The organism is Pseudomonas sp. R2-60-08W (assembly GCF_003852335.1).
Classification (GTDB): domain Bacteria; phylum Pseudomonadota; class Gammaproteobacteria; order Pseudomonadales; family Pseudomonadaceae; genus Aquipseudomonas.
Window position 1 is genome coordinate 4,638,252 of record NZ_CP027731.1, and the last position, 457,543, is coordinate 5,095,794.

Genomic DNA, 457,543 nt, shown 5'->3' on the forward strand with positions numbered 1-457,543 from the left:
GCAGGTCCTTGGGCAGCTCGAAATCGCCGGGGCCGCCGCTGAAATAAAACAACTGGTCAGGCTCCGGCCGGTGTCGCCAGTCTTCCATGCTGTCCATCAACAGCAGCCGTTGCAGATCGCCGCCCAGGCCCGCCGAAATCAACTTCTCTTCCACCAGGTGCACCGTCGCGACGATGCCCATGGCGAAAGCCCCCGCTACCAACGCGCTCATCAAGGCAAAAGCGATGATGATCCGCTGGGCAAGGCTTTGCTTAAACTCCATCACGTCCCTCGGCGAGGCGATAACCCACACCGTGCACCGTTTGCAGCAGCGGCTTGGCGAAAGGTTTGTCGATCACTTGGCGCAATTGGTGGACGTGGCTGCGCAGGCTGTCGCTGTCCGGGCAATCATCGCCCCACAAGGCTTCTTCGAGGATTTCCCGACGCAATACGTGCGGGCTTTTCTGCATCAACACTGCCAGCAGCTTCAGGCCGACCGGGTTGAGCTTGAGCATGCGCCCTTCGCGCGTGACCTCCAGGGTGTCGAGGTCGTAATGCAGGTCGCCCACTTGCAACACACGCCGCCCGCCACCCTGGGCCCGGCGCAGCACCGCTTCGATGCGGGCGGCCAGTTCGGACAAGGCGAACGGCTTGAGCAGGTAGTCATCGGCCCCGGACTTGAAGCCCTGCAGCCGGTCGTCCAACTGGTCGCGGGCGGTGAGCATGATCACCGGCGTGTCGCGGCGCGCATCTTCACGCAGACGTTTGCACAGGGTGTAGCCATCGATGCCAGGCAGCATGATGTCGAGCACGATCAAATCGTAATGCTCGGTGGCGGCCAGGTGCAGGCCCGACAAACCGTCCTGCGCACAGTCCACTGTGTAGCCTTTGAGCCCCAGGTAATCGGCCAGGTTGGCCAGAATATCGCGGTTGTCTTCAACCAATAAAATTCGCATGGGCAGTGTCTCCGTACGCGGTAACGGCCGTGTTGGCTCGCGCAGCTTAAGGCCAAGTGCCGCTCAGGGATAGAGCGGCGAGGCCTGTCGATAGAGGTTTTCAACGGGTTGCACAGCCAAACGAGTTTTTCACTATAGCTTCACAAACTGATTACAGCGTCAGCGCGAAGATCGCCGCCATTGATAAAAGGAAATTTGACATGGGGCTCCCCAAAACTGCGCCTGTGCGCTATCTGCTGTTGATAACCGGCGCCTGGCTGGTTGTTTTCCTGTTGACCCGCAGCGTGCTGCTCATCACTCACCTGGATGAAGTCGGCGGTAACCTGCTGCCGGTGTTCGGCGTGGGCTTGCTCTACGACCTCGGCTTCCTGGCCTACGCGGCGTTACCGCTGGGGCTGTACCTGTTGCTGTGCCCGCCGGCGCTGTGGCGCCGCCGCGGTCATCGCTGGTTCCTGCAAGCGCTGCTCACGGTGAGCCTGTTCGCGATGCTGTTCACGTCGGTGGCCGAATGGCTGTTCTGGGATGAATTCGGCGTGCGCTTCAACTTTATCGCCGTTGATTACCTGGTGTACTCCGATGAGGTGTTGAACAACCTGCTGGAGTCCTACCCGATCGGCAAGCTGCTCAGCCTTTTGGCGATGCTCGCGCTGATCCTCAGCGTGGCCCTGCGCAAGCCCTTCAACGCCGCGATGGCCGCGCCCCTGCCGGCGCTGCGTGGCCGGTTGGTGAATGCAGTGGCCTTGCTGGTGGTCGCCGGCCTCAGCCTGCAATTGATCAGCCAGGACAGCCCGCGCACCCAAGGTGGCAACGCCTACAAAAACGAACTGGCCAGCAATGGCCCTTATCAGTTCTTTGCCGCGTTCCGTAACAACGAACTGGATTACACGCAGTTCTACAAAAGCCTGCCAACCGATGTGATCGCCAAGCAATTGCGCGCCGAACTCAGCGAACCTAACGCCCGTTTCATCGACCAGGACCCCCTGGATATCCGCCGCGCCATCACCAACCCCGGAACCCTGCGCAAGCCCAATATCGTGCTGGTCACCATCGAGAGCTTCAGCGCCAAATACATGGGCAGCAACGGCGACGAGCGCCACCTCACGCCCAACCTCGATGCGCTGCGCCAACAGAGCCTGTACTTCAATAACTTCTATGCCACCGGTACGCGTACCGACCGTGGCCTGGAAGCCATCACCCTGGCAGTTCCTCCTACGCCTGGGCGCTCTATCGTCAAGCGCATCGGCCGCGAAAGCGGTTTCGCCAGCCTGGGGCAGCAGCTTTCCGCCATTGGCTACGACAGCGTGTTCGTCTACGGCGGGCGCGGTTACTTCGACAACATGAATGCGTTTTTCAGCGGCAATGGCTATCGCGTCGTCGACCAGAGCAGCGTGCCCGAAGCGCAAATCTCGTTTAAAAACGCCTGGGGCATGGCCGACGAGGACCTGTACAAACAAACCCTGAATCTGGCCGATGCCGACTACGCCAAGCAGCAGCCGTTTTTGCTGCAGTTGATGACCACCTCCAACCACCGTCCCTACACCTACCCGGACGGGCGTATCGATATCAAATCCGGCAAGGGCCGTGACGGCGCAGTGAAATATACCGACTACGCCATCGGCCAGTTCCTCGACGCGGCGCGCCAGAAGCCCTGGTTCGATAACACGATCTTTGTGTTCGTCGCCGACCACACCGCCGGCAGCGCAGGCAAGGAAGATCTGCCGATCACCAACTACCAGATCCCCCTGTTCATCTATGCACCGAAGCTGATCGACGCCCGCGAAACCACGCAACTGGCCAGCCAGATCGACCTGGCGCCGACGCTGCTGGGCTTGATCAACCTGAGCTACGAGTCGACGTTCTTCGGCCGCAACCTGTTGCAAGACAACCCGCTGCCACCGCGCGTGGTGGTCGGCAACTACCAGCACCTTGGCCTGTTTGACGGCACGAACCTGGCGATTCTCAGCCCGCGCAAAGGCCTGCGTCGTCATGACCAGGCGCTGGGGGACAGCCAGGAACTGCGCGTCGGCAGCGACGACCCGTTGATCCAGCGGGCGATCACCTATTACCAAGCCGCCAGCTACGACTACAAGCAACAACTGCTGAGTTGGAGAGCCCCCAAGGAAGTGGCCCCAGCCCTGAGCACACGCTAATCAAAACGTCCCGTGCGGGTGAGTACGGGACGTTTTTTACCAAGGTTCGTCATGAAGCCCCCCGCCTTCCTACCCGTTTCTAAACCGCTTAATTTTTGGCTGTGTCTGGGCCTCCCCGTCGGCGCCGCATTGGTCTTGCTGCTTCTGCAGCTGACCTCGCTGGACATGGACCTGGCCAAACGCTTCTACGATGCCGAGCAAGGCGGCTTCATCGGCCGCTATAGCTTCTTTCTCGAAGACATCCTGCATGATCGCGCCAAGCAACTGGTGATCCTGTTTTCGGTACTGGCGATTCTCGGGCTGGTGGGCAGCTTCATCCTGCAGCGACTCAAGCCATACCGCCGCGAACTGGTCTGCCTGGTGCTGTCCCTGGCAATGGCAACGGCCTTTGTGGCGCCGTTGAAAACCATCACCGCCGTGCAGTGCCCCTGGAGCCTCAAGGAATTCGGTGGCCAGGAAACCTACAGCGAGCTGCTTAGCGCTCGCCCGCCGACCGATAAACCCGGTCGCTGCTGGCCCGGCGGACATGCGGCAACCGGGTTTGCCTTGTTCGCCTGGTTTTTTGCCCTGCGCGATCGCCGGCCACGCATGGCGCGCAACGCGTTTATCTTCGCGGTGGGCTTGGGCAGCGTGTTTTCAGTGAGCCGCATGCTGCAAGGGGCGCACTTTTTTTCCCACAACGTCTGGACGGCGATATTTTGCTGGCTGATCTGCCTGGGCATGTATTGCCTACTGTTGTACCGGCCATCGAAGCCCGCCACGTCCCGTTGACGGCTTGCGCAACACCCATAAAAAACCCCGCCTGCATCGCTGCAGGCGGGGTTTTTTAACTAGCCGGGTAAGGCTGGCTTACATCATGCCGCCCATACCACCCATGCCGCCCATGTCTGGCATACCGCCGCCGCCAGCGCCTTCAGCCTTAGGCTTGTCGGCGATTGCAGCTTCGGTGGTCAGGATCAGGCCGCCGATGGAAGCTGCCGCTTGCAGCGCGGAACGCGTCACCTTGGTTGGGTCCAGGATGCCCATTTCGATCATGTCGCCGTAGACGCCAGTCGCAGCGTTGTAACCGTAGTTACCTTTGCCGTTCTTGACTTCGTTGACCACAACGCTTGGCTCGTCGCCGGAGTTGGCAGCGATCTGGCGCAGCGGTGCTTCAACGGCACGACGCAGTACAGCGATACCAACGTTCTGGTCAGCGTTGTCGCCGGTCAGGTTGGTCAGGGCTTCCAGAGCACGGATCAGCGCAACGCCACCGCCAGGTACCACGCCTTCTTCAACGGCTGCACGGGTTGCGTGCAGGGCGTCTTCAACGCGGGCCTTCTTCTCTTTCATTTCGACTTCGGAACCGGCGCCAACCTTGATCACTGCAACGCCGCCGGACAGCTTGGCCAGACGCTCTTGCAGCTTTTCACGGTCGTAGTCCGAGGAAGTCTCGGCTACTTGAGCGCGGATCTGAGCGATACGCGACTCGATGTCACCTTCAACGCCAGCACCGTCAACGATGATGGTGTTTTCCTTGGAGATGGTCACACGCTTGGCGCTACCCAGGTTTTCCAGGGTGGCGCTTTCCAGGCTCAGGCCGATCTCTTCGGAGATAACGGTACCGCCGGTCAATACGGCGATGTCCTGCAGCATGGCCTTGCGACGGTCGCCGAAGCCTGGAGCCTTGACGGCTGCAACCTTGACGATGCCACGCATGTTGTTCACAACCAGAGTCGCCAGGGCTTCGCCTTCAACGTCTTCGGAAACGATCAGCAATGGGCGGCCGGCTTTGGCAACGGCTTCCAGCACTGGCAGCATTTCGCGGATGTTGGAGATCTTTTTGTCGACCAGCAGGATCAGCGGGCTGTCCAGCTCGGCAACCATGGTGTCTGGCTTGTTGACGAAGTACGGGGACAGGTAGCCACGGTCGAACTGCATGCCTTCTACAACCGACAGTTCGTTTTCCAGGCCCGAGCCTTCTTCAACGGTGATCACGCCTTCTTTGCCGACTTTTTCCATGGCTTCGGCAATGATGTCGCCGATGGAGCTGTCGGAGTTGGCGGAGATGGTACCTACCTGAGCGATAGCCTTGGTGTCAGCGCATGGCTTGGACAGGTTTTTCAGCTCGGCAACGATGGCGATGGTCGCCTTGTCGATACCGCGCTTGAGGTCCATTGGGTTCATGCCGGCAGCGACGGCCTTGTAGCCTTCGTTGACGATGGCCTGAGCCAGTACGGTCGCGGTGGTGGTGCCGTCACCGGCGTCATCGTTGGCACGGGAGGCAACGTCTTTGACCAGCTGCGCGCCCATGTTTTCGAAACGGTCTTCCAGTTCGATTTCTTTGGCGACGGAAACGCCGTCTTTGGTGATGGTCGGAGCGCCGAAGCTCTTCTCGATGATCACGTTACGGCCTTTAGGGCCCAGGGTCGCTTTTACTGCGTCAGCCAGGACGTTGACACCGGTGAGCATTTTTTTGCGGGCGGAGTCGCCGAATTTAACTTCTTTAGCAGCCATGATCGATATTCCTTAAATACTTTGGAGTAAACGGAAAATGAGCGGGGAAATCAGTCTTCCAGTACGGCGAGAATTTCGTTCTCAGCCATTACCAGCAGGTCTTCGCCGTCGATTTTCACAGTGTTGCTGCCGGAGTAAGGGCCGAAAACAACCTTGTCACCCACTTTCACGGCCAGCGCACGTACTTCACCGTTTTCCAGAGCCTTGCCTGGACCCGCAGCAAGAATCACACCGTGGTTGGCTTTTTCAGCAGCCGAACCTGGCAGGACGATCCCGCCGGCGGTTTTCTTTTCTTCTTCACTGCGACGGATGACGACGCGGTCATGCAGAGGACGAAGCTTCATTGTCGATCTCTCCTAATTGTGTTTTTCATCGGCCGGTATCAATTCCGGCGGGTTAAATTCCGGCGGTGCCGGTCGCGGCTCGCTGGGCGAACCGCGGAAGTCTGTCTAGTGTCACCACCAGAAACCTTGCGGTGACCGTTACATAAGGGCGCCCAGGCTTATTACAAGGGCCAGCGCCGGAAATTTTTTTGGATTGACTCAAGGATGAATGCAACACGGCACCCGAAGGTGCCGTGCCGGTGAAGCGGTTATTTGTTGTCGCGGTGTTCGAATTCGCCTTCGATCACATCGCCTTCACGCCCCAAGGGCTGGCGCGGGGCCGGGCCGCCACGGGGTTGCAGGTCGTCGGCAAAAGCACGCTGGCGCAGGGCCGCTTCTTCGGCACGCTGGCGCATCTTGCCGGCCAGCAATTTGCGCGTGACCGGCAGCAGCATGACCAGGCCCACCACGTCGCTGATGAAACCCGGCAGGATCAACAGGCCACCGGCCAGGGCCATCATCAGGCCTTCGAGCATGGTCTGGGCGGGCAGCTCACCACGGTTCAGGCTTTCACGGGCACGCAGTGCCGTCGCCAGCCCAGCGACGCGCAGCACCAGCACGCCGAGCATCGAGCCGAGAATGATCAGCAGCAGAGCCGGGAAAAATCCAATCGCACCGCTGACTTGAACGAATACGAACAGCTCCAGCACCGGGAACAAGAGAAAAAGCAACAAAAAAGGGCGCATCAAATGGTTCCTCAACGCAAGAATGCCTTGCTAGTTCACCTTAGATGACGTCGCCTTTTCGTGAATTCAAGCACTAACGTCTGATTTTTTCGGCCAGGATTCGGCGTGAGCCAATGAAACCAAGGCTTCGCGTACTTGTGTCGGCGTGTTGCAAGGTTCGCCAAACGGCAGCCAGTGCAGGGACTGGCCGACACGCAGGTGCATGCCTTCGCTGTCGATGCCGGCCAGTTGCGCAGGCTCAGTCGTCGGTAAACCAGCAAGGTTGACGTAATGGGCGATGGCCTTGGCGTGATCGCTGTTCATGTGTTCGATCATGCTGCGTTCGGCGTTGCCCGCGAACGGATTGGCCAAGGTCAGGTGGTCGACCCAGTGGATCGCGCCGAACCCGCCGATATACCGGTGGCGCACCGGCTGGAGCACCCAGAAATCGAAATCGTGGGCCTTGTGGTAGTTGGCCGAGTCCGGGAAGTAGCGGTAGTAGCGCTCGGCAGCGGCGTCGATGGCGGCTTCGTCTTCCAGCTTCCGGGCTTGCGCCAGGTAGGTCAGGCGTCCGACGGCCTGCACATCGGCCGCTTCGCGCTCACCCACCAGCAACGAACACTTGGGGTCGTTCTGCAGGTTGTGGGTGTGCTGGGCGATGCGGCTGATCAGGATCAGCGGGTGGCCCTGCTCGTCGAGGCAGTACGGCACGACCGAACCGAAGGGAAAACCGGGCATGGCTTTGGATTGTGTGGCCAAGGCCCCACGGTATTCCTTGAGCAACAGCTCTCGGGCGTTCCTGGCAACGTGCGCGCTCAATGTATGACTCCTGGGTTGTTTCGCCGCCCATGGCATATGGGAATGGATCTCAACACAAGGTAATCAATATCCGCGCAGGTTGCCAGGGTGCTCGATGCCGCGTTACCAGGCCACGCCAAACCCTGCGGTGTAGCGGGTCTTGCTCAGGCTGCTGTCGGAATCGCCGCTGATGACGTCGCGCTCGGCCTTGAGATTGAGCGAGGCCCATTCGGTGACCTTGTAGCGCAGGCCCATCTCGGCATCCAGGGAATACTCGGCCGGACCGTCGATCGGCTTGCCCAGCTCGCCGTTGGTGAAGAATTCCACGGTCTTGCCTACCAGGTAGCGGTTGTAGTTCCACTTCATGGCCAGGGAATAGAAGTTGTCCTTGCCGCCATCGGCGTATTCGTAATCGGTGCGGTTGATCAGCGAGCCGAGGGAGAACGCGCCCAGTTCATCGTCCCAGAACTGATAGCCCGGGCCGGTACCGACGGTGCGTTGGCGCGCCAGGTCTTCTACCTTGTCGCGCTTGTAGGTCAGGCGGCCTTGCCAGAACCAGTGCTCGGTGATGAAGCGGTCTAGATCGTATTCCAGCGCCCAGTTATCGGTGGTGGTGACGTCGTCCTGGAATTCGCGGTTGTATTCGCCCTTGCCGGTGTGGCGCCACTGGCCGTGACGGGCCGAGGTCTTGAAGTCGACGTCGTAGTCGTTGGTGTCTTTGTCGGCACGCTTGTAGTCCAGCGCCAGGTCGATGTTGCCCTTCCACACCAGGTCTTCGATCACAGGCTTGGGCTTGAGGATTTGCTGGATACTGGCCAGGTCCACGGTCTTGGGCGCTTCGCCGTTGGCCAGCACGACTTTGCCATCCTCCGCCGGCTTGAGGGACTTGGCCTTTTCACCGGCATAGGCGTCCTGCTTGACCAGCAACTCCTGGTCGCTCTCCAGGGTTTTCACCTGCTTCCAATCCACCGGGATGGCGCCCCCGTAGCTGGTTTGGATCAGCAACTTGCCGCCGTCGAAGACTTTGATCTTGCCGGTCAGGCGGTCACCGTTCTTCAACCAGACGGTATCGGCGAGCAAGGGCGTGGAAGCACTGAGAACAGCGAGGCACAGCAGGGTTCTGGACAACATAAGCAGATACGGGGCTCGGGGTTGGCGAAAGGAAGACGCTATCGTGTGAGATAGCCTGAACTGACTCAACTATTTATATTGAGTTCAATACGCGACACCAAGTTTACAGACGTTTCTTACAAAAACACCGACGTTCTCAACGGATAGCCCCACAGTGAATGAACCTGCCGACACCCCGCAAAGCCCTGCCGACATGCGCCGCACCGCGCTGTACCTGACCTTGGCGCAAGTACCGGCAGGTTGCGTCGTAAGCTACGGCGAGTTGGCGCACCTGGCCGGGTTGGGGCGCGCCGCACGCTGGGTCGGGCGTACCCTGAGCCAGCTTCCGGCGGACACCCGCCTGCCCTGGCATCGGGTGCTGGGTGCCGGTGGTCGGATAAGTCTGCCGGTGGGCAGCGCCTCAGGTGACGAGCAACGTGCGCGTTTACGCAGCGAAGGTGTCAGCATCCTGAACAATCGCGTTGATATTCAGCGCCATGGCTGGCGCCCGGTAGAGCACAGCGGTTAGAGTGCGCGCTTTGTTTCCGCAAATCTGAGGCAGACTCCAGCCCATGCCCCGTAAAACCTGGCGCGCCGCGCTCGCCGCCTATGCCAGCCCCTCGACGTTAGTGCTGTTGTTGCTCGGTTTCGCTGCCGGCATGCCGTATATGTTGGTGTTCTCGACGCTTTCCGTGTGGCTGCGTGAAGCGGGTGTTGCCCGCGAGACCATCGGTTATGCAAGCCTGATCGGGCTGGCCTACGCCTTCAAATGGGTCTGGTCGCCGCTGCTCGACCAATGGCGCCTGCCATTGCTCGGAAAACTCGGGCGCCGACGTTCCTGGCTGGTGCTCGCCCAATCGCTGGTGATCCTCGGATTGATCGGCATGGGCTTTTGTGACCCGCAAAAACACTTGTCCTGGTTGATCGCCATTGCCGTCGTCGTTGCCTTCGCCTCGGCCACCCAGGACATCGCCGTCGATGCCTACCGCCTGGAAATCGCCGACGACAGCCGCCAGGCCGCCCTGGCCGCCAGCTATATGTCCGGTTATCGCATCGCTGCCCTGCTGGCCACGGCCGGCGCGCTGTTCTTTGCCGAAGGCTTCGGCTCCACCGGTTTCAACTATAAGCACTCGGCCTGGACCGGCACCTATGTGCTGTTCGGCGTGTTGATGGTTCCGGCCCTGCTCACCACTCTGTTGATGCGCGAACCCAACGTGCCGCTGCGCACCCAACTGCAGGCCGGGCGCTATAGCTTCGTGCATCAGTTGGCGTCAGTGTTCGTGCTGATTGTGCTGCTGGTGTCGGTGCCTGCCATGTTTACGCAGCTGTACAACACGGATTTCGCCAGCGTGCTGTTCCAGGGCGTGAGCCTGTGGGAACTGCTGATGGAAGACCGTGCCTTCCTGCGGGCCATCCTTTATATCCTGCTCACCGCCCTGTGCCTCTCGGCCATGGGCCGCCGTGGCCTGGCGCCGGTACTGACGCCGGTTAACGACTTTATCCTGCGCTACCGCTGGCAGGCGTTGCTGCTGCTCGGGTTGATCGCCACCTATCGCATGTCCGACACCGTCATGGGCGTGATGGCCAACGTTTTCTATATCGACCAGGGTTTTACCAAGGACCAGATTGCCGGGGTCAGCAAGATCTTCGGCCTGATCATGACCCTGCTCGGCGCCGGCATGGGCGGCCTGTTGATCGTGCGGTTCGGGATTCTGCCGATCCTGTTCATCGGTGGCGTGGCCTCGGCCGGCACCAACCTGTTGTTCGTGATGCTCGCCGACATGGGCCCCGACCTGCAGATGCTGATCGTCACTATTTCCCTGGATAACTTCAGCTCCGGCCTGGCCACCTCTGCCTTTGTCGCCTACCTGTCGAGCCTGACCAACCTCAAGTTCTCCGCCACCCAATACGCGCTGCTCAGCTCGATCATGCTGTTGCTGCCGCGCCTGATCGGCGGGTACTCAGGGGTGATGGTGGAGAAGTTCGGCTATCACAGCTTCTTCATGATCACCTGCCTGCTGGGGGTGCCGACGCTGTTCCTGATTGCCCTGCACTGGTTCCAGGAAAATCGGCGGATTCGGTTGAATCCCCCGCAAGAAGACTGACAATGTGGGAGGGGGCTTGCCCCCGATAGCGGTGGGTCAGTGACACATAAGCGCCTGACACCCTGCTATCGGGGCAAGCCCCCTCCCACATTTGGATCTCCTACAGTCAGTCAGATCCCCCGCAATGTCACGCCTGTACTCCAGCAGCAAGCGCCCGTACAATCCCAAGTCATTTCAAGTCCAAGCAACCGACAACGGCCTACCATGCGTACCAGTCAATATTTGCTCGCCACACAGAAAGAAACGCCTTCCGACGCGGTTGTGATCAGCCATCAGCTGATGCTGCGCGCCGGCATGATCCGCAAACTGGCCTCCGGCCTGTACACCTGGCTGCCCATGGGCTTGAAGGTGATGCGCAAGGTCGAAGCCATCGTTCGTGAAGAAATGAACGCTGCCGGCTCTCTGGAAGTGTTGATGCCGAGCACCCAACCGGCTGAACTGTGGCAGGAATCCGGACGTTGGGAAGAGTACGGCCCCGAGCTGCTGCGCTTCAAGGACCGTCATGGCCGCGATTTCTGCGCCGGCCCGACCCATGAAGAAGTCATCACCGACCTGATGCGCAACGAGTTGAGCAGCTATAAACAGCTGCCTCTGAACCTGTATCAGATCCAGACCAAATTCCGTGATGAAATCCGCCCACGCTTCGGCTTGATGCGCGGCCGTGAATTCATCATGAAGGACGCCTATTCGTTCCATGCCGACCAGGCGTCCCTGCAGGCGACCTACGACCGCATGCACCAGGCCTACTGCAACATCTTCACGCGCCTGGGCCTGAAATTCCGCCCGGTTGAAGCGGACAACGGCTCCATCGGCGGCGCCGGCTCCCACGAATTCCACGTGCTGGCCGAATCCGGCGAAGACGACATCGCGTTCAGCAACGGTTCCGACTACGCGGCGAACATCGAGAAAGCCGAAGCCATCCCACGGGAAACCTCGCGCCCTTCGCCAGCCGAAGAACTGCGCCTGGTCGATACTCCGGACACCAAGACCATCGCGGCCCTGGTGGAAAAATTCAATCTGCCGATTGAAAAGACCATCAAGACCCTGATCGTGCGCGCCGAAGAAGAAGGCAAGCTGATCGCCCTGGTGATCCGTGGCGACCACGAGCTCAACGAAATCAAGGCGGCCCAGCAGCCTGGCGTGGCCAGCCCGCTGGTCATGGCCACCGATGCCGAACTGCGCGACGCCATTGGCGCCGGCGCCGGTTCCCTCGGCCCGCTGAACCTGCCTCTGCCGATCATCATCGACCGTTCGGTCGAGCTGATGAGCGACTTCGGGATCGGTGCGAACATCGACGACAAGCACTACTTCGGCGTGAACTGGGAGCGTGACCTGCCGGTTCCGACCGTGGCCGACCTGCGCAACGTCGTGGCCGGCGACCCAAGCCCGGATGGCAAGGGCACCCTGGAGATCAAGCGCGGCATCGAAGTTGGGCACATCTTCCAGCTGGGCAACAAGTACAGCAAGGCGATGAAGTGCGAAGTGCTGGGCGAGAACGGCAAGCCGATCACCCTGGACATGGGCTGCTACGGCATTGGTGTGTCCCGCGTGGTCGCCGCTGCCATCGAGCAGAACAACGACGAGAAAGGCATCATCTGGAGCGACGCCCTGGCGCCGTTCCAGGTTGCGCTGGTGCCGTTGCGCTATGAAACCGAGCAAGTGCGCGAAGCCACCGACAAACTGTATGCCGAACTGACGGCCGCCGGTTTTGAAGTGCTGCTCGATGACCGGGACAAGAAAACCAGCCCGGGCATCAAGTTCGCCGACATGGAACTGATTGGCATCCCCCACCGGATCGTGGTCAGTGACCGCGGCCTGGCCGATGGCAATCTGGAATACAAGAGCCGGACCGAAGCCGAGGCCCAACCGTTGCCGGTGGCTGACGTGCTGTCTTTCCTTCAGGCGCGTATTCGTCGCTGAAAACCAAATCAAGAGAAGTCATGTTCAAGCGAAACACCAGAGCTCTGGGGGGCGCCGCCTTGTGCGGCGCCCTGCTGGTCAGCGGCTGCGCCAACCAGATGTCGCAACGCAGTGAGCACGAGGAGCGGGTCGAGCGTAAGTTACTCGACCACAGCCTGCAGATCGATGTAGGTGAGCCCAAAGTGCTGGAGCTGCCGCAACGTCGGGTTCGGATTCACGAGCAAAAGACCTTTGAAGTTACCGAATTCGAAGTCACTCGGCGTTACGACCGCTACACGCCCTATCAGCCCTGGCGCAAACTCTACGAGATGCCCCTGGGTGCGGTGGCGCTGGTGGCTGGCGCGGGGGCCAATGTGGTGAACATCTTCGCCCTCGGCAACCTGCCCGCCAGCATGACCCGCGATTGGCTGAGCTACGGCGTGGACGGCATTAACCCGTTCATGAACGTGCAATCCCACGGCCGTGCCCAGCAGAACCTCGCGGGCATCGATGAAGTCCAGCGTGACAAGCGCCTGGAGTATTCGAGCCTGCCCTGGAGCGAACGCCCGGTACAGGTTACCGCCGGCAAGCAGACCCATGAACTGACCACCGACCGCGACGGCGTCCTGCGCCTGAACCTGCTGGACAGTCCGTTTGCCGAGCAGGACCTGAACCGCATCACCACTTTGAAGATCAGCGTGGAAGACGGCCAGGACGACGTGCACACGGATTCGACCCTGGCGATCAGCAGCACCCTGCGCGGAAAATTGCTGGAAGCCCATGGCCTGATCTACGACGATTTGGAAGACGACGAAGTCAACCAGTGGGTACACCGGGTCAAGCGCCTCTCGGAGCTGGGCCTGGAAGAAGAAGCCAGCGAACTGGAGCAAAGCCTGATTGAACTGACACGCAATGACCCGGAGTTGCAGCAGGAGTTTTTGCAGGCGCTGGCCAAGGATGCCGGGCGGTTAGTCGCAGACCCTGGCGCACACTGAGCTTCAAGCCATGTGAAGATCCAAATGTGGGAGGGGCGGTGCGACGATTCGACTTGCCCCCGATGGCAGTGTGTCAGTCAGTACATCTGGCACTGAAACACCGCCATCGGGAGCAAGCCCCCTCCCACATTTGCTCCGGTGTCTACCAGGAGAATTCGAGCTGTTCGTTACCGCTGCTCAAATCCAGCAAGCGCACGCCAATCCCCAACAACCGCACCGGCTTCCCACCACGGTTGAACGCCTGGGTCATCAGCTGTTGATAACTCTCCAGGTCCCGCCCTGCCCCGGCCTGCTCCAAAGTGGTCTGGGTAAAGTCATGAAACTTGACCTTCACGAACGGCTTGCCAGCCCGGTAGGTGCTGTCAATACGCGCCATGCGCCCGGCCAGGGTGTCCATGAGTTCGGGCAGCTTTGCCAGGCAGCTTGAAAGATCCGGCAAGTCCACATCGTAGGTATTTTCCACGCTGATCGATTGCCGCCGGCTGTCGTTCTGCACCACGCGGTCATCGATCCCACGGGCGAGGCTCCAGAGGCGCTCACCAAAACTGCCGAATTCGCGCACCAGCGCCAGCTTGTTCCACTCCCGCAATTGCAGGCAATCTTCAATGCCCAGGCGCGCCAGCTTGTCGGCAGTGACCTTGCCGACCCCATGCAACTTACTCACCCGCAACTGGGAGACGAAATCTTCGACCTGGTCCGGGGTAATCACAAACAGGCCGTTGGGTTTTTTCCAGTCGCTGGCGATCTTGGCCAGAAACTTATTGGGCGCCACGCCCGCAGACACGGTGATGTGCAATTGATTGGAGACACGCCGGCGAATGTCCTGGGCGATGCGCGTGGCACTGCCGCCAAAGTGCGGGCTGTCGGAGACGTCGAGGTAGGCTTCATCCAGCGACAACGGTTCGATCAAGTCGGTGTAGTCGCGAAAGATCGTCTGGATTTCCTTCGATGCTTCTTTATAGGCATCCATGCGCGGCTTGACGATCGTCAGGTCCGGGCACAACTTCAACGCGTGACGGGATGACATCGCCGAGCGCACCCCATACGCCCGCGCTTCATAATTGCACGTAGCGATCACCCCCCGCCGGTCTGCCGAGCCGCCGACAGCCAAGGGTTTTTGCGCCAGGCTCGGGTCGTCGCGCATCTCGATGGCGGCGTAGAAGCAATCACAGTCGACGTGGATGATTTTGCGCTGCGTCATATAAACGGGGTGTGAACCAACGGGTGGCCAGTATCGCATTCACCCCTGTATATAGCACCAGTAGTTTGAATCTTCTGTCTGAGCGGTACGAAATATCGCAGATGAATTTGTTTTCTCAATCGAATTCGGCCCTCCAATAGAGCTGAAAGCCTCGGCCCGACTGGCTCCGCGCCCCCACCACGCTCGCCTTGGAGAGCTAAGCAATTGAACCACAAGCGCTTTTCTTCCATTTTCGGGTTGACACACTCGCGATCCTCTGTAGAATGCCGACACACAGACGCGGGATGGAGCAGTCTGGTAGCTCGTCGGGCTCATAACCCGAAGGTCGTCGGTTCAAATCCGGCTCCCGCAACCAAACATCAAAAAAGGCTACTCGAAAGAGTGGCCTTTTTTGTGCGCGCCTGTTTTACCTCCCTCCCCTGTAGGAGCGAGCTTGCTCGCGAAAAACTTCAACACACCGCTGGCTACCTGAAGCGCTGCGTTATCCTCGACGCCTTTCGCGAGCAAGCTCGCTCCTACAACGGAGGTGCCAAGGCCTTGATTTTGAATAAATCAGCGTTAATTTGAGCCATCGACTCATTAACGGTTGACACCTCGTCGCTGGACTGTAGAATGCCGCCCACAGACGCGGGATGGAGCAGTCTGGTAGCTCGTCGGGCTCATAACCCGAAGGTCGTCGGTTCAAATCCGGCTCCCGCAACCAAACATCAAAAAAGGCTACTCGAAAGAGTGGCCTTTTTTGTATCCGGTGAAAAAGTTCTTCTGAAACAATGGCATGGCATCTTTCATGAAACCGTAGACGGTTTGTAGAGTCCATCCCATTGCACGCTATGCTCGATGCTCAAGCGCTACCCTCTACGACCAATGGCCGCAGTCGCCGCACTCGGTGATCCGCGTTAATATTTGTAATTATTTTGTCCATAGGGATTGGTAACTTGGCTGGATACCTCCATCCTGTCGCGCACAATCCACGAGGTGATTGATGCGCGCCAACTCGTCTGAACCACACGACACTGTCACAGCGGAACAACCGATCGCTCCCACTCGTTTGCGTTGGCTGGATCTGTTGAGCAAATACCGTCAGCCCATCGGCCTGGCCGTTACGTTGCTGCTGTTTGCAATTGCCCTGATCGCCTGCCGACACCTGTTGTTGGAACTCGACCTCTACGCGCTCCACGACTCGATCCTGGAGGTGCCTAAACCGGCCTTGCTCGGCGCGTTCGCGGCAGCGGTGGCCGGCTTCATCATTCTGTTGGGCTATGAATTTTCCGGCGCACGTTACGCCGGCGTGAAACTGCCGGCCAAGACCCTGGCCCTGGGCGGCTTCACTGCCTTTGCCATCGGCAACGCCATTGGCCTGTCGATGCTCTCGGGCGGCTCGGTGCGCTACCGTTTATATGCACGCCACGGCATTGGTGCGTCGGAAGTCGCCCACATGACCGTGTTCGCCAGCCTGGCGCTGGGCTGCGCGCTGCCGCCACTGGCCGCGTTGGCCACGCTGAGCAACCTGCCGGCGGCATCGACCTACCTGCATTTACCGCAGAGCCTGCTGGGCGGTGTCGCCGGTGCGGTGCTGCTGTTGTCGGCCATGCTGTGCATCGGTATCTATCGCCGTCGCCTGCCGGAACAACCCTACCCGGATAACCTGCTGGTCAAGGCCGGGCGCCGCACCCTGCGCCTGCCTGGCCGTCGCCTGACGTTCCTGCAATTGGTCATCACCGCGCTGGACGTCGCCGCCGCAGCCGCTGTCCTTTATCTGCTGCTGCCCGAAGCACCGCCCTTCGGCCCGTTCCTGTTGGTGTACCTGCTGGCCCTGGCCGCCGGCGTGCTCAGCCATGTACCGGGAGGCGTAGGGGTTTTCGAAGCGATCCTGCTGGCGGCCTTCGCCGACACACTCGGCGCTGCGCCACTGGCTGCGGCCCTGCTCTTATACCGGATGATCTACGTGGTGTTGCCGCTGTTGATCGCCTGTATCTTCCTGCTGATCAACGAGGCCCAGCGCCTGTTCCAGACTCAGCAGAGCCTGCGCGTCGCGTCCGGCCTTGCGGCACCGGTGCTGGCCGTACTGGTTTTTTTGTCCGGCGTGGTCCTGCTGTTTTCCGGCGCCACGCCGGAGATCGATTCACGCCTGGAAAACATCGGCTTCCTGATTCCCCACCGCCTGATTGACGCGTCGCACTTCGGTGCCAGCCTGATCGGTGTGCTGTGCCTATTGCTGGCCCAAGGCCTGCGTCGACGTTTGTCAGCCGCCTGGATGCTGACCATGGTGTTGCTGCTGGTCGGCGCCCTGCTCTCACTGCTCAAAGGCTTCGACTGGGAAGAAGCCAGCCTGATGACCATGACCGCCGTGCTGCTGGCGATCTTCCGGCGCTCGTTCTACCGCGCCAGCCGCTTGACCGAACTGCCCTTCTCGCCGCTGTACCTGGTGGCCAGCGTCTGCGTGTTGGGCGCGTCGATCTGGCTGTTGCTGTTTGCCTATCAAGATGTGCCTTACAGCCATCAACTCTGGTGGCAGTTCACCCTCGATGCCAACGCCCCGCGCGGCTTGCGTTCCTTGTTGGGTGCCGCCGTATTGTTGGTGATCGTGTCGCTGACCTGGCTGCTGCGTACTGCGCGCCCGGTGATCCACCTGCCGACCCCGGATGAGCTGGAACGCGCCAGCAAGATCCTGATGGCCTCTTCCCAACCCGACGGCGGCCTGGCGCTGACCGGCGACAAGGCGTTGCTGTTCCACCCCAACGATGAAGCCTTCCTGATGTACGCCCGTCGCGGGCGCAGCCTGGTGGCGCTGTATGATCCAATCGGCCCGACTCAACCGCGCGCCGAGATGATCTGGCAGTTCCGCGACCTGTGCGACATTCACCACGCAAGGCCGGTGTTCTATCAGGTGCGCGCCGAGAACCTGCCGTACTACATGGATATCGGCCTCACCGCGATCAAGCTGGGCGAAGAAGCCCGGGTCGACCTGAAACGCTTTGACCTGGAAGCCAAGGGCAAAGAGATGAAGGATTTGCGCTACACCTGGAACCGTGGCACCCGGGACGGCCTGTCCCTGGAGATCTGCGAGCCGGGCACGGCGCCGATGGATGAATTAAAAGTTATCTCGGACGCCTGGCTTACCGGTAAGAATGTGCGTGAAAAAGGCTTCTCCCTGGGCCGCTTCAGCGACGACTACCTTAAGCACTTTCGGATTGCGATCATTCGCTTCGAAGGGCGCCCGGTGGCCTTCGCCAACCTGCTCGAGACGTACAACCATGACCTGGCCAGTCTCGACCTGATGCGCGCCCACCCGGACGCCCCGAAGCTGACTATGGAGTTCATGATGGTCGGCCTGATTCAACATTATAAAAACCACGGCTACGCCCGATTCAGCCTCGGCATGGTGCCGTTGTCAGGCCTGCAACCACGGCGTGGCGCGCCACTGACCCAACGCTTGGGCTCGATGGTGTTCCGCCGTGGCGAGCAACTGTATAACTTTCAAGGTTTGCGCCGCTTCAAAGACAAGTTCCAGCCTGACTGGGAACCCCGTTATATGGCCGTGCCCGCAGGACTTGATCCGCTGGTGGCACTGGCCGACACCGCCGCCCTGATCGCGGGCGGCTTGACTGGATTGGTGAAACGCTGATGATTCGACGCTCCTGGCGGTATGTATTGGCCTTTGTTGTGCTGCTCGCGCTGATCCTGGGCGGCGGCTATTGGTACTGGAACCGCCCTGCCCCACAGCCGACCCTGGAGCAATTGCCCCAGACCGACGGTTCGACGATGACCCGCGTGACCCCGGCGAGCACCGCCAAAGCCCGCGTGGCGGTAGCCGTGATGGCCGACGAAACCCTCACCGACAGCCAATTGGTCGCTCTGAGCCAGGGCGGCTCGGCGCAGATCGTGCAAGTGGTGCTGCCTAAAGATGACTGCGCCCTGCAGGAGAAGGCGCTGCAAAGCGCCCTGGGCCAACTCAAAGGCCCGGCGACCCTGGTCAGCGGCATCGGCCCTGGCGCGGCGCTCGCCTGGCGCTGGCTGGCCACACAGACCGACGACAAGGCCAACGCCATCTCCGTCGGCTTCGCCCTGAAACAGAAAGGCTGCAACGACCCGCTGCCGAAAACCGCCGCCCATGGCAACTGGCTGGTGGCGTGGAACGACAACCCTGACGATGAAAGCGCCAGTTTCGTACGCGACACACCGCGTGCCACCACCAGCATCAGCGACTACGACATTCATTACCCGCAAGTGCTGAACAACGAGTTGCGCAAGCAACTGGTAGGTTCGGACAACGGCGGCCTGGCAATTCCGGTGGTGGAAGTGCCGGCAGGCCAGGCCAAGGACACCGTGACCCTGTTCCTCTCCGGTGACGGCGGCTGGCGTGACCTGGACCGCGACGTGGCCGGCGAGATGGCGAAGATCGGCTACCCGGTGGTCGGCATCGACACCCTGCGCTATTACTGGCAGCACAAGACCCCGGAACAAAGCGCCAAGGACCTTACCGAGCTGATGCAGCACTACCGGCAGAAATGGGGCACCAAGCGCTTCGTGCTGACCGGTTATTCGTTTGGCGCCGACGTGCTGCCGGCCATCTACAACCGCATGCCGGCAAACGAACAGCAACGGGTCGACGCAATCATCCTGCTGGCCTTCGCCCGCACCGGCAGCTTTGAGATCGAAGTGGAAGGCTGGCTGGGCAACGCCGGCAAAGAAGCCGCGACCGGCCCGGAAATGGCCAAGCTGCCAGCAGACAAGGTGGTGTGCATCTACGGCGCCGAGGAAGTCGACGAGAGCGGCTGCACCGACAAGACCGCCGTGGGCGAAGCCATCAAGCTGCCCGGCGGGCATCACTTCGATGAAAACTATCCGGCGCTGGCCAAGCGGCTGGTGGATATCATCGTCAAGCATCAGGCCAAAGCCGAGTAATTCCAGGCTGTACACGCAACCAAATGTGGGAGGGGGCTTGCTCCCGATAGCTGACTGTCAGCCAATGATGCTGTGACTGATCCACCGCTATCGGGAGCAAGCCCCCTCCCACATTTATATCCCGGTGTCAGTTGGATCTAACGCGGTTCGATATGCGCAATCATCAACTGCACCGTTTCATTCCCGCGATACTCGTTCACGTCCAGCTTGTAGGCCAACTCCACCCAACGCACCGTCGGGTTCGGCCAGACTTCACGGTCGACTCCAAACGCAATGCCATCGAGCTTCACCGAGCCGCATTCGCTCTTGAGCACCACCTTCAAGTGCCGCTCGCCGACCACTCGCTGCTCCACCAACTGGAACACGCCGTGAAACAATGGCTCGGGAAAGTGCTGCCCCCACGGGCCGGCATGGCGCAGTGCGCGGGCCAACTCCAGGTGAAACTCTTCCACCGCCAGGGTGCCGTCGGAGAGCAGCCGACCGGTGAGGTCTTCTTCGCGCAGTTGCCGACGCACTTCGGCATCGAAGGCTTGCGCAAATAACGGAAAATTCGCTTCGGGCAGGGTCAGGCCAGCCGCCATCGCATGACCGCCATATTTGGCAATCAGGTTGGGATGCTGGCTGGCAACCACCGCCAGCGCGTCGCGGATATGAAAGCCCGGCACAGAACGCCCGGAGCCCTTGAGCAGGCCATCACCGGCATCGGCAAAGGCGATGGTGGGACGGAAATAGCGCTCTTTCATGCGCGACGCCAGGATCCCGATCACCCCTTGGTGCCACTCCGGGTCGAACAGGCACAAGCCGTACGGCATCGATTCGACCGGCAAATCCTTGAGCTGGGCCAGGGCTTCGCGCTGCATGCCTTGCTCGATGGATTTGCGATCCTGGTTCATGCCGTCCAGTTGCGCGGCCATTTCCCGTGCGGCGGCAATGTCCGTGGTGAGCAGGCATTCGATGCCCAGGCTCATGTCATCCAGGCGCCCGGCCGCATTCAGGCGCGGGCCAAGGATAAAACCGAGGTCGGTGGAGGTGATACGGGCATGGTCGCGCTTGGCCACTTCAAGGATTGCCTTGATCCCCGGCCGCGCCCGACCAGCACGAATACGTTCCAGGCCCTGATGGACGAGGATGCGGTTGTTGGCGTCCAGCGGCACCACGTCGGCAACGCTGCCAAGGGCCACCAGGTCGAGCAACTCACCAATGTTCGGCTGCGGGCTGTTGTCGTACCAGCCCAGGCTGCGCAAGCGCGCACGCAGGGCCATCAACACGTAGAAGATCACGCCGACACCGGCCAGCGCCTTGCTGGGGAAGGTACAGCCCGGCTGGTTCGGATTGACGATCGCGTCCGCCGCCGGCAGTTCATCGCCCGGCAAGTGGTGATCCGTCACCAGCACCTTCAACCCCGCCGCCTTCGCCGCCGCCACGCCCTCGACGCTGGAGATGCCGTTATCCACGGTGATCAGCAACTGCGGCTCGCGCTGCAGCGCCACCGCCACGATCTCCGGCGTCAGGCCGTAGCCATATTCGAAACGGTTGGGCACCAGGTAATCGACGTGGGCCGCACCGAGCAAACGCAGGCCCAGTGTGCCGACGGTACTGGCGGTGGCGCCGTCGGCGTCGAAGTCACCGACGATCAGGATGCGCTGGCGCTGCTCCAGCGCCGTCACCAGCAGGTCGACAGCGGCATCGATGCCCTTGAGCTGCTGATAGGGAATCAACCGCGCCAGGCTCTTGTCCAGCTCGGCTTCCGATTGCACCCCGCGCGCGGCGTAGAGACGGGTCAGCAGCGGTGGCAATTCACCGAGGAAAGGCAGGACGGCGGGCAAGGGACGGGGTTCGATACGCATACGGTGGGGATAACTTCTCTACTGATACAAGGGTTAAAACGACAATTCAAAATTCAACAAAGATCAAATGTGGGAGGGGGCTTGCTCCCGATAGCGGAGGGTCAGTCAATGATGGTGTGACTGATCCACCGCTATCGGGAGCAAGCCCCCTCCCAAATGTTCAATCACGTCCGCCAACCAGCCATTCCAGCTGCACTTCGTGCTGGCCACGGTCATCGGTGACGAAGATCGTGCCTTCGCTGATCATCACATCCCACTTGATCACGCGAGGCATGTCCTTGGCCAGAACCTCGAGGATTTCCTGGGGCACGGCAGCGATGTGCACGTTTTTCAGGTTTTTCGCCACCGGCACGACCTTGCCTTCCCACACGCGAAGGCTGCCATACGCCAGCAGGCTGGTACGTTCGGTACGGCGCGAGCACCAGGTCAGGCGGTCGGCATCCGGTTGGCCGACTTCGATCCAGTGCAATACCCGGTCATCCAGGCTCTTTTCCCACAGGGCCGGCTCGTCGACGTCCGACAAACCACGGCCGAACGCCAATTGCTCGTTGTACCAGAGGGCGTAGGCCAGCAGGCGCACGGTCATGCGCTCCTCGGTTTCCGAAGGGTGACGGGCGATGGTCTGTTTGACGCTCTCGTACACCGAACGGTCGAGGTCGGTGAGATTGAGTTCGAATTTGTAGGTCGTGGACGGCTGGGCCATGAACGGGCTTCTAGGACAAGGAAAGGCGACCAGTCTAACCGATGGCGAGGGCATTCAACGAATACTGCGCGACAGCATGACCCGTTTGCGTTCGCAGGGCGCGCTGTGCCAAATCCCAGGCAAAAAGAAACCCCGAGGAGTGGGGAGACAACTCGGGGTTAAACGTGATCTACAAAGACCAGTACAACAAGCCACAAACACCGGAGCACAATGTTTGCTCTTGCTGTTACAAACTCTGACCGGCCGTGTTGTAGGAAGTTTCGAAGGATAAATAATTCTTCATGCGCAGACCGGGTTTCGTGTCATGGCGGCATTTCGCAAGGCTGCGATGACCGAGGGCTCGAGTCGACCTTCAGCGATTTTCAAATCGCGCAGCAGACAATCCACCACATCCACCAGCGCGCGCTTGTCGGTCAGCTGTGCGCGGTTGACTTCGCGCTCGACCATGATGGCGCCACCGGGGTTCTTCACGGTCACCAGGCATTCGCCCTGCACACCAGAGGTGGTCAGCGTAACCAGATAAGGGCTCAGTGCTTCTTCGAGCAACAGGCTGATACTTTCCATCTCGATCACCACTCAATAGTTCGGGAACAATCGTTTCAACGGGTGCTGCATCTCTCCTAAGTGACCGGTCGTAACGTAGGAAAGTTCGCTTTTTCGTCTTTCAAGGGTTGTGCGGGGATGACGTATCCAGCATGCGCTTGCAACATGACAGGTAAAAAACGGCAGCACATAACTGCTTACGCAATGGGTTGCGGTTCTGGGGTACGCCGAGCGCGCAGGCCAGGAGTGAATCCTATACTCGGTGAGCGCTGATCACCCTGCCGTGCGGGCAGAGTGCATGTCATAAGGCCCTTATCACAAAGGATGAAGAGGATGCTGGAACAAAATGAACAACAAGCTTCGATCGAGAAAATTCACGCGGACATATCACGCATCTATGCCGAACAACGCAAGTTCAATGCTGAAGTCCACAAGATAACCCGTGAGATCTTCTGGTACCCCGTGGGCATCGCAATAGGCTTCTTTACGGCTGTTGGCACGGTAATGGCGCTGGCCCACAAGCTACTCACGTAGACGATATGACTGGCGGGCCTGCCAGAAACAAAAAAACGCCGCTGACCCTGGGAAGGGAAGCGGCGTTTTTGTCTATGTGGTGCGCCTTACAGCGGCTTACCTCGATTGCCATGCTGGCTGACAAACGCCTGCACCGTCTTCAGGTCGTTAGCCAACACCGTGTAACGCTCTTCGCGCTCAAACAGATCAGTCAGGTGCTTGGGCAGCTCCAAGGCCTTTCCAACACCGGCCTGCTCCACCGCTTCCGGGAATTTGACCGGATGCGCGGTGCCCAGGATCACCATCGGGATATCCAGGCTGCGACGGCACTCGCGGGCGGCTTTCACTCCGATGGCGGTGTGCGGGTCGAGCAGCTCGCCGGTCTGGGCATAGACTTCAGCGATGGTTTCGCACGTCTGCGCGTCGTCCACTGCCAAGGAGTCGAACAGCTTGCGGGTTTCGGTCCAGCGCTCTTGCTCGACGCTGAAACCGCCACCTTGCTTGAAGCTGTTCATCAGCTCGGCCAGCGCCGCGCCATTGCGACCGTGCATGTCGAACAGCAGGCGTTCGAAGTTCGACGAGACCATGATGTCCATCGACGGCGACAGCGTGGCGTGCAGGGTTTCCTTGACGTACTGGTTGCCGCTCATGAAGCGGTGCAGGATGTCGTTGCGGTTGGTTGCGACGATCAATTGATTGATCGGCAGGCCCATGTTGCGTGCCAGGTAGCCGGCGAAGATGTCGCCGAAGTTGCCGGTCGGCACCGAGAACGACACCGAACGCGCCGGGCCGCCCAGCTGCAGGGACGCGTGGAAGTAGTAGACGATCTGGGCCATGATCCGCGCCCAGTTGATCGAATTCACCGCCACCAGGCGTGTACCTTTGAGGAAGCTCTGGTCGGCGAAGCTGTTCTTGACCATTTCCTGGCAGTCATCGAAGTTGCCGTCGATGGCGATGTTGTGGATGTTCTCACCAAACAGGGTGGTCATCTGGCGACGCTGCACCTCCGACACGCGCTTGTGCGGGTGCAGGATGAAGATGTCGACGTTTTCGCAGTGCTTGCAGCCTTCGATGGCCGCCGAGCCGGTGTCGCCGGAGGTGGCGCCGATGATCACCACGCGCTCGCCGCGTTTCTCCAGCACGTAGTCCAGCAGGCGACCGAGCAATTGCAGGGCAAAGTCCTTGAACGCCAGGGTGGGACCGTGGAACAGCTCAAGCACCCATTCGTTGCCGTTCAGCTGGCGCAGGGGCGCGATGGCGCTGTGGGAAAATACGCCGTAGGTTTCTTCCAGGATCTTTTTGAAGTCCGCATCCGGAATGCTGCCGGTGACGAACGGGCGCATTACACGGAACGCCAGTTCGTGGTACGGCAGGCCGGCCCAGGAAGCGATTTCTTCCTGGGTGAAGCGCGGCAGGTTTTCCGGCACGTACAGGCCGCCGTCGGTGGCAAGGCCTGCCAGCAGAACGTCTTCGAAATTCAGGGCCGGTGCCTGGCCGCGGGTGCTGATGTAACGCATAGGAGGCAAACCTTCGGTTTGGGCTTCAAGCTTCAAGCTGCAAGCTGCAAGTCAAGAGCGAATAGGCTCTTACTTGCAGCTTGCAGCTAATAGCTTGCAGCTGAATTAATTCAAATGTTCGACGCGGATACGGACGACCGGCCCAACCACGCCTTGGAGAGCTTCGAGGGCTCGGATGGCATCGTTGATATGCTGTTCGAGCACGCGGTGGGTCAGCAGGATCATCGGCACCTGGCCGTTCTGCTCCTCGACTTCCTTCTGCATGATCGATTCGATGTTGATTCCGCGCTCCGACAGGATGCTGGCCACCTGGGCCAACACGCCTGGATGATCCTGGGCCTGGATGCGCAGGTAGTAGGCACTTTCGCAGGCTTCGATCGGCAGGATCGGGTGGGCCGACAGCGAGTCCGGCTGGAAGGCCAGGTGCGGCACGCGGTTTTCCGGGTCGCTGGTCATGGCGCGAACCACGTCCACCAGGTCGGCGATCACCGATGAAGCGGTCGGCTCCATGCCGGCGCCGGCGCCGTAGAACAGGGTGGAGCCGGCGGCGTCACCGTTGACCATCACCGCGTTCATCACGCCATTGACGTTGGCGATCAGGCGGTCGGCCGGGATCAGCGTCGGGTGCACACGCAATTCGATACCGGCCGGGGTGCTGCGCGCCACACCGAGGTGCTTGATGCGGTAGCCCAGGGCTTCGGCGTAGTTCACGTCGGCGGTGGTCAGCTTGGTGATGCCTTCGGTGTAGGCCTTGTCGAACTGCAGCGGAATACCAAAGGCGATGGACGCCAGGATGGTCAGCTTGTGGGCCGCATCGATGCCTTCCACGTCAAAGGTCGGGTCGGCTTCGGCGTAACCCAGGGCCTGGGCTTCGGCCAACACGTCTTCGAAGGTACGGCCCTTCTCGCGCATTTCGGTGAGGATGAAGTTACCGGTGCCGTTGATGATGCCGGCCACCCAGTTGATGCGGTTGGCAGACAGGCCTTCACGGATCGCCTTGATCACCGGGATGCCACCGGCCACCGCTGCTTCGAACGCCACGATCACGCCCTTTTCACGCGCCCTGGCGAAGATCTCGTTGCCATGCACGGCGATCAGCGCCTTATTGGCGGTGACCACGTGCTTGCCGTTATCGATGGCCATGAGCACCAGCTCGCGGGCCACGGTGTAGCCGCCCACCAGTTCGATGACGATATCGATTTCAGGGTTGGTGGCCACGGCGAACACATCGTGGGTAATCGCAATACCGGTCGTTTCGAACTGAGGCTTTGGCGAACGCGTGGCAATCTGAGCCACTTCAATCTCGCGCCCTGCACGGCGGGAAATTTCTTCAGCGTTACGCTGAAGTACGTTGAAGGTGCCGCCACCGACGGTCCCTAACCCACAGATGCCTACTTTGACCGGTTTCACTGAAGAACTCCCCATGAAACGGCCGACTCAAGGTCGGCCGTGGAACACAGCCGCACAACTGCGGCTCTCAATTAATGACCCGCCGACGGTTCGGCGGGCCATGCTCGTCAAAGGCTCGACGATAAATACTTACTTGGCACCCAGTGCCAGTTTGGCAACTTGTGGTGCCGGCTGGTAGCCCGGAATCACCTGGCCGTCGGCCAAAACGATGGCCGGCGTGCCGTTCACGCCGATGGACTGGCCCAGGGCGAACTGCTTGGAAACCGGGTTGGCGCATTTGGCCGCCTTGATTTCCTTGCCGTCGACCATCTTGTCCATGGCCGCCTTCTTGTCGGCCGAGCACCAGACCGCTTGCAACTGCTCATCACCCGGCGAGCCCAGGCCCTGGCGCGGGAACGCGACGTAGCGCACTTCCACCCCCAGCTTGTTCAGCGCAGGCACTTCGGCGTGCAGCTTGTGGCAGTACGGGCAGGTGGTGTCGGTGAACACCGTGATGTGGGTCTTGGTTTCACCGATGGCCGGGTACACCACGGTTTCAGCCACGGGAATACCGTTGATCAGCTTGGACACGCCAAGGCGCTCGGCTTTCTCGGTCAGGTTGACCGGCTTGCCGTCCTTGAGCTGGAACAGGTAGCCCTGAACGATGTACTGGCCGTCGGCACTGGCGTACAGCACGCGGCTGCCCTTGAGCTTGACTTCATACAGGCCGGCCATCGGGCTGGCGCTGATGCTTTCGATGGGGGTGTCGAGCTGCAGGTTGACCAGACTCTTGCGAATGGCCTGCTCGGCCGCATCATCGGCGACAGCAAAGGTGGAAACCAACGCAATGGCTGCGGCGGCAATAATCTGGGTCAAGCGCATGGGAACTCCTGAAGGCAGATGCAGGGACGGTGCAGGTACGCCGATTGGAAAATGGGGGTGTGACCGTCGCCTTTGCGAACCGACAAAGCCTACCACAGTTGGGCCGCAGGGCAGCCCGTGGCAGGGTAAATTGGGATTTTTCAGCCGCGCGGATGGTGCTTGGCGTGCATATCCTGCAAGCGCGCACGCGCGACATGGGTGTAAATCTGCGTAGTGGACAGGTCACTGTGCCCGAGCAGCATCTGCACGACACGCAAATCCGCGCCATGGTTGAGCAAGTGCGTGGCGAATGCATGGCGCAGAGTGTGCGGCGACAGCGTCTTGCCGATCCCGGCAACCTTGGCCTGATGCTTGATGCGGTGCCAGAAGGTCTGGCGGGTCATCTGCTCGCCGCGCAGGCTGGGAAACAGCACATCACTGGGGCGGCCGCCGAGCAATTCGTTGCGCGCATCGCGCATGTAACGCTCGACCCACACAATCGCTTCCTCACCCATCGGCACCAGGCGCTCCTTGCTGCCCTTGCCCATCACCCGCAACACACCCTGGCGCAAATTGACCTGCTCCAGGGTCAGGCTGATCAACTCGGTCACCCGCAGTCCGCAGGCGTAGAGCACTTCCAGCATGGCGCGATCGCGCTGGCCGATGGCTTCACTGAGATCGGGAGCAGCCAACAGCGCTTCTACGTCAGCTTCCGACAAAGACTTGGGAAGAGGCCTGCCCAATTGCGGCATATCGATTTGCAGCGTTGGATCGGTTGCGATGAGCTTTTCGCGCAACAAATAGCGATAAAAGCCGCGCACTCCGGAGAGAAATCTCGCAGTCGAACGGGGCTTGTAATGCTGTTCGAGGCGCCAGGCCAGGTGGTCGAGGATCAACTCACGCCCGGCATTGGCCAGCTCCAGGTTTTTCTCCTGCAACCAACCGTTGAACAGGGCCAGGTCACTGCGGTAAGCCTGGCGGGTGTTGTCCGACAGGCCTTTCTCCAGCCAGAGCGCATCAAGAAAGCGATCAATCAAAGGGTGGTCAATGGCAGGCATGGGAACTCAAGCAAGGGACTGGTCGGACAGATCCTATCGCAGACCTTGAATCGCGGGCACAAAAAAGCAGCCCGTAGGCTGCTTCTTTCTGCATCGGGAAGCTGGACTTAAGCCAGTTTTTCCTTGATGCGAGCTGCTTTACCGGACAGGTCACGCAGGTAGTACAGCTTGGCTTTGCGTACGTCACCGCGACGTTTCACAGCCATGCTGTCGATCTGCGGGCTGTAGGTCTGGAAAGTACGCTCTACGCCAACACCGTTGGAGATTTTACGAACAGTGAAAGCACTGTTCACACCACGGTTACGCTTGGCGATTACCACGCCTTCGAACGCTTGCAGACGCGAACGGTCGCCTTCCTTCACTTTCACCTGAACGACAATGGTGTCGCCCGGGGCAAAGGTAGGGATCTCTTTGGTCATCTGCTCTGCTTCGAGTGCAAGGATGATTTTGTTAGTCATGCTGTGCTCCTAAGGTAAGTCAATGGACCTACCATCGATACGTTGTTAACTATCGTCCCGCGCGAGGATGTATTCCTCGAGCAGCTTCTTCTCTTCTCCAGAAAGCGAGCGGCTTTCCAGAAGATCGGCGCGTCGTTCATAGGTCCGACCAAGGGACTGCTGTAAACGCCAACGCCGGATGTGTGCGTGATTGCCACTTAGCAATACGTCGGGAACACGCTGATCCGCATACACCTCCGGACGGGTGTAGTGCGGGCAATCCAGCAAACCATCCGTGAAGGAATCCTCCTCCGCAGAGTCCGCATGCCCTAAAGCTCCAGGCAGCAGTCGTGTAACCGCATCTATCAGGACCATCGCCGGCAGCTCACCGCCAGACAGAACATAGTCCCCAATCGACCACTCTTCATCGACATGAGCTTCAATAAACCGCTCGTCAATGCCTTCATAGCGGCCGGCAATCAGGATCAGTGCTTCCTCATTTGCCAGTTCGCGTACCGCAGCCTGTTTCAGCTGACGGCCTTGAGGGGACAGGTAAATTACCTTCGCCTTCTCCCCGGCGGCGGCTTTGGCCTCAACCAACGCGTCTTCCAGGGGTTTGATCTTCATCACCATGCCCGGACCACCGCCAAATGGGCGATCGTCCACAGTGTGATGCCGATCCGTCGTGTAGTCTCGCGGGTTCCAACAGGTAAGCTGCAACAGCCCCTGTTTCACCGCCCGACTGGTGATGCCGTACTCGCTGATGGCGGAAAACATCTCGGGAAACAAACTGATCACTTCAATGCGCAAATTAGCCACGCTTAGAAGTCCGCGTCCCATTCCACCTTCATCTCGCCCGCTGCCAGGTCGACGGCCAACACGCACTGCCCGGTATAGGGCAACAGGCGTTCGCGATCATCCAGGCTGCCAGCGCAAGGCTTGACCACCATTACATCATTGGCGCCGGTTTCCAGAAGATGATCGATTTTCCCCAGCAATTGCCCGAGTTGATCAATAACCTTCAGACCTTCCAGTTGGTACCAGTAGTACTCGCCGTCGGTCAATTCAGGGAACAGGTTGCGCGGCACGCAGATCTCATAACCGGCCAGAAGACGAGCTTCTTCACGATCATCAAGACCCTTGAGCTTTGCGACCAGGAACTTGTCGTTCCCGCGTCCACTGACCAGCTCGACCTGTTTCACACTACCCTCGCGCTTGAGCGTCCAGGTTTTGTACTGCAACAGGTTTTCAGTCGGATCAGTAAAGGAATACACCTTCACTTCGCCGCGAACGCCATGAACAGAGTAAATCTTGCCGATAACGATCAAATCATCAGCAACAGCTGGCGTCGCGTTCATATTGCTCAGGCTGCGGCCTTAGCCGAGTCCTTCAACAACTTTGCAACGCGCTCGGATGGCTGTGCACCCACGCTCAGCCAGTAGGCTACGCGCTCTTGGTTCACGGACAGACGAACTTCTTGACCACGAGCAACAGGGTTGAAGAAACCAACCTGTTCCTTGTGCGAACCGTCGCGCGGGTTGCGGCTGTCGGTTACGGTCAAGTGGTAAAACGGGCGCTTTTTGGAGCCGCCAAGGGCAAGACGGATTGTTAGCATGTGAACATCGTTCCTGTAGTCGGTGCTGCAAATCTAAATGCACAGCGGGCATAGGTGCCCGAAAGGCCGCATATTCTAAGGAATATCCGGACTTTTGCAAATGTCTTTTTCTGGCGCCTATCAGCGTGCCATTCAGATCTGCTATAGAGCCGTCGGTTAAAACGGCAAGTCAGCGCCCGCCAACGGCGGGTTTGCTGGAGATCCCACATCCCTGTGGGTCGGAGCGCAAGCGAAGGCTTGCGCTCGAATACTTTACATTTTCGGCATACCGCCGCCGGGCAACATTCCGCCCATGCCGCGCATCATCTTGGCCATACCGCCCTTGGCGGAGAACTTCTTCATCATCTTCTGCATCTGCTTGTGCTGCTTGATCAAGCGGCCGATGTCCTGCACCTGGGTGCCGGAACCCATGGCGATCCGACGCTTGCGCGAACCGCTGATCAGCTCAGGGTCGCGGCGCTCGGCCGGGGTCATGGAGTTGATGATGGCTTCCATCTGCTTGAACTGCTTCTCTGCCGCGCCCTGGGCGTTGCCCATTTGCGCCAGGTTCACGCCGCCGATGTTCGGCAGCTTGTCCATCAGGCCGCCGAGGCCGCCCATGTTCTTCATTTGCTGCAGCTGGTCGCGGAAGTCTTCGAGATCGAAGCCCTTGCCCTTCTTCAGCTTTTTGGCCAGTTTGTCGGCCTTATCTTTATCGAGCGTGGCTTCGGCCTGTTCGATCAGGCTGAGCACGTCGCCCATGCCGAGGATACGCGAGGCGATACGCTCCGGGTGGAACGGTTCGAGCGCTTCGCTCTTCTCGCCCATACCGATGAACTTGATCGGTTTGCCGGTGATGGCACGTACCGACAGCGCGGCACCGCCACGGGCGTCGCCGTCGACCTTGGTCAGGATCACGCCGGTCAGCGGCAGTGCGTCACCGAAGGCCTTGGCGGTATTGGCGGCATCCTGGCCGGTCATGGCGTCGACCACGAACAGCGTCTCGACCGGGTTGATCGCGGCATGCAGCGCCTTGATCTCGCCCATCATCTCTTCATCGATGTGCAGGCGACCGGCGGTATCGACGATGACCACGTCGATGAATTTCAGCCGGGCTTCTTTAATAGCCGCAGTGGCGATATCAACCGGCTTCTGGCTCAGGTCCGACGGAAAGAAGGTCACGCCCACTTCGCCCGCGAGCATTTCCAGCTGCTTGATCGCGGCCGGACGGTAGACGTCGGCCGATACCACCATCACCGACTTCTTCTTGCGCTCCTTAAGGAAGCGCGCCAGCTTGCCGGCGGTGGTGGTCTTACCCGCGCCTTGCAGGCCGGCCATCAGCACGACGGCCGGTGGCACGGCGCTGAGGTTCAAATCTTCGTTGGCCGCGCCCATCAGGCTTTCGAGTTCGGCCTGGACGATCTTCACGAACGCCTGGCCCGGGGTCAGGCTGCGCGACACTTCAGTGCCGACCGCACGCTCCTTGACCGAGTTGACGAAGTCCTTCACCACCGGCAAGGCCACGTCGGCCTCCAGCAACGCCATGCGCACTTCACGCAGGGTGTCTTTAATATTGTCCTCGGTCAGCTTGGCCTTGCCGGTTACGTGGCGCAGCGTCTGCGAGAGACGGTCAGTCAAGTTTTCAAACATGCGCGATCCTTTCAGGCCCTATTCATCGAAATGCATTGGTAGACCGAGGTAATGGCGGCCCAGGCTGTGGTAAATCGCTATTAAAAACAGCGCTCGGCGAGCCTGCGGCGTGGGCAGGTCGCGGATTATAGCGAAGACTGCGTCCATGCACACCCGCTGTCTGGCCCGGGAGTCTTTCGTGCAGCGCAGGTGTGTGCCAAACTCAGCGCCTTTCGGGCTTGCCTATCAGGATTTATGCTCCCCTTGTCACCCAGTTTGCTACCCAGCCTCGCCGCCGCCATCGTGTATGCCGCTGCGACTCTCTATCAGGGCTCTCGTCTGGCCCAAGGCGCCAAAGCGGACAAACGTCTGCTGGTCGGCCTTGGCGTGCTGGCCCTGCTGGCCCATGCGGCCAGTCTGTTTACCCACCTGCTGACCCCGGTTGGCCTGGGCCTGGATTTTTTCAGCGCCGCCAGCCTGATCGCCGCCGCCGTGATCGCACTGACGCTGCTGGCGTGCTACCGGATTCCGGTCGAAAACCTGCTCGTTCTTTTATTCCCGCTGGGCATGCTCACGGTGCTGCTGGCGCAGTTCGCGCCCACCGGCACCGTCCAGGTGATCGATGAAGAGCCGGGCATCCTCGCCCATATCCTGTTGTCGATCCTGGCCTACGGCATGTTCACCATCGCGGTGTTCCAGTCGCTGCTGGTGCTGTTGCAGGACCACCAGCTCAAGCACAAGCACCCGTCCGGGCTGATCAAGAACTTCCCGCCGCTGCAAACCATGGAAAGCCTGCTGTTCGGTTTTCTGTGGGCCGGCTGGACCTTGTTGTCGCTATCGCTGATTTCCGGCTGGCTGTTCGTCGAAAACCTGTTCGCCCAGCATCTGGTGCACAAAACCTTGCTGGCCTGCCTGGCCTGGGTGGTGTTCAGCGTATTGCTGTGGGGCCGCAACCGCCTCGGCTGGCGCGGGCACAAGGCCATCCGCTGGACCCTGGCCGGTTTCTGCCTGCTGATGCTGGCCTATTTCGGCAGCAAGCTGGTTCGCGAATACATCCTGCATATCTGACGGGCGGCGATCATGGACAACTTGCCCCTTGGGCCGATGCTCGCCGTAATTGCCCTGCTGATTTTATGGGCGGCACTGTTTACCGCCATCGAAGCCGCGCAACAACACCTGCTGGCCCTGCGCCCCGGCACACGCCAGGGTGACAAGGCCGCCGCGCGCCTGAGCTTCCCGCGCCACAGCCTGATCCTGTGCAACAGCCTGTGTCGTGCAGCCGTCGTGATTCTCTGCACGCTGCTGGCGATCTATGCCTGGGCCCAGAACGGGCCGTGGCTCGGCTGGTTGATCTCATGCGCGTTGCTGCTGATCCTCGCCGACTACCTGCCCCGCGCCCTGGCTACCCGTTATCCACAGGCCATACTGGGCTTCGGTAACGCCCTGCTGGGCGTGCCGCTGAAAATCCTCTATCCCGCTGCCTGGCTGCTCAATGGCATCAGCCTGCTGTTGCTGCGCCCGTTCGCGCGCAAGCCGGGCATAGTGAAAAAGAGCGACGAACCTTCGTCCGACCACGACGACGAGCCGCAGCACGACGCCGACCAAGAGCGCATGCCCAGCATGCCGGGCATCCATGCCCTGGACAACATCACCGTTAACGACATCCTGGTGCCACGCAGCGAAGTGGACGGAATCAACCTGGATGACCCGATCGAAGACATCATCGAGCAACTACGCACCTCCCAGCGCACGCGGCTGCCGGTGTTCCACAGCGATATCAACCAGGTCGAAGCGGTGCTCAACACCCGGCAGGTCCAGCATCTGCTGCCCGATGCCAGCCTGACCAAGGCAGCGCTGCTCGCCGCCTGTCACGAACCCTACTTCGTGCCGGAGAGCACGCCTCTGCAGCTGCAACTGCTGAATTTCCATAAGCAGCAGCGGCGCCTGGGCATGGTGGTGGACGAGTACGGCGAAGTGCTGGGCATCGTGACCCTGGAAGATATCCTCGAAGAAATCGTCGGCGAATTCGAAAGCGACCAGGCTGTGGATAACCCCCATGTCGAAGCCCAACCCGATGGCCGCTACATCATCGACGGCGCTGCCTCGATCCGCGAACTGAACAAAAGCCTGGGCTGGCACCTGCCCAGCGACGGCCCCAAGACCCTCAACGGCCTGGTGACCGAAGCGCTGGAGACCATTCCGGACTGCGCGGTGTGCCTGAAAATAGGCCGCTACCGCCTGGAAATCCTCGAGACCGAGGACAACCGGGTGAGCAAGGTGCTGATCTGGCATACCAGCCACGTGCCCGTCGCCGCATAACCTCCTGACACACAAGAACTCAATGTGGGAGGGGGCTTGCCCCCGATGGCGGTGTATCAGTCTGCTCATCTATAACTGATCTACCGCAATCGGGGGCAAGCCCCCTCCCACATTTTGATTTGCGGCGCTCCAGCTACTTGTTGTATTTCCAAACCCCTTCCTATAATCCCTGCGGCTTACCCAAGCCCCCGCCCGACCGCGTGCTACCCGCACTCAGCGCGTCCAGGCAGCGCTTTACCCTGTCCGAGCGGTGTTTGCTCCCATCCCGAGCCACCCCGCGCAAAACCCTGATCCATGGGTGTTCGACCAATAATAATCCGCGTCCAAACGCGCAATGACCAATCCGGGATACTGCCATGAGCACCACCTATAACAACGAGGCCGCAACCGCCGCCCCGACCAACTCGACGGCCCGTGTGGCCACCGCGAGCATCGTCGGCACCGCCATTGAGTTCTACGACTTCTATATCTACGCCACGGCTGCGGCACTGGTCATCGGCCCGGTGTTCTTCCCGCAAACGTCCGGCACCGCGCAGATGCTCGCGTCGTTCCTGACATTCGGTATCGCGTTCATAGCACGCCCACTGGGTTCGGCGCTGTTCGGTCACTTTGGCGACCGTATCGGCCGCAAGTCGACGTTGGTGGCCTCACTGCTGCTGATGGGCGTGTGCACCACCTTGATCGGCTTGCTGCCGGGCTACGACAGCATTGGCGCCTGGGCACCGATTCTGTTGTGTGTATTGCGCTTCGGCCAAGGCCTGGGCTTGGGCGGGGAATGGGGCGGCGCGGCATTGCTGGCGACCGAGAACGCCCCCAAGGGCAAGCGCGGCTGGTTCGGCATGTTCCCGCAACTGGGCCCGTCGATCGGGTTCCTGGCGGCCAACGGCTTGTTCCTGATCCTGGCCATGAGCCTCAACGACGAGCAGTTCCGCAGCTGGGGCTGGCGCATTCCGTTCATCCTCAGCGCGGCGTTGGTGATGGTGGGCCTGTACGCACGGCTCAAGCTGCACGAGACGCCGGTGTTCGCCAATGCCGTGGCCAAGGAAAAACCGGTGAAAGTGCCGCTGGTGGAACTGTTCAGCCAGCATTGGCTGCCGGTGCTGCTGGGCGCTGCGTCGATGGTGGTGTGCTATGCGCTGTTCTATATCACCACGGCGTTTTCCCTGAGCTACGGGGTGTCGACCCTCGGCTACAGCCGTGAAACCTTCCTCGGCCTGTTGTGCTTCGCAGTGCTGTTCATGGGCCTGGCGACGCCGCTGGCAGCGCTGGCCAGCGACCGCTACGGGCGCAAGCCGGTGCTGATTGTCGGCGCGGTCCTGGCAATCCTGTCGGGCTTTACCATGGAGCCGCTGCTGACCCACGGCTCAACCTGGGCCGTGGCGCTGTTCCTGGCGCTGGAGCTGTTCCTGATGGGCGTGACTTTCGCGCCGATGGGCGCGCTGCTGCCGGAACTGTTCCCGACCCGCGTGCGTTATACCGGTGCGTCGGCGGCGTATAACCTGGGTGGAATCGTGGGGGCGTCGGCCGCACCGTTCTTCGCGACCAAGCTGGTGGCGATGGGCGGGTTGAGTTATGTCGGTGGGTATGTGTCGGCGGCAGCGTTGCTCAGTCTGATTGCTGTGCTGTGCCTGAAAGAGACGCGGGATAATGATTTGAACAGGGTGGCCTGACTGATCGTTCCCACGCTCTGCGTGGGAATGCAGCCCAAGACGCTCTGCGTCCCAAAGCATGACGCAAAGCGTCACAAGAGGCATTCCCACGCGGAGCGTGGGAATGATCAAGCTGAGGTTACAGCTCTACAACTACAGCCTTGGAAGCCCGGGTCGCCTTGGCTCGAGCCGCTTCAATCGACTCATCCCGCGCCAACGCCACGCCCATGCGGCGCTGACCATTGATCTCAGGCTTGCCGAACAGACGCAACGCCGTATCCGGCTCGCTCAAGGCCGCGCCGAGGTTGGCGAATGCCGTCTGCGTCGACTGCCCTTCCACCAGGATCACCGCCGACGCCGAAGGCCCGAACTGACGGATCAATGGAATCGGCAGGCCCAGGATGGCGCGGGCGTGCAGCGCAAACTGCGACAGGTCCTGAGAAATCAGGGTCACAAGGCCAGTGTCATGCGGGCGCGGCGACACTTCGCTGAACCACACCTGATCCCCCTTGATGAACAGCTCCACGCCAAACAAACCACGGCCACCCAGGGCTTCGGTCACCGCTTTGGCAACCCGCTCGGATTCGGCCAGGGCAATCGGGCTCATGGCCTGGGGCTGCCAGGATTCCTGGTAGTCGCCCTTCTCCTGACGGTGGCCGACGGGCGCACAGAACGTGGTGCCACCGATGTGGCGCACGGTCAGCAGGGTGATCTCGTAGTCGAAGTCGATAAAGCCTTCGATGATCACCCGGCCCTTGCCGGCCCGACCGCCTTCCTGGGCGTAATCCCAGGCTTTGCGCACATCGTCCGCGCTGCGCAGCAGGCTCTGGCCCTTGCCCGAGGAACTCATCACCGGCTTGACCACACAGGGGAAGCCCAGGTCTTGCACGGCCTTGCTGTAGTCCTCGAAAGTGTCGGCGAAGTGGTACGGCGAGGTTGGCAGGTCCAGCTCTTCGGCGGCCAGGCGACGGATGCCTTCGCGGTTCATGGTCAGCGATGTGGCACGCGCGGTCGGGATCACGGTGAAGCCTTCGGCTTCCAGCTCGACCAGGGTAGCAGTGGCGATGGCTTCGATTTCCGGCACGATGAAGTGCGGCTTCTCCGCCTCGATCACGGCACGCAACGCGGCGCCATCGAGCATGTTGATCACATGGCTACGGTGTGCAACCTGCATCGCCGGCGCGTTGGCGTAGCGATCCACGGCAATCACTTCAACGCCCAAGCGTTGCAGTTCGATTACCACTTCCTTGCCCAGCTCACCGCAGCCACACAGCAAAACGCGGGTCGCGGTTGGCGACAATGGAGTTCCGATTCGGGTCATCTCAAGTCCTCAGGGGAGCGGATCAGGGGGAGAAAGGCCGGCATTTTACATGAACTGCACACCTTGGCCTCAGTTGGCGACGGCGCGCCGGCGGATGCGCCAGGCCATGATCAGCCACACCACGGTGACACCGGCGAATTTCGACACCAGCGCCGTGCCCGCCACGGCCGGCGTCAGCGCACCGATCAAGCCGAAGAAGATAAACGTATCAAGGGGAATGCTCAGCGCCGAACTTATCCACAGGCGGTCGTGCAGCGGGCGCCGGGTGATGCTGAACACCAGCCAGTCGATGCACTCGGACACCGCAAAGGCCGTGGCGCTGGCCAGGGCGATGGACGGGTCGGAGGTGATATACGACAGCACCAGCGCCGCCAGCATGGCGATGATCGCGCCGTGGCCGAAGCGGGTTTGCACCATGTCACGCAGGATAAACACCAGGCCGCCCCAGGCGGACCAGATGACGTCCAGGTGTGGCGCGGTGGAAAAGGCGAAGTTGATCAGCACGACGCTGCTGATGTAGGCGACCAGGAAGAGCATGGGGGATGGACCTGTGGATAAGATTTGGAAATGTGTTGTTTGGGAGGGCCTCATCGGGGGCAAGCCCCCTCCCACATTTTGATCTGTGAATACATTCAAGTGTGGGAGGGGACTTGCCCCCGATAGCAATCGATCAGCCGCCCGAGCGCTTGGGCATCATCCACACCACCCCACTCGCCACCGCCCGCTCATGGCACAACCCCAGCACCGCCCGGCGTTCGGCATTGTCCATGCGGCTCCACCGCGTAATCTCATCCACGTTGCGCTGGCAACCGATGCAAATATCGTCATCGTCCAGCGCACAAATGCTCACACAGGGCGAGGCAACAGGCCTTTCAACTGCACTCATTATTCCTGCTCGACCAAGTCACGCGCATACCGCTGCGCGTTATGCACATAGTGCGCGGCACTGGCTTCAAGCATGCGCTTCTGCGCCTCGGTCAGCTCACGCACCACCTTGCCCGGCGAGCCCATCACCAGCGAGCCATCGGGAATTTCCTTGCCTTCGCCGATCAATGAATTGGCGCCGATGATGCAGTGTTTGCCGATCTTCGCGCCGTTGAGGATCACCGCGTTGATGCCGATCAGGCTGTAGTCGCCTACCGTGCAGCCGTGCAGCATGGCGTTATGGCCGATGGTCACGCCGGTGCCGAGGGTCAGTGGGTAGCCCATGTCGGTGTGCATCACGCTGCCGTCCTGCACGTTGCTGTTCTTGCCGATCAGGATCAGTTCGTTGTCGCCACGCAATACCGCGTTGAACCACACGTTGGCGCCCTCCTCCAGCCTGACCTTGCCCACCAATGTGGCATTGGGCGCCACCCAGCTCTGTGTATGGGTCTCGACGCAGGCATCGTCCAGACGGTATTTCATGGTTGTCCCTCACGGCTTGCCATTCAAACGACGGCTTAGATATTGATGAAGCTCTTGGGTGGCTGGTGCAGGCTGATCTTGGCATCGTCATAGAGCAGATTGATCAGCTCGACGATCATGATAGCCGTCAGCCCCCAGATCTTGTATTCGCCGAACCTGTAGCTTGGCACATACCAACTGCGGCCCTGGTAGTCGATGCGGTGGGTGTGCTCGCGCGGGTCCTGGCGGAAGAAATCCAGGGGCACGCTGAAGACCGCTGCGATCTCGGCGTCGTTGGCCAGGTATTCGACGTAGTCGGGGATGACGCCCACGTACGGCGTTACGCGGATGCCGTGCAGGGAGATCAACGGGCTCAACGGCCCGATGACTTCGACCAGCCCCGGCGGCAGGCCGATTTCTTCTTCGGCTTCGCGCAGGGCGGTAAAGATCAGGTCCGGGTCTTCGGGGTCGCGGCGCCCGCCGGGAAAGGCCACTTCGCCACCGTGGGTCGACAGGCCGCTGGCGCGCAGGGTCAGGATCAGCTCGGGTTCGTCACTGCGAGTAATCGGTACCAGCACCGCGGCCTCGGGGAAACGCCCGTCAGTCTCCAGGGTGTGGGGAGTGTGATTGCTTACCCGGCGAAGTAGCTCGTCCAGCATGAGTCATCTCGGTCTGTTGGCTACCTTGCATCATGCACCAAAGCGGGCGGGCGCCCAAGCCCAAAACCAGCGGCATGTCGCTAAACGACAACTTGCAGCGCCCTGCCTGCCAAGCCAAGATAGGCCCACTCTCCAGGAACCCCAGCATGAACTTCTGCAGCCAGTGCGGTAAACCGGTTACCCAACGCATCCCCGAAGGCGACGCACGCCTGCGCTATGTCTGCGATCACTGCGCGACCATTCATTACCAGAACCCCAATATCGTTGCCGGTACCCTGCCGGTATGGGGCGACAAAGTGCTGCTGTGCCGTCGCGCCATCGAGCCGCGCCTGGGTTACTGGACCCTGCCCGCAGGCTTTATGGAAAACGGTGAAACCGTGGCCCAGGCGGCCATGCGCGAGACCCTGGAAGAAGCCTGCGCCCGCGTGCGCAACCTCAGCCTCTATACGCTGATTGACGTGCCGCACATCAGCCAGGTGCATATTTTCTATCGCGCCGAGCTGGTCGACCTGGACTTCGCCGCAGGCCAGGAAAGCCTGGAAGTGAAGCTGTTCGCTGAAGCCGATATCCCTTGGTCCGAGCTGGCTTTCCGCACGGTCGGGCGTACCTTAGAATGCTTCTTCGCTGACCGTCGGCAACAGCTGTTCCCGGTGCGCAGCGAGTCGGTGCCACCCCTGTCCAAGCCCGCCCAATAACAAGCCGGCCACTCATCGCCAAAGGGAAACCGTTTCAATGCGTTGGTTGCTTGCTCTTCTCTGCCTGTCGTTCGCTACCCTGTCCTCGGCCTCCACGGTGGAAACACTCGGCGGCAAACCCGTCGAAAAAGTCCTGGTGCTCAAATCCGCCCACCAGTTGCAGCTGATCAACGACGGCAAGCCCCTCAAGACCTATCGCATTTCCCTGGGTAAAAACCCCAAGGGCCACAAGCTGTTCGAGGGCGACCGCCGCACGCCCGAAGGCCTCTACTGGATCGACTGGCGCAAGACCAGCGAACGCTTCAACCTGGCCATGCACATCTCCTACCCCAACATCAGCGACGCCGCCCGCGCCCGCCGCGAGGGGGTCAAACCGGGCAGCATGATCATGATCCACGGCACCCCGGACACCGAGGATTACCCGGAACAGTGGTTCCACACCCTGGACTGGACCGACGGCTGCATCGGCATGCGCAATGTGGATATGCGTGAGGTCTGGAGCCTGGTCAAGGACGGCACCCTGATCGAGATTCGGCCCTGATCTGCGACCACTCGTAAAATAATTCGAAAATATTTCCTGCCCCGAGCAGCACCTGCCGGTGAATACCAGTTCACCGCACGGGCTGCGCCGTTGCGTGCGGCATAAAGACCTTTCTAATACCACTTGATGCCAGGCACCGTTGCGGTGCCTTAATCCATTGAATGCACCGTTGAGGCTGCATTGACATGGTATTTAAGTGGTATTAATTTCCGACCCATACCGGGCGACAACACTCCAATAACCGCATCGGAAACCTGACAGATGAATCCCATTCTGGCCTTGCGCCCTGACGACAAACAATCCACGCCGCTGTACCTGCAATTGGCGCGCAAGCTCGAAGCGGCGATCCATGCCGGCCAGTGGACCTCCGAGCAAGCCCTGCCGTCGGAACGCGCGCTCAGCGAGCAGTTGAGCATTTCTCGGGTCACCGCCCGCAAAGCGTTGGAAGTGCTGTTTGACCAGGGCCTGATCCGCCGCAGCCAGGGCTCCGGCACCTTTATTACGCCACGCCTGGAACAGCCGCTGTCACGCCTGTCGGGGTTCAGCGAGATGCTGCGCCTCAAGGGCTTTGTGCCCGGCTCCCAATGGCTTGAACGCGACATCACCCCGCCGACCCATGAAGAACTGATCCGCCTGTGCCTGTCGACCAATGACAAAGTGGCGCGCCTCAAGCGCCTGCGCAAAGCCGACGACACAGTCATGGCCATTGAAATGACCGCTGTCCCCGCTTCGGTGCTGCCACAGCCGCAGGCTTTGGGCAGCTCGCTGTACGAATACTTCGACAGTATCGGCAAGCCCATCGTCCGTGCCCTGCAGCATGTACAGGCGATCAACGCATCGGATGAATTCGCCAAGCTGGTGGGCATCGCCCCCGGCACCGCCATGCTGCTGATGACCCGGGTCGGCTACACGCTGGATAACACCCCCATAGAAATCACCGACACCTATTGCCGCAACGACTACTACGACTTTGTCGCAGAGCTGCGTAGGTAAGACTTGCCGCCGCGTCGCGGCTTTAGAGAACTGCCCATGTCCGAAGACAACATCCTTACGCCCAGCGGCTGGATCCGCGGCCGCCTGGTGCACGAGCACGGCAAGGTCGTCGCCATCGAAGGCACGCCTTGCAATCCGGCCGACAACGACCTGCCCTATCTGCTGCCCGGCTTTATCGACCTGCATGTGCACGGCGGCGGCGGCAAAGACATCATGGAAGGCGTCGAGGCCTTCGAGACCATCACCCGCACCCATGTGCGATTTGGTACCACCTCGCTGCTGGCCACTACCATGACCGCGCCGGTCGACGAAATCTCCCGCGTGCTCGGCCAGCTCGGCACCTTCTGCGAGCAGCGTCCTACCGGCAGCGCTCGCGTGCTCGGGGTACACCTGGAAGGCCCCTACATCAATCCGGGAAAACTTGGCGCCCAACCCAACTTCGCCCACACCGCCTTGATGGCCGAAGTCGAAGCCTACCTGCGCCTGGCGCCGATCCGCGTGATCACCATTGCGCCGGAAATCGCCGGCCACGACAGCCTGATCCGCGCCCTCAGCCAACGCGGCGTGCGCATGCAGATCGGCCACACCCTGGGCAGTTATGAAGAAGGCGTCGCCGCCCTCGCCGCCGGCGCCACCAGCTTTACCCATTTGTACAACGCCATGAGCCCGCTGCATCACCGCGAGCCGGGCATCGTCGGCGCCGCACTGGCCCACGCCACCTACGCCGAGTTGATTCCCGACCTGCTGCACGTACACCCCGGCGCCATGCGCGTGGCGCTGCGCTCGATCCCCTGCCTGTATTGCGTCACCGACTCCACCGCCGCCGCCGGCATGCCCGATGGCGAATACAAGCTGGGCAGCCACACCGTGACCAAGTGCCTGGGCGGCGTACGCCTGGCGGACGGCACCCTGGCCGGCAGCACCCTGACCATGGACCAGGCGCTGCGCAACCTGGTGAAGATCGGCCTGCCAATCAGCGAAGCCTCACAACGCTTGTCGCAATTTCCTGCGGACTACCTGGGCCTGGAAGAACGCGGTCGCCTGCAACCGGGCAGCTTTGCCGACTGCGTGCGCCTGGACCGCTCCCTGACACTCACCGACGTAATGGTCGAAGGAGAAGCCATTGACTTCAAAAATGCTTGAAGAGGCGCTGGCCTCCTGTGACGCCGTCGCGGCGCAACTGCAACGCCTGGAGCCGATACTCGAAGACGTCGCCGGTCGCCTGCGCCGCCAGCCGCCGCAAGTGGCGATGACCGTTGCGCGTGGCAGTTCGGACCATGCCGCCAGCTACTTCGCCTACCTGGCCATGCAGCATGTGGGCATTCCGGTGGCGTCGCTGCCGATGTCGGTGGTGACCTTGCTGCAGGCGCCATTGAAGGTCAGCGGCCAGGTGGCGTTTGGTTTCTCGCAATCGGGGCAAAGCCCGGACTTGGTCAACAGCCTGCGCCTGCTGCGCAAACGCGGGGCCTTGAGCATCTCGATGGTCAACGCCGAAGACTCGCCGCTGCAAGCCGCCTGTGAGTTCCATGTGCCGCTGTGTGCCGGGCCGGAACTCAGCGTGGCCGCCACCAAGAGCTTTATCGCCACGCTCAGCGCCAGCGCGATGCTGGTCGGCCACTGGAACCAGGAAGCCGACCTGCTGCAAGCCTGCAAGGCGCTGCCCGACGGCCTGCGTGACGCGGCCAAACAGGATTGGCGCGCGGCCATCGAGGCGCTCAAAGGCAGCCAGCGCTTGATGGTGATCGGCCGTGGTGCCGGTTTTGCCATCGCCCAGGAAGCCGCGCTCAAGCTCAAGGAAACCTCGGCGATCCAGGCCGAAGCCTTCAGCAGCGCCGAAGTGCGCCACGGGCCGATGGCCTTGATCGACGCAGACTACCCCTTGCTGGTGTTCGCCCCACGCGGCGCCGAGCAGGCCGGCCTGCTGACCCTGGCCGCCGATATGCGCCATCGCGGCGCCCGTGTGTTGCTGGCGGCGCCGGACGATGTCGCCGAACGCGACCTGACCCTGAGCCGCGCCGAACACCCGAGCCTGGACCCGATCCTGGCCATCCAGAGTTTCTACGTGATGGCGGCAGGCCTGGCGCTGGCCCGGGGCATGAACCCCGACCAGCCCCGTCACCTGAGCAAAGTCACTCGCACTCACTGAGTCGATTGCCGTGTTTTCCTGATGAGTACCGTGCCCATGTCCAACAACAATAACCGACTGACCCTTAGCGCTCCCTTGAGTGGGCCGGTGCTGGCCCTGGGCAGCGTCCCCGACGAAGTGTTCGCCAGCGGCGCCATGGGCGACGGTATTGCCATCGACCCATTGAACGATTGCCTGCACGCGCCGTGTGATGGGGTGATTATCCACGTCGCCCGCACCGGACATGCGCTGACCCTGCGCGCCGACAACGGTGCCGAAGTGCTGATGCATGTCGGCATCGACACCGTGGAACTCAATGGTGAAGGTTTTGCCTTGCTGGTAAAGGAAGGCGCGCGGGTGAGCCAGGGCCAGGCGCTGGTGCAATTTGATCTGGACCGCATTGCGCGCCAGTGCAAGAGCCTGGTGAGCTTGATCATCCTGACCAACAGCGACCGCTTCGAACTGACGCCCTGCCCGCTCAGCACGGTCAAGGTCGGGGAGCCGTTGATGCGGGTGACGCTGCGTTCGAGCGCCCCGGTCCAAGCGGCTGTGGATAACTCGAGCGCCGAAGCCAGCGCCAGCGTACGCATCACCCATCGCGGCGGTTTGCATGCGCGCCCCGCGGCGCTGATCCGCAAGACCGCCCAGGGTTTCAGCAGCCAGGCGCACCTGCACTTCGCTGACAAGTCGGCATCGTGTGACAGCCTGATTGGCTTGATGGGGTTGGGCATTGGCGAAGGTGACGAAGTACGCGTGACCTGCCGTGGCAACGATGCCGATGCGGCGCTGCAAGGGTTGATCGCGGCGTTGTCCGTGGCGATCCGCGAAGATCACCACGCTCCTGCAGTGGCGGCCGTACCACGTCGCGCCAGTGTGGAAGCCGATGTGTTGCAAGGCGTGTGCGCAGCCCCCGGCCTGGTGTGCGGCCCGCTGTTTCGTCTGACCGGCATTGAGCTGCCGGAAGACACCGGTAACCATTCGGCCGACGAACAAAAGCAGCGTTTCGACACGGCACTGGAGCAGGTGCGCGGCGAAATCCGCAGCACCCTGGACCACGCCCGCCAACGCAACAACGTCGACGAAGAAGAGATCTTCGCCGCGCACCTCGCGCTGCTGGAAGACCCGGCATTGCTGCAAGCCGCTGCCGACGCCATTGCTCAGGGCAGCGCCGCCACCCATGCCTGGCGCGATGCGATCCAGGCCCAGTGCGCGGTATTGCTGGCACTGGGCAAGCCCTTGTTTGCCGAACGCGCCAACGACCTGCGCGACCTGCAACAACGCGTATTGCGTGCGCTGCTGGGTGAAGCCTGGCACTTCGAATTGCCCGCCGGAGCGATTGTCAGCGCCCATGAACTCACCCCCTCGGACCTGCTGCAACTGAGCGAACAGCATGCCGTGGGGATCTGCATGGCCGAGGGCGGCGCCACGTCCCACGTCGCGATTCTGGCGCGGGGCAAAGGCTTGCCTTGTGTGGTGGCGTTGGGTGCCGAGCTGCTCGAGGTGCCCCAGGGCCAGCGCGTGGTGCTGGACGCCGCCAATGGCCGCCTGGAACTGGCGCCCAGCGATGCTCGCCATGCTGAAGTCCACCAGATTCGTGACGCGCAGAAAGTCCGCCGCCAGCAGCAACAGGCCCAGGCCCGATTGCCGGCGCGCACCCTCGATGGCGTGAGCATTGAAATCGCCGCCAACGTCGCCTCCAGCGCCGAAGCCCAACTGGCGTTTGCAAACGGCGCCGATGGCGTCGGCCTGCTGCGCACCGAATTTCTCTTCGTCGACCGCCGCACCGCGCCGGATGAACAGGAGCAGCGCCAGGCCTATCAAGCCGTGCTGGATGCCATGGGCGACAAGTCGGTGATCATCCGCACCATCGACGTGGGCGGCGACAAACAACTCGATTACCTGCCGCTGCCTGTCGAAGCCAACCCGGTGCTGGGCCTGCGCGGCATTCGCCTGGCCCAGGTACGCCCGGAACTGCTCGACCTGCAACTGCGCGCGCTGCTGCAAGTCAGCCCGCTGCAGCGTTGCCGCATACTGCTGCCGATGGTCAGCGAAGTGGATGAGCTGCTGCAGATCCGCCAGCGCCTGGATCAATTGTGCGAAGAGCTGGCACTGACCCAGCGCCCCGAACTGGGGGTGATGATCGAAGTGCCCGCCGCTGCGCTGATGGCCGAGCAACTGGCCGAGCATGCGGACTTCTTGTCCATCGGCACCAATGACCTGTCCCAGTACACCCTGGCCATGGACCGCGACCACGCAGGCCTCGCCGCCCGCGTCGATGCACTGCACCCGGCCTTGCTGCGGCTGATCGCCCAGACCTGCGCCGGTGCGGCGAAACATGGGCGCTGGGTCGGCGTATGCGGCGCCCTCGCCTCTGACCCACTGGCTACGCCGGTGCTGATCGGCCTGGGCGTCAGCGAGCTGTCGGTGAGCCCACCGCAGATCGGCGAAATCAAGGACCGCGTCCGCCACCTGGACGCGGCGCAATGCCGGCAATTGAGCCAAGGATTGCTCGACCTGAGCAGCGCCAAAGCCGTTCGCCATGCCTGTCAACACCACTGGCCGCTGAGCTGAAAACAACAAGAATAGGGAGACACGCCATGTATCAACATTTCATCGAAGGCCTGCAACGCCTGGGCCGCGCACTGATGCTGCCGATTGCGATCCTGCCGATCGCCGGCCTCTTGCTGCGGCTGGGCGACACCGACTTGCTCAACATCGCGGTGATGCACGACGCCGGGCAGGCCATCTTCGCCAACCTGGCATTGATCTTCGCCATCGGCATCGCCGTCGGCTTTGCCCGCGACAATAACGGCACGGCCGGCCTGGCAGGGGCGATTGGCTATCTGGTGATGATCTCCACGCTCAAGGTGATGGACACCTCCATCAACATGGGCATGCTCGCCGGTATCGCCAGTGGCCTGATGGCCGGTGGGCTGTATAACCGCTTCAAGGACATCAAGCTGCCGGAGTACCTGGCGTTCTTCGGCGGGCGGCGATTCGTGCCGATTGTCACAGGCTTTTCGGCGGTGGGACTGGGCGTGATTTTTGGCCTGATCTGGCCGCCGATCCAGCACGGCATCAACAGCTTCGGCGTGTTGCTGATGGAAAGCGGCAGCCTCGGCGCGTTCGTGTTTGGCGTGTTCAACCGCCTGTTGATCGTCACCGGCCTGCACCACATCCTCAACAACATGGCGTGGTTCGTGTTCGGCAGCTTTACCGACCCGGTGACGGGCGCGGTGGTGACGGGCGATCTGACTCGATATTTTGCCGGCGATCCGAAGGGCGGCCAGTTCATGACCGGCATGTTCCCGGTGATGCTGTTCGGCTTGCCCGCCGCGTGCCTGGCGATGTACCGCAACGCAATGCCGGAGCGCCGCAAGGTGATGGGCGGGATCTTCCTGTCGATGGCGCTGACCTCGTTTTTGACCGGGGTGACCGAGCCGATTGAATTTGCCTTTATGTTCCTGGCGCCGTTCCTGTATCTGATCCACGCCGTGCTCACTGGCCTGTCGATGGCCATCACCAATATGCTGAACATCCACCTGGGCTTCACCTTCTCCGGTGGGTTTATCGACATGGTGCTCGGCTGGGGTAAATCCACCAACGGCTGGCTGGTGGTGCCGGTGGGGCTGGCGTATGCGGCGATCTACTACACGGTGTTCAGTTACTGCATCCGCCGCTTCAACCTGAAGACACCGGGCCGTGAAGATATCCAGGTGGCACCGGCTGAAACGATGAGCGATAACCAACGCGCCACGGCTTACATCCGCGCATTGGGAGGTGCGGACAACCTGCTCAGCGTCGGCGCCTGCACCACGCGCCTGCGCCTGGACATGCTCGACCGCAACAAGGCGATGGATGCCGAACTCAAAGCGCTGGGCGCCATGGCCGTGGTGCGGCCGGGCAATGGTGGGAGTTTGCAGGTAGTGGTCGGCCCGATGGCGGATAGCATTGCCGATGAGATTCGGTTGGCGATGCCGTCTTTTGTTGCCAGTGCGTCGGTGACGGTTGCGCCTGTGGATAAGCCGGTGGCGGTGGATGTGCAGGAAGCCGAAAAGTGGCTGAGCGCCTTGGGTGGCCGAGAGAATGTGCGGCAGTTGGAAACCGTGGCAATGACGCGATTGCGGGTGGAGTTGGGGGATGATTCGGTGTTGTCAGAGGCTGATCTCACTGCACTGGGTTGCCAGGGCGTCAGTCGGCTGGACAGCGGCGTTTGGCATCTGTTGATTGGTGACAAGGCGCCGGGATTGGGTGATGCGTTGGAGCGGTTGGTCGGTGCTCGGCAGATCGGCGCGGGCGCTTAACGCTTCATCGCCTGATCCCGCTACTTATTTACGGCCTGCTCCCAACCACGGTTCTCCATGCTGAGGGTTCTTACCCTCGGCATGGAGCCCGTACCCGTGAGCACTTCCACTCCCCCCCCGTCCTTTGATGAAATCAAAGGCTCGCTCAACCTGATCGGCCATCACCTGCTCAAGGTCGATACGCCGTTGCTGCCGGACCAGAAAGCATCCACCGAGTTGGCTTATCTGGAGCGCTTGAATGTTCAGTTGAAACAGCACCGCGAACAGTACCTGCGCAAAGGCCGTGCGCTTTACCAGGCACTGACCCGCAGCAACCTGGCCAGCCCTGAAGGGCAGACGCTGCTGAGCGTTCTCAAGACCACACTGAACACCCGGTTGCAGGCGCTTGATCTTCGTGAGCAAATCGATGGCAAGAGCCAAAAATCCTTCATGACGTATGAAGCGGGTTACACGGCCCTGACCCACGAGGCCGCCCTGGGAGAGATGGACCGCCTGCTGCACCCGCAAGAGCGAGCAATGCTCGATCGCCTCCCATTGGGCCCGACGCAACGTCCCGGCCAGTACGCACTGACCATGGAGTACCAGGACCAAACCGTCGAACTGGCCGGGGCCTTTGTCCTCACCGAAAAATCCAGCCCCGTGGTGAGCGAAATGACGGCCAACGCGGCAGTGGGCAGGGTGCTGTTGTTCACACCGTCACGCGGCATCGAAACCTTCGACTCATTGACCGACTTGAATACCCGGTTGCGATCACGCCTGGATAACGCCGGTGAGCGCCATGAAGTTTTGAGCCTGCTTGCGGTGCGTTACCACGCCATCACCCCAGAGGCGATCTGGCCACTGACCCTGGCCCCCATCGACGACGCGCCGCTGTTCGAACATACCTACAACGCCCTGATCACCAAACGAGGCGAGGACATCGACCGGGCCTTGAGCCTGGTCAACAATCCTCACAACGACGCGGGCCTGCTGATGGACGCGCTGGACCGTGCCATTACCGATGCCCTGCCCGACCTTACTGCTCGCTTTGAATGGCGTGCCCAGGTGCTTTTGGACAGATGGCTGCGCCACAGCGCGCCGGACTGGTACCGCAGCGCCAACGAGGCGCGCCGGACGACGTTGGCCGACCATTTGCGCCGCTATAACGAAGCGCGACAGCACCTGCTGGACTTGCTGGGGCCGGTCACCACGCCCCACGCCCTGGCTCGTTACCAATGGCTGGAACGCTTGAGCGACGACCTGGAAATCCACGACCTCGACCCGCAGCGGATAGAGGTCAACACTCGCCGTGTGCTCGACCCCATCGGCGAATATGAGCACGACCGAAGCCTGGTCGAATTGGCCCTGCGCGGCCCGCATACCGGCGATGAGAACGTCGACTCCGACTTCCTGAAAAAGACCACGCTGACCTACAACGGCGCAGCGCTGGAGCAGGAGTACAACCACCTGACGCCCGCCTGGCTGCTGGAACAGTTGGGTACGCTGCAACCACGTATCGACTTTGGCGACCTGCAAAAACAGATGCATTCCAAGCCTGAAGTCAGCCGAGCCATCGAAGCCATGCTTGATCTCAGAATCAACGCATTGGCCTATGCGGCGCTGTTGCAAGGTCACCTCAGCGAGAACGACTACAGCCTGATCCAAAGCCTGCGCCAAGGCACCGGTACCGGCCTGAGCGCCTCGACCGTGTCACTGCATGAAGCCCAGTTGCAGGACCTTTGGGTGCTGCGTCAGCGCAACGCCGAGGATGTGGTCATACGTGTGCTGCTATGCACGCCAGAAGCTGCGCGTGAGCAACAATTTCAGGCATTCAACAGTGATGCGGCCTGCCAGAGCCATGTCCTCGGCTGGGCTCTGGACAACGGCATCAAAACGCCCCCCGGCACCCTGACCGATTACCTGATCAACCGCGTTGCCCTGCGTTTTCGCAACACGATGACGCAGGTACTCAGAGGCTTGAGCTTCAAGCCTCAGGACCTTGAGCACGAAGAAGTCACCTTCAGTCCGAGTCGCAGTCACGCCGATTGCCTCAAGGACATGGCGGCCCATGTACTGGCCACCCGTGTCGATGACTACGAGTTCAGTACGCCAGGCTGGTACCGCTCCGCGCCTGCCGACACTCGTCGTAAACTGCTGAAACTGGCGGAGGACGCCGAAGGTGGGCTGCGTACCTATAACGACTTTCCGCTGTCCGAAGCGAGCGTCCCAACCTTTACCGACTATTTGCATGAACAGGCCAAGATACGTCTGAACACACTGCTCGGTCACCCTCGCAACGCGGTCGACCCTGACACTGTGTGGGCCTACTCGCCGCCTTCGTTGAAAGGCACGTCCACACCCGCGCCTATCTCCTACACCCAGCTCTACCGCGATGGGTATGCGGATGGCATCGGCTTCCTCGACGAGAAATTTTCTCGCTCCGCACGCTTCAAAGGTCCGGACAAGGTAGACCTCAGCCTGCTGACGGCGGAAAATGTCGCGCGTTCGGTCACGGGTGTCTGGATCGGTCAACGCTATACCAACGAGATCAAGGCCAGGCTATTGAACGCTGGCAGCCCGGACTATGACCTGCGGCGCAATGCCACGCTGGTCCTGGCCCAAACGCAAATGCAGAACGCAGCCCTTGAATGTCAATTGCAGGGCCATATCGCCAGCGTCGACTTGCCCTGGCTGGAACGCAGCATCGCAACGATGGGCAGTACATCGGCGCAAACCCGTCTCGACTATGCCATTCACCGCCTGATGATCGACGGCGATTGGGTGATAGGCACCTACCTGTTCAGCCATGGCGACAATCCCACGCTGCTCTATACCCCCAATGCACCGGACGGTATCCGCTGGCGCGAAGCCAAGTTGTTCAACTACCTGCTGATAAAAACGCCGGGGATGATCCAGTACCTCATCGCGCGCGTCCCCACCCAATCCAGGATCAGGGTCCAGGCCTTTCTGGAAAAGGCCAAGGAGCAACTGCCCGAGCATCTGGACAGAACCACTGTCAGCCCCGCACGGTATGACTCGACTCACGCACAGGCGCCGCTGCTCGATCTACGCAAAGACCTGTACAACATGAAGCTGCAACGCATCATCGACGATGTGGCAGCCACCACCGTCAACCGCACACACATGATCACCGAAATCTTATGGACCTGCGTGGAATGGGTTACGGCCATCGCCACCGCGCCATTCCCCATCCTGAGCCTGAGTGCCGGCCTGTTGCTGGCGTTCAAGGATGGCATGCTGGCACTGCACGCTTATCATCAAGGTGATAACGCCAAAGCGCTGGAACATTTCATGGGTTATCTACTCAACAGTGCCGGCGCGGTATTCACCGACCTGCGACCGGCACTGGATTCAGTGAAACGCCTGAGCCAGCCTCCCAAACGCCTTGCAAACACACCGTCGTTAAAACTGATCAGCCCGCTCGAACCCACCCCGCTCGCTCCTGCCGGTATGCAGTCCGCCTGGTTTAATGGAGAACTGCTCTGGGCCCCCAAGACTCCTGATCCGATTGGTCGCTACTTGCTGTATCGCCTGGACCCGGCCACCGGCAAACTGGTGTCGACCACTCGCCTGGCCGCACCCGATGCCCAAGGCGTATGGAAACGCACCGGCGTGACAGGTGGTGCACCGAAGTATGAAAAAGTCGCGGAGTCTCCCGACAGGCTGAAAAACTATGAGATACCGGCCAAGTACCAGGGCAAGATGCAGGCGGTTGTGAACCCCAACTCGAAGGAGATGCTCACGGCTGCCGATGATTGGTTGGATGATCCAGGGCTCATGCGGGACCTCGCCGCCATGGACCTGAAAAAAGCCCATACGGTTTACCAACAGCAAGTGAACCACTTGACCAACGATGCACAGGATTTCTTCAACGCTCGTCCGCTCGGAGCTCCTCGCGTGGAGGTTCCAGCCGTCGAAGTGACGACTGATGTGTCCGCGCTGACCGACAGCGCCCTGTTCACTGCCAACCCCAATCTGGTCATTGGCGCCGTCCCGGGTTCCATCGCCAGCAAACAGCTGTTGATCGAAAACATGGACGCCCTGATTAAAAAAGGCTTCAGACGCTTGTATGTGGAGTACCTGCCCAACGATGTCTTCCGCGAAAAACTGAAAAAGCTCAACCGTGGAGGCTCTTGGAGGAATATCAAACAGCACTTGAAAGCCATCGACAAAGCCTTGGGCTTCGCCGAAGACGCCAGGTTCTCTTACGTGGGCCTGGTTCACGAGGCGCAGAAAAAAGGCTTGAAGGTACGGGCGCTGGACGCCTCAACCTCCTACCAGCTGGACGATATGCTGAGCCTGGGGGATACCCCACCCACCACACCGCGAGACAGCGCCCTGAGAAACTTCTACTCGCACAAAGTCCTGGAAGCCGATATCGAGGACCTGCCGGACGAGCGCTGGATTGCCTTGGTCGATCCTGCGCGCATGACCACCTTCAATCAGAAGCCAGGGCTCGCCGACCTGCACAAGGCGGTAGCTATGCGGGTTGAAGATGTGGGCCTCGACCAGCCCGTGGGCATCTGGGTCGACAGTCCGGGAAACATCGCCGGTGATGCCCTCGCCAAAGGCGATTACCGCCTGACTATGCAAACTCCCTACAAGGCTGTCGAGCAGCCAGGCCCATCCGCTGCGGCGGCACTCCCCGCCGTTGGGCATTACAGCGAATACGATATCGCCCCCTCCCTGCGTGACAGCATCCGCACCCAGTCGCAACAGCCCTATGGCCTGGATACACACTATGTGCCAGGCCCAAGCCAGCGCGAGGCGTTCTTTGCCTTCAAGAGCATCCGGGAACGCCTGCACAAGGATGCCAAACAGTTTCTGAGCAGCCATGAACTACCGGCCCGCCCGGATCTTTCCGCGCTGGGTACGAAAACACAGGCCGAGCCTTTCCTTGAAACGCTCAACAAGAGCACGCTGCCCGGACTGGTCATTGGTGAAGCCCACGAGGCACAGTCCAGCAAGGCGTTCCTTATAAAACACATGAAAAAACTCAAGGCACTGGAGGTCAAAACTCTCTACGTTGAGCACCTGCTCACCGACCTGCACCAGGCAGACCTGGATACGTTCTTTCGAACAGCGCACATGCCGCGCAACCTGCAAAGCTATCTAAGATCTCAGGACGTCGGTCACATGCCGCTCTACAGCGGGCCCAATACCTATTCACAGGTCATCCAGGCCGCCAATAAATACGGCATTCGGGTGCGTGCGCTCGACTGCAGCGCCAGCTACCACGTAAAAGGCGCGGGTTCCGACGCCCGCAACGAGATGTTCAATTACTTTGCCTCACGCGTCATCAACGCTGACCAGGCGGCAAATGGTCCGCACAAATGGGTGGCGTTCATCGGCAGCGGCCACACCAACACCTTCCAGCAAGTGCCTGGCCTGGCCCAACTGCAAGGTGCTGTAAGCCTGCATATCCGCGATGTCGCGCCCAGCCTGTCAAGCAACATCCGCCCCGGCCGTTGGGAGACAAACCTGGAAACCCGCTGGACGGCGTTACGCAGTGACTTTACGTTGAACGTCGGCGTGCCCGGCAAGCATGAACCGGCCGCCTTCGTGCCGCTGGACAGAACACGGCTGAAAGCTACCGGGCACTTTCTGGTCGAGCACCCGTCGATGGCAGAAACCAACCTGCTGCACAAATCCAGAAGCGGCGAAATCGTCTCGACCCCAATCCAGGTGGACGATCAGGGGATGTTCTACATTGATCGCTGGGACATGGCGCAGCAGCGCTTTGTCTACCAGACAGCCTTGATCGATGCCATTCGTGACCAGGTGAAACTGATCCCTGCGCCGTACTGAGTTGAAAGCCCTGGGCGCCATGGCGGTAATGTGCAGGAGGCCGAGAAATGGCTGAATGCGCTGGGTGGCCGAGCGAATGTGCGCCAGCTGGAAGCGGTGGCGTCAGCGCCAGGGTTTAGAGAGGTAGTGGCTGTTTTGGCCTCATCGGGGGCAAGCCCCCTCCCACATATGACCGCATTGCCAAGTCTGGCACCGATCAAAATGTGGGAGGGGGCTTGCTCCCGATGAGGCCCTCGCAGCCAACAAAAAACCCGCCGGCCAAACGGGCCCAGCGGGTTTCTTGTTTATGCAGCCAACAGATCAAAAATCCGCCAACTGCCACACTTCATACGCTGGCGTTTCGTACGGGTGACTCAGTTTGAGCGCAGCCACAACAGCCACGATCCACTCATCCGCCACCACCAGCTCAACCTTCCATTCTTCCACCACTTCAACTTGGCCCACCTGCCCGATAAACGGCTGGCTGCCGTCCAACGCGCGAAATTGGCCCTGCCCCAGCACTTGCCAGGCGCAGTTGTCGTAGTCGCCGATGCGCCCGCCGCCGGCTGTGAAGACGGCGGTTTTCACCGTCTCCACGTGGCTGTCAGGTACGAAGAAGGCGAGCTTGTACATTGCCTTAGTTCACCCAAACGCGGGCGTTGCGGAACATGCGCATCCACGCACCGTCTTCATCCCACTCTTCCGGGCGCCACGAGTTCTGCACGGCGCGGAATACGCGCTCCGGGTGCGGCATCATGATGGTCACGCGGCCGTCGCGGCTGGTGAGGCCGGTGATGCCGCGCGGCGAGCCGTTCGGGTTGGCCGGGTAGTTCTCGGTGACCTTGCCGTGGTTGTCGACGAAACGCAGGGCCACGGTGCCGGACAGGTCGGCTTCGAGCAGGGCTTCTTCGCTGGCGAACTCTGCATGGCCTTCACCGTGGGCGATGGCGATCGGCATGCGCGAACCGGCCATGCCTTGCAGGAAGATCGAGTTGGACTCCTGCACCTGCACCATGGCGACACGGGCTTCGAACTGCTCGGAACGGTTACGCACAAAGTGCGGCCAGAACTCGCTGCCCGGGATCAGTTCGCTGAGGTTGGACATCATCTGGCAACCGTTGCACACACCCAGGGTGAAGCTGTCGTTGCGCTCGAAGAAGCCCTGGAACGCATCGCGGGCGCGGCTGTTGAACAGGGCAGACTTGGCCCAGCCTTCACCGGCACCCAACACGTCGCCGTAGGAGAAACCGCCGCAGGCGACCAGGCCTTTGAACGCGTTGAGGTCAACGCGACCGGCGAGGATGTCGCTCATGTGCACGTCGATCGCATTGAAGCCGGCACGGTCGAACGCCGCCGCCATTTCCACCTGTCCGTTGACGCCCTGCTCACGCAGTACGGCAACCTGTGGGCGAATGCCTTTCTTGATGTAGGGCGCAGCGATGTCCTGGTTGACGTCGAAGCTGAGCATGGTGCTCAGGCCCGGGTTGTCTTCTTCCAGGATCACGTCGAATTCCTGCTCGGCGCAGTCGGCGTTGTCGCGCAGGCGCTGGATCTGGTAGCTGGTCTCGGACCACTGGCGTTGCAGCAGGCGGCGCTGGCCGGTAAAGACCGTGTCACCGTTGAACGAGATATTCACTTCGCCGTTGTTGATCGGCTGACCGATCACCGCCACGCACTCAGCCAGGCCAGCGGCGCTGAACTGTGCCAGCACGTCTGGAGTCGCGTCCTGACGCACCTGGATCACCGCACCCAGCTCTTCGTTGAACAGGATGCCGTTGATTTCGGCAGCGTCCTCGGCAACGCTGTCGAGCACGATGTTCAGGCCGCAGTGACCGGCAAAGGCCATCTCGACCACGCTGGTCAGCAAGCCGCCGTCGGAACGGTCGTGGTAAGCCAGCAGGTGGCCGTCGGCATTGAGGCCCTGGATCACGGCGAAGAAGGCTTTCAGGTCTTCAGCGTCGTCGACGTCCGGCGCGTGCTTGCCGAGCTTGCCGTGGGTCTGCGCCAGGATCGAGGCGCCCATGCGGTTCTGGCCACGGCCCAGGTCGATCAGGATCAGGTCGGTGGTGCCCTTGTCCATGCGCAGTTGCGGGGTCAGGGTCTGGCGAATATCGGTGACCGGTGCGAACCCGGTAACGATCAGCGACAGCGGCGAGGTGACGCTCTTGTCGGTGCCGTCTTCATTCCAGCGGGTGGCCATGGACATGGAGTCCTTGCCCACCGGAATGGTGATCCCCAACTCAGGGCACAGCTCCATGCCGACAGCCTTGACGGTGTCGTACAGGCGCGCGTCTTCGCCGGGGTGGCCGGCTGCGGACATCCAGTTGGCCGACAGCTTGATGTCGGACAGCTTGCCGATGCGCGAGGCCGCGATGTTGGTGAGGGTTTCGCCAATGGCCATGCGGCCCGACGCCGGCGCGTCCAGCAAGGCCAGCGGCGTACGCTCGCCCATAGCCATGGCTTCACCGGTGTAGACGTCGAAGCTGGTGGCGGTGACGGCAACGTCGGCCACCGGTACCTGCCACGGGCCGACCATTTGGTCACGGGCCACCAGGCCGGTGATGGTGCGGTCGCCGATGGTGATCAGGAAGCTTTTGCTCGCCACGGCCGGGTGGTGCAGCACGCGTTCGATGCTGTCGACCAGTTCCAGGGTGCTTGGGTCGAAATCATCGCCCAGCTCGGCTTCACGTACCGCCGAACGGTGCATGCGCGGGGCTTTGCCCAGCAGCACTTCCAGCGGCATGTCCACCGGGCTATTGCCGAAGTGGCTGTCGGTGACGGTCAGCTGCGGCTCGGCAGTGGCTTCGCCGACCACGGCAAACGGGCAGCGCTCGCGCTCGCAGATGGCCTGGAAGCGCGCAAAGTCTTCAGGGCCGACCGCCAGTACGTAACGTTCCTGGGATTCGTTGCTCCAGATTTCGTGCGGGGCCATGCCTGGCTCGTCGTTTGGAATGTTGCGCAGTTCGAAACGGCCACCGCGCTCGCCATCGTTGACCAGTTCCGGGAACGCGTTGGACAAGCCACCGGCACCGACGTCGTGGATGAAGCTGATCGGGTTCTTGTCACCCAATTGCCAGCAACGGTCGATAACTTCCTGGCAGCGACGTTCCATCTCCGGGTTTTCGCGCTGTACCGAGGCGAAGTCGAGGTCGGCCGAGCTGGTGCCGGTGGCCATGGAGGAAGCCGCGCCGCCGCCCAGGCCGATCAGCATCGCCGGGCCGCCGAGCACGATCAGCTTGGAGCCAACCAGGATCTCGCCTTTCTGGACGTGTTCTTCACGGATGTTGCCCATGCCGCCGGCCAACATGATCGGCTTATGGTAGCCGCGCACTTCATCGCCACGCGGGGTGGTGATGGACTGCTCGAAGGTACGGAAATAGCCGGTCAGTGCCGGACGCCCGAATTCGTTGTTGAACGCGGCGCCGCCGAGCGGGCCTTCGATCATGATGTCCAGTGCGGTGACGATGCGCTCGGGTTTGCCGTACGGCACTTCCCACGGCTGTTCGAAGCCCGGAATCTGCAGGTTGGACACGGTGAAACCGGTGAGGCCCGCCTTGGGCTTGGCGCCACGGCCGGTCGCGCCTTCATCACGGATTTCGCCGCCGGAACCGGTGGCTGCGCCGGGGAACGGGGCAATCGCAGTCGGGTGGTTGTGGGTCTCGACCTTCATCAGGATGTGCACCGGTTCCTGCACCGCGCCGTACTGGCGGGTTTCAGGGTCCGGGAAGAAGCGGCCGGCGACGGAGCCGACGATCACCGAGGCGTTGTCCTTATAAGCCGACAGAACCCCTTCGCTGTGCATCACGTAGGTGTTCTTGATCATGCCGAACAGGCTTTTTTCCTGGCTTTCGCCGTCGATGTCCCAACTGGCGTTGAAGATCTTGTGACGGCAATGCTCGGAGTTGGCCTGCGCAAACATCATCAGCTCGATGTCGTGCGGGTTGCGCTTCAAGCCGATGAAAGCGTTGACCAGGTAGTCGATTTCGTCTTCGGCCAGGGCCAGGCCCAATTCGGTGTTGGCCTTCTCGAGGGCGGCGCGGCCACCGCCCAGCACGTCAATTGCGGTCAGCGGCTTGGGTTCGGCGTGGCTGAACAGGCCGGCAGCCTGTTCCAGCTGGCTGACGATGATCTGGGTCATGCGGTCGTGCAGGCTGCTGGCGATCAGCTCGGCCTCGGCGTCGCTGAACTGGCCGGCAACGTAGAACGCGATACCACGCTCCAGGCGCTGGATGCTCGAAAGGCCGCAGTTACGGGCGATGTCGCTGGCCTTGCTCGACCAGGGCGAGATGGTACCGAACCGTGGCAGAACCAGGAACAAGCGGCCGGTCGGCTCTTGAACGGGAACGCTGGGGCCGTACTTCAGAAGGCGTGCGAGCACTTGCTGTTCGTCGGCGGTCAAGACGCCGGCTACGTCGGCGAAGTGAGCAAATTCAGCATACAGGCCTGTAACAGCTGGAACCTTCTGGCTCAGTTGCTTGAGGAGTTTGCTGTGGCGAAAGGCAGAAAGGGCAGGAGCGCCGCGCAGGATCAACATCTTCGGGACAGCCTCGGGAAGGGGTGTGCTTTGAGGCCGTGCATTCTAGCGTAAACCTTCGCCAACGGCACCCGAAACGCTACCGTTGGCCGCTGCCGAACGTCAGTTGGCACGGTTTGCATGGGGCCCTGGGGTGTTCCCCGGCAGCGGGCGCAGATATTTTAACCGTCACAATCGGGCGCCAAGCCACGTTTCTGCGGGCTGCAGCACAGTTTTGGCGGCGCTAGCAGACAAGTCCACCGCTGTCGAGATATGGCGCCGTGGGCCGTTTGCGTATACTGCGCAGATGTTCTCCCCAACTGTTTTGCGCCCGCGATGCGCCAAATGGCTCATCGCCACCGGACTCTTCCTGATGCTCAGCGCCTGTGTTGATAAACCCAGCACGCTCGAGCGAATCAAGGAGGATGGCGTATTGCGGGTGGTTACCCGGAACAGCCCGGCGACGTATTTCCAGGACCGCAACGGTGAAACCGGTTTCGAATACGAGCTGGTAAAGCGCTTCGCCGATGACCTGGGCGTTACGCTTAAAATCGAAACCGCTGACAATCTGGATGACCTGTTCGGTCAGTTGGGCAAACCCAACGGCCCGGTGCTGGCCGCCGCCGGCCTGGTCAGCAGCGAACAGCGCCAGCAGCAGGTGCGCTTCTCCCACCCGTACCTTGAAGTCACGCCGCAGATCATCTACCGCAACGGCCAGTCACGACCGACCAACGCGGCGGACCTGGTCGGCAAGAAGATCATGGTGCTCAAGGGCAGCACCCACGCCGAGCAGTTGGCGGCGCTGAAAAAGCAGAATCCTGCCATCGAATACGAAGAGTCCGACGCCGTTGAGGTGGTCGATCTGCTGCGCATGGTCGACGAAGGGCAAATCGACCTGACCCTGGTGGACTCCAACGAAGTCGCCATGAACCAGGTGTACTTCCCCAACGTGCGCGTGGCGTTCGACCTGGGCAACGCCAGCAACCAAAGCTGGGCGGTGGCCGCCGGTGAAGACAACAGCCTGCTCAACGAAATCAATAGTTACCTGGACAAGGTCGAGAAGAACGGCACCCTCCAGCGTCTGAAAGATCGCTATTACGGGCACGTCGATGTACTCGGCTACGTCGGCGCCTATACCTTCGCTCAGCATCTGCAGCAGCGCCTGCCCAAGTACGAGAAGCACTTTCGCGCCTACGCCAAGGAAGAAAAGGTCGACTGGCGACTATTGGCGGCCATCGGCTATCAGGAATCGCTGTGGCAACCGGCAGTCACCTCCAAGACCGGCGTGCGCGGCTTGATGATGCTGACCCAGAACACCGCCCAGGCGATGGGCGTGTCCAACCGCCTGGATGCCAGGCAAAGCATCATGGGCGGCGCCAAGTACCTGGCCAAGATCAAGGACGAGCTGGACGACAAGATCGCCGAGCCCGACCGCACCTGGTTTGCCCTCGCCGCCTACAACGTCGGCACCGGCCACCTGGACGACGCGCGCCTGCTGGCGAAAAAGGAAGGCCTGAACCCGAACAAGTGGCTGGACGTGAAGAAAATGCTGCCGCGCCTGTCGCAGAAGCAGTGGTACAGCAAGACGCGCTACGGTTATGCCAGGGGCGGCGAGCCGGTGCATTTTGTGGCGAACATCCGGCGCTACTACGACATCCTGACCTGGGTGACCCAGCCGCAGTTGGAGGGTAACCAGGTGGTCGAAGGCAATTTGCATGTGCCGGGTGTGGATAAGACCAAGCCGCCGGAAGATAACCCGCAGTTGTAAACACGATTACCAAACACCGCAAAACAAATGTGGGAGCGAGCTTACTCGCTCCCACATTTTTAGTCCGCGTACACCCGTCTGGTTATTTCCACCAGTATTCGACCTGCACACCAACATTCAGTCGAAAAACTCCACGGCGCGGTAACTTTTGCTGCTCTTACCCAGGAAGGTATTGCCGGTGTAAACCAGGCCAGTGCCGGGGCCTTCGCCGTACTGCAAGGCAACCGCCTACGCTCAGCGCACCATCGAAGCCCTGCCCCGCGGCAAGAACGACCAGGCACACCTCGACCTCGAGGGCCAAAGCCATGTGATCGTGGTGAGCAACCAGACGTTTTTGCAGGATGGGCGGCAGTACGAGTACACCGAGTCGCGGCATACGCTGGATAAGTTTACTTTTCGGATAGTGTGCGGGACTGAGTATAGGTCGGGAAGATCATTGCACTGCGATGCTTTTTGCCAGCCCTGCCGTCCATGCAGCAGTCATCTTCTCTCCTACCGCCGCGAACTCTGGGTGAGTGCTCCCTGGTAGCTTCCGTCGTACTTCTTCGCGGTTCCCCATCCCGATAAAACGCACATGTCCTCGAAACCGAGGTAGGCGCTTTCACTGATGTCGAACCGTTTCACCACAAGGAGCTTACCGTGCTCGCTGAGCTGGAATTCAGGCACCTCCAGGCCGCAATGGAATGCAGCCCGCATGCAGAAAAATTCGTTGGCTGCCAACTGAGGAAAGTCAGACTCGTTGAACGCCTTCACCAAATGCGTCGCGCCCCGATGGGTGAGACGTTCAATACCGGGGGCCATGTCGTCAACGTCGCGTACCAACACTTTGGGTTGAACACCCGACACCCCCGAGTAGGCTGCGTAGGTTTTCAGAAGATCATCAAACAGGTCTTTCGCCCCGTCATAAACCAATAGCTCGGACAGTTTGACCCCAGGCAGTGGCTCACCACCCGCATCATGGGCAACACTGATGCGACCTAACTGGTGTGGGCCCACGATACCCAGCAAAGCGAAGTCGTCAAAGCCGCGCACTGACTTGCTGAAACGCCGCACAAGCTCATCCTTGAGATGCCCCTCGGGAATGTGCATCTCGAACAGAGGATGGATCCCATACTCCCAGTTGTAACTCTCCAAGCGCACCGGCATCGTCAGGGATACGGCATTCTCTTCGCTGACAGTGTCGTTATACGAGAAAATCGTATCGCGCCGGTTCTCTGCACCCCGCCCGAGCGTTCCAGCAGGCACACCGCCTACGCCGATATATAGCCGTTCACTTTGACTCGTCATGGATGTTTCCCGATTTCAGCTCATCAAGGGTCATGCGCCGACGCTTGGGGATGGCGGTCAACTCATATCCCAAGCCTTCAAGAATGGCTGCAACCTTGCGAATCCCGATTTCCGGGATGGTATTGTTCTCAATCCCCGAGATGGTGGCGCGACTCATGCCATGCCGCTGCGCGAGCTGGCTTTGTGAAAGGCCAGCCGCCTTGCGGAGGTTCTTGATCAGTATTCCTAGATCGCCCATACCAAAATGCATCCAATACAATGCAAAAATAAATAATTTTGCCTAAATGCACGCTATACGATGCATTTAATCTTGAGCAGTCCTTTTATACACTTATGGCTTTTAGTTGAGTGTTTACACACCAGAAACACAAACCTCCCGCCAAGCAGACTGTGCAAAAACGTAGCCTGTGAAGCAGCTTGTTACCGTTGAGATATGCCGCTACTTGGCAAACAAATACAACCTTCCGTAGGATGCGTTCGTGGCTATGGAACACCTTCCTTCTAACCTCCGATGACCTAGGGGTTTCGCTCTCCACACTGCGCCTGCTTCTTGCAGGCGTTTTTACATCAGCTGTAAAACCATACTGCAACTCGTCCACGACGGCGGCCAAGGGAGAAAAACAAGCATGAATCAGGGTCTTTTCCTGCGTCGCCGTAGCAAAGTTCACGTCCCGATGGGAACTGGCGGTGCCACGCGCGCTCAGGTCGCGTCGGCTGTCCGGGAAGTCGCGGCATTCCGATGCGTACTATCAGAACCTCTGATTGAGCAAATCGGCATGTTGTCAGCGACAGAGCTCAAGCACTGGTTGCGCGAAATTGTCGGAGTCCTGCGGCGGCAAACTGGCGCTCATGTACACCACAAGCCATTTTATCCTGACTTTCCAGAGCAGGTTCTGACGGCCTCAGAGGCGGAGTTATACCTTAACGCCGTCATCCACTACCTCACGCTTTGGCGTTTACCGCCGTCTGAACACTCTCGACCTGCGATGCTTGAGGGCAACTTCATATCCCGCGTGATCGAACCGGGAAGCGTCTCTGAGTTCGAGTCACTGCTCGAACCACTCGTGTCATCGCGCACTTCACTCTCCGAGGAGGACGCTGCCGATGTCGCCTGGTTTATCCGAACGTACAAAAACGATGTGTTCCGCCTACTGCCTGAAGCTATTCCGTTCCGGGAGATCCGTGCACAGGTTGGCGGCGCACTTATCCTGCAGGTAGCCGGCGATGCACGGGTGGACGCATTCCTTGAGAAAAACGTCGAAACGGCGACTGACGTGCTACGACTCGCGGTCGCTCTGAGTGGTGGAGACGTGTCACTGGCGACAGCTTCGACGCGTTTCACAGCGATGAAGCGCTCGATACGCCGTCTGCTTTTGCGCCTACTCGACCAAATACCCAACGCTGTAGAAGACGTGATGCGCCATGCTGAGCACTGGAAACGCCTGGCTGAAGTACTGCATCCGGGCGACTACGCGGATAAACACCCACGAGCGCTAGCCGCCATCACGGCAGCACGCCGCAACGAAGCGCCAGCCTCATTTGGATCACGTGTCGAAACATTGCTTGCCTTGCGTCACATTTCCACGCTTACGCCCCTACTACAGAGTCGTCCTGGTGAGTTCGCACGAAGGCTGGACGCGACCCTGCGGCGCGCGACGGACCCAGAATCGGTTCTCGACGCGTTCGAGTCGGTTGCGACACAAGTGTCCTCACCTGTGCTGCTGCAGTTACTGGCCCAGGTACGTGCGTCACGCCCCCTCCCCCTGCGAGCCTTTACGCCGAAAGGTGCATTTGCCAAAGTTTATGGCATCAAGGATCGACGCGAACCTCTCGCTCCCGCCGTATTGGATCGTGCAGCCAGAATCTGCGAGGGCGCACTCATAACGCGTTTTGCGTCGCTACCGCCACTAGGCCGCTGTTTCATCGATCCAGCATTACGCGAATACAGAGTGCCGCTGGCACAGCGTGCCTCATCGAAATCGCTACGTACGCTGGTGCGGGGCAGTCGATTGCCTATGCCTGACACACGTTTCATTCGCCTGTTCCTATGGTGGAAGAACGGTCGTGGACGCACAGACATCGACTTGTCTGCCGCCTTTTTCGACGCCAACTTCGCGTTCAAACAAACGGTCGCGTACTACAACCTGAAGGATTTCGGCGGCTACCACAGCGGCGATATAGTCGATGCGCCCAAAGGGGCTTCGGAGTTCATCGACCTCGACCTCGATGTCCTCGTCGAAAAGGGTATTCGCTATGTCGTCACGTCTATCAACTCATACACCGAGCAACCGTACTGCGATCTTCCAGAATGCTTCGCCGGCTGGATGGCCCGTGTCGACGTGGCATCGGGTGAAATATTCGAACCACGCTCCGTGTTCGACCGTATCGATATCGCATCCAACACAGGGATCTGTCTGCCATTCGTAATGGACTTGCAGGAACGACGCATGATTTGGGCCGATCTGGGACTCACTGCATCTGCGCGGTGGAACAACGTCCGGAACAATCTCAGTGGGGTATCGTTGATGCTGCGAGCTTTGGTACATACACCAAGGCCGGATTTGGAGACCCTGTTCGATTTACATGTTCGAGCACGAGGGGAACGAGTGGCTTCACCGCAGCAGGCACAGGCGGTATTTGCGCCTGATCAAGGGATAACACCGTTCGATACGGATTTGATTCGATCACAGTTTCTCTAATACCTACGCCAGGCTGTGCCGTGGCGCCCAGCGCACTCAGCACATCTGCCGACAGCCCACCCGGCAGTTTCAGCAATGCTTCCAGAATCTGCCAGACCCAAAAAGCCAAAAGCCCGCAATTACGCGGGCTCCAGGGCATTTCTTGCTAGATCGTGCCGGACAATGCCGGACGTCTAATCATTCCCACTCAATCGTCGCCGGCGGCTTGCTCGACACGTCGTATGTCACGCGCGAGATGCCTTCGATTTCATTGATGATACGGCCGCTGACGGTTTCCAGCAGTTCGTACGGCAGGTGTGCCCAACGGGCGGTCATGAAGTCGATGGTTTCCACCGCACGCAGGGCCACGACCCATGCGTAACGACGGCCATCGCCTACAACGCCTACGGATTTGACCGGTTGGAACACCACGAACGCCTGGCTGACCTTGTGGTACCAGTCGGCCTTGCGCAGTTCTTCGATGAAAATGTGGTCGGCGCGACGCAGCAGGTCGGCGTATTCCTTCTTCACTTCACCCAGGATGCGCACGCCCAGGCCCGGGCCTGGGAATGGGTGGCGGTAGACCATGTCGTACGGCAGGCCGAGTTCCAGGCCCAGACGGCGGACTTCGTCCTTGAACAGTTCGCGCAGCGGTTCTACCAGCTTGAGGTTCATTTCCTCAGGCAGGCCACCGACGTTGTGGTGGGACTTGATCACGTGGGCCTTGCCGCTCTTGGCGCCAGCCGACTCGATGACGTCGGGGTAGATGGTGCCTTGGGCGAGGTACTTGATGTTGTCCAGGTGTTTGGCCTGGGCATCGAAGACGTCGATGAAGGTGCGGCCGATGATCTTGCGCTTCTTCTCCGGGTCGGACTCGCCGGCCAGGTTGGTGAGGAACTGCTCTTCGGCGTTGGCGCGGATCACCTTGACGCCCATGTTCTCGGCGAACATGGCCATCACTTGCTCGCCTTCGTGCAAGCGCAGCAGGCCGTTGTCGACGAACACGCAGGTCAGTTGGTCGCCGATGGCTTTGTGCAGCAGTGCAGCAACCACGGAGGAGTCAACACCGCCGGACAGGCCGAGCAGCACGTTGTCGGTACCGACCTGGGCACGCACCTGGGCGATGGCGTCTTCAGCGATTTTCGACGGCGTCCACAGGGCTTCACACTCACAGATGTCGAGGATGAAGCGCGACAGGATGCGCCCGCCTTGTTTGGTGTGGGTCACTTCAGGGTGGAACTGCACGCCGTAGTAGCGACGCTCATCGCTGAACATGCCGGCGATCGGGCAGCTCGGGGTGCTGGCCAGGACGTGGAAGTCTTCCGGCATCTTGGTGACCTTGTCACCGTGGCTCATCCACACGTCGAGGCCGAACAGGCCGTCGGCGTCGATGTGGTCTTCGATACCGTCCAACAGGCGGCTCTTGCCGACCACGTCAACCCGCGCATAACCGAATTCACGCAGCTCGGAGCCTTCAACCTTGCCGCCCAGTTGTTCGGCCATGGTCTGCATGCCGTAGCAAATGCCGAAGACCGGTACGCCCAAGTCGAACACCGCCTGCGGGCAGCGCGGGCTGTTGGCTTCGTGCACGGACTCGGGGCCACCGGCGAGGATGACGCCTTTGGGTGCGAATTCGCGGATCGCGGCGTCATCCATGTCGAACGGGTGCAGTTCGCAGTACACGCCGATTTCACGCACGCGGCGGGCGATCAGTTGGGTGTACTGGGAACCGAAGTCGAGGATCAGGATGCGGTGGGCGTGAATGTCGAGGGCCATGAAGTCAGTCTCGTCTAATGAATCAGAAACAACTCGGGGCTGAAAGAACAGCCCCGGTTACTTAACGTTTTGCTGGAAGCCTCAACCTACGCGGTAGTTTGGCGCTTCCTTGGTGATCTGCACGTCGTGGACATGGGATTCAGCCATGCCGGCGCCGGTGATCCGCACGAACTCTGGCTTGGTGCGCATTTCTTCGATGTCGGCGCTGCCGGTGTAGCCCATCGAGGAACGCAGGCCGCCCATCAGTTGATGGATGATCGCGCTCAGGGTGCCTTTGTACGGCACACGGCCTTCGATACCTTCCGGGACGAGCTTCTCGGCGCCTGCCGAGGAATCCTGGAAGTAGCGATCGGACGAACCTTGCGCCTGGGACATGGCGCCCAGCGAACCCATGCCACGGTAAGCCTTGTACGACCGGCCCTGGAACAGTTCGATCTCGCCCGGCGCTTCTTCGGTACCGGCGAACATCGAGCCCATCATCACGCAGGAAGCACCGGCAACGATGGCCTTGGACAGGTCACCGGAGAAACGGATGCCGCCGTCGGCGATCAACGGCACGCCGGTGCCTTCAAGGGCCGCGGCGACGTTGGCGATGGCGCTGATTTGCGGCACGCCGACACCAGCGACGATACGCGTGGTGCAGATCGAGCCAGGGCCGATACCGACCTTGACCGCGTCAGCACCCGCTTCGGCCAGCGCCTTGGCGGCAGCGCCAGTGGCGATGTTGCCGCCGATCACCTGCACGTCAGGGAAGTTCTGCTTGACCCAGCGCACGCGATCGATCACGCCCTTGGAGTGACCGTGAGCCGTGTCGACCACCACCACGTCAACACCGGCGGCGACCAGGGCCGACACGCGGTCGCCGGTGTCTTTACCGGTACCAACGGCAGCGCCAACGCGCAGACGACCTTGGTCATCCTTGCTGGCCAGCGGGTAAGCCTTGGCTTTTTCGATGTCGTTGACGGTCATCATGCCCTTGAGGGCGAATTTGTCGTCGACGATCAGCACGCGCTCGATGCGGTGCTTGTGCAGCAGTTCACGCACGTCGTTCTTGTCGGCGCCTTCCTTGACCGTGACCAGACGCTCTTTAGGCGTCATCACTTCGCGGACGGTGACTTCAAGACGGTTCTCGAAACGCACGTCACGGGACGTAACGATGCCGACCAGGTCGCCATCGTGCAGTACCGGAACGCCGGAGATGTTGTGCAGCCGGGTCAGTTCGAACAGATCGCGTACGGTGGCGTCAGCTTCGATGGTGATGGGATCTTTCACCACACCGGCTTCGTAACGCTTGACCTTGCGCACTTCGGCAGCTTGCTGCTCGATAGTCATGTTCTTGTGGATGATGCCGATGCCGCCTTCCTGAGCCATGGCGATGGCCAGACGGGCTTCGGTGACGGTGTCCATGGCAGCGGAAACCAGGGGAATATTCAGCTCGATGCCACGGGTTAGGCGGGTCTTGAGACTGACTTCGTTAGGAAGCACCTCGGAATAACCGGGCACTAGGAGAATGTCGTCGAATGTCAGAGCTTCTTGGCTGATACGCAGCATCGCGGGGGCTCCCGAGCGGGAAAATGGAAGCGCGCCATTATACTCAGACACCCCTCAGGTCTCAACGTAAAACTCTGACATATTTGGGAATAGTGATAGATGGAGAAATCTGGCTTCGCCTGATCGTTCCCGCGCTCTGCGTGGGAATGCCGCCTTGGACGCTCTGCGTCCCACCGTTGAGGTGACGCGGAGCGTCACAGGATGCATTTCCACGCGGAGCGTGGGAACGATCATCGGGGGCAAACCTACAGCTCGACCTTGACCCAAGCGATCTTCTGGTCCAGCCAATCGGCAAATTCGTCGATAAAGCTTTGCTTGAACCCCGCCTCTGCCCAATTGTTGAAGATAAAGCCCAGATTGGAAAACCCGCATTCCTGCAGGAACAGGAAGCCGTTGATGTCGTCTTCGTGCCCACACAGCGGGCAGGTAAAGTTGTCGGTGTGGCCGGGCATCCAGTCTTCCAGGCTGTCGAACAGGGCTTCACCGACTTCCTTGCGGCACTCCGGGCAGCCGGCTTCTTCAAGAAACCCCTTGGCCGGCGTATAGATGCAGCGTTTGTAGATGATTTCCAGGCCATTAACCGGTTCGTTGAACGGCAGCGCCTGCGGGTGCAGCACCACCGCACGGGCGCCGTCGGCCAGGGCGTAGGCCATGCGATTGCCGGTGCGGCCGCAGGTGGTCAGTTCTTCCTTGATGATGTTCTTGCGCACCAGCCAGCGCACGATGGCCCGCGCGCGCGGCTCGTGGACGGGCAAGGTGGAGATTTTCGGAACAAGGATGCTTTGGGAGTTCATGGGAGTCCTGCGGTGTGGCTGCTGACGCTATCGGGGGCAAGCCCCCTCCCACATTTGAATTGTGAACACAGTTAACTGTGGGAGGGGGCTCCCGAGGGCGCCCTGAAGGCTGGCAGCTTAATCCCTGCTCCACCCAGGTCAAGTACTCAAATACCGCCCAATCAACGCAATCCCGCTGGCCAGCACCAACCACGTCACCAACCGCACAAACGCCTCACGGGACATGCGCATCGTCAACCGGCGCCCGCACCACAGCCCCAGGGCCATCGCCGGCAACAGGCACACCGCCAACATCAGCAAGGGCAAATCGGCATACACGCCGGCGATCAGGAACAGGCTCAGGCGCACCACCGTGCTGCAACTGATCAACGCGCTTTGCGTGGCCCGCGCCGCGTCCTTGGGCAAACGGCTGTTCAGGTAGATCGCATATAAAAAGCCGCCGCTGCCGAACAACGCCCCGAACAAGCCGCCGACCGTCCCCATGGGAATCGACCAGCCCGCCGCCAACTGCGTGGGCCGCGCCTTCACCGCCAGGCTGTAGATCGCGTATGCGCTGATAAACAGGCCCATCAACAACAGCAGCAAGTCCGAATGCAGGTTGAGCAGAAACACCACACCCAGTGTGCAACCAATCGCCATACACGGCAGCAGTCGCAGCAACTCCGGTTTGCTCACGTCCCGACGTGTTTGCAGCAAGCCACCAAAGGCTGCGACAAAATCCAACAAGACCAACAGTGGGATGATCTTCGACAACGGCATGAACAGAATCAGCACAGGCCCTGCCACCAGCGCCGTACCAAATCCGGCGATACCGAAAACGATATAGGCCACGACGATACCGAGGCCGATCACCAGCCACTCAACCGCGCCGAACGACCACTGGCCCATCAGCTCAACCACATTCATGGGCAATTCCTTGAAAGAGAATGCCGACACTTTAGTCATCCGTGAGCATTGCGCCAGTACGAAGGGGTGCGCTGGTAGAGCAATTCTGCCAAACCTTGCGCGAATGCCTATAAACTGCGGCCCATGATTAAAGATCCTTTTGCCCGACTGGGCCTGGACCGCGAAGTCCTGACTGTCAGCCAGCTCAACGGCCGCGCGCGGGTGTTGCTCGAAGACGTGTTCACCAATATCTGGGTTGAAGGCGAAATCTCCAACCTCGCCCGCCCGGCCTCCGGCCATGTGTATTTCACCCTCAAGGACAGCGGCGCCCAGGTACGTTGCGCGCTGTTTCGAAACAACGCGGCGCGGGTGCGTCAGGCGCTGAAGGATGGCCTGGCGGTGAAGGTGCGCGGCAAGGTCTCGTTGTTCGAGGGGCGTGGCGACTACCAGTTGATCCTCGACACCGTGGAGCCGGCGGGCGACGGCGCGCTGCGCCTGGCCTTCGATGCCCTGAAGGAAAAGCTCAGCGCAGAAGGCCTGTTCAGTGCCGAGCGCAAGGTGCCATTGCCGGCGCACCCTCGGCGCATCGGCATTATCAGTTCGCCGACCGGCGCGGTGATTCGCGACATCATCAGCGTATTCCGCCGACGCGCGCCGAACATTGAACTGACGTTGATTCCGACCGCCGTACAGGGCCGCGAGGCGATCGCGCAGATTGTGCGTGCGCTGAAACTCGCCGACGCCCGCGGCTTCGACGCGCTGATCCTGGCCCGTGGCGGCGGCTCGCTGGAAGACCTCTGGTGCTTCAACGAAGAAGCCGTGGCCCGCGCGATAGACGCCTGCGTCACGCCCATCGTGAGTGCCGTCGGGCATGAAACCGATGTGTCGATCAGCGATTTCGTGGCAGACGTGCGCGCGCCTACCCCGTCTGCCGCCGCTGAACTGCTGGCCCCGGACGCCAGCCACCTGGTGCGCCAAGTGGAGAACCTGCATCGCCGCCTGGTGATGTTGATGCGCAACCGCCTGAGCCACAGCCGCCTGCGCCTGGAAGGCATGGCCCGCCGCCTGCGTCACCCGGGCGAACGTCTGCGCCAGCAGGCCCAGCGCCTGGACGACCTGGACATGCGCCTGCGCCGCGCCTTCGAGCGCAGCCTCAATACCCGTCGCGAACGCTTGATCCGCCTGGAAACCCGCCTCGCCGGCCAGCACCCAGGCCGCCAGCTGGCCCTGCTGCGCCAGCGCCTGGACAGCCTCGCCGAACGCCTGCCCCGGGCCATGCGCGAGGGCCTCAAGGCGCGGCGCCTGCAGCTGCAAAGCCAGGTGCAGACACTGCAGGTGGTCAGCCCGCTGGCGACCCTCGGCCGTGGCTACAGCATCCTGCTCGACGAGCGCGGCCAGGCGATCCGCAACGCCGCGCAAACCCACACCGGCCAGCGCCTGACCGCGCGCCTCGGTGAGGGCCAACTGCAAGTGCGGGTGGAAGACAACCACCTGACACCCGTCACCCTTTCGTTACTGGATTGACCGATGCCACGTTTCCTCAGCCTGTTGATGCTCGTTTGCCTGACCTTCAATGCCCACGCCGACAGCTACATCACGCGCCTGTTGAACAAGCCGGTGCCCGGTGGCGTAGCGGTGGTGGACCTGGGGCCTGCGGCAACCGCGCCCAAGGCCACCTACCTGAACAGACCGGTGCTGGTGGTAAAAGAGCAAAACAACTGGCTGGCGATTGTAGGGATCCCACTGACGGTCAAGCCCGGCACCGAACGCATCGTCTACGGCGGGCAGCAACTGCCGTTCGTGGTGGGATTCAAGAAATACCCCGAGCAACGCATCACCTTGAAAAACAAAAGCCAGGTCAACCCGCAACCGGCGCAACTCAAACGAATCGAGGCCGAACTGGCCGTGCAGCTCAAGGCCTATCGCAGTTTCAGCCCGACTACGCCGAGCAACCTGCTGCTGGACAAGCCGGTCAACGGGCCGCTGTCGAGCAAGTTCGGGGTAAGACGTTTCTTTAATGGCGAGGAGCGCAATCCGCATTCGGGTCTGGATTTTGCCGTTGGCGCAGGTACGCCGATCAAGACCCCGGCGGCTGGCAAGGTGATCCTGACCGGCAACTACTTCTTCAACGGCAACACCGTGTTCGTCGACCATGGGCAGGGCTTTATCAGCATGTTCTGCCACATGTCGAATATCGATGTGAAAGTCGGCGACCAACTGACGCGTGGCGCGGTGGTGGGCAAGGTCGGCTCGACCGGTCGGGCAACCGGGCCGCATATGCATTGGAACGTCAGCCTTAACGACGCACGAGTCGACCCGGCGATCTTCATCGGCGCTTTCCAGCCCTGAATGGGCCAATTGCGCAGTCAATAAAGGCTGCGCAATTAAAGTCAGTCAACGCCGAGTTTTCAGCCATAAAATCTCTATTCCTACGCGAATAGCAGAACTTATCTCAATTTTTCGCGACTGCTTGCCATCTTTCACCCCGACGGTTAGGGTTGGGCTTATGAAAACCTCTCACACCCTCATTCAGCTTCGTCAGCACCGCAGCCTGTGCCTGGTCAGCGCACGACTGCCAAGCTGAATCGATCTGCCTCGTCTTAAGCTTTATCCCCAATAACAGTTCTACGGCAGGCCGCCTTTTCTCGGCCCCTACAACAAAGGATTTCCCGATGAGCATGCTCAAAGACCCGTCTTCGAAATACCGTGCGTTTCCGATCATCGATATCCCGGACCGCACCTGGCCGTCCAAAACCATCACCACTGCGCCGATCTGGTGCAGCTCGGACTTGCGTGATGGCAACCAGTCGCTGATCGAACCGATGGATGCCGCGAAAAAGCTGCGCTTCTGGAAGACCCTGGTCGCCGTCGGCGTGAAGGAAATCGAAGCGTCCTTCCCCGCCGCGTCGCAAACCGATTTCGATTTCGTACGCACCCTGATCGAAGACAACCACATCCCCGAGGACACCACCATCCAGGTGCTGACCCAGGGCCGTGAAGACTTGATCGCACGAACCTTCGAATCCCTGCGCGGGGCTAAGAAAGCCATCGTGCACTTGTACAACGCCACTTCGCCGTCGTTCCGCCGCATCGTGTTCAACCAGGACAAGGACGGCGTCAAGGCCATTGCAGTCAACGCCGCCAAACTGTTCGTCAAATACGCCGCGCAGCAGCCGCAAACCCAGTGGACCTTCGAATACTCGCCGGAGACCTTCAGCGCCACTGAGCTGGAGTTTGCCAAGGAAGTCTGTGACGCGGTGATCGAGGTGTGGAACCCGACGCCCGAGCACAAGATGATCCTCAACCTGCCGGCCACTGTTGAGTGCGCTACGCCGAACATCTATGCCGACCAGATCGAGTGGTTCGGTCGCCATATCAACCGCCGTGACAGCGTGATCATCAGCCTGCACACCCACAACGACCGTGGCACCGGCGTCGCCGCCACCGAGCTGGGCCTGATGGCCGGCGCCGATCGTGTCGAAGGCTGCCTGTTCGGCAACGGCGAGCGTACCGGTAACGTCGACCTGGTCACCGTGGCGCTGAACATGTACACCCAGGGCCTCGACCCGCAGCTGGATTTCTCCGATATCGACGGCGTGCGCAAAGTCGTCGAGGAGTGCAACCAGATCCAGGTGCACCCACGTCACCCCTACGTTGGCGACCTGGTGCACACCGCGTTCTCCGGCTCGCACCAGGATGCGATCCGCAAGGGCTTCTCCCAGCAGAAAGACGATGCGCTGTGGGAAGTGCCGTACTTGCCGATCGACCCGGCAGACATCGGCCGCAGCTACGAGGCGGTGATCCGTGTGAACAGCCAGTCGGGCAAGGGCGGTATTGCCTACCTGCTGGAGCAGGAATACGACATCAGCCTGCCACGCCGCATGCAAATAGAATTCAGCCAGGTGGTGCAGGCTGAAACCGACCGCGTCGGCCTTGAAATGACCGCACCGCAGATCTACGCCTTGCTGCAACGCGAATACTTGCAGGCCAACACCCCGTACGCGCTGGTCAGCCATCGCCTGCAGGAAGAAAACGGCAACAGCTATGTCGAAGTGGAAGTCTCCGGCAAGGGCCAAGGCGAAACCAACCTGCACTGGAAAGGCAAAGGCAACGGCGCGCTGGAAGCGCTGGTGGCGGGCTTGCCGATTGGTGTGGAGATCATGGACTACAACGAGCACGCGATTGGGGCGGGTACCAACGCCAAAGCGGCGGCGTACATCGAACTGCGCGTAAATGGCGAGCGTCCGGTGCATGGCGTGGGGATTGATGAAAACATCACCACCGCGAGCTTCAAGGCGCTGTTCAGTGCGCTGAACCGCTCGCTGAGCCAGCAGGAAGCGAAAGCGGCGTAAGCACCAGCCCTGATCATTCCCACGCTCCGCGTGGGAATGCAGCCCTGGACGCTCTGCGTCTGCCCTTAAAGTCGTGACGCGGAGCGTCACAGGAGGCGTTCCCACGCAGAGCGTGGGGACGATCTAGCCCCCGATGGCGGTCCGTCAGACAAATTGAAAGCTATCGGCATCCAGGTTCGCCGGAAAGCGCGTGCGATACGCCGCCAACTCAGCCGCATCCAGCTTCACCTGAAACACCCCATCCGCCTCCCCCGCACTCAGCAACGTCTCGCCCTGGAAGTCCAGCACCTGGCTATCGCCGGTGTAGGCAAAACCCTTGCCGTCGGTACCCACCCGATTTACCGCAGCCACATAGCACAGGTTTTCAATAGCCCTCGCCGGCAACAGTCGATTCCAATGCTGACGCCGCGCCCCCGGCCAATTGGCGGTGTAAAGCAACAAGTCGGTGTCCTGGGCATCGCGACTCCACACCGGGAAGCGCAGGTCGTAGCAAATCAACGGCCGAATACGCCAGCCCTTCAACTCGAACTGCACCTGACGTTCGCCGGGGGTGTAGTGATCGTGCTCGCCGGCCATGCGGAACAGGTGGCGCTTGTCGTAATGCAGCACCTCACCGTCAGGCCGCGCCCAGAGCAGGCGGTTACGGTGGCTGCCGTCCGCCGCCTGAATGATCACACTGCCCGTGATCACGGCGCTGTATTTCGCGGCCTGGGCCTGAAGCCAACGGTGCGTCGGGCCGTTTTCCGGTTCGGCCAGGGAAGCCGATTCCATGGAGAAACCGGTGGTGAACATTTCCGGCAATACAATCAGGTCGACGCCGCTGGCCTGCTCCAGCAACAGCTCGAAATGCTCAAGATTGGCCTGGCGGTCGTGCCACGCCAGGGTGGTTTGGATCAGGGCAATGTTCAGGTCTGGCAAGGCGCTCAAATCACGCATAGTTTTTCCGCCGCCTGTTGCAGCGTTTCCTCGCGTTTGGCAAAGCACAGGCGCACCAGGCGCTGGCCTTGGGGTGGGTTGCGGTAGAACACAGAGATAGGAATCGACGCCACGCCGTGTTCGCGGGTCATCCATTCGGACATGGCGACATCATCCAGGTCCGGGCGAATCCGGGAATAATCCACCAGTTGAAAGTAAGTCCCTGCCGATGGGCTGAAGCTGAACCGCGACGGCGCCAGCAACCGGCAGAACAGGTCGCGCTTGGCTTGGTAGAACGCCGGCAGCGCAGCCACGTGCTCCGGGTGCTCGGCCATAAAGTCGGCCAGGGCGTACTGCAACGGCGTCACGCCACAGAAACTGACGTATTGATGCACCTTGCGCAGTTCGGCAGTGAGGGCCGGCGGTGCAACCACATAGCCGGTTTTCCAGCCCGTGACGTGATAGGTCTTGCCGAACGAGCTGACCACGAACGCACGCGGGTACAGCTCCTCGTGGGCGAGCACGCTGACGTGGGGCACGTCGTCGAACACCAGGTGTTCATACACTTCATCGCTGAGCAGATAGATATCGCGTCCGCGAATCAGCTCGGCCAGTTGGTCCAGTTCCTCACGGCTGACCAGCGCGCCGCTGGGATTGTGCGGGGTATTGAGCACAATCATGCGCGTGCGCGGCGACAGCGCGGCCTTGATGCGCTCCAAGTCCAGGCTGAAATCCTGCAGGCCCAGCTGCACATGCACGCAGCGCCCGCCGGCCAGCTCTACCGAGGGCGCGTAGCTGTCGTAGCAAGGGTCGAAGATGATCACTTCGTCACCGTTGCGAATAACCGCCTGGATAGCGCAGAAAATGCCTTGGGTGGCGCCCGGCGTAATGGTTACTTCACGGTCGGCATCGACGCTGACACCGTAGCTGCGGGCAATCTTCGCCACCACCTGCTGGCGCAGCGCGGGCAAACCGCTCATCGGTGCGTATTGGTTATGGCCGTTGGCGACGTGCCGACCCACGGCGTCGAGCAAGTCTTGAGGGCCATTGAAGTCAGGAAAACCCTGGGACAGGTTGATTGCGCCGGTTTCGGCCGCCAACTGCGACATGCTGGTGAAAATGGTCGTGCCGACATTCGGCAGCTTGCTGGTGATCATGGGAGCGCCCCTCGGGTGAGCTGCAAGTTTTAAGCTTCAAGCTACAAGCTGGTCAACCGTCGCGCACAAAAAAGGGCTCGAACGGAGCCCTTTCTTGCAGCTTGTAGCTTACAACTTGGCGCTGCCGCTATTTCTTATCACGGCGCTTTTTATCGGCTTTCTTGTGATGCGTCATCATCCGACGCTTCTTGTTGACCTGGCGGTCGGTAAGGCTGTTCTTGTTGCCTTCGTATGGGTTCTCGCCGCCCTTGAACTCGATACGGATCGGCGTACCGACCAGTTTCAAGACACGGCGGTAGGTGTTTTCCAGGTAACGCACATAGGACTTGGGCACCTTCTCGATCTGGTTACCGTGGATCACGATAATCGGCGGGTTGGCACCACCCAAGTGGGCGTAACGCAGTTTGATGCGGCGGTTGTTGACCATCGGCGGCGCGTGCTCGCCCACCGCGTCTTCCAGGATCTGGGTGAGACGGTTGGTCGGCCAGCGGGTGACCGCGGACTTGAACGAGTTCTGTACGGACGCGTAGAGGTTGCCCACGCCAGTGCCGTGCAGTGCCGAGATGAAGTGGATATCGGCGAACTCAACGAAGAACAGGCGACGCTGCAGCTCGATCTTGACGAAATCGCGCTCGCTCGGCGTCATGCCGTCCCACTTGTTGATCGCGATCACCAGCGCACGACCGGCTTCCAGGGCGAAGCCCAGCAGGTTCAGGTCGTGGTCCACTACGCCTTCGCGGGCGTCCATCACGAAGATCACCACGTTGGCGTCTTTGATCGCCTGCAGGGTTTTGACCACGGAGAATTTTTCAACTTCTTCGTGGATCTTGCCGCGCTTGCGCACACCGGCGGTGTCGATCAGCGTGTACTTCTCGTCGTTACGCTCGAACGGGATGTAGATGCTGTCGCGGGTGGTGCCGGGTTCGTCATAGACGATTACCCGGTCTTCACCGAGCATACGGTTGACCAGGGTAGACTTGCCGACGTTAGGGCGGCCGATGATGGCGATCTTGATACCGTCTTTTTCGCTCGGGCCAGGAATGCGCTTGGCTTCCTCGCCTTCGGCGACGATCTCCTCCTCACCCTCCTCTTCCTCATCGTCATCCTTGGGAAAGGTGCTGAGGGCAATTTCCAGCATCTGCGTGATGCCACGACCGTGGGCACCGGCAACCGGGATCGCATCGCCCAGGCCCATCGGGCTGAATTCGGCACGGGCCGCCTCAGGATCGATGTTATCGATCTTGTTCGCGACCAGGTAGGAACGCTTGTTGCGCTTGCGCAGGTGCTCGCCAATCATCTGGTCGGCAGCGGTGTAGCCCGCACGGGCGTCCACCAGGAACAACACGACATCGGCTTCTTCAATGGCCAGCAGCGACTGCTCGGCCATTTTTTCATCCATGCCATGTTCGTCACCGGAGATACCACCGGTGTCGACAATAATGTAGGAGCGCCCTTGCCACTTTGCCTCACCGTATTGGCGATCACGGGTAAGACCGGACAAGTCGCCGACGATGGCGTCGCGAGTCCTGGTCAGGCGGTTGAACAAGGTGGACTTGCCGACGTTAGGTCGGCCCACCAGGGCAATTACGGGAACCATGCGGCTCTCCACTTCGTTATTTCAGAAAATACAAAAGCCGCTGCAGGGCAGCGGCTGGTGCTCGACTGTAGGAGCGAGCTTGCTCGCGAAAAACGCAAAGGCTCCGCGTTTGTTCAGACAGCACGCGTCATCGTTGACGATTTTTCGCGAGCAAGCTCGCTCCTACAGGTGAAGCTGCCAGAGGGCTAAGCCCCCAAGCATAGTTCTTACTTTATGGTCAGGGCTTCCAGCTTGCCGCTGTTGCCATACACATAAAGCATGTTACCCACCACCAGCGGACGCGCACGCAAGCCGTCGCTGTCGATACGCTCGCGACCTACAAAGCGACCGTCCACCTGGCTCAGCAGATGCAGGTAGCCTTCGAAGTCACCGACCGCTACGTAGCTGGAAAAGACTTCCGGGGCCGACAGTTGACGGCGAGCCAGGGAGTCGTTGCTCCACAGTGCCGTGGTGGAACGCTCGTCGACACTTTCAACGGTGCCGGACGCCAGGCTCACATAGACGCTGCCAAACCCTTGGGCGACACCGGCGTAGCTGGAAGCATCACGCTGCCAGTTGACCCGACCGCTCTGCAGGTCCAGTGCCGCGACACGGCCCTGATACGTGGCGACGTAGAGGGTCTCGCCGGACAGCAACAGGCCGCCGTCGATGTCCACCACGCGATCCAGCTCGGAGCGACCTTGCGGGATAGCCACACGAGTTTCCCAGGCAGGCACGCCATTCTGGGTATTCAGGGCGACCACTTTACCGGTCGACAGGCCCGCAACGGCCAGATTGTTGGTCACAATCGGACCGCTGGTACCGCGCAAGGTCAACACCGCCGGGGTGCTGTCGTACAACCAGCGCTGGTTGCCGGTAGTCGCATCCAGACCGATCACGCGGTCATCCTGGGTTTGCACCACGACGACATCGCCGTTGGTGGCAGGCGGTGCGAGGACTTCACTGGTCACGCGAGCGCGCCATTTCTCTTCACCGGTGCTGGAATCCAGGGCCACGACCTCACCCTTGAGCGTGCCGAGCATGACCATGCCGTAACCCACGCCTACGGCGCCGGAAACAGGCAACTCAAGGTCTTTCTTCCACTTCACGTCACCGGTCATGCGGTCCATGGAGGTCACGATGCCAGTGACGTCAGCGGCCACAATGTTGTCACCGTCAATTGCCGGTACCAGCATGTTGTAGGTTTCACCCTGACCGTCACCGATGGAGCGGCTCCACTGCTTTTGCAGGACCACTTCTTCCTTGAAGCTGGTCAGCTCCGCAGGCGGCAGTTCTTTTTTACTGTTGCTGCTGCAACCCGCGGCCAGAACGGCCAGAGCCAGCAATGCTGCATGTTTCCAACGGATCACGTCACGCATCCCCTTTGGCCAAGTCGTCCAGCTTGATTTGTAAGCCACCGACCGCCGCTTCATCAGACAGCGCCGCCTTGGCTTTTTGGTACGCAGCATTGGCTTCGTCGGTACGGCCCAATTGGACCAACAGGTCGCCCTTGAGCTCTTCGCGAGTGGCTACAAATGCCTTGTCAGCATCGCCGTCGAGCAGTTTGAGTGCTTCGTCAGCCTTGTTCTGTGCCGCCAACACCTGTGCCAGGCGCTGACGTGCGATTTCACCCAGGGTCGGGTTGGTCGGTTTGTCGGCGATGGCCTTGAGCTCAGTGGCTGCATCATCGAGCTTGCCGGTATCGACCGCGACTTTCGCGACGAACAGGCTGCCGTACTGCGCGTAGGCAGTACCGCCAAATTCGTTCTTCAGCTTGCCGGCCAGGTCTGCCACTTGGGCAGGGTCGGGCTTGCCGTCCGGCGTCAGGGTAGTTCCCAGCAACTGCTGATAAACGATCGAGGCGCCCTGGGACTGGTTGGCCTGATACTTGGTCCAGGCCTGCCAGCCGAACACCACCACTAAAGCCAGCAGACCGCCAGTAACCAGGGGCTTGCCGTTACGCTGCCACCAGTCCTTGAACTCGGCCAGTTGCTCATCATCAGTACTCGACACCCCAATACTCCTTAATCGCTAAATTCGGCTGTTCGACAGCTTCAACCCTGCACGACGCAGGTGGCCAGGTGCGCAGCGAGCGCATCAAAGGCAATGTTCTGTTGTTCGCCCTGACCACGCAGGGGTTTGAAACCTATCACTTGCTGGGCCAATTCGTCATCGCCGAGGATCAGCGCATACAACGCGCCGCTCTTGTCGGCCTTCTTGAACTGGCTCTTGAAGCTACCCGCACCGGCATTGATCTGCAGACGCAGGTTCGGCAGCTGGTCGCGCACTTTTTCGCTCAGGGCCAACGCAGCCAGTTCGGCGGCCTCGCCAAAAGCACAAAGATACACGTCCACCTGACGGGAAATCTCTTCGGGCACTTGCTCCAGGGTCTCCAGCAGCAGGATCAGCCTCTCGATGCCCATGGCGAAACCCACGCCTGCGGTCGGCTTGCCGCCCATTTGCTCGACCAGGCCGTCGTAACGACCACCGGCACACACGGTGCCTTGGGCGCCGAGTTTGTCGGTGACCCATTCGAACACGGTCTTGCTGTAGTAATCGAGGCCGCGCACCAGCTTCGGGTTGATCACATACGGGATACCCGCCGCATCCAGGCGAGCCTTGAGGCCCTCGAAGTGCGTGCGGGATTCTTCGTCCAGGTAATCGGCCATTTTCGGCGCATCGAGCAGCACGGCCTGGGTGTCGGCGTTCTTGGTATCAAGCACGCGCAACGGGTTGGTCTTCAGGCGGCGCTGGCTGTCTTCGTCCAATTTATCCAGGTGGGCAGACAGGTACTCCACCAGGGCGACCCGGTAGCGGCCACGGGACTCACTGGTGCCCAGGCTGTTGAGTTCGAGCTTGACCGCGTCGCGGATGCCCAACTGGCCCCACAGGCGCCAGGTCAGCACGATCAGTTCGGCGTCAATGTCCGGACCGTCCAGGTTGAAGACTTCACAGCCGATCTGGTGGAACTGGCGATAACGGCCTTTCTGCGGACGCTCGTGGCGGAACATCGGGCCGATGTACCACAGTTTCTGGGTCTGGCCGCCACCAGTGATGCCATGCTCCAGCACTGCGCGAACGCACGCGGCGGTGCCTTCCGGACGCAGGGTCAGGGAGTCGCCGTTACGGTCTTCAAAGGTGTACATCTCTTTTTCGACGATGTCGGTCACTTCACCGATGGAGCGCTTGAACAGCTCGGTGAATTCAACGATCGGCATACGAATCTGCTTGTAACCGTAGTTATCCAGCAGGCGCGCGACCGTGCTCTCGAAATAGCGCCACAGTGGCGTCTGCTCCGGCAGGATGTCGTTCATGCCACGAATGGCTTGCAGAGACTTGCTCACATCAAATCCTTAAATTCGTTCAATCAGCCGCGAGCGATCAGCGCTGCATCAGCGGCGACCTTTTCGGCCGCTTTCTGGCGGATCAGCTTTTCCAGCTCATCCACCAGATTGTCATTCGTCAATTTCTGCGACGGCTTGCCGTCGATATAAATCAGGTTCGGGGTACCGCCGGTCAAGCCCACATGTGCCTCTTTGGCTTCGCCCGGTCCGTTGACCACGCAACCGATCACCGCCACATCCAGCGGCACCAGCAGGTCTTCGAGACGCAACTCCAGGTCGTTCATGGTTTTCACCACGTCGAAGTTCTGCCGCGAGCAGCTCGGACAGGCAATGAAGTTGATGCCACGGGAACGCAAACGCAGGGATTTGAGAATGTCGTAACCGACCTTCACTTCCTCTACGGGGTCTGCCGCCAGGGAGATGCGGATAGTATCGCCAATCCCTTCGGCGAGCAGCATACCGAGACCCACCGCAGATTTCACTGTGCCTGAGCGTAAACCGCCCGCTTCAGTGATGCCCAGGTGCAGTGGCTGTACGATTTCCTTGGCCAGCAGGCGGTAGGCTTCTACGGCCATGAACACGTCGGAAGCCTTTACGCTGACCTTGAAGTCCTGGAAATTCAGGCGTTCGAGGTGCTCAACGTGGCGCAGGGCCGACTCGACCAGCGCTGCCGGGGTAGGCTCGCCGTATTTTTTTTGCAGGTCTTTTTCCAGCGACCCGGCATTAACGCCGATGCGGATGGGGATGCCGCGATCACGGGCCGCATCGACCACAGCGCGCACACGGTCTTCACGACCGATGTTGCCCGGGTTGATGCGCAGGCAGTCCACGCCCAGTTCGGCTACGCGCAACGCAATCTTGTAGTCGAAGTGAATGTCGGCAACCAGTGGCACCTTGACCAATTGCTTGATACGGCCGAACGCTTCAGCAGCGTCCATGTCCGGTACGGAAACCCGCACGATGTCCACGCCGGCCGCTTCCAGACGATTGATCTGGGCGACGGTGGCAGCCACGTCATTGGTGTCGCTGTTGGTCATGCTCTGCACCGCGATGGGGGCATCGCCGCCCACCGGCACCGAGCCGACCCAGATCTTGCGCGATACGCGACGTTTGATTGGAGATTCGCCGTGCATGACTATTGTCCCAACTTGAGGCGAGCTGTCTCGCCACTGGTGAACGGCGCCACGTCCACAGGCTGGCCGTTGTAGGCCACTTGCGCGCCACGGGCGAAGCCCAGACGCAGCGTCAGAGGAGGCTTGCCGCCCTGGTCAAGCGTATCTCCCTTACGCTTGAGACCGCTGAACAGCACTTTGCCGTTGCCATCGGTGACTTGCGTCCAGCAGTCGGCAACGAAGGTGATCTGTACGCGCCCGTCACCAGCGATCAACGCAGGCGTGGTGGGCGGCGAGATGGCTGGCGCAGTCGGTGCGGCTGGCGCTGGCGCCTGTGCCGGAGCGGCTGCAGCAGGGGCCTGGGCGACAGGCGATGCTGGGGCCGGAGCAGGTACGGTCGCAGTGGCAGCAGGTGCGCTGGCGGCGTCTGGAGCCGGCTGTTCGACGGGGGCAGACGCTTCTGGGGCAGCTTGTGATTCGGCAACCGCCTGGTCTTCCGGCTCATCCAGCGGATGAATCTGCGTGGTGCCGTCGGCGCTTTCGACTTCGACGTGTTCCAAGGCGTTGCTGGTCAGGTCTTTATTGCGCTGGGAGGCCTGGTCTTGCCACCAGACGAAGCCACCGCCGATCACCGCAATCAACAGCAACAGGCTGACGATGCGCAAAATCGTGTGGGAAACCCGAGTGGGCTCTTCGATACGCCCAAGGCCATGGACGTTACTGCCCTGGGAGTCGGTGCCGGTGTACTGGTCGAACGCCTGGACCAACGCGGTCTGGTCGATGCCCAGCAATTTGGCATAGGCGCGGATATAGCCGCGGGCAAACGTGTGCCCAGGCAGTTTGTCGAACGCGCCAGCCTCGAGGTTGGCCAGGGAGGTGCTGGTCAAATTGAGCTTGAGGGCCACTTCCGCCAGCGACCAACCATTGCTTTCGCGGGCCTGACGCAAGGTCTCGCCTGGGTTGACGCGATTAGCTGCTACAACTTCCGGGTGCGCGGCTTTCATCATTGCTCCGACAGGTATTGCTGATATTCCGGCGTACCGGGATAGAGTCGTTCGAGTTGCTGGCCAAAACGTGCGGCCGTGTCGCGTTCCTCATGAACCGTCGCCAGGCGCACACCGAGCAACAGACTACGTGCATTGTGCCCGCTGAGCCGGCTGAAACGCTCGTAATAGTCGCGTGCCGGCACATAATGCCTGTCTTCGTAAGACAACTCAGCCATTTCAAGCAAAGCGCGTGGCTGGCGAGCGTTCAGAAGCAGGGCTTTTTCCAGTTGCTGGCGCGCAAGCTCGCGCTGGCCGAGGTGTACCGACGTCACCCCAAGGTTCTCGAAGACGCGCGAACGCTCAGGATAAAGGGTATCGGTACTGGCCTGCCGGAAATAAACGGCTGCCTGCTCATAACGCTTCTGCTCGAACAGGAAACTGCCGTAGTTGTTCAGCAACCGGGCGTCGCCAGGACGGGAAGCCAGCGCCTTGGTGAAATACTGATCGGCCAACTCGGGCTCGGCCTGCGCCTTGAACACCAGCGCCAGCGCGGCATTGGCATCAGCATCATCGGCCTCCAGCTCGAGGGCCTTTTTCAAGGGCACCTTGGCCTGCTCGTTCATGCCTTGTTGCAGATAGCCCAAGCCCAGTTGCACATAGGCCGCTCGCGCCGCGTCACGGCCCTTGCCGGTTTGCAAAGGGCTGTCATGGCCCGATGAAACACAACCGGTCGCGAGACCGGTAACAAGCAAAAGCAGCGCAAGGCGCAAGGGCATAGAGGTCCTCTCTCAGTTTCGATTTGCAGCGCTTTGCGGTGCATCGTCGGCGGCGCTCAATTCCCGCACGGCGATGTAGCGCTCACTGCGACGGGTGCGATCCAGCACCTGCCCTACCAATTGGCCACAGGCGGCGTCGATATCTTCACCGCGGGTGGTGCGGACGGTGACGTTGTAGCCGGCCTGGTGCAGTTGATCCTGGAAACGGCGGATGGCGTTGTTGCTCGGCCGCTCGTAGCCAGAATGGGGAAACGGGTTGAACGGAATCAGGTTGATCTTGCACGGGGTGTTCTTGAGCAGCTCGATCATCTCGACCGCGTGCTCGACCTTGTCGTTGATGTCCTTGAGCATGGTGTACTCAATGGTCAGCACACGCTTCTCGCCCAAAGTCGCCATGTAGCGCTGGCAAGATTCGAGCAGCATCTTAAGCGGATACTTCTTGTTGATCGGCACCAATTGGTTACGCAATGCGTCATTCGGTGCGTGCAGCGACAACGCCAGGGAAACGTCGATGTGCTTGGCCAGCTCATCGATCATCGGGACCACGCCGGAGGTCGACAGGGTCACACGGCGCTTGGAAATGCCGTAGCCCAGGTCGTCCATCATCAGGTGCATGGCCGCAATCACGTTGTCGAAGTTCAGCAGCGGTTCACCCATGCCCATCATCACCACGTTGGTGATGGCACGGTCGACGGTCGCCGGGACGCTGCCAAAGGATTTGTTGGCAATCCACACCTGGCCGATGACTTCGGCGGCGGTGAGGTTGCTATTGAAGCCTTGCTTGCCGGTGGAGCAGAAACTGCAGTCCAGGGCACAGCCTGCCTGGGACGAAACGCATAAGGTGCCGCGCTTGCCCTGGGGAATGTACACGGTCTCGACGCAGCTGCCGGACGCCACGCGCACCACCCACTTACGGGTGCCATCGGTGGAGATGTCTTCGCTGACTACTTCAGGACCACGCACCTCAGCAATAGCCTTTAGCTTATCGCGCAAGGCCTTGCTGACGTTCGTCATGGCGTCGAAATCGTCGACGCCAAAGTGGTGAATCCACTTCATTACCTGACCGGCACGGAAACGCTTCTCCCCGATTGAGTCGAAGAATTTCTCCATTTCCGGCTGAGTCAGACCCAGCAGGTTGGTTTTAACAGTCGATGTTGTCATGGATTCACCCTCACTCTTTAAGCCGATGCTTAGCGAGCGGTTACTTCGGTAGCTGCGAAGAAGTACGAGATTTCGCGAGCAGCAGCGGCTTCGGAGTCCGAACCGTGTACAGCGTTAGCGTCGATGGATTCAGCGAAGTCAGCACGGATGGTGCCGGCAGCAGCTTCTTTAGGGTTGGTAGCGCCCATCAGCTCACGGTTCAGAGCGATAGCGTTTTCGCCTTCCAGAACCTGAACAACAACAGGACCGGAGATCATGAAGGCAACCAGGTCGCCGAAAAAGCCACGAGCGCTGTGCTCAGCGTAGAAGCCTTCAGCTTCAGCCTTGGACAGTTGCTTGAGTTTCGAAGCTACAACCTTCAGGCCGGCTTTTTCGAAACGAGTGGTGATCTCGCCGATGACGTTTTTTGCAACAGCGTCAGGCTTGATGATGGAGAAAGTACGTTGAACAGCCATGGTGTAACTCCAGAAACGGTAATTTACGAAAAATTAAACCCGCGAATTATACGCGGGTTATTGGGTATTGCCTAACTGCGTAAAAAGGCGGCTCAGTCGTCTGCTTCTTCGATCCACAGACCTTGAATCGCCTCCAGAACCTTTTCGCCACCCCGGTCCGGGATGTCGTCGAATTCCGGCAGCGCCATCACGAGGTTGCGCAGCTTGACGAAGTTCACTGCCAGAGGATTGACCTCAGGATGAGCTTCAGCAAGTTGTATAGCGATTTCTTGTACATCAACCCATTTCAGGCTCATGACATTTCCTTGAATCAATGCGGCGCTTCGGCCGCATGGTTGAGCGAATATTTCGGGATTTCGACCGTAATGTCTTCAGTGCCGACCTTGGCCTGACAGCTTAGGCGAGAAGTCGCTTCCAGGCCCCAGGCGCGGTCAAGAAAGTCCTCTTCCAGCTCATCGGCCTCTTCCAGGCTGTTGAAGCCTTCGCGGATGATGCAGTGGCAGGTGGTGCAGGCACACACACCGCCGCAGGCGCTCTCGATCTCGATGTGGTTGTCGTGGGCGACTTCAAGGATGGACTTGCCGGTCTCAGCCTCCACGACCATACCGTCCGGGCAATGCTCGGCGTGTGGCAGAAAAATGATCTGCGGCATCAGTTAATCCTCAAGTTCATTCAGGTTGCGTCCCGCCAGGGCGGCTTTTACCGACTGGTCCATACGACGGGCGGCAAAAGCATCGGTCACTTGCGACAGACGCTTGGTCTGCTGCTCGATGGCGTAACCATCGGTGCCTTTCACGAGTTCGGCCAGCTCCTGCATCTGCAGGTCGATGACCATGCGCTCCTCGCTATCCAACAGGCGCTCGCCGTCAGCCTCAAGGGCGCCCTGCACCGCTTCGAGCAGGCGCTGGGCGTCGACTTGCTGCTCACGCAACACACGGGCGACCTTGTCGTCGCTGGCATATTGGAACGAGTCCTTGAGCATCTTGGCGATTTCGCCGTCAGTCAGCCCGTAGGACGGCTTGACCTGGATGCTGGCTTCAACGCCCGAGGCCAACTCGCGCGCAGCCACGCTGAGCAGGCCGTCGGCGTCCACTTGGTAGGTCACGCGAATCTTCGCCGCGCCCGCAACCATGGCCGGGATACCGCGCAATTCAAAGCGCGCCAGGGAGCGGCAGTCGCTGATCAGCTCGCGCTCGCCTTGCAGCACATGGATCATCATGGCCGTCTGGCCATCTTTGTAGGTGGTGAAGTCCTGGGCGCGGGCGACGGGAATGGTGGTGTTGCGTGGAATCACCTTTTCCATGAGGCCGCCCATGGTTTCCAGGCCCAGGGACAACGGAATCACATCAAGCAGCAGCAATTCGCCACCATCGCGCTTGTTGCCGGCCAGGGTATCGGCCTGGATCGCGGCGCCAATGGCGACGACTTGGTCCGGGTCGATTTCAGTCAACGGCTGGCGGCCAAAGGCTTGGGCGACGGCTTCACGCACGCGCGGAACACGGGTGGAGCCGCCCACCATGACCACGGCACCGACGTCTTCCAGTTCGATACCGGAATCCCGCACCGCGCGGCGGCAGGCTTTCAGGCTGCGGGCGACCATGGGCTCGATCAACGCATCGAAAGCTTCGCGCGTCAGTTGGGCCGACCAGGTGCCGTAGGAAACTTCAACAGTTGCAGCATCCGTCAGCGCTTCCTTGGCGGCGCAGGCGGTTTGCAGCAGGCTGCGCTGCGCGCCTGGGTCGAGATCGGCAGACAAGCCCGCACTGCTGATGATCCAGCTCGCGATGGCATGGTCGAAGTCGTCACCGCCGAGGGCGCTGTCGCCGCCGGTGGCCAGCACTTCAAAGACGCCGCCGGTCAAACGCAGGATTGAAATATCAAAGGTGCCGCCGCCCAGGTCGTAAATCGCGACCAGGCCTTCAGCATGCTGATCCAGGCCGTAAGCCACGGCAGCCGCAGTCGGCTCATTGAGCAGGCGCAGCACGTTCAGACCGGCGAGTTTCGCCGCGTCCTTGGTGGCTTGGCGCTGCGCGTCATCGAAATACGCCGGAACGGTGATCACCGCACCGACCAGTTCGCCGCCCAAGGTGGTTTCCGCACGTTGGCGCAGCACCTTGAGGATATCGGCTGACACTTCCACCGGGCTTTTCGGGCCTTGGACGGTGTCGATGAACGGCATATGGGATTCGCCGCCGACAAAGCGGTACGGCAGCTGGTCGCCCAATTGCTTGACGTCGGACAACCCACGGCCCATCAAGCGCTTGACCGACAGCACGGTGTTCAAGGGGTCGGTAGACGCTGCCAGCTTGGCCGACTCGCCCACTTCGATGCGGTCGGCGTGATAACGCACGGCGGATGGCAGGATCACTTGGCCATCGGCATCGGGCAGCGGCTCGGACAGGCCGCTGCGCAAGGCGGCGACCAGTGAATTGGTGGTGCCCAGGTCAATCCCGACCGCCAGGCGACGCTGGTGCGGTTGAGGGCTTTGGCCGGGTTCGGCGATTTGCAGTAGAGCCATGGTAATCAGGTCTTATCTGTCTATCAGGCGTGCATCACGGGCAGCACTGGGTTAATCGTCGAGGCGCTCTTCTAGCTGGCGCACTTCGTAGGTGAGCTTGTCGAGAAACTGCATGCGCCGCATCAGGCGCTCGGCCTGCTCGCGTTGCGCCGCATCATCCCAACAGGCTGCGAAGCTTTCGTTGAGCTCATCCTGGGCGGTTTTCAGACGCCGCTTGAAGACCGCGACTCCAGCCACATCGGCTTCGTCCTGCAACTCTTCAAGTTCTTCGCGCCACTGCATCTGTTGCATCAGGAAGTCCGGGTCATGCACGGTGACTTCCATCGGCAACTCACCGCCCTTCATCGCAAGCAAATAACGCGCGCGCTTGGGGGGGCTTTTCAGCGTCTGATAGGCTTCGTTGAGGCTGGCCGATTGCTCCAGCGCCAGGCGTTGCTCACGCTCGGAAGCGTCAGCGAAACGGTCCGGATGCACGCCACGCGCCAATTCTCGGTAGCGCGTGGCAAGCTGCTCGAGGTCCAGCCGAAAGCTCGGTTGCAACTCGAATAAAGCGAAATGACAAGGAGTACCCACAAGAAGCCTCAGATGTTGAAGCTTTCGCCGCAGCCACATTCACCGCGTACGTTGGGGTTGTTGAACTTGAAGCCTTCGTTCAACCCTTCCTTGACGAAATCGAGCTCGGTGCCGTCCAGGTAGGTCAGGCTCTTTGGGTCGATGATCACTTTCTCGCCGTGACTTTCGAACACCTGATCCTCTTCAACCACCTCGTCGACAAACTCCAGCACGTAGGCAAGGCCGGAACAGCCCGTGGTGCGAACACCCAGACGAATCCCCTCACCTTTACCGCGCCCATTCAGGGAGCGGCGAATGTGCTGCGCAGCCGCTTCTGTCATGCTGATAGCCATCGTTGACTCCTTACTCGTCGCCAAATACTTAGATCAAGCCTTTCTTCTGCTTGTAGTCGCGAACGGCCGCCTTGATGGCGTCTTCGGCGAGTACCGAGCAGTGAATTTTCACCGGTGGCAGGGCCAGTTCTTCGGCCAGCTGGGTGTTGCTGATAGTGACAGCCTCATCCAGGGTCTTGCCTTTCATCCATTCGGTCGCCAGGGAGCTGGAGGCGATGGCCGAACCGCAGCCGTAGGTCTTGAACTTGGCGTCTTCGATAACGCCAGCGTCGTTGACCTTGATCTGCAGGCGCATCACATCGCCGCACGCCGGAGCGCCAACCATGCCAGTGCCGACATCAGGATCTTCCGCGTTCATCTTGCCGACGTTGCGCGGGTTTTCGTAGTGGTCGATGACCTTTTCGCTGTAAGCCATGGTACTGAATCCTCACTCATCAGGGCCGCTCTGGAACCCTGTAGAAACGCCTGCGTTTACCGCCACGTTCCTACAGAGCTTGGGTGGCGGCTTCTATAGTTAGTGTGCCGCCCACTCGATCTTGGAAATGTCGACACCGTCTTTGTACATGTCCCACAGCGGCGACAGAACGCGCAGCTTGTTGACGGCTTCGCAGACTTTCTGCGCGGCGTAGTCGACTTGCTCTTCAGTGGTGAAGCGGCCGAAGGTAAAGCGGATCGAGCTGTGTGCCAGTTCGTCGTTGCGGCCCAGGGCGCGCAATACATACGAAGGCTCAAGGGACGCCGAGGTGCAGGCCGAACCGGACGATACCGCCAGGTCCTTGAGCGCCATGATCAGCGACTCGCCTTCGACGTAGTTGAAGCTCAAATTCAAGTTGTGCGGTACGCGGGCAGTCATGCTGCCGTTGATGTACAGCTCTTCAAGGTTCTCGACCTGCTTGTAGAAGCGATCGCTCAGGGCCTTGATGCGCACGTTTTCGGCCGCCATGTCTTCCTTGGCGACGCGGAAGGCTTCGCCCATGCCAACGATCTGGTGGGTCGCCAGGGTGCCGGAACGCATGCCGCGCTCGTGACCACCGCCATGCATGGTCGCTTCGATACGCACCCGTGGCTTACGGCTCACGTACAGCGCGCCGATGCCTTTAGGGCCGTAGGTTTTGTGGGCCGAGAACGACATCAGGTCGACTTTCAGCTTGGACAGGTCGATGTCGACCTTGCCGGTGGACTGAGCGGCGTCGACGTGCAGCAGAATGCCCTTGGAGCGGGTCAGTTCGCCAATCGCTTCGATGTCGTTGATGGTGCCGATTTCGTTGTTCACGTGAATCACCGAAACCAGGATGGTGTCTTCACGCAGCGCGGCTTCGATCATGGCCGGGGTGACGATACCGTCGGTGGTCGGCTCGAGGTAGGTGACCTCAAAACCTTCACGCTCCAGTTGGCGCATGGTGTCGAGGACAGCCTTGTGCTCAATCTTGGTGGTGATCAGGTGCTTGCCCTTGGTCGCATAGAAATGCGCCGCGCCCTTGATTGCCAGGTTGTCGGACTCGGTGGCACCGGAGGTCCAGACGATTTCGCGCGGGTCTGCGCCAACCAGGTCGGCGACCTGGCGACGAGCGCTCTCGACCGCTTCCTCGGCTTTCCAGCCGAATACGTGGGAACGGGAGGCCGGGTTGCCGAAGTTTCCGTCAACCAGCAGGCATTCGCTCATTTTTTGCGCGACACGCGGATCAACCGGGGTGGTCGCTGAGTAATCAAGGTAAATCGGCAATTTCATGGACTTTCTCCTAAATCAGGCTGGCTGGCGTGCCGTTAGCTCTGCGGCTGTCACTCGACGGCGGACGCTTCGATCTTGTCCAGACGCGGCGCCTTGGTGTTGCAACGGCGCTGGTCCTGACGCTGGGCTACTTCTTGCACCTCACGGCGAGTCACAAGATCAGCCAAGCTGATACCACTCAAAAACTCATGGATCTGCAGGCTCAAGTCACACCACAAGTGGTGCGTGAGGCAGGTGTCGCCGGCGTGGCAGTCACCCAGGCCCTGGCATTTGGTGGCATCGACGGATTCGTTGACCGCGTCGATCACCTGGGCCACCTGAATGCCCTGCATGTCGCGGGACAACTGATAGCCACCACCTGGCCCCCGCACGCTGGAAACCAAGTTGCTACGGCGCAATTTGGCGAACAGCTGCTCGAGGTAGGACAGGGAAATGCCTTGGCGCTCGGAGATATCGGCCAGGGACACCGGCCCAGTTTGCGCGTGCAAAGCCAGGTCGAGCATGGCAGTCACCGCGTATCGGCCTTTTGTAGTCAGTCTCATGGACAAGTACCAAGGTGTTTCAGAATGGGAGCAAGTATGCGATTCCCGAGTATTTAAGTCAACTATAAGACCTAGTACTTTAGTCAGGATTACCCGTAAAAAGGGCGCGCGAATCATAGCAGGATGGGGTGGGGAGGAACAGCGGGAACAGGGTTTGGCAGAAATTCCCAGACCAATGAGGATCAAATGTGGGAGGGGGCTTGCTCCCGATAGCGGTGGATCAGCCAAAACTCTGGTGGCTGACACTCTGCTATCGGGAGCAAGCCCCCTCCCACAGGGTTATTGCGGCGGGTCTTAGACCTCAGCTGGCCTTGGTAGCGGTTTCGCTCTTGATCTCGGCGAAGTCTTCTTCGCGCAGCTCAGGCAGGTCTTTTGCGCAGTAGCTGCTGCCCAATTCCTTCAGCGCGCCGCACATCCCATCCAGCTTGCCATCCACCGCTTGCAGGTGGTCAAGCAACTGGCCGATGGCACGCGCCACCGGGTCGGGCATGTCTTCGCTCACGCCGTAGGCATCGAAGCCGATTTTTTCGGCCATGGCCTTACGCTTGGCCTCCTGCTCGTCGCCCACTTCCGGCTTGACGATGATCCGTCCAGGAATGCCCACAACCGTGGCACCGGGCGGCACTGCCTTGGTCACCACCGCATTGGAGCCCACCTTGGCACCGGCGCCTACGGTGAACGGGCCGAGCACCTTGGCGCCCGCGCCCACCACCACACCGTCGCCCAGCGTGGGGTGGCGCTTGCCTTTATTCCAGGTGGTTCCGCCCAGGGTGACACCCTGATAGAGGGTCACGTCATCGCCAATTTCAGCCGTCTCGCCAATCACGATGCCCATGCCATGGTCGATAAAGAAACGACGGCCGACCTTGGCGCCCGGATGAATCTCGATCCCGGTCAACCAGCGCCCGAAGTTCGACACCAGCCGCGCCAGCCATTTCCAGCCCATGCCCCACAAGGCGCCGGACAAACGATGAATCCAGATCGCGTGCATGCCCGGGTAGCAGGTCAGCACTTCAAAGGCGTTGCGCGCCGCCGGGTCACGGTGGAAAACACTCTGGATATCTTCTCGCAAACGCTCGAACATTTTTAATCCTTCCGCTTAAGGAGCTCGCCACGGGCCGCTTTCTGGGTCTCCGTGAGGATGCCACGCAATATATTCATTTCCGCCCGGCTGACCGAGCTGCGCCCGTAAAGGCGACGCAGGCGCGCCATCAAGTGCCGTGGTTTTTCAGGATCGAGGAACTCGATGGCCACCAGGGTTTGCTCCAGGTGCTCATAGAAGCGCTCCAGCTCGTCCATGGTGGCGAGCTCGCCACTTTTGGTCGATGCAACCTCGTCCTTTTCCATCTTGCTTGGCTGACCGGCAGCCGCCAGCCAGGCCATGCGCACCTCATAAGTCAGCACCTGCACCGCCGCGCCGAGGTTCAGCGAACTGAACTCAGGGTCTGATGGAATGTGCACGTGGTAATGACATCGCTGCAGCTCTTCATTGGTCAGACCGGAGTCTTCACGACCAAATACCAACGCGATTTCTGCACCGCCCGCCGCCTCTTCCACCACTTTGGTGCCGCACTCACGCGGGTCCAGCAGCGGCCAGGGAATGCGACGGTCACGGGCGCTGGTGCCGAGCACCAGGTTGCAGCCGACCAGGGCATCTTCCAGGGTGGCGACAACCTGGGCGTTTTCCAGGATGTCATTGGCACCGGATGCGCGGGCATCGGCCTCGTGGTGCGGAAACACACGTGGCTCGACCAGCACCAGGCGCGTCAGCCCCATGTTTTTCATGGCTCGCGCCACCCCGCCGATGTTGCCGGGATGACTGGTATTGACCAGGACGACACGAATGTTTTGCAGCAAGGGAGGCGCTCTCGGACACGGGAAAGGGGAGCAAATCTTACAGAACCGCCCAAGGTTATGCCATGAAAGCTAACGTCGTCCTTCACCTGAAGAAAGTTTCTGCTAGAATGCCCGGCTTTCTTTAACAACCTTAGGTGACACATCCATGCAGCCCATGCTGAATATCGCGCTGCGCGCCGCCCGCAGCGCCAGTGAATTGATCTTCCGCTCTATCGAGCGCCTGGATACCATCAAGGTCGACGAAAAAGACGCCAAGGATTATGTATCCGAGGTGGATCGCGCCGCCGAACAGAAAATCATCGACGCCCTGCGCAAGGCCTACCCTACCCACGGCATCCTCGGTGAAGAAACCGGCCTGCACAAAGGCAGCGGTGAAGGCGAAGACTACCTGTGGATCATCGACCCACTGGATGGCACCACCAACTTCCTGCGCGGCATCCCACACTTTGCTGTGAGCATCGCGTGCAAATACCGTGGCCGCCTGGAACACGCCGTCGTTCTCGACCCGGTTCGCCAGGAAGAATTCACCGCCAGCCGTGGCCGTGGCGCCCAGCTCAATGGCCGTCGCCTGCGCGTGAGCGGGCGCACCAGCCTGGATGGCGCCTTGCTGGGTACTGGCTTCCCGTTCCGTGACGATCAAATGGACAACCTGGAAAACTACCTGGGCATGTTCCGCGCCTTGGTTGGCCAGACTGCGGGTATCCGTCGCGCTGGCGCAGCGAGCCTGGACTTGGCTTACGTTGCCGCCGGTCGTTTTGATGCATTCTGGGAGTCGGGCCTGTCGGAGTGGGACATGGCGGCGGGCGCCCTGTTGATCCAGGAAGCGGGCGGCTTGGTGAGCGACTTCACCGGCGGTCATGACTTCCTTGAGAAAGGCCATGTGGTTGCCGGCAACACCAAATGCTTCAAGGCAGTGCTGACGGCGATCCAGCCGCACCTGCCGGCTTCGCTGAAGCGCTAAGCGAGCGAGCACAAAAAAGCACCCCGCGGGGTGCTTTTTTTATGCCTGGGATTTGAGCCAGGCCCATCTATCAGCAGCAATACAGATCAAATGTGGGAGGGGGCTTGCCCCCCGATTGCAGTGTGTCAGCAAATGATTAGCTGACTGACCCACCACTATCGGGGGCAAGCCCCCTCCCACATTTTTGAATTGCACAGATTTTTGAACCTGCGCCAGACTCAGATTACTGCTGATTCTGACCAAGGATCAGACGCCCTTCCTTGTCCACCGGAATCTGACCACCCGGATCACGCTCCATACGCACCGTACCCTCCTTGCCATCCAGGTTGTAACGCACGTCATACCCAACCACCTTGTCACTGATGTCATTCACGGTGTTACAACGCGTCTGGGTCGTCGTGTAGGTATCGCGGTTCTGCATGCCTTCCTGAACCTTGTTACCGGCATAACCACCACCGACCGCACCCGCTACGGTAGCGAGCTTCTTGCCGTTACCGCCGCCGATCTGGTTACCCAGCAGGCCACCGGCAAGGGCGCCGACCACGGTACCGGCGATTTGATGCTGATCCTGCACCGGACGCTGCCGGGTCACTGTGACGTCCTTGCAGACCTCACGCGGGGTTTTAATCTGGGTTTTTACCGGCTGCACCGCCAGCACTTGCGCATACTCAGGGCCGCTTTTTACCAGGCTGTAGGTGGCAACAGCACCCCCGGCAGTCACACCGACAGCACCCAATACCGCACCAACCAGCAACGACTTGTTCACGTTGAACCTCCTGACCATCACAAACGGACCGAAAGATCCGCGCTATACCCAGCCTTGGAGCCAAAAAAAAGGCGCGAGTTCAATCTCGCGCCTTTCTTGTAACCGCTGATCAACAAACGCCCATCAAGGACGGTCGTCGACCTCCTTGCCAGTGCTGGCCGGAGGGATCAGGTCTTCGCTGTTCAGGTTCAGCCAGATCAGCACCACGTTGGCGATGTAGATCGATGAGTAGGTACCGGCCAAAACACCAATGAACAGTGCCAGGGAGAAGCCCCACAGGTTGTCGCCACCGAAGATCATCAGTGCTGCGATCGCCAGCAAGGTGGAGATCGACGTGGCCATGGTCCGCAGCAGCGTCTGGGTGGTGGAGATGTTGATGTTCTCGATCAACGTTGCCTTGCGCAGTACGCGAAAGTTCTCACGAACCCGGTCGAATACCACGATGGTGTCGTTGAGCGAGTAACCAATGATCGCCAGCACCGCCGCCAGCACCGTCAGGTCGAAGGTGATCTGGAAGTAGGCCAGGATACCCACGGTCACGATCACGTCGTGGATCAGCGACACAATGGCGCCGACACCGAACTTCCACTGAAAGCGGAACGCCAGGTAGATCATGATGCCGACCAGCGCCATCAGCATGCCGAGGCCGCCCTGGTCGCGCAGTTCTTCACCCACTTGCGGGCCGACGAACTCGACGCGCTTGACCGACGCCGGGTTGTCGCCACCGACCTTCTGCAAGGCCTCGGCTACCTGGTGACCCAGTTGCGGGTCTTCGCCAGGCATGCGCACCAGCAGGTCGGTAGTAGCGCCAAAACTCTGCACCACCGCCTCGTGATAGCCGGCCTTGACCAGCTCGTTGCGCACCAGGGTGACGTCGGCCGGCTTCTCGTAGGTCAGCTCGATGAGCGTACCGCCGGTGAAGTCCAGGCCGTAGTTCAGGCCCTTATGGAACCAGCTGAACAACGCCAGAACGGTAAGGAGCACGGTGACGCCGAACGCAATGTTGCGAACGCCCATGAAGTTGATTGTACGTAACATGGCAGCCCCTTAAATCCACAACTTCTTGAAGTCACGTCCGCCAAAGATCAGGTTGACCATTGCGCGGGTCACCATGATGGCCGTGAACATCGAGGTAAAGATACCGAGGGACATGGTCACCGCAAAACCTTTGACCGGGCCGGTGCCCATGGCAAAGAGAATCCCGCCGACCAGCAAAGTGGTCAGGTTGGAGTCGAGAATCGCGGTGAATGCCCGGCCGAAGCCTTCGTTGATTGCACGCTGTACGGTCATGCCGGCGGCGATCTCTTCACGAATCCGCGAGAAGATCAGCACGTTGGCGTCGACCGCCATACCCATGGTCAGCACGATACCGGCGATACCCGGCAGGGTCAGCGTAGCGCCCAGCAGCGACATCAGCGCCAGCAGCATCACCATGTTGCCCGCCAGGGCCACGGTGGCGATGATGCCGAAAAAGCGATAGATGGCGATGATGAACAAGGACACGAACAGCATGCCCCACAGCGCCGCATCGACACCCTTGGTGATGTTATCGGCACCCAGGCTCGGGCCGATGGTGCGTTCTTCAGCGAAGTACATCGGCGCGGCCAGGCCACCAGCACGCAGCAGCAGCGCCAGCTCGGAGGACTCGCCCTGGCCGTTCAGGCCAGTGATGCGAAATTGCGCACCCAGTGGCGACTGGATGGTCGCCAGGCTGATGATCTTCTTCTCTTCCTTGAAGGTCTGCACCGGCACGTCTTTCTCGACGCCGTTGACCATCTGCTTGGTGTAGGTGGTGATCGGGCGCTGCTCGATGAAGATCACCGCCATGCTGCGACCGACGTTGCTGCGCGTGGCGCGGCTCATCAGTTCGCCGCCATGACCATCCAGGCGGATATTCACTTCAGGGGTGCCGTGCTGCGAGTCGAAACCAGCCTTGGCGTCAGTGACCTGGTCACCGGTGATGATCAAGCCACGCTCGATCAGTGCCGGAGGACGGTTGCCTTCACGGAATTCGAATTCCTCGGACGTCGCGCGCGAAGCACCCGGCTCAGCCGCGAGGCGGAACTCCAGGTTGGCAGTTTTACCCAGAATACGCTTGGCTTCTGCGGTGTCCTGCACGCCCGGCAATTCAACCACGATGCGGTTGGCGCCCTGGCGCTGCACAATCGGCTCGGCCACACCCAGCTCGTTGACGCGGTTACGTACCGTGGTCAAGTTCTGCTTGATGGAGTACTCGCGGATTTCCGCGATCTTGGCCGGGCTCATCGCCAGACGCAGCACCGCCTGACCATTCAAGTCGGCTGGCACGATGTCGAAATCGTTGAAGTTCTTGCGGATCAGCGCACGGGCCTGTTCGCGGGATGCTTCGTCAGCAAAGCCCAACTGAATGGCGCCATTGAGCTGCGGCAGGCTGCGATAACGCAGCTTCTCTTTGCGCAGCAGGCTCTTCACGTCGCCTTCATAGACTTTCAGGCGTGCGTCGAGGGCTTTGTCCATGTCAACTTCCAGCAGGAAGTGCACACCGCCGGACAAGTCCAGACCCAGCTTCATCGGGTGCGCGCCAATGCTGCGCAACCATTGTGGCGTGGTCTGTGCCAGGTTGAGTGCGACAACATAGTCATCACCCATGGCCTTGCGCACGACGTCCTTGGCCGGCAATTGGTCTTCTTGCTTGGTCAGGCGCAACAAGCCACCCTTCGCACCAGCCGCCAATGTTGCCGCTTTAACCTGGATGCCCGCGTCGTTGAGCGCTTTGCTCGCGCGTTCCAGATCAGCCTGGTTGACCTGCAGCGAAGTGCTGGCGCCAGAGATCTGGATCGCCGGGTCATCAGGATAGAGATTGGGAGCGGAATAAATAAAACCGACCGCCAGCACCGCCAGGATCAGTACGTATTTCCACAGAGGGTATTTGTTCAGCATCACGCCGCCCGCTTATAACGCGGGGCGCCTTGCGCGCCCCGTCGATTGGTAAAGGTTGTTACTTAGATCGCTTTGAGCGTGCCTTTAGGCAGCGTGGCGGCGATGGCGCCCTTCTGGAACTTCATTTCCACGGTGTCGGATACTTCCAGTACCACGAAAGCATCGGAAACCTTGGTGATCTTGCCGGCGATACCGCCAGTGGTCACGACTTCGTCGCCTTTCTGCAGGCTGCCCAGCAGGTTTTTCTGCTCTTTGGCGCGCTTGGCCTGTGGACGCCAGATCATCAGGTAGAAGATGACCAGGAAGCCGACCAGGAAAATCCACTCGAAACCACCGCCCATCGGGCCGGCAGCGGCAGGCGCAGCGGCGTCAGCCATGGCGTTAGAGATAAAAAAGCTCATTTAGCACTCCAGTTGCAAATAGTGAATCTTAGGGTCGGGAAACTCAGTCCAAGGGCGGCACAGGGAGCCCGCGCTTGGCATAGAAGGCATCGACGAAGGCGGCCAATGTACCCTGTTGAATAGCCTCGCGCAAACCAGCCATCAGGACTTGGTAATGACGCAAATTGTGGATGGTATTCAACATGCTACCCAGCATTTCCCCGCACTTGTCCAGATGGTGCAGATAAGCACGGGAGAAGTTCTGGCAGGTGTAGCAGTCACAGGTGGGATCCAGCGGCGAATCATCATGGCGATGGAACGCGTTACGGATCTTCAGCACGCCTGTATCGATGAACAGATGCCCATTGCGGGCATTACGGGTTGGCATCACGCAATCGAACATGTCCACACCGCGGCGCACACCCTCTACGAGATCTTCCGGTTTGCCAACGCCCATAAGGTAACGAGGTTTGTCAGACGGCATCAGGCCCGGCAGGTAATCCAGCACCTTGATCATTTCATGCTTGGGCTCGCCCACCGACAAACCGCCGATGGCCAGGCCGTCAAAGCCGATCTTGTCGAGGCCTTCCAGCGAGCGCTTGCGCAGGCTTTCGTGCATGCCGCCCTGGACGATACCGAACAACGCCGCGGTGTTATCGCCATGGGCATTCTTCGAACGCTGGGCCCAACGCAACGACAGCTCCATGGAAATACGCGCGACGTCTTCGTCAGCCGGGTACGGCGTGCACTCGTCGAAAATCATCACGATGTCCGAACCCAGGTCGCGCTGCACCTGCATCGATTCTTCCGGGCCCATGAACACCTTGGAACCGTCCACCGGCGAGGCGAAGGTCACGCCCTCTTCCTTGATCTTGCGCATGGCGCCCAGGCTGAACACCTGGAAGCCACCGGAGTCGGTGAGGATCGGGCCCTGCCACTTCATGAAGTCATGCAGGTCGCCGTGCTTCTTGATCACTTCCGTGCCCGGGCGCAGCCACAGGTGAAAGGTGTTGCCGAGGATGATCTCGGCGCCGGTGGCGACGATGTCACGCGGCAGCATGCCCTTGACGGTGCCGTAGGTGCCGACCGGCATGAACGCCGGGGTCTCCACGGTGCCGCGCGGGAAAGTCAGGCGACCACGACGGGCCTTGCCGTCGGTGGCCAATAATTCAAACGACATACGACTCATAAGTTGTCCTCAGGGCCGCGCGGCGCCGGGTTGCGGGTGATAAACATCGCATCACCGTAGCTGAAAAAGCGGTACTCGTTGGCGATAGCCGCTTGATAAGCAGCCATGGTTTCCGGGTAACCGGCAAATGCCGACACCAGCATCAACAGCGTGGATTCCGGCAAATGGAAGTTGGTCACCAGGCAATCGACCACATGGAACGGCCGGCCTGGATAAATGAAGATATCGGTGTCGCCGCTGAACGGCTTGAGCACGCCATCACGCGCCGCGCTCTCCAGCGAGCGCACGCTAGTGGTGCCCACGGCCACCACACGGCCACCGCGCGCCTTGCACGCATTGACCGCATCCACAACGTCCTGGCTGACTTCCAGCCATTCGTTGTGCATGTGGTGGTCTTCGATGTTCTCCACACGCACCGGCTGAAACGTACCGGCCCCCACGTGCAGGGTCACATAGGCGCTTTCGACGCCCTTGGCGGCGATGGCATCCAGCAGCGGCTGATCGAAATGCAACCCGGCCGTCGGCGCCGCCACAGCACCGAGGCGCTGGGAGTACACCGTCTGATAGCGCTCGCGGTCCGCGTCTTCGTCGGGGCGGTCTATATAAGGAGGCAACGGCATATGGCCGACGCGCTCCAGCAGCGGCAACACCTCTTCGGCAAACTTGAGCTCGAACAACGCATCATGGCGCGCGACCATCTCGGCCTCGCCACCGCCATCGATCAAGATGACCGAGCCCGGTTTCGGCGACTTGCTGGAGCGCACATGGGCCAGCACACGATGGCTGTCCAGCACCCGCTCCACCAGAATTTCCAGCTTGCCGCCGGAGGCTTTCTGGCCAAACAGCCGCGCCGGAATCACCCGGGTATTGTTGAACACCATCAAATCGCCCGGGCGCAAATGCTCAAGCAAATCAGTGAATTGACGGTGTGCGAGGGCACCGCTCGGCCCGTCCAGGGTCAGCAGTCGACTGGCGCGACGCTCGGCCAACGGGTGGCGAGCGATCAGCGAATCAGGGAGCTCAAAAGTAAAGTCAGCAACGCGCATGATGGGGTTCGTCTAGCAGGGCCGGGAAGTCTAGCGGAAATAGTCAAAATTGACCATGAAACGTGATTGACCAACGGTAATCTCATCTCTATACTTCGCCGCCATTGAGCCCTGATGGCGGAATTGGTAGACGCGGCGGATTCAAAATCCGTTTTCGAAAGGAGTGGGAGTTCGAGTCTCCCTCGGGGCACCATCTTAAAAAAAGACCTTGAAATTCAAGGTCTTTTTTTTCGTCTGTAGAAAAGTGGGCGGCCGGCGGCTTCATCGCCCACCACCCCCTTTCAACCTGAAACACGATCCAAATGTGGGAGCTGGCTTGCCTGCGATTACGCCAGTCCCAACACCCTCAAAACCACCTGCCTACACACCAACCGCTTCCCCCTCCTCCACCACCCCATTCGGCAACATCCCATTCGCCAAATCATCCACCACCGCCTTCGCCATCTCCCCCAAATAATGCGCGGCCCAGGCATAGCGATCGGCGCTTTTGTCCATGGCTGCATCCAATGCCAGCATTTTTGAACAGTGGAGAAGCTCGGAGGCATGCTCCAGGGCATCGCGGATCGGTACGCCGGAATTGACGCGGAATAGACGGTGGAGGTTGGGCTGTTTGCCGCAGGTGGAAAAGGTGATGACGCCGAGGGTTTTATTGAGGGGTGGGTTGATCATTGGGCACCTCCCAGGAGGGTGGGGGTGGTGGGATTGCGAGGGTATGACCTATCAGAAACGCTCATGCTTTAGCTCCTAATGTCGAGAAGCTGCCACATTCGTTATCAGGCGAAAGGGTGGCAGCTGTGCGCAGGCTGATAAACCGGGACAATAGGAACCCGGCAGGCCCGAAGGCCTCCCGCGCACAGCCGCCATAACACGGATGTGCGGACGCAAAAAAGCGTCGGCATGGTGCTGGAGACGCTTGAGCGCCTATTGTTCCACGGGTTATCAGGCCCGGTCACTGATTTTGCAGTGACGGTGGGAAGTTAGCTCAGAAGCGTGCGGGTCTAAAAGCTGGGATCTGTGGCGAGAAGTTTCTGATAGCCAGGCTGAGGTTATCAATTCAACAACATCGTGATCTGCCCCCTGCTACCTCGCCTTAGCCGGTGAGTGATGCTCCGACAGGCCGCAGTCGGTCGATTTTGTTGAAAAAAATCGGCTTCGGTTTTTCACGGCTGAAAAGTTCGCGTCTTAGATTGAAATCGGTGTTTTGGGTAGGAATTCATGGCTCGGATTTCACGTAGCAGCACGCAAAAGAGGTTTATACCCATCAATTCGGGCGTTTTTGACAAACCGAGTTTTCAACAGAATTTAGCCAAAAGCAGTCATCGACCGGCTAAATCACAGGGTCTGTTTCGTCACGTCCGCCAAGACCAAATGAACCATTTCAAAAGAAGTACAACGAGTAAAAAATACATCTAGGTAGCAGGTATCAATCCTAGTTTTTGCACTCCAAGAAGAAGCATGTAAACGCAGGTGAAAAGTCCAATGTAGAACATCGTGGTAAAGACGCGGATTTGGAATCGGCTAATGACTTGCATGGGATGCGTCTCCACATATTCAGCAACCGCTTGATCGCTTCTAACCGTCGTGAGCATTGGAAGTTCTCCATTCACGGCCAGAATATGTATGCTTATGTTTTCTTTCGGAGAGAGGCTGTCAAACACAATGGCATAGCGATTATCTGGCATCACGTGTTCAGTGTGATGCCTCAAGGGCCAAATGTTACATATCGGTTTCCAATTGAAGACAATTTCGACTTTTGTCGAGGTTTCGCGACCAGCGTTGTACACAATGAACGATCTCGTGTTAGCGGTTTGCACTTCACGAACAAGTTCTCCGTCCGGATTAAAAAGTGGCTGTTGTACTAAAAAATTATGACTATGCGACTGAGAGTACTGGAGGCGAGCCTTCCCTTTGAATCGATCAAGTAACCAAGGAACTGCAGCTACGATCACCGCAAAGATCTCTTTACCATACGTTTCAAGAAAGCTCATGTACACGTACCCGTTGAATAATGGCCTTATCATAGCACTCAGTCAGGTGCAGGTAGGGACATTCACTTGACTACACGCTTCGTATTCTGAACCACAATAAAGTGCTTCACCTCGGCTGGACACGACAGACGGTAGTCGGCAATTTTGTTGAAAAAGTCGGCTTTGGCTTCCACGGCGGAAAAATTGGCGCCTGAGACTGAAATCTGTATTTTGGGCAGTGGTTCACGACTCGGATTTCTCGTAGCCGCACGCAAAAGAGGTGTTTTTACCCAATCAGTATTCGCGCGTTTTGGGCAAACGACTTTTCAATAGAATCGGCCGATGGCCGCCCTTGGCTAACGGATCCAGCGTCAATAGCTGCGCTGGTTTCTTCCAATCCGGCCTCCCACGTTGCTATCTACGCGATAACCACTCGATCCATACCGATATGCGCGGTTGCCGAGACTGCAATGCTTACCAACTCAAGCCGCGGTATTAGGTAGTAAATTTAACGTTCATGATCGTTCCCACGCTCTGCGTGGGAATGCCACCCCTGACGCTCCGCGTCCTGCTTTCAGCGCAACATCCGGCACTTGCGCGATGGTGACGCGGAGCGTCACGGGATGCATTCCCACGCGGAGCGAGGGAACGATCACGCTGTCCCCTTTTCGGGCTATTCAGTAGTCACATCCGTCCGACCCACCAAATCGGGTCTCCCGCAGGCAAACATGCCGCCAGCTATTGAGCAACAGTGGGGCATAGCTGCAAGACGCACCGGTTTTATTGATCGCGACTTGCACCGACTCCATGTCACCGCGACTGACAGGGACGGATATTGCGCAGCAGTCCGGGGTTTTTGAACAGGCTGAAATTGTCGTGTCATTTCGCGTGCGCCCATTCACAGATACGGCCAACGCAGTGCTGTCACAGTGACCAGCCAAACCTTCCCCCGTGACAATAAAAGAGGTGGTTGGCGGGTTACCAGTCCCTCCCCCAAACCCTAGCGGAATAAGGAACAGAGAATGAGCGTAGCTTTCCCCGGCACTTACCGTTGAGATCGTGACGGGTGGGTTACAGGACTGATTGACCCACGCCACGTGGGACACCGGTTTCCAATCGCGGTCGTCTGTGAGGTTCCAATGTTTGCCACTGCGGTAGTCATAGCAACCGTTCAGGCCTGCGACGGCGGTGAATACCAGAAGAATTGCCGCCCTTGTTGTTTTCATGGTTGACCCGCTTTTCCAATAAGGTTTTGATTGCCTGCACTCAGTTAAACCGGACATTAAAAGAGGACGGGGTTTCCAGAAAAAATAATCCGTTCCCTTTTCGGGTTTCCGATTGCGTCCACCGGTCTTTCGACGAAGTAACATAGGAAATCATGGCATTCACTTTTACCTGCGTTGTGTCCCTGGTTTTTTGGACTGTTGTTTCAGCAATCACAGGAACCAAGGAGCCTTGGGACCTGGCTAGTTATTGGACGATCATCTATCCCGCCGCGCTTGCTTTGTCAGTGATTCTTGGAGCCGTGCTAAAAAGCGCCCAGTGGTCCGCAGGCGCCATGGTAATGCTTGCTCAGATCCCGGTGATTTTAGTTACTTCTGGTGCTTCCCCGTTGCTGGCTGCCGGTATCCTGTATGCGGCTGTTCTCTCAATTCCGGCGATAACGCTATCTTGGCTCGCCGGCAAAGTGCGGCAGGCTTACACGTCATAAAGCCTTGATGGTTCTTTCTTGAGAATTGGACAAAAAAAGGGAACGGATTTATTTCCAGGAAATAAACCCGTCCCCTTTTCGCTTCTGTTTTCTATTACGGCACCGAAATCCCATACTCAGCAAGCTTGGCCGTGTTCTCTTCCTTCACGTACTTTTTTTTGACGATCTGCGAGAACTTCAGGAAATCGGCCTTGGCGTACTCCCTATCGCCCAAATGATCGTACGCGATCCCGCGCGCATAAAAGGCCCACGCAAAGTCCGGCTGGCGCTGGAGGCCGGTGCTAAACGCCTCAGCGGCTTCTCGGTACTGACCCAGGTCTGTCAGCGCGAGGCCCAGATGATAGTAGGTCGGCATGTGGAAGCCCGCCCCCTTTCCGGCTTCTCCCAAATTGTTGTCCAGGTTGTACTGCACAAGCTCAAGGGCTTTTTTCGGGTTACCCACGTCGCGATACATGGCGCTCAAGTCCAGGTTGTCGCGCGGATCAGGCTTGACCGCCAGATGCATGGATTTTTCCTTGGCGACCACGGCTTCGGGAAAACGCTTGAGGTTGCTGTAGGCGTCGGCCTGAACTGCGTAAATCAAACTTTGCAGCGAGGGGGGCAGCGTATTTTTCTGCAGGCATAAGTCACCTTCCTGCAGCACCAGCGGGTAGTTTTCGGCTTTGGACGCCTTGAACTGATTAGCGCAGTGGGCGAGGTTGGCTTTTTGCGGGTTTGGCGTTCCGGCGCATCCGGTGAGGATGAAGATGCCTGTGATCAGTGCGGGCCAGCGAGCATTCATGAAGACTTCCTTGTTAGTCGAACAAGCGAGCGTTGAGGTCAGGGCGATAGACCTGCAAGAGCGGCGCGGTCACGGTGCCTTGCAGCGAGCAGAACACCGTGGTGCGGCCTGCCAATGGCGGTGACGCGTCACCCGTGTCGACCATCAACACACGGTCTACGAAGCCAAACGGCGTGGCAACGCCGGGGCCGGTCAAGCCTTCGGTGCGCCATTGGCCGATCGGGTCACCGACGCGGCGAATTTCGGCGCGGGTGATGGCTTTGCCCTGACTGACAAAGCGTGTGTTGTCGACAATCAGCGGCTTGAGTTTTGCGGCGACCTCTTGCGGCGAGCCGTCGGCTACGAACCCCCAGAACAGAAAATTGCCCACGTCCTTCATGGTTTGGGCCTGGTTGTAATAGCCGACCATACGCACGCCGTTGACGATCAGGGGTGTGTCGAACTGTTGGTAAGTGCCACCTTCCTGCAGCGGATTCAAGATGGTCGGGGCCTTGACCGAGCCGTACTGACTCAGGCGCACGGTATTAGCCGGCAGGCGGGCGTTGCTCAGGCTCTCGAAAAAACGCGCGTCGCAACGAGAGAACTCGGTCAGCAGCTGTTCGGGCGTGGTGACGGTCTGGGTCTGGGCTTGGGCATTAGAGGCCGCGGCGACGGCGAGCAAGGCAATGCCGGAAAAGACGAAGCGGAGCATTTCAAATCATCCGTGAGATGGGAACTAAGGCTGTCGGCCCATGGGTAGCGAACTTTAGCAAAACCGGCGTGCCGGAGGTGGCCAGCTTCTTCTTTTAGCTGAAAACAGGCGTTGAACATGGGATGGCGAAATCGTCCACCGCCGTCCTGCAAGATCGTACAAGCCCTCCCACGCCGTGCGCCACTAACCTGACCACTCTCCCACATCCGAGCATCCGTCATGGTCCAGCGTTCCCCCATAAACCTCACCCAAAAAGCCTCACTCATCGATCAACAATGGAGCCCACGCTTGGTCGCCGAAATGAACGACTACCAATTCAAGGTAGTACGCATCGAGGGCGAGTTCATCTGGCACTCCCACCCCGAAACCGACGAGGCCTTCCTGGTACTGGAAGGAACGTTGCGTATCGACCTTCCAGGTGGCCCAGTTTATGTAGAGCCAGGTGAACTCTATGTGGTCCCCCGTGGCGTAGAGCACCGAACGGCCGCCGAAGGCGAAGCCAAGTTGATGATGATTGAGCCACGCGGCATTTTGAACACAGGCCATGAAGGCGGTGACCGTACCGCAGTGAATGATCAGTGGATATGAAGGCCGGCATTTATTTGAAGTGCCCACGCTGAGCCCAATAACGGCTGACCATTACCCGGTGCAACGATGACTGAGCCGCAAATACTTCAGGGATGGCGACACTTACTCCACGTATCCCATAAGCCTCTAACAACTGCCAAACGCTTCACAACAAGGGGTCTTTTTTTTCACGCGCAGAACAGTGATCATCGCCCTCCCCTAAAGCCCCAGGAACAGAGACCATGGAATTGACGCTGGAAGCGGTTGCGCTCTTTGCACTGAAGCTGGTGCACGAGACAGACGGCGGCAGTCCGGTTTTGCGGGATGATCCGGTGATGCAAGCGTATGACCGCGAGGTGTTTGGGTTGTTGGTGCGCCAGGGGGATGTAGAGACGATTCAGCTCAAAATCGATGAGTGCATCAGGCAGGCGCTGACTGCACTGGGTGGAACCGATACGGTAATGGGGCGCGAACTGCAACGACTGGCAACCGCCGTACACAATACGGACCAGCTCGACGCACTGGTCGCACCGCTAACCACCCTCAAGGACTACCTGAAAGACATCCAGTGAATCGGTGATCAGCATTCCGGCGAGATACACCATCAACACCGCCACCCCCGCATCCAGCCAGCGCCACACCACCCGCGTCCGAAACAACCCCGTCAAGCGTTGACAGCCAAGCGCCAACACTACAAACCACAATAGCGACGCGGTCATCGCCCCCGTCGCAAAGAGTGCTTGCTGGCCTGCCGGTTTAGCGGCGCCGATCGAGCCGATCAGCACGACGGTATCGAGCCACGCGTAGGGGTTGGCAAAACCCAGCACCATTGCCGCACGCAACAGCCCTTGTTGCGAATGGCCGACTTGGGTGTTCGGCATGGACTGGTCACGCAGGCAAGCCAGCAGGCGCTGTCCACCGAACCACAGCAAATAGGCCGCACCGGAAAGTAGCAAGAGCGCTACCAGATTGGGACGGCTGTCCAATAGCGAACCCAAACCTGTGATGCCTACGGCGATCAACAGCATATCGGAGACGACGCAGACGGCGACCACTCCCCAGATGGGACCACGGCTGACACCTTGGCGGATGACCAAGGTGTCTTTCGGGCCTGGGGCTGCGAACAGACCGATGCCCAGGAGCAGGCCTTCGAGGTAGAGCGCGTTGAAGTAAGGAAACATGGAATGTTCGACTCCCGACGGGAAAAGCTCGTCAGTGGCTGTTCCGGCAGATGTAAAGGAATGCAACACACACTAGGTTCGCAAGCATGTGAGAAACCGCGACACTGGATATAGCCAACCAAAAATAGGGACCTATCCATGTCCTTCACAACGTCGCCAGCTGGGAGTAAGTGTGCCTTGCTCATTACGCGTAGTGGCGAGCAGGTTGTTCTTTTTGGTGAACAAGGTGAGCAGCCTCACCGAGGACTGGGGGATCACAACCGAATATGAGTATCAAGACACGCGACACCCTCCGAGCCCTGGTCGTACGGCGCAGCCGGGAACTGGGTAAGTCCATGACAACCCTGGCCAAGGAGGCCGGCATTTCCCGGACCTACCTATATGGGCTGGCAGGCGGCGCCTCACAAGATCCGTCGGTACGCACATTGATCAAACTGGCCAAAGTGCTGCAGGTTTCCCCGCTGCTGCTGTTCCGTTACTTCGCCGATTTGGCGGGCGCTCCGGTTGACTCCAACTCAATGGCGACCACCAACCGGGCTGTAGGCCTGCGTGATTCAAGCGACATCGCCGTCTTCAACGCAGACGTCACCACGCCCGACCAGACCGTCGTGCTGCCTGGCGAAATTTTTCAGAAAACATGGGAGATCCAGAACCTCGGCACACGCCCGTGGCTGGGTCGAAAACTGGTACGCGTTGACGGTGAATATGTCATAGCCCGACGCACCGCCATGGGCGCGCCATTGGAAGTCGTGATGGACACGTACCTGCGCAGCCTTAACAACGAAACCCTCATCGCAGAAACACTGCCTGGGCAACCGATGCATATCACTGTGGAATTCGCCGCGTCCAAGGAAACCTGCGCAGTCACTTTCATCTGGCGGATCGAGGATGAACACGGGCAACCGTGCTACGCGCCTGAGTTCATTTTGCATGTGATCGTAAACGTGATGGCGCGCGGAACTACGATTATCAATTTATGCGCGTCACAACAAGCATTTGACTTTTAAACATCTCTAAACAAAGCAACAAAAAGTTTAAAAGACCTTAAACCCATGAAACATACTCACATCAAAAATATCTTTTTTGCACATCTGCGAAGTTATTCAGAGTGCAGGCAGTTTCCGCTCAACAGTTTTTATTATTGAAGTATTGGTATCGGCTAATCGCGTCATCTGCTGGAGGGTTTGATCCAGGTGCTGTACAGAATCAACATAAAGATGACAGACAAAACTGTCATCACCCGTGATTTTGTAACAGAGGACACACTCCTCAAGGTTCTTGATCAACTCCTCAATCTCTTGAAACTTTCCCGGCAATGGTTTTACCCGAACCAGTGCCTGTAGCGCATATCCTAAAGCCTGCGCATCCAGTTCGACACTGAACCCGGAAATGACCCCCGCGACCTCCAGACGTTTGAGACGCTCGCTGCAGCCGGGAGCAGACAGACCCACTTGACGACTGAGCGCTCGGATGGAGGTCCTAGAGTTTTCGTAGAGAGCCAAAATAAGGGCGCGATCAATGGGGTCCAATTTTTGAGCGCTTTTTGTAAGCTTTTTCATACGATGGGCCTTACGAAAATTAAAGAAATCACATGAAAACCTTACATACCATGGATTCATAAAAAAATAATAGATTTTTTGTAAATTGGCTCCTATTGTTTTTTCAAACGGTCACCCGCAGTACCGCCAGGCAGCAAGGCATACATTGCCTATATTTCAGTTTAAACCTTTAGAGGAATTGAAATGAATCATGCACTCGATGCTACTACTCTGCAAAAACACCACGACGACAATTTCCCTGAAGAGCGGATATTCTTACTGCGCAATGAGTTTGCCCGAAATGGATTTATAAAATTGCGGGATATCGTAGACGACACCTTGCGTCAGCGCATCACCAATGAAGTCCATGGACTTATCGACCGTCAGATTGAAAGGAGGGACTTACACCTGGCGACTACCGATAATACACCGCGATACATGAGTGTCGTTCGCAGCGAGTTTATATCGGAAAACAGCGCAATTATAAGCACTCTATCCAAAAGTGAAGTATTACTCAACACACTGTCCTTGATTGCAGATACCAATATTGTCGCTTCAGTCTCCAAGGATGAAGAATACCTGATCACCAGACAGGAGCGTAAAGGTGACACTCATGGCTGGCATTGGGGCGATTACAGTTTTGCACTGATCTGGATTATCGAGACGCCACCCATTTCCAAAGGCGGGATGCTTCAGTGCGTTCCTCACACCACGTGGGATAAATCCAATCCCAGGATTCACGAAATCCTGTGCAATAATCCGATTGCCACTTATGGCTTTACAACTGGCGATATTTATTTTCTGCGTACTGACACGACCCTCCATCGCACTATTCCACTCAATGAAGATGCCATTCGAATCATTCTTAACATGACATGGGCAGATGAAAAATACCTCGACAGAAACCTGCACGGTAATGATCGGTGGTGGGAGAACCAACATGCTGAGGCTGCTAAAAGCCTGACTTGAAACATAGCCTTCTGATTATCCATAAGCCCCACAGGATTAAGATATGCACGATGCCCAATGCCTTCAGAACGCCAGCGTGTTATTAAAACAAGCTCAGTCACACTCCGCCATGGCCGACCTGGTAAGAGCCGCCGTTACACGAAATGAGCAGTGGCGTGGGCAACAGTGCATCAACCTTGTGGCAGCTGAGTCACCGACCAGCCCGTCCGTGCGCGCACTCCTTTCCAGTGAAGTGGGAACACGCGCATCGGGCGGGCATATCGGCCGGGACAATCGTTTTTTTTCAGGGATGAAGAATATCGATGAACTGGAATCGTTGTGTGTGGAACTCCTGAAGATGACATTTGATGCCAAGTACGCCGACCATAGACTGATGGGTGGGATGGCAGCGGTACTTGCTGCTTACACTGCACTGACTCGACCCGAAGACAACGTCATGACGGTGCCAGTGATAAGGGGTGGAGATACTAGCAACAGGACAAATGGTCCTCCGGGCGTCAGAGGGCTGAAAGTCTGGGACATTCCGTTTATCCACAAAACCGGCGAGATCGACCTTAATCGGTTTAGTGAGATTGCCCATGATCTGAAACCAGCTGTAATCGGACTAGGAATGACGCTCACGCTGTTTGCGCTTCCTATCAAGGACATAAAAGGTATCGTTTCGCCCTGGGGTGGGAAAGTGTATTTCGACGCTGCCCATCAACTCGGCCTGATCAGTTCTGGTCTATTTCAAAATCCCCTCGAAGAAGGAGCGGACTTGATGACTGGATCTTCCGGAAAAACATTCAGTGGCCCACAAGGAGGGATTATTGCCTGGAACGATCCCGAATTGACAGCGCCCATCAACACGGCGATTTTCCCTACTCTGACTGGCAGCCACCAAATCAATCGCGTGGCCGCGCTCGCCGTGGCGGCAACCGAATTGCTGGAGTACGGGACCGTCTACATGGCGCAGGTGGTTCGCAACGCCCAAGCACTTGCAAGCTCTCTTGATAAGCTAGGGGTAACGGCGTTTTATCGGGAGCAAGGCTATACCCAAACTCATCAGATTGTTATTGATTCAAAACCTTTTGATTGCGGTCGCGATGCTGTCCAACGCCTAGAGGCAGCCAATATCATTGCCAATGAAATGCCCCTACCCTGGGATATCGACCCTTACAAAGAAACAGGTATTCGATTAGGCACCGTTGAAGTGACTCGCCTGGGAATGAAAGAGATAGAAATGGAGTGGATCGCCGAGAAGATTGCAAAGATTTTACTACACCGGGAAGACCCGATGGCGGTGGCAAATAGTGTAATCGATTTCATGAAGAATTATAGAACGGTGTACTACTGTCACGAACATGGATTACCCCACTAGCCGCTGTTATTCGCGTACTCAGGAAACGTAAATGCCCGAAACTCTATTTTCTATTTATCAGGCGACGCTGACATTCGCCATTGCCGCCATCGCGCTTCTCGCCAGTCCCGGTCCGGCCACCCTGGCCCTGGCTGCGAGTGGCGCCGCCTATGGCATGAAGCGCTCTATTCAATTTTTCGTGGGTATTACCGTGGGATTGGTCATCGCCATGGCAGTAGTCTCCACGGGGCTGTATGTCTTTGTGCACAGTTTTCCCTTATTGGGCGTTGGTCTCGCTGGAGTATCCATTCTTTACATTCTTTATCTGGCTTATACCATTGCTGCGGCCCCCCGATTAACGATGAGCAAACAGCGGTAAGTCCAGGGCTGGGTGCGGGTTTTGTGCTGGGTGTAGCAAACATTAAAGCGTACGCTGCCTTTGCTGCGTTACTAGGCAGTTTTACGTTAGGTGTTACGCCAACATGGGAGCTGTTTACCAAGGCGTCTATCTGTCTATTGGTTTGCGTGATATTCGATTTTTTCTGGCTTTTTGCGGGGAGCAAGCTCCGTAAATTATTCATTCACCCCACTTGGAGCCGAATACTTAACGTCAGCTTCGCGGTGCTAATGGTCGCGACGGTAGCGTGGTCATTTATGCTGACGGATTAACTCTATAGATAAACCAGAAAAATACAGTATGATCGTTTTCTAAGGAGGATTTCCGCATGCTAGCTACCCTTTCCGCCCTTTTACTACTATTAATAATACCCGGCCCCACTAACACGCTATTGTTCCGTGCAGGGGTGCTGTATGGGTTCAGCGTGTCGCAGCGCCTTGCCTTTATCGAATCTCTTGCTTATCTGATTCAGGTATCGCTGTGGGGATTCACATTACTCTACCTATCGGCATACTCTCCTTTGACCGTGAAAATCGTCCAATTTAGCGCAGCATGCTATCTCCTTTATATTTCTTATAAGCTGTGGCAACGCGAAAACAGCATAACCAACACAGCCAAGGATCGGTTCTCCGGGCCTTATTTTTTCCTGCTGACATTGATGAATCCTAAAGGCCTTCTGACCGTTTCATTTATTGCTCCAATTCATACCTTCACTGAGTTGGAGAGCTACGTAGAATTCATGGCGGCTCTCTTGTTGGTGACTATTTCGGTGGGATCTGCCTGGATATTTTTTGGTGCTCGATTTAAAGGCTTCCATCAAACGCGGTTTACCACTCTGAAGATCAACCGGGTCACGTCTGTCACCCTCTTTTGTTTTGCCTCAACGCTTATTGGTCGCCTGGCCGGTTCGGTTTTGAACTAAGATTTTTTCCGTTTCTCGTACGCTGCTTCTACCATTCAAAGCCACCTACCCCACCGTCAAAACGTATACTTGAAACTCGTCATAAAGTTACGCGGCGCCCCATAGCCTACCGCCGCCCTTCCACTGCCATCCGCACCGCCAACCCCATCAACACCGACCCCATCAGCAAGCGCTGCACCACCTGCCACCCCGGCCGTGTAACGAAGAACACTGCGATGGACCCCGCCAGCGTGGCAATCACCGCATTCACGCTCACGCTGATGAGAATCTGCGTGAAACCCAGCACCAGGGATTGCATCAGCACGCTGCCGTGGCCGTTCGGGTCGATGAACTGCGGCAGTAACGACAGGTACATCACCGCCACCTTGGGGTTCAGCAGGTTGGTCACCATGCCCATGGTGAATAGTTTGCGCGGGCTGTCCTGGGGCAGGCGCTGCACCTGGAACGGCGAGCGGGCACCCGGTTTGATCGCCTGCCAGGCCAGATAAACCAGGTACAGCGCCCCGCCAAAGCGCAGGGCGTCGTACGCAAAGGGCACCGCCATCACCAACGCCGTAATGCCCAAGGCCGCGCAGAGCATATAAACCAAAAAGCCCAATGCAACGCCGCCCAGGGAAATAAACCCGGCGGTGCGCCCCTGGCAAATCGAGCGCGAAATGAGATAAATCATGTTCGGGCCGGGCGTCAGCACCATGCCGAGTGATATCAGCGCATAGGCAAGCCAGCTGGACAGTTCAGGCATGGTCGGGCTCCCGAAATATGTGGTCAACGTTGCAGGGTTGGACGCCATGGTAGGGCGTTCAAAATGTGCGCGTCAGATACAGATTCGTGATCAAAACGTCATACACCGACCACACCGTTCACCCAGGGGCAGGCACATGATTGACTTCAATAACAAAGGCTTCTTCAAGCTCAAACAAAACAACGAGTACGCCGAACGCGTGGCTTCATTGCTGCTGGATGGCGAAGAGGTAGTGGACGCGTACAAGGCCATGCGCGACGGCGTGGTGTTCACCACCAAGCGCATCATTGCGGTGAACGTGCAGGGGATTACCGGCAGCAAGAAGGATTTCACGTCGCTGCCCTATAAGAACATCGTGGCGTATTCGGTGGAAACGTCGGGGACGTTTGATCTGGATTCGGAGTTGGAGATTTGCTTTTCGTCGCTGGGAAAGGTGAAATTCGAGTTCACCGGCAAGACGTCGATTGTGGAAATTTCACGGTTGATTTCCAAACATCTGCTGGGCTAAACCACTGGCGCGATTCAACCCATGTACACCGCTCAACCTGTAAGAGCTGGCTTGCCTGCGAAGGCCATGGGTATCTACACAACTTTGGCGTAGCTTGAACCTGTGGCGAGGGAGCTTGCTCCCGTGACGGCTCGGGAGCCAAAGACTATTCTTCTGGTGCCCGAGACCTAAGTGTGGGAGGGGGCTTGCCCCCGATGGCGATAAGTCATTAGCAGATGCATTTACTGAGACTCCCTCGTCGGGGCATAGGTATCTACCCACGATGCGAAGCGAGCCGCTCTTGATCTTAGGCGCCCCGTTAAACCACGCTGGCCGGAATTCAACAGTGTTTTTTTTTGGGGGGGGCAAACCGGCAGTGATTTGGGGGAGCGCCGTCAGGGCGCAATCCTAAGCCGCCGTTACCGCAGCAACGGATATGTTTTCGCCCTGATCCAGCATTCAGGTCGGCTGTCAGGCCGCCATCGGGAGCAAGCCCCCTCCCACATTTAGCTCGCGGGGCATCAGTTAGGTAGTCGTCGGCTGCAGAACCGTCACAGGTTCAGAGCCGTGCCAATTTGTGTAGATACCTATGCTGCGAGGCGCCAGCCCAAACGCCGCCAGACTCCCCACTTACGCCTCAGCAGTTCGCGCCAGGAATGGCTTCACTCAACTGACTTTTCCCACGTAGGCCATCGAACAAAGCCAATATCAGCGGCAGATTCTCCCCCGTAGGCTCACTCCCTCGCACAAGGAAGTGAGCCGGTCATGTCAGAACGTTTTTATCCACCGACTGAAGAACAGCTACGCAGGCAACGAATCCTGACCCCGCAACCGTCACGCGTGCCCTATTCGCCAGCGATTATTCCATTCGAGCCATCTCCTGCCCCTACGCCAGTCACACCTCCCGGCTGCGTCTTCATCAAGCCCTGCCAATTGCCTGACGGCTTCACCCGTTACGCTGACTCCACCGGTTATGTCCCGCTGGAGTTGGTCAAGGAGTACGCGCATTTAAGCCTGTTGGGCGGGCGCGAGGTGGACGGGCGAGGAGCGGTGGCCTTGCGCAAGATCGGCGGGAGCGCATTGCCCACTGGTTTGGGGCAGTTGGCGTTGCGTTCGGCGGCTTGGGAGTCGGCGGTGACTGCCGCCGGCTCTGTCGCTGGTGGTCTGTTGACGGGGTTGGTGGCGCTTGCTTGGCCTTCTGAACTGGGTGATAGCGCGCTCTACAGCGAAGAACAGCTGCGCTCGATGGCGCAGGCGCGGTCGCAGATGCGTTTGCATATCGAGCAACGCGAGGACGGTACGCTCAAGGGGTATGGGTTTTACACCGGCAACCATCCGAACTGGCAGATGATCGATGTGGTGCAGTTCCAAAGCCGTGGCGATCAGTTTGTGGCGGATTTGGGCGAGGGCGTTGAGCTGATCTGGACGCCTGCGGTTGATCCGGGGGACACGCTGGGTATTCCTGCATTGGAAGCGGCGCCGCAAGCGCCAGTGATCTGGATTTACCCGCCGACGGAGAAGGCGGCGCAGATTCTGGTGAACCCAGTTTATCCGCCGGAGTATCGGGATTTTATTCTGGTGTTTCCGGCGGAGTCGGGGGTTCGGCCGTTGTATGTGGTGGTTAATGAGCCAAGGAAGGGGCTAAGAAGCCCAGATCATGATTACTTCCCTGCGCCCGAAACCGCAGACATAACAGGCTTCCCTGGTTTAATTCCCCAAAAGCCTGTGACACGAAGAAAAGGCGGAGCGGGCTTACGTGAACGATGGATAGACGCAAAAGGAAGGAAAATACTTGAATGGGATTCCAAGAAAGGCGAGCTGGAAGTCTATCGAAACAGTGATTTAGAACACCTCGGTGCCTTTGACCCCTATACCGCCGAACGCCGAGGACCGGCTGACCCAAAACGCCGAATTTACCGATAAAGAGGAACATGGAAAATGGTGATGAAAATCAGACTGCGGTGGTACGAAAAACACAGTAATAACTTGAAGGCGGATGAGTATTCAGCGGATATCGAGGACTCAGACAGCATTCTCAAAGCGTTGGGTTTAGGCGAGGAAACCGCGATATATGCCGATGTATTCAATGTGCTGCCTAACTGGATAACGATTATTCAGCCATATTTCCAGCACATGATCGAACCCGACCACCTCGACTACCAAATTTCCTTCCGTTACCAAGGCGCGTGGCCACCGCCTCCAAATCAACCTAAGACGGGGTCTTGATGCAATGAGACTTCCACTGCAAAAGCCTCTGCTCTATCGCTCAGTCAACACCCGAACCCATGGCGTGCGCCATGGGAGTTGCTGTGCTCACAGATATGAACGACACAGCAAAAGCGAAAAGCGAGCGCTATCAACCCGTGGTTCAATGCACAGCCATCAAAGACACGGGTTCGATTACACCCCCCTATTCCGGTTCCTCCTGTCCAAAGTCGGCCACCCCTGGAGCAAGGTTTTCAGCGAAGCCAACGCCCGCCTGGATCGTCCGGAGCCGGTGTTCTGGATGGTTGCGCTGCATGAAAGTGACAAGCAGGAATACGTGAGTACGGGCGAGAATAGCTACTACAGCGGCTTGTGGGTGGACGAGGCTGGTCTGTTGCAAAAGGTCAACCCACAGCTGACGCCCGAGCACATGAAACCCTTCTGCGACTGCTGCACCCAAACGTTCAACGGCGTGGTGTTCGCACAGGCTTCACCGCGCGAACGGTAGGCAGTCGGGCACGACAGCTTCCAAAGGTGTTCCGCCTTGCCTCAGCGATCACTTGGACTGAAACGTCTCCAAATACGCCAATATATTCTCAATCTTCTCCTGATCACTGATCCCCCAAAAAATCATCCGCGTGCCGCTCACCACTTTCTTCGGCGCTTCGATGTAGGCGGCAAGTTTGTCGCGGGTCCAGACCACGCCTGAGTTTTTCATCGCGTCGGAATACTGATAATCCGTAGTAGTGCCCGCTGGCCGGCCGATGATGCCGTTGAGCTGCGGTCCGAACCCGCCGCGTGCGCCTTCGCCCACACTGTGGCAGCCACCGCAAGTCTTGGTGAAGAGCTTGCCGCCCGCCTCGGCATCGCCGGCAGCAAAGGCCCCGTGTGTGTTGAAGATCAGGGCAAGGGTCAACCAGGCGTACTTCATCAGAGGGCTCCGCATCGAGTGTTGCCGACAATTATGCCCGTTTAAATGGCCGTTTCCCCAGCCGCTTTACGATAACCGTGCGGGCCTGTGCTATGAACCGGCGCCCCCCCAGCCACGTTCCTGCAGACCACCAAACGACCACCCATCGTTTAAAAAACATCCAATCGAACCTATATGCCCCGCCTCCACTCCACCCTACTGAACCCTGATGGTGGAGTAAGGATCATGGCTCAGCCATCGATTTTAGTATTGGAAGACGACGAGATCATTCGGGCGTTGATGGTGGATGTGCTGGAGGACTTCGGCGCATTGGTAAAGTCGTTCCCTTCGGCGGATGAAGGGATGATTTATCTGGAGCGGGGCGATGACCCCGTGGACCTGATTGTCAGTGATATTCAGATGCCCGGCTTGCTCAATGGTTATGACTTGAGCCGAGTGGTGGCGCATCGTTGGCCAGAGGTTCAGGTGGTGCTGACGTCCGGCAACACCACGATAGCGTCGCAACTGGGTGGCTCTGTGCGGTTTTTGCCCAAACCCTGGAGTACCGACCACTTGCTTGAGTGCGTGCAAAAAGCATTGACCCAGCAAGGTTCGTCTGTGCATTAATAGCGCGGCGATATCATTCAACCCGAACTTCGTGCCAAGGCCTGTGGTCGTTTTACCTACAAGGAGTGACTTTTCTGATCTGATGGCCAGCCTTTTCGCTTGTTGCGTAAGCTGACGACAATGAATTGTGTAGAATCGTCGCCCATTTTCATGCGTCATTCATGGCCGAGAGGCCCACAGTTCGAGCTCATTAATGCACTCAGAAGCCCATGACGTTGGTGCGCCATCCTTGTTGGAAACGTTGCGCACAGGCACCGGGCTGTTGCATGTCGCGCTGGAAAAGCGCCTGCCGTTTTTTTCCGAGCGCCTGGATACAGACTGGTACCGGCGCTTGCTCCAGGCCTACTACGGTTTCTATCAGCCGATGGAAGCGGCGCTGTATGACGGCCGCCTGATTCCCCATGGATATGACGCCGCATTGCGTACGAAAACGCCGACGCTGTTCAGTGATCTCCGCGCCCTCGACCTGAATGAGCACACCATCAGCACCCTGCCCCGTTGCACCCGACTCCCGCCCCTGGACACACCCGCTGCCTGCCTTGGCGCCTTGTATGTGCTGGAAGGCGCGACCCTCGGTGGGCAAGTGTTGCGCCGCGAAATAGCCCTGCGCCTGGGGATCGATGCCGACAACGGCGGTGCGTTTCTCGATATTTATGGCGCCGAGACCGGCCGACGCTGGAAAGAGTTTCTCGACTACCTGGGTCGCCTGCCGCTGGACACAACAGCCAGGGCTCGCGCAGTAATGGCCGCCCGCTCCACATTCAGCGGCTTTGAGCAATGGCTCGACAGCCAGGAGGTACTGCTATGAAACCTGAAGATTTTGAAGAGCTGCTTGCCAACTGCGCCGACGAGCCCATTCGCTTTCCCGGAGCGATCCAGCCTCACGGTGTGCTGCTGACATTGTCGGAACCCGGCCTGGATATCATCCAGGTCAGCACCAACGTCGCCAGCTTGTTCGGCCATGCGCCCAAAGCGCTGCTCGGCCAGCCGCTGCACAGCTTGATCGGCGCAGAGCACGCCCAGGCGGTGCAGGTCATGGCACAAACCGACACGTTCTTCGACATGCCACCGTTGCACGTCACGCTCAATGGCGCAGCGTTCGAAGGCTTGCTGCACCGCCACCAGAACGTGCTGGTGCTGGAGTTCGAACCGCGGCTCAAGGATTTTCGCCCACGCGCACTGAACGGTCGCACCAGTAACCTGGGCAAGATGTTGCAACGCTTGCAGGCGGCGAAAACCCTGCAAGCGCTGTACGAAATCAGCGTGAATGAAATCCAGGCCATGACCGGTTATGACCGCGTGCTCATTTACCGCTTCGAAGACGAAGGCCACGGCCAGGTAATTGCCGAAGCGTCAGCGCCGTCCATGGAGCTGTTCAACGGGTTGTTTTTCCCTGCCTCCGACATCCCGGAACAGGCCCGCGAGCTGTATCGCACCAACTGGCTGCGCATCATCCCCAACGCGGCCTACGAGCCAGTGCCGTTGCTGCCCAAGCTGCGCCCAGACACCGGCGAGCCGCTGGATTTGAGCTTCGCCACCCTGCGCAGCGTGTCGCCGATTCACTGCCAATACATGAAGAATATGGGCGTACTGTCGTCCATGAGCATCTCGTTGATGAAGGGCGACACGCTATGGGGCCTGATCAGCTGCGGCAACCGCGAGCCGCTGCTGGTGCCGAACGAGTTGCGCACCGCCTGCCAGACCATCGGCCAAGTGCTGTCGTTGCAGATCAGCGCCATGGAGACCCTGGAACTGAGCCGTCAACGCGAGGAAAAAGTTCAGGCGCTGGCACTTCTCGATCAAGCGCTGAAGGCCTCGCCGGACAGCGTGTTCGACGGCCTTGCCCAACAAAGTCAGTTGCTGATGGAGCTGACAGAGGCAGGCGGCGTGGCGATCATCGAGGGCAAGCAATTGCATTGCTACGGCCACTGCCCGGAACCGGCGCAGATCCGCGCACTGCACAAGTGGCTGCAAGAGCGCGACGAACCGGTATTCGCCAGCCACAACCTGGCCTCGGTATACCCGCCGGCCGCCGAGTTCCAGCAGTTGGCCAGCGGCGTCCTGGCCATGCAGCTGCCCAAGCCTGTGGACAACGGTGTGCTGTGGTTCCGCCCGGAGGTGAAGGAAAACATCCACTGGAGCGGTGACCCACAAAAGCCCCTGGACCTGGAAAGCTCCCACGCTGGCCTGCACCTTCGCCCACGCACCTCGTTTGAAGTGTGGAAAGTGGTCATGGCGGGCATTTCCACCAAGTGGAGCCATGGCGACCTGTTCGCCGCCAACGACCTGCGCCGCTCGGCCCTGGAAAACGACCTGGCACGCCAGGTAAAGCGTGAGCAGCAGGCCGTGCGGGCGCGTGATGACCTGGTGGCCGTGGTATCTCACGACCTGCGTAACCCGATGACCGTCATCTCCATGCTCTGCGGCATGATGCGAAAAGCGTTCAGCTCCGAGGGCCCACACACCTCGCGACGCATCTCCTCGGCTATCGACACCATGCAACAGGCGGCCGGGCGCATGAACACACTGCTGGAGGATCTGCTCGACACCTCGAAAATCGAGGCCGGACGCTATGTCGTCAAACCTGTGGCGCTGGAGGTAAGCCATATGTTCGATGAGGCTTATTCGCTGCTCGCACCGTTGGCGCTGGAAAAAGGCATCGACCTGTCGTTCAACGCCGAGCCCGGCCTGCTGATCAATGCCGACCCGGAGCGCTTGTTCCAGGTGTTGTCGAACCTGATCGGCAACGCCATCAAGTTCACCCCGCGCCTGGGCAATATCGGCGTCAGCGCCATGAGCAACGGTGCAGAAATCGTGTTCTCGGTGCGCGACTCCGGTGAAGGCATTGCACCGGAGCAGTTGCCTCACGTGTTCGAGCGCTACTGGACAAATACCGAAAACAACCCCACCGGCAGCGGTTTGGGGTTGTACATCACCCAAGGCATCGTCCAGGCCCATGGCGGCGAAATTGTTGCCGAAAGTGAGGTGGGCCGGGGCAGTGAGTTCCGGTTTACCCTGCCCAGGGTGATTGAAGTCTCGCCTACCTGATACGTCTTGTGAATGTCATACCGGCAATATCACCACGGCTTCCAACCCACCCCCCTGGCGCTCGGCCAGGGTCAGGGTACCGCCATGTTCCAACACGATTGCTCGTGCGGTAGAGAGCCCAAGCCCTACGCCGCCGGTGCTTTTGTTGCGTGACCCCTCCAGGCGATAGAACGGCAGGAATACTTCCTCCCGATGCGCTGCGGGAATGCCCGGGCCACGGTCCAGCACGCGAATCACCACCGTATCCTGCTTGTGCTGCAACTCGATTTCCGGCGCCGCACCGTAGTGGATCGCATTGTCCATCAGGTTGGTCATCACGCGTTTGAGGCCCAGGGGCCGGCCGAAATACACCAGACGTGGCGGCCCGTTAAACGTGAAGTCGATGGCCTGGTCGCGATAATCGTCGATCAGGGTCTGCAGCAACTCCGCCAGGTCCAGTTGTGTGGCCTGTTCCAGGCGCGCGTCATCGCGGAAAAATTCCAGGGCGGTGTTGATCATGGCCTGCATTTCGTCCACGTCGCGAAACAGTCGCTGTTGCTGGTCGCTATCCTCGATGAACTCACCGCGCAGGCGCAGGCGGGTCAGCGGCGCGCGCAGGTCGTGGGAGATGGCGGCAAGCATTTGGGTACGGTCCTGGATGAAGTGGCGCAACTGCGCCTGCATGCTGTTGAAGGCAAGAATCGCCTGGCGGATTTCGTGAGGCCCCACCGGCTCGATCGGCGGCGCGCGAAAGTCGCTGCCAAAACGCCGCGCACCTCGGGCGAAGTGTTGCAGCGGGTGGGCCAGGCGTCGGGTCGCGACCAGGGTGACCAAGGCGGTGGAGACCAGCACCAGCAGCGCCACAATCAGGCTGCGCACACCATCGTCCAGGCCCCAGCTGCGTGTACCGGTGCTGAACATCAGCCAGGATCGGTCGGTCAGTTGCATCAACAGTACGTACTGGCCGTTGCCGTCGGGCCAGTCGGCAGGTTCATAGGCCTCCATGGGGCGCGTCGGGCCTTCAAGCAGGTGCTTGAACACCTGCTCGCCCGTGTTGAAATCCGGGTCAGCCAGCACCGGCAGATTAAACGCCGCCCGCTGCGCCGCCCACGTCACCCTGAAGGACCCATCCCCTATCACCTGGGCAAGTCGCGCTCGCTGCGCCGGTTCGGACGCCTCGATCACGCGCACCACCACCGCCACTTTTTCCAGCAGGCCGGTTTCAGCCAACGGCGGCCTGGCCCATACCCCCGCCAGTTGCACGAACAAGGCATTGAATCCCAGCGCGGTGATCATTGCGACCAGCACGGTCAGCGCGATCCAGCGCGCCACCGTGTCGCGCGGACGCTGGATCATGAACGGGTCACGCTGGCGGTGAATTGATAGCCGCCATTGCGCACGGTGCGGATCATCGCCGGGCGCTTGGTATCGAATTCCAGCTTGCGGCGCAGGCGGCTCACCTGCACGTCGATGCTGCGGTCAAAGGCATCATGGCTATGGCCGCGCGCCAGGTTCAACAACTGTTCACGGGTGAGCACGCGTTGCGGGTGTTCGAGAAACACCAGCAGCAGATCGAACTCGCCGGACGACAGCGGAATCATCACCTGGTCGGGCGAGCGCAACTCGCGGCGCATAACGTCCAGTTGCCAGCCGGCAAAACGGATCAGCGGGCGCGCGGCCTCCCCCATCGGCGGCCGGCTTTCACCCGCCCGGCGCAATACCGCACGCACCCTGGCGAGCAGTTCGCGGGCATCGAAGGGTTTGCTCAGGTAATCGTCGGCGCCCATTTCCAGGCCCACCACGCGGTCGCTGAGTTCACCCATGGCCGTGAGCATGATCACCGGCGTAGCGTATTGCTGGCGCAGGCGCTGGCACAGCAGCAGGCCGTTGTCGCCGGGGAGCATCAGGTCGAGGATAATCAGGTCGGCAGGCTGGCGCTCCATGGCGGCCCACAGCTCAGCGCCACTGGCCGCGGTCTCTACCGAATAGCCATGGCGCAGGAAAAATTTCTTCAGCAGGGCGAGGACTTCAAGGTCATCGTCGACGATTAACAGGTTGCTCACCGGCAGGCTTCACTGGACTGGGTCAAGGCGCCATCTAAAACTATTCGACGCGCTCCGTCATATATTTCAATCGTGCAATAAAGCGTCAGCAACGCAATAAAGCAGACATCTTTGCGCAAGGCGGCAATGCCAGCATCGGCCTCCCTTTTGCGGAGACTGTGCCCATGCACGCGTTGACCAACCCACGGCACCTGGCCCGCCACGCCGTGCTGTTACTGACTATGTCTTACCTGGCGGGCTGTGCGAGCCCTCCACCCGTGACACCCACCACCCGCTGCGCGCAGGTGAACAATCCGGTGTATGACCCTGCCGAACCGGTCAACCGCGGGGTATTTGCGTTCAACCGTGCTGTGGATAACTACGCCCTGGCGCCTGTGGCGCGCGGTTACCGTTACCTGCCGGAATTTTTCCAGGCGGGTGTGCATAACTTCGCGAGCAACTTCAGTGAGCCGCAGGTGTTTATCAACGACCTGCTGCAAGGCAACCCGCGGCGCTCGGTCAACACCCTGGGGCGCTTCGCCGTGAACACCACGGTGGGCGTGGTGGGGCTGTTCGATGTGTCGGATCGCCTGGGCATCCCACGCCATACAGCCGACTTCGGCCAGACATTCGGCGTATGGGGCGTGGGCAATGGCCCCATTGTCGAACTGCCACTGCTGGGCACCCACAACAGCCGGGATGCGGCGGGCAAAGTCTTGAGCTTCCTGGTTTCGCCATTGGGCGACAGCGATACGGTGCAGACCCTGGGCACCATCAGCCTGGTCGGCGGTACTGTCGACACCCGCGCATCGCTGTTGCCGCTCACCGACAGCCTGCAAAAACTCCCGGACTACTACAGCGCGTTGCGTAATGTGGTGGCGGAACATCGCGCGGCCTTTGTGCGGGAGGGCGAGGAAGGCGCGACATCTGCGGGAATGGACAACTGCGCTAACCGCCCTGCGGATGACTTCTGAAGACGCTCTTCAGCCACAGTCATATCTTGCAGCAGTGCGTTTATAGCAGCCTCGCTTCTGCCGCGATTAAGGTTGGCCTACTTCGCTCCGATGGGCGAAGTCATCCTCTCCTGATAGAAGGAAACATCCATGGTCAGCGGAATCAACCCCTCACTGGGCAGCTTTCAATACCCACCTCTGCAACAGGATGATGCAGAGCCCCAGCGTAGGAAACGCAGCACCGACACCACACACATGCAGCTCAATGCCGCCGAGCCTGAAGGCATGGCGAACAATGACCGAAGCAAAAACAGAGGCGGCGGGCTCGACAGCCTGGGTCGAGGCAACCTCCTTTAACTAGCCGTGTACGAAGGGCAGTGCACGGCCCTTCGTACATCCCTCCTTAACAAAACCATCACATTCACTCGCTTAAACTCGCCGGTTCAATCCAGCCTGGGGCCACTGCCTGCATGCCGCACTCCGACACACTGCCCGCCGTATTAGCCGGCCCACTGCTGCGACGTCTCGAAGCTCGGCGCCTGGTGTTGTGGCTGGTAGGAAGTCGAGCACTGGCACTGACGCTGAAGCTGCACCTGCCGGCGCAAACACTGGAAATCGCCCTGGACCAGTGCCAGGTGGTACCCGTGGGGCGCCAAGCGTTTATTCATTTGATCGATGTGGCGCTGGACGAAGCGCTGCCTTTGGACGTGGAGATCAGCTACGACCTGCTGTTTGACGACACCGGCATCGCCGACTGGGCACCGCACCTGCTGTACGCGAATGCTCAATACCCCAGTTTCGTGTTGCATAGCCGTATCCATCAGTTGGTGCACGGCTCATGCCGCAAACCCCATCACAGTGCCGACGAAGGATTGCTGTGCGTCGACCGTCTGCTGGCCGAGGCCAAAACCCCGGCCGAACGTCCGGCCCTGTTGATGATGAGCGGCGATCAGGTCTATGCCGACGATGTCGCCGGGCCGATGCTGCGGGCGATTCATGGGTTGATAGCACGGCTGGGCCTGTTCGATGAATACCTCGAAGGCGCTGTGGTCGATGACAGCGCCAGCCTCTATGGGCATCCGGCCAGTTATTATCACCGTGCCGATTTACTGCCGGCCTTGGACAGCAACGAGACCTTGCGCGAGCGCTTCTTTGGCGGCGTGAAAAAGCCGATTTTCACCAGCAGCACCGCCGACAACCACCTGGTGACCTTTGCCGAAGTCATCGCGATGTACCTGCTGGTGTGGTCGCCCACGCCCTGGGCGCTGACCACGCTTCAGGGCCCACCACTGAGCCTGGAACGACAGCAGCGCTACGCCCGCGAAAAGGTCCAGATCGAGCGATTCCGCGACAGCCTGCCCGGTGCCGCGCGGGTATTTGCCCACCTGTCGACCTTGATGATCTTTGACGACCATGACATCACCGACGACTGGAACCTCAGCGCCCAATGGGAAGAAACCGCCTACGGCCACCCCTTCTCCAAACGCATCATCGGCAACGCCCTGTTGGCCTACCTGTTATGCCAGGGCTGGGGCAACCAGCCGGATGCGTTTGTCGAACTGGTGAGCCAGACCCAAGCGTTGACCACCCAGGTCCAGGCCAACCACCTGGACGCAGCCGCGCAGAACGAATTACTCGAGGCGCTGCGTAAATTCCAACACTGGCACTACGTACTGCCTACCACCCCCGCGTTGGTGGTGCTCGACACCCGCACCCGACGCTGGCGCAGCGAGTTCACCCTCAAGCAACCTTCCGGCCTGCTGGATTGGGAAGCCCTGAGCGAATTGCAGCAGGAGCTGCTCGACCACCCTTCGGCCATCATCGTCTCGCCTGCACCGGTTTTCGGCGTGAAGCTGATCGAGACCGTGCAAAAGGTATTCAGCTGGTGCGGTTACCCGCTGCTGGTAGACGCTGAAAACTGGATGGCCCATCGCGGCGCCGCCCAGGTGATTCTCAACATCTTCCGCCATTCCCGCACACCGGGTAACTACGTGATTCTGTCGGGCGACGTGCATTATTCGTTCGTCTACGAAGTGTTGATCCGCCACCGAAACGGTGGCCCCAGGATCTGGCAAATCACCAGCAGCGGCATCAAGAACGAATTCCCACCACGCCTGCTCGAATGGTTCGACCGTCTCAACCGCTGGCTCTACTCCCCACGCTCGCCGCTGAACTGGTTTACCCGGCGCCGCACCATGCAGGTGGTACCGCACATTCCGGAACATGCCGAAGCCGGCGAGCGGCTATGGAATTCAGCCGGGATCGGCCAAGTGTTTTTCAATGGGCAGGGCCAGCCCGAGGCGATTTACCAGCACAACGCGGATGGCAAACCTCGGACGGAAATGATTGCGCCACGCCCCTGAAACAGTCCGCCTGCCCTATTCAAAGCCCGCCAACCACGCTGTACAGTAGCGTCAGCCACGGAGTATCGGCGTCAACGACAGCTGGCCTTGAAAGCCCGCTCATGCAGGAAGCGTGTAATGGACGATACAGCCGACACCGAACCGCTGCGTAATGACCTTGCCGATATCAGCACCGACATGTTGCATGCCATCATGGAACTGGTCAGCGACGGGATATGGGATTGGAATGCCAATACCGGGTTCGTCTACCGCAATCCCGGCTGGTACGAAATGCTTGGCTATCCGCGTCACTCCCTGGAAAACAGCGTATTCACCTGGGAAAGCGTGATCCATCCCGAGGATTATCCCCATGTGATGGCCGGATTTGATGACTATGTCTGCCAACGCGCGCCCCAGTACCGAGCCGAATACCGCTGTCGAAAACACGACGGTACGTTCCTCTGGATCGAGGACCGTGGCTACATCATTGCGCGCAATCCCGACACTTCGGTAGCGCGCATGGTGGGCGCACACCGCGATATACATGCACGCAAATGCTCGATTGAACGTCTTCAAAAGCGTAACCGCTCCCTTGAGACCTTGGTGCTCGAGCGCACCCTTGAATTGTCGCGCGTCAATCAGCAGTTGCAATTGCAACTGGTCGAAAACCGCTCCCTGGCCGAACGGGATGCCCTGACGCGCATCGCCAACCGTTATCGCCTGGAAAAGTGATGCTCCAGGAATGCGACCGCGCCGAGCGCTTTCGCTTGCCATTGGCGCTGGTGGCTATGGATATCGATGACTTCAAGCCGATCAATGACCGATACGGCCATGGCGTAGGCGACCAGACGCTGATCCAGGTAGTGGAAGGCCTGGAAACCTGCGTACGTGCCGGTAATTTGCTGGCCCGCTGGGGCGGCGATGAATTTATGCTGGTCTTGCCCAACAGCTCTCTGCAGACGGCGAAGGAACAGGCCGAACGTGTGCGCCACACAATCCAGAACCTGTTCGCCGCCGCTGATCCCAAGATAACCCTGAGCCTGGGCGTGGTGGAACGGCGGGTGGGGGAGTCACCGGCAGCCCTGATGGCGCGCGCCGATCAGGCGTTATATCGATCCAAGGCGGCGGGGAAGAATGGAGTCTCGGAATGAATGATCCCGACTTTTAATAATGACCCGGCGACTTTATTTCGTTTGCGGCAGAGGCGCTCACGCAGCTTAGATAAACCGAGCCCATTACTGCCGAGTCAACGATTCATGAGCCGCGAAACGATCAGCCAATCGATTTCCATCGTCCATCCCATCAACCTCAGCCATGGAAAAAACGCTGAGGTCTGGGACACCGCAGGTAAGCGCTATATCGATTTTATCGGCGGCATCGGCGTACTCAACCTAGGCCATTGTCACCCCACCGTGGTGGACGCGATTCGTGAGCAGGCGACCAGACTCACCCACTACGCGTTCAACGCCGCGCCGCACATGCCCTACATCGATTTGATGGAGCGCCTGACCGCGTTTATTCCGGTGAGCTATCCAGTCAGCGGCATGCTCACCAACAGCGGCGCTGAGGCCGCGGAAAATGCCTTAAAGATTGTGCGCGGCGCCACTGGCCGCACGGCGGTGATTGCTTTTGACGGCGCGTTTCATGGGCGCACCCTGGCCACCCTCAACCTCAATGGCAAGGTCGCGCCGTACAAGCAAAAAGTCGGCGTACTACCCGGCCCGGTGTATCACCTGCCCTACCCCAGCGCCGACAACGGCGTCACCTGTGCCGAAGCGCTGAAGGCCATGGACCGTCTGTTCAGTGTGGAAATCGACGTCAACGATGTAGCCTGTTTCATCATTGAACCGGTACAAGGCGAAGGCGGTTTCCTCGCCCTGGATACCGAATTCGCCCAGGCCCTGCGCCGTTTTTGTGACGAGAACAATACCCTCTTGATCGCCGACGAAATCCAGTCCGGTTTCGGTCGCACCGGGCAGCGATTCGCCTTCTCGCGCCTGGGCATTGAACCTGACCTGATCCTGCTCGGCAAAAGCATCGCCGGCGGTGTGCCGCTGGGGGCGGTGGTGGGACGCAAGGCATTGATGGACAACCTGCCCAAGGGCGGTCTGGGGGGTACCTATTCCGGCAATCCCATCGCCTGCGCCGCCGCGTTGGCAACCCTCGATGTGATGACCGATGAACACCTGCAGGTATGGGGCTCCCGGCAGGAGGAGGCGATCGTGCGACGTTACCAAGCGTGGCGCGCACAGCACCTGTCGCCGTATCTGGGCCGCCTCACCGGTGTCGGCGCGATGCGCGGCATTGAACTGGCGCATGCCGACGGCACGCCCGCCGCCAAGCAACTGACCCAATTGCTGAGCCTGGCGCGGGCTGCCGGCCTGCTGCTGATGCCCAGCGGCAAGTCACGGCATATCATCCGCTTGCTGGCACCGCTGACCATCGAGCCGGCCGTGCTGGAGGAAGGCCTGGATAAGCTTGAAGCGTGCCTCAAGCAGCTGGACTGATTGCATACGTTCGCTGAGCCGTCTGACGCAGGCGCCTTGACCTGACTCCCCGGCCCCCTGAAAATGCCCGACGCTTTTTTGTCTCTCCGTTTACTGAAGTAGTGAAATTTCAATGTCCGATGCGTACACCGCTGAATCCGCCGAAGCCTCCGTCGTCGTCTCGCACGCCAAAGCCGAGTATGAAAACGCCATCAATCTTTCACAGCATGTGCCAGCGGCCAAGATCATCAGCGAAATGGTGCTGGACGCGTTTCACACTTCCAAGGAAAGCGACCAGATCCGCGAGTTGCGCGTGGCCATTCGTCAGGCCCATGACGCCTTCGACGATGACAAAGCCTACGACCTCATGGGCCAGCTCAAGCAATTGAAGGACGCCGAAGCCGCCGACAACGCTGCCCTGGAAGACCTGAGCAGCAAGTTCTCCATCAGCCGCCTGCTGTCCAGCTTCAAGGACGACCCCGAATTCCAGGAGCTGGTCTACGGCCTGGCCCTCAAGGTGCTGAACCAGTCGCACCAGGCCATCAGCAACCCGAGCGCCGGCAAGGGCAAGGCTGCACGCGCCAAGAAGGACGCCGAGGTATTTGTGATCAGCAAGGATGGCATCAGCGTCACCCTGCCGCTGCGCACACCGCGTTCCAAGCTCAATGTGGACCGCGAAGCGCTGGAGTTCCTGGGCCTTACCTTTGTAGGTGAAGGCAGCGAGGCGGAGCTGGAAAGTGACACCTTCGTTGATAACAGCGGCGTGGAGCAGCCGGTCACGCGCAAGAGCATTGTGACCGCACTGCAACAGCAAAGCGCTTTTGACGGTTACTCCATCGCCGCCCAGTAAGCGCCGAAGCTATAGGCTGCGCAGGATGACCAGCGCCTGCTCGACTTGGGCGAGGGTGATATGCCGGCCCACCGAGGCACGCACGAAGTGGCTGACGCCCAGGTCCTTGAGCAGCAACGGGGTATGGGCGGCAGTTCCGGCCCAGAGGTTGAGCCCCTGCGCACGGGCCTGGTCGACAAATGCCTTGGCCGGCACGTTGTGTGGCACGAACGAGACAATCCCGGTCTGTTCGAACTGGTCACACATCAGCGTTAACTGCGGCAGGCGCCGCAACGCCTGCGCCAGCAGCGCATAGGGCTCCGTGCTCACCTGCCCGCCGCCTACTTGCAGGTATTCCTGCACCGCCGTGTGCAAACCCACCAGGGCCGAAAGGCTCTTTTCTGCGATCTCCAGCACCCGAGCGCCGGACGCATCCACCTGGTTGACCTGACCATCGGTGCTGGCGGCGTGCAGGTCTGCAAAATTCAGCTGCAATTGGCTCAGCAGGCGTGGCGACACATAAGCAATCCCGCTGCCACGGGGCCCACAGAGAAACTTGCGCCCCGCGCCTGTCAATAAATCACAGTGCATATCACGCACATCCAGCGGCAACTGCCCCAGCGATTGGCACGCATCCACCACATACAGTGCGTTCGAACCTTGGAGCAGCGCGCCCAGCGCTTCCACCGGGTTGATCACCCCGCAGCACGACGGCAGGTGCGACACGCTGACAAGAAACACATCGTCGTCCAGATGACGCCGCACCCAATCCAGGTCCAGCGGGCTGGTGGCCGTGGTTGGGATCACTTCAACGCGAATCTCACGCGAGAGCTTGAGGTAGTTGAAAAAGATCAGGTTCGCGGCGTATTCCGAGGTCGACACCCACACCCGCTTACCTCGGGGAAATTGCAGCTTGCCGAGAATGCTGGTCCAGGCCTCGGTGGCGCTGCTGAAAAAGCCAATCTGCGCAGGCTCTGCATTCAACAGCTTGGCCACCAGGCGGTACAGGTCGACGTTGAGCAGCGCCTCGTAGGCCAGCTCGGTTTCATAGCTGCCCATTTGCGCTTCTGTGGCGGTAAAACTCTGGATCGCATTCAGCGTGGCCGGTGACATCAGGCCCGCGCCAGCGGTGTTCAGATGAATCCTGTTCATTTCATGCTTCCTTGTTCCACAAGACAGCCGAGCCTTTCATCACGCCTACCGCCACCGCGAACAGCAGCAATATCGTGCCCGCCAGCAGCCACGGCGAAGGCAGCGAGGGCTGTGACACCAGCATGAACGCCAGCGAAGGCGTGATCATCACGCCGATGTTCACCCCCGCCGAGTAATAGCCGAGGTTGCGGTCCACGGTGTGACGGCTGGAGATACTGCTGACGTAATGGGTGATGCCGGGAAAGACGATCATCTCGCCCAGGCTCCAGAGCACCGTAGCCACCAGCAACAGCGCGCCGATATGGCTGAAGCCCATCAGGAAGAACCCCACGCCAGCGACGAGAAACCCAGCCACCAGCGACCGGCTGCTCGACAGGTGCGACATACGTTGGTTGATCGGCACTTCGAACAGAATCACCAGCAGTGCATTGATGAAAAAGATGATCCCGACGTAGTACGCCGGCAACTCGGTGTAATTGATGATGTAGGCCGACAGAAACGTCGGCGGCAGCGCATAGGCCACGTGCACCGGCAATGCCGCCAGCAGAATCACCAGCAAGCGCGAGCGCTCGTGCACTGCGCTCTCCGGCAAGCCGTTGCCCTTGCTGACGACGGTAGCCCCTTGCACCACCGGCACCGCTCGCCCGAACCGCAGGCAGGCAACGAAGGCCACCAGGGACAACGCCGCGTTGAGGTAGAACACCGCGTCGGCGTTACTCAAGAAAATCAGGCTGCCCAACAGCGGCCCGATCGCCATGCCGATGTTGATCGCCAAACGGTTGCAAGAGAACGCCACTTTGCGCGATTCACTGCTGCTGTGAGTGACCGTTTCGGAGAACGTCGCCGGCGTGAATGCCTCGTAGCAGGCCCCCCACAGAAACGACAGCACAAACAGCAGCGCCGTGTTATCCACCGATGGAATGATCAGCAGCAGCAGCGCGTTAAGCAGCAACGAGCCGAGGATCACCCGATTGGCGGAAAACCGCTTGATCACCCCGCCGATGATCAAGTCCACAAACAGTGCGCCCGCGCCATAAACGCCCACCAGCAACCCTGCGGTTGCCGCCGACACGGCGTGCTGATGAATCAGATACGCCGCATAGAAAGGGAACGCCATGGTGCCCATGCGGAACACCAGGGTGATCAGGAACAGCAACTGCAAGCGAGCGTTGAGCCCGCGCAACGCGCGATAAGTGCCTATCATCAGCGAATCACATAGACGTTGTCTTTGTACTGGCGGATCTGCTCGTAATCCTGGTCGATAGTGCCCTGGCTATCCGATACCAGAAACACCCGCAGCGGGCTGCTGAGCAGGTCCACGGTCTTTTTCATCAGCTTGCCGGCCTTGTATTTGACGCTTAGCTTATGCACCGAAGGCAACGCCTCGATCCGGTGAATGGCCGATTCATTGAATCCGGTGACCTCGCCTTGCAGCGTGGTGTCGGTGTTGATGACACAAGCCTCCTTGAGCTTGTGGTAGCGCTTGCCGGCGTAGTTGGCCTTGAACGCCTCACCGTCGCAGTACGCCAGGTAGGTGAGCTGCGCCTGGTTGCCGCCCAGGCTGATGTCATGGAACCTTGGTTCCATGTTGCCGTTCAGGCGAGCACCGACTTCCACCAGCGCGGGGCCGGCTTCGGTGAGGATCACTTCCGAATGGGCCGGGCCGTTATCGATACCCAGCGCCTTGAGCGCCTTCACGATGTAGTCCACCAGCACGTTGGCCTCGGCGCTGTCCGGGGCAATCAGCACGTCGCGGTCGTAGATGTTCTTGCCGCCGCTGATTTCACGCTTCACATAGCGCCAGATCCCGCACACGTAAGTCTGCCCATCACGGCTGACGGTATCGACGATGTACTCCGGACCCTTGAGGTAGGACTGACAAAGAATTTCCGTGTTGGGCAGACCGAAGATATCCGGGTTGGACACCACCTCCTCACAGGCGCGCTTGACGTCCTCGAGGTTGTGGCAGATCGAAACCCCGTCGGTGGATGCCGAACTCAGCGGTTTGATCACGCAGGGAAACACCTGACCGGCCTCGACCCAGGCCAACAGCTCGGCGGGGTCCGAGGATTTGATCTGGCGTGCGGTCAACAGGCCTGCGGCGGCGACTTTGTTGATCATTTCAAACTTGTCGCGGCGAGCGCGTGAGCCTGCACTGCCGTTGGAGGTGGACAGTTGCAACTGTTCACTCAAGTAATCGGCGAATGGCACGCCCGGCTCCTGGCCGGCAATGACGGCGACTACGTTGAACTCACGCAAGCGTCGCACTATATCCTCGGCGTTGTCGTTGAGTGCCAGGTTGTGCTCGAACTCAGACAGGTTCGGCCCGAGCATGCTTGGCATCAGCTCGGGTGTACTCTGTACATGGATCAGGCTGAAACCGGCATCCCGGAAATACTGCGGCAGGAAATTACCGCTCGAGTAGACATCCACCAATGCGACGTACTGCTTCATAAGAATGTCCTTTTCAGTAATGAGTGGCGGTTTCAGAGGCCCGTGGCGAAGCCACGTCATCCAGCGCCAGGAAAATGTTCTGCGGGAACTCAGCCACACGGTGCAACAGGTGCAAGTACCAGTTGGTGCCGTAAACCGCCGACACCCGGGCCTTGACCTGGCCCTGGTCTTTTACCGCCTTGATCAGCTCAGGACGCACACCGTGGAGCATCTCCAGCTCACCTCGGTCAGCGATGTGGCTGGTGAGGATTTCTTCAATCAGCAGCGGGTCCTGGGTGGCGAAAGCAAACTGCCCGCGGCCACCATTGATGCGGTCCAGCAGCCCCAGGTAACGCTCGTTGAGCGCCTCGCCACGGGGTAAAGCAATGGCGGCAGGCTCAGCATAGACGCCTTTGACCAGGCGCACCTTGCAGCCGGTTTCCAGCACCGCTCCCAGGTCATCCGGGGTTCGGTTCAACTGCGCCTGGAGGGTGATGCCCACGTTGGGAAAACGCCCGCTCAGGTGCAGGAAGATCTCAAGGATCGAATCCGTCCATTGGGAGCGCTCCATGCTGATGATCACACCGACATCCTTATCGGCTGCATGGGCCAGGATCTTCGAGCAGTTCTCGACTGCCAGCTCGCGGGAAATGATGGTACCGACGTTCGACAAATCGAACCCCAACTGAGGAGGTTCGCCGAGCTTGGGATGCTGGGCGATCAAGTCGATCAGCTGCAGGTATTCATCGGTTGCCGTGGTCACCTCGGCCAGCGTCGTCGCTTCCTCACCGACGAACTCGACACCGGTGCGATAGCCTTTGGCCAATAGGGCCCCAAGTTTGTCGAGCATCTCCAGGCGGTCTTCGGAAATGATGTAGCGGAGCGCCGCAGGTCGCAGGAAATCACGCAGCGTCTCGCTCTCCAGGAACAAGTCGCGGTAGGTCTTGTTCGCCGCCAGTTTCTTCAGGGCCAGGGTTGCCAGCAGGCTGTTATCTGTCGTGTTCATGGCATTAAACCCCGTAGGACTGGTTGAGCATGCGACGTGCGAAACTCGAATCGTCGTTGTGGTTGGCGATCTTGTGGGCGCGGAATTTGGCCGCGTAACTGAGCAGGGTTTCCTTGTGGCGGCTATGCCGGTCACGGGTAAAAATCCCCGCCCACAGGTTGTCCCAGCGTGCGTACTCGGGGTGCGACATCAGCAGTTTATGGGCCTTGCGCATGTTCCAGTGGGGAATCGACGGGTGCAGGTGGTGCACAAGGTGGTAGTTATCGTCGTGGCGGCCGAAAAAGAAGTTTTCCAGCGCGTTGCCTTTACGGTTACGGGTCAGCAGCAGCTTTTCGCTTTCAACGGCGGGCAACGGATAGTGCTCGGCCAGCTCGATGATCCAGCCCACAGCCACGGCGGCCGTGAACAGCGGCACGAACCAGAACAGCACCAGTTCAACCGCAAGGCCAAACCAGGCAACCACTGCAAAAATCACTGCCCAGTAGGCCCACATCAGCACGCGTTCCTTGCGGATGCGTGCGTCCTGGCCCTGGAGCCGGTCCTTGACGATGTACTTGATGTATTGAAGGGTGCGGTAACCCGATAACGCCATCACCACGTTCTTCAGGAAGAACTCGCGCTCGCTTTGCTGGAGGTCGTACAGGCCGCACTTGAGATGGAAATTGTAGTCCGGGTCTTTTTCCGGGTGCCCCAGGTGCACATGGTGGTTTTTGACGTGCGAGGTGCTGTAGGACTGGTAAAGATGGAAGATCAGGTACCCCGAGAGAAAGGTACCGGCAAACCAGTTGATCGCCCGGTTTTTCGCCAACAGTTTGTGACTTGACTCGTGCAACACGTTCGCCAGGGCACGTTGAGTGGTGCCGATGAGAAACAGCGAAACGGGATAAAACCAATAGCTGACGCCCACGGACAGATAAATGGCAAAGGCGATGATTGAATAATCCTTACCCAGTGCGATGGCCCAATGGTAGTTATCTTTCTTGCACAGGTGCTTGAGCATCCCGAAGGTTTCACGGGAAATACCCCCGGCGTAATCGCCAGCAGGTTCTTTGTTTTTATCGACCAGCATAATCACTCCATAATTAAGCGGCACGCTGCAACACGCCTATCGCCTAGAGCGACGATGATTTTTTGGGATGTTGCGGCTCTTGTTTTTTTTTGCCTGAGCTAAACTCATTGGCTGCAAAAAAACTAAAGCACCGCTTGAAAGTGAACAAGCTGCCCTTTTAGACAGGTAGCGCCAAATCACACGCGCACGCGCACGCCCGCCGGTAATAAATCATCGGCGGGCGTGGCAATGGAAAAAGAAGTACCGGCGAATCAGGCCTGTTCGCGGATATAGCCCAGCTGCAAGGCTTTGCGAATGGCGGACTTGCCGTTGGGCACATTCAGCTTGCTGAAGATATTCTTCATATGGAACTTGACCGTACGCGGGCTCATTGAGACCAGAAGCGCTATTTCGTTATAGGTCTTGCCCTGACTGGTCCAGGACAACACCTGCGTTTCCCGAGGTGTCAGCACGGTTTCCGGTACAACCGGCGGGAGCACGGTGGTGCTTTCCAACGCCTCGTCGTAAACCGAGACCAGCAGCATCTGCAGTTCACTTTTGTTGGCCAGCACTCGTTCGCGAAACTGTTGATGTTCGCCAAAGCTGCACAGGTTGAGGATGGAATAGAAGCCCCGGTTACCATGCACGATAAAACTGGCGCCCTCGCCGACGGGGGCACAGGGCCCAGGCACCGGGACCGCGTCTGCAGCGGGCGCAAGGATGTTTTCATCGCTCCAGAAAAACGGTTTTATGCGGCGTTTGGATAAGGACAGCAATTGACCGCGTTGGTAAAAGTCATCTGCAGCGTCACCACGGTCCAGCGCGTCGGGGTAGTTAGTGATGATTTCCGCTTCATCCAGCGTCGGCCCACACTGATAGACCTCGAAATGCCCGAGGCCGCGTCGGCTCAGCTCAACATCGAGCAATTGGCGCACATCGGCGGGCTGCATGAGCGTATTGTTATTGGCTTGACCATCGCTTCGCATGACTATCGTCCCTGATGAGTGACAACGGGTGAGGTTAGCGACCTGACCGGAGTGCTTCAATCCGTAAGCTTCCGATCAAAATCGACCTACACCGTAGGAAAATTCCTCTATATCAGGGAAAGAATGAAACATGCCTACCAACCTTGTCCAGTGCTTCCAGCGCTGAGCCGACCGCGAGCAGGCGCAGCAGTGTCTGGTCAGGCTATCTGTGTCGCAAACACCTCGCGAAACCGCTGCATTTGCTGCTTATTACCTACCGTCACCCGCACCCACTGCGGCCAATCCTTCCAGACGCGCCCTACCAGCACATTCTGTGCAGCCAGGCGGGCAACCACCTGCTCTGCCGGCTGCTTCACGTCGATCATGAAGCAATTGCTCTGGGAAGCCGTGCAGCTATAGCCCCGGCCCTTCAGCCAAGCGATGGTCTCCTCACGCACATCGGCATTGAGCGCCTTGCGCTGGCCCAGTAGCTTGACGTCTTCCAGGCTGGCATGGGCACCCAGCAGGCTGGCACCGGCCGGGACATTGTCGCCGCCAAACACCGCGAGGCGCTCCAGCAGCGAGGGATGGCCGATCGCCAAACCGAGGCGCGCACCGGCCATGCCGTAAATTTTCGAGAAGGTGCGCAGTACCAGCAGATCGTCATGGTCCTTGATCCAACTCACGCAACTGGGGGCGTCGCAGAAGTCGATATAGGCTTCGTCCACCACCAGCACGCTGCCTTTGGGTTTGTTCTCCAGCGCCTGGCGGATAGCCTCGGTCGGCGTCAGGGTGCCGGTCGGGTTATTGGGGTTGCACAGGTACAGCATGCCGGCCTGGGGATCAGCCGCGAGCATCGCCGGTACATCATGGGCATGCTGGGCATCGAGGCTGACTTCGTGTACCGGCGCCTTGTTTGATTCGGCCGCCTGGCGCGGAACTTCATAGGACGGCGCGGCCATCACCAGGCCACGGGTTGGGTGGGTGAATGCCAATACGGCATAGCGCAACGCGGCCATGGAGCCGGCAAACACCGCCACGTTGTCTTCGCTGATGCCTTGCTGTTGGGCAAACAGCGCAGCCAGCGCGTACATGTGCGGGTAGGGATAACGCCCGGCTGCCGCAATACCACGCTGCATCGCCTCAAGCGCCGCTTTCGACGGCCCATAAGGGCTTTCGTTGTAGTTGAGCAATACATCGTCAGAGGCCGCCGGCGCAGGGCTTGCGACTGCCCAATCGAGATGCCCGAGCACAGGCAAGGCCGCGCCCAGGGCGAGAAGGGATCGACGACTGACGCTGACCATGGTGACTACTCCTTGTAGGCGGACGGGGGATTCGTACGGGTCATACAAAGAGTATGACGAGGAAAATGTCGCCCGATTTAGCACCACCGGATTAGCCGCCGTTACCGCAGCAACGGATATGTACTCGCTCTGATTCAGCATCCTGGTCGGCTGTCAGGCCGCCATCGGGAGCAAGCCCCCTCCCACATTTGGAACGCGGGGTGTCAGTTAGCGAGGCTTCGACTCCTGAGCCGCCACAGGTTCAGGGCCCTACCGCGAAACTTATGTGGGAGGGGCGGTGCGACGATTCGACTTGCTCCCGATGGCGGTGTGTCAGTTACACAGGCATTCACTGACACTGCCTCATCGGGGCTTGCCCCCTCCCACACTTTGATCGTCCTCTATCAGGTAGACCTCACCTGGCCCTGGATCGAATTACTTCAACTGTAACTTGTGCTTCAGGCTCTGCATCACATCCGCCTTGTTTTGCAGATATTCATTCAGGCCCCGGGCGCGCAGGTTGCACGCATCACACTCGCCACAGCCGGTGCCAATGACGCCGTTGTAGCAGGTCAGTGTCTGCTCGCGCACCAGCTCCAGTTGCCCGTGGTAATCGGCCAGGGCCCAGGTCTCGGCCTTGTTCAGCCACATCAACGGGGTGTCGAGACGCACGTCGTATTCCATGCCCAGCTTGAGGGCCTGGTTCAGTGCCTTGACGAACTCGTCACGGCAATCCGGATATCCCGAGAAGTCGGTTTCGCACACGCCGGTGATGACGGTCTCAGCCTTCACTTGATAGGCGTAGATCGCGGCCAGGGTCAGGAACAGGATATTGCGGCCCGGCACGAAGGTGCTCGGCAGGCTTTCGCCTGAGCTGTTCACGGTCGGCACCGGAATGTTGTCACGGGTGAGGCTGCTGATCGCCAGTTCATTGAGCAGCGACACGTCCATCACTTTGTGCACGGTGGCGCCCAATTGCTTGGCCAACTTCTGGGCCACTTCGATTTCCGCCACATGGCGCTGACCATAATCGAAGGTGATGCAGTGCACTTCGTCATACAGCTTCAGCGCCTGGATCAGGCAGGTGGTCGAATCCTGCCCGCCACTGAACACCATCACGGCTTTTTTACTCATTGCTTTGCTTCCTGCCTTCGAAGAATGGGGAATAGTTTAAAGGCCACTCAATAAAAAACCCCGCGCTCTTTCGAAGGCGGGGTTTTTCACTGCCAGACCACTCAGTGCGCGTAAGTCAGCAACAGCTCTTTCGGTACTTGGAAATCCAGGGACATCATCACGCTGAGCGCGGTGATGGTGAAGATCGAGAACACGAACAGCTTGCGCGCCCAGACGGTGTCATCCACCGCCTTGTAGCCGGTCCAGGCCATGTACAACCAGTACATGCCCATGGCCGCGGCGACGGCGAGGTAGCTCATGCCGGCGTAGCCACTGAAGGTCAACATCAAGGTCGCCACGAGGAAGGCCAGGATGTAGAGCAGGATGTGTTTCTTGGCCACCTGGATGCCACGCTTGACCGGCAAAACCGGAATCGACGCAGCCAGGTAGTCATTGAAGCGGAAAATCGCGATGGCGTAGGAATGCGGCATCTGCCACAGGCTGAACATCACCAGCAGCACCAGCGCGGCCATGTCGAAGCTATTGGTTACAGCCACATAACCAATCACCGGCGGCATCGCCCCCGACAGACTGCCCACCAGCGTGCCGTGTACCGACTTGCGCTTGAGGTAGAGGCTGTAGAGGCCGACGTAGATGACAAAACCGATCACGGCAAACAGCGCCGCCAGCGGGTTGGCCACCTTGTACAACAACACCACGCCCGCAACACCCAGGACGGTCGCGAAAATCAGTGCCAGCTTCAGGGAGATAAGGCCCTGGACCAGCACGCGATTCTTGGTGCGCTCCATCTTGACGTCGATGTCACGGTCGATGCAGTTGTTGAACACGCATCCGGAAGCTACCACCAGGGACGTGCCGATCATTGCAGCCAGGAAGATGGCCAGATCGACATGTCCCTTGGAGGCCAGGAAGAAACCGCCCGCCACAGAAAGCACGTTACCGAAAATGATCCCCGGTTTGGTGATTTGGATAAAGTGCTTAAGCGACATCGGGTTTTACCTCACTTCGCCATCATGTAGGTGTGGATGCTGAACATGATCCACAGCGACAGACCAACCAACAGAACGATCACCAGGCCTGCGAACACGAACGCAATCACGTTCTCGCGCTGCTCTTTGGAACGGTCCAGGTGCAGGAAGTACACCAGGTGAACCAGGACCTGAATCACCGCGAACGCCAACACGATCATCAAGGTGATCGACTTCGGCAGGGTTGGGTACATCACCAGGCCGAACGGGATCAGGGTCAGGATGACCGACAGGATAAAGCCGATGGCGTAAGACTTTACGCTGCCGTGGCTTGAATCGTGGCTGTCATGGGAGTGTGCATTAGCCATTACAGAGTCCCCATCAAGTAAACGACGGTGAATACGCAGATCCAGACCACGTCCAGGAAGTGCCAGAACAGGCTCAGGCAGCTCAGGCGGGTCTTGTTGGTGTTGGTCAGGCCGTGTTTATTGACCTGATACATCATCACCGCCATCCACAGCAGGCCGGCGGATACGTGCAGACCGTGGGTACCGACCAGCGTGAAGAACGCCGACAGGAAACCGGAACGGTGCGGGCCGTAGCCTTCGGAGATCAGCAGGTGGAACTCGTTGATCTCCATGCCAATGAAGCCCAGGCCGAACAGGAAGGTCAGTGCCAACCAGCTCAGCACGCCTTTCTTGTTGCCCTTGTAGAAGGCCAACATGGCGAAGCCGTAGGTGATCGAACTGAACAACAGCAAGGCGGTTTCGCCGAGCACGTAAGGCAGTTCGAAGATGTCGTGGCCCGACGGGCCACCCGCTACGTTGTTTACCAGTACCGCGTACACCGCGAAGATCGATGCAAACAAGATGCAGTCGGTCATCAGGTAGAGCCAGAAACCGAAGACGGTTATTGGCCCCGAATCGTGGTGATGGTCATCGTGCCCATGGTCATCGACATGGGCGTGTCCAGCATTGGTCACTAAGTTCGACATGGTTTAAGCCTGTTCCAACGAGGTTTCTACACGGTTGGCCGGGATCTTCTTCTCGGCTACCAGGCGAGCGTGCTGCTCGGCTTCGATGCGTTCGATCGTTTCGACCGGCACCATGTAGCCTTGATCATCACGGGCAGCGTGAATGATGAAGTAACCGATAGTGCCCACCAGGCTCGCGATTGCCAGCCACCAGATGTGCCAGATCATCGCGAAACCGAACACGGTCAACAGCGCACCCATCACCACGCCAGTGGCGGTGTTGTTTGGCATGTGGATCGGTTCGTAGTGCTTGGGTTGCTGGTACGCAGTACCGTCTTCCTTGGCTTCGGTGAACGCATCGATGGTGTTCGCGGTAGGAATCACGGCGAAGTTGTAGAACGGCGGTGGCGACGAGGTCGACCATTCCAGGGTGTGGCCATTCCACGGGTCGCCCGATTCGCACAGGTTCTGCTTGCGATCACGCACGCTGACATACAGCTGGATCAGCTGGCAGGCGATGCCCACAGCGATCATCACCGCACCGAACATGGCGACGTACAGGTACGGCACCCACTCAGGGTTGGTGGTAGCGTTCAGACGACGGGTCATGCCCATGAAGCCCAGTGCATAGAGCGGCATGAACGCGACGAAGAAGCCCGAGATCCAGAACCAGAATGCAGCCTTGCCCCAACCTTCGTGCAGCTTGAAGCCGAACGCTTTCGGGAAGTAGAAGCTGAAACCAGCGATGTAGCCGAATACCGCACCACCGATGATCACGTTGTGGAAGTGAGCGATCACGAACAGGCTGTTGTGCAGCACGAAGTCAGCACCCGGGATGGCCAGGAGTACGCCGGTCATGCCGCCGATGGCGAAGGTGACCATGAAGCCCAGGGTCCACAGGACCTGGCTGGTCATGCGCAGACGACCGTGGTAGATGGTGAACAGCCAGTTGAATAGCTTCACCCCCGTCGGGATGGAAATCAGCATCGTCGCCAGGCCGAAGAAGGCGTTGACGCTGGCCCCCGAACCCATGGTGAAGAAGTGGTGCAGCCACACCATGAAGCCCAGTACCGAAATCGCGCCCGATGCATAAACCATCGAGTGGTGACCGAACAGGCGCTTGCCGGTAAAGGTCGAGATCACTTCGGAGAAGATACCGAACGCTGGCAGGATCAGGATGTACACCTCAGGGTGCCCCCATGCCCAGAACAGGTTCACGTACATCATTGGATTGCCACCAAGTTCATTGGTGAAAATGTGGAAATCCAGGTAACGGTCAAGCGACAGCAGCGCCATGGTAGCGGCCAGGATCGGGAACGAAGCCACGATCAGCACGTTTGCCCAGGTGCAGGTCCAGGTGAAGATCGGCATGTCCATAAGTTTCATGCCAGGGGCGCGCATTTTCAGCACGGTGGCCAGGAAGTTGACCCCCGTCAATGTCGTCCCGAGTCCTGATAACTGTAGCGCCCAGATGTAGTAGTCCACACCCACGCCCGGACTGTATTGCAGGCCCGACAATGGCGGATACGCAACCCAACCGGTCTTGGCGAATTCGCCGACGCCCAGGGACACGTTGATCAGCACAACGCCGGATACCAGCAGCCAGAAGCTCAGGGAGTTCAGGAACGGGTAGGCAACGTCACGCGCACCGATCTGCAGCGGCAAGGCCAGGTTCATCAAGCCGGTGAAGAATGGCATCGCCATGAAGATGATCATGATCACACCGTGGGCGGTGAAGATCTGGTCATAGTGTTCAGGTGGCAGGTAGCCAGGCGAACCCTCGGTGGCCATGGCCAACTGGGTACGCATCATGATGGCGTCGGCAAAACCACGCAGCAGCATGACCATGGCAACGATGACGTACATGACGCCGATTTTCTTGTGGTCAACCGAGGTCAGCCACTCGGTCCACAGGTAGGTCCACTTCTTGAAGTACGTGATACCTGCAAACAGTGCCAGACCACCCAGCGCGATCATGGCGATGGTAATCATCACAATCGGCTCGTGGAAAGGGACCGCGTCCCAACTTAATTTACCAAACATCGTTTACTCCTCTGCCCCAGCAGTTGAATGCGCGCCTGTGTCAGAACCTTCAACCACGGCCACTTCTTTCTTCTCGTGCTTGACCGGCTTGCCTGGCTTCATACCTTCGTACTTGTCGACGATTTTCTGAAACAGGTTCGGCTCAAACGCGGAGTACAGGGCGACAGGGTTGTTCTGGCTTGGTTTGGTCAGGGCGTCGTATTCAGCTTGATCAAGCTGTTTAGGTGCGGCCTTGACTTCGGCTACCCAGGCGTCAAATTCTTCCTGGCTCGTCGAGATCGCTTTGAATTTCATGCCGGTGAAGCCAGCGCCGCTGTAGTTGGCAGAGATGCCTTCCATTTCAGCTTTCTGGTTGGCGATCAGGTGCAGCTTGGTCTGCATGCCTGCCATCGCGTAGATCTGGCCGCCCAGGGCTGGGATGAAGAACGAGTTCATCACGGCGTCGGAGGTGATCTTGAAGTTAAGCGGAGTGTGCTCCGGGAACCGGATCTGGTTCACAGTGGCGATACCCAGGTCCGGGTAGATGAACAGCCACTTCCAGTCCAGCGCGACCACTTCGATGTTGATCGGCTTGACGTCGGATTCCAGCGGACGGTACGGGTCCAGTGCATGGGTGGACTTGTAGGTCACATAACCCAGGGCAATGATGATGAGGATCGGGACCAGCCACACCGCGATTTCGATCTTGGTGGAGTGCGACCACTTCGGCGCGTAGGTAGCGCTGGTGTTGGACGCGCGGTATTTCCAGGCGAAGGCGAAGGTCATGATGATCACAGGGATCACGACCAGCAGCATCAGCAGGGTGGCGGTGATGATCAGGTTTCGTTCATCCAGACCGACCTGTCCTTTTGGGTCGAGCAAGGTCCACTTGCAGCCTCCCAGCATTAACATCATGCCAAGCAGCGGCAAAAAGCCTAGTAATCGGGGGTACCTGTTTTTACTCATCTCACGACCTCTAAAGCAGCTTGCGCAATGCAGTTGGGTTTTGATCGCCAACACTTCACCCTGCCAAGGGTTGGCATTTCTCTTCGATTGAATAAGAGCCTGCCCGTTACGTCATAGCTGTACGTCGCACGGACCTGCGGTGAGTTCTTATTCGATTTCGTGGCTAAAGGCCTTGTTACAGACCAATTCCATTTGGTGCGGAAAGTTGAAAGGCTGCCGGAACCTGGGATCGCACAGAGCCTTCCATCTGCTCCTCGACCGCTCCAATGCTCAAATATTGAACAGCACCGGACATTCAGTGCGGGCGATTGTAGTTAGCTAGCGATGTATAAACCATGTCTGATAAAGAAATAATTTTTATCGATTACAGCAATAATACTTCACCATTCCTGCAAGGGTTCGCGATGTTATCGCGTTCAATTCTCAACAAAAACCACAAAAATTGCGCTGTTATTGGGCAGATTGCCACTCCCCTTACGCTGTGTAAGGGCATGGCAAACGTGGCAAAGTCCCCATAAAACAAGGCATTTGCAGAGCGCTCATCGGCTCAAACCTCACACGCCCGGCGGTGTCTTTCAAACCACGAATTGACAGCACGTTTTGTGCCCCGGATGCAAATTCAGCGGCCGGTTCGGCCATTCAGAAATGCCCTGCGACAGCCTCCGTGTGACAACATGTCGCACGCTGCGCGCACTATTCGTTGCCGCTCGTCACGGCTCTTTCACAAATCCCTACACACAAAAACGCCCCGGCCTTCACTCAAGAAGACCGGGGCGTTTTAGTGAACGGGTTCAGGCTTTAGGGTGACGATTACGATAGATGCACAGGGGCACCAGGATTGCCGTCAGCACGAACGCGACCAACGCCCATTGCGCCAGGGACAGGCCGAGGATCGGCGGATAGGGCGTGCTGCAGAAACCATCGACCTGAAAGCCCAGGGGAAACACTTTGGCCAGGGGCAGGTCATCGACGATCGGCTGCAGCACATCGATGCCGCAGCTGACCTGAGGGAAGAACTGGGTGTACACATGATGACCGGCGGCGGCCACACCGCCCAGGGCGCTGAGGACCACCAACCCTTCAAAGAACGTGACCGCCCCCTTGCTGCGCATGGCAGCGCCGAGGAAGGCGAAGATCGCGATCAACAGCAAGGCATAGCGTTGCAGGATGCACAGCGGGCACGGCGCTTCGCCCAGCACCACTTGCATGTACAGCGCTCCGCCGATCAGCGCCAGGCAGATGATGCCCAGCAACACCAGAAAGCGCCGCTCCCTGCCCAAACGCAATTCGTCACTCATCTCTGGTTTCCTTTGTCTGTTTGCCCAATGGCAACAAGTTTACACACAGGCACCCGTTAAAACAGAGAGGGGTTAACAACGGATTAATCAGGAAAAATGAAGAGCTAAATGTGGGAGGGGGCTTGCTCCCGATAGCGGTGGATCAGTCAGCTTATCTGTCACTGACATACCGCTATCGGGAGCAAGCCCCCTCCCACATTGGTTCACTGTTGCTGTGAAGAACTTACTCCAGCGACGCAGCCGGGCCGAAGAATTCGTAGCGGCTTTGTTTCTCGGGCACACCCAGGGCCTTGAGGTGGCGCTTGATCGCCGCCATGAAGCCTTTAGGCCCCAGGAAGTACGCATCGATGTCGCGCCCCTCGGGCAGCCACGCCGCCAGTTGTTCCTGATTCAACAGGCCGACCTTGTCCGCCGCCGGGCTTACGCCGTCATCCTCGGCATAGCAGTAGAAGCGCTTGAGCTGCGGGTGCCTGGCGGCCAGCGCGTCTACCCAGTCACGGAACGCATGCACCCCGCCGTTACGCGCGCAGTGGATGAAATGCACGGGGCGCTCGGTGGCCAGGGCCGCTTCGAGCATCGGCAGGGTTGGGGTAATGCCCACCCCGCCGCTGATCAGCACCAGCGGCTTGTCGCTGGCGGCCAGGGTGAACTCGCCCGAGGGCGGGAACAGGTCAATACTCGCGCCGACGTGCAACTGGTCATGCAGGTAGTTGGACACTCGCCCACCGGCTTCGCGCTTGACGCTGATGCGGTACAGGCCGTCATTGCTCAGGGCCGACAGGGAATAGTTGCGCCGTACTTCCTCGCCGTCGAGCACCAGCTTCATGCCGATGTATTGGCCGGGAGCAGCGCTGAGGATCGGGCCGTTGTCCACCGGGGCGAAGTAGAACGAGGTGATCTCGTCGCTCTCCTCCACGCGCTTGACCAACCGGAACGGCCGCGCACCGCGCCAGCCACCGGGCGCCTGGGCTTTCTCGTCGTAGATAGCCGCTTCGGCACCGATCAGGATATCCGCCAACTGCCCATACGCCGCGCCCCAGGCGCTCATCACCTCAGGGGTGGCAATCTCGCTGCCGAGCACTTCGGAGATCGCCCGCAGCAGGCAGGCCCCCACGATCGGGTAGTGTTCCGGCAGGATCTGCAAGGCCACGTGCTTGTTGATGATCTTGACCACCAGGTCGCCCAACTGGTCCAACTGGTCGATATGCCGCGCGTACATCAGCACGCCATTGGCCAAGGCGCGCGGCTGGTCGCCGCTGGCCTGGTGGGCCTGGTTGAACAGCGGGCGAACTTCGGGGTATTCGGACAGCATCATGCGGTAGAAATGGGTGATCAACGCTTCGCCACCGCTTTCCAGCAGCGGCACAGTGGATTTGACGATGGCACGGTCTTGGGCGCTCAGCATGGGAGACTCCTGGGTCTTTTCATTCGTTGCCCTCAGGTACTCAGTAATCGTGCCAACTAATAAATCCAGTTTTTTCAGCAACTTAAATACCGCGTAGTCAGAATGACCTCCTACAGTTTATAGTCATAAGGACTACAAGGAGTCATTATGACTGCACAATCGCTGCTCACCACCCTGCTGCCCCTCGTGGCCGACCTGTCACGGGACTTGCCCGAAGGCGAGCGCTATCGACGCCTGCTGCATGCCATGCGCGCCCTGTTGCCGTGTGATGCCGCCGCCTTGCTGCGTCTGGAGGGCGAATGGCTGGTGCCGTTGGCCGTGGATGGCTTGAGCGCCGATACCTTGGGCCGACGCTTCAAGATCAGCGAACACCCGCGTTTTGCGCTGCTGCTGAGCAGCCCCGGCCCTACCCGCTTTGACAGCGACAGCGAATTGCCCGACCCCTACGACGGCCTGGTGGAGGGCCTGCACGGGCAGCTGGAAGTGCACGACTGCATGGGCTGCCCGTTATTTATCGACGACCAGCCGTGGGGCCTGCTGACCCTGGACGCCCTCGACACCGAGCGCTTCGAACGGGTCGAACTCGACGCCCTGCAAGCCTTCGCCAGCCTCGCCGCTGCCACGGTCAACGTCGCCGAGCGCATTGAGCGCCTGGCATTGCGCGCCGAAGACGAACACCAGCGCGCCGAGATCTACCGCCAGGCCAGCGGCCAGCAGCACAAGGAAATGATCGGCCAGAGCAAGGCGCACAAGCGCCTGGTCGAAGAGGTCAACCTGGTGGGCGGCAGTGACCTGACCGTGCTGATAACCGGTGAAACCGGGGTCGGCAAGGAGTTGGTCGCCCAGGCGATCCACGCCGCGTCGTCGCGTGCCGACAAACCGCTGATCAGCCTCAACTGCGCCGCGCTGCCCGAAACCCTGGTGGAAAGCGAGCTGTTCGGCCATGTGCGCGGCGCCTTCACCGGCGCACTGAATGACCGGCGGGGCAAATTCGAACTGGCCAATGGCGGCACGCTGTTTCTGGATGAAGTGGGCGAGCTGTCGCTGAGCGTGCAGGCCAAGCTGCTGCGGGTGCTGCAAAGCGGCCAGTTGCAGCGCCTGGGGTCGGACAAAGAGCATCAGGTGGATGTGCGCCTGATTGCCGCCACCAACCGCGACCTGGCCGAAGAAGTGCGCCATGGCCGCTACCGCGCCGACTTTTACCACCGCTTGAGCGTCTACCCGCTGCAAGTGCCTGCGCTGCGTGAACGCGGGCGCGATGTGTTGCTGCTGGCCGGTTTTTTTCTGGAACACAACCGCTCACGCATGGGCCTGGGCAGCCTGCGCCTGACCAGTGATGCCCAGGCGGCGCTGCTGGCCTACGACTGGCCGGGCAATGTGCGCGAGCTGGAACATTTGATCGGACGCAGTGCGCTCAAAGCCCTGGGGCATTGCCGCGAACGTCCGAAGATTCTCAGCCTGAGCGCGGCGGATCTGGACCTGCCTGATGTCAGCGCAGCCGCCATCGAAGCACCGGCCGCTGTCGCCCGCGACGTCACCGGCGACCTGCGCCAGGCCACCGAGCATTATCAGCGCCAGATCATCAACGCCTGCCTGGAACGCCATCAACACAACTGGGCCGGCGCCGCCCGAGAACTGGGCCTGGACCGCGCCAACCTTGGCCGCATGGCCAAGCGCCTTGGCATAAAATAGCGAGTTCAACTCGTTCAAATGTGGGAGGGGGCTTGCTCCCGATAGCAGTAGATCAGTCACCTTATGTGCAACTGATATACCGCTATCGGGAGCAAGCCCCCTCCCACACTAGACAGGCTTTGCATCGAAAATTGGGTTGGCAGGCCGAGGCTTGCGAAACACCAACACATTACCCAACATCACCAGCACCAACCCCGCCAGGGCCGGTGCCGTCCATTGATAACCCTCGGCAAAGGCCGATACGTTCAGCGCGACTACCGGAAACAACACAGTGCAATACGCCGCCCGCTCCGGCCCCATGCGGCCGACCAGTGTCAGGTAGGCGGTAAAGCCAATCACCGAGCCTGGAATCACCAGGTACCACAAGGCGCCGATGTAGCGCGTGCTCCAGTCCACCTCGAACGGAATACCGCGCACTGCGCAATACGCCGCCAGCATCGCCGCACCATAGGCCATGCCCCAGGCGTTGGTGGTCAAGGGCCGCAGCCCGGCTTTCTGTTGCAGGCTTGAGAGCATATTGCCCGCCGAAAAACACAGCGTGCCCAGCAAGGCCAGGCCCAGGCCGAGCAAGGTCTGTGGGCTGGCGGCGTGCCCTGCCAATTCGGGCCAGAACAAACAGCCCAGGCCGAGCAAGCCAAGGCCGCCGCCCATCAATACATTGCGCGCGACCCGCTGGCCGAAAAACACCCGGGCATTGAGCGCGTTCCACAAGGTCGCCGTGGAAAACACCACCGCCACCAGGCCGCTGGGAATCCATTGGCTGGCGGTCAGAAAACACATGAAGTTGACGCAGAACAGGCACAGGCCCTGGGCCAGGCAAATCAGGTGCCCGCGCCGGTTCATCACCTGCAGCCGGCGGCTGAGCAGCAACAGCACGAACAGCACCAGGGCCGCCAAGGCGAAGCGGTAAACGATCGACACGGGAATCGCCACCACGCCCAACTGCCATTTGAGCGCGATCCAGGTCGTGCCCCAGATCAGCACAGTGAGTACATACAGGAAAAGGTTCATAGCGGGCTCCGGTGAGTGAGCCACAGTGTCGCGTTTTCCCTGTGCGACGCTCTTGCACATTCTTGCGCTTTTGTCGGGGGCGGGGCTCACAGCGCCATGACGGCGGAGTAGGATGCAAAACGTCGGAGAACACACCATGCCAGAGCTGCAATCGCTGCACGTCTTTCAAGCCCTTAACCGCTCGCCCAACGCACGCCTGGAAGCCTGCGCCGAGCTCGGTGACGGTTTGTCTGCGGCGTTGTGGAGCAACCACCACGATGCCCAGGATTACCAGGCGCCCAGCCATCACACCTTGTCGTGCTACATCGGCGGCGGCACCGGCACTTTTCGCCGTGACCAACCGGGCACCAAGGGCGGCCCCGACAAACTGTGCATCCTGCCGGCCGAGCACCAATCGGCCTGGGTGATCAATGGCCAGATTCGCCTGGCCCATGTCTATTTCAGCCCCGAACAATTCGCCCTCGGCTGCGTCACCCTGCTCGACCGCGAGCCCCGTGAGCTGCAGCTGCGCGAAAGCACCTTCCTCGAGGACGCCAGCCTGGCCGCACGCTTTCACCAGTTGATCGCCCTCAACTGGCAGGAGCCCGGTGAGCGCCTGCTGACCAGCAGCCTGGCCCATGAAATGCTCAGTCATACCCTGCTCAGCCAGGTCGGCGCCCGCGAAGGCCTGCGCGTCAAAGGTGGGCTGGCCGCGCACCAGCGACGGCGTTTGGTGGAGTACATCGACCATCACCTGCAGGACGCCATCAGCCTTGGCCAACTGGCCGGCCTGTGCGCGCTGTCGGAATACCATTTCGCGCGCATGTTCAGGCAAAGCTTCGGTCTGCCGCCCCATCAATACCTGCTGGCGCGCCGGCTGGCCCGTGCCAGGGCGCTGTTGCGCAACAGCGCCCTGGCCGTGGGTGAGATTGCCTGGCGGTGCGGGTTTTCCAGCGCCAGTCATTTCAACCAGCGCTTCCGCCAAGCCATGGGGGCGGCGCCTGGGGACTATCGCCAGGCCTTTCGCACTTAGCCCATCAAGCCCAGCGTCTTGGCCTTGGCCACTGCCTGGGTGCGCCGCTCTACCCCGAGTTTGCTGTGGATACGCCGCGCATGGGTCTTGACCGTGTGCAGGGAGATATACAGGCGCTCGGCAATTTCCAGATTGGAGTTGCCCAGGGCGATCAACTGCAGCACTTCCAGTTCGCGCAGGCTCAGCGGGTTTTGCGTGGCGCCGACTGGCGCGGCCTGCGGTTCCAGCCCCAACTCACTGAGCAACCCCGGCGCACGCAAACGCAACTCGCGCACCGCCTGCTGCACCTGGCAACGCGCCGCCAGTTCCAGGCCGGCTTGCAGGGCCACACGCGCCCGCGCCGGCTCGCCCAGCCGCCAGGCCACCTCCCCCAGCACCAGCTGCAGTTCGGTTTCCAAGCAAAGCATCCCGCGTTGGCGAGTGCTGTCGAGCAAGGCACCAAGCCGCTCGAGCGGGTGTTCGGCGCAGCCCAGCCTGACCTCGGCCAGCACCAACAGGTACTCAAGACGCGGGACCAATTCCAGCGTGGCCGGCGGCGCCTGCTTGGCGCAGGGCCCATGGAAGTGACGCAACACGCGGCGCATCGCTTGCACCGTCAACTCCGCGCGCCCTTGCTGCAACCAGAAATGCGCGCTGACCAACAACAGGACCGCGCGGTACACCAGGTCGGGGACGTGACGCTGCTGCATCAGCCGCTCGGCATCGCGCAACTGGATAAACGCCTGGGCGTAATCACCGCGATTCGCCGCCAGCAGCGCCAGCCCGAGAAACCCGTAGAGCACCCGCTTGTCCTGGCTGTGCAGGCAGATGTTCAAACCGGCCTCGAAACACTCGCTTGCCAACGCGTCCTGACCTTGACGCAAGGCGAGATGCCCGCGTCGCAGGGCGATACGCCCCATCAGCGGCCCAGCCTGCAAGCGCTGCTCGACCAGCATCGCCTGCAGGCTTTCCAACAGGCTCTGCGCCCGGTAAGGCGCGCCGCGTTGTTCCAGCAATTGGGCGTGATCCAACTCAAGCAAGGCCTCCAGCACCAGCGAACCGTGGGCGCGGGCCAGGCACAGCGCTTCGCGATTCAGCGCTTGGGCCACGTCCAGCTCACCGCGCAGCATGGCTTGCTGGGTCAGGCCCGACAGGCACATCAAGCGCGATGTCCAGGCACTCTCGGGCAAGGCTTGCAGGGCCTCGAGGAAATGCTCGCGGGAACCTTCGGCATCGCCGCTCAGGTGCAGTAACCAGCCGACTTGCGCCTGCCAGCGCGCCACCAGATGACGCTGCGCCGCCGCCGTCGGTCGCGGCGAGAATCGAGCCAACTGGTCGATGCACACCGCCGCCTGCTCGAACCGCCCGGCAAACAGCAATGCCGCCGTGACCAGACCCACCAGCGGTGCCGAGCCGAGCATCAGTTCATCGCCATGCTGCTCATGCAGGCGCAACAGCAGCACCGCATTTTGTCCGCGGAACAAGTCTTCGAAACTGAAGTGCTGCAACAGGCTCACTGCGCCCTCATATTCCTGCGCCAGCAGCGCCTGCTCAAAGGCCGCCTGCCAGTCCTGCTCGGCGCTGAACCACTGGCACGCGCGCCGGTGCCAGGCGCGCTTGGCCGGCCAGGGTTCTTCGCGCAGCAAACGCGCCAGGGGCGCAAAAATGTGCAGCCAATCGGTGGTGCCTTCCCAGGGTTGGATAAACGCACCGAGCGCTTGAAGCTCGCGCAGGTACTGAGCGCCGTCACCCGAGCCGAACAGGTGTTCACACAGGCCGGTATTGAAGCGCGGCAGGTTGGCCAGCACCCGCCAGGCTTCGGCCAATTCCGCTGGCAAGCTGCTGAACACTTCGTGTTGCAGATAATCGAGCAGGGTTTTATCGGGATGGCCGTCACCGAGCAGCGCAATACGCACCCCGGCGCACCATCCGGCGCTGAATTGCATGATGTTGTCGACGCTCTGCCCTGGGCCGAGCAACGCCTGGATTTCCGTCGCGCTGAACGAAAGTTCGGTACTGCCGCACTCCAGCAATTCGTCATCGAGCAACAGGCGCGGCCAATTGCACGCCGGCCGCCGCCGCGCGCCCAGCCACCAGGTCAGCGCCGGGCTGCTGGCGGTGAGCAACCGGTCCAGCAAGGCGTCCAGTGCAGGCGCGGGCAGCCGGCAAAAATCGTCGAGGAACAGCCACGCCGAGTGTTGCCAACGCCCCAGGTCCAGCAATAACGTCGCTTCATCGGTGTAAGACAGCCCAAGGCTGTGGGCCAGGCGCCGGGAGAAATCCACCGGGCATGCAACTACGCCATTGAGCGCCAACCAGTGAACCTGGCACCCAGGCGGCGCCTGCAACGCGCACTCGGCAAGCAGCGCGCTCTTGCCACTGCCGCCCGGCGCGCACAGCAGCTTCACCCGCGCCGGTGCCGCGAGCAAAGGCGCGGCCAGGCGCGGGCGCAGCAGATGGTGAGCGGACAGCCGGGGCATGAATCCAGGACGGTCCAGGCAGCGTGTCATGGCGGTCATTGCTGCATCCTGCTTTTTATTGTGATGCAACCCTAGTCCTGTGGTGGGCGGTTGTTGAAGAAGTATTCAGCGGGGTGATTGAAAGACATGCGCAAAACCCAATGTGGGAGGGGGCTTGCCCTCGAATGATCATTCCCACGCTCTGCGTGGGAATGCCTCCTGGGTCGCTCCGCGTCCCGCCAACCGTCGCGCACAGGTGACGCAGAGCGTCACGGGCTGCATTCCCACGCGGGAGCGTGGGAATGATCTTTAGCGCACGCCTTCGGACCTGAGCGCCGCGGGGGTGTAATCCGCTGCCTTGGCCGCGAAGCCGAAGACGAAGCTGCTTTTCTCTTCGTTCTTCATGCCCAGCGCGAGGTAACGCCCGGCGATCAGGTCGTACAGGGTTTCCACGGTGTAGGCCGGTACCTGGTGGTCGTAATAGAACTGCGCATGGCCTTCGGCGACGCGCCACAGTTGGCCGCGACCGTCGTAGTGGTCCACCAGGGCGACCTGCCAGCTGTCTTCGTCAATGTACATGTGGCGCTTGGCGTAGATGTGGCGCTCGCTCGGCTTGACGGTGCCGACCACTTCCCAGACGCGATGCAGCTCATAGCGGGTCAGGTCCTGGTTGATATGCCCGGCCTTGATGATGTCTTCGTATTTGAGGGTCGGCGAATCGAGCTTGTAGCTGTTGTAAGGGATGTACAGTTCCTTCTTGCCCACCAGTTTCCAGTCATAGCGGTCGGGCGCGCCGGAGAACATGTCGAAGTTGTCGGTGGTGCGCAGGCCGTCGGAGGCGGTGCCCGGCCCGTCATACGAGACCTGCGGCGCCCGCCGCACACGGCGCTGGCCGGCGTTGTAGATCCAGGCCAGGCGTGGCTCCTTCACCTGGTCGAGGGTTTCGTGCACCAGCAGCACGTTGCCGGCCAGGCGCGCTGGCGCCGTGACCGATTGCTTGAAATAGCTCAGCACGTTGGCCGCCTTGGCCTGGTCGATATCGGGGATGGCCTGCGGCACCGCCACTTCCTCTTCGAAGCGGATCGGCGTGTAGCTGCCATTGGTCTGTGGCGTGGCCTGGGTGATGATGCGGCGCAGGTTGCCGCCGTGGTAACGGGTGATGTGATTCCACAACACCTCCACACCGTTTTTGGGAATCGGGAACGCGTAGTAACGGTTACCTGTGAAGTTCTCCAAGCCGTTGCCGTCGTTGATCGCCTTGACGTTCAGTGCGCTGCGCTTGATCGACTCGTAGATATCCGCCGGCAGGTTGACCGTACGGTGGCTCGGGTACACCGGGATCTTGTAGGTCTCGGGGTAGCGCTTGAACATCGCCACCTGGCCGTCGGAGAGTTTGTCCTTGTACTTGTCGACGGTGGCGGCGGTGATCACGAACAGCGGTTTTTCACTGGCAAACGGGTCGGCGAGAAAGCCCTTGCTGTCCACCGCGCCGGCGTTTTTCGGAATGCCCCCGGTCCAGGCCGGGATCGAGCCATCGGCGTTGCCGGCTTTTTCGGCGCCCACCGGGGTCAGGCTGGTGCCGAGCTTGGCGGCTTCTTCCGGCGATACCGCGGCCATCACGTGGGCGGCCAGCAGACTCAGGGCCAACGCTGCAATTGTCTTACGCATAGTTCTTGTCCTTCTTTAAGCCAAGTCAGAAGTTCACGCCGAAGCTGAGGGCGAGGAAGTCACGGTCGGTCAGGGTGTTGTAGTCGCCGCCAAAGAAGTCGGTGTAGCTGAGGCTGGCGGTGTAGGTGCTGCGGTAATCCGCATCCACACCGACGCTGATCGCCTTGGCACCTTTGTTGAACAAGCCGTTGGGGCCGTAGCCGGCCACGTCATGGGACCAGGACAGGTTGGGCTTGAGGTTCACCCCGGCAATCGCGTTGTTGTAGTCAAGGATCGCCCGCGCGCGGTAGCCCCAGGAGGTGGAGGTGACGAACCCGTCGGTGTCACCCTGGAAACCATAGGCGCCGTACACCGAGTCACGGCCGTAACGCAGCCTGGTTTTGTCTTCCAGGCCAGCGACGTGCACGACGGCCGCTTCGCCCACCAGCGTCAGGCGCTCGGCGCCCAGCACCTGGTCGAAGAACTGGGTCATGGTGCTCTGGATCTGGGTGATTTCCTTGCGACGGTAGCCTTTGTTGTCGGCCCCAAACGAACTGCGGATCGGCGACGCGGTGTTGCCGGCAATCGGGTTGACCAGCGCCAGGGTCAGGTCGGTGGTGTTGAGTTGCACGGGCGCATTTGGCCGATAGCTGATTTCGCCGGTCCACGCCGTACCGGTGGGCAAGGTGGTGGAGAAGCTGGCACCGAACAGACGGATATCTTCCGGGTAATCCAGGTAGTACTGGCCACGCCCGAGCATGGTGCTCTGGGCCAGGGCCCCACCAAAGCCCGGCGGAGCGGCGGCACCAATGGCGCCGATGGTTGCCAGGTTGGTATTGGCGGTAATCGTGCCCACGGTCGGGGTGCGGCTGTGGTAGTTCATGAAGTACAGACCGTATTCGGTGTCGTCACCCAGCCAGCGCAACGCGGCGCCGAACTGGCCGGAGTCACGCGCATCACGGTCCGCGGCGCGCTGCACCACCACACCCTCGCGGGTGACCACAAAGCCTTGGCCGCGTGCCGCTGCAATCGGTTGCAGCGGTGCAATCCCCGGGCTGCCCACCGTGTAGTTACCGGTGCAGCCATCCGCCGCTACGTCACCGCCGAAGAAGGTGCCGCAGTTGTCCAGTACGGTCTGGTCCCATTCCAGTTGGTAGAAACCTTCTACGGTGAGCTGATTGGTCAGGCTCTGGGAGGCGAACAGCATGTTCACCGGGATCAACCCTTCCTTGATCTCGGCCCCCGGACGACGGAACGCCGACACGTCGATCGGGTTGATGCTGTTGATGGAGTTACCGATGAAGGTACTTTCGCCCCAACTGACCACTTGCTTGCCGGCGCGCACGGTGCCGGGCAGGTCGCCCAGGGAATAGTTGTGGTAGACGAAGGCATCGAGAATCTGCGCACCGCTGGATTTGGCGCCCTCCTTGCGGTTGTGGTCGCTGATCTGCTTGAACTCGCGGTCCTCGTCCTTGAGCTCGAAGTCGTACCAGTACTTGCCGCGCACGAACACACCGGTGTCGCCGTATTTCAGTTCAAGATCATGCAGGCCCTTGAAGATTTTCGAGAAGGTCTCGCCCTTCTTGAAGTTCAAGCGCCCGTCATCCCCGGTAGACGCCTGGCCCGTGCCGCCGTTGACGGTGCCGACCAGGCTTTTGTCGGCGTCCCGCGTGCCCCAACTCGCACCGACCGATAGCGAGGAATCGAATTGCCCTTCGATCTCGCCGATGTTGAACGAAACAGCGTGGGCCTGGGCACAGCAACCCAGAGCAACCGCAGCGGCCAGCGCCTGTGGCGTGAAGATGGCGCGCATTGTTGTTTTTGTCATGCGTCTTCCCCGGTGAGTGACAGAAGGCCCCACCCTACTGCCGCCCAGGAGGAGCGATAAGCGCACCAAGGAGGTATTCGTGTTGTCGCCCGAAAGGATGACGGGCCGCGCGGGCCATGGGTGCGGCGCGCGTCATGGATTGGATGGATGGTGGCCTATCAGAAGCATCGATGGCATGCGCTCAATTATTGTCGTTTTGGTAACAGTCCTTGTCCTGAACTGCTATTACTCATTCTGTTACAACCGACTATGCTTATTTCGCTTTCAGGGCAAACAGCCCGCTCCGAGGCTCTGGAGAAAAGCTTGAATTCAACGGATTACCAAGACATTCAATCTGTTACCAGTGTTCACTGACGTTGATTTATCGCTCCTTGATCCAACGTCTTACTTCGGCCGCTGCCTGTGCAGCGGCCTTTTTTATGCCTGGAATAAAAACGGGGCGCCATTGACGCCCCGTGGGATTGACTATTTTTACGGCAACGATCAGAGGCTGAACTTCTGCAAGTTGGCCATCATCTCCTTCAATGCCTCGATCGTGTCTTTGGGGTGCGCCGCCCCTTCGAAGTCGCAGATCTGCTGCCAGTGCGCCGCCACGTCATCGGGCGAAAAGCCCGCTTCGGGGTCAAAGCCTACGCCCAGGCTGCGCTCCCAGCGGGTCTTGCCGATCCAGCCGCCGCCCACTTCGAACAAGCCTGAGGTTTCCTGGCAGGCTTCGCTGCCCAGGTACACCACCAACGGGCTGACCAGTTCCGGCTTGAGACGCTCGAACACTTGCGGCGGGATCAGCCCTTCGGTCATGCGCGTGGCGCCGGTGGGCGCAATCGCGTTGACCAGGATGTTGTTCTTGCGCCCTTCCAGCGCCAGGGTTCGGGTCAAGCCATACAGGCCAAGCTTGGCCATGCCGTAGTTGGACTGGCCAAAGTTGCCGTAGATGCCCGAGGTGGACGCGGTGAAGATCACCCGGCCATAGCCCTGCTCGCGCAGATGCGGCCAGGCGGCGCGGGTGACTTTGTAGGCGCCTTCGACATGCACCCGGTAAACCAGGTCCCAGTCGCTGTCGTCCATCTTGTGGAAGGTCTTGTCGCGCAGGATACCGGCGTTGTTCACCACCACATCGATACGGCCGAAGGCATCCAGTGCGTTCTGTACGATTTTATCGCCATCGGTGACGGAGTCATGGTTGGCGTGCGCAATGCCACCCGCTGCGCGGATTTCGGCCACCACCCGATCGGCCGCCGAGGCATTGGCGCCTTCGCCCTGGGTCGAGCCACCGAGGTCATTGACCAGCACCTTGGCCCCGTGCCGGGCGAACAGCAGCGCGTGGGCGCGGCCCAATCCGCCGCCGGCGCCGGTGACGATCACGACCTTATCCTGCAACTGCACTGACTGACTCATACCGAACTCCTTGGGCGACAATGGCAATGGGCAGAGTGTCCGGCACCGGGCCTTGGGTCACAATAAATACGGCCGCCGCTGAATGGTGCTCGATAAGGCAGCGGGATGATGCCGCCTGGGGGCGCAAGGCTCAGGAATAGGCCGCACGCGCTGACCGCAGGCCAATACGCTCGCGAAACGCCTGGTAATGCCTGAGCACCTGGACCGGCGCCTCGAGTTGTGGGTAATGGCCGATATCGGCCAGCAAGATCGCATCGGCATTCGGCACTAGCTGTTGATAGCGCTCCACCATATGCGCGCCGGAAATGGGGTCGACCTCACCGTCGATGACCCGCAACGGCACGTCCCCGCGCTGCATTGCCGCCACCCAGCGGTCACGCAGGCGACGGCGCTGGGGAATGTAGTTGATCAGCTTGTGCAGGATGCGCGGGCCGTCGTTGTGTTCAATCAAACTCCAGAAATCATCCAGGGCGCTTTCGCTCGGTAGCGTCCGGGGACCAAAAATCTGGTTAAAACTGTTGGCCAAGCTACTTCGTCCAGAGGCTCGTCCGATCATCCAGCCCAGGGGGCTGAGCAATAACTTCTGCACCAAGGTTGCGCGATGGGTTTCGGGGAACAGCCCACCGTTGAGAAACGCACAACTGGCCATCTGGAACCGCCCTTCGTAATGCCGGGCCAGGAGTTCCTGGGCAACGCTGTCGCCATAGTCATGGGCCAAGATATGCACCGGCTCTGCCACCCCCAGGTGTTCAAGCAACGCCTGTTGCAGGTCGGCTTGCTCCAGCAGGCAGTACTCGTGATCAAGCGGTTTGGCAGATTCGCCGAAGCCGAGCATGTCGCAGGCGATCACCAGGTTGCGCTGGGCCAGGGGCTGCCACAGGTAATGCCAATCCCAACTGGCCGTGGGAAAGCCATGGATCAGCAGCAGCGGCTCGCCCTGCCCGGCCACCCAATAACGAATGGAGCGGCCGCGAAAGACGAAATCCTGGCCGCGTTTGCGCCAGGCGCTGAGCGGTATTTCGGCAAGTGGCATCAGCTTTTATACCCGGGGTCCTGGTTATCCAATGTGCGCAGCAGCGCCGGCCAGGCCAGCGCACCGCCCATACCTTGGGCGCTTTTTGTGACAGCCGCCACCATCGCCTTGGCACCGGCCAGAATCTGCGGCTCGATGGCAATCAACTCGGCAGCGCCGTTCTGCGCCAGTACCTGGATGTCACAGGCGCGCTGGAACGTGAACATCATCAGAAAGGTGTCGGCGATGGTCGCGCCGCACGTCAGCAGGCCATGGTTGTGCAGCATCAGGAAGTTGTGTTCGCCCAGGTCCGCCTGCAAGCGCGCCTTTTCATCGTGATTCAGTGCGACGCCTTCATAGGCGTGATAGCCCAGGCTCGACAGCACAAACAGCGATTGCTGGCTGATCGGCAACACGCCCTGCTTTTGCGCAGACACGGCGACGCCGGCGGCAGTATGGGTGTGCAGCACGCAGGTCACGTCGTGGCGCACTTCGTGGATGGCGCTGTGGATGGTGTAGCCCGCAGGGTTGATCTCGTAAGGGCTGTCCATGCGCTTGTTGCCGGCCTGGTCCACCTTGACCAGGCTTGAGGCGGTGATTTCGTGGAACATCAGCCCATAGGGGTTGATCAGGAAATCATCGGTGCCCGGCACCTTGGCGGAAATATGCGTGAAGATCAGATCATCCCAACCGTGCATCGCCACCAGGCGATAGCAGGCCGCCAGGTCGACACGGGCTTGCCATTCGGCCGCGCTGACCTGATCTTTGACATTCTGTGACGATAAAACGGGGGCTAGGCTCACAATAATGACCTCCTTGGCGCATTTATTATTATTTTTTAAGTGATGAGCCAGTCTAGTCAGACGCCCTGGCTTGCGGAGTTGCCTTCGCAGCCAGCTTGATGACTGAGCGAGTCAGCCTGGAGAATAGTACAAACGGTGTCAGAGAAGCGCCGTCAATAAAAACACGCGGACAGCGCCTCACGGGGTCGGTCAGCGCTGCAGTGCAGTAATCAACTCGGCCAGCCACGGCTCGGCGTCGGTCTCCGGGGTCACGCTTTCGCTGGCGTCCAGGCGCAGCATCGGCAGCACTTCGCGCAGGCCCAACTCACTGAATACTTCGCGCATTTGCTCGCCGCCGCCGCAGAAGGTATCGCCGTAGCTGGCGTCGCCCAGGCCAATGACCGCACCGGGCAGGCCGCGCCAGGCGGCGGGCAACTGGTCGCGAATGCTTGAGTACAGCGGTTGCAGATTGTCGGGCAGCTCGCCCATGCCGGTGGTCGATGTGACCGCCAGGAACGCCTCGGGCGCGAAGGCCTGCACGTCGGCCAGCGTGGCACGCGGGTTGTGCCAGGCTTCAAAACCCGCTGCTTTGAGGATTTTTTCGGCGTGGCGAGCGACTTCTTCAGCTGTGCCGTAGACCGAGCCGGAAAGGATGGCGACTTTCATCAATCTGATCCTGTAATTGAGCGAAAGCGTAGGATATTAGCAGCTGGCGCAGATTTCTCAGCGCGCGCCGTGCAACATTCAAGACGTGTCATAAACTTCAGACCTCAACAACAAGCCATGGACCGCTCAATGATCAACGCCAAGCTGATGCAAATGGTCATCAACGCCTCCAACGACGGGATTGTCGTCGCCGAACGAGAAGGCGAAGACAAGCCACTGATCTACGTCAACCCGGCCTTCGAACGCCTGACCGGCTACACTCTGGACGACATCCTTTATCAGGATTGCCGTTTCCTGCAGGCGGGCGACCGTGACCAGCCAGGCCTGATGGCGATTCGCGAGGCGCTCGACAGCGGTGGCGCGTGTCGGGAAATCCTGCGCAACTACCGTAAGGACGGCACGCATTTCTGGAACGAGTTATCACTGTCAACGGTGTACAACGCGGCCGACCAGCAGACGTATTTCGTCGGCGTGCAAAAAGACGTCACCGTCCAGGTAAAAGCGCAGCAACGCGTCGCCCAGCTGGAAGCCCAGGTAGCCGAGCTTAAAGCTGAGCTGGCGGCGCTCAAGGTGACGAGTGGAATTAACAAGCTGTAAAAATGGCGCTCTTTAGAGCGATAATGGCCTTTTAACGCCCAACTTTGAGCTATATCCATGCACCGCGATGCTCTTTTGACGCAGGACGAACTGGCGTTTATCCAGGACATGCAGCACAACCCGCAGCTCAACCTGCGGGATGCATGGTCGAGCCTGACGGTGAATGGCGGTGCGCAGATTCGCGATTTGCTCACGCGGTTGGCCGCTCACGACCAAGTCACCATCCAGGCGCAGTTCGATAACCAGCAACTGACCTTTCCCCTGCACCTGGTGGAAGATGAGTTTCATGCGGTGCATCTTCGCCTGGGCGTGCCGAGTATCTTTGAAGACGGGCCGATGATCCGCCCGTGGCGCCTGGCCCTTGAAACACCGGTGGCCCTGGAGAACATCAAGGGCTACGCCAGTGCGCTGTGGGTGCACGAAGTGTCATTCAAGGGTGTGCTGGTGGAAGGGCGTGGCCGAGCCAAACCGCCGAAAACCTTTTCTTTGTGGTTCAGTCCGTCCGGTTACGAACGCATTGCGTTGCGTGGCACGCTGGAACGGGAAACCGCACGGGGCCTGTTTGCCTACCGTCTGAATCAGAGTGACGCAGGTGAAATCGAGCGCCTGCGCCAATTCATCCTGCACCAGCATCGTCTGGTGCATCCCCATGTACATGCCTGAGATCAGGTATCCAGACCGCCACTGAGAAACTGCTGCAAACGGCGCTGCATCTGGCGCCCTTCGCTGCCGAGGCAGCCGATGGACGTGCCGGCCAGATCGGCCTGCAACAGGTCCGATGCAGCGCCTGCGAGAAACAGCGGGCAGTCCAGGGTCAATGCCAAGCGGCTCAGCCGTGCAGCCAGGTCATGCTTATGCAAGTGATTGGAGAACATGACCAGCGCCTGGGGGCGGATCTTTTCACAGACCAGGGTCAACTCATCGACCGGCTGGTCCAAGCCCAGCACCTTCACGGGCGAATCCTCCCGGCTCATCAACAGCGCCGCCACCAGTAGCTCCAATTTGCGGCACTCGCCCGGCAGGGCGCTCAGCAATACCTGGGGGGCGGGCGATGCGCTTGCCACCTGCAGGCGCAGCAACGTCTGCATGCACAGAAAAGAATCGAAAAACAGCCATTCACTGGCCTGGCCGAAACGGCCCTGGTAGCGCAGCAAGTCGCGCCACAACGGCATCAGAATGTCCTGAAACGCAATGCTCAGGGGATAGGTCGAGAACACCTGGCCGTACACGCTCTCCAACTGACGATCGTCGAACGCACTGATGGCATGCATCAGCCGGGCTCGCCACTGCGGCCATTCGCTGTCTTCGGCCGCGTCGCGCTCGGCACGAATCGCTTCGATCTGTTGATCGTCACGCGCCAGGATCTTGCCAACCTTGCTCACCGCTACGCCGCGTTCAGTCCAATCAAGAATACGCTTGACCGTCTCAATATCGGCCGTGGAGTAGAGACGGTGCCCGCTTTCGGTGCGCATGGGCTGGATCAGCCCGTAGCGCCGCTCCCACGCTCGCAGGGTGACCGGGTTTACGCCTGTCAATCTCGAGACTTCCCGAATCGGAAAAAGCTGATCTGAATCTGTCGAAATCAGACGCGAAATGCTATCAATCGGAGCGGTAATCAAGGGCATTGGTGACCAAATGTGGCAATGCTGGCTGAAGGGTATTTAACGCTTATCGACCTGTCTTTTTCAAGGCCGTACTTATCGGACCAACGTCTCTGGTGTATTTCGGCAAAAGAGGAATAATCCTTGCCTGTTTTTTAAGAGAGCGGCCTCACCCGGCCGCCTCTTTGTGCGCCACCTACCCGGTTCAGCGCACCCGTACATTTGGAGATATACCATGTCTACCTCACCCGTCACCTTGATGGTCGCGCGCCGCGTGGCCAAAGGACGCTATGAAGAGCTGATGGCCTGGCTGCGCGAAGGCGAACAACTGGCCACCGACTTCCCCGGTTACCTGGGTTCCGGCGTGCTGGCCCCGCCGCCCAATGACGATGAATTCCAGATCATCTTCCGCTTCGCCGACGAAAAAACCCTGCATGCCTGGGAGTTTTCCGCTTCGCGCAGTGCCTGGCTGAGCCGTGGCAGCGAACTGTTTGCCGACCCTTCCGAGCACCGCGTGAGCGGCATCGATGGCTGGTTCGGCGCTGTGGGAGCCCGCCCACCCCGCTGGAAACAGGCGGTGGCGATCTGGCTGGCGTTTTTCCCGGTGTCGCTGCTGTTCAATTTTGGCCTGGCACCCTTGCTCGGCGAACTGGACCTGTTCAGCCGGGTGCTGGTCAGCACCTTGGCGCTCACACCGCTGATGGTGTACTTCTTTATTCCGTTGTCGACGCACCTGCTGGCGAACTGGCTGCATCCCACGCCACCACGCAAGGCCAGCGAAGCCGCTGCCTGAGTACAGGGGAGACGGGTCGCTGGTATAGTTTCCACCTGCCAGCGACTAGAGCCTCCCATGACTGCAACCAACGCCCCGATCCTGATCACCGGTGCCGGCCAGCGCGTCGGCCTGTATTGCGCCGAACGCCTGTTGGACGCAGGGCGATCGGTCATCTTCAGCTACCGCAGCGAACGCCCAGGGGTGCAGCTGCTGCGCGAACGCGGTGCGGTCGGCCTGTTTGCCGATTTTTCCAGCGAAGCGGGGATTGTGGCGTTCATCACTGAGCTGAAGGCACATACCGACTCGCTGCGCGCGATCATCCACAACGCCTCGGCCTGGATCGCGGAAACGCCTGACGACGAAAGCCACGCCTTTACCGACATGTTCAGCGTGCACATGCTTGCGCCGTACCTGATCAACCGGCATTGTTCACCCCTGCTGCAACGTTCAACACCGGCCGATATCGTGCATATCAGCGATGACGTGGTACGCAAGGGCAGCCGCCAGCACATCGCGTATTGCGCCACCAAGGCCGGGCTCGACAGCCTTACCTTGTCGTTTGCCGCAGAGTTCGCGCCGCTGATCAAGGTCAACGGCATCGCGCCGGCCATGGTGATGTTCAATGAAGGCGACGACGCGGCCTACCGTGCCAAGGTCCTGGCCAAGTCGGCACTGGGCATCGAGCCCGGGCCTGAGGTGATCTACCAGAGCGTGCGTTACCTGCTGGACAACCCCTATGTCACCGGGACCACCCTGACCGTCAACGGCGGGCGGCATATCAAGTAAGCCGTTTTGAGGATGTTGTATGACCTTGTCCCTGCCCCACCATTACCGCGAAATCCTCAAAGGCCTGGGCGAAGACCCGGAACGCGAAGGTTTGCTCGACACCCCCAAGCGCGCCGCCAAGGCGATGCAATACTTGTGTCATGGCTACGAGCAGAACCTGGAAGAAATCGTCAACGGCGCGCTCTTCGCCTCCGATAACGACGAGATGGTGATCCTCCAGGACATCGAGCTGTACTCGCTGTGTGAGCACCACCTGTTGCCCTTTATCGGCAAGGCCCATGTGGCCTACATTCCGACCGGAAAGGTGCTGGGCCTGTCGAAACTGGCGCGCATCGTCGACATGTATGCCAGGCGCCTGCAGATCCAGGAAAACCTCACGCGGCAAATTGCCGACGCCATCCAGGACGTGACCCAGGCCGCCGGCGTGGCGGTGGTGATCGAAGCCAGGCACATGTGCATGATGATGCGCGGCGTGGAAAAACAGAATTCAACCATGAACACTTCGGTGATGCTCGGCGCGTTCCGCGAGTCGAACACCACGCGCATGGAGTTCCTGCAACTGATTGGACGGAGCAAGTAGCAATGCCACAACTTCAACCAGGCATGGCGCGCATTCGGGTCAAGGACCTGTGCCTGCGCACCTTTATCGGCATCAACGAGGACGAAATCCTCAACAAGCAGGATGTGCTGATCAACCTGACCATCCTGTATGCCGCCCAGGAAGCCGTGCGCGATAATGACATCGACCACGCGCTGAACTACCGCACCATCACCAAGGCCATCATTGCCCACGTCGAAGGCAACCGCTTCGCCTTGCTCGAACGCCTGACCCAGGAGCTGCTCGACCTGGTGATGAGCAACGAGTCGGTGCTGTACGCCGAAGTCGAAGTCGACAAACCCCATGCGCTGCGCTTTGCCGAGTCGGTTTCGATTACGTTAGCTGCAAGCCGTTAGCTGCAAGCTTCAAGCTAAAAGCCACACGCATTCCAACTTGCAGCTTGAAGCTTACCCGCTTGAAGCTATCTCGGAGAGATTCCATGAACGACCAACAACGCCTCGAACTCGAAGCCGCCGCCTTTCGCCGGCTGGTGTCACACCTGGACAGCCGCAAGGATGTACAGAACATCGACCTGATGAACCTGGCCGGCTTCTGCCGTAACTGCCTGTCCAAGTGGTACAAGGCCGAGGCCGACGAGCGCCAGATCGAGCTGAGCCTCGATGACGCCCGTGAAGTGGTGTACGGCATGCCGTACGCCGAGTGGAAAGCCCAATACCAGAAAGAAGCCAGCGCCGACCAACATGCGGCGTTTGCCAAAGGAAAAGCCCATGACTGACCTGAACACCCTGCGCGCCAGCCTTAACAGCGGCGAACACGCGTTTGCCGACACCCTGGCCTTTGTTGCCGCAGGTTACGACTACCAGCCACAAGCCTTCACCAACGGCGAGGTGGAAAATGCCGCCGGCCAGAACGAAGGTTCGTGCAAGACACTTGGATTGGCGTTGCTGGAAGGGTTGAGCGATCAGGAAGCGTTGCTGGCGTTTGGTGAGCATTACCGCTCAGTGGTGGCTACGCCTGACGGCAGTGACCATGGCAATATCCGTGCGTTGATCAAACACGGCCTGGCCGGAGTGAAATTTGCAGCACAACCCCTGACCCGCAAATCCTGAGTCAAACACAGATCAAAATGTGGGAGGGGGCTTGCCCCCGATAGCGGTGTGTCAGTCAGTACATTGGGTACTGGACCACCGCAATCGGGAGCAAGCCCCCTCCCACATTTGTTTTGCAGTGCTGCTTAGAACGAGGCGTCTTTCAGACCGTCAAGGTAACGCTCGGCGTCCAGGGCCGCCATGCAACCGGCGCCGGCCGAGGTGATAGCTTGGCGGTAGACGTGGTCAGCCACGTCGCCGGCCGCAAAGATGCCGTCGATGTTGGTGGCGGTGGCATTGCCTTCACGGCCGCCCTGCACCACCAGGTAACCGTCTTTGGCTTCCAGCACACCTTCGAACAACGAGGTGTTCGGGGTGTGGCCGATGGCGATGAATACGCCGTCGACTTTCAGCTCGTCGAAGCTGCCGTCATTGTTCTTCAGGCGCGCACCGGTCACGCCCATGTTGTCACCCAGCACTTCGTCCAGCGTGGCGTTGAGCTTGAGGATGATCTTGCCTTCAGCGACACGCGCGTGCAGCTTGTCGATCAGGATCTTCTCGGCGCGGAAAGTTTCGCGGCGGTGCACCAGGGTCACGGTGCTGGCGATATTGGCCAGGTACAGCGCCTCTTCCACGGCGGTGTTGCCACCACCGACCACAGCCACTGGCTTGTTGCGATAGAAGAAGCCGTCGCAGGTCGCGCAGGCGGAAACACCCTTGCCCATGAACGCTTCTTCCGACGGCAGGCCCAGGTAACGGGCGCTGGCGCCGGTGGCGATGATCAACGCGTCACAGGTGTACACGCCGCTGTCGCCCGTCAGGCTGTAGGGCTTCTTGGAGAAGTCGACCTTGTTGATGTGGTCGAACACGATCTCGGTTTCAAAGCGCTCGGCGTGTTCTTTCATACGCTCCATCAGCACCGGGCCGGTCAGGCCGTGGACGTCGCCCGGCCAGTTGTCGACTTCGGTGGTGGTGGTCAGCTGACCGCCCGCCTGCATGCCGGTGATCAGCAGCGGCTTGAGGTTGGCCCGGGCAGCGTAGACCGCAGCGCTGTAACCGGCAGGGCCGGAACCGAGAATAATCACTCGCGAATGACGGGTATCAGACATGACTCACTCCTATCGACCGCCCGGACAACAAGACGGCTGGAATAAAAAAGGACCGCGAAGCACTTGGGGAAGGCTTGAACTCGCAGATCCTGAAAATAATGGGTGCAGCGTATAGAGGGGGGCAAGATTAAGGAAATACGGAATAACAATCCAGCTCATAGGTGGTCTCTATGCAGTCGACCGGTTTGATCGACCTTCTTGTCCACTCAGGTGTAACCGCTGATGTCGCCACTTTCACCGCCACGGCAAAGCCGGTAAGGTCGGCGCGTTCGCCCTTCTGCTCGGAGTCTTCCATGCCTGCCCCCGCTCTTTCCGGCCCGCAATACCTGCGCGAAGGCCTCAAACTGGTGTTGAGCCCCGGCCTGCGCCTGTTCGTACTGCTGCCGCTGGCGATCAACCTGGTGCTGTTCGTCGGCCTGATCTACTTTGCAGGCCACCAATTCAGCCTGTGGGTCGACCACCTGATGCCCACGCTGCCCGGCTGGCTGAGCTTTTTGAATTACCTGCTGTGGCCGCTGTTCGTGGTGCTGGTGGTGTTGATGGTGTTTTTCACCTTTACCATGCTCGCTAATATCATCGCGGCGCCGTTCAATGGTTTTCTCGCGGAGAAAGTCGAGATCGTGGTGCGTGGCACCGACGACTTCCCGCCGTTCAGCTGGGGCGAGCTGATCGCGATGATCCCGCGCACCCTGGCCCGGGAAATGCGCAAGCTGGGCTACTTCCTGCCACGGGCCATCGGCCTGTTCATCCTGTCGTTCATTCCCGTGGTCAACCTGATCGCCGCGCCATTGTGGCTGCTGTTCGGCGTGTGGATGATGGCGATCCAATACATCGACTACCCGGCCGACAACCACAAGCTGGGCTGGAACGAAATGCTCGCCTGGCTGCGCCAGAAGCGCTGGCAGAGCATGAGTTTTGGCGGGATCGTCTACCTGGTGCTGCTGGTGCCAGTAGTCAACTTGCTGATGATGCCGGCAGCAGTCGCCGGGGCCACGTTGTTCTGGGTGCGCGAGCAAGGTGCCGAAGCGATGGCCGGGCAACAGGTGGCTCGGTCATAAATCCATCATCCCAGTGACACAATGAAGACATGGCCCGCAGCGACACTGTGGGTCATGACGACAGCTTCGCTCCACATCACCCTGATCACCGAAACCTTCCCGCCGGAAATCAACGGGGTGGCCAATACCCTTGGCCGCCTGTGCGACGGTTTGCGCGCGCGCGGCCATCAAATCGAACTGGTGCGCCCCCGCCAAGGCGTCGACCAGAGCCGGCCGAGTGACGATGAGTTGCTGCTGTGCCGCGGCTGGCCGTTACCGGGGTATCCAGGGCTGCAGTGGGGCCAATCGTCGATGCACAAACTTCTGCGCCGCTGGACCCGCCAGCGTCCGGATGTGTTGTACATCGCCACCGAGGGCCCGTTGGGCTTGTCGGCGTTACGCGCGGCGCGGCGCTTGGGCATCAGCGTGGTCAGCGGCTTTCACACCAACTTCCAACAGTATTCGAACCAGTACGGCTTGAGCGTGTTGAGTCGCCTGGTCACCCATTACCTGCGCTGGTTTCATAACCGGTCGACGTTGACCCTGGTTCCCAGCGCGAGTCAGCGCCTGGAGCTGGAGCGCCGGCACTTCGAGCGTCTTGGGACGCTGTCGCGGGGGGTCGATAGCCAACTGTTCCACCCGGCCAAACGCGATGATGCTTTACGCGCAAGCTGGGGGTTGGAGAACGACGACATTGTGGTGCTGCACGTAGGACGCCTCGCCCAAGAGAAAAATCTCGGGCTGCTCAAACGCTGTTTCTACACGTTGCAGACCACCTATCCATCGCGGCGGCTCAAGCTGGTGATTGTCGGCGACGGCCCGCAGCGCAGCCTGTTGCAGCGCGATTTGCCCGACGCGGTGTTCTGCGGCGCCCAGCGCGGTGAAGCACTGGCGCGGCATTACGCTTCGGGCGATCTGTTCCTGTTTCCCAGCCTGACCGAAACATTTGGCAATGTGGTGCTGGAAGCCATGGCTTCCGGGCTGGGTGTGGTGGCCTACGACCAGGCAGCCGCGACCCAGCATATTCGCCACGGTTACAACGGTGTGCTGGCGATGCCGGGGGATGAGAACGCGTTTTGCGATGCGGCCGTGTGGCTGCTGGAAGAGCGCGAGACGCTGCGCCGAGCGCGGCTCAATGCCCGGCAACACGCCAGTCGCCAAGGGTGGCCGGCGATCATCGAGCAATTCGAGCGTCAGTTGCGCGATGTATGCAAGGACGGGCCTCCGGTGCCCGCCCTGGCGTCGCTTACACCAGGCTCGTCAACGCCTCACGACTGAACGGCAGAATGTCGGCCTCGCGACCTTCGCGCACCTTCACGGCCCAATCCGGATCCACCAGCAGCGCACGGCCCACGGCGACCAGATCGAACTCGTCGTTATTCAAACGCTCCAGCAGGTTCTCCAGGCTGGCCGGCTGCGCGACCTTATCGGTGTTGACCATGAACTGCAGGAACTCACCATCCAGGCCGACACTGCCCACGGTGATCGTCGGTTTCCCCGTCAGCTGGCGGGTCCAGCCGGCCAGATTGAGGTCGGAACCTTCGAATTCCGGCTCCCAGAACCGGCGCGTTGAACAGTGGAAAATATCCACGCCAGCGTCGGACAACGGCTTGAGGAATTCGCCCAACGCCTCGGGGGTTTGCACCAGGCGCGCGGTGTAGTCCTGCTGCTTCCACTGGGAAAAACGCAGGATGATCGGAAAATCCGGGCCGACCGCAGCACGGGTGGCCTGGATCAACTCGATAGCGAAACGTGAACGGTTGGCCAGGCTGCCGCCGTACTCATCGGCACGCTGGTTGCTGCCTTCCCAGAAGAACTGATCGACCAGGTAGCCGTGGGCGCCGTGGATTTCCACACCGTCCATGCCGATACGTTGAGCATCTTTGGCTGCCTGGGCGAACGCCTCGATCACGTCCTTGATGTCCTGGCTGGTCATGCCGTGGACGACTACCTTGCCATCCTTGAGCTTCTCCATCGGGCCGTAGGCTGGCACGCTGCCGTCAGGTTCGGTACCGATACGGCGCACACTGCCCACATGCCACAACTGCGGAACAATCTTGCCCCCTTCGGCGTGGACCGCATCGACCACTTTCTTCCAGCCGGCCAACGCCGCTTCGCCGTAAAAATGCGGAACGTTGGGGTAACCGTTGGAGGCTTGATGGCCGACCACGGTGCCTTCGGTAATGATCAGCCCTACACCGGCGGCGGCGCGACGGCGGTAGTACTCGATCACTTGGGCATTGGGCACGCCACCCGGGGAGAACGAGCGGGTCATTGGCGCCATGACCACGCGGGTCGACAGTTGCAGTGCACCGAGCTGGAACGGTTTGAACAAGGCTTGGACGGGCATGAAGCACTCCACATAAGACGGATTTATGATGTGGATAATATGAAGAGGTGACGGCGCTGCGTAGCACTATTGATTTGGGTGATTAAGGAACATCTAAGCGGCGGGTAGCTGCAAGCTTCAAGCTGCAAGAGGAACACTGATGCGTTCTTGGGGCTTGAGGCTTGAGGCTTGAGGCTTGAGGCTGCACTGTAAGTGCGTTTAGCCTAGGGCTTTTTCGATGGCCTGGACGATCGATGGATCTTCCGGTGGCGTACGTGGCGAAAAACGCGCCAGCACGCGGCCATCTTTGCCGAGCAGGAATTTTTCGAAGTTCCAGGTGATATCCCCAGGAAATTCAGCGCCCTCGCCCGCCAGCAGGCGGTAGAGCTGGTGACGCTCTGGCCCGTTCACCTCGAGTTTGCTGCCCAAGGGAAAGGTCACGCCATAGTTGAGGCTGCAGAATTGCTGGATCTCTTCCTCGGTGCCCGGTTCCTGGCCCGCAAACTGGTTGCACGGCAGGCCGAGCACGGTGAAACCCTGGTCCTTGTACTGCTGATAGAGGTTTTCCAACGCCGCATATTGCGGGGTCAGGCCGCATTTGGAGGCCACGTTGACCACCAGCACAACTCGCCCCTTGTAAGGCGCCAGCGGCAGCTCTTGCCCATCCAACGCTTTGAGTTTCAGGTCGTGGAAAGCACTCATGACGAACTCCAGATATCCTATTTTTCTACGCCTCGCGACGCCTTGAGCTTACAACCCGCAAGCCCGCAATTATAGACGCCCGTAACAAAACCCGCCTGCAGGTTACTGAGCGGTCGGCCACGGCAGGATCGGGATCGCCGTCACCGCGTTCTGCGGGCTGCCTTCGATCAGGCGGTCGCTGTAGACCAGGTACACCAACGTGTTGCGCTTCTTGTCGAGGAAACGCACCACCTGCATGGTCTTGAACACCAGCGAGGTGCGTTCCTTGAACACTTCGTCACCGTCCTTGAGCTCGCCCTTGAAGTGGATCGGGCCGACCTGGCGGCAGGCAATCGAGGCTTCGGCGCGGTCTTCGGCCAGGCCCAGGCCGCCTTTGACGCCACCGGTCTTGGCACGGGACAGATAGCAAGTCACGCCATCGACCTTGGGGTCGTCAAACGCTTCGACCACAATCCGGTCGTTGGGGCCGACAAACTTGAACACCGTCGAGACCTGGGCAATCTCTTCGGCCGAGGCCAGCAGTGGCATGGCGAGCAACAGGCCAAGCAGTCCCTTCATGATGCGCATCGGGTATTCCTTTCGTTTAAACCAGGATGAGGTTATCGCGGTGCACCAGTTCCGGTTCCGCCATGTAGCCCAAGAGTCCGACAATCGCTTCAGACGATTGTCCAATAATCTTCTGCGCCTCCAGGGCACTGTAGTTGGCCAGGCCGCGGGCGATCTCACGACCATCCGGCGCCACGCACACCACCATCTCGCCGCGGCGGAAGCTGCCTTGCACTAACTTGACACCCACCGGCAGCAGGCTCTTGTTGCCCTGGGACAACGCCGACACCGCTCCCGCGTCGAGCACCAGGGTGCCACGGGTTTGCAGGTGCCCGGCCAGCCACTGCTTGCGCGCCGCCAGCATGCCGCGCTCGGGCGACAGCAGCGTACCGATACGCTCCCCGGCCTTGAGACGGTCCAGCACGCGCTCCAGGCGCCCGCCGACGATGATGGTGTGGGCACCGGAGCGCGCGGCCAGGCGGGCGGCGCGCAGCTTGGTCTGCATGCCGCCACGGCCCAAAGCGCCGCCGACACTGCCGGCCACGGCGTCCAGCGCCGGGTCATCAGCGCGAGCTTCATGGATAAGCTGGGCATCAGGGTTGTTGCGCGGGTCGGCGTCGAACATGCCGTCGCGGTCGGTGAGAATCACCAGCAGGTCGGCTTCCACCAGGTTGGCTACCAGGGCAGCCAGGGTGTCGTTGTCGCCGAAGCGGATTTCGTCGGTGACCACGGTGTCGTTCTCGTTGATCACCGGGATGACCTTGAGCTCCACCAGCGCACGCAAGGTGCTGCGGGCGTTGAGGTAGCGCTTGCGGTCGGACAGGTCGTCGTGGGTCAGCAGGATCTGCGCCGTGTGGCGGCCGTGCTCGGCAAAGCTCGATTCCCAGGCTTGCACCAGGCCCATCTGGCCGATGGCGGCGGCGGCTTGCAGTTCGTGCATCGCGCTGGGTCGCGCGGTCCAGCCGAGGCGGCTCATCCCGGCGGCAACCGCCCCGGACGAGACCAGCACCAACTCCACACCGGCCTCATGCAAGGCCACCATCTGCTCGACCCAGACGCTCATGGCTGCGCGATCGAGTCCCTTGCCATCGGCCGTCAGCAACGCGCTGCCGATCTTTACGACCCAGCGCTGCGCACCTGTCACTTTGCTCCGCATCATCTTCAACCTTAGAGTGAGGGCCGCGCGACCCAGCGCCGCCCATAACGTTATACCCGGATACCAAAACGCCGCTCCAAAGGAGCGGCGTTCAAGTTTATCGCAACGAATCAGTCGCGCACGTAAATGATTTCCGGACCGTCTTCATCATCCACGTCTTCCTCGTCCCAATCATCGTCGCCGATGTCATGCACCGACTTCACGCCGCTGCGGCGCAGGGCACGCTGGTCGTCCAGCGCTTGCAGCTGGGCACGGGCTTCGTCTTCGATCTGCTGGTCGAGCTCGGCCAGTTCTGCCTTGAATACCGGGTCGGCCGCCAGGCGGTCGGCGCGGTCTTCCAGATAACGCATGATGTCGCGGCAAAGGCGCTCGGTGCCTTCTTTGGCGATGGCCGAGATCACGTAGACCGGACCTTCCCACTCCAGGCGGTCGACGATTTCCTTGACGCGCTCTTCGTGCTCTTCTTCAAGGATCTGGTCGCACTTGTTCAGCACCAGCCAACGATCACGCTCGGCCAGGGCCGGGCTGAACTTGGTCAGTTCGCTGACGATCACTTCGGCGGCATCGGCAGCATTGGTTTCGTCCAGCGGCGCCATGTCGACGAGGTGCAGCAGCAAACGGGTGCGCGACAAGTGCTTGAGGAAGCGAATCCCCAGGCCTGCACCATCGGAAGCGCCTTCGATCAGGCCAGGAATGTCGGCGACCACGAAGCTTTTCCAACGGTCGACGCTGACCACCCCCAGGTTTGGCACCAGGGTGGTGAACGGGTAATCGGCGACTTTCGGCTTGGCGGCCGACACCGAGCGGATGAAGGTACTTTTGCCGGCGTTCGGCAGGCCCAGCAGGCCTACGTCGGCGAGTACTTTCATTTCCAGCTTGAGGTCGCGCTGCTCGCCCGGTTTGCCCGGCGTGGTCTGGCGCGGTGCACGGTTGGTACTGGACTTGAACCGGGTGTTACCCAGCCCGTGCCAGCCGCCCTGCACAACCATCAACTTCTGGCCGGCCTTGGTCAAGTCGCCGATCACTTCCTGGGTGGCCGAGTCGATGATCGTGGTGCCGACCGGTACACGCAGTACCAGGTCTTCACCTTTTTTGCCGGTGCAGTCGGTGCTGCCGCCGTTGGAGCCACGCTCGGCATCGAAGTGCCGGGTGTAACGGTAGTCGACCAGGGTGTTGAGGTTTTCGTCGGCCATCATGTAGATGGAACCGCCGTCGCCGCCGTCACCGCCGTTTGGGCCACCGTTTTCAATGAACTTTTCGCGACGGAAACTCATGCAACCGTTACCGCCGTCGCCTGCTTTTACTCGGATGGAAACTTCATCAACGAACTTCATAACAAAACGCCTCTCGCCGCACGGACGAGCTTAAGAAACCAAGACATAAGACTCTTGCAAAAATGAGCGCAGCGACCTCAAGCAACGACTGCAAAACCTGCTGCCCTCGCCATTACAAACAGCTTTGCAAGAGACTCACTCCACAAACGAAAAAGCCCCGTCGCAAGACAGGGCTTTTCCAGCGATCTCGCAATTAAGCTGCGACAACGCTCACGTAACGGCGGTTGAACGCGCCCTTTACTTCGAACTTGATCACGCCTTCGATTTTCGCGAAGAGGGTGTGATCTTTACCCATGCCAACACCGTAACCGGCGTGGAATTGGGTGCCGCGCTGACGCACGATGATGTTGCCCGGAATGATTTTCTGGCCGCCATACATCTTCACGCCAAGGCGTTTGGCTTCTGAGTCGCGACCGTTACGGGTACTACCACCAGCTTTTTTGTGTGCCATGAGTCAATTCTCCTAGTGAGGAATTAGGCTGAAATTAAGCCTGAATACCGGTGATTTTGATCTCGGTGTACCACTGGCGGTGGCCCATACGCTTCATGTGGTGCTTACGACGACGGAACTTGATGATGCGGACTTTATCGTGACGACCTTGGGAGATCACTTCAGCCACAACGGTAGCGCCAGCAACAACTGGAGCGCCGATGTTCACGTCATCGCCATTGGCGACCAACAGAACGCGATCAAAAGTAACGGATTCGCCAGTAGCGATTTCCAGTTTTTCGATCTTCAGGTATTCACCTGGGGCGACCTTGTATTGCTTGCCACCAGTAACAATTACTGCGTACGACATGGTATTTCTCCGATAATCCTGCTCACCCAGCGCTTTATAAGAAGAGGTATTGGCTGGCATGGCTGCATGGGATGGACGTCCCGAATGCAATTGCGTAAGGCAGGTGCTGCCCAGGAAGTTCAGGGTGCGCGATTGTACGCAAGCAATAGACGCGTTGCAAGAGGCCGTCCATCGCGCCTTGACACCCAGGGGCATGGGTCCTAGCATGCCGCGCAACCCTTCTGGAGCGACTGTCGCTGATGCAACCCCAAGCTTTCTACCGCGCGGTCGCGGACGATTTTAGCGCCGTCGACGGCATCATCAAGCAGCAGCTGACGTCTAAAGTGCCGCTGGTCGCCAAAATTGGCGACTACATTACGTCGGCGGGCGGTAAGCGCCTGCGTCCTTTATTAGTGTTGCTGTGCGGCAAGGCCCTGGGCCGCGAAGGCGATGACCTGCGCCTGCTGGCGGCCACCATCGAATTCCTGCACACCGCCACCCTGCTGCACGACGACGTGGTCGACATGTCCGGTATGCGCCGTGGTCGCGAGACCGCCAACGCCATGTGGGGCAACGCCCCGAGCGTGCTGGTGGGCGACTTCCTGTACTCGCGCTCGTTCGAAATGATGGTCGAACTGGGCTCGATGCCAGTGATGAAAATTCTTTCACAGGCCACGCGCATCATCGCCGAAGGCGAAGTGTTGCAGCTGTCGAAGGTACGCGATGCCAGCACCACCGAAGAAACCTACATGGAAGTGATTCGCGGCAAGACCGCGATGCTCTTCGAAGCCTCCACCCACAGCGCCGCCGCGCTGTGTGGCGCGACCGCCGAACAGGCCGAAGCGTTGCGCACCTTTGGCGATCACCTGGGCGTGGCGTTCCAACTGGTGGACGACCTGCTCGACTACCGTGGCGACGCCGAGACCCTGGGCAAGAACGTCGGTGACGACCTGGCCGAAGGCAAACCGACCCTGCCGCTGATCTACACCATGCGCGAAGGCACGCCGGAACAGGCCGCCCTGGTGCGCAAGGCGATCCAGAAAGGCGGGATCGAAGACCTGGAAGCCATCCGTGCCGCCGTCGAAGCGTCCGGCTCGCTGGAGTACACCGCGCAACTGGCGCGTGACTACGTAGCCCGTGCGATCCAGTGCCTGCAAGCCCTGCCCGCCAGCGAATACCGGGATGCATTGGTTGAGCTGAGTGAGTTTGCGGTGGCGCGTACGCACTAAAATACACCCGGGCCAATGTGGGAGGGGGCTTGCCCCCGATAGCGGAGTGTCAGTCGCCGAATATATCGACTGGCAAACCGCCATCGGGAGCAAGCCCCCTCCCACATTTGGATTTCATACAACCTGTAAGACCACAATCCCCTATATAATGTGCGACTTTTAGCCATCCTGACTCTCAAGGAGCTTTAGTGAGCACGTTGCCACCCTGCCCGAAATGCAATTCCGAATACACCTACGAAGACGGCGCCCAGCTGATCTGCCCGGAATGCGCCCATGAGTGGTCCGCCAATGGCGAGGCCGAAGCCGCCGGCGATGAAACCGTGAAGAAGGACTCTGTGGGCAATGTCCTGCAGGACGGCGACACCATCACCGTGATCAAGGACCTCAAGGTCAAGGGCACTTCCCTGGTGGTGAAAGTCGGCACCAAGGTCAAGAACATCCGCCTGTGCGACGGCGACCACGATATCGATTGCAAGATTGACGGCATCGGCCCGATGAAACTCAAGTCCGAGTTCGTGCGTAAAGTCTGATCTTGCTGCAACCATCCCACGCCCGCCGTGGGATGGCGTTTCGCCCTCTTGCTTGACCCGCCTCAATCTCCACACAGAAAAAAGCGCAAACCGCCAATAGGCACTTGCTATTCTACGAATAAGAATTATTCTCATTGAAACCCATCAAGGAGAACGACCATGACTTATTTGATAGACGCCTGGCTGGACCGTCCACACCCCTACCTGCGGATCCTGCATCGGGAAACCGGCGAAGTCTGTGCTGTGCTGGAAGAAGAAGCGCTGAATGAGCTGCAGGACCAGGGCGACCTGGACGTGAATGGCCTGAGCTCCAGTGAGCCTGGGGTGCTGAAGGAAGTGGTGAGGAATCTGTTTTTGTTCTGCTATGCCCGAGCGTTGCGCCCGGCGACGGAGCTCAATGGCAAGTTCCACCCATGAACCACCCTGCAAAACGCTGTAGGAGCGAGCTTGCTCGCGAAGACCGCATAAACAACGCGCTCATCCAGAATGCCCGCGTCATCGTTGACGTTTTTCGCGAGCAAGCTCGCTCCTACAGGTGATCAACAGCAGGTCTTACAGAACGTCGAGCAGCTCGACGTCGAACACCAGAACGCTGTGCGGCGGGATGCTGCCAACGCCTTGAGCGCCGTAAGCCAATTCGCTCGGCACGTACAGGCGCCATTTGCTGCCGGCATTCATCAACTGCAGGGCTTCGGTCCAGCCGGCAATCACGCCGCCCACCGGGAATTCTGCAGGCTGGCCACGCTCGTAGGAGCTGTCGAATACAGTGCCGTCGATCAGAGTGCCGTGGTAGTGAGTACGCACTTGGTCTTCACGGGTCGGCTTGGCGCCATCACCGGCAGTCAGCACTTCAAATTGCAGGCCCGAAGCCAGGGTGGTAATGCCGTCACGCTGGGCGTTTTCAGCCAGGAATGCCAGGCCGGCGCCTGCAGCGGCTTCAGCTTTGGCCGCGGCTTCAGCTTGCATGATTTCGCGGATCACCTTGAAGCTGGCCGCCATTTGCTCTTGGTCAACACGGCTTGGCTTGCCACCGAACGCGTCGGTCAGGCCGGCCAGGATTGCATCGAGGTTGACGCCTGGTGGCGGGTTGTCGCGCAGTTGGTCGCCCAACTGACGGCCGATACCGTAGCTGACGCGGGTTTCGTCGGTGGACAGATTAACTTCGGACATGAAGAGGCTCCGCTGTAGGACAACACGGTTTCCCGTGCCGTCCAAAACTAAAAGGGCCCGCAGACTAGCACACAAGACCGGCCCATGATCAGCCCTCTCCGGCTCCCAGAGCGCCGGGGCGTAGCTCTGGCATCCGATCATTGTCCCCGTCCTGGCATGGATCGAGCGCCCTTTCGACGGCCAGCGAGAAAAGTATTTCAGAATTGCCCTTTGCCGCCGATACAGCCCTACACATCTTGGCTGGCTCAAACAACAACACCCCGTCCAGCAGACAGACATCACTCTCAAGGAGCTTTCGATGAACAGCTGGTTCGGTAACATCAGCGTCAACCTCAAACTCGGCCTGGGCTTTGGCCTGGTACTGGTCCTCACCTCGATCCTGGCACTCACCGGCTGGACCAGCCTGGGCGGCTTGATCGACCGCAGCAACTGGATGAGCGACATCACCCAGCTCAACGCCTCGCTGACCAAGCTGCGCATCGTGCGCCTGCAATACATGCTGGCCAACGGTGACGAGGCCGTGGCGCAGAACGTACAGACCAGCCTCGACGCCTTCGTCGGCCAGCAACAAAAACTGCTGGACAGCTTCAAGAGCCCGGAAAACCTCAAGCTGCTCAATGAACAGAAAGCCGTCATCACGGCCTATCAGCAGTCCTTGAACAAAATGCGCGAGGCCTATCGCAACGGCAACGCTGCGCGCCAGGTCATGGGCGACAAAGCCGACATCGCCAACGCACAAATCAACGCCCTGGACACCAGCGTGCAGCAGATGCCCGACAGCCCGGAGCGCTTCGCACAGTTCCAGGCCGTGACCGACGCCAAGGAAGAGTTCATGCTGGCGCGCTACGAAGTGCGTGGTTACACCAACACCGTCAACGCAGAAAACGAAGCCCGCGCCGCTGCACAAATCGACAAAGCCATCGCGAGTTTGAAAAGCCTCAACGCCGTCTTCGGCACCAGCCAGCAAACCGCGCTGGCCTCGCTGGACACCGCACTCGGTGCCTATCGCAGCGCCGTGCAGAGCTACAAGGCCGCCAACACCAACATCGTCACCGCCCGTGCCGAGATGACCACCCAAGGCACCGATATCGTCACGATCAGCGACAAGCTGTACGACATCCAGCTGGAACGTCGTGACGCCGAAAGCGCCCAGGCCCGTAGCCTGCAATTGATCAGCACCTTGCTGGCCCTGCTGGTGGGCATCATCGCGGCGCTGGTGATCACTCGCCAGATCACCCGTCCGCTGCAAGACACCTTGGCGGTAGTCGAACGCATCGCTTCCGGCGACCTGAGCCACAACATCCAGGTGACTCGTCGTGACGAACTGGGCGTGCTGCAACAAGGCATCCAGCGCATGGGCACCACCTTGCGTGAACTCATCAGCGGGATTCGTGATGGCGTGACCCAGATCGCCAGCGCCGCCGAAGAGTTGTCGGCCGTGACCGAGCAGACCAGCGCTGGCGTCAACAGCCAGAAGATCGAGACCGACCAGGTCGCCACGGCGATGCATGAAATGACCGCCACCGTGCAGGAAGTGGCACGCAACGCCGAACAGGCCTCCCTGGCCGCCGCCGATGCCGACGGTCAAGCGCGCGCGGGCGACAAAGTAGTGGCCGAGGCCATCGCCCAGATCGAACGCCTGGCGGCTGAAGTGGCGCGTTCCACCGACGCCATGGCCCATCTGCAACAAGAGAGCAACAAGATCGGCAGCGTGATGGATGTGATCAAGGCCGTGGCCGAACAGACCAACCTGCTGGCCCTCAACGCAGCGATTGAAGCAGCGCGCGCCGGTGAAGCCGGTCGTGGGTTCGCCGTGGTCGCCGACGAAGTGCGCGGCCTGGCCCAGCGCACACAAAAATCCACCGAGGAAATCGAAGGCCTGGTGGCCGGCTTGCAGAACGGCACCCAACAAGTGGCCAACGTGATGAACAACAGCCGCAGCCTCACCGACAGCAGCGTCGAGCTGACGCGCAAGGCTGGCGTGTCGCTGGAAAACATCACCCGTACCGTGTCGAATATCCAGTCGATGAACCAGCAGATCGCCGCCGCCGCCGAAGAGCAGAGCGCCGTGGCCGAAGAGATCAGCCGCAGCATTGTGAACGTACGCGATGTGTCGGAGCAGACCGCTACGGCGAGCGACGAGACGGCCAAGTCGAGCGTGGAATTGGCGCGTTTGGGCAGCCAGTTGCAGCAGATGGTCAGTCATTTCCGGGTGTAAGAAATCAAAAAAAGCCGCCTCGGGATTAACCGAGGCCGCTCCACTTCTCAAACCTTAATGGTCGTCGAAGCTGTCCCGCAGAAACTTCCATACGTGATAAGCACGCAGGCAGTTCACTACGAGGTTCCATGTACGTCGTGCAAACTTAGACATACTCGGCCCTCCGTGAGTTGGGCCTTACCTCCAGCGCACTTACCGGAACATGTGGGCCTTTGGATGCAGGTCAATGCATCTTTGAGGCGGCCGGGTTGATGGGCCTTCCGCTTGAATCCGGCACGGATTACTAGCCCGTGGCGGTCGGTCCGAAAATCGCGCGCATACCCGGCGCACCCAAAAGCGACAAACGCGGAACGAAGGAGAGACTACCCAAAACTCCACGTGAAGGTGTGACAAGCAGTGGCCAAATATCCAGTATTGTTCGTGGGATCTATTGCAGAATTTTTCGACTGAGAGAGAAGTTTGATAATCGATGGGCACTGGCCACCGGTCAATCTTGCGTGATGATAAGACCAAGGTTAATATCCGCCTGCAGGTCAATGCATCTTTGAGATCGCGATCCAGCCACTCACTGGATTGCAAAAAAAACCGCCCTACTAAGGCGGTTTTTTATTGTCTGCAATTTACCTCTCAGCTCTCCCCCTCCTCGACAAACACCAGCCGATTCCCAAACGGGTCCTTGATACTCATCTCCCGCGAGCCCCAAGGTGTTTCCTCCACGCCAGGCTTGGCATAACGGTAGCCCTTGGCCTGCAATTGCTGCTGGTACGCGTCTATCCCCTGCGCCTGGATCCGCACCGCTGCGCCCGGCGACGCATCGCCATGATGCTCGGACAAATGCAGCACGCACTCGGCCAGCGACACCTGCAGGTACAACGGAAAATCTGCCTCGAAACGATGCTGCCAATCGACCTTGAACCCGAGGAAGTCGACATAGAATTCCAGCGCCTTGGCCTCGTCGAAAATCCGCAGGATGGGGGTGACTTTTCCTAAGTGCATCGCGATGGCTCCCTGTTTGAAAGCACCCACTATAGAGGCGAAAAACCCCGGCGCAAATCCCCGTTGCGCGCCAGGAATCGACCCGAGCGCTGCCCCGTCGCCTGCCCTTCGCTGTAGCTCAACACACCGTTGACCCACACGCCATCAATGCCCTCGGCTGCCCGCTGTGGTTCTTTGAAGTCCGCTACATCCCGCACGCGTAACGGGTCGAACAACACCAGGTCAGCCCAGTGCCCTTCACGAATTTCGCCTCGCTCGGCCAGGCCAAAACGCGCCGCCGACAGCCCGGTCATCTTATGCACCGCTGTGTGCAACGGGAACAACCCGACATCCCGGCTGAAATGCCCCAGCACCCGTGGAAACGCACCCCACAAACGCGGATGGGGAAACGGGTCTTCAGGCAACCCATCCGAGCCGACCATCGACAAGGGGTGCGCCAAAATGCGCCGCACATCCGCCTCATCCATCCCGTAGTACACCGCCCCCGCCGGTTGCAGGCGGCGGGCTGCGTCCATTAAAGGAACATCCCACTCGGCGGCAATGTCCTGCAGGTCACGCCCGCCCATTTCAGGATGCGGTGTAGACCAGGTGATGGTGATACGGAACGCATCGGTGACTTGCTTGAGGTCCAGAGTCGAAGAGCTGGCCGCATAGGGATAACAATCACACCCTACCGGATGGGTTTTCGCCGCCGCTTCAAGTGCCGCCAGCAGTTGCGGGCTACGTCCCCAGTTTCCCGCACCGGCACACTTGAGGTGGGAAATAATCACCGGGACCTTGGCATGCAGGCCGATCAGGAACGCTTCATCCATTGCCTCCAGTACCGGCTCGAATTCACTGCGCAAGTGAGTGGTGTACACCGCGCCATAAGCCGTCAGTTCTTCGCTCAGTTGCAGCACCTCGTCGGTGTCTGCATTGAATGCGCTGGCGTAGGCAAGGCCAGTGGATAAACCCAGGGCTCCGGCCTCCAGACTCGCCTGCAACTGCATGCGCATGCCCGTGATTTCGTGGGCCGTGGCCGTGCGGTGCAGGTCGTCCATATGATTGCTGCGCAGTGCCGTGTGGCCGATCAGGGCGGCGACGTTGACCGCAGGGTGGGCTAGTTCCACCGCCGCGCGATAATCGACAAAGCGCGGGTAGGCAAAAGCCTCGGCATTGCCCAGCAGGTTCATCGGGTCGGGCGGATTACAGCGCAGGCTGACCGGTGAGGCGCTGATGCCGCAGTTACCGACAATCACCGTGGTCACGCCCTGGCTGAGTTTGGGCAGCATCTGCGGATGGCGGATAACCACCGTGTCATCGTGGGTGTGCACGTCGATAAACCCCGGCGCCAATACGCGGCCTGTCGCGTCGATTTCATACTCGGCCATCGCTGTGGACAAGTCGCCGATCGCCTCGATGCGCCCATCACGCACGCCCACGTCAGCGACATAACCTGCACGGTTGCTGCCATCAATGATCTGCGCCTGGCGAATCAGCGTGTCGTACTTCATATCAGTCTCCGAGCGGCAGGCTGTCGGGGCCGCCGCGATAGTCATCCAGGGCCAGCTTGATCCGGCGCAGGCGCTCCTGGTTGGCGTCAGGCATGGCCAGCGCCAGCTCGGTGGCAAGCAGGTCGATAGCCAGCAGCATGCCGTAGCGCGCAGCCGTGGGTTTGTAGATAAAACTGGTTTCAGCCGGTTGCAGCGGCAACAGCACATCCGCCAACTCGGCCAGTGGGGAGTCGGCCAGGGTGATGGCGACAACGCGTGCGTCGTAGTTGCGCGCCAGCGTCACCACATCCAACAGCTCAGGCGTAAGGCCGGTCAGCGAGCACACAATCAGCGCGTGTTCCGGCCCCAGGGTCGCAGCGGTCACGCGCATCATCACCGGGTCATGGCAGGCTGCAATCGGATAGCCCAGGCGTACCAGGCGCACCTGTAACTCATCGCTGCACAGGCTCGATGGGCCGCCCATGCCGAACGCGTGGATCATCCGCGCCTTGCCCAACAGGCTCACCGCATCGACAAAGCTGTCTTGATTGAACCCTGACAGGTGCTGGCGCAGCGTCGCTTCGATATCACCCAGAATCTGCCGATGAAACGCCGACTGTTCCGGCAACCCCGCCGGGTCGAGAAAGCGGCTGCCCACGCCGCTGGCCTGGGCCAGTTGCAGGCGCAGGTCACGCAAGTCGCGGCAACCGACACTGCGGGCAAAGCGCGACAGGGTCGCCGTACTGACCTCGGCCCGTTGCGACAACGCTTCCAGGCTGGCCGACGCGGCAAAGCCCACGTCATCGAGCAGCAGCTTGGCGATACGCCCTTCGCCGGCGCTGAAGGACGCCTGGCGGGCGCGGATCTGGTAGAGGATGTCCATGGGGCTCCGAGTGACAGGATGCGGCTCATAAAACCAGAGACAGGCCGTAGGTGAGAGCGAAGGCAACCACCGAAATCAACGTCTCCAGCACGGTCCAGGTCTTGAAGGTCTGGATCACCGTCATATTGAAGTATTCCTTGATCAGCCAGAAGCCGCCGTCGTTGACGTGGGAGAAAATCACCGAACCCGCACCGGTCGCCAGTACCAGCAATTCCGGGTGTGGATAACCCAGGCCCAGGGCGACCGGCGCGACCACGCCGGAGGCCGTGGTCATCGCCACCGTGGCCGAGCCCGTGGCGATCCGCATCAGCGCGGCGAACAACCAGCCCATCACCAGCGGCGAGAGCTGGAACGCATTGGCCAGGCCAAGGATTTCGTGGGTGACACCGGCGTCCACCAGGATGCGATTCAAGCCACCGCCCGCGCCCACCAGCAGGGTGATGCTCGCCGTCGGCGCCAGGCACTCATTGGTGAACTTGAGGATCGACTCACGGTTGAAGCCCTGGGCCAGCCCCAGGGTCCAGAAACTCACCAGGGTCGCCACGAGCAGCGCAATCACCGAGTTGCCGATGAATAAAAGGAACTGGTTGAAGCCGGTGCCCGGCGTGGAAATCACATTGGCCCAGCCGCCAATCATCATCAGCACCACCGGCAACAGGATGGTGCCCATGGTCAGCGCGAAGCTCGGCAGACGGGTACGCGGTTCGCGCTCGATGAACTGGCGTTCCAGCGGGTTTTCCGCCGGCAGGTGAATGTGCGGCACGATGAACTTGGCATAGACCGGGCCGGCGATGATCGCCGTAGGAACACCGACCAGGATCGCATACAGCACGGTCTGCCCAACCGAGGCGTTATACGCCAGCACCGCCATCATCGCCGCCGGGTGCGGCGGCACCAGCGCATGCACCACCGACAGGCCGGCGACCATCGGCAGGCCGACCATCAGGATCGACACGCCCACGCGCCGCGCCACGGTAAAGGCGATCGGCACCAGCAACACAAAGCCCACCTCGAAAAACAGCGGCAGCCCCACCAGAAACGCGATGCAGACCATGGCCCAGTGGGCATTGCGTTCGCCGAAACGGTTGATCAACGTGCGCGCCACCTGCTCGGCGCCACCGGACTCGGCCATCATCTTGCCGAGCATGGTGCCCAGCGCCACCACCAAAGCGATATGCCCCAGGGTCTTGCCGACCCCCGCTTCGTACGAGCCCATGATGGTGTCCGCCGGCATCCCGGCCATCAGCGCCAGGCCAATGGACACCAGCGTGATAACGATAAACGGGTTGAGTCGGTAACGTGCAATCAGCACGATCAAAGCAATGATGGCGATGGCAGCGTATGCCAATAGCCCGAAGCCCGGTGATGCGGCCATGCGGTACTCCTCGGAAAGGGTCACGTCGAATAGGTTGTGAAACTCATAAATCATTACCGAGGAGGATTTTCAAATTATATGAAAGTAATTTTCGCCCAGGGATAAGCGCTGTCGCGGTGGGATATGCCCGACACTGTCGTATGAAAATTCGAGGAGTGTTCTTACATGAGGATCAGAAAAGGCTGGAAACTCAACCCACGCGGTTGAGTCATAGAATGCACATCCACTGCTGCCAGGAACCGAACATGATGCGTTTCACACTTGCCGCCCTGCTGATTACCCTGTGCGGCAGCGCCGCCGCCGCCGATAACCCGGCACTGAAAAAATGCATGGACGGCGCCAACACCACCGCCGAGATGGTCGGTTGCAACGTCAAGGAGGCCAAGGTGCAGGATGCCCGGCTGAACAAGGCTTACAAGACCGCGCTGGCCGCTCAGGAAGGCAACCGCAAGGACCAGTTGCAAGACCTGCAGCGCCTGTGGATCAAATACCGTGACGCCAATTGCGCCTTTGCCGGCAGTGCCACCGGCGGCACCATCGACCAGGTCAACGGCTCCGGCTGCGTACTGGACATGACCCAGACCCGCGCCCAGGAACTGGAAGACCTGGTCGGGCCGTAACCCTAGTCGTGATGAACCTTCGCCCGCTTGAGCAGCTTCTTGCAGCGCTCCGACAAATGCAGCACGCGCACCTGCTTGCCCGCCTTGCGGTAGCGCTCGCGCAAGGTCATCAGCGCGGCAATCGCTGAATAATCGACGAAGCTCAGGTGCCGGCAATCGAGCGTCACCTGGGCCGGGTCGTTGGCTGGGTCGAATTGATTCAGGAACGGCGTGGTCGAGGCAAAGAACAACGTGCCGTGCAGACGATAAAGTTTGCTGCCGTCGGCTTCCAGGTGTTCATCGGCATACAGCTCGCGGGCCTGTTGCCAGGCGAAGTTCAGCGCCGCGATCACGATGCCGCACAGCACTGCGGTCGCCAGGTCAGTGAACACGGTGATGACCGTCACCGCCATGATCACCAGCACGTCATTGAGCGGCACCTTGTTGATCACCCGCAACGACGCCCAGGCAAAGGTCTGCTGTGACACCACGAACATCACCCCCACCAGCGCCGCCAGCGGAATCCGCTCGATCAGCGGCGACAGAAACAGAATGAACAGCAGGATCATCACCCCGGCAAACACCCCGGAGAAACGTCCACGCCCGCCGGAACTGAGGTTGATCACGGTTTGCCCGATCATCGCGCAACCGCCCATGCCGCCGAACAGGCCCGAGACCATATTCGCCGCGCCCAGGGCCACGCTTTCGCGGTCGGGGTAGCCACGGGTTTCGGTGATCTCGTCGGTGAGGTTGAGGGTCAGCAGGGTTTCCAGCAGACCGACCATGGCCATCAGGAACGCATACGGCGCGATGATGCCGAGGGTTTCGAAGGTCAAGGGAATCTGCGGTAGGGCGAAGGTCGGCAGGCCGCCCGCGATGTGCGCCATATCGCCCAGGGTGCGGGTGGGCAGGCCGAGCAGGTACACCGCCAGGCCCACGCCGAGGATCGCCACCAGGGCCGGTGGCACGGCGCGGGTCAGACGTGGCAGCAGGTAGACGATGGCCATGGTCACCACGACCAGCCCGGCCATCACGCACAACGGTGTACCGCTGAGCCAGGTTTCACCGTTCTTGAAGTGCTCCAACTGCGCCAGCGCAATGATAATCGCCAGGCCGTTGACGAACCCCAGCATCACCGGGTGCGGCACCATGCGCACCAATTTGCCCAGGCGCAACAGGCCGAAAGCGACCATGATCAGCCCGCCCAGCAGCACCGTCGCAAGCAAATATTCCACGCCGTGTTGCACCACCAGCGCCACGATCACCACCGCCATCGAACCGGCTGCCCCCGACACCATACCGGGGCGACCACCGAACAATGCGGTGAGGGTGCAAATGATGAAAGCGCCGTAAAGCCCCATCAACGGATTGAGATGGGCCACCAAGGCAAAGGCGATGCATTCGGGCAGCAAGGCAAATGACGTGGTGAGGCCGGCCAGGGCATCGGCGCGCAGACGGGTGAGCTTCATGGAATACCAGGGAGTTGCGGGGGATAAGGCGAGGAATGGTACGGAATTGAGCGGCGCGGAGCTAGCCTTCGGGACCGAGGCGCGGCCAATCGGGGGCAAGCCCCCTCCCACATTTGACCGAGTACAGCCGGTGCGACGCGGTCTAGTGTGGGAGGGGGCTTGCCCCCGATAGCCTCACCTCAATATCAAGCGAACATCACACCATCTCGTGGCGAATCCACTCCACCACCGACGTACGCTTCGGCGCCCAGCCCAGCAGCTCACGGGCATGCTTGCCGCGCACCCGGCTGTTGGAGCCCAGGCCGTAGTTGGCCATTTCATAACCCCACTCGGCCTCAGCCTCGGCCAGCGGCCAATCCTGCGGTTCGCCCAGTTCAAGCGCTTGCGCGATGGCCGTGGTCATGTCGATAAACGAGGCTTCGCCGCTTTCGACGAAGTAGAAAGTGCCCGGCACATTCTTCGTCAATGCCAGCAGGTACAGCGCAACCACGTCTTCGATATGCACGTTGGACCAGATGTTCTGCCCTGGTCCCACGTGGCGCACGACTCCACTCTTGCGGGCCTGCTTGAGCAAGCGTGGCAATTGCACGCTGTCACGCTTCACGCCCAGGCTGTGACCATAGATCAGGGTGTTACAGATCACCGCCGAATTCACACCTTCCTGGGCAGCGGCCAGGATCAGGTTATCGATCGCCACGCGAGCGGCCTTGTCGACGGTCGGCTCCGGCAGGTTGCCCTCAACGTAAATGACCTCACTGGCCTTGCCGCCCGACGCATCGCCAACGATGCTCGAACCGCTGGTGTGCAGGAATACCTTGTTGGAACCTTTCAAGGCAGCCAGCAGGGTTTCGACGGCCGCATGGTGGTCGCTGCTGGCGGCATTGATCACCGCATCGGCGTGCTGCGCCTGCTCGGTCAATACAGCGGCGTCATCCAGGGTGCCGATCACTGGAGTGATGCCCAGTGCCGTCATTTGCGCGGCTTGCTCGGCGCTGCGCACCAGGCCGGTGACGGCGTGGCCGGCCTTGACCAGGCCGGTGGCGATGGAGCCGCCGATAAAACCGGCTGCGCCGGTAACGAATACATTCATGGAGAGTGCTCCTGACTGGGTAAGTGATGACCCAAGTATCAAGCACGCCCTGGCGTCGAATAACCCCGTACAGGCCAATTCACTCTTGCGCGCCAGTCACGAATCACACCGCATAACGTGCCAGCTTGGCCTGGATAAAATCCAGGAAACACTGGATACGCAACGCCAGTTGCGAATTGCGGTAATACACCGCATGGATCGGCTGGCGATAGCCGCTGTTGAATGCTTCCAGCAGCGGTACCAGGCGCCCGGCCTCGATGTCTTCGTGGGTCATGAAGTTGGACAGGCAACAAATGCCCTGCCCCTGCAAAGCCAGATGGCGCACGGTTTCACCGCTGGACGCGGCAATGCCCGGCTGGATCAGCCAGCTATCGCCCTCGCCATGGCGCAGCGGCCAATGGTTGAGAGTGTCGGTCTGGGTGAAGCCCAGCAAGGTATGCTCGGCCAAGTCGGCGACGGTGCTCGGTGTGCCATGTTGCTTGAGATAGTCGGCGCTGGCCAGGATGTGCAGCGGCGTGCTGCCCAGCGCGCGGGCATGCAGGGTCGAGTCGGCCAGGGCGCCGATACGAATGGCGATGTCGGTGCTTTGCTCCAGCAGGTCGATGATCACGTCGTCGCTGTTGAGCTCCAACTGGATGTCTGGGTACAGGTCACGAAACTCGCCGACGTACGGCAGGATCCCGTGCAGCATGAACGGCACCGCCGCATTGATGCGCAGCCGCCCGGCCGGTTTTTTCTGGCGTGACGACAGGCGTTCTTCCAGCGCCTGCATCTGCGCCAGGATCACCTTGGCCTGCTCGAAGAAATACCGGCCCTCCTCGGTCAGGTCCATGCGCCGCGTGGTGCGGTTGATCAGGGTGGTGTCGAGCTTGGCTTCCAGGCGCGACAAGGTGCGGCTGACCGCCGACGGCGTCTGCCCGACCTGCTCGGCGGCGGCGGAAATCGAGCCGCATTCAATCACGCTGACAAATATCTGCAGTTCATCTGATCGGGCTTTCACGGGCGGTCCTGGTTATCGGCTCGGGCTCATTATTGACCACTCAGCAACAAATGGCCTCCCAACAGCGCCATGCCGGTGAAAAAAACCCGCTTGAACCACAGCGCACTGATGCGCTGGCGCAACGCCTGGCCCAGCCACATTCCCAGCAATGCCGGCACCAGCGCCAACAACGATGCACCGACTTCGCCGCCGCCGAGTGCACCGCGCCAGGCCAGCCCGGCGGCCAACGCCAGGGTCGACACGCTGAACGACAGCCCCAGCGCCTGCACCAACTGATCACGGCTCAAGCCTAGAGCTTGCAGATAAGGCACTGCGGGAATCACGAACACACCGGTGACCGAGGTGATGAGGCCCGTGATTACCCCACACAGCGGGCCCAGCCAGCGCTCGGTTCGCGGCCCGACCTGGAAAGTGGGCAGGCATAATCCACTCACCGCATACAGCAACAACGCCCCGCCCAATGCGCGCACCACCCACGGCCCGGCGTCCATGCCCAGCCACAGCGTGCCCAGGCCGGCACCGAAAAAAATCAGCGACAGCATCGGCCACAGGCGCTTGAGCAAAGTGCCCAAGTGACCGCCCAGCGCCAGTTGCCAGAGGTTGGTGACCGTCGAGGGAATGATCAGTAACGCCGCAGCCTGTGCCGGCAACATAGCCAGGCCGAGCATGCCCATGGCCACGGTGGGCAGGCCCAGGCCGATCACGCCCTTCACCGTGCCGGCCAGCAGGAAAGTGCCGATCACCAGCATGGACAGTGCCGGGCCGAGGGTTTGGTAGAAAGCCAGTAAAGTCGTCATAAGCAGAATTGTGCGGTTTTGATGAGCGGTTGGAAATTCGCCATATACTGAGGCAGCCTCTTGTTTTGTGTGAGGCAGAGGAAATCTTGAGCCATGCACTTTGACCTGATCGACCTGCGCCTCTACCTGCACATACTGGACGCCGGCAACATCACCGCCGGCGCCGCCCGCAGCCATTTATCCCTGGCCGCCGCCAGCGCACGCATTCGGGCGATGGAGGCTTCACTGGGCGTCGAATGCCTGGAGCGTGGCCGCCGTGGCGTCACCCCGACACCCGCCGGCAAAGCCCTGGGCCGCCACGCCCGCCTGCTGCTGCAACAAGCCGAGCATCTGCAACAAGACCTGGCTGAATACGCCAACGGCGTCAAAGGCCAGGTGCGCCTGCTGTGCAATACCACGGCCCTGAGCGAATACCTGCCGGAGCGATTGGCGGACTTTCTGTGCGAGCACCCCAACCTCGATATCGACCTGCAGGAGATGCCCAGCCTGCGGATCACCCAAGCCCTGCGCCAAGGCACGGCCGACCTGGGGATCATCTCCGATGCGGTGGACAGCTCCGGGCTGCAGACCCTGCCCTTTCACGACGATCCGCTGGTGCTGATCATGCCCGTGGAGCATCCGCTGGCAGCCGGCACAGCGAGTTTCATCGACAGCCTGCAACACGACTACGTGGGCCTCGCCGCCAGCAGTGCGTTGGCGGTGTATCTGGAGGAACAGGCGCTGCATGCGGGGTTTCGCCTGCAAACGCGGATCCGCGCCGAGGGTTTCGATGGGGTGATTCGCATGGTCGCCCGGGGCGCGGGCCTGGGCATCGTGCCCAAGGCCGCCCTGGACCGCTGGCCGCCGGACGTTCGCATCAAGGCCCAGCCGCTCAAGGAGGACTGGGCCTGTCGCCACTTGCTGCTCTGCGCACGCTCGTTCGACCACCTGCCGGGTTATGCCAGGGCCTTGTTCGATGCCTTGGCCCTGCCCTTGCGGAACAACCCGTAGTACACCGCGCTCAGGATCAGCAAAAACGGCACGCCAAACACCAGGGTCATCTTGAACGCCTCGGTAAAATACGTGGTGATCATCACCGCGCCCATCAGCACCAGGCCCAACAGTGTGCTGTAGGGAAACAGGCGCAGCTCGAAGGACAACTTCGCCCCACCGTGGCGCTTGCGGTAGCGCCGAAAAAACAGGTGCGTGAGAAAGATCATGAACCAGGTGAAGATCGCGCCGAACATCGAGATCGCCATCATCAGCGTGAACGCGCTTTCCGGGTACACCAGGTTGAGCAAGGTCGCCAAGGCGATACCGGAGCTGGACAGCAGCAAGGCATTCAGCGGGATACCGCTCTTGCTCAACGCGCCCATGGACTTGGGCGCAAAACCCGCGCGGGACAGGCTGAACATCATGCGCGTGGTGATGTAGAGCTGGCTGTTCATCGCCGACAACGCCGCGATCAGGATCACGAAATTCATCACCCCGGTGGCACCGGGAATGCCGATGGTCTGCATCACCGTGACGAACGGGCTCTGGGCTTGGCCGGCCTGGTTCCACGGCACGATGGCGAGCATCAGCGCCAGGGTCAGCAGGTAGAACACCACCAGGCGCACGATGGTCGCGCGAAAGGCTTTCTTCACCGCCCGCTCCGGGTCGGCCGCTTCGCCGGCCGCCACCGCGATCATTTCCACGCTCAAGTAGCTGAAGATCGACACGATCACCGCCATCCACATACCGCTTAACCCATGGGGGAAAAACCCGCCGTGGGCCGTGTAGTTCTGCACGCCGTAATCCGGATTGCCGGAGCCGAACACCACGTACACCGCCAAGATGATGAAGCCGACAATGGCGCTGATTTTGATGGTGGAGAACCAGTATTCGAAGGTGCCGAACGTCTTCACGCTGATCGCATTGAGCAGGATCAGCACGCTGGAAAACGACACGATCCACACCCACTCCGGCACGTTGGCGAACCAGTACTTCATGTACATCGCCACCGCCGTGACCTCCGCCCCCACCGCCAACACAATTGCCGCCCAGTAGGCATACCGCACCAGGAACCCGGCCAGCGGGCTGATGTAGAACTCGGCGTAGGCACCAAAGGAGCCGGAGGTGGAATGGGCCACCGTCATCTCCGCCAGGCACCCCATCAAGATCAAGGTAATCAACGCCCCAATGGCGTAGCTCAGCAACACGCTGGGACCGGCATAGCCGATGGCGTAGGCGCTGCCCATGAACAGCCCGGTCCCAATAGCGCCGCCGATGGCGATCATGCTCATCTGGCCCGAAGTGAGCTGGCGCCTCAGGCCCAGTTCGCGGTGGGTAATGTCTGCAAAGCCGTTGCTTTCTGGCCTGGTCACGTGGCGTGCCCCTTTATTATTGTGATTGCTGCTGTTGCCACAGATCCCCTGTGGGAGGGGGCTTGCTCCCGATAGCGGTGTGTCAGTCACTGATATGCCTACTGACACACTGCTATCGGGAGCAAGCCCCCTCCCACATTGGTTTTGTGGTGCTCTTAAGTAACGCTGTTACGCACCTTGAATTGCGGCTGGTCCCAGGTGGTGTTGTCGAGAATGTCAGCGAGGATCTCCACGGCGTCCCACACGTCGGTAAAGCGTGTGTACAGCGGGGTGAAACCGAAGCGCATGATGCGCGGCTCGCGGTAGTCACCAATCACACCTCTGGCGATCAGGGCCTGGATCACTGCGTAGCCTTGCGGGTGTTCGAAGCTGACATGGCTGCCGCGCCGGGCATGTTCACGGGGTGTGATCAGCACCAGGTGATGGGCCGCACAGCGCGCTTCGACCAGGGCGATAAACAGGTCGGTCAGGGCCAGGGATTTGCTGCGCAGGCTGCTCATATCGGTGCGCTCGAAAATCTCCAGGCCGCACTCGACCATGGCCAGCGAGGCGATTGGCTGGGTGCCACACAGGTAGCGGGCGATGCCGGCACTCGGCGCATAGTTGGATTCCATCGCGAACTGGCGGGTATGCCCGAACCAGCCCGACAGCGGCTGGCGCACCAGGTCCACCAACGTCGGGTTGACCCACACGAACGCCTGGGAGCCGGGGCCGCCATTGAGGTATTTGTAGGTGCAGCCAATCGCATAATCGGCGCCGGCCGCGTGCAGGTCGATGGGCACCGCGCCCGCCGAATGGGCCAGGTCCCAGATGCTCAGCGCGCCGCATTCATGGCTCAAGGCAGTGAGCGCACGCATGTCGTACATGTAGCCGGTCTTGTAGTTGACGTGGGTAAGCATCACCACCGCCACGTCCTCATCGATGGCCTGGGGCAGTTCGTCCGGGCTGTTGACCAGCCGCAACGAGTAACCCTGTTGCAGCAACTCGGCGAGACCCTCGGCGATGTACAGGTCGGTGGGAAAGTTGCTCGCTTCACTGACGATTACCTTGCGCGCCGGCTGGCGCTGGCGCTGCACGGTCAGCGCGGCGCTGAAGACTTTGAACAGGTTGATGGAGGTGGTATCGGTGATCACCACTTCGCCCTCCCGCGCACCGATCAGCGGCGCCAGGCGATTGCCCAGGCGCTGGGACAAGTCCGCCCAGCCCGCGCTGTTCCAGCTGCGAATCAAGCCATCGCCCCACTCCTGCGCGATCACTTGTTGCGCCCGCGCCAACGCCGCCACCGGGCGCGCGCCCAGGGAGTTGCCGTCGAGGTAAATCACGCCCTCGGGCAAGGCAAATTCGCGGCGCAATGGCGCCAGCACGTCCTGGGCATCGAGGGCTTGGCAATGGCTTCGGGTGGTCATGGGTGGTCCTGGTTTTTATCGGGAATATGCAGCAAATAATGAACGAACTTTTAGAGAATTTTCGTGCAAAGTGGTGGGCGAAGGGCTATTTAAGCTGTAGGAAATTCGAATTTAACCTGCAAACACGCGGATTTATGCCAACCATGATTCTTGACGCCACCGACCTGCGCCTCCTGCATTTCCTGCAACAGGATGGCCGTATCAGCAACCAGGAACTGGCGGAAAAAGTCGCGCTGTCGCCCTCCGCCTGCCTGCGCCGTTTGCGCCTGCTGGAAAGCGAAGGCGTGATCAGCGGCTATCGCGCGGTGCTCAACGCCGAGCAGTTGGGCATTGAGCTTGAGGCCATCGTGCACCTTTCGCTGCGCCAGGATGTGGAAGACTGGCATGAGACGTTCATCCAGAAAGTGCAGGGCTGGCCGGAGGTGGCCAGTGCCTATGTGATCACTGGCGCCAGCAACTATGTGCTGCGGGTACAGGCGCGCAACCTCAAGCATTTTTCGGACTTTATCGTGAACCACCTGAACCGCACGGCGGGGGTGATGGATATCCGTTCGGAGATTGTGCTGCAGAAGATCAAGGATCGGGATGAGGTGCTGGATCTGGTGGTGCGCAAATAGCACCTGCAACAAAGTTCCAATGTGGGAGGGGGCTTGCTCCCGATGGCGGCGTGTCAGTTGACCTATTAGTGACTGACACACCGCTATCGGGAGCAAGCCCCCTCCCACATTTTTTTGACCGCGTTCAGTCCTCGAGGGCTCGGACTCGCTGCATGCGCTGTTGCTCCATCGGCGCCGTGGCGGGCTGCAATTCAAAGTCAAAATCAATCTGCGCAAACCGACCCTCCACGCCAAACTCCCGCGCCAGTTGCGGGTCGTCACTGAAGCGAATTTCGGCGATCAATTCATCGCGCGTGGCGTAGGCAAAGTCATCATGCAGATACGGGTCGTCCGACAGGTTGATCTGGGTGGTCAGGTGCCGATGACCCGGCGCCGAGATGAAGAAGTGAATGTGCGCCGGGCGCTGCCCGTGACGCCCCAATTGGTCGAGCAGCTGCTGGGTCGGCCCGGTCGGCGGGCAGCCGTAGCCAGAAGGCACGATGCTGCGAAAACGGTAGTTGCCCTGGGCGTCGGTCTCGATGCGTCGGCGCAGGTTGAACTCCGATTGCGTCGGGTCGAACCACGAATACGTGCCGCCGGTATTGGCCTGCCACACATCGACAATCGCCCCCGCCAACGGCTTGCCGTCGGTGTCGCGCACCTGCCCGCGCATGAACAGCGGTACGGCATCGTCCGTGCCATCATCCAGGCGCGCTTCGTACTTGGACAACGGCGCACCGGCCACGTACAGCGGGCCTTCGATGGTGCGCGGCGTGCCACCGGATTTGCCGGCTTCGATGTCGGCGGCGTCCATCAACAGGTCCAAGTAATGCTCCAGGCCCAGCCCGGCGGCGAGCAAGCCGGCTTCCTGGTGTTTGCCCAGTTCGTTGAGGTAATTGACCGCCTTCCAGAACTCTTGCGGGGTCACTTCCAGGTCTTCGATGATGTTCACGGTGTCGCGCAGGATCCGGTAGATCAGCGTCTTGGTGCGCGGGTTGCCGCCATCATTGAGATTGCCGCTGGCTTGTTCGAGAAACTGCTGGGCGTGGGCCGTCTGGGACAGTCGGATGGACATGGTGCAATCCTCATCTTGTAATTATCGGGTGCAAAAAAAGGCTCAGCGGTCGTCGTCATGGATCGACGACGGGTGCCGACACAGCGCATTCACTTCTATAGCCATATAGGGAAACAACGGCAGTTGCATCAGCGTGTCATGCAGGTCTTGCACGCTCTCCACATCGAACACGCTGTAGTTGGCGTAGTGCCCGGCGATGCGCCACAGGTGGCGCCATTTGCCTTCGTGTTGCAGGTGCTGGGCCAGGGCTTTTTCTTCGGCCTTGAGGCTGGCGGCGCGCTCGGGGGGCATGTCGAGCGGCAGGTTCACGGTCATTTTTACGTGGAACAACATGGAAGACGCCTCTTAGTGTTTATCCCGACGGAAGAACGCCAGGCGCTCTTCATCGATCGCCAGGCCCAGGCCCGGCGCGGTGGAGACATGCAGCTCGAAGTCGCGATACAGCAGCGGCTCGGTGAGGATGTCTTCGGTGAGCAGCAACGGGCCGAACAGTTCGGTGCCCCATGCCAGCGTGCCCAGCGTGAGGAACGCGTGTGCCGAGGCCAGCGTGCCGATGCCGCCTTCGAGCATGGTGCCGCCGTAGAGGCCGATGCCCGCCGCTTCGGCAATCGCCGCCGTGCGCAATACCGCACGCGGGCCGCCGTTCTTGGCGATCTTGAGGGCGAACACCGAGGCAGCGCCTTCGCGGGCCAGGTTGAAGGCATCCTCGACGCATTCAATGGATTCATCGGCCATGATCGGCGCCGGGCTCGACAGGTTCAGCCGCGCCATGCCGCCTCGGTTGTTGCGCGAGATCGGCTGTTCGATCAGGTCGATACCGCTGTCTCCCAGCACCTTGCAGGCGCGCAGGGCCACGGCCTCGTCCCAGGCCTGGTTGACATCGACGCGCACACTGGCGCGCTCACCCAGCGCGCGCTTGATCGCGAGTACATGGGCCAGGTCACGCTCGATTGCACCGGCACCGATCTTCAATTTGAAGATGCGATGGCGGCGCAGGTCGAGCATCTTCTCGGCCTCGGCAATGTCCTGGGCGGTGTTGCCGCTGGCCAGGGTCCAGGCCACCGGCAAGGCATCGCGCACGCGCCCGCCGAGCAGTGCGCTGACCGGCAGGTTCAGGCGCTTGCCGAGGGCATCGAGCAACGCGCTTTCGATCCCCGACTTGGCGAAGGTGTTGCCGCGAATGCTGCGCTCCAGGCGCAGCATGGCGGCGTTGATATTGCTCGCGTCCTGGCCGATCAGCAGCGGCGCGACGTGCTGGTCGATGTTGACCTTGATGCTCTCGGGGCTCTCGTTGCCATAGCTCAGGCCGCCGATGGTAGTGGACTCACCGATACCCTCGATGCCATCGGCGCAACGCAGGCGGATGATCACCAAAGTCTGGTTTTGCATGGTGTGCATCGCCAGCGTGTGCGGGCGAATGGTGGGCAGATCGACGATGATCGTTTCGATCGACGTGATGGGGCAAATCGGCATGGCAATACCCGTTGGGTTCTTTATAGGTTTGCGCCGATTCTGTGCTGCGTGGTTGAAGGGTTCCAATATAGAATTGGTCTGGTTCAATACCTTGAAGGTATTAAAGGAGCCAACATGGAACTGCGTCACCTGCGCTATTTCCAGATGCTGGGGCAGACCCTCAACTTCACCCGTGCCGCCGAACGCCTGCACATCGCCCAGCCGCCGTTGAGTCGGCAGATCCAGCAATTGGAAGACGAATTGGGCGTGGTGCTGCTCGAGCGCGGCCGGCCGCTGCGGCTGACCGAGGCCGGGCGGTTTTTCTATGAGCACGCCAATGTGCTGCTCGAGCAATTGGGCACGGTGTGCGACAACACCCGGCGCATCGGCCTGGGCGAGAAGACCTGGCTGGGCATCGGCTTTGCGCCGTCGACCTTGTACGGCGTGCTGCCGGAACTGATTCGGCGGCTGCGCACCCATGAGTCGCTGGCGTTGGAACTGGGCTTGTCGGAAATGACCACCGTGCAGCAGGTCGAAGCGCTCAAGGCCGGGCGCATCGATGTGGGCTTCGGGCGGATCCGCATCGACGACCCGGCCATCGTCCAGCGTGTACTGGTGCAAGACCGACTGGTGGCGGTGTTGCCCAGTGGTCACCCATTGCTCGGCGCGCCCGCGAGCCTTGCGCAATTGGCCGCCGAACCCTTTGTGCTGTACCCCGGCAACCCGCGACCCAGCTACGCCGACCACGTGATCGCGCTGTTCGACGCCCATGGCCTGAGCCTTAACGTCGCGCAGTGGACCAACGAGCTGCAGACCGCTATCGGCCTGGTGGGCGCCGGCATGGGTGTGACGCTGGTACCGGCGTCGGTGCAGGTGCTGCACCGGGCGGATATCGGCTACACGCCGATTGTGGAAGCGACCGCAACCTCGCCGATCATTCTCAGCCGACGGGTGAATGATCAATCGCCGGGGCTCAGTCATTGCCTGCAACTGGTTGAAGAGCTGCTCTGAATTATCCCAGACGCTGCAATTCAAATGTGGGAGGGGGCTTGCCCCCGATAGCAATGTGTCAGCCAGTGATTTGTTTACTGACATACCGCCATCGGGGGCAAGCCCCCTCCCACATTGGATCTTCATGGCGTTTAGAGACTGCGCAGGCGCTTGCGTTGCAGGGTTTGGCTAGGGGCCTCATCGAACAGTTTGCGGTACTCCGCCGAGAACCGTCCCAAGTGGGTAAAGCCCCAGCCCAGGGCGATTTCGGAGATGGTACGCGTGGCACCCTGCTCGAGGATTTCCTGACGCACCGCCACCAGCCGGTGCTTCTTCAAATAAGCCATAGGCGACAGCGCGAAGTATTTGCGAAACGCATCGAACAGCTTGAAGCGCGACACGCCGGCCACTGCCTCCAGGTCTTCCAGGTGCACCGCCTCGCGCGCATTGTCGTGCAGGTACTGGCGCGCCCGGATCAGGTAGTGCGGCAACTTCACGCCCAACACGTCGCGCAGTTCTTCGGAGTAGTTGTTCGGCTGGGCCAGGATCAAGCCCTTGATCAGCGAGCTTTCCAGGTCCCGGGTAAACGCCGCTTGCTCGTACAACTCGCTACGGTGCTCAAACTCGGCAATGAAGTAGCGTGCCATGCGCCACCACGAGGCCGGGGCGCCGTCCACCGCGTCCATCACCGGTTCGAAGCGCAGCGGCGCCTCGATCGGCCGTTGCAGCAAACCTTCCAGCGACTCGCTCATGGCCGCGCGCGTGATCACCACCTGCAGCTTGCGGCAGTCACCGGAAATCGCCAGCACCTGATGCTCGTTGGGCGCAATGATCACCCCCTGGTCGCGGTTGGAACTCAGGCGCTCACCGTTCTTGCTCAGCTCCTGTTCGCCGATCAACGGCAGGCTCAGGCTGTAGCTGCTGAAGTGCTCGGCGTCTTCGATGTCGATGGTCACGTCGGTGCCGTATTCGATCACGCCCAGGGTGGTGGCGCGAGACTTGAACACATTGGCGCTGTGGTGAAAACGCAGGCGTTCCGGCGTGGCCGTCGCCAAACGATGGGGCCCGCAGATGCCGCACATCCAGCTGCAGGCACCCTCCAGGTCGAAGCGTTGAATACGGATATCGCGTGTCTGGCTATTCATCAGGTGCACCCACGGCGGTCAGGCGTTTGCGCGCTCTGGCGGCGCGTCGTCAGGGATCGACAGCAAGTTCCACGCCACGCCAGCGCGATGCTCACTGGGTGGATAGCAAAGGTCGACTAAGTGGATAACGCCCGGCGGTTTTCGGCCCTTACCCGCACTGACAGTAGCGCATCACGTCACCGCTGCGCACCGTGTTGGGTATTTGCCGCCCAACTTTGCGGCCCATCTTCCCCAATTAAGCGGATAGCCCGCACCCTGCACCGCTGCCTCTAATGAACCACCGATTAGCCCCGATCAAAAGGTGCCTCCCATGAGTGGTGCAAGAAACGTCGAGCAGTGGAAAACCTTTATCGAAAGTTGCCTGGACTTTCGCCCGGCCGATGAAGTGTTCCGCATCGCCCGCGACATGTTCACCGAGCCCGAACTGTTCGACCTGGAAATGGAACTGATCTTCGAGAAGAACTGGATCTACGCCTGCCACGAAAGCGAACTGGCCAATAACCACGATTTCGTGACAATGCGCGCCGGGCGCCAGCCGATGATCATCACCCGCGACGGCGAAGGCCGGCTCAATGCGCTGATCAATGCCTGCCAGCATCGCGGCACCACCCTCACCCGCGTGGGCAAGGGTAACCAGTCTACGTTCACCTGCCCGTTCCACGCATGGTGCTACAAAAGCGATGGCCGCTTGGTGAAGGTCAAGGCGCCGGGGGAATACCCGGAGGGTTTCGACAAAGCCACCCGCGGCCTGAAAAAGGCGCGCATCGACAGCTACAAGGGCTTTGTATTTATCAGCCTCGACGTGAACGGCACTGACAGCCTGGAAGACTTCCTTGGCGATGCCAAAGTGTTCTTCGACATGATGGTGGCGCAGTCTGCCACGGGTGAGTTGGAGGTGCTGCCGGGCAAGTCCGCCTACACCTACGACGGCAACTGGAAGCTGCAGAATGAAAACGGCCTGGACGGGTATCACGTCAGCACCGTGCACTACAACTACGTGGCCACGGTGCAGCATCGCCAGCAGGTGAACAGCGAAAACGGCGCCAGTGCCGGCACCACCCTGGACTACAGCAAGCTCGGCGCCGGCGACGCCAATACCGATGACGGCTGGTTCGCCTTCAACAACGGCCACAGCCTGTTGTTCAGCGACATGCCCAACCCCAGCGTGCGCTCCGGCTACGCCACCATCATGCCGCGCCTGGTGGCCGAACACGGCCAGCAGAAAGCCGAATGGATGATGCACCGCCTGCGCAACCTGAATATCTACCCGAGCCTGTTCTTTCTCGACCAGATCAGCTCCCAACTGCGCATCATCCGCCCGCTGGCATGGAACAAAACCGAGATTATCAGCCAGTGCCTGGGGGTGAAGCACGAGTCCGACGCCGACCGCGAAAACCGCATTCGCCAGTTCGAGGACTTTTTCAATGTGTCGGGCATGGGCACGCCGGATGACCTGGTGGAGTTTCGCGAGGCCCAGCGCGGTTTCCAGGGCCGCCTGGAGCGCTGGAACGATATTTCGCGCGGCAGCCATCGCTGGCAAACCGGGCCAACACCCAACAGCGAAGCCATCGGTATCCAGCCGGCCATGACCGGCACCGAATTCACCCACGAAGGCCTGTACGTCAACCAGCACCGCAACTGGCAGCAATTCCTGCTCAACGGTCTGGACCAGCAAGCACTGAAACTGCGGGAGGTGAAGTGATGAATGCGCAGTTGCAGTACCAGATCGAGCAATTCTTCTACCGCAAATCCGCACTGTGCGACGCCCAGGACTGGGATGCCTATGTGCAGCTGTTCGACCCACAGAGCGAATTCCACCTGCCGCAATGGGACTCCGAACATGTCTACACCCAAGACCCCAAGCGCGAGATGTCGTTGATCTATTACGCCAACCGCTCAGGGCTGGAGGACCGGGTATTCCGCCTGCGAACCGGCAAGGCCGCCTCGGCCACGCCGATGCCGCGCACCTTGCACCTGATCAACAACGTGCGCATTGCCGAGTTGGCGGGCGGCGAGCTGAACGTGAAGTTGAATTGGCACACGCTGTTCTACCGGCTGGCGACTTCGGAGCAGTTCTACGGGCAGGCCACTTACCGCCTCAAGCCACACGGCGACAGCTGGCTGATCACCCGCAAGCACGCGTTATTGCTGAACGACACCATCAACTCGGTGCTGGATTTCTATCACCTTTGAAGCACACCCCACCTGTGGCGAGGGAGCTTGCTCCCGCTGGGCTGCGCAGCGGCCCCAAAAAGCTTGGGAGCGCTGCGCACTCCAGCGGGAGCAAGCTCCCTCGCCACAGATCATGTGCTAGCCATACACGCGTGGAGTTTCGCGAATGAATCACAAAGTGGCCTTCAGTTTCGCCGACGGCAAGACCTTGTTCTTCCCGGTGGGCGCCCATGAACTCCTGCTGGACGCTGCCTTGCGCAACGGCATCAAGATCCCGCTGGACTGCCGCGAAGGCGTGTGCGGCACCTGTCAGGGGCGCTGCGAATCCGGCGATTACACCCAGGATTATGTCGACGAAGAAGCGCTGTCGAGCCTCGACGTGCAACAGCGCAAAATGCTCAGTTGCCAGACGCGGGTGCAGTCCGACGCCACCTTTTACTTCGACTTCGATTCGAGCCTGTGCAACGCGCCGGGGCCGGTGCACGTGCGCGGCACGGTAAGCGAGGTGCAGTTGGTGTCGGCCGGTACGGCAATCCTGCGCCTGCAAGTGGACGCTGCGCTGGATTTTCTGCCGGGCCAATATGCGCGGCTGGCGGTGCCCGGTACCGACAGCTGGCGCTCCTATTCCTTCGCCAACCTACCGGGCGATCAAGTGCAGTTCCTGGTGCGCCTGTTGCCCAATGGGGTGATGAGCAACTACGTGCGCGAACGGTGCCAGGTGGGCGATGAGGTGTTGATGGAAGCGCCGCTGGGGGCGTTCTACCTGCGGCACGTCACCCAACCGCTGGTGCTGGTAGCTGGCGGCACCGGGTTGTCGGCGTTGCTGGGCATGCTCGATGAGCTGGTGGCCCGCGGCTGCGATCAACCGGTGCACCTTTACTATGGCGTGCGCACTGAGCAGGACCTGTGCGAAGCCGCGCGCATCAATGGCTATGCGTCGAAGATCGCGAATTTTCGCTACACCGAAGTGCTCAGCGACGCCTCAGCGCAGTGGACCGGCAAGCGCGGCTACCTCACCGAACATTTCGACCTGGCCGAATTACGGGACAGATCGGCGGATATGTATGTGTGTGGCCCGCCGCCAATGGTCGAATCGATCCAACAATGGCTGGCGGATCAGGCACTTGATGGCGTTCAGCTGTATTACGAAAAGTTTACGCAGAGTAATATCTGACCCTCAGCACTTCTGAGGGGCTGATGCGGCCTGCGCTCACCCTTAAGAAAAACAAGTAGAAGGGAACGTTAATGGCGGATGACATGGTTAACCCGGTGGGCCTCAAGCGCGGCCTGAAAAACCGGCACATTCAACTGATCGCCTTGGGAGGGGCGATCGGTACGGGGTTGTTCCTCGGCTCGGCCGGGGTGCTCAAGTCGGCGGGGCCGTCGATGATCCTGGGTTACGCGATCGCCGGTTTCATCGCCTTCCTGATCATGCGCCAGCTCGGCGAGATGATCGTCGAAGAGCCGGTGGCCGGTTCCTTCAGCCACTTTGCGCATAAATACTGGGGCGGCTACGCGGGCTTTCTCGCGGGCTGGAACTACTGGGTGCTCTACGTGCTGGTGGGCATGGCCGAACTGACGGCCGTGGGCAAGTACATCCAGTTCTGGTGGCCGGAAATCCCGACCTGGGTCAGCGCGCTGGTGTTCTTCGTCGCGGTGAACCTGATCAATACCCTGAACGTGAAGTTCTTCGGTGAAGCCGAGTTCTGGTTCGCGATCATCAAGGTGGTGGCGATTGTCGGCATGATCGTGCTCGGCTGCTATCTGCTGTTCAGCGGTACCGGCGGCCCGCAGGCGTCGGTCAGCAACCTGTGGAGCCACGGCGGGTTCTTCCCGAACGGCGGCATGGGGTTGTTGATGTCCATGGCGTTCATCATGTTCTCGTTCGGTGGCCTGGAGCTGGTGGGCATCACCGCCGCCGAGGCCAGCGAGCCACGCAAGGTGATCCCGAAGGCGATCAACCAGGTGGTGTATCGGATCCTGATTTTCTACGTCGGCGCCCTCACCGTGTTGCTGTCGCTGTACCCGTGGGACCAACTGCTGCAAACCCTCGGCGCCTCGGGCGATGCCTACAGCGGCAGCCCGTTCGTGCAGATCTTCTCGCTGATCGGCAACGACACCGCGGCGCACATCCTCAACTTCGTGGTGCTGACCGCGGCGCTGTCGGTGTACAACAGCGGCGTGTACTGCAACAGCCGCATGCTGTTCGGCCTGGCCGAGCAAGGCGACGCGCCCAAGGCGCTGATGAAGCTCAACAAGCAAGGCGTGCCGTTGCGCGCGCTGGCAATTTCGGCGGCGGTGACCCTGCTGTGCGTGGTGGTCAACTACGTCGCGCCGCAAAGTGCCCTGGAGCTGCTGTTTGCGCTGGTGGTTGCCTCGCTGATGATCAACTGGGCGCTGATCAGCATCACCCACATCAAGTTCCGCAAGGCCATGGGCGAGCAAGGCGTGACGCCGTCGTTCAAGACCTTCTGGTTCCCGTTCAGCAATTACCTGTGCCTGGCGTTCATGCTGATGATCATCAGCGTGATGCTGGCCATTCCGGGGATACGTGAGTCGGTGTATGCGATGCCGGTGTGGGTAGCGATTATTTACGTTGCGTACCGCTTGCGTCTCCGAAACACGAAACTCGTAACAGCGCAGTAACCATGTGGGAGGGGGCTTGCCCCCTCCCACATTTGGATTGTGTTTAGAGCGTAGAGCGCACTCGCCACAACTCGGGAAACAGCACCGTATCGAGCATCTTGCGCAAATACCCCACACCTTCGGTGCCACCAGTGCCCGGCTGGAAGCCGATAATCCGCTCGACCGTGGTCACATGCCGGAAGCGCCACTGGCGGAACGAATCCTCCAGGTCGATAAACTTCTCGGCCAATTGATACAAATCCCAGTACCGACTCGGGTCGCGGTACACCTCACGCCACGCGGCTTCCACGGAGTCATCGTGCACGGTAGCGGCCGTCGGGTCGCGTTCGGCGCGCTTGGGGTCAATCGCCAGGCCCGCCTTGAGCATCAGGTTGATCGCCTCGTCATACAGCGACGGCGTGGCGATCGCCACCTGCAATTGCAGCAATAACTCCGGGCGATGGGCATGGGGCCGCAACAGCGCCGGGCTTTTGTTGCCGAGGATGAATTCGATCTCACGGTACTGGAACGACTGGAACCCCGACGACTGCCCGAGGAACGGGCGGATCGCCTTGTATTCCGACGGAGTCATGGTCGCCAGCACCGCCCAGGCGTGCACCAGTTGGTCGAAGATCCGCGAGACCCGCGCCAGCATCTTGAACGCCGGCGGCAGCTCGCCCAGGCGCACATGTTCGCGGGCCGCCTTGAGTTCGTGCAGCATCAGCTTCATCCACAGCTCCGAGGTCTGGTGCTGGATGATGAACAGCATTTCGTTGTGATCCGGCGACAGCGGGTGCTGGGCGCTGAGGACTTTGCCCAGGTCCAGGTAGTCGCCGTAGCTCATGGACTCGGAAAAATTCAGCTCAGCGTTGTGCCAATCCTGCGGGGGTTGGTCGCCGGCAGGCTTATATTCTGGCGAAAAGGGACATTGGCTCATCGCGTGGGCTCCAAAAGCGGGCGCAGGATTGCGCGGACCGGGCTGGCATCCAGGTGGGCAAAGCGCAGCGGCAGCGCGATCAGTTCATAGTCGCCTTCCGGCACGTCATCGAGCACGATGCCTTCAAGGATCGCCATGCCATGGCGCGCCACGGCGTTGTGCGAATCCATGGTCTTGGACTGTTGCGGGTCCAGGGACGGGGTGTCGATACCGATCAGGCGCACGCCAAGGCTGGCGAGCAGCTCGATGGTCTGCGGGGCGATGGCGGTGAAATTTGAATCCCAGTGCGTCACTGGCGCTTGTGGATAAGTGCGCAGCAGGACCCGTTCCGGCAGGTTATCCACACGCCCTTGCAGTTGATGGGGCTGCACCAGAGCACCGCTACCCAGGCAGTGCAATACCCGGCACGGGCCCATGTAAACATCCAGCGACACCTCGCCAATCGGCGCGCCGTCGGCGCTGTAATGCAGCGGCGCATCCACATGGGCGCCGGTGTGCGGCGAGAAGGTCACGCGCCCCACATTCACCGGGCACTCCGGACCGAACTGCCACACGCGCTCTTCCTGGAACGGCGTATCGCCCGGCCAGGTCGGGGTCGCCGCGCTCAAGGGCGGGCTGATATCCCACCACGTTTTTATTGGGTTCATTTCAAGGCTCTCGGCTGTCACTAAGGTGAATGATACGAGGGCCAGCTGTGAATTTTCTTGCGAATTCTGGCGCAAAGCGGGAAATCTTTCGCACTTACTGCGAAGAAACGGTCAATTCAGGCTCGGAAATTCGCAAGATGACCTATGTGGGAGGGGGCTTGCTCCCGATAGCGGTGGTTCAGGTAATAAACCACTGACTGACACACCGCTATCGGGAGCAAGCCCCCTCCCACCGTTGACTGCAGTGTGCCTGCTGGATCGCCTTGTGCTGCGGTTCTGGGCATCCCGATGTCGAGTTCAGACCACTGGCAAACAGCTCGGCGCTATAGGGTTCAACTTCTGTTTCCTTGCCTCGGAGTCATCATGCCCCAGCCGATCACTGTTCTGCGCGACACCCATCCCCTGCCGGTCCTGGATGCCTGCAAATGGGAAAAACTCGAAGGCGACCCGCACACCGTCAACCTCAACGCCTACACCAGTGAAGACGGCAGCAAGATCATGGGCACCTGGATCTGCACGCCGGGCAAGTGGTATGTGGAATACGTGAAGTGGGAGTACTGCCATTTCCAGGAAGGCTACTGCGTGATCACGCCTGAAGGCATGGCGCCGATTCATCTGCGGGCTGGGGATATCTTTGTGGTGGAGCCGGGAATGAAGGGCACGTGGGAGGTGGTCGAGACAGTGCGTAAGTACTTTGTGTTTGCTTGAGCCACGAAAACTGGGTTCATAACGAAAAAACCGCCCTTAAAGGCGGTTTTCTTTTGTGCGAATCAGCGAACTTGACCAGCTAAGGGACCTGCTGGCTCCATGTCCCTGCCGTGCTGAATAGCTACGCTGAAAAATCTTTTTTGATTGGCAGATGCCGACTCACCAAGTTTTTTATTAGCCTCGGCACAAAATATCTCGACCAACTGTGCTCTTGCTTTGCGGGTAGCTGTTTTCATAAGTTCAAGCCTCCGTAAGCCTTGTAGATGCGCCTCATACTAGGTGGCCTCCACTGAAATCACAAGGCGCCGCTGTTCATCATAATTGAAGCCGAGTCGCTCATAAGTGGGCACGGCATCAGGTCGCGGCTCTTGAATTTCGATGCGAGAGCACCCGATGGCACGTGCGTATGCATCGATAGCGCCCAAGGCAAGTGCGGCTATCAAGCCTTTCAAGGGATGTTTACTATCCGAGCAGCCCTCGAGGAGCACGATCTTAATCGTGACTTTACTGTCACGAGGCGTCGCATAACAAAGGCCGCATAGTTGTTCATCATGCCAAATCGACAAATCAAAACCTTTGGCATCCAGCGTCTTCCAGGCAGCAACATCCTCCCATGGAAATTGCGCGTCACCTCCCCAGCGATGACACGCCTCAAGGGCACGGTTATCAATCACGTCGAAACGGACTTTTGTTGCGTCTAGCCATTGGTAGTCCAAGGCAGTCCACTGATCGACGAATGACGCCAGCGCCTTCTTTCTCGATTGAGATTGGAAGATCAGGTACTTGAGGGAACGCAAGTATCGACGTGCCATAACGATTAAAGTCTTACCCGTGCTGTGGAAACATCAGAAAGCCGCGCTTGCAGCGAATGGGCGCAAACGGTAGCAAGGACGGGGGTAGCCTTGGGCCAATGATGAATTCAAGATTTTTCAGCCGATTCGCCACGCACAACGGAGCCACTCCATGACGGCTGACTTCGATAGACGGCGATGAATTCATGCAAGGAAAGGCATCAATCCTGATGCTTACGTGGTGGGATGCTGGCAGGAAAACCAGAAGGCTCGCTGAGCCGAAAAAACCGGGAGCCCACGCATAGCAGGCCCCCGGAGAACGCTCTATTGCGGCTTGCGATAGCTGTTGATAATCGCCGAGAAGTCCTTGCCCCCTTCCCCACGCTGGCTCATCGACTGGTACAACTGCTGGGCCACGGCTCCCAGGATCACGGGTTGCTTGGCCTGCCGCGCGGCTTCAGTGGCCAGGCCCAGGTCCTTGAGCATCAGGTCGGCGCCAAAACCGCCGGTATAGCCGCGCGACGACGGCGCCGTTTCAATCACGCCTGGCCACGGGTTGTAGGTGTCCGAACTCCAGCAGCGCCCGGTGGAGCTGTTGATGATGCCGGCCAGCACCTGGGTATCGATGCCGAGCGCGTCTCCCAGGGCCATGGCTTCACTGACGCCGATCATGCTGATGCCCAGCAGCAGGTTGTTGCAGATCTTGGCGATTTGCCCGGTGCCGACTTCGCCGCAGTGCACAATGTTGCGGCCCATTTGCGCCAGCACCGGTTGCAGGGTGGCGAACAGGTCGGGGGTGGCGCCGACCATGAAGGTCAGCGTGCCGGCTTGCGCCCCGCCGGTGCCGCCGGAGACCGGGGCGTCGGCCATCACCACACCTTGCCTGGCGGCGGCGGCGGCCACATCGCGGGCGGTTTGCGGGTCGATGGTGCTGCAGTCCACTGCGGGAATGCCTTCGCCGATGCCGGCGAGCACACCGTCTTCATTCAGCCACACGCTGCGTACATGCGCGGCGGCCGGCAGCATGGTGATCACCAGTTCAGCGCCCTGTGCCGCGTCACGCGGTGAGTCGCTGATGCGGCCGCCCAATTCGGCCAACTCCTTGAGTACGGTCTGGTTCAGGTCGAACAGGTTCAGCGCGTGCCCGGCCTTGATCAGGTTGCGGGCCATGGGTGCGCCCATGTTGCCCAGGCCGATAAATGCAATCTTCATGGTCGTCTCCCGGAGTCAGCGCAGGTTGATGGTGGTGTTGACGCCGTCGTTGACCGTGTCGTCGTCGAACCAGCGGCTGGTGACGGTTTTGGTCTGGGTGTAGAACTGCACCACTTGCTTGCCGTACGGGCCGAGGTCACCGAGCTTGGAACCGCGGGAGCCGGTGAAGCTGAAGAACGGTACCGGCACCGGAATCGGAATGTTGATACCGACCTGGCCTACATCGATTTCGCTCTGGAACTTACGCGCCGCCGCGCCGCTCTGGGTGAACAGGCCGGTGCCATTGCCGAACGGGTTGGCGTTGACCAGCGCAATGGCTTCATCGAGGGTATCTACCTCCAGCACCACCAGTACCGGGCCGAAGATTTCCTCGGTATAGATGCGCATGTCGGTGGTCACGCCCGAGAACAGCGTCGGGCCGACAAAATTGCCGTGCTCAAAACCCGGCACCTTGATGTCACGGCCGTCCAGCTCCAGCTTCGCCCCTTGTTTCACGCCGCTTTCGATCAGCTCCAGGATGCGCGCCTTGGCACGCTTGGAAATCACCGGGCCGACATCGGTGCCCGCTTCGCTGCCCGCGTTGACCTTGAGTTTCTGCGCCAGCGCCTTGAGGTCCGGCAACCATTGCCTGGCCGCGCCCACCAGCACCACCACCGAGGTGGCCATGCAACGCTGGCCCGCAGCGCCGAAACCGGCGCCGACCAGGGCATTGAGGGTGTGCTCGCGATTGGCATCCGGCAGCACCACCGCATGGTTCTTGGCGCCCATCATCGATTGCACACGCTTGCCGTGTTTACCGGCCAGGTCGTAGACATGCGTGCCCACGGCGGTGGAGCCAACGAACGAAACCGCCTTGATATCCTTGTGGGTGCACAGCGCATCCACCACGTCCTTGCCGCCGTGTACCACATTAAGCACGCCGGCCGGCACACCGGCCTCCAACGCCAGCTCCACCAGCAGCATAGTCGACAGTGGATCCTGCTCGGAAGGCTTGAGTACAAAGGTGTTGCCGCAGGCGATGGCCATCGGGAACATCCACAGCGGAATCATCGCCGGGAAGTTGAACGGCGTGATGCCGGCGCAGACGCCGATGGGCTGGCGCAGGGTGTAGGTGTCGACGCCACCGGCGACGTTCTCGGCGAATTCACCCATTTGCAGGGTGCCGATGGAACAGGCGTGTTCCACCACTTCAAGCCCACGGAAAATATCGCCCTCGGCGTCGGCAATGGTCTTGCCCTGCTCGGCGCTGAGCACCACGGCGATGCGCTTGGAGTGTTCGCGGATCAAGGCTTGCAGCTTGAGCATGATGCGCATGCGCGCGCCGATCGGGGTCAGCTTCCAGGTCTGGAAGGCGCGATGAGCAGCGTCGATGGCAGCGTTGACCTCATCGGCCGTGGCGAACGGGACTTTGGCCAGCACCTGCTGGGTAGCCGGGTTGACGATGTCTTGCCATTCGGTGGTCTTGGACTCGACCCACTCGCCGTTGATCAGCAACTTGACCTGTTGGACGGAAATATCGGCAGATGCGTTCATGAGGGTCTCCGGAGTCTTGTTGTTATGCAGAGAGTGAATCGCCTTGAAGAAGGAGGCGTTCGGACTGTTTTTGGAGTATAGATGTGCAAATCTCTAATAAGAACGCACATAAAAGCCGGTCCAATATGCAAAAAAACATCACATCATTGGGCTCCCTGAACTGGGATGACCTGAAGTTTTTCCTCGAAGTGGCCCGCACCCGCAAGGCCAGCGTGGCCGCCAAGCGCCTGGCGGTGGACTACACCACCGTGTCGCGGCGCATCAGTTCATTGGAAGTGTCACTCGGCACCCTGCTGTTCGAAAAATCCCGGACCAACGGTTTTGTGCTCACCGCCGAAGGCCAGCGCTTGCTGGGCTACGCCGAATCCATCGAAAGCACCTTGCACATGGCTTGCGAGCAAGTCTCCGGCTCTGGCGTGGCGCTGTCCGGGCATGTGCGCATGGGCTGCACCGAGGGCTTCGGCAGTTTTTTCATCACCCCGCAACTGAGTCATTTCGTCGATACCTACCCGGCGATCTCGGTCGACATCCTCCCCCTGCCGCACTTCATCAGCCTGTCCAAGCGCGAAGCCGACATCGTCATCGCCCTGGAGCGCCCGGAACACGGGCCCTATGTGTGCTGCAAACTGTGCGACTACAAACTGCAGTTGTACGCAACCCAGGACTACCTCGACCAACACCCGCCGATCCAACGCCCGGCGGATCTGGCCGAGCATCCGTTTATCAGCTATGTGGATGATTTGGCGTTCAGCTCGGAGCTGCTGTACCTGGCAAATGTAGTGCCCGGCGCCAGCGCCAGCCTGCGCAGCACCAGTGTGATTGCCCAGTACGTGGCGGCGCAGCAGGGGCGGTCGATGGCGATATTGCCGTGCTTTCTGGCGGCGCAGGACCCACGGTTGCTGCCGGTGCTGGGGGAGCAGATCGCGATTACGCGGCAGTTCTGGATGTATTGCCGGGAAGATTTGCGCAAGTTGAAGCGGATTACGTTGTTGTGGGACTACATCCGCGAGGTGACGGAGCAGAATCGGGGGTTGTTGATGGGGGAAACGCGGCAGATGCGGTTTGCCGATTGATAGCACCGCACAAGCGCAAATGTGGGAGGGGGCTTGCTCCCGATGGCGGAGTGTCAGTCACCCGATGTAGTGGCTGACATGCCGCAATCGGGGGCAAGCCCCCTCCCACATTTGGAGTGCATTTCAGGTTGAGGTGGGGGAAATGCTTTAGTCCGCGATGACTACGATCGACACGCGACGGTTCTCGGTGCGCCCCGCCGTGGTTGTATTTGCCGCCACCGGCTCGCTGCTGCCCAGGCCGCGCAGTTGGATGTTTTGTTCTTTCATGCCCACCCGGGTCAGCACCTCGCCCACGCTTTTGGCGCGGCGCAGGGACAAGGTCTGGTTGTAGATCTCTTTGCCCGACGCGTCGGTGTGGCCGTCGACGCGTACGCGTTCGATGCCTGCGCCCACCAGGGCCTTGCCGATGCGCTCGACGATGTCGGTGCTGGCCTTGTTGAGGCTTTCGACGTCGCTGCCAAACAGCACCTTGCCAGACAGGCCGAAGGCCCAGCCTTCGTCAGTCAGCTCGAAACCCTGCTGTTTGAGCACGGTGACTTGCGCCGGGGTCAGGCCTTTGGCCGGTGGGGTCTGGCAGCCGCCGAGGGCCAGGCAGGCGACGAGCAAGGTGATGAATAGAACGCGTAGGTTAGAAAACAAGGGATCAGCTCCTGTGTTGGACATTAACGACGGAATGCTCCGACTCCGCCGTTTGCCGGCTGCCCGAGGACAGCCGTTTGGCCTGGTACATCGCCGCGTCGGCGGCATTGAGCAGGGTGCCGGGCGTGGCGCCATGCTCGGGATAAATGGCGATGCCGATACTGAGGGAGGTCACCACCTGAGTGTTGCCGGGCAGTGGGATCGGCGCGTCCATGCTGGCAATGATCTTGTCGGCGATGCGCTGTGCATCTTCGGCTTTGTGCAGCGGCGCGAGCAGCACGGCGAACTCATCGCCGCCCAGCCGGGCCACCAAGTCGTCTTCGCGCAGTTGTGCACGCACGTGCTCGGCGACGGCCATCAGCACCGCATCGCCGGCGGCGTGGCCGAAGTTATCGTTGATGTCTTTGAAACGATCGCTGTCGAGAAACAGCACCGCCACCCGCTCATTGGTCTTGGCGGCGCTGCGCAAGGCACGAATCAACCGGCCTTCGAAGAACGCACGGTTGGGCAGGCCGGTGAGGCTGTCGTGGCTGGCCTGGTGGGCAAGGGTTTCGTTTTCGCTTTGCAGGTGGTTCTGCCAGGCTTCCATCTCACCAAGCAGGGCGTTGAAGTCGCTGCCCAGACTGTCGAGTTCAGCGATCTGCGCCGGCGGCACGCGGCGGTCGAAGTCACGTTCGCTGCGCGCAGCGTGGGCCACGGCGGCGAGGCTTTTAAGCGGCCCGGTGATACCGTTCAACAGGCGCCGCGCCAGGTGCAACGCGACCCAGGCGCTGAGCGCGGTGCAGATCACAATGCCCGCCAGGCCGCTAAGCAGGAAGCGCAGCAGGCTGCCGCCATGCCCGGTCAGGTGGATGCTGCCGACCGTTTGCCCTTGATGGAGGATCGGTTGGCTGATGGGCTGTTCGAGCAAGGCATGCGCCAGCTCCAGCTCAACCCGTGACAACATGCCGGTGTTCGGCCGGACCCACTGCGCCAGTAGCTTGCCATTTGCATCGAAGACTTCGGCCTGGGCCACTTCTTCGGCCTGGGCAATCAGGCTGAGGGCTTCGGTGGCTGCGGCACTGTCGTCGAACACCACCGCCGCTTCCACGGTGTAATTGATCGAGCGGGCGATCAAGTGCAGGTTATGTTCGGCGTACACGCGTAGCGCCAGCACGCCGAGCAGGGTCAGGGACACACTGGCCAGGGTCACCGCCACCAACGCCAGAATCAGGTGCCCCCGGCCGATGACCGAACCCAGGGTCGGCCGCGCCTTAGCAGGCTTCATGGCGCCGGCGCTCGACGGCGCGACAGTTGCAGCACGCTGGGGTGAATGCGTACGCCGCTGCGGGCGACGGAGTCCAGGTTCACCTCGAACGACACTTGCGCATCGCTCACCCGCAGGCAGAACAGGCTACCCACGGTGCATTGGTCACCGCCTTCGCTGATGCTGAGCACCGGATGGCCTATCAATGAGGTAAACAATGCGCTGCGTTCGTCAGCGCTGAGTTTGCCGATGTAAACGGCGTCGCAGGCACTGACGATATCGGGATGGCTCGCCAGCAGGCGGCGCACCGTCACCGGACGGCCGGTCGCCTGGGTGGTGCCTTTGATCAGGTCGTCGGTGTATTGGGTAGGCCCGACGATGCACAAGCGCAGTTGCGCAGGCTCCACCGGCCAGCGGGCGTAACTGAGGATACCTAGCACGACTTGGGTCACCGCCTGGGCGCGCTGTTCAGCCAGGCTGGATGTTTGAGCCCATGCCTGCGGGGCGAGCAGGCATAGCACCGCCACCCGCAGCAGGCGTCTCCAGCTCAAACTACGCTCGGTGAGCGAGACAGCCACGTTCATGCAGCAATTCTCTCAAGAAATTTCAAGGTAATGCCGCAACGATAGCACAGCGGCGGAAAATCCCACGACGCACGGGTTTTCGCGGGGCTGACTATTTTTTCAGAAAAATCAGTCATCTGAATCAGAAATCTTACATGACCACTCAGTCAGCTTCTGCGGGCGTGGCGTCCAACTCCAGCATCAGCCCGCTCAAGCGTTTGACCCTGCGCCGTACGGCTTCCTCAAAGACTCCGGCACGGGGTTCGATCAGGCTGAACCAGCGCTTGGCACGCGTGATACCGGTGTAGATGAGTTCTTTGGTCAGCACCGGGTTCAGCGCGTCCGGCAGGATCAGCGCGGTGTGAGTGAACTCTGACCCCTGGGATTTGTGCACGGTCATGGCATACACGGTTTCCACGTCGTTGAGCCGGCTGGGCAGCACGAAGCGCACGCCCCCCTGGCCGTCATTGCGCGGGAAAGCCACGCGCAGCACCTGGGGCCCGCCGTCGCTTTCGGGCAATTTCAAGGCGATGCCGATATCACCGTTCATCAGGCCCAGGCCGTAGTCGTTACGAGTCATCAACACCGGGCGGCCTTCATACCACTGCTCGTCGCCTTCGATCAGCCGCACCTTGCGCAAGGCGGCGGTGATGCGCAGGTTCAAGCCTTCGACGCCCCACGGGCCTTTGCGCACCGCGCAGAGCAGCTGGAACGCGTCGAAGGCTTGCAGCAGTTGTTGCGCCCAGTGGGTCCAGGCGTGGTCGTCACGCGGGGTGTTCAGTGCAGGCCGCGCCGAGTGCAGCAGGTTCAGGTAATAGCGATAGCCCTGGGCGCCGGCGCCCTGCCCGTCCAGTACCAGGCGCTCAAGGGCATGATCATGCTCGCCCTTGAGGCTGAGGCAGAACAGGTCGTCATGACTGCGCGCGGCCAGCAGCTTGCGCGCTTGCTCAGCGTTCTGCTGGTTCACCCAGCGCGCCAGTTGGCCGATGCCGCTGCCCTCGCCGAAACGCCGCGAGTAGCGCAGCATCACCACCTGCTGGGCCAGGGGATGAGTTCCGTCGAGGTCCTCCTGCAAACCGCTGTCGGCGAGATTTTCAGCGCTGACCGCTTGCAGCCATTGGCGCGTGGCCGGGCTGTACCAACCGGCCTCGGCGTCGCGGCACAAATCGCCGAGCACCGCGCCCGCCTCTACCGAAGCGAGCTGGTCCTTGTCACCCAGCAGCACCAGGCGAGCATGGGGTGGCAAGGCGTCGAGCAGGTTGGCCATCATTTCCAGGTCGATCATCGACGCTTCGTCCACCACCAGCACATCCAGCGGCAATGGGTTGCCGACGTGATGACGAAAATGCCGAGTACCCGGGCGACTGCCCAGCAAGCGGTGAACCGTGGTGACCTGGGTCGGGATTTTTTCACGCACAGTGTCGGGCACTTTCAGCGACAGCACTTGCTGGCTGATGGACTCGGTGAGACGGGCAGCGGCTTTACCGGTGGGCGCGGCCAGGCGGATACGCAAGGGATTGCCGCTTTCCACGGCCGGCGCCTGCAACAGCGCGAGCAGGCGCACCACGGTGGTGGTCTTGCCGGTGCCGGGGCCGCCCGTGACGATGCTGAACGCGCCACGGGTGGCCAGGGCACAGGCCAGTTTTTGCCAGTCGATCACGCCATCGGGCGCCGGTTGATCGAACAAACCATTGAGCCGCTGCGGCAAATCGGTGGCGACGCTTTCGTGGCTGGCCAGCCGCAGGCGCAAGGCGCTGTCGATGCGCCGTTCATACGCCCAATAGCGGCGCAGATAGAGGCGCTTTCCGGACAGCACCAACGGACGGCTTCGGGCCGACTCACTGCCATCGACGGCCAGCGCGACCAAGGGGCTGGCAGCCAGGGCATGACACCAGGGGGCGCCGTCCAAACCTTCGAGCAATTGCGACGGCAACAGCATCGCGCCGGTTTGCAGGTCGCCTTCAGGCGGCAGCGACAAGGCAAAGTCCGGCGCCTTGAGGGTTTCGAACAGGTCGAGGCACACATGGCCGTGACCCAATTGGTGGCTGGTCAACGCCGCCGCCAGCAACACCAAGGGATCGGCTTGTGGGTCAAGCTCATGCAGGAAGCCGACGAAGGCTTTGTCCAGGGCCCGTAGCCAACCACGCTCGACCCAACGCTCGAGCAATTGCACCAGGTCGGCGGCGCGGCTGAGGGGTGTCAGCTCTTGCGGCAGTAACGGCGACAGGCTCATAGCAGCACTCCTTGTTCCCAGGCGGGCTCGGCTTTGGGCGGGATCGGCTTGCCTTGGAACAACAGGTCCAGCCCTTCGATCAGTTCTCGCGGTGGCCGGGTGAAATACGCGCCCTGGCTCACCGATTGCGTACCGCGCAGGAACAGGTACAGGGCGCCGCCGATGTGGCGTTCGTAGTCGTAATCGGGCAGGCGCGCCTTGAGTTGGCGATGCAGGGCCAGCAGGTAAAGTACGTATTGCAGGTCGTACCGATGCTCGAGGATCGACTGTTCCATGGCTTCCAGGGTGTAGGCCGAATCGTCAGGGCCGAGCCAGTTGGATTTGTAGTCAGCCACGTAATAGCGACCGTCGTGCTCGAAGGTCAGGTCGATAAAGCCCTTGAACATACCGTTGAGCAACACCGGTTCGGCCGCCACGCGGGAGACGCCGTGGTGGGTGTACTGGCACACCAGCTTGTCGAGGGCGAGCACGTCGACTTTATGGCTGGCGAACCAGAACTCCATTTCGATCTGGTACTGCTGCAGGGCGCTGAGGCTGACGCGGGCGTCGTACACAGGCAGCGGCGTTTGCAACACGTGGCCAAGCCAGGCGCTGAGGGTGATGATCCAGCCTTCCCAATGGCGGCGGTTACAGCGGGCGCCGACGGCCTTTTCGATGGCCTCGGGGCTCAGGTTGAAGCCTTCTTCACCGGCCCATTCCAACAAGCCGTGAAGGAAGGTGCCTGGATTGGGACCGCGTGGGAAACGATGAATATCGCCGCCGGACGCCGCCACTTCCCGTGGTGCATCGGGATCAAGGCGTTCGTCATCGAAGAGTTTCTGGGCCTGTGGGCTTTCAGGCGCTTCGAGATTGGCGGCGCTCATGCTATCGCCAATGCGCAAGGCGCTGTAGGAGGCAATCCACCAGTTTTCTGCGGCCTTGCGTTTAGGCAGCAGCGGGGCCAGCAAGGTGGCGTCGTTGCGCGGTGGATGAAACACAGTGTCTTGCGCTTGCGGCACATGGGCATAGCTGATGGTCGGGCAGCCTTCCTGCAGCGCCATCAACCAGCGCGCCAGATCGGCGGACGCCCCCAGCGGTGCACCGGCGCCGAGCAAATAGCCCAGCGCCGAAAGGTGCAGCACGGAGCTGCTGCTGTTGCCGCGCTTGAGGTCGGCGATGCCCAGCCAGCAGGCGTGTTTGGCGCGGGTCAGGGCGACATACAGCAAGCGCAGGTCTTCGGCCAGGCGCTCATCGTCGGCCTGGGCGATCAACTCTGCAGTGGGCCGCAGGCTGACGTGGGATTTACCCTGCTCGTCGTGGTAATGCAGCGGCAAACGCGTGCCGTCCACCGGTTTGGCCGAACAGATGAAGGGCAGGAACACCAGGTCGTATTCCAGGCCCTTGGATTTGTGGATCGTCACCACCTTGACCAGTTGCTCATCGCTTTCCAGGCGCAGGATCTGCTCTTCACCGGCCTGACCCGACAGCGCCAGGTGCTCGGCAAGATGGCGAATCAACGCCTGCTCGCCGTCCAGTTCCGACGCCGCCTGTTGCAGCAGTTCGCTGAGGTGCAACAGGTTGGTCAGCACTCGCTCGCCATCGCTGCGGGCGATCAGGGTTTGCGGCAGCTTGAAGTCATGCAGCAGGCGGCGCAGCATCGGCAGCACGCCTTGGGTGCGCCAGATCGTGCGGTAGCCACGGAACTGCATCACGCGGCTTTCCCACGCCAGTTCGTCCTGGTTCAGACGCTCCAGCTCCGCCAATGACAAGTTCAAGGTGACACAGGCAAGGGCCGCGCGCAGCGGGCGTTCGACGTCCGGTTCGGCGCAGGCCTTGAGCCAGGCCAGCAGGTCGTGGGCTTGCTGGGCGGCGAAGACCGAGTCTTTATCCGACAGGTACACGCTGCGCACGCCCCGCGCCGCCAACTCGGCGCGCACGGCCTGGGCTTCCTTGCCGTCTCGCACGAGGATGGCGATGTCTGACGGCAGCACGCCGTTGAAGGTGTTGTCTTTGACAAAACCCGCGCTGCCTTGCTGCCCGCCATTGAGCAACGCGACGATGTGCGTGGCGCAGGCGGCGGCCAGTTGCTGGCGATACAGCACATTGGAAATCGGCTGGTCGGTGGGCAGGTGCCAAAGGTTCATCGCCGGCAGCGTTTGGCCGTCGACCTGCAGCTGTTCCTTGCGGCCCTGGGACAGCACCGGGTGAAACGGCACCGGGTTATGGCCGTCGGGCTCACGAAACAGGAAGGCGCCCCGGCCGGTTTCTGCACGCTGGAACACATGGTTCACCGCTTCGACCATCGCATGGCTGGAGCGAAAGTTGGTGCCCAGGGTGTGATGGCGCCCGGTGGTGGACTGCCGGGCGCGCAGGTAGGTGTAGATATCCGCGCCGCGGAAGGCGTAGATCGCCTGTTTGGGGTCGCCGATCAGGAACAGGCCGCTGTCCAGGTGGTTTTCTTCGATGCGGTAAATGCTGTCGAAGATGCTGTATTGCACGGGGTCGGTGTCTTGGAATTCATCGATCAAGGCCACCGGGAATTGCTCGCGGATCACACTGGCGAGGCGCTCGCCACCGTCGGCCTGGAGCGCGGCGTTGAGGCGGATCAGCATGTCGTCGAAGCCCATTTCGGCGCGGCGCCGCTTCTCTTCTTCGAAGCGCTTGCCCACCCAGGCGGCGGCGTGTTGCAACACAGCGGCGTCCGGGGTGGGCAGTGCGTCAAGGGCGGCTTTGAGGCCGGCCATGGCGTCGATGCCGGGATGCCGTGGCGGCTCGCCTTTCCAGGCTTCGGCCATGCCGTCGGGGGTCAGCCGGATAAAGCCGGTGCCGATATCCAGTTGTTCCAGGGTTTCGTCGGCGGCCCAGGCGCTGATTTTTTCGAACCAGGGCTCGAAGTAACGCGCCTGCATTTTGCGCCCATCGACCGCCTTGGCAGCAACGGCTTGCAGGCACAGCTCGCGCAGCTCGGCGGCCCATTGCAGCCAAGGCGCCTTGATGCGGGTCAACGCCTCGCGGCGCTCCTGCAGGCAGGCGGTGATCATGTCGGCCGGCTTGCGGCTGTCCTCGGCGGGTCGCTCACTGCCGAACAGCGCGCGCACCCGTGGCATCAACGCGGCCGGCCCCCCCCAGTTGCTGCGCACCCAGTTGAGTGCGTCGTCGTGCATCGGGTAGCAGAACAAGCGCCAGTAGTCGCGCAGCACTTCACCGAGCAGGTCGCTGTGATCGGTCTCCAGGGTCTGGGTAAACAGGCTGCCGCTGTCGAAGGCGTGCTCGCGCAGCATACGCTGGCACCAACTGTGGATCGTCGAGACGGCCGCTTCGTCCATCCATTGCGCAGCGATGTCCAAGCGATTAGCGCAGGCGGGCCACTGCTCCTCGGGGTATTGATTACGCAGGTCGGCGATCAAGGCGTCAGGCGGCTCGATTTCGCCACGGAAGAACCGCGCCGCTTCGGCCAGGCGGATACGGATACGTTCACGCAACTCCTTGGTGGCGGCGTCGGTGAAGGTCACCACCAGAATCTGCGGCGGCAGCAGTTCGCGGCCGAAGCCAGACTCCTCACCACCGTTGCCGAGGACCAGGCGCAGGTACAAGGCCGAAATCGTGAAAGTTTTGCCGGTGCCGGCGCTGGCTTCGATCAGTTGGCTGCCTTTGAGCGGGAAGGCCAGGGCCAAGGGCTTGTTACTCATGCGCCGGCCTCCGCGCTGGACAGTGAACGCCAGGGGGCGCTGATCAGGGGGCGATACAGGGTTTCGCACCAACCTTCGAATTCTTCGCTGGCGACCAGCGTGGCGTAGTCGGGGAACTGACGAGTGAGCGCGGGCGTTTCACGGCGCTCACCGTCGGTGGTGATGCCGTCGCCCTCGTAGGCTTTGCTGGCAGCAGCGTGGGCCTTGGCGGGGTCGGTCTGGCCGAGCCAGGCAAAGGCGGTTTTTACCGCGACGGGCAGCGGTTTGCTCATGCCGGTGTGCCAGGCGAGCAGCAGGTCGGCGAGGATATGCTGCGCGGTGGCGGTGTCCAGTGGGGCCAGCAGCAAGGTGTCGTCACTGGCCACCAGCCCGGTGCTCAACGGCACGCCACACGCACAGGCGACCACGTGATTGACCCAGGGCCGAATCAGCCGGTGCCACTTGCGCGTCTTGATCGAACCGATGCTGTTGGGAATGGTGGTCACGCTTAACAATCCGCCATCACTGCGTCGATGCAGGCCGCTGATCCAGCCTTCAAGCTGAATGCCTTGGTACTCGAAACTGATCGGTTCCGCGCCGGCGTGCGGGGTTGGCCAAAGCGCCAGGAGGTGTTGGTAGCGCTGCAACAGATCCGGCAACGGCTCGATCAGCTCATTGCGCAGGCATTCGCCGAAACCGACCATAGGCAGCAGGCCACTGCCTTGCAGGCGTAAAGCTTGGGCGTTGAGGGCCTGATCAAGCTGGTCGGGCCGGGCCAGTGCGGCGCTCAGCAGACTGTCGCTGAGGCTGTAGCGTTGCAGTGCGTCGAGGACGAAGGGTTCTTCGTCGGCCAGCGGTACTTCGGCAGCTTCGAAGAACACTTTCAGGCGTTGGCTGAAGAAATGCTTTACCGGATTGCGCAGGAAATCCTGCAACTGGCCTAGGCTCAGGGGCTCTTCCTGATGGTGCGGTGCCAGCGCGTGGTCGTGGGCCATTGCGGCCGGCGCTTCGTGCAGCAGTTGCCATTCGCGGGCGTAACTGAACAGCGGGTCGCCTTCATGGAAGTAGCGGGCGCTGAACGGTTGGAGCGGGTGTTCCTGGGTCATCGCTTCGATCAGGGGTTCTTGGCTATCGGCGTTATGCCAGCCGCTGGCGAGATGGTCGCGCAGTTGGCCGATCAGCACCGAGGCCGGGCGCTCACTGTTGTCGCGAATGCTGCGGCCGACCCAGCTGATATAGAGCTGGTCGCGCGCGGAAAGCAGGGCTTCGAGCAGCAGGTAGCGGTCGTCCTCACGGCGGGAACGATCGCCGGGCCGGTAGTCGCTGCCCATCAGGTCAAAGTCCAGCGGGGGCTGGGCACGCGGGTAGTCACCGTCGTTCATACCGAGCAGGCAGACCAGCTTGAACGGGATTGCGCGCATGGGCATCAGGGTACAAAAATTGACCGCACCCGCGAGGAAGCGCTGGGACAGGCGGCCTTGGTCAAGCCCGGCTAACCACGCCTCGCGAACTACAGTGAGCGGTAACTCGTCCTGCAGGCCAACAGACTCGCAGGTTTCCAGCCAGGTTTCTCTTAACTGTTCGAGTTGACCCAACAGGTAGTCATCGTGCTCGCTGCTGGGCATGAAAAACTGCTGCATCAAGCGTTGCAGACGCTCGCCCCATTCGTGGGGAGGGGCTGGTTGTGACAGCGCTTGATGGGCGTCGTTTAATGCGTCGAGCAAGGCGACCAGTGGGCCGATCAGCGCCGCATCGAGCCCACCGATCTCGTCGTAGGGCTCGATGCCATCGCACGCGACACCGGTGCCGACGGCGTAACCCAGCAGCATCCGTCGCAGGCCGAATCGCCAACTGTTCTGCTCCAGCGCCTCGGGCAGCCCCAGGCCTGCACGCTGCTCGGCGTTGAGACCCCAGCGGATACCCGCGCCTTCAATCCAGCGGTGCAGCGTCGGCAGGTCGCGTTCATTGATGGCGAAACGTTCGCGCAGGGCGGGAACATCCAACAGGTCGAGAATCTCGCTGACGGGGAAGCGGCTGTCGGGGAGCTTGAGCAGGTGCTCGACGGCAATCAGCAGCGGGTCACGACCGCGTTGGCCTTGGTCTGTCAGGGTGAACGGAATGAAGCGTGGGTCGTTTCTTTCCAGTTGGCCGAAAACCGCGCGAATGTGCGGCGCATAGCTGTCGACATTGGGGACCATGACGATGATGTCCCGAGGGCGCAAGGTGGGATCGGCGCTGAAGCGTTGAAGCAATTGGTCGTGGAGAATTTCCACTTCGCGTTGGGCGCTGTGGGCAATGTGAAAGCGAATGGATGAGTCGCGCTTCAGGTCGACTGCAGCCCAGCGTTCGCGGGTTTCGTCGAGTGGGCGCAGTTCAAGGATATCGTCCTGAAGCTGGTTGAGCAGCGTGGTGGGCTGGCTGTCGCTGAACAGGTCGATACGCCCATCACGGAAGGCGGCGCGGTAGCTATTGGGGTCGTCGTAACTGTCCAACAGGCTGATGTAGTCACGGCCCTGCTTGCCCCAGGCGGCGAGCAGCGGATGGGCATGTTGGTGCAGAGTTTGTGGGTCGATGGTGACTGGCATGCCCGCCTTGCGCGCTTGGCGCTTGTATTCGTTACGCAGCAGGTCCTTGTCGGCCACGATGTCTGACCAATGATGGCGGCAAGGGTTGTGCACGCATAGCAGCACTTGGCTGAAACGGGCCAGGCCCGCCAGGGCTTCAAGCGCTTGGGCGGGCAGTGATGAAATGCCGAAGACGATCACGCGGGAAGGCAGGCCAGGCGGCGCTTGCTCGAGCGTGTTGATGCGCTCGATAAAACGCTGATGAACGCCGGCACGACTCTCGGCCATGCCCTGCGCGCCTACGTCGAGCAGCAACGCGCGCCATAACTCGGCCTGCCAACAGTTCGCAGTGTTAAGGGGTTTGGATTCGCCGCGTCCATTGCGTAACTGATGGCGCCCTGCGGCCCAGTCTTCCAGCCAATCGGCACGATACACCTGGTATTGGTCGAAGAGGTCGGCCAGGCGCTCGGCGAGCTGGTAGCGCTTGCGCAGGTCAGTGTCGTGAGTCAGGAAGCGTTGCAGCGGCTCGAAATGGGGTTGGTCGATAAGCTGCGGGAGCAGGCGCATGAGTCGCCACGTCAGCGGTGCCTTATCAAGCAAAGACTTAGGGGGGATTTCGTCACGACCCAGGACCATGCGATAGAGCTGCCACATGAAGCTGCCGGGCAGTTGCACATCGATTGCCGCTGCAATACCACAGCCGCCCATATCGTCCTCTTGCGGATCTTCGGCCAAGGCGAGCTTGAGCCATTGGGCGATGCCGTTGCTTTGGACCAGAGCGATTTCGTTTTCCAAGGGCGCCAGGGGATAACGGCGCATCCAGCTGACTACCAGGCTGCGCAACTCGTCCAGGCGGTTACCGTGAACCACCATGAATCCAGCGCTGAGGGACGTCGCACCCGGCATAACGGTTTCCTTGGGAAAGCAAGAATCGAGGCGTGGACTTTAGCACTGAAGGCCACTGCAATGAGCGTCTTGGCACTTTTCGACCGCCCAAAACAAAACCCCACCTGCTTTCGCAAATGGGGTTTCGGAATTTAATCTTGACGATGACCTACTCTCACATGGGGAAACCCCACACTACCATCGGCGATGCATCGTTTCACTACTGAGTTCGGGATGGGATCAGGTGGTTCCAATGCTCTATGGTCGTCAAGAAATTCGGGTACTGAGTCGTGGCCAGATGGCCTCGCTTCAGCAAATTGGGTATGGGATAGAATTCGGTGTTTTGTGAGTATCGAACTTTCGGTTCATTGCGTCTTCACACACCGCAATCTGATGCTTCTGCTTTTTTAAAGTCAGGAGTAGTCAAATTGCTTGGGTGTTATATGGTCAAGCCTCACGGGCAATTAGTATTGGTTAGCTCAACGCCTCACAGCGCTTACACACCCAACCTATCAACGTCGTAGTCTTCGACGGCCCTTCAGGGGACTCAAGGTCCCAGTGAGATCTCATCTTGAGGCTAGTTTCCCGCTTAGATGCTTTCAGCGGTTATCTATTCCGAACATAGCTACCCGGCAATGCCACTGGCGTGACAACCGGAACACCAGAGGTTCGTCCACTCCGGTCCTCTCGTACTAGGAGCAGCCCCTCTCAAATCTCAAACGTCCACGGCAGATAGGGACCGAACTGTCTCACGACGTTCTAAACCCAGCTCGCGTACCACTTTAAATGGCGAACAGCCATACCCTTGGGACCGGCTTCAGCCCCAGGATGTGATGAGCCGACATCGAGGTGCCAAACACCGCCGTCGATATGAACTCTTGGGCGGTATCAGCCTGTTATCCCCGGAGTACCTTTTATCCGTTGAGCGATGGCCCTTCCATACAGAACCACCGGATCACTAAGACCTACTTTCGTACCTGCTCGACGTGTCTGTCTCGCAGTCAAGCGCGCTTTTGCCTTTATACTCTACGACCGATTTCCGACCGGTCTGAGCGCACCTTCGTACTCCTCCGTTACTCTTTAGGAGGAGACCGCCCCAGTCAAACTACCCACCATACACTGTCCTCGATCCGGATAACGGACCTGAGTTAGAACCTCAAAGTTGCCAGGGTGGTATTTCAAGGTTGGCTCCACGCGAACTGGCGTCCACGCTTCAAAGCCTCCCACCTATCCTACACAAGCAAATTCAAAGTCCAGTGCAAAGCTATAGTAAAGGTTCACGGGGTCTTTCCGTCTAGCCGCGGATACACTGCATCTTCACAGCGATTTCAATTTCACTGAGTCTCGGGTGGAGACAGCGCCGCCATCGTTACGCCATTCGTGCAGGTCGGAACTTACCCGACAAGGAATTTCGCTACCTTAGGACCGTTATAGTTACGGCCGCCGTTTACCGGGGCTTCGATCAAGAGCTTCGCGTTAGCTAACCCCATCAATTAACCTTCCGGCACCGGGCAGGCGTCACACCCTATACGTCCACTTTCGTGTTTGCAGAGTGCTGTGTTTTTAATAAACAGTCGCAGCGGCCTGGTATCTTCGACCGGCATGAGCTTACGGAGCAAGTCCTTCACCCTCACCGGCGCACCTTCTCCCGAAGTTACGGTGCCATTTTGCCTAGTTCCTTCACCCGAGTTCTCTCAAGCGCCTTGGTATTCTCTACCCAACCACCTGTGTCGGTTTGGGGTACGGTTCCTGGTTACCTGAAGCTTAGAAGCTTTTCTTGGAAGCATGGCATCAACCACTTCGTCATCTAAAAGACAACTCGTCATCAGCTCTCGGCCTTAGAATCCCGGATTTACCTAAGATTCCAGCCTACCACCTTAAACTTGGACAACCAACGCCAAGCTGGCCTAGCCTTCTCCGTCCCTCCATCGCAATAACCAGAAGTACAGGAATATTAACCTGTTTTCCATCGACTACGCTTTTCAGCCTCGCCTTAGGGACCGACTAACCCTGCGTCGATTAACGTTGCGCAGGAAACCTTGGTCTTTCGGCGTGGGTGTTTTTCACACCCATTGTCGTTACTCATGTCAGCATTCGCACTTCTGATACCTCCAGCAAGCTTCTCAACTCACCTTCACAGGCTTACAGAACGCTCCTCTACCGCATCACTTACGTGATACCCGTAGCTTCGGTGTATGGTTTGAGCCCCGTTACATCTTCCGCGCAGGCCGACTCGACTAGTGAGCTATTACGCTTTCTTTAAAGGGTGGCTGCTTCTAAGCCAACCTCCTAGCTGTCTAAGCCTTCCCACATCGTTTCCCACTTAACCATAACTTTGGGACCTTAGCTGACGGTCTGGGTTGTTTCCCTTTTCACGACGGACGTTAGCACCCGCCGTGTGTCTCCCATGCTCGGCACTTGTAGGTATTCGGAGTTTGCATCGGTTTGGTAAGTCGGGATGACCCCCTAGCCGAAACAGTGCTCTACCCCCTACAGTGATACATGAGGCGCTACCTAAATAGCTTTCGAGGAGAACCAGCTATCTCCGAGCTTGATTAGCCTTTCACTCCGATCCACAGGTCATCCGCTAACTTTTCAACGGTAGTCGGTTCGGTCCTCCAGTTAGTGTTACCCAACCTTCAACCTGCCCATGGATAGATCGCCCGGTTTCGGGTCTATTCCCAGCGACTAGACGCCCTATTAAGACTCGCTTTCGCTACGCCTCCCCTATTCGGTTAAGCTCGCCACTGAAAATAAGTCGCTGACCCATTATACAAAAGGTACGCAGTCACCCAACAAAGTGGGCTCCCACTGCTTGTACGCATACGGTTTCAGGATCTATTTCACTCCCCTCTCCGGGGTTCTTTTCGCCTTTCCCTCACGGTACTAGTTCACTATCGGTCAGTCAGTAGTATTTAGCCTTGGAGGATGGTCCCCCCATATTCAGACAAAGTTTCTCGTGCTCCGTCCTACTCGATTTCATGACTAAGAGATTTTCGCGTACAGGGCTATCACCCACTATGGCCGCACTTTCCAGAGCGTTCCGCTAATCTCAAAGCCACTTAAGGGCTAGTCCCCGTTCGCTCGCCACTACTAAGGGAATCTCGGTTGATTTCTTTTCCTCAGGGTACTTAGATGTTTCAGTTCCCCTGGTTCGCTCCATACACCTATGTATTCAGTGTAAGGTAACCATCTTATGATGGCTGGGTTCCCCCATTCAGACATCTCCGGATCAAAGTCTGTTTGCCGACTCCCCGAAGCTTTTCGCAGGCTACCACGTCTTTCATCGCCTCTGACTGCCAAGGCATCCACCGTATGCGCTTCTTCACTTGACCATATAACCCCAAGCAATCTGGTTATACTGTGAAGACAACATTCGCCGAAAATTCGATCATACTCAATTAAGAGCGACTCACAAATTTTACCTTAGCCTGAGCCGTTACCAGTGAAAGTAACGTTCAGTCTATCTTTCTATCACATACCCAAATTTTTAAAGAACGAACTAGTCAAAGACTAGAAATCAACATTCACCATCACAACGATGGAATGCTCATTTCTAAGCTTTCTACAAACAGAAGCAGTAGTGGTGGAGCCAAACGGGATCGAACCGTTGACCTCCTGCGTGCAAGGCAGGCGCTCTCCCAGCTGAGCTATGGCCCCGTATTTCTACAGGCGTTTCCCACACAAAATTGGTGGGTCTGGGCAGATTCGAACTGCCGACCTCACCCTTATCAGGGGTGCGCTCTAACCAACTGAGCTACAGACCCAATTTCGGGCTGCTTCTTTTCGTCTTCTTCAATGAATCAAGCAATTCGTGTGGGAACTTATGGAGCAGCTGATGTCGTCGATTAAGGAGGTGATCCAGCCGCAGGTTCCCCTACGGCTACCTTGTTACGACTTCACCCCAGTCATGAATCACACCGTGGTAACCGTCCTCCCGAAGGTTAGACTAGCTACTTCTGGTGCAACCCACTCCCATGGTGTGACGGGCGGTGTGTACAAGGCCCGGGAACGTATTCACCGCGACATTCTGATTCGCGATTACTAGCGATTCCGACTTCACGCAGTCGAGTTGCAGACTGCGATCCGGACTACGATCGGTTTTCTGGGATTAGCTCCACCTCGCGGCTTGGCAACCCTCTGTACCGACCATTGTAGCACGTGTGTAGCCCAGGCCGTAAGGGCCATGATGACTTGACGTCATCCCCACCTTCCTCCGGTTTGTCACCGGCAGTCTCCTTAGAGTGCCCACCATAACGTGCTGGTAACTAAGGACAAGGGTTGCGCTCGTTACGGGACTTAACCCAACATCTCACGACACGAGCTGACGACAGCCATGCAGCACCTGTCTCAATGTTCCCGAAGGCACCAATCCATCTCTGGAAAGTTCATTGGATGTCAAGGCCTGGTAAGGTTCTTCGCGTTGCTTCGAATTAAACCACATGCTCCACCGCTTGTGCGGGCCCCCGTCAATTCATTTGAGTTTTAACCTTGCGGCCGTACTCCCCAGGCGGTCAACTTAATGCGTTAGCTGCGCCACTAAGAGCTCAAGGCTCCCAACGGCTAGTTGACATCGTTTACGGCGTGGACTACCAGGGTATCTAATCCTGTTTGCTCCCCACGCTTTCGCACCTCAGTGTCAGTGTTGGTCCAGGTGGTCGCCTTCGCCACTGGTGTTCCTTCCTATATCTACGCATTTCACCGCTACACAGGAAATTCCACCACCCTCTACCACACTCTAGTCAGTCAGTTTTGAATGCAGTTCCCAGGTTGAGCCCGGGGATTTCACATCCAACTTAACAAACCACCTACGCGCGCTTTACGCCCAGTAATTCCGATTAACGCTTGCACCCTCTGTATTACCGCGGCTGCTGGCACAGAGTTAGCCGGTGCTTATTCTGTCGGTAACGTCAAAACAATCACGTATTAGGTAACTGCCCTTCCTCCCAACTTAAAGTGCTTTACAATCCGAAGACCTTCTTCACACACGCGGCATGGCTGGATCAGGCTTTCGCCCATTGTCCAATATTCCCCACTGCTGCCTCCCGTAGGAGTCTGGACCGTGTCTCAGTTCCAGTGTGACTGATCATCCTCTCAGACCAGTTACGGATCGTCGCCTTGGTGAGCCATTACCTCACCAACTAGCTAATCCGACCTAGGCTCATCTGATAGCGCAAGGCCCGAAGGTCCCCTGCTTTCTCCCGTAGGACGTATGCGGTATTAGCGTCCGTTTCCGAACGTTATCCCCCACTACCAGGCAGATTCCTAGGCATTACTCACCCGTCCGCCGCTCTCAAGAGAAGCAAGCTTCTCTCTACCGCTCGACTTGCATGTGTTAGGCCTGCCGCCAGCGTTCAATCTGAGCCATGATCAAACTCTTCAGTTCAAACATCTTTGGGTTTTTAAGAAACCCTAAACTTGGCTCAGCAATCGTTGGTTACATCTTTGATTTCTCGCGGAGTAACTTGTGATGCTGACAATCTTGTTGACTATCAGTCTGACTCCACAAGCACCCACACGAATTGCTTGATTCAGTTGTTAAAGAGCGGTTGGTTAAGAGCTATTCGTCTCAACCGAGGCGCGCATTCTACAGCAGCCTCATTTGCTGTCAAGCGGTTATTTTCAGAAGTTTTCGAAGAATTCTTCAACAACTTCAACCACTTGCGCTTGCGATCTCTCGTAAGCGGGAGGCGAATTCTACAGCGTTACACGCTGCTGTCAACACCTCTTTTTCAACTCCCTTTTGGCCTCGATGAACTGAAGCAACTTACTGTCAAAACTTACTTAACTCATTGTTTACCAAGAAGTTTTCCGTTTCGACTGCGCCGGAAGTGGGGCGAATTATAGGCGCACAGAATCTGCCGTCAAGGGTTAATTACGCTTTTGTTGCTGGCGATGCTTTTTTAGTAATAAGACGCGGGATCCGACGCATCACTGGAGGTAAGCGCAGCAACAGAAGCAGTGCACCTATGGAAGCATAGATAGCCCACTCCTTAAGATCAGCCCGCACTATCCACAGCATGTGCAGCAAACCGAGCCCTAGAATCACGTACACCAGGCGATGCAATTTCTTCCAGCGACTGCCCAGCCGGCGCTGACTGTAACGATTGGAGGTCAGAGCCAAAACCAGTAGAGACAAAAACCCCAAGGCGCCGACAATTATGTACGGACGCTTACGCAACTCCACGCCCAGTTGCGACCAGTCAAGCCCAAGGACAAATACGCAATAAGCCGCCAGGTGCAGCACCACATAGGCAAAGCACCACAAACCCAGCTGCCGGCGCACGGCGATCCACCCCGCCCAACCGCTGAGCTTCTGCAGCGGTGTCATCGCCAGCGTGATCAGCAACAGGATCAAGGTGCCCAGACCCAGGCGATCCACCAGCACCTTGCCCGGGTCGGGCCCCAGGGCAAAACTCCAGGCTTCATAGAGCCAGAACAACGGCCAGACAGCGGCGGCTATAAAGACGCCGATGCGCCAGATCGGATAGCGCATCAGTAATTCTTCTTCAGGTCGAGGCCCGTATAGAGAGCAGCGACCTCATCCGCGTAGCCATTGAACATCTGCGTCTCACGCACGTTCGGGCTGAAAAGGCCGCTCGGTAGACGACGCTCCCGTGCCTGGGTCCAGCGCGGATGGTCAACCGTAGGGTTCACATTCGCATAAAACCCATACTCATCGGCTGCAATACTCTGCCAGGTCGTTTTAGGTTGCTCGCTGACAAGACTGATCCGCACAATCGACTTCACACTCTTGAAGCCATACTTCCAAGGCACGACCAAACGCAGGGGCGCCCCGTTCTGGTTAGGCAACTCCCGCCCGTACATGCCCACGGCAAGGATCGCCAATGGATTCATCGCCTCGTCCAGACGCAGCCCTTCTATATAAGGCCAGTCGATCAAGCCGAAACTGGAGCGCTGCCCCGGCATGCTCTTTGGATCCTGTAGGGTTTCGAAGCGGATGAATTTCGCCTTTGAAGTAGGCTCAACCTGCTTGAGCAAGGCGGAAACAGGAAAGCCGATCCACGGAATCACCATCGACCACGCTTCGACGCAACGCAGCCGGTAGACGCGCTCTTCCAATTCGTAAGGTTTCATGAAGTCTTCCAAGGCGTAGCGACCCGGCTTCGCAACTTCACCATCAATCACAACACTCCAGGGCTCAGTCTTGAGCGAACCCGCATTTGCCGCCGGATCGCCCTTGTCTGTGCCGAACTCGTAGAAGTTGTTGTAGTGGGTTGCATCCTTGAACGGCGTGATGGCCTCGCCCTTGACCGTCACAGCCAGCCACTTGGTGCCTGGAAGCTTTTGCGTAAACCAGTCAGGCGCCCTGCCCGGCTCGACATCGGCATAACGTGCCGCCTCTTCGGCACTGGCCCAACGTGGCAAGCTGCTCGCGGCAATACCGGCAAGCGCACCACCGAGCAAGCTGCGGCGAGAGAGGTAGAACGATTCAGGCGTGACATCCGATTCGTGGCAATCGGACGCTTTGGGGATCTTGATTAACATGGCAACTCCGCAGCATTGGAGGACAGGTGCACCAATAGACTGCGGAGTATGGGGGAAATTACATTAAGACAATGTTTTGTCCCGGCGAAGATGCAGCAGGTACTGCACTGGCCCGGAAGCGGCGTAGACCAGGAAAGCTAACAATAGAATTCTCGGCGGGTCGCTGAACACCACCGCAAACACCAGCACCACCACAAGAATAGCCACGAAAGGCACACGCCCCTTGAGGTCGAACTCCTTGAAGCTGTTGTACTTGATGTTGCTGACCATCAGCATGCCGGCTGCCGCGACCATCAAGGCGACCAGGAACGACATCTTCGAACCCTGGATGCCGTAGTCACTGAACGCCCAGACGATACCCGCCACCACACCCGCAGCAGCCGGGCTGGCCAGGCCAATGAAGTAGCGCTTGTCGGCAGTACCGACCTGAGTGTTGAAGCGCGCCAGACGCAACGCCGCACCCGCCACATAGATAAAGGCCACCATCCAGCCGACCTTACCCATGTCACCCAGCGCCCAGGCAAACGCCAGCAGCGCCGGGGCGACACCAAAGGCAACCATGTCCGACAACGAGTCGTACTCGGCACCGAAGGCGCTTTGAGTATTGGTCATGCGCGCCACACGACCATCCAGGCCATCAAGCACCATGGCGACGAAGATGGCGATGGCAGCAAAACCGAAGTACTTGCTGGCATTTACGGCATCACCCGCCGCCAATGCGCTCTGGGCACTCATCGAGTTGATGATGGAATAGAAGCCGGCAAACAGGTTCGCCGTGGTGAACAGGTTGGGCAGCAGATAGATGCCACGATGCCGGACCTTGCGGCCTTCCGCGTCATGCCCTTCTTCGACATGTTCATCGATCGGCAGCAGGCTTTCGGCGTCAGAAGCCTGGCTTGGCTCTTCGGGACGTTCGCTCATGGACTTTACCTTGCAACGGTGTGAAAAAAATTCGACAGATACTTGCGGCGAGTGTTCGCCCGCAAACGATGCAGCTTTATACCAGAACCCGCTTACCCAAACGAAAAAACGCGGCCGAAGCCGCGTTTTCCCTTGATACGTGCGACTTAGTTCTTGGCTTTGTCGACGATCTTGTTGGCACCGATCCACGGCATCATGGAACGCAGTTGCTCGCCGATGATTTCGATACCGTGGGCGGCGTTGTTACGACGCTTGGCGGTCATCGAAGGGTAGCCGGTAGCGCCTTCGCTGATGAACATCTTGGCGTATTCGCCGTCCTGAATACGTTTCAGGGCGTTGCGCATCGCCTGACGGGACTCGGCGTTGATCACTTCCGGGCCGGTCACGTACTCGCCGTATTCGGCGTTGTTGGAGATCGAGTAGTTCATGTTGGCGATACCGCCTTCGTACATGAGGTCAACGATCAGCTTCAGTTCGTGCAGGCATTCGAAGTAGGCCATTTCCGGCGCGTAGCCAGCTTCAACCAGGGTTTCGAAACCGGCTTTCACCAGTTCAACGGTACCACCGCACAGTACGGCTTGTTCGCCGAACAGGTCGGTTTCAGTCTCGTCCTTGAAGGTGGTTTCGATGATGCCGGTACGACCACCGCCGACACCGGCAGCGTAGGACAGTGCAACGTTCTTGGCGTTGCCCGAAGCGTCCTGGTAGATCGCGATCAGGTCAGGGATACCGCCACCCTTGACGAACTCGGAACGTACGGTGTGGCCCGGAGCCTTCGGCGCGATCATGATCACGTCGAGGTCAGCGCGCGGCACAACCTGGTTGTAGTGGATCGCGAAACCGTGGGAGAAGGCCAGGGTGGCGCCCTTCTTGATGTTCGGCTCGATTTCGTTCTTGTACAGCGCGGATTGGAATTCGTCCGGGGTCAGGATCATGACCAGGTCGGCAGCCGCCACAGCGGAAGCAACGTCGGTCACTTTCAGGCCGTGGGCTTCAGCCTTGGCAACGGTCGCCGAGCCTTTGCGCAGGCCAACGGTGACGTCAACGCCGGAATCTTTCAGGTTGCACGCTTGAGCGTGGCCCTGGGAGCCATAACCGATGATGGCGACTTTCTTGCCCTGGATGATCGACAGGTCACAATCTTTATCGTAATAAACTTTCATGAGGTTCCTCTATATATCCAGGCCGTAAGGCCATTCGCTAATTGGGTTAGATGCTGAGTACTTTGTCGCCACGGGCAATCCCGGTGACACCACTGCGTACGGTTTCCAGAATCGAGGCCGTCCCGATCGACTGGATGAAGCTGTCCAGCTTGTCGCTCGTACCGGTCAGTTGAACGGTATAAACGCTGGCGCTCACATCGACGATCTGCCCGCGATAAATATCGGTAGTGCGCTTGATCTCGGCACGCTGGGCACCTGTGGCCTTGACCTTGACCAGCATCAGCTCACGCTCGATGTGGGCACTTTCCGACAGGTCGACCAGCTTGACCACTTCGATCAGCTTGTTGAGGTTCTTGGTGATCTGCTCGATCACCTCATCGTGGCCCACGGTGGTCAACGTCAGGCGCGACAGCGTCGGGTCTTCGGTCGGGGCCACGGTCAGGCTTTCGATGTTGTAGTTGCGTTGCGAAAACAGGCCGACAACACGAGACAGAGCGCCGGGTTCGTTCTCCAGAAGCAGGGAGATAATGTGCCGCATGATTAAGTACGCTCCGTCTTGTTCAGCCACATGTCGCGCATCGAGCCGTCTTTGATCTGCATCGGGTAGACGTGCTCGCTGGTATCCACCTGAATATCGATGAACACCAGGCGGTCCTTCATGGCGAACGCCTCTTCCATCTTCGGCTTCAGATCTTTCAGATCGGTGATGCGCATGCCGACGTGGCCATAGGCTTCAACCAATTTGACGAAATCCGGCAACGATTCCATGTAGGAATGGGAGTGACGGCTACCGTAGCTCATGTCCTGCCACTGGCGAACCATGCCCAGCACGCCATTGTTCAGGCAGACGATCTTCACCGGAAGGCCGTACTGCAGGCACGTCGACAGTTCCTGAATGTTCATCTGGATGCTGCCTTCACCGGTCACGCAGGCAACGTCGGCATCCGGAAAGCTCAGCTTCACGCCCATGGCCGCCGGAAAACCAAAGCCCATCGTGCCCAGGCCACCGGAGTTGATCCAGCGGTTAGGCTTGTCGAATTTGTAGTACTGCGCGGCGAACATCTGGTGCTGGCCCACGTCGGAGGTCACAAAGGCGTCGCCCTTGGTCACTTCGCAGAGGGTTTCGATCACGGTTTGTGGCTTGATGATGCTGCCGTCGCCCTTGTCGTACGGGAACAGGCCGCGGTCACCGCGCCATTCGTCGATCTGCTTCCACCAGCTGGCAACGGATTCCTTGTTCGGCGTTTCGCCGATGTCCTTGAGCGCGGCGACCATTTCAGTCAGCACGCTTTCCACCGGGCCCACGATTGGCACGTCGGCCTTGATGGTCTTGGAAATGGACGCCGGGTCGATGTCGATATGGATGATCTTGGCATTCGGGCAGAACTTGCTCGCGCCGTTGATCACGCGGTCATCGAACCGTGCGCCGACCGCCAGAATCACATCGGCGTGGTGCATGGCGAGGTTGGCGGTATAGCTGCCGTGCATACCGAGCATGCCGACGAATTGACGGTCCGAACCCGGGAATGCGCCAAGACCCATCAAGGTATTGGTGACCGGCAGGTTGAGCAGCTTGGCCAATTCTGTGAGCGGTGCGGAGCCGCCCCCCAGAATCACGCCGCCGCCGGAGTACAGCACCGGGCGCTTGGCCGCGAGAAGCATTTCCGCCGCCTTGCGGATTTGTCCCGAGTGCCCACGCACGGCCGGGCTGTAGGAGCGCAGCTTGGCTTTCTTCGGGAAAATGTATTCGAATTTCTCGGCCGGGTTGGTCATGTCCTTGGGAATATCCACCACGACAGGTCCCGGACGACCGGATTGTGCGAGGTAGAACGCCTTTTTCATGATTTCCGGAATTTCCGACGCGTGCTTGATCATGAAGCTGTGTTTCACGATCGGGCGGGAGATACCGATCATGTCGGTTTCCTGGAACGCGTCGGTACCGACCATGGTGCTGGCGACCTGGCCGGAAATGATCACCATGGGAATGGAGTCCATATAAGCAGTCGCGATGCCAGTGATGGCATTGGTTGCGCCTGGGCCGGACGTTACCAGTACCACGCCGGCTTTACCGGTGGCACGGGCATAACCGTCAGCCATATGGGTTGCGGCCTGTTCGTGGCGAACCAGGATGTGGGTAACAGCCGGTTCCTTGAACAGTGCGTCGTAGACATGCAGCAGAGCACCACCTGGGTACCCGTAGATATAGTCGACGCCTTCGTCACGCAAAAAGCGGACGAGCATCTCACCGCCAGATAAAAGCTCCACGTTGTTCACCTCTAAAACGCCAGAATACCGTCCGTTAAAAACCGACGGGTCTTAATAGGTTTACTTCTCAACAGAGCATGAGCGACGGTGGTCGCCGACTACGTCAGCACTGACTGAGCAAGTATTGGGATCGTCCCAAGTGTTGCGGGCTTTTCCCACCCAGCGCGAGGTAACGCGTTGCGGGTGTTACAGGTCGGCGCGGGTGTGCGCCTCATGATCTGCCGAGCGGGCCTGCTTCTGGCAGTCCCGATACAGCGGACTTTGGATTCTTCTGTTTCAGGCCCTTCAAGTCAAGCAATAATTGCGCTTTTTTCCAACTAAGCGCATGAGAACGCAGGAGAAAGGCCTGTGAGGAGGGATAAAACTCGCCTGAATGTCGTCAAGCGGTAGAAATATGCGCAAGACTGCCGGAAAAACCGACAGTCAGGCAATTAACCAGCGTCAGCGATCAGTTGGTCGAACTTTTTCAGCGCATTACGCAAGCCAAGGCTCTCTCGCGGACGGTCGGCATAGACCATCTCGGCCATTTCCAGAATTCCAGAAGCGTTGGGCAGAGGCAGGTCCTGTTCGAGGATCTGCTTCATGCGTACCAGGAATATCCATTGCAGCCATTGGTGAAAATCCAATGTGTCGACCGAAAAAGGCTCGACGCTGCTGAGCGCTTCGGCGCTGGGGGGCACTTCATCCCACCAGCCCTGCACGCGCAATTCTCGCTCGATCAATAACAACTGCTCGGCAATCGCCGGGAACCGCCCATCCATCAGAGGCTGACCTTGGCTTTTGCCCGAGCCTGGGCAGCGCCGGCAGCGTCGCCTTGGGCGGCACGCGCGTCACCGATCAACCCCCACAGGCTGGCTTGCAGGTCGGGGCGACCGTTGGCCAGGGTCAAACCACGGCGAGCGAACTGCTCGGCTTGCGGCGCATCACCCTGGGCCAGGCGTACCTGGGCCAGGCGATACAACACTTGTGGTTCGCGAGGAGCAACGCGTTGAGCACGCTCGAGGCTCGACGAAGCGCCATTGAGATCACCACCGGCCTGCTGTTGCTGGGCGGTGGTAAGCAGCGCCAGTACCGGGCCATCCAGTTGTTCGTCAGCCGACAGGCCGCCGGCACTGGACGACGAAGGAATACCGCTCGGCGTCGATGGCATGGTGTAAGTGCCCTGGTTGACCGGCGCCGTCTGGATCGGCGTGGAATCGATCGGCGCCGAAGTGCCTGGGCCTGGTGTCCAGGGTTCGGCGCTGATCGGGGCCGCGGTTGCAGCGCCACTGCCAGGCACCATCACCACCACGCCCGAATCCTGTGGCATTGCCTGAGGCTTGGCCTGTGCCGGGCGGTTGGTCACGGTTTGACGAAACCCGCCATTGGCCGAAATCCGGTCGTTATTGGAGACGTTAGTACTCGAATCCACCACCGGAATCGAGCCGCGTTGCACGCTGGAGCAACCGCCGAGCAAAGCCAGAACGGTAATCGCTGGAATCCACAACTTGTTCACTTGAAACCCTCTTTGCTTAATTCATCCAGCCCTTGACCCAATCCATCACCGAGTCCGCGTCAGCAGGGGCGCTGCCCCCGCACGCGGCACCCGGTGGTGGCTCGCTGCCGCGAATATACGGCATCTGCACCGCTCCCGGGCAGTTGGCATCCGAACCTTGGCCGGTGTGCGGATCAATCCAGGCCTGCACGATATTGTCCGGCTGCGGCATGTTGAGTGGCAACGGGTCTGCCTTGCGCATGAAGCTGGTCCAGACCTGCAGCGCGCCGGTCGCTCCGGTGAACGGCGTCTTGCCATTATCGTCACGGCCCAACCACACCACGGCCAATACGTCCTGGCCAAAACCTGCGAACCAACTGTCGCGCGAATCGTTACTGGTGCCGGTCTTGCCCGCCAGCGTCAGGTTCGACGGCAGCACGCTGTAGACCGAGCGCCCGGTACCTTCACGCATCACGCGCTGCATGGCGTTCTGGATCAGGTAGATGGAGCCCGCGTCGAAGCGTTGCTGGATCTGGAACGGGTAGCGCTTGAGCGGTTCGCCCTCGGCGGTCAGCACGCTGCGAATACCGCGCATCGGAGTATTGAAGCCACCGTTGGCCAAGGTCTGGTACATGGTGGCCACTTCCATCGGGCTCATGGCCGCCGCACCCAGCAACATCGAGGGGAACACCGGGAACTCGCGTTCGATACCCAGTCGCGCCAGGGTTTTCAGCACATTCGGCACACCGACTTCCAGCCCCAGGCGCGATGTCGAGATGTTGTAGGAATGCGCCAGCCCCTGATACAGAAACACGGTGCCGTGGGAGCGGCGGTCGAAGTTCTTTGGCGTCCACACCTGGCCATCGGCCCCTTTGATCGACAGCGGGTCATCCGACAGCCAACTGGTCAGTGTGTACTTGCTCGGTTTTTCCAGGGCGGTCAGGTATACCGCCGGCTTGACCAGCGAGCCGATCGGGCGCACGGCATCCAGCGCGCGGTTGAACCCGGCGAAGCTGGCCTGACGGCTACCGATCATGGCCTGGACTTCACCGGTTTCCGGGTTGGTCACCACCATCGCGGCTTCTACTTCATCGGAGCCTTTACGGCCTGTCAGGCGCTTGAAGGTGTCATTGACCGACGCCTCGGCCTTCATCTGCAGAATGGGGTCGAAGCTGGTGAAGATTCGCAGGCCTTCCTCGGTCAAGTCTTCGTCGCGATAGTCTTCGCGCAGTTGGCGTTTGACCAGGTCGATAAAGCCAGGGAATGAGCTATCTGCCAGCTTGCCGCGGGTGGTGACACCCAGCGGCATTTTCTTCGCGGCCGCGACCTGCTCGGCCGTGGCGACGCCCTGCTGTTCCAATACATCGAGTACCAGGTTGCGGCGCTCGAGCGCACGCTCAGGGTTGCGACGCGGGTTGTAATAGGACGGCCCCTTGACCATCCCCACCAGCAACGCAACCTGGTGCAGTTTCAATTCCGACAACGGCTGCCCGAAGAAGAACTGGCTGGCCAGGCCGAAACCGTGCACCGCGCGCTGACCATCCTGGCCGACGAAGACTTCGTTGAGGTACGCCTCGAGGATTTCCTGCTTGCTGTAATGCAACTCCAGCAGCATCGCCATCATGGCTTCGGTGAGCTTGCGGGTGAGGCTGCGCTCATTGGTCAGGTAGAAATTCTTCACCAATTGCTGGGTGAGCGTGCTGCCGCCCTGGGTCATCTTGCCGCCGGAAGTATTGACCCACACCGCGCGGGCAATCGATTTGGGCGAGACGCCCCAGTGGCTGTAGAAGTCGCGGTCTTCTACTGCTACCAGGGTTTCCAACAGGTACGGCGGCGCCTGATCGAGCTTGATCAGGATCCGGTCTTCAAGATTCTTCGGGTAGATACCGCCGATCATCAGCGGCTCAAGGCGTACCACCGGCAGCTTGGCGCCGTTAAGCGACGACAACTCAGCCACGTAATCGCCGGAAAAACGCACGCGTACCGGCTGAGCTTTTTCCAGGCCTTCGTAGAACTGAAAGCCGCGGGTGTTCAGGTCGACGGTGTTGCCGCTGACGGCCGCCGCGCCCGGGCCGTTGCTCACGGGTTCGCGGCGATAGCCCAGCGCATCGAGTTCGGTGAGGAAGTCCTCCTTGCTCAACTTCTGGCCGGCGAACAATTCCAGCGGGCGTGCGTACACCTTGGCCGGGATGGTCCAGCGCTTGCCGGAGAACTTCTCCTGGACCACGGCGTCGAGATACACCGCCACGCCGGCGAGCGCCACAAGGCCAACCAGGCCTAGCTTGAGCGCCCAGCCCAGCCACGGGCGCAGGCTGCGCGAAGGAGGTTTTTTACGGGAACGGGGAGATCGGGTTCGAGTCATGGCGGCGGATTATACGCACTTTATTGATGATCAACATGAGCCGGACAGCGGTTTGCACGACCGCCCGTAGCGGCCATAATGCTTGCCATGATTTCTCCCAGACTTTGAAGGATCGCCCGTGAGCCAGTCCCTGATTGCCGCCCTGCAAAACCCGGCGTTGTACCCGCATCCGGTGGAAGCGTTTCAAGTCATTGAAACCCATATTTCCTGGGTGATCCTGACCGGTCCCTATGCTTATAAACTGAAGAAACCGATGAACTTCGGCTTCCTCGATTTCACCGACCTGGAAAAACGCGGTCACTTCTGCAACGAAGAGCTGCGCCTCAACCAGCGCCTGACCGAAGATTTGTATCTTGAAGTTTTGCCAATTACCGGCACTGCCGACGCACCGCAATTGGCGGGCGACGGCCCGGTGATCGAGTACGCGCTGAAAATGCGTCAGTTCCCGCAAAGCCAGATGCTGAGCACCTTGCAAGCCAACGGTGAACTCACCAGCGCGCACATAGACGAAATGGCCAGGCAGATTGCGCACTTTCACCTCAACGCGCCCAAGGTCCCGCAGGAGCACCCGGCCGGTACTCCGGAAGAAGTGATGGCACCGGTCCGCCAGAACTTCGAACAGATCCGCCCTTTCCTGAGTGACAAGGCCGACCTCATTCAACTGGAAGCCCTGCAAGCCTGGGCGCAAAGCAGCTTCGAACGCCTCAAGCCATTGCTGGAGCAGCGCAAGCTCAACGGTTTCACCCGCGAATGCCATGGTGATATCCACCTGGGTAATGCCACGCTGATCGACGGCCATGTAGTGATCTTCGACTGCATCGAATTCAACGAGCCGTTCCGCTTTACCGACGTGTACGCCGACACCGCGTTCCTGGCGATGGACCTGGAAGACCGTGGCCTCAAATGCCTGGCACGCCGATTTATCAGCCAGTACCTGGAACTGACCGGCGATTATCAGGGGCTGGAGCTGCTGAATTTCTACAAGGCTTATCGCGCACTGGTGCGGGCGAAAGTCGCCCTGTTCAGCATGCCGAGCGAAGCCGACCCGGTGCAACGCGCCACCACCCTGCGCCAGTACCGTAATTATGCCAATCTGGCGGAAAGCTACAGCACGATTCCGTCGCGCTTCCTGGCCATCACCCACGGGGTTTCGGCTGTGGGCAAAAGCCATGTGGCCATGCGCCTGGTCGAGGCCTTAGGCGCTGTTCGCGTGCGTTCGGATGTGGAGCGCAAGCGCCTGTTTGGCGAGCAGCAGGTTGAAAACACCCCGCAAGCCGGCATCTACAGCGATGACGCCAGTGCTGCGACGTACACGCGCCTGAATGAAATAGCCGACACCGTGCTGCGCGCAGGTTTCCCGGTGGTGCTGGATGCCACCTTCCTCAAACGCGCACAACGTGACTCGGCGGCCCGGGTTGCCGAAGCCACCGGCGCCCCGTTCCTGATTCTGGATTGCAACGCGCCCCAGGCCGTCATCGCCAGTTGGCTGGCACAACGTCAGGCAGATAAAAACGATCCGTCCGACGCAACGTTGCTGGTTATTGAAGAACAAAACGCCAGTCGTGACCCGCTGACCGCTCAAGAGCTGCTGTTGAGTAAACGCGTCGAGACCAATGAAAGCGGGACGCTCGATGCATTGGTCGGACATATTCGTCAACGCTTGCCCGGCCTGTAAGAAATATTTCTCGGTCGTGTCGTCTACGTTGGCGCACGACCACTGCAATAGTGGCACTATAATGGCGCCATAATTCCAACAGGAGTCGCCGTCATGAGTCAGCCCAAGCTTCTTGATACCCCACTCTACGCGCTCCTGCATAAGGACGACATTCGGGGCTTCAACCAAGAGCGCCCCGAAGGCGGCGTTATCGACATGCGCGGCGGCGACTTCCGAGGGTTGGACCTGCGCGAACTGAACGCTGCGGGGATCGACTTTACCGACGCCTATTTCCGCTCCGCCGACCTGCGCGGGCTGGATTTACGCGAATGCTCATTGGAAGGTGCCAGCCTGGCCCATGCGCAGATTTCCGGTACTTACTTCTCACCCGACCTGACGGCAGACGAGATTCTGATGTCGGTGAATTTCGGTACCCGCCTGCGTTACCGCACCAAATAACCTCAAAACTCCGGCTCCCGGCTGCGCTTCAGCTTGCCGGGCGTTTTCCCGTGCCTGACACGTAGGGTCATTCTTATAAGCTTTTCAGCCGTTCTCGAGCAAAGAATCACGCTTTTCCTACTGAGCGCTACACTCATTTTCAGGCTTGCCTGGTCACGATACCCACCGCACCATTCGGCCGTCGCAAGGAGGCTTGATGAACGATGAGCTGCAACACCTGAAGAATCTTGGCAAGACGTCGGCGCAGTGGCTGCATGCGGCGGGCATCCACAGCGCGTCCGACCTGCGCCGCCTGGGCGCGGTCGATGCTTACCGAGCCGTGCGAACTCGCGGGTTCCGGGCATCAAAAGTGTTGCTGTATGCGATTGAAGGCGCGTTGATGGACGTGCATTGGAACGACATTCCCACGGAGCGCAAGGAAGCGTTGAACCGTCAGTTGGAGGCGCTCTCAACGCGCCAGAAGATGTAGATCCACCAATCAATCCAGTATTTTCAGGATTTTTGAGAAAAGTAAGGGAATGTTGTTGACTCTCAAATGAGAATCGTTATGATTATCACAACTGGTCGCGAGATCAGCCGATAACTGAAAGACCATTGGTTCGGACTCTCAGATTATCTCCTCATCAGGCTAATCACGGTTATTTGACCCGGCTCTTGCCGGGTCTTTTTTTGCCTGCGAAACGCCGGTTCAACGCGCGATGATCAACGGATGACCACGCTCCGGATGCAACTGCACCAACACATCCAGACCAAACACCGCCTTGAGCGGCTCGGGGCGCAGCACCTGTGCGGGCGTGTCCAGGGCGCGCGGGCATCCGTTCTCCAGCAACAGAATTCGATCACAGTAACGTGCGGCCAGGTTCAGGTCATGCAGGATCACCAATACCGCTGCGCCACGATCGGCAAAGCGCCGGATCGCCTGCAAGGTCGTGTGCTGATGCAACGGATCGAGCATCGATGTCGGCTCATCCAGCAATAGCGTCTGGCCCGCCTCGCCCGGCCATAATTGCGCCAACACACGGGCCAGGTGTACCCGTTGACGCTCCCCGCCCGACAAGGCCAGGTAACTGCGACCACTCAAGTGCCCTACATCCGCCGCCTGCAGTGCCGCGCTGATGATTTCCTCATCGCGTACTCGCCCGGTCTGATGCGGCAAACGCCCCAGTCCTACAACCTCTTCGACACGGAAAGCGAAGTCCAGGGTCGAGCTCTGGGGCAGTACCGCCAGGCGCTGGGCTCGTTGCGCGCCGCTCCAATGCTTTAACTCTTGCTGATCCAGCCAAACCTTGCCCTGATCAGGGGTCAACTCGCCGCACAGCGCGCTGAGCAAGGTACTTTTGCCTGCACCATTGGGCCCCAATACGCCGAGCACTTCGCCCGGCAGCAGCTCCAGGGTGACATCTGCCAGTACGGTTTTACGCCCACGACGGATCTGCAACGCTTCCACCCGCAGCATCAGGCGCGCCCTCGCAGCAATAAATAGAGAAAAAATGGCGCGCCAATAAACGCAGTGACGATACCGATCGGCAGTTCCGCCGGCGCCATCGCCAAACGCGCCACCAAATCCGCCAACAGCAACAAACTCGCGCCCGCCAGCACCGAAGCCGGCAATAACACCCGATGGTCCGGTCCGGCCAGCAACCGCACCAGGTGCGGCACCACCAACCCGACAAAGCCGATCATGCCCGCCGCTGCCACCGCCGCACCAACGCCCAGCGCCGTACAGAACACCAGCTCACGCTTGAGCTTTTCCACATCAATGCCCAGGTGGCTGGCTTCGGACTCACCCAGCAACAGCGCATTCAAGGCCTTCGCCCGGCGCGGCAACCACAGCGCCACGCCCGCGCTCACCAGCAGCAACGGCCATAAACGTGAATAGCTGGCACCATTGAGGCTGCCCAGGTTCCAGAATGTCAGGGTACGCAAGGTGGCGTCGTCCGCCAGGTAGGTAAACAGACCTACAGCAGAACCGGCCAGGGCTGTCAGCGCGATGCCGGCGAGCAACATTGTTGCGACGTTGGTCTGACCATTGCGTCGCCCCAGTCGATACACCAGCGCCGTGACGCCCAGGCCGCCCAGAAACGCGCAAATCGACAAAAGATACGGCCCGAGCGCCTCCGGCAGCCCGCCAAACAACGAGCCGCCGACGATGGCCACCGCAGCCCCCAGCGCCGCGCCACTGGACACACCCACCAAGCCAGGATCGGCCAGCGGGTTGCGAAACAAGCCCTGCATCGCCACCCCCGACAAGGCGAGCACACCGCCCACGGCCAGGCCCAGTAACGTGCGCGGCAAGCGAATCTGCCCCAGGATCAACTCTGCCTGTTCGAGCCCCTGGGCCTCAATCGGCACTCCGATCATTCGCAGCGCAGCCCTGAGCGTGTCGAACAGCGGCAGGCTGACCGGTCCCAGGGCCAATGAAAGCCAGATCGCCAGCAGACATAACAGCGCAAGCCCGATAAACAGCGTTTTCGGTTTAACCAACCGGGTCATGGGGCGGGTTCAGCCTGGGACGGGTAAAAGCCTGCGGACAACTGCGCCAGGCTCTGCGGCAGGCGTGGCCCAAGCCCGCCCACCAGCAGCGTCGGGTCCAACTCCAGCACCCGGCCGTTCCTGGCCGCTGGCGTGGAAGCGAGGATGGGGTTTTCCTTGAACAACGCCACCCGGGCCGCTTCACCACTGAGCGCCCGATCAGCAACTACCAGCACATCCGGGCTCAACCCGGCCAGCGACTCCGCCGAGAACGGTTTGTAACCACTGTGAGTCGCCAGATTACGGCCGCCGGCCTGCTCCAGCATCCAGTCAGCGGCGGTGTCTTTACCGGCGATCAACGGCTTGCCGCCGGCATGCCCGAGCAACAGCAACACACCGGGCGCTTTCTGCGTCAACCGGGCCTTGGTCACCCAGGCTTTCTGCTGATCCAGCGCCTGCTCATATCCGGCAAACAATTCGTTGGCCTTGGCCTCGCTGCGCAGCAGCTTGCCCAGGTGCGCCAGGTTGGCTTTCAGGCTGGGTAAATCCGGTTGTGCCGAGAACATCTCTACCTGTACGCCCGCGTTGCGGATCTGCGCCAGCACCGGTGGTGGCCCCATCTCTTCGGTCCCCACCAGCACCTGCGGGCGCAGGCTGAGAATGCCCTCGGCCGACAATTGGCGCTGATAACCAATACTGGGCAATGCCTTGAGCGACGCTGGATGCTGGCTGGTGGTGTCCACGCCGACCAGCTTCGGCTCGCCCCCCAATGCCGTCACCCATTCCGATAACGCGCCGCCGGCGCTGACCCAGCGTTGCGGCAGGTCCAAGGCTTGGGCCGCGTGGCTGACCAGCAGTCCGGCAACTAGCGCAATAACGCTGGCACTCAGGCGCATAACAGGGTTTCCTTCCAAGGCAGGGCCGCTCAAGCACTCATTGATGTGACAGATAAACCCTGCCCGGCATCGTAGTGAGCACCCGATCAGCTGACGGGCGAAGCGGGCATTTGATAATTGTTTGCATTTGAACGTCAAGGCACTTAAGGATTGAAATGAAGTTTCTCTGCCCCTCCGAGGCCTTGGCGCCCGACAGCAGCCTCGGTTTTGATATCGACGGTTGCAAACTGTTGGCCGTGCGGCGCGCTGGCGTTGCCTACTTCTATGTCAACCGCTGTCCCCATCGCGGCATCCCACTGGAATGGCAGCCGGACAGCTTCCTCGACTCAAGCGCCAGCCTGATTCAATGCGCCACCCATGGCGCGCTGTTCCTGATCGAAAGCGGCGAATGCATTGCCGGCCCGTGCGCAGGCCAAAGCCTCACCGCCCTGCCCGGCCGCGAAGACGCACAAGGCCTGTGGGTGCAACTCTAGTTGCCCAGCAGCACCTTCAACGGCCGTTCGATACAGATTTCTTCAGGCGTGACCCGCACGCCGTACGCCAGCACCTCCACACCCGCTGCCTTGGCCTCACGCAACGCGGCGGCGTAGCCCGCGTCAATTTCCACCGCTGGGCGCACCGCATCGATCCCCGACAAATTAACGCAGTACAACTGCACCGCCCGCACGCCTTCGCGCGCCAGGTGGGCCAACTCCCGCAAGTGCTTGGCACCGCGCTGAGTCACCGCATCGGGGAACGCCGCCACAGAGGTGCCATCAAAGCCCAAGGTGACACTTTTGACTTCGACAAACGCCGGACCGTGCGGGTAGTCCAGGCGAAAATCGATCCGGCTTCGTTCCTGCCCGTAAGGCACTTCGCGTTTCAACGCGGTAAAGCCGTTGAGTTCAGTGATCAGTCCGGCGCGCAGTGCCTCTTCGACCAACTGATTGGCGCGTGCGGTGTTGACGCAAGCCAACCGACCCTGGGGCGTTTCGGCGATTTCCCAGGTACCGGGCAATTTGCGCTTGGGGTCGGCGGAACGGCTGAACCAGACCTGGCCGCCTTCGACCATGCAGTTGAGCATCGAACCGGTATTCGGACAGTGAATGGTGAGCAACTCGCCGGTAACGGTTTCGATATCGGTGAGAAAACGCTTGTAGCGGCGGATCAGCCGCCCTTCTTCGAGGGGAGGATGAAAACGCATCAGCCTTGCCAACTCCGCAGGCCACGGGCAATTCGCTCCACCGCCTCTTGTAGCCGGTCGAGGTTTTGCGTGTAGGCAAAACGCACATGATGACCCGCCTGATAACGGCCGAAATCCAGCCCGGGGGTAAAGGCCACATGTTCGGTTTCCAGGAAATGGCGGCAGAACGCGAAGGCATCTCCACCAAACGCGCTGATATCGGCATACAGATAGAACGCGCCTTCGGGCTCTACGGCGATACCAAACCCCAACTCACGCAGGGCCGGCAGCAGGAAGTCGCGGCGCCGGCCAAACTCGGCGCGGCGCTCTTCCAGAATGCTCAGGGTTTGCGGGGTGAAACAGGCCAGGGCCGCGTGCTGGGCCATGCTCGGCGCGCTGATGTAGAGGTTCTGCGCCAACTTCTCCAACTCAGCGACCGCTGCAGGTGGCGCCACCAGCCAGCCCAGGCGCCAGCCGGTCATGCCGAAATACTTGGAAAAACTATTCAGGACGAAGGCATCGTCGTCGACTTCCAGCACGCTCGCGGCGTCAGTGCCGTAGGTGAGGCCGTGATAGATCTCATCCACCACCAGATGGCCGTCGCGCGCCTTGATGGCGTTGGACAGGTCGGCCAACTCGTCCCGCGTCAGAAGCGTCCCGGTCGGGTTGGCCGGGGAGGCAAACAGCGCGCCGACGCTGTCCTGGTTCCAGTGTTGCGCCACCAGGTCGGCGGTCAATTGGTAGCGTACTTGCGGGCCGACCGGCACCAGCTGCGCCGCGCCCTCGATCAAGCGCAGGAAATGCCGGTTGCAGGGGTAGCCCGGATCCGCCAGCAGCCAGTGCTTGCCCGGATCCACCAGCAGGCTGGTGGCCAATAACAACGCACCGGAGCCGCCGGGCGTGATCAGAATGCGCTGCGGATCGATGCTCAACCCGTAGCGGTGCTGATAGAAACCGCTGATCGCCTCGCGCAATTCGGGCAGCCCACGGGCGGCGGTGTAACGGGTTTTGCCATTGGCCAAGGCGGCCTGGCCTGCCTGGATAATCGGTTCGGCGGTGGTGAAATCCGGCTCGCCGATTTCCAGATGGATCACGTCGTGGCCGGCTGACTGCAGCTCATTGGCGCGCGCCAGCAATGCCATGACATGAAAAGGTTCGATGGCGCGACTGCGCGCACTGTAGGGCTGAGCCATTAGCCTTCCTAGACGGTGAGGACAAAATCAGGATTCTACCGAACCCTCGCGATAAAACATGTTCTATTGCCTGCCCGGCCGACTTCACGGCCAGGCAAGCGCCGGCAAAACGACTAAAATCAACATTCGAGACGGGACATACCCAGCCACGACGGGCCGCTGCAGTTTGCAACCCCCGACGCGACAGGCTCGACAACCGGGAGTGGCGCACCCCGAATCTATCTGGTAAGTTCGCCCGCTTGCAGCCGCAGGGCCGGCAGGTGTCGGTGACGTTGCAATCCTGCGCAATGGATTAGAAGAGTGAGAGGCGGTCTATTCATGTCCACCCAAGCAAAGCAACAGCAGACTCAAGGCCTCGGCGGCTTCGAACCCTATGTGGAAAAAAAGGGCGAGGAGTACATGGGCGAGCCCATGCGCGAGCACTTCACCAAAATCCTGAACAAGTGGAAACAGGATTTGATGCAGGAAGTCGACCGCACGGTTGACCATATGAAGGACGAAGCAGCCAACTTCCCTGACCCGGCCGACCGTGCCAGCCAGGAAGAGGAGTTCGCCCTCGAACTGCGCGCCCGCGACCGCGAGCGCAAGCTGATCAAGAAGATCGACAAGACCCTGCAACTGATCAAAGACGAAGAATACGGCTGGTGCGAATCCTGCGGCGTTGAGATCGGTATTCGTCGCCTGGAAGCCCGTCCGACCGCGGACCTCTGTGTAGACTGCAAGACCTTGGCCGAAATCAAGGAAAAACAGGTCGGCAAGTAATGCTTGTCGAGCTGAACGAATGGGGCGTGCGAACGCCCCATTTTTGTTGCTGGCGTTTACCGATTTTCCAGTAGTATCCGGCCCATGACTGCCTCTACCTATATCGGGCGCTTCGCCCCCACGCCCAGCGGCCATTTGCACTTCGGCTCCCTGGTCGCCGCCCTCGCCTCCTACCTCGATGCCCGCGCCAATCAAGGCCGCTGGCTGATGCGCATGGAAGACCTCGACCCACCTCGTGAAGAACCCGGCGCCCAGACGGCAATCCTGCATGCCCTGGAAAGCTACGGCTTTGAGTGGGATGGCGAACTGGTCCGCCAGAGCGAGCGGCACGACGCCTACGCCAAGGTGCTGAACGACTTGTTCAACCACGGCCTGGCCTACGCCTGCACCTGCTCGCGCAAACAGCTGGAACCCTACAACGGGATTTACCCCGGGCTTTGTCGCAATGCCGGACACGACCAGCAAGATGCGGCTATCCGTCTGCGCGTGCCCGAGCTTGAATACCATTTTACCGACCGCGTACAGGGCGAGTTCCGACAGCACCTGGGGCGCGATGCAGGCGACTTCATCATCCGCCGCCGCGACGGCCTATATGCCTATCAATTGGCCGTGGTCCTGGATGACGCCTGGCAAGGCGTTACCGACATCGTGCGCGGCGCCGACCTGCTCGATTGCACGCCACGCCAGCTTTACCTGCAGGAATTGCTCGGCCTGCGCCAGCCGCGTTATCTGCATGTGCCGCTGATCGTCCAGCCGGACGGTCACAAACTGGGCAAGTCGTACCGTTCGCCACCGCTGACCGCCGACCAGGCCACGCCATTGTTACTCAGAGCGCTACGCGCCCTTGGCCAGCCGGCCGGTGACGAGCTGCTTTACGCCAGCCCCAGGGAACTGCTGGATTGGGGCATTCGGCAGTGGGATGCCACACGGATCCCGCGCACACTCACCCTCGCCGAAGCGCAATTGAACTGAAGGCGCTTGCAGCTTGCCAGCCATCCGTTACCATCGCCGCAATTCTTCAATCAGAGGCCAACATGTACATCTATCGATTGGTCCTGCTGCTGGTCGTCGGGATCTACCTGTTTTCCCCCGCCATCATGGACTGGTGGATCGATGCCACGGGCGCCTGGTACCGTCCTTATCTGCTCTGGCTGATCCTGATCGTCGTGACCTTCATCCTGCAGAGCCAAAAAGATGCCGATGAGCTTTAGCCTCACCCAGATGCTGCTGATCAGCGCCGCCTACCTGGCGGCATTGTTCGGCGTCGCCTGGATCAGTGAGCGTGGAATGATTCCGCGGGCGATCATTCGCCATCCCTTGACCTACACCTTGTCCCTGGGCGTATACGCCAGCGCCTGGGCGTTCTACGGTACGGTGGGCCTGGCCTATCAATACGGCTACGGTTTCCTCTCCAGCTACCTGGGGGTGTCCGGTGCGTTCCTGCTGGCGCCGGTGCTGCTGTACCCGATTTTGAAAATCACCCGCACCTATCAGTTGTCCTCCCTGGCGGACCTGTTTGCCTTTCGTTTTCGCAGCACCTGGGCCGGCGCACTCACCACGATTTTCATGTTGATCGGCGTGCTGCCGTTGCTCGCCCTGCAGATCCAGGCAGTGGCCGACTCGATCAGCATCCTCACCCGCGAGCCGGTGCAACATCGCGTTGCCCTGGCCTTCTGCGCCTTGATCAGCCTGTTCACCATTTTCTTTGGCTCACGCCATATCGCCACCCGCGAAAAACACCAGGGCCTGGTGTTTGCGATTGCCTTTGAGTCGGTCATCAAGCTGGTCGCCATCGGCGGCGTCGGCCTTTATGCGCTCTACGGCGTGTTCGACGGCCCGCAACAGCTGGAATTGTGGCTGCTGCAAAACCAGACCGCCCTCGCCGCCTTGCACACGCCCCTGCAGGAAGGCCCCTGGCGCACGCTGCTGCTGGTGTTCTTCGCCTCGGCGATCGTGATGCCGCACATGTACCACATGACCTTCACCGAAAACCTCAACCCGCGTTCATTGGTCAGCGCCAGCTGGGGTTTGCCACTGTTCCTGCTGTTGATGAGCCTGGCGGTGCCGCTGATTCTGTGGGCCGGCCTGAAACTGGGGGCCACCACCAACCCTGAGTATTTCACCCTCGGCATCGGCATTGCCGCCAACAGCCCGGCCCTGGCGCTGTTGGCGTATGTCGGCGGTTTGTCGGCGGCCAGTGGCTTGATCATTGTCACCACGCTGGCACTCTCCGGGATGGCGCTCAACCACCTGGTGCTGCCGCTGTACCAACCACCGGCCGAAGGCAACATCTACCGCTGGTTGAAATGGACGCGCCGCGCGCTGATCGTCGCGATCATCATGGCCGGCTATGCCTTTTACCTGCTGCTGGGCGCCGGGCAAGACCTGGCCAACCTCGGCATCGTGGCGTTTGTCGCCACCTTGCAGTTCCTGCCGGGCGTGCTCTCGGTGCTGTACTGGCCGACCGCCAATCGCCGTGGCTTTATCGCCGGGTTGCTGGCGGGCATCCTGGTGTGGCTGGTGACCATGCTGCTACCGCTGGTCGGCAACCTGCAGGGTTTCTACATACCGTTGCTGAATATGATTTACGTGCTGGATGACACCAGCTGGCACATGGCCGCAATCGCTTCGCTGGCCGCCAACGTCCTGATGTTCACCCTGATCTCGCTATTCACCAACGCCAGCCCCGAAGAAACCAGCGCCGCCGAAGCCTGCGCGGTAGACAACGTGCGCCGCCCGCAACGCCGCGAGCTGCATGCGGCCTCGCCCCAGGAATTCGCCACGCAACTGGCCAAGCCGCTCGGCGCCAAGGCCGCGCAAAAGGAAGTCGAACAGGCCTTGCGCGATCTGTACCTGCCGTTCGACGAGCGCCGTCCCTATGCGCTGCGGCGCTTGCGCGACCGTATCGAAGCCAACTTGTCCGGGCTGATGGGCCCCAGCGTGTCCCAGGACATGGTGGAAACTTTTCTGCCTTACAAGGCCGGTGGCGAAAACTATGTGACCGAAGACATCCATTTCATCGAAAGCCGGTTGGAGGACTATCACTCACGCCTCACCGGCCTCGCCGCCGAGCTTGATGCCCTGCGCCGTTACCACCGCCAGACCCTGCAGGAACTGCCGATGGGCGTGTGTTCCCTGGCCAAGGACCAGGAAATCCTGATGTGGAACAAGGCCATGGAAGAGCTTACCGGCATCGCCGCGCAACGCGTGGTCGGCTCTCGCCTCAATACCCTCGGCGACCCCTGGAAAGAATTGTTGCAAGGTTTTATCAACCTGCCCGACGAGCATTTGCACAAGCAGCACCTGGCCCTCGACGGCCAGACCCGCTGGCTCAACCTGCACAAGGCCGCCATTGACGAGCCCCTGGCCCCAGGCAACAGCGGCCTGGTGTTGCTGGTGGAAGACCTCACCGACACCCAGATGCTCGAAGACAAGCTGGTGCACTCCGAGCGCCTGGCCAGTATTGGTCGCCTGGCCGCCGGTGTGGCGCATGAGATCGGCAACCCGATCACCGGCATCGCCTGCCTGGCGCAGAACCTGCGGGAAGAGCGCGAGGAAGACGGTGAAATCACCGAGATCAGCGGGCAGATCCTCGAGCAGACCAAGCGCGTGTCGCGCATCGTGCAGTCGCTGATGAGCTTCGCCCACTCCGGCGCCCATCAGAATCAGGACGAAGCGGTGTGCCTGGCCAAAGTGGCGCAGGACGCCATTGGGCTGCTGGCCTTGAACCGGCGCAATTTCGAAGTACAGTTCTTTAACCTGTGCGATCCGGACCACTGGGTCGATGGCGACTCACAACGCCTGGCCCAGGTCCTGATCAACTTGCTGTCCAACGCCCGCGATGCGTCCCCGCCGCACAGTGCGGTACGCGTCAAGAGCGAGGCTTTCGAGCACACGGTCGACCTGATCGTGGAAGATGAAGGCAGCGGCATTCCACAGAACATCATGGACCGATTGTTCGAACCCTTCTTCACCACCAAGGACCCAGGTGAAGGTACCGGTCTGGGCCTTGCACTGGTCTATTCCATCGTTGAAGAGCATTATGGACAAATCACCATCGACAGCCCGGCTGACACCGAAAGCCAACGCGGCACCCGTATCCGGGTGACCTTGCCGCGTCATGTCGAAGCGACGTCCGCTGTGAACTGAGACCGTCGAGAGAATTGAATCAATGCCGCACATTTTGATCGTCGAAGACGAAACCATTATCCGCTCTGCCTTGCGTCGCCTGCTTGAACGTAATCAGTACCAGGTCAGCGAAGCCGGCTCGGTGCAGGAAGCCCAGGAGCGGTTCAGCATTCCCACGTTCGACCTGATCGTCAGCGACCTGCGCTTGCCGGGCGCTCCGGGTACCGAATTGATCAAGCTGGGCCAGGGCACTCCGGTGCTGATCATGACCAGCTACGCCAGCCTGCGCTCGGCGGTGGACTCGATGAAGATGGGCGCGGTGGACTACATCGCCAAGCCTTTCGACCATGACGAGATGCTGCAGGCTGTGGCGCGCATCCTGCGTGACCGCCAGTCGGCCAGCAGCGCGCCAGCCGAACCCCGTCCGGCAGGAAAAGCAGCCGACAAACCGGGCGTCGATAACAGTAACGGCGAAATCGGCATCATTGGCTCCTGCCCGCCGATGCAGGACCTTTACAGCAAGATCCGCAAAGTGGCACCGACCGACTCCAATGTATTGATCCAGGGTGAGTCGGGCACCGGCAAGGAACTGGTGGCCCGCGCGCTGCATAACCTGTCCAGGCGCGCCAAGGCCCCGATGATCTCGGTGAACTGCGCGGCGATCCCCGAATCCCTGATCGAGTCGGAATTGTTTGGCCACGAAAAAGGCGCGTTCACCGGTGCCAGCGCCGGGCGTGCGGGCCTGGTCGAAGCCGCCGACGGCGGCACGCTGTTCCTCGACGAAATCGGCGAGTTGCCCCTGGAGGCCCAGGCGCGCTTGTTGCGAGTGCTGCAGGAAGGCGAGATTCGCCGGGTCGGTTCGGTGCAATCGCAAAAGGTCGATGTACGCCTGATCGCAGCGACGCACCGTGACCTCAAGAGCCTGGCCAAGATCGGCCAGTTCCGTGAAGACCTGTATTATCGCCTGCATGTGATTGCGCTCAAGCTGCCGCCATTGCGCGAGCGTGGCGCCGATGTCAACGAGATCGCCAGCGCGTTCCTGCTGCGCCAGAGCGCGCGCATCAACCGTACCGATCTGAAGTTTGCGCCGGACGCAGAGCAGGCGATCCGGCATTACGCATGGCCGGGCAACGTGCGTGAACTGGAGAACGCCGTCGAGCGCGCGGTCATCCTGTCGGAAAGCCCGGAAATATCCGCCGAGCTGTTGGGCATCGATATCGAGCTCAGCGATCTGGACGACGACGACTTCATCGGTCTGGCGCCACAACAGGGCGCAGGTAGCGCGACCAGCCATGAGCCGACGGAAGATTTGTCCCTGGAAGACTACTTCCAGCATTTCGTCCTCGAGCACCAGGACCACATGACCGAAACCGAACTGGCCCGCAAGCTTGGCGTAAGCCGCAAGTGCCTGTGGGAACGTCGCCAACGCCTGGGCATTCCACGGCGCAAGACCGGTGTTCCCAGCGAGAGCTGAGGTAACACCTGCTAATGTGAAAAAACTGTTACCGCAGATATTTCACGTAACAAAAACCGGGGCTTACGGTAACGAAGCCCCGGTTTTTTTTCGCCCGCAAAACCCCGCAAATCACCTCAAACCCCTGCGTTTGCTGGGCGGCGCAAAAGTTGGCACGCACCCTGCTATATGCTTAGTACAAAAACAATAACAAGCTTTGTACAAGACAATAAAAATAAGACGAATCGACTCACGCATAACAAAAACAACACGGCGGAGGCGCAGCTAACTGATTCTTTTGGAGAGGCGTTGCATTTGGGGCTTGCCCCGCAACCAGGCCGAGAACAACAAAAACTGCCCTAAGGCAGAGCCTGAACTGGTTGGATCGTAGATCAGCAACACAGCGACCAAAGCAATCCGTTTGCTCTTGGCTCCCGATTGGGAGTGCCATGAAGGTGAAGCTTCCTGGCGAGGGCGATCAACAAAAACAAGAAGCCCGACACCATAATAAAAATAGAGTACGCAACTACTTCTGGGGGAGCTTCGGCTCCCCTTGTAGTTTCCGACAGTTAGCCCCTGGATTTGCCTTTTAAACGCTTATGGCGCAACGCCTGCAGCTTGTTCCTACACCATCCCCTGACTAAATGCTAGAATCCCGGCCCATCATGCGGTCATTCTTCGTTATGGCCGAACATTCCTTCAAACAGTGCATCCCATGCTGAAGAAGTTGTTCCAGTCATTCCGTTCTCCCTTGCGTCGTACGCAACACATTCGCAGCACGCCTGAAGTGCTTAACAGCAATCAGCATTCATTGCAGCGCGCTCAATTCAGCCGTTATGCGGTGAACATCGTCGAACGTTTGCAGAACGCCGGTTACCAGGCCTACCTGGTGGGCGGCTGCGTACGTGACATGCTGCTCAATATCACGCCGAAGGATTTCGACGTCGCCACTAGCGCCACGCCTGAACAGGTGCGTGCCGAATTCCGCAATGCGCGGATCATCGGGCGCCGCTTCAAGCTGGTGCATATCCACTTCGGTCGCGAAATCATCGAAGTCGCGACGTTCCGCGCCGGCCACCCGCAAAACGATGAAGAGGAAGACACCAATCAGTCTTCTCGCAACGAGAGCGGGCGCATCCTGCGCGACAATGTCTACGGCACGCTGGAAGAAGACGCGCAACGCCGCGACTTCACCATCAATGCCCTGTATTACGATCCAGTCAGCGAGCGGATCCTCGATTACGCCAATGGCGTACACGATATCCGCAACAACCTGATCCGCCTGATCGGCGACCCGACGCAGCGCTACCAGGAAGACCCGGTGCGCATGCTGCGCGCCGTGCGGTTCGCCGCCAAGCTCAACTTCGGTATCGAGAAACACACGGCCGCACCGATTCGCGAACTGGCACCGATGCTGCGGGAAATCCCGTCGGCACGCCTGTTTGAAGAAGTGCTCAAACTGTTCCTTTCGGGCTACGCCGCCGACACCTTTGAAATGCTCGTCGACCTGCAGTTGTTCGATCCACTGTTCCCGGCCAGCGCCGAGGCATTGGAACACAACCCGACGTACACCCACACGCTGATCAGCGAAGCGTTGATCAACACTGACTCGCGCATCAAGCAGAACAAGCCGGTGACCCCGGCGTTCCTGTTTGCCGCGCTGTTGTGGCCGGCCCTGCCCAAACGCGTACTGCGCTTGCAGGACCGTGGCATGCCGCCGATTCCCGCCATGCAGGAAGCCGCCCACGAGCTGATCACCGAACAGTGCCAGCGCATCGCCATTCCGAAACGCTTCACCTTGCCGATCCGCGAAATCTGGGACATGCAGGAGCGTCTGCCGCGCCGCAGCGGCAAACGCGCCGACCTGTTGCTGGACAACCCGCGCTTTCGCGCCGGCTACGACTTCCTGTTGCTGCGCGAAAGCGCCGGCGAGCAGACCGACGGCCTGGGTGAATGGTGGACCGACTATCAGGATGCCAATGACAGCCAACGCCGCGAGATGATTCGTGAGCTCGGCAGCAAAGGCGATAGCCTAGGCGAAGGGCCGAAAAAGCGCCGCCGCAGCTCCAGCAAGCGTAAACGCAGCGCCGCCGATGCCTCGGGCGCAACAGGCGAATAATCGTGGAACGTATCTACATCGGCATGGGCAGCAACCTGGCGGCCCCGCAGCAGCAACTGCGCAACGCTATCGAAGCCCTGGCGCACTTGCCCGACACGGCCCTCGTCGATGTATCCGCTTTCTATCAAAGCGACTCCCTGCTGCCAGGCCAACCGCGCTACACCAACGCGGTGGCGGCCGTGGACAGCAACCTCACGCCGCTGGACCTGCTCGACGCGCTGCACACCATCGAAAACGACCAGGGCCGCGAGCGCACCGAGCGCTGGGGGCCACGCACGCTGGACCTGGATATCCTGTTATTCGGTAATCGCCTGATTGATGAGCCGCGCCTCAAGGTGCCGCATTACCAGATGCACCTGCGGGCGTTCGTGCTTTATCCCTTGGCTGAGCTGGTGCCTGCCGACTTTCAGTTGCCCGAGGGCCAAACGCTGGGTGAACTGCTGACAGCCTGCCCATTCGTCGGCCTGGAACGCTTGCCTCTGTAGGAGCGAGCTTGCTCGCGAAAATCGTCAACGATCACGCGCTCAGCCTGATTGAACGCGGTGCCCTTGGATTCTTCGCGAGCAAGCTCGCTCCTGCAATCGCGTCCGTAACAGCGGTAACACCGCCATCGTAACAAGGCGGTAACACATCCAATTGACTTCCCGTGTCCTCCTCACGACTATAGGCGTCCCGCCGCCGCCAACCCGGCGCTGAAGGGCGCAATCCAGGCCATATAAGCACTGCTATCAAGACGGTGCGCCTGTATAAACGAAGACTCACGCGCGTTACTCGCTGTTTCCAAGCGCCTGAACGAGGACCCTTTTCATGCCAGACATTACCCTGACCACCTTGCAGAGCCTCAAGCTCAAGGGTGAAAAAATCACCATGCTGACCTGCTACGACGCGACCTTCGCCCACGCCTGTTGCCAGGCCGGGGTCGAGGTGTTGCTGGTAGGCGACTCCCTGGGCATGGTTCTGCAAGGGCATGACAGCACGCTCCCCGTCACCACCGATGAACTCGCGTACCACACCGCCAGCGTCAAGCGTGGCAATGACGGTGCGTTCATCATCGCCGACCTGCCATTCATGGGGTATGCCACGCTCGAACAGACCTTCCAGAACGCCGGCAAACTGATGCAGGCGGGTGCGCACATGATCAAGGTCGAGGGTGCCGTATGGCTCGCCGAGTCGATCCGGCTGCTGGCTGAGCGCGGCGTACCGGTCTGCGCGCACATGGGCCTGACGCCCCAGTCGGTTAACCTCCTGGGTGGCTACAAGGTCCAGGGCCGCAATGAAGCCCAGGCACGCCAGATGCGCGCCGATGCCATCGCCCTGGAACAAGCCGGCGTCGCGATGATTCTGCTGGAGTGCGTGCCCAGTGAACTGGCCGCCGAAATCACCCAGGCCGTCAAAGTACCGGTGATCGGCATCGGGGCTGGCTCCGCCACCGATGGCCAGGTGCTGGTGCTGCACGACATGCTCGGCCTGTCGATCAGCGGCCACGTGCCCAAGTTCGTGAAAAACTTCATGGCCGGCCAGCCCAGCATTCACGCTGCTCTGAGCGCTTATGTCAGCGAAGTCAAGGCCGTGACCTTCCCTGGCGCCGAACACGGATTCTCTGCATGAACACCGTTAAAACCCTGCGCGAACTGCGCGCCGCCGTGACCCACGCGCGCAACGCCGGCAAGCGCATCGGCTTCGTGCCGACCATGGGCAACCTGCACAGTGGCCACGCGACCCTGGTGAGCAAGGCTGCGCAGCAATCGGATTTCGTGGTGACAAGCATTTTCGTCAACCCGCTGCAATTCGGCGCCGGCGAAGACCTCGACAAATACCCGCGCACCCTCGCCGCCGATCAGGAACGGCTGCTGCAAGCCGGTTGCAACCTGCTGTTCGCGCCAACGGTGGAGGAAATGTACCCCGGCGGCATGACCGGCCAGACCCGCGTCAGCGTGCCGCTGCTGTCCGAAGGACTGTGTGGGGCCAGCCGTCCAGGGCATTTCGAAGGTGTCGCCACGGTGGTCAGCAAGCTGTTCAACATGGTCCAGCCGGACATGGCCGTATTTGGCCAGAAGGACTATCAGCAACTGGCGGTGATCCGTGCCATGGTGCATGACCTGAACATGCCGATCCAGATCATCGGCGAGCCGACCGTCCGCGCAGCCGATGGCCTGGCGCTGTCATCGCGCAATGGCTACCTCACCGAAGAGCAACGCGCGATTGCACCGGTGCTGTACCGCAGCCTCAGCCAGATTGCCGCCGCCATCAAAAGCGGTGAGCGTGATTTCGCCAGGCTGCGCGCCGAGCACATCCAGCAGATCGAAGCCGCTGGTTTGCGCGTGGACTACCTGGAGGTGCGCCAAGGCGTACACCTGCGGCCAGCTACTCCTGAGGATCGGGACATTGTGATTCTGGTTGCGGCCTATCTGGGCGCGACTCGCCTGATCGACAACCTGCATCTGACCCTCGACTGACCCCTGCCAACAGCCCGCCGATTGCCCTGATCGCTGTGCCGGTATAAAAAAGTACCGGCTACAGCGCAGACAAAGCCAAGACATATCGACACGCTAGGTTTAATGTAATCGCCCTGCGCGTATGGTTAGCGCTGTCCGGAACCCGTGGCCAGTTAAAAGACTGGATGTTCCGGATTTTGAAGTGTCCTAAAAGGCAGTCCCTGTAATAAAAAGGAAACCCGCAGCGATGGCGTACTACCGCACCCCTCATGACGTTACCGCGCTGCCCGCCTGGCAAGCGCTCAATCAACATCGCCAAGCCATGCAGGATTTCAGCATGCGCGAGGCCTTCAATGCCGACCCCCAGCGTTTTTCAGAATTCACCCTGAGCAGCTGCGGGCTTTTCCTCGATTACTCGAAAAACCTGATCACCCGCGAAACCCGCGACCTGCTGGTGGGCCTGGCCAACGAAGTCGGCCTTAAAGACGCGATCAACTCGCTGTATGCCGGCGAGCCGGTCAACTCCTCCGAAGGCCGCCCAGCATTGCACACCGCCCTGCGCCGTCCGGTAGGCGACAAGTTGTCGGTCAACGGCGTGAACATCATGCCGGACGTGCACAAAGTGCTGAACCAGATCACTGACCTGGTTGGCCGCATCCACGACGGCCTGTGGCGTGGCTACACCGAGAAGCCGATCACCGACGTGGTGAACATCGGCATCGGTGGTTCGTTCCTCGGCCCGGAGCTGGTCTCCGAAGCGCTGCTGTCCTACGCCCACAAAGGCGTGCGCTGTCATTACCTGGCGAACATCGACGGCAGCGAGTTTCACGAGCTGACCATGAAGCTGCGCGCCGAGACCACGCTGTTTATCGTCTCGTCCAAGTCCTTCAACACCCTCGAAACCCTGAAGAATGCCCAGGCCGCCCGCGCCTGGTACTTGGCGCAGGGCGGCTCGGAAGCCGAGCTGTACCGCCACTTCATCGCCGTGTCGAGCAACAACGCAGCGGCCGTGGCGTTCGGTATCCGCGAAGAAAACATCTTCCCGATGTGGGACTGGGTCGGCGGTCGTTACTCGCTGTGGTCCGCGATCGGCTTGCCCATTGCCTTGGCGATCGGCATGTCCAACTTCAAGGAACTGCTGTCCGGTGCCTACACCATGGACCAGCATTTCCAGAACGCGCCGTTCGAAGACAACATGCCGGTGCTGCTGGGCTTGCTGGGCGTGTGGTACGGCAATTTCTGGGGTTCGCAGAGCCATGCGATCCTGCCGTACGACCACTACCTGCGTAACATCACCAAGCATTTGCAGCAGTTGGATATGGAATCCAATGGCAAGAGCGTGCGCCAGGACGGCACGCCGGTCGCCACCGATACTGGCCCGGTCATCTGGGGCGGCGTGGGCTGCAACGGGCAACACGCTTATCACCAGTTGCTGCACCAAGGCACCCAACTGATCCCGGCTGACTTCATCGTGCCGATCGTGAGTTTCAACCCGGTCTCCGACCACCATCAGTGGCTCTACGCCAACTGCCTGTCCCAGAGCCAGGCATTGATGCTTGGCAAGACCCGCGCCGAAGCCGAAGCCGAGCTGCGCGAAAAAGGCATCCCCGAAGCTGAAGTTCAGAAACTGGCGCCGCACAAGGTGATCCCGGGCAACCGCCCGAGCAACACCATCGTGGTCGAACGCATCAGCCCCCGTCGCCTCGGCGCGCTGGTTGCCATGTATGAACATAAAGTGTTCGTCCAGAGCGTGATCTGGGGCATCAACGCCTTCGACCAATGGGGCGTCGAGTTGGGTAAAGAGCTGGGCAAAGGTGTCTACAACCGCCTGACCGGCGCCGAAGAAACCTCGGCCGAAGATGCTTCGACCCAGGGCCTGATCAACTACTTCCGCGGCCGTCACCGCGGCTGATCCGGCGACTTCAAGGCCAATGTCCGTTTGGACGTTGGCCTTGAACCCTCTCTCCTCAGGGTGCATCTTTATGACTTGTCGCAAAACAAGAATAAGGAGCGCTCATGTTCGATATCAGCCAATTCCCCCGCGCCGATGCCGTCCGCCGGGCTGCGCAACTCAGTCAAGATGAGTATCAGCGTCTCTATCGCCAATCCATCGAACAGCCGGACACCTTCTGGGCCGACCAGGCCAAGAGCTTTCTCGATTGGATAACACCGTGGCACACCGTCCATAGCGCCGACATCAACACCGGCGCTGCGCAATGGTTTGCCGGCGGCCAACTGAACGTCAGCTACAACTGCATCGACCGTCATCTGCCCCAGCGTGCCGATCAGCCGGCCTTCATCTGGGAAGGCGATGATCCGACACAATCCTCCACCATCACTTACCGCCAACTTCATCAAAACGTCAGCCGCCTGGCCAACGTACTGAAGAGCCGTGGCGTAAGCAAAGGCGACCGGGTGTGCATTTATATGCCAATGATCCCGGAAGCGGCCTACGCCATGTTGGCCTGCACACGCATTGGCGCGGTGCACTCGGTGGTATTTGGCGGATTCTCACCGGACGCCCTGCGCGACCGCATACTGGATGCTGACTGTCGCACGGTCATCACAGCCGATGAAGGCGTACGCGGCGGCAAACCGGTCGCGCTGAAACACAACGTGGATAAAGCGCTGGCCAGTTGCCCGAACGTCAGCACCGTCCTGGTGGTCCAGCGCACCGGCGCAAACGTGAACTGGAACGAAGGCCGCGACCTCAAGTATCAACAGGCCCTGGAGGCCGCGAGCGATGATTGCCCGCCCGAACCGATGGACGCCGAGGCCCCGCTGTTCATTCTTTATACCTCCGGCAGTACAGGCAAACCCAAGGGCGTCTTGCACAGCACCGGCGGCTATCTGCTGCACGTGGCGATGACCTTCAAGTACGTACTGGACTACCGCGAGGGCGAAGTGTTCTGGTGCACCGCCGACGTGGGCTGGGTTACCGGCCACAGCTACATCGTCTATGGCCCCCTGGCCAATGGCGCTACGTCGTTGATGTTCGAAGGTGTGCCAAGCTACCCGGACAGCTCGCGCTTCTGGCAGGTCATCGACAAACACCAGGTGAATATTTTCTACACCGCGCCGACCGCATTGCGCGCCCTGATGCGTGAAGGCCACGGCCCGCTGCAAAGCACTTCCCGCGCCAGCTTGCGCCTGCTGGGCAGCGTCGGTGAGCCGATCAACCCGGAAGCCTGGGACTGGTACTTCAACGCCGTCGGCGAACAGCGCTGCCCGATTGTCGATACCTGGTGGCAAACCGAAACCGGCGGCATCATGCTCAGCCCGCTGGCCAGCGCCCAGCTTATCAAGCCAGGGTGTGCCACCCAGCCGATGTTCGGCGTGCAACCGGTGCTGCTGGATGAACAAGGCAAGGAAATCAGCGGTGCCGGCAGTGGCGTGCTCGCGATCAAAGCCAGCTGGCCGGGGCAGATTCGCAGCGTCTATGGCGATCCGCAACGCATGCTCGACACCTACTTCAAACCCTACCCCGGCTACTACTTCACCGGCGACGGCGCGCGGCGCGATGAGGACGGCGATTACTGGATCACCGGGCGGATCGATGATGTCATTAATGTATCGGGCCATCGCATCGGGACGGCCGAAGTCGAAAGCGCCCTGGTGCTGCATGACCTGGTCGCCGAGGCCGCGGTGGTCGGCTACCCCCACGACGTCAAAGGCCAGGGCATTTATGCGTTCGTCACCCCAATGAATGGCGTCGAACCCAGCGACGCGCTGAAAAAGCACCTGCTGGAGTTGGTCAGCAAGGAAATCGGCAGCTTCGCCAAGCCGGAACTGATCCAATGGGCGCCCGCCCTGCCAAAAACCCGCTCAGGCAAGATCATGCGCAGGATTTTGCGCAAGATTGCCTGCAACGAGCTCGACAGCCTAGGCGATACCTCGACGCTGGCCGACCCGAGCGTGGTGGATGGCCTGATCAACGCACGCCTGAACCGATAGCAACGCTTGAACGGATAGCAACACCTGAACCGATAGCCTCGAAATAACCCCCGGCCTGTTCAGGCCGGGGCTGTTAAACTGCGCGCCCCCTTTGTACTCATTTACCCGCAAGCAAGGCGCGCTCCATGACTCCCTTGAACCAGGCGCTGCGCGCCGCTCTCGATCATCGCCAAGACCTGATCAGTGAACTGCATGCCCAAGGTACCGATTGCTACCGTTTGTTCCACGGCAGCCAGGAAGGCGCCGGCGGCCTGACAATCGACCGCTACGGTCCGCAATTGTTGGTGCAGAGCTTCCACCAATCCCTGCAAAGCGCTGATCTGTTGGACCTGCACCAACTGATCAACCACTACATGGGCCTGGAGTTGCTGCTGGTATACAACGACCGCTCCCGGGGCAATTCGCGCATCGACCGTGAAGACGCGGTATACCGCGCCGAACCTGCCGCACTGGAAGACCTGGTCGGTCACGAATGGGGCCTTAATTACCGTGTGCGTGGACGGCATGCCGGGCAGGACCCGCTGCTGTTTCTCGACCTGCGCAACACTCGCGGCTGGGTCAAGGACCACAGCGCCGGTAAAAGCGTGCTCAACCTGTTCGCCTACACCTGCGGCGTCGGCTTGAGCGCCGCTGCCGGTGGCGCACGCGAGGTCTGCAACCTGGACTTTGCCGAGGGCAACCTGGCCGTAGGGCGCGAGAACGGCCTGCTTAACCCGCACTTGCCGACGATGGAATTCGTGCAGTCCGATTATTTTCCGGCCATTCGCCAGCTGGCCGGCCTTGCGATCACCCAGCGCCGTGGCCAGAAACTGCCGAGCTATCCGCGCCTGGAACAGCGCCAGTATGACCTGGTGCTACTCGATCCCCCCGCCTGGGCCAAAAGCGCGTTCGGCACCGTCGACCTGTTGCGCGACTACCAAAGCCTGCTCAAGCCGGCATTGTTAGCCACCGCCGATAATGGTGTGCTCATTTGCTGCAACAACCTGGCGAAAGTGAGCATGGAGGACTGGCGCGAACAGGTGCTGCGTTGCGCGGAAAAAGCCGGACGCCCTGTACGCGATTGGCAGGCTATGGCGCCGGGAGCCGACTTTCCGTCGAAAGATCAGCAACCTCCGCTGAAGACCCTGATCCTGCAATTGTAGGAAGTTTCCCAAGCCCTGCGGTTCTTCGGAACCGAAATCCCGTGCCATACTCCAAGGCACTCTCGTTCGACATAGATGGCGTCACCCATGCCCAAAGGATTGATCCGCGCCCTAGGCGCCTTGTTGACCGCCCTTGCGTTGTACAGCTTGCTGGGCTTCCTGATTCTGCCCGGCATTGCCCTTCGCATTGCCAACCAACAGTTGGCCGATTACGCGACGGTACCGGCGCGTATCGAGCGTATCGAGCTCAACCCCTTCAGCCTGGAGCTGACGCTATGGGGCCTGAAGATCGGTGAACCGGGCAAGGAACAGCTGGGTTTCGAGCGCCTCTACGCCAACCTGCAGATCGACAGCCTCTGGACCCGCGCCCTGCACCTGGCCGATGTGCAACTCGATCAGCCCAAGACCGAACTGCTCTTCGACAAGTCCGGTCAACTGAACCTGGCGCAGTTGTTCAAGTTGCCGCCGAGCGAACCAACCCCCGCCGACCCCGATGCCAAGCCTTTCCCGCTGCGTATCGACAGCATCAAGCTGGCGCGCGGTTATGTGCACTTCCAGGATCTGCGCCCCAGCGAACCCATCGAATTTCTCTACGACACACTCGACTTCGAGCTGAAAAACCTCAGCACCTTGCCGGAAGATAACGCCGACATGACCCTGGTGGCCGCCGGCCCCGAGGGTGGGCAGATCGACTGGAAAGGCAACTTCAGCCTGGTACCGATCACCTCCGAAGGCTCGCTGAAAGTCACCGACGGCAAGATGAAAGCCTGGTGGCCGTACGTGCGCGATGCGTTGCCGCTGGTGCTCGAGGACGGTGTGCTCAATTTCAGCACCGACTATAAATTCAGCCTGGCCAAAGAGACCGAACTGAACCTGACCAACACCGCCGCCAGCATCGCGCCCTTTGCGATCAAGGCGCCGGATGGCCGGCCCTTGGCACGCCTGGAACGCCTGGACGTCAGCGAGACCACGGTAGACCTGGCCAAACAGAAGGTGGTGATCGGCAAGATCCGCAGCAACAAGCTGGAAACCTGGGCTGCCCGCGAAGCCGATGGGCAACTGGATTGGCAAAAACTGTTCGCCAGCCAACCCGGCAAACCGGCCAAACCCCCGGAGCCCGCCTCCGCGCCAGCCACGGCCGATTCGCCTGAAGCGCCACCGGCGGCGCCGAATAAACCCTGGCAAGTGCTGCTCAAGGATGTGCAACTGCGCAATTACCAGGTGCACTTGGCTGACCGTCAGGCCAACCCTGCGGTAGCCCTGGAGCTGGGCCCGTTGAACGTCGACGTGCAGAACTTCGACAGCCTCAACCAGAGCCCTTTTAGCTTGAAAGTCGACACCGGCCTTGGCAAGCAGGGCAAGATTCAGGCAACCGGCGAGGTCAACCTGAACCCGGTCAGCGCCAAGCTGAAGGTGAACACCCAAGACATTGACCTGCGTGTCGCCCAAGCCTACATCAGCCCGTTCATCCGCCTGGAGCTGCGCAGCGGCATGCTCGGCAGCAACCTGGACGTGAACCTGAAAAGCACCGAGCCGCTGGCCCTCCAGGTCACCGGCCGGGCGCAGATAGATCAGTTGCACACCCTCGACACCCTCAAGTCCCGCGACTTTCTCAAATGGCAGCGGCTGATGCTGGAGGGCGTCAATTACCAGCATGGCGACAGCCTGACGATCGACAAGGTCAACCTGCTGCAGCCCTATGCGCGCTTCATGATCAACGATGACCGCACCACCAACATTGACGACCTGCTGATTCCACAGCCGGCCGACAGCGGTACCAAGCCAGCGGCCAAGTCGGCATCAAGCAAAGACAAACCGCTGGGCATCCGCATCGGCCAGATTGCGATCAACGACGGCTCGGCCAATTTCGCCGACTTCAGCCTCACGCCCAACTTCGCCACCGCGATTCAACAACTCAACGGCCAGATCGGCACCATTGACAGTCGCCAGGCCAAGCCGGCCAGCGTCGACATCAAGGGCAAGGTAGACCGTTATGCGCCAGTGACCATCAAGGGCAGCGTAAACCCGTTTGACCCCATGGCAGCGCTGGACATCGCGACCAGCTTCAAACGCGTCGAGTTGACCACCCTGACCCCCTACTCGGGCAAATTCGCAGGCTTTCGAATCCGCAAGGGTCGCCTCAACCTGGACTTGCATTACATGATCACCAAAGGCCAGTTGAAGGCCGAGAACAAGGTGGTGGTGGAGCAGCTGCAACTGGGTGAGAAGGTCGACAGCGCCGATGCCGTGGACTTGCCGATTCGCCTGGCAATTGCCCTGCTCAAGGACAGCGACGGCAAGATCTCCATCGAATTGCCGGTCACCGGTGACTTGAACAATCCACAATTCAGCGTGATGCCGATTGTGTGGCAAACCCTGCGTAACCTCGTGGTACGCGCAGCCACGGCGCCCTTCAAGTTTATTGGCGGGCTGGTCACCGGCGGCGGCTCGGAAGACCTGGGTAATGTGTCGTTCGCCGCAGGCTCCAGTGAATTGAATAAAGACGCCGAAGGCGCCCTCAACACGCTGGCCAAGGCCCTCAAGGAACGCCCTGCCCTGCGCCTGGAAATCGAAGGGACCGCAGCGGCCAGCAGTGACGGCCCGTTGCTGGCCGCACAACGGCTGGAGCGTGAGTACCAGTACAACTACTACAAAATCCTGCAGCGTCGCGGCGATAAAGTCCCGGCCCAGGCGTCATTGCTTGTCGTGCCGGAGAAGGAAAAGCCGCCTTTGCTGGAAGGCATTTACCGTACCCGCCTGAAACAGCAACCGCCGGCCGAATGGAAAGACCTGGGTAACGATGAGCGCACAGCCAGGCTCAAGGACGGCGTGATCAAGTTCTGGAGTGGCAGTGACGTGCTGCTGCGCCAGCTGGGCCAGGACCGCGCCAGTACCATCAAGGATTATCTGGTGGATAAGGCGCAGCTGGAAGACGACCGCGTGTACTTCATTGATGCGCAGTTGGGGCAGGCCGAGAAGGATGGCCGGGTCGTTACGCCGATGCACCTGGATGCTGAGTAACTAATGTGGGAGGTCCCACTAAGTCTTCGACGTAGCGCTGTCGCGCATCAAACTGGTTCATCGTAAGGTTGAAGAACGCGTGCGGGGCAAAGGCCGTAGCCAACACTGGTGTGACAGCACCCGAGTGGGAGAGTGGCCTGCACGGTATCGGCGTGGAGTCATTGTCGGCACAGCAAAGCTGTGACCACGTATAAGAGAGTGAATCCGCTCGCCACCGTGTACCCCGCCCGCGTCGTTCAATCCTGCGAGGAATTGTCATGACGCGCAAGAACCAAAAGCGTTTTGAGGTTATCCATCCGGACTGCGCTGCCGTTGATGTGGGCGGCAGTGAGCATTTGGCCGCTGTTGATCCGACCAAATGCGATGATCCGGTTAAGCGGTTTTCAACCTTCACCGATGATTTGCATGCCATGGCCGATTGGTTTGAATCCATGGGCGTCAAGGTGGTGGCGATGGAGGCGACTGGAGTTTATTGGATCCCGCTCTTTGAAATACTCGATAGACGAGGGTTTGAAGTCTATCTCGTGAATTCCCGTGCGACCCGGCAAATAACCGGTCGCAAGTCCGACGTACTGGATTGTCAGTGGATCCTTCAGCTCATGACGCACGGGCTGCTGCGAGGCGCTTTTCGGCCCTCGGACGATGTGTGTTCATTGCGCTCACTGGTCCGTCAGCGTGGCAATAAGGTCCGCGACCAAGCCAAGGCCCTCAACCGGATGCAAAAGGCTTTGGTCCAGATGAACATCCAACTGGCTCAAGTCATCAGCAACATTGCCGGGGTGACAGGCATGAGTATTTTGCGGGCAATCGTTGATGGAGAACGTGACCCCGAAGTACTTGCCATGCTTAGAGACAAGCGCGTCAAAGCCGACCAGGCCACTGTCGCCCGAAGTTTGCGGGGTAACTGGCGAGCTGAGCATTTGCATGCACTGAGTCAGGAACTGGCGGCTTACGACTTCCTTGAAAAACAGATTGGTGAATGCGACCTAGCCATCGCCTTTGCACTTGAACGGTTGCCTGTTCTTCAAGACGAGGTCGTGCTCCCAGCTAAAACGCTGCGCAACCCACACCGCTCCACTGAGCAGCAATTGACCCTGCATCGAGCGCTGAATAAGGTGATGGGGGTAGATTTAACCGCAATTCCTACTATCGGCATCGATACGGCGTTGGTTTTGGCTAGCGAATTGGGATCGGACTTGTCGCGGTTTCCGACCTCACAGCACTTCTGTTCCTGGCTGGGCCTCGCGCCGCCAACGCGAATTTCGGGAGGAAAACCCTTGCCCGGGAAATCTCTAAAAGTGATTAACCGAGCTGCACAGGCTTTAAAGCAAGCCGCTTCTATCGCACGCAATGATAAAAGCTTTATCGGAGCAAGCCATCGGGCGCGCCTAACCCGAATGGATACTTGCTGCGCAATCAAGGCGACAGCGCATCAACTGGCCCGGCTGATTTACGCGATGCTGACTAAAGGTCAACCGTACGTTGAAAAAGGAATCGAGGAGTTTGAAGAAAAAAGCCGTGACCGGCAGATGCGCGCCTTGGAGCGCAAGGCGCGTAAGTTAGGAATGCAGCTGGTTAAAGCGGCTTGAAATTAAGAGCAAAAACAATGAGTTATTTTTTGTTTGATAAGAGGGGGCTTGCCCCCGATGGCGGTAGTTCAGTCAATGATACGTCGACTGCTACACCGCTATCGGGGGCAAGCCCCCTCCCACATTTCTAGCCTCGCCTGGCCAGCAAATTATTGCGCGCCACATAGAACAGGCCCCGACACAGAGTGCCGGGGCCTGTAATGACCACATCCGTGTGGTCGGTCGCATGAACTCCAGAGGTGCATGGGGTGGATATCTGACTCACCCTACGCCGCCGCCATCCAGTTCAGACGAAACCTGCAGCGTTACTCTGCTTTCAGGCCATCGGCCGATACAGCTTTAACGCCTTTGATTTTCTTGGTGATCGCAACAGCCGTTTCTTTCTGCGCGGCGGTCACTGCGGTAGGGGAAGACAGGGACACAACGCCTTTGTTGGTTTCAACCTTGATGTCGGTGCCAGGAATACCTTTCTCGGTAACCAGGTCAGCTTTCACTTTGGTGGTGATCCAAGTGTCGCTGGTGGCGCCTTTGGCGTCAGCCGCTGCACCTTTGGTTTTGTCGATGCCGTCAGCCTTGGTAGCGCCGCCAGCCAGCAGGCCATCAGCAGAAACAGCGGTCACACCTTTGATTTTCTTGGTGATCGCTACGGCAGTCGCTTTCTGCGAGTCAGAGATAGCTACGTCGGAGGACAGGGAAACCACGCCTTTGTTGGTTTCAACCTTGATGTCCGAACCTGGGATGCCTTTCTCAGTCAGCAGATCAGCTTTGACTTTAGTGGTGATCCAAGTGTCCGAGGTAGACTCTTTGGCTTTGGTCACTTCACCTGCCGCCAAGGTCATCGGGGCTTGGGAAGTGTGAGCAAAGGCTACGTTAGCACCCATGGCCAGAGTCAGAGCGGTAGCAGTAGCGAGAGCGAACTTCTTCATACGAGTAACTCCTGTTTTATTAAAAGACTGCAGTACATAAATCTTGGTGCTGCAGCGCTACTAGGGTTAGTGCAGGCAGTGTGCCAAGTCGCCAAACAGCTAAAACTCCTTATAAAACAACAAGTTAAAAAAACATCTGATTTTCGTAATCGTGCAACTTGCATGAAGGTCATCGTGCCTGCATGCAAGTTGCGGCTTTTGGGAGGGGCTAAACAGCTGATTCCGCTTCACTTTCTCGCACGCATAAAAAAAGGACTCCGTAGAGTCCTTTCTTTCAGCGTGAAGCTTGCGGGTAATTAAACGCCCGAAGCCTTGGCTGCTGCTACGTCCTTGATGGACAGTTTGATACGGCCGCGGTTGTCCACGTCCAGCACCAACACTTCCACTTCCTGGCCTTCTTTCAGAATGTCGGTCACTTTCTCAACGCGAGCGTCGCTCAGCATGGAGATGTGAACCAGACCGTCTTTGCCCGGCAGGATGTTGACGAAGGCACCGAAGTCGACGATGCGCTCAACCTTACCGACGTAGATCTTGCCGATTTCGGCTTCAGCGGTGATACCCAGGACGCGCTGACGTGCAGCTTCAGCCGCTTCCTTGGTTTCGCCGAAGATCTTGATCGAACCGTCGTCTTCGATATCGATCGAGGCCTTGGTTTCTTCACAGATCGCACGGATGGTCGCGCCGCCTTTACCGATGACATCACGGATTTTGTCGGTGTCGATTTTCATCGCGATCATGGTCGGAGCATTTTCCGACAGCTCGGTACGCGACTGGCCAATGATCTGGTTCATCTGGCCGAGGATGTTCAGGCGCGCTTCCAGGGCCTGGCCCAGAGCGATTTCCATGATCTCTTCGGTGATGCCCTTGATCTTGATGTCCATCTGCAGCGCGGTCACGCCTTTGGCAGTACCCGCCACCTTGAAGTCCATGTCGCCCAGGTGGTCTTCGTCGCCCAGGATGTCGGTCAGGATGGCGAACTTCTCGCCTTCTTTAACCAGGCCCATGGCGATACCGGCAACCGGCGCCTTCATCGGCACACCGGCGTCCATCAATGCCAGCGAAGCACCGCAAACGGAAGCCATGGAGCTGGAACCGTTGGACTCGGTGATTTCCGATACAACACGAATGGTGTACGGGAATACGTCAGCGGCCGGCAGCATGGCCTGGACCGAACGACGGGCCAGACGGCCGTGACCGATTTCGCGACGACCAGCACCACCCATGCGACCACACTCGCCCACCGAGAACGGAGGGAAGTTGTAGTGCAGCATGAACGGGTCTTTTTTCTCGCCTTCCAGGGTGTCCAGCAGCTGTGCGTCACGGGCGGTGCCCAGCGTCGCGACTACCAGGGCCTGGGTTTCACCACGGGTGAACAGCGCCGAACCGTGAGTCTTCGGCAGAACGCCGACTTCAATGTTCAGCGGGCGCACGGTGCGGGTGTCGCGACCGTCGATACGCGGCTTGCCGTTGACGATGTTTTCGCGAACGGTGCGGTATTCGATTTCACCGAAGGCTGCTTTGACGTCGCTGGCGGAAGGCTGGCCTTCTTCACCGGACAGCTTGGCCACGACCTGGTCCTTCAACTCGCCCAGGCGAGCGTAACGGTCGGCCTTGACGGTGATGGTGTAGGCATCGGAGATGGCAGCACCGAACTCTGCGCGGATAGCGCCCAGCAGTGCGGTGGCTTCTGGCTGTGGAGCCCAGGCCCAGGTTGGCTTGGCGGCTTCGGCAGCCAGTTCTTTAACCGCATTGATCACAACCTGGAACTCGTCGTGAGCAAACAGTACGGCGCCCAGCATCTGGTCTTCGGTCAGCTCTTTGGCTTCCGATTCCACCATCAATACCGCTTCCGAGGTACCGGCAACGACCATGTCCAGGCTCGAGGCTTTCTGTTGCTCGTAAGTCGGGTTCAGCAGGTAGCCGGTGCTTTCGTGGAAAGCAACGCGAGCTGCGCCGATCGGGCCATCGAAAGGAATGCCGGAGATGGCCAGTGCAGCCGAGGTACCGATCATCGCAGCGATGTCCGGATCGGTTTTCTTGCTGGTGGAAACGACGGTGCAGACAACCTGCACTTCGTTCATGAAGCCTTCTGGGAACAGCGGACGGATCGGACGGTCGATCAGTCGGGAAGTCAGGGTTTCTTTCTCGGAAGGACGGCCTTCGCGCTTGAAGAAACCGCCAGGGATCTTACCGGCAGCGTAAGTCTTTTCCTGGTAGTGAACGGACAGAGGGAAAAAGCCTTTGCTCGGGTCAGCGGTCTTGGCGCCAACCACGGTCACCAGTACGGTAACGTCGTCGTCAACGGTAACCAGCACTGCGCCGGAGGCTTGACGGGCGATACGGCCTGTCTCGAGGGTAACGGTCGACTGACCGAACTGGAATTTTTTGATAACCGGGTTCACGGTGTCCTACCTTCTTTGTGGCTCTTGGGGAACTTGTTTTCTTGCGAAATTCTTGGGCAATGTCGGGAATCGGCCCAACCCTTGTCCAGGGTAAAACGTGTATCCAGATAAAACTTGAGGCTGGGAGCCTGCCATGGGCCAGCGGGAATCCCACTGACACACGGCAGACAACCAACCTCTAGCGCAATCGCTGATTAGCGACGCAGACCCAGGCGACCGATCAGAGCCTGATAACGACCCAGATCCTTGCCTTTCAGGTAGTCCAGCAGCTTACGGCGCTGGTTTACCATGCGGATCAGACCACGACGGGAGTGGTGATCTTTACCGTTGGCCTTGAAGTGACCTTGCAGTTTGTTGATGTTGTGGGTCAGCAGTGCAACTTGCACTTCTGGCGAACCAGTGTCACCAACAGCTTGCTGATAGTCAGCTACGATTTGTGCTTTTTCTTGAACGTCGAGAGCCATGAGGCAATCCTTTTTTTCAGGAAACCATCCAAAGGATGATCTCAATAGGCCGAGGGCATACCCTCGTATCTATAAATGAGAAGTGACCATGCCTATTAACAGCCACCCTCGTTCGGTCATTCTGACCGAATCAGTCGACGCGGCGCGATGCGCCCGTCTTCGCTCACTTCACCGATACCGATAAAGCGACCGTTATGATCCTGTACTCGCACCATGCCGAACTTCGGGGCATCCGGGGCGCGTACCGGCTGGCCGTTGAGCCAGTAGAACGCGCTGTGTTCCGAGAAGTGCAGCAATGGCCAATCCAGCAAACCGCTGTCCGAGGGCATCAGGAAGCGATCTACCGCTTCGTTGCCGCCTTCGGCGTGTACCGCTTCGAGCTCTTCCAGCGTGACCGTCTGGGCCAGGGTGAAAGGGCCGGCTTGTGTACGTCGCAGTTCGGCAACGTATGCGCCACAGCCCAGTTGCTCACCAATATCTTCCACCAGGGTACGGATATAGGTGCCTTTGCTGCAGTCCACTGCCAATCGGGCGGTGTCACCTTCACAGGCGAGCAATTCCAGCCGGGCAATAGTAACAGAACGCGGTTCACGCTCCACCACTTCACCCGCACGTGCCAGCTTGTAAAGAGGTTGCCCGTCACGCTTGAGAGCCGAGTACATCGGCGGTATCTGGCTGATTTGCCCACGGAAAGCGGGTAAGGCGGCTTCAATATCGGCACGACCAACGGTCACATCGCGAACCTGCAACACATCACCTTCGGCGTCGGCCGTGGTGGTGGTCTTGCCCAGTTGCATCAGGGTTTCATAACCCTTGTCGGAATCGAGCAGGTATTGCGAGAACTTGGTCGCCTCGCCAAAGCACAACGGCAGCACGCCAGTGGCCAGCGGGTCGAGGCTACCGGTGTGCCCGGCCTTTTCGGCATTGAGCAGCCAGCGAACCTTCTGCAACGCGGCATTGGAGGTAAAGCCAATGGGCTTGTCGAGCAGAATGATGCCACTGACGTTACGGCGGATACGTTTGACCTGAGCCACCGCTTACTCCTTGGCGTCTTCAGGTGTGGACGGGTGCTGGCTGTCTTCAGCCACGGCGCGCTCGATCAGTGCCGACAAATGTGCGCCACGTACGACGCTTTCGTCGTAGTGGAAGTGCAACTGTGGAACGCTGCGCAATTTCATTTCACGGGCCAACTGCATGCGCAGGAAACCTGCGGCCGAGTTGAGCACCTTGATGCTTTGCGCGATTTCTTCGCTGTTGTCCTGGCCCATCACGGTAATGAAGATTTTGGCGTGACCCACGTCACGGCTCACTTCAACGGCGGTGATGGTGACCAGGCCAACGCGCGGGTCTTTGACTTCGCGACGGATCAGTTGAGCCAGCTCACGCTGCATCTGATCGCCGATACGTTGGGTACGGCTGTATTCTTTTGCCATGTCTTGTTACCTGTTGCTGCCACACGGTGAAACCCGTGGGGTCTGAAAGCGGCAAACGCCCGGCCTGACAAAAGCCAGACCGGGCGTTGCGTTTAGAGTCCGTACGCTGCGCGGGGCATTTGCATGCCCACACGCGGCGTGGCTCCGGAAGTGCGCGAGTTAGAGGCTGCGAGCAACCTGGACCTTCTCGTAGACTTCGATCTTGTCGCCAGGCTTGACGTCGTTGTAGCTCTTGACGCCGATACCACATTCCATGCCGGCACGTACTTCAGAAGCGTCATCCTTGAAGCGGCGCAGGGATTCCAGCTCGCCTTCGAAGATAACGATGTCTTCACGCAGTACACGGATTGGACGGTTACGGTGCACAACACCTTCAATAACCATGCAACCGGCGATCGCGCCGAATTTCGGCGAGCGGAACACGTCACGCACCTCGGCAACACCCAGGATATTCTCCCGAACGTCGCTGCCAAGCATGCCGGTAAGGGCTTTCTTGACGTCTTCGATGATGTCGTAGATGACGTTGTAGTAACGCATGTCCAGGCCTTCCTGCTCGACGATCTTGCGAGCGCCAGCATCGGCACGCACGTTGAAGCCGAACAGTACAGCGTTGGAAGCCAGTGCCAGGTTGGCGTCGGACTCGGTAATACCACCGACACCGCCACCGACAACGCGCACTTGCACTTCGTCGTTACCCAGGCCGTTCAAGGCGCCGTTCAACGCTTCGAGGGAACCGCGTACGTCAGATTTGAGAACGATATTAAGCGTCTTCTTCTCTGCCTGGCCCATGTTCTCGAAGATGTTTTCCAGCTTGCCGGCGTGAGCACGAGCCAGTTTGACTTCGCGGAACTTGCCTTGACGGAACAGAGCCACTTCACGGGCTTTCTTCTCGTCGGCAACCACGCTCATCTCGTCGCCAGCGTCCGGGGTACCGTCCAGGCCGAGGATCTCGACAGGGATGGAAGGACCGGCTTCCTTGATTGGCTTGCCGTTCTCGTCGAGCATGGCACGCACGCGGCCATAGTTCGAACCGACCAACACCATGTCGCCTTGGCGCAGGGTACCGTCTTGAACCAAGACGGTTGCAACCGGGCCGCGACCTTTGTCGAGACGCGATTCAACCACAACACCACGGCCTGGAGCCGATGGAGTTGCTTTCAGTTCGAGTACTTCAGCCTGCAGCAGGACTGCTTCGAGCAGTTCGTCCACGCCAGTACCGACTTTGGCCGAGACCGAAACGAACGGCGTATCACCGCCCCACTCTTCGGACGTCACGCCGTGAACCGACAGTTCGCTACGGATGCGATCGAGATCGGCGCCCGGCTTGTCGATCTTGTTCACTGCAACAACCAGTGGAACGCCAGCGGCCTTGGCATGCTGGACAGCTTCAATGGTCTGCGGCATCACGCCGTCGTCCGCTGCAACGACCAGGATCACGATGTCAGTCGCCTTGGCACCACGGGCACGCATTGCGGTAAACGCGGCGTGACCTGGGGTGTCGAGGAAGGTGACCATGCCGCGCTCGGTTTCAACGTGGTACGCACCGATGTGCTGGGTGATACCACCGGCTTCGCCAGCAGCTACCTTGGCACGACGGATGTAGTCGAGCAGGGATGTCTTACCGTGGTCAACGTGGCCCATTACGGTCACGACTGGCGCGCGGGAGAACGTCTCGCCTTCAAACTTCAGGGACTCGGCCAGGGAATCTTCCAGGGCGGTGTCGCTGACCAAGGTCACTTTGTGGCCCAGTTCTTCGGCTACCAGCTGAGCAGTTTCCTGATCAAGCACCTGGTTGATGGTCGCTGGAGTACCCAGTTTGAACATGAACTTGATGATTTCAGCAGCCTTGACCGACATCTGATTGGCGAGATCGCCAACGGTGATGGTCTCGCCGATCTGCACATCACGCACGACAGGGCCGGTTGGGCTCTGGAAACCGTGGGCGTTGCGTTTTTTCAGCTTGGCCTTGCCGCGACCACCGCGACGGAAGCTATCGCTCTCTTCGTCGGTAGTACGTGGGGCAACGCGCGGAGCAGGCGCTTTCTCTTTGACCGAGGCACGATGTGGAGCGTTTTTACGCTCGCCATCGCCACCACCACCGCGACGATTGTTATCGTCGGCACGTGGTTTGTCCGGACGACGAGGTTCGTCGCGCTTGCGGGCATCTGCTGCAGGAGCAGGTGCGGCAGCCACCGGAGCGGCCTCACGCACAGCTTCAACAGGCGCGGCAACCGCGTCAGTGTTAGCAGGTTGCGCAGCAGTAGGCTGGCGACGCGCTTCTTCTTCGGCGCGACGCTTGGCTTCTTCTTCAGCCTTCTGACGAGCAGCATTTTCTACTGCGCGACGCTCTTCAAGTTCGCGTTTGCGCTCGGCTTCGATTTCTTCCGGGCTGCGCTGTACGAAGACTTTCTTCTTGCGTACTTCAACGCTGATGCTCTTGCTACCCGCTACACGCAGGGTGCTGGTGGTTTTGCGCTGCAATGTAATCTTGCGCGGTTCTTCCACTTTCGCCTTGTGGCTGCTCTTCAAGTGAGTCAGCAAAGACTGCTTCTCACTATCGCTCACACCTTCATCGGCGGCGGTGTGCGGCAGACCTGCCTCACGCATCTGCTGCAACAGGCGCTCTACCGGTGTTTTGACCTCATCGGCCAGTTGTTTCACCGTGACTTGCGTCATGCACTTCTCTCCTCAGGCCGCGCCTAATTACTCGAACCAATGGGCTCGGGCGGCCATGATCAACTTGCCGGCACGATCTTCGTCAATGCCGTCGATGTCGAGCAGATCGTCAATAGACTGCTCGGCCAGGTCTTCGCGGGTAATTACGCCGCGCACCGCCAGTTCCATCGCCAAATCCTTGTCCATACCCTCAAGCGAGAGCAGGTCTTCGGCCGGATGGGCGTCTGCCAGCTTTTCCTCAGTAGCGATGGCTTTAGTCAACAAACGATCCTTGGCCCGAGCGCGAAGCTCGTTGACGGTGTCTTCGTCAAAGCCGTCGATGTTGAGCATTTCTTCCAACGGTACGTAGGCAATCTCTTCCAGGCTGGTGAAGCCTTCATCTACCAGCACCTGAGCCAGGTCTTCATCGACTTCCAACTCTTCGATAAAGTTGCGCAGGATGTCGCCGGTTTCAGCTTGCTGCTTAGCCTGGATGTCCGATTCGGTCATCACGTTCAGGGTCCAACCGGTCAGTTGGCTGGCCAGACGCACGTTCTGACCACCACGACCAATGGCCTGAGCCAGATTGTCTGCGCCAACGGCGATGTCCATTGCATGGGCATCTTCGTCAACGATAATTGCCGCCACTTCAGCTGGCGACATGGCGTTGATCACGAACTGCGCCGGGTTATCGTCCCACAGGACGATGTCCACACGCTCACCGCCCAACTCACCCGACACTGCCTGGACGCGCGAACCGCGCATACCAATGCAAGCGCCCTGCGGGTCGATACGTTTGTCCTTGGAGCGGACCGCGATCTTGGCGCGCGAACCCGGGTCGCGGGACGCAGCCATGACTTCGATCAGGCCTTCGGCAATTTCCGGCACTTCGATACGGAACAGCTCGATCAGCATTTCCGGCGCGGTACGCGACAGGATCAACTGAGGGCCGCGGTTCTCGGTGCGGATTTCCTTGAGCAGCGCACGCAAGCGCACGCCGACACGGAAGGTTTCGCGAGAGATGATGTCTTCACGGGCCAGCAACGCTTCAGCATTGTTGCCCAGGTCGACGATCACGTTGTCGCGGGTGACTTTTTTCACGGTGCCGGAGATGATTTCACCCAGGCGCTCGCGATAGGCGTCGACGACTTGAGCACGCTCGGCTTCGCGAACCTTCTGCACGATGACCTGCTTGGCGGTCTGTGCAGCGATACGGCCGAACTCGATCGATTCGATCTTCTCTTCGACGACATCACCGACGTTGGCGCCAGGGTGCGTTTGCGCAACCTTGCTCGGCCAGGTTTCAATCGCCGGATCATCAAGATCGGCTTCTTCGACGACCGTCCAGCGACGGAAAGTCTCATAGGCACCGGTGTGGCGGTTGATTTCCACACGCAGATCAACTTCATCTTCAAAACGCTTTTTGGTAGCAGTGGCCAGGGCCAACTCCAGCGCTTCAAAAATCACGTTTGCCGGTACGCCCTTTTCATTGGATACCGACTCAACAACCAGCAGTACTTCTTTGCTCATCGTACGCCTCGCCTTTCGCAAGCCATTGGATCCGCGGGATCCGCGTCTCAGCCAAAACTGGGAATAATGTTGGCCTTGTCGATCATATCGATCGGCAACAGGAACTCATGGTCTTCTACCTGCACCACGACATCCTGCTCTTCTACACCGCGCAGAAGGCCCTGAAAGTTGCGTCGCCCTTCGAAGGGGGAGCGCAGCTTGATCTTCACTTGTTCACCGGCAAATTTTGCAAACTGCTCAATAGTGAACAGTGGGCGTTCCATGCCTGGCGAGGAAACTTCAAGGGTGTATTCAACGGCGATTGGATCTTCAACATCCAGGACACCGCTGATCTGACGGCTGACAATGGCACAATCGTCCACCAGCACGCCGCCCTCTTTATCGATATAAACGCGCAACATTGAGTGGCGACCTTGAGCCGAAAACTCAATACCCCAGCATTCATAGCCTAGGGCCACGACCACCGGGGCCAGCAAGGCCTGCAACTCTTCTAGCTTGCTCGACACCTGAACCCCCTCGTGCATGTATGTGCATGCTGTGCAAAATAAAAAAATGGGCGAAACGCCCATCCTTGAAACGCCGTCGAACAGCGGCGTTGAAAGTGTCCAGCTAACAAAAAGCCCCTTAAAAGGGGCTCCGCTAAAACTGGTTGCGGGGGCCGGATTTGAACCGACGACCTTCGGGTTATGAGCCCGACGAGCTACCAGACTGCTCCACCCCGCGACAAAGCTGGGGCGGAAGTATACGACCGATCCTTTACAGGGTCAATGTAACCTTCCACCTACAAGAAAGCCCGCAACAGCGGGCTCTCCTGATAATTGGTACCGAGAAGGGGACTCGAACCCCTACACCCTATGGGCACAACCACCTCAAGGTTGCGTGTCTACCAATTCCACCACCTCGGCAATACAGCGTTTACAACCTTCTTACTTCTGCTCTTGAGCTGGAGGCACGTCAGTCGCTGGAGTAGCCGACTTTTGCTCTTGAAGCACCGGGACATCATCAGAAGCCGGTTTTGCTTTTGGTACTTCCAACACTGCTGGGTTTGGCAAACCTACTTGAGTCAGCACATGAGCTTTCTCTTTAGCAAAGTAACCTAACCCTAAGCTGGTTATGAAGAAACCGGCGGCAAGTATAGCAGTAAACTTACTAAGAAAGGTAGAGGAACCTTGGCTTCCGAATACAGTATTTGAAGCACCTGCACCGAAAGACGCACCAGCATCCGCACCTTTGCCCTGTTGCAACAAAACCAGGGCAACTACGCCCAGGGCAGCCAACAGATGAAAAACGACTACGACTGTTTCCAGCATTTTTTCAGTTTCCCGCGGCGCGACAGATCGCACCGAACTCATCTGCATTCAGGGAAGCTCCACCAATGAGCCCCCCATCGATATCCGGCATGCCGAACAGTTCGACCGCATTGGCCGCCTTCACGCTGCCGCCGTATAGAAGACGCACACCTTGTGCGACTTCAGAATTCTCTGCCGCCAACTGCGCGCGGATGGCTGCGTGCACATCCTGCGCCTGTTGCGGTGTAGCAGTCAGCCCGGTGCCAATGGCCCAGACCGGCTCGTAAGCAATGACCGCTTTTGCAAACGCACCGACACCCAGCTCTTCGATGATGCTGCCCAGCTGACGCGAGACAACTTCAAGTGTCTTGCCCGACTCACGCTGCTCAAGGGTTTCCCCAATGCACAACACTGGAATCAAGCCACAAGCCTGTGCCGCTGCGAACTTGCGGTTGAGGGTCCCATCACGCTCGCCCATCATCTGACGACGCTCGGAGTGCCCGACAAGCACATAGGAACAGCCTGCATCAACCAGCTGACTCGGCGAAATCTCACCGGTCAACGCACCTTGCATGGGCTCCACCGCAGAATTCTGCGCGCCGACCTGAATCGACTTACCCTTCAAGCCATCAACCACCTGGTTGATATGCAAGCAAGGCGGGAACACCGCGACATCAACACCGCTAGGCAAGGCCAAGTGACGAAGGCCATTGATCAGCTCAGCGACACTGGCGCGGGTACCGTGCATCTTCCAGTTACCAGCTACCATAGTGCGACGCATGCTGTACCCCGTCGGTCAAAGTGGGCGCAGATGTTACCCAACCACATCACCACTGGCAAGCCGAATTCAGGCGCAAACTTCAGTTACCAGTTTTGCCAGGTCTTCGGCATGGCCGCGAACCTGTGTTTCGTCCTCGCCCTCGACCATCACCCGCACCAGAGGCTCTGTGCCGGACTTGCGCAATAACACACGCCCACGCCCAGCCATCGCCTGGGTCACGCGCTCGCACGCTTCTTTGACAGAAGGGTGCTCGATCGGGTTTGCGCCACCGGCGAAACGTACGTTGAGCAGTACCTGCGGACACTTGCGCAGCGCCTGTCGCGCTTGGGCTAGGCTTTCCTGACGGCGACGCAAGGCCAGAAGCACTTGCAGCGCAGCGATAATAGCGTCGCCCGTCGTGGTGTGCTGGAAGCACACCACATGACCCGAATTCTCGCCGCCCACCAGCCAGTTGCGCTCCAGCAGCTCGGCGATCACATAACGATCACCGACATTGGCCCGAATGAACGGAATGCCCAGCTCCGCCAATGCCAACTCAAGCCCGAGATTACTCATCAGGGTGCCAACGACACCGCCCTGCAGCTTGTTTCGCTCATGCAAGTCTCGGGCAATGATGAACAGCAGATCATCGCCATCCACGATCATGCCGGTGTGATCCACCATCAGCACGCGGTCGCCATCGCCATCGAATGCAATGCCCAGGTCCGCATGCTCAGCCAGAACGGCCGCCTGCAACTGCTCCATGTGCGTGGAGCCGCAGTTGTCGTTGATGTTCAACCCGTTAGGCTGGGCCGACAGCACGGTGACCTGCGCACCGAGTTCCTTGAATACGCTCGGCGCCACTTTGTAGGTCGCGCCATGGGCGCAATCGACGACAATCTTAAGCCCGGCAAAACTGGTGCTGCTCGGAACGCTGCTCTTACAGAACTCGATGTAGCGGCCGGAGGCATCATTGATGCGCGACACTTTGCCCAGCTTGCTGGACTCCACCACCGTCATCGGAGCATCCAGCAGCTCTTCGATCATCAGCTCGATCTCGTCCGGCAGTTTAGTGCCCTGCCCCGAGAAAAACTTGATGCCATTGTCATCATGGGGGTTGTGCGAAGCACTGATCACGATACCGGCTTCAGCGTGAAAGGTACGCGTCAGGTAGGCGATCGCCGGCGTCGGCATAGGGCCCAGCAGCATTACATCGGCGCCGGCAGCGGACAACCCGGCCTCCAGCGCGGATTCAAACATGTAGCCCGAAATACGCGTGTCCTTGCCAACCAGGATGCGGCACGCGCCCATGCTGCGGAACGCCATACCTGCCGCCCAACCCAGCTTGAGCATGAAATCCGGTGTAATCGGGTATTCACCGACCCGACCACGGATACCGTCGGTGCCAAAATATTTTTTAGTCATGAGTGCTCCATCATTCTTATTCGGCTGATTCTACAGCGGCGATCATGCGCACCACGTCCACCGTCTCGGCAACGTCATGCACACGCAAAATACGAGCGCCCTTGGTCACGGCAAGCGCAGCCAGCGCGAGGCCGCCAAACAAGCGCTCACCCACCGGGCGATTCAAGGCCTGCCCTATCATGCTTTTGCGCGAAACGCCGACCAACAGGGGCCGACCGAGGGCATGCAGGGCTTCCATATGTTTGAACAGGCTTAAATTATGTTGCAGGGTCTTGGCGAAGCCAAACCCCGGATCAAGGATGATCTTTTCAGGACCAATGCCCACGCGGGCACATTGAGCGACCCTGTCGGCAAGAAAACCACTGACTTCGCCCACCAGATCCTCGTAGTGCGGATTATCCTGCATATTGCCGGGCTCGCCCAGCATATGCATCAGACACACAGGCAGTCCAGTCGCCGCAGCGGCGTCGAGAGCACCGTCACGCCGCAACGCACGCACATCATTGATGAGCCCCGCCCCCAGGCGCGCAGTCTCACGCATCACTGCCGGCGTTGATGTATCCACGGAGATGATCACATCCAGCTCACGGGCGATGCGCTCGACAATCGGCGCCACCCGTTCCAGTTCCTCCACAGGAGAAACAGCGCGAGCCCCAGGCCGAGTCGACTCGCCGCCGACATCGATCAACGTTGCACCGGCAGCCACCATCGCCTCGGCATGACGCAGCGCGGCATCCTGCTGGCTGAAGCGGCCACCATCGGAAAACGAGTCTGGAGTGACGTTAAGAATGCCCATGACATGTGTATGGGCCAAATCAAGAACCCGGTTGCCGCAAGGCAACCGGGTGGAGGACGACGCGAAAATCATTTCAAACCTTAGTGGTCAGCTGCAGGGCCGCCGATCGGGGCTTCAGGACGCTCATTCTGCACCACTGGCGGAGTGCCCGAGGTACCCGAACCACCTTCCCAATCGCGCGGCTCCCGAGGTGTACGACCGGCCATGATGTCGTCGATCTGATCGGCATCAATGGTCTCGTACTTCATCAGCGCATCTGCCATCGCGTCCAGCTTGTCGCGATTGTCGGTGAGGATCTGCCTGGCCGTGCCGTAGCACTGGTCAATGATGCTGCGCACCTCGGAGTCGATCAGCTTGGCTGTCTCACCCGAGAAACTGGCGCTTTGACCGCCACCGCCACGTCCCAGGAATACCTCGCCTTCTTCCTCGGCATACATCAATGGACCGAGTTTTTCCGACAAGCCCCACTTGGTCACCATGTTCCGTGCGATCTGGCTGGCACGCATGATGTCGTTGGAAGCGCCGGTAGTCACCCCGTCGAAGCCCAGGGTCATTTCTTCCGCAATTCGACCGCCGTACAGCGAGCAGATCTGGCTGATCAGGGCGCGCTTGGAGAGGCTGTAACGATCCTCTTCCGGCAGGAACATCGTCACACCCAACGCACGACCGCGTGGAATGATCGACACCTTGTAGACCGGGTCATGCTCAGGCACAACGCGGCCAACAATGGCGTGACCTGCCTCGTGATAGGCGGTGTTCTGTTTTTCTTTCTCGGACATGACCATGGATTTGCGCTCAGCGCCCATCATGATCTTGTCCTTGGCCAACTCGAACTCTTTCATTTCAACGATGCGCTTGCCGGTGCGGGCCGCGAACAACGAAGCCTCGTTCACCAGGTTGGCAAGGTCGGCACCGGAGAAGCCTGGCGTACCACGGGCAATCACGCCCGGAGCCACGTCGTCGCCCATCGGCACTTTGCGCATGTGGACTTTAAGTATCTGCTCGCGACCACGGATATCCGGCAAGCCCACGACCACCTGACGGTCGAAACGGCCTGGACGCAGCAGCGCAGGGTCCAATACGTCCGGACGGTTGGTTGCGGCGATGACGATAATGCCGTCATTCATCTCGAAACCGTCCATCTCCACCAGCAACTGGTTGAGGGTCTGCTCACGTTCGTCATGACCGCCGCCCATGCCGGCGCCACGGTGGCGACCAACAGCGTCGATTTCGTCAATGAAGATGATGCATGGCGCGTGCTTCTTGGCCTGTTCGAACATATCGCGAACACGGCTGGCACCGACGCCGACGAACATCTCGACAAAGTCAGAACCGGAAATGGTGAAGAACGGCACCTTGGCTTCGCCGGCAATCGCCTTGGCCAGCAAGGTTTTACCGGTACCCGGCGGGCCGACCATCAGCACGCCGCGAGGAATACGCCCGCCCAGGCGCTGGAACTTGCCCGGATCGCGCAGGAACTCGACCAGTTCGCCCACTTCTTCCTTGGCTTCGTCGCAACCGGCGACATCCGCCAGGGTCGTTTTAACCTGGTCTTCCGAGAGCAGGCGTGCCTTGCTCTTGCCGAAGCTCATCGGCCCGCCCTTGCCTCCCGCACCACCTTGCATCTGGCGCATGAAGAACATGAACACGGCGATAATCACCAGGATCGGGAAGCTGGCTACCAGGAGCTGGGTCCAGATGCTCTGCTGCTCGGGCTGCTTGCCTTCCACGACGACCTTGTTGTCTACCAGGTCGCCGATCAGACCGTTGTCCTGAATGGCCGGACGAATGGTCTTGAAGCTGTCGCCATCGACACGCTTGCCGGTAATCACATAGCCATCAACCGCTACGCGCTCGACCTTGCCATCCTTAACTTGCTGGATGAAGTCGGAATAGTTGAGGGTCTGCGGCTCGTTAGGGCTGGAGAAGTTGTTCATCACTGTCACCAGGACAGCCGCGATGATCAACCACAGGATCAGATTCTTTGCCATATCGTTCAATTAACTACCCTCTGAAGCAAGCTCCGCTACTGGCGCGCGCTTCGCATGATATTCACCGGCCTAACTTACTACATTACCTACACCACTGGCAGGCGCCGTCTGTAACCCTTTGTGAAACTTTAACTACACAATATTCGTAAAGCTTCGTGACGAAAGCGACATAAAAAAACCTATCGCCCTCCTCGAATTCCTCAAAAACGCTCTTCGCTCGCCGCGCCTTCCACACCGCGAAAGCCGCGGCAGAGCAGGTATTGCTCACGGGACCTGTCCCGGGAAGAGTCAGGTTTACGCGTTTGAACCTTGTCAAACAGCTTGCGGATGTTCTTGTGGTACTCGTCAAACCCTTCACCCTGGAAGACCTTGACCAGAAAATCACCACCCGGACGCAACACCCGTCCAGCCAGATCCAGTGCCAATTCGCACAGGAACATGGCGCGTGGCATATCAACAGCCGGTAATCCACTCATATTGGGGGCCATGTCGGAAATCACAAGGTCTACCTGCGAATTTCCGACGGCCTCGAGGATCTGCGCAAGCACGGCGTCCTGAGTGAAGTCCCCATGAACAAAGGTCACATCCGGGATGCTGTCCATTTCCAGGATATCGGAAGCGATCAAGCGGCCCTGCCCACCAATCAGACGACTGGTCACCTGGGACCAGCCACCGGGAGCAGCACCCAGGTCGATAACGCTCATGCCAGGCCGGATCAGTTTGTCCTTGTCCTGGATCTCCAGCAGCTTGTAACTGGCCCGGGAACGGTAGCCGTCCTTCTGCGCCTTTTTGACGTAAGGATCGTTGAAATGTTCTTGTAGCCACTTAAGGCTGGTTTTGGAACGGGCCACGGGCCACCTCGAAAATAAAACGGGTCGTGATTAACTGGGCGGTCCCGGACTCGCTCGGGTAAACTGGCCGCCGCTTTTTACAAGATCAGACGCAGGGGTCAGATTATGCCGCTCACTCAAGAGCAGAAGAAACAGTACAAATCCATTGGCCACCATTTGAAACCAGTTCTGATTGTGGCAGACAACGGTTTGACTGAAGGTGTGTTAGCCGAGTTCGAACGCGCACTCAATGATCATGAACTGATCAAGATCAAGGTCAACATCCTTGATCGCGAAGCGCGCCTGGCCGCCATTGCAGAACTGTGCAAGGTTGGCAAAGCGGACCTGGTTCAGGTTATCGGCAAGATGGCGCTGCTGCATCGCAAGAACTTCAACGTCAACAAGCAATTGTCGAACGTTCATCGCTTCAAATGATGACAAGGGTCAAGGGCGTGCTTCGCGCGCCCCGCCACTCCATCCCGGCGCAGGCTGTATCGCCAGCACCAAGCCAGAAAACCCTAGCACAAGATAGCTGAACAACTGCCAGCGCAACGCTTGCGGCAGCCACACATGCACAATGCAATACATTGCGCACGCATACAGCGCCATCAACAGCAGTTGGCCGCGAATATCCCGCCACAAACTCCCCAAGCCTTCAGCCTTGACCAGCACCAACGCCTGGAGCGTCACGCATGCTGCGGCAAAACTCACCAGCAACGTAGTCAGCAAGCCGTCGATCTCATCGATCAGCAAGGGTGCCAGGCCTATTAAACCCAGCGCCGGCAACATGCCAATATGCAACAACCATAGGCCACCCACCCAAAGCATCTGGGAAAGTTGCCACAGCATGGCGCCCGCACGAAGCGGGCGCCGTCTTTCAGATGTGACGAACTTCGACAATCTCGTACTCGATCACGCCGCTCGGCGTTTTTACGGCAACCACGTCGCCTTCTTCCTTGGCGATCAGGGCGCGGGCCAGCGGCGAACCAACAGAGATCTTGCCGAGTTTGAAGTCAGCCTCGTCTTCGCCCACGATTTGGTAGACAACGCGCTCATCCGTCTCCACGTTGGCGATTTCCACCGTGGTGCCGAAAATCACCTTGCCGGTGTGCGGGATGGTCGTGACGTCGATGATCACCGCATTCTGCATGCGGCCTTCGATGTCACGGATCCGCGCCTCGACCATACCCTGCTGCTCGCGAGCAGCGTGATATTCGGCGTTTTCCTTCAAGTCACCCAGTTCGCGGGCCGTACCGATGTCCTGGCTCAGCTTTGGACGTACGACCTTGGTCAGATGGGCGTGCTCCTCTTCCAGGGCCTTGGCGCCCTGGACGGTCATTGGATATTTGATCATGCCTTCAATCCTGCGTGTAGATCCTGCAAGCGACGCACGGTCTTTTCCGGACCGAACTTGAGCGCTTCGCAGATGGCTTCGCCTGCAGCAATGGTGGTGGTGCAGTAGATCTTGTGCTGCAAGGCATTACGGCGAATGGAGTAGGAGTCGGCGATCGACTGGCGACCTTCGGTGGTGTTGATGATCAGCGTGACTTCGTCATTCTTGATCATGTCGACCACGTGCGGACGGCCTTCGGTCACCTTGTTCACGCGGCGCACTTTCAGGCCGGCAGCCTCGATCAGCTTGGCGGTCCCGGCGGTAGCCACGACTTCAAAGCCCAAGTTGATCAGATCACGGGCTACACCCGCAACCAGTGGCTTGTCGTCATCACGCACGCTGATGAACGCAGTACCGCCGGTCGGCAGCACTTCGCTGGCGCCCATCTGAGCCTTGGCGAACGCTTCGCCGAAGGTGTCACCCACGCCCATCACTTCACCGGTGGACTTCATCTCTGGGCCGAGGATCGGGTCCACGCCAGGGAACTTGGCGAATGGGAACACCGCCTCTTTCACGCTGTAGAAGTTCGGAATGATTTCCTTGGTGAAGCCGATTTCCTTCAATGTCTTACCGGCCATTACGCGGGCAGCGATCATAGCCAGGGAAACACCGATACACTTGGAAACGAACGGCACGGTACGCGAAGCGCGCGGGTTGACTTCGATGACGTAGATGTCTTCGCCTTGCAGCGCCAACTGTACGTTCATCAGGCCGACCACACCCAGTTCCAGGGCCATTTTCTTGACCTGTTCGCGCATCTCGTCCTGGATATGCGCAGGCAACGAGTACGGCGGCAGCGAGCAGGCGGAGTCACCGGAGTGAACGCCAGCCTGTTCAATGTGCTGCATGATCGCGCCGATCACCACGTCAGTGCCGTCACACACCGCGTCCACGTCCATCTCGATGGCGCAGTTGAGGAAGTGGTCGAGCAGCACAGGGCTGTCGTTGGACACTTTCACCGCGTCACGCAGGTAGCGCTTGAGTTCGTCTTCTTCGTAGACGATCTCCATGGCACGGCCGCCCAGTACGTAGGACGGACGCACCACCAGCGGGTAGCCGATCTTGCTGGCTGCGCGGATGGCTTCGTCTTCGCTGCGCACGGTGGCGTTCGGCGGCTGGCGCAGGTTCAGGCGCTCGACCATTTGCTGGAAGCGCTCGCGGTCTTCAGCTCGGTCGATGGCGTCCGGGCTGGTACCGATGATCGGCACGCCAGCCGCTTCCAGGGCACGCGCCAGTTTCAACGGGGTTTGCCCGCCGTACTGGACGATTACGCCTTTTGGCTTCTCGACGCGGCAGATTTCCAATACGTCTTCCAGCGTTACCGGCTCGAAATACAGGCGGTCGGAAGTGTCGTAGTCAGTGGAAACAGTTTCCGGGTTGCAGTTGACCATGATGGTCTCGTACCCGTCTTCGCGCAGTGCAAGGGCGGCGTGTACGCAGCAGTAGTCGAACTCGATGCCCTGGCCGATACGGTTCGGACCACCGCCCAGGATGATGATCTTGTCGCGGTCCGACGGCGCGGCTTCGCACTCTTCCTCATAGGTGGAGTACATGTACGCCGTGTCGGTGGCGAACTCGGCAGCGCAGGTGTCAACGCGCTTGTAGACCGGGAAGATATCCAGCTTGTGGCGATGGGTACGCAGGTTCTTCTCGGTCACACCCAGCAGCTTGGCCAGACGTTGGTCGGAGAAGCCTTTGCGCTTGAGGCGGAACATCAGGTCGCGGTCGATCGACGAAAGACCGAGGGTCTTGACCTTCTCTTCTTCCTTGATCAGGTCTTCGATCTGCACCAGGAACCACGGGTCGATCATGTTCATGCCGAAGATATCTTCGACGCTCAGGCCGGCGCGGAAAGCGTCAGCCACGTACCAGATACGCTCGGCGCCCGGCACGGTCAGCTCGCGCTTGAGGATGCTCATGCTTTCCGGGTTGCTCAGGTCGAGCTTTTCGTCCAGGCCGCAAACACCTACTTCCAGGCCGCGCAGGGCTTTCTGCAGGGATTCCTGGAACGTGCGGCCGATTGCCATGACTTCACCGACAGACTTCATCTGGGTGGTCAGGCGCGCATCAGCCTTGGGGAATTTTTCGAAGGCAAAGCGCGGCAGCTTGGTCACAACGTAGTCGATAGACGGCTCGAAAGAGGCCGGCATGGCGCCGCCCGTGATTTCGTTTTGCAGCTCGTCCAGGGTGTAACCGATCGCCAGCTTGGCAGCGATACGCGCAATCGGGAAACCGGTCGCTTTCGAGGCCAGCGCCGACGAGCGCGATACACGCGGGTTCATCTCGATAACGACCATGCGGCCTGTGTCCGGGCAGATGCCGAACTGAACGTTGGAACCACCGGTTTCAACGCCGATCTCACGCAATACCGCCAACGAGGCGTTACGCATGATCTGGTATTCCTTGTCCGTCAGGGTCTGCGCTGGAGCCACGGTGATCGAGTCACCGGTATGCACGCCCATCGGGTCGAAGTTTTCGATGGAGCAGACGATGATGCAGTTGTCCTTCTTATCGCGGACAACCTCCATCTCGTATTCTTTCCAGCCGATCAGGGATTCGTCGATCAGCAGCTCTTTGGTCGGCGACAGGTCCAGGCCACGGGCGCAGATTTCTTCGAACTCTTCACGGTTGTAGGCAATGCCGCCACCGGTGCCGCCCATGGTGAAGGACGGACGGATAATGCACGGAAAGCCGAGCTTTTCGAGAACAGCGTTGGCCTCTTCCATGCTGTGGGCGATACCGGAGCGCGGGCAATCAAGGCCGATGGACTTCATCGCCTTGTCGAAACGCGAACGGTCTTCAGCCTTGTCGATGGTGTCGGCGTTGGCACCGATCATCTCTACGCCGAACTTTTCCAGGACGCCTTCGCGCTCCAGGTCCAGGGCGCAGTTCAGCGCGGTCTGGCCGCCCATGGTCGGCAACAGCGCGTCCGGACGCTCTTTCTCGATGATCTTGGCCACGGTCTGCCATTTGATCGGTTCGATGTAGGTGGCGTCGGCCATGGCCGGGTCGGTCATGATGGTGGCCGGGTTGGAGTTCACCAGGATGACGCGGTAGCCCTCCTCGCGCAGGGCTTTACAGGCCTGGGCGCCGGAGTAGTCGAATTCGCAGGCCTGGCCGATCACGATCGGGCCAGCGCCGAGAATCAGGATGCTTTTTATGTCTGTACGTTTTGGCATGGGTTTGTCACTCCGCAGGTCAGTCGGCAAGCCGTCTTGAACAATCCTTGAAGAGCCTGCGGGGGCCACCGAAATCAGGGGCCGCCCGCACGCCGCTCAGTCAGCGTCGCTTGGCCATCTCATTGATGAAACGGTCGAACAGCGGCGCTACGTCGTTCGGGCCCGGGCTGGCTTCAGGGTGGCCCTGGAAGCTGAACGCGCTCTTGTCGGTGCGCTCGATGCCTTGCAGGGAGCCGTCGAACAGCGACTTGTGAATGGCGCGCACGTTAGCCGGCAAGGTCGCTTCATCCACCGCAAAACCGTGGTTCTGGCTGGTGATCATTACAACGCCAGTATCCAGGTCTTGCACCGGGTGGTTGGCGCCGTGGTGGCCGTGCCCCATTTTCAGGGTCTTGGCGCCGGAAGCCAGGGCCAGCAACTGGTGGCCCAGGCAGATGCCGAATACCGGGATCTCGGTTTCCAGCACTTCCTTGATCGCCTGGATGGCGTAGTCGCATGGCTCGGGGTCGCCTGGGCCGTTGGACAGGAACACACCGTCCGGCTGCAGGGCGAGCACTTCACTGGCCGGGGTTTGTGCAGGCACCACGGTTACGCGGCAGCCCCGTGCAACCAGCATGCGCAGGATGTTGTATTTGACGCCGTAGTCGTAGGCAACCACATGGTATGGAAGCTCGGCCGCGTCGATGGTCGCGTGACTGTCGGTCTTCAGGTCCCAAACAGTGGAGCGCCATTCGTACTGCTCTTTGACGCTGACGACTTTCGCCAGGTCCATGCCCTTCAGGCCAGGGAACCCTTGCGCCGCGGCAATCGCCGCCTCTTCGGAAATATTGTCACCGACCATGATGCAGCCATTCTGCGAGCCTTTTTCACGCAGGATGCGCGTGAGGCGGCGCGTATCGATACCGGCGATCGCCACCACGTTGTTGGCCTTCAGGTAATCGGACAGCGACATCGTGTTACGCCAGTTGCTCGCCACCAGAGGCAGGTCACGAATCACCAGACCTGCCGACCAGACACGATCAGACTCGACGTCTTCCGGTGTAGTACCGGTGTTGCCGATGTGCGGATAGGTCAGGGTGACGATCTGTTGGGCGTAGGAAGGATCGGTAAGGATTTCCTGATAGCCGGTCATGGCAGTGTTAAACACCACCTCTCCAACGGTTTGACCGTCGGCTCCAATGGCTTCGCCGCGAAAAATGCTGCCATCAGCAAGGGCGAGTATGGCTGGCTTAGTCAAGAAGACCTCCCGTAAATAAAGCCTGAAAGGGCGATCGCAGGTTGTAAAAAAGCGGAGTGACGTATGGACACGTCACCCCGCTTCTTCACCGAATAATTCTGCGCGCTTTTAGTGGACACACTAAAGCTGTAGCTTACAGAAAAAGGCTTTTTGGGTCCACCGCTAATGAGCCTTAAAGGCAGGAGAATGCGACAGGGCGTCGCCTAGCGGGTAAAAACGGGGCCTAAGCATAAGCTTGAGGCCCTGTTTAAGCTACTGATTAGTGCAGGTCGAGCACGTCGCGCATGTCGTACAGCCCAGGCTCGCGCCCCTCCAGCCAAAGCGCAGCACGTACCGCACCCTTGGCGAACGTCATGCGGCTGGACGCCTTGTGCGTGATCTCAAGGCGCTCGCCCTCAGTGGCGAACAGCACAGTGTGATCACCCACCACATCACCACCGCGCACCGTCGCAAACCCGATGGTGTCGCGCGCGCGCGCACCGGTATGCCCCTCGCGGCCATACACCGCCACTTTCGACAGGTCACGCCCCAATGCATCAGCAATGGCCTCGCCCATGCGCAGCGCAGTCCCGGACGGCGCATCGATCTTGTGACGATGATGGGTTTCGATAATCTCGATATCCGCCTCATCACCCAATACGCGAGCGGCCAAGTCCAGCAGCTTGAGGGACAAGTTCACACCCACGCTGAAGTTCGCAGCGAAGACCACCGGAATATCCTTGCCCGCCTCTACCAGCAATTGCTTCTGCTCAGCCGTCAAACCGGTGGTACCGATCACCATCGCCTTTCCCGCCTTTCGGCAGAACGCCAGGTTTTTCAGCATCACCTCCGGCAGCGTGAAATCGATCAATACGTCGAACTCGTCAGTCACCCGCTCCAGGTTGCCGGACAACGAAACGCCGATACGGCCCAGCGAGGCCAACTCACCGGCATCCGCACCGATCAACGTGCTGCCCGGGCGAACGATCGCCGCGGTCAGCCCGGACGCCGGCGAGCGCTGCTGCACCGCTTCGACCAGCGTCTTGCCCATGCGCCCGGCAGCGCCCATTACGGCTATACGTCGCATATTCAATTCCTTACAGGTCGCCGAAGAAGCGCTTCACGCCATCGAAAAAGCCCGTGGTTTTTGGCGAGTGGGAGTCATCACCCGCTAACGAACTGCGGAACTCTTCAAGCAGCTCGCGCTGACGACGATTCAAATTGACGGGCGTTTCTACCGCCACACGACACATCAAGTCGCCCGCCCCACCACCGCGCACTGGCGCAACGCCCTTGCCACGGATACGGAACTGCTTGCCGGTTTGCGTGCCCTCAGGAATCTTGAGCTTGACCCGACCATCGAGGGTCGGAATCTCCAGCTCACCGCCCAGTGCCGCATCGACAAAGCTGATCGGCACTTCACAGAACAGATGCTTGCCATCGCGCTGGAAGATCGAGTGCTCGCGCACATTGATGACCACGTACAGATCGCCGGTAGGACCACCTTGAGCACCCGCCTCGCCCTCGCCCGACAGACGAATGCGGTCGCCGGTATCCACGCCCGCCGGCACTTTCACCGACAGCGTCTTGTACTCTTCGACACGGCCTTCGCCATGGCAGGAGTCGCACGGATCGGAGATGATCTTGCCCTGGCCATGGCAGCGCGGGCAGGTTTGCTGCACCGAGAAGAAGCCCTGCTGCATACGCACCTGACCGATACCACCGCAGGTCGGGCAGGTGATGGGCGAAGAGCCTTTCTTTGCACCCGAACCGTCGCACGGCTTGCAGTTGACCAGCGTCGGTACACGGATGTTGACGCTGGTGCCGCGCACGGCTTCTTCCAGGTTCAGCTCCAAGGTGTAGCGCAAGTCGCTGCCGCGCTGGGCGCCGCCACGCTGGCCGCCACGGCCACCGCCGAAGAAATCACTGAACACATCGCCGAAAATATCGGAGAAGTTCTGCCCACCAAAACCGGCACCGCCGCCGCCCATGCTTGGGTCGACACCGGCATGCCCATACTGGTCGTAGGCTGCACGCTTGTTGGGATCAGACAGACATTCGTAGGCCTCATTGGCCTCTTTGAACATTTCTTCGGATTCTTTGCTATCCGGATTACGGTCCGGGTGGTGCTTCATTGCCAGGCGGCGGTAAGCCTTTTTCAGGTCCGCGTCGGCGCAGCCACGCTCCACACCCAATACTTCGTAATAGTCACGCTTTGCCATAAGTCTTTGCACTCTTAAGGACGTTCAGCCAGACCCTCCTGAGCCTCGCCAAACTCGTTGAGCCCCAATGCAGGCCCGGACCCAACTCACGTCAATTCAACGATCCTGGTCATTACTACTCTTTAGCCGGCCACCCGACTAAAAACGCGGCATTTACTGCTCGGAAAGCAGGAGCATTTCCGATCACACCGCCAGCATCCGAACGCTGTCGCATACTGTAAAAATTCGCATACCCCAGACACGCCAACGCGGGAGCAAGCTCCCGCGCGGCGACATCCTACCAGTCACCGCTTGTGAGCGGTCAACCGGGCGACCAAGTTACTTCTGGTCTTTGACTTCTTCGAACTCGGCATCGACCACATCGTCGTGCTTGGCTTCAGGCTCTGCTTGTTGTGCAGCACCCTCGGCCGGCTGGCCTTGCTCGGCGTACATTTTCTGAGCCACTGGCGCGGACACCTTCGACAGCTCCTCAACCTTGGCTTCGATAGCGGCCTTGTCGTCGCCTTTGATAGCGGCTTCCAGGGCAACCACGGCAGCTTCGATTGCAGTTTTCTCTTCGGCAGTCACTTTGTCGCCAGCGTCAGCGACCATTTTGCGCGTCGAGTGAACCAGCGCATCACCCTGGTTACGGGCGCCAGCCAGCTCGGCAAACTTGGCATCCGCATCAGCGTTGGCTTCAGCATCACGAATCATCTGTTGAATTTCTTCATCAGACAGGCCGGAGTTGGCCTTGATGGTGATCTTCTGCTCTTTGCCGGTAGCCTTGTCTTTCGCACCAACGTGCAGGATACCGTTGGCGTCGATGTCGAAGGTCACTTCGATCTGCGGCACACCACGTGGAGCTGGTGGAATCTCGGCCAGGTCGAATTTACCCAGGGATTTGTTCTGCGCAGCTTGCTTACGCTCGCCTTGCAGCACGTGAATGGTCACGGCGCCCTGGTTGTCATCGGCAGTCGAGAACACTTGGGATTTCTTGGTAGGAATCGTGGTGTTTTTCTCGATCAGCGCGGTCATTACGCCACCCATGGTTTCGATACCCAGGGTCAGCGGGCTGACGTCCAGCAGCAGCACGTCTTTCACGTCACCGGCCAATACCGCGCCCTGGATGGCAGCACCCATGGCAACCGCTTCGTCCGGGTTCACGTCTTTACGTGCTTCTTTACCGAAGAACTCGGTGACTTTCTGCTGTACCAGCGGCATGCGAGTCTGGCCACCGACCAGGATCACGTCGTTGATGGAACCAACGTCGATACCGGCGTCTTTCAGCGCAATGCGGCAAGGTTCGATGGTGCGCTGAACCAGGTCTTCAACCAGCGCTTCCAACTTGGCGCGAGAGATCTTCACGTTCAAGTGTTTAGGGCCGGTAGCGTCTGCAGTGATGTACGGCAGGTTCACGTCGGTGGACATGCTCGACGACAGTTCGATCTTGGCTTTCTCAGCAGCCTCTTTCAGGCGCTGCATCGCCAGCGGGTCACCCTTGAGGTTCATGCCGCTTTCTTTCTTGAATTCGTCAACGAGGTAGTCGATCAGACGGATATCGAAGTCTTCACCACCCAGGAAGGTGTCGCCGTTGGTGGCCAACACTTCGAACTGGTGCTCGCCGTCAACTTCAGCGATTTCGATAACCGAAACGTCGAACGTACCGCCACCCAGGTCATAAACGATCACAGTGTGGTCGCCTTTGGCCTTGTCCATACCGTAAGCCAGGGCAGCTGCGGTAGGTTCGTTGATGATACGTTTTACGTCCAGACCCGCGATGCGGCCGGCGTCTTTGGTCGCCTGGCGCTGGCTGTCGTTGAAGTAAGCCGGAACGGTGATCACCGCCTCGGTCACGGTTTCACCCAGGTAGTCTTCGGCAGTTTTCTTCATCTTTTTCAAGACTTCAGCCGAGATCTGCGGCGCAGACATCTTGTTGCCATTTACTTCAACCCAGGCGTCACCGTTGTCAGCCTTGGCGATTTTGTAAGGCACCATCTTGATATCTTTCTGTACGACTTCTTCGTCGAACTTACGACCGATCAGACGTTTTACCGCGTACAGGGTGTTGTGCGGGTTGGTAACAGCCTGACGCTTGGCCGACTGACCGACCAGGATCTCGCCGTCGTTGGCGTAAGCGATGATTGACGGCGTGGTACGCGCGCCCTCAGCGTTTTCGATAACCTTGGCCTTGCCGTTTTCCATGACCGAGACGCACGAGTTGGTGGTCCCCAGGTCGATACCGATAATTTTGCCCATGATTCACTCTCCCGAAACTTGAATTTGGATGCCGCAGCAGTTGTGGCTAACTGCGGTAGCACTTAAACGCTTGACTTATAAATGGGGGCCTTGCGGCGGATTTCAAGCCTGCTCATCAATAGAAGGCGAAACGGGTGCAGGCGCCTTGCTCACCACGACCATCGCCGGGCGCAACAAGCGACCGTTGAGCAGGTAGCCCTTCTGGAACACCTTCAATACGCTGTTAGGCTCGAGGTCATGACTTTCCTGCATCGCCATTGCCTGGTGGTGCTCCGCGTTGAACGGCTCACCGCCTTGCGGATCGATAGCTTCCAGCTGATAACGCTTCAGGGTGTCCTGGAACATTTTCAGGGTCAGTTCGATCCCTTCGCGCATAGGGCGGATGTTTTCGTCGTCCGGGTTGGACAATTCGAGGCCACGCTCCAGGCTGTCAATAATTGGCAGCAGGTCGTTGGCGAATTTTTCCAACGCGAATTTGTGCGCCTTTTCTACGTCCTGCTCGGCACGACGGCGGACGTTCTGCAGATCGGCGGCAACACGCAACGACTGATCCTGCGCTGCGGCCAGCTGCTCTTCGAGCACTTGCACACGAGTTCCCAGTTCATCACCGGCAGCCGAATTGGCGTCTGGCGTTTGCGTATCCTGCGTCTGTTCGTCAGCCATAGATTTCTCCTTTCAAAATCATGCGCGAACTCAACTCGCGCTTCTATTTCGGTATATGGGGCCACAATTTTCAGGTTCAAGGGCGCAGGCGTTACCAAAAGTCTTTCGCATGACTTGGATCATTTCCTGCCTCTACATTCCTAATCGCGCTAAAAAAACACATCGATCAAGCAAATCGAGCTAAGCGCCAGGATTGTCAGCCCAGAACAAAACACTGTATAAATAACCAGACCTAAAGCCTGGGAGCGACCTTCATGCTCGTGCACCTGTCCGTACATAACTACGCCATCGTTGAACATCTGGATCTCGAACTGGATCGCGGCATGAGCGTAATCACAGGCGAGACCGGCGCCGGCAAGTCGATCATGCTCGACGCCCTGGGCCTGACACTCGGCGACCGCGCCGATAGCGGCGTGGTGCGCCCCGGTGCCGACAAGGCCGATATCCTGGCCACCTTCGACCTGGCGGACATTCCCGAAGCCGAGGCCTGGCTGGCCGAGCGCGACCTCAATAATGAAGGACCGTGCATTCTGCGCCGGGTGATCACCGCCGAAGGACGCTCACGCGGCTATATCAATGGCACGCCCTGCCCCCTTGGCGACCTCAAGGCCTTGGGCGAATTGCTGATCGATATTCACAGCCAGCATGAACACCAATCCCTGCTTAAAACCGACACCCATCGCCGCTTGCTCGATGAGTACGCCGGCGCCACCGAACTTGCCCGCCAGGTTCACCTGGCCGCTCAACGCTGGCGGCAGACGCGCCAGGAACTGGAACGCCTTTCCAATTCCGGCGACGAGCAACGCGCTCGTCACCAACTGCTCAGCTATCAACTCGAAGAGCTGGAAAGCCTGGGCCTGGGCGAGACCGAACTGGAGCAGCTTGAACAGGAACACAAGAACCTGACCAACGCTGAAACGCTATTGGGCATCTGTCGCCAGGTAGTCGAGCAATGCAGCGAAAGCGATTCCGGCAATGTGCTTAACGCACTGACGGCGAGCCTCAATCGGCTGTCCAGCGTGAATAACGCATCCGGCTCACTGAGTGAAGCCACCACGTTGCTGACCAGTGCGCAGATCCAGGTGGAGGAAGCGGTCGGCGAGCTGAATCGCTTTCTGGATCATTTCGATGCCGACCCGGCGCGCCTACAGGAAATAGAAGAGCGCCTGGACACCATCTACACCCTGGCGCGCAAGCATCGAATCCAGCCAACCGAAGTGGCGGCGATGCAGCAAAAACTGCTGGATGAAATCGAAACCCTGAACGCGAACGACGAGTCCATTGAACGCCTCGGCGAAGAACTCGCCTCCTTCGCTCGCCATTACCAGGAAAAGGCTCGCGAGCTGAGCGACCTTCGCCAGCAGGCCGCCACCCGCCTGGCCGGTGCCGTGGAACAGGAAATCCAGCGCCTGGGCATGCCCGGTGGCCGTTTCACCATCCAGTTGAACGCCAACACCAGCCATGAGCTGCAACCCCATGGCCTGGAACAGGTGGAGTTGCTGGTCAGCGCCAACCCGGGGCAACCGCTCAAAGCCCTGGCAAAGGTCGCCTCCGGCGGCGAGCTTTCGCGGATCAGCCTGGCCATCCAGGTCATCACCGCGCAAACCTCGCGCGTACCGACACTGGTGTTCGATGAAGTGGACGTAGGCATTGGCGGGCCGACTGCGGAGATTGTTGGCCAGTTGTTGCGACGCCTGGGGGATCGAGGCCAGGTGCTTACGGTGACCCACTTACCGCAAGTGGCAGCCCAAGGACATCAGCATTTGTTCGTGCATAAGGTGCGAGGCAGCGACGCGACGCGCACGGCCGTGTCCAAACTGAACAAGTCGGAGCGCGTGGAAGAAGTGGCGCGGATGCTTGGCGGTATTGATTTGACCAAGGAGTCTCTGGCTCATGCGAAGAAAATGGTCGTCGCCGCGAAGGCTTGAGGCGAGCATTTTGCTTCTTATATAAAGCACGAAGGCGACCCTGGGGTCGCCTTCAATCGTTTAGCAGAGCAGATCTGCGTCGATTTTTACTTTTTCTTACGGATGTACAGCACCAGATTATGGTCGACCAAATCGAAGCCATGCTCCTCAGCGATCTTATGCTGCAGCGCTTCGATCTCAGGGCTGGTGAACTCGATAACCTCATTGGTATCCAGGTCAACCATATGGTCGTGATGCCCGCCGTCGGCCAATTCAAACACTGCATGACCGCCGTCGAAATTATGACGAACCACCAGCCCTGCGGCTTCAAACTGGGTCAGGACACGGTAGACCGTGGCCAGGCCGACGTCTTCATTAGACTCCATCAGCGCCTTGTAAACGTCCTCGGCACTCATGTGGCGCTGCTCAGCAGAATCGAGCATTTGTAGAATCTTGACTCGGGGCAGAGTCACTTTGAGACCGGCTTTGCGTAGTTCGCTATTTTCAACCATGGTTAGCTTTCTCGCGGATGCTGCTTCGCAGCTTCTCTTAATACGGGTATGATCGGCGTTTACGTTGTCCCAGCCAAGATAGTGGAAGTCGCCCACCGATGCAAAACACCAAGCTCTTGCTAACCAGTTTCACCTTTGTGGGACTGCTCGCACTCGCCGGTTGTTCATTCCCCGGGGTTTACAAAATCGACATCCAGCAGGGCAATGTCGTCACGCAGGACATGATAGACCAGTTACGCCCGGGAATGACCCGACGGCAAGTACGGTTTATCATGGGCAATCCCCTGCTGACCGACACTTTCCATGCCGATCGCTGGGATTATCTCTACAGCCTCCAGCCTGGCGGCGGTGAGCGCCAGCAGGAGCGTGTCAGTGTCATCTTCAATGGCAATGACCAGCTTGTCAGCCTGTCCGGTGACTTCATGCCCGGCGTAAGCCGCGATGAAGCGCTGATGGGCAAGGACAGCGGTACCAGCGTGACCGCCCCTGCACAGGAAGCCGAGAAGCCGAAATCCGAGGTGCCGGCCAAGCCAGGCTCCTTGCTGGACCAGATCCAGAAAGACGTCGATGGCGTGGAAACCGTGCCAGTCCCGACGCCACAGCCTCTGGACACCAGCCCGCAGTAACAAGGCGACACTCAACAAAAAGCCCGGCATGCCGGGCTTTTTGTTGCTTGCTGATTTATGAGCTTTGCTGCCTGGCCTTCGCCGCTTTGGCCGCACGCTGCCTGCGCACTTCCTTGGGATCTGCCAGCAACGGCCGGTAGATCTCAATTCGATCACCTGGCTGCACCACACGCGTATCAGCGTCGGCAACCACCTTACCGAAGATTCCCAACGGGCATTCAGCCAGTTCCAACTGCGGGAATTGCTCAGCAATCCTCGACACGTGCACCGCCGCCCTCAGGCTTGTGCCCTCCGGCACCGCCACCGCCAGTAACACTTGGCGCTCAATGGCGGCATGCACCACTTCAATGTCAATCATGCAGCTGCTTGGCTCGCTGGCAGAATGCATCCACCAGCGTATTCGCCGCTTGGTTGAATAAAGGTCCCAACGTCGCCCGGACAATAGGCCCGGCGTAATCGAACGACAGATCCAGGCTGATCTTGCAGGCCTTGTCCGTCAGCGCCTTGAATACCCATACCCCATGCAACTGAGTGAACGGCCCCTCCTGCAGATTCATCTCGATGGATTTTCCAGGTACCAGCACATTGCGCGTAACAAAATGCTGACTAAGCCCACCCTTGGCTACGCCGACGCTGGCCACCATGTACTCATCACCGCCCTCCAAAACCTCGGCAGTCGAGCACCACGGCAGGAATTCCGGGTAACGCGCCACGTCGTTGACCAGGTCATAGAGCGCCTGCGCGGGATAGGGCAGCAGGGCCGAACGTTGAATATGCGTCGTCATGTGAGCGTTATTTCCACAGCTGAGCGGGCAAACATCGCGAAAGAACAGCCAGATCCGCGAGAGAAAAAAACCAAAGAACTGCCGGCATTGTCCGGGATTCATCGAACACGCTCAAGCACGCAGGTTGACCGTAGCCGACTCGCTCGCAACTCCCTATAATGCCGCCCCTATGGCTAAACAAAAGAAACACCCCACAGGGACCATCGCGCAAAATAAAAAAGCGCGACACGATTACTTCATCGAACATCGGTTCGAGGCTGGTCTGGTCCTGGCCGGCTGGGAAGTAAAGAGTCTGCGTGCCAGCAAGCTGCAGCTGGTCGACAGCTATGTGCTGCTCAAGGATGGCGAGGCATGGCTGCTTGGCAGTCATATAACCCCGCTGACCACCGCGAGCACCCACGTGATTGCCGACCCGGTGCGCACGCGCAAGCTGCTGCTCAACGCCCGCGAGCTGGAAAAACTCGCTGCGGCAGTGCAACAGAAAGGCTACGCCTGCATCTGCTTGTCCTGGTACTGGAGCAAGCACCTGGTCAAGTGCGAGATTGCGCTGGGCAAGGGCAAGAAGGAATACGACAAACGCGATACCGAACGCGAGCGCGACTCCAATCGCGAATTGCATCGCGCGGTGCGCAACAAGGGCAAGGAAGAATAACCTTGTGACCCTGTAGCCTCGGGCAACTCGCCCGAGGCTACATGCCTTTACGTCGCTCCGCCCGGGCCACGCGCTGAACCTCCTGACGCACCTCCTCCAGCACTTCCTGCACATACAGCAGGTGACGTGTTGAAATTTCGCGCGCCTGCTCGGCCCGCCCTTCGATAATTGCCAAATACAGGTCGCGATGCTGACTGATCAGCATGTCGCGGGTCTCGGTGCGCTGCTGATACATGCCGCCAATGTTGGTCACCACGTTACGCTTGAGCAAATCGAACAGCCCGCGAATGGTATGCAGCAATACGGCGTTATGACTGGCCTCGGCAATGGCCAGATGAAACCGCGCATCCGCGGCGCCCTCCTCCACTCGACTCACCTCATCGGCCCGGGCATAACAATCCTGCAACGCTTCGAAAGCCGCCGTCAGCCGCTCACGGTCAACTTCCGTTGCTCGTAATGCCGCGTAATACGCGCAAGAAGCTTCCAGTGTTTGGCGAAACTCCAACAGGTCCCGTTGAGCTTCAGGATTGTTTTCCAACAGATTCAACAGAGGATCGCTGAAGGTCGACCCAAGGGATTCCACGACATAGTTGCCACCGCCCTGACGGCTGACCAGCAACCCTTTGGCCGCCAGCTTCTGGATCGCTTCTCGCAGCGATGGCCGTGACACGCCAAATTGCTCAGCCAAAGCACGTTCGGCCGGCAAGCGCTCGCCCGACTTCAACGTGCCCTCAAGGATCATGCCCTCGAGCTGCTCGACGATATCGTCAGACAAACGGCGCTGACGCACCTGATCAAACCCCATAACCCACTCTCCACCATCCCGACCACTCGCCGGGGCTTCTATTCTGGCCTATCGCCGCGCTCGCGGCACCTATCAGAACGCCTTCGATTCACCCCATCAGAACAACCACGCCCGGCTGTACGACCAAAGTTTCGCGGGCGGCAAATTGACACACCCCCAACAAGCCTCTTAATCTAGCCCACAGCGGTTGTAAATTGGTATTACCAATTATCCAAGCCATACAAACAACAACAATCAGGGGCCACCCCATATGCAAACCTGGCAACAGCTCTACAGCCCTCTCGGCAGTCTCGGTGTATCCGCACTGGCCGCCGTTATTCCCATCGTATTTTTCTTCCTGGCCCTGGCCGTGTTCCGTCTCAAGGGGCACGTGGCTGGCAGCATCACCCTCGCGCTGTCGATCCTGGTCGCCATCTTTGCCTTCCAGATGCCGGTAGATATGGCCCTGGCCGCTGCCTGCTACGGCTTTGCCTATGGTTTGTGGCCGATTGCGTGGATCATCGTAGCCGCAGTATTTCTCTACAAGTTGACGGTCAAGAGCGGTCAGTTCGAAGTGATCCGTAGCTCGGTCCTGTCGATTACCGACGATCAACGTTTGCAGGTACTGCTGATCGGCTTCTGCTTCGGCGCGTTCCTCGAAGGTGCGGCCGGTTTCGGTGCGCCCGTGGCAATCACCGCCGCGCTGCTGGTCGGCCTGGGTTTCAACCCGCTCTACGCCGCCGGCCTGTGCCTGATTGCCAACACCGCCCCAGTCGCCTTTGGCGCGCTAGGCATCCCGATCATCGTTGCAGGCCAAGTCACCGGCATCGACGCCTTTAAGATCGGTGCCATGACCGGCCGCCAACTGCCGCTGCTGTCGTTGTTCGTGCCCTTCTGGCTGGTGTTCATGATGGACGGCCTGCGCGGCGTTCGCGAAACCTGGCCCGCAGCCCTGGTGGCGGGCCTGAGCTTCGCCGTCACCCAATATTTCACATCCAACTTCATCGGCCCGGAACTGCCCGACATCACCTCGGCACTGGCCAGCCTGATCGCCCTGACCCTATTCCTGAAAGTCTGGCAGCCCAAGCGCAGCGCCGGCGCGCAGATTGCCGGCGCTACCTCGAGCACAGCGGTTACTGCCAGCGCTGGCGGCTTCGGCTTGCCGCGCAACACCGTTGTGTCGCCGTACAGCCTGGGGCAGATTTTCAAGGCATGGTCGCCGTTCCTGATCCTCACCGTGCTGGTCACCATCTGGACACTCAAACCCTTCAAAGCGATGTTCGCCGCAGGTGGCTCGATGTACAGCTGGGTCTTCAACGTTGCGATCCCGCACCTGGACCAACTGGTGATCAAGGTCGCACCGATTGTAACGAACCCCACCGCCATCCCGGCCGTATTCAAGCTGGACCCGATCTCAGCAACCGGTACCGCGATTTTCTTTTCTGCGCTGATCTCAATGGCAGTCCTGAAAATAGACTTCAAAACTGGTCTTACCACTTTAAAAGAAACTTTCTACGAGCTGCGCTGGCCAATCCTATCCATCGGCATGGTGCTGGCCTTCGCCTTTGTCACCAACTACTCGGGCATGTCCTCCACCATGGCCTTGGTCCTGGCCGGCACCGGCGCTGCCTTCCCCTTCTTCTCACCTTTCCTCGGCTGGCTTGGGGTTTTCCTGACAGGCTCGGACACCTCGTCCAACGCACTGTTCAGCTCGTTGCAAGCGACCACCGCGCACCAGATCGGCGTTAACGACACCTTGCTGGTAGCGGCCAATACCAGTGGTGGCGTGACCGGCAAAATGATCTCGCCGCAATCCATCGCCGTGGCCTGTGCGGCGACCGGCCTGGTGGGCAAGGAATCCGACCTGTTCCGCTTCACCCTCAAGCACAGCCTGTTTTTTGCCACCCTCGTCGGGTTGATCACCCTGGCGCAGGCATATTGGTTCACCGGTATGCTGGTGCACTGAGACCTGCACGCAACAGGGTAAAAACCGACGCCGGGCAACGGTTCCGGCGTCCGCTATTTCTGGAGGACCGATGAGCCTGCCTGCAGCATTCCTGAGCGACGTCGCACAGCTGATTCCGAAGGATCGGCGATTCGACGATCCACTTTCCACCCTCGCCTTCGGCACCGATGCCAGCTTTTACCGATTGATCCCACAGCTGGTGATTCGCGTTGAATCGGAAGACGAAGTCGTCACGCTGCTGCAACTGGCCCAGCGCGACCGCGTCCCCGTGACCTTCCGCGCGGCGGGCACCAGCTTGTCCGGCCAGGCCATCAGCGACTCGGTGCTGATCGTGCTGGGGGAGCAGTGGGATTGCCGCGAAATACGCGGGCATGGCACGCAGATCCGCCTGCAACCGGGCGTCATCGGCGCCCAGGCCAACGCCTGGCTTGCGCCATTCGGGCGCAAGATCGGGCCGGACCCGGCGTCGATCAATGCCTGCAAAATTGGCGGCATCGTCGCTAACAACGCCAGTGGCATGTGCTGCGGTACGGCACAAAATACCTACCACACCCTGGCCGGTATGCGTCTGGTGCTGGCCGACGGCAGCCGCCTGGACACCGAAGACCCCGCCAGCGTCCAAGCCTTCCGTCAGACCCACGGCGCGCTGCTCGAACGCCTGGCAACACTGGGCCGCGAAACGCGGGCAAATGCCGATCTGGCCGCAAAGATCCGCCACAAATACCGTCTGAAAAATACCACTGGCCTGTCGCTCAATGCCCTGGTGGATTTCGATGACCCGTTGGACATCCTCAGCCATCTGCTGGTGGGCTCCGAGGGCACGCTGGGGTTTATCAGCGCGGTGACCTACGACACGGTGATCGATCACCCGAACAAAGCCTCGGCGCTGATCGTGTTCCCGGATGTCGAGACCTGCTGCAACGCGGTAACTGTGCTGAAAACCCAACCGGTCTCGGCGGTTGAGCTGCTGGACCGGCGCAGTCTGCGCTCGGTACAGGACAAACCGGGTATGCCGGCGTTCGTACAGCACCTGTCGGAAAATGCCTGCGCACTGTTGATCGAATCCCGCGCCGCCTCCCCTTCATTACTGCATGAACACATGGCGCTGATCATGGCCTCCCTGGCAGCGTTTCCGGTGGAGAAACAGGTCGACTTCACCGAGGACCCGCTGGAAAACGCCCGGCTCTGGGCAATCCGCAAAGACACTTTTCCCGCCGTGGGCGCCGTGCGCAAAACCGGCACGACCGTCATCATCGAAGACGTCACCTTCCCGGTTGAACAACTGGCGATTGGCGTTAACCGTTTGATCGAACTGTTCGACAAGCATCACTACGACGAGGCCATCCTTTTCGGACACGCGCTGGAAGGCAATCTGCATTTCGTCTTCACTCAAGGCTTCAACAGCGCGGAAGAAATCGCACGCTATCAGGCGTTCATGGACGACGTTGCACAGCTGGTGGCGGTTGAATTCGGCGGCTCGCTGAAAGCCGAACACGGCACTGGCCGCAACATGGCGCCGTTTGTCGAGCTGGAATGGGGCAGCGATGCCTATCAGCTGATGTGGCAGCTCAAGCGCCTGCTCGACCCCAACGGCATCCTCAACCCGGATGTGGTGCTCAGCGATGACCCGCAGATTCATCTCAAGCACCTCAAGCCCCTGCCCGCCGCCGACGAGCTTGTGGATAAGTGCATCGAATGCGGCTTCTGCGAGCCAGTGTGCCCGTCCAAAGGCCTGACCTTGAGCCCGCGCCAACGCATTGTGATCTGGCGCGATATCCAGGCCAAACAACGCGCCGGCGTCGACACTACCGAATTGGAAACCGCCTACCACTACCAAGGCATCGACACCTGCGCCGCCACCGGGCTGTGCGCCCAACGCTGCCCTGTCGGCATCAATACCGGCGACCTGGTGAAAAAGCTGCGCAGCCGCGACGCCGACCGTACGAAAACCGCCGAATGGCTCGCCACCCATTTCGCCACTGCGCTGCAAGGTGCGCGCTTCACCCTGCATGTCGCCAACGGCGCGCGCATGCTGCTGGGAGCGCCGCGCCTGGCGAAGTTATCGGCCACCGTCACCCGGCTGTCCAAGGGCCAGGTCCCACAATGGACCAACGCCATGCCGCAACCGGAAAAAGCCATTCGCTTCAGCCCGGCCGTCACCGACGAGCGACCACGAGTAGTCTACCTGGCGGCCTGTGTCTCACGCGCCATGGGCCCGTCGGCGGGGGATAAAGAGCAAATGTCGCTGTACGACAAAACCCGTGGCCTGCTGGAAAAAGCCGGTTACCAGGTAGTCTTTCCCGACCATCAAGACAACCTGTGCTGCGGCCAACCCTTCGCCTCCAAAGGCTATGCCGAACAGGCAGAGCACAAGCGCCAGGAACTGCTCGGCGCCCTGCTCCACGCCAGCCGTGGCGGCCTCGACCCGATCTATTGCGACACCAGCCCGTGCACCCTGCGCCTGATGCAAGACCTGGGCGAGACACGCCTGGACCTCTACGACCCGGTACGCTTTATCCGCACCCACCTGATGGACCGCCTCGACTTCACGCCGCAAGAGGCGCCGATTGCCGTCCATGTGACCTGCAGCACCCAACACCTGGGTGAAAGCCAAGCGCTGATTGACCTCGCCCGGCGCTGCGCCAAAACCGTCGTCATCCCCGAAGGCATCCACTGCTGCGGTTTTGCCGGCGACAAAGGCTTTACCACGCCAGAACTCAACGCCCACGCACTGCGCACCCTCAAGGAGGCGGTGCAACAGTGCAGCGAAGGCATCTCCACCAGCCGCACCTGCGAGATCGGCCTGAGCCAGCACGGCGGCATCGATTATCACGGTTTGGTATACCTCGTAGACCGCGTGACCCAGGCCCGCGCCCACTAGCCTGCAAAAAAACCGAACCCCTGCGCGCCGGCGTAGTCATCTGCATAGGCCTCGACAAACGAGGCTCATCAGTGATGTCGCTGGCAGGCACCCAACGCCGGCAGCGTCAAGCCCAATCGTGCAAGGAGATACCCTATGAAGCGTTCCGCTCTTGCTGGCTTGTTCATTACCGCTGCGATGCTGGCGTCCCCTGCTTTTGCGGCCGGTGATAAAGATCTCTGCCAGATCAACCTGGACAAAATCAACAACGGTAAAGCGCTACTCGCCACCGACACCAGTGGCAAAAGCGGCGAAATAGACACCGCCGTCTCCCAGGCGAAAGCAGCCAGCGCCGCCGGCGATCACAAGAAGTGCATCGAAATCACCTCCAAGGCCCTGCAAGACCTGCAGAACAGCGACAAAGGCGGTCAGTAAGCGATAGGGCCGACCTTCGGGTTGGCCTTTCGTGAAGGTTTGGCGTACACTACACAAGCTTGTCACTCACTAGAAACAACGAGTTACAAGCACGGGGCCGTTTAGGATTCGACGCCGGTCGCGAAACTTTAGGTGCATGCCGAGTTGGTAACAGAACTCGTAAATCCACTGTTGCAACTTCTTATAGTTGCCAATGACGAAAACTACGGCCAGGAATTCGCTCTCGCTGCGTAAGCAGCCTTAGCCCTGAGCTTCTGGTACCTTCGGGTCCAGCAATCACCAGGGGATGTCTGTAAACCCAAAGTGATTGTCATATAGAACAGAATCGCCGTGCAGTACGTTGTGGACGAAGCGGCTAAAACTTACACAACTCGCCCAAAGCACCCTGCCCTTCGGGTCGCTGAGGGTTAACTTAATAGAAACGGCTACGCATGTAGTACCGACAGCGGAGTACTGGCGGACGGGGGTTCAAATCCCCCCGGCTCCACCAATTCAACGAAAAAAGACGTCCATGGACGTCTTTTTTTGTGCCTGAAATCCAGTAAATACGGGGTTTCAGGGCGACGGGAGGCTTTCCAGGCGTTGTGAGTTCCAGGCAGTTTGGTATTCCCAATGGTATTCCCGGCTACCCCGGCGCTAATCTTGGGAATACCAAAGGTGTCATGGAGTACTTCTCATGTGCACTCAAACCATCCGCCTCTCCGACCGCCAGCAAGGCGGTCAAACCGAAAGACAAGGATTACGTCCTCACAGATGGCGACGGGTTCCAACTGCGAGTCAGGGTCAATCGCTCGATGCAGTGGAATTTCAACTACCGGCATCCCGTCACCAAAAATCGAATCACATGGCACTCGGCTCTTATCCCGAGGTTTCTCTTGCGCAAGCGAGGAAGAAAACCGTTGAGGCCAGAGAGCTGCTTGCACAGGGCATCGACCCAAAAGCTCAGCGTAATGAGCTACAGGAGGCCAAACGAGCGGAAACGGAATACACCTTCGAGAACGTGGCCACCGCCTGGTTCGAGCTGAAGAAGGATTCCGTCACGCCGGCGTATGCCGAAGACATTTGGCGCTCCCTCACACTGCATGTTTTTCCGAGCATGAAATCAACGCCTCTCTCCGAAGTCAGCGCCCCAATGGTCATCAAGCTCCTTCGTCCGATTGAGGCCAAAGGCAGCCTCGAGACAGTTAAGCGAGTGAGCCAGCGCCTTAACGAGATCATGACCTACGGGGTCAATTCCGGAATGATCTTTGCCAACCCTCTCAGCGGCATTCGAGCGGTGTTCAAGAAACCTAAGAAAGAGAACATGGCAGCGCTACCACCAGATGAGCTTCCGGAGCTCATGATGGAAATCGCGAACGCCAGCATCAAGCGGACGACCCGCTGCCTGATCGAATGGCAGCTACACACTATGACCCGCCCTGCCGAAGCGGCGACTACCCGATGGGAAGACATCGACTTCGAAAAACGCATCTGGACCATCCCTCCGGAGCGAATGAAAAAGCGTCGTCCGCACACAATCCCGCTGACCGAACATGCACTCTCGTTATTGGAGACGCTTAAGCCCCATAGCGGCCACAGGGAATATGTGTTCCCGTCAGATAGAAATCCGCGCACCCACGCGAATAGCCAGACAGCCAACATGGCATTGAAACGAATGGGCTTTCAGGACCGCTTAGTCAGCCACGGCATGCGCTCCATGGCCAGCACAATTCTGAATGAGCATGGATGGGATCCGGAGCTAATCGAAGTCGCGCTGGCGCATGTCGATAAAGACGAAGTTCGAAGCGCCTACAACCGGGCGGATTACATCGAACGCCGGCGTCCGATGATGGCCTGGTGGAGTGAACATATCCAGAAGGCAGCTACCGGCAGTCTGTCGGCATCCGCCATCAATCAAACCAGGGACCGTAACGTCGTGCCGATACGCTGAGCAGGCGACAATTCGTGCCGTGCAGCAGGGCGACTGAAGTGGCGACTGTTGCTAAATCAGCCGCATTCCTGCGCTTCTTCGGCCAAGCCCCTAAGTATGGGAAGGCTCCGCATTCCCATACTTAGGGGCTCACGCTTAAAGATCTATCAGACAACCACGAGTTGCGCCTTTCTGCGGCGGATCAGCCCTGCTGTTAACTCATAGTAATAGATGGTCGCTGGTGCTGAGCAACGCAGGTATTGCTCTAAAAACCATCTGGTGTGCTTTTCCTTCCAGGACCAAGGGGTCGCACAACTCCAGCGCTCACGAATCGCCTCGTGCATCCTTTCTGCCTGCCTGATATGCCGCTGCCGCGTGGCATGCGCACCTTTGAGCACGGGGCTCAGAAACAACGCCATATCGAACTCGGACTTCATCGACGACCTCCGATGTAGGCACTCACCACGTCGATGCGGTTATGCCCAACTCGTGGCTGATCTGCTGACGTGCACGCTGATCGAGTGCTCGATCCTCTCGTTGACCACGACCGCCATTGATGGGCGCGGAGAAGCCGGTCAGTTGTTCATAGCGCTCACAGGCGTAAGCCGCCCGCAATTCATGAAAGCCTTTCAATCCATGCTCATGCATGATGTCCCGCGCCGGTCGTACGATTGTCTGTAAGAAATCTTTGTAGCTTTCATCAGGTGTTAATAAATTCCGACTGCCCTTGGGTGAGGCCTCGCTGGCCCTGTCGAGGGCGCCACGAACTTGATCCGTGACCGCAATCCAACGCGGTGCCGATGCTCCTGATCGACCGCCTTTGGTGCCGTCCTGAATATTGATCTTGCCCAGTTGCCGAGCCTCACGTTGCAGCCGGGGCAAGTCCGCCAAGATCGCTTCACGCAGACGCATGCCGGTCTCCCGAGCGAGGAGCACGATGGCACTCGCTCTCAGTTGCTGTCGCTCTGACAGCGCTTGCGCAATCAGCCTGACCTGCACACGGTCTTGGCCTTGTGGCGCCTCACTACGCACGCTTGAGCGCTGCAAGCCAAGCGCCTTACTTGGACTCGGGATTTTGACGTATTGATCACCGCGCAGCGCAGCCATCGTTCGGTTCACGCTGGACAGTCGGTTCTGCGCGGTAGCGATGCCGACGTTGCCCTGATCAACCTGCTCCCGCACGTGGAAGGCGTACCGCATTAGGACTTCGCCGTCGATCTGTCGCGCATCATTGAGCCTCGGCCCTTCCTCGGATAAACACCAACGCACGAAGGCCTGCCAGCGATCACTATGGGCTTTGGCGGTAGCAAAATGGCCGTCGCCAAACAGGTCTTTCAGTGCTTGCGGTCCGGCATAGCTGAGCTGGCGACCGAAGCCGAAATTGCGCCCTGCTCGCTTACCGACCCGAGCCATTTTTCTGTTCCTGATCGGCTGCTGCGAGATCATGCAAAAGGGCTCGCCAGTGCGCACTTACAATCGCGAACTGAGCCCAATCAGTCGGGCGAAAACACAGCGTGTTGTCGGTGACGTAAAGATGCGCGCCCTGCTCTTCCAACCATTGGATAATGGAGGTCGTCGAGGTGATAGTTCTATGGAGGGTGGCGACACCGGCGACACCGGCGACAACCCTTGCCTTGCCTGCCTTTGAGCGTGGCGACAAAGTGGCGACAGTACCGGCGACAAATCGCACTTTCGGCTCCTTTTGGCGTTGAGCCAGATGGTTGCGCAGCGCTTCATCAAGATTGAACATGGCGCACCTCGAAGGTGTGGCCGTCGGAGATCAACCACTGATGATCAATCAACTCGACCAGCAGCTTTGCGGCATGACGACTGCTCTTGCGGGCAAAGCGGGGACCGTTGCGATTCAGATCTCGAATACTGAAGCGCTTCCAATCCTTGACCTGCAGCCAGCGCAACAGCCGGTCCGCCTCTTCTTTTACCCTGCACACCGGCTCCTGCTCGGTCAGGCGCTGGATCTCGGTGAGGTAGTAGCCAACTAAGGCCGATGCCCGCTGGATATGGTCGACCTCCACGACACTGCTCTCCTCCACAACGGCCAAAATGCCGGCGACGCGCAAAAGGTTGTCGGCGGCCTTCGAACCGCTGGGCCGCACGCTGGCCAGCTCGCCAAACTCACCCAGTTGAGCTTCGATAGCATCATGCAAATCAATCCAGCGACGACGCGCCAGCGGACTGAGGCTCAGCTTTGACAGTTGCAAGGCTCCGTCAGCGGAAAGTGACCAAGGCTGATAAAACAGAGCCGAAAGGCGATGATGATAGCGCTTGAGGGCAGCGTCTTTGGACAAGTCGACAGCCTGGTAGCTACGTTGCCCGGCTAGACTGGTGGGCCAGGTCATCAAGCAGCGTCCTAGAATGACTTGCCCCTGCAGCAACGGGTCACTGAGTAACTGCATGGCCAAATACGGTTGCAGCATCAGGTGCAGGCTCAAGCGTCGGTCATAGGCTCGCAAGCTTTCACCAACCATGGAACGCGCGCGATCTATCGGGCTGCCATGCCAGAGTGACGACAAGGTCGTGACCGCTTTCAAACGGTTATCCCGACTCATGGTGCTGCTGCCGAGGAATTGTCCACCCTCATCACAGAACAGACCCATGCTAGGCAGGTCATGACAGAGCCCCTTGATCAGGGCCTCGATAGTCGGGTCGGTGGTGATCAGTCTAGGGGCTGAGGGCTCCGCTTCGAGCGACATTCCGTTTGCGGGCTCAGGATCGTCAGGCTTGATACGCTGCGCCTGTCCCTGTGCGGCACGGTACCGGGCAAGTTGTTCGCGATAGCGCTGCCACTGTTCACGCTCCCATTGCCGTGCCGGCAGCAATGCACATCGGTCTGCGGCGGTCTTGCGATCACCTGACGCGGCCACCGTGATCAGGTACAGCGACAGGGGATAATTTCTCCCGTCGAGCTGTAAGCCCGCATGACCTTGAGTGGCCAGCGCCGAGGCAGCCAACACTGATTGCGCGGCCAGTGCCTGGGGCACGCCGATGACCTCGGCCATTCGCTCTACCGCAGGCCCAAGAATCCCACCCAGTGCCTGCACCGGATAAGGCTGGGCCACGGGATTCGACTCAATCAGCGGTCGAGGTGGTTGCGGTAGTTCAAGCTTCGGATCTAACTGCTGCATGGGCCCTCTCCTCGTTCATTGCTGGTTGCCCTCACGTAGTCCCGCCACGGATGTTGAGTGTTATCAGGGATCAAGGCCCCTGCAGCCTGTGAGGTGTTCACTGACGTGGAACGAACGGCTCCTTACGACCGGGAGCAAGGGCATGACCCCATGAATCTGACCTCCTTAGACGCATCCGAAGATGCGGGCGGGTGGAGGCTGTGCCGACTGACGAGTTCGACACCTGGAGATCCTGAGCGGGAGAAGGCAACAACATCGACACCTGGGGCATGCCTGACTGTCAGTCAGGTGCAGTCTTTCCATAGGCTGCGGCACCGGCGCCTGTGTCGTTGCGGATGGCGACGAATCGGATTTGTCAGGCCGATTGTCACGAGGAGAGATGCGGCAATGCCTTTTGCGACGTGGCTTGCAGCAGTGGTACGAGCGCCCGTCTCTTTCCTGGAGAAAGAGACGGGCGAGGTCTGGCGCAGCGAAGTGTGCCAAGAGGTGAGGTTGCTGCAATGCAGCCAGGTAGGTCCATCATCTGCCGCAGTGGGCAGATTGGTCGAGTAGGCATCCATCACTCTTGGGGAGTGACCGTGCGAGCCGCCGGACGCTAATCGCACTTGGGGAAGAACCACCACGCGGGTGGCGTAGCCTTAAAGGTTCTGACTACCTGGGCAGGTGCTGTCAACGACAGCGATCCGTGCACCAATTTTTATACCCACTCGAAAAGGCGGTCAAGCGTCACGACCAAGGCATGAAAAAAATGGCGACTGTCGCCACTTTTGTCGCCATGCTCCAGGCCACGTTCTACGTAGGTTGTCGCCGGCGTCGCCGCTGTCGCCACCCTAATCCATGCCCAACGAAAAGATTCGCACACACACTGAATGGCGCTGCGCCCGAGGAAGATCGCGGGGAATTACTGACGAGTGAAAGCAAACGTGGCGTTAATCAAATTTGAACGAGAGGGTGGAACGCGGCGGCTTCAAGAAAAAGCGAGTGAACCCTCCGATCGGCGCGATCAAAGATCGCTTGATCGGAGGGTTTGGCGGGAAAAGCAAATCTCAAACGTCAATTACAGACTCAGGCATCAAAGCGGGATGATTGGGAAGTGACGGCCTCACGTCGCATGATCAGCGTCTGCTGCAACCGCAGCAAAAAACCTGCTTCAAATGCCTCTTGTGGATCACCTGGACGATGACGTTTTCGGTTCTGAGACAGCGCCCACCATAACGGTAATGATGAGCCCTCAAGCCAAGTCTCTGCGCAACGAACGCCCTCCTTGCTTACCGGAGCGAACTCATCGCCCCACGGAGTTTGGATCGCGTGAGCCCCTTCAACTGACGGGACAGAGACATATTCATGGATCTGTTGATGGACGCTTTGAGCTGGGATGCCAGTCAGATTCCGGAACGCCCTGTCGTACGACACCGCGGCGTCATCCAGCAGCTCTACTGCCAGCTCAACGTCTTGCGGAAAATGAAGCAGAATACTCTGGGCTCCGTTAAGCCGGAGAGTGGCAGCCTGCCGCAGTTTAATCGCTGCATCTTCAGGGGTAAGCACTGAAGTATCGATGCTGTTGGGTTTCGGGAGGCCGATGAGAAGCGAAAGATCAAACATCACGGAATCCTCCGAGATAGTTTGCAGCCTGAACCATTTGGCCGGGGTGGCGCACGAGCTTAAAAAGGGGGACATGCCATTTTCCTTATCTCCTTGGTTTGATTAAGGAATGCCATCCACCGTTGCGACACGAATGGGTGGCACACCGTACAGGGGTCGCAAACCGGAAACCAAGGAACCCGGCCAGGCCGAAGCCTGCCCTGCACGGTGCGCCATAGAAAAGCAGCAGCTAGCACTTGGAGTGCTGACTGTGCGATATGGCACATACCGCGCCTTGGTTTCGATTCAGGTTGCGACACCCGGTCGCGGGATTGACCGCGACGGAGCAAAGCGTAAATGTGAAGCGGCGACAACACAAGCATGAGTATCAATAAGGCTGCATTCGAACAAGCGCTCAGGGTAGAAACTCACGCACGTTCGGATTTAGTGGCGATGGCAAGTCAGATACCACGTCAAGCCTTCTTATTTCCGACTCTGTCCGAAGTGATAGAATCGAAAACGCTATACACGACCCCCTCTCGAGAAATGGTATGACTACAGATCTGACGGAAGAAGAAATGCGTCGGGCGCTATTCGGTGCGCCAGAGGCCCCTGCATCACTAATCGACACCCATGAGCAAGATACTGCACCGGAAATCGTGATCGCGGAGCAGACAAAGGTAGTGAAGAAAAATAAACTTTCAAAATCCTTTACTCCCAGATTGAAAGTCACACTGAGGGTGGGGAATGAATTCGAAGGCAAGATGCACGAGATCGTACATGAAGCCGATACGCTCAGTTCTCTAGTTGCAGAGCAAGAAGCTACAAAGTTAGCCAAGAAAAAATTCAGATTTGTGGAAGTTATCTCGGTCAAGTCGATGGAAGCGGGCATGCTAACGTCCGATTAAAGCGCATTTCATCCCTGCGGCCCGCCCGGCCGACTAGTTCGTGTGAAGTGAGGGTCTTAACCTCGATTACCGTAGCCGTTCGCAGGCTTCAAAGCTAACGGACAATCCAACGTTTCAAGGCATAATGGAATACCAGCCGTCCCCTGCTGACCTCGGTCTGCGACGGGCAGAAACCGGCCAAATTCGGTTGTTCAGCATCTACAAAAATAGGGGCTACTCACTTAACGCAACTGCCACTTGTTCATTAGTGCCTTCGCCATTTCCGCGTCCACCAAATGCGGGGAGTGGGGCCTCGCGTGGATGATGACGCGTAGCTCATCAGGTGTAATGCTGTCGAATGTAAATCCTACTTTTATACCGTGACCTTTTTCCAGCTCTCGCTTCATAGCCGCCACAACATTGAAACATCCCATGCAAATATGCCCTTGAGATTTCCAAGCTGGGCTATGCAGGGTCGGCAAGTGAGTGTGAAAGCTGATTTTTCCTTTTTTATAACTTACAACTTCATACTTAGAGCGTTCACATACGGGGCATTTCCAACTATCTGCAAGCTCTGCCCACATTCGAGCACATCCCGGCAGCGACTCTATAATCACTAAGAAATTTGGGGGTGGTTTGTCTCCCGGACGCTGCTCTTCCGTGCGCCACCGACTGTAGTTTGACAAGTGTTTAACAGTGCTTTTAGCCATTTCACGAACGAGCGCCTCACCACTAACCAACTCCAGTCCGTTGTATCGCTGGAATCCATTGGACAGGGTAGGCACCGCCATTGCTTCGCCTTGATATCTTTCGAACCAATAGTCTTGTAGCACCGCTGCCTTTGCCACTTCGTATACGAGGTTCATTCGCGCAACGTAAGCGGGGCGAACGAGCCCCCAGAGTTCTAAAAATTTGGCTACATCAATACTATGTGGAGCGTGTTCCCTGATGATGATGAAACGACGAATTTGTCCAATTGAGAACGACTGCCATTCGATCTTGCGCCCTGCATTCGATATAATCTTCTTTGCAGCAGCATCTGCGTTATTACAATCTTCGCAAATTAAAACCGGAGGGTAAGCTGAAAACGCAGGTGCCATTCGTTCAATAAGTGCTAAGCCGGTACTCGTAGGCTTGTCGGTACCACTCACAACAAACACTTTATTAAAGGCAGCTTTCAGAGCATCAGCCATATGATCATGATGCTCGACTAATTTCGCTAAAATCTGCCTCTTACCACCAATTCTCGAAATTTCAAATTTGCCTCGATCGCAGCATGGGCACTTCCAGGCCTGTGCTGTTTCAACCCAGTTTCTATTCATCTCAAATAGATCAACTCCATGATGAGCTTGAATTTTTCGCGACAGCGGCGATTCGACACTATCAAGCGAATCTATCGAGCCATCAGCGATCCCTTCAATTGCCAACCTCAGAGCAATCTCTCTTTTTTCTTGAATAATTTCCGGGGATAACTCGTTCTCCTTGGCCCATACGGCCAAGGCATACTTAGGACTTTTTTGAATCAGCGTTTTCTTGTCCTCCGCAGCTTTATCGTGGTCCCTCACAAACGACTCCTGCCATCATTTACTTGAAATTCTTACACTCGTCTCGATGTCTGTACAACCTTCAATTGCAGAACAGGGTGTAATTTGACACACGCCCTTCGGGCCCAGCTCAGAACCCCGCCCAAAAAGGCCGAAGAATAGAAACCTACCACGCCACCAGTCCTGCCAGTAAAATCGCAGAAGCCGTCTTCAATTTTTGTATCGGGCAGTTACAGCGTCAGGTATCCCGATCTCAGAGCCCTCTTATCTGCCGACACAAGCCATAATGGCGAGTAGTCCCGGAGTCGCTGAATTCCGAAGGCTCGAGTCAGGAATCTGCCCCCCCTAGAGACGGTCTATACCAACAACGAGCCAGGAAAACCCGGGGCACGTTGAAGCTGCCATTCAATTTGTCGGCGTGCTGTGGAAATAATGTCTGTAAACAATAGGCAGCTGACTCCAGGTTCAAGCTCTCGGGTCGGGAAGCCATCAATCCGCCCTCCTATTACTAGAACTTTTATTGGCTTAGCGCTATACCCGGTAAGCTCATGCCGATACCGAGTTGCTTGCTGGTAATCCGCAAAGCTCAAAGGATGCGAGGGACGCTTAAACTCGATCAGTAAGAACTCCCCCAGCAGGCTTTCATTCAACAGCAAGTCTGGACGGGTCGTGCCTTGCGCTCCGGAGTACTTCTGTTTCAGCAGCTCCTCAATCTGCCGTTTCAAAGTGATATTGGAACTAAAGATCGTGAATGCAGCACCCAAAATCCAAAGATTTACTTCTATAGCTTTGTGTACCGTTGACTCAAGGCAGCCTTCATTTCGGACTAGGCGCTCCAAGTCATCCAAGAACTGCAGTCTGGCTTTAGCTTGGTCGACCAGAACGGCCATGTCGGCAAGGCCAAAGCTCTCCAGCGCATCAGCAAGGTTAACGATATCGCCGCGATTTGCTTCAGCGAGATGCTCGATGATAGAGCGGTATTCGGTACGTTCTACGGCCTCAAGAACGACAAATGCGAGAGCCTGTACCTTGTGGGCAGGTTCGTCGTAATACTTTTTCAATACCTTCTTTATTGCTCGATCTGCAAACTCGCGCTTGTGCTGGGGCAGTTTTTCCAATCGGCCGGCGACCGCTTTTTGCAAGCGAGCATGCGCCATCCGCATTTCCATACCGTGTGTAGAGCGGAAAGCCTCAACCAAATTTGCCTGCACGAAGGTGACGATCTGTAGGTAAGCCTCGCTGTTTTCGATTACGGAGTTCCAACCGGCAGTTACATAGTCCATCAGCCCGTCAGCTTCGACCTCGCCATACAGCTTTCTCAGCAGACGAGCAGGAATCTCATCACTGTTCTCCAAGCCAAAATAACTAGGCTTACCGACTGCCTTTCCTTCCACCATCAAAGTAATGCCGGGGCGTCTCAGACCACTTTTCTTTTTGCTAATGGCAAAACGAAGAGTTGCATCCCCCGCATCAGGAAACGTACCTTGCACCTCAGTGAATTCGCCTTCAAGATCGTCAATGCCCAGCGGTTTACCATTGATGATAATTTTGAAGTCCTTCTGACGACCGTACTCCATGATCAGTTCTTGGCGTAGTCGATCAGCACTTGGGTAACGTAGCCCTTGGCGAAGATGCGTAAGTGTTACGCAGGTTCCATGATCTTCGGAGCCGCATTCGCTCACGTCTAACGGTAGCGTCAAGTTTTCGATGTCAGAGGCCGACTCAAGGTCCTGAATACCGAGCGTGAACGAAATCTTTTGGCCTCGGGCCATTGTGGTGAGACACATCACCGAAGCGGACATCAGACCAGCAAATTTCCCGATCCCTTTCTTACCTTTGATCGGACGCCTTTTTTTTGATGTACGTCCATCAGTCCGCATCCGTCGATCAGATGCAATTTTCAGATAATGAGACTCAAGCTCCTGGCGAGTCATCCCGTTGCCATCGTCGCGCACAACAATAGGGCCATCGGTCAATGGCTCAGGTAGTTCTATTACCACCTCTTCTGCATCTGCATCCCATGCGTTATCAACTAATTCTTTAAGAGCTTTTTCTGTCGTTGAGTAATCTTGGCTGAGCAACGTTGCCAGTCGGGAGTCAACCTGAAAATTTGCTTGCTGCATCTCACATTCCATCATGGAAGGTTGTCGGTCCCGAGCACATCAACGACATGCACGAAAGGTTATTTCCGCTCATTCTACACAAGAGTGGCCTAATGATGGCTCGCCGAGTAAGCAAAGCTCGGTTCGCCACTCCAGCCTGGCCTTTGGTCAATCGGTCCGAACCTCTCTCCAACCGCCGAATGTCTCAGCAGGCAGTATCAGGCTTATCTGGAACGGCGAGACCTGATTCTGATCAAGGCGACAAACGTATTCGGCAGCTCAGATCTGGTCGCAGAATGGTTCATCAAACCCGCCCGGGGCCTGAATTAACGACCACCCTGCAGCGTTATCATGGATAACCACGGCTATAAGCTGGTCTATGAATACCTGGATCGCATCGAATATGGCGTTTATTGAACAACCTCCGACGCCTTCCTGTTATCGGCTCAGCCGAGCGCTGTCATTGGTGGAGGGGAAATGGCCAGCACGATCAAAGCAGTCGCCACACTGATCGGTAACGCGAAGCGAATCGTGGTGTTCACCGGCGCTGGCATTTCGGCCGAAAGCGGCATACCGACCTTTCGCGAGCCGTTGACGGGCATCTGGGCGCGTCATAATCCGGAAAAGCTGGAGACCGCCAACGCGTTTCGCGAGGACGCAGCGCTGATTTGGGGCTGGTACGTGTGGCGACGGGCCCAAGTCGGAGCAGTTGCGCCGAATGCGGCACATCTCGCCATCGCGCAGTTGGCCAGATACAGAGATGTGACTGTCGTTACCCAGAACATCGACGATCTTCATGAGCGCGCCGGCTCAACAAATATCATCCATCTGCATGGAAGCCTTGGGCAGCCAAAGTGCTTCGCCTGCCATTGAACCCCGGCTATCTCCCCTTCGAAAAGCCGGTCGCCAGTGAGGGCCTTGGGATCGAGCCGCCACGCTGCCCCCGCTGTAACGGAAAACTTCGCCCAGGCGTCGTGTGGTTCGGTGAAGATCTGCCGACCGCAGCTTGGAAGAGCGCAGTTCTAGCCGCGAAAGAATGCAATGTTCCACTCGTCGGGCGTGGTCCTCCCGGCCGCCAAGATTCCCATCATTGCGCATCGCGCCGGTGCCTGCGTCGTGCACGTCAACCCTGCACAAGTTGCCCAGCCGAGCACCCGGGAACTGTGCCTGATCGGACGCGCAGTAGAGCACGTCCCTGCCCTCGTTTCGCTCTTTGGGTAAGCTGACCTAACTAGTTGATAACCGCTGCGACGGCACTGGCCCTTAGAACAGCGAAACCTTCGGGTTTTCGTGCTGGCTCTTAGATATTTTTTAGTTGTAAACCATTACCACAGACAAAACTATTAGCGTTTTGGTCTACAGCATTTTACAGCGTTGCCGACACGCTAATAATAAGGCTTCAGCAACTGAGCCTTATATACCCTTAGATCGCTTTCGATGTTTAAAAGGACTCTGTTCATGCGTGTTATTGAGCGTTTCAAAAAGCTGTCACCGGTCATGAAAATCGTGGCTTCCGTCACATCCTTCTTCAGTAGCGCGGCGGGCATCGCCGCCCTATATTTTATCTTCCATCCGCTCACCAACTTCAACCCGGATGTCGTCGGTCGATGGGACAGCGATTACTCCTATCCGATAACCGATGGCACCCTGCACTTCAAAGGTCGCACCAACCTATTTCATGAGGGGAAATACAACGTTTCTGGCGTCATCACGCTAGAGGGCAAGATCAAGGAGCAAGGCTATAAATTTAGCTACAACGTTATAGGTGCCGGCAACTGGACTGCTGACAGCGAGCGGATGTCGATTACATTGCAAAATATACACTCGACTACCAAATCCATCGAGGTAGCGGGAATAGACATCAGCCCACAGCTGGTAGAAAAGCTATCTGGTAAACCTACCCCCGAACTGAGCGACGCCTACCCTAGCGGTATGTCCGATGAATACAGCCTAGAGTTCGTCTCCTCTGATATCGTCGTACTTCAGGCAACGGATCCGTTTGGCAAGCCTTTCAAGATCCAGATGCACCGCCAGTCGTAATCAGCCAAGCTTCAGTGGTCGGAGGGCATGCTCTCCGACACCAGCGAATAGCCATAAAGCGATATCCGCTCTTGAAGCAAGAGAGTGAACGACGTCTTTGTAACTGAGTATGTCAGCAGCACGACTCTCCGTCCGAATCACCAGCTCAGGACTTGAACAACTCACATTGGATCCATCATGATGATATCAAATCGACTTCACGGCGCTGACAGTCGAGCCTGATATCTCAGTTCAGCCGGAGGCCGCATGGACGCGCAGACTTCACCTTCATCGAAAGAAATTTTCGACCCGTCAAAGACGCCTGAACAATTCGTAATCCTGCCATCAGAGATACGTGATGACCGGATTAGCATCAGCACATACCAGCGCATTGCGCACACGACCGACAAGCTGCCAGATGCCGGATTGGAGCTCACGATTCTCGGGCTTTTCGGTGAGGTCGGCAGCCTGTTGAGCGCCTTCAAGAAACTGCAGCGAGATAGGGCAGCCTTTAAGCGCTACAGCGCAACCATCCTCGAGGAGCTTGGCGACACACTCTGGTATTTCTCAACGCTGGCCACGCGAGCCCAGCTCGACCTGCCTACGATCGCTCAACAGGCGTTTCGCGGTCTAGAGGACTGGGAGAGCGTGATGCCTGAGGATCCCAACCTGGGTTTTGCCGACCTGCAGAGCCGAGATGGCAAAACGGTTTCGGAAGAGTCGTTCAGCACACAGGTCCTTGCGCTCGCCGGCTGTGTGGGCGATCTGCTCAATGACTACAAAATCGGCACGTTCAAGCGCAACCGCGACCAGCTTTCTGCTCACATGGTAGAGATATTCCGGGCACTGGTCGCCGCGGCGAACTCAGCCGATGTGGACATGGGCGCCGCGGCGCTTGGAAACCTCAAAAAGACTTTCAGTCGTTGGCCGGCAGAGACGACCTACCCGTCGCGCTTTGATGCCGAGATGCCCAAGAATGAACGATTCCCTCCACGGCTGGAGTTCTACATTGCCGAAGAGACTGCAGGCGAGAAGCAGTACGTCATTCAGAAGTGCAACAAGATCATCATTGGCGATCGCCTAACCGACAACAAAATGGAGCGTGATGACTACCGCTTCCACGATGTCTTCCACCTGGCGTTTGCAGTTCATCTGGGGTGGTCCCCGGTGCTCCGCGCACTCCTCCATCTGAAGCGCAAATGCGTTCCTGAAATTGACGAAAACCAAGACGGCGCCCGGGCCATCCTCATCGAGGAAGGGGTTGCGACGTTTATCTTTGGCCGCGGGCTTGAGTGCGAGCTGTTCGAGACCGTCGATCACGTCGACTATGACCTGCTGAAGTCCATTCAGGATTTCGTCAGGGGGTACGAGGTTGCCTGGTGCGCACTGTGGCAATGGGAGAAGGCGATCATGGACGGCTTCAGCATCTTCCGACAGCTCGTTAATAAGCGAAAAGGCTACGTGATGGCGGACTTCGAGAATCACACGATCAGCTTTCGCGAAGGCAATGACGACGATGAATAGCCGCCGTCCGACTATTGCGTCTTGGAACGCTGGCTACAGCGGTTCCCTTCAATCCGTCCAACTACCCACACACCCGGTTGAGGAGTTTCACTCATGAGCGATAAGGCGTGCATCGTCTTCACGACAGGGCTCGAACATAAAGCCCAGACCGTGTCACAACAATTGAACGAAAGAGGTTTCGAGGTCTGCATGACCGGAGCCGAGCAACCTGAAGTTGAAGCTGCTCAGGCGGATCTGCCTGCCTCCTATGAGATCCAGAGCTGCATTGACAACGCCGTGATCAGCATTTTCCTGATCCCGGAGGAAGGCTATGAGTGCCTGGAAGGTGCCGCGGAACATGCTGCAACACGCGGCACACGTATCGTGGCCATCGCCGAAGACGTCGAGTCACTACCTCAGGTATTCGATGAACACGCCTACTCCGTACTTACGATCGACAGTCCGCGACTGCATGAGGTCATCGGAGGAGAACCGGTCTGGGAGCGCGCAGACGGCAGTCCACGAGAAGAACGCGACATCGATCGGGTCGAGTGCCAATGAGTGATCTACCGAAAGTATTCTCCTACAAGCTCGTGAGGGATTACGGCTTTGCACCAAACCCGTTTCATGGCATCTGTACTCTGGGCACCTGCAAACCACAAATCAGGGAGGGAGCCCAGAGAGGAGACATCATCATTGGCTGTGGCAGCAAAGCGCTGAAACTAGAAGGCAGGATGATCTTCGCGATGCGAGTGTCCCAGAAAATGTCCTTTCAAGAATACTGGGAGCACGAAGCGTTCAAAACAAAGCGACCCAATCTGCGTGCGAGCAAAAGCATGGCCTATGGAGATAACATCTACCGTCGGGACGGCGATGGCTGGATTCAAGAAGACTCACATCACAGCTTCGCTGGAGGAGCATTGAACCGGGACAACCTGAACAGGGATACCGGCTCGGACAACGTTCTGATCGGTGAAGAATTTATTTACTGGGGGGCGAGCGCAGTAGAGATTCCTGAACACCTACGAGACTTCGAAGGAGACGATCTCTACCCACATTCGAGAAACTACCGGAACGGGTTTTCGAAAGACTTCAGGGCCGAAATCGATGCCTGGTTCAAGGAGATCACCGATCGGGGCCGCAGAGGCCGACCAGCTTCCTGGGGATAATCTAACCGGTAGCATTCGAAGGATCACGCCAGCGTTGTATCCCAGTGAAAACTAGGGAAGACGCTGGCCATGCCCGTCAGTACGGCATCCACCCTCAAGCGCCATTTCAATCCCTTCCAGAAAATGACGAATTAACCCCTCACTTTGCGGCCATGAGCGAATGATCGCCTGCACCGTGTCGACCACGCTTTCGGAGGGGACGAGCTGACTATCCGGCGCATGTGAAATGTGCAAAAAATTGCAAATAGTTAGCAAGTTTTTACTCAGCAATTTGCAACCGCCCCGCTCCATCTTGGAGATCTGCGTGTAGTGAACCCCCGTGTTTTTTTGCAGGTACTTCAAAGTAAAACCCCTCTGCCTACGTACTGCCTTTATGCTTCTACCGAGGTCTGATGCATTCATTTCGATTGAGTTTTTTTGCCAAATGTGTGCAAAATATTTGCACATTTTTCTGTTCAAGGCGAGGACCATGGCGGTCTATGTTGATGCAGAGGGAATCAAGTGGCGTGGCCGTGAATGGAGCCATCTGGTCGCCGATTCTTTGGAAGAATTGCATGCCTTCGCCGATAAGCTCGGCTTGAGACGCAGCTGGTTCCAGTCCAAGACGTTCTATCCACACTATGATGTAACCAAGTCTGTCAGGACGCGGGCACTAGCAATGGGGGCGTACAGTGCTGATAGAGAGAAAATTGTCAGTTGCGCAAGGCAGATGCGATCCGAGATGATCCAAGCTCATCGAGATGCTCACTCTGGCATCTGACAATGGAAAGGGAGCTTCCATGCCGGTACCAACACCGCAACTACCCTCGCTGTCGATCCCTCAATACCGACTGAAAGCTGGCGGTACCAACCAGTTTCAAACGGATGAAGGCGGTTACCAGAAGCTGAAGTTCGGCTACTTCGGTGAAGTGGGAGGACTACTCTCCGCAGTCAAAAAGGTTGGTCGTGACCGTCTAGCAGCTTCCGTCAACGACTTGGCTGCAGAGGAGCTGGGAGATGCACTGTGGTATCTGATCAACATCGCGGCATCCGTCGATGTTGGCCCGGATGAAATAGGTGCAAGCTGCATCGCCTATCTGCGTTCGGAGTTTGGGGAAAGCGAGAAGCCTCCTATCCTGCCCGTGACTTTCCGGCATATCGACAGCCTCATGGAAATGCGCAGAAGCCCGGACAATGTCGACCGCTCCACTCAGCTCGCCAGATTGGCGAACCGGGCAGGCGTGCTAGCCGAGGTTTCGTTTAACTCTATGCGCGCCTTGGCTCCCGCAGCCCGCAGCCTGAATCTCGGCATTCATTTGGCAGAGCTGGCCATAGCCTGTGCCAGTTTCGATCTTAGATTTGAGGACGTGGCCCGGAGCAACATCGACAAAATCCTCAGCCGATGGCCGGATGACGAAGCCGTTTATCCCCCAGCGTTTGATCTCAAGTGCCCTGATCATGAACAATTCCCCACCGAATTGGCCATGGAGTTCAACGAGCGAGGCACCCGGGAGAACGGCTATGTGGTTCAGAGCCTGAAGGGGGTATTCATTGGGGATCGGCTCACAGATAACAGCAACGAGCCGGACGACTACCGCTTCCACGACGTTTTCCATCTTGCCTACGTTGCGTTCTTAGGCTGGTCGCCAGTATTGCGAGCGCTGCTCAAACGCAAGCGCAAGTCTGACCCTAAGAAAGACGAGAACGAAGACGGTGCCCGTGCGATGATCATCGAGGAAGGCATCGCGACCTGGATATTCAACCATGCTAAGAGCCGCAAGTTTTATATCGATGCCAACCCAGGCGCGCTGGATTACAGCGTGCTAAAACAGATTGAAAGCATGGTTGAAGGCTACGAGGTCGAGGCGTGCAAGCTGTGGCAGTGGGAAAAAGCGATCCTGACCGGATTTCAGGTTTTCCGCGAATTGCAGGAGCACAGAGGCGGAACCGTACATATCAATGTGCAAGAGCACACCATGCACTTTGAACCTTTGGAAAAAAAAGAGCAGCCATGAACCCTACCGCCTTTGTGAATGCCCTGTCTGAACTGCAATTGGACAATGTGTTCAATCCCTACGCTGACAAGTGCCCCGTCCATGACCGCAGCGATGCTGTCGCTGCCCGCCGGCGCAATCTGCGAGGCTATCTGAAGGCCGCGACCGATATCGGTGTCGACACCATATGGATGGGACGAGATCTGGGCTATCGCGGCGGGCGGCGGACTGGACTTGCGCTCACCGATGAATTTCACCTGCCGGAAATGATGCAGCGCTACCCGGGCTCTAGCTTCAAGCAGGCAACGGTCGGCCCTGCAGTGGTCGAGCGCACCGCCTCCGAAATCTGGTCAGTACTCAGAGCGCTCGCCCTTCCGCCGCTGCTATGGAACGTTTTCCCGTTTCATCCGCACGAGCCAGGCAACCCATTCACCAATCGCAAGTTCACCGCGCGCGAACTGCAGAAGGTAGACCTGCTCAACGAAACACTGATCAAGTGGCTAGGTGTGCGCCGGGTGGTGGCCATTGGCGGAGATGCCTTTAACTACGCAAGCCGTTTCGATGTCGAAGTTATTGCCATTCGTCACCCTAGCTACGGCGGTATCAAGGACTTCCGCAACGGAATGAGCGCCCTATACAACATCCCAGTGGAAACGTTTAGCTCGAAGCGACAGGGTTCGCTGTTCTAGTCAGGGAATGCGGCAAGCATCTGCTTAGCGGCCTTCGCACCACCCAGCGATTCCACATCCAGATAGGCATGCGTTGCGATGCAGGTCAGAACTCCTCTCTCGAATTCGGACTCATCGCTGACAAACTTATGCAGGTTGCTCAGCCCGATCAGATTACCCAAAGCTCTCTGACCGTACCAATGAGACCGATACACCGCTGTCAGATCCAGCTTGTCGCCGGTCACCTTGAAACTGAGATGGCTTAGGCACGGCATATTCATCGGTTTGTTTCGATCGGCAGCAGGATCATACAACGGCAACTCAAATCCGAATCCGTCGTCATGGATGTCGTATTCGACATCCACCACACCCAGCTCGTAGACCGCTTGGAAGCTGCGTCCGGTCTTGGAGGCCTGAAGTTTGCGGACGATAACCTCCAGTGGATTGAAGGCTGTCTTGCCGTCACGACTGACTCTACACATCATTCGATAGGCGTAGGTGCCCCATGTCCCGCCCTTCATCCCGCGAGCCATTGCGTTCAGATAAGACTCATAGAACGCCGGGCGCCCTTCTCGGCGGTACATCTCGTTCGGAAAAATAGTGCCCGCTACCGTCTGCACGCTGAGACCCGACCAGCGCTGGCGAAGTGCGTTATCGACTGCGCCAATGACATCTCTGTCCTGCGCCTCCAGGACCCCAGGCGAAGTGATCTCTAACACCAAGTTTCGAGCCACGTAATCTGGGCATGTCACCAGATGGCGGGCAGCGGCCTGCCACGCGGATACCACTCGGTCACGCTGAATCAGGACTGCCATGTTCCACTCCAAATGCGCATGTAGCATGCGCAGCAATATATGCAACCGGGATCCAAGCATGTCCGTTCTGCCCCCACGCCGCCCCCCAACTGTTGCGGGTCAAAAACCAGGTCTCGCCCTGGGCGTCATGCCCTAAACCGACAGCCACCACTGCATGCTGCATCGCTCCGGGAAGTAGCGAATTGCTGAACGTGATTACTCCATTGACAGGCAAATAGAACTCATAGGTGAGCCGCAGAGCTAGACCAATAGGCACTCCCATCCGCATGCGAATGATGAGTTCGTCTACATCGACGTTGAAGAAGCGGATGGGGTGACCAAACAAGTCCAGGGTGTCAGGTAAGGCCTCTAGAGGAACAACGGGCTCATCGACCTGATAAGGAAAGTCGGTCTCCCGGGCATGACCAGCCCGCGACGCTTCAGCCGCAGCAGCGACCTGAACACCATCACCGGGCTGCCAACCGGGAATCCTCCGGATCGTCGCACGGTAGAAATATTCAGGTCCCAAGTCATCATCAGCAAAGCGGCGATTCAAGTCGGTCACCGCGAAAGCCACGCAGGTCGGACGATTACCCTGATTTCTTGCCCTGACCGGAGAGTTGTCAACCAGACACTCGATGGTGATCACGAGCCAGCGACCTCTCGAATCAAAGCGGCCTTCGATTCACGGCTCAGCCCTTCTGCGATCGGCTCGAAATGCGTCTTGGAATAGAATGAAGCGTCGCCGGCCTGCTTGCCCATCCATGGTCGCACTTCGGAAAGCGTTACTGCATGAGATTCTTCGGTATCCACCTCCTTCGCTGACAGCAAGTAATCCAGCGTGGAATCGGCTCCAAATACCACCCTCTGCGGCCCCACAGGTAGCGCAACTGATAATGGAGCCAGCGTGAACCCTTGCTCGACCACTTGCTCCGCAGAATCTGCCTGCCACAGATAGCCAGCGGACGCGTGGCTTTTCAGGCGCACCACCAAGTGATCTTCCGGACGCGGCTCCAGCACCGAGGATTGATCGGTTTCGTCGAATAGCCAAACATCCTTCGTGGCGTCCGGCAAACACCCCTGAAGCAAAGATTGCTTGATCGAGGCAGGCGGAATTTTTAACAACCCCTGAACAACGTCATACGTCAGAACATTGTGCCGAACCAAAGACCAAGCCGCGGCGGAGTAGCTGACGCCCAAGCGAAGAGACATCTGATAGAGCACATGAGGATTGGTCAGCGATGTCCTGCTCCATCCTTTTCGCTTGCAGATGATGCTCAGCAAAGGCTTCGGAACCAGCAGGTGGTAGCCGAAGGTTTCAGCCTCCTGCTCCATCACTACGGCATTGCCACCGTAGTCTATGGTTTCGTCCATCGCACTCTGATGTCCCATGAAGTAGTGGCCTAATTCATGGGCGCAGGTCATGTGAATAAGGCCGGCAGAGCGAGCCGAGTTCACCAGAATCCCCGGCCGTTCCTCACGCAGGAAGGCTCCGAGCAGCTTATCCATGGGCCGTAACAACACCGAAACGCCTTCGCCTGCAGCGATACGAAAAGGATCGATGCGCGTGTAGCCGTCCTGCTCGATGCGCTCCATGGCGCGAGAGGATGCAAAGACCTCGGCAGCCACCTTGGCTGTCGCCACCGCGATGTCGCGTGCACCCATGACTTACTCCCCGCGGTTACGCAACGATTGCTTCAGAAATTCAGCAAAGCGTGCCACTTCTTCCAGATCTTTCTCGGACAAGCCCTTCACCGCCCGCGCCAGGAATGCCAGTTGCTCCGGCCCGTTCGGGGCTGGCTCGACACCTGTCAACAGGTAGTCAAGTGTCCGCCGGTACAGCTTGGCCAGCTTACCAAGCTCCGCCGCCTCAACCTTTCTGGCGCCCAGTTCGATATTGGTGATCGACGGACGAGACAGTCCTAGCGCCGTCGCAACTTCTTCTTGCGAAAGCCCTACATATTCACGGGCTTGCCGCAGGCGATTACCGAAGTCATTGCCTCCCGACGACATAACATCACTCATTTCGGCTGCTCCTTGAGATGGCGGAGAACCTTATCGGTAATTTCAGTGATGAACTGGACCTTGGAGTTGTATCCCCCGTGGCGAATGATCAGCTCGACGGGCAGCTTACGCTGGACCAGCTTGTCGATCCCGACAAAAGCGTCGACAGCAGAGATGGAGTCCAGAGGAGCACCCAGTTCATCGGTCGACAAAGGATCATCGATGATGTCCTGCGCTCGTTTGTCCCAAAAGTTACTCAGCAATGTCTCGATTTGCGTCTTGATATCCATCACGCACTACCCGTAAGAAAATCAAACCATATACGTAAGAAAAAAATACGTCAAAGCCAAACGTATGCAAAAGATGCGTCATCGCCCGGAAGCCGATATTAACATTGGATCCCAAGCAAAGATCAATTTGCCACTATCACCTGTAAGTTGGAGGCATCGACTTGACACTATTTGCGAGGGAGGAGCGAAGCCCGAGGCAGAAAGCGTTGAAGGCTCGGAAAGACTGCCAGTCAGTTTCACCCAGCTTTGGGATGCAGACGAAACCAAGGTGGGCGCCCGTCGGGAGAAAGTGATCAGGCCGCTGCGAGAGAATTACTGCAGTCTGAGTACCGGAAAACGATCGAGCGCTGAGGATGGGACAAGTACCATCCTCAGCAGGCTATGGGCTTAGTTGGTCGGTACATGGAAAAGGACGCCGAACGGACATCATCCTCGCTGCCATAGAAGACGGGGATGGTCTGAAGTGCCTGATCATGGAGAGCCGGGAGAGCCGCGGGTTTATATCGTCACAACCAACCCGCCGACGTAGTTTTCCTGAGTCCACCACCGCTGGCCTATTTTCACAAAACTGCCGCAACAATGAACGCGCAGCACTATCGACCTGACACCCGCAGCTCCTCTGCCCGGTTTCAAGTGATGATCGCGGCGTCCTGGCTGTACTGATCGGAGCGCATAAAAACGGATATCAAGATGCTTCATATTTCCCGGTAGTGCGTTGGCAAATCTCCCAAGGCTACAGGGTCCATCCAGTCGAGGCGCGATAGGCATACGGCGCAGATCGCATCACCACCCCCTTCCTGGTTGATTGGCTGAAACACCCGTTGGATCAGACCGCAATCAACGCACTCGCCTCGCTCCGCCCGAAACAGGACAACCAATGAGGGCTCACCCCCTTCACGAGGAGGCAGAGACCAGTGTGTGGCCCCCCAATCCAGCGCATCCTTCACCGTCGTGGTCACGAATTGAAAAGAAGGAGTCAAACGAAGTGGCTGCCCGCTGCCAACAAACTCTCGCGCTGAAGCAAATTGCAACAGAACTGACAATCGCTCACGGGCTTCCCCCTCCAGCTTAACGCCGCTCTCATGCGCTCGCTACAACACATTGAGCGCGTTGGCTACTTGACGAGCGCGAACGACCTCAGCGCTAACCCTATGAGCCTCGTCCGCCTTAGCGGCAAGTTTTTGTAGGAGTACCTGAATCAGGGGAGAAGGCTCGAACTGAACCGATGACTTTGTTCCATTGCACACGCTGCAGGCCGGCAGCCAATTTTCAAAAGAATTCAGGTCGAACGAAGCGGGAAGGCCAAGTTTCGCTTTAGCGGCGCTGCAAGCTGAGGGGCTATCGAGCAGGTACTCGGGCAGCACATGGTCGACCACCATCGTGCTGAGGTCGATCGGAACTTTGCACAGATAGCACTTCATGCCATGTACAAGAAAAATCGCCCATCGTTCTGTACTGGAGAATTTATACCTCGACATGATGCAATCCTAGCCCTCTCACCAATGTGTAACTGCGTAGCTTAGCCAAAGCTACAAAGCCATTTGATTAATCAGTTTTCAATCGATTGGAACGCTGGCAAATGACGGCCGATCTACTGGACTGGGGACCCAGTACTGAATCGCCCCGGATTCTCTAGACACCTTGCAAGCTCAATGGCCGGTTTCTACCATTCACCACCTTCATTTTCTTATCAAGCGTAACCTGTGTTCTGAAAGCGGCAGGAAGATCACCCCAAATCATAAATGAGAAGCAAGGCCGTAAAAGCGACGTGCCAGACCATGCATATGCTCGTGGGGTATTCCAATTGGTATTCCAACGAAAATCAAAAAGTAAATTTAATAATAAAAATCAATATGTTAGTAGACGAGTTCAGATTACCCCGGCCCACCACCTCAACGAAAAAAGACGTCCATGGACGTCTTTTTTTGTGCCTTGAATTCAGTAATTACGCGGGCGGGTTTCAAGGCTATTGGCTGCCAGAGAAGCTTTTGAGTTGGGCATAACCCGATCAATGTCATTTCGGCCTGCATTTGGAGGTCGAGCGTAACCAAACTCTTCAATATGGAGCTGTTCCTGAGCGGCGTAATGACTGGTTCAAAGGTCACGCAGCAACGTCACCTACGGCAAGCTCAAGTCATGCAAGCGGCCATTCAAGAGCGCTGGCAGCGTAATAATCCATGGACTTGGCAGCTTAAGCATGTGCGCTGGTTTATCACCCGGTACCTGAAAGACCATTCAGACGCCACCCGGTATTATTACCTACTTACGGCTTCATTGGTCTGGAAGCGATTATGGGAAGGACCGAGCCTTGGTAATCGCCCCTGCCGTGTGTCGCAACTTGCTGACAGTGGTTTGCTCAGGTGATTGTAAAAGCGCGGTGGAGCAAGTAGCCCTGCAAGCCGTACGCGACTGAGAGATACAGCAAGTGGGTCATTTTTGCGGAACAGCTCAATGCTCAACGCGCTGCAATGAGCATCAGCGCGAATCACCGACATGAAAAAGTCAGTACAGCTAGCGCTAGACGCCCAACCTGGCCCGTGTAACCGAGACTGCTCAGTGCCGAGCTCGGATTGAGATACAATCCCCGGCATTTAATACCATGGGGACCGGCATCCGCTCCCTGGGTGCTCACAAGAGATTCCGCAATGCCCCTCACGCTGCAACAACTGGAACGCCATCTGTTCAAGGCTGCTGATATTCTTCGCGGCAAGATGGACGCCTCGGAGTTCAAGGAATACATTTTTGGCATGCTGTTCCTCAAGCGCTGCTCCGACGTTTTCGAAGAGCGCTATGAGCAGGTCGTTGCCGATGAAATAAACACCGGCAAGAGCAAGGCCGAGGCCTTTGTCACGGCGGAAAATCCGCGCTGGTACAAGCGCGATGGCAATTTCTGGGTGCCCAGCCACTCACGCTTTCACTATTTGCTTAACGAAGCGCACATCAATGTCGGCAACTTGCTTAACAAGGCGCTGGGCGGCATTGAGGAAAATAATGTCTCCCTGGAAGGGGTGCTGGAGCATATCGACTTCACTCGCAAGGTCGGCCAGAGCAAGATTCCCGATCAGAAGCTGCGCCAACTCATCACCCACTTCGGTGAAGTGCGCCTGCGTAACAGCGATTTCGAATTCCCCGACCTGCTCGGTGCAGCCTACGAGTACCTGATCGCAGAATTCGCTGACTCAGCCGGCAAGAAAGGTGGCGAGTTCTATACCCCACGCTCGGTAGTGCGGCTAATGGTGCACTTGCTCAAGCCGACTCTGGCACACGATGTGTACGACCCCTGCTGCGGCTCGGGCGGCATGTTGATTGCTGCCAAGGAATATATCGACGAGCACGGCGAGGACGGTCGCAAGGCCAACCTGTTCGGCCAGGAATTCAACGGTACCGTCTGGTCCATCGCGCAGATGAATATGCTGCTGCACGGCATCAGCAACGCCTGGCTAGAGAACGAAGACACCCTAGCCGACCCTCGGCATATCGAGGGCGGCGAACTGCGCCGCTTCGACCGAATCCTCACCAACCCGCCTTTCTCCATCAACTGGGGCCACACCGAGAAAAGCGCGGATGGCAGCCTGGCTTGGAACCCGACATTCCGCGAGCAACGCTTCTGCTTAGGCGAGGTGCCGCTGGGATCGAAAAAGGCCGACCTGATGTTCCTGCAACACATGCTCGCCGTGACCCGCGATGAGGGCATGATCGCTACCGTACTGCCCCACGGCGTGCTGTTCCGGGGCGGTGAGGAACGCGGAATCCGCGCTGGCATTATCGAAAACGATCTGCTCGAAGCTGTGATCGGCCTGCCGGCCAACCTGTTCTATGGCACCGGTATTCCCGCCTGCATCCTGATCCTGCGCCAACAAAAGCAGGAAGGCGCCAACCGTGTCAGCGCCAAGCCTGCCGAGCGCCAGGGCAAGGTGCTGTTTATCAACGCCGACCGCGAGTACTTCGAGGGCCGTGCGCAGAACTACCTACTACCCGAGCACATTGAGAAAATCACCACTGCCTTCGACGAATTTCGCCGGATCGACGGCCTTAGCGACGTGGTGGATATCGCCACATTGCGCGACAACGACTACAACCTGAATATCCGCCGTTACGTGGATAACGCACCACCACCCGAGCCACATGATGTGCGTGCTCACCTGCTGGGTGGTGTGCCCAAGACCGAAGTCGAAGCGAAAACGCCGCTGTTCGCCGCCCACGGCCTCGACCCTCATGACCTATTCATCGCACGCGATGCGCAGTATTTCGACTTTCGCGGCGAGCTGACCTGCCGCGCCGACCTCAAGCCAGCCATCGAAAGCAACCCCGGCCTACAGGCGAAGGAAGCCGCCCTGCGTGATGCCTTCGAAACCTGGTGGCACGTACACAGCCCGCGGATCACCACCTTGGCTGGGAAGCTGGATAACAGCGCTGCCCTGGTCGAATTGCGCGGCGAGCTACTGGCCAGTTTTAGCCAGACGCTGGAAGGCATAGGCCTGCTCGACCCTTTCCAAGTCAGGGGCATCGTCGCGGGCTTTTGGTACCAGAGCAAATATGACTTCCTTGGCTTGATGGCCCGCGGTTGCCGGGGCGTAATCGACGCTTGGCGCATCAGCATCATCACCGCTCTGGAAGACAAGGCCAGCAAGCAAAGCCCGTTGGAGCACAAGCTGGTGAAATTCCTGCTCGGTGATTTCGTTGCCGAGTTGGCCGAGCTGGAAGCGAAAAAGGCCGAACTGGATAGTCAGCTCGAGGCCGCATTCCCAACCAAGGGGGAAGAGGCTGACGAAGCCGACAGCGCTACGGATACCGATAACGAGGAAAACACCGTCGACGAAGCCCAGCTCAAGGCCTGGAAGGCCGAGTTGACCATGGTGAAGAAACAGCTCAAAAACTGGCAGGAAAACTTCGCCAGCCACCTGAATCAGTCCGTCGACGGGCTGGACGAGCAGCAAGCCGCCACGCTGCTGCTGACCATCCTGCACAACGATATGCAGGCCATCGTTGAGCGCTATATCGCCGCGCAACGCAAGCAGATCGTCGCCGCCTATGAGAATTGGTGGAACAAATACCGAGTGACGCTAAATGACATTGAGCGCAAGCGCGATGCGGCGGCAGTTGCGTTGCAGGGATTCCTGAAGGGGTTGGGATATGTCTGAGCAGCCAACGCCAAGCCAGTTCCCATCTGTTCCTTTACGTGAGCTAGCCAGCCGCATTACCGACGGCTCTCATTTCAGCCCTACCCCACAGGAGCATGGTTACCTCATAGCCAACGTTAAGGACATGAAATCGGGGTTCATCGATTTCAGTTCCTGCACTCGAATCTCTACTGCGGCTTACCGCGAGCTCAACGCTACTGGATGCACTATCCGCAATGGAAACGTATTGCTTTCAAAGGATGGTACCGTCGGGCGTGTCGTGGTCTATAAGCAGGATGAGGAAATTGGGGCGCTCTCGTCTATCTGCATCATTGTGCCGACCGAGGAAATCGACTCGGCTTACCTTGGCCATGCCTTGCAAAGCCAGATTTGTGTGCGGCAGTTTGAAAACTTCATGTCCGGTAGCGCTCTCCGTCGCCTGGTTTTGCGTGACATTCGGGAAATTGAGATACCAGTCCCAAGCGTTGAACAGCAGGCGTCCATCGCCAAAATCCTCGACACCCTCGACACCGCCATCCGCGAAACGGAGTCCCTGATCAACAAACTCAAGGCCGTCAAGCAGGGCCTGTTACACGACCTGCTGACCCGTGGCATCGACGCCAATGGCCAACTGCGCCCCCCACAGAGTGACGAGCCGCAAGTCTACAAAGAGTCGCCGTTGGGGTTGATTCCTAGGGAATGGGAACTGCAAGAGCTCGGAGATTTAGCAGATGTCTCGCGCGGAAAATTCACGCACAGGCCGAGGAATGACCCTGCTTTCTTTGGAGGAGAATATCCATTTATCCAAACTGGAGACGTCGCGCTAGCTCAGGGAGGTTACATATCTAGTTACTCCCAGACGCTAAGTGAGCGGGGCATTTCCGTGAGCCAAGAGTTTCCAATTGGCACTATCGCCATTACGATCGCAGCCAACATCGCCGATACCGCCGTTCTAGCGCGCCCGATGTTTTTTCCGGACAGCATTGTAGGGGCGGTGGTTGCTCCAGAGCACAACATCCGCTTCGTTGAACTGTCGATTCGTCGGGCTAAGAGAGCCCTGAATGCTCGTGCACCTCAGAGCGCACAGAAAAACATCAATCTCCAAGACCTGCGTCCCCTCCTGATAGCCATGCCAAGCAGGAGTGAGCAAGACTCCATCACTGCGCGATATGATGCCTTACAGGTAAGGCTGGAAGCGGAGCAGATCGCTGTGAAAAAGCTGCTTCAGGAGAAATCCGGTCTTATGGACGACCTGCTAGCCGGCCGCGTGCGTGTCACCCCGCTGCTGGAATCCATGCAACACACTGCTGCACTAACGGAAGCCTGATATGCCCCAGCGCCTACCGCCCCGGGAATCCCTTACCGTCGAGTTCAAGAGCGACCGCAGCAAGCTCTCCGACCGCGAGCTAATTGAGGCGCTGGTCTGCCTGGCCAATGCCGAGGGCGGCGAGCTATGGCTGGGCGTCGAGGATGACGGTACACCTACCGGCCTGCATGCCGAGCATCGCCTGCTGGAGGGCTTGGCCGGCATGGTCGCAGCGCGCACCTCGCCGTCGCTGAACTTACGGGCCGAGGCACTCGACCTGGATGGCGTGACCGTGGCGCGTATCTGTGTACCCAAAACCCAGGGAGAGGTGGCTACCACCAGCGGCGTCTACCTGCGCCGTCGCTTGAAGCACGATGGCACCCCCGAATGCGTAGCCATGCTGCCCCATGAGCGCAGCAGCCGCGCAAGCAGCTTCGGCCTGCTCGATGTCTCCGCCCAGCCGGTGGCGGACGCCACCCTGGGGGACCTCGACCCGTTGGAGCGAGAACGCCTGCGCCAGGCCGTGCAGCAATACGGCGGCGACCGCGTGCTGTTGGAACTGGACGACGAAGCCCTAGACGGCGCACTGCTGCTCACAGCGCGCCAGCCGGACGGTACGCGTGTGCCGACTCTTACCGGCCTGCTATTGATCGGCCGGGAAACCTCCGTGCGCCAACTGGTGCCCACCCATGAGTTCGCTTTCCAGGTTCTGGCCCAGCAAGCAGTGCGCTTCAACGAATTTCGCCGCTTCCCATTGCTCAAGGCACTGGACTGGTTGGAAACCAACTTCCGTCCCTACAACCCCGAGGAAGAACTGCAGGTCGGCCTGTTCCGCGTGCCAGTGCCCAAGGTTGACCTCGGCGCCTTCCGTGAAGCCGTAGCCAATGCCTTGGTGCATCGCGATTACCATGGCAGAGGCGCGGTGCATGTGCGCCTGGAGGACGATGCACTAGTGGTCAGCAACCCCGGTGGCTTGGTCGATGGCGTGACCCTGGCCAACCTGCTGGTGACCGAACCGCGCCCGCGCAACCCGGCCCTGGCCGACGCCATGAAGCGCGTCGGCGTGGTCGAACGCTCCGGCCGAGGCGTGGACAAGATTTTTCGCGGCATGCTCAAGTTCGGCCGGCCGGCCCCGGACTACAGTTACACCACTGCCCAGAGCGTGGTGCTGCGCCTACCCACCGCAGAGGCCGACCTTGACTTCCGCCGCCTAGTAGTCGAGCAAGAGCGCGCCACCAACGCCGAGCTGCCAATCGACAGCCTGATCGCCTTGGCCGCCCTGCGTGAGACCAAGCGCGTCACGGCCGACGAACTGGCCGTACAGATCCAGCGCGACACCGCCAGTGCCAAACGCACCCTGGAAGCCCTGACCGAAGCCGGCTTGGTCGAGGCCCACGGTTCTACTCGAGGGCGCAGCTACACTCTGTCAGCCAGTTTGTACCAGGCCGTGGGCGACAAGGCCGGTTATACCCGCCAGGCAGGCTTCACACCCATTCAACATGAGCAGATGGTGTTGAACTACGTGCAGCAACATGGGCAGATTCAGCGCGCTGAAGTAATGGATCTTTGTCGGCTCTCGCCTGATCAAGCGGCAAAACTGCTCAAGCGCATGAAAGACAAGGGCACACTGATACAGCAAGGTGAACGACGCTGGTCGGTCTATAAGCTCGGCTAAAAATTCTATGAGCCGCTATGAGCCGCTATGAGCCGCTATGAGCCTGTATGAGCCTGTATGAGCCCATACACGCCTGAACTGGATTAAAGGAGTAATCGTGGGCTGGGAATTGGATGACGTCGAAAAACCCTTTGTGGCTCAGTTACAGGGGCTGAACTGGAAGCATATCGAGGGCAGCCTCGACGACCCGGCCATCACTGGTCGCAGCAGTTTCAGTGAAGTAATTCAGCGAGCTGCACTGGCCGAGCGCTTGCTTGCCATCAACCTGCGCGACGGTCAGCCCTGGCTGGATGAGCAGCGCATTGCCGAAGCACTGGCGGCCATTACCCGCCTGGGCGCCGGCAAGCTGATGGAAGCCAACCATACAGTCACTGAGCTGCTGCTCAAAGGCATCACGGTCGATGGCCTTCAGGGCTGGGAAGGCGGACGTGGTCAGACCATCCAGTACATCGACTGGGCCAACCCGGCCAATAACCACTTCCGCGTGATCAACCAGTTCCGAGTGGATTGCCCACCGGGGTACAACAGCGGCAAGAAATTTATCGTCCCGGATCTGGTGTTGCTGGTGAACGGCATCCCGCTGGTGGTGGTGGAATGCAAGAGCCCATCCATCCCAGAACCGCTGGCCGAAGCTGTCGATCAATTGCGCCGCTACAGCAACCAGCGCAAGGCGGCCTTCGAGGTCGAGGAAAACGAGGGCAACGAGACTCTGTTCGCCAGTGTGCAGCTATTGGTCGCCAGTAGCTACGACGAAGCACGGGTGGGCTGCATTGGGGCCGGCTTCGGGCATTTCTACCAATGGAAAACCGTGGTTGGCCCGGAAGGTAGCGGCAGCGAGCAGTCAGTCGCCGAGCAGCTAGGCAAAGCCAAACTGTCCGAGCAGGAGCGCCTGGTGGCAGGCATGCTGACGCCGGCCCACCTGCTCGATCTGATCCGGCATTTCATGCTGTTCATGCAGGTTGGCGGGCAGACCATCAAGACGGTCTGCCGCTACCAGCAGTACCGCGCGGTGAACCGCACGGTGATCCGCATGAAACGCGGGCAGACACGCCTTGAGCATGGCGAGAGCGACCAGCGCGGCGGCATCGTTTGGCACACTCAAGGCTCAGGCAAGAGCCTGACCATGGTATTTCTGGTGCGCAAGATGCGCACGGATACACAACTGCGCCGCTTCAAAATCATCGTAGTCACTGACCGTAAAGACCTGCAAAATCAGCTCTCCGCCACCGCCACGCTGAGCGGTGAACTGCCGGAGGTGGCCTCCAATATCGAGGGTGTTAAAGCCATGGCACGTCGCCAGGGCCCCGGCTTGGTATTCGCCACCATCCAGAAGTATCGCAATCCCGAACAGGAAGAAGATGGGGAGGCGTCGATCCCTACGCAAGCTACTGCCCTCCTCAAAGTCGCAGAAAAGCGCGCGCTCTACCTGATAAGCAAACCCTTCGAGGTACTCAACCACGACGAGAGCATTCTGGTATTGATCGATGAGGCGCACCGCACCCAGGCCGGCGATCTGCAAGCGAACCTGCTGGCGGGCCTGCCCAACTGCGTGCGCATCGGCTTTACCGGTACACCGATCATCATGGGCGATAAGAAACGCACCCACGAAATTTTCGGCGCGTTCATCGACAAATACACCATCAAGGAAGCTGAGGCAGATGGCGCAATAGTGCCGGTGCTTTACGAAGGGCGCACTGCCCAGGGCGCATTGAAAGATGGGGCGAGTCTGGATGAACTGTTCGAGGATTTGTTCCGCGAGCACAGTCAGGACGAGCTGGAGCTGATCAAGAAAAAATATGCCACCAAAGGCCATATCTTTGATGCCCCCGCGCTGATCGCTGATAAGGCGCACGACATCCTCAGACATTACGTCACCAATATCCTGCCCAATGGCTACAAGGCGCAGGTGGTAGCCTATAGCCGGATTGCGGCAATCCGCTATTTCCACGCACTGCAGGCCGCCCGGGATCAGTTGCTGGCCGAAGCCGAAGCGTTGCCAGCAGCCGACAAAGACCTCGACGATGAAGCACTGTGCCAGCGTCCACCTAAGTTGCAGGCGCGCGTGCAGGCGTGGCGCTATCGCGGCAGGCTACGCAGCCTGGAATTCGCACCGATTATTTCTGGCTCAAATAACGATCCGGCCGAGTGGAAAACTTGGACGGACGGCAGCAAGCACGAGCTGCTGATTCAGCGCTTCAAGAAGCCTCTGAATCATGAGCAGCCGGGCAAGGCCGACCCGCTAGCTTTCCTGATCGTTAAGTCTATGTTGCTCACCGGCTTTGATGCGCCCATCGAAGGGGTCATGTACCTTGATCGGCCAATCAAGGAAGCCGAGCTGCTGCAAGCCATTGCGCGGGTCAACCGTACTGGTTTCGGCAAGCGCTGCGGCATCGTGGTCGATTACTACGGGGTCGCCAACCACCTGCGCGAAGCCCTGGCAGCCTATGCCGACGAGGATATCGAAGGTGCGCTGAGCAGCATCAAGGACGAGGTGCCGGTGCTGCGCGATCGTCATCTTCGCGTGGTGGATGTGCTGCGTCGCCAGGGCATCGAGTCGCTGGAAGACGCCGAAACCTGCATTGCCGCACTGGAGTCGGAAAAGGTGCGCGCCGAATTTGCGGTAAAACTCAAAGCGTTCCTCAACTCATTGGACACCGTGCTGCCACGCCCCGAGGGCCTGCCCTTCGTCAAGGATGCCAAGCGCCTGGCCTATATCCACGCGCGGGCACGTGGGCGCTACAAGGACCTGCCGCAATTGGGCAAGGATGTCGGTGCCAAGGTGCGCAAACTGATCGATGATCATGTTATCTCACTGGGCATCGACCCGAAGATTCCGCCGATCCAGCTCACCGATGCAGACTTCGAGAAACAGTTGTCGCGAAGCGTCAACGACCGCGCCAAGGCATCAGAGATGGAGCACGCCATTCGCTCGCATGTGCGCAAGCATACTGATGAAGATCCGGTGCTCTATCGCAAGCTGTCAGAACGCCTGAACGAGCTGCTCAAGTCGCTGGGCGAGCAGTGGGATCAGTTGGTTGAACAGATGCAGAAGATCATCAACGAACTGCGCAGCGGTCAAATGAGCGATAGCTACAGCCCCCTGGATTTGCCCGAACACTATGCTCCCTTCCTGCGCACCCTGCTGGATTTGGTGTGTGCCGACGCCAATCCGCAGCCCGCCGAGCTGCTGCGTTTGAAGGATGTGACAGTGGAACTGGTCGATCTGTTGGTGGGCGAACTCCAAAGCCACCGCGATATCTGGAGCCCGCGCAAGCGAGCGGCACAGGAGGAGCTGGCCGGGCAGCTATTCGATTACCTGATGCGACTGCGTCCGCCCTTGGTGGATAGCGATATGGCGGGGGTGCTGTCTGACCGCCTGATGGATCAGACCAGAGCCTGCCATGAACGGTTGATGCAGCTGTGAGCAATCAAACCCTCACTGTAGACGACCTACAACTGACGCTACGCCGCAGCGCGCGGCGCAAGACGCTACAGATCACTGTCGAGCGTGACGGCGCACTTATCCTGTCTGCTCCGCCAGAGGTTGAGGAGCAAGCGCTGCGGCAATTCGTAGCGGAAAAAAGCTTCTGGATTTACTCGCGTCTTGCCGAAAAGGAACGCCTGCAGCGCTCAATCCCCACTAAGGAATACGTGGACGGAGAGGGGTTTCTGTATTTGGGACGAAGTTATCGCCTCAAACTGGTTGATGAGCAGGATGGGCCATTAAAACTTTCTGCTGGTCGCTTCCGCCTGCTGCGTAGCGAACTGCCAAGAGCCCGCGAACATTTCATCCGTTGGTATAGCGAACATGCCCGCAGCTGGCTCGCCTTACGAGTCGAGAACCACCAAGCGCGAATGGACCTGACCCCCAGCGGTGTGCGTGTGCAGGATCTGGGCTATCGCTGGGGCTCATGTGGTAAGGGCGCACAGCTCTATTTTCATTGGAAAACAATCCTACTGCCCAAGCCCATTGCGGAGTACGTGGTGGTGCATGAGATGGTGCACCTGCAAGAGCCACATCACACCCCAGAATTTTGGCTCCGCCTGGAACGCGTCATGCCTGACTATGCACAGCGCAAGACATGGTTGGCAGAACACGGGATAGAAGTCGAAGGAGTCTGAAGCTTTTCCCCTGTTCGTGACCTTCCAACTTCGGTTCGGCCTTAAGGTCAATCGCACTTAAAAAAGGTTCTCCACGGACTGCCGGAGAAAGTCATTCTTGATCCACGCACAGCCCTCTGGCACCAGTTCCTCGAAGAAGGTCTGACAGCGGCTCGACAGCGGCCTTCGCCAATTCAGAGCGCCCGGCGGATATCGGCATCCAGCACCACTCTGGCGTAGCGATACCTTTGAACAGACCAAACTCATCCATCGCCAAGCGTCTAGGCTGGCCCTTCGGTAGGTTCTCCTGTGCGGCTTGTCGCCCTGTCGCTCCAGCAAGCGTACGCAGTCCCAATACAAATCAAATAGCTCGGCGACGTTCAAGGTGGGCAGTCGTTGGCGTGCCTGGATCACGGCTTCGGCGAGGCGTTTGGGCATTCTCGATAGCGGTCCAGCCATCTGGCCGACTTCACTCGCCTGCAGCATGCGTTATACCCGACACGCCGCAGTTTCACATTAAACTGCACCGCGCGGCCGAGAATAGGTAAGTCACGGATTGAGCACTAGCAGTACTTGTGGAAAGTGGTGCTGAGCTGATGGCAGCCGCTGCTGGCAGGGAATCTGGAGGGCTGAGGATCAGGTCGATCAGCAGGTCATCGCCATCAGGCCTGATGGCGATGACCGGAAAAAACCTTCCCCAAAAGGTATCTCGCCTCCAACCAACCGTACGGTTCCTACTAACGCGACAAGTTATAATGGCTCAAAGCCACTAATCACTAACAAGGATGTTCCCTTGAAGTATCTGCTTGATCTATTTAAAACCCACGCAGCCACCGTACTGCAAATCACCAGCACCATTGGTGTGATCGTGGTATTCACGTATTGGGCCTTCATCATCAACTTCTTTCCAGCCGGCATCACCTTGAGCGAAAGCTTGCTGTTCATCTTCGCCGCGTTGATGTTCGGGCTTTTCTACAGCTTGTGGTACCTGATTGCAGTCGGTGCTCTGCACGGCTTGTTCCATTGGCGCTCAAAAAAGATCAAGTTCGATTGGGGGATGTTTTCCCTAGGCCTCATAGCGGCGGCTCTGTTGGCTGTTACGGCCTTGGCCTCAGGAAGTGTGAAGATTTTGGCACCATTAATGGGGGCGCTCATCCTGCTCATGATATCTTGGTACTGGGAACCTCTTCCGCTCTACACCCCAGTAGCTAAAGTAAAGAAACGAGAGCGCGACAAGGTGTTGATCAGCCTTACGGCAATCTTGCTGCCTATGATCTTGGTACCTGACCTCACCGCAAAAATCATCTCTAGTTCGATGCAACGTCTTGGGTTCCGTCAGATGGATGTATCCGTGAGCCTGGATGCCGCGAATCAGAAAATCGTCAAGGATGTAGTGAACGAGTTCGAGCTAAAACTCCATAGTTGCGGCAGTGGCAGTAACTCTGAACAACTCCTCCACCACGTGAATGTCCTATGGCACGGCCTCGGGGAGCGAACCTTGATCGAGATGCCGTTCTTGACCGAGAACAGCGGCTCCCCCTATCAGATTGAATTGAACAGATCGGGTGTCAACATCGTCAGGCGGCCGGGCGACAAGGCTGGCATTCCGTTATGTTTTATCCTTGGTGACAACCTCTTGTTTGACAGCAATGCGTCCATACTGCCTCCGGAAGGCATAGCGGCCATTGCTGCATTTACTGCCAAGGTAGACACCTATTTGGGAGACGCCAAGCGCCAGATCACAGCGATCAGCGTAACTGGCCATACTGATCGAAACCCAGTACAAGCTGCCAACGACAGCAACAAGGAGCTGTCACGCCGCCGTGCTGAAAGCGTCGGCGAGCAGCTCAAAACGTGGAGGCCGAATGTACCACTGAGCATAAAAGCGGCAGGCTCGCGCACGTCAGTATCCAGCTGCGCGCGCGATCTCCCTAAACCAGAACTACGTGAATGCCTAGCAATGGATCGCCGCGTGGAGATCGTTGTTCAGACCCAAGCAAAGTAGCAAGCGCTTAGTCTGAAATGCGTCCAGCCAGTAGCTCGCATTCGGCGCGCTCTGGCCACCGATTCTGCCTATAGGAAGCGTCAGGGTTCCCGCAATCTAGTTATCATTGGATGACGACCATTGAATCCAAAAGTTTTCATTTCTCATCCTTCGTCGTTGCCGGATGCACGCTCGGGCTTTCCGTGTGGCAAGGATATGTTCATGCTTCAGATGTCCAGATCGATCAGCCTTAGGCGTCCGATACGGTGATGTAAGGTAAAAAGTTTGGCTACGATTCCCAGTCGCGATCGGAAAGTTCTTATCGCTTAGGAATGGCAGAACCCTTGGCCTAAAAGGCGAGGACCCTACGTAAAATCACGTCCCCATAAGCTCCGACGACGTTTCAAAAGTTTCATACAGAGCTCAGGCAAGCCATGCACCTGGATTTTCCCATCCTTTGAATCTTCAGCGTCGATGAAAATCGCCGAGGGCACATTTCGCCGACTTTGATTTGCTAGCAAGGGGAACGTATCAGGGCCAGGCCCCTCCCAGACGCGAGGCGGTGTAGGCAGACCAACTGCCCAGATACGGAATCCAATTTAGACCCTTCAACCGCAGGCATTGATAGCACAGACTTGAGGAAACGCATTCCATTTGGTATTCCAATCAAGATTTCCATTTTTTATAGTTATTAAAATTAGTATGTTACATGTCTAACTCAACTTACCCGCCTCACCTATCCGAAGCATCAACAGAACCCGTCTTGTGCGGGTTTTGCTGTCTTCGGGGTATAAAAAGCCCAACTGACAGACCCTCAGAATTTTCCCACAAGAACTCGCGCCATCGATGAACTCCCCCTTCACCCCCCACCCCGCTAATCTCCTCCAGTCGCTGCAAAATCAGCGACCGGGGTTAGCAGCTCGGTTAATATCAAGGCCTGCAAAGCCACCTTCCTTTCAAGCGATGCTTTCAGCATCCGCTGGATTGCGTTATGGCGGCTGTGCGTGGGGCACTTTCGGGTGCGCTGGGTTCCTTGATTCCTGGTCTGCTAACCCGCGTACAGTCGCCACCCTTTTCGTTTAGCAGCGATGTCTGGCGACTCCATCAATCAAGGAGTTTCAGTCATGAAAAAGATCACCCCCAATCCCCCAACAACCCTCTTCACCCTCGCCCCAGACATCCCCGCCGAAACCCTCCTTATCCAAGCCAGTGAAACCCTCGCCTCGCTGAACGCCATGACCACCGATCTGGCCTTTGAACTGGAAGGCTCGCATCGCCAGAAGCTGCTGGGGGCTCAGCAACTGATCGTGCTGGGTGAGTTGCTGCTGGAGCGGATGCTGGACGCTCAGTTATTCACCATGCAACCCCCTGGCGCAAATCCATAAAACATCGCTGTCAGTTGAACAACCAACCCGTACCTATGGCGAGCAAGCTCCCTCGCCACAGGTACGCTATTGAACCCCACCGCTTCGCAGCCTCCTGTACCCCTTCAACTCACCGCTCATAGACCCCATCGATCAACCAGTCGCTAAGAGTGATTAGACGCCCGCAGAAAACACCGTTAGCCTCGCCTGAATCACCCGCCTATATAAGCGCCAGGGTATATACCCAATGTCGCCGCCGAGGTTTTTAGTGACCGATCAAATCCTGATGGATAGTTTTTCCCGCCGGGTCGACTACCTCCGGATGTCCGTAACCGACCGTTGCGATTTCCGTTGTGTGTATTGCATGGCCGAAGACATGGAGTTCCTGCCGCGCCAGCAGATCCTGTCGCTGGAAGAGCTGTATCAACTGGCACACAGTTTCGTCGCGCTGGGCACCCGCAAGATCCGTCTGACCGGCGGCGAGCCCTTGGTTCGTCAGGGCGTGGTGGATCTGTGCAAGCGCATTGCCGCGCTTCCCGGTCTGCGCGAGTTGTGCATGACCACCAACGGTTCGCAACTGGGCAAACTTGCCGCGCCGTTGTTCGATGCCGGGCTCAAGCGCTTGAACATCAGCCTCGACAGTCTGGACCCCAAGCGCTTTCGTGAACTGACGCGCACCGGTGACTTGGCCAAGGTGATCGAGGGTATCGATGCGGCGAATGCCGCGGGTTTTCAGCGCACCAAGCTCAATTGCGTGGTGATGAAAGGTCGCAACGACCACGAGATCAACAACCTCGTGGCCTTCGCCATTGATCGCAGCCTGGATATTTCATTTATCGAAGAAATGCCATTGGGCGTGATCAGCGAGCACAGCCGTGCCGAGGCGTTTTATTCCAGTGCGCAGGTACGCGAGCGTATCGCCGAACGCTACACGCTGATCGACTCCGCAGAATCCACCCAGGGGCCGTCGCGCTATTGGCGCCTGGCCGAAGCGCCGCATATTCGCCTGGGCTTTATTTCGCCCCACAGCCACAACTTTTGCGGCACCTGCAACCGTGTGCGCCTAACCGTCGAAGGCCGGCTGTTGCTGTGCCTGGGCAACGAGCATTCGGTCGACCTCAAGGCGGTACTGCGGCGCTATCCGGGCGAACCGCAACGTTTGGAGCGCGCGATTGTGGAGTCGATGAAACTCAAGCCCTATCGGCACAATTTCACCCTCGACGATGAGGTGCAGGTGGTGCGCTTCATGAACATGACGGGCGGCTGACCGACCCGGTTTCAACCCATTGCACTAGGCTATTTCCATGATCGTCAGAGCCAAACCCAACCTGATCGGTGTATTGACGTCGCTCAAGGGCTCCGTGGCCCGGCGCATCGCACTGCGCAGCCTGCTGGTGACACTGCTGGCCTCGGTGATTGTGCTGGTGGAAACCCTTCATCCGGCCTACTTCTCCAAGGTCAACGCCACGCCTTTCACGCTGTTGGGTTTGTCACTTTCGATCTTCATGAGTTTTCGCAACAACGCCTGCTATGACCGCTGGTACGAAGGGCGCAAAGCGCTCGGTACCATGCTGATGGATGTGCGCGCCATGATCCGGGAAACCCAGGTGATCCAGGACGCTCGCCAGCGTAGCGAGATCCTGCGCAACCTGTGCGGGTTCGCCCATGCCTTGAACGCCAGGCTGCGCCATGAAAACGAGCCCGGCGCGGCAGCCCCCTGGCTCGATACGCCGCCGCCGGCCAATACGCCGAATATCCCGGAAAGCATCGTCGGTCGCGTCACCCAACAATGTTCGGCGTTGGTTGAGTCCGGGGGACTCAGCGAATGGCGCTATCAGCTGATGGCCGGGCACTTGAGCAGCCTGACTCGCACGCAGACCATTTGCGAGCGCATCAAAAGCACCCCGCTGCCCTTCCCCTACACGCTCCTGTTGCACCGCACCAGCTACATGTTCTGCATCTTGCTGCCCTTCGCCATGGCTGAGCCCTTGGGTTGGCTGACGCCGGTATTCACCGCCATCGTGAGCTACACGTTCTTTGGCCTGGACGCGATTGGCGACGAGTTGGAAGACCCCTTCGGCTACGACGAAAACGACCTGCCGACCAATGCCATCGTGCGCACCATCGAACGCGAAGTGCTGCACGCCAACGGCGCGACAGAACTGCCGCCTGTCCTTGAACCCGTCGACTGTGTACTCAATTGAAGCCGTACACACAACGCATCCGACGTTACGCTCATGTCTTTCTCCAGCAGGCCGCCATCAATCGATTGCCATGAGGCTCAAGCGCCTAAACAATGGCTGCCTATTGTTACGGCTGACTGGCAGGTGTGTTGATGGACATAAAGCAACTCAAATTCCTGATCGCGCTGGAGCAGACCCGTCACTTCGGCCAGGCGGCTGCGCGCTGCCATATCACCCAGCCGACGCTGTCGATGCGCCTGCGCAATCTGGAGGATGAGCTGGGCCTGGAGTTGGTCACCCGGGGCCAGCGCTTCGAAGGGTTCACCGAGGCCGGTGAGCGTGTGCTGGCCTGGGCCAGAACCCTGCTCGCCGCCCATGACGGGTTGTTCGCCGAAGCGGCGGCGTGTCGAGGGCAGTTGGTGGGTAACTTGCGCCTGGGCCTGGTGCCACTCAGCGGTTTCAACCCGATCAGCTACATCCAGGGCCTGTCCCACACCTTCCCGGAACTCAAGTTCAGCCTGACCTCCATGAGTTCGGACAAGATCATCGAAGCGCTGGGCACCAATCAGCTGGACCTGGGGGTGTGTTACCTGGACCACGTAAACTCCAGCTACCTGGATTTTTTCGAACTGGGCGAAACCCGCGTCGGCCTGCTGTACGACACACGTCACTTCCACTTCGAAGGCACCGAAATGAGCTGGGAAGACGCCGCCCAATTGCCCCTGGGAATGATCAGCACGGGCATGCACTATCGAAAGTCCATTGACCTGAGCTTCCGCAGCCGCGGCCTCGCCCCCCAGCCCATGCTCGAAAGCGATTCAACCTATCAGCTGTTCCAGGCAATCCACGAAGGTTTTTGCTGCGCAATCATGCCGCTGGACAGCGCCCTGGAAAGCCCGATCGAAAACCTCGCGTTTATCAACCTGCCGGACGCCAGCGTGCTCGCACCACTGGGCATGGTGATGCGCAAGACCGAACCGCGCTCGGCGATTGCTGAGAAGTGTTTTGCTGAGGCTAAGAGATTGTTTGCTGCCAAAGACGCGGTTTAACGTGTCGGAGCACAGTACCCAATAAGGCGATATACCTTTAAGTAAATCACCGGAAAGCTCCTACAAGTTGGCGTGCATCAGGTGAACTGGCGTGGAATGAATTGTACGGATACGCTTTGGACTACAGCTCGTCTCCCCAAGGTTGAACGAGATCACATAAGCCACCAGACTTCATCGCCCGACTCAACGACAAGGAGGCCATCCATGCAAACGACTTCGCCCAGCCCTCTTGTCGGGGTGGGTCTCTATACCCCTGGCGAGGCATCGTTATATACCGGCATCCCCGCCGCAGACATACGCCGTTGGCTATTCGGCTACAGTGCCAATGGCGTTCAGCATGCCGGGCTCTGGCAATCGGAACTGACAGGCATCAATGATTGCATTCTAGGTTTTCATGACCTGCTCGAAATTCGCTTCGTGCATGCATTTCGCCAGCATGGGCTGAGCTTGCAGGCCATACGCAACGCTTCACGCCAGGCTAGTGAGCTGTTCGGCCAGCCCTATCCGTTCACCTGCAAGCGGTTCCAAACAGATGGCCGTAGTATTTTTGCCACTGTGCTGGATGAGACGGGTGACGAGACACTGCTGGACCTGATCAAAAAACAATATGCGTTCAAACAAGTCATCAAGCCCTCGTTGTACGAAGGGATCGATTACACCGGCAAGGGGTCGGCGCAACGCTGGTATCCGGTCAAACGTAGCAAAGCGGTAGTGCTGGACCCTGCCAGAAATTTTGGTAAGCCCGTGCTGACCGGGGCCGGCATTGATACCGCCGCCATTTTTAATGCGTATGAAGCAGAAGGACGTGATGCCAGGCGCGTAGCCATGCTCTACGAGGTTCCAGCGGCTGCAGTAAAAGCAGCTGTCGAGTTCGAGCAAAGGCATGCTGCTTGAACTTTCTCCTGGATCATAACCTTCCTCCCGCGCTGGCACGCGCCTTGAACGAACTATCAAAAGTTCATGAACATGGCGTGTTCCCGCTCCGGGATAAATTCCCCCAAAATACCAGCGACATTGCTTGGATATCAGCGCTGCGTGAAGAGGGAGGCTGGGTAGTGATCTCTCAGGATCGATTTATGAAAGGGCATGCGGAGAAGAAAGCCTTTCGAGATTGCGCACTGCCTATTTTCTGTCTGGCAAAACATTGGAGTGGTGAAAGCTACTGGAGCAAAGCGCACAATCTCGTGCGCTGGTGGCCAGCCATCTTGAAACAAGCTGAGTTGATACGTGGAGGGGCGGCTTTCAGTGTTCCCTGGCGTTTCTCTGCTCCGGGAAAATTCGATCAGATCAAACTGTAAGCCTCGTACCCGACCGCACAAAAAACCCACACTCGTTCACGAATCGTTAAGAAACCCATCCCTATACTGGCGGGCAGCCACGGTCGCTCTCCCGAGCGGTCTCCTGCCCGGTAGCCACCCCATGACGCGTCCCGTTCCCCTGCTGTTCCTGCTCGCTGCGCTGTTGTTCTTCTTCGCCCTGGGTAACCATGAACTGCAAGGCTCCACCGAAGCCCGTGTTTCCGGGATCGCCATGGCCATGCACCTGGACGATGACTGGGTGGTGCCGCGCCTGTTTCGCGAGCCTTTCCTGGAAAAACCGCCGCTGAGCCTGTGGCTGGATGCCGGGGCGATTCGCGTGTTTGGCGCGAGCACCGGGGCTGTGCGCCTGGCATCGGCCTTTGCCGGATTGTTCAGCGTGATGCTGCTCTACGGCATGCTGCGCCGGTTCGGGCGGCCAACCACGCTGGCGTTCAGCGCCGCGTTGATCCTGGCGACCATGGCCAGCTATTGGGGCAATGTGCGTGGGGTGGGTGAGGATTCGTTGCTCAGCCTGGGCGTGACCGCTGCGTTGCTCGGGTTCTACCAGGCCATGCGCCCCGCGTCCGAACGCCACGGCTCCGCTGCCTGGGCATGGGCATTGTTTACGGCGGGGATGGTCATCGCGACGTTGAGCAAGGGCGTGCTGGGCCTGGCGATGCCGGGGAGTGTGATATTCGTTTACCTGGCCTGCACCAGCCTGATGGATAAACGCTTGCGCCTTGGCGACTGGCTCAAGCCCGCGCTGTTCACGCTGCTGGCCTTGGTGCCGTTGCTGATCTGGCTGGGGTTTCTGTTTCAGCGCGGCGGCATACAGGCCGTCGGTGAGGTGCTGTGGACCAACAGCGTCGGGCGCTTCAGCGGCTCGTTTGTCGAAGCCGGGCATTACGAGCCGTTCTACTATTACCTCGCCAAACTGCCCGAGGCCTTCCTGCCGTGGAACATCCTGGTGTACCTGGGCCTGTGGCACTTTCGTAAAAGCCTGGTGCGCAACCGCTACCGCCTGTTTTTCAGCGTATGGCTGGTGGCGCAGTTCACCCTGCTGACACTGGCCTCGAGCAAACGCACCGTCTATTTGATGGCACTGACCCCGGCCGCCGCCGTGCTGGCCGCAGAATATGCGCGGGTGCTGCTGGAATGGGTGAAAGCCCACAAACCGGCGCTGTACCGCTACCACCGGCGCATTGTCTTCGGCGTGTTCACCCTGGCCATCGCCTGCTACCTCAGCGCAGCCTTCTGGTTCGCGCCCAAAGCCGATGTGCGTCAGTCATTCGTGCCCGTGATCAGTCAAGTCCAGGCATTGCAAGACGAAGGTAGGGAGGTGGCGCTGTTCCAACCCAATGAGCGGATTGCCGGCGCCAGCGTGTTCTATCTGCAGGCCTATTTGCCGATTTTGCAAACCGAGCCCCAATTACGTGCATTTCTCGGCGCCAAACCCGGCAACGTTGCGCTGCTGGACCACACGGACCGACTGAATGAGAAAGTGAGCGTGATCAAGCAAATGGCGATCAACCGCCAGCCTTACTACTTCGTCGAGCAGTAAGGCGAGCGCGCGCCATCAGTGCTTGGTCAGCTTGTCCAGGTAACCCATGGCAAACGCCGAGACCACGAAGGTCATATGGATGATCACGTACCACATCAGGTGTTGCGGATCGACGTTCTTGGCGTCCATGAAGATGCGCAGCAGGTGGATGGAGGAAATCGCCACGATGGACGCCGCCACTTTCATCTTCAGCGACGAAGAGTCCATGGTGCCCAGCCAGTTGAGCTTTTCCTTGTTCTCATCGATATCCAGCTGCGAGACGAAGTTCTCGTAGCCGGAAATCATCACCATCACCAGCAGGCCACCGACCAGGGCCATGTCGATCAACGACAGCAACAGCAGGATCACCTCCGACTCCAGCAAGGTGAAAATATTGGGGATCACATGAATGATTTCCTGGAAAAACTTGATCGCCAGGATCAGCAACCCCAGGGATAAACCCAGATAGATCGGCGCCAGCAGCCAGCGCGCGGCATACATCGTGTTTTCGATAAAGCGTTCCATTGAATCTCACACAGCTTGGCTAAAAATGGTGCCGAGTATACCAGCCGCTACCGGGCACCTGTCACCGCGAGAAAACTGACTTGAAGTGGCATCTGTAAGGGCGTTTTTCTGCTAGTGTCGAGACCCTCAACTCGGCTCGATGATGTCGGACAGGAAGACTCTGATGATGGATGTGCGATCCCCTTTGGCCACTCTCGGCCTGTGCGCGGCGTTGCTGATGACCAGCGGCTGCTCCCCCAAAGAAGAGCAGAAGCAGGCCACCCTCGAAGAGAAAACCAGCCAGTTCGAGCAGTCCCTGGACAGCATCCAGGACCCCAAGCTGCGCGACGCCATCGCCGACCTCGGCGGCTCGCTGCTGTTGCTCGAACGTGCACGCCTCAAGCTCGCCGCCAAGCCCATCGAAGCCGAATACGGCGAAGACACGCTGGCCCTGCTCAAGCATTACCCCACACCCCAGGCCTTGGTGGACACCTATATCAACGGCCTGTTCGTACTGCGCAGAGCCTCCCATTCCGACTACCTGACGGATCTGCAGCCGGTCTTCCCGTTCACGTTCAACGCCCCTGACCAGTTCCCCTTTCCCCATGGCCTGGAATGGCAGTCGGTGACCTTGAGCAACAACAAAGTCATTCCTTTCCAGCCGGAATGGTCGGAAACCGACCCCGGCATCCAGCTCAGCCCGAGCAGCTCCAACCTGACCAACCCCGACGACCTGACGGTGACCTACCCGTTCATCGAGGGCATCGAGACGGAAAACAAGAGCCAGCCGCAGCCTGTCAGCCTCAAAGGTGCGATTGAGGTTGCTGCGCCAGGCAAGGTGCTGACCTTCGACCTGTCGAAAAAAGACCTCGGCCACCCGCGCACCGAGGGCAATATCACCCTCAACCTGGTGTCGCTGGACAAGAATTACGCCGAGCTTGAACTGACCAACAGCGCGCCCCTGGCCGCAGAGCTGGGCGACGACTCGCCCAACCCGCTGCTGGTACAGGCCCGGGACGGTACCGGCCAATTTCTCACGCGCTCAGGCTCGATCAACGAAAATGCCGCGCAAGTGGCGTTCTATGAGAAGCAACTGGCCGAGATGCAAAAACAAACGACCTGGTCCGAAGCGTTCGAAAAACACCTCACAGACGCGCAAAAAGCCTTCGAACACACACAGAAGAGCCACTACGCCAAGGTGTACTTCAATGGATTGATCGACACCCTGCAGGTCAATGTGCTGGATTTTTCCAAGACCACGGTGACCCGCAAGGAGCTGGACCTGCCCGTGATGCGCTTCGACAAAAACAGCCTGCAACACTCCGTGCAACCCTTGCCGATGCCGGTCACGGTGTATGACGACGCTGCGGCCAGCTGGCTCAAAGACGCCTCGTTGACGGAAGAACAATTGAAAGGCAGCGTCACCATCAGCCAGTCCACCGACGACGCCAGTGCCGCGAAAATCGTGTTCGACCACCCTTTCACCTTCAATGACGACCTGGTCGGCGCCGAGCGCAACAACAGCGACGCGCCGATCACGTTTTTCACGGCCGACGATAAAGGCGAGCGCGGCGAACCCATCGAGTTGCCCACCGAGGCGTTCGAGATGAATGCGGCCAGCGGCACGCTGACCTACGACCTCAACCTGTTCCCGGAAACCCCGGCGTTTGTGGTCGGCTCGGTGCCCTTGTTCCTCGCCACCATCGAGAAGGCCTCGATAGACACCAGCAAACTGCCCAAAGGCCTGGTGCTCAAGGACAACGCGTTGATCGTCGACCAGCGCGCGTTTCCCGCCGACAGCTGGCGCTTCTACGCCAAGGACGGCAGCGGCAACTACCTCAAGGAAATTCTCGGCGTGAGCCACCGCGCCGAGGAGTACGGCACGGCGCTGTTTGACGTGCATTATTTCTACGGCCAGCCGACCACCCTGGAAAGCTACCAGCGCACCGACCTCGACACCGTGCAATATGGTTTCGAGGTCAAGCTGGACAAACCGGAAAGCAAATAGCCCGATTACAGGGCCAATTGCTCATGGCCGCCATTGAGTTGGCGCAGATGGGCCTGCAGGTGCAGGCACCAGATCTGCGGCTCGTCCAATTGCTCGTAGCCATGCAGGGTCAGGTTGTCGACGATGGAGCCCAACATGGTTTCTGCCACGAATGGCCCGTGAAACGGGCCTTGGGACTTGACCGTAGAAGGCTGTTCGCCCGACATGCCGGCGGCGAACAATAATGTCCACAACCCGTTTTCCCCGGCGAGGGGGCGAATGGAGCATTCGATACGGGTTTCCAGGCCCAGGCACTGGCGGGTAAGGCAAAGGTTGCGCGGCATGGCGGCGACCCTCGGTAGATCGGCGTTCAGCCCCAGCGCAAAGGCGAGGCTGTTTCTATCCTGCGACTCCTGTGGATATCCCTGATTCTCAGAATAGAATAAAAACGCGACAGACCAAGGTGGTAGGGACCAACGGCATTGGATTGCGGACGGTCGTCAATTTAATGGCACCCACTAAACTAAATGTGGGAGGGAGCTTGCTCCCGATGGCGGTGTGTCAGCCTCAGTATGTTTGACTTTGATCGTTCCCACGCTCTGCGTGGAAATGCCTCTTGGGACGCTCCGCGTCCCGCCACCGCTGCAAGTTTCGGTAATTGCGCAAAAGTGACGCAGAGCGTCACGGGGTACATTCCCACGCGGGAGCGTGGGAATCATCGTATCGTATCTAAATGTGGGAGGCGGCAAGCCCCCTCCCACATTTTTGCTCCAGGTGGCCTTAAGAAATCAGCTGGGCTTGGCCTCAGCCAGCGCCTGCTGCGCCAGTTCCTTTTCCGCCTCCTTCAGGTCTTCCTCGCTGATCATCTCCGCAATCGCGCGCAAACGCTCCACCACGCGGGCATTGACCGTACCTTCCGGGAACTGCCCCTCGGCGTCCGGTTCACCGGCATCCTCGCCCACCAGCAGGCTCAACGCTTCATCCGCCTGGCGTACCGCATAAATATGGAATTGCCCGTCGCGCACGGCTTGCAAGACCTTTTCGTCGAGCATCAGCGTGGCCACGTTGGCCTTGGGAATGATCGCGCCCTGTTCACCGGTCAAACCGCGCGCTTCGCACAGGCGGAAGAAGCCTTCGATCTTCTCGTTAACCCCACCCACTGCCTGCACTTCACCAAACTGGTTGATCGAGCCGGTGATGGCAAAGCACTGCTTGAGCGGCGTTTTCGACAAGGCTGAGATCAGGGTGCAGGCTTCGCCCAGGGACGCGCTGTCGCCGTCCACGTAACCGTAGGACTGTTCCAGCGCGATGCTCGCCGAGATCGCCAGCGGGAATTCCTGCGCATAACGGCTGCCCAGGTAACCGGTGAGGATCATCACGCCCTTGGAGTGAATCGGCTGGCCGAGGTTGACCTCACGTTCGATATCGACGATACCGCTGCCGCCGGGGTACACCGTGGCGGAAATCCGCGCCGGTACGCCGAACGCCGAATCACCGACTTCCAGCACCGTCAGCCCGTTGCACTTGCCCACGGCGGCGCCGGCGGTGTCGATCAGGATCACCCCGGCGAGCATGTCGTCGAGAATCCGCGCCGACACGCGCCCGGTGCGCGTGGCCTTGGCCTTGAGCGCGCGCTCGATATGCCCGGCATCGGTCATTTCGTCGCCTGCCAGGTGGCGAATGAAGTCCGCCTCGCTGACCAATTGGAACAAATCGCCGATACGCGCCGACAAACGGCCCTGGTGCTCCGCCAGGCGTGCGCTGTAGGTCGCCAGCCGCGCTACCGCATCCGACGTCAGCGGCGCCATGCCTTCTTCCGAGGTGCGGGTTTTGAGCAACTGGGCGAACTGCTCCAGGCTTTCGTCGACCATCGGGATGTCTTCGTCGAAGTCCACCAGCACCCGGAACATTTCCTGGAAGTCCGGATCGGCATCCTGCAACGCGTAGTACAGCTGGCGCGAGCCGATGATGATCACCTTGACCTGCAACGGGATCATTTGCGGGTTGAGCGTGACGGTGGCCAGGCGCCCGAGTTCGCCAAGCGGCGACTCCATCTTCAATTTGCGCGATTGCAAGGAACGCTTGAGCGCATCCCACACAAACGGCTCGCTGAGCATTTTTTCCGCTTCCAGGATCAGGAAACCACCATTGGCACGGTGCAGCGCGCCTGGGCGCAGCTGACGATAGGTGGTGTAAAGCGCACCCTGGTCGGTGCTGTATTCGATACGGCCGAACAGGTTGTCGTAGGTCGGGTGCGGCTCGAAGACCACCGGCGCGCCGCCGTTGACCGGATGGCCCACCACCAGGCTTGGGCAGTACTGCTCTTCCAGCAGCTTGCGGGCCTGGGCGTCGGTCTTGGCGTCGTCGACCAATTGCTCGACCACGGTTTTGAGCAGATACACCTGCATGGCCTGCAGATAACCGCAGACGGCGGCGTTTTCTGCGTACTTTTCCGACAACGGTGCGAGCAAAGGCTGCAGGGCCAGGGTGATAGTTTCTTCGTTGAACTGGCGCAGTTGATTGTTCGACTCACGCTTCCACTGCGGCAGGCTCGCCAACTCTTCGTTGAGGCGCTCTTCCAGCTCGGAAATATCCGTGTGGAAACGCTCGCGGTCGATTTCCGGCAACTGCGAGAACTCGGCCTCGTCCAGGGCCTTGCCATCGAGCATCGGGGTAAAGGCAATGTTGGAGCTGTCGCGGTACAGCGCCACGTCTTTTTCCAGGGCCAGGCGCTCGATCACATCCAGGGCCTTGTCGTAACGCTGGTTGAATGCCCGGTCGATGGCGCTTTTGCGCTGTTGATACGTCGGGTGTTCGAAGACGGCCGGAAAGGTCGCCACCAGGTTGTCGACCAACCCGTTGATATCGGCGATGAACGCCGCCGCAGCGCCGCCTGGCAATTCCAGGGCACGCGGTTCGCGCGGCTCATCGAAATTATTCACGTACACCCAGTCCGACGGGGTTTGCAGGCGCTTGCCTTCGGCCCTCAGGTAACGTTTGACGAATGAAAAGCGACCGGTACCGGGTTCGCCCATGACAAACACGTTGTAACCGGGACGTGGCATTGCCACGCCGAACTGCAATGCTTCAACTGCACGTTCCTGGCCAAGCACACCGCGAAAGGGCTCCAGATCATTGGTGGTCGAGAAGCTGAACTGTTCAGCGGAAAAAGGGCGAGTCAGCGCTTCGGGCGCTAGACGCAAGCTGGCAGCAACAGGATCAGGCATCGGGCTTCCTTACATCAGGCGGGGCAGATGGGCGCATTCTGGCTCTCGGTTGCGCGCTCTGGCAAGGCGCGCTTTTGGGAAAGCATAGACAGCCCGCACGGTGTACAAAAAAATCGTTCGAGACTGAATGTTTTATAAAAAATCACGGAACCCCAGGAACGTGCCTAAACTCCAAACTGCGCGGGTTGGACTAATAACTGGCCCCTAGGGTGCTGCGAAGCGCCTGAACCCTTGTCCATTGGTTTGCACACAAAGAGAACAAAGCTATGAAACGGATCCTTCTTGGTACTCTCTTCACCGTCGTCTCCCTCAATGCAATGGCAGAAGCACCAGGTGGCCCGAACTGCGGTTGGGGCAACATGTTGTTCGAAGGCCAGCGCGGTACTCCGGCCCACTTCCTGGCCTCCACCACCAACGGCACTTCAGGTAACGCCACCTTCGGCATGACCTCGGGCACCAACGGTTGCAGCACCAACAGTTCCCTGACCTACGGCGGCAAGTCCTGGATTGCCATGAATGGCATGATGAACGAGCTGTCCGAAGACATGGCCAAGGGTAACGGCGAAGCGCTGACTACCTACGCCGTGGTACTGGGCGTGGCGCCGGAAGATCGCGAGCACTTCGCGGCCGTGACCCACGAGCACTTCCAGCAGATCTTCAGCAAGGCTGACGTGACCGCTGACGACGTGCACAACAACACCATTGCCGTACTGAAAAGTGATGCCCGTCTGGCGAAATACGCTACCCAGGCTTAAGCTCGACCCACCCGCGCCTTTCGAGGCGCGGGTTTTGTTTTTTCGACCTGCCCCCCTTGGGTCTTTTTTTCAGTCCGACTTAAGTAGCCCCCATGCTCAAACGCCTCGCTTGCCTGGCTTTCTTCGCCTGCGCCCCGCTGCATGCGGCACCGCACCTCGACGATCAACGTTTGCAGCAACTGGCCAATGACCCGTTCTGGCTGTCGCTGGGCCATTACGAAGCCGGCAAGATCAGTGGCTGGCGCAGCTATGTCAGCGACAAGAAATTCTTTCTCGCCGCCGACGGGGCGCATCATCCGGACGCCGAACTCAAGGCCACTGTGGATGCGCTCTATGCACCGGCCAGCCTGGGTGAAAAGCACGTCCAATGCGTCTACCCCGCCCGCACCCGCTGGCTCAAGGACCAGTTGCAACTGACCGACCTGCCCGCCGTGGACTGCAAGGAATTCAAACAATGGTTCACGGACGTCGCGCCCCACAGCGCGGTGATGATTTTCCCGGCGGCGTACCTCAACAGCCCGTCGTCGATGTTCGGCCACACCCTGCTGCGCATCGACCAGGCTGACGTGCAAAGCAACAACACCGCCCTGCTCAGCTACGCGATCAACTTCGGCGCCTATATCGAAGGCTCGGACAACAGCATTCTGTATGCCTGGAAAGGCCTGATGGGCGGCTACCCCGGCCTGTTCGCGCTGGTGCCCTACCAGGAAAAACTCTCCGAATACCGCAGCCTGGAAAACCGTGACCTGTGGGAATACCGCCTGAACCTCACAGAAGTCGAGACCAAGCGCATGGTCGAGCATGTGTGGGAACTCAAGCAGATCCAGTTCGACTATTTCTTTTTCGACGAAAACTGCTCCTACCGCTTGCTGGAACTGCTGCAAGTGGCGCGTCCCGGCCTGCGCCTGACCGAGCAGTTCCCGCTGACGGCGATCCCCACCGACACTGTCAAAGCGGTCAAGGAGGCGGGCCTGGTGGAAAAGATCGACTATCGCCCCTCCCGTGAACGCGAACTGCTGGAACGTGCCAAACCGCTGGACGGCGATGAGCAACAATGGGTGCTCAACATCAGCGATGACCAGCAGCAATTGCAGGCGCCGGCCTTCAAAGCCCTGTCCCGCGAGCGCCAGGCGCTGATCGTCGACGCCGCCTATCGCCTCGGTCGCTACCGCGCCAACGGCCTGGAGCGCGACACTGCGCGCTCCCAGCGCAGCTTCGAACTGCTGCGCGCGATCAACCAGAACCCTGCGCCCGACCTGAAGATCACCCCACCCGGCCTGCCCGAGAACGGCCACGAATCGCGCACCTGGCAGGCCGGCATCGGCACCCGCGGCGACAAAGCCTTCGGTGAATACGGCCTGCGCATGGCCTATCACGACCTAAACGACAACGCCGAAGGCTTCCCCCTGGGCGCACAAATCGAAATCCTGCAGATGAAACTGCGCCAGTACGAAGGCAATCACTGGCAATTGCAGCAACTGGACCTGGCCACCATCCGCTCCCTGACCCCACGCAACGCCCTGCTGCAACCCTGGTCATGGCAAGTCACCGGGGGCCTGGAGCGCGTACCGGGTAAACACGACGACGAAACCCTGGTCGCCCACGTCAACGGCGGCGCGGGCGGCACCTGGCAGTTGAGCGACGACATGCTCGGCTTCGCCCTCGGCACGGTGCGCGTGGAACACAACAATGACTTCAGCGAAGCCATCTCCCCCGCTGCCGGCTTCAACACCGGCCTATTGTGGAAGAACCCGCTGGGCAACCTGAGCCTGGAAGCCAAGGGCGATTTCTTCACCAATGGCGAAGTGCGGCGCAGCATCAGCCTCAACCAGCAATGGGAGCTGTCACGCAACCTGGGCCTGCGCCTGAGCGCCCAGCGCGAGTACAGCCACTTGTCGACACCGGTGAATGAAGTGATGCTCGAAGTGAAGTGGTACCACTACTGATTCATACCCCCTCCCACACTTATTTATGCATGAACAAAATTTGCCGGAGAAGATCGTTCCCACGCTCCCGCGTGGGAATGCAGCCCGTGACGCTCCGCGTCACCTGTGCGCAGTAATCCAAACGTGCAGCGGTTGGCGGGACGCGGAGCGACCCAGGAGGCATTCCCACGCAGAGCGTGGGAACGATCACTTTGCACAACCCACATCCCGCCGACTCCCCTTTCACATACATCTGACAAATCCCTGACTAGACTTCCCCCTATCAGCCGTAAATCGGCCAGGGAGTACGCCATGTGGCGGTCTGCGCTAATGCTGTCTGTGGTGGTGTGGTTGTCGGGCTGCCAGACAACCCATCAGGATTTGCTGGCCAAGGGTTATCCCCCGGCCTTTGCCGATGGCTTCGACGACGGTTGCAGCAGCGGTCGCCAGGCCGCTGGGGTGATTACCGGGGAGTTTCGCAAGAACGTGCCCCGCTATCTGAAAGACCGGCAGTACGCCGAAGGCTGGGAAGACGGTTTCCGCCAGTGCAAGGCCATGCGCGAGAACGAGGAGCTGCGGGACTACCAGGACAACCGCAGGGATGACCGCGAGCACGAATGGCAGCAGGAGAAAGATCGCGATGCGGCCAAGGCTTATCGCTCGCAATAGCGCGCCGCGTTAGAAGCGGACGCAGAGCGTGGGAACGATCGCGCGGCGAACATGGCCCAAGCTCCATTGAGGGAGAACATCATGAGCCGAGCTTTTGTAAATGAAGACAACGCCGCCGCCCAGGCTGATCAGCCGGTGGAGCGCCAGGTCAGTGCCCAACCCAATCGCTTGACCGCGCAGGGATTGGAGCAGTTGCAGGCCAAGGTTGCGCAGTTGCAGCAGGAATACAGCACCGAATCCGCCAAGGGCGAAAAGGCTGACAAGCAACGCCAGGCCGACCTTGAGCGGGATTTGCGCTACTTCAACCAGCGGGTACAAAGCGCCCAGGTCGTCGTGCCAGCCACTTCTACGGACAAAGTACAGATCGGCAGCTGGGTGACCTTCGCCAACGAGCAGGACGAGCAGCAGCGCATCCAGTTGGTCGGCGAAGATCAGGCCGATGCCAACGCAGGCTTGATCAACTGGGGTTCGCCCCTCGGGCGCGCGTTGCTCGGCGCCCAGGTGGGGGACGAGGTGCTGTGGCAGCGCCCCGTTGGCGATCAGTTGATCGAAGTGTTGCGTATCGAGCCCGGGGTCTAGACGATGCCCTGGGCCAGCATCGCTTCGGCGACTTTGACGAAGCCTGCGATGTTTGCGCCCTTCACATAGTTGACCCGGCCATTTTCTTCGCCGTAATGCACGCAGGCATGGTGGATCGACTGCATGATGCTGTGCAGCTTGCTGTCCACCTCGCCGGCGGTCCATAGCAGGCGCATGGCATTCTGCGACATCTCCAGGCCACTCACGGCCACGCCTCCGGCATTCGACGCCTTGCCCGGCGCGAACAGAATGCCTGCCTCGATAAAGATATCCACCGCTTCAAGGGTGGTCGGCATGTTGGCGCCTTCGGCGACGCAGATGCAGCCGTTGCGCAACAGGGCGCGGGCAGCGTCGGCGTCGAGTTCGTTCTGGGTGGCGCAGGGCAGCGCGATATCGCACGCCAGCGCCCAGGGGCTTTGGCCTTGGCGAAATTCCAGGCCGAAACGCTCGGCCAGTTCACTGATGCGGCCGCGCTGCACGTTTTTCAGCGCGAGCAGGGCTGACCATTGCTCTTCGGTCAACCCGCTCTCGGCGTACAGCGTGCCTTCGGAGTCCGACAGGGAAATCACCTTGCCTCCCAGGTCCATCACTTTGCGCGCCGCGTATTGCGCCACATTGCCCGAACCGGAGATGGCCACGCGCTTGCCTTCGACCCGCTGGCCGTCGCGCTTGAGCATTTCTTCAGCGAAGTACACACAGCCAAAACCCGTGGCTTCCGGGCGGATCAGACTGCCGCCGTAGGTCATGCCCTTGCCGGTCAACACCGAGGTGAACTGGTTGCTCAGGCGTTTGTACTGGCCGAACAGGAAGCCGATTTCACGGGCGCCCACGCCGATATCTCCGGCCGGTACGTCCACGTCGGCACCGATATGGCGGTACAGCTCGCTCATGAACGCCTGGCAGAAACGCATGACTTCGGCGTCGCTCTTGCCCTTGGGGTCGAAGTCCGAGCCGCCTTTGCCACCGCCCATGGGCAGTGAGGTCAGGGAGTTCTTGAAGGTTTGCTCGAAGGCGAGGAATTTCAGCACGCCCAGGTTCACCGAAGGATGAAAGCGCAAACCGCCTTTGTAAGGGCCAATGGCACTGTTCATCTGGATACGGAAACCGCGATTGACCTGGACCTTGCCCTGATCGTCCACCCACGAAACCCGAAAGCTAATCGCACGTTCCGGCTCGCAGATGCGCTCCAGAATTCCCGAGGTCAGGTAGTGGGGGTTGGTTTCAAGAAACGGCCACAGACTGCGCAGGACTTCTTCTACGGCCTGATGGAATTCCGGTTGGTCGGGGTCGCGTTTCTTGAGGCGGGCAAGGAAGGATTCGACGGATTCGTGCATGAAAAGTCTCGGCAAAATGATTGTTGTTAAACAGAGATTGAGCCGGACTGTAGCAATTCATTTCGCACCGCGACAGGGCAAAATGTCGCTTTTATGAATTTAAATGGTGCATTTCTATAAATAACTGGCGTATTTCGCCCTGAAACAGGGATTTCAACCCGACACATGCACCAATGAGTGAAAGGTTGGACGACAGCCCCGCGCATCGCATTACCGCGTCCCGGGCACCAGATCGAGTATCTCGTTGATGCCCAGACAGCGCGGCTCCAGCTCCAACGTCCTGCCATGGGCGAGTATGCCCAAAGCGGTATCGCGCATGGCCAGGTAGGCACTGCGCAACATATGGTTGGCATAAATCACCGCGTTGAAACCTGCCTGCTCCAGCACCTCGAATTTCAGGTGAACATAACTGGTCGGCACGCAAATCAGCGGAACCTTGGGCCGTTGCAGACGAAACTGCCTGGCGAACTCAAGGATTTCCAGGCCATCCTGCCTGCGACTGTGGATCATGATGCCATCCGCCCCCGCCTCCACATACGCCAGGCATCGCGCCATCGCTTCCTCCATGCCGCGATCCAGGATCAGGCTTTCACACCGCGCAATCAGCATCAGCCCTGAGCCAGTGCGACTGGCGCAGCCGGCCTGGAGCTTGGCGCAAAATACCTCGATGGACTCCTGCGCCTGGTCGACCTCGGTGCCGAACAATGAGTTTTTCTTCAAGCCGCACTTGTCTTCGATCACCACCGCCGAGACGCCCGCGCGCTCCAGCATCTTGATATGAATCGCGAGATGCTCGGCCTTGCCGCCGGTATCGGCATCGAATATCAGCGGCAGCGAACACACATCAAATATTTCGCGGATCCCGGGCAAGCGGTTGCTGGGCGAAAGAATCTCGATATCGGGTAACCCCCGCTGTGTCGAGTCGGTCAGCGAACTCGACCAGATGGCGTCATACCCCACCGTATGCCCTGGGCTGATTTCCAGCCGAGCGCGCTGCGCGAGCAATGCCGATATCGGGCTATGGGCTTCGAGTACGCGCAGGCAACGATTGCTATCCAGTAGCGCCGACAGAGGGCGTCGGCGCGCGTCGGTATCCATCATAGGTTCAGGCTCCATGTCAGCGGCACAACGGGAGTTATCGGACAGCTCAATCCCAGGCGGGCTGTTCACACTTGAGTACAGATGCCATTTTCTGCAGATGTTCACAGGCCCTGGCCACGTACTCCCTGGATAGCTGCGCGATACGGCTGTAATCCACGGCCTGCCCGGTGGCGCTGGCGTAAAGCCGTAACGCCTCTGCCGCGTGCCTGAAATGGCGCGCTTCCACGCTGCCGCAGTGCACGCTGAGAAAGCTCGCCACGCGGCTGGCCTCACCAGCGCTGTACCCGCGCACATCGCGCAACCATTGTTTCCATAACGGCGTCATCAGGTTGTACTCGCCGGTGTTGAACAACTCCGTCATGGCCATCATTTCCAGCGCTTCGATGAGCTGCGGCGCCAATGGGCGTTTTTCCCCGACCCAACCGGAAAACTCCTTGGTGATCGGGTCCAGGAACTTGTCCTGCAGGCGCCATTCATCCGAGCCGCAGATCGCCGAAGCCATGCGGTAATACAGCTTGGAGTGGTGCGGATGCCCGTGCATTTCGCCCAGTCCGATGTCCTCGACGATGATCTCCCCACAGTGGGCCGCCGCTTCGAGCATCTTCAGCCGAGCGTCATCGGCCAGGGATGCCGACTCCTGAAGGATGCGCACGATGATGCTCGAGACGGCATGGGCGGCGCCGTCCGGGCTGCGCCAGCCACAGAAGAACGTACACAGCGACGACTCGCTCCAGTTACTGGAGGTCATGTCGACATAAGTCTCGCAGTACCTGTCCAGCTCGGCGGGCTGGCTGTTGAAACCGCTGAGCAGGGCCTGGGCCAGATGTCGGTCCTCGACATCCACCAGTGCCTGGTTCACGTACCCGATAAATTGGCGGCTCAGATTTTCCACGGCTCATATCCTTTTGGGTGGGGTTAATGCGCAACGACTTCTGACATGAAGCGGGCAAAGCGCGTGAGGCCTTCGATCAACGCTTCATGCTCAACGGCGTAGGAAATGCGGATGCTGTTGCGGTCGCCACAGCCGGAGCCGGGCACCACCGCGATATGGGCCTCGGTCAATAACAGATCGGCCAGGTGGTCGACGTCACGGATAACGGTGCCCAGGTAGCGGCCACCCAATTTGCGCGACACATCGATAAACAGATAGAACGCGCCCTCCGGCGGGGCGCAGGTAATGTCATCCACATGCCCCAGGCAAGTGCAGGCTGCGAGCAACTGCTGGTCGAGGAAGGCATTGATCTGCTGGGTAAAGTGCGGCGCGTCAGCCATCAGGCTGCCGAGCGCGGCGTATTGGGACAGGCTGCTGGGGTTTGACGTCGTGTGCCCTTGCAGGTTGTGCATGGCGGCGATGACCGGGGCGGGTGCGCACGCATACCCTACCCGCCAGCCAGTGACCGCGTGGCTCTTGGAAAACGAATCGACCAGCACCGTCTGGTGCTTGAGCGGCGCAAACAGCGACACGATGTTGTGATGTTCATGGGGCGCGCGCACCAGCTTGCGGTAGCACTCGTCGAACACCACCCAGAGCCGGTGTTTGAACGCGAGCCGGGCAATCCCCAACAGTTGTTCACGCTGATAAACCGTGCCCGTCGGATTGTTCGGGGTGTTGATCACAATCATGCGGGTGCGTGGGGTCAGGGCGTTTTCCACCGCCGCGCAGGTGAGGCGGTAGTCATCCGCAGCGGTATCGACATAGACCGGAACGCCACCGGCGAGCTGGATCTGGGTGGGGAAGGTTTCCCAGTACGGCACCGCAACGATGACTTCATCCCCCGGATCGAGCAGCACCATCGCGGCGTTATACAGCGCCTGCTTGGCTCCGGCGGTCACCGCCACTTCATCGGCGGCGTAATTCACCTCGCAGCGCTGAGTGACCTGCTGCGCCAGCGCCTGGCGCAGTTGGGGCAGGCCGATGGGCGGCGTATAGCGGTTGCGTGCATTGGCCAGCGCATCGCTCACGGCGGCTTTCATCGCCGGGCAGGCATCGAAGGACAATTCACCAGCGGCAAAATTGATCACGTTGACGCCGGCTTCTTTCAAGGCATTGGCTTTGCTGCGCATGCTGGACGTGCCCGGTGCGCGCAGACGTTGCGCACGCCGGGACAACGGCAATGACACGGCAGACGGTTCACTGTTGTTCATTGTTATACCTGCCAGAACACGCTGAAAAATTCGTTCGCCCTACCGGGCCTGAGCCTCCAGCCCTCGTTGAACCCGCCAGGACAGCGGCAGGGTGAGCAACAAGGTGGCGGCCAGCAGCAAAACGGCCAGGGGCACGCCGGTGGCATCCCCCAGGCTGCCGAACAGCACCGGCGCCAAGGCGCCGCCGCCGATGGTGCCGGTGTAGAACACTGCAAAAGCCTGGTCGCGCCTGCCCGGCCCCGCCAGGTCCGGCACCGCGCCGTAGAGCACCGACGACGTGCCATTGAGCACCAGCCCCAGCAGCGGCAACATCACCATCAAACCGGCGTAGGGCAGGTATACCGCCATGACGATCAGCAGCGCCGTGGTGAACTCCGTGACCCACACCGTCTTCATCATGCCGATACGCGCCCCCAGGTAACCGCACAACAGTTTGCCGAAGGCGCCTCCCACGAACAGCATCGTCAGCGCCAAACCGATCCCCGCAGGCCCGACCCCCTTGGCCTTGAGCAAAAACGGCAGGAACGTGAGAAATCCCATGCGCACCGCGCTGTCCAGCGTGCCGGTCAGGATCAGCGCACGCAGGCCGCTCACGGAGCCGGTGCCGCCGCCCGCACGGGTGGCTTTGGGCGGCGCCGCCAAACCCTCGGTGCGCGCCGGAATCAGCCACCACAACAAGCCTGCCGCCAGCAGCCCGAGTACACCCAGCAGGGTGACACTGGCGCGCCAACTGATGACCGCCAGCAACAGGCCGATCAACCCGGGGATCAGGGTTTTGCCGATATCTCCACTGAAGTTGTACTGCGACAGCGCTTGCTTGACGCCCCCGCCCGCCTCCCCGCCCGCCTCGTGGGCATCGGTGATCAACGACGAGGCCAGCGGGTGCTGCGTACTTGCGCCCAGCCCGCCCAGAAGCAGCGCCACCAGCAACACCGCCAGCCCACCGGCCTGGCCCGCCAGCAGATAGGCCAAGCCCGCCAGCGCAGTGCCGCCCACCAGCAAGCGCTGGCGCCCCCAGCGTGCCGCAGCGCGACTGGCCAGTAACTGGAAGCCGGCCATCATGCCCGCATAGGCCCCGCGCAACAGGCCGACCTGGGCGTAGCTGAGGCCGAACTGCGCCTGCCAGATTGGCAACAGCACATAAATTACATCGGTCAGGCCGTCGTGCACGGCATGCGCGCCACAACCGGCCACCAGGGAGCGGCGGCGCACAGTTGCCTGGTCAGGCGGTGACAACGACGGGGCTGCGGTTTGCTTCAGGGTGTTCATCCGGGTCAGTGGCTCTCAGGTAAAACGCCGGGTCAACCCAGCAATTGCGCGCAATCGTTCATCACGCCGGCTTTACGCTGCAGGTATTCGGCAAAAATACCGCGCGCCGTGGCGGGGTCCGCCTCAATCTGCAGGGCGGCGGTGAACTCGTTCACCGCCGCCACCGCATGGGCGAAATGGTCGCTCTCGGTGCCGCCGGTGTGCACGGTGACCCAGGCCACCGTCGCACGCGATCTTTCCGGCGGCACGCCCATGTCGCGCACGAACCACTGCGAGTACAACGGATGGATGAACTCCACTTCGCCGTGGGTGTACACCTCGTGGATCAGCGTGGTCAGCAGCCCCTGCAGCAGGTCGCGATCACGCAGGCGACGGCTGTCGGTCCAATCCTTGAACGCCTGCGCCGAGGGCAGGCAGTTGTCCTTCAACATCCACTGGTCATCGCCGCACAGCGCGGTCGCCATGGTGTAGAAAAGGTCCGCGTGCACGGTGTTGCCCAACGCGCCCAAGTCTTCATCGGTAATGCGCTGCAGGCTGCCGCAGGCACGGTACAGCTGCGCCGCGGCGGTGGAGCCGGCGTCGGAACGCGCCAGCAAGGTAATCCGGTTGGCCAGGCCGGACACACTGGCCGCAGAATTATTGGTCTTGGACCAACTGGCGAAGAACTTGCGCAGCACCGCCGGCGAATGCCGACGCGAGGTGAGTCGCGCAAAAGCCTCTTCGATAACCATCAGCGCCTCTTCCTGAGCCCAAAAGGCTTCGAACAGGGCATGCCGCAAGGTACTGGCCGGCATGTCATTCAATACCGGTTCGACGATCTTCAGCAACTGGCTGCGCTTGATCACGGTGTCAGTCATATTCACCTCTCATAGTCCATTATTGGATGAAACATCAGGCCGGTTTGCCGCGTTGGCCGGCGATCAGCGCCTGGGTGTCTACCGGTTTCCAGCCCAGCAGGGCGATTACCAGCGACAACAGTTGAAAGCCTGCGATCAATGCCACGCAGCCCGGCCAGCCCCACTGCTCCCAGAGCAGCGCCGGGGCCACTGCACCGGCGCTGCCGCCCAGGTAATAGCCGGTCAGGTACAGGCCCACGGCGCCGGACTTGTCCTGCCCGGCCGTGGTGGCGATGTACGCATTGGCACAGGCCTGGGCCAGGAATACGCCGGTCGAACTCAGGGCCAGGCCCAGCACGATCAACCACAGGGACGGCAACAAGGTCAGGGCCGAACCGCAGAGGCCGAGCGCCACGGCGCCGCTCAGTAGCTGAGATTGCGGTCGCGACTTGCTCAAGCGCCCCGCAATGGGAATGACCACCAGCGCCAGCAGGAACACGGCATACAGTGTCCCCAAGGCTGCGGCGCCCAGGTTGAACGGTGCCTGGCTGAGATACAGCCCGGCATAGGTAAAGGTCGCGACTTGTGAGAACAGCACGCAGAAACCGACGCCATAGGCCGCCATCAAGGGTTTGCGCAGCAGCCAGCGTACCCCGCGCGCGCCCACGCCCCCGACGCCGGGACGCGCCACTGGATTGGCCGGCAGCAGCAACAGGATCAGCAGACCGACCGCCAGGCTGATCACCGCCAGCAGCTCGAAGGCTTCCCGCCAACCGACATACTGGGTCATGACCCCCGAGACAAAGCGCCCGGCAAACCCGCCGAGTACCGTACCTGCGACGTAGAGGCTGGTGATCTCGGTGACGCTCGCTGCGCGCCAGCGGTCGCCGATATAGGCCACGCTGGTGGCGAATACCACCGGGATCAACATACCCTCGATAAACCGCCACACCAGCAGCTCGGCAAAACTGTCCACATAGGCCGTCAGCAGCGCCGGCAGCGCCAACAGCAACGCGGCCACGACAATCACGTTGCGTTGCTCGAAACGCCCGGTCAGGCGCCCGACAAAAGGCGCAGCCAAAGCCACTGCCAGGGTAGTCACCGTAATGCTCCACCCGGCCTGCCGGGCGCTCACCTGGAAGCTTTCGGCAAACACAGGCAGGATGCTCTGGGTCGCGTAGAGATTGAGAAACGCCGCACAGCCACACAGAAACACGGCAAAGCGGGCATGATGCAGGCGCGGGTTCATGGGACCTCTCGTCTTATTGTCGAGGATCTTTATAGAATGCGCAGCGTGGCGAATACCAATACCGAATTCGGACCGATCAATACCCAGGAAACAGAATGCTTGATCTACGCAAGTTACGTTACTTCCTGACGGTCGCCGAAGAGCTGCACTTCGGTCGCGCGGCCCAGCGCCTGCACCTTGCCCAGCCGCCCCTGACCCGGCAGATCTCGGCCCTGGAAACCGAGCTCGGCTTTCGCCTGTTTGACCGCACCAGCCGCACGGTCACGCTGACCGCCCAGGGCCGGCACTTTCTACCCTATGCCCGCGCGGCGCTGGAGCACGCCCGGCTTGCGCAGGACATTGCCGCCAAGCTGGCCGCCGGCTCGACCGGCCAACTGGTCGTGGGGTATGCCAGCTCGATCGCGCTGTCGGAGCTGTTCAGCCAAACCCTGCAAGCCTTCGCCCAGCGTTTTCCCGAGGTGCAACTGACCCTGGTGGAAAGCGCTTCCGGCAGCCTGCACGCGCATGTGCTGGACGGCCGCATCGACATCGGCATGAGCCGCCTGCTGCCGGAGCCCGGGCAAGCCGACGTCGAGGTGTTGTCGTTGGGGCAAGAACCCCTGGTGGCGGCGCTTTGCAGCGACAACCCATTGGCTGGCCAGGCCGAAGTCACCCTCGCCCAGCTCAGCGAGTTCCCGTTGATTCTGTTCCCCAGCGATTACGGTTCAGGCCTCAACGGTTCCATCGAGCACCTGTATCAACGCCACGGCCTGGCGCTGCGCCCGGGCCCTGCGGGGCGCCAGATCACCTCGATCATCGCCCTGGTGGCGGCAGGCCAGGGTGTCTCGCTGGTGCCCCAGTGCACCCGCACCCTGGCCAGGCAAGGCGTGGTCTACCGACCGTTGGCAGACCCCGAAGCCTGGGTGCACCTGCTGATCCTCACTCGCTCACAGTCACGCTCGCTGTTGGTCGAGGCGTTCATGGGGGTGGTCGGTGAATTGCTGCAAGGCCGGCCGGCGCTGGCGCCGCCGGCATAATCCGGGCAAAAAAATACCCCTGCGCGAGGGGTATTTTTCTACAGGCTGCTCCGTACAGGCGCTGCCGAGGCGGCGCCTGTTGCCGAATCAGGCCAGTTTCTTGTGGCGTACCCGGTGCGGCTGGGCCGCCGCGTCGCCCAAACGCTTCTTGCGGTCGGCTTCATACTCGGTGTAGTTGCCCTCGAAGAACAACGCTTGCGAATCATCCTCGTAAGCCAGGATATGGGTGGCAACGCGGTCAAGGAACCACCGATCGTGAGAGATCACAATGGCGGCGCCCGGGAAGTCCAGCAGAGCTTCTTCCAGGGAGCGCAGGGTTTCAACGTCGAGGTCGTTGGACGGTTCGTCGAGCAGCAAGACGTTGCCGCCTTCTTTCAAGGTCAGGGCCAGGTGCAAGCGACCACGCTCACCACCGGACAGGTCCTTGACGAACTTCTGCTGGTCGCCGCCCTTGAAGTTGAAGCGGCCGACATAGGTGCGCGACGGGATTTCGTAGTTGCCGATACGGATCTGGTCGGATCCGTCGGAAATCTGCTGGAACACCGTCTTGCTGCCGTCGAGGTCGTCGCGGCTCTGGTCCACACAGGCCAGTTGCACGGTTTCGCCGATCTCGATGCTGCCGGAGTCCGGGGTTTCCTTGCCCATCAGCATGCGGAACAGCGTGGATTTACCCGCACCGTTACCGCCGATAACGCCGACGATTGCGCCTTTTGGCATGGAGAACGACAGGTTGTCGATCAACACACGGTCGCCGTAGCCTTTGCTCACGTTCTTGAATTCGATGACCTTGTCACCCAGGCGCGGGCCGGCCGGGATGTAGATCTCGTTGGTTTCGCTGCGCTTCTGGAATTCCTGCGACTGCATTTCTTCAAAGCGCTGCAGACGGGCCTTGGATTTGGACTGGCGAGCCTTGGCGCCCTTGCGCACCCACTCCAGTTCTTCCTTCATGGCTTTTTCATGGGCCGATTGCTGCTTGGATTCGGCGGCCAGACGATCAGACTTGGCTTCCAGCCAACCGGAGTAGTTACCCTCGTAAGGGATACCGGCGCCACGGTCGAGCTCGAGGATCCAGCCGGCGACGTTGTCCAGGAAGTAGCGGTCGTGCGTGATCGCAACCACGGTGCCTGGGAAGTCGTGAAGGAAGTGTTCCAGCCAGGCGACAGAATCGGCGTCCAAGTGGTTGGTCGGTTCGTCGAGCAGCAACATGTCGGGAGCCGACAGCAGCAGGCGGCACAGGGCCACACGGCGTTTTTCACCGCCGGACAGGAATTCGACCTTGGCGTCCCACGCCGGCAGGCGCAGCGCGTCGGCGGCGACTTCCAGCTGGCGCTCCAGGTTGTGACCGTCGCTGGCCTGCAGGATCGCCTCGAGCTTGGCCTGTTCAGCGGCCAGCTTGTCGAAGTCGGCATCTTCCTCGGCGTAAGCGGCGTAGACTTCGTCCAGGCGGGCCTGGGCGTTCTTGATCACGGCGACCGCTTCCTCGACCACTTCACGTACGGTCTTGGTCGGGTCCAGGATCGGCTCCTGGGGCAGGTAACCGATGTTCAGTTCGGGCATCGGGCGGGCTTCGCCTTCGAACTCGGTGTCGACGCCGGCCATGATTTTCAGCAGCGTGGACTTACCCGAACCGTTAAGGCCAAGCACGCCGATCTTGGCGCCCGGAAAAAAGGACAGTGAAATGTTTTTCAGGATTTCCCGCTTCGGCGGAACAACTTTTCCCAGCCGATGCATGGTGAAGACGTATTGAGCCATGGTGAACCTAGCGTCAGTGACGGATGAATTAAGCGGACGAAGCCCGTGCCAGGCCATGCGCCGCGCGGGCCGTTGACTATTATCAATGCCGGCGAGCGGAAAAAGCCTGAATGTCTGGGGCTGGAACGCCCCCGCGTAACCGGCAAAGCTACCTGAATGCGCTGGGGCAGTCCAGCCAGGCGGGACTGGCACTTTGCCACAACTCAAGGCATGCTAGCCGCCCTCCGGGCGTCCGGCTTATAGTGCACGTCGCGCGCCAGTCCAGCCAAACCGCAGGATTACAGCTTGTCCAAAGTCACGTCGCCTACTCCCTTGCGCGCCGCTCATATAGCGCCGGGAGCGCCCCTGCACGGCACCCTCAAGGGCGCATTGGCGACGCTTGTGCTGATGTTGCTCGCGTTATTGTTCTGGCAACTGCTCGATCAATTGCAGCAAAACCAGAAAAACCAGCAGCAATACACCATCGACTACAGCGCCGACCTGGCCGAGCAGATCAGCCAGAACATGGCCTTGAGCGCACAGATTGCCCTGAATCTGCTGCCGATCGTCGAGCCGCCGCGCAACGCCGAACAACACCAGGCCCTGATCCTCACGTTGCAGCGCTCATTGCCCGAACTGCGCAGCGTCGCCCTGCTCGCCCCCAGCGGTGCCCTGATCAGCGACACCGCCAACGACAGCCAGGACAGCGCCCTGCTCCAGGAACTGGTCAAGCGCAGCCACGCCCAATCCTATTACCTGAGCAACGACAACGACGGCAACGTGATTTATCTGTTGCTGCACCAGCCCAGCGGCGGCTCGAAGATGTACTGGGCGCTGCGCCTGGCGCCCACCTACCTGGCCAACCTGACTCGCCAGGATGCCAAGGGCCAGCGCCCGATGTGGGCGATCGAGAACCGCCTGAACCAGCGCGTGGTCAGCCGTGACAACGGCATGCCGGCACCGTGGGCCGGTGCGTTGACCCCGGACGAATTGAATAAAAGCGTGCTGGTCACGCCGTTGAGCAAGAGCGACTGGCAACTGCGCGGGCTGTTCGACCGCAGCGCGGTGCTCGAACAACTGCTGCCAGCGTTTATCGGCAAATGCCTGCTGGGGCTGGCGTTTTCGCTGGTCCCAGTAATCGTGCTGCTGAACATGCGCCGCCGTCAGCGCCAGGTGCACGAAGGCCGGCGGCGTTATCAGGATATTTTCGAAGGCACCGGCGTGGCCCTGTGCGTACTCGACCTTTCGGGGTTGAAGGCGTTCTGCGACAAGACCCAGGTGCAGGGCCGCGAGCAATTGCACGCCTGGCTGCGGGCCAACCCCGCTGAGCGGCGCAAACTGCTCAAAGAGCTGCGCGTCACCGAGGTCAACCAGATGGCGGTGCGCCTGTTGAACGTGGCTTCCTGCGAGCAGGCCTGGGAGCGCCTGATTGACGATTGCCCGAGCAATGCCACGTCTATCGGCCACCAGGTGCTCGAAGCCGTACTGACCCGGCAAAAACAGCTGGAGCTGGAAATCCAGCTCAACGATGTGGCGGGCAATGACCAGTACCTGTGGCTCGTGATGCGTTTGCCGGAACAGCAGGATGACGTCAAGGCGGTGATCCTCAGCATCAGCGATATCACCAGTCGCAAGCTGATCGAGCTGTCGCTGGTCGAGCGCGAGAGTTTCTGGTCGGATGTGGTACGCACCGTGCCCGACCACCTGTATGTGCAGGACGTTATCAGCCAGCGCATGATTTTCAGCAACCATCACTTGGGCCATACCCTCGGCTACGACAAGGCCGAACTGCACGAGATGGGCGAGTACTTCTGGGAAATCCTCTTGCATCCCGAAGACGCCGAGCATTACCACGACTTGCGTCAACAGCAACGCCAGGCGGCCTACACCACCCAACTGCACTGCCAACTGCGCTTTCGTCACCGCAATAACCAGTGGCGACGCTTCGACATCCGCGAACAGGCCCTGGCCAGGGACACGTCGGCGGTGGTCACACGGATCATCGGCGTGGCCAAGGACATCACCGACCAGATCGAGGCCAGCGAATCCCTGCGCGACAGCGAACAGCGCTACCGCATGCTGGCCGAAAGCATCAGTGACGTGATCTGTTCCACCGACAGCCAACTGGCCCTCAACTACGTCAGCCCCTCGGTCAATGCGGTACTGGGGTATAACGTGGACTGGGTGTTCAAGAATGGCTGGCAGTCGATCATCGCCAACCCGCAACAGCTCAGCGGTATTTATGGGCTGATGGAACAGGTCAGCCGCGCGGTGGGCAATCCCGAAGCGCTGAACAGCCTGCGCGACGAGGTGCAGACCCAACTGTTCCTGTTCGACTGCCTGCGCGCCGATGGGCGTAAAGTGCCCATCGAGCTGCGCGTGGTGCTGGTGTGGGACGAACATGGCGCGTTTGAAGGCATCCTCGGCGTGGGCCGCGATATCAGCCAGCAACGCCGCGCCGAAAAAGACCTGCGCATGGCGGCCACAGTGTTCGAACACTCAACCTCAGCCATCCTGATCACCGACCCGGCCGGCTATATCGTGCAGGCCAACGAGGCCTTCAGCCGGGTCAGCGGTTACGCCGTGAGCGATGTACTCGACCAGTTGCCGAACATGCTCACCGTCGACGAACAGCAAGAAGCCCACCTGCGCTACGTGCTCAAGCAACTGCACCAGCACAGTACCTGGGAAGGCGAAGTGTGGCTCAAGCGCCGCAATGGCGAGCACTACCCGGCCTGGGTCGGCATCACGGCGGTGTTCGACGATGAAGGCGACCTGGCCAGCTACGTGTGTTTCTTCAGTGATATCAGCGAGCGCAAGGCCAGTGAACAGCGCATCCACCGCCTGGCCTATTACGACGCCCTGACCCACCTGCCCAACCGCACCTTGTTCCAGGACCGCCTGCACACCGCGCTGCAGTCGGCGGAGCGGCAAAAGTCGTGGGTGGTGTTGATGTTCCTCGACCTCGACCGTTTCAAGCCGATCAACGACTCCCTGGGCCACGCCGCCGGCGACCGTATGCTCAAGGAAATGGCCACGCGCCTGCTTGGTTGCGTGGCCGAAGACGACACCGTGGCGCGTATGGGCGGCGACGAGTTCACCTTGCTGTTGCAACCGCGCGTCAGCCGTGAACTGGCGCTGAACCGCGCGATCACGGTGGCCGAGCAGATTCTGGCCAGCCTGGTGAAGCCATTCGTGCTGGAGGGCCGCGAGTTCTTTGTGACCGCCAGCATCGGCATAGCCCTCAGCCCCCAGGACGGCAACGAGCTGAGCCAGTTGATGAAAAACGCCGATACGGCGATGTATCACGCCAAGGAGCGCGGCAAGAACAACTTCCAGTTCTACCAGGCCGACATGAACGCCAGCGCCCTGGAGCGCCTGGAGCTGGAAAGCGACCTGCGCCACGCCCTGGAACAGAACGAATTCGTGCTCTATTACCAACCGCAGTTCAGCGGCGACGGCAAACGCCTGACCGGCGCCGAAGCCCTGCTGCGCTGGCGCCACCCGCGCCGAGGCCTGGTGCCGCCGGGGGATTTCATCCCGGTGTTGGAGGAGTTGGGGCTGGTGGTGGACGTGGGCGACTGGGTAATCAGCGAAGCCTGTCGCCAGCTCAAAACCTGGCACCAGAACAAAGTGCGGGTGCCGAAAGTCTCGGTCAACATCTCGGCGCGGCAGTTCTCCGACGGGCAACTGGGCACGCGCATCGCCACCATCCTCAAGGACACCGGCCTGGCGCCGGCGTGCCTGGAGCTGGAGCTGACCGAAAGTATCCTGATGCGCGAAGTCAACGAAGCCCTGCAGATCCTCGCCAGCTTGAAAAACCTGGGGCTGAGCATTGCAGTCGATGATTTTGGCACCGGTTATTCGTCGCTCAACTACCTCAAGCAATTCCCTATCGACGTGTTGAAGATCGACCGCACGTTCGTCGATGGCCTGCCCTCCGGCGAGCAGGACGCGCAGATCGCACGCGCTATCATCGCCATGGCCCACAGCCTGAACCTGGCGGTCATCGCCGAGGGCGTGGAGACCCACGAGCAGTTGGACTTCCTGCGCGAGCATGGCTGCGATGAGGTGCAAGGCTACCTGTTCGGGCGGCCGATGCCGGCGAGCCGGTTCGAGGCGCAGTTCAGTAATGATGCGCTCTTCATGTTCGACTGAGATTTTGTGTGGGGCTGATGCCCCCGATGAGGCCGGCACAATCACCGCCTACCCCAGATGAGCCCCGCTTGTCCGAGACATGATGTCCTTTCATATGCCATCTAAAACCCATTGGGTTAGAATGCCCTCCTTTTCTGCCCCGATCCTTGAGGACCGCCATGTTCAGCCGTGATTTGACTATTGCCAAGTACGACGCCGATCTCTTCGCCGCCATGGAGCAAGAAGCCGTGCGCCAGGAAGAGCACATTGAGCTGATCGCTTCGGAAAACTACACCAGCCCTGCGGTGATGGAGGCTCAAGGTTCGGTCCTGACCAACAAGTACGCCGAAGGCTACCCAGGCAAGCGCTACTACGGTGGTTGCGAGTACGTCGACGTGGTTGAGCAGTTGGCCATCGATCGTGCAAAAGAGCTGTTCGGCGCCGATTACGCCAACGTCCAGCCGCACGCCGGTTCCCAAGCCAACAGCGCGGTGTACCTGGCCCTGCTGCAAGGTGGCGACACCATCCTGGGCATGAGCCTGGCCCACGGCGGTCATCTGACCCACGGCGCCAGCGTTTCTTCCTCGGGCAAGCTGTACAACGCCGTTCAATACGGCATCGATGCCAACGGCCTGATCGACTACGACGAAGTCGAGCGCCTGGCGGTCGAGCACAAGCCAAAAATGATCGTGGCCGGTTTCTCTGCCTACTCGCAGATCCTGGATTTCCCACGCTTCCGTGAAATCGCGGACAAGGTCGGCGCCTACCTGTTCGTCGACATGGCCCACGTCGCCGGCCTGGTTGCGGCTGGCGTCTACCCGAACCCGGTGCCTTACGCTGACGTGGTCACCACCACGACCCACAAGACCCTGCGCGGTCCACGTGGCGGCCTGATCCTGGCGCGCGCCAACGCCGAGATCGAGAAGAAGCTGAACTCTGCGGTATTCCCGGGCGCCCAGGGTGGCCCGCTGGAGCACGTGATCGCCGCCAAGGCGATCTGCTTCAAGGAAGCGCTGCAGCCTGAGTTCAAGACCTACCAGCAACAAGTGGTCAAGAACGCCAAGGCCATGGCCGGCGTGTTCATCGAACGCGGTTATGACGTGGTGTCCGGCGGGACTGAAAACCATCTGTTCCTGCTGTCGCTGATCAAGCAGGACATTTCCGGTAAAGATGCTGACGCTGCCCTGGGCAAAGCCTTCATCACCGTTAACAAGAACTCCGTGCCGAACGACCCACGCTCGCCATTCGTCACCTCCGGCCTGCGCTTCGGCACCCCGGCTGTGACCACGCGCGGCTTCAAGGAAGCAGAGTGCAAGGAACTGGCCGGCTGGATCTGCGACATCCTGGCGGACCTGAACAACGAAGCCGTGATCGACGCGGTACGTGAGAAGGTCAAGGCTATCTGCAAGAAGTTGCCGGTGTACGGCGCTTGATAGCAGTGGTTTGAACAAGAAGCCCGGCTCTTAAGCCGGGCTTTTTTTATGGCTGTTTGAATGTGAAATGCGATCAAATGTGGGAGGGGGCTTGCTCCCGATAGCGGTGGGTCAGTAATAGATAAGTGCCTGACACACTGCCATCGGGGGCAAGCCCCCTCCCACATTTTTTGATCGCATTTCAGGTCAGGGTTGGTGGACCTTGGCGAAGCCTCCGCGAATCTTGTCCTCCGGCAACTCATCGGCAATAAACACAATCACACTCTCCCGTGCCTCGCCTTCGGCCCATTCGGTGTCCCAGTCGAAGCCATAGAGCTTCAGCACGCCCTGAAACACCATGCGCCGCTCTTCCCCGGCAATGTTCAGCACGCCCTTGTAACGCAGCAATTGCTTGCCGTGGTCTTCCAGCAACTCGTTCATGAACTCACTGAGGCGGTCGATATCCAGCGGCTGGTCGGTGCGCAGCACCAGGCTGGAGATACGGTCGATGGACGGCGCTGCGCTGACCGGGCGCAGGCTCATGCCGGCGTTGAGGTTGAAGCCTCGCACATCGAGCAGTTCGGCCAGGTCGATGGCGCCATGGTCCACCACTCGAATCGGTGCGCGGCGGTTGATGCGGGTCAGGCGTTCGCTGAGGGCGTCGAAGGTGGCATCGTCCACCAGGTCACGCTTGCTCACCAGCAGGCGGTCGGCAAAGCCGATCTGTGCCTGGGCGATGGTTTGGGCCAGGTGTTGCTCGGCGTGGGCGGCGTCCACCAGCGTAATGATGCCGTCGAGGATGTAGCGGTCGCGCAGTTCCTCGTCGATGAAAAACGTCTGCGCCACAGGCGCGGGGTCCGCCAGGCCGGTGCATTCGATCACCAGGCGGTCGAAGGCGATCTCGCCGCTGTCCAGGCGCTCAAGCAGCAGGTAGAGGGCTTTGGTCAGGTCGGTGTGGATGGTGCAGCACACGCAGCCGTTGGACAGGGTCATGACTTGCACCGGCTCGGCGCCCAGCAGTTGGGTGTCGATGCCGGCGTCACTGAATTCGTTTTCGATCACGGCGATCTTCAAGCCGTGTTCGGCCTTGAGCAGGTGGCGCAGCAAAGTAGTCTTGCCGGCGCCGAGGAAGCCACTGAGAACGGTGACGGGAATGGGAGAGGACAAAAGAAATTCTCCTTGAAGAAACACAGAAACAAATGTGGGAGGGGGCTTGCTCCCGATAGCAGTGTGTCAGGCACTTATGTGGCACTGATACACCCTATCGGGAGCAAGCCCCCTCCCACAGGGGTATTGCACTAATTCAGCAGCACTTGGGCCCACCCTTGCCGCCGTAACGGGCTTCCTGGCGTTCCCGGAAGAACGCCTTGTAGTCCATCATCGGCTTGTCCGGGTGTTTGGTTTGCATATGCTCGACGTAAGTGTCGTAGTCGGGCATGCCGACCATCAGGCGCGCAGCCTGACCGAGGTATTTACCGAGGCGACTGATGTCATTGAACATGGGTGCAATCCTCGATTATGCGTCCGGTACAGCCTGGAACGGGGCTTCTTTATCCGTACGCTCTTTGTTGCCCCAGGCGGCAATGCCGACCTTGAGCGCATAGAACAGGATGCTGAACACCACGAACAGGAACAGCGCCGTCAGCGTGGCGTTGGTATAGGCGTTATAGATCACATGCTGCATCTGATCGATGCTCTTGGCCGGGGCCAGGATCTGGCCATTGGCCAGGGCATCACTGTATTTCTTCGCCAGCGACAGGAAGCCGATCGCCGGGTTGGCGTCGAACAACTTGATGAAGCCCGCCGTGGTGGTGCAGATCAGCAGCCAGACCGCCGGCAGCAAGGTCACCCAAATGTAGCGCTGGCGCTTCATTTTGATCAGCACAACCGTGGCCAGCATCAGCGCGATACCCGCCAGCATCTGGTTGGAGATACCGAACAACGGCCACAAGGTGTTGATGCCACCCAGTGGATCGATCACGCCCTGGTACAGCAGGTAACCCCACATTGCCACACAACCGGCGGTGGCGATCAGGTTGGCGGTCCAGGATTCGGTGCGTTTGAGCGATGGCACGAAGGAGCCGAGCAGGTCCTGCAGCATGAAGCGACCGGCACGGGTACCGGCGTCAACCGCCGTCAGGATGAACAGCGCTTCGAACAGGATCGCAAAGTGGTACCAGAACGCCATGGTGTTTTCACCCGGCAGTACGCTGTGCAGGATCTGCGCGATACCGACCGCCAGGGTCGGCGCACCGCCGGCACGCGCCAGAATGGTGGTTTCACCGATGTCGTGGGCCACGGCCGACAGCGCCTCGGGGGTGATTGCAAAGCCCCAGCTGCTGACGGTCTGCGCCACGGTAACAACGTCGCTGCCGACGATCGCCGCCGGGCTGTTCATGGCGAAGTACACGCCAGGCTCGATCACCGACGCGGCAACCATCGCCATGATGGCCACGAATGACTCCATCAGCATGCCGCCGTAACCGATGTAACGGGCGTGGCCTTCATTGGCCAGTAGCTTGGGCGTGGTGCCCGAGGAAATCAGCGCATGGAAGCCGGAGACCGCGCCACAGGCGATCGTGATGAACAGGAACGGGAACAGGCCGCCCTTCCACACAGGGCCCGTGCCGTCGATGAACTGGGTGAGCGCCGGCATTTTCAGGTCAGGCATGGTGACCAGGATGCCAATCGCCAGGGCGATGATGGTGCCGATCTTCAGGAAGGTCGACAGGTAGTCACGCGGTGCCAGGATCAGCCACACCGGCAACACTGCCGCGACGAAACCATAGCCGATCAGCATCCAGGTGATCTGGATCCCGGTGAAGGTGAAGGCCTTGGCCCAGACCGGGTCAGCGGCAATCTGCCCGCCCAGCCAGATCGAACCGAGCAGCAACAGCACGCCGATGATCGAGATTTCACCGATGCGCCCCGGGCGGATGTAGCGCATGTAGATGCCCATGAACATCGCGATCGGGATGGTCGCCATCACCGTGAAGATGCCCCACGGGCTCTCGGCCAGGGCCTTGACCACGATCAGCGCCAGCACCGCGAGGATGATGATCATGATCAGGAAGCAGCCAAACAGCGCGATGGTCCCCGGCACGCGGCCCATTTCTTCGCGGACCATGTCGCCCAGGGAACGGCCGTTACGCCGGGTGGACAGGAACAGGATCATGAAATCCTGCACCGCACCGGCCAGCACCACGCCGGCGATCAGCCACAGGGTGCCGGGCAGGTAACCCATCTGCGCCGCCAATACCGGGCCGACCAGAGGGCCTGCGCCGGCAATCGCCGCAAAGTGGTGACCGAAAAGGATGTGTTTGTTGGTCGGCACATAGTCCAGACCATCGTTGTTGATCACTGCGGGGGTGGCCCGCCGTGGGTCCAGTTGCATCACGTTATTGGCGATGAACAGACTGTAGTAACGGTACGCAACCAGGTAGATGGCCACTGCAGCGACCACAATCCACAAGGCGTTGATCGCCTCGCCGCGGCGCAAGGCCACTACGCCAAGGGCGCACGCTCCTACGATTGCCAGCACCAGCCAGGGTAGATGGCGTAGCAGGCTATTATTATTTTTCATTTTTATATTCCAGCCAGGGTGGACAGAAAGGACAGCCAGCCCGAGTTTAGCGCTGTTGGCCTTAAAGGCCACCCCCCTACGTTGGTCTAGAGCCTTGCCGGCGCAAAAAAAGCAGAAATAACTGCCGAATGATGGCGTAGGGCTACAATTTGCCTATTCGGCATTGCTGGAAAGCTAGAAGCCAACACAGATCAAAATGTGGGAGGGGGCTTGCTCCCGATGGCGGTGTATCAGTGACCTATATGTGCCTGACACACTGCTATCGGGGGCGAGCCCCCTCCCACATTGGTTTTGCGGTGTTGTTGATTATTCGAACAGTGCATCCAAGGCTTGCTCCAGGCGCGTGACCCCAATCACCTGCAACCCCGACGGCATTTCCTTTGGCGCGTTGCCCTTGGGCACGATCGCGCGTTTGAAGCCGTGCTTGGCCGCTTCCTTCAAGCGCTCCTGGCCACTGGGCACCGGGCGCACTTCGCCCGACAGGCCCACTTCACCAAACACCAGCAAATCATGGGGCAAGGGCCGGTTACGCAGGCTGGACATCACCGCCGCCATCAGCGCCAGATCAGACGCGGTCTCCAACACCTTGACCCCGCCGACCACGTTAAGGAACACGTCCTGGTCGTGGGTCGGAATACCCCCATGGCGGTGCAACACTGCCAGCAGCATCGCCAGGCGGTTTTGATCCAGTCCAAGTGTGACCCGGCGAGGGTTGGCCAGATGGCTGTCATCCACCAGCGCCTGGACCTCCACCAGCATCGGCCGGGTGCCTTCCCACGTCGCCATCACCACGCTGCCGGGGACTTCTTCCTGGGCGCGGGTAAGAAAAATCGCCGATGGATTGGAGACTTCTTTCAGCCCCCGGTCAGTCATGGCGAACACACCCAACTCGTTCACCGCGCCGAAGCGGTTTTTCACCGCCCGCAGCAACCTAAGGCGGCCATCGGATTCACCTTCGAAATACAGCACGGTATCCACCATGTGTTCCAGCACGCGCGGCCCGGCCAGCGCGCCTTCCTTGGTCACGTGGCCCACCAGGAAGATCGCCGTACCGCTCTGCTTGGCGTAGCGCACCAACAGCGCCGCACTTTCACGCACCTGGGAGACGCCGCCAGGGGCAGATTGCAGTTGCTCGGTGAAAATCGTCTGGATCGAGTCGATCACCATGACCTTTGGCTTCTCGATCCGCGCCGTGGCGATGATGGTTTCGATGCAGGTTTCGGTCATGACCCGCAGTTGGTCCTGGGGCAAGCCCAGACGACGAGCGCGCATCGCCACTTGTTGCTGGGATTCCTCGCCGGTGACGTACAGCGCCGGCATGCGGCTGGCGATGCTGCACAGCGTTTGCAGCAGGATCGTGGACTTACCGATGCCTGGGTCGCCGCCGATCAACACGACGGAGCCGTCCACCAGGCCACCGCCCAATACCCGGTCCAGCTCACCGGAGGCCGTGGAGAAGCGCGGCACCTCTTCGACGCTGACTTCGGCCAAGGTCTTGATCTGCGCTTGTTGCCCGGTCCAGCCGGTGCGCCCGGCAGGGGCCGCAGCGCCGCCGCTTTCAATCATGGTTTCAGTCAGGGTGTTCCACGCACCGCACTCGCCGCACTGGCCCGCCCACTTGGGAAAGGTCGCGCCGCACTCCGTGCAGCCGTACATGCGCTTGGCCTTGGCCATTCGAGAACCTCCAACCGAAAAACCGCGATGATAGCTCAGCGCGGCGCCGGGGTCCGGATTTCGCCGTTGGCCAAGCGTGAAGCCGTGTTACCGATGGGGTCTTCGGCGTTGAGATCGGCGCCTTTGGCCTTCAATTCGCCCAGCAGTTCGACCCGCTTGAACAGCCCGGCGTACATGGCGGCGGTCTGCCCCGCGCCATTGCGTTGGTCAGGGTTACAGTCGGTTGCCAGCAAGCGCTGGGCGATGCTCAGCTCGCCTTTGAAGATGGCTCCCATGAGCGCAGTGTTGCCGCGTTTGTCCTGCACGCACGCGTCGGCACCGGCGGCGAGCAAACGCTCCACGTAGGCACCTTCGCCGTGATAGGCGGCCAGGATCAGGGCAGTGTAGCCCTTGTCGTCCTGAGTATTCAGGGCGTAGCCCGATTCAATGAAAGTGTTGAGCATGTCGAGATCGCCACGACGGGCGGCGTCGAAATAGTAGTCCTGAAGCTGCGCCTTGAGCGCACCAGGGTCATTGGAGGGGGGTTGTTCGGCCAGCACACTGAACGAACAGCCGGCCAGAAGTGCCCATATGAACGTACGCATGATCAAAATCCTTGAGAAATATCCCCTTGTAGGAGCGAGCTTGCTCGCGAAAAACGTCAACGATAACGCGTGCATCCTGGATAAATGCGTTGCCTTTGAGTTCTTCGCGAGCAAGCTCGCTCCTACAGGAGGGCGCGGTTAGTCGCTCAGTTTTTCAGCCAGTGCTTTCACACGAGCCAGGTCGCCCTTGGCCACCTTGGCCACGCCGGTGCCGTATTCCGGATCGGCCTTGTAGAGGAACGAGAGGATGATGTGCTTGCTCTCATCGTCCGTGGTCGCCAGCGAGCCGCCGAAGTTGTCGATCAGGTCCTGACGCTCTTTCTTGCTGTAGGAGCGATACAAGTCACCGGCCTGCTTGAAGTTCTGCTCACGCTGGATCTTCGCCTGCTGGGTGCTGCCCGACAGCGGCGATTGGCTGTAGCGCGCAGTTTGCGGCTCATCCCGTGGCAGCAGGCGGCTTGGCTGGTAGTTCACGCCGGTGGTGGTCTTGCCGAAATTCAGCGCACCGTCCTGGTTACCGTTGTTGACGGTCACCCGTGGCGCGTTGATCGGCAGTTGCAGCGCGTTGGCGCCCAGGCGGTACATTTGCGTATCGGCGTAGGAGAACACCCGCCCTTGCAACAGGCGGTCTTCCGACGGTTCGATACCCGGCACCAGGTTGGCCGGGGCCATCGCCACTTGTTCGGTCTCCTGGAACACATTGGCCGGGTTGCGGTTGAGCACCATTTGCCCGACTTTGCGCTCCGGCACATTCGGCCAGATCTTGGTGGCATCCAGCGGGTCGAAATCGAACTTGGCCAAGTCTTCAGGTTTCAACACCTGCACATACAAGTCCCACTTGGGGAAGTCGCCCTTGTTGATGTGGGTGACCAAGTCGTTGGTCATGTGGCTGTAGTCACGCCCTTGCACTTCGGTGACTTGCTTGGGATCAAGATTCTTGATGCCTTGCAGGCTCTTCCAGTGGAACTTGACGTAGTGCACTTCGCCCTTGGCGTTGATCAACTTGTAGGCATGTACGCCATTGCCGTCCATTTCCCGATAACTGGCCGGCGTGCCGGAGTCCGAGTACAGCTCGGTCAGTGTACGAGTGGATTCTGGAACATGGGAGAAGAAGTCGAAACGACGCGAGTCGTCGTCCAGGTTAGTACGCGGGTCCGGTTTGAACGCGTGGACCATGTCCGGGAACTTGATGGCATCGCGAATGAAGAAGGTCGGGAAGTTATTGCCGACCAAGTCCCAGTTGCCTTCGGCGGTGTAGAACTTGGTCGCGAAGCCCCGTGGGTCGCGCAGGGTCTCGGGGGAATGGTTACCGTGGACCACGGCCGAGAAGCGCACGAATACCGGCGTGGCTTCACCGGCGGCGAACACCTTGGCCTTGGTCAGGTCGCTGAGGTTGTCGGTGACGGTGAACGTGCCATGGGCGCCCGTACCACGAGCGTGAACCACGCGCTCGGGGATGCGTTCGCGGTCGAAGCGCTGCAGCTTCTGAATCAGTTGGACATCCTGCAGCAGCACAGGGCCATTGGCGCCGGCGGTCTGCGAATTCTGGTTATCCCCAACGTTGGCGCCGTTATCGCGGGTCAGGTTGGCGGCTTGTACGGAGAGGGTCAGCAGGCTGGCGGTCACCAACGCCAGCGCATGGCGCGCGGACACGGGCCTGCGGTTGATTGAAATGTTCATCAAGGTTTCCTCTGGTTTTTTTAGTGCACATTCAGTTGTGCTTGCCAGAGGCTAGTGACCTGCGGGTCAGAAGATAAATAGAAAAACACCACAGGGCCGATTGAGAAAAAAATATGGTAACCCGCTGAAATACGGCGTATTTCGCGCGCGATTGGTGGCACTTTGCAAACTAATTGCGATTTAATGTGTCGATAAAAACCAACAGTGTTAACGGTTGTGTCGCGCTAGCCCGCTACGACTGACTTACACTGACCTCCACCCTTCTCATCTGTAACAAGGAATAACTTATGGGCGTGATCAGTGAGTTCAAGGCCTTTGCGGTCAAAGGTAATGTGGTCGACATGGCCGTCGGTATCATCATCGGCGCCGCGTTCGGCAAAATTGTTTCCTCATTTGTAGGGGACGTGGTGATGCCGCCGCTCGGCCTGTTGATCGGTGGCGTGGACTTCGGCGACCTGGCAATCACGCTTAAAGCCGCGCAAGGCGATGTACCCGCCGTGGTGCTGGCGTACGGCAAGTTCATCCAGAGCGTGGTCGACTTTTTGATCGTCGCTTTCGCCATCTTCATGGGTGTAAAGGCCATCAACCGCCTCAAGCGCGAAGAGGCCGTAGCCCCGAGCTTGCCGCCGACGCCGACAAAGGAAGAGGTGCTGCTGGGCGAGATCCGCGATCTGCTCAAGGCACAGAATGACAAACCGCTCTGAGCTGCGGCTCAACGTAAAAGGCGCCTCGTGAGGCGCCTTTTTTTTACCAGTAGTTTTCCACCGCCACCTGGCCCGGGCGTCGGCTCAGGCTCAGTTGCATGTCGCGCTGTTTGAGCAACTGGCGAGTGTCGTCGACCATCTGCGGATTGCCGCAAATCAGCACGCGGGAATGCTCCGGGGTCAGCGCGACGCCGGCTGCGCTCTCCAGTTCGCCGTTCTCGATCAACGTGGTGATGCGCCCATTCAACGCGCCCGGATGCCGTTCACGGGTGACGATAGGGATGTAGGTGAGCTTGTGGGCATAGTCGGCCAGGTATTCACGCTCGCCCAGTTCAGTGATCAGCGATTGGTACGCCAGCTCCTTGGCCTCTCGGGCGCTGTACACCAGGACGATACGCTCGAATTTCTCCCATACCTCGAAATCCTGCAGGATCGACAGGAACGGCGCCACACCGGTACCGGTGCCCAACAGCCACAGATCACGCCCGTCTACAAAGCGGTTCAAGGTCAGGAAACCGGTGGCCTGGCGCTCCACCAGCAAGGTATCGCCCACCTTAAGACGGCTTAACTCACTGGTGAACTCGCCCCCCGGAACAACAATGGAAAAGAAATCGAGGTGTTCGTCAAACGGCGAAGACACGATGGAGTAAGCGCGCCATACGGTACTGCCATCCGCCCTGGTGACGCCCAGGCGCACGAACTGGCCGGCGGTAAACCGAAAACCGGCGTCGCGCGTGGTACGCAGGGTGAAGAGACTGGGGGTCAGCGATTGCACGTCGAGCAAGGTCTGGCGGGTAAATTTTTCAGCACTGGCCGTCATGGGAGGCTCCGTTTTGCACAGAGCCTTAGTGTCCCCCAAAGCAGGCCGCGCAAACACCGTTGATTTGTACTGGCATTACCGCCATCCCAACGGCGACGCTGTTTCAGCGTTATGACAAAAGTGGCAAATCAGCGCCGCGCTGCATCGAACTAAATATTTCGCTATTAACGCACTTGCAGTACACCACAAGTTGAAGTCGAGCCTGCAAGAGATGTCATTTTGACAGCATTTACAAGCTCTTGAAAAAACAAGCCCTCCCCCACTAACGCCTACAAAAGCTGACTCCTTGTTCAGCGTTGAAGGCCTAAAACAAGCCAACAAATGAAAACATTTTAAGGCTCAATTGTAGGAGTTCTCCTACACTTGGTTTCGAGCAGCATTGGGATCCGGGCGTACCCAAGGCACATGGAAACCTATGGAGAGTTACCGATGGTCAGATGGCGAAATACACGGCTGCCCAAGCTGGAAGACGAGAATGAAATCACCAGCGTGTTTGAAATGGTCGTCAACCACACCTACGAACTGGGATTCCGATATTGCTCATTTACGATGAGTCCCCAAGCCCAAAGCAATCAAACAACGCCCGTTCACCTTAGTAATCATCCAATTGAATGGAGGAGTCTTTACCAACAAGCGCACTTCTTCGATATAGATCCCGTTGTAGCCCATTGTAAAAATAGTGTGCTGCCCGTTGTCTGGGACAAGAAGACCTTTAGGAACGCCCCTCATTTGTGGGAATTGGCCCGATCGTTTGGCGTTCACTTAGGCTGGACCCAAGCGGTCCATGACTTCCGGGGTGTGTTCAGCATGCTGACCCTGGCGCGTGACAAAGACGAGGTCAGCCCTGAAGAGCTTTACGAAAAAGCCGGGCAAGTGTTGTGGCTCTGCCATGCGATGCATGCGGTCGTGGCAAAAAAATACGCCGACAAAACCCATGTCAACGCGCCCAGCAAGTTAACGGCACGCGAAACGGAAGTGCTCAAGTGGTCCGCCATGGGCAAGACCGCTTCCGAGATTGCCGCGATTCTCTGCCTGTCCGAGCGCACGATAGGCTTTCATATCAGCAGTTCCTTCAAGAAGTTGGGGGTTCACAATAAGATCCAGGCCGTGCTCAGCGCCTCTAAAGCAGGACTGTTTTAGCCCTGACAAGAAACACCGCATGTCATCGCAGTCAAAAAAAAGTAACATTTACGGCCAATTCTGAGTGTTGATGCTGCCCTTTCAGAGGTTGCTTCGCTGTTCACTTAGACGGTTCCGTCGATTACCCAGAGCCTCCCCCGCCATGCCCCTGCTTGACAGCCCTTTCGCCCAACTCGATTTGATTCGTCAGCCCGAGCAATCCAATGACCCGCTGCAAGCCTTCGATGCCGCCGATGAGTACCTGCTCAGCCATCTCGCCAGCCAGCAACCCAACGCGGCAACCCGTGTGCTGGTGCTCAATGACAGCTTCGGTGCGCTCGCGGCCAGCCTTGAAGGCCAGGTGCAGGTGACCTCCAGCGGGGACTCGTTCCTCGCCGCCCAGGGCCTGGAGAAAAACCTGGTGCGCAACGGCAAAGCGTTTGATGCGGTGACGTTCGTGCCGGCCAGCCAGGTGCCGGTCGGGCCTTTCGATCGGGTGCTGCTCCGGGTGCCAAAAACCCTGGCGCTGCTGGAAGAACAGTTGATTCGGCTGCACGGGCAGTTGGCGCCGGGCGCCGAAGTGATCGCCGGGGCCATGCTCAAACACTTGCCACGCGCCGCTGGCGAGCTGCTGGAACGTTATATCGGGCCGATGCACGCCACGCTGGCGGTAAAAAAGGCCCGGCTGCTGATCGCCAGCGTTGCCGATCGACCGGCGCCAGTATCGCCCTACCCTACCCGCTACACGCTGGATACACCGGCCATCGAATTGCTCAACCATGCCAATGTGTTCTGCCGCGAAGGCCTGGACATCGGCACGCGCGCCTTCCTGCCCCACTTGCCGAACAACCTGGGCAACGCCCGCGTGGCGGACCTGGGCTGCGGCAACGGCGTATTGGCGATTGCCAGCGCGCTGCACAACCCCGACGCGCAGTACACCCTGGTGGATGAGTCGTTCATGGCGGTGCAGTCAGCCACCGAGAATTGGCAGGCCGCCCTGGGGGCACGTGACGTGATCGTGAGTGCTGGCGACGGCCTGGCCGGCCAGCAAGCGCAGTCGTTGGACGTGGTGCTGTGCAACCCGCCGTTCCACCAGCAGCAGGTGGTGGGCGATTTCCTCGCCTGGCGCATGTTCCAGCAGGCACGGGAAGCCCTTGTGGTAGGCGGCGCGTTGTATATCGTGGGCAACCGTCACCTGGGTTATCACAGCAAATTGGCGCGCCTGTTCCGTGGCGTCGAACAGGTGGCGGCCACGCCCAAGTTCGTCATTCTCAAGGCGCGCAAATAAAAAAAGCCCTGCCTTCTATAGAAGAACAGGGCTGAAAGAGCCGGACCGCAAGGCCCGGATCGGGATGTCAGTGTGTGGTAAGGCCCGCCGCATTCATGAACATGCGCATCAGGCTGGCGACGATAAACAGGGCTAGCACACTGCCGGTCCAGATCATCGCCAACCACCCAAGGCGCCGCCACAGCGGCTGTTTCTCGGCCTGTTCGATGTCGTGCAACGAAGGTTTGCCCGCCATGTCGCGACCCTCCTAGTGATAACCGTCTTCGTGGGTGACCTTGCCGCGGAACACGTAGTAGCTCCAGAAGGTGTAGCCCAGGATGAACGGGATGATGAACAAGGTGCCCACCAGCATGAAGCCCTGGCTTTGCGGCGGTGCGGCGGCGTCCCAGATCGATACCGACGGTGGGATGATGTTCGGCCACAGGCTGATCCCCAGGCCGCTATAACCCAGGAAGATCAGTACCAGCGTCAGCAGGAATGGCGTGTAGTGCGCATTGCGTGCCACGGCGCGGATCAGCCCGTACATGGTCACCAGTACCAGCACCGGCACCGGCAGGAACCAGAACAGGTTCGGCAGGGTGAACCAGCGCGAAGCGATTTCCGGGTGGGTCAGCGGTGTCCAGATACTCACGATACCGATCACCGCCAGCACCACGAAGGCCAGCGGCCGCGCCAGGTTGTGCATCTGTTCCTGCAACTTGCCTTCGGTCTTCATGATCAGCCAGGTGCAGCCGAGCAGCGCATACGCCACGATCAGTGCCACGCCACAGAACATCGTAAACGGCGTGAGCCAGTCCAGCGAGCCTCCGGCGAACTGGCGGTTGACCACCGGAATCCCATCGATAAACGCCCCCAGCGCCACGCCCTGGAAGAACGTGGCCGTCAGCGAACCGCCGATAAACGCCTTGTCCCACAGGTGACGCTTGTGGTCCTTGGCCTTGAAGCGGAACTCAAAGGCCACGCCACGAAAAATCAGTCCGATCAGCATCAGGATCAGCGGCAGGTACAACGCCGACAACACCACGGAATAGGCCAGCGGGAACGCACCAAACAGTCCCGCGCCGCCCAATACCAGCCAGGTTTCATTGCCGTCCCACACCGGTGCCACGGTGTTCATCATGACGTCGCGGTCGGTCTTGCCCGGTACGAACGGAAACAGGATGCCGATCCCCAGGTCGAAACCGTCCATGACCACGTACATCATGATCCCGAAAATGATGATCACAGCCCAGATCAGCGGCAGATCAATGCCCATCTCAATTCCCCTTGTGCTGGATGTCGTCGTGATCGTTGTCGGTGCCATCATCGGCAGCGGACAGCGGACGGGCCGGTGTGCGTTTCTGGCCAGGACCACCATGGGTCGGCTCAGTGACTTCGTGAATCACAGGCCCTTTGCGCACCAGACGCATCATGTAACCCAGGCCCGCACCGAACAGCGCGAAGTACACCACCACAAACAGCACCAGGGTGATGGTCATCTGCGCCAGGCTATGCCCGGAGGACGCATCCGCCGTGCGCATCAGCCCGTAGACCACCCACGGCTGGCGACCGATTTCGGTGGTGAACCAGCCAGCGAGAATCGCGATCAGGCCGGACGGGCCCATCCACAAGGCCAGGTACAGGAACGGCTTGGACGTATACATCTTGTCGCCCCGGCGTAGCCACAGGCTGAACAACCCGGTGAAGATCATCAGGAAGCCCAGGCCGACCATGACCCGGAACGACCAGAACACCACGGTCGAATTAGGACGGTCTTCAGGCGGGAATTCCTTGAGCGCCGGCACCTGTTTATCCAACGAGTGGGTCAGGATCAGGCTGCCCAGGTAGGGAATTTCCACCGCGTACTTGGTTTTTTCAGCCTTCATGTCCGGCCAGCCGAACAGGATCAGCGGTGTGGGTTCATTGCCGATGTTTTCCCAGTGGCCTTCAATCGCGGCAATTTTTGCCGGCTGGTGCTTCAAGGTGTTGAGGCCGTGGAAGTCGCCGATCACCGCCTGGATGGGCGCGACGATCAAGGCCATCCACATCGCCATCGAGAGCATCTTGCGGATCGCCGGATTGTCCTTGCCGCGCAGCAGGTGCCAGGCCGCCGACGAGCCGACGAAGAACGCCGTGGCCACGAAGGCCGCAGTAGCCATGTGCGCCAGGCGGTAGGGGAACGATGGGTTGAAGACCACGGCGAACCAATCGGTGGGGATCACTCGGCCATCAACGATTTCAAAGCCTTGGGGCGTCTGCATCCAGCTATTGGATGAGAGGATCCAGAAGGTCGAGATCAGCGTACCGATAGCCACCATCACGGTGGAGAAGAAGTGCAGGTTGCGCCCTACCTTGTTCCAGCCGAACAGCATCACGCCAAGGAAACCCGCCTCGAGGAAGAAGGCGGTGAGCACTTCGTACGTCAGCAGCGGCCCGGTGACGGCGCCGGCGAAGTCGGAGAAGCGGCTCCAGTTGGTGCCGAACTGATACGCCATGACCAGGCCGGAGACCACGCCCATGCCGAAGTTGACGGCAAAGATCTTCGACCAGAAATGGTAGAGGTCGCGGTAAGTGTCGTTACGGGTCTTGAGCCACAAACCCTCCAGCACCGCAAGGTAACTGGCCAGGCCGATGGTGATCGCCGGGAACAGGATGTGAAACGAGATGGTGAACGCAAATTGAATTCGGGCGAGATCTAGCGCCTCCAAACCGAACATAAGTCTTCCTCTGTCAGGTAATACCGGCTGCGGGCTCGGAGCCTGCACCCACTGCCCCCACGGATATGGAGTGTGACGAATTTCAATTCGTTTCTTTTTTTACCCGTCACGTAGGGAATCTGGCCTTTCGGCCGCCAGAACAATCCCGGTGCGGGTGTTGATCTGGATCAAGCATCGTTGAAAGAGTAGTCCCATTTGCGCTGCCCGGTTGTGTGGTCTTTTGCCGCGTGACAGCTTGCCTCACCAGGGTTATTGCAACTATTTGTTACAACACAATGCTAATCTCGCCATTCCTTTCGGTCTCGACCTGTACTCCCAATGCCTAGTGAACCTGCGTTGCTGTTACGTCACCACCGCCCCTTCATCGCGTTCTGGCTGGCGCGGATCTTTACCGCCAGCGGCTTCCAGATGCTGACCGTGGCCATCGGCTGGAACCTCTACCAACTGACTGGCAATGTGCTGGACCTGGGGCTGGTCGGCCTGGTGGAGTTCGTGCCGCGCGTGCTGTTCATGCTGCACACCGGGCATGTGGCCGATCGCTATGAGCGACGCAAAGTCGCTGCCATCTGCCAGACCGTACAGGCGCTGATTGCCCTGTCCCTGGCCATTGGCGGCCTGACCGGCAACGTGACCCGCGAGATGATCTTCATCCTCGCTTTCCTGCTGGGCGCCGCGCGTTCATTCGAAATGCCCACCACCCAGGCATTGCTGCCGAGTATCGTGCCCAGCGCGCTATTCCCCCGGGCCGTGGCCTCGTCGCAATCGGCCCAGCAATTGGCGACCATCGTCGCCCCGGCCCTCGGTGGTTTGCTCTATGCGTTCGGCAGCGTTTGGGTGTACGGCCCGACGGTGGTGCTGTACCTGATCGCCTGCGGCTTGACCCTGAACCTGCCTGCGCGCCAGACGCCGCTGAACAAAGGCAAGGCCACCCTGGATTCGCTGCTGGCCGGGATTCGCTTTATCCGCAGCCGGCCGGACATCCTCGGCGCCATTTCCCTGGACCTGTTTGCCGTGCTGCTGGGCGGCGCCACCGCGTTGTTGCCGGTGTTCGCCAAGGACATCCTGCTGACCGGCCCCTGGGGCCTGGGCCTGTTGCGCTCGGCACCAGCGGTGGGGGCGCTGTTGATGTCGTTGTGGCTGGCGCGTTTCTCGGTGGACCGCAAGGTCGGCCGCGTGATGTTCACCGCAGTCGGGGTGTTCGGCGTGGCAACCATCGCGTTCGGGCTGTCGACCTCGTTCTGGTTTTCCCTGGGGGTGCTGGTGGTGCTGGGCGCGGCGGATATGATCAGCATGGTGATCCGGGCTTCGTTCGTGCAGTTGGAAACGCCGGATGAGATGCGCGGCCGGGTCAGCGCAGTCAACGGCCTGTTTATCGGTGCTTCCAATCAATTGGGTGAGTTCGAATCAGGGATCACCGCCCATTGGTTCGGCACCGTGCCCGCCGTCGTCATGGGTGGGATTGGTACGCTGGTGGTGACCGGGGTGTGGATCAAGCTGTTCCCGACCCTGGCGAATCGAGACCGGATGCATGTGCCGGTGGAAGAGCCCGGGCTGAAGCCCACCGCATAACCTGAGCCTTGAACAGGATAAATGTGGGAGGGGGCTTGCCCCCGATAGCGGTAGATCAGTCACATCATCCTCGACTGATACTCCGTCATCGGGAGCAAGCCCCCTCCCACATGAGTTACGCGGTGTGTTTTAGAGCACTTTGTCCAGGGTGATCGGAAACTCCCGAACCCGCTTGCCAGTGGCGTGATAGATCGCATTCGCCACCGCCGCCGCCACCCCGACAATGCCGATTTCGCCCACGCCCTTGGACCCGAGCGCATTGACGATTTCGTCGTGCTCTTGGACAAACACCACGTCAATCTCACCGATATCGGCATTCACCGGGATGTGGTACTCGGCCAGGCTGTGGTTCATGTAGCGACCCAGCTGATGGTCGACCTGGGTCTCTTCGTGCAGCGCCATGCCGATGCCCCACACCACCCCGCCGAGGATCTGGCTGCGCGCCATTTTCGGGTTGACCACGCGCCCGGCCGCAATCGCGCTGACTACGCGGCTGACCTTGATGGTGCCCAAGTCTTCATCTACCCGTACTTCGACGAACACCGCCGAGTGGGTCGCCGTGGCATAGCCCTCGCGCTTCTTGTCGGGCTCGCTGTCTATCTGCACCTCAAGCGCGTCCTCGCCGCTGTCCTTGACCAGTTGGGCCAACGACACACTCACGTCGCCGGTGTGCAGTTGGCCGTCTTCAAAGCGCACGGACTCGGCATCCTTGAACACCGGGTAGGTCTGCCGGGCAACGGCCAGCAGTTTGGCGGTCAAGGCCTCGCAGGCTTGCTGCACGGCGGTGCCGACGGACGACACGGTAAACGAACCGCCTTGCAGCGGCGCGGTAGGCAGTGAGGAATCACCGAGCAGAAACACCACGTCCTCCATCGCCACACCGCTGGCCTGCGCCGCGATCTGGGTCATAACGGTGTAGGTGCCCGTGCCGATATCGGTGGTGGCGCTGCTGACGGTGAGTTTGCCGCTCGTATCGAGGCGCGCCTTGGCGCTGGCTTTCATCTGCATGGCTTCCCACACACCACCGGCCATGCCCCAGCCGATCAACTGGCGGCCGTCGCGCATGCTGCGTGGTTCGGGGTTGCGCTGGCTCCAACCAAAACGCTCGGCACCTTCGCTGTAACACTCGCGCAGGGCTTTGCTCGACCAGGGCTTGTCTTCGTTCTGGTTACGTTCGGCGTAGTTGATCAGGCGCAGTTGCACCGGGTCGATGGCCAGGGCGCAGGCCAGTTCGTCCATGGCGCATTCCAGGCCGATCACGCCCAGGGCGGCGCCGGGAGCGCGCATGTCCAGTGGGGTGAAGACGTCCAGCGGCACCAGTTTGTAGGTCAATTGCACGTTATCGCAGTGGTAGAGCATGCCGCTCCATTCCACCACGTGTTCGCTGAAATCCTCGAAGCGCGAAGTCTGGCCAATCGCGGTATGCCCCAGGGCCAGCAAGCGCCCGTTGGCGGCGGCGCCCATCTGCAAGCGCTGCAAGGTGCGCGGGCGGTAGCCGAAGGTGAACATCTGTTGGCGGGTCAGGGTCACGCGCACCGAGCGCTTGAGCGCCAGCGATGCCATCACCGCCAGCGGCAATTGGTACTGCGGGCGCAGGCCCGAACCAAAGGCGCCACCGACGAACGCGGCGAAGATGCGTACCTGGCTTTTGTCCAGGCCAAAGACTTTTTGCACATACGCCTGGCAGTTCTGCGGGCCCTGGGTTTTGTCGTGGATATGCAGGGTGCCGTCGGGCTGGTACAGCACGGTGCTGGCGTGGGGTTCCATCGGGTTATGGTGTTCGATGGGCGTGCTGTAGTGCAGATCGAGGCTGATGGCGGCACCGGCCCATTCGGCCTGGAAGTTGCCACGCGGCCCGGGCGGCGTCTGAGGTGAAGGGTGAGCCGATTGCTGCTGGGCGATCAGGTCGGTTTCGAAACCTTCCGCCGCGTACTCGATGTCGACCAGCGAGCCGGCATGCCGCGCCAACTCCAGGTTATCGGCGATCACCAGGGCCAGGGGCTGGCCGCTGTAGAGCACGCGGTCGTTATACAGCGGGCGAAATGGCGAGCCGTCGGCAGCATCCGCATCGGCGAAGGCATCGTCGTAGCTGGCGATTTTCGGGCGATTGAGGTGATGAATGACCTCCACCACACCCGGCAGTGCCAAAGCCCTGGAGGCATCGATGCGCAGGACACGGCCTTTGGCGATGGTGCTCGACACCACGCTGCCATGCAGCAGGCCGTCCTCGGGAAATTCACCGGCATAACGCGCTTTGCCGGTGACCTTGAGCAGACCGTCGACACGGTCCAGGGGTTTGCCGATGGCGCTCATGGCTGTTCTCCTGCGACCGCAGCGTCGCTCAGTGCACGAATGATTGCGCGGCGCGCCAGCTTGACTTTGAAGCCGTTGTGTTGCAGCGGCTCGGCATCCTGCAGCAGGGCATCGGCAGCATTACTGAAGGTTTCGCGGCTGACGCTGCGACCTATCAGCGACGCCTCTACCGCGCGGTCGCGCCAGGGTTTGTGCGCCACACCGCCAAGGGCCAGGCGGGCGTCGATGATCTCGTCGCCGTTCAACTCCAACGCGGCGGCAACCGACACCAGCGCGAACGCGTAGGACGCACGGTCGCGAATTTTCAGGTAATGGCTGTGGCGGGCCAGGTTATCGGCAGGCAATTCAATGGCGGTGATCAGTTCGTCGTCGGCCAATTGGTTGTCGCGTTGCGGTGCATCTCCGGGCAGGCGGTGGAAGTCGGCGAACTCGATGACCCGCGCCCCGCCGCGCCCTTCGACATGCACCCGCGCCTCCAGCGCCGCCAGGGCCACGCACATGTCCGAAGGGTGGGTGGCGACGCACTGCTCGCTGGCGCCGAGGATCGCATGGATGCGGTTCAAGCCGGTGCGCGCCGGGCAGCCGCTGCCGGGCTCACGCTTGTTGCACGGCACCGTGGCATCATAGAAATAGTAGCAACGGGTGCGTTGCAGCAGGTTGCCACCGGTACTGGCCATGTTGCGCAGTTGCGGCGAGGCCCCGGCAAGAATGGCCTGGGACAGTAACGGGTAACGCTCCTCGATGAGCGGGTGCCAGGCCAGGTCGGCATTACTGACCAGCGCGCCGATACGCAGGCCGCCCTCGGCGGTTTCTTCGATGGCATTGAGCGGCAAGCCGGTGATATCGATCAGGTGTTCGGGGCGGCTGATGTTCTCTTTCATCAGGTCCAGCAGGTTGGTGCCCCCGGCAATAAAGCGCGATGCCGCGCTGCTCAGGTGCACCGCCTCGTGCACGTCGGCCGGTTTGCTGTAATGGAAGGGGTTCATTGCTCACCTCCCCGGTTGCTGCACGCCGGCAGCGCCTCTTCGATGGCCGCGCGGATATTGCTGTAGGCACCGCAGCGGCACAGATTGCCGCTCATCAATTCCTGCACCTGGGCACTGTCGTGGGCGCGGCCTTCGTTGGCCAGGCCGACCGCCGAGCAAATCTGGCCGGGGGTGCAGTAGCCGCATTGGAAGGCATCGTGCTTGATGAAGGCTTGCTGCATCGGGTGCAGTTGGTCGCCGTCGGCCAGGCCTTCGATGGTGGTCAGCTCGGCGCCGTCGCACATCACGGCCAGGGTCAGGCAGGCGTTTACGCGCTTGCCGTCACGCAATACAGTGCACGCGCCGCACTGGCCATGGTCGCAGCCCTTTTTGCTGCCGACCAGGTCCAATTGTTCGCGCAGCAGGTCCAGCAAGGTGGTCCAGGGCAACACACTCAATTGGCGATCCTGGCCATTCAAGGTCAAGCGTATCGGGTGGGCGACGAACGGCTGGGCCGCCGCGCCATTGGGGGTCGCGCTCATAAACACCTCACGGGTTGATGTACATCCGCGGCGTTCAGGGAAATCGCCGTCTCAGGGGTACGACTTCCCAGGGTTTTGAGCGTTCAAGCCAATTGATCAGCGGATATTGAGCTGGGCTTTCAGGGTGTTTTGCGGAGGATTGATCGAGGTATTGGTGAACTCGAACCAACCCTGGGCTTGCACGTTGAGGTCAAACACATAGATGTAGCCCATCAGTGTGCCCACGCCGTTACAGGCCTCACTGATGTTGCCCACCTGGCACACCGCCGTGCGCTGCCCGTTCAACTCGGCGCCATTGAAGCGGCCCATCGGGCTGTTGCCCAGGCCGACCTCCATCACCGAGACCTTCGTGGGCCCACGATGCTCGCACATCTGGGTGGTCTGTACACGGTCCGGGATGGCCTCGCTGCACTTCGCCGATTCGACCTTGAACACCCGCACCTCGCTCAACGCCGGTGCAGCCGCGCCCCACACCGGTGCCGCGCCGAGCCACAGGCCCAGACAAGGGATCAGAGCTAGACTCCATGCGTTGGCTTTTTTCATGCTGTCGATGACCTGCTGTTGAACGTCGGCGCAGTATGCCTCAAGGCCATGCGCCACACAGCCTCGGCTGCTGGTATGATGCGCCGCTTTTTCCGATCCTCTCTGAAGCCACAAGCGCTTGGCGCAGTTTGTGCTTTGACTTAGAGGTCAACAAATCACGACGCAAGATAGCGTCACAGGGAGCCGGCATGCTGGAAAAGCTGTTTCAACTCAAAGCCCACAACACCAACGTGCGCACCGAGATTCTCGCGGGTATCACGACATTCCTGGCCATGGCCTACATCCTGTTCGTGAACCCGAGCATCCTCGGCGAAACCGGCATGGACAAAGGCGCGGTATTTGTCGCGACCTGCCTGGCGGCGGCCATCGGTTCGACCGTGATGGGCCTGATCGCCAACTACCCGATCGCCCTCGCGCCGGGCATGGGCCTCAATGCTTTCTTTACCTACACCGTGGTCCTGCACATGGGCCACACCTGGCAGGTGGCATTGGGCGCGGTGTTCATTTCGGCGGTGCTGTTCTTCCTGCTGTCGATCTTCCGTATCCGTGAGTGGATCATCAACAGCATTCCCCTGCCCCTGCGCTCGGCGATTGCCGCCGGTATCGGCCTGTTCCTGGCGCTGATCGCCTTGCACAACGCCGGTATCGTGGTCGCAAATCCGGCCACCCTGGTGGGCCTGGGCGACCTGAAACAACCGGCGCCGATCCTGGCCACCCTCGGTTTCGTGCTGATCGTGGCGCTGGAAGCCCTGGCCGTGCGTGGTGCGGTGCTGATCGGCATCCTGGCGGTGACCATCGTGTCCATTGTGATGGGCTTCACCCCATTCGGCGGCGTGACCTCGATGCCACCGTCCCTGGCCCCGACCTTCCTGCAACTGGACATCAAGGGCGCGCTGGACATTGGCCTGGTCAGCGTGATCTTCGCATTCCTGTTCGTCGACCTGTTCGACAACTCCGGCACCCTGATCGGCGTCGCCAAGCGCGCCGGCCTGATGGGCAAGGACGGCCACATGCCGAAAATGGGCCGTGCGCTGATCGCCGACAGTACGGCGGCCATGGCCGGCTCGCTGCTGGGTACTTCGACCACCACCAGCTACATCGAATCTGCCGCTGGCGTGAGCGCCGGTGGCCGTACCGGCTTGACCGCCATCGTGGTCGCGATTCTGTTCCTGCTGGCACTGTTCTTCTCACCGCTGGCGGCCAGCGTACCGGCCTTCGCCACCGCGCCGGCGCTGCTATTCGTGGCCGTCTTGATGACGTCCGGCCTGGCCGAAATCGACTGGGATGACATTACTGTGGCCGCGCCGGTGGTAATCACCGCCCTGGCGATGCCCTTCACTTACTCCATCGCCAACGGCATCGCCTTCGGTTTCATCGCCTGGACCGCCATCAAGCTGCTTTCGGGCCGCTACCGTGAGCTGAACCCGGCCCTGGTGATTCTGTCGATTCTGTTCGTGATCAAGCTGGGCTGGTTCAACGCATGACTTTCGACGCCGCACACTACACCGCTCAACTGCAAGACAAGGTCACGCGCCTGCGTGACCTGCTGGCACCGTTCGACGCCCCCGAGCCGCAGGTTTTCGACTCGCCGCTGCAGCACTTCCGCCTGCGCGCGGAGTTCCGCCTGTGGCGCGAAGGCGGCGAGCGCCACTACGCGATGTTCGCCCAGGACGACAAGCGCACGCCGATCCTGATCGAAGCGTTTCCCATCGCCAGCCAGCGCATCAACCAGTTGATGCCGCAGCTCAAGGCCGCCTGGCAAGCCAGTGCCGCCCTGAGCCACAAACTGTTCCAGGTGGAGTTCCTCACCACCCTGGCCGGCGACGCGATGATCACCCTGTGCTATCACCGCCCGCTGGATGAACACTGGCACACCGCAGCGAACAAGCTGGCGGCTGAGCTGAACGTGAGCATCATTGGCCGCTCCAAGGGCAAGCGCGATGTGATCGGCCGCGACTACGTGGTGGAAAAACTCGAGGTCGGTGGCCGCACCTTCAGCTACCGCCAACCCGAAGGCGCCTTCACCCAGCCCAACGGCACGGTGAACCAGAAGATGCTCAACTGGGCGTACGACGCCCTGGGTGGTCGCCCGGACGACTTGCTGGAACTGTACTGCGGCAACGGCAACTTCACCCTGCCGCTGGCGACCCGCGTGCGTAAGGTGCTGGCCACTGAAATCAGCAAGACCTCAGTGAATGCGGCGTTGAGCAACCTCGATGAAAATGCCGTGGATAACGTCACCCTGGTGCGCCTCTCCGCCGAAGAACTCACCGCGGCCCTGAATGAAGTGCGCCCGTTCCGCCGTCTGCACGGCATCGACCTGAAAAGCTACGCATTCGGCAGCGTCTTCGTCGACCCGCCCCGCGCCGGCATGGACCCGGACACCTGCGAACTGACCCGGCGCTTCGACAACATCCTGTATATCTCCTGCAACCCCGAAACACTGGCAGCGAACATCGCGCAGTTGCACGACACGCACCGCATTACCCAATGCGCAATGTTTGACCAGTTTCCGTGGACACATCATATGGAGTCCGGTGTATTGCTGACCCGCCGATAAGCGCAGGGCACCGCTGAAAAAAATGGGGAGCGAGTTTGCTCGCTCCCCAGCGGACCCTCCCCGCACAAGCGATTAAAAGTTCGATAATCGAACACATCCGCTAGGTTTAATTGACCAAATTAACCAACCAGTACATTTTATCCGCATAACCAATAAGAACTGCGGAGACCCCTCTATGCCACCCATTGTGCTGGTGCTCAACGGCCCCAATCTCAACCTGCTCGGTACCCGCGAGCCTGCCACCTATGGTCACGAAACCCTGGCCGACATCGCCGCCCTCTGTGGGCGCAGCGCGGAGAAGCTCGGGCTGACCATCGAGTTTCGCCAGACCAACCACGAGGGCGAACTGCTCGACTGGATCCACGCCGCCCGCGCACGTTGCGCCGGGATCGTGATCAACCCGGCGGCCTGGACTCATACCTCGGTGGCGATTCGCGATGCGCTGGTGGCCAGCGAAGTGCCAGTGATCGAGGTGCATTTATCCAACGTGCATGCCCGTGAGGCGTTTCGTCATCACTCCTTTGTCTCGCCCATCGCCAAGGCGGTGCTGGCCGGGTTTGGCAGCCATGGCTACCACTTGGCCCTGGAACATTTCAGTCACTCGTTGAAAGGATGCGCCTGATGAAACCCCGCGTTCTCGCCGGCCTGATCGGCGCCGGCATCCAGGCCTCCCGCACGCCCGCCCTGCATGAGCAGGAAGGTGACGCCCAGGGCCTGCGCTACCTGTATCGCCTGATCGACCTGGAAACGCTGGGCCTGGACAGCCACGCCCTGCCCGAGCTGCTGCGTGCCGCCGAGCAGATGCACTTCACCGGTTTGAACATTACCTACCCATGCAAGCAGGCGATCCTGCCCTTGCTCGATGAATTGTCCGACGAGGCAAAGGGCATTGGCGCGGTCAACACCGTGGTATTCAAAGACGGCAAGCGCATCGGCCATAACACCGATTGCCTGGGGTTTGCTGAGGGTTTCCGACGCAACTTGAATGACGTGCCGCGCCAGCGCGTGGTGCAGATGGGCGCCGGCGGTGCGGGCGCGGCGGTGGCGCATGCGCTGCTGGCCGAGGGCGTTGAACAGCTGAGCATTTTTGACCTGGACAGCCTCCGCGCCCGCGAGCTTGTGGATAACCTCGCCCGGCGTTTTGGCACCGGTCGTGCCCAGGTCGGCAGCGACTTGACCAACGCCATGGCGGAGGCGGACGGCCTGGTCAACACCACACCGATGGGCATGGCCAAGCTGCCCGGCACACCGGTGCCCGCCGCGTTATTACATGCAGGGCTGTGGGTGGCGGAAATCGTGTATTTCCCATTGGAAACCGAGTTGCTGCGCGACGCACGCGCCTTGGGTTGCCGCACGTTGGATGGCGGCAATATGGCGGTGTTTCAGGCGGTGAAGGCGTTTGAGTTGTTCAGTGGCGAGGCGGCGGATGCGGGCAGGATGTTGGCGCACTTCCAGAGCATGAATAAGCCACTGTAGAAACCGAAATCCAAATGTGGGAGGGGGCTTGCTCCCGATAGCGGTGTGTCAGCCACCCCATGTTGCGCTGACAGACCGCTATCGGGAGCAAGCCCCCTCCCACATTGACCGCGTACAGCCAGTTCTCAGGCTTGCAGGTAACGCAACACCGACTCGCAGATCATCTCCCGGTGCCGCTGCTTGATCGCCTCATCCGACAGTTCAATCTGAAAGATCTCACTGAAGGTATGCCGGTTGGAGACACGGTAAAAACTGAACGAGTTGATCAACAGGTGCACATCCAGCGGCTCCAACCCTTCGCGAAACAGCCCCATTTCAGCGCCGCGACGCAGGGTCTCACCGAGCCCCTCAAGAATTTTGCTGTTCATGTCCTTGATCGTACTGGTGCGCTTTACGTACTCGGCGTTGTGGATATTTTCGATGCTGACAATGCGCACGAAATCCACGTTCTGGTCATGGTGGTCGAAGGTGAACTCCACCAGCCGGCGGATCGCTTCGCGCGGCTCCAGGGCCGTGAGGTTCATGCGGGTTTCGGTGTTGCGAATATCGCCGTAGAGCTTCTCCAGCACCTCGACGTAGAGCTGCTCCTTGCTGCCGAAGTAGTAATAGATCATGCGCTTGGAGGTGTGGATGCGCTCGGCGATGGCGTCCACGCGGGCGCCGGACAGGCCCTGCTGAACGAACTCGACAATGGCTTCCTGGAGAATATTCTCGCGGGTCTTTTCCGGATTGTTCTTGCGACTCTTGCGCGGTGCATCTGACACGGCAGAGAGGTCGGGAGTCAGGGTCATAGTGCGCTCACGGCGTTTTTATGCAGGCCCGATTATGGGCCGAGGCGCTCCCCGAAGGAAGCACCTCCCCACCGTTATAAACGCGCCTGACGCACCGCACCGCTGCGCGACTTGGCCATCGCCGCCAAACGCACCGCCACGTTGGCCGCGCCATAACCGGCATAGCCGTTCTTGCGCTGGATGATCTCGAAGAAAAACCGGCCCTCGAAGGCTTCGGTGTAGACATGAAACAGCTCACCGCCCTGGGCGTCGCGGTCGTACAGCACGTTGTAGTACGCCAGTTCGCTGAGGAACTCATCGTCGAAATCAAAGCGTGCAGCCAAATCGTCGTAGTAGTTGAGCGGGATATCCAACAGCGGCACCCCGGCCTCCTTGGCCCGGCGCACCTCGGCGAAAATATCCGCGCAATCGAAGGCAATGTGGTGCACGCCCGAGCCGCGATAGCTCGAAAGCGCGTGGGAAATGGCGGTATTGCGGTTCTCGGAAATATTCAGCGGCAGGCGAATCGAACTGCAGCGGCTGCGCAGTGCGCGGCTTTTGACCAGGCCGTAAGGGTCGGGCAGCACCACTTCGTCATCGGCTTCAAAATCCAGCAAGCTTTTGTAGAACAGCACCCAGCTGTCGAGGCTGTCGGCCGGCAGGGCCATGGCCATATGGTCGATGCGCAGCAAGCCGCCGCTGGTGGTCACGGGTTGCAGGTTGAAATCGGTGTCGTATAGCCCGCCTTCGCTTTGGTCCACCAGGTAAATCAAGCTGCCGTCCGGCGCGCGCACGGCCGCCAACTCCAGCTCATTGGGCCCGACCAGGCCGCGATAGGGCTGGCCCTTGTAGGCCACCGCCCGTTCCAACGCCTTGGCGCTGTCCTTGACCCGAATCGCCGTGGCACACAACGACGGCCCATGGGCCTCGAAAAAGTTGTGGGCAAAGGAATAAGGTTCGCAATTGAGGATCAGGTTGATATCGCCCTGGCGCAACAGTCTCACGTTCTTGGAACGATGCTGGCCGGCCTTGGCGAAGCCCAGGCGTTCCAACCAATGGGTCAGCTTCGCGCCGAGGCTTTCATCCACCGCAAATTCGAGGAATTCGATGCCGTCGTACTCGCTGGCCGCCGGGGTCTCGAACAGGATATCCACGGGCGCGGCGGGTTGTTCCGCCGCCAGGCGCTGGCGGGTTTTCTCTTCCAGGTACAGCAACGAGCGCAAACCATCTGCCGCATTGGCCCGAGTCGGTGCGGCGCGAAAGCCGTCGTTGAAAATCTCCAGGGACAACGGCCCGGTGTAGCCACTCTGGATGATCGGCGCGAGAAACCCAGCCAGGTCGAACTCACCCTGGCCGGGGAAGCAGCGAAAATGCCGGCTCCACTCCAGCACATCCATGGCCAGGATCGGCGCGTCGGCCATTTGCACGAAGAAGATTTTGTCGCCTGGGATCTCGGCGATGGCACTCGGGTCGCCCTTGAGCGATAAGGTGTGGAAGCTGTCGAGCAGCACACCCAGGCTGGGATGATCCACCTGACGCACCAGGTTCCACACTTGCTGCCAGGTGTTCACATGTTTGCCCCAGGCCAGCGCTTCATAGCCGATTCGCAAGCCACGGCGGCCCGCGTGTTCGGCCAGCAGGCTGAGGTCGTCCAGCAGGATGCGTTCATCGCCCACGCAATCGGCCGAGGCATTACTGCACACCAGCACCAGGTCGGTGCCCAGCTCCTGCATCAGATCGAATTTGCGCTCGGCGCGCTCGAGGTTGCGCGCCAGACGATCACGGCGGCAGCCCTCGAAGTCTCGAAACGGCTGGAACAAGGTAATGGCGATGCCCAAGTCGGCGCACATTTGCCGGACTTCACGCGGGCTGCCGTCGTAGTACAGCAGGTCGTTTTCAAAGATCTCAACGCCATCAAACCCGGCGGCGGCAATGGCTTCGAGCTTTTCCGGCAGGGTGCCGCTCAACGACACGGTAGCGATGGAACGTTGCATGGGTCACTCCCGGCAATTGTTGTTTATGGCAAATTATTCGCCCACAGCCTACACGCGGCAATTAAAATGTACGAACCGGTTAGTTTTTGGTGCGATTATCGAACACTATGCCCCTTTGGCGAATTGACGACTTTTTAACCACTGCGCACCATCGACCTTGCACCAAGACCCAGATCACACCATAAAAATTTCAAAAACGGGTACGACCTCATGCCTCTGCAAAATTCCGCCCTGGCCGCGCGCCCCGGCACCCCGCACGCCGGCATCGGCGACAAGATCCGCGGCGCCCTGGCCGTGGGTAAAACCCGCTGGGGCATGCTGGCCCTGGTGTTCTTCGCCACCACCCTCAACTACATCGACCGCGCCGCCCTGGGCGTGATGCAACCGATTCTGGCCAAGGAAATGAGCTGGACGGCGATGGACTACGCCAATATCAACTTCTGGTTCCAGGTCGGCTACGCCATCGGCTTTGTGCTGCAGGGCCGCTTGATCGACCGGGTAGGCGTCAAGCGCGTGTTTTTCTGCGCGGTGCTGCTGTGGAGCCTGGCCACCGGCGCCCACGGCCTGGCTACCTCAGCCGTCGGCTTCATGGTCTGCCGGTTTATCCTCGGGTTGACCGAGGCCGCCAACTACCCGGCGTGCGTGAAAACCACGCGCCTGTGGTTCCCGGCCGGCGAGCGCGCGGTGGCGACCGGTATCTTCAACGCCGGCACCAACGTCGGCGCGATGATGACGCCCATGCTGCTGCCGTTGATCCTGCACGTGTGGGGCTGGCAGGCGGCGTTCCTGTGCATGTCGGCGCTCGGGGGTATCTGGCTGGTGTTGTGGGGCTTGAAGTACTACAACCCGGAAGAGCATCCCACCGTTAAACAATCCGAATTGGACTACGTGCAACAGGAAGTCGAGCCGGAACAACCCCGCGTACCGTTCAGCCGCATCCTGCGCATGCGCGGCACCTGGGCCTTCGCGCTGGCGTACTCGCTGACCGCGCCGGTGTTCTGGTTCTACCTGTACTGGCTGCCGCCATTCCTGAACCAGCAATACAACCTGGGCATCAACGTGACGCAGATGGGCATTCCGCTGATCATCATCTACCTCACCGCCGACTTCGGCAGCGTGGGCGGCGGCATTCTGTCCTCGTTCCTGATCGGTCGCGGGATGAACTCGATCAAGGCACGGCTGCTGTCGATGCTCTTGTTCGCCTGCTGCATCGTCGGCGTGATCATGGCGGCCGGCTCCAGCCAATTGTGGGTCGCGGTGTTCGCCATCTCCCTGGCCATCGGCGCGCACCAGGCCTGGACCGCCAACATCTGGAGCCTGGTGATGGACTACACGCCCAAGCACATGATGAGCACGGTGTTCGGCTTCGGCGGCATGTGCGCGGCCATCGGCGGCATGTTCATGACCCAGATCGTCGGCCATATCCTGACCGTGACCAACAACAACTACACGCTGTTGTTCACCCTGATTCCGGCGATGTATTTCATCGCACTGGTATGGATGTACTTCATGGCGCCGCGAAAGATTCCTACGGTAGAGGTGTAATCAACGCCGCCGCTGCTGCCAGGCAGCGGCCAAGCCGCTCATGCAGATCACCCCGATACCGACCACCGTGGTCATGTCGGGGGTATGGCTGAACACCAGCCAACCCAACAACCCCGCAAACACGATCTGGCAATAGCCGAACGGCGCCAGCAAGGCCGGCGCCGCGAAGCGGAACGCCTGGGTGAGCATCAAGTGCGCGGTCATCCCACAGGTGCCCAGCGCCAGCATCATCACCCCATGCCACAGGGTCGGTACCTGCCAGAAGAACGGCACCATCGCACTCATCACCAGGGTGTTGCACAGGCCGGCGAAGAAGTTGCTGGTGGTGGGGCTGTCGTATTGGCTGAGGATGCGCGTGAGCAGTTGGTAGAAGCAGAAGAACAGCGCCGAGCACAGTGGCAGCAGCACCGCCGGGGTGAACAGCTCACCGCCCGGATGGATGATGATCACCACGCCGACAAACCCGCAGATCACCGCCAGCCATTGGCCACGGGTGACATGCTCGCCGAGCAGGGGCACCGAGAGCGCGGTCACCAGGATCGGCGCAAGGAAGTTCACCGCCGTGGCTTCCGCCAACGGGATGTAATGCAGCGCCGTGGTGAAGAACAGGCTGGTGCCCAACAAGCACAACGCCCGCACCACCTGCATCCCCGGCCGCTTGCTGCGCAGCACGCGCAGGCCCGATTGCGGCAGGAAGATCCCGGCCATCAGCAAGGTGTGCACCATGTACCGCGCCCACACCACCATCACGATCGGGTAGAACCCGGCCAGGTATTTGGACAGGGCGTCGTGGCTGGAGAACAGGAACGTCGCCAGCACAATCAGCAGGATGCCTTTGAAGGGATGGTTGACGCCGGAAAGCGGGGTACTGACAGTCATTGAATTCTCTTGTGTGGCGAGCTGAATACGGTGGCACTCAACCGAAGTAATCTAGCAGCCGGGCATGCGTCTGCCCCAAGAGCATAACCAAACACCGGGCGAACAGCGCACTAAATCAGTGGATTTGAGTCCAACCCTGCACGCGCGCCCCGGCGTTGCACACTTTTTAATCAAGGCCCTGCCGCTATGAAAAAAATCCTGTTTGCCCTGTCTGCCCTCGCCTTGCTCTCTGCCTGCGATAAAACGCCGAAAGAAGCTCCCAAGCCCGCCCCCGCGTCCGTGCAAGCGACCCTGGTACCGGAAACGCCACCCACCGATAAATGGGTGGGCAAGTGGATCGGCGTCGAAGGCTTGAACCTGAGCATCGCCAAGGACGACAGCATCGGCCGCGGTCATTACATCCTGACCATGCAATATGGCCTGGATGCCGATGCGTCCGGCACGTTCAAGGGCCAGGCAACCGACGAAGGCATCGCCTTCACCCGCCCGGACGGCCCGCAGGTGCTGCGCGCCGGGGATGGCGCAGCCACTGGCTTGAAATGGCTGGCCGATAAAAAAGACTGCCTGATTGTCGCCAGCGGCGAAGGCTATTGCCGCTGATTACGACCATACTCCATCCATATTTTTGCCGGACCGTTAACAAGAGGATTGCCCCATGCTATGGAAAAAAGGCCGACGCAGCGACAACGTGGTCGATGCCCGCGATGACAGCGGCGGCGGCGGTGGCGGGATGCGCTTCGGTGGCGGCAAGGGCCTGAGCCTGACCGCTATCGTGCTGATTGTCGGCATCGGCTGGCTCACCGGCCAGGACCCGATGCAGATCCTCGGCCAATTGACCGGCCAGATGGAGCAGGCGCCGTCGGTCAGCACGCAATCGCGTCAGGCTCCGCCGGCCAACGACGAGCAGGCCGACTTCGTGCGCGCGGTGCTGGGCGACACCGAAGACACCTGGGGCCAGGTGTTCCAGGAGAACGGCCTGGCTTACAAGAACCCGAAACTGATCCTGTTCCGTGGCCGGGTGAACTCCGCCTGCGGGGGCGCCACCTCGGCCAGCGGCCCGTTCTACTGCCCGGCTGACCAGCAGGTGTACCTGGACCTGGATTTTTTCCGTGAAATGTCGCAACGCTTCCAGGCCGCCGGCGATTTCGCCCAGGCGTATGTAATCGCCCACGAAGTCGGGCACCACGTACAAACCCTGCTTGGCATCTCGTCCAAAATCCAGGCCGCGCGCCAGCAGGGCCGGCCGATGCAGGGCGACGGCGGCCTACTGGTCCGCCAGGAGCTGCAGGCTGACTGCTTTGCCGGCGTCTGGGCCAACCGCGCGCAAAAACGCCTGAACTGGCTGGAACCCGGCGATATCGAAGAAGCACTGAATGCCGCCAACGCTATTGGCGATGATCGCCTGCAGCAACAGGGCCAAGGGCGCGTGGTGCCGGACTCGTTTACCCACGGCACGTCGGCTCAGCGCGTGCGCTGGTTCAAGACCGGCTTCGCCCAGGGGCAGATCGCCCAGTGCGATACCTTTACGGCCAAGAGTCTTTAATGCATAAACGCGTGGGCTGGCTGCTGGCGTGGTTGATGTCCTGTTCAGCGTTGGCTGCCGAACACGGCGTCAACCTGGTCAGCCCTGAGCGTTTTCATGTGGATGCGGGCGAGCTCAGCCTGGGCCTGAGCCAGGATTGGCGCCAACCGCTGCCGGAGGTCACGCGGGCGCTGATTATCGTGCATGGCCGCCTGCGCAATGCGCAGACCTATCTGAAAAGCGGTATCGATGCCGCCGCCCATGCTGGCGTTGGGGCACATGTGCTGGTGATCGCGCCGCAGTTTCTCAACCAGTCGGACATTAAACGTCACCACCTGGATGACCAGGTGCTGCGCTGGAAGGGCAATGACTGGATGGCCGGCGCGCCGTCCATCGGTCCGGGCCAGGTCAGCTCTTTTGGCGCTCTCGACCAGATCATCAAGCACCTGGGCAACCGCACCCTGTTCCCGGCGCTCAAGGAAATCGTCGTCGCTGGGCATTCCGGTGGCGGCCAGGTGGTACAGCGCTTCGCTGTCACCGGCCACGCTCACCCGATGCTGCAGACCGAAGGCATCCGCCTGCGTTATGTGGTGGCCAACCCATCGTCCTACGCCTACTTCAGCCCACAGCGGCCAGTGCCGTTTGAAACGGCGAGTTGCCCTGGCTTCAACGAGTGGAAGTACGGCATGCAAGGCCTGCCGGACTACGCCAAGGGCCAGGGCGCCGAGCAACTGGAACAGGCCTATGTGTCACGCGATGTCACTTACCTGTTGGGCCAACAAGACACCGACCCCAACCACCCGGCGCTGGATAAAAGCTGCGAAGCCGAAACTCAGGGCGCGTATCGGCTGATTCGTGGGCACAATTACTTTGACTACCTCAAGCTGCGCCATCCGCAGTTGAGTCACAAGCTGGTGGAAGTGCCGGGGGTGGGGCATGACGGGGATAAGATGTTTACCTCGCCGCAGGGGCAGAACGTGTTGTTCCCGCACTGACTGAAGAAACCGGATTAAAAATGTGGGAGGGGGCTTGCCCCCGATGGCGGTGTGTCACCCAGCACATATTTAGCTGACAGACCGCTATCGGGGGCAAGCCCCCTCCCACATTTGATCTCTATTGGCTGGGCTGGATCATCTGGCGCAATACCGTGCAATCCTCGGCATGCCAATCCGCCAACTCGGGCCACGGGTTATCCGGCAGGTTAACCAACACAGTCCGTGCACCGGCCGCTCGGCCGCAATCCAGGTCGAAGCGGTAATCGCCCACCATCACCATCTCGCTCGGTGCGACATCCCAGGCCGCCGCCAGCTTCAACAAGCCTCCCGGATCCGGCTTGGGCGGCGCGTCCTCACGCCCTAGCACGTCTTCGGCGGCAAAACAGTCCGCCAGGCCAATCGCTTGCAGGGTGACATGCGCCAGTTCCTGCGCGTTGCGCGTCAAAATGCCCAGGCGATAACCGCGTCCGGCCAGCTCGCGCACCAGTTCCACCGCGCCCTCGGCGGCGACAGACCCCTGCGCCAGTTCGCGCTCGTGTTCCAGCAACCAGGCGTGCTTGGCCGCCGCGATATCCACCGGCAAAGCGGCAAGGTGCGTGAGAATATCGTCTTCGGCGGGAATCTCCAGCGCCACGCGGATGGCCGCGAAATCATGCACGGCCACCGTGAGGGTGCCGTCCATGTCAAACACCCAATGCCGGACGTCGGCCAGGCTCATGCCCAGTCCTTGCGATGGCGAATCAAGCCTTCCTGGGTCACCGACGCCACCAGTTGCCCGGCGCGGTTGTACACGCTGCCCCGGGAAAAACCTCGGGAATTGCCGGCCCATGGGCTGTCCATGGCATACAGCAACCAGTCATCGGCGCGCAGGTCGGCGTGGAACCACAGCGCGTGGTCAAGGCTGGCGACCTGCATGTCTTTGTGCCACACGGTCTTGCCATGGGGCAGCAGTGAGGTGGTCAACAGGCCGAAGTCCGAGGCGTAGGCCAGCAGGTATTTATGCAACGCCGGCGCATCGGCCAGGGCGCCGTCGGCACGAAACCACACGTACTTGACCGGGTCGGACGGCTGCGGGTTGAACGGGTCTTTTTCGGTCACCGGGCGCACTTCGATGGGCTTGGGGCACAGCAGCTTGTCGCGCATATGCTCGGGGATCAGGTGCGCGCGCTGCTGGGTCAGCTCCAGCTCCGACGGCAGGTTCTCCGGGCCGACCACCACGGGCATGGTGGTCTGGTGTTCGAAACCTGCTTCGTCGTACTGGAACGAGGTGGTGCAGGTGAAAATCGGGTGGCCCTTCTGGATCGCCGTGACGCGGCGGGTGCTGAAACTGCCGCCGTCGCGCACGCGGTCCACCGAATACACCACCGGCAACGCGGCGTCGCCTGGACGCAGGAAATAACCGTGCAGCGAATGTACGTGGCGCGCTTCTTCGACGGTCTGGCTGGCCGCCGACAGCGACTGGCCGAGCACCTGGCCACCGAACAGTTGGCGAAAACCCAGGTCCTGGCTGCGGCCGCGAAAGAGGTTTTCCTCGATCGGCTCCAGGGTCAGCAAGTCCACCAGATCTTCCAATACTTGGCTCATAGAGCAACTCCAAAACTCGATAGGGCATTCCGGGCTGCTTATCCGTGCAGCGTGTCCAACCATTGGGCGCGGGTGATGCGGTATAAAACATGCGGACGCAGCAGGTCATCGGCTGCGACCTTGGGGTGTTCGAAATCTGCCTGCGGATCGTAATGCATACCGATGGCCTGCATGACTTTTTGTGATGGCAGATTGGCCTCGGTGGTGAAGGCGACGACCTCATCCAGGCTCAAGCGATCGAAACCACAGCGAAATGCGGTCCAGGCCGCCTCGCTGGCGTAACCCAGGCCCCAGTGCTCGCGAGCCAGACGCCAGCCGATTTCCACCGCCGGGGTGAAATTCGCTTCAAAACTGACGTTCTGCAGCCCGGTGAGGCCGATGAATTCACCGGTGTCCTTGCGCTGCAAGGCCCAAAAGCCAAAACCATATTCGGCGAAGTGGCCGCGGATCCGGCCAATCAGTGCAGCGCTTTCCAGGTGGCTCAATTTAGCCGGGAAATAACGCATCACCTGCGGGTCGGCGCACATCTGCGCAAAGGCCTGCAGGTCGCTGTCACGCCATTGGCGCATGATCAGACGTGCGCTTTCCAATTCCAGTATCGGCTCCATGGGTCCCCTCCCTTGCCATGTGCGTGAGTGTACAGCGCTGGTAAGATCCGACGCAGATTCCAGTCAGAAAATCCCATGCCCTTGCCATTGATCTACCACGATGACTACAGCCCCGAGTTCCCGGCGGACCACCGCTTCCCCATGGACAAGTTTCGCCTGTTGCGCGATCACCTGGTGGACAGCGGCCTGACCGAGGACAGCCATTTGCTGCGCCCGCAGTTGTGCCCGGCAGAGATTCTGGGCCTGGCCCATGAACCTGGGTATATCGAACGCTATATGAGCGGCGAGTTGTCTCGCGAGGACCAACGGCGCCTCGGCCTGCCGTGGAGCGAAGCCCTGGCGCGACGCACCGTGCGTGCGGTGGGTGGCTCGATCCTCGCGGCGGAGCAGGCGCTGGAGCACGGCCTGGCCTGCCACCTCGCCGGGGGCACTCATCACGCCCACTACGATTACCCGGCGGGCTTTTGCATCTTCAATGACCTGGCAGTGATCAGCCATTACCTGCTGGCCAGCGGCCGGGTCAACCGTGTGCTGATCTTCGACTGCGACGTACACCAGGGCGACGGCACCGCGCGCATCCTGCATGACACGCCGGACGCCATCACCGTATCGCTGCACTGCGAAAAAAACTTTCCGGCGCGCAAGGCGCAGAGCGACTGGGACATTCCATTGCCGATAGGCATGGGCGATGCCGACTACCTCAAGGTGGTGGATGACGCGCTCAACTACCTGCTGCCGCTCTACCAGCCGGACCTGGTGCTGTACGACGCGGGCGTGGACGTACACAAGGACGACGCACTCGGCTACCTCAAGCTGACCGATGCCGGCGTCGCCGCTCGCGATGAAAGCGTGATGCGTCACTGCCTGGGCCGCGACATTCCGCTGATGGGCGTGATCGGTGGCGGCTACAGCAAGGACCGCCCTGCCCTGGCCCGCCGCCACGGCATCCTGCACCACAGCGCGCAGCGCGTGTGGACGTCATCAGGTTGTCATTGAACTGTGGACGTTACCCACAATGCCTGTGGAACCAGCTGTGGATAACTTGAGCGTAACGGTCTGAAAGCGGTTAGCCGTATGGCTTGTAGGAAAGTGTACGTTTTTTGATCAGGCAGCTGCGCCTTCGTCGGGTAGAATGCTCGGCCTATTCACAGCACCGTAGCCCTGCCCATGCCTCAGACCTCTCCCCACACTGTCTCTATCATCGGCGGCGGCCCTGCCGGGCTGATGGCCGCAGAAGTCCTGAGCCGGGCGGGCGTGCGCGTGGAGCTGTACGACGGCATGCCTTCAGTGGGGCGCAAGTTCCTGCTGGCCGGCGTGGGCGGCATGAATATCACCCACTCCGAGGCCTACCCGGCGTTCCTCTCACGCTATGCCGAACGCGCGCCGCACATGGCGCCGTTGTTGCGCAGCTTTGGTGCCGATGCGTTATGCGAGTGGATTCATGGCCTGGGCATCGAAACCTTTATCGGCACCTCCGGCCGTGTATTTCCTACAGACATGAAAGCCGCGCCGCTGCTGCGGGCCTGGCTCAAGCGCCTGCGTGAACAAGGTGTGGTTATCCACACCCGGCATCGTTGGCTGGGGTGGAATGCTGAAGGCGATTTACTTATCCACAGCCTGGAGGGCGAGAAAACCGTGCGCAGCGCTGCGGTGCTCCTGGCCTTGGGCGGCGGCAGCTGGTCGCGCCTGGGCTCCGATGGCGCCTGGCTCAATTTATTCGAAGAGCGTGGCGTGCCCTATGTGCGCCTGCAGCCGAGCAACTGCGGTTTCGAGGTGTCGGCGTGGAGCGACTTGATGGTCAGCAAATTCGCCGGGGCGCCGTTGAAAAACGTCGCCATTGGGCTGGGCGACGATAAACCTCGCCTGGGCGAATGCGTAGTGACGACCACCGGTATCGAAGGCAGCCTGATCTATGCGCTGTCGGCGCCGATTCGGGAAACGATCAACCGCGACGGCGTCGCCACCGTGCATATCGATCTGCTGCCGAGCAAGCCGTTGCACAAGGTGCAGGCGGCACTGGCCAAGCCGCGCGGGTCGCGGTCGATGAGCAAGCATTTGCACAGTCAACTGGGCCTGGATGGGGTCAAGGCGGCGCTGCTGCGCGAGCTGGCTCCTGCTGAGCACTTCAATGACCCGGCGCAGTTGGCGGTGGATATCAAGGCGTTGCCGTTGAAACTGGTCAGGACGCGGCCACTGGACGAAGCCATCAGCACCGCCGGCGGTGTGCCGTTCGAAGCGCTGGATGAGCGGCTGATGCTCAAGCAAATGCCGGGCGTGTTTTGTGCCGGGGAGATGCTGGATTGGGAGGCGCCGACCGGGGGGTATTTGCTGACGGGGTGTTTTGCCAGCGGCCGGGCGGCTGGGCTTGGACTGTTGGAGTGGCTTAACCGCTGAGAGGGGTGGTGGATTCGAAGCCGCCATCGGGGGCAAGCCCCCTCCCACATTTTGATTTGTGAATACAGTCAAGTGTGGGAGGGGGCTTGCTCCCGATGAGGCCATCAGCCACACCGCAAAATCACTTCTTCTTACGCGGCCCGGTGTTGAAAACCGGCACCTTGCGCACCGGCTTGATCGAAGGCTCCGCCGGCGCCACGTCGCCGCTTTCCACCCACTTGCCCAAATTGCGCTTACCACCGCCACCCGACGTTTTGGGCTTCTTCGGCTTCTTCGGCTTTTTCGGCTTCTTCACCACCTGCCCGCTGGCATCGGTATCCGGCACGCGGTGTTCCGGCTCGAAGTCCGGTTCCATGTTGCGGGTCAGGGTCTGGCGGGTCAGCATCTCGATCGCCGAGAGCATGTTCACTTCATCGGCACACACCAGCGAAATCGCCTCGCCGGTGTTGCCCGCGCGACCGGTGCGGCCGATGCGGTGGATGTAGTCTTCCGCGACGATCGGCAGGTCGAAATTGACCACCAGCGGCAAGTCTTCGATGTCCAGGCCACGGGCCGCCACGTCGGTGGCGACCAGGATCTGCACGTCGCTGGCCTTGAAGCGGTCCAGCGCACGCTGGCGGGTGGCCTGGGGTTTGTCGCCATGGATGCCGTCGGCGTTGATGCCCAGCCCCTGCAACTTATCCACCAGCGCATCCACGCCGTTGCGGGTTTTGGCAAACACCAGCACCTGCTTCCAGCGGCCCTTGCGCATCAGGTGCACGAACAGCTCTGCCTTGCGCTTTTTATCCACCGGCACCACCCACTGTTTCACGGTGTTGGCGGCGACGTTGCGCGGGCTGACTTCGATGCTCAGCGGGTCATTGAGCATCTGCCCGGCCAGCAGGCGGATGTCGTCGGAGAAAGTGGCGGAGAACAGCAGGGTCTGGCGCTTTTTCGGCAGCATGCGGTAGATGTTGGCAAGCTCTTCGGAGAAGCCCAGGTCGAGCATGCGGTCGGCTTCATCCAGTACCAGGGTTTGCAGCTGATTGAGTTTCAGCGCGTTCTGGCGGAACAGGTCGATCAGGCGACCGGGCGTGGCAACCAGAATGTCCACGCCCTTGCGCAGCTTCATCATCTGCGGGTTGATGCTCACGCCGCCATACACTGCGTAAGTGGTCAATGGCAGGTGTTGGGCGTACTCGGCAACGCTGGCATGAACCTGCTCGGCCAGTTCGCGGGTGGGGCACAGGATCAGCGCGCGCGCCGAATTGGCGGCGACCTTCGGCCCTTCCATCGTCAGCAGCTGCAGCAGCGGCAAGGCAAAGCCTGCGGTCTTGCCGGTGCCGGTCTGGGCCGCGGCCATCAGGTCACGACCGGCCAGCACCGCCGGAATGGCTTGCGCCTGCACCGGCGTCGGGGTCTGGTAGCCAAGCGTCTCAAGGGCGCGCAGCAAGGGTTCGATCAGGCCAAGGGAGGCGAAAGTCATGTGTTTACCGTAGGAAAAATTCAGCGCATGGGCGTAATGCGCGGCAGTTTACCTTATTTCCGGCTTAGGCTTGCGCCACTGCGGCAGGCTGATCAGCAGCACGGCGCTGATGATCACCAACATCGCCAGGGCTTCTTCCAGGCCGATGGACTCGCCGACGAACACAATCCCCAGCAACACCGCCACGGCGGGGTTCACATACGCATAGCTGGTCGCCGCCGCCGGACGCACATGCTTGAGCAGGTACATGTAGGCATTGAAGGCGATGATCGAGCCAAACACCGTCAGATAGGCCAGGGCCAGCCAACCCTCCAATGGCGGCATCGCCTGCAAGTGCTCACCCGACACGCCGCTGACGATCAACAATGCCACGCCAGCCACCAGCATCTCCGCAGCACTCGCCATCGCACCCCGGGGCAGTGGCAATTGACGGCTCCACACCGAACCGAACGCCCAGGAAGCCGCCGCCATCAACAGCAACACCGCGCCCATCGGGCTTGATTGCAGGGTGCTGCCCATATTCAGCATGGCGATGCCGATAATCCCCAGAATCACCCCGGCCCATTCCAGCCGCGTATTGCGCGCGCCCCAGAAAAAACCGAACAACAGGGTAAACAACGGCACCGTCGCCACCGCCAACGCGGCCACGCCGGACGACACGCCCATATGTTCGGCCACGCTGACGCCGCCATTGCCCACGGTGAGCAGCAAAATGCCGATCATCCCGGCAGCCTTCCACTGCGCCCACGTCGGCGCGGGTGCGCCACGCCACCTGAGGTAGCCATACATCAACGCGCCCGCCGTGCAAAACCGAATCCCCGCCAGTAACAACGGCGGCCAGTACTCCACGCCGATGCGAATCACCAGGTAAGTGGAACCCCAGATCACATACAACGCAAAAAAGGCGGCGATCAACGGTAAGGGAAAGCGACGTGTGCCAGGCATTGGGCGGCTCTATGGCGGGAAATGGGAGGCTTATTCTAGAAAGGCAAGTGGATAAACATAAGTTACAAAACCTGTTTAAAGAGCCCATACACTTTTCAAAGCATGGTTATGGAGGCTATAAACCGTGCTTTCGAAAGCCACGCGTAACCGGCGACCCGTGCGTGATCATGCAGGCAGCAGTGGGCACCATGCCGCAGTTGAAGACCTGATTAATCGGGTGGCGAAGTTCGGGTTCAGCAAGACTTCGATTATTTTGTCCAGCGCCATAGAGCGGCGTGTGCCGCTGAGGCAATTGGAAGGGAATGGCAAACATGGCGGTTAAACAGCTGCAATTTCAGCAGGTCATTAGTCTCAGCCATCCAATCAACCCGCGCATCCCGCTGTGGCCTGGCGACCCGCCAGTGGCGTTCGCGGACGTTGCTTCATTGGAGCGGGACGGCTATTACCTGCGCCGCTTCAGCATGGGCGAACACAGCGCCACTCATATGAATGCGCCGAAGAGCTTTTATACCGATGGAATGGGGATTGAGGGTTACTCGGCAGAAGCGCTGGTGCGGCCAGCGGTGGTGATCGATGTGCGCAGTAAAGCCATGGCCGATCCGGATTACCAAGTCAGCCCGCAGGATATCCACGCTTGGGAACACCAACACGGCCCTATCGATACGGGTTCGGTGGTGCTGGTGTACACCGGGTGGCAACACCTCTGGAACGATCCGACCGCCTTTTTCGGCCACGACGCGCAAGGCTCGCACTTTCCTGGGATTGGCGAGGCAGCCATTGGCTTTTTGCTGGAGCAGCGCCAGATTGCCGGCGTGGGCATTGATACCCATGGCGTGGATTATGGGCAAAGCAGCACCTTTGCAATCAATCACGCGGTACTGGCCGAAAACGGGATTGTGTTGGAGTGCCTGACCCAGCTCGACCGACTTCCGGCCACTGGGGCAACTCTGGTTATCGGGGTATTGGCGCTTGAAGATGGCTCGGGGTCACCGGCCTCGGTGATGGCCTTTATTCCCTGACATCATCGCTGCCTACACCGACCGCCCACAGGTGACCGCGTGTAGGCCGGGCAACGCCGACGACCGTGGGAGGGGGTTGCTTCCGATGGCGTCAGTGGCTGCGCTTGGCTATAGACGGGAGAATGGGCAATCCAGAAAAGTCTGACGAGACAGGCGGACTATGCCTACTGACCATTCAGAAAGCAGATAAAGCCCCCAGAAAAAAGCCGACGTTTCTATGGCCAGCAAGACCGATCCCTTTCATTTGCGGGACGTTTCCGAGAGAATCCCACGGCCTTGTTTCCGTCGGATTCGGTAGCTAGTCTCGCCCTGTCATCGAATGTTCGGTGACCGGACGTGCAAGTCCAATGGCAAGCAAGATCATAAATAAACCTACAGCCGATATGCCTGTTATGGCGGCTGTGCGTGGGAGGCCTTCGGGCCTGCTGGGTTTGGATCCTTGCCCCGGTCTTGCACACCTACGCACAGTTGCCACCCTATTCGCGTGCAAGCGAACGGTGTCGACTTCTTCCAGCAAGGAGTTTCACCATGGTCAAAGTCACCCCCGATCCACCCAGGTCCAAAGCCGACTTCCTCAGCGAAGACGCCCTGCTCCACCGTCGCGCCATCGACTACTACCTCAAAGCGTCCGCCCCGGATGCGCCCACTTTTATCCTCAATGACAACCTGAGCTTTGAAGACGCCCTGGCGCACGCGGCGGATTTGTTGCATTGCGCGGTGGAGACGGCGCACACCTCAGGAGACGTGATGAAGGCGCCGCAGCGGGCGGTGATGCATTTGGTGGAGATGGCGAAGGGCGTGGTGGATCAGGCGTTGGAGTGCACGCAGGCTCGATAGGCGACGCATCACCAAATGTGGGAGGGGGCTTGCCCCCGATGGCAGTGGGTCAGCTACACATAAGCTGGCTGACCCACCGCTATCGGGGGCAAGCCCCCTCCCACATTTGGAGCTTCAGTGTTCTTGAAACCGCGCCCAGGCTCAGAACCCGCGATGCTTCTTCAAATGCTCATTGATCTTCGCCGCCGGCACTTTCTGCAAGGTGCACAGCAAATCATGTGACAGCTCACGCAGGCCATGGGTCTGGCGCAGTTCCTGGGCCAGGTGCGCGGTGAGGTTGGCGGCCATTTCCGCATCCGCCAGCGCCCGGTGAGCCTTGCCGGTGTGGGGCAGTTGGGCGTAGGTGTTGAGGGTGCCGAGCTTGTGGTTTGGCGCCGAAGGCATCAACCGACGCGCCAGCAATAAAGAACAGGCGAATTTCTGCAGGCGGGTGCGGCGGATCAGGCTCAGCTCAAAGTCCCAGAACTTCTGGTCGAACGCGGCGTTGTGCGCCATCAATGGCGTGGTGCCGACGAACTCGTTGACCTCGTTCATCACCCGCTCGGCCGGCGGCGCGCTGCGCAGCATGGCATTGCTGATGCCGGTGAGTTGTTCGATAAAGCCCGGCACGCGTACGCCGGCATTCATCAGGCTCTGGTAGCGGTCGACGATTTGCCCGCGCTCAAGGATGACCACGCCAATTTCCGTGGCCCGGCAGTGGCTGCTCGGGGTGATGCCGGTGGTTTCAAAGTCGATGACCGCTATACGTTCCAAACCTGTTCCAACTCCGTCTGACAATTGAGTGAGCCACTGCGCTTATTTAAGCAGCAACGCGCCTTCGATCGGCACGTAGCGGCTGGCGGCGCGTATCAGTGAGTTGGCCGTCAGCCCCGGCACGCCGTAGGCCACGGCCTGCACGCCATGCTTGTGGATGATGCGGTCGAGCAGCATGTCGAAATCGCCATCGCCGGAGGCCAGCACCACTTCGTCGACGTTCGCGGCGGCGTCCATGATGTCGATGGTGATGCCGACGTCCCAGTCGCCCTTGGCCGAGCCGTCACTGCGCTGGATGTAAGGCTTGAGCTTCACGGTAAAACCGAGGTTGCGCAGGATCTGCTGGAACTGCTGCTGTTTGCTGTCGCCACGGTCGATGGCGTAGGCGTACGCCTCCACGATCTGCCCATGGGCACTGATATCCGCCCACAGCGCGGCGTAGTTGAAATGGCAGCCATAGGCCTGGCGAACGGTGTAATAGAGGTTTTGCACATCGGCGAACACTGCAATTTTCTTCACCGCACTTCCTCAATGACCGCCAGGCGCCAGCGCCCGGAAAGGGTGCCAGTATGCCAGCCAAGGGAAGCTTTCCGGGAAAAAATCAGACCGGAGCGCCGTAGCGCCCCGGCCGGGCGTGTCAGACGAAGGAATCGTCATCGCCAAAGGAGGAGGAATCGTCGGAATAATCGCTGTCGGCGAAGCTGTCCGCGTTGTTGCTGCCCCAGCTGTCATTGCCTGCGATTTTCTGATCATCGTTGCCCCAGCCACCTTGATCACTGGCAGGCGCCGGTTGCTCGATGATTTCTTCCACCACCTGCGGCTGCTGGTTGTGGTGGAACAGGCTGCTGATGCCTTCGGCGAGCAACACACCACCGGCCACGCCGGCGGCGGTTTTCATCGCGCCACCCAGGAACCCGCTGCCCGCAGGCGCGGCGGCGGCCGCTGGTTGCGGCTGTTGATAATTCTGTTGCGGTGCCGGCTGGTTGAAGGCTGGTCGCGCCGGTTCACGCCAACCGCCGCCCGCGTTGCTCGGCGCAGGCTGCGCATCGCGCGAACCGCCGCCGCCAAAGATGCTCGAGAGAAACCCGCCACCGCTCGCCGGAGCCGCTGGCGCGGACTTGGCGCGCTGCAGCTCTTCCTGCAATTGCTGGATCTGCTGGGCCTGCTGCTTGTTTTGCGCATCGAGGCTCTGCAGCGCGTGTTCCTGCACCAGCAGCGACTGGGTCATGTAGTAGCCGGCGGCCGGTTGGCGAGTCATGTGTTCCTTGATCCGCGCTTCGGCCTGGGCGTCGCGGGGGGCTGAGTCCGTTTCGGCTTGCTGCAACCGTGAAAACAGTCCGTCGATCAGGGTTTGTTCTTCGCTGTTCATGGCGACCTCGTTAGATTGCCGGTAAAAATCAGGGTCCCGCCTGGCGTCAGGCAAGGTACGCCCTAGTTATGGGGCTGTTACCAATTGTTTCAATGGTCTTTACGCAAGGTTTACGTTTGCTTGCCCAGGCCCGCTATCGGTTAAAGTGTGCCCCTGCTTTTTCGGCCTGTGATGACTCTGATGAATCCGTTAGACGTGCTGCGCGACTCCTTCCGCTTCACCCAACGCAACCTGGGCGCCATCGTCCAGCTGTGCCTGCCGCTGGTAATCCTCGAAGCCCTGCTGCAACAAGTGCTCGACCACACGCTGGGCCCGGATGCCTTCAGCGGTTACAGCGTGGTGGTGGGATTGCTCGTGTACCCGTTGTACACCGGCGCGCTGATCCTGTTTCTCGACGCGCGCACCCGTGGCGAGTCGCCACGCACCAAGGACGTGTGGGCCATGGCATTGGCGATGTGGCCGCGCTTCGCCCTGCTGACCGCCATGAGCACGCTGCTGATTCTGCTCGGGCTGTCGCTGTATTTCCTGCCGGGCCTGTGGCTGATGGTGGTGCTGGCGTTTGCCGAGTACCTGCTGGTTTTGCGCGGCATGTCGGCGCTTGAAGCGATGAAGGAGAGCCTGCGCCTGACCCGTGGGCACTTCTGGCGAATCCTGGTGTGCCTCTTGTGCGTGATGACCCCGCTGTGGCTGCTCAAGGGCGCGAGCGTGGCGGCCTATCCCGAACCCGCGCCATTGCTGGGGCTGTTGATGGACAGCGCCCACAGTTTCCTGCAGCTGTTCACCAGTGTGGTGCTGTTCCGTTTATTCATGTTGATCGGTGGCGACGCCGACGTGCGGTGATATGCTCCGTGCCCATCCTGAAACGCACATAAGCCGAGCCGATGACCCGTTTATTGCGCATCACCCTGTTGAGCCTGCTGTTGATTGCGGGCTTGCTGACGGCCCTGGTCTACAGCCTGACCTGGCGCCCCGTCGCCAAGGAAACCCTGCCCGTCAGCTGCGTCGCGCCGCGTGCGCCGACCCTGCTGCCGGGGCAGGCACTCAAAGTGATGACCTGGAATGTGCAATACCTGGCCGGCAAGAACTACGTGTTCTGGTACGACACCGCCGACGGCAGCGGCCCGGACGAGCGCCCCACGGTTGAAGACATGGCTTTCAGCCTTGACGAAGTGGCGCGGGTGATCCGCGACGAACAGCCCGACATCCTGCTGTTGCAGGAAATCGACGAAGGCGCCAAGCCCTCCCATTATCAGGATCAGCTGGCCCTGTTGCAGGAGCGCCTGGTCGACCTTTACCCCTGCAGCGCCCAAGCCTTCGACTGGAAAGCTGACTTTGTGCCCAACTTGCGTATCTTCGGCAGCGTCGGCCGCAAATTGGCGACCCTGAGCCGCTACCAGATCGAACACGCCGAGCGCCTGCAATTGCCGACCCCGCAGGCCAATTTCATCAGCCGCCAATTCCAGCCCAAGCCTGCCCTGTTGTTGACTTACCTGCCGCTGAGCGACGGTGGCCAACTGGCGGTGCTCAATACGCGCCTGGACGGCGGCATGCCTGGACGCAGCGCCGTGCGGGAGCAAGTGCAGGCCACCGTGAAGTTGTTGGATAAACTGGAAGGTCGTGGCACGCCCTGGGTGATTGGCGGGGATTTCAATGCGCTGCCGCTGGGCCAGTTCCTGCGCCTGGATGCGCAAAAACGCGGCCAATATTCGCCGGACAGTGAGCTGCATCTGCTGTGGGACAAATACCCGATGATCCCGAGCAACAGTGAATCCAGCGGGATCGACCGAGAGAAATGGCTGACGCACTTCCCCAACGACCCAAGCGTCGAAGGGCCGGACCGTACGCTGGATTACCTGTTCTACAGCGCGCGGATCAAGCGGGTGGCGGCCAAGGTAAGGCAGGGAGACACGTTGCGTATTTCCAATCATTTGCCGGTGATTGGCCGGTTCCTGCTGCCTGCCGCGCAATAACCCCCAGCTTTTCAACACCTAGACATGCAGCGGCTTAAGCCACTCAAGGCTGGCAACAGTGGTGCCGGATGGGCGGTATTCACAGCCGATCCACCCTGGGTAGCCACGCTGCTCCAGCGCCGCGAACAAGGCGGCAAAGTCCATGTTCCCGGTGCCCGGCTCATGACGCCCCGGGTTGTCGGCGATTTGTACATGGACGGTCCTGTCGTAAAACTGCGCCAGCACCCCGGCTGCGTCGCCGGTCAACAGCTGAGCATGGTAAAGATCCAGAATCAGTCCGACACTCGTAAAGGTTTCCAGCACCTGTTGGGCCTTGCTGAAGTCGGACATGTAATAGCCTGGCATCGCCTGCGGGCTGATCACTTCAATCAGCGTTCGCAAACCCTGATCTTCGAGGTACTTGACCGCGTATTCCAAGTTCCTTGCATAGGCAGGCGCGCTCTCATCCTGGGCCGTGGTCACGCCAGACATGATGTGCACATCCGGGCAGTTCAGCGCCTTCGCATAGCGGGCCGCCTCGCGCAGCCCATCGCGAAATTCCTGCTCCTTGCCCTGCAAGGCAGCGATGCCTTTGGTAACACCAGCCGGTGCTGCGAACTGAATCAACGGCAGGTTGTATTGGGCCAGGTGGTCGGCGAGCAGGCTCGCGTCGAATTCATAGGGCGATGGGAACTCCACCGCCCTGAAACCGGCAGCGGCAGCGGCTTCGATGCGTTGCAGAAAAGGCAATTCGTTAAATTGAAAACCGAGGTGAGCATTGAATTTGAGCATGGGTAAATATCCATCCTGGGAATAAACAAATCATCAGCCTGGAGCCTCCTTCGCGGCTCCAGCGCCAAGCTATCGAAAGTGGTCAGTGCAAATACTCATGCTCTTCGTATGGTATTTTCCCACTCCAGTGCGGTGGGGGCATCTGCCCCGACGGGAACGGACTGAAGCTAACCATTCGGAATAAAACCTGTGATCAAGAAAGACCTCGCCCTGCAGTTGGCCCCACGCGTCATCGACATGGTTCGCGCCCGTTCGATGAAAGCCGGTGAGCCCTTGCGCGAGCAGATATTTGCGCAAGCGCTCGGGGTGTCGCGCTCGCCGATCCGGCGGGTTTTTGCTTTGCTCGCCCAATGGGACATTGCCATTCAGGAGCCCAATCGTGGCTACTTCCTCAAACAAGGTGCCGGGCAGATTCAGGAAGCCGCAGTCCCTTGCGCCAGCGATCCTTTCGAGGACTTTTACCTGCGTGTGGTAGACGACATCCTGAGCGGGGAAATACCTGCGCACTTTTTCGAAGCGCAGTTGTTGCGGCGTTACGAGGTGCCCCGGGGGCAGTTGCTCAAGGTGCTGAACAGGCTGGCCAGCGAAGCCATGGTGGAGCGTAAGCCGGGCCAAGGGTGGGGCCTCAAGGACTTCGTGCATAACACGCAGGCGCACATTCAAAGCTACCGTTTCCGAATGGCCATCGAACCGGCGGCGCTGCTTGAGCCCGGTTACCAGATCAATCACGCCGCGTTTGCCCAGGCCAGGCAACAGCAACAAGCCCTGATCGACGGTGAGATCCAGACGTTGTCTCGCGCGCAATTGTTCCAGGTGGGCGCCCAGTTTCACGAAATGATCGTGCAATGTTCCGGCAATGTGTTTTTCATCGACGCCATACGCCACCAGAATCAGCTCAGGCGCTTTATGGGCTACAAGGCCAACATCGATCGCACACGTCTGAAGGCGCAATGCCAGGAACACATCCATTTGCTCGACCTCATCGAGTCTGATCGGCGTGAAGAAGCCGCACAGTTTCTCTGGCGCCACCTGGATCAAGTCGGCCGACTCAAGACTGATCAGCGCGTCATGCCAGAAGATAGCCAAATCTAGAGCACTTCACTGACTGCCCATCAGTGCCGTTGCTTCGCCATCACCCCGTCCAATAACGGGCCAAGCAGCCTAACACAATTGCTTCCTCTCAAAACAAAATACAAAAAAATCACGAAACAGTTAATTTTTTCACCTTATATTGTATTTCATTACAACAATAGGCAATCATGCGCGCCGCTCGGACACGGATCCGTATCGAATCGCACAGGGATGGTACGTTTCTGAAAGAGCATGGATATTACGTCATCAAGCCTCAAGACCACTCTCTGGAAGCCTTTAGGGAGACCGCCGGCAAGTTCGGGCTGATTCAGTTTCATACCAAGTCCGATAAACATGGTGTGGTGGGCGGTGGAGAGCCAATCAACAAGGACTGGCAACGTTTCAAGGATGATTATCACGGCGAACTGTCGAGCGATTTTTTCCCGCATACCGATGGGACATTCTGGTAATGGATAACCTGCGGGTCCTGCATGCCCGGCATAAATTCATCGATGGCAACCAGCAGAGAAAAACAAGAAGGCTGTGGATCGCTGATGACGCAAGCACCACATTCAAAAATATCCTGGATCAGTCCCCAGTGCGCAGGGCCATGCAGCCCTTTGAGAACTACAATATTGCCCAGTCTGAAACCGCCGAGCGTTCTTTTATCGAGTACACCTGCGGCATCCACGCCCTATCGAGCAAGTCGTTGCTAAACGCGCGCAAGGAATTTGATAGCGCGTCTGAAGAGCTTTAAGTCCTTCAAGACACCCTCTGCTGTGATTCCACGCTTTCAGGTAAACACCCCAGTCATCAAAAAGACTGGGGAGTTACTTACACTCAAGGCTTTCTAGGTTTGATCCGCGCCGTCGCTTCGGCCACCAGCGGATCATCCGGCCAGTAGTGCTTGGGGTAGCGCCCCTTCAAATCCTTCTTTACCTCCGCGTAGGTACTGCGCCAGAAGTTCGCCAGGTCCTGCGTCACTTGCACCGGCCGCCGCGCGGGCGACAACAGGTGCAACTTCACCACCTGGCGCCCGCCGGCAATCCGTGGCGTATCCGCCAGCCCGAACAGCTCCTGCAGGCGCACCGCCAGGATCGGCGGGTGTTCGCTGTAGTCCAGGCGTACTGATGAGCCAGACGGCACTTTCACATGCTGCGGCGCCAGTTCGTCGAGGCGCTGGGGCAGTGGCCAGGGCAGCAGGTTGTGCAGGTAGCTGGAAATATCCAGGTTGGCGAAATGGCTCAAGCGCGAGACTTTTCCCAGGTAGGGCATCAGCCAGTGTTCCAGGCCCGCGAGCAAAGCGCTGTCGCTGACGTCGGGCCATTCGCTGGTTTTGCCGGCATCGAGCTGGCGCAGCAGCAGGACGCGTGCCTGCCATTGGCGCAGCTCCGGTGTCCAGGGCAACAGCTCCAGGCCCTTGCGCCGGACCAGATCAACCAGGGCCTGGCTGCGTGTGGCCTCGTCGAGGCCGGTGAGCGCTTCACGACTGAGGACCAGCTCACCGACCTTGCGCTGGCGTTCGGCGCGCAACACGCCTTCGCGCTCGTCCCAGTCGAGCTGGTCGACGTTGCGCACTTGCTCGGCCAGCACCGTGTCGAACAGCGCCGGGTCGAAGGCCGCCGCCAGGTAGATGCGCTCTTCACGCTGGCCCTGGCGACTGCCCAGGTCGGCGATCACCAGCCAGGCGTGTTTCATCAAACTGTCAGCTTCGGCAAACAGTGCGGCGCGCCCATTGGCCAAACGGTATTCGGCGCCACCGGGGCGACGCTGTTGGGCGACGCGGTCCGGGTAAGCCAACGCCAGCAAGGCGCCAAGCCAACGCGGATGATCGGGATCGGCCACCGGCTGGGTGGCCTTGCCTCTTAAATAGCCGCGATATTGGCGGGCCAACTGCTTGGCCCGTTGCACACCACCCTGGGTACCACGGGCGCGCTCTTCGCCGGACAACAGCGCCAGGCGGCTGTGCAAGTCGGCACCGGCGCCGCGCAGGATATCGCGCTCACCCAACAACGCCGCGACATCACAGGCCATCGCGGCGAGGCCCAGGTCCTGTCCGCGCAGCAGCAAGTGGGCGATACGCGGATGGGCCGGCAACTCGGCCATCTTCTGGCCATGGGCGGTGAGTGTGTCGTCATTCAAGGCGCCGAGGCGCACGAGTAAATCCTGGGCCTGGGCGTAGGCGGCGGTCGGTGGCCGATCCAGCCACACCAACTGCGCGGGCGTGACGCCCCAACGCGCCAGTTGCAAGGCCAGGCCGGCGAGGTCGGCGGCGAGAATTTCCGCGCTGCCATAGGCGGCCAGCCCTTCATGCTGGTCCTCGGACCACAGGCGATAACACACCCCCGGTTCCAACCGCCCTGCCCGGCCGGCACGCTGGGTGGCGCTGGCGCGGGAGATGCGCTGGGTGTCGAGGCGCGTCATGCCGCTGCCGGGGTCAAAGCGCGGCACCCGCGCCAGCCCGGCGTCGATCACCACGCGCACGCCGTTGATGGTCAGGCTGGTCTCGGCGATGTTGGTGGCCAGTACCACTTTGCGTTGACCGGCGGGCGCGGGGTCGATGGCGGCGCGTTGGGCATTGAGGTCGAGCTCGCCGTGCAGCGGGCACAGCAAAACGGTGGGGTGATCCCCTAAGGCGTCGGCCAGTTGTTGATGCACCCGGCGAATCTCCGCCTGCCCCGGCAGAAACACCAGCACGCTGCCGGTCTCGTCATGCAGGGCTTCGAGGATTGTCTGCACCACCCGCGGCTCGATAAATTCCCCCGCCTGATACGGCCGCCCCCAGCGCATCTGCACCGGGAACATGCGCCCTTCGCTGCGCAGGATCGGCGCATTATCCAGCAGCTCGGCCAGGCGCTCGCCTTCAAGGGTGGCGGACATCAGCAGGATTTTCAGCGGTTGGTCGTCGCGAAACAACTCGCGGCCGTTGAGGCTCAGGGCCAGCGCCAGGTCGGCGTCGAGGCTGCGCTCGTGGAACTCGTCAAAGATCAGCAGGCCCACGCCGTCCAGCGCCGGGTCGTCCTGCAGGCGCCGGGTGAGGATGCCTTCGGTGACCACTTCTATGCGAGTAGTGGGGCCGACCTTGCTGTCGAGGCGAATGCGGTAGCCGACCGTTTCACCGACCTTCTCGCCCAACTCGCTGGCCAGGCGCTCGGCAGCGGCCCGCGCGGCGAGGCGCCGGGGTTCGAGCATCAGGATGGTTTGCCCGGCGAGCCACGGCTCATTCAACAAGGCCAGGGGCACGCGGGTGGTTTTACCGGCGCCGGGGGGCGCTTCCAGCACGGCTTCATGGCGAATCGCCAAGGCGTCACGCAGGGCGGGTAAAACATCATCAATCGGCAACGAATTCATACTGGCTCCAAAGCAGAGCGGCGAGTATAACGGCGAACTGCCGGATGCTTGCGCGGGTCTGAATAACATCGTTCCCATACTGAGATCGTTCCCACGCTCTGCGTGGGAATACCGCCCGGAACGCTCCGCGTTCCAATACCTGCGCAAGTTGACGCAAAGCGTCACGGCATGCATTCCCACGCAGAGCGTGGGAACGATCAGGCAGTGCGATATAGTCATTTATCAATTGTGTTCAGGAGACTTTTTCATGCGTATCGCTTCCCGTGTCATTGGCGGCGTCTTGGCCGTCACCCTGCTGAGCCAACTCACCGCCTGCGGTTCGATTTTCTACCCGGATCGCCGTGGCCAGATCGACGGCAAGATCGACCCGGCGATTGCCGTGCTCGATGCGGTCGGCTTGCTGTTCTATGTGATCCCCGGCCTGATCGCGTTCGGCGTCGACTTCGCCACGGGGGCGATCTACTTCGAACCGGGCAAGACCGCCCAGGTCGCGCCGGAAAAACTGCACGAAGCCATCGGCGCCGACGGCACGGTCGACAACGCCAAGCTGCAAGGCATCATCCAGAAGGAAACCGGGCACACCCTGCCGCTGGACGATCCACGCCTGATCCAATTCAAGGGCAGCGTGCAACAACTGGCGTCCCTGGGCCTGCAGCCTGCGGCATAAGGACAGCGCCATGACCAGCAGTCCCGAACACGCCAGGCTCCTGCGCCTGGCTACCCGCGCCTCGGTGGGCGTGGCCAGTGCGTTGATCATCACCAAGGCCATCGCCTGGTGGTTCAGTGGCTCGGTGGCCATGCTCGCCGGGTTGACCGACTCGCTGCTCGACGGCGTGACCTCGCTGCTCAATCTGCTGGCGGTGCACTATGCCCTGCGCCCCGCCGATGACGATCACCGTTACGGTCACGGCAAGGCGGAGTCGCTGTCGGGCATGGCCCAGGCGCTGTTTATCGGCGGCAGCGCAGCGTTGATCGCCTTCCAGGCCTACCAACGCTTGCAACACCCGGAGCCCGTAGGCGCGCCCTGGCTGAGCATCGGCGTAATCGTGTTTTCACTGGCGCTGACCGTGGCGTTGTTGATGCTGCAACACCGGGTGATCCGCGAAACCGGCTCCAACGCGGTGCGCGCCGATTCGCTGCATTACCGCTCCGACCTGATGCTCAACGGCAGCATCCTGGTGGCGCTGGTGCTCGCGGGCTTTGGCTTCCATCAGGTGGACGCCTGGTTCGGCCTGGGCATCGCCGCCTACATATTGTGGAGCGCCATCCAGATCGCCCGGGAAAGCTTTGCCGTATTGATGGACGAAGAACTGCCGGCGGATATCAGCCAGCATATGCTCGACCTGGCCCGCAGCGTACCGGGCGTGCTGGGCGCCCATGACTTGCGCACGCGGGTTTCCGGCAACCACTGGTTCGTGCAGTTGCACCTGGAGTTGCCAGGTGAATTGACGCTGTCGGTGGCCCACGGCATCAGCGACCAAGCCGCCGATGCCATTCATCAGGCCTACCCGAAGGCCGAGGTGCTGGTGCACGCCGACCCGCAGGAAGTGGTCACCGGCGCCAGCGCTTAATACTGGACCTGATAGCCGCGACTGCTCAGGCAGTTGCCCTGGGCCTGGCGGTAGGTTTGCACCACCGCCGGGTCCGGGGCGTAGGTGGCGGTCTGCGGGTCAAAGCCGCTTTGCTGCGCGGCCCAGCGATAACAATCGTAACCGTCCTGCTGCACCTGAGCCGGGGATTGCCCGTTGGCCGGGTAGGCCACTACGTTATAGCCATTGCCTTGCGGCGCAGGCTGAGGCGCCGGCACCTGCGCCGGCGGTTCCACCACCACGTATTGCTGGGTGTTCTGTTCGTAGGCGTAGTAGGCGCCAGCCGCCAGGAACAATAGCGAACCGCCCACCCAAACTTCACGCGCGTAGTCCGGCAAATACTGCACCCGGATGCCATACGGTGGCCTCACCACCACATAGCGCGGGCCTTGCGGGCGATACCAGTAGCCGCCGGAATAGAAATAGTCTTGGCCACGGTAGGGCACGCGGTAATTGCGATCGGGGAACCGGTCGACGATATAGCCTGGACGATATTGCGGGCCCGCCCCCCAACCGTTGCCGTGCCCATCGGGACGCCCCGGCCAGCGGTTGTCGCCGGGACGGCCATGGTCACCAGGCCGCGAACCTGGACCGCCCGCTTCCCAATGCCGGTTGTCGTCGTTCCGCCGTGGGATATCACGGTAGTAGCCCTGGCGCGGTTCCTGGGTCTGGCGCACGGTATCGGGCCGCCCCTGGATCGGCAGGTTGTTCGACGGCTGTGGCTGCGGTTGCGGCCGCCCCTGTTCATTCGCCTGCGGGCGCCCCTGCCATTGACCGCCGCCATTCTGGCCGCCGCGATCAATATGCGGGTTCTGCGGGCGTGGCTGGTTGTTCTCCGGACGCCCGCCTTCCGGCCCGCGCTCATGCTGACCGCCGCCGCCCTGTGGGCGCTGCCCCTGGCCCGGAGAGTTATCGCGTTCGTCGGCCACCGCCTGGGCGCCGACGCTGACCACCAGCAAACCAACACCTGCCATACGCCAGATGCGCTTCATGCTTTTCCTCACTGCGGGTTAGGGCTCGATCATGAGACTGGAAAAGCCTCGCCCGGTTCTGAGACAGGTTATCAGTCACAAGAACTATTTTCTTGAACGCAAAAGAAAAGGGGTGACCCGTCGGCCACCCCTTGAGAATTTCGTCCTGGCTCAACGCTTTTGACGTTGGCTCACCTCACGCCGTCTTGTGGACAGTGTGCAGCCTGGAGGCCGGCTCAACCCTGCTCGGGTGGCGGCCGCAGCGGGCCTGATTGGGCCCGCTGTGAATGGACTGTTGTCCAGGCGGTGATTCTGTTGATAAAGATACAGGCCCGGGCCCGACGGATGATTGCGAAGATTGCGTCAATAAACAGTGCTTGCGCAATTTTTAACCCTTCATGGATAATTCACCGCAATAGTTACGACAAAGGCCAACCCAATGAGCAAGCTTGATCGATACGACCTGAGTATTTTGGCGGAATTGCAGCGTGACGCACGGATCTCCAACCAGGAGTTGGCCGAGCGCATCGGCCTGTCGCCTTCGCCCTGCTCGCGCCGGGTCAAGCAATTGGAAGACGACGGCTACATTGCCCGTCAGGTCGCATTGCTCGACCGCAAGATGCTCGGCCTGAGCCTGACCGCCTACGTGTTGATCGGCATGGACCGGCATACCCCGGAACGTTTCGAAAATTTCGAAGCGGCCATCCGCACATTGCCCCAGGTACTGGAATGCAGCCTGGTGACCGGGATGGACGCCGACTATCAGTTGAAAGTTGTGGTGCCGGATATGGATCACTACCAGAAACTGCTGCTGGGGCATCTGACCCGGATTGAAGGCGTGACCAGCGTGCGCTCAAGCTTTGTGCTCAACCAAGTCTTGAATAGCACCGAACTGCCCCTGACACACCTGCGCACCTGAGAACACTGAAGTTCAAATGTGGGAGGGGGCTTGCCCCCGATGGCGGTGGATCAGTTGATAATGTACCGACTGACACTCAGCTATCGGGGGCAAGCCCCCTCCCACATTTGGATTGCACTTCGATCCAGGTCAATGTTGTGCCTGTGACGCTGCCGTATACTTCCCGCCTGCCTTAGTAGGAAGCCCCATGAACAACATCGACCCCGCCCTGTTCGAAGAATGGATGATGACCGGCCTGGTCACGATCCTGATTATCTTCATGGGCTTTATCGTCTGGGACTTGGCGAAAAAATCCAAGGCCGGGCGCTTTGGCTCGTTCATTCTGTTTTTCGTGCTGGGCCTGGGCGTGGCCGCGTTCATCATTAAGAGCGTAGTGATCGGCCTGATCGAGTCCGGTGCCTTATAAACGCGGCGGTACTGCCTTCCACTGGCCCTGATCGAGGCCTTCGATAGACCAGTCGCCAATCCGTACGCGCACCAGGCGCAACGTTGGCAAGCCCACCGCGGCGGTCATGCGCCGTACCTGGCGGTTACGCCCTTCACGAATCACCAGTTCCAGCCAGTGGGTGGGCACGCTTTTGCGAAAGCGCACGGGCGGGTTGCGTGGCCATAAATCAGGCTCCTCCAACCGCCGGGCCTCGGCGGGCAGGGTCATACCGTCGTTAAGCTCCACGCCGTCGCGCAGACATTGCAGCTGTGCTTCGGTGGGTTCGCCTTCGACCTGCACCCAGTAGGTTTTCGCCAGCTTGTGCCGGGGGTCGGCAATGCGCGCTTGTAGCTGGCCGTCGTTGGTCAGCAGCAACAGGCCTTCGCTGTCACGGTCCAGGCGGCCTGCCGGGTAGATACCGGGAATGTCGATAAAGTCCTTGAGGGTCGCGCGCCCGCCTTCGTCACTGAACTGGGTCAGCACATCGAACGGCTTGTTGAACAGGATCAGCTTCGGCTCGGCCGGCGGTGCCTTGGCGACACGGCGCGGGCCCGCATGCGGGGGTTTCACGCCAGGGCGGCGCGAATCGGGACGGGTAGGACGGGACATGGCGAAGGAACATCTAACGGTCAGGACCGACAATGCTAGTGGCCTGACCGCTAAATGACCATCCCCACCGCTTAGCGGAACGGCGGCTCGTCGAAGCTGCGCAGTTTGCGCGAGTGCAGCGCGTTGAGTTCGGTACGCAGCAGATCGACGGCTTCGATGCCGATCTTCAAGTGCTGGCTGACGGCCCGCTCATAGAAGGCGTTGGCCGAACCCGGCAATTTGATCTCACTGTGCAGCGGTTTGTCCGACACACACAACAACGTGCCGTACGGCACGCGCAGCCGGTAACCCTGGGCGGCGATGGTGCCGCTTTCCATGTCCACCGCCACGGCGCGAGACAGGTTGATCAGCGGCCGCTCCTGGGCCCAGCGCAGCTCCCAGTTGCGGTCGTCATAGGTCAACACGGTGCCGGTGCGCAGGCGTTTTTTCAGCTCTTCGCCTTTTTCGCCGGTGACGTTCGCCGCCGCTTGCTGAAGCGCCAGCTGCACCTCGGCCAGGGCCGGAATCGGGATGTTCGGCGGTACCACGCGGTCGAGAATCCCGTCGCGACGCATATAGGCGTGGGCCAGTACGTAGTCGCCGATGGTCTGGGATTGGCGCAGGCCGCCGCAGTGCCCGATCATCAGCCAGCAATGCGGGCGCAGCACCGCCAGGTGGTCGGTGATGTTCTTGGCGTTGGACGGGCCCACGCCGATATTCACCAGGGTCACGCCGTGGCCGTCAGTGGCCTGCAGGTGATAGGCCGGCATCTGATAGCGGTGCCAGACCACGCCTGCGGCAATCGCCGACGCTTCGCCGTGGTCCATGCTCTTGTCGATCACCACGTTGCCCGGCAGCACCATGCGGATAAAACGCGGGTCGCTGCGCAGTTGCTCCAGGCCATGCACGATGAACTGGTCAACGTAGCGATGGTAGTTGGTCAGCAGAATCCACGGCTGCACATGGCGCCAGTCGCTGCCGGTGTAGTGCACCAGGCGGCGCAGCGAAAAGTCCACACGGGCCGCGTCGAACAGGGCCAGGGGCAGCGGGTCGGTGTTTTCCCAGTCATAGAGGCCGTCGGCGATGCCATCGGTGGCGGCCGACAAGTCGGTGCTGGGAAACACGCGGGCCAGGGTCGCGGCGGTCACGCCGGAACCGGCCAGCTCATCGCCCTGCTCCACCACGTACGGGTACGGAATGTTCTGCTGGCTGACGCCCACTTCCACCGTCACGGTGAAGTCGTGCATCAGCGGCACCAGTTGCTCCAGCAGGTACTTACGGAAGGCCGCCGGATGGGTGACGGTTACGCTGTAGGTACCTGGCAACTGCACCTTGGCATACGCCCGGGTGGTCTGTGGGACTTCGCCGTGGCAGCGGTAAGTCAGGCGCAGTTCCGGATAGCGAAACAGCGCACGTTGTGCGGCGTCGGGTTCGACGCGGTCCTTGAGGTACTGCTTGAGGGCTTGATTGAGCGCGCCAGTCGCACGCTCATGCAGGGCCGCCAGCCGATCCACGGCCTCTTCAGCGGTTTGAACGACAACAAAAGCTTCGGTCACGGTAAGCATCCTGTGTTCTGGACTTGCAGGCCTTTATCTTGCCTGTATCCCTGCCTCACTGAAACACCAGAGTTGGAATGCCCTTTAAAATGTGGGAGGGGGCTTGCTCCCGATAGCGGTGTGACAGTCACTGGATTCTTGGCTGACATACCGCTATCGGGAGCAAGCCCCCTCCCACACTTGACCGCGTTTATTCAAGGAGATAGCGGGGTTGAACGGGCGACAAGGGCCTGCACATCCACCCCGCGCGGCAAGGCGCCGTAGACCCGCCCCGACGACTCACCCAACCGACTGGCCACAAACCCATCGCTGACCGCCGCATTCCCGGCCTCCAGCAACAGCTTGGCCTGCAGCGCCAGGGCAATATCCTCGGTAAGTTGACGTGCGCGGTATTGGATATCCTGGGTGTCCATGAACGCTGACTTCAACCCCTCGATATGCCGCGCCAGCCGGGGGTCGCCATGCCCATCGCCCAGTTCGACAAACAACGCCTCCAGCACACCCGGTTCCTTGGACAATGACCGCAGCACATCCAGGCATTGCACGTTGCCGGAACCTTCCCACGTCGAATTCACCGGCGCCTCACGGTACAGACGCGGCAGGATGCTGTCCTCGACATACCCGGCGCCGCCCATGCATTCGGCGGCTTCATTGATCATGGCCGGCGCGCGTTTGCAGATCCAATACTTGCCCACCGCCGTCACCAGCCGGGCGAATTTGGCTTCCTGTTCATTCCCCAGGTGATCCAGTGCCCGCCCCATGCGCAGGCTCAAGGCCAAGGCCGCTTCGCTTTCCAGGGCCAGGTCGGCGAGCACGTTCTGCATCAACGGTTGTTCGCTCAATACGCGGCCGCCGACCGAACGATGGGCGCAGTGGTGGCTTGCCTGGGTCAAGGCCTGGCGCATCAGCGCGCTGGAACCGACCATGCAATCGAAGCGGGTCATGGCGACCATCTCAATGATGGTCGGCACGCCGCGCCCCTCTTCACCGATCATCCAGGCCAGGGCGCCACGGAACTCCACTTCGCTGGAAGCGTTGGAGCAGTTGCCGAGTTTGTTCTTCAATCGCTGAATGTAGAACTCGTTGCGCGTGTCATCCGGGCGATGCCGGGGCAGCAGGAAACAGGTCAGGCCCTTGTCAGTCTGAGCCAGGGTGAGGAAGGCGTCGCACATGGGCGCGGAGCAGAACCATTTGTGGCCGACCAGTTCGTAGGCCTGCCCCGGCCCACCCGCGCCCACCGCGTAGGCGCGGGTGGTGTTGGCGCGCACGTCGGTGCCGCCCTGTTTTTCGGTCATGGCCATGCCGATTGTGGCACCGCCTTTGTGGGCAATGCCGAGGTTGCGCGGGTCGTATTGGGTCGAGAGGATCTTCGGCAGCCACAGCTCAGCCAGGTCTGGCTGCAACTGCAGGGCCGGGACGCAGGCGAAGGTCATGGTCAGCGGGCAGCCGCTGCCGGCTTCGGCCTGGGTGTGCAAGTAGGTCATGGCGGCGCGGGCCACGTGGGCGCCGGATTGCGGATCGGTCCACGGCAGCGACGGCAGCCCATGTTCGACGGCGGTGCGCATCAGTTCGTGGTAGGCGGGGTGAAACTCCACCAGGTCAATCCGATGACCATAACGGTCATGGCTGCTGAACACCGGCTTGTTCTGATTGGCCAGGAAGCCGGCTTCCATCAACGGCCCGCCGGCCAGGGCACCATAGGCATCGATGCGCGACTCGGCCCAGCCAGCGCCAAAGCGACGCGCCCACTCTTGCAGGGGCAGGTCGATGCGGTACAGGTTGGTACCGTCCAAAGACGGTGGCTGGTTGGTGACGTCGTGGGTTTCGGCAAACCGGTGCAGGTTCATGACGGGCCTCTTGGAAAAAGGCCACGTGACATCGAGGCCTTGATTTCAGTTAAGCACCGACCCAGGCCTTAAAAAAGTGGCATACGCGCCGAATGTTCGGCGCTTTCGCCCTCTGGTGGACACAGCACGAGCCGCTCCAGCGTCGCCTGCAAAGCCTCGAAACGTACTGGCTTGGCCAAGTGATCGCTCATGCCGATGCCATGGCAGCGCTCACGGTCCGCGACATTGAGCGCGCTGCTCAGGCCGATCACCGGTAACTCACCGCCGCCCGGCAAGGCACGGATCTGACAGCACAATGAGAAGCCGCCCTCAGGCACATCCAGCACCACCGCGTCGAACCTGTGCTCCTGCAACGCCGCCAATGCCGACGGGCCGCCATCCACGGCCTTGACCCGGTAACCCAGCTTGAGCAGCATGCCGCGCACCGCCAGTTGCGCCACGCTGTTGTCATCCACCAATAACACCGTGCAATCCTGCGGCGCGCGTTGTGCGGGCCGCAACTGTGCGGCGGGCTTGGGCTCGGGCGGCACCGGCTTGACGTCCATTTCCAGCTGGAAGCGACTGCCCTTGCGCGGCTCCGAATGATGGGTGAGGCGACCGCCCATCAGCTCGATCAACTGCCGGCAAATTGCCAGGCCAATGCCCAGGCCGCCGTATTCGCGGGTCATCGAGCCATCGAGCTGGAAGAAGCGCTGGTACAGCGTGGCCTCGTCGAGAAAGGCGAAGCCGATACCGGTATCGGTCACGATAAAGCTCAGGCGCAATCCGCCATCCGCCTGGGGGACGCCCACCACGCGTAAGCGCACCGCGCCGTCGTGGGTGAATTTGAATGCGTTGTCCAGCAGGCAATCCAGGCACTGGATCAGTTTGTCGGCGTCGCCCATCACGCGGTCCGGCACGGCATCGGCGACGTCAATGGAAAACGCCAGGCCCTTGGCCTGGGCGCTGGCCGCGAACTGTTGCCGCACGGTTTCCAGCACGCCGCGCAGGCCGAACACCTGCGGGCGGGCAGCCAGGCGGCCGGCCTGCAACTCGGTCAGGGTGAGAATGCCGTTGACCATGCGCATCATGTCCCGCGCCGAACCGGCGGCGGTTTGCTGGTACTGCGCCAGGTCATCGTCCAGGGACACGGTTTGCATCAGTTCAAGGGAGCCGATCACGCCGTTCATCGGCGTGCGTAATTCATGGGTCAAAGTGGCAAGGAATTCATCCTTGAGCCGATTGCTGCGGGCCAATTGCTGGTTGAGCACTTCGAGTTTCTGGCTGGCGTCGAACAGGATCTGCGCCTGCTGCTCGCGCATGCCGTTGATGCGGTCGGCCAGGGCCAGGGACAGCAGCGCAACTTCAATGGCCGAGCCGATCTGGCTGGCATACATCGTGAGGAATACGTTGGGCAAGTAGCCCAGCACCATCAGCGTGTTGACTACCCCGCCGAGTAAAAACGCCGACCAGGCAATGATGAAATAGCGCGCCATGCGCTGGCCGCAATACCAGGCCTTGATTGCAGCAATGAAGATGGTCACGGTAAACACCAGGGCCAGGCCGGTGGCCAGGCGCAGGGCCACCGCGTAACTGGTCAACAGCGCCAGCGCCATGACCACCCCGCCACAGGCCGCCAGCGCCAGCAAGATACGGTCGAGCCAGCGGCTGTGTTGCGCGGTGTGCAGGAAGCTGCGCGCGAACAGGCTACCGAACAAGGCCGCCGAGCCGATCAGAAACGGCACCGCCGCGTTCGCCCACCACGGGTTGTTCGGCCAGAAGTACTCCACGGCCACGCCATTGACCGACAACTGGTACAGGCCGAACGAGGCAATGTAGAGGATGTAATACAGGTAGCTGGTGTCGCGCACGCTCAAATAAATGAACAGGTTGTAGACCAGCATACCCAGCAACACGCCGTAGATAGCGCCCAGCACATACAGGCGCAGCGGCTGTTCTTCCATATAGGCCGTGCCTGCCCAGAGGGTCAACGGCGCCTGGATCGAGCCTTGGCTCTGCAGGCGCAGGTAGATCGTCTGCTGCTGGCCGGGCAGGAAATTGAGCTTGAACAGGTAGTTGGCCTGGCGCACTTCACGGCTGGAAAACGGTAACGCGCTGCCGGTGCGAGTGGTGAGCCGATAGCTGCCGGTGCCGTCGTTCTGGTAAAGCTCGAGGCGATTGAGTGGCGGGTAAGCCAGCTCCACAAACCATGTCCGCGGGGAGCGGGGGTCAACGGCGGTGTAATGCAGGTTGACCTTTAACCAGAACACCGAGTGCGAATAACCGGCATTGAGGGTGGGTGTGTCATGGGGTTTGAATTGAGCGGCGTAGGCAGGGGAACTGACGTCGGCGATGGTGAGGGTGCCGGTCGGGTCTTCGAGCACTTGCATGACCCGGCCCAGTGGCAGGCTTCGGGTGCTCTGATTGAACTCGGCGGCGCCGGCCAGCAGCGGCAGCCCGCACAATAATAAAATCAGCAAATAGCGCATAGAGCCCCAGCGTGGCCTGTCCGGTTATGGCAAAAAGCTCCCCCGTTCCTTTTGAGAAGACGTACACCGGCAATACAGTAAGTTGTTTGGATCCACTTTAGCATAGCCGGTAAAGGCCATTGGACACCATGGTAACTATTTTTCAGATGGCCCTGGGACGAGGCTTTCAGCGTATTTGCAGAGGATGTTCAGCCACCCCGAAAGCGTCACCCCAGGGCAACATTCCCTCATCGCCGGACGGCCACGCAAAAAGCGTTTGGTGGTAAGCTCGCGCACCATGAATATCTACAGCTCTCGCCCCGTTGTTCTCTGTCTCTCCGGCCATGATCCCAGTGGTGGCGCCGGCTTGCAGGCCGATATCGAAGCCCTGCTTGCCCAGGGCTGCCACGCCGCTGCGGCCGTCACCGCGCTGACCGTGCAAAACACCGTCAATGTCAGTGACTTTCGCGTGCTCGACCGCGAGTGGGTGCTGGCCCAGGCCAACGCGGTGCTCATCGATTCCGAAGTCGCCGCGGTCAAGCTGGGCATGCTCGGTTCCACTGCGATGGTCGACACCGTGGTCGAATTACTGCAGGCGCACCCGCACCTGCCGGTGGTGTGCGACCCGGTACTGCGCGCCGGTGGCGGTGGCAGCCTGGGCAAGGATGAAGTCGGTTATGCGATGCGCGAGCGGCTGCTGCCCCTGGCGCTGATCGCCACGCCCAACCTGCCCGAAGCCCGCATCCTGGCCGAATTGCCTGACGGCAGCGCCGACGAATGCGCCGAGAAGCTGTTGCCCTACATCAAGCATCTGCTGATCACCGGCGGCCACGGCGACGAGCACGAAGTGCACAATCGCCTGTACAGCCGCGATGGCAGCCGCCATACCTACACGTGCCAGCGTTTACCCGGCAGTTATCACGGCTCGGGGTGCACGCTGGCCAGTGCGCTGACGGGGCGGCTCGCCCAGGGCGAAGGCCTGGCCAGCGCCGTACAGTCGGCGCTCAACTACACCTGGCGCACCCTGCGCGATGCCGAACGACTCGGCCAGGGCCAGTTCGTACCGCGTCGTTTACCACTGGATTTCTGCTCGTAGTTCACCTTTCATCATCACTTACCGCTCGTCACAGCAAGGGGCTTGCCCGATGAAACTACGTGGCCTTTACGCCATTACCGACAGCCAACTGTTGGCCGGCAAATTCCTCGCCTACGTCGAAGCGGCGTTGGACGGCGGCGTGACATTGCTGCAGTACCGCGACAAAAGCAGCGACGAAGCGCGCCGCCTGCGTGAAGCCGAGAAACTGCGGGAACTGTGCTCGCGCTACAAGACCCACCTGATCATCAACGATGACGCCGAACTGGCCGCGCGCCTGGGCGTGGGCGTGCACCTGGGCCAGACCGATGGCCCGCTGACCCCGGCGCGAGCGCTGCTCGGCTCCAAGGCGATCATCGGCGCAACGTGCCACAGCCAGATCGAGCTGGCCGAACAGGCCGCCCGGGAGGGCGCCAGTTATGTCGCCTTTGGCCGCTTCTTCAATTCCACCACCAAGCCCGGCGCACCGGCCGCCAGCCTTGAAATGCTGGCCGAGGCGCGCCAACGCCTGCACCTGCCGATCTGCGTGATCGGCGGCGTCACCCTGGAAAACGCCGAGCCGCTGGTGGCCCACGGCGCCGACTTGCTCGCCGTGGTGCACGGCCTGTTCGGCGCCGACAGCACCCAGGAAGTCACGCGCCGCGCCCGTGCGTTCAACGATATTCTTAAATCTTCAGTGTAGAGAGCCCGATCATGTCCCGTTCCGAAACCCTGTTTGCCAATGCCCAGAAACACATCCCCGGCGGTGTGAACTCCCCCGTGCGTGCGTTCAAGAGCGTGGGCGGCACGCCGTTGTTCTTCAAGCATGCCGAAGGCGCCTATGTCACCGACGAAGATGACAAGCGCTACGTCGACTACGTCGGCTCTTGGGGCCCGATGATCCTCGGTCACAGCCACCCGGACGTGCTGGACGCCGTACGCCAGCAGTTGCAGCATGGTTTGTCCTACGGTGCCCCAACCGCGATGGAAACCGAGATGGCCGACCTGGTCTGCTCGATCGTGCCGTCGATGGAAATGGTGCGCATGGTCAGCTCCGGCACCGAGGCCACCATGAGCGCAATCCGTCTGGCCCGTGGTTTCACCGGTCGCGACAGCATCATCAAATTCGAAGGTTGCTACCACGGCCATTCCGACAGCCTGCTGGTAAAAGCCGGTTCCGGCGCGCTGACCCAGGGCGTACCGAGTTCGGCCGGCGTACCGGCGGCGTTCGCCAAACACACCCTGACCCTACCGTTCAACGACATCGCCGCGGTCGAGCAGATGCTCGGTGAAGTCGGCCAGGACGTGGCGTGCATCATCGTCGAGCCGGTCGCCGGCAACATGAACTGCGTACCACCGGCCCCAGGCTTCCTCGAAGGCCTGCGCGAGCAGTGCGACAAACACGGCGTGGTGCTGATTTTTGACGAAGTGATGACCGGCTTCCGTGTCGCCCTCGGTGGCGCCCAGGCGCATTACGGCGTAACGCCAGACCTGAGTACCTTCGGCAAGATCATCGGTGGCGGCATGCCAGTGGGCTGCTTCGGCGGCAAGCGCGAGATCATGCAGCACATCGCCCCACTGGGCCCGGTCTACCAGGCCGGCACGCTGTCCGGTAATCCGCTGGCGATGGCCGCCGGCCTGACCACCCTTCGCCTGATCAGCCGCCCAGGCTTCCACGCCGAGCTGACCGACTACACCACCCGCCTGCTGGACGGCCTGCAAGTGCGGGCCGACGCTGCCGGCATCCCGTTTGTCACCACCCAGGCCGGCGGCATGTTTGGCCTGTACTTCAGCGGCGCCGACGACATCGTCACCTTCGATGACGTGATGGGCAGCGACGCGGACTTGTTCAAGCGCTTCTTCCACCTGATGCTCGAAGGCGGTGTGTACCTGGCGCCCAGTGCGTTTGAAGCCGGCTTCACCTCGATCGCCCACGGCGACGCCGAGCTGAAGCTGACCCTGGACGCTGCCGAGCGCGCCTTTGCGGCCCTGAAATAAGTGACGGCATCCTCTGACGTTGCCCGTGCCAACGTCAGATTTGCTACTTTGCTTACAGCCATTTCTCGCTTTTTCGAGAATTGCCCTGCAATCCGGCAGATAACTTGCCCAAGCAGCAGAAAAACGAGTAAAGACTTTGTAAGCAGAGGCCTGCTTATTTCATAATGCGCGCTTATTGGACCCCGCGAGGGTCCGCGCGCCCCGTCAGAGGTAAGTCGATTCCCATGAAACGCACCGGCCGCACCCTGGTTCTGGGCTGCCTGTTGCTCCTTCAGCCGCTGCTGGCGCATGCACAAGCAGGCGGCAACTCGTTGTTAATCCCAGCGATGGGTCGTTGCACCCTCAATACCCAGCCCGACACCCAGGCCGAAGCCCTGAGCGCGTGCCAGAAACAGGCTGATGAAGGGGATGCGCAAGCGCAATACGAGTTGGGCGAGTACTACCACGACAGCAAGAACCCGGCCGTCGACCTCAACAAAGCGTTGAGCTATTTCGAGAAGGCTTCGCTACAGGGCCACGCCCAGGCGCAATTCCAGCTGGGCAACATGTTTTTCCGTGGCGAAGGTGTACCGGCCAATAACGTCCAGGCCTACATCGTGCTGAAAATGGCGGCGGTCAACGGTGCTGAAGACGCGCTGGACACCGCCGACGAAGTGGCCGAGCACATGCAGCGTGATGAACTGGAAGTAGCGACCCAGGTGCTGGGGCAGATTTTCCGCAATTACCTGCAGGAATTGCAGAGCGCCGATGGGCGTTCGCCCTTTTCACCCCTTCCCTGATTCAGCGTTGCCTTACTTCTCAGGCATTGGCATCGGAAACGGCATCACATTGCTGGTGCCCCGCGCCTCGCTGATCTTCGGCGTGCCCAGGCGCTCGACTTCGTCGATGCGCACAATCGAATGCATCGGCACAAAACTGCGCACCACGCCTTCGAACTGGGCCTTGAGCTTTTCCTCGCCTGGATCGACGACCAGCTGCGTGCGCTCGCCAAAGACGAACTCTTCCACTTCCAGGAAGCCCCACAGATCACTTTGATAGATCTGCTTGGCGTACATTTCGAACACCTGGCCCTGGTTAAGGAAAATCACCTTGTAGATTGGAGCTTCACGTTTGGTCATGGGGGGCGGGTAGCACATCGGCGGATATAAATGAGGGCGCGAACTATAGCATGGCACCCGATGCACAGTGCTAGGAACCAATGGACATGCCGCCTATAATGCGCGGTTCTTTACCACCAGTTGACGATTCCCATGGCCAAGAAGCTTTACATCGAAACCCACGGTTGCCAGATGAACGAGTACGACAGCTCGCGCATGGTCGATCTGCTGGGTGAACATCAGGCCCTGGAAGTCACGGCTCGCGCCGAAGATGCTGACGTGATCTTGCTCAATACCTGCTCGATCCGCGAACGGGCCCAAGACCGCGTCTACTCGCAGCTGGGCCGCTGGCGCGAATTGAAACTGGCCAATCCGGACATGGTGATCGCCGTTGGCGGTTGCGTGGCCAGTCAGGAAGGCGCGGCCATTCGTGACCGCGCGCCCTATGTCGACGTGGTCTTCGGCCCGCAGACCCTGCACCGCCTGCCGGAAATGATCGATGCCGCACGCGCCACCAAGCTGCCGCAAGTGGACGTGTCGTTCCCCGAAATCGAAAAATTCGACCATCTGCCCGAGCCGCGCATCGACGGGCCAAGCGCCTATGTATCGGTGATGGAAGGCTGCAGCAAGTACTGCACCTTCTGTGTAGTGCCCTACACCCGTGGCGAAGAAGTCAGCCGGCCGTTTGACGACGTGCTGGCGGAAATCATCCACCTGGCCGAAAACGGCGTGCGCGAAGTGACCCTGCTGGGCCAGAACGTCAACGGCTACCGCGGCCAGACCCACGACGGACGCCTGGCCGACCTAGCCGAGCTGATTCGCGTGGTCGCTGCCGTCGATGGCATCGAGCGCATCCGCTACACCACTTCACACCCGCTGGAATTCTCCGACAGCCTGATCCAGGCCCACGCCGACGTGCCGGAGCTGGTCAAACACCTGCATTTGCCGGTGCAATCGGGCTCAGACCGCATCCTGTCGGCAATGAAGCGCAACCACACGGCCCTGGAGTACAAGTCCAAGCTGCGCAAACTGCGCGCCGCCGTGCCGGGCATCTGCATCAGTTCGGACTTTATCGTCGGCTTCCCTGGCGAGACCGAGAAGGACTTCCAGCAGACCATGAAGCTGATCGAGGACGTGGGTTTCGACTTCTCCTACTCGTTCGTCTACAGCCAACGCCCCGGCACCCCAGCGGCCGACCTGCTGGACGAAACCCCGGAAGCGTTGAAAAAGGAGCGCTTGAATGCGCTGCAACATCGGCTGAATCAGCAGGGTTTCGAGATCAGCCGACAAATGGTCGGTTCGACCCAGCGCATCCTGGTGACCGATTACTCGAAAAAAGACCCCGGCGAATTGCAGGGCCGCACCGAGAACAATCGCATCGTCAACTTCCGCTGCGACAACCCGACCCTGATCGGCCAGTTTGCCGATGTGCACATCGACGCGGCGCAACCGCACTCGTTGCGCGGGTCGTTGATCCAGTAATTCTCCGATCAACACATATCCAATGTGGGAGGGGGCTTGCTCCCGATGGCGGAGTGTCAGCCACCGCATATACTGGCTGATACGCCGCTATCGGGGGCAAGCCCCCTCCCACACTGGAATTACGCCGGATAAGTGCTTTCGCACACCGGCGCGTGGCGTTATTCTCTCTTTCACCTCAACAGCCAAAGGGCGGCTAAAAGCGACCTTGAACGCACCTACAGTAGAACCCCATCGTTTTCTCCTCGAGCCGTTTGAGGCTCGCCGTTTCGCCAACCTGTGCGGACAGTTCGACGAGCACCTGCGGCTGATCGAACAACGCCTGAGCATCGAAATCCGCAACCGCGGCAATCAATTCGAGCTCATTGGTGAACCTCAACACACCACGTCTGCGGAAAACCTGCTGCGCCGTCTCTACCGCGAAACCAAGGGCAGTGAGCTGTCGCCGGAAACGGTGCACCTGTACCTGCAGGAATCCGCCGTGGAAGACCTGGCCAACAACCCGGTGGCCGAAGCCAGCGTGGCCCTGCGTACCAAAAAAGGCATGATTCGCCCACGCGGCTTGAATCAGCAGAAGTACGTCAAGGAAATCCTCGGCAACGATATCAACTTCGGCATCGGCCCGGCCGGTACCGGCAAGACCTACCTGGCCGTGGCCTGTGCGGTGGATGCCCTGGAGCGCGAACAGGTTCGCCGCATCCTGCTGGTGCGCCCGGCCGTCGAGGCGGGCGAAAAGCTCGGCTTCCTGCCCGGCGACCTGGCCCAGAAGATCGACCCGTACCTGCGCCCGCTCTACGACGCGCTCTACGAAATGCTTGGCTTTGAATACGTGGCCAAGCTGATCGAACGCCAGGTGATCGAAATCGCGCCGCTGGCCTACATGCGCGGTCGCACCTTGAACAACAGCTTCATCATTCTCGACGAAAGCCAGAACACCACGGTCGAGCAGATGAAGATGTTCCTCACCCGTATCGGTTTCGGCTCCACGGCCGTGATCACCGGTGATATCACCCAGGTCGACCTGCCCAAGGGCACCAAGTCGGGCCTGGGCCAGGTGATCGAAGTGCTCAAGGATGTGCCAGGTATCAGCTTTACGCATTTCATGCCCAAGGACGTGGTGCGCCACCCGCTGGTGCAGCGCATTGTCGAGGCCTACGAGCGCTTCGAACACCGCGACGACGGCCTGTCCAAGGACGTGCGCCGCGATGCTTGAGCTTGACCTGCAACTGGCCACCGAAGCGGCCGCGCCCAGCGAAGCACAGTTCCGTCAGTGGTGCGAGCTGGCCCTGCGCCAGCGCACCGCCGATTCGGAGCTGACCATTCGTCTGGTGGACGAGCCCGAAGGCCGTGAGCTGAATCACACCTGGCGCCAGAAAGACTACGCGACCAACGTGCTGTCTTTCCCCGCCGACGTGCCCGACGAGTTTCTGGATATCCCGCTGCTGGGCGACCTGGTGATTTGTGTCGCGGTGGTCGAGCGCGAGGCGCGGGAGCAAGAAAAGGAACTTGAGGCCCACTGGGCCCATCTAGTCATCCACGGCTGCCTGCATCTCTTGGGTTACGACCATATAGACGATGACGAAGCCCTGGAAATGGAAGCACTGGAACGAACGTTGCTTGCAGAACTGGGTCATCGCGACCCGTATGCCGACGACGAAAACCAATCGACACTCAACTGAAACAATCAAGGATTTAGAGTAATCGCTATGAGCGAAGACCGATCGAGCAACGGGCAAAAGTCCTGGCTGGGTAAACTGACCCAGGCTTTTGCCCACGAGCCGAAAAACCGCCAGGAGCTGCTGGAGCTGCTGCGCGAGGCCCACCAGAACAAGTTGCTGGACAGCGAAGCGCTGGCCATCGTCGAAGGCGCCATCCAGGTGGCTGACCTGCAAGTACGCGACATCATGGTGCCGCGCTCGCAAATGATCAGCATCAGGGCGACCCAGACCCCGCGCGAATTCCTCCCGGCCGTGATCGACTCGGCGCACTCGCGCTACCCGGTGATCGGTGAAAGCCATGACGACGTCATGGGCGTCCTGTTGGCCAAGGACCTGTTGCCGCTGATCCTCAAGGAGAACGGCGACAACTTCAACATCAAGGACCTGCTGCGCCCGGCCACCTTCGTGCCTGAGTCCAAGCGCCTGAATGTGCTGCTGCGCGAATTTCGCGCCAACCACAATCACATGGCGATCGTGATCGACGAATACGGTGGCGTGGCGGGCCTGGTGACCATCGAGGACGTGCTGGAGCAGATCGTCGGCGACATCGAAGACGAGCACGACGTTGAAGAAGACAGCTACATCAAGCCACTGCCCAGCGGTGACTTCCTGATCAAGGCATTGACGCCCATCGAGAACTTCAACGAGTTCTTCGACAGCGAATTCTCCGACGACGAGTTCGACACCGTCGGCGGCCTGGTGATGAGTGCGTTCGGGCACCTGCCCAAGCGTAACGAAACCACCGAGATCGGCGCCTATCGCTTCCGCATCCTGAATGCCGATAGCCGCCGGATTCACTTGATCCGTTTGACCCCTATTGCCCGTTAAGGACTGAAATGCGCCGTCTGATTGCACCCGGCTGGCCCGGTAACTTGCTGGCCGTGGTGGCCGGCGCCATCACCACCCTGGCGCTGGCGCCGTTCGATATCTGGCCGCTGGCGCTGGTGGCGGTCGGTGTGTTCTATATCGGCCTGCGCGAGCTGACACCCCGCCAGGCCCTGGGGCGCGGCTGGTGTTTCGGGTTCGGCCTGTTTGGCGCCGGCACCAGTTGGATCTACTACAGCATCCACCACTTCGGCGGCGCTTCGGTGCTGCTGGCGGGTTTCCTGATGCTGCTGTTCACCGCCGCCATCGCCTGGTTCTTCGCCCTGCCCGCCTGGCTGTGGGCGCGCTGGCTGCGCCGCAATGAAGCGCCCTTGGCCGATGCGCTGACCTTCGCGGCGTTGTGGGTGGGCCAGGAGGCCTTTCGTGGCTGGTTCCTCACCGGTTTTCCGTGGTTGTACTCCGGCTACAGTCAACTCGACGGCCCGCTGACCGGCCTGGCGCCCTTGGGCGGGATGTGGCTGATTTCGTTCGCCCTGGCGCTCACGGCCGCCGTGCTGTGCAACCTGCCGCGCCTGTTGGCAAGCAAGCGCAACAGCTTCATCGCTGCCGGCCTGGTGCTGCTCGTTGCGCCTTGGGCCATCGGCCTGGCGCTCAAGCACCATGCCTGGACCTCGCCCTCCGGCCCGCCTTTGAGCGTGGCCGCCATCCAGGGCAACGTCGAACAAAGCATGAAGTGGGACCCCGAGCAGCTCAACGCGCAGCTGGCGCTGTACCGCGATATGAGTTTGAGCTCCAGGCGCGTCGACCTGCTGGTATGGCCGGAAACCGCCGTTCCGGTGCTCAAGGAGTCGGTCGAAGGCTATCTGGGCATGATGGGCAAGTTCGCCGCCGAGCGTAATACCGCGCTTATCACTGGGGTACCGATTCGCCAGGAAGTACGCCATGAGAAGCGCTACTTCAATGGCATCACCGTGGTCGGCGAAGGTGATGGCACCTACCTCAAGCAAAAGCTGGTGCCCTTTGGTGAGTACGTGCCGTTGCAGGACATGTTGCGCGGGTTGATCGCCTTCTTCGACCTGCCCATGTCGGACTTCGCCCGCGGCCCCGCCGACCAGGCGATGCTCCAGGCCAAGGGTTATCAGATTGCGCCGTTCATTTGCTATGAAGTGGTGTACCCGGAGTTCGCCGCCGGCCTGTCGGCCCAGAGCGACCTGCTGCTGACCATCAGCAATGACACCTGGTTCGGCCGCTCCATCGGCCCGCTGCAGCACCTGCAGATGGCGCAGATGCGCGCGCTGGAAGCCGGCCGCTGGATGATCCGCGCCACCAACAACGGCGTGACCGGCCTGATCAACCCGTTTGGGCAGATCACCGCACAGATCCCGCAATTCGAGCGCGGCATTCTCTATGGCGACGTGGTGCCAATGCACAACCTCACGCCTTACCTGCAATGGCGGTCGTGGCCGCTGATCATTGTCTGCGTGCTGTTGTTCGGCTGGGCGCTGCTGGCGGGTCGAATGGCCAAAACCGTCTGACAGACACCATAAAACCAATGTGGGAGGGGGCTTGCTCCCGATAGCAGTGTGTCAGTCAGTACATCTGATACTGATACACCGCAATCGGGAGCAAGCCCCCTCCCACACTTGGCCTGCGGTGCTACTTGTAGAACAACCGATACCCCACCTGCCCCACCGCCTCATTGATCAACTGCCCGCTCTGCCATACCGCCTTGACCTCCGGCATCCAGCCGCCCAGTGGACGCGCGTTGTCCACGCCCAGAAAACCCACTGGCGCGGGCACCACGGTAAAGCCGGCCTTCTCGAAGCTCCACACCGAACGCGGCATGTGCCAGGCTTGGGTCACTACCACCACGCGCTTGATGCCTTGAGGCAACAGGATCTCGGCGCTCATCTGGGCGTTTTCCCAGGTGGTGCGGCTACGCTCTTCTTTCCAGCGCACCGTCACGCCGAAGTCATCCTGCATTGACACCGCCATCAACTGCGCCTCGCTGGGTGGGGTGCCGTAATGCAGGCCACCGGTGGTCAGCACCGGCAACCCGGACGCCTTGGCCAGCCGCGCCGCATAACGCTCACGCTCCAGGCCGATGCCGGTGGGTTGATCGGTGCCCCAGGCAATATCACCGCGCTCGCGCCCGGAACCCAGCACCACAATCGCATCGGCGCGCTGGGCCAGGCTTGCCCAGTCTTCGCGGGCCAAAGGCGGCGCTGTCTCCAAGGCGTGCGCGCCCCACTGCACCATTACCGGCAGGCTGATCAGCCACATCCCGCCCAATCCCAAGGCAAAGCAACACCCCGCCAAGCGCGGTCGACTGCGGCGAAACCACCAGGCAAGCGCCAGCAACAGCAAGAAAATACCGGGCGGCAGCAACAATTGTTTGATGAAATAACGAAAAGGCATCGGGCATCTCCAAAGATGCCCGAAGCCTAGATGCAACGGGGTTCGGCAACAATCCTTACCAGCACATTTTGCAAAGTGGCGGATAACGCGGGTTACTTACACCGTACGGATCGGAAACGTTCCGGGCCGCGGCCGGCCGGCAGGTCCTTCAGCCAGATCACCTTGGCCGAACGGGAAGGCGCCTGGACTGGCGGGGAGGCCTGCCCATCAGAGGCGCGTTGGTGGTGCAACGCCAGATAGTTCTCGATCAGTTCAAGCTCTGCCTGGCTCAAGCCTTGCAACTCCAGCTCCAGAGGCCGTTCACCACGCAATCGGCCTGCGGTTCTTGCGGCATCCAATGCCCGACCCAAACGGTCGATCAATCCTTCATATAATTGCGGTTTAGTTAAAGTTCGCTGCGATTCAGCCATCCCCTCACCTCATTGAAGAAATACATGCTCCCCAATAAACAGCGTAGCCCCCGTGGCTGCGCCTGCCCGATGCCGCGACAGACGGCCCTGCCTGCGCAATCAGGGTTTCCCTCGATAGAGTGGGGTCATGTATGCTACGGCGCTTCCTGTAACTCCACTTCCCGCAGGGTTTGGGCACGGACGCGCCGCTTTCTGGTGTCGAACAACCCGGACACTGCACCGAAGAGGATTAGGCCACCCTTATTCAGTTCAAAAGTAGCCATGCACGAACAATATCAGCCCCGTGAAATAGAAAATGCCGCACAAACCTTCTGGGACGAGCAAAAGTCCTTTGAAGTCAGCGAACAGCCAGGCAAGGAGACTTTCTATTGCCTATCGATGTTCCCTTACCCCAGCGGCAAGCTACACATGGGGCACGTGCGTAACTACACCATCGGCGACGTGATTTCCCGCTACCAGCGCATGCTCGGCAAGAACGTCCTGCAACCCATGGGTTGGGACGCTTTCGGCATGCCGGCGGAAAACGCCGCGATGAAAAACAACGTAGCCCCCGCCAAGTGGACCTACGAAAACATCGCCTACATGAAGACCCAGCTGCGCAGCCTGGGCCTGGCGGTGGACTGGTCCCGCGAAGTGACCACCTGCAAGCCGGACTACTATCGCTGGGAACAATGGCTGTTCACGCGCCTGTTCGAAAAAGGCGTGATCTACAAAAAGAGCGGCACCGTGAACTGGGACCCGGTCGACCAGACCGTGCTGGCCAACGAACAGGTGATCGACGGCCGCGGCTGGCGCTCCGGCGCGCTGATCGAAAAGCGCGAAATCCCGATGTACTACTTCAAGATCACCGCCTACGCGGATGAACTCCTGTCGAGCCTCGACGACTTGCCGGGCTGGCCCGAACAGGTCAAGACCATGCAGCGCAACTGGATCGGCAAATCCAAGGGCATGGAAGTGCAGTTCCCGTACAACGTCGACTCGATCGGCGAAGCCGGCGCACTCAAAGTATTCACCACCCGCCCCGACACCCTGATGGGCGCGACTTACGTCGCCGTGGCCGCCGAACACCCGCTGGCCACGCAGGCCGCACAGAACAATCCTGAGCTGCAGGCGTTCATCGCCGAATGCAAAGGTGGCAGCGTGGCTGAAGCCGATGTCGCGACCCAGGAGAAAAAAGGCCTGCCGACCGGCCTGTTCGTCGAGCACCCGCTGACTGGCGAGAAGCTGCCGGTCTGGGTCGCCAACTACGTGCTGATGCACTACGGCGACGGCGCGGTCATGGCGGTGCCGGCTCACGACGAGCGCGATTTCGAATTCGCCACCAAATACAGCCTGCCGATCAAGTCCGTGGTGCGCACCAGCGCGGGCGAGACCAACCCGGCCCCGTGGCAAGACGCCTACGGCGAGCACGGCACCCTGATCAATTCCGGCGAATTTGACGGCCTGGACTTCCAGGGCGCGTTCGACGCGATCGAAGTCGCGCTGATCAAGAAAAACCTCGGCGCCTCGCGCACCCAGTTCCGCCTGCGCGACTGGGGTATCAGCCGCCAGCGCTACTGGGGCTGCCCGATCCCGATCATCCACTGCGAAAGCTGCGGTGACGTGCCGGTGCCGGAAGACCAGTTGCCGGTGGTCCTGCCCGAAGACGTCGTCCCGGACGGCGCCGGTTCGCCTCTGGCACGCATGCCGCAGTTCTACGAATGCAGCTGCCCTAAATGCGGCGCGCCGGCCAAGCGTGAAACCGACACCATGGACACCTTCGTCGAGTCCTCGTGGTATTACGCCCGTTACGCCTCGCCGCACTATGAGGGTGGCCTGGTCGAGAAATCCGCAGCCGATCATTGGTTGCCGGTGGACCAGTACATCGGCGGCATCGAACACGCCATCCTGCACCTGCTGTACGCGCGCTTCTTCCACAAGCTGATGCGTGACGAAGGCCTGGTCAGCTCCGACGAGCCATTCAAGAACCTGCTGACCCAGGGCATGGTGATCGCCGAGACCTACTATCGCCGCGAAGCCAATGGCGCCTACACCTGGTTCAACCCGGCGGACGTCGAACTCGAACGTGACAGCAAAGCCAAGGTCATCAGCGCCAAGCTCAAGTCCGACGGCCTGCCGGTGGAAATCGGCGGCACCGAGAAGATGGCCAAGTCGAAGAACAACGGCGTCGACCCACAATCGATGATCGATCAGTTCGGCGCCGACACCTGCCGCCTGTTCATGATGTTCGCCTCGCCGCCCGACATGAGCGCCGAATGGTCCGATTCCGGCGTCGAAGGCTCACACCGCTTCCTCAAGCGCGTCTGGCGCCTGGCCCATGCCCACGTCAGCCAGGGCTTGCCGGGCAAGCTGGACGTCGCCGCCCTGAACGATGAGCAGAAGGCCATTCGCCGCAGCACCCACCTGGCTATCCGCCAGGCCAGCCAGGACGTAGGGCAGAACCACAAGTTCAACACCGCCATCGCCCAGGTGATGACGCTGATGAACGTGCTGGAAAAAGCCCCGCAGGCCACGGAACAGGATCGCGCATTGATCCACGAGGGCCTGGAAACGGTTACCCTGCTGCTGGCGCCGATCACCCCGCACATCAGCCACGATTTGTGGAACCGCCTGGGCCACAGCGGTGCCGTCATCGACGCCCGCTGGCCGCTGCAGGATGACAGCGCGCTGGTACAGGACACGCTGCAACTGGTGATTCAGGTCAACGGCAAACTGCGCGGCCAGATCGACATGCCGGCCAGCGCCAGTCGTGAAGAAGTCGAAGCGGCTGCACGCTGCAACGAGAACGTGCTGCGCTTTACCGAAGGCCTGACGATCCGCAAAGTGATCGTAGTGCCCGGAAAACTGGTCAATATCGTCGCCAGCTAAATCGGATCGGGCGCAGGGCTTGAGCCCTGCGCCGAACTAAACCTTCAGGGCCTCGATACGGCCCGCCTGGTTTCAAGGGGAGCAACAAACATGATCAAACGCAATCTGCTGGTAATGGGCCTGGCCGTTCTGTTGAGCGCGTGCGGCTTCCAGCTGCGCGGCACCGGCACCAACGAATTGTCGCTCAAGGAACTCGACGTCAGCGCACGCAATGCCTACGGCGAGACCGTGACTCAGCTGCGCCAGGCCCTGGAAAACAGCGGTGTGCGCGTCTATACCGGGGCCACCTACAAACTGGACCTGGTCGATGAGCGCGAAACCCAGCGCAACATCAGCTACGCCAGTGCGGGCCGCGCGTCGGATGTCGAGTTGACCACCACCGTCAACTTCGAAGTACAAGGCCGCGATCACTTGCCACTGATGGGTGACAAGATCCAGGTGCAGAAAGTCGTGAGCCACGACGGCAACAACCTGGTGGGTTCAGACTCCGAGACCCTTCAGGTGCGCAAGGAAATGCGTCGTGAGCTGGTCCAGCGCATGATGACTCGCCTGCAACTGCTGACCCCGGAAAAACTCGCGGAGCTGCAGCAAATCGCCGACAACAAGGCCAAGGCTGACGCCGATGCGCTGAAAGCCGCGCAAGAGTATGAAGACAACACGCCGAAACAGTCGCCTGTTGAAGTCCCTGTCGAGTAAGCCAAACGGGGCGCTCCTGGCGCCCCGTTCGCCCTGCCTATGAAACTCGCCCCCGCCCAACTCGCCAAACACCTGCAAGGTAGCCTCGCGCCTGTCTATATTGTCAGCGGCGATGACCCGTTGCTGTGCCAGGAAGCGGCCGACGCCATTCGCACGGCGGCGCGCCAGCAAGGTTTCGATGAACGCCAGGTGTTCAGCGCCGACGCCAGTTTCGACTGGGGCACGCTGCTGCAGGCAGGCGCGAGCATGTCGCTGTTTGCCGAAAAACGCCTGCTGGAACTGCGCCTGCCCTCGGGCAAGCCGGGCGATAAAGGCGCGGCGGCGTTGATGGAATATTGCGCGCGCCCTGCTGAAGACACGGTGCTGCTGGTCAGCCTGCCCAAGCTCGACGGCAGTGCGCAGAAAACCAAATGGGGCAAGGCGCTGGTCGAAGGCCCACAGACCCAGTTCATCCAGATCTGGCCGGTGGACAGCAGCCAGCTGCCGCAATGGATCCGCCAACGCTTGTCACAGTCCGGCCTGTCGGCCACGCAAGACGCCGTCGAGCTGATCGCCGCCAGGGTCGAGGGCAACCTGCTGGCTGCCGCCCAGGAGATCGAAAAGCTCAAGCTGATGGCGGAAGATGGGCAGATTACCGTCGAAACCGTGCAAGGCGCGGTGGCTGACAGTGCGCGGTTCGATGTCTTCGGGCTGGTGGACGCGATCCTCAACGGTGAGCCGGCACACGCCCTGCGCATGCTCGAAGGGCTGCGCGGCGAGGGTGTGGAACCGCCGGTGATTCTCTGGGCCCTGGCCCGGGAACTGCGGGTGCTGGCTAACATCGCTTTGCAATACAGCCAGGGCACACCTCTGGACAAATGCTTCAGCCAAGCCCGACCGCCAGTGTGGGACAAGCGCAAGCCGCTGATGAGCAAGGCCCTGCAACGACACTCGGCGCAACGCTGGGCGCAACTGTTGCTGGAAGCGCAGCGCATCGATGCACAGATCAAAGGCCAGGCGGCCGGTTCGCCGTGGATGAGCCTGAGTCGTTTGTCACTGTTGATGGCCGGCCAGCGCTTGGCGTTGCCTGCCGAATAGCTCCCCCAAGAACACCACAAATCCAATGTGGGAGGGGCTTGCTCCCGATAGCGGTGTAACAGTCAAAAAATCCAGTGACTGACACTCCGCCATCGGGAGCAAGCCCCCTCCCACATGTTGATTGTGTTTACAATTCTCAGGCTTTACAGCGCCGCGATATAGGCAGATTATTTTCGCCGCTCCACCCAACCTAACGAGAGACCCAATCATGAGCAAAAAGCCATCCAAGCATGGCCCGAACAAGGCCAAATCCATCATCGCCCAGCCACTGTTCCGCAGCCGTCAGGAACGCGCCGGCAAGGGCAAAGGCAGCTACCGCCGCGAAGCCTTCCAGTCTAATAGCTGGGAGGCTTCTTACTTTCTGGCTGCCTGAAGGCAAGCGCCCCTCTGGCATGATAAGGTCTGCACTGGATTTGTAACCCCCTGGACCTGTGCATGCCCTCTAGTCTTTCCCGTCGTTGGCACCTTCGCCAATTGATCGCTGCCTCCAGCCTCATTCTGCTTGTCGCCTGCGCGGAAAAACCCACCGCCGCGGATGCTCAACCCCTGCCCACGCTCAAGACTGTACCGGCCGTCGCGCCTGCCGTCGTTGCGCCGTTGGCGGTAGACAACCTGAACATCCAACCGACCCAGACCTTCGCCGAATGGCAGGCCGGTTTCCGTGTGCAGGCCCTGCAAGCCGGAATCACCGCCGACGTCTTCGATAATGCCTTCGCCGGCGTCAGCCCGGACATGGCGGTGATTCGCGCCGACCGCAGCCAGCCGGAGTTTTCCCGGCCAGTGTGGGAATACCTCGACGGCGCGCTGTCGCCGCTGCGCGTGCGTAATGGCCAGGCCTTGCTGGTCAAGTACGCCGATATCCTGCAGCGCATCGAAGAGCGGTATGGCGTCGATCGCCAGGCACTGGTCTCGGTGTGGGGTATGGAAAGCAACTTCGGCCAGTTCCAGGGCAATAACTCGGTGATCCGCTCCCTCGCAACCCTGGCTTATGAGGGTCGCCGCCCGGCGTTCGCACAGGCGCAACTGCTGGCGGCGCTGCAGATCATCCAGCACGGCGATATTGCGGCCGACCAGATGAAAGGTTCCTGGGCCGGCGCAATGGGCCAGACCCAATTCATCCCCACCACCTACAACACCCATGCCGTGGATTTCGACGGCGACGGCCGCCGCGATATCTGGAACAGTCCCGGTGACGCCCTCGCGTCCACTGCCCATTACCTGCAAAGCTCCGGCTGGCAGAAAGGCCAGCCGTGGGGCGTTGAGGTGCAGCCACTGCCAACGGGCTTCGACTACTCCCTGGCCGATGGTGGCATCCGCAAGACCGTTGCCGAATGGCTGAAACTGGGCATCCAGCTGCCGCCTGGCGCAAGCCTGCCAGCCAATGTCGACCAACTGTCCGCCGCCCTGCTGTTGCCGGCCGGCTACCGTGGCCCGGCGTTCCTGGTTTTGGATAACTTCCGTGCGATCCTGAAATACAACAACTCGTCGTCCTATGCGCTGGCCGTTGGCCTGCTGTCGGAGCGATTTGGTGGCGGTGGTGTGATTCGCGGGAGCTGGCCGAAGGATGAGCTGCCCCTGAGCCGCTCGCAACGTATCGACCTGCAGACGGCGCTCAGCGCCAAGGGTTATGACGCGGGCAATGCCGACGGGATCATTGGCGCCAACACACGCAAGGCGATTCGAGCGGCGCAGCAAGCACTGGGCTGGCCGGCGGATGGGTATCCGACGGTGAAGTTGCTGGAGGCGCTGCAAGAGCGCTAGATCTGCTCAGGGCAACTACCGCCATCGGGGGCAAGCCCCCTCCCACATTTGACCGCATTCCAAATGTGGGAGGGGGCTTGCCCCCGATGCGGTTTAGCAGGCGCCGAAAACTCAGCGGCTAAACACGACATCCTGCTCCAACACCACCCGCTGCTCCCCCGCATCCAAACGCACCAACGCCCCCATCGGCAACGTCAGGTTCGGATCGCAATGCCCACTGCGCCAGCCAGCCAGCACCGGAATGCACAGCGGCTCGAAAGTCTGTTTCAACAGTCTTTCCAGCCCCACCTGATCCACACCGGCCACATCCCCCACCAACACCCCCGCCACCTGATCGAGTTTGCCCGCCAGGCGCAGGTGCGTCAGCAAGCGGTCGATGCGATAGAGCGGTTCGTTGATGTCCTCGATAAACAGAATGATGCCTTCAGCGTCAATGTCGTAGGCGGTGCCCATCACCGCCGCGATCATCGAGAGGTTGCCGCCCAACAGACGCCCGCAGGCGATGCCAGGCTCAATGGTGGTCAAGGGGTAGGCCACCGGGTGCGTCAACAGGCTGCCGGCGCCAAGCTGGCCACGCAGCAGGCTGAACAGTGATGACTCGGTGGGGGGCTGCTTGCCACCGAGCAAGTCGGCATTGAGCATTGGCCCGTGGAAGGTGACGAATCCCGCGTAGCGGTTGATCGCCAGGTGCAAGGCGGTGATGTCGCTGTAGCCGACGAAAGGCTTGGGATGTGCGCGCAACAGGTCGAAGTCCAGCGCATCGAGCAAGCGTGGCGTGCCGTAGCCGCCGCGCAGGCAGAAAATAGCGTCGATTTCGGGGTCGGCGAAGGCAGCATGCAGGTCGTTGAGACGCACTTGATCACTGCCGGCCAGGTAGCCGTCGCGCTCATACACACCCGGGAAAATGCGCAGTTCGTAGCCACGGGCGCGCATCCATTGCCCGGCTTTTTCGACGTCCAGCGCGGCAGGGCCGGCGGGAGCGATCAGGCCGATGGTGCCTTCGGGGCGCAGAGCGGGTACGGCGCTAGTCATGCACAATTCTCCTTAATATGACGCATAACGAAATGTGGGAGGGGGCTTGCTCCCGATGGCGATGTATCAGTCACTCGTGTATTGACTGTCACACCGCAATCGGGGGCAAGCCCCCTCCCACATTGGACCTGCGGCGTTACATAGCTCGGTGTTACGACACCAGGCTCGCCTTGACCAGCTTGGCCTGCTCGTCGGCGTGGTACGAAGAGCGCACCAATGGACCGGAGGCTACGTTCTTGAAGCCCATCTTGTACCCTTCCTCGGCGAACCAGGCGAAGGTATCCGGGTGCACGAAACGCTGCACCGGCAAGTGGCTACGGGACGGTTGCAGGTACTGGCCCAGGGTCAGCATATCGATGTCGTGCTCGCGCATGCGCTTCATGACTTCGATAACTTCTTCGTCGGTTTCGCCCAGGCCCAGCATCAAGCCGGATTTGGTCGGAATGTGCGGCATCATCTGCTTGAACTTCTGCAGCAGGGTCAGCGACCACTGGTAATCCGAACCCGGACGCGCGGCCTTGTACAGGCGCGGAACGGTTTCCAGGTTGTGGTTGAATACATCCGGCGGCTCGGCGGCGGTGATTTGCAGCGCCACATCCATGCGGCCACGGTAGTCGGGCACCAGGGTTTCAAGCATGACGTTTGGCGACAGTTTGCGGATTTCGCGGATGCAATCGGCAAAGTGCTGGGCACCGCCGTCGCGCAAGTCGTCACGGTCGACTGAAGTGATCACCACATATTTGAGTTTCAGGTCGGCGATGGCGATAGCCAGGCTTTCCGGCTCGTTGACGTCCAGGGGCTTCGGACGGCCGTGGCCGACGTCGCAGAACGGGCAACGACGGGTGCAGATGTCACCCATGATCATGAAGGTGGCGGTGCCGCCGGAGAAGCATTCGCCCAGATTCGGGCAGGAGGCCTCTTCGCACACGCTGTGCAACTTGTGTTTGCGCAGCAGCGCCTTGATACGGTCGACTTCCGGCGAGACCGGGATGCGCACGCGAATCCAGTCAGGCTTTTTCGGCAGTTCGGTGGTCGGGATGATCTTGACCGGGATGCGTGCAACCTTCTCGGCGCCGCGCAGCTTGACGCCGGCTTCCACCTTGGCACGCGGGGCCGGGGCTGGACGCTCGGTAACGTCCAGCGTCGGGATCATGGTTTGCACAACATCAGTAGTCATATCAATCGATTCCGCCCGTCAGGGTCGTCTGCTCAGCATAGTCGAGGTGTTTGACGAGCTGCGCGCGCAGCCGGGCACTTACCTCGGCAAATTCTATGGGTGTTGCATGGTCGCTCAACTGGGTCATCGCAAGCCCCGCGTAGCCGCAGGGGTTGATGCGCCGGAACGGGGCCAGGTCCATGTCCACATTCAGGGCCAGGCCATGAAAGGAACACCCGTGACGAATGCGCAATCCCAGGGAAGCGATTTTCGCGCCATCCACATACACACCCGGTGCATCAGGCTTGGCCGCAGCGGTCACGCCGTAACTGGCCAACAGCTCGATCAGGCAAGCTTCCATGCGGCTTACCAGGTCACGCACGCCAAACCCCAGCTTGCGCACATCCAGCAACAGATAAGCGACCAGTTGGCCAGGCCCATGGTAAGTCACTTGACCCCCTCGGTCGACCTGCACCACCGGAATATCCCCCGGAAGCAGCAGGTGCTCAGCCTTGCCGGCCTGTCCCTGGGTGAACACCGGTAGGTGTTCGACCAGCCAGATTTCATCCGCTGCCGAGTTGCCGCGCTCATTGGTAAAGCGCTGCATGGCGTGCCAGACCGGCTCGTAGGCCATCCGGCCGAGCTCGCGAAAGCCCAGGACCTGTGGCATCACAACACCATGTGCACGAAGCCGGTGGCCCGCAGTTCGCTGTTGATGTCGTAGAGCTGGTCTTGACCGATTGCAACGATGTGCAATTGGATCGTGGTGTATTTGCCTGTGGAGCTGGATCGCTCGTCCACACGCTGATCATTGATCGTCGCGTGCTTGCGCACTATCTCGAGGATCAAGTCTTTGCGGCCTACACCGGTATCGCTGATTATCTTGATGGGGTAGTCCACCACCGGGAATTCGATTTTTGGCGCCTTTACTTCGGTATCGGTCATGGCGTAACGGCCTCGTAAGCGGTAAGCCGTGGCGACGGCAAAGCCCCGCGTCGGATCAACGCGGGGCTTTGCAGGTGCACACAATCAGTTGAACAAGCCGTAGAAGAATAGACGGATGCTATCCCACACGCGGCGGAAGATACCACCTTCGTCGACGGCGTCCAGTGCGATCAGGTCGGCGCTGTGCACCACCTTGTCGTCCAGTTTGACTTCGACTTTACCGATCACGTCGCCCTTGGCGATTGGGGCAACCAATTGCGGGTTCATGGTCATGCTGGCAGCGAGCTTTTTCAGCTGGCCTTTAGGCATGGTCAGGGTCAGGTCATCAGCCAGGCCGGCCTTGACCTGGGAGGTTGCGCCCTTCCATACCGGCGCGGTCGCCAGCTCCGTACCCTTCTGGTAGAAGGTCTGGGTTTCGAAGAAGCGGAAGCCGTAGGTCAGCAGCTTTTGCGTCTCGGCCGCACGGGCCTGCTCGCTGTTGGTGCCGAATACCACGGCGATCAGGCGCTGGCCATCACGTACAGCGGACGACACCATGCAGTAGCCGGCTTCGTCGGTGTGGCCGGTTTTCAGGCCATCGACGGTCTTGTCGCGCCACAGCAACAGGTTGCGGTTAGGCTGCTTGATGTTGTTCCAGAAGAACTCTTTCTGGGAGTAGATGGCGTAGTGCACCGGGTCGACGCGGATGATCGCGCGGGCCAGGATCGCCATGTCGTGAGCCGACGAATAATGCTCAGGATTCGGCAGGCCGGTCGGGTTCATGAAGTGGCTATTGGTCATGCCCAGGTCGCCGGCCGTCTTGTTCATCATGTCGGCGAACGCGTCTTCGCTGCCGGCGATGTGCTCGGCCAAGGCGACGCTGGCGTCGTTACCGGACTGGATGATGATGCCGTGCAACAGGTCGCTGACGGTGACTTGCGAGCCGACCTTGATGAACATCCGCGAACCACCGGTACGCCAGGCGTTTTCGCTGACGGTCACCGGGTCGTTTTCGCCGATCTGGCCGCGACGGATTTCCAGGGTCGCGATGTAGGCGGTCATCAGCTTGGTCAGGCTGGCTGGCGGCAAGCGCACGTCACCGCCGTTTTCGACCAGCACGTTGCCACTGGCGGCATCCATGAGGACCCAGGCCTTGGCGGCCAGTTGCGGGGAAGCCGGCACCATCTCAACCGCCCAGGCGGCCGGAGTGATGATCAGCGAGATAAGCAGGCACGTACGTTTGGCTAAGGTGGTGATGTTCATCCGTCTCTCGAAATTGCTTATGGAAACTTGCCCTCGCGGGCAAAACTATTCAGACAGCCCGCTTCCAGACTGTCACGTGTTCGGTTGCCCGCTCACCCCTTGCCCCTGGGTTTTATTGTTCAACGAGCCAACAACCAGGGCCCAGGCATGCGCCTGAACCTGCAGTCCTTTATTGCCTTATTCTGCGGTCACTACGCTGGGTTGCCCCAGGTTCGCCAGGCGTACGCTGTTCTGCACTTGCGCCACCTCGCTCGGCGAGCCGATCGGCCCCATGCGCACACGGTGCAGGGTTTGCTGGTTACGCACGATGGAGCTGATGAACACTGGCGCGCTGACCATGCCGCTGAGCTTGGACCTTAACAGTTCTGCCGCATCCGGGTTGGCGAAAGCGCCCACCTGCAAGTACTGCCCGCCCACGGTGGAGGCACCCGGCGCGGCACGGGGCACGACGACAGTATCCGGCGCATGCTGCGCGGGCGGCGGCGTCCATTGTTCGATCTTGCCGGTCGATGCCGTCACTTGCGGTTGCGGGGTTTGCGGTTCGTTGAGCATTAACGGCGCCGGCTTGCCACGCTGGGCCCAGTACTGCGCCGGGTCGATGCCTTCGACCTTGACCCGTGCGGTACCGATTTCGGCGTAACCGAGTTTCTTCGCGGCGGCGTAGGACAAGTCGATGATCCGGTCCGAATAGAACGGCCCACGGTCATTGACCCGCAGGATCACCGTGCGGTTGTTGTCCAGGTTGGTCACGCGCACATAGCTGGGCAGCGGCAGGGTCTTGTGCGCCGCGCTCATGCCGTACAGGTCATACACTTCGCCGTTGGCGGTGTTCTGGCCATGGAATTTGGTGCCGTACCAGGACGCCGTGCCGGACTGCACGTAGGTCTTGGAGTCCTGCAGCGGGAAGTAATTCTTGCCCAGCACGGTATACGGGTTGGCCTTGTAGGGGCCGGAGTGCAAGGTGGGCGTGGCATCGGGGATCTTCGACACATCCACATCCCACCACGGCGCGCCATCTTTGTGCGCACGATTGATGTCCAGGCCCGGCTGGGCGCGAACCACAGCGCCACCGGCCTTCTTGGCCGGCGCTCGGTTCGGCGTCGTGGAGCAACTGGCGATCAGCAGGGACAACGCGGCGAACGCCACCAGCTTGAGCGGTTTTTTGAACGGCGATACCCGCATTACTTGTTGCCCCGTGCTTGAACCAGCTCGTCTGACAGCTGATGCACGGCCATGGCGTACATCACACTGCGGTTATAACGCGTGATTGCGTAGAAATTCTTCAGGCCCATCCAGTATTCCGGGCCATTTTCACCTTCAAGGCGGAACGCCGTCACCGGCATGTCATCGCGTGGCGCATTCTGACTCGACCAGCCCAGCGCTCGCAACTCCCCGACGGTCTTCACCGGGTCGATACCCTGGGTCAGGCCTTCGTCGGCACGCTCGCCCGTCACATCGGCGCGAACGACCACCGGTTCACCGCCGACCCAGCCGTGACGCTTGAAATAGCTGGCCACGCTACCGACGGCATCATCGGGGTTGCTCCAGATATTGATATGCCCGTCGCCGTCAAAGTCCACCGCGTAGGCGCGAAAGCTGCTCGGCATGAACTGCGGCAAGCCCATCGCCCCGGCGTACGAGCCCTTGAGCGTCATCGGGTCGACCTGTTCTTCGCGGGCCAGCAGCAGGAATTCGCGCAGCTCCTTGCGGAAGAACTCTGCGCGGGGTGGGTAATCGAAGCCCAGGGTCGACAACGCGTCGATCACCCGGTAACTGCCGGTATTGCGCCCGTAGAAGGTTTCAATGCCGATGATCGCGACGATGACCTGGGCCGGCACACCGTATTCCTGCTCAGCGCGGGCCAGTACCGCCTCATGCTGGCGCCAGAAGTCCACGCCCCGCGCCACACGGGCGTCGGTGAGGAACATCGGGCGATATTCCTTCCACTGCTTCACGCGTTCGGCGGGGCGCGAGATGGCGTCGAGGATCGCCTGCTTTTTCTGGGCTTCGCGAAACACGCCCATCAGTTGTTCACCGGCGAAACCGTAGTCGCGGGTCATCTCACCGACGAATTCGGCGACCTGAGGTGAGCCATCGTAGTCACCGGCCTGCACCTCTTGCGTTGCGCCCAGCAGCCCAATCAGGCCCATCCAGGACGCATGCCGAGTTGCCCAGCCGCGCATTACTTGCATTGACATCTTCACCTTATTCAAACCTGTGCGATCCATTTGCGATGCGTATGAATCGACATCAAAACCCCAAACGCTGACAGCAATGTCACCAGCGAAGTTCCGCCGTAGCTAATGAATGGCAACGGCACACCTACCACCGGCAGCAGGCCACTGACCATACCGATGTTGACGAAAACATAAACAAAAAAAGTCATGGTCAGGCTGCCGGCCAGCAACTTGCCGAACAGCGTCTGCGCCTGCGCGGTAATCACCAGCCCGCGACCGATCAACAGCAAATAGATCAGCAGCAGCGCGCAAATGCCGACCAGGCCGAACTCTTCGCCCATCACCGCAATAATGAAGTCAGTGTGGCTTTCAGGCAAAAAGTCCAGGTGCGATTGGGTACCCAGCAACCAACCCTTGCCGAACACGCCGCCGGAACCGATCGCTGCCTTGGACTGGATGATGTTCCAGCCGGTACCCAGCGGATCGCTCTCCGGGTCGAGGAACGTCAGGATCCGTTGCTTCTGGTAGTCGTGCATAAAGAAGAACCACATGGCCACGGCCACGGGCACAGCAGCGGCCAGCACGCTGAGAATCCAGCGCCAGCGCAAGCCACCCATGAACAGCACGAACGCGCCGCCCGCCAGGATCAGCAACGAGGTGCCGAGATCCGGCTGGCGCACGATCAGAATGAACGGCACGCCGATCAGCACCAGGCTGATCCCCACATGCTTGAGCTGTGGCGGCAACGTGCGCTTGGACAGGTACCAAGCAATGGTGGCCGGCATGAGGATCTTCATGAATTCCGACGGCTGGAAGCGAATCACCCCAGGGATGTTGATCCAGCGGGTAGCGCCCATGGCGTTGTGGCCCATCACGTCCACCACCACCAGCAGCAAAACCCCGGCGACATAACCGAGCGGCACCCAGCGCGCCATGAAGCGCGGTTCGAGTTGGGCGATCACCACCATCGACAACAGGCCCAGGCCGAACGAAGACGCTTGCTTGATCAGCAGGTCCCAGTTCTTGCCGCTGGCCGAATACAGCACGAACAGGCTGCCCGCAGCCAAGATCAGCAGCAGCACCAGCAGCGGGCCATCGATGTGCATGCGTTGCAGCAACGTCGCACGGCGACGCATCACATCCTCACTGGAGAGGATGCGGTCAAAATTACTCTTCACGGGCCGTAACCTCGGGGCTTGAAGGGGGGCCGCCATATTCGGGCTTGAGCTTGCCGTCGGCGGTCAGCAGCCAGGCGTCCATCACTTGACGCACCACCGGGGCCGCGACGCCGGAGCCGGACTCGCCGTTCTCCACCATCACCGCCACTACGATTTTCGGGTCATCGGCTGGGGCAAAACCGACAAACAAGGCGTGGTCGCGGTGGCGTTCCTGAACCTTGGAGCGGTCGTACTTTTCACCCTGCTTGATCGCGACCACCTGGGCGGTACCACTCTTGCCGGCGATACGGTACTGCGCACCGATCGCCGCCTTGCGTGCGGTGCCACGGGCGCCGTGCATGACCTGCTGCATACCGTGATTGACCTTGTTCCAGTCGGAAGGGTCGCGCAGCACGATGTCGGGGATCGGGTTCTCATCCAGCGGTTTCTCGCCCTCGATGGTCCGGGCCAGGTGCGGACGGTTCCAGATGCCCTTGTTCGCCACCAGCGCCGTCGCCTGGGCCAGTTGCAGCGGGGTGGCCTGCATATAACCCTGGCCAATACCGAGGATCAGGGTTTCGCCGGGGAACCACGCCTGGCGGCGCGTCGCCCGCTTCCACTCCCGCGACGGCATCAGGCCTGGGGATTCTTCGAACATGTCCAGGGAGACTTTCTGACCGAGGCCGAACTTGCCCATGTAGGTCGACAGGCGATCGATACCCAGCTTGTGGGCCAGGTCATAAAAATAGGTGTCGTTGGAGCGCATGATCGCGGTATCCAGGTCGACATAGCCGTCACCGGTGCGGTTCCAGTTACGGTATTTGTGATCGTAGTTGGGCAGCATGTAGTAGCCGGGGTCATAGACCCGACTCGACGCCGTGACCACACCCGAATCCAGGCCGGCAATCGCCACGGCCGGCTTGATGGTCGAACCCGGCGGGTAGAGGCCGCGCAACACGCGGTTGAACAGCGGCCGGTCGATGGAATCGCGCA

At 59.9% G+C, this 457,543-nt stretch carries 403 protein-coding genes, 7 tRNA genes, 3 rRNA genes, 1 other RNA gene and 8 pseudogenes (2 of these 422 only partly in view); 176 read left to right on the top strand and 246 right to left on the bottom strand.

The genetic code is table 11. The features are described from left to right. Positions 1 to 262, bottom strand: partial view of a HAMP domain-containing sensor histidine kinase gene (locus C4J90_RS21140; protein WP_124364236.1) — the 5' end (the start) only. 1,019 nt of this gene lie to the left of the window's left edge; 262 of the gene's 1,281 nt are visible here — the first part of the coding sequence; the start codon lies at positions 260 to 262; its stop codon lies beyond the left edge, outside the window. Beyond that, on the bottom strand, positions 252 to 935 hold the full coding sequence (gene colR, locus C4J90_RS21145; RefSeq protein WP_124364237.1) for a two-component system response regulator ColR: 684 nt from the start codon (positions 933 to 935) through the stop codon (positions 252 to 254). The genes C4J90_RS21140 and colR overlap by 11 nt, the downstream gene beginning before the upstream one ends. A 200-nt stretch (positions 936 to 1,135) precedes the next feature. Between colR and C4J90_RS21150 the strand changes: the two genes are divergently transcribed. Beyond that, positions 1,136 to 3,085, top strand: coding sequence for an LTA synthase family protein (locus C4J90_RS21150; protein ID WP_124420743.1), 1,950 nt, complete (start codon positions 1,136 to 1,138; stop codon positions 3,083 to 3,085). A 51-nt stretch (positions 3,086 to 3,136) separates the two neighbouring features. Further along, positions 3,137 to 3,856: a phosphatase PAP2 family protein gene (locus C4J90_RS21155; RefSeq protein WP_124420744.1), complete on the top strand. Its 720-nt coding sequence runs from the start codon at positions 3,137 to 3,139 to the stop codon at positions 3,854 to 3,856. Positions 3,857 to 3,934: 78 nt separating this feature from the next. Here C4J90_RS21155 and groL read toward each other — a convergent pair whose 3' ends face one another. The 5 genes from groL to C4J90_RS21180 form a co-directional block, all read right to left on the bottom strand. Beyond that, positions 3,935 to 5,581, bottom strand: a complete 1,647-nt coding sequence (gene groL, locus C4J90_RS21160; protein WP_065887544.1) for a chaperonin GroEL — start codon at positions 5,579 to 5,581, stop codon at positions 3,935 to 3,937. 50 nt (positions 5,582 to 5,631) lie between these two features. Then, positions 5,632 to 5,925 (bottom strand): co-chaperone GroES, encoded by a 294-nt coding sequence (locus C4J90_RS21165; protein WP_124364240.1) that lies wholly within the window; start codon positions 5,923 to 5,925, stop codon positions 5,632 to 5,634. A 248-nt stretch (positions 5,926 to 6,173) separates the two neighbouring features. Beyond that, positions 6,174 to 6,650 carry an FxsA family protein gene (locus tag C4J90_RS21170; protein ID WP_124364241.1) on the bottom strand — a complete coding sequence of 159 codons (477 nt, stop codon included), beginning with the start codon at positions 6,648 to 6,650 and terminating at the stop codon, positions 6,174 to 6,176. 66 nt (positions 6,651 to 6,716) lie between these two features. Next, on the bottom strand, positions 6,717 to 7,448 hold the full coding sequence (locus tag C4J90_RS21175; RefSeq protein ID WP_124415510.1) for a HugZ family protein: 732 nt from the start codon (positions 7,446 to 7,448) through the stop codon (positions 6,717 to 6,719). A 102-nt stretch (positions 7,449 to 7,550) separates the two neighbouring features. Then, entirely contained in the window at positions 7,551 to 8,558 is a 1,008-nt protein-coding gene (locus C4J90_RS21180) for a DUF481 domain-containing protein (protein ID WP_124415511.1), read from the bottom strand. A gap of 193 nt (positions 8,559 to 8,751) precedes the next feature. Between C4J90_RS21180 and C4J90_RS21185 the strand changes: the two genes are divergently transcribed. The 4 genes from C4J90_RS21185 to C4J90_RS21200 all read left to right on the top strand — a co-directional run bounded on the left by C4J90_RS21185 (position 8,752) and on the right by C4J90_RS21200 (position 13,536). After that, positions 8,752 to 9,066 carry an MGMT family protein gene (locus C4J90_RS21185; protein ID WP_256657927.1) on the top strand — a complete coding sequence of 105 codons (315 nt, stop codon included), beginning with the start codon at positions 8,752 to 8,754 and terminating at the stop codon, positions 9,064 to 9,066. 43 nt (positions 9,067 to 9,109) lie between these two features. Further along, a complete protein-coding gene (locus tag C4J90_RS21190; RefSeq protein WP_124420745.1) occupies positions 9,110 to 10,642 on the top strand; it encodes an AmpG family muropeptide MFS transporter in 1,533 nt (510 codons plus the stop codon). Positions 10,643 to 10,846: 204 nt separating this feature from the next. Then, positions 10,847 to 12,562: a proline--tRNA ligase gene (locus C4J90_RS21195; protein ID WP_124420746.1), complete on the top strand. Its 1,716-nt coding sequence runs from the start codon at positions 10,847 to 10,849 to the stop codon at positions 12,560 to 12,562. Positions 12,563 to 12,582: 20 nt separating this feature from the next. After that, a complete protein-coding gene (locus tag C4J90_RS21200; RefSeq protein WP_124420747.1) occupies positions 12,583 to 13,536 on the top strand; it encodes a hypothetical protein in 954 nt (317 codons plus the stop codon). A gap of 142 nt (positions 13,537 to 13,678) precedes the next feature. Here the strand turns inward: C4J90_RS21200 and dinB are convergent, their stop codons facing one another. Further along, positions 13,679 to 14,737, bottom strand: coding sequence for a DNA polymerase IV (gene dinB, locus C4J90_RS21205; protein ID WP_124420748.1), 1,059 nt, complete (start codon positions 14,735 to 14,737; stop codon positions 13,679 to 13,681). A gap of 278 nt (positions 14,738 to 15,015) precedes the next feature. Between dinB and C4J90_RS21210 the strand changes: the two genes are divergently transcribed. The 4 genes from C4J90_RS21210 (at position 15,016) to C4J90_RS21225 (ending at position 19,642) form a co-directional block, all read left to right on the top strand. Continuing rightward, positions 15,016 to 15,092: transfer RNA gene (locus C4J90_RS21210), tRNA-Met, on the top strand. A gap of 271 nt (positions 15,093 to 15,363) precedes the next feature. Further along, positions 15,364 to 15,440, top strand: a tRNA-Met gene (locus tag C4J90_RS21215). 279 nt (positions 15,441 to 15,719) lie between these two features. Continuing rightward, positions 15,720 to 18,362 (top strand): bifunctional lysylphosphatidylglycerol flippase/synthetase MprF, encoded by a 2,643-nt coding sequence (gene mprF / locus C4J90_RS21220; RefSeq protein WP_124364249.1) that lies wholly within the window; start codon positions 15,720 to 15,722, stop codon positions 18,360 to 18,362. Next, complete coding sequence (locus C4J90_RS21225; protein WP_124420749.1) at positions 18,362 to 19,642, top strand: virulence factor family protein; 1,281 nt, start codon at positions 18,362 to 18,364, stop codon at positions 19,640 to 19,642. Before mprF ends, C4J90_RS21225 begins: the two co-directional genes overlap by 1 nt. A 137-nt stretch (positions 19,643 to 19,779) precedes the next feature. Here C4J90_RS21225 and recJ read toward each other — a convergent pair whose 3' ends face one another. From recJ to C4J90_RS21240, 3 genes are all read right to left on the bottom strand, one after another. Continuing rightward, positions 19,780 to 21,489, bottom strand: a complete 1,710-nt coding sequence (gene recJ, locus C4J90_RS21230) for a single-stranded-DNA-specific exonuclease RecJ (RefSeq protein WP_124408073.1) — start codon at positions 21,487 to 21,489, stop codon at positions 19,780 to 19,782. A gap of 160 nt (positions 21,490 to 21,649) precedes the next feature. Then, positions 21,650 to 22,192, bottom strand: coding sequence for a YaeQ family protein (locus tag C4J90_RS21235; protein WP_124368227.1), 543 nt, complete (start codon positions 22,190 to 22,192; stop codon positions 21,650 to 21,652). Between the two features lie 279 nt (positions 22,193 to 22,471). Beyond that, positions 22,472 to 22,756, bottom strand: coding sequence for a DUF3509 domain-containing protein (locus tag C4J90_RS21240; protein ID WP_124364253.1), 285 nt, complete (start codon positions 22,754 to 22,756; stop codon positions 22,472 to 22,474). A gap of 312 nt (positions 22,757 to 23,068) precedes the next feature. Between C4J90_RS21240 and C4J90_RS21245 the strand changes: the two genes are divergently transcribed. After that, positions 23,069 to 23,269 carry a hypothetical protein gene (locus tag C4J90_RS21245; protein ID WP_124420750.1) on the top strand — a complete coding sequence of 67 codons (201 nt, stop codon included), beginning with the start codon at positions 23,069 to 23,071 and terminating at the stop codon, positions 23,267 to 23,269. Positions 23,270 to 23,355: 86 nt separating this feature from the next. Here C4J90_RS21245 and thrC read toward each other — a convergent pair whose 3' ends face one another. The 9 genes from thrC to ffh all read right to left on the bottom strand — a co-directional run bounded on the left by thrC (position 23,356) and on the right by ffh (position 31,754). After that, complete coding sequence (gene thrC, locus C4J90_RS21250; protein WP_124364254.1) at positions 23,356 to 24,765, bottom strand: threonine synthase; 1,410 nt, start codon at positions 24,763 to 24,765, stop codon at positions 23,356 to 23,358. 105 nt (positions 24,766 to 24,870) lie between these two features. After that, positions 24,871 to 26,175 carry a homoserine dehydrogenase gene (locus C4J90_RS21255; RefSeq protein WP_124364255.1) on the bottom strand — a complete coding sequence of 435 codons (1,305 nt, stop codon included), beginning with the start codon at positions 26,173 to 26,175 and terminating at the stop codon, positions 24,871 to 24,873. A gap of 129 nt (positions 26,176 to 26,304) precedes the next feature. After that, positions 26,305 to 27,036: a thioredoxin fold domain-containing protein gene (locus tag C4J90_RS21260; protein WP_057723916.1), complete on the bottom strand. Its 732-nt coding sequence runs from the start codon at positions 27,034 to 27,036 to the stop codon at positions 26,305 to 26,307. 140 nt (positions 27,037 to 27,176) lie between these two features. Then, positions 27,177 to 28,073, bottom strand: coding sequence for a site-specific tyrosine recombinase XerD (gene xerD / locus C4J90_RS21265; protein WP_124420751.1), 897 nt, complete (start codon positions 28,071 to 28,073; stop codon positions 27,177 to 27,179). Between the two features lie 107 nt (positions 28,074 to 28,180). After that, entirely contained in the window at positions 28,181 to 28,531 is a 351-nt protein-coding gene (gene rplS / locus C4J90_RS21270) for a 50S ribosomal protein L19 (protein ID WP_003175895.1), read from the bottom strand. A 45-nt stretch (positions 28,532 to 28,576) separates the two neighbouring features. Beyond that, positions 28,577 to 29,350, bottom strand: a complete 774-nt coding sequence (gene trmD, locus C4J90_RS21275; protein WP_177343966.1) for a tRNA (guanosine(37)-N1)-methyltransferase TrmD — start codon at positions 29,348 to 29,350, stop codon at positions 28,577 to 28,579. Beyond that, positions 29,332 to 29,868, bottom strand: coding sequence for a ribosome maturation factor RimM (gene rimM / locus C4J90_RS21280; protein ID WP_124364258.1), 537 nt, complete (start codon positions 29,866 to 29,868; stop codon positions 29,332 to 29,334). The genes trmD and rimM overlap by 19 nt, the downstream gene beginning before the upstream one ends. A gap of 5 nt (positions 29,869 to 29,873) precedes the next feature. Next, the gene (rpsP, locus tag C4J90_RS21285) at positions 29,874 to 30,125 is read right to left on the bottom strand and encodes a 30S ribosomal protein S16 (protein ID WP_003175899.1); all 252 of its coding nucleotides are present in this window, start codon (positions 30,123 to 30,125) and stop codon (positions 29,874 to 29,876) included. 252 nt (positions 30,126 to 30,377) lie between these two features. Then, positions 30,378 to 31,754, bottom strand: a complete 1,377-nt coding sequence (ffh, locus tag C4J90_RS21290; protein ID WP_124420752.1) for a signal recognition particle protein — start codon at positions 31,752 to 31,754, stop codon at positions 30,378 to 30,380. Between the two features lie 234 nt (positions 31,755 to 31,988). On the opposite strand from ffh, the gene C4J90_RS21295 reads away from it, so the two are divergent. The 3 genes from C4J90_RS21295 (at position 31,989) to C4J90_RS21305 (ending at position 35,722) form a co-directional block, all read left to right on the top strand. Further along, positions 31,989 to 32,801: an inner membrane protein YpjD gene (locus tag C4J90_RS21295; protein WP_124420753.1), complete on the top strand. Its 813-nt coding sequence runs from the start codon at positions 31,989 to 31,991 to the stop codon at positions 32,799 to 32,801. Between the two features lie 12 nt (positions 32,802 to 32,813). After that, a complete protein-coding gene (locus tag C4J90_RS21300) occupies positions 32,814 to 34,052 on the top strand; it encodes a transporter associated domain-containing protein (RefSeq protein WP_124415515.1) in 1,239 nt (412 codons plus the stop codon). A 356-nt stretch (positions 34,053 to 34,408) separates the two neighbouring features. Then, complete coding sequence (locus C4J90_RS21305; RefSeq protein ID WP_124420754.1) at positions 34,409 to 35,722, top strand: MFS transporter; 1,314 nt, start codon at positions 34,409 to 34,411, stop codon at positions 35,720 to 35,722. A gap of 118 nt (positions 35,723 to 35,840) precedes the next feature. Here the strand turns inward: C4J90_RS21305 and purT are convergent, their stop codons facing one another. The 5 genes from purT to C4J90_RS21330 all read right to left on the bottom strand — a co-directional run bounded on the left by purT (position 35,841) and on the right by C4J90_RS21330 (position 39,067). Beyond that, on the bottom strand, positions 35,841 to 37,022 hold the full coding sequence (gene purT, locus C4J90_RS21310) for a formate-dependent phosphoribosylglycinamide formyltransferase (RefSeq protein WP_124420755.1): 1,182 nt from the start codon (positions 37,020 to 37,022) through the stop codon (positions 35,841 to 35,843). A 69-nt stretch (positions 37,023 to 37,091) separates the two neighbouring features. Next, positions 37,092 to 37,559, bottom strand: coding sequence for a VUT family protein (locus C4J90_RS21315; RefSeq protein ID WP_124371747.1), 468 nt, complete (start codon positions 37,557 to 37,559; stop codon positions 37,092 to 37,094). 133 nt (positions 37,560 to 37,692) lie between these two features. After that, a complete protein-coding gene (locus C4J90_RS21320; protein WP_124371748.1) occupies positions 37,693 to 37,908 on the bottom strand; it encodes a DUF1289 domain-containing protein in 216 nt (71 codons plus the stop codon). Next, positions 37,908 to 38,429, bottom strand: a complete 522-nt coding sequence (locus tag C4J90_RS21325; protein ID WP_124420756.1) for a gamma carbonic anhydrase family protein — start codon at positions 38,427 to 38,429, stop codon at positions 37,908 to 37,910. Before C4J90_RS21325 ends, C4J90_RS21320 begins: the two co-directional genes overlap by 1 nt. Before the next feature lie 35 nt (positions 38,430 to 38,464). Continuing rightward, positions 38,465 to 39,067 carry a CoA pyrophosphatase gene (locus C4J90_RS21330; RefSeq protein WP_016971944.1) on the bottom strand — a complete coding sequence of 201 codons (603 nt, stop codon included), beginning with the start codon at positions 39,065 to 39,067 and terminating at the stop codon, positions 38,465 to 38,467. 146 nt (positions 39,068 to 39,213) lie between these two features. Between C4J90_RS21330 and C4J90_RS21335 the strand changes: the two genes are divergently transcribed. The 8 genes from C4J90_RS21335 (at position 39,214) to C4J90_RS21370 (ending at position 53,533) form a co-directional block, all read left to right on the top strand. Next, complete coding sequence (locus C4J90_RS21335; protein ID WP_124420757.1) at positions 39,214 to 39,762, top strand: NUDIX hydrolase; 549 nt, start codon at positions 39,214 to 39,216, stop codon at positions 39,760 to 39,762. Positions 39,763 to 39,799: 37 nt separating this feature from the next. Then, positions 39,800 to 40,303: a murein L,D-transpeptidase family protein gene (locus C4J90_RS21340; RefSeq protein WP_124364269.1), complete on the top strand. Its 504-nt coding sequence runs from the start codon at positions 39,800 to 39,802 to the stop codon at positions 40,301 to 40,303. Positions 40,304 to 40,564: 261 nt separating this feature from the next. Next, positions 40,565 to 41,296, top strand: a complete 732-nt coding sequence (locus C4J90_RS21345) for a GntR family transcriptional regulator (RefSeq protein WP_124420758.1) — start codon at positions 40,565 to 40,567, stop codon at positions 41,294 to 41,296. Between the two features lie 36 nt (positions 41,297 to 41,332). Then, positions 41,333 to 42,439 carry an N-acetylglucosamine-6-phosphate deacetylase gene (gene nagA / locus C4J90_RS21350; RefSeq protein WP_124420759.1) on the top strand — a complete coding sequence of 369 codons (1,107 nt, stop codon included), beginning with the start codon at positions 41,333 to 41,335 and terminating at the stop codon, positions 42,437 to 42,439. Then, a complete protein-coding gene (locus C4J90_RS21355) occupies positions 42,432 to 43,442 on the top strand; it encodes an SIS domain-containing protein (RefSeq protein WP_124421241.1) in 1,011 nt (336 codons plus the stop codon). Before nagA ends, C4J90_RS21355 begins: the two co-directional genes overlap by 8 nt. A gap of 36 nt (positions 43,443 to 43,478) precedes the next feature. Next, positions 43,479 to 45,992, top strand: coding sequence for a phosphoenolpyruvate--protein phosphotransferase (gene ptsP / locus C4J90_RS21360; RefSeq protein ID WP_124420760.1), 2,514 nt, complete (start codon positions 43,479 to 43,481; stop codon positions 45,990 to 45,992). Between the two features lie 26 nt (positions 45,993 to 46,018). After that, positions 46,019 to 47,725: an N-acetylglucosamine-specific PTS transporter subunit IIBC gene (nagE, locus tag C4J90_RS21365; RefSeq protein ID WP_124420761.1), complete on the top strand. Its 1,707-nt coding sequence runs from the start codon at positions 46,019 to 46,021 to the stop codon at positions 47,723 to 47,725. A gap of 96 nt (positions 47,726 to 47,821) precedes the next feature. Beyond that, positions 47,822 to 53,533 (top strand): membrane-targeted effector domain-containing toxin, encoded by a 5,712-nt coding sequence (locus C4J90_RS21370; protein WP_124420762.1) that lies wholly within the window; start codon positions 47,822 to 47,824, stop codon positions 53,531 to 53,533. Positions 53,534 to 53,833: 300 nt separating this feature from the next. Here C4J90_RS21370 and C4J90_RS21375 read toward each other — a convergent pair whose 3' ends face one another. Both C4J90_RS21375 and purL read right to left on the bottom strand, forming a co-directional pair. Beyond that, complete coding sequence (locus C4J90_RS21375) at positions 53,834 to 54,145, bottom strand: NGG1p interacting factor NIF3 (RefSeq protein WP_124420763.1); 312 nt, start codon at positions 54,143 to 54,145, stop codon at positions 53,834 to 53,836. A gap of 4 nt (positions 54,146 to 54,149) precedes the next feature. Further along, complete coding sequence (gene purL / locus C4J90_RS21380) at positions 54,150 to 58,046, bottom strand: phosphoribosylformylglycinamidine synthase (RefSeq protein ID WP_124420764.1); 3,897 nt, start codon at positions 58,044 to 58,046, stop codon at positions 54,150 to 54,152. Positions 58,047 to 58,332: 286 nt separating this feature from the next. On the opposite strand from purL, the gene mltF reads away from it, so the two are divergent. Together mltF and C4J90_RS21390 are read left to right on the top strand one after the other, a co-directional pair. Continuing rightward, entirely contained in the window at positions 58,333 to 59,793 is a 1,461-nt protein-coding gene (mltF, locus tag C4J90_RS21385) for a membrane-bound lytic murein transglycosylase MltF (protein ID WP_124364278.1), read from the top strand. Between the two features lie 226 nt (positions 59,794 to 60,019). Then, positions 60,020 to 60,190, top strand: a pseudogene (locus C4J90_RS21390) (UTRA domain-containing protein); the annotation flags it as partial. Between the two features lie 122 nt (positions 60,191 to 60,312). Here C4J90_RS21390 and C4J90_RS21395 read toward each other — a convergent pair. Further along, a pseudogene (locus C4J90_RS21395) lies at positions 60,313 to 61,080 on the bottom strand (type II toxin-antitoxin system HipA family toxin); the annotation flags it as partial. Further along, the gene (locus tag C4J90_RS21400; RefSeq protein ID WP_124364279.1) at positions 61,064 to 61,318 is read right to left on the bottom strand and encodes a helix-turn-helix transcriptional regulator; all 255 of its coding nucleotides are present in this window, start codon (positions 61,316 to 61,318) and stop codon (positions 61,064 to 61,066) included. The gene C4J90_RS21400 and the pseudogene C4J90_RS21395, both read right to left, overlap by 17 nt. A gap of 388 nt (positions 61,319 to 61,706) precedes the next feature. On the opposite strand from C4J90_RS21400, the gene C4J90_RS21405 reads away from it, so the two are divergent. Beyond that, a complete protein-coding gene (locus C4J90_RS21405; RefSeq protein ID WP_124420765.1) occupies positions 61,707 to 63,779 on the top strand; it encodes a TerD family protein in 2,073 nt (690 codons plus the stop codon). A gap of 177 nt (positions 63,780 to 63,956) precedes the next feature. On the opposite strand, the gene guaA is transcribed toward C4J90_RS21405, so the two are convergent. The 4 genes from guaA to C4J90_RS21425 all read right to left on the bottom strand — a co-directional run bounded on the left by guaA (position 63,957) and on the right by C4J90_RS21425 (position 68,785). Beyond that, entirely contained in the window at positions 63,957 to 65,534 is a 1,578-nt protein-coding gene (gene guaA / locus C4J90_RS21410; RefSeq protein ID WP_124420766.1) for a glutamine-hydrolyzing GMP synthase, read from the bottom strand. A gap of 81 nt (positions 65,535 to 65,615) precedes the next feature. Continuing rightward, entirely contained in the window at positions 65,616 to 67,085 is a 1,470-nt protein-coding gene (gene guaB, locus C4J90_RS21415) for an IMP dehydrogenase (RefSeq protein WP_015885726.1), read from the bottom strand. 245 nt (positions 67,086 to 67,330) lie between these two features. Next, the gene (locus tag C4J90_RS21420; protein ID WP_124364282.1) at positions 67,331 to 67,879 is read right to left on the bottom strand and encodes a sugar ABC transporter ATPase; all 549 of its coding nucleotides are present in this window, start codon (positions 67,877 to 67,879) and stop codon (positions 67,331 to 67,333) included. Positions 67,880 to 68,017: 138 nt separating this feature from the next. Further along, a complete protein-coding gene (locus C4J90_RS21425; RefSeq protein WP_124364283.1) occupies positions 68,018 to 68,785 on the bottom strand; it encodes a sulfite exporter TauE/SafE family protein in 768 nt (255 codons plus the stop codon). Positions 68,786 to 68,908: 123 nt separating this feature from the next. On the opposite strand from C4J90_RS21425, the gene xseA reads away from it, so the two are divergent. The 3 genes from xseA (at position 68,909) to leuA (ending at position 73,116) form a co-directional block, all read left to right on the top strand. Next, the gene (gene xseA / locus C4J90_RS21430; RefSeq protein ID WP_124364284.1) at positions 68,909 to 70,288 is read left to right on the top strand and encodes an exodeoxyribonuclease VII large subunit; all 1,380 of its coding nucleotides are present in this window, start codon (positions 68,909 to 68,911) and stop codon (positions 70,286 to 70,288) included. A 3-nt stretch (positions 70,289 to 70,291) separates the two neighbouring features. After that, positions 70,292 to 71,113: a peptidoglycan DD-metalloendopeptidase family protein gene (locus tag C4J90_RS21435; protein WP_124420767.1), complete on the top strand. Its 822-nt coding sequence runs from the start codon at positions 70,292 to 70,294 to the stop codon at positions 71,111 to 71,113. A 323-nt stretch (positions 71,114 to 71,436) separates the two neighbouring features. Next, positions 71,437 to 73,116: a 2-isopropylmalate synthase gene (gene leuA, locus C4J90_RS21445; RefSeq protein ID WP_124364287.1), complete on the top strand. Its 1,680-nt coding sequence runs from the start codon at positions 71,437 to 71,439 to the stop codon at positions 73,114 to 73,116. Positions 73,117 to 73,260: 144 nt separating this feature from the next. Here the strand turns inward: leuA and C4J90_RS21450 are convergent, their stop codons facing one another. From C4J90_RS21450 to trmJ, 21 genes are all read right to left on the bottom strand, one after another. Beyond that, positions 73,261 to 74,052, bottom strand: coding sequence for an amidohydrolase (locus C4J90_RS21450; RefSeq protein ID WP_124415533.1), 792 nt, complete (start codon positions 74,050 to 74,052; stop codon positions 73,261 to 73,263). Next, on the bottom strand, positions 74,040 to 75,188 hold the full coding sequence (locus C4J90_RS21455) for a pyridoxal phosphate-dependent aminotransferase (protein WP_124364289.1): 1,149 nt from the start codon (positions 75,186 to 75,188) through the stop codon (positions 74,040 to 74,042). Before C4J90_RS21455 ends, C4J90_RS21450 begins: the two co-directional genes overlap by 13 nt. 127 nt (positions 75,189 to 75,315) lie before the next feature. Beyond that, a complete protein-coding gene (der, locus tag C4J90_RS21460) occupies positions 75,316 to 76,785 on the bottom strand; it encodes a ribosome biogenesis GTPase Der (protein ID WP_124364290.1) in 1,470 nt (489 codons plus the stop codon). A gap of 206 nt (positions 76,786 to 76,991) precedes the next feature. Then, on the bottom strand, positions 76,992 to 78,143 hold the full coding sequence (bamB, locus tag C4J90_RS21465) for an outer membrane protein assembly factor BamB (protein WP_124364291.1): 1,152 nt from the start codon (positions 78,141 to 78,143) through the stop codon (positions 76,992 to 76,994). Next, a complete protein-coding gene (locus tag C4J90_RS21470) occupies positions 78,136 to 78,777 on the bottom strand; it encodes a tetratricopeptide repeat protein (RefSeq protein ID WP_124420768.1) in 642 nt (213 codons plus the stop codon). Before C4J90_RS21470 ends, bamB begins: the two co-directional genes overlap by 8 nt. A gap of 41 nt (positions 78,778 to 78,818) precedes the next feature. After that, the gene (gene hisS, locus C4J90_RS21475) at positions 78,819 to 80,108 is read right to left on the bottom strand and encodes a histidine--tRNA ligase (protein WP_124368255.1); all 1,290 of its coding nucleotides are present in this window, start codon (positions 80,106 to 80,108) and stop codon (positions 78,819 to 78,821) included. A 23-nt stretch (positions 80,109 to 80,131) separates the two neighbouring features. After that, complete coding sequence (ispG, locus tag C4J90_RS21480; RefSeq protein ID WP_122720285.1) at positions 80,132 to 81,241, bottom strand: flavodoxin-dependent (E)-4-hydroxy-3-methylbut-2-enyl-diphosphate synthase; 1,110 nt, start codon at positions 81,239 to 81,241, stop codon at positions 80,132 to 80,134. Positions 81,242 to 81,243: 2 nt separating this feature from the next. Next, the gene (locus C4J90_RS21485; RefSeq protein ID WP_124420769.1) at positions 81,244 to 82,224 is read right to left on the bottom strand and encodes a RodZ family helix-turn-helix domain-containing protein; all 981 of its coding nucleotides are present in this window, start codon (positions 82,222 to 82,224) and stop codon (positions 81,244 to 81,246) included. Beyond that, positions 82,224 to 82,982 (bottom strand): type IV pilus biogenesis/stability protein PilW, encoded by a 759-nt coding sequence (pilW, locus tag C4J90_RS21490; RefSeq protein WP_124420770.1) that lies wholly within the window; start codon positions 82,980 to 82,982, stop codon positions 82,224 to 82,226. The genes C4J90_RS21485 and pilW overlap by 1 nt, the downstream gene beginning before the upstream one ends. A 12-nt stretch (positions 82,983 to 82,994) precedes the next feature. Continuing rightward, positions 82,995 to 84,143 (bottom strand): 23S rRNA (adenine(2503)-C(2))-methyltransferase RlmN, encoded by a 1,149-nt coding sequence (gene rlmN, locus C4J90_RS21495; RefSeq protein WP_124371765.1) that lies wholly within the window; start codon positions 84,141 to 84,143, stop codon positions 82,995 to 82,997. Positions 84,144 to 84,172: 29 nt separating this feature from the next. Then, the gene (gene ndk / locus C4J90_RS21500; protein WP_003175956.1) at positions 84,173 to 84,598 is read right to left on the bottom strand and encodes a nucleoside-diphosphate kinase; all 426 of its coding nucleotides are present in this window, start codon (positions 84,596 to 84,598) and stop codon (positions 84,173 to 84,175) included. 92 nt (positions 84,599 to 84,690) lie between these two features. Then, positions 84,691 to 84,894, bottom strand: a complete 204-nt coding sequence (gene iscX, locus C4J90_RS21505) for a Fe-S cluster assembly protein IscX (protein WP_124420771.1) — start codon at positions 84,892 to 84,894, stop codon at positions 84,691 to 84,693. A gap of 14 nt (positions 84,895 to 84,908) precedes the next feature. Further along, positions 84,909 to 85,250 (bottom strand): ISC system 2Fe-2S type ferredoxin, encoded by a 342-nt coding sequence (gene fdx / locus C4J90_RS21510; protein ID WP_057723961.1) that lies wholly within the window; start codon positions 85,248 to 85,250, stop codon positions 84,909 to 84,911. 3 nt (positions 85,251 to 85,253) lie between these two features. Beyond that, complete coding sequence (hscA, locus tag C4J90_RS21515; RefSeq protein ID WP_124420772.1) at positions 85,254 to 87,116, bottom strand: Fe-S protein assembly chaperone HscA; 1,863 nt, start codon at positions 87,114 to 87,116, stop codon at positions 85,254 to 85,256. Between the two features lie 51 nt (positions 87,117 to 87,167). Further along, positions 87,168 to 87,689, bottom strand: coding sequence for a co-chaperone HscB (hscB, locus tag C4J90_RS21520; RefSeq protein ID WP_014719822.1), 522 nt, complete (start codon positions 87,687 to 87,689; stop codon positions 87,168 to 87,170). A gap of 8 nt (positions 87,690 to 87,697) precedes the next feature. Further along, positions 87,698 to 88,021 carry an iron-sulfur cluster assembly protein IscA gene (gene iscA / locus C4J90_RS21525; protein ID WP_003209680.1) on the bottom strand — a complete coding sequence of 108 codons (324 nt, stop codon included), beginning with the start codon at positions 88,019 to 88,021 and terminating at the stop codon, positions 87,698 to 87,700. A 28-nt stretch (positions 88,022 to 88,049) separates the two neighbouring features. Then, entirely contained in the window at positions 88,050 to 88,436 is a 387-nt protein-coding gene (iscU, locus tag C4J90_RS21530) for a Fe-S cluster assembly scaffold IscU (RefSeq protein ID WP_003175965.1), read from the bottom strand. Positions 88,437 to 88,535: 99 nt separating this feature from the next. Next, entirely contained in the window at positions 88,536 to 89,750 is a 1,215-nt protein-coding gene (locus C4J90_RS21535; protein ID WP_124415539.1) for an IscS subfamily cysteine desulfurase, read from the bottom strand. 50 nt (positions 89,751 to 89,800) lie between these two features. Beyond that, entirely contained in the window at positions 89,801 to 90,292 is a 492-nt protein-coding gene (iscR, locus tag C4J90_RS21540; protein WP_003194020.1) for a Fe-S cluster assembly transcriptional regulator IscR, read from the bottom strand. A 301-nt stretch (positions 90,293 to 90,593) separates the two neighbouring features. Next, positions 90,594 to 91,376, bottom strand: a complete 783-nt coding sequence (gene cysE / locus C4J90_RS21545) for a serine O-acetyltransferase (protein WP_124415540.1) — start codon at positions 91,374 to 91,376, stop codon at positions 90,594 to 90,596. 2 nt (positions 91,377 to 91,378) lie between these two features. Beyond that, complete coding sequence (gene trmJ / locus C4J90_RS21550) at positions 91,379 to 92,149, bottom strand: tRNA (cytosine(32)/uridine(32)-2'-O)-methyltransferase TrmJ (RefSeq protein WP_124364301.1); 771 nt, start codon at positions 92,147 to 92,149, stop codon at positions 91,379 to 91,381. Between the two features lie 145 nt (positions 92,150 to 92,294). Here trmJ and suhB point away from each other — a divergent pair, with 145 nt between their 5' ends. Continuing rightward, positions 92,295 to 93,110, top strand: coding sequence for an inositol-phosphate phosphatase (gene suhB, locus C4J90_RS21555; protein ID WP_003175971.1), 816 nt, complete (start codon positions 92,295 to 92,297; stop codon positions 93,108 to 93,110). 223 nt (positions 93,111 to 93,333) lie between these two features. Here the strand turns inward: suhB and C4J90_RS21560 are convergent, their stop codons facing one another. From C4J90_RS21560 to queA, 6 genes are all read right to left on the bottom strand, one after another. Beyond that, positions 93,334 to 93,876 carry a glycine zipper 2TM domain-containing protein gene (locus tag C4J90_RS21560; protein WP_005791197.1) on the bottom strand — a complete coding sequence of 181 codons (543 nt, stop codon included), beginning with the start codon at positions 93,874 to 93,876 and terminating at the stop codon, positions 93,334 to 93,336. A gap of 123 nt (positions 93,877 to 93,999) precedes the next feature. Continuing rightward, positions 94,000 to 94,914, bottom strand: coding sequence for a protein translocase subunit SecF (gene secF, locus C4J90_RS21565; RefSeq protein WP_122489141.1), 915 nt, complete (start codon positions 94,912 to 94,914; stop codon positions 94,000 to 94,002). A 9-nt stretch (positions 94,915 to 94,923) separates the two neighbouring features. Then, a complete protein-coding gene (gene secD, locus C4J90_RS21570) occupies positions 94,924 to 96,795 on the bottom strand; it encodes a protein translocase subunit SecD (RefSeq protein ID WP_124364302.1) in 1,872 nt (623 codons plus the stop codon). A gap of 62 nt (positions 96,796 to 96,857) precedes the next feature. Further along, a complete protein-coding gene (gene yajC, locus C4J90_RS21575; RefSeq protein WP_003175975.1) occupies positions 96,858 to 97,196 on the bottom strand; it encodes a preprotein translocase subunit YajC in 339 nt (112 codons plus the stop codon). Between the two features lie 43 nt (positions 97,197 to 97,239). Further along, positions 97,240 to 98,355, bottom strand: coding sequence for a tRNA guanosine(34) transglycosylase Tgt (gene tgt, locus C4J90_RS21580; protein ID WP_032858353.1), 1,116 nt, complete (start codon positions 98,353 to 98,355; stop codon positions 97,240 to 97,242). A 5-nt stretch (positions 98,356 to 98,360) separates the two neighbouring features. Beyond that, positions 98,361 to 99,410 (bottom strand): tRNA preQ1(34) S-adenosylmethionine ribosyltransferase-isomerase QueA, encoded by a 1,050-nt coding sequence (gene queA, locus C4J90_RS21585; RefSeq protein ID WP_124420773.1) that lies wholly within the window; start codon positions 99,408 to 99,410, stop codon positions 98,361 to 98,363. A gap of 108 nt (positions 99,411 to 99,518) precedes the next feature. Between queA and C4J90_RS21590 the strand changes: the two genes are divergently transcribed. Further along, positions 99,519 to 99,603, top strand: a tRNA-Leu gene (locus C4J90_RS21590). Positions 99,604 to 99,770: 167 nt separating this feature from the next. On the opposite strand, the gene C4J90_RS21595 is transcribed toward C4J90_RS21590, so the two are convergent. After that, a complete protein-coding gene (locus C4J90_RS21595; protein ID WP_124420774.1) occupies positions 99,771 to 100,079 on the bottom strand; it encodes a DUF3077 domain-containing protein in 309 nt (102 codons plus the stop codon). 740 nt (positions 100,080 to 100,819) lie between these two features. Beyond that, positions 100,820 to 101,398 (bottom strand): hypothetical protein, encoded by a 579-nt coding sequence (locus C4J90_RS21600; protein WP_124420775.1) that lies wholly within the window; start codon positions 101,396 to 101,398, stop codon positions 100,820 to 100,822. A 1,357-nt stretch (positions 101,399 to 102,755) separates the two neighbouring features. Here C4J90_RS21600 and C4J90_RS21605 point away from each other — a divergent pair. After that, positions 102,756 to 103,088 carry a hypothetical protein gene (locus C4J90_RS21605; RefSeq protein ID WP_124420776.1) on the top strand — a complete coding sequence of 111 codons (333 nt, stop codon included), beginning with the start codon at positions 102,756 to 102,758 and terminating at the stop codon, positions 103,086 to 103,088. Positions 103,089 to 103,182: 94 nt separating this feature from the next. On the opposite strand, the gene C4J90_RS21610 is transcribed toward C4J90_RS21605, so the two are convergent. Beyond that, on the bottom strand, positions 103,183 to 103,869 hold the full coding sequence (locus tag C4J90_RS21610; protein WP_124420777.1) for a tetratricopeptide repeat protein: 687 nt from the start codon (positions 103,867 to 103,869) through the stop codon (positions 103,183 to 103,185). Positions 103,870 to 103,882: 13 nt separating this feature from the next. After that, entirely contained in the window at positions 103,883 to 104,560 is a 678-nt protein-coding gene (locus C4J90_RS21615; RefSeq protein WP_124420778.1) for a hypothetical protein, read from the bottom strand. A gap of 219 nt (positions 104,561 to 104,779) precedes the next feature. On the opposite strand from C4J90_RS21615, the gene C4J90_RS21620 reads away from it, so the two are divergent. Both C4J90_RS21620 and C4J90_RS21625 read left to right on the top strand, forming a co-directional pair. Next, on the top strand, positions 104,780 to 105,148 hold the full coding sequence (locus C4J90_RS21620; RefSeq protein WP_124420779.1) for a cupin domain-containing protein: 369 nt from the start codon (positions 104,780 to 104,782) through the stop codon (positions 105,146 to 105,148). A 221-nt stretch (positions 105,149 to 105,369) separates the two neighbouring features. Beyond that, a complete protein-coding gene (locus C4J90_RS21625; protein WP_124415550.1) occupies positions 105,370 to 105,699 on the top strand; it encodes a hypothetical protein in 330 nt (109 codons plus the stop codon). Here the strand turns inward: C4J90_RS21625 and C4J90_RS21630 are convergent. Further along, positions 105,661 to 106,308 (bottom strand): LysE/ArgO family amino acid transporter, encoded by a 648-nt coding sequence (locus tag C4J90_RS21630; RefSeq protein ID WP_124420780.1) that lies wholly within the window; start codon positions 106,306 to 106,308, stop codon positions 105,661 to 105,663. The two genes, C4J90_RS21625 and C4J90_RS21630, sit on opposite strands and share 39 nt — an antisense overlap. 266 nt (positions 106,309 to 106,574) lie before the next feature. On the opposite strand from C4J90_RS21630, the gene C4J90_RS21635 reads away from it, so the two are divergent. Then, complete coding sequence (locus C4J90_RS21635) at positions 106,575 to 107,315, top strand: NBR1-Ig-like domain-containing protein (protein WP_124420781.1); 741 nt, start codon at positions 106,575 to 106,577, stop codon at positions 107,313 to 107,315. Between the two features lie 96 nt (positions 107,316 to 107,411). On the opposite strand, the gene C4J90_RS21640 is transcribed toward C4J90_RS21635, so the two are convergent. Next, positions 107,412 to 107,867: an Lrp/AsnC family transcriptional regulator gene (locus C4J90_RS21640; protein WP_124364312.1), complete on the bottom strand. Its 456-nt coding sequence runs from the start codon at positions 107,865 to 107,867 to the stop codon at positions 107,412 to 107,414. Positions 107,868 to 108,050: 183 nt separating this feature from the next. On the opposite strand from C4J90_RS21640, the gene C4J90_RS21645 reads away from it, so the two are divergent. From C4J90_RS21645 to C4J90_RS21660, 4 genes are all read left to right on the top strand, one after another. Then, complete coding sequence (locus C4J90_RS21645; protein WP_124364313.1) at positions 108,051 to 108,815, top strand: ArpA protein; 765 nt, start codon at positions 108,051 to 108,053, stop codon at positions 108,813 to 108,815. 43 nt (positions 108,816 to 108,858) lie between these two features. Further along, on the top strand, positions 108,859 to 110,175 hold the full coding sequence (glyA, locus tag C4J90_RS21650) for a serine hydroxymethyltransferase (RefSeq protein ID WP_124364314.1): 1,317 nt from the start codon (positions 108,859 to 108,861) through the stop codon (positions 110,173 to 110,175). Between the two features lie 31 nt (positions 110,176 to 110,206). Continuing rightward, positions 110,207 to 110,533: a LysE family transporter gene (locus C4J90_RS27240; protein WP_256658885.1), complete on the top strand. Its 327-nt coding sequence runs from the start codon at positions 110,207 to 110,209 to the stop codon at positions 110,531 to 110,533. Positions 110,534 to 110,879: 346 nt separating this feature from the next. Continuing rightward, positions 110,880 to 111,473, top strand: a complete 594-nt coding sequence (locus C4J90_RS21660) for a LysE family translocator (protein WP_124364315.1) — start codon at positions 110,880 to 110,882, stop codon at positions 111,471 to 111,473. A gap of 106 nt (positions 111,474 to 111,579) precedes the next feature. On the opposite strand, the gene C4J90_RS21665 is transcribed toward C4J90_RS21660, so the two are convergent. Then, positions 111,580 to 112,215, bottom strand: coding sequence for a LysE family translocator (locus C4J90_RS21665; protein WP_124420782.1), 636 nt, complete (start codon positions 112,213 to 112,215; stop codon positions 111,580 to 111,582). 136 nt (positions 112,216 to 112,351) lie between these two features. Here C4J90_RS21665 and C4J90_RS21670 point away from each other — a divergent pair, with 136 nt between their 5' ends. From C4J90_RS21670 to C4J90_RS21685, 4 genes are all read left to right on the top strand, one after another. After that, positions 112,352 to 112,723, top strand: coding sequence for a PH domain-containing protein (locus C4J90_RS21670; protein WP_124420783.1), 372 nt, complete (start codon positions 112,352 to 112,354; stop codon positions 112,721 to 112,723). Between the two features lie 744 nt (positions 112,724 to 113,467). Next, complete coding sequence (locus C4J90_RS21675) at positions 113,468 to 114,625, top strand: S-type pyocin domain-containing protein (protein WP_124420784.1); 1,158 nt, start codon at positions 113,468 to 113,470, stop codon at positions 114,623 to 114,625. A 15-nt stretch (positions 114,626 to 114,640) separates the two neighbouring features. Then, positions 114,641 to 114,928, top strand: coding sequence for a colicin E3-like toxin immunity protein (locus tag C4J90_RS21680; RefSeq protein ID WP_124415556.1), 288 nt, complete (start codon positions 114,641 to 114,643; stop codon positions 114,926 to 114,928). 145 nt (positions 114,929 to 115,073) lie between these two features. Continuing rightward, positions 115,074 to 115,415, top strand: coding sequence for a hypothetical protein (locus C4J90_RS21685; RefSeq protein ID WP_305955582.1), 342 nt, complete (start codon positions 115,074 to 115,076; stop codon positions 115,413 to 115,415). A 48-nt stretch (positions 115,416 to 115,463) separates the two neighbouring features. Here the strand turns inward: C4J90_RS21685 and C4J90_RS21690 are convergent, their stop codons facing one another. Beyond that, positions 115,464 to 115,838, bottom strand: coding sequence for a cytochrome c family protein (locus C4J90_RS21690; RefSeq protein WP_124364321.1), 375 nt, complete (start codon positions 115,836 to 115,838; stop codon positions 115,464 to 115,466). Positions 115,839 to 116,063: 225 nt separating this feature from the next. Here C4J90_RS21690 and C4J90_RS21695 point away from each other — a divergent pair, with 225 nt between their 5' ends. The 3 genes from C4J90_RS21695 (at position 116,064) to C4J90_RS21705 (ending at position 119,492) form a co-directional block, all read left to right on the top strand. Further along, a complete protein-coding gene (locus C4J90_RS21695) occupies positions 116,064 to 116,444 on the top strand; it encodes a response regulator (protein ID WP_124364322.1) in 381 nt (126 codons plus the stop codon). Positions 116,445 to 116,637: 193 nt separating this feature from the next. Then, complete coding sequence (locus tag C4J90_RS21700; RefSeq protein WP_124420786.1) at positions 116,638 to 117,252, top strand: biliverdin-producing heme oxygenase; 615 nt, start codon at positions 116,638 to 116,640, stop codon at positions 117,250 to 117,252. Further along, on the top strand, positions 117,249 to 119,492 hold the full coding sequence (locus C4J90_RS21705; protein WP_124420787.1) for an ATP-binding protein: 2,244 nt from the start codon (positions 117,249 to 117,251) through the stop codon (positions 119,490 to 119,492). The genes C4J90_RS21700 and C4J90_RS21705 overlap by 4 nt, the downstream gene beginning before the upstream one ends. Positions 119,493 to 119,507: 15 nt before the next feature. On the opposite strand, the gene C4J90_RS21710 is transcribed toward C4J90_RS21705, so the two are convergent. Together C4J90_RS21710 and C4J90_RS21715 are read right to left on the bottom strand one after the other, a co-directional pair. Next, a complete protein-coding gene (locus C4J90_RS21710) occupies positions 119,508 to 120,827 on the bottom strand; it encodes a cell wall metabolism sensor histidine kinase WalK (RefSeq protein ID WP_124364325.1) in 1,320 nt (439 codons plus the stop codon). Beyond that, positions 120,824 to 121,534, bottom strand: a complete 711-nt coding sequence (locus C4J90_RS21715) for a response regulator (protein WP_124364326.1) — start codon at positions 121,532 to 121,534, stop codon at positions 120,824 to 120,826. Before C4J90_RS21715 ends, C4J90_RS21710 begins: the two co-directional genes overlap by 4 nt. A 164-nt stretch (positions 121,535 to 121,698) precedes the next feature. Here C4J90_RS21715 and C4J90_RS21720 point away from each other — a divergent pair, with 164 nt between their 5' ends. The 6 genes and pseudogenes from C4J90_RS21720 (at position 121,699) to C4J90_RS21745 (ending at position 128,144) form a co-directional block, all read left to right on the top strand. Next, positions 121,699 to 122,487, top strand: a complete 789-nt coding sequence (locus C4J90_RS21720) for a VacJ family lipoprotein (RefSeq protein WP_124420788.1) — start codon at positions 121,699 to 121,701, stop codon at positions 122,485 to 122,487. 129 nt (positions 122,488 to 122,616) lie between these two features. Then, positions 122,617 to 122,823 carry a hypothetical protein gene (locus C4J90_RS21725; protein WP_124364328.1) on the top strand — a complete coding sequence of 69 codons (207 nt, stop codon included), beginning with the start codon at positions 122,617 to 122,619 and terminating at the stop codon, positions 122,821 to 122,823. Between the two features lie 113 nt (positions 122,824 to 122,936). Further along, positions 122,937 to 124,829: an alkaline phosphatase D family protein gene (locus tag C4J90_RS21730; RefSeq protein ID WP_124420789.1), complete on the top strand. Its 1,893-nt coding sequence runs from the start codon at positions 122,937 to 122,939 to the stop codon at positions 124,827 to 124,829. A 117-nt stretch (positions 124,830 to 124,946) separates the two neighbouring features. Beyond that, positions 124,947 to 125,959, top strand: a pseudogene (locus C4J90_RS21735) (diguanylate cyclase domain-containing protein). Between the two features lie 105 nt (positions 125,960 to 126,064). Then, positions 126,065 to 127,315, top strand: a complete 1,251-nt coding sequence (locus C4J90_RS21740; RefSeq protein WP_124420790.1) for an aspartate aminotransferase family protein — start codon at positions 126,065 to 126,067, stop codon at positions 127,313 to 127,315. Positions 127,316 to 127,427: 112 nt separating this feature from the next. After that, positions 127,428 to 128,144 (top strand): hypothetical protein, encoded by a 717-nt coding sequence (locus C4J90_RS21745; protein WP_124420791.1) that lies wholly within the window; start codon positions 127,428 to 127,430, stop codon positions 128,142 to 128,144. Between the two features lie 9 nt (positions 128,145 to 128,153). On the opposite strand, the gene C4J90_RS21750 is transcribed toward C4J90_RS21745, so the two are convergent. The 15 genes from C4J90_RS21750 to hmpA all read right to left on the bottom strand — a co-directional run bounded on the left by C4J90_RS21750 (position 128,154) and on the right by hmpA (position 144,776). Continuing rightward, entirely contained in the window at positions 128,154 to 129,275 is a 1,122-nt protein-coding gene (locus C4J90_RS21750; RefSeq protein ID WP_124420792.1) for an aminotransferase class V-fold PLP-dependent enzyme, read from the bottom strand. Position 129,276: 1 nt separating this feature from the next. Then, complete coding sequence (locus tag C4J90_RS21755) at positions 129,277 to 130,479, bottom strand: MFS transporter (protein WP_124420793.1); 1,203 nt, start codon at positions 130,477 to 130,479, stop codon at positions 129,277 to 129,279. After that, a complete protein-coding gene (locus C4J90_RS21760) occupies positions 130,479 to 131,729 on the bottom strand; it encodes an ATP-grasp domain-containing protein (RefSeq protein ID WP_124364335.1) in 1,251 nt (416 codons plus the stop codon). Before C4J90_RS21760 ends, C4J90_RS21755 begins: the two co-directional genes overlap by 1 nt. A gap of 13 nt (positions 131,730 to 131,742) precedes the next feature. After that, complete coding sequence (locus C4J90_RS21765) at positions 131,743 to 132,714, bottom strand: proline dehydrogenase family protein (RefSeq protein WP_124364336.1); 972 nt, start codon at positions 132,712 to 132,714, stop codon at positions 131,743 to 131,745. Positions 132,715 to 132,718: 4 nt separating this feature from the next. Beyond that, the gene (locus tag C4J90_RS21770) at positions 132,719 to 133,783 is read right to left on the bottom strand and encodes a fatty acid desaturase family protein (RefSeq protein ID WP_124420794.1); all 1,065 of its coding nucleotides are present in this window, start codon (positions 133,781 to 133,783) and stop codon (positions 132,719 to 132,721) included. A 251-nt stretch (positions 133,784 to 134,034) separates the two neighbouring features. Continuing rightward, positions 134,035 to 134,748 (bottom strand): helix-turn-helix transcriptional regulator, encoded by a 714-nt coding sequence (locus C4J90_RS21775; protein WP_124364338.1) that lies wholly within the window; start codon positions 134,746 to 134,748, stop codon positions 134,035 to 134,037. A 197-nt stretch (positions 134,749 to 134,945) separates the two neighbouring features. Continuing rightward, the gene (locus C4J90_RS21780; protein WP_124420795.1) at positions 134,946 to 136,031 is read right to left on the bottom strand and encodes a pyridoxal phosphate-dependent aminotransferase; all 1,086 of its coding nucleotides are present in this window, start codon (positions 136,029 to 136,031) and stop codon (positions 134,946 to 134,948) included. Positions 136,032 to 136,445: 414 nt separating this feature from the next. Next, a complete protein-coding gene (gene queC, locus C4J90_RS21785; RefSeq protein ID WP_124405235.1) occupies positions 136,446 to 137,144 on the bottom strand; it encodes a 7-cyano-7-deazaguanine synthase QueC in 699 nt (232 codons plus the stop codon). A gap of 101 nt (positions 137,145 to 137,245) precedes the next feature. After that, positions 137,246 to 138,133: a heme o synthase gene (gene cyoE, locus C4J90_RS21790; RefSeq protein WP_124420796.1), complete on the bottom strand. Its 888-nt coding sequence runs from the start codon at positions 138,131 to 138,133 to the stop codon at positions 137,246 to 137,248. Between the two features lie 11 nt (positions 138,134 to 138,144). Next, positions 138,145 to 138,480, bottom strand: a complete 336-nt coding sequence (gene cyoD, locus C4J90_RS21795; RefSeq protein ID WP_003194051.1) for a cytochrome o ubiquinol oxidase subunit IV — start codon at positions 138,478 to 138,480, stop codon at positions 138,145 to 138,147. Then, positions 138,480 to 139,106 (bottom strand): cytochrome o ubiquinol oxidase subunit III, encoded by a 627-nt coding sequence (locus C4J90_RS21800; protein WP_057723999.1) that lies wholly within the window; start codon positions 139,104 to 139,106, stop codon positions 138,480 to 138,482. The genes cyoD and C4J90_RS21800 overlap by 1 nt, the downstream gene beginning before the upstream one ends. Positions 139,107 to 139,109: 3 nt before the next feature. Further along, entirely contained in the window at positions 139,110 to 141,128 is a 2,019-nt protein-coding gene (gene cyoB / locus C4J90_RS21805; RefSeq protein ID WP_124364342.1) for a cytochrome o ubiquinol oxidase subunit I, read from the bottom strand. 3 nt (positions 141,129 to 141,131) lie between these two features. Then, positions 141,132 to 142,073, bottom strand: coding sequence for a ubiquinol oxidase subunit II (gene cyoA, locus C4J90_RS21810; RefSeq protein ID WP_124359764.1), 942 nt, complete (start codon positions 142,071 to 142,073; stop codon positions 141,132 to 141,134). 791 nt (positions 142,074 to 142,864) lie between these two features. Continuing rightward, positions 142,865 to 143,371 carry a disulfide bond formation protein B gene (locus C4J90_RS21820; protein WP_124364343.1) on the bottom strand — a complete coding sequence of 169 codons (507 nt, stop codon included), beginning with the start codon at positions 143,369 to 143,371 and terminating at the stop codon, positions 142,865 to 142,867. 223 nt (positions 143,372 to 143,594) lie between these two features. Next, a complete protein-coding gene (gene hmpA, locus C4J90_RS21825; protein ID WP_124420797.1) occupies positions 143,595 to 144,776 on the bottom strand; it encodes an NO-inducible flavohemoprotein in 1,182 nt (393 codons plus the stop codon). Positions 144,777 to 144,923: 147 nt separating this feature from the next. Between hmpA and norR the strand changes: the two genes are divergently transcribed. Next, positions 144,924 to 146,468 carry a nitric oxide reductase transcriptional regulator NorR gene (gene norR, locus C4J90_RS21830; RefSeq protein WP_124420798.1) on the top strand — a complete coding sequence of 515 codons (1,545 nt, stop codon included), beginning with the start codon at positions 144,924 to 144,926 and terminating at the stop codon, positions 146,466 to 146,468. 108 nt (positions 146,469 to 146,576) lie between these two features. Here norR and C4J90_RS21835 read toward each other — a convergent pair whose 3' ends face one another. Beyond that, positions 146,577 to 147,479, bottom strand: coding sequence for a DMT family transporter (locus tag C4J90_RS21835; RefSeq protein ID WP_124420799.1), 903 nt, complete (start codon positions 147,477 to 147,479; stop codon positions 146,577 to 146,579). A gap of 136 nt (positions 147,480 to 147,615) precedes the next feature. Between C4J90_RS21835 and C4J90_RS21840 the strand changes: the two genes are divergently transcribed. After that, positions 147,616 to 148,491, top strand: a complete 876-nt coding sequence (locus C4J90_RS21840) for a helix-turn-helix domain-containing protein (protein WP_124421242.1) — start codon at positions 147,616 to 147,618, stop codon at positions 148,489 to 148,491. On the opposite strand, the gene C4J90_RS21845 is transcribed toward C4J90_RS21840, so the two are convergent. The 7 genes from C4J90_RS21845 to C4J90_RS21875 form a co-directional block, all read right to left on the bottom strand. After that, on the bottom strand, positions 148,488 to 150,989 hold the full coding sequence (locus C4J90_RS21845) for a LuxR C-terminal-related transcriptional regulator (protein WP_124420800.1): 2,502 nt from the start codon (positions 150,987 to 150,989) through the stop codon (positions 148,488 to 148,490). The genes C4J90_RS21840 and C4J90_RS21845 overlap by 4 nt on opposite strands. 249 nt (positions 150,990 to 151,238) lie before the next feature. Beyond that, positions 151,239 to 152,597, bottom strand: a complete 1,359-nt coding sequence (locus C4J90_RS21850; RefSeq protein WP_124420801.1) for a DUF1329 domain-containing protein — start codon at positions 152,595 to 152,597, stop codon at positions 151,239 to 151,241. A gap of 25 nt (positions 152,598 to 152,622) precedes the next feature. Then, positions 152,623 to 154,404 (bottom strand): DUF1302 domain-containing protein, encoded by a 1,782-nt coding sequence (locus C4J90_RS21855; RefSeq protein ID WP_124364349.1) that lies wholly within the window; start codon positions 154,402 to 154,404, stop codon positions 152,623 to 152,625. Between the two features lie 483 nt (positions 154,405 to 154,887). Beyond that, positions 154,888 to 155,799 carry an SDR family oxidoreductase gene (locus C4J90_RS21860; protein WP_124371805.1) on the bottom strand — a complete coding sequence of 304 codons (912 nt, stop codon included), beginning with the start codon at positions 155,797 to 155,799 and terminating at the stop codon, positions 154,888 to 154,890. 130 nt (positions 155,800 to 155,929) lie between these two features. Then, positions 155,930 to 156,832 carry an alpha/beta fold hydrolase gene (locus C4J90_RS21865; protein WP_124364351.1) on the bottom strand — a complete coding sequence of 301 codons (903 nt, stop codon included), beginning with the start codon at positions 156,830 to 156,832 and terminating at the stop codon, positions 155,930 to 155,932. Next, entirely contained in the window at positions 156,832 to 157,614 is a 783-nt protein-coding gene (locus tag C4J90_RS21870; RefSeq protein ID WP_124420802.1) for a class II aldolase/adducin family protein, read from the bottom strand. Before C4J90_RS21870 ends, C4J90_RS21865 begins: the two co-directional genes overlap by 1 nt. Positions 157,615 to 157,803: 189 nt before the next feature. Next, positions 157,804 to 158,259 carry a flavodoxin gene (locus C4J90_RS21875; protein ID WP_124371808.1) on the bottom strand — a complete coding sequence of 152 codons (456 nt, stop codon included), beginning with the start codon at positions 158,257 to 158,259 and terminating at the stop codon, positions 157,804 to 157,806. Positions 158,260 to 158,388: 129 nt separating this feature from the next. Between C4J90_RS21875 and C4J90_RS21880 the strand changes: the two genes are divergently transcribed. Together C4J90_RS21880 and C4J90_RS21885 are read left to right on the top strand one after the other, a co-directional pair. After that, positions 158,389 to 158,856 (top strand): PAS domain-containing protein, encoded by a 468-nt coding sequence (locus tag C4J90_RS21880; RefSeq protein WP_124364354.1) that lies wholly within the window; start codon positions 158,389 to 158,391, stop codon positions 158,854 to 158,856. Positions 158,857 to 158,913: 57 nt separating this feature from the next. Continuing rightward, positions 158,914 to 159,519: a hypothetical protein gene (locus C4J90_RS21885; RefSeq protein WP_124364355.1), complete on the top strand. Its 606-nt coding sequence runs from the start codon at positions 158,914 to 158,916 to the stop codon at positions 159,517 to 159,519. Between the two features lie 2 nt (positions 159,520 to 159,521). On the opposite strand, the gene C4J90_RS21890 is transcribed toward C4J90_RS21885, so the two are convergent. Then, the gene (locus tag C4J90_RS21890; protein WP_124364356.1) at positions 159,522 to 160,481 is read right to left on the bottom strand and encodes a MerR family transcriptional regulator; all 960 of its coding nucleotides are present in this window, start codon (positions 160,479 to 160,481) and stop codon (positions 159,522 to 159,524) included. Between the two features lie 211 nt (positions 160,482 to 160,692). On the opposite strand from C4J90_RS21890, the gene C4J90_RS21895 reads away from it, so the two are divergent. From C4J90_RS21895 to C4J90_RS21920, 6 genes are all read left to right on the top strand, one after another. Next, complete coding sequence (locus tag C4J90_RS21895; protein WP_124371811.1) at positions 160,693 to 161,250, top strand: antibiotic biosynthesis monooxygenase; 558 nt, start codon at positions 160,693 to 160,695, stop codon at positions 161,248 to 161,250. Positions 161,251 to 161,307: 57 nt separating this feature from the next. After that, on the top strand, positions 161,308 to 162,018 hold the full coding sequence (gene folM / locus C4J90_RS21900; protein WP_124420803.1) for a dihydromonapterin reductase: 711 nt from the start codon (positions 161,308 to 161,310) through the stop codon (positions 162,016 to 162,018). A gap of 19 nt (positions 162,019 to 162,037) precedes the next feature. Next, the gene (gene folE / locus C4J90_RS21905) at positions 162,038 to 162,598 is read left to right on the top strand and encodes a GTP cyclohydrolase I FolE (RefSeq protein WP_124364359.1); all 561 of its coding nucleotides are present in this window, start codon (positions 162,038 to 162,040) and stop codon (positions 162,596 to 162,598) included. 2 nt (positions 162,599 to 162,600) lie between these two features. Then, positions 162,601 to 162,972 carry a dihydroneopterin triphosphate 2'-epimerase gene (gene folX, locus C4J90_RS21910; protein ID WP_003194073.1) on the top strand — a complete coding sequence of 124 codons (372 nt, stop codon included), beginning with the start codon at positions 162,601 to 162,603 and terminating at the stop codon, positions 162,970 to 162,972. 83 nt (positions 162,973 to 163,055) lie between these two features. Continuing rightward, complete coding sequence (locus C4J90_RS21915; protein ID WP_124364360.1) at positions 163,056 to 163,352, top strand: DUF1244 domain-containing protein; 297 nt, start codon at positions 163,056 to 163,058, stop codon at positions 163,350 to 163,352. Further along, on the top strand, positions 163,345 to 163,686 hold the full coding sequence (locus C4J90_RS21920) for a HopJ type III effector protein (RefSeq protein ID WP_124364361.1): 342 nt from the start codon (positions 163,345 to 163,347) through the stop codon (positions 163,684 to 163,686). The genes C4J90_RS21915 and C4J90_RS21920 overlap by 8 nt, the downstream gene beginning before the upstream one ends. A 125-nt stretch (positions 163,687 to 163,811) precedes the next feature. Here the strand turns inward: C4J90_RS21920 and trxB are convergent, their stop codons facing one another. Both trxB and C4J90_RS26950 read right to left on the bottom strand, forming a co-directional pair. Next, positions 163,812 to 164,774 carry a thioredoxin-disulfide reductase gene (gene trxB, locus C4J90_RS21925; RefSeq protein ID WP_124364362.1) on the bottom strand — a complete coding sequence of 321 codons (963 nt, stop codon included), beginning with the start codon at positions 164,772 to 164,774 and terminating at the stop codon, positions 163,812 to 163,814. Positions 164,775 to 164,901: 127 nt separating this feature from the next. Then, positions 164,902 to 165,069 carry a hypothetical protein gene (locus C4J90_RS26950; RefSeq protein WP_164485271.1) on the bottom strand — a complete coding sequence of 56 codons (168 nt, stop codon included), beginning with the start codon at positions 165,067 to 165,069 and terminating at the stop codon, positions 164,902 to 164,904. Here C4J90_RS26950 and cysZ point away from each other — a divergent pair. Together cysZ and C4J90_RS21940 are read left to right on the top strand one after the other, a co-directional pair. Continuing rightward, positions 165,068 to 165,832, top strand: a complete 765-nt coding sequence (cysZ, locus tag C4J90_RS21935; RefSeq protein ID WP_124371815.1) for a sulfate transporter CysZ — start codon at positions 165,068 to 165,070, stop codon at positions 165,830 to 165,832. The genes C4J90_RS26950 and cysZ overlap by 2 nt on opposite strands. Positions 165,833 to 165,886: 54 nt before the next feature. Further along, entirely contained in the window at positions 165,887 to 167,089 is a 1,203-nt protein-coding gene (locus tag C4J90_RS21940; RefSeq protein ID WP_124420804.1) for a glycosyltransferase family 1 protein, read from the top strand. Here C4J90_RS21940 and C4J90_RS21945 read toward each other — a convergent pair. From C4J90_RS21945 to rplU, 7 genes are all read right to left on the bottom strand, one after another. After that, positions 167,058 to 168,161, bottom strand: coding sequence for an NADH:flavin oxidoreductase (locus C4J90_RS21945; protein WP_124420805.1), 1,104 nt, complete (start codon positions 168,159 to 168,161; stop codon positions 167,058 to 167,060). The genes C4J90_RS21940 and C4J90_RS21945 overlap by 32 nt on opposite strands. A gap of 198 nt (positions 168,162 to 168,359) precedes the next feature. Next, positions 168,360 to 168,842, bottom strand: coding sequence for a glutathione peroxidase (locus C4J90_RS21950; protein ID WP_124364366.1), 483 nt, complete (start codon positions 168,840 to 168,842; stop codon positions 168,360 to 168,362). A gap of 102 nt (positions 168,843 to 168,944) precedes the next feature. Beyond that, positions 168,945 to 169,409 carry a CreA family protein gene (locus C4J90_RS21955; RefSeq protein ID WP_124420806.1) on the bottom strand — a complete coding sequence of 155 codons (465 nt, stop codon included), beginning with the start codon at positions 169,407 to 169,409 and terminating at the stop codon, positions 168,945 to 168,947. A gap of 16 nt (positions 169,410 to 169,425) precedes the next feature. Then, complete coding sequence (gene proB, locus C4J90_RS21960) at positions 169,426 to 170,544, bottom strand: glutamate 5-kinase (RefSeq protein WP_124365208.1); 1,119 nt, start codon at positions 170,542 to 170,544, stop codon at positions 169,426 to 169,428. Between the two features lie 110 nt (positions 170,545 to 170,654). Continuing rightward, positions 170,655 to 171,878 (bottom strand): Obg family GTPase CgtA, encoded by a 1,224-nt coding sequence (gene cgtA / locus C4J90_RS21965; protein WP_124364368.1) that lies wholly within the window; start codon positions 171,876 to 171,878, stop codon positions 170,655 to 170,657. Positions 171,879 to 172,071: 193 nt separating this feature from the next. Beyond that, positions 172,072 to 172,329: a 50S ribosomal protein L27 gene (rpmA, locus tag C4J90_RS21970; protein WP_003176049.1), complete on the bottom strand. Its 258-nt coding sequence runs from the start codon at positions 172,327 to 172,329 to the stop codon at positions 172,072 to 172,074. Positions 172,330 to 172,363: 34 nt separating this feature from the next. Continuing rightward, entirely contained in the window at positions 172,364 to 172,678 is a 315-nt protein-coding gene (gene rplU, locus C4J90_RS21975; RefSeq protein ID WP_003176051.1) for a 50S ribosomal protein L21, read from the bottom strand. Positions 172,679 to 172,917: 239 nt separating this feature from the next. Here rplU and C4J90_RS21980 point away from each other — a divergent pair, with 239 nt between their 5' ends. The 3 genes from C4J90_RS21980 to C4J90_RS21990 all read left to right on the top strand — a co-directional run bounded on the left by C4J90_RS21980 (position 172,918) and on the right by C4J90_RS21990 (position 174,833). Then, on the top strand, positions 172,918 to 173,886 hold the full coding sequence (locus C4J90_RS21980) for a polyprenyl synthetase family protein (protein ID WP_124364369.1): 969 nt from the start codon (positions 172,918 to 172,920) through the stop codon (positions 173,884 to 173,886). 188 nt (positions 173,887 to 174,074) lie between these two features. Further along, positions 174,075 to 174,416: a zinc ribbon domain-containing protein YjdM gene (locus C4J90_RS21985; RefSeq protein WP_017254008.1), complete on the top strand. Its 342-nt coding sequence runs from the start codon at positions 174,075 to 174,077 to the stop codon at positions 174,414 to 174,416. A gap of 159 nt (positions 174,417 to 174,575) precedes the next feature. Continuing rightward, positions 174,576 to 174,833, top strand: coding sequence for a hypothetical protein (locus C4J90_RS21990; protein ID WP_003194088.1), 258 nt, complete (start codon positions 174,576 to 174,578; stop codon positions 174,831 to 174,833). A gap of 135 nt (positions 174,834 to 174,968) precedes the next feature. Here C4J90_RS21990 and C4J90_RS21995 read toward each other — a convergent pair whose 3' ends face one another. Continuing rightward, positions 174,969 to 175,586 (bottom strand): FKBP-type peptidyl-prolyl cis-trans isomerase, encoded by a 618-nt coding sequence (locus C4J90_RS21995; RefSeq protein ID WP_124420807.1) that lies wholly within the window; start codon positions 175,584 to 175,586, stop codon positions 174,969 to 174,971. A gap of 433 nt (positions 175,587 to 176,019) precedes the next feature. On the opposite strand from C4J90_RS21995, the pseudogene C4J90_RS27515 reads away from it, so the two are divergent. Beyond that, positions 176,020 to 176,901 (top strand): annotated as a pseudogene (locus C4J90_RS27515) (methyl-accepting chemotaxis protein); the annotation flags it as partial. A 198-nt stretch (positions 176,902 to 177,099) separates the two neighbouring features. After that, complete coding sequence (locus C4J90_RS27520) at positions 177,100 to 177,804, top strand: methyl-accepting chemotaxis protein (protein ID WP_372237510.1); 705 nt, start codon at positions 177,100 to 177,102, stop codon at positions 177,802 to 177,804. A 627-nt stretch (positions 177,805 to 178,431) separates the two neighbouring features. On the opposite strand, the gene C4J90_RS22005 is transcribed toward C4J90_RS27520, so the two are convergent. From C4J90_RS22005 to C4J90_RS22020, 4 genes are read right to left on the bottom strand one after another with little or no spacing between them, the layout of a single operon-like run. Next, positions 178,432 to 178,800, bottom strand: coding sequence for a glyoxalase superfamily protein (locus tag C4J90_RS22005; protein ID WP_124420809.1), 369 nt, complete (start codon positions 178,798 to 178,800; stop codon positions 178,432 to 178,434). Positions 178,801 to 178,829: 29 nt separating this feature from the next. Then, entirely contained in the window at positions 178,830 to 180,293 is a 1,464-nt protein-coding gene (locus C4J90_RS22010) for an amidohydrolase family protein (protein WP_124420810.1), read from the bottom strand. Between the two features lies 1 nt (position 180,294). Then, a complete protein-coding gene (locus C4J90_RS22015; protein ID WP_124364374.1) occupies positions 180,295 to 181,155 on the bottom strand; it encodes a MurR/RpiR family transcriptional regulator in 861 nt (286 codons plus the stop codon). A 25-nt stretch (positions 181,156 to 181,180) separates the two neighbouring features. Then, positions 181,181 to 182,530 carry a gluconate:H+ symporter gene (locus C4J90_RS22020; RefSeq protein ID WP_256658886.1) on the bottom strand — a complete coding sequence of 450 codons (1,350 nt, stop codon included), beginning with the start codon at positions 182,528 to 182,530 and terminating at the stop codon, positions 181,181 to 181,183. Between the two features lie 245 nt (positions 182,531 to 182,775). On the opposite strand from C4J90_RS22020, the gene C4J90_RS22025 reads away from it, so the two are divergent. Further along, a complete protein-coding gene (locus C4J90_RS22025; RefSeq protein WP_124364376.1) occupies positions 182,776 to 183,150 on the top strand; it encodes a lysozyme inhibitor LprI family protein in 375 nt (124 codons plus the stop codon). Between the two features lie 2 nt (positions 183,151 to 183,152). Here the strand turns inward: C4J90_RS22025 and C4J90_RS22030 are convergent, their stop codons facing one another. From C4J90_RS22030 to C4J90_RS22045, 4 genes are all read right to left on the bottom strand, one after another. Next, positions 183,153 to 184,598 (bottom strand): SulP family inorganic anion transporter, encoded by a 1,446-nt coding sequence (locus tag C4J90_RS22030; RefSeq protein WP_124420811.1) that lies wholly within the window; start codon positions 184,596 to 184,598, stop codon positions 183,153 to 183,155. A 196-nt stretch (positions 184,599 to 184,794) separates the two neighbouring features. Continuing rightward, positions 184,795 to 185,688: an NAD-dependent epimerase/dehydratase family protein gene (locus C4J90_RS22035; RefSeq protein ID WP_124415584.1), complete on the bottom strand. Its 894-nt coding sequence runs from the start codon at positions 185,686 to 185,688 to the stop codon at positions 184,795 to 184,797. Between the two features lie 103 nt (positions 185,689 to 185,791). Further along, positions 185,792 to 186,688, bottom strand: a complete 897-nt coding sequence (locus C4J90_RS22040; protein ID WP_124364379.1) for a LysR family transcriptional regulator — start codon at positions 186,686 to 186,688, stop codon at positions 185,792 to 185,794. Positions 186,689 to 186,717: 29 nt separating this feature from the next. Beyond that, positions 186,718 to 187,485 (bottom strand): sulfite exporter TauE/SafE family protein, encoded by a 768-nt coding sequence (locus C4J90_RS22045; RefSeq protein WP_124415585.1) that lies wholly within the window; start codon positions 187,483 to 187,485, stop codon positions 186,718 to 186,720. Between the two features lie 93 nt (positions 187,486 to 187,578). Here C4J90_RS22045 and C4J90_RS22050 point away from each other — a divergent pair, with 93 nt between their 5' ends. Beyond that, positions 187,579 to 188,475 carry a LysR substrate-binding domain-containing protein gene (locus tag C4J90_RS22050; protein ID WP_124420812.1) on the top strand — a complete coding sequence of 299 codons (897 nt, stop codon included), beginning with the start codon at positions 187,579 to 187,581 and terminating at the stop codon, positions 188,473 to 188,475. Here C4J90_RS22050 and C4J90_RS22055 read toward each other — a convergent pair. After that, entirely contained in the window at positions 188,421 to 189,830 is a 1,410-nt protein-coding gene (locus C4J90_RS22055) for an amino acid permease (protein WP_124420813.1), read from the bottom strand. The genes C4J90_RS22050 and C4J90_RS22055 overlap by 55 nt on opposite strands. A 155-nt stretch (positions 189,831 to 189,985) precedes the next feature. Beyond that, positions 189,986 to 191,236, bottom strand: a complete 1,251-nt coding sequence (gene kynU, locus C4J90_RS22060) for a kynureninase (RefSeq protein WP_124420814.1) — start codon at positions 191,234 to 191,236, stop codon at positions 189,986 to 189,988. 143 nt (positions 191,237 to 191,379) lie between these two features. On the opposite strand from kynU, the gene C4J90_RS22065 reads away from it, so the two are divergent. Then, positions 191,380 to 191,853, top strand: coding sequence for an Lrp/AsnC family transcriptional regulator (locus tag C4J90_RS22065; RefSeq protein WP_124368330.1), 474 nt, complete (start codon positions 191,380 to 191,382; stop codon positions 191,851 to 191,853). A gap of 124 nt (positions 191,854 to 191,977) precedes the next feature. On the opposite strand, the gene catA is transcribed toward C4J90_RS22065, so the two are convergent. The 3 genes from catA to C4J90_RS22080 are packed head-to-tail and all read right to left on the bottom strand — an operon-like array spanning position 191,978 to position 194,380. Beyond that, positions 191,978 to 192,907, bottom strand: coding sequence for a catechol 1,2-dioxygenase (catA, locus tag C4J90_RS22070; RefSeq protein WP_124420815.1), 930 nt, complete (start codon positions 192,905 to 192,907; stop codon positions 191,978 to 191,980). 42 nt (positions 192,908 to 192,949) lie between these two features. Beyond that, complete coding sequence (gene catC / locus C4J90_RS22075) at positions 192,950 to 193,240, bottom strand: muconolactone Delta-isomerase (RefSeq protein WP_124420816.1); 291 nt, start codon at positions 193,238 to 193,240, stop codon at positions 192,950 to 192,952. Positions 193,241 to 193,252: 12 nt separating this feature from the next. After that, the gene (locus tag C4J90_RS22080) at positions 193,253 to 194,380 is read right to left on the bottom strand and encodes a muconate cycloisomerase family protein (protein WP_124420817.1); all 1,128 of its coding nucleotides are present in this window, start codon (positions 194,378 to 194,380) and stop codon (positions 193,253 to 193,255) included. A 114-nt stretch (positions 194,381 to 194,494) separates the two neighbouring features. Between C4J90_RS22080 and C4J90_RS22085 the strand changes: the two genes are divergently transcribed. Next, positions 194,495 to 195,370, top strand: a complete 876-nt coding sequence (locus tag C4J90_RS22085) for a LysR family transcriptional regulator (RefSeq protein WP_124415590.1) — start codon at positions 194,495 to 194,497, stop codon at positions 195,368 to 195,370. A 131-nt stretch (positions 195,371 to 195,501) separates the two neighbouring features. Here the strand turns inward: C4J90_RS22085 and C4J90_RS22090 are convergent, their stop codons facing one another. Further along, positions 195,502 to 196,494, bottom strand: a complete 993-nt coding sequence (locus C4J90_RS22090; protein WP_124364389.1) for a helix-turn-helix domain-containing protein — start codon at positions 196,492 to 196,494, stop codon at positions 195,502 to 195,504. A gap of 310 nt (positions 196,495 to 196,804) precedes the next feature. Between C4J90_RS22090 and antA the strand changes: the two genes are divergently transcribed. The 4 genes from antA to C4J90_RS22110 all read left to right on the top strand — a co-directional run bounded on the left by antA (position 196,805) and on the right by C4J90_RS22110 (position 201,312). Further along, positions 196,805 to 198,196: an anthranilate 1,2-dioxygenase large subunit gene (gene antA, locus C4J90_RS22095; protein ID WP_124420818.1), complete on the top strand. Its 1,392-nt coding sequence runs from the start codon at positions 196,805 to 196,807 to the stop codon at positions 198,194 to 198,196. After that, a complete protein-coding gene (antB, locus tag C4J90_RS22100) occupies positions 198,196 to 198,687 on the top strand; it encodes an anthranilate 1,2-dioxygenase small subunit (RefSeq protein WP_124420819.1) in 492 nt (163 codons plus the stop codon). The genes antA and antB overlap by 1 nt, the downstream gene beginning before the upstream one ends. Before the next feature lie 145 nt (positions 198,688 to 198,832). Beyond that, the gene (antC, locus tag C4J90_RS22105) at positions 198,833 to 199,840 is read left to right on the top strand and encodes an anthranilate 1,2-dioxygenase electron transfer component AntC (RefSeq protein WP_124420820.1); all 1,008 of its coding nucleotides are present in this window, start codon (positions 198,833 to 198,835) and stop codon (positions 199,838 to 199,840) included. A gap of 71 nt (positions 199,841 to 199,911) precedes the next feature. Further along, complete coding sequence (locus tag C4J90_RS22110; protein WP_124415593.1) at positions 199,912 to 201,312, top strand: amino acid permease; 1,401 nt, start codon at positions 199,912 to 199,914, stop codon at positions 201,310 to 201,312. 43 nt (positions 201,313 to 201,355) lie between these two features. On the opposite strand, the gene kynA is transcribed toward C4J90_RS22110, so the two are convergent. Both kynA and kynB read right to left on the bottom strand, forming a co-directional pair. Beyond that, the gene (gene kynA / locus C4J90_RS22115; protein WP_124405275.1) at positions 201,356 to 202,228 is read right to left on the bottom strand and encodes a tryptophan 2,3-dioxygenase; all 873 of its coding nucleotides are present in this window, start codon (positions 202,226 to 202,228) and stop codon (positions 201,356 to 201,358) included. Continuing rightward, positions 202,225 to 202,875 (bottom strand): arylformamidase, encoded by a 651-nt coding sequence (gene kynB / locus C4J90_RS22120; protein WP_124364395.1) that lies wholly within the window; start codon positions 202,873 to 202,875, stop codon positions 202,225 to 202,227. Before kynB ends, kynA begins: the two co-directional genes overlap by 4 nt. Before the next feature lie 363 nt (positions 202,876 to 203,238). On the opposite strand from kynB, the gene C4J90_RS22125 reads away from it, so the two are divergent. Further along, positions 203,239 to 203,583, top strand: coding sequence for a cupin domain-containing protein (locus C4J90_RS22125; protein ID WP_124364396.1), 345 nt, complete (start codon positions 203,239 to 203,241; stop codon positions 203,581 to 203,583). A gap of 62 nt (positions 203,584 to 203,645) precedes the next feature. Here the strand turns inward: C4J90_RS22125 and C4J90_RS26955 are convergent, their stop codons facing one another. The 4 genes from C4J90_RS26955 to C4J90_RS22140 form a co-directional block, all read right to left on the bottom strand. Beyond that, positions 203,646 to 203,819 carry a hypothetical protein gene (locus C4J90_RS26955; RefSeq protein ID WP_164484565.1) on the bottom strand — a complete coding sequence of 58 codons (174 nt, stop codon included), beginning with the start codon at positions 203,817 to 203,819 and terminating at the stop codon, positions 203,646 to 203,648. 39 nt (positions 203,820 to 203,858) lie between these two features. Next, complete coding sequence (locus C4J90_RS22130) at positions 203,859 to 204,380, bottom strand: GNAT family N-acetyltransferase (protein ID WP_164484566.1); 522 nt, start codon at positions 204,378 to 204,380, stop codon at positions 203,859 to 203,861. Between the two features lie 318 nt (positions 204,381 to 204,698). Then, a complete protein-coding gene (gene mmsB / locus C4J90_RS22135; protein WP_124364398.1) occupies positions 204,699 to 205,586 on the bottom strand; it encodes a 3-hydroxyisobutyrate dehydrogenase in 888 nt (295 codons plus the stop codon). A 15-nt stretch (positions 205,587 to 205,601) separates the two neighbouring features. Then, positions 205,602 to 207,119, bottom strand: a complete 1,518-nt coding sequence (locus C4J90_RS22140; RefSeq protein ID WP_124405278.1) for a CoA-acylating methylmalonate-semialdehyde dehydrogenase — start codon at positions 207,117 to 207,119, stop codon at positions 205,602 to 205,604. A 125-nt stretch (positions 207,120 to 207,244) separates the two neighbouring features. On the opposite strand from C4J90_RS22140, the gene C4J90_RS22145 reads away from it, so the two are divergent. Beyond that, positions 207,245 to 208,192 carry a LysR family transcriptional regulator gene (locus C4J90_RS22145; RefSeq protein ID WP_124364400.1) on the top strand — a complete coding sequence of 316 codons (948 nt, stop codon included), beginning with the start codon at positions 207,245 to 207,247 and terminating at the stop codon, positions 208,190 to 208,192. Positions 208,193 to 208,339: 147 nt separating this feature from the next. Here C4J90_RS22145 and C4J90_RS22150 read toward each other — a convergent pair whose 3' ends face one another. The 20 genes from C4J90_RS22150 to mrcB form a co-directional block, all read right to left on the bottom strand. Continuing rightward, a complete protein-coding gene (locus C4J90_RS22150) occupies positions 208,340 to 208,831 on the bottom strand; it encodes an OmpA family protein (RefSeq protein WP_124364401.1) in 492 nt (163 codons plus the stop codon). A gap of 4 nt (positions 208,832 to 208,835) precedes the next feature. After that, the gene (locus C4J90_RS22155; RefSeq protein ID WP_124420821.1) at positions 208,836 to 210,098 is read right to left on the bottom strand and encodes a diguanylate cyclase domain-containing protein; all 1,263 of its coding nucleotides are present in this window, start codon (positions 210,096 to 210,098) and stop codon (positions 208,836 to 208,838) included. Then, complete coding sequence (locus C4J90_RS22160; RefSeq protein WP_124364403.1) at positions 210,095 to 210,661, bottom strand: YfiR family protein; 567 nt, start codon at positions 210,659 to 210,661, stop codon at positions 210,095 to 210,097. Before C4J90_RS22160 ends, C4J90_RS22155 begins: the two co-directional genes overlap by 4 nt. A gap of 142 nt (positions 210,662 to 210,803) precedes the next feature. Further along, the gene (recD, locus tag C4J90_RS22165) at positions 210,804 to 212,873 is read right to left on the bottom strand and encodes an exodeoxyribonuclease V subunit alpha (protein WP_124420822.1); all 2,070 of its coding nucleotides are present in this window, start codon (positions 212,871 to 212,873) and stop codon (positions 210,804 to 210,806) included. Continuing rightward, a complete protein-coding gene (gene recB, locus C4J90_RS22170) occupies positions 212,870 to 216,541 on the bottom strand; it encodes an exodeoxyribonuclease V subunit beta (RefSeq protein ID WP_124420823.1) in 3,672 nt (1,223 codons plus the stop codon). Before recB ends, recD begins: the two co-directional genes overlap by 4 nt. Beyond that, positions 216,538 to 219,990: an exodeoxyribonuclease V subunit gamma gene (recC, locus tag C4J90_RS22175; protein ID WP_124420824.1), complete on the bottom strand. Its 3,453-nt coding sequence runs from the start codon at positions 219,988 to 219,990 to the stop codon at positions 216,538 to 216,540. The genes recB and recC overlap by 4 nt, the downstream gene beginning before the upstream one ends. 135 nt (positions 219,991 to 220,125) lie before the next feature. Continuing rightward, positions 220,126 to 220,241 (bottom strand): 5S ribosomal RNA (rrf, locus tag C4J90_RS22180). Positions 220,242 to 220,412: 171 nt separating this feature from the next. Next, positions 220,413 to 223,304: ribosomal RNA gene (locus tag C4J90_RS22185) — 23S ribosomal RNA — on the bottom strand. Between the two features lie 249 nt (positions 223,305 to 223,553). Next, positions 223,554 to 223,629 (bottom strand) — tRNA-Ala (locus tag C4J90_RS22190). Between the two features lie 30 nt (positions 223,630 to 223,659). After that, a tRNA-Ile gene (locus tag C4J90_RS22195) sits at positions 223,660 to 223,736 on the bottom strand. Positions 223,737 to 223,818: 82 nt separating this feature from the next. Further along, a 16S ribosomal RNA gene (locus C4J90_RS22200) occupies positions 223,819 to 225,355 on the bottom strand. Together the 16S, 23S and 5S rRNA genes with 2 tRNA genes alongside form the textbook arrangement of a ribosomal RNA operon. Before the next feature lie 489 nt (positions 225,356 to 225,844). Further along, complete coding sequence (gene msrQ, locus C4J90_RS22210; protein WP_124420825.1) at positions 225,845 to 226,465, bottom strand: protein-methionine-sulfoxide reductase heme-binding subunit MsrQ; 621 nt, start codon at positions 226,463 to 226,465, stop codon at positions 225,845 to 225,847. Then, the gene (gene msrP, locus C4J90_RS22215; RefSeq protein WP_124420826.1) at positions 226,465 to 227,478 is read right to left on the bottom strand and encodes a protein-methionine-sulfoxide reductase catalytic subunit MsrP; all 1,014 of its coding nucleotides are present in this window, start codon (positions 227,476 to 227,478) and stop codon (positions 226,465 to 226,467) included. The genes msrQ and msrP overlap by 1 nt, the downstream gene beginning before the upstream one ends. Before the next feature lie 63 nt (positions 227,479 to 227,541). Next, complete coding sequence (pssA, locus tag C4J90_RS22220) at positions 227,542 to 228,399, bottom strand: CDP-diacylglycerol--serine O-phosphatidyltransferase (RefSeq protein WP_124420827.1); 858 nt, start codon at positions 228,397 to 228,399, stop codon at positions 227,542 to 227,544. A gap of 146 nt (positions 228,400 to 228,545) precedes the next feature. Further along, complete coding sequence (gene ilvC / locus C4J90_RS22225) at positions 228,546 to 229,562, bottom strand: ketol-acid reductoisomerase (RefSeq protein WP_003212125.1); 1,017 nt, start codon at positions 229,560 to 229,562, stop codon at positions 228,546 to 228,548. A 46-nt stretch (positions 229,563 to 229,608) separates the two neighbouring features. Beyond that, on the bottom strand, positions 229,609 to 230,100 hold the full coding sequence (gene ilvN / locus C4J90_RS22230) for an acetolactate synthase small subunit (protein WP_003176102.1): 492 nt from the start codon (positions 230,098 to 230,100) through the stop codon (positions 229,609 to 229,611). Positions 230,101 to 230,102: 2 nt separating this feature from the next. Next, positions 230,103 to 231,827 (bottom strand): acetolactate synthase 3 large subunit, encoded by a 1,725-nt coding sequence (locus C4J90_RS22235; RefSeq protein WP_124364410.1) that lies wholly within the window; start codon positions 231,825 to 231,827, stop codon positions 230,103 to 230,105. Positions 231,828 to 232,258: 431 nt separating this feature from the next. Beyond that, positions 232,259 to 232,588, bottom strand: a complete 330-nt coding sequence (locus C4J90_RS22240; protein ID WP_124364411.1) for a YqcC family protein — start codon at positions 232,586 to 232,588, stop codon at positions 232,259 to 232,261. Next, positions 232,588 to 233,322 carry a M48 family metallopeptidase gene (locus C4J90_RS22245; protein ID WP_124364412.1) on the bottom strand — a complete coding sequence of 245 codons (735 nt, stop codon included), beginning with the start codon at positions 233,320 to 233,322 and terminating at the stop codon, positions 232,588 to 232,590. Before C4J90_RS22245 ends, C4J90_RS22240 begins: the two co-directional genes overlap by 1 nt. A gap of 16 nt (positions 233,323 to 233,338) precedes the next feature. Next, positions 233,339 to 235,663 carry a penicillin-binding protein 1B gene (mrcB, locus tag C4J90_RS22250; protein WP_124420828.1) on the bottom strand — a complete coding sequence of 775 codons (2,325 nt, stop codon included), beginning with the start codon at positions 235,661 to 235,663 and terminating at the stop codon, positions 233,339 to 233,341. Positions 235,664 to 235,781: 118 nt separating this feature from the next. Between mrcB and C4J90_RS22255 the strand changes: the two genes are divergently transcribed. The 3 genes from C4J90_RS22255 (at position 235,782) to C4J90_RS22265 (ending at position 238,245) form a co-directional block, all read left to right on the top strand. Further along, positions 235,782 to 237,338, top strand: a complete 1,557-nt coding sequence (locus C4J90_RS22255; protein WP_124420829.1) for a bifunctional aminoglycoside phosphotransferase/ATP-binding protein — start codon at positions 235,782 to 235,784, stop codon at positions 237,336 to 237,338. A gap of 93 nt (positions 237,339 to 237,431) precedes the next feature. Beyond that, a complete protein-coding gene (locus C4J90_RS22260; RefSeq protein ID WP_124364415.1) occupies positions 237,432 to 237,776 on the top strand; it encodes a pentapeptide repeat-containing protein in 345 nt (114 codons plus the stop codon). Between the two features lie 196 nt (positions 237,777 to 237,972). Further along, positions 237,973 to 238,245, top strand: coding sequence for a TfoX/Sxy family protein (locus C4J90_RS22265; protein ID WP_124364416.1), 273 nt, complete (start codon positions 237,973 to 237,975; stop codon positions 238,243 to 238,245). A 219-nt stretch (positions 238,246 to 238,464) separates the two neighbouring features. On the opposite strand, the gene C4J90_RS22270 is transcribed toward C4J90_RS22265, so the two are convergent. From C4J90_RS22270 to C4J90_RS22280, 3 genes are read right to left on the bottom strand one after another with little or no spacing between them, the layout of a single operon-like run. Further along, positions 238,465 to 239,232 (bottom strand): heme ABC transporter ATP-binding protein, encoded by a 768-nt coding sequence (locus C4J90_RS22270; protein ID WP_124368361.1) that lies wholly within the window; start codon positions 239,230 to 239,232, stop codon positions 238,465 to 238,467. Continuing rightward, positions 239,232 to 240,215, bottom strand: coding sequence for an iron ABC transporter permease (locus C4J90_RS22275; RefSeq protein ID WP_164487620.1), 984 nt, complete (start codon positions 240,213 to 240,215; stop codon positions 239,232 to 239,234). The genes C4J90_RS22270 and C4J90_RS22275 overlap by 1 nt, the downstream gene beginning before the upstream one ends. Positions 240,216 to 240,265: 50 nt before the next feature. Beyond that, the gene (locus C4J90_RS22280) at positions 240,266 to 241,144 is read right to left on the bottom strand and encodes a hemin ABC transporter substrate-binding protein (RefSeq protein WP_124364419.1); all 879 of its coding nucleotides are present in this window, start codon (positions 241,142 to 241,144) and stop codon (positions 240,266 to 240,268) included. Positions 241,145 to 241,299: 155 nt separating this feature from the next. Here C4J90_RS22280 and C4J90_RS22285 point away from each other — a divergent pair, with 155 nt between their 5' ends. Next, entirely contained in the window at positions 241,300 to 241,617 is a 318-nt protein-coding gene (locus C4J90_RS22285) for a Rieske 2Fe-2S domain-containing protein (RefSeq protein ID WP_124364420.1), read from the top strand. Here C4J90_RS22285 and sfsA read toward each other — a convergent pair. Then, the gene (sfsA, locus tag C4J90_RS22290; RefSeq protein WP_124364421.1) at positions 241,614 to 242,327 is read right to left on the bottom strand and encodes a DNA/RNA nuclease SfsA; all 714 of its coding nucleotides are present in this window, start codon (positions 242,325 to 242,327) and stop codon (positions 241,614 to 241,616) included. The two genes, C4J90_RS22285 and sfsA, sit on opposite strands and share 4 nt — an antisense overlap. Beyond that, positions 242,327 to 243,499 carry a pyridoxal phosphate-dependent aminotransferase gene (locus tag C4J90_RS22295; protein WP_124420830.1) on the bottom strand — a complete coding sequence of 391 codons (1,173 nt, stop codon included), beginning with the start codon at positions 243,497 to 243,499 and terminating at the stop codon, positions 242,327 to 242,329. Before C4J90_RS22295 ends, sfsA begins: the two co-directional genes overlap by 1 nt. A 318-nt stretch (positions 243,500 to 243,817) precedes the next feature. On the opposite strand from C4J90_RS22295, the gene dksA reads away from it, so the two are divergent. The 14 genes from dksA (at position 243,818) to C4J90_RS22365 (ending at position 264,102) form a co-directional block, all read left to right on the top strand. Continuing rightward, positions 243,818 to 244,261 (top strand): RNA polymerase-binding protein DksA, encoded by a 444-nt coding sequence (dksA, locus tag C4J90_RS22300; RefSeq protein WP_003194150.1) that lies wholly within the window; start codon positions 243,818 to 243,820, stop codon positions 244,259 to 244,261. A gap of 84 nt (positions 244,262 to 244,345) precedes the next feature. Further along, a complete protein-coding gene (gluQRS, locus tag C4J90_RS22305) occupies positions 244,346 to 245,233 on the top strand; it encodes a tRNA glutamyl-Q(34) synthetase GluQRS (RefSeq protein WP_124420831.1) in 888 nt (295 codons plus the stop codon). Positions 245,234 to 245,295: 62 nt separating this feature from the next. Next, complete coding sequence (locus C4J90_RS22310) at positions 245,296 to 245,472, top strand: hypothetical protein (RefSeq protein WP_003176118.1); 177 nt, start codon at positions 245,296 to 245,298, stop codon at positions 245,470 to 245,472. Then, complete coding sequence (locus C4J90_RS22315; RefSeq protein ID WP_164484567.1) at positions 245,456 to 248,410, top strand: sensor histidine kinase; 2,955 nt, start codon at positions 245,456 to 245,458, stop codon at positions 248,408 to 248,410. The genes C4J90_RS22310 and C4J90_RS22315 overlap by 17 nt, the downstream gene beginning before the upstream one ends. A gap of 22 nt (positions 248,411 to 248,432) precedes the next feature. Further along, positions 248,433 to 249,863, top strand: a complete 1,431-nt coding sequence (locus tag C4J90_RS22320) for a sigma-54 dependent transcriptional regulator (RefSeq protein ID WP_124364425.1) — start codon at positions 248,433 to 248,435, stop codon at positions 249,861 to 249,863. 694 nt (positions 249,864 to 250,557) lie between these two features. Further along, entirely contained in the window at positions 250,558 to 251,961 is a 1,404-nt protein-coding gene (locus C4J90_RS22325) for a polynucleotide adenylyltransferase PcnB (protein ID WP_124420832.1), read from the top strand. Positions 251,962 to 251,963: 2 nt separating this feature from the next. Next, on the top strand, positions 251,964 to 252,446 hold the full coding sequence (gene folK / locus C4J90_RS22330; protein ID WP_124415610.1) for a 2-amino-4-hydroxy-6-hydroxymethyldihydropteridine diphosphokinase: 483 nt from the start codon (positions 251,964 to 251,966) through the stop codon (positions 252,444 to 252,446). Between the two features lie 322 nt (positions 252,447 to 252,768). After that, complete coding sequence (panB, locus tag C4J90_RS22335; protein ID WP_124364428.1) at positions 252,769 to 253,569, top strand: 3-methyl-2-oxobutanoate hydroxymethyltransferase; 801 nt, start codon at positions 252,769 to 252,771, stop codon at positions 253,567 to 253,569. Next, entirely contained in the window at positions 253,566 to 254,417 is an 852-nt protein-coding gene (gene panC, locus C4J90_RS22340) for a pantoate--beta-alanine ligase (protein ID WP_124420833.1), read from the top strand. Before panB ends, panC begins: the two co-directional genes overlap by 4 nt. Before the next feature lie 226 nt (positions 254,418 to 254,643). Next, on the top strand, positions 254,644 to 256,308 hold the full coding sequence (gene pgi, locus C4J90_RS22345; RefSeq protein ID WP_124420834.1) for a glucose-6-phosphate isomerase: 1,665 nt from the start codon (positions 254,644 to 254,646) through the stop codon (positions 256,306 to 256,308). A gap of 104 nt (positions 256,309 to 256,412) precedes the next feature. Further along, positions 256,413 to 258,350, top strand: a complete 1,938-nt coding sequence (gene acs, locus C4J90_RS22350) for an acetate--CoA ligase (protein ID WP_124420835.1) — start codon at positions 256,413 to 256,415, stop codon at positions 258,348 to 258,350. A 125-nt stretch (positions 258,351 to 258,475) separates the two neighbouring features. Next, positions 258,476 to 259,492 (top strand): class I SAM-dependent rRNA methyltransferase, encoded by a 1,017-nt coding sequence (locus tag C4J90_RS22355; RefSeq protein WP_124420836.1) that lies wholly within the window; start codon positions 258,476 to 258,478, stop codon positions 259,490 to 259,492. A gap of 87 nt (positions 259,493 to 259,579) precedes the next feature. Further along, positions 259,580 to 262,513, top strand: coding sequence for a DUF748 domain-containing protein (locus C4J90_RS22360; protein ID WP_124420837.1), 2,934 nt, complete (start codon positions 259,580 to 259,582; stop codon positions 262,511 to 262,513). Positions 262,514 to 262,770: 257 nt separating this feature from the next. Then, a complete protein-coding gene (locus tag C4J90_RS22365) occupies positions 262,771 to 264,102 on the top strand; it encodes an IS110 family transposase (RefSeq protein ID WP_124420083.1) in 1,332 nt (443 codons plus the stop codon). Between the two features lie 305 nt (positions 264,103 to 264,407). On the opposite strand, the gene C4J90_RS22370 is transcribed toward C4J90_RS22365, so the two are convergent. The 16 genes from C4J90_RS22370 to rlmE form a co-directional block, all read right to left on the bottom strand. Next, positions 264,408 to 265,028, bottom strand: coding sequence for a BON domain-containing protein (locus tag C4J90_RS22370; RefSeq protein WP_124420838.1), 621 nt, complete (start codon positions 265,026 to 265,028; stop codon positions 264,408 to 264,410). Positions 265,029 to 265,324: 296 nt separating this feature from the next. Further along, positions 265,325 to 267,430, bottom strand: coding sequence for a polyribonucleotide nucleotidyltransferase (pnp, locus tag C4J90_RS22375; RefSeq protein WP_124420839.1), 2,106 nt, complete (start codon positions 267,428 to 267,430; stop codon positions 265,325 to 265,327). Between the two features lie 194 nt (positions 267,431 to 267,624). Continuing rightward, entirely contained in the window at positions 267,625 to 267,894 is a 270-nt protein-coding gene (gene rpsO, locus C4J90_RS22380) for a 30S ribosomal protein S15 (RefSeq protein WP_003176135.1), read from the bottom strand. A 116-nt stretch (positions 267,895 to 268,010) separates the two neighbouring features. After that, positions 268,011 to 268,928 (bottom strand): tRNA pseudouridine(55) synthase TruB, encoded by a 918-nt coding sequence (gene truB, locus C4J90_RS22385; protein WP_003176136.1) that lies wholly within the window; start codon positions 268,926 to 268,928, stop codon positions 268,011 to 268,013. Positions 268,929 to 268,931: 3 nt separating this feature from the next. Further along, positions 268,932 to 269,327 (bottom strand): 30S ribosome-binding factor RbfA, encoded by a 396-nt coding sequence (gene rbfA, locus C4J90_RS22390; RefSeq protein WP_003176137.1) that lies wholly within the window; start codon positions 269,325 to 269,327, stop codon positions 268,932 to 268,934. Positions 269,328 to 269,486: 159 nt separating this feature from the next. Continuing rightward, positions 269,487 to 272,003, bottom strand: coding sequence for a translation initiation factor IF-2 (infB, locus tag C4J90_RS22395; RefSeq protein WP_124364436.1), 2,517 nt, complete (start codon positions 272,001 to 272,003; stop codon positions 269,487 to 269,489). A 27-nt stretch (positions 272,004 to 272,030) separates the two neighbouring features. Next, complete coding sequence (gene nusA, locus C4J90_RS22400; RefSeq protein ID WP_057725019.1) at positions 272,031 to 273,512, bottom strand: transcription termination factor NusA; 1,482 nt, start codon at positions 273,510 to 273,512, stop codon at positions 272,031 to 272,033. Positions 273,513 to 273,559: 47 nt separating this feature from the next. Then, positions 273,560 to 274,018 (bottom strand): ribosome maturation factor RimP, encoded by a 459-nt coding sequence (rimP, locus tag C4J90_RS22405; RefSeq protein ID WP_164484568.1) that lies wholly within the window; start codon positions 274,016 to 274,018, stop codon positions 273,560 to 273,562. Between the two features lie 140 nt (positions 274,019 to 274,158). Then, positions 274,159 to 274,235: transfer RNA gene (locus C4J90_RS22410), tRNA-Met, on the bottom strand. 96 nt (positions 274,236 to 274,331) lie between these two features. Further along, positions 274,332 to 274,417: transfer RNA gene (locus C4J90_RS22415), tRNA-Leu, on the bottom strand. Positions 274,418 to 274,438: 21 nt separating this feature from the next. Next, complete coding sequence (gene secG, locus C4J90_RS22420) at positions 274,439 to 274,822, bottom strand: preprotein translocase subunit SecG (RefSeq protein WP_010206600.1); 384 nt, start codon at positions 274,820 to 274,822, stop codon at positions 274,439 to 274,441. 4 nt (positions 274,823 to 274,826) lie between these two features. Continuing rightward, a complete protein-coding gene (gene tpiA, locus C4J90_RS22425) occupies positions 274,827 to 275,582 on the bottom strand; it encodes a triose-phosphate isomerase (protein WP_003194193.1) in 756 nt (251 codons plus the stop codon). Positions 275,583 to 275,648: 66 nt separating this feature from the next. Further along, a complete protein-coding gene (gene glmM / locus C4J90_RS22430) occupies positions 275,649 to 276,986 on the bottom strand; it encodes a phosphoglucosamine mutase (protein ID WP_124368380.1) in 1,338 nt (445 codons plus the stop codon). A gap of 16 nt (positions 276,987 to 277,002) precedes the next feature. Next, positions 277,003 to 277,854, bottom strand: a complete 852-nt coding sequence (gene folP / locus C4J90_RS22435; protein ID WP_124364439.1) for a dihydropteroate synthase — start codon at positions 277,852 to 277,854, stop codon at positions 277,003 to 277,005. 8 nt (positions 277,855 to 277,862) lie between these two features. Beyond that, the gene (ftsH, locus tag C4J90_RS22440; RefSeq protein WP_124364440.1) at positions 277,863 to 279,773 is read right to left on the bottom strand and encodes an ATP-dependent zinc metalloprotease FtsH; all 1,911 of its coding nucleotides are present in this window, start codon (positions 279,771 to 279,773) and stop codon (positions 277,863 to 277,865) included. Positions 279,774 to 279,973: 200 nt separating this feature from the next. Beyond that, positions 279,974 to 280,624, bottom strand: a complete 651-nt coding sequence (rlmE, locus tag C4J90_RS22445; protein WP_032862906.1) for a 23S rRNA (uridine(2552)-2'-O)-methyltransferase RlmE — start codon at positions 280,622 to 280,624, stop codon at positions 279,974 to 279,976. 105 nt (positions 280,625 to 280,729) lie between these two features. Between rlmE and C4J90_RS22450 the strand changes: the two genes are divergently transcribed. Then, positions 280,730 to 281,038: a YhbY family RNA-binding protein gene (locus C4J90_RS22450; protein ID WP_124364441.1), complete on the top strand. Its 309-nt coding sequence runs from the start codon at positions 280,730 to 280,732 to the stop codon at positions 281,036 to 281,038. 9 nt (positions 281,039 to 281,047) lie between these two features. On the opposite strand, the gene C4J90_RS22455 is transcribed toward C4J90_RS22450, so the two are convergent. From C4J90_RS22455 to grpE, 8 genes are all read right to left on the bottom strand, one after another. Continuing rightward, a complete protein-coding gene (locus C4J90_RS22455) occupies positions 281,048 to 281,452 on the bottom strand; it encodes an MFS transporter (RefSeq protein ID WP_124420840.1) in 405 nt (134 codons plus the stop codon). 28 nt (positions 281,453 to 281,480) lie between these two features. Next, positions 281,481 to 281,957: a transcription elongation factor GreA gene (greA, locus tag C4J90_RS22460; RefSeq protein WP_124364443.1), complete on the bottom strand. Its 477-nt coding sequence runs from the start codon at positions 281,955 to 281,957 to the stop codon at positions 281,481 to 281,483. Further along, entirely contained in the window at positions 281,954 to 285,175 is a 3,222-nt protein-coding gene (gene carB, locus C4J90_RS22465; protein ID WP_124364444.1) for a carbamoyl-phosphate synthase large subunit, read from the bottom strand. Before carB ends, greA begins: the two co-directional genes overlap by 4 nt. Before the next feature lie 100 nt (positions 285,176 to 285,275). Next, positions 285,276 to 286,412, bottom strand: a complete 1,137-nt coding sequence (carA, locus tag C4J90_RS22470; protein ID WP_124415615.1) for a glutamine-hydrolyzing carbamoyl-phosphate synthase small subunit — start codon at positions 286,410 to 286,412, stop codon at positions 285,276 to 285,278. A gap of 259 nt (positions 286,413 to 286,671) precedes the next feature. Beyond that, on the bottom strand, positions 286,672 to 287,478 hold the full coding sequence (gene dapB / locus C4J90_RS22475) for a 4-hydroxy-tetrahydrodipicolinate reductase (protein WP_124420841.1): 807 nt from the start codon (positions 287,476 to 287,478) through the stop codon (positions 286,672 to 286,674). Between the two features lie 10 nt (positions 287,479 to 287,488). Continuing rightward, entirely contained in the window at positions 287,489 to 288,613 is a 1,125-nt protein-coding gene (gene dnaJ, locus C4J90_RS22480) for a molecular chaperone DnaJ (protein WP_124364447.1), read from the bottom strand. Between the two features lie 318 nt (positions 288,614 to 288,931). Next, entirely contained in the window at positions 288,932 to 290,848 is a 1,917-nt protein-coding gene (gene dnaK, locus C4J90_RS22485) for a molecular chaperone DnaK (protein WP_124364448.1), read from the bottom strand. Positions 290,849 to 290,950: 102 nt separating this feature from the next. Next, positions 290,951 to 291,511, bottom strand: a complete 561-nt coding sequence (gene grpE, locus C4J90_RS22490; protein ID WP_057725007.1) for a nucleotide exchange factor GrpE — start codon at positions 291,509 to 291,511, stop codon at positions 290,951 to 290,953. A gap of 254 nt (positions 291,512 to 291,765) precedes the next feature. Between grpE and recN the strand changes: the two genes are divergently transcribed. Then, a complete protein-coding gene (gene recN / locus C4J90_RS22495; RefSeq protein ID WP_124420842.1) occupies positions 291,766 to 293,439 on the top strand; it encodes a DNA repair protein RecN in 1,674 nt (557 codons plus the stop codon). A gap of 86 nt (positions 293,440 to 293,525) precedes the next feature. Here recN and fur read toward each other — a convergent pair whose 3' ends face one another. Further along, a complete protein-coding gene (gene fur, locus C4J90_RS22500; RefSeq protein WP_003194220.1) occupies positions 293,526 to 293,930 on the bottom strand; it encodes a ferric iron uptake transcriptional regulator in 405 nt (134 codons plus the stop codon). A 98-nt stretch (positions 293,931 to 294,028) separates the two neighbouring features. Here fur and C4J90_RS22505 point away from each other — a divergent pair, with 98 nt between their 5' ends. Then, a complete protein-coding gene (locus tag C4J90_RS22505; RefSeq protein WP_124364450.1) occupies positions 294,029 to 294,556 on the top strand; it encodes an outer membrane protein assembly factor BamE in 528 nt (175 codons plus the stop codon). Positions 294,557 to 294,611: 55 nt separating this feature from the next. On the opposite strand, the gene C4J90_RS22510 is transcribed toward C4J90_RS22505, so the two are convergent. Both C4J90_RS22510 and C4J90_RS22515 read right to left on the bottom strand, forming a co-directional pair. Continuing rightward, positions 294,612 to 294,914 (bottom strand): RnfH family protein, encoded by a 303-nt coding sequence (locus C4J90_RS22510; protein ID WP_124364451.1) that lies wholly within the window; start codon positions 294,912 to 294,914, stop codon positions 294,612 to 294,614. Then, positions 294,907 to 295,341 carry a type II toxin-antitoxin system RatA family toxin gene (locus tag C4J90_RS22515; protein ID WP_124364452.1) on the bottom strand — a complete coding sequence of 145 codons (435 nt, stop codon included), beginning with the start codon at positions 295,339 to 295,341 and terminating at the stop codon, positions 294,907 to 294,909. Before C4J90_RS22515 ends, C4J90_RS22510 begins: the two co-directional genes overlap by 8 nt. A 169-nt stretch (positions 295,342 to 295,510) precedes the next feature. Between C4J90_RS22515 and smpB the strand changes: the two genes are divergently transcribed. Continuing rightward, the gene (gene smpB, locus C4J90_RS22520) at positions 295,511 to 295,993 is read left to right on the top strand and encodes an SsrA-binding protein SmpB (RefSeq protein WP_003176160.1); all 483 of its coding nucleotides are present in this window, start codon (positions 295,511 to 295,513) and stop codon (positions 295,991 to 295,993) included. A gap of 37 nt (positions 295,994 to 296,030) precedes the next feature. On the opposite strand, the gene C4J90_RS22525 is transcribed toward smpB, so the two are convergent. Beyond that, positions 296,031 to 296,798, bottom strand: coding sequence for a GntR family transcriptional regulator (locus C4J90_RS22525; protein ID WP_124364453.1), 768 nt, complete (start codon positions 296,796 to 296,798; stop codon positions 296,031 to 296,033). 250 nt (positions 296,799 to 297,048) lie between these two features. Here C4J90_RS22525 and C4J90_RS22530 point away from each other — a divergent pair, with 250 nt between their 5' ends. The 5 genes and pseudogenes from C4J90_RS22530 to C4J90_RS22550 all read left to right on the top strand — a co-directional run bounded on the left by C4J90_RS22530 (position 297,049) and on the right by C4J90_RS22550 (position 303,968). After that, entirely contained in the window at positions 297,049 to 298,743 is a 1,695-nt protein-coding gene (locus C4J90_RS22530) for a lactate permease LctP family transporter (protein ID WP_124420843.1), read from the top strand. Between the two features lie 70 nt (positions 298,744 to 298,813). Further along, a complete protein-coding gene (locus C4J90_RS22535) occupies positions 298,814 to 301,624 on the top strand; it encodes an FAD-binding and (Fe-S)-binding domain-containing protein (RefSeq protein WP_124420844.1) in 2,811 nt (936 codons plus the stop codon). A gap of 135 nt (positions 301,625 to 301,759) precedes the next feature. Continuing rightward, entirely contained in the window at positions 301,760 to 302,038 is a 279-nt protein-coding gene (locus C4J90_RS22540; RefSeq protein WP_124408197.1) for a hypothetical protein, read from the top strand. A gap of 93 nt (positions 302,039 to 302,131) precedes the next feature. After that, positions 302,132 to 302,528, top strand: a transfer-messenger RNA (tmRNA) gene (ssrA, locus tag C4J90_RS22545). A 186-nt stretch (positions 302,529 to 302,714) separates the two neighbouring features. Next, positions 302,715 to 303,968 (top strand): annotated as a pseudogene (locus C4J90_RS22550) (integrase domain-containing protein). A gap of 146 nt (positions 303,969 to 304,114) precedes the next feature. Here the strand turns inward: C4J90_RS22550 and C4J90_RS22555 are convergent. The 5 genes and pseudogenes from C4J90_RS22555 to C4J90_RS22575 all read right to left on the bottom strand — a co-directional run bounded on the left by C4J90_RS22555 (position 304,115) and on the right by C4J90_RS22575 (position 308,767). Further along, positions 304,115 to 304,384 carry a hypothetical protein gene (locus C4J90_RS22555; RefSeq protein WP_124420845.1) on the bottom strand — a complete coding sequence of 90 codons (270 nt, stop codon included), beginning with the start codon at positions 304,382 to 304,384 and terminating at the stop codon, positions 304,115 to 304,117. Beyond that, positions 304,381 to 305,360, bottom strand: a pseudogene (locus tag C4J90_RS22560) (integrase domain-containing protein). The gene C4J90_RS22555 and the pseudogene C4J90_RS22560 overlap by 4 nt, the downstream one beginning before the upstream one ends. Continuing rightward, entirely contained in the window at positions 305,344 to 305,697 is a 354-nt protein-coding gene (locus C4J90_RS22565) for a hypothetical protein (protein ID WP_103392131.1), read from the bottom strand. Before C4J90_RS22565 ends, C4J90_RS22560 begins: the two are co-directional and overlap by 17 nt. Beyond that, the gene (locus C4J90_RS22570) at positions 305,684 to 307,090 is read right to left on the bottom strand and encodes a YfjI family protein (RefSeq protein ID WP_124420846.1); all 1,407 of its coding nucleotides are present in this window, start codon (positions 307,088 to 307,090) and stop codon (positions 305,684 to 305,686) included. The genes C4J90_RS22565 and C4J90_RS22570 overlap by 14 nt, the downstream gene beginning before the upstream one ends. A gap of 1,065 nt (positions 307,091 to 308,155) precedes the next feature. Beyond that, the gene (locus C4J90_RS22575) at positions 308,156 to 308,767 is read right to left on the bottom strand and encodes a LasR-specific antiactivator QslA (RefSeq protein WP_256658887.1); all 612 of its coding nucleotides are present in this window, start codon (positions 308,765 to 308,767) and stop codon (positions 308,156 to 308,158) included. Between the two features lie 455 nt (positions 308,768 to 309,222). On the opposite strand from C4J90_RS22575, the gene C4J90_RS22580 reads away from it, so the two are divergent. Then, positions 309,223 to 309,579 (top strand): hypothetical protein, encoded by a 357-nt coding sequence (locus C4J90_RS22580; RefSeq protein ID WP_124420847.1) that lies wholly within the window; start codon positions 309,223 to 309,225, stop codon positions 309,577 to 309,579. A gap of 221 nt (positions 309,580 to 309,800) precedes the next feature. Here C4J90_RS22580 and C4J90_RS22585 read toward each other — a convergent pair whose 3' ends face one another. Next, a complete protein-coding gene (locus C4J90_RS22585) occupies positions 309,801 to 311,123 on the bottom strand; it encodes a hypothetical protein (protein WP_124420848.1) in 1,323 nt (440 codons plus the stop codon). A 335-nt stretch (positions 311,124 to 311,458) separates the two neighbouring features. Further along, positions 311,459 to 313,225 carry an ATP-binding protein gene (locus C4J90_RS22590; RefSeq protein WP_124420849.1) on the bottom strand — a complete coding sequence of 589 codons (1,767 nt, stop codon included), beginning with the start codon at positions 313,223 to 313,225 and terminating at the stop codon, positions 311,459 to 311,461. Between the two features lie 456 nt (positions 313,226 to 313,681). On the opposite strand from C4J90_RS22590, the pseudogene C4J90_RS22595 reads away from it, so the two are divergent. The 5 genes and pseudogenes from C4J90_RS22595 (at position 313,682) to C4J90_RS22615 (ending at position 317,895) form a co-directional block, all read left to right on the top strand. Then, positions 313,682 to 314,425 (top strand): annotated as a pseudogene (locus C4J90_RS22595) (NAD-dependent deacetylase). A gap of 237 nt (positions 314,426 to 314,662) precedes the next feature. Beyond that, on the top strand, positions 314,663 to 315,244 hold the full coding sequence (locus tag C4J90_RS22600) for a hypothetical protein (RefSeq protein WP_124420850.1): 582 nt from the start codon (positions 314,663 to 314,665) through the stop codon (positions 315,242 to 315,244). Positions 315,245 to 315,490: 246 nt separating this feature from the next. After that, complete coding sequence (locus C4J90_RS22605; protein ID WP_124420851.1) at positions 315,491 to 316,747, top strand: nucleoside triphosphate pyrophosphohydrolase family protein; 1,257 nt, start codon at positions 315,491 to 315,493, stop codon at positions 316,745 to 316,747. A 93-nt stretch (positions 316,748 to 316,840) separates the two neighbouring features. Beyond that, positions 316,841 to 317,287: a hypothetical protein gene (locus C4J90_RS22610; RefSeq protein WP_124420852.1), complete on the top strand. Its 447-nt coding sequence runs from the start codon at positions 316,841 to 316,843 to the stop codon at positions 317,285 to 317,287. Next, positions 317,284 to 317,895, top strand: a complete 612-nt coding sequence (locus tag C4J90_RS22615; RefSeq protein ID WP_124420853.1) for a hypothetical protein — start codon at positions 317,284 to 317,286, stop codon at positions 317,893 to 317,895. The genes C4J90_RS22610 and C4J90_RS22615 overlap by 4 nt, the downstream gene beginning before the upstream one ends. A 51-nt stretch (positions 317,896 to 317,946) precedes the next feature. Here the strand turns inward: C4J90_RS22615 and C4J90_RS22620 are convergent, their stop codons facing one another. After that, positions 317,947 to 318,366, bottom strand: coding sequence for a helix-turn-helix domain-containing protein (locus C4J90_RS22620; protein ID WP_124420854.1), 420 nt, complete (start codon positions 318,364 to 318,366; stop codon positions 317,947 to 317,949). Here C4J90_RS22620 and C4J90_RS22625 point away from each other — a divergent pair. The 3 genes from C4J90_RS22625 to C4J90_RS22635 are packed head-to-tail and all read left to right on the top strand — an operon-like array spanning position 318,365 to position 320,557. After that, the gene (locus C4J90_RS22625; RefSeq protein ID WP_124420855.1) at positions 318,365 to 318,655 is read left to right on the top strand and encodes a DUF4031 domain-containing protein; all 291 of its coding nucleotides are present in this window, start codon (positions 318,365 to 318,367) and stop codon (positions 318,653 to 318,655) included. The genes C4J90_RS22620 and C4J90_RS22625 overlap by 2 nt on opposite strands. A gap of 19 nt (positions 318,656 to 318,674) precedes the next feature. Next, a complete protein-coding gene (locus tag C4J90_RS22630) occupies positions 318,675 to 319,889 on the top strand; it encodes a nucleoside triphosphate pyrophosphohydrolase family protein (protein WP_124420856.1) in 1,215 nt (404 codons plus the stop codon). Beyond that, the gene (locus C4J90_RS22635; protein WP_124420857.1) at positions 319,886 to 320,557 is read left to right on the top strand and encodes a uracil-DNA glycosylase; all 672 of its coding nucleotides are present in this window, start codon (positions 319,886 to 319,888) and stop codon (positions 320,555 to 320,557) included. The genes C4J90_RS22630 and C4J90_RS22635 overlap by 4 nt, the downstream gene beginning before the upstream one ends. Here the strand turns inward: C4J90_RS22635 and C4J90_RS22640 are convergent. The 6 genes from C4J90_RS22640 to C4J90_RS22665 all read right to left on the bottom strand — a co-directional run bounded on the left by C4J90_RS22640 (position 320,554) and on the right by C4J90_RS22665 (position 325,102). Then, positions 320,554 to 321,351, bottom strand: coding sequence for a hypothetical protein (locus C4J90_RS22640; RefSeq protein WP_124420858.1), 798 nt, complete (start codon positions 321,349 to 321,351; stop codon positions 320,554 to 320,556). The two genes, C4J90_RS22635 and C4J90_RS22640, sit on opposite strands and share 4 nt — an antisense overlap. Continuing rightward, positions 321,329 to 321,979, bottom strand: a complete 651-nt coding sequence (locus C4J90_RS22645; RefSeq protein WP_124420859.1) for a C1 family peptidase — start codon at positions 321,977 to 321,979, stop codon at positions 321,329 to 321,331. The genes C4J90_RS22640 and C4J90_RS22645 overlap by 23 nt, the downstream gene beginning before the upstream one ends. After that, complete coding sequence (locus C4J90_RS22650; protein WP_124420860.1) at positions 321,976 to 322,995, bottom strand: ImmA/IrrE family metallo-endopeptidase; 1,020 nt, start codon at positions 322,993 to 322,995, stop codon at positions 321,976 to 321,978. Before C4J90_RS22650 ends, C4J90_RS22645 begins: the two co-directional genes overlap by 4 nt. Positions 322,996 to 322,998: 3 nt before the next feature. Then, positions 322,999 to 323,355 (bottom strand): helix-turn-helix domain-containing protein, encoded by a 357-nt coding sequence (locus tag C4J90_RS22655; RefSeq protein ID WP_116665803.1) that lies wholly within the window; start codon positions 323,353 to 323,355, stop codon positions 322,999 to 323,001. Then, positions 323,352 to 323,624, bottom strand: a complete 273-nt coding sequence (locus C4J90_RS22660) for a hypothetical protein (RefSeq protein ID WP_124420861.1) — start codon at positions 323,622 to 323,624, stop codon at positions 323,352 to 323,354. The genes C4J90_RS22655 and C4J90_RS22660 overlap by 4 nt, the downstream gene beginning before the upstream one ends. A gap of 1,091 nt (positions 323,625 to 324,715) precedes the next feature. After that, complete coding sequence (locus C4J90_RS22665; RefSeq protein WP_124420862.1) at positions 324,716 to 325,102, bottom strand: HNH endonuclease signature motif containing protein; 387 nt, start codon at positions 325,100 to 325,102, stop codon at positions 324,716 to 324,718. Positions 325,103 to 325,685: 583 nt separating this feature from the next. On the opposite strand from C4J90_RS22665, the gene C4J90_RS27245 reads away from it, so the two are divergent. The 14 genes from C4J90_RS27245 (at position 325,686) to C4J90_RS22735 (ending at position 345,265) form a co-directional block, all read left to right on the top strand. After that, positions 325,686 to 325,988 carry a hypothetical protein gene (locus tag C4J90_RS27245; protein WP_256658888.1) on the top strand — a complete coding sequence of 101 codons (303 nt, stop codon included), beginning with the start codon at positions 325,686 to 325,688 and terminating at the stop codon, positions 325,986 to 325,988. A gap of 281 nt (positions 325,989 to 326,269) precedes the next feature. After that, positions 326,270 to 328,765, top strand: coding sequence for a class I SAM-dependent DNA methyltransferase (locus tag C4J90_RS22675; RefSeq protein WP_124420863.1), 2,496 nt, complete (start codon positions 326,270 to 326,272; stop codon positions 328,763 to 328,765). After that, complete coding sequence (locus tag C4J90_RS22680) at positions 328,758 to 330,071, top strand: restriction endonuclease subunit S (RefSeq protein WP_124420864.1); 1,314 nt, start codon at positions 328,758 to 328,760, stop codon at positions 330,069 to 330,071. The genes C4J90_RS22675 and C4J90_RS22680 overlap by 8 nt, the downstream gene beginning before the upstream one ends. Position 330,072: 1 nt before the next feature. Then, on the top strand, positions 330,073 to 331,725 hold the full coding sequence (locus tag C4J90_RS22685) for an ATP-binding protein (RefSeq protein ID WP_124420865.1): 1,653 nt from the start codon (positions 330,073 to 330,075) through the stop codon (positions 331,723 to 331,725). A gap of 97 nt (positions 331,726 to 331,822) precedes the next feature. Then, complete coding sequence (locus tag C4J90_RS22690; protein WP_124420866.1) at positions 331,823 to 335,149, top strand: type I restriction endonuclease subunit R; 3,327 nt, start codon at positions 331,823 to 331,825, stop codon at positions 335,147 to 335,149. Then, positions 335,146 to 335,847, top strand: a complete 702-nt coding sequence (locus C4J90_RS22695) for a M48 family metallopeptidase (protein ID WP_124420867.1) — start codon at positions 335,146 to 335,148, stop codon at positions 335,845 to 335,847. The genes C4J90_RS22690 and C4J90_RS22695 overlap by 4 nt, the downstream gene beginning before the upstream one ends. Before the next feature lie 772 nt (positions 335,848 to 336,619). Beyond that, positions 336,620 to 337,831 carry an OmpA family protein gene (locus tag C4J90_RS22700; RefSeq protein ID WP_124420868.1) on the top strand — a complete coding sequence of 404 codons (1,212 nt, stop codon included), beginning with the start codon at positions 336,620 to 336,622 and terminating at the stop codon, positions 337,829 to 337,831. A gap of 1,103 nt (positions 337,832 to 338,934) precedes the next feature. After that, complete coding sequence (locus C4J90_RS22705; RefSeq protein WP_124420869.1) at positions 338,935 to 339,195, top strand: DUF6124 family protein; 261 nt, start codon at positions 338,935 to 338,937, stop codon at positions 339,193 to 339,195. 226 nt (positions 339,196 to 339,421) lie between these two features. Further along, positions 339,422 to 340,441, top strand: a complete 1,020-nt coding sequence (gene moaA, locus C4J90_RS22710) for a GTP 3',8-cyclase MoaA (RefSeq protein WP_372237480.1) — start codon at positions 339,422 to 339,424, stop codon at positions 340,439 to 340,441. Positions 340,442 to 340,478: 37 nt separating this feature from the next. Next, positions 340,479 to 341,378: a bestrophin family protein gene (locus C4J90_RS22715; RefSeq protein ID WP_124420871.1), complete on the top strand. Its 900-nt coding sequence runs from the start codon at positions 340,479 to 340,481 to the stop codon at positions 341,376 to 341,378. A gap of 131 nt (positions 341,379 to 341,509) precedes the next feature. Further along, positions 341,510 to 342,406 (top strand): LysR family transcriptional regulator, encoded by an 897-nt coding sequence (locus tag C4J90_RS22720; RefSeq protein ID WP_124364466.1) that lies wholly within the window; start codon positions 341,510 to 341,512, stop codon positions 342,404 to 342,406. Positions 342,407 to 342,610: 204 nt separating this feature from the next. Then, positions 342,611 to 343,300 (top strand): helix-turn-helix domain-containing protein, encoded by a 690-nt coding sequence (locus tag C4J90_RS22725; RefSeq protein ID WP_124364467.1) that lies wholly within the window; start codon positions 342,611 to 342,613, stop codon positions 343,298 to 343,300. Then, on the top strand, positions 343,297 to 343,704 hold the full coding sequence (locus C4J90_RS22730) for a hypothetical protein (RefSeq protein ID WP_124364468.1): 408 nt from the start codon (positions 343,297 to 343,299) through the stop codon (positions 343,702 to 343,704). Before C4J90_RS22725 ends, C4J90_RS22730 begins: the two co-directional genes overlap by 4 nt. Before the next feature lie 121 nt (positions 343,705 to 343,825). Further along, entirely contained in the window at positions 343,826 to 345,265 is a 1,440-nt protein-coding gene (locus C4J90_RS22735; protein WP_124420872.1) for a glycosyltransferase family 39 protein, read from the top strand. Between the two features lie 15 nt (positions 345,266 to 345,280). Here C4J90_RS22735 and C4J90_RS22740 read toward each other — a convergent pair whose 3' ends face one another. Next, the gene (locus C4J90_RS22740; RefSeq protein WP_124364470.1) at positions 345,281 to 345,769 is read right to left on the bottom strand and encodes a TIGR00645 family protein; all 489 of its coding nucleotides are present in this window, start codon (positions 345,767 to 345,769) and stop codon (positions 345,281 to 345,283) included. Positions 345,770 to 345,932: 163 nt separating this feature from the next. Here C4J90_RS22740 and C4J90_RS22745 point away from each other — a divergent pair, with 163 nt between their 5' ends. Then, positions 345,933 to 347,756, top strand: a complete 1,824-nt coding sequence (locus C4J90_RS22745; RefSeq protein ID WP_124420873.1) for a hypothetical protein — start codon at positions 345,933 to 345,935, stop codon at positions 347,754 to 347,756. A gap of 5 nt (positions 347,757 to 347,761) precedes the next feature. Here the strand turns inward: C4J90_RS22745 and C4J90_RS22750 are convergent, their stop codons facing one another. Together C4J90_RS22750 and C4J90_RS22755 are read right to left on the bottom strand one after the other, a co-directional pair. Beyond that, on the bottom strand, positions 347,762 to 348,079 hold the full coding sequence (locus tag C4J90_RS22750; RefSeq protein ID WP_124364472.1) for a hypothetical protein: 318 nt from the start codon (positions 348,077 to 348,079) through the stop codon (positions 347,762 to 347,764). A gap of 444 nt (positions 348,080 to 348,523) precedes the next feature. After that, on the bottom strand, positions 348,524 to 350,962 hold the full coding sequence (locus tag C4J90_RS22755; protein WP_124368409.1) for a Lon protease family protein: 2,439 nt from the start codon (positions 350,960 to 350,962) through the stop codon (positions 348,524 to 348,526). A gap of 266 nt (positions 350,963 to 351,228) precedes the next feature. On the opposite strand from C4J90_RS22755, the gene C4J90_RS22760 reads away from it, so the two are divergent. The 4 genes from C4J90_RS22760 (at position 351,229) to C4J90_RS22775 (ending at position 354,890) form a co-directional block, all read left to right on the top strand. Beyond that, complete coding sequence (locus C4J90_RS22760) at positions 351,229 to 351,717, top strand: DUF3015 domain-containing protein (RefSeq protein WP_124364474.1); 489 nt, start codon at positions 351,229 to 351,231, stop codon at positions 351,715 to 351,717. Between the two features lie 92 nt (positions 351,718 to 351,809). Next, positions 351,810 to 353,663 (top strand): DUF4105 domain-containing protein, encoded by a 1,854-nt coding sequence (locus tag C4J90_RS22765; protein WP_124420874.1) that lies wholly within the window; start codon positions 351,810 to 351,812, stop codon positions 353,661 to 353,663. A 291-nt stretch (positions 353,664 to 353,954) separates the two neighbouring features. Further along, on the top strand, positions 353,955 to 354,311 hold the full coding sequence (locus tag C4J90_RS22770; RefSeq protein ID WP_124415633.1) for a hypothetical protein: 357 nt from the start codon (positions 353,955 to 353,957) through the stop codon (positions 354,309 to 354,311). 81 nt (positions 354,312 to 354,392) lie between these two features. Then, positions 354,393 to 354,890, top strand: coding sequence for a GreA/GreB family elongation factor (locus tag C4J90_RS22775; RefSeq protein WP_124420875.1), 498 nt, complete (start codon positions 354,393 to 354,395; stop codon positions 354,888 to 354,890). On the opposite strand, the gene gdhA is transcribed toward C4J90_RS22775, so the two are convergent. From gdhA to C4J90_RS22810, 7 genes are all read right to left on the bottom strand, one after another. Further along, on the bottom strand, positions 354,887 to 356,224 hold the full coding sequence (gene gdhA, locus C4J90_RS22780; RefSeq protein WP_124420876.1) for an NADP-specific glutamate dehydrogenase: 1,338 nt from the start codon (positions 356,222 to 356,224) through the stop codon (positions 354,887 to 354,889). The two genes, C4J90_RS22775 and gdhA, sit on opposite strands and share 4 nt — an antisense overlap. Positions 356,225 to 356,434: 210 nt before the next feature. Then, complete coding sequence (aepX, locus tag C4J90_RS22785) at positions 356,435 to 357,325, bottom strand: phosphoenolpyruvate mutase (RefSeq protein ID WP_124364479.1); 891 nt, start codon at positions 357,323 to 357,325, stop codon at positions 356,435 to 356,437. A gap of 46 nt (positions 357,326 to 357,371) precedes the next feature. Further along, positions 357,372 to 358,217, bottom strand: coding sequence for a hypothetical protein (locus tag C4J90_RS22790; protein WP_124364480.1), 846 nt, complete (start codon positions 358,215 to 358,217; stop codon positions 357,372 to 357,374). A 23-nt stretch (positions 358,218 to 358,240) separates the two neighbouring features. Next, a complete protein-coding gene (locus C4J90_RS22795; RefSeq protein WP_124420877.1) occupies positions 358,241 to 359,470 on the bottom strand; it encodes a pyridoxal phosphate-dependent aminotransferase in 1,230 nt (409 codons plus the stop codon). Positions 359,471 to 359,509: 39 nt separating this feature from the next. Beyond that, complete coding sequence (locus C4J90_RS22800; protein ID WP_124420878.1) at positions 359,510 to 360,739, bottom strand: MFS transporter; 1,230 nt, start codon at positions 360,737 to 360,739, stop codon at positions 359,510 to 359,512. A 32-nt stretch (positions 360,740 to 360,771) separates the two neighbouring features. Further along, on the bottom strand, positions 360,772 to 361,596 hold the full coding sequence (locus tag C4J90_RS22805; RefSeq protein ID WP_124420879.1) for a hypothetical protein: 825 nt from the start codon (positions 361,594 to 361,596) through the stop codon (positions 360,772 to 360,774). Positions 361,597 to 361,630: 34 nt separating this feature from the next. Next, on the bottom strand, positions 361,631 to 362,824 hold the full coding sequence (locus C4J90_RS22810; RefSeq protein WP_124420880.1) for an MFS transporter: 1,194 nt from the start codon (positions 362,822 to 362,824) through the stop codon (positions 361,631 to 361,633). 95 nt (positions 362,825 to 362,919) lie between these two features. On the opposite strand from C4J90_RS22810, the gene C4J90_RS22815 reads away from it, so the two are divergent. After that, entirely contained in the window at positions 362,920 to 363,840 is a 921-nt protein-coding gene (locus tag C4J90_RS22815; RefSeq protein ID WP_124415640.1) for a LysR family transcriptional regulator, read from the top strand. Between the two features lie 87 nt (positions 363,841 to 363,927). Here C4J90_RS22815 and ettA read toward each other — a convergent pair whose 3' ends face one another. Beyond that, a complete protein-coding gene (ettA, locus tag C4J90_RS22820) occupies positions 363,928 to 365,592 on the bottom strand; it encodes an energy-dependent translational throttle protein EttA (protein WP_124420881.1) in 1,665 nt (554 codons plus the stop codon). Between the two features lie 285 nt (positions 365,593 to 365,877). Here ettA and C4J90_RS22825 point away from each other — a divergent pair, with 285 nt between their 5' ends. Together C4J90_RS22825 and glyA (C4J90_RS22830) are read left to right on the top strand one after the other, a co-directional pair. Next, the gene (locus C4J90_RS22825) at positions 365,878 to 369,729 is read left to right on the top strand and encodes a bifunctional diguanylate cyclase/phosphodiesterase (protein WP_124420882.1); all 3,852 of its coding nucleotides are present in this window, start codon (positions 365,878 to 365,880) and stop codon (positions 369,727 to 369,729) included. A 158-nt stretch (positions 369,730 to 369,887) separates the two neighbouring features. After that, on the top strand, positions 369,888 to 371,141 hold the full coding sequence (glyA, locus tag C4J90_RS22830) for a serine hydroxymethyltransferase (protein WP_119740983.1): 1,254 nt from the start codon (positions 369,888 to 369,890) through the stop codon (positions 371,139 to 371,141). Between the two features lie 186 nt (positions 371,142 to 371,327). Here glyA (C4J90_RS22830) and yjiA read toward each other — a convergent pair whose 3' ends face one another. The 6 genes from yjiA to katB all read right to left on the bottom strand — a co-directional run bounded on the left by yjiA (position 371,328) and on the right by katB (position 378,641). Beyond that, complete coding sequence (yjiA, locus tag C4J90_RS22835; RefSeq protein ID WP_124420883.1) at positions 371,328 to 372,287, bottom strand: GTPase; 960 nt, start codon at positions 372,285 to 372,287, stop codon at positions 371,328 to 371,330. Positions 372,288 to 372,423: 136 nt separating this feature from the next. Beyond that, positions 372,424 to 372,621 carry a YbdD/YjiX family protein gene (locus tag C4J90_RS22840; protein WP_003176208.1) on the bottom strand — a complete coding sequence of 66 codons (198 nt, stop codon included), beginning with the start codon at positions 372,619 to 372,621 and terminating at the stop codon, positions 372,424 to 372,426. A 15-nt stretch (positions 372,622 to 372,636) separates the two neighbouring features. Then, positions 372,637 to 374,703, bottom strand: a complete 2,067-nt coding sequence (locus tag C4J90_RS22845; protein ID WP_124364489.1) for a carbon starvation CstA family protein — start codon at positions 374,701 to 374,703, stop codon at positions 372,637 to 372,639. A gap of 306 nt (positions 374,704 to 375,009) precedes the next feature. Then, on the bottom strand, positions 375,010 to 376,377 hold the full coding sequence (radA, locus tag C4J90_RS22850) for a DNA repair protein RadA (protein ID WP_124364490.1): 1,368 nt from the start codon (positions 376,375 to 376,377) through the stop codon (positions 375,010 to 375,012). 35 nt (positions 376,378 to 376,412) lie between these two features. Beyond that, a complete protein-coding gene (locus tag C4J90_RS22855) occupies positions 376,413 to 376,961 on the bottom strand; it encodes an ankyrin repeat domain-containing protein (protein WP_124420884.1) in 549 nt (182 codons plus the stop codon). A 138-nt stretch (positions 376,962 to 377,099) separates the two neighbouring features. Further along, positions 377,100 to 378,641 carry a catalase KatB gene (gene katB, locus C4J90_RS22860; RefSeq protein ID WP_124364492.1) on the bottom strand — a complete coding sequence of 514 codons (1,542 nt, stop codon included), beginning with the start codon at positions 378,639 to 378,641 and terminating at the stop codon, positions 377,100 to 377,102. A gap of 287 nt (positions 378,642 to 378,928) precedes the next feature. On the opposite strand from katB, the gene mscL reads away from it, so the two are divergent. Next, the gene (gene mscL / locus C4J90_RS22865; RefSeq protein ID WP_065910193.1) at positions 378,929 to 379,345 is read left to right on the top strand and encodes a large-conductance mechanosensitive channel protein MscL; all 417 of its coding nucleotides are present in this window, start codon (positions 378,929 to 378,931) and stop codon (positions 379,343 to 379,345) included. 43 nt (positions 379,346 to 379,388) lie between these two features. On the opposite strand, the gene C4J90_RS22870 is transcribed toward mscL, so the two are convergent. Continuing rightward, positions 379,389 to 380,165: a ferredoxin--NADP reductase gene (locus C4J90_RS22870; RefSeq protein WP_124364493.1), complete on the bottom strand. Its 777-nt coding sequence runs from the start codon at positions 380,163 to 380,165 to the stop codon at positions 379,389 to 379,391. Between the two features lie 429 nt (positions 380,166 to 380,594). On the opposite strand from C4J90_RS22870, the gene C4J90_RS22875 reads away from it, so the two are divergent. Next, entirely contained in the window at positions 380,595 to 381,305 is a 711-nt protein-coding gene (locus C4J90_RS22875) for a LuxR family transcriptional regulator (protein WP_124421244.1), read from the top strand. A gap of 142 nt (positions 381,306 to 381,447) precedes the next feature. Next, on the top strand, positions 381,448 to 382,572 hold the full coding sequence (locus C4J90_RS22880) for a class I SAM-dependent methyltransferase (RefSeq protein WP_124420885.1): 1,125 nt from the start codon (positions 381,448 to 381,450) through the stop codon (positions 382,570 to 382,572). A gap of 67 nt (positions 382,573 to 382,639) precedes the next feature. On the opposite strand, the gene C4J90_RS22885 is transcribed toward C4J90_RS22880, so the two are convergent. From C4J90_RS22885 to C4J90_RS22895, 3 genes are read right to left on the bottom strand one after another with little or no spacing between them, the layout of a single operon-like run. Continuing rightward, positions 382,640 to 382,807, bottom strand: coding sequence for a DUF2474 domain-containing protein (locus C4J90_RS22885; RefSeq protein WP_065886906.1), 168 nt, complete (start codon positions 382,805 to 382,807; stop codon positions 382,640 to 382,642). 12 nt (positions 382,808 to 382,819) lie between these two features. Next, entirely contained in the window at positions 382,820 to 383,827 is a 1,008-nt protein-coding gene (gene cydB / locus C4J90_RS22890; protein WP_124364495.1) for a cytochrome d ubiquinol oxidase subunit II, read from the bottom strand. Position 383,828: 1 nt separating this feature from the next. Next, on the bottom strand, positions 383,829 to 385,268 hold the full coding sequence (locus C4J90_RS22895) for a cytochrome ubiquinol oxidase subunit I (RefSeq protein WP_124408229.1): 1,440 nt from the start codon (positions 385,266 to 385,268) through the stop codon (positions 383,829 to 383,831). A gap of 318 nt (positions 385,269 to 385,586) precedes the next feature. Here C4J90_RS22895 and C4J90_RS22900 point away from each other — a divergent pair, with 318 nt between their 5' ends. Then, complete coding sequence (locus C4J90_RS22900; RefSeq protein ID WP_124364497.1) at positions 385,587 to 386,837, top strand: MFS transporter; 1,251 nt, start codon at positions 385,587 to 385,589, stop codon at positions 386,835 to 386,837. A 129-nt stretch (positions 386,838 to 386,966) separates the two neighbouring features. Here C4J90_RS22900 and C4J90_RS22905 read toward each other — a convergent pair whose 3' ends face one another. From C4J90_RS22905 to C4J90_RS22920, 4 genes are all read right to left on the bottom strand, one after another. Further along, on the bottom strand, positions 386,967 to 389,150 hold the full coding sequence (locus C4J90_RS22905; protein WP_124420886.1) for a xanthine dehydrogenase family protein molybdopterin-binding subunit: 2,184 nt from the start codon (positions 389,148 to 389,150) through the stop codon (positions 386,967 to 386,969). After that, positions 389,147 to 390,136 carry a xanthine dehydrogenase family protein subunit M gene (locus C4J90_RS22910; RefSeq protein WP_124420887.1) on the bottom strand — a complete coding sequence of 330 codons (990 nt, stop codon included), beginning with the start codon at positions 390,134 to 390,136 and terminating at the stop codon, positions 389,147 to 389,149. The genes C4J90_RS22905 and C4J90_RS22910 overlap by 4 nt, the downstream gene beginning before the upstream one ends. Continuing rightward, on the bottom strand, positions 390,133 to 390,657 hold the full coding sequence (locus C4J90_RS22915) for a (2Fe-2S)-binding protein (protein ID WP_124420888.1): 525 nt from the start codon (positions 390,655 to 390,657) through the stop codon (positions 390,133 to 390,135). Before C4J90_RS22915 ends, C4J90_RS22910 begins: the two co-directional genes overlap by 4 nt. 96 nt (positions 390,658 to 390,753) lie before the next feature. After that, positions 390,754 to 391,200 (bottom strand): DUF4879 domain-containing protein, encoded by a 447-nt coding sequence (locus C4J90_RS22920; RefSeq protein WP_124364501.1) that lies wholly within the window; start codon positions 391,198 to 391,200, stop codon positions 390,754 to 390,756. Positions 391,201 to 391,388: 188 nt separating this feature from the next. Between C4J90_RS22920 and C4J90_RS22925 the strand changes: the two genes are divergently transcribed. The 4 genes from C4J90_RS22925 to C4J90_RS22940 all read left to right on the top strand — a co-directional run bounded on the left by C4J90_RS22925 (position 391,389) and on the right by C4J90_RS22940 (position 395,236). Next, positions 391,389 to 392,684 (top strand): NCS2 family permease, encoded by a 1,296-nt coding sequence (locus C4J90_RS22925; protein WP_124364502.1) that lies wholly within the window; start codon positions 391,389 to 391,391, stop codon positions 392,682 to 392,684. Continuing rightward, positions 392,681 to 393,760, top strand: a complete 1,080-nt coding sequence (gene trmA, locus C4J90_RS22930; RefSeq protein WP_124420889.1) for a tRNA (uridine(54)-C5)-methyltransferase TrmA — start codon at positions 392,681 to 392,683, stop codon at positions 393,758 to 393,760. Before C4J90_RS22925 ends, trmA begins: the two co-directional genes overlap by 4 nt. A gap of 175 nt (positions 393,761 to 393,935) precedes the next feature. Then, complete coding sequence (gene aroQ, locus C4J90_RS22935; RefSeq protein WP_124364504.1) at positions 393,936 to 394,382, top strand: type II 3-dehydroquinate dehydratase; 447 nt, start codon at positions 393,936 to 393,938, stop codon at positions 394,380 to 394,382. Continuing rightward, entirely contained in the window at positions 394,379 to 395,236 is an 858-nt protein-coding gene (locus C4J90_RS22940) for a shikimate dehydrogenase (RefSeq protein WP_164488043.1), read from the top strand. Before aroQ ends, C4J90_RS22940 begins: the two co-directional genes overlap by 4 nt. A gap of 125 nt (positions 395,237 to 395,361) precedes the next feature. Here the strand turns inward: C4J90_RS22940 and C4J90_RS22945 are convergent, their stop codons facing one another. Both C4J90_RS22945 and quiC read right to left on the bottom strand, forming a co-directional pair. Next, positions 395,362 to 396,027 carry a TetR/AcrR family transcriptional regulator gene (locus C4J90_RS22945; protein ID WP_124364506.1) on the bottom strand — a complete coding sequence of 222 codons (666 nt, stop codon included), beginning with the start codon at positions 396,025 to 396,027 and terminating at the stop codon, positions 395,362 to 395,364. 74 nt (positions 396,028 to 396,101) lie between these two features. Further along, positions 396,102 to 398,000: a 3-dehydroshikimate dehydratase QuiC gene (gene quiC, locus C4J90_RS22950; RefSeq protein WP_124420891.1), complete on the bottom strand. Its 1,899-nt coding sequence runs from the start codon at positions 397,998 to 398,000 to the stop codon at positions 396,102 to 396,104. 210 nt (positions 398,001 to 398,210) lie between these two features. Here quiC and C4J90_RS22955 point away from each other — a divergent pair, with 210 nt between their 5' ends. Continuing rightward, positions 398,211 to 399,545 (top strand): MFS transporter, encoded by a 1,335-nt coding sequence (locus tag C4J90_RS22955; protein ID WP_124371940.1) that lies wholly within the window; start codon positions 398,211 to 398,213, stop codon positions 399,543 to 399,545. On the opposite strand, the gene C4J90_RS22960 is transcribed toward C4J90_RS22955, so the two are convergent. After that, the gene (locus C4J90_RS22960; protein ID WP_065935812.1) at positions 399,546 to 400,424 is read right to left on the bottom strand and encodes a DMT family transporter; all 879 of its coding nucleotides are present in this window, start codon (positions 400,422 to 400,424) and stop codon (positions 399,546 to 399,548) included. A 186-nt stretch (positions 400,425 to 400,610) separates the two neighbouring features. Here C4J90_RS22960 and C4J90_RS22965 point away from each other — a divergent pair, with 186 nt between their 5' ends. The 3 genes from C4J90_RS22965 to C4J90_RS22975 are packed head-to-tail and all read left to right on the top strand — an operon-like array spanning position 400,611 to position 402,941. Beyond that, positions 400,611 to 401,024 carry a lipoprotein gene (locus C4J90_RS22965; protein WP_124415655.1) on the top strand — a complete coding sequence of 138 codons (414 nt, stop codon included), beginning with the start codon at positions 400,611 to 400,613 and terminating at the stop codon, positions 401,022 to 401,024. A gap of 55 nt (positions 401,025 to 401,079) precedes the next feature. Continuing rightward, positions 401,080 to 401,967: a neutral zinc metallopeptidase gene (locus tag C4J90_RS22970; RefSeq protein WP_124420892.1), complete on the top strand. Its 888-nt coding sequence runs from the start codon at positions 401,080 to 401,082 to the stop codon at positions 401,965 to 401,967. Beyond that, entirely contained in the window at positions 401,967 to 402,941 is a 975-nt protein-coding gene (locus C4J90_RS22975; protein WP_124420893.1) for an alpha/beta hydrolase, read from the top strand. Before C4J90_RS22970 ends, C4J90_RS22975 begins: the two co-directional genes overlap by 1 nt. Before the next feature lie 118 nt (positions 402,942 to 403,059). Here the strand turns inward: C4J90_RS22975 and C4J90_RS22980 are convergent, their stop codons facing one another. The 3 genes from C4J90_RS22980 to C4J90_RS22990 are packed head-to-tail and all read right to left on the bottom strand — an operon-like array spanning position 403,060 to position 405,133. Continuing rightward, positions 403,060 to 403,659 carry an HAD family hydrolase gene (locus tag C4J90_RS22980; protein ID WP_124420894.1) on the bottom strand — a complete coding sequence of 200 codons (600 nt, stop codon included), beginning with the start codon at positions 403,657 to 403,659 and terminating at the stop codon, positions 403,060 to 403,062. Further along, the gene (tesB, locus tag C4J90_RS22985; protein WP_124364513.1) at positions 403,656 to 404,525 is read right to left on the bottom strand and encodes an acyl-CoA thioesterase II; all 870 of its coding nucleotides are present in this window, start codon (positions 404,523 to 404,525) and stop codon (positions 403,656 to 403,658) included. Before tesB ends, C4J90_RS22980 begins: the two co-directional genes overlap by 4 nt. Before the next feature lie 38 nt (positions 404,526 to 404,563). Next, on the bottom strand, positions 404,564 to 405,133 hold the full coding sequence (locus C4J90_RS22990; protein WP_124364514.1) for a GNAT family N-acetyltransferase: 570 nt from the start codon (positions 405,131 to 405,133) through the stop codon (positions 404,564 to 404,566). A 75-nt stretch (positions 405,134 to 405,208) separates the two neighbouring features. Between C4J90_RS22990 and C4J90_RS22995 the strand changes: the two genes are divergently transcribed. Beyond that, entirely contained in the window at positions 405,209 to 406,129 is a 921-nt protein-coding gene (locus C4J90_RS22995; RefSeq protein WP_124420895.1) for a histone deacetylase, read from the top strand. Between the two features lie 171 nt (positions 406,130 to 406,300). Continuing rightward, positions 406,301 to 407,527: a TIGR03862 family flavoprotein gene (locus C4J90_RS23000; RefSeq protein ID WP_124420896.1), complete on the top strand. Its 1,227-nt coding sequence runs from the start codon at positions 406,301 to 406,303 to the stop codon at positions 407,525 to 407,527. A gap of 121 nt (positions 407,528 to 407,648) precedes the next feature. Here C4J90_RS23000 and C4J90_RS23005 read toward each other — a convergent pair whose 3' ends face one another. Together C4J90_RS23005 and yedA are read right to left on the bottom strand one after the other, a co-directional pair. Beyond that, a complete protein-coding gene (locus C4J90_RS23005) occupies positions 407,649 to 408,992 on the bottom strand; it encodes a DEAD/DEAH box helicase (RefSeq protein WP_124420897.1) in 1,344 nt (447 codons plus the stop codon). A gap of 48 nt (positions 408,993 to 409,040) precedes the next feature. Then, positions 409,041 to 409,937, bottom strand: a complete 897-nt coding sequence (gene yedA, locus C4J90_RS23010; protein WP_124420898.1) for a drug/metabolite exporter YedA — start codon at positions 409,935 to 409,937, stop codon at positions 409,041 to 409,043. A gap of 140 nt (positions 409,938 to 410,077) precedes the next feature. On the opposite strand from yedA, the pseudogene C4J90_RS23015 reads away from it, so the two are divergent. The 3 genes and pseudogenes from C4J90_RS23015 to C4J90_RS23025 form a co-directional block, all read left to right on the top strand. Continuing rightward, positions 410,078 to 410,259 (top strand): annotated as a pseudogene (locus C4J90_RS23015) (Lrp/AsnC family transcriptional regulator); the annotation flags it as partial. Then, positions 410,249 to 410,956 carry a cyclase family protein gene (locus C4J90_RS23020; protein ID WP_124420899.1) on the top strand — a complete coding sequence of 236 codons (708 nt, stop codon included), beginning with the start codon at positions 410,249 to 410,251 and terminating at the stop codon, positions 410,954 to 410,956. The pseudogene C4J90_RS23015 and the gene C4J90_RS23020, both read left to right, overlap by 11 nt. Positions 410,957 to 411,484: 528 nt before the next feature. Then, on the top strand, positions 411,485 to 411,793 hold the full coding sequence (locus C4J90_RS23025; RefSeq protein ID WP_124420900.1) for a DUF6124 family protein: 309 nt from the start codon (positions 411,485 to 411,487) through the stop codon (positions 411,791 to 411,793). Positions 411,794 to 411,934: 141 nt separating this feature from the next. On the opposite strand, the gene C4J90_RS23030 is transcribed toward C4J90_RS23025, so the two are convergent. From C4J90_RS23030 to C4J90_RS23040, 3 genes are all read right to left on the bottom strand, one after another. Beyond that, positions 411,935 to 412,546, bottom strand: a complete 612-nt coding sequence (locus C4J90_RS23030; RefSeq protein WP_124364521.1) for a PolC-type DNA polymerase III — start codon at positions 412,544 to 412,546, stop codon at positions 411,935 to 411,937. A gap of 42 nt (positions 412,547 to 412,588) precedes the next feature. After that, positions 412,589 to 413,065 carry an NYN domain-containing protein gene (locus C4J90_RS23035; protein ID WP_124364522.1) on the bottom strand — a complete coding sequence of 159 codons (477 nt, stop codon included), beginning with the start codon at positions 413,063 to 413,065 and terminating at the stop codon, positions 412,589 to 412,591. 118 nt (positions 413,066 to 413,183) lie between these two features. After that, on the bottom strand, positions 413,184 to 413,915 hold the full coding sequence (locus tag C4J90_RS23040) for a DUF2076 domain-containing protein (RefSeq protein ID WP_124420901.1): 732 nt from the start codon (positions 413,913 to 413,915) through the stop codon (positions 413,184 to 413,186). 180 nt (positions 413,916 to 414,095) lie between these two features. On the opposite strand from C4J90_RS23040, the gene C4J90_RS23045 reads away from it, so the two are divergent. Beyond that, positions 414,096 to 414,755 (top strand): YciC family protein, encoded by a 660-nt coding sequence (locus C4J90_RS23045; protein WP_124364524.1) that lies wholly within the window; start codon positions 414,096 to 414,098, stop codon positions 414,753 to 414,755. 41 nt (positions 414,756 to 414,796) lie between these two features. Continuing rightward, on the top strand, positions 414,797 to 415,885 hold the full coding sequence (locus tag C4J90_RS23050) for an endonuclease/exonuclease/phosphatase family protein (RefSeq protein ID WP_124420902.1): 1,089 nt from the start codon (positions 414,797 to 414,799) through the stop codon (positions 415,883 to 415,885). A gap of 18 nt (positions 415,886 to 415,903) precedes the next feature. Here the strand turns inward: C4J90_RS23050 and C4J90_RS23055 are convergent, their stop codons facing one another. Next, the gene (locus C4J90_RS23055) at positions 415,904 to 416,656 is read right to left on the bottom strand and encodes a hydroxypyruvate isomerase family protein (protein ID WP_124415665.1); all 753 of its coding nucleotides are present in this window, start codon (positions 416,654 to 416,656) and stop codon (positions 415,904 to 415,906) included. Between the two features lie 189 nt (positions 416,657 to 416,845). Between C4J90_RS23055 and C4J90_RS23060 the strand changes: the two genes are divergently transcribed. From C4J90_RS23060 to C4J90_RS27255, 3 genes are all read left to right on the top strand, one after another. Next, entirely contained in the window at positions 416,846 to 417,748 is a 903-nt protein-coding gene (locus tag C4J90_RS23060; RefSeq protein ID WP_124364527.1) for a GntR family transcriptional regulator, read from the top strand. Positions 417,749 to 417,915: 167 nt separating this feature from the next. Further along, on the top strand, positions 417,916 to 418,197 hold the full coding sequence (locus C4J90_RS27250; protein WP_256658889.1) for a hypothetical protein: 282 nt from the start codon (positions 417,916 to 417,918) through the stop codon (positions 418,195 to 418,197). After that, a complete protein-coding gene (locus tag C4J90_RS27255; RefSeq protein ID WP_256658890.1) occupies positions 418,197 to 418,484 on the top strand; it encodes a hypothetical protein in 288 nt (95 codons plus the stop codon). The genes C4J90_RS27250 and C4J90_RS27255 overlap by 1 nt, the downstream gene beginning before the upstream one ends. A gap of 83 nt (positions 418,485 to 418,567) precedes the next feature. On the opposite strand, the gene hrpB is transcribed toward C4J90_RS27255, so the two are convergent. Next, complete coding sequence (hrpB, locus tag C4J90_RS23070) at positions 418,568 to 421,078, bottom strand: ATP-dependent helicase HrpB (protein WP_124420903.1); 2,511 nt, start codon at positions 421,076 to 421,078, stop codon at positions 418,568 to 418,570. Positions 421,079 to 421,325: 247 nt separating this feature from the next. Here hrpB and C4J90_RS23080 point away from each other — a divergent pair, with 247 nt between their 5' ends. Both C4J90_RS23080 and C4J90_RS23085 read left to right on the top strand, forming a co-directional pair. Then, entirely contained in the window at positions 421,326 to 421,745 is a 420-nt protein-coding gene (locus tag C4J90_RS23080) for a polyribonucleotide nucleotidyltransferase (protein WP_124368458.1), read from the top strand. Positions 421,746 to 421,755: 10 nt separating this feature from the next. Continuing rightward, positions 421,756 to 422,649, top strand: a complete 894-nt coding sequence (locus C4J90_RS23085; protein WP_124364531.1) for a cation diffusion facilitator family transporter — start codon at positions 421,756 to 421,758, stop codon at positions 422,647 to 422,649. Here the strand turns inward: C4J90_RS23085 and C4J90_RS23090 are convergent. Beyond that, positions 422,646 to 423,659 (bottom strand): DUF6515 family protein, encoded by a 1,014-nt coding sequence (locus C4J90_RS23090; protein ID WP_124420904.1) that lies wholly within the window; start codon positions 423,657 to 423,659, stop codon positions 422,646 to 422,648. The two genes, C4J90_RS23085 and C4J90_RS23090, sit on opposite strands and share 4 nt — an antisense overlap. Positions 423,660 to 424,077: 418 nt before the next feature. Here C4J90_RS23090 and C4J90_RS23095 point away from each other — a divergent pair, with 418 nt between their 5' ends. Further along, the gene (locus C4J90_RS23095; protein WP_003194418.1) at positions 424,078 to 424,557 is read left to right on the top strand and encodes an Lrp/AsnC family transcriptional regulator; all 480 of its coding nucleotides are present in this window, start codon (positions 424,078 to 424,080) and stop codon (positions 424,555 to 424,557) included. 196 nt (positions 424,558 to 424,753) lie between these two features. Continuing rightward, a complete protein-coding gene (locus tag C4J90_RS23100; RefSeq protein ID WP_025999909.1) occupies positions 424,754 to 424,963 on the top strand; it encodes a DUF2788 domain-containing protein in 210 nt (69 codons plus the stop codon). Here the strand turns inward: C4J90_RS23100 and C4J90_RS23105 are convergent. From C4J90_RS23105 to C4J90_RS23120, 4 genes are all read right to left on the bottom strand, one after another. Continuing rightward, the gene (locus C4J90_RS23105; protein ID WP_124405369.1) at positions 424,958 to 425,593 is read right to left on the bottom strand and encodes a pseudouridine synthase; all 636 of its coding nucleotides are present in this window, start codon (positions 425,591 to 425,593) and stop codon (positions 424,958 to 424,960) included. The genes C4J90_RS23100 and C4J90_RS23105 overlap by 6 nt on opposite strands. Positions 425,594 to 425,664: 71 nt before the next feature. Beyond that, the gene (gene amn, locus C4J90_RS23110; RefSeq protein ID WP_164488027.1) at positions 425,665 to 427,137 is read right to left on the bottom strand and encodes an AMP nucleosidase; all 1,473 of its coding nucleotides are present in this window, start codon (positions 427,135 to 427,137) and stop codon (positions 425,665 to 425,667) included. A 185-nt stretch (positions 427,138 to 427,322) separates the two neighbouring features. After that, positions 427,323 to 428,975: an acyl-CoA dehydrogenase family protein gene (locus tag C4J90_RS23115; protein ID WP_124420906.1), complete on the bottom strand. Its 1,653-nt coding sequence runs from the start codon at positions 428,973 to 428,975 to the stop codon at positions 427,323 to 427,325. Positions 428,976 to 429,043: 68 nt separating this feature from the next. Continuing rightward, positions 429,044 to 431,443, bottom strand: coding sequence for a 7TM diverse intracellular signaling domain-containing protein (locus C4J90_RS23120; protein WP_124420907.1), 2,400 nt, complete (start codon positions 431,441 to 431,443; stop codon positions 429,044 to 429,046). A gap of 277 nt (positions 431,444 to 431,720) precedes the next feature. On the opposite strand from C4J90_RS23120, the gene C4J90_RS23125 reads away from it, so the two are divergent. From C4J90_RS23125 to C4J90_RS23140, 4 genes are all read left to right on the top strand, one after another. Then, positions 431,721 to 432,518: a hydroxymethylpyrimidine/phosphomethylpyrimidine kinase gene (locus tag C4J90_RS23125; protein ID WP_124420908.1), complete on the top strand. Its 798-nt coding sequence runs from the start codon at positions 431,721 to 431,723 to the stop codon at positions 432,516 to 432,518. Between the two features lie 49 nt (positions 432,519 to 432,567). Continuing rightward, on the top strand, positions 432,568 to 433,197 hold the full coding sequence (gene thiE / locus C4J90_RS23130; RefSeq protein WP_124415673.1) for a thiamine phosphate synthase: 630 nt from the start codon (positions 432,568 to 432,570) through the stop codon (positions 433,195 to 433,197). A gap of 11 nt (positions 433,198 to 433,208) precedes the next feature. Then, entirely contained in the window at positions 433,209 to 434,492 is a 1,284-nt protein-coding gene (hemL, locus tag C4J90_RS23135; protein ID WP_124364539.1) for a glutamate-1-semialdehyde 2,1-aminomutase, read from the top strand. Positions 434,493 to 434,716: 224 nt separating this feature from the next. Next, a complete protein-coding gene (locus tag C4J90_RS23140) occupies positions 434,717 to 435,271 on the top strand; it encodes a tetratricopeptide repeat protein (RefSeq protein ID WP_057724919.1) in 555 nt (184 codons plus the stop codon). A 12-nt stretch (positions 435,272 to 435,283) separates the two neighbouring features. Here the strand turns inward: C4J90_RS23140 and C4J90_RS23145 are convergent, their stop codons facing one another. After that, the gene (locus C4J90_RS23145; protein WP_003194436.1) at positions 435,284 to 435,610 is read right to left on the bottom strand and encodes a DUF1820 family protein; all 327 of its coding nucleotides are present in this window, start codon (positions 435,608 to 435,610) and stop codon (positions 435,284 to 435,286) included. 132 nt (positions 435,611 to 435,742) lie between these two features. On the opposite strand from C4J90_RS23145, the gene miaB reads away from it, so the two are divergent. The 5 genes from miaB to lnt all read left to right on the top strand — a co-directional run bounded on the left by miaB (position 435,743) and on the right by lnt (position 441,146). Beyond that, positions 435,743 to 437,071 carry a tRNA (N6-isopentenyl adenosine(37)-C2)-methylthiotransferase MiaB gene (miaB, locus tag C4J90_RS23150; RefSeq protein WP_124420909.1) on the top strand — a complete coding sequence of 443 codons (1,329 nt, stop codon included), beginning with the start codon at positions 435,743 to 435,745 and terminating at the stop codon, positions 437,069 to 437,071. Between the two features lie 205 nt (positions 437,072 to 437,276). Beyond that, entirely contained in the window at positions 437,277 to 438,281 is a 1,005-nt protein-coding gene (locus C4J90_RS23155) for a PhoH family protein (RefSeq protein ID WP_124364541.1), read from the top strand. Next, on the top strand, positions 438,274 to 438,747 hold the full coding sequence (ybeY, locus tag C4J90_RS23160; RefSeq protein WP_124364542.1) for an rRNA maturation RNase YbeY: 474 nt from the start codon (positions 438,274 to 438,276) through the stop codon (positions 438,745 to 438,747). Before C4J90_RS23155 ends, ybeY begins: the two co-directional genes overlap by 8 nt. Before the next feature lie 27 nt (positions 438,748 to 438,774). Continuing rightward, the gene (locus tag C4J90_RS23165) at positions 438,775 to 439,614 is read left to right on the top strand and encodes an HlyC/CorC family transporter (RefSeq protein ID WP_122483878.1); all 840 of its coding nucleotides are present in this window, start codon (positions 438,775 to 438,777) and stop codon (positions 439,612 to 439,614) included. Between the two features lie 8 nt (positions 439,615 to 439,622). Continuing rightward, positions 439,623 to 441,146, top strand: coding sequence for an apolipoprotein N-acyltransferase (lnt, locus tag C4J90_RS23170; RefSeq protein WP_124364543.1), 1,524 nt, complete (start codon positions 439,623 to 439,625; stop codon positions 441,144 to 441,146). A 121-nt stretch (positions 441,147 to 441,267) separates the two neighbouring features. On the opposite strand, the gene C4J90_RS23175 is transcribed toward lnt, so the two are convergent. Then, positions 441,268 to 442,029, bottom strand: a complete 762-nt coding sequence (locus tag C4J90_RS23175) for a YdcF family protein (protein ID WP_124405375.1) — start codon at positions 442,027 to 442,029, stop codon at positions 441,268 to 441,270. 92 nt (positions 442,030 to 442,121) lie between these two features. Further along, complete coding sequence (locus tag C4J90_RS23180; RefSeq protein ID WP_124420910.1) at positions 442,122 to 442,439, bottom strand: hypothetical protein; 318 nt, start codon at positions 442,437 to 442,439, stop codon at positions 442,122 to 442,124. 261 nt (positions 442,440 to 442,700) lie between these two features. Between C4J90_RS23180 and leuS the strand changes: the two genes are divergently transcribed. The 5 genes from leuS to C4J90_RS23205 all read left to right on the top strand — a co-directional run bounded on the left by leuS (position 442,701) and on the right by C4J90_RS23205 (position 448,841). Next, the gene (gene leuS, locus C4J90_RS23185) at positions 442,701 to 445,307 is read left to right on the top strand and encodes a leucine--tRNA ligase (protein WP_124420911.1); all 2,607 of its coding nucleotides are present in this window, start codon (positions 442,701 to 442,703) and stop codon (positions 445,305 to 445,307) included. Positions 445,308 to 445,397: 90 nt separating this feature from the next. Beyond that, positions 445,398 to 446,003, top strand: a complete 606-nt coding sequence (gene lptE / locus C4J90_RS23190; RefSeq protein WP_124364547.1) for an LPS assembly lipoprotein LptE — start codon at positions 445,398 to 445,400, stop codon at positions 446,001 to 446,003. A gap of 39 nt (positions 446,004 to 446,042) precedes the next feature. Beyond that, positions 446,043 to 447,080, top strand: coding sequence for a DNA polymerase III subunit delta (holA, locus tag C4J90_RS23195; protein WP_124420912.1), 1,038 nt, complete (start codon positions 446,043 to 446,045; stop codon positions 447,078 to 447,080). Positions 447,081 to 447,288: 208 nt separating this feature from the next. Further along, positions 447,289 to 447,453, top strand: coding sequence for an alternative ribosome rescue factor ArfA (gene arfA / locus C4J90_RS23200; RefSeq protein ID WP_003176285.1), 165 nt, complete (start codon positions 447,289 to 447,291; stop codon positions 447,451 to 447,453). 62 nt (positions 447,454 to 447,515) lie between these two features. Beyond that, the gene (locus tag C4J90_RS23205) at positions 447,516 to 448,841 is read left to right on the top strand and encodes a lytic murein transglycosylase (protein ID WP_124420913.1); all 1,326 of its coding nucleotides are present in this window, start codon (positions 447,516 to 447,518) and stop codon (positions 448,839 to 448,841) included. Positions 448,842 to 448,952: 111 nt separating this feature from the next. Here the strand turns inward: C4J90_RS23205 and C4J90_RS23210 are convergent, their stop codons facing one another. The 9 genes from C4J90_RS23210 to mrdA form a co-directional block, all read right to left on the bottom strand. After that, positions 448,953 to 449,873, bottom strand: a complete 921-nt coding sequence (locus C4J90_RS23210) for an LD-carboxypeptidase (protein WP_124364550.1) — start codon at positions 449,871 to 449,873, stop codon at positions 448,953 to 448,955. Positions 449,874 to 450,024: 151 nt separating this feature from the next. Next, complete coding sequence (gene lipA, locus C4J90_RS23215; RefSeq protein WP_164484599.1) at positions 450,025 to 451,026, bottom strand: lipoyl synthase; 1,002 nt, start codon at positions 451,024 to 451,026, stop codon at positions 450,025 to 450,027. 25 nt (positions 451,027 to 451,051) lie between these two features. Continuing rightward, entirely contained in the window at positions 451,052 to 451,699 is a 648-nt protein-coding gene (gene lipB / locus C4J90_RS23220) for a lipoyl(octanoyl) transferase LipB (protein WP_124420914.1), read from the bottom strand. After that, positions 451,699 to 451,974 (bottom strand): DUF493 domain-containing protein, encoded by a 276-nt coding sequence (locus tag C4J90_RS23225; RefSeq protein WP_048724650.1) that lies wholly within the window; start codon positions 451,972 to 451,974, stop codon positions 451,699 to 451,701. The genes lipB and C4J90_RS23225 overlap by 1 nt, the downstream gene beginning before the upstream one ends. Before the next feature lie 84 nt (positions 451,975 to 452,058). Beyond that, positions 452,059 to 453,216: a D-alanyl-D-alanine carboxypeptidase family protein gene (locus tag C4J90_RS23230; RefSeq protein ID WP_003237030.1), complete on the bottom strand. Its 1,158-nt coding sequence runs from the start codon at positions 453,214 to 453,216 to the stop codon at positions 452,059 to 452,061. A 177-nt stretch (positions 453,217 to 453,393) separates the two neighbouring features. Continuing rightward, a complete protein-coding gene (locus tag C4J90_RS23235; protein ID WP_124364554.1) occupies positions 453,394 to 454,398 on the bottom strand; it encodes a septal ring lytic transglycosylase RlpA family protein in 1,005 nt (334 codons plus the stop codon). Continuing rightward, entirely contained in the window at positions 454,398 to 455,408 is a 1,011-nt protein-coding gene (mltB, locus tag C4J90_RS23240; RefSeq protein ID WP_124420915.1) for a lytic murein transglycosylase B, read from the bottom strand. Before mltB ends, C4J90_RS23235 begins: the two co-directional genes overlap by 1 nt. Positions 455,409 to 455,425: 17 nt before the next feature. Then, positions 455,426 to 456,529 carry a rod shape-determining protein RodA gene (rodA, locus tag C4J90_RS23245; RefSeq protein ID WP_065952056.1) on the bottom strand — a complete coding sequence of 368 codons (1,104 nt, stop codon included), beginning with the start codon at positions 456,527 to 456,529 and terminating at the stop codon, positions 455,426 to 455,428. Between the two features lie 31 nt (positions 456,530 to 456,560). Beyond that, positions 456,561 to 457,543 carry the 3' portion of a penicillin-binding protein 2 gene (gene mrdA, locus C4J90_RS23250; protein WP_124364556.1) on the bottom strand. It continues 916 nt past the right edge of the window, so only the last 983 of its 1,899 coding nucleotides appear in the window; the start codon falls outside the window, past its right edge; the stop codon is at positions 456,561 to 456,563.

What these genes read in the sequence shown, in the direction of transcription:
- colR (WP_124364237.1), bottom strand. Translation starts at nt 935, where the DNA reads ATGCGAATTTTATTGGTTGAAGACAACCGCGATATTCTGGCCAACCTG.
- C4J90_RS21150 (WP_124420743.1), top strand. Translation starts at nt 1,136, where the DNA reads ATGGGGCTCCCCAAAACTGCGCCTGTGCGCTATCTGCTGTTGATAACC.
- C4J90_RS21155 (WP_124420744.1), top strand. Translation starts at nt 3,137, where the DNA reads ATGAAGCCCCCCGCCTTCCTACCCGTTTCTAAACCGCTTAATTTTTGG.
- groL (WP_065887544.1), bottom strand. Translation starts at nt 5,581, where the DNA reads ATGGCTGCTAAAGAAGTTAAATTCGGCGACTCCGCCCGCAAAAAAATG.
- C4J90_RS21165 (WP_124364240.1), bottom strand. Translation starts at nt 5,925, where the DNA reads ATGAAGCTTCGTCCTCTGCATGACCGCGTCGTCATCCGTCGCAGTGAA.
- C4J90_RS21170 (WP_124364241.1), bottom strand. Translation starts at nt 6,650, where the DNA reads ATGCGCCCTTTTTTGTTGCTTTTTCTCTTGTTCCCGGTGCTGGAGCTG.
- C4J90_RS21180 (WP_124415511.1), bottom strand. Translation starts at nt 8,558, where the DNA reads ATGTTGTCCAGAACCCTGCTGTGCCTCGCTGTTCTCAGTGCTTCCACG.
- C4J90_RS21185 (WP_256657927.1), top strand. Translation starts at nt 8,752, where the DNA reads ATGCGCCGCACCGCGCTGTACCTGACCTTGGCGCAAGTACCGGCAGGT.
- C4J90_RS21190 (WP_124420745.1), top strand. Translation starts at nt 9,110, where the DNA reads ATGCCCCGTAAAACCTGGCGCGCCGCGCTCGCCGCCTATGCCAGCCCC.
- C4J90_RS21195 (WP_124420746.1), top strand. Translation starts at nt 10,847, where the DNA reads ATGCGTACCAGTCAATATTTGCTCGCCACACAGAAAGAAACGCCTTCC.
- C4J90_RS21200 (WP_124420747.1), top strand. Translation starts at nt 12,583, where the DNA reads ATGTTCAAGCGAAACACCAGAGCTCTGGGGGGCGCCGCCTTGTGCGGC.
- dinB (WP_124420748.1), bottom strand. Translation starts at nt 14,737, where the DNA reads ATGACGCAGCGCAAAATCATCCACGTCGACTGTGATTGCTTCTACGCC.
- mprF (WP_124364249.1), top strand. Translation starts at nt 15,720, where the DNA reads ATGCGCGCCAACTCGTCTGAACCACACGACACTGTCACAGCGGAACAA.
- C4J90_RS21225 (WP_124420749.1), top strand. Translation starts at nt 18,362, where the DNA reads ATGATTCGACGCTCCTGGCGGTATGTATTGGCCTTTGTTGTGCTGCTC.
- recJ (WP_124408073.1), bottom strand. Translation starts at nt 21,489, where the DNA reads ATGCGTATCGAACCCCGTCCCTTGCCCGCCGTCCTGCCTTTCCTCGGT.
- C4J90_RS21235 (WP_124368227.1), bottom strand. Translation starts at nt 22,192, where the DNA reads ATGGCCCAGCCGTCCACGACCTACAAATTCGAACTCAATCTCACCGAC.
- C4J90_RS21240 (WP_124364253.1), bottom strand. Translation starts at nt 22,756, where the DNA reads ATGGAAAGTATCAGCCTGTTGCTCGAAGAAGCACTGAGCCCTTATCTG.
- C4J90_RS21245 (WP_124420750.1), top strand. Translation starts at nt 23,069, where the DNA reads ATGCTGGAACAAAATGAACAACAAGCTTCGATCGAGAAAATTCACGCG.
- thrC (WP_124364254.1), bottom strand. Translation starts at nt 24,765, where the DNA reads ATGCGTTACATCAGCACCCGCGGCCAGGCACCGGCCCTGAATTTCGAA.
- C4J90_RS21260 (WP_057723916.1), bottom strand. Translation starts at nt 27,036, where the DNA reads ATGCGCTTGACCCAGATTATTGCCGCCGCAGCCATTGCGTTGGTTTCC.
- xerD (WP_124420751.1), bottom strand. Translation starts at nt 28,073, where the DNA reads ATGCCTGCCATTGACCACCCTTTGATTGATCGCTTTCTTGATGCGCTC.
- rplS (WP_003175895.1), bottom strand. Translation starts at nt 28,531, where the DNA reads ATGACTAACAAAATCATCCTTGCACTCGAAGCAGAGCAGATGACCAAA.
- trmD (WP_177343966.1), bottom strand. Translation starts at nt 29,350, where the DNA reads ATGGGACGCGGACTTCTAAGCGTGGCTAATTTGCGCATTGAAGTGATC.
- rimM (WP_124364258.1), bottom strand. Translation starts at nt 29,868, where the DNA reads ATGAACGCGACGCCAGCTGTTGCTGATGATTTGATCGTTATCGGCAAG.
- rpsP (WP_003175899.1), bottom strand. Translation starts at nt 30,125, where the DNA reads ATGCTAACAATCCGTCTTGCCCTTGGCGGCTCCAAAAAGCGCCCGTTT.
- ffh (WP_124420752.1), bottom strand. Translation starts at nt 31,754, where the DNA reads ATGTTTGAAAACTTGACTGACCGTCTCTCGCAGACGCTGCGCCACGTA.
- C4J90_RS21295 (WP_124420753.1), top strand. Translation starts at nt 31,989, where the DNA reads ATGCTCCCCTTGTCACCCAGTTTGCTACCCAGCCTCGCCGCCGCCATC.
- C4J90_RS21300 (WP_124415515.1), top strand. Translation starts at nt 32,814, where the DNA reads ATGGACAACTTGCCCCTTGGGCCGATGCTCGCCGTAATTGCCCTGCTG.
- C4J90_RS21305 (WP_124420754.1), top strand. Translation starts at nt 34,409, where the DNA reads ATGAGCACCACCTATAACAACGAGGCCGCAACCGCCGCCCCGACCAAC.
- purT (WP_124420755.1), bottom strand. Translation starts at nt 37,022, where the DNA reads ATGACCCGAATCGGAACTCCATTGTCGCCAACCGCGACCCGCGTTTTG.
- C4J90_RS21315 (WP_124371747.1), bottom strand. Translation starts at nt 37,559, where the DNA reads ATGCTCTTCCTGGTCGCCTACATCAGCAGCGTCGTGCTGATCAACTTC.
- C4J90_RS21320 (WP_124371748.1), bottom strand. Translation starts at nt 37,908, where the DNA reads ATGAGTGCAGTTGAAAGGCCTGTTGCCTCGCCCTGTGTGAGCATTTGT.
- C4J90_RS21325 (WP_124420756.1), bottom strand. Translation starts at nt 38,429, where the DNA reads ATGAAATACCGTCTGGACGATGCCTGCGTCGAGACCCATACACAGAGC.
- C4J90_RS21330 (WP_016971944.1), bottom strand. Translation starts at nt 39,067, where the DNA reads ATGCTGGACGAGCTACTTCGCCGGGTAAGCAATCACACTCCCCACACC.
- C4J90_RS21335 (WP_124420757.1), top strand. Translation starts at nt 39,214, where the DNA reads ATGAACTTCTGCAGCCAGTGCGGTAAACCGGTTACCCAACGCATCCCC.
- C4J90_RS21340 (WP_124364269.1), top strand. Translation starts at nt 39,800, where the DNA reads ATGCGTTGGTTGCTTGCTCTTCTCTGCCTGTCGTTCGCTACCCTGTCC.
- C4J90_RS21345 (WP_124420758.1), top strand. Translation starts at nt 40,565, where the DNA reads ATGAATCCCATTCTGGCCTTGCGCCCTGACGACAAACAATCCACGCCG.
- nagA (WP_124420759.1), top strand. Translation starts at nt 41,333, where the DNA reads ATGTCCGAAGACAACATCCTTACGCCCAGCGGCTGGATCCGCGGCCGC.
- C4J90_RS21355 (WP_124421241.1), top strand. Translation starts at nt 42,432, where the DNA reads ATGCTTGAAGAGGCGCTGGCCTCCTGTGACGCCGTCGCGGCGCAACTG.
- ptsP (WP_124420760.1), top strand. Translation starts at nt 43,479, where the DNA reads ATGTCCAACAACAATAACCGACTGACCCTTAGCGCTCCCTTGAGTGGG.
- nagE (WP_124420761.1), top strand. Translation starts at nt 46,019, where the DNA reads ATGTATCAACATTTCATCGAAGGCCTGCAACGCCTGGGCCGCGCACTG.
- C4J90_RS21375 (WP_124420763.1), bottom strand. Translation starts at nt 54,145, where the DNA reads ATGTACAAGCTCGCCTTCTTCGTACCTGACAGCCACGTGGAGACGGTG.
- purL (WP_124420764.1), bottom strand. Translation starts at nt 58,046, where the DNA reads ATGTTGATCCTGCGCGGCGCTCCTGCCCTTTCTGCCTTTCGCCACAGC.
- mltF (WP_124364278.1), top strand. Translation starts at nt 58,333, where the DNA reads ATGTTCTCCCCAACTGTTTTGCGCCCGCGATGCGCCAAATGGCTCATC.
- C4J90_RS21400 (WP_124364279.1), bottom strand. Translation starts at nt 61,318, where the DNA reads ATGGGCGATCTAGGAATACTGATCAAGAACCTCCGCAAGGCGGCTGGC.
- C4J90_RS21405 (WP_124420765.1), top strand. Translation starts at nt 61,707, where the DNA reads ATGAATCAGGGTCTTTTCCTGCGTCGCCGTAGCAAAGTTCACGTCCCG.
- guaA (WP_124420766.1), bottom strand. Translation starts at nt 65,534, where the DNA reads ATGGCCCTCGACATTCACGCCCACCGCATCCTGATCCTCGACTTCGGT.
- guaB (WP_015885726.1), bottom strand. Translation starts at nt 67,085, where the DNA reads ATGCTGCGTATCAGCCAAGAAGCTCTGACATTCGACGACATTCTCCTA.
- C4J90_RS21420 (WP_124364282.1), bottom strand. Translation starts at nt 67,879, where the DNA reads ATGAACTCCCAAAGCATCCTTGTTCCGAAAATCTCCACCTTGCCCGTC.
- C4J90_RS21425 (WP_124364283.1), bottom strand. Translation starts at nt 68,785, where the DNA reads ATGAATGTGGTTGAGCTGATGGGCCAGTGGTCGTTCGGCGCGGTTGAG.
- xseA (WP_124364284.1), top strand. Translation starts at nt 68,909, where the DNA reads ATGATTAAAGATCCTTTTGCCCGACTGGGCCTGGACCGCGAAGTCCTG.
- C4J90_RS21435 (WP_124420767.1), top strand. Translation starts at nt 70,292, where the DNA reads ATGCCACGTTTCCTCAGCCTGTTGATGCTCGTTTGCCTGACCTTCAAT.
- leuA (WP_124364287.1), top strand. Translation starts at nt 71,437, where the DNA reads ATGAGCATGCTCAAAGACCCGTCTTCGAAATACCGTGCGTTTCCGATC.
- C4J90_RS21450 (WP_124415533.1), bottom strand. Translation starts at nt 74,052, where the DNA reads ATGCGTGATTTGAGCGCCTTGCCAGACCTGAACATTGCCCTGATCCAA.
- C4J90_RS21455 (WP_124364289.1), bottom strand. Translation starts at nt 75,188, where the DNA reads ATGATCACCAGCAAGCTGCCGAATGTCGGCACGACCATTTTCACCAGC.
- der (WP_124364290.1), bottom strand. Translation starts at nt 76,785, where the DNA reads ATGGTTCCCGTAATTGCCCTGGTGGGCCGACCTAACGTCGGCAAGTCC.
- bamB (WP_124364291.1), bottom strand. Translation starts at nt 78,143, where the DNA reads ATGCGTGACGTGATCCGTTGGAAACATGCAGCATTGCTGGCTCTGGCC.
- ispG (WP_122720285.1), bottom strand. Translation starts at nt 81,241, where the DNA reads ATGCACGGCGAATCTCCAATCAAACGTCGCGTATCGCGCAAGATCTGG.
- C4J90_RS21485 (WP_124420769.1), bottom strand. Translation starts at nt 82,224, where the DNA reads ATGAAAGCCGCGCACCCGGAAGTTGTAGCAGCTAATCGCGTCAACCCA.
- pilW (WP_124420770.1), bottom strand. Translation starts at nt 82,982, where the DNA reads ATGCCCTTGCGCCTTGCGCTGCTTTTGCTTGTTACCGGTCTCGCGACC.
- rlmN (WP_124371765.1), bottom strand. Translation starts at nt 84,143, where the DNA reads ATGACAACATCGACTGTTAAAACCAACCTGCTGGGTCTGACTCAGCCG.
- ndk (WP_003175956.1), bottom strand. Translation starts at nt 84,598, where the DNA reads ATGGCTGTTCAACGTACTTTCTCCATCATCAAGCCTGACGCTGTTGCA.
- iscX (WP_124420771.1), bottom strand. Translation starts at nt 84,894, where the DNA reads ATGAGCCTGAAATGGGTTGATGTACAAGAAATCGCTATACAACTTGCT.
- fdx (WP_057723961.1), bottom strand. Translation starts at nt 85,250, where the DNA reads ATGCCGCAGATCATTTTTCTGCCACACGCCGAGCATTGCCCGGACGGT.
- hscA (WP_124420772.1), bottom strand. Translation starts at nt 87,116, where the DNA reads ATGGCTCTACTGCAAATCGCCGAACCCGGCCAAAGCCCTCAACCGCAC.
- iscA (WP_003209680.1), bottom strand. Translation starts at nt 88,021, where the DNA reads ATGGCTATCAGCATGACAGAAGCGGCTGCGCAGCACATTCGCCGCTCC.
- iscU (WP_003175965.1), bottom strand. Translation starts at nt 88,436, where the DNA reads ATGGCTTACAGCGAAAAGGTCATCGACCACTACGAAAACCCGCGCAAC.
- C4J90_RS21535 (WP_124415539.1), bottom strand. Translation starts at nt 89,750, where the DNA reads ATGAAATTGCCGATTTACCTTGATTACTCAGCGACCACCCCGGTTGAT.
- iscR (WP_003194020.1), bottom strand. Translation starts at nt 90,292, where the DNA reads ATGAGACTGACTACAAAAGGCCGATACGCGGTGACTGCCATGCTCGAC.
- cysE (WP_124415540.1), bottom strand. Translation starts at nt 91,376, where the DNA reads ATGTTCGAGCGTTTGCGAGAAGATATCCAGAGTGTTTTCCACCGTGAC.
- suhB (WP_003175971.1), top strand. Translation starts at nt 92,295, where the DNA reads ATGCAGCCCATGCTGAATATCGCGCTGCGCGCCGCCCGCAGCGCCAGT.
- secF (WP_122489141.1), bottom strand. Translation starts at nt 94,914, where the DNA reads ATGTTACGTACAATCAACTTCATGGGCGTTCGCAACATTGCGTTCGGC.
- secD (WP_124364302.1), bottom strand. Translation starts at nt 96,795, where the DNA reads ATGCTGAACAAATACCCTCTGTGGAAATACGTACTGATCCTGGCGGTG.
- yajC (WP_003175975.1), bottom strand. Translation starts at nt 97,196, where the DNA reads ATGAGCTTTTTTATCTCTAACGCCATGGCTGACGCCGCTGCGCCTGCC.
- tgt (WP_032858353.1), bottom strand. Translation starts at nt 98,355, where the DNA reads ATGTCGTTTGAATTATTGGCCACCGACGGCAAGGCCCGTCGTGGTCGC.
- queA (WP_124420773.1), bottom strand. Translation starts at nt 99,410, where the DNA reads ATGCGCGTTGCTGACTTTACTTTTGAGCTCCCTGATTCGCTGATCGCT.
- C4J90_RS21595 (WP_124420774.1), bottom strand. Translation starts at nt 100,079, where the DNA reads ATGATCAACCCACCCCTCAATAAAACCCTCGGCGTCATCACCTTTTCC.
- C4J90_RS21600 (WP_124420775.1), bottom strand. Translation starts at nt 101,398, where the DNA reads ATGAGCTTTCTTGAAACGTATGGTAAAGAGATCTTTGCGGTGATCGTA.
- C4J90_RS21605 (WP_124420776.1), top strand. Translation starts at nt 102,756, where the DNA reads ATGGCATTCACTTTTACCTGCGTTGTGTCCCTGGTTTTTTGGACTGTT.
- C4J90_RS21610 (WP_124420777.1), bottom strand. Translation starts at nt 103,869, where the DNA reads ATGAATGCTCGCTGGCCCGCACTGATCACAGGCATCTTCATCCTCACC.
- C4J90_RS21615 (WP_124420778.1), bottom strand. Translation starts at nt 104,560, where the DNA reads ATGCTCCGCTTCGTCTTTTCCGGCATTGCCTTGCTCGCCGTCGCCGCG.
- C4J90_RS21620 (WP_124420779.1), top strand. Translation starts at nt 104,780, where the DNA reads ATGGTCCAGCGTTCCCCCATAAACCTCACCCAAAAAGCCTCACTCATC.
- C4J90_RS21625 (WP_124415550.1), top strand. Translation starts at nt 105,370, where the DNA reads ATGGAATTGACGCTGGAAGCGGTTGCGCTCTTTGCACTGAAGCTGGTG.
- C4J90_RS21630 (WP_124420780.1), bottom strand. Translation starts at nt 106,308, where the DNA reads ATGTTTCCTTACTTCAACGCGCTCTACCTCGAAGGCCTGCTCCTGGGC.
- C4J90_RS21635 (WP_124420781.1), top strand. Translation starts at nt 106,575, where the DNA reads ATGAGTATCAAGACACGCGACACCCTCCGAGCCCTGGTCGTACGGCGC.
- C4J90_RS21640 (WP_124364312.1), bottom strand. Translation starts at nt 107,867, where the DNA reads ATGAAAAAGCTTACAAAAAGCGCTCAAAAATTGGACCCCATTGATCGC.
- C4J90_RS21645 (WP_124364313.1), top strand. Translation starts at nt 108,051, where the DNA reads ATGAATCATGCACTCGATGCTACTACTCTGCAAAAACACCACGACGAC.
- glyA (WP_124364314.1), top strand. Translation starts at nt 108,859, where the DNA reads ATGCACGATGCCCAATGCCTTCAGAACGCCAGCGTGTTATTAAAACAA.
- C4J90_RS27240 (WP_256658885.1), top strand. Translation starts at nt 110,207, where the DNA reads ATGCCCGAAACTCTATTTTCTATTTATCAGGCGACGCTGACATTCGCC.
- C4J90_RS21660 (WP_124364315.1), top strand. Translation starts at nt 110,880, where the DNA reads ATGCTAGCTACCCTTTCCGCCCTTTTACTACTATTAATAATACCCGGC.
- C4J90_RS21665 (WP_124420782.1), bottom strand. Translation starts at nt 112,215, where the DNA reads ATGCCTGAACTGTCCAGCTGGCTTGCCTATGCGCTGATATCACTCGGC.
- C4J90_RS21670 (WP_124420783.1), top strand. Translation starts at nt 112,352, where the DNA reads ATGATTGACTTCAATAACAAAGGCTTCTTCAAGCTCAAACAAAACAAC.
- C4J90_RS21675 (WP_124420784.1), top strand. Translation starts at nt 113,468, where the DNA reads ATGTCAGAACGTTTTTATCCACCGACTGAAGAACAGCTACGCAGGCAA.
- C4J90_RS21680 (WP_124415556.1), top strand. Translation starts at nt 114,641, where the DNA reads ATGGTGATGAAAATCAGACTGCGGTGGTACGAAAAACACAGTAATAAC.
- C4J90_RS21685 (WP_305955582.1), top strand. Translation starts at nt 115,074, where the DNA reads ATGCACAGCCATCAAAGACACGGGTTCGATTACACCCCCCTATTCCGG.
- C4J90_RS21690 (WP_124364321.1), bottom strand. Translation starts at nt 115,838, where the DNA reads ATGAAGTACGCCTGGTTGACCCTTGCCCTGATCTTCAACACACACGGG.
- C4J90_RS21695 (WP_124364322.1), top strand. Translation starts at nt 116,064, where the DNA reads ATGGCTCAGCCATCGATTTTAGTATTGGAAGACGACGAGATCATTCGG.
- C4J90_RS21700 (WP_124420786.1), top strand. Translation starts at nt 116,638, where the DNA reads ATGCACTCAGAAGCCCATGACGTTGGTGCGCCATCCTTGTTGGAAACG.
- C4J90_RS21705 (WP_124420787.1), top strand. Translation starts at nt 117,249, where the DNA reads ATGAAACCTGAAGATTTTGAAGAGCTGCTTGCCAACTGCGCCGACGAG.
- C4J90_RS21710 (WP_124364325.1), bottom strand. Translation starts at nt 120,827, where the DNA reads ATGATCCAGCGTCCGCGCGACACGGTGGCGCGCTGGATCGCGCTGACC.
- C4J90_RS21720 (WP_124420788.1), top strand. Translation starts at nt 121,699, where the DNA reads ATGCACGCGTTGACCAACCCACGGCACCTGGCCCGCCACGCCGTGCTG.
- C4J90_RS21725 (WP_124364328.1), top strand. Translation starts at nt 122,617, where the DNA reads ATGGTCAGCGGAATCAACCCCTCACTGGGCAGCTTTCAATACCCACCT.
- C4J90_RS21730 (WP_124420789.1), top strand. Translation starts at nt 122,937, where the DNA reads ATGCCGCACTCCGACACACTGCCCGCCGTATTAGCCGGCCCACTGCTG.
- C4J90_RS21740 (WP_124420790.1), top strand. Translation starts at nt 126,065, where the DNA reads ATGAGCCGCGAAACGATCAGCCAATCGATTTCCATCGTCCATCCCATC.
- C4J90_RS21745 (WP_124420791.1), top strand. Translation starts at nt 127,428, where the DNA reads ATGTCCGATGCGTACACCGCTGAATCCGCCGAAGCCTCCGTCGTCGTC.
- C4J90_RS21750 (WP_124420792.1), bottom strand. Translation starts at nt 129,275, where the DNA reads ATGAACAGGATTCATCTGAACACCGCTGGCGCGGGCCTGATGTCACCG.
- C4J90_RS21755 (WP_124420793.1), bottom strand. Translation starts at nt 130,479, where the DNA reads ATGATAGGCACTTATCGCGCGTTGCGCGGGCTCAACGCTCGCTTGCAG.
- C4J90_RS21760 (WP_124364335.1), bottom strand. Translation starts at nt 131,729, where the DNA reads ATGAAGCAGTACGTCGCATTGGTGGATGTCTACTCGAGCGGTAATTTC.
- C4J90_RS21765 (WP_124364336.1), bottom strand. Translation starts at nt 132,714, where the DNA reads ATGAACACGACAGATAACAGCCTGCTGGCAACCCTGGCCCTGAAGAAA.
- C4J90_RS21770 (WP_124420794.1), bottom strand. Translation starts at nt 133,783, where the DNA reads ATGCTGGTCGATAAAAACAAAGAACCTGCTGGCGATTACGCCGGGGGT.
- C4J90_RS21775 (WP_124364338.1), bottom strand. Translation starts at nt 134,748, where the DNA reads ATGCGAAGCGATGGTCAAGCCAATAACAATACGCTCATGCAGCCCGCC.
- C4J90_RS21780 (WP_124420795.1), bottom strand. Translation starts at nt 136,031, where the DNA reads ATGGTCAGCGTCAGTCGTCGATCCCTTCTCGCCCTGGGCGCGGCCTTG.
- queC (WP_124405235.1), bottom strand. Translation starts at nt 137,144, where the DNA reads ATGAGTAAAAAAGCCGTGATGGTGTTCAGTGGCGGGCAGGATTCGACC.
- cyoE (WP_124420796.1), bottom strand. Translation starts at nt 138,133, where the DNA reads ATGTCGCTTAAGCACTTTATCCAAATCACCAAACCGGGGATCATTTTC.
- cyoD (WP_003194051.1), bottom strand. Translation starts at nt 138,480, where the DNA reads ATGGCTAATGCACACTCCCATGACAGCCACGATTCAAGCCACGGCAGC.
- C4J90_RS21800 (WP_057723999.1), bottom strand. Translation starts at nt 139,106, where the DNA reads ATGTCGAACTTAGTGACCAATGCTGGACACGCCCATGTCGATGACCAT.
- cyoB (WP_124364342.1), bottom strand. Translation starts at nt 141,128, where the DNA reads ATGTTTGGTAAATTAAGTTGGGACGCGGTCCCTTTCCACGAGCCGATT.
- cyoA (WP_124359764.1), bottom strand. Translation starts at nt 142,073, where the DNA reads ATGAGTAAAAACAGGTACCCCCGATTACTAGGCTTTTTGCCGCTGCTT.
- C4J90_RS21820 (WP_124364343.1), bottom strand. Translation starts at nt 143,371, where the DNA reads ATGAGTGACGAATTGCGTTTGGGCAGGGAGCGGCGCTTTCTGGTGTTG.
- hmpA (WP_124420797.1), bottom strand. Translation starts at nt 144,776, where the DNA reads ATGCTGAGCGCCCAAGACCGTGCCATCGTCAAATCCACTGTGCCGCTG.
- norR (WP_124420798.1), top strand. Translation starts at nt 144,924, where the DNA reads ATGACTGCACAATCGCTGCTCACCACCCTGCTGCCCCTCGTGGCCGAC.
- C4J90_RS21835 (WP_124420799.1), bottom strand. Translation starts at nt 147,479, where the DNA reads ATGAACCTTTTCCTGTATGTACTCACTGTGCTGATCTGGGGCACGACC.
- C4J90_RS21840 (WP_124421242.1), top strand. Translation starts at nt 147,616, where the DNA reads ATGCCAGAGCTGCAATCGCTGCACGTCTTTCAAGCCCTTAACCGCTCG.
- C4J90_RS21845 (WP_124420800.1), bottom strand. Translation starts at nt 150,989, where the DNA reads ATGACCGCCATGACACGCTGCCTGGACCGTCCTGGATTCATGCCCCGG.
- C4J90_RS21850 (WP_124420801.1), bottom strand. Translation starts at nt 152,597, where the DNA reads ATGCGTAAGACAATTGCAGCGTTGGCCCTGAGTCTGCTGGCCGCCCAC.
- C4J90_RS21855 (WP_124364349.1), bottom strand. Translation starts at nt 154,404, where the DNA reads ATGACAAAAACAACAATGCGCGCCATCTTCACGCCACAGGCGCTGGCC.
- C4J90_RS21860 (WP_124371805.1), bottom strand. Translation starts at nt 155,799, where the DNA reads ATGAGTCAGTCAGTGCAGTTGCAGGATAAGGTCGTGATCGTCACCGGC.
- C4J90_RS21865 (WP_124364351.1), bottom strand. Translation starts at nt 156,832, where the DNA reads ATGCCACTTGCCGAAATACCGCTCAGCGCCTGGCGCAAACGCGGCCAG.
- C4J90_RS21875 (WP_124371808.1), bottom strand. Translation starts at nt 158,259, where the DNA reads ATGAAAGTCGCCATCCTTTCCGGCTCGGTCTACGGCACAGCTGAAGAA.
- C4J90_RS21880 (WP_124364354.1), top strand. Translation starts at nt 158,389, where the DNA reads ATGATCAACGCCAAGCTGATGCAAATGGTCATCAACGCCTCCAACGAC.
- C4J90_RS21885 (WP_124364355.1), top strand. Translation starts at nt 158,914, where the DNA reads ATGCACCGCGATGCTCTTTTGACGCAGGACGAACTGGCGTTTATCCAG.
- C4J90_RS21890 (WP_124364356.1), bottom strand. Translation starts at nt 160,481, where the DNA reads ATGCCCTTGATTACCGCTCCGATTGATAGCATTTCGCGTCTGATTTCG.
- C4J90_RS21895 (WP_124371811.1), top strand. Translation starts at nt 160,693, where the DNA reads ATGTCTACCTCACCCGTCACCTTGATGGTCGCGCGCCGCGTGGCCAAA.
- folM (WP_124420803.1), top strand. Translation starts at nt 161,308, where the DNA reads ATGACTGCAACCAACGCCCCGATCCTGATCACCGGTGCCGGCCAGCGC.
- folE (WP_124364359.1), top strand. Translation starts at nt 162,038, where the DNA reads ATGACCTTGTCCCTGCCCCACCATTACCGCGAAATCCTCAAAGGCCTG.
- folX (WP_003194073.1), top strand. Translation starts at nt 162,601, where the DNA reads ATGCCACAACTTCAACCAGGCATGGCGCGCATTCGGGTCAAGGACCTG.
- C4J90_RS21915 (WP_124364360.1), top strand. Translation starts at nt 163,056, where the DNA reads ATGAACGACCAACAACGCCTCGAACTCGAAGCCGCCGCCTTTCGCCGG.
- C4J90_RS21920 (WP_124364361.1), top strand. Translation starts at nt 163,345, where the DNA reads ATGACTGACCTGAACACCCTGCGCGCCAGCCTTAACAGCGGCGAACAC.
- trxB (WP_124364362.1), bottom strand. Translation starts at nt 164,774, where the DNA reads ATGTCTGATACCCGTCATTCGCGAGTGATTATTCTCGGTTCCGGCCCT.
- cysZ (WP_124371815.1), top strand. Translation starts at nt 165,068, where the DNA reads ATGCCTGCCCCCGCTCTTTCCGGCCCGCAATACCTGCGCGAAGGCCTC.
- C4J90_RS26950 (WP_164485271.1), bottom strand. Translation starts at nt 165,069, where the DNA reads ATGGAAGACTCCGAGCAGAAGGGCGAACGCGCCGACCTTACCGGCTTT.
- C4J90_RS21940 (WP_124420804.1), top strand. Translation starts at nt 165,887, where the DNA reads ATGACGACAGCTTCGCTCCACATCACCCTGATCACCGAAACCTTCCCG.
- C4J90_RS21945 (WP_124420805.1), bottom strand. Translation starts at nt 168,161, where the DNA reads ATGCCCGTCCAAGCCTTGTTCAAACCGTTCCAGCTCGGTGCACTGCAA.
- C4J90_RS21950 (WP_124364366.1), bottom strand. Translation starts at nt 168,842, where the DNA reads ATGAGTGCTTTCCACGACCTGAAACTCAAAGCGTTGGATGGGCAAGAG.
- C4J90_RS21955 (WP_124420806.1), bottom strand. Translation starts at nt 169,409, where the DNA reads ATGCGCATCATGAAGGGACTGCTTGGCCTGTTGCTCGCCATGCCACTG.
- proB (WP_124365208.1), bottom strand. Translation starts at nt 170,544, where the DNA reads ATGCGGAGCAAAGTGACAGGTGCGCAGCGCTGGGTCGTAAAGATCGGC.
- cgtA (WP_124364368.1), bottom strand. Translation starts at nt 171,878, where the DNA reads ATGAAGTTCGTTGATGAAGTTTCCATCCGAGTAAAAGCAGGCGACGGC.
- rpmA (WP_003176049.1), bottom strand. Translation starts at nt 172,329, where the DNA reads ATGGCACACAAAAAAGCTGGTGGTAGTACCCGTAACGGTCGCGACTCA.
- rplU (WP_003176051.1), bottom strand. Translation starts at nt 172,678, where the DNA reads ATGTCGTACGCAGTAATTGTTACTGGTGGCAAGCAATACAAGGTCGCC.
- C4J90_RS21980 (WP_124364369.1), top strand. Translation starts at nt 172,918, where the DNA reads ATGCAACCCCAAGCTTTCTACCGCGCGGTCGCGGACGATTTTAGCGCC.
- C4J90_RS21990 (WP_003194088.1), top strand. Translation starts at nt 174,576, where the DNA reads ATGACTTATTTGATAGACGCCTGGCTGGACCGTCCACACCCCTACCTG.
- C4J90_RS21995 (WP_124420807.1), bottom strand. Translation starts at nt 175,586, where the DNA reads ATGTCCGAAGTTAATCTGTCCACCGACGAAACCCGCGTCAGCTACGGT.
- C4J90_RS27520 (WP_372237510.1), top strand. Translation starts at nt 177,100, where the DNA reads ATGACCGCCACCGTGCAGGAAGTGGCACGCAACGCCGAACAGGCCTCC.
- C4J90_RS22005 (WP_124420809.1), bottom strand. Translation starts at nt 178,800, where the DNA reads ATGCACTTAGGAAAAGTCACCCCCATCCTGCGGATTTTCGACGAGGCC.
- C4J90_RS22010 (WP_124420810.1), bottom strand. Translation starts at nt 180,293, where the DNA reads ATGAAGTACGACACGCTGATTCGCCAGGCGCAGATCATTGATGGCAGC.
- C4J90_RS22015 (WP_124364374.1), bottom strand. Translation starts at nt 181,155, where the DNA reads ATGGACATCCTCTACCAGATCCGCGCCCGCCAGGCGTCCTTCAGCGCC.
- C4J90_RS22020 (WP_256658886.1), bottom strand. Translation starts at nt 182,530, where the DNA reads ATGGCCGCATCACCGGGCTTCGGGCTATTGGCATACGCTGCCATCGCC.
- C4J90_RS22025 (WP_124364376.1), top strand. Translation starts at nt 182,776, where the DNA reads ATGATGCGTTTCACACTTGCCGCCCTGCTGATTACCCTGTGCGGCAGC.
- C4J90_RS22030 (WP_124420811.1), bottom strand. Translation starts at nt 184,598, where the DNA reads ATGAAGCTCACCCGTCTGCGCGCCGATGCCCTGGCCGGCCTCACCACG.
- C4J90_RS22035 (WP_124415584.1), bottom strand. Translation starts at nt 185,688, where the DNA reads ATGAATGTATTCGTTACCGGCGCAGCCGGTTTTATCGGCGGCTCCATC.
- C4J90_RS22045 (WP_124415585.1), bottom strand. Translation starts at nt 187,485, where the DNA reads ATGACGACTTTACTGGCTTTCTACCAAACCCTCGGCCCGGCACTGTCC.
- C4J90_RS22050 (WP_124420812.1), top strand. Translation starts at nt 187,579, where the DNA reads ATGCACTTTGACCTGATCGACCTGCGCCTCTACCTGCACATACTGGAC.
- kynU (WP_124420814.1), bottom strand. Translation starts at nt 191,236, where the DNA reads ATGACCACCCGAAGCCATTGCCAAGCCCTCGATGCCCAGGACGTGCTG.
- C4J90_RS22065 (WP_124368330.1), top strand. Translation starts at nt 191,380, where the DNA reads ATGATTCTTGACGCCACCGACCTGCGCCTCCTGCATTTCCTGCAACAG.
- catA (WP_124420815.1), bottom strand. Translation starts at nt 192,907, where the DNA reads ATGTCCATCCGACTGTCCCAGACGGCCCACGCCCAGCAGTTTCTCGAA.
- catC (WP_124420816.1), bottom strand. Translation starts at nt 193,240, where the DNA reads ATGTTGTTCCACGTAAAAATGACCGTGAACCTGCCGCTCGACATGCCC.
- C4J90_RS22080 (WP_124420817.1), bottom strand. Translation starts at nt 194,380, where the DNA reads ATGCCGATTTGCCCCATCACGTCGATCGAAACGATCATCGTCGATCTG.
- C4J90_RS22085 (WP_124415590.1), top strand. Translation starts at nt 194,495, where the DNA reads ATGGAACTGCGTCACCTGCGCTATTTCCAGATGCTGGGGCAGACCCTC.
- C4J90_RS22090 (WP_124364389.1), bottom strand. Translation starts at nt 196,494, where the DNA reads ATGAATAGCCAGACACGCGATATCCGTATTCAACGCTTCGACCTGGAG.
- antA (WP_124420818.1), top strand. Translation starts at nt 196,805, where the DNA reads ATGAGTGGTGCAAGAAACGTCGAGCAGTGGAAAACCTTTATCGAAAGT.
- antB (WP_124420819.1), top strand. Translation starts at nt 198,196, where the DNA reads ATGAATGCGCAGTTGCAGTACCAGATCGAGCAATTCTTCTACCGCAAA.
- antC (WP_124420820.1), top strand. Translation starts at nt 198,833, where the DNA reads ATGAATCACAAAGTGGCCTTCAGTTTCGCCGACGGCAAGACCTTGTTC.
- C4J90_RS22110 (WP_124415593.1), top strand. Translation starts at nt 199,912, where the DNA reads ATGGCGGATGACATGGTTAACCCGGTGGGCCTCAAGCGCGGCCTGAAA.
- kynA (WP_124405275.1), bottom strand. Translation starts at nt 202,228, where the DNA reads ATGAGCCAATGTCCCTTTTCGCCAGAATATAAGCCTGCCGGCGACCAA.
- kynB (WP_124364395.1), bottom strand. Translation starts at nt 202,875, where the DNA reads ATGAACCCAATAAAAACGTGGTGGGATATCAGCCCGCCCTTGAGCGCG.
- C4J90_RS22125 (WP_124364396.1), top strand. Translation starts at nt 203,239, where the DNA reads ATGCCCCAGCCGATCACTGTTCTGCGCGACACCCATCCCCTGCCGGTC.
- C4J90_RS26955 (WP_164484565.1), bottom strand. Translation starts at nt 203,819, where the DNA reads ATGAAAACAGCTACCCGCAAAGCAAGAGCACAGTTGGTCGAGATATTT.
- mmsB (WP_124364398.1), bottom strand. Translation starts at nt 205,586, where the DNA reads ATGAAGATTGCATTTATCGGCCTGGGCAACATGGGCGCACCCATGGCC.
- C4J90_RS22140 (WP_124405278.1), bottom strand. Translation starts at nt 207,119, where the DNA reads ATGAACGCATCTGCCGATATTTCCGTCCAACAGGTCAAGTTGCTGATC.
- C4J90_RS22145 (WP_124364400.1), top strand. Translation starts at nt 207,245, where the DNA reads ATGCAAAAAAACATCACATCATTGGGCTCCCTGAACTGGGATGACCTG.
- C4J90_RS22155 (WP_124420821.1), bottom strand. Translation starts at nt 210,098, where the DNA reads ATGAAGCCTGCTAAGGCGCGGCCGACCCTGGGTTCGGTCATCGGCCGG.
- C4J90_RS22160 (WP_124364403.1), bottom strand. Translation starts at nt 210,661, where the DNA reads ATGAACGTGGCTGTCTCGCTCACCGAGCGTAGTTTGAGCTGGAGACGC.
- recD (WP_124420822.1), bottom strand. Translation starts at nt 212,873, where the DNA reads ATGAGCCTGTCGCCGTTACTGCCGCAAGAGCTGACACCCCTCAGCCGC.
- recB (WP_124420823.1), bottom strand. Translation starts at nt 216,541, where the DNA reads ATGAGTAACAAGCCCTTGGCCCTGGCCTTCCCGCTCAAAGGCAGCCAA.
- recC (WP_124420824.1), bottom strand. Translation starts at nt 219,990, where the DNA reads ATGCCGGGTGCGACGTCCCTCAGCGCTGGATTCATGGTGGTTCACGGT.
- msrQ (WP_124420825.1), bottom strand. Translation starts at nt 226,465, where the DNA reads ATGCGCTATCCGATCTGGCGCATCGGCGTCTTTATAGCCGCCGCTGTC.
- msrP (WP_124420826.1), bottom strand. Translation starts at nt 227,478, where the DNA reads ATGTTAATCAAGATCCCCAAAGCGTCCGATTGCCACGAATCGGATGTC.
- pssA (WP_124420827.1), bottom strand. Translation starts at nt 228,399, where the DNA reads ATGAGCGAACGTCCCGAAGAGCCAAGCCAGGCTTCTGACGCCGAAAGC.
- ilvC (WP_003212125.1), bottom strand. Translation starts at nt 229,562, where the DNA reads ATGAAAGTTTATTACGATAAAGATTGTGACCTGTCGATCATCCAGGGC.
- ilvN (WP_003176102.1), bottom strand. Translation starts at nt 230,100, where the DNA reads ATGCGGCACATTATCTCCCTGCTTCTGGAGAACGAACCCGGCGCTCTG.
- C4J90_RS22240 (WP_124364411.1), bottom strand. Translation starts at nt 232,588, where the DNA reads ATGGATGGGCGGTTCCCGGCGATTGCCGAGCAGTTGTTATTGATCGAG.
- mrcB (WP_124420828.1), bottom strand. Translation starts at nt 235,663, where the DNA reads ATGACTCGAACCCGATCTCCCCGTTCCCGTAAAAAACCTCCTTCGCGC.
- C4J90_RS22260 (WP_124364415.1), top strand. Translation starts at nt 237,432, where the DNA reads ATGAGTCAGCCCAAGCTTCTTGATACCCCACTCTACGCGCTCCTGCAT.
- C4J90_RS22265 (WP_124364416.1), top strand. Translation starts at nt 237,973, where the DNA reads ATGAACGATGAGCTGCAACACCTGAAGAATCTTGGCAAGACGTCGGCG.
- C4J90_RS22270 (WP_124368361.1), bottom strand. Translation starts at nt 239,232, where the DNA reads ATGCTGCGGGTGGAAGCGTTGCAGATCCGTCGTGGGCGTAAAACCGTA.
- C4J90_RS22280 (WP_124364419.1), bottom strand. Translation starts at nt 241,144, where the DNA reads ATGCGCCTGAGTGCCAGCGTTATTGCGCTAGTTGCCGGACTGCTGGTC.
- C4J90_RS22285 (WP_124364420.1), top strand. Translation starts at nt 241,300, where the DNA reads ATGAAGTTTCTCTGCCCCTCCGAGGCCTTGGCGCCCGACAGCAGCCTC.
- sfsA (WP_124364421.1), bottom strand. Translation starts at nt 242,327, where the DNA reads ATGCGTTTTCATCCTCCCCTCGAAGAAGGGCGGCTGATCCGCCGCTAC.
- C4J90_RS22295 (WP_124420830.1), bottom strand. Translation starts at nt 243,499, where the DNA reads ATGGCTCAGCCCTACAGTGCGCGCAGTCGCGCCATCGAACCTTTTCAT.
- dksA (WP_003194150.1), top strand. Translation starts at nt 243,818, where the DNA reads ATGTCCACCCAAGCAAAGCAACAGCAGACTCAAGGCCTCGGCGGCTTC.
- gluQRS (WP_124420831.1), top strand. Translation starts at nt 244,346, where the DNA reads ATGACTGCCTCTACCTATATCGGGCGCTTCGCCCCCACGCCCAGCGGC.
- C4J90_RS22310 (WP_003176118.1), top strand. Translation starts at nt 245,296, where the DNA reads ATGTACATCTATCGATTGGTCCTGCTGCTGGTCGTCGGGATCTACCTG.
- C4J90_RS22315 (WP_164484567.1), top strand. Translation starts at nt 245,456, where the DNA reads ATGCCGATGAGCTTTAGCCTCACCCAGATGCTGCTGATCAGCGCCGCC.
- C4J90_RS22320 (WP_124364425.1), top strand. Translation starts at nt 248,433, where the DNA reads ATGCCGCACATTTTGATCGTCGAAGACGAAACCATTATCCGCTCTGCC.
- C4J90_RS22325 (WP_124420832.1), top strand. Translation starts at nt 250,558, where the DNA reads ATGCTGAAGAAGTTGTTCCAGTCATTCCGTTCTCCCTTGCGTCGTACG.
- panB (WP_124364428.1), top strand. Translation starts at nt 252,769, where the DNA reads ATGCCAGACATTACCCTGACCACCTTGCAGAGCCTCAAGCTCAAGGGT.
- panC (WP_124420833.1), top strand. Translation starts at nt 253,566, where the DNA reads ATGAACACCGTTAAAACCCTGCGCGAACTGCGCGCCGCCGTGACCCAC.
- pgi (WP_124420834.1), top strand. Translation starts at nt 254,644, where the DNA reads ATGGCGTACTACCGCACCCCTCATGACGTTACCGCGCTGCCCGCCTGG.
- acs (WP_124420835.1), top strand. Translation starts at nt 256,413, where the DNA reads ATGTTCGATATCAGCCAATTCCCCCGCGCCGATGCCGTCCGCCGGGCT.
- C4J90_RS22355 (WP_124420836.1), top strand. Translation starts at nt 258,476, where the DNA reads ATGACTCCCTTGAACCAGGCGCTGCGCGCCGCTCTCGATCATCGCCAA.
- C4J90_RS22360 (WP_124420837.1), top strand. Translation starts at nt 259,580, where the DNA reads ATGCCCAAAGGATTGATCCGCGCCCTAGGCGCCTTGTTGACCGCCCTT.
- C4J90_RS22365 (WP_124420083.1), top strand. Translation starts at nt 262,771, where the DNA reads ATGACGCGCAAGAACCAAAAGCGTTTTGAGGTTATCCATCCGGACTGC.
- C4J90_RS22370 (WP_124420838.1), bottom strand. Translation starts at nt 265,028, where the DNA reads ATGAAGAAGTTCGCTCTCGCTACTGCTACCGCTCTGACTCTGGCCATG.
- rpsO (WP_003176135.1), bottom strand. Translation starts at nt 267,894, where the DNA reads ATGGCTCTCGACGTTCAAGAAAAAGCACAAATCGTAGCTGACTATCAG.
- rbfA (WP_003176137.1), bottom strand. Translation starts at nt 269,327, where the DNA reads ATGGCAAAAGAATACAGCCGTACCCAACGTATCGGCGATCAGATGCAG.
- infB (WP_124364436.1), bottom strand. Translation starts at nt 272,003, where the DNA reads ATGACGCAAGTCACGGTGAAACAACTGGCCGATGAGGTCAAAACACCG.
- nusA (WP_057725019.1), bottom strand. Translation starts at nt 273,512, where the DNA reads ATGAGCAAAGAAGTACTGCTGGTTGTTGAGTCGGTATCCAATGAAAAG.
- secG (WP_010206600.1), bottom strand. Translation starts at nt 274,822, where the DNA reads ATGCTGGAAACAGTCGTAGTCGTTTTTCATCTGTTGGCTGCCCTGGGC.
- tpiA (WP_003194193.1), bottom strand. Translation starts at nt 275,582, where the DNA reads ATGCGTCGCACTATGGTAGCTGGTAACTGGAAGATGCACGGTACCCGC.
- glmM (WP_124368380.1), bottom strand. Translation starts at nt 276,986, where the DNA reads ATGACTAAAAAATATTTTGGCACCGACGGTATCCGTGGTCGGGTCGGT.
- folP (WP_124364439.1), bottom strand. Translation starts at nt 277,854, where the DNA reads ATGATTTTCGCGTCGTCCTCCACCCGGTTGCCTTGCGGCAACCGGGTT.
- ftsH (WP_124364440.1), bottom strand. Translation starts at nt 279,773, where the DNA reads ATGGCAAAGAATCTGATCCTGTGGTTGATCATCGCGGCTGTCCTGGTG.
- C4J90_RS22450 (WP_124364441.1), top strand. Translation starts at nt 280,730, where the DNA reads ATGCCGCTCACTCAAGAGCAGAAGAAACAGTACAAATCCATTGGCCAC.
- C4J90_RS22455 (WP_124420840.1), bottom strand. Translation starts at nt 281,452, where the DNA reads ATGCTGTGGCAACTTTCCCAGATGCTTTGGGTGGGTGGCCTATGGTTG.
- greA (WP_124364443.1), bottom strand. Translation starts at nt 281,957, where the DNA reads ATGATCAAATATCCAATGACCGTCCAGGGCGCCAAGGCCCTGGAAGAG.
- carB (WP_124364444.1), bottom strand. Translation starts at nt 285,175, where the DNA reads ATGCCAAAACGTACAGACATAAAAAGCATCCTGATTCTCGGCGCTGGC.
- dapB (WP_124420841.1), bottom strand. Translation starts at nt 287,478, where the DNA reads ATGCGACGTATAGCCGTAATGGGCGCTGCCGGGCGCATGGGCAAGACG.
- dnaJ (WP_124364447.1), bottom strand. Translation starts at nt 288,613, where the DNA reads ATGGCAAAGCGTGACTATTACGAAGTATTGGGTGTGGAGCGTGGCTGC.
- dnaK (WP_124364448.1), bottom strand. Translation starts at nt 290,848, where the DNA reads ATGGGCAAAATTATCGGTATCGACCTGGGGACCACCAACTCGTGCGTC.
- grpE (WP_057725007.1), bottom strand. Translation starts at nt 291,511, where the DNA reads ATGGCTGACGAACAGACGCAGGATACGCAAACGCCAGACGCCAATTCG.
- recN (WP_124420842.1), top strand. Translation starts at nt 291,766, where the DNA reads ATGCTCGTGCACCTGTCCGTACATAACTACGCCATCGTTGAACATCTG.
- fur (WP_003194220.1), bottom strand. Translation starts at nt 293,930, where the DNA reads ATGGTTGAAAATAGCGAACTACGCAAAGCCGGTCTCAAAGTGACTCTG.
- C4J90_RS22505 (WP_124364450.1), top strand. Translation starts at nt 294,029, where the DNA reads ATGCAAAACACCAAGCTCTTGCTAACCAGTTTCACCTTTGTGGGACTG.
- C4J90_RS22510 (WP_124364451.1), bottom strand. Translation starts at nt 294,914, where the DNA reads ATGATTGACATTGAAGTGGTGCATGCCGCCATTGAGCGCCAAGTGTTA.
- C4J90_RS22515 (WP_124364452.1), bottom strand. Translation starts at nt 295,341, where the DNA reads ATGACGACGCATATTCAACGTTCGGCCCTGCTGCCCTATCCCGCGCAG.
- smpB (WP_003176160.1), top strand. Translation starts at nt 295,511, where the DNA reads ATGGCTAAACAAAAGAAACACCCCACAGGGACCATCGCGCAAAATAAA.
- C4J90_RS22525 (WP_124364453.1), bottom strand. Translation starts at nt 296,798, where the DNA reads ATGGGGTTTGATCAGGTGCGTCAGCGCCGTTTGTCTGACGATATCGTC.
- C4J90_RS22530 (WP_124420843.1), top strand. Translation starts at nt 297,049, where the DNA reads ATGCAAACCTGGCAACAGCTCTACAGCCCTCTCGGCAGTCTCGGTGTA.
- C4J90_RS22535 (WP_124420844.1), top strand. Translation starts at nt 298,814, where the DNA reads ATGAGCCTGCCTGCAGCATTCCTGAGCGACGTCGCACAGCTGATTCCG.
- C4J90_RS22540 (WP_124408197.1), top strand. Translation starts at nt 301,760, where the DNA reads ATGAAGCGTTCCGCTCTTGCTGGCTTGTTCATTACCGCTGCGATGCTG.
- C4J90_RS22555 (WP_124420845.1), bottom strand. Translation starts at nt 304,384, where the DNA reads ATGAAGTCCGAGTTCGATATGGCGTTGTTTCTGAGCCCCGTGCTCAAA.
- C4J90_RS22565 (WP_103392131.1), bottom strand. Translation starts at nt 305,697, where the DNA reads ATGTTCAATCTTGATGAAGCGCTGCGCAACCATCTGGCTCAACGCCAA.
- C4J90_RS22570 (WP_124420846.1), bottom strand. Translation starts at nt 307,090, where the DNA reads ATGCAGCAGTTAGATCCGAAGCTTGAACTACCGCAACCACCTCGACCG.
- C4J90_RS22575 (WP_256658887.1), bottom strand. Translation starts at nt 308,767, where the DNA reads ATGTCCCCCTTTTTAAGCTCGTGCGCCACCCCGGCCAAATGGTTCAGG.
- C4J90_RS22580 (WP_124420847.1), top strand. Translation starts at nt 309,223, where the DNA reads ATGACTACAGATCTGACGGAAGAAGAAATGCGTCGGGCGCTATTCGGT.
- C4J90_RS22590 (WP_124420849.1), bottom strand. Translation starts at nt 313,225, where the DNA reads ATGCAGCAAGCAAATTTTCAGGTTGACTCCCGACTGGCAACGTTGCTC.
- C4J90_RS22600 (WP_124420850.1), top strand. Translation starts at nt 314,663, where the DNA reads ATGCGTGTTATTGAGCGTTTCAAAAAGCTGTCACCGGTCATGAAAATC.
- C4J90_RS22605 (WP_124420851.1), top strand. Translation starts at nt 315,491, where the DNA reads ATGGACGCGCAGACTTCACCTTCATCGAAAGAAATTTTCGACCCGTCA.
- C4J90_RS22610 (WP_124420852.1), top strand. Translation starts at nt 316,841, where the DNA reads ATGAGCGATAAGGCGTGCATCGTCTTCACGACAGGGCTCGAACATAAA.
- C4J90_RS22615 (WP_124420853.1), top strand. Translation starts at nt 317,284, where the DNA reads ATGAGTGATCTACCGAAAGTATTCTCCTACAAGCTCGTGAGGGATTAC.
- C4J90_RS22625 (WP_124420855.1), top strand. Translation starts at nt 318,365, where the DNA reads ATGGCGGTCTATGTTGATGCAGAGGGAATCAAGTGGCGTGGCCGTGAA.
- C4J90_RS22620 (WP_124420854.1), bottom strand. Translation starts at nt 318,366, where the DNA reads ATGGTCCTCGCCTTGAACAGAAAAATGTGCAAATATTTTGCACACATT.
- C4J90_RS22630 (WP_124420856.1), top strand. Translation starts at nt 318,675, where the DNA reads ATGCCGGTACCAACACCGCAACTACCCTCGCTGTCGATCCCTCAATAC.
- C4J90_RS22635 (WP_124420857.1), top strand. Translation starts at nt 319,886, where the DNA reads ATGAACCCTACCGCCTTTGTGAATGCCCTGTCTGAACTGCAATTGGAC.
- C4J90_RS22640 (WP_124420858.1), bottom strand. Translation starts at nt 321,351, where the DNA reads ATGGCAGTCCTGATTCAGCGTGACCGAGTGGTATCCGCGTGGCAGGCC.
- C4J90_RS22650 (WP_124420860.1), bottom strand. Translation starts at nt 322,995, where the DNA reads ATGGGTGCACGCGACATCGCGGTGGCGACAGCCAAGGTGGCTGCCGAG.
- C4J90_RS22655 (WP_116665803.1), bottom strand. Translation starts at nt 323,355, where the DNA reads ATGAGTGATGTTATGTCGTCGGGAGGCAATGACTTCGGTAATCGCCTG.
- C4J90_RS22660 (WP_124420861.1), bottom strand. Translation starts at nt 323,624, where the DNA reads ATGGATATCAAGACGCAAATCGAGACATTGCTGAGTAACTTTTGGGAC.
- C4J90_RS22665 (WP_124420862.1), bottom strand. Translation starts at nt 325,102, where the DNA reads ATGTCGAGGTATAAATTCTCCAGTACAGAACGATGGGCGATTTTTCTT.
- C4J90_RS27245 (WP_256658888.1), top strand. Translation starts at nt 325,686, where the DNA reads ATGGAGCTGTTCCTGAGCGGCGTAATGACTGGTTCAAAGGTCACGCAG.
- C4J90_RS22675 (WP_124420863.1), top strand. Translation starts at nt 326,270, where the DNA reads ATGCCCCTCACGCTGCAACAACTGGAACGCCATCTGTTCAAGGCTGCT.
- C4J90_RS22680 (WP_124420864.1), top strand. Translation starts at nt 328,758, where the DNA reads ATGTCTGAGCAGCCAACGCCAAGCCAGTTCCCATCTGTTCCTTTACGT.
- C4J90_RS22685 (WP_124420865.1), top strand. Translation starts at nt 330,073, where the DNA reads ATGCCCCAGCGCCTACCGCCCCGGGAATCCCTTACCGTCGAGTTCAAG.
- C4J90_RS22705 (WP_124420869.1), top strand. Translation starts at nt 338,935, where the DNA reads ATGAAAAAGATCACCCCCAATCCCCCAACAACCCTCTTCACCCTCGCC.
- moaA (WP_372237480.1), top strand. Translation starts at nt 339,422, where the DNA reads ATGTCGCCGCCGAGGTTTTTAGTGACCGATCAAATCCTGATGGATAGT.
- C4J90_RS22715 (WP_124420871.1), top strand. Translation starts at nt 340,479, where the DNA reads ATGATCGTCAGAGCCAAACCCAACCTGATCGGTGTATTGACGTCGCTC.
- C4J90_RS22720 (WP_124364466.1), top strand. Translation starts at nt 341,510, where the DNA reads ATGGACATAAAGCAACTCAAATTCCTGATCGCGCTGGAGCAGACCCGT.
- C4J90_RS22725 (WP_124364467.1), top strand. Translation starts at nt 342,611, where the DNA reads ATGCAAACGACTTCGCCCAGCCCTCTTGTCGGGGTGGGTCTCTATACC.
- C4J90_RS22735 (WP_124420872.1), top strand. Translation starts at nt 343,826, where the DNA reads ATGACGCGTCCCGTTCCCCTGCTGTTCCTGCTCGCTGCGCTGTTGTTC.
- C4J90_RS22740 (WP_124364470.1), bottom strand. Translation starts at nt 345,769, where the DNA reads ATGGAACGCTTTATCGAAAACACGATGTATGCCGCGCGCTGGCTGCTG.
- C4J90_RS22745 (WP_124420873.1), top strand. Translation starts at nt 345,933, where the DNA reads ATGATGGATGTGCGATCCCCTTTGGCCACTCTCGGCCTGTGCGCGGCG.
- C4J90_RS22750 (WP_124364472.1), bottom strand. Translation starts at nt 348,079, where the DNA reads ATGCCGCGCAACCTTTGCCTTACCCGCCAGTGCCTGGGCCTGGAAACC.
- C4J90_RS22755 (WP_124368409.1), bottom strand. Translation starts at nt 350,962, where the DNA reads ATGCCTGATCCTGTTGCTGCCAGCTTGCGTCTAGCGCCCGAAGCGCTG.
- C4J90_RS22760 (WP_124364474.1), top strand. Translation starts at nt 351,229, where the DNA reads ATGAAACGGATCCTTCTTGGTACTCTCTTCACCGTCGTCTCCCTCAAT.
- C4J90_RS22765 (WP_124420874.1), top strand. Translation starts at nt 351,810, where the DNA reads ATGCTCAAACGCCTCGCTTGCCTGGCTTTCTTCGCCTGCGCCCCGCTG.
- C4J90_RS22770 (WP_124415633.1), top strand. Translation starts at nt 353,955, where the DNA reads ATGTGGCGGTCTGCGCTAATGCTGTCTGTGGTGGTGTGGTTGTCGGGC.
- C4J90_RS22775 (WP_124420875.1), top strand. Translation starts at nt 354,393, where the DNA reads ATGAGCCGAGCTTTTGTAAATGAAGACAACGCCGCCGCCCAGGCTGAT.
- gdhA (WP_124420876.1), bottom strand. Translation starts at nt 356,224, where the DNA reads ATGCACGAATCCGTCGAATCCTTCCTTGCCCGCCTCAAGAAACGCGAC.
- aepX (WP_124364479.1), bottom strand. Translation starts at nt 357,325, where the DNA reads ATGATGGATACCGACGCGCGCCGACGCCCTCTGTCGGCGCTACTGGAT.
- C4J90_RS22795 (WP_124420877.1), bottom strand. Translation starts at nt 359,470, where the DNA reads ATGAACAACAGTGAACCGTCTGCCGTGTCATTGCCGTTGTCCCGGCGT.
- C4J90_RS22800 (WP_124420878.1), bottom strand. Translation starts at nt 360,739, where the DNA reads ATGAACACCCTGAAGCAAACCGCAGCCCCGTCGTTGTCACCGCCTGAC.
- C4J90_RS22805 (WP_124420879.1), bottom strand. Translation starts at nt 361,596, where the DNA reads ATGACTGACACCGTGATCAAGCGCAGCCAGTTGCTGAAGATCGTCGAA.
- C4J90_RS22810 (WP_124420880.1), bottom strand. Translation starts at nt 362,824, where the DNA reads ATGAACCCGCGCCTGCATCATGCCCGCTTTGCCGTGTTTCTGTGTGGC.
- C4J90_RS22815 (WP_124415640.1), top strand. Translation starts at nt 362,920, where the DNA reads ATGCTTGATCTACGCAAGTTACGTTACTTCCTGACGGTCGCCGAAGAG.
- ettA (WP_124420881.1), bottom strand. Translation starts at nt 365,592, where the DNA reads ATGGCTCAATACGTCTTCACCATGCATCGGCTGGGAAAAGTTGTTCCG.
- glyA (WP_119740983.1), top strand. Translation starts at nt 369,888, where the DNA reads ATGTTCAGCCGTGATTTGACTATTGCCAAGTACGACGCCGATCTCTTC.
- C4J90_RS22840 (WP_003176208.1), bottom strand. Translation starts at nt 372,621, where the DNA reads ATGTTCAATGACATCAGTCGCCTCGGTAAATACCTCGGTCAGGCTGCG.
- C4J90_RS22845 (WP_124364489.1), bottom strand. Translation starts at nt 374,703, where the DNA reads ATGAAAAATAATAATAGCCTGCTACGCCATCTACCCTGGCTGGTGCTG.
- radA (WP_124364490.1), bottom strand. Translation starts at nt 376,377, where the DNA reads ATGGCCAAGGCCAAGCGCATGTACGGCTGCACGGAGTGCGGCGCGACC.
- C4J90_RS22855 (WP_124420884.1), bottom strand. Translation starts at nt 376,961, where the DNA reads ATGCGTACGTTCATATGGGCACTTCTGGCCGGCTGTTCGTTCAGTGTG.
- katB (WP_124364492.1), bottom strand. Translation starts at nt 378,641, where the DNA reads ATGAACATTTCAATCAACCGCAGGCCCGTGTCCGCGCGCCATGCGCTG.
- mscL (WP_065910193.1), top strand. Translation starts at nt 378,929, where the DNA reads ATGGGCGTGATCAGTGAGTTCAAGGCCTTTGCGGTCAAAGGTAATGTG.
- C4J90_RS22870 (WP_124364493.1), bottom strand. Translation starts at nt 380,165, where the DNA reads ATGACGGCCAGTGCTGAAAAATTTACCCGCCAGACCTTGCTCGACGTG.
- C4J90_RS22875 (WP_124421244.1), top strand. Translation starts at nt 380,595, where the DNA reads ATGGTCAGATGGCGAAATACACGGCTGCCCAAGCTGGAAGACGAGAAT.
- C4J90_RS22880 (WP_124420885.1), top strand. Translation starts at nt 381,448, where the DNA reads ATGCCCCTGCTTGACAGCCCTTTCGCCCAACTCGATTTGATTCGTCAG.
- C4J90_RS22885 (WP_065886906.1), bottom strand. Translation starts at nt 382,807, where the DNA reads ATGGCGGGCAAACCTTCGTTGCACGACATCGAACAGGCCGAGAAACAG.
- cydB (WP_124364495.1), bottom strand. Translation starts at nt 383,827, where the DNA reads ATGGGCATTGATCTGCCGCTGATCTGGGCTGTGATCATCATTTTCGGG.
- C4J90_RS22895 (WP_124408229.1), bottom strand. Translation starts at nt 385,268, where the DNA reads ATGTTCGGTTTGGAGGCGCTAGATCTCGCCCGAATTCAATTTGCGTTC.
- C4J90_RS22900 (WP_124364497.1), top strand. Translation starts at nt 385,587, where the DNA reads ATGCCTAGTGAACCTGCGTTGCTGTTACGTCACCACCGCCCCTTCATC.
- C4J90_RS22905 (WP_124420886.1), bottom strand. Translation starts at nt 389,150, where the DNA reads ATGAGCGCCATCGGCAAACCCCTGGACCGTGTCGACGGTCTGCTCAAG.
- C4J90_RS22910 (WP_124420887.1), bottom strand. Translation starts at nt 390,136, where the DNA reads ATGAACCCCTTCCATTACAGCAAACCGGCCGACGTGCACGAGGCGGTG.
- C4J90_RS22915 (WP_124420888.1), bottom strand. Translation starts at nt 390,657, where the DNA reads ATGAGCGCGACCCCCAATGGCGCGGCGGCCCAGCCGTTCGTCGCCCAC.
- C4J90_RS22920 (WP_124364501.1), bottom strand. Translation starts at nt 391,200, where the DNA reads ATGAAAAAAGCCAACGCATGGAGTCTAGCTCTGATCCCTTGTCTGGGC.
- C4J90_RS22925 (WP_124364502.1), top strand. Translation starts at nt 391,389, where the DNA reads ATGCTGGAAAAGCTGTTTCAACTCAAAGCCCACAACACCAACGTGCGC.
- trmA (WP_124420889.1), top strand. Translation starts at nt 392,681, where the DNA reads ATGACTTTCGACGCCGCACACTACACCGCTCAACTGCAAGACAAGGTC.
- aroQ (WP_124364504.1), top strand. Translation starts at nt 393,936, where the DNA reads ATGCCACCCATTGTGCTGGTGCTCAACGGCCCCAATCTCAACCTGCTC.
- C4J90_RS22945 (WP_124364506.1), bottom strand. Translation starts at nt 396,027, where the DNA reads ATGACCCTGACTCCCGACCTCTCTGCCGTGTCAGATGCACCGCGCAAG.
- quiC (WP_124420891.1), bottom strand. Translation starts at nt 398,000, where the DNA reads ATGCAACGTTCCATCGCTACCGTGTCGTTGAGCGGCACCCTGCCGGAA.
- C4J90_RS22955 (WP_124371940.1), top strand. Translation starts at nt 398,211, where the DNA reads ATGCCTCTGCAAAATTCCGCCCTGGCCGCGCGCCCCGGCACCCCGCAC.
- C4J90_RS22960 (WP_065935812.1), bottom strand. Translation starts at nt 400,424, where the DNA reads ATGACTGTCAGTACCCCGCTTTCCGGCGTCAACCATCCCTTCAAAGGC.
- C4J90_RS22965 (WP_124415655.1), top strand. Translation starts at nt 400,611, where the DNA reads ATGAAAAAAATCCTGTTTGCCCTGTCTGCCCTCGCCTTGCTCTCTGCC.
- C4J90_RS22970 (WP_124420892.1), top strand. Translation starts at nt 401,080, where the DNA reads ATGCTATGGAAAAAAGGCCGACGCAGCGACAACGTGGTCGATGCCCGC.
- C4J90_RS22975 (WP_124420893.1), top strand. Translation starts at nt 401,967, where the DNA reads ATGCATAAACGCGTGGGCTGGCTGCTGGCGTGGTTGATGTCCTGTTCA.
- C4J90_RS22980 (WP_124420894.1), bottom strand. Translation starts at nt 403,659, where the DNA reads ATGAGCCTGGCCGACGTCCGGCATTGGGTGTTTGACATGGACGGCACC.
- tesB (WP_124364513.1), bottom strand. Translation starts at nt 404,525, where the DNA reads ATGAGCCAAGTATTGGAAGATCTGGTGGACTTGCTGACCCTGGAGCCG.
- C4J90_RS22990 (WP_124364514.1), bottom strand. Translation starts at nt 405,133, where the DNA reads ATGGAGCCGATACTGGAATTGGAAAGCGCACGTCTGATCATGCGCCAA.
- C4J90_RS22995 (WP_124420895.1), top strand. Translation starts at nt 405,209, where the DNA reads ATGCCCTTGCCATTGATCTACCACGATGACTACAGCCCCGAGTTCCCG.
- C4J90_RS23000 (WP_124420896.1), top strand. Translation starts at nt 406,301, where the DNA reads ATGCCTCAGACCTCTCCCCACACTGTCTCTATCATCGGCGGCGGCCCT.
- C4J90_RS23005 (WP_124420897.1), bottom strand. Translation starts at nt 408,992, where the DNA reads ATGACTTTCGCCTCCCTTGGCCTGATCGAACCCTTGCTGCGCGCCCTT.
- yedA (WP_124420898.1), bottom strand. Translation starts at nt 409,937, where the DNA reads ATGCCTGGCACACGTCGCTTTCCCTTACCGTTGATCGCCGCCTTTTTT.
- C4J90_RS23020 (WP_124420899.1), top strand. Translation starts at nt 410,249, where the DNA reads ATGGCGGTTAAACAGCTGCAATTTCAGCAGGTCATTAGTCTCAGCCAT.
- C4J90_RS23025 (WP_124420900.1), top strand. Translation starts at nt 411,485, where the DNA reads ATGGTCAAAGTCACCCCCGATCCACCCAGGTCCAAAGCCGACTTCCTC.
- C4J90_RS23040 (WP_124420901.1), bottom strand. Translation starts at nt 413,915, where the DNA reads ATGAACAGCGAAGAACAAACCCTGATCGACGGACTGTTTTCACGGTTG.
- C4J90_RS23045 (WP_124364524.1), top strand. Translation starts at nt 414,096, where the DNA reads ATGAATCCGTTAGACGTGCTGCGCGACTCCTTCCGCTTCACCCAACGC.
- C4J90_RS23050 (WP_124420902.1), top strand. Translation starts at nt 414,797, where the DNA reads ATGACCCGTTTATTGCGCATCACCCTGTTGAGCCTGCTGTTGATTGCG.
- C4J90_RS23055 (WP_124415665.1), bottom strand. Translation starts at nt 416,656, where the DNA reads ATGCTCAAATTCAATGCTCACCTCGGTTTTCAATTTAACGAATTGCCT.
- C4J90_RS27250 (WP_256658889.1), top strand. Translation starts at nt 417,916, where the DNA reads ATGCGCGCCGCTCGGACACGGATCCGTATCGAATCGCACAGGGATGGT.
- C4J90_RS27255 (WP_256658890.1), top strand. Translation starts at nt 418,197, where the DNA reads ATGGATAACCTGCGGGTCCTGCATGCCCGGCATAAATTCATCGATGGC.
- hrpB (WP_124420903.1), bottom strand. Translation starts at nt 421,078, where the DNA reads ATGAATTCGTTGCCGATTGATGATGTTTTACCCGCCCTGCGTGACGCC.
- C4J90_RS23080 (WP_124368458.1), top strand. Translation starts at nt 421,326, where the DNA reads ATGCGTATCGCTTCCCGTGTCATTGGCGGCGTCTTGGCCGTCACCCTG.
- C4J90_RS23085 (WP_124364531.1), top strand. Translation starts at nt 421,756, where the DNA reads ATGACCAGCAGTCCCGAACACGCCAGGCTCCTGCGCCTGGCTACCCGC.
- C4J90_RS23090 (WP_124420904.1), bottom strand. Translation starts at nt 423,659, where the DNA reads ATGAAGCGCATCTGGCGTATGGCAGGTGTTGGTTTGCTGGTGGTCAGC.
- C4J90_RS23095 (WP_003194418.1), top strand. Translation starts at nt 424,078, where the DNA reads ATGAGCAAGCTTGATCGATACGACCTGAGTATTTTGGCGGAATTGCAG.
- C4J90_RS23105 (WP_124405369.1), bottom strand. Translation starts at nt 425,593, where the DNA reads ATGTCCCGTCCTACCCGTCCCGATTCGCGCCGCCCTGGCGTGAAACCC.
- amn (WP_164488027.1), bottom strand. Translation starts at nt 427,137, where the DNA reads ATGCTTACCGTGACCGAAGCTTTTGTTGTCGTTCAAACCGCTGAAGAG.
- C4J90_RS23115 (WP_124420906.1), bottom strand. Translation starts at nt 428,975, where the DNA reads ATGAACCTGCACCGGTTTGCCGAAACCCACGACGTCACCAACCAGCCA.
- C4J90_RS23120 (WP_124420907.1), bottom strand. Translation starts at nt 431,443, where the DNA reads ATGCGCTATTTGCTGATTTTATTATTGTGCGGGCTGCCGCTGCTGGCC.
- C4J90_RS23125 (WP_124420908.1), top strand. Translation starts at nt 431,721, where the DNA reads ATGAATATCTACAGCTCTCGCCCCGTTGTTCTCTGTCTCTCCGGCCAT.
- thiE (WP_124415673.1), top strand. Translation starts at nt 432,568, where the DNA reads ATGAAACTACGTGGCCTTTACGCCATTACCGACAGCCAACTGTTGGCC.
- hemL (WP_124364539.1), top strand. Translation starts at nt 433,209, where the DNA reads ATGTCCCGTTCCGAAACCCTGTTTGCCAATGCCCAGAAACACATCCCC.
- C4J90_RS23140 (WP_057724919.1), top strand. Translation starts at nt 434,717, where the DNA reads ATGAAACGCACCGGCCGCACCCTGGTTCTGGGCTGCCTGTTGCTCCTT.
- C4J90_RS23145 (WP_003194436.1), bottom strand. Translation starts at nt 435,610, where the DNA reads ATGACCAAACGTGAAGCTCCAATCTACAAGGTGATTTTCCTTAACCAG.
- miaB (WP_124420909.1), top strand. Translation starts at nt 435,743, where the DNA reads ATGGCCAAGAAGCTTTACATCGAAACCCACGGTTGCCAGATGAACGAG.
- ybeY (WP_124364542.1), top strand. Translation starts at nt 438,274, where the DNA reads ATGCTTGAGCTTGACCTGCAACTGGCCACCGAAGCGGCCGCGCCCAGC.
- C4J90_RS23165 (WP_122483878.1), top strand. Translation starts at nt 438,775, where the DNA reads ATGAGCGAAGACCGATCGAGCAACGGGCAAAAGTCCTGGCTGGGTAAA.
- lnt (WP_124364543.1), top strand. Translation starts at nt 439,623, where the DNA reads ATGCGCCGTCTGATTGCACCCGGCTGGCCCGGTAACTTGCTGGCCGTG.
- C4J90_RS23175 (WP_124405375.1), bottom strand. Translation starts at nt 442,029, where the DNA reads ATGCCTTTTCGTTATTTCATCAAACAATTGTTGCTGCCGCCCGGTATT.
- C4J90_RS23180 (WP_124420910.1), bottom strand. Translation starts at nt 442,439, where the DNA reads ATGGCTGAATCGCAGCGAACTTTAACTAAACCGCAATTATATGAAGGA.
- leuS (WP_124420911.1), top strand. Translation starts at nt 442,701, where the DNA reads ATGCACGAACAATATCAGCCCCGTGAAATAGAAAATGCCGCACAAACC.
- lptE (WP_124364547.1), top strand. Translation starts at nt 445,398, where the DNA reads ATGATCAAACGCAATCTGCTGGTAATGGGCCTGGCCGTTCTGTTGAGC.
- holA (WP_124420912.1), top strand. Translation starts at nt 446,043, where the DNA reads ATGAAACTCGCCCCCGCCCAACTCGCCAAACACCTGCAAGGTAGCCTC.
- arfA (WP_003176285.1), top strand. Translation starts at nt 447,289, where the DNA reads ATGAGCAAAAAGCCATCCAAGCATGGCCCGAACAAGGCCAAATCCATC.
- C4J90_RS23205 (WP_124420913.1), top strand. Translation starts at nt 447,516, where the DNA reads ATGCCCTCTAGTCTTTCCCGTCGTTGGCACCTTCGCCAATTGATCGCT.
- C4J90_RS23210 (WP_124364550.1), bottom strand. Translation starts at nt 449,873, where the DNA reads ATGACTAGCGCCGTACCCGCTCTGCGCCCCGAAGGCACCATCGGCCTG.
- lipA (WP_164484599.1), bottom strand. Translation starts at nt 451,026, where the DNA reads ATGATCCCGACGCTGGACGTTACCGAGCGTCCAGCCCCGGCCCCGCGT.
- lipB (WP_124420914.1), bottom strand. Translation starts at nt 451,699, where the DNA reads ATGCCACAGGTCCTGGGCTTTCGCGAGCTCGGCCGGATGGCCTACGAG.
- C4J90_RS23225 (WP_048724650.1), bottom strand. Translation starts at nt 451,974, where the DNA reads ATGACCGATACCGAAGTAAAGGCGCCAAAAATCGAATTCCCGGTGGTG.
- C4J90_RS23230 (WP_003237030.1), bottom strand. Translation starts at nt 453,216, where the DNA reads ATGAACATCACCACCTTAGCCAAACGTACGTGCCTGCTTATCTCGCTG.
- C4J90_RS23235 (WP_124364554.1), bottom strand. Translation starts at nt 454,398, where the DNA reads ATGCGGGTATCGCCGTTCAAAAAACCGCTCAAGCTGGTGGCGTTCGCC.
- mltB (WP_124420915.1), bottom strand. Translation starts at nt 455,408, where the DNA reads ATGCAAGTAATGCGCGGCTGGGCAACTCGGCATGCGTCCTGGATGGGC.
- rodA (WP_065952056.1), bottom strand. Translation starts at nt 456,529, where the DNA reads ATGCGTCGCCGTGCGACGTTGCTGCAACGCATGCACATCGATGGCCCG.